Origin of the sequence: Enterobacter sp. JUb54, from assembly GCF_014298075.1 — a bacterium.
In the GTDB taxonomy this organism is placed as follows: Bacteria; Pseudomonadota; Gammaproteobacteria; order Enterobacterales; family Enterobacteriaceae; genus Klebsiella; species Klebsiella lignicola.
This window is the reverse complement of the sequence record NZ_CP060418.1, coordinates 2,759,719-3,221,091: the sequence shown is the minus strand read 5'-3', so window position 1 is coordinate 3,221,091 and position 461,373 is coordinate 2,759,719. Positions and strand designations below refer to the sequence as shown.

413 protein-coding genes, 4 tRNA genes, 3 rRNA genes, 1 other RNA gene, 1 pseudogene, 1 riboswitch and 1 other annotated feature (2 of these 424 cut by a window edge) are annotated in these 461,373 nt (G+C 56.1%); of the genes and pseudogenes, 226 read left to right on the top strand and 196 right to left on the bottom strand.

Translation table 11 applies throughout. The annotated features are described in order from the left end of the window. Nucleotides 1-756: the 3' portion of a carbamoyl-phosphate synthase large subunit gene (gene carB / locus HF679_RS14805; protein WP_154144485.1), read on the top strand. 2,469 nt of this gene lie to the left of the window's left edge; the window shows 756 of its 3,225 coding nt (coding positions 2,470-3,225); its start codon lies beyond the left edge, outside the window; it ends in the stop codon at nt 754-756. Nucleotides 757-958: 202 nt separating this feature from the next. Beyond that, nucleotides 959-1,195 (top strand): YgdI/YgdR family lipoprotein, encoded by a 237-nt coding sequence (locus HF679_RS14800; protein WP_123757555.1) that lies wholly within the window; start codon nt 959-961, stop codon nt 1,193-1,195. A 54-nt stretch (nt 1,196-1,249) separates the two neighbouring features. On the opposite strand, the gene HF679_RS14795 is transcribed toward HF679_RS14800, so the two are convergent. From HF679_RS14795 to idnO (HF679_RS14785), 3 genes are read right to left on the bottom strand one after another with little or no spacing between them, the layout of a single operon-like run. After that, a complete protein-coding gene (locus HF679_RS14795; RefSeq protein ID WP_123757554.1) occupies nt 1,250-1,717 on the bottom strand; it encodes a YhcH/YjgK/YiaL family protein in 468 nt (155 codons plus the stop codon). Next, a complete protein-coding gene (locus HF679_RS14790; protein WP_187042168.1) occupies nt 1,714-2,244 on the bottom strand; it encodes a gluconokinase in 531 nt (176 codons plus the stop codon). The genes HF679_RS14795 and HF679_RS14790 overlap by 4 nt, the downstream gene beginning before the upstream one ends. Before the next feature lie 14 nt (nt 2,245-2,258). Next, entirely contained in the window at nt 2,259-3,023 is a 765-nt protein-coding gene (gene idnO / locus HF679_RS14785) for a gluconate 5-dehydrogenase (RefSeq protein ID WP_154144490.1), read from the bottom strand. A 288-nt stretch (nt 3,024-3,311) separates the two neighbouring features. On the opposite strand from idnO (HF679_RS14785), the gene HF679_RS14780 reads away from it, so the two are divergent. Next, nucleotides 3,312-4,304, top strand: coding sequence for a LacI family DNA-binding transcriptional regulator (locus HF679_RS14780; protein ID WP_123757551.1), 993 nt, complete (start codon nt 3,312-3,314; stop codon nt 4,302-4,304). A gap of 185 nt (nt 4,305-4,489) precedes the next feature. Here HF679_RS14780 and HF679_RS14775 read toward each other — a convergent pair whose 3' ends face one another. The 4 genes from HF679_RS14775 to HF679_RS14760 all read right to left on the bottom strand — a co-directional run bounded on the left by HF679_RS14775 (nt 4,490) and on the right by HF679_RS14760 (nt 8,572). Beyond that, entirely contained in the window at nt 4,490-5,209 is a 720-nt protein-coding gene (locus HF679_RS14775) for a FadR/GntR family transcriptional regulator (protein ID WP_123757550.1), read from the bottom strand. 90 nt (nt 5,210-5,299) lie between these two features. Then, the gene (idnD, locus tag HF679_RS14770) at nt 5,300-6,391 is read right to left on the bottom strand and encodes an L-idonate 5-dehydrogenase (RefSeq protein ID WP_187042167.1); all 1,092 of its coding nucleotides are present in this window, start codon (nt 6,389-6,391) and stop codon (nt 5,300-5,302) included. Next, complete coding sequence (locus HF679_RS14765; protein ID WP_187042166.1) at nt 6,360-7,721, bottom strand: MFS transporter; 1,362 nt, start codon at nt 7,719-7,721, stop codon at nt 6,360-6,362. Before HF679_RS14765 ends, idnD begins: the two co-directional genes overlap by 32 nt. An 83-nt stretch (nt 7,722-7,804) precedes the next feature. Further along, entirely contained in the window at nt 7,805-8,572 is a 768-nt protein-coding gene (locus HF679_RS14760) for an SDR family oxidoreductase (protein WP_123757547.1), read from the bottom strand. Between the two features lie 336 nt (nt 8,573-8,908). Here HF679_RS14760 and HF679_RS14755 point away from each other — a divergent pair, with 336 nt between their 5' ends. From HF679_RS14755 to folA, 6 genes are all read left to right on the top strand, one after another. Continuing rightward, nucleotides 8,909-10,162 carry an enolase C-terminal domain-like protein gene (locus HF679_RS14755; protein WP_187042165.1) on the top strand — a complete coding sequence of 418 codons (1,254 nt, stop codon included), beginning with the start codon at nt 8,909-8,911 and terminating at the stop codon, nt 10,160-10,162. 345 nt (nt 10,163-10,507) lie between these two features. Continuing rightward, nucleotides 10,508-11,458 (top strand): 2-hydroxyacid dehydrogenase, encoded by a 951-nt coding sequence (locus tag HF679_RS14750; protein WP_123757545.1) that lies wholly within the window; start codon nt 10,508-10,510, stop codon nt 11,456-11,458. 72 nt (nt 11,459-11,530) lie between these two features. Continuing rightward, nucleotides 11,531-12,850: an MFS transporter gene (locus HF679_RS14745; RefSeq protein ID WP_123757544.1), complete on the top strand. Its 1,320-nt coding sequence runs from the start codon at nt 11,531-11,533 to the stop codon at nt 12,848-12,850. Between the two features lie 80 nt (nt 12,851-12,930). Beyond that, nucleotides 12,931-13,461, top strand: coding sequence for a glutathione-regulated potassium-efflux system oxidoreductase KefF (gene kefF / locus HF679_RS14740; protein WP_154144492.1), 531 nt, complete (start codon nt 12,931-12,933; stop codon nt 13,459-13,461). Then, a complete protein-coding gene (gene kefC / locus HF679_RS14735) occupies nt 13,454-15,319 on the top strand; it encodes a glutathione-regulated potassium-efflux system protein KefC (RefSeq protein WP_123757542.1) in 1,866 nt (621 codons plus the stop codon). Before kefF ends, kefC begins: the two co-directional genes overlap by 8 nt. A 197-nt stretch (nt 15,320-15,516) precedes the next feature. After that, nucleotides 15,517-15,996 carry a type 3 dihydrofolate reductase gene (gene folA / locus HF679_RS14730; RefSeq protein WP_123757540.1) on the top strand — a complete coding sequence of 160 codons (480 nt, stop codon included), beginning with the start codon at nt 15,517-15,519 and terminating at the stop codon, nt 15,994-15,996. 99 nt (nt 15,997-16,095) lie between these two features. Here folA and apaH read toward each other — a convergent pair whose 3' ends face one another. The 6 genes from apaH to lptD all read right to left on the bottom strand — a co-directional run bounded on the left by apaH (nt 16,096) and on the right by lptD (nt 22,918). Next, nucleotides 16,096-16,944 carry a bis(5'-nucleosyl)-tetraphosphatase (symmetrical) ApaH gene (apaH, locus tag HF679_RS14725; RefSeq protein ID WP_154144494.1) on the bottom strand — a complete coding sequence of 283 codons (849 nt, stop codon included), beginning with the start codon at nt 16,942-16,944 and terminating at the stop codon, nt 16,096-16,098. 4 nt (nt 16,945-16,948) lie between these two features. Beyond that, nucleotides 16,949-17,326, bottom strand: coding sequence for a Co2+/Mg2+ efflux protein ApaG (gene apaG, locus HF679_RS14720; RefSeq protein WP_123757538.1), 378 nt, complete (start codon nt 17,324-17,326; stop codon nt 16,949-16,951). Between the two features lie 2 nt (nt 17,327-17,328). Next, entirely contained in the window at nt 17,329-18,150 is an 822-nt protein-coding gene (rsmA, locus tag HF679_RS14715) for a 16S rRNA (adenine(1518)-N(6)/adenine(1519)-N(6))-dimethyltransferase RsmA (RefSeq protein ID WP_123757537.1), read from the bottom strand. Further along, nucleotides 18,147-19,127: a 4-hydroxythreonine-4-phosphate dehydrogenase PdxA gene (gene pdxA / locus HF679_RS14710; protein WP_123757536.1), complete on the bottom strand. Its 981-nt coding sequence runs from the start codon at nt 19,125-19,127 to the stop codon at nt 18,147-18,149. Before pdxA ends, rsmA begins: the two co-directional genes overlap by 4 nt. Nucleotides 19,128-19,231: 104 nt before the next feature. Further along, nucleotides 19,232-20,518 carry a peptidylprolyl isomerase SurA gene (gene surA, locus HF679_RS14705; protein ID WP_123757535.1) on the bottom strand — a complete coding sequence of 429 codons (1,287 nt, stop codon included), beginning with the start codon at nt 20,516-20,518 and terminating at the stop codon, nt 19,232-19,234. A 54-nt stretch (nt 20,519-20,572) separates the two neighbouring features. After that, nucleotides 20,573-22,918, bottom strand: a complete 2,346-nt coding sequence (lptD, locus tag HF679_RS14700) for an LPS assembly protein LptD (protein WP_123757534.1) — start codon at nt 22,916-22,918, stop codon at nt 20,573-20,575. A 244-nt stretch (nt 22,919-23,162) separates the two neighbouring features. Between lptD and djlA the strand changes: the two genes are divergently transcribed. Then, nucleotides 23,163-23,993 carry a co-chaperone DjlA gene (gene djlA / locus HF679_RS14695; RefSeq protein ID WP_123757533.1) on the top strand — a complete coding sequence of 277 codons (831 nt, stop codon included), beginning with the start codon at nt 23,163-23,165 and terminating at the stop codon, nt 23,991-23,993. Nucleotides 23,994-24,048: 55 nt separating this feature from the next. Here djlA and HF679_RS14690 read toward each other — a convergent pair whose 3' ends face one another. Both HF679_RS14690 and HF679_RS14685 read right to left on the bottom strand, forming a co-directional pair. Beyond that, nucleotides 24,049-24,747 carry a response regulator gene (locus HF679_RS14690; protein WP_123757532.1) on the bottom strand — a complete coding sequence of 233 codons (699 nt, stop codon included), beginning with the start codon at nt 24,745-24,747 and terminating at the stop codon, nt 24,049-24,051. Further along, the gene (locus HF679_RS14685) at nt 24,737-26,362 is read right to left on the bottom strand and encodes a sensor histidine kinase (protein WP_187042163.1); all 1,626 of its coding nucleotides are present in this window, start codon (nt 26,360-26,362) and stop codon (nt 24,737-24,739) included. Before HF679_RS14685 ends, HF679_RS14690 begins: the two co-directional genes overlap by 11 nt. A 430-nt stretch (nt 26,363-26,792) precedes the next feature. On the opposite strand from HF679_RS14685, the gene HF679_RS14680 reads away from it, so the two are divergent. Both HF679_RS14680 and citX read left to right on the top strand, forming a co-directional pair. Further along, nucleotides 26,793-28,151 carry a 2-hydroxycarboxylate transporter family protein gene (locus tag HF679_RS14680; RefSeq protein ID WP_123757530.1) on the top strand — a complete coding sequence of 453 codons (1,359 nt, stop codon included), beginning with the start codon at nt 26,793-26,795 and terminating at the stop codon, nt 28,149-28,151. A gap of 169 nt (nt 28,152-28,320) precedes the next feature. Further along, nucleotides 28,321-28,860 carry a citrate lyase holo-[acyl-carrier protein] synthase gene (citX, locus tag HF679_RS14675; protein WP_123757529.1) on the top strand — a complete coding sequence of 180 codons (540 nt, stop codon included), beginning with the start codon at nt 28,321-28,323 and terminating at the stop codon, nt 28,858-28,860. 82 nt (nt 28,861-28,942) lie between these two features. Here citX and rluA read toward each other — a convergent pair whose 3' ends face one another. The 6 genes from rluA to araB form a co-directional block, all read right to left on the bottom strand. After that, nucleotides 28,943-29,602 (bottom strand): bifunctional tRNA pseudouridine(32) synthase/23S rRNA pseudouridine(746) synthase RluA, encoded by a 660-nt coding sequence (rluA, locus tag HF679_RS14670; protein WP_123757705.1) that lies wholly within the window; start codon nt 29,600-29,602, stop codon nt 28,943-28,945. A 24-nt stretch (nt 29,603-29,626) separates the two neighbouring features. Then, on the bottom strand, nt 29,627-32,533 hold the full coding sequence (gene rapA, locus HF679_RS14665; RefSeq protein ID WP_123757528.1) for an RNA polymerase-associated protein RapA: 2,907 nt from the start codon (nt 32,531-32,533) through the stop codon (nt 29,627-29,629). Nucleotides 32,534-32,723: 190 nt separating this feature from the next. After that, a complete protein-coding gene (gene polB / locus HF679_RS14660; protein ID WP_187042162.1) occupies nt 32,724-35,081 on the bottom strand; it encodes a DNA polymerase II in 2,358 nt (785 codons plus the stop codon). A gap of 153 nt (nt 35,082-35,234) precedes the next feature. Beyond that, on the bottom strand, nt 35,235-35,930 hold the full coding sequence (araD, locus tag HF679_RS14655) for an L-ribulose-5-phosphate 4-epimerase (RefSeq protein WP_123757526.1): 696 nt from the start codon (nt 35,928-35,930) through the stop codon (nt 35,235-35,237). 70 nt (nt 35,931-36,000) lie between these two features. Continuing rightward, a complete protein-coding gene (araA, locus tag HF679_RS14650; protein WP_123757525.1) occupies nt 36,001-37,503 on the bottom strand; it encodes an L-arabinose isomerase in 1,503 nt (500 codons plus the stop codon). Between the two features lie 10 nt (nt 37,504-37,513). Next, nucleotides 37,514-39,223 (bottom strand): ribulokinase, encoded by a 1,710-nt coding sequence (gene araB / locus HF679_RS14645; RefSeq protein WP_154144500.1) that lies wholly within the window; start codon nt 39,221-39,223, stop codon nt 37,514-37,516. 337 nt (nt 39,224-39,560) lie between these two features. Here araB and araC point away from each other — a divergent pair, with 337 nt between their 5' ends. Together araC and HF679_RS14635 are read left to right on the top strand one after the other, a co-directional pair. Continuing rightward, nucleotides 39,561-40,406: an arabinose operon transcriptional regulator AraC gene (araC, locus tag HF679_RS14640; RefSeq protein WP_123757523.1), complete on the top strand. Its 846-nt coding sequence runs from the start codon at nt 39,561-39,563 to the stop codon at nt 40,404-40,406. Between the two features lie 253 nt (nt 40,407-40,659). Beyond that, nucleotides 40,660-41,424: a DedA family protein gene (locus HF679_RS14635; RefSeq protein WP_123757704.1), complete on the top strand. Its 765-nt coding sequence runs from the start codon at nt 40,660-40,662 to the stop codon at nt 41,422-41,424. Here the strand turns inward: HF679_RS14635 and thiQ are convergent. The 4 genes from thiQ to sgrR all read right to left on the bottom strand — a co-directional run bounded on the left by thiQ (nt 41,411) and on the right by sgrR (nt 46,568). Further along, nucleotides 41,411-42,112, bottom strand: a complete 702-nt coding sequence (gene thiQ, locus HF679_RS14630) for a thiamine ABC transporter ATP-binding protein ThiQ (RefSeq protein WP_154144504.1) — start codon at nt 42,110-42,112, stop codon at nt 41,411-41,413. The two genes, HF679_RS14635 and thiQ, sit on opposite strands and share 14 nt — an antisense overlap. Beyond that, entirely contained in the window at nt 42,096-43,706 is a 1,611-nt protein-coding gene (gene thiP, locus HF679_RS14625) for a thiamine/thiamine pyrophosphate ABC transporter permease ThiP (RefSeq protein ID WP_123757521.1), read from the bottom strand. Before thiP ends, thiQ begins: the two co-directional genes overlap by 17 nt. Further along, nucleotides 43,682-44,665, bottom strand: coding sequence for a thiamine ABC transporter substrate binding subunit (gene thiB / locus HF679_RS14620; protein ID WP_123757520.1), 984 nt, complete (start codon nt 44,663-44,665; stop codon nt 43,682-43,684). The genes thiP and thiB overlap by 25 nt, the downstream gene beginning before the upstream one ends. Before the next feature lie 31 nt (nt 44,666-44,696). Continuing rightward, nucleotides 44,697-44,875, bottom strand: a riboswitch (TPP riboswitch). Nucleotides 44,876-44,912: 37 nt separating this feature from the next. After that, complete coding sequence (gene sgrR / locus HF679_RS14615) at nt 44,913-46,568, bottom strand: HTH-type transcriptional regulator SgrR (protein ID WP_123757519.1); 1,656 nt, start codon at nt 46,566-46,568, stop codon at nt 44,913-44,915. Nucleotides 46,569-46,655: 87 nt separating this feature from the next. Here sgrR and sgrT point away from each other — a divergent pair, with 87 nt between their 5' ends. Further along, a complete protein-coding gene (gene sgrT / locus HF679_RS14610) occupies nt 46,656-46,832 on the top strand; it encodes a glucose uptake inhibitor SgrT (RefSeq protein ID WP_123757518.1) in 177 nt (58 codons plus the stop codon). A 164-nt stretch (nt 46,833-46,996) separates the two neighbouring features. Then, complete coding sequence (locus tag HF679_RS14605) at nt 46,997-48,181, top strand: sugar efflux transporter (RefSeq protein ID WP_123757517.1); 1,185 nt, start codon at nt 46,997-46,999, stop codon at nt 48,179-48,181. 68 nt (nt 48,182-48,249) lie between these two features. On the opposite strand, the gene aroD is transcribed toward HF679_RS14605, so the two are convergent. The 6 genes from aroD to leuL all read right to left on the bottom strand — a co-directional run bounded on the left by aroD (nt 48,250) and on the right by leuL (nt 53,933). Continuing rightward, the gene (gene aroD, locus HF679_RS14600) at nt 48,250-49,005 is read right to left on the bottom strand and encodes a type I 3-dehydroquinate dehydratase (protein ID WP_123757516.1); all 756 of its coding nucleotides are present in this window, start codon (nt 49,003-49,005) and stop codon (nt 48,250-48,252) included. A 63-nt stretch (nt 49,006-49,068) separates the two neighbouring features. Then, nucleotides 49,069-49,674 (bottom strand): 3-isopropylmalate dehydratase small subunit, encoded by a 606-nt coding sequence (leuD, locus tag HF679_RS14595; protein WP_187042161.1) that lies wholly within the window; start codon nt 49,672-49,674, stop codon nt 49,069-49,071. 10 nt (nt 49,675-49,684) lie between these two features. Beyond that, the gene (gene leuC / locus HF679_RS14590) at nt 49,685-51,085 is read right to left on the bottom strand and encodes a 3-isopropylmalate dehydratase large subunit (protein WP_187042160.1); all 1,401 of its coding nucleotides are present in this window, start codon (nt 51,083-51,085) and stop codon (nt 49,685-49,687) included. Nucleotides 51,086-51,087: 2 nt separating this feature from the next. Next, complete coding sequence (leuB, locus tag HF679_RS14585; RefSeq protein WP_123757513.1) at nt 51,088-52,179, bottom strand: 3-isopropylmalate dehydrogenase; 1,092 nt, start codon at nt 52,177-52,179, stop codon at nt 51,088-51,090. Further along, nucleotides 52,179-53,750 (bottom strand): 2-isopropylmalate synthase, encoded by a 1,572-nt coding sequence (leuA, locus tag HF679_RS14580; protein WP_123757512.1) that lies wholly within the window; start codon nt 53,748-53,750, stop codon nt 52,179-52,181. Before leuA ends, leuB begins: the two co-directional genes overlap by 1 nt. A 96-nt stretch (nt 53,751-53,846) precedes the next feature. Further along, nucleotides 53,847-53,933 (bottom strand): leu operon leader peptide, encoded by an 87-nt coding sequence (gene leuL / locus HF679_RS14575; RefSeq protein WP_123757511.1) that lies wholly within the window; start codon nt 53,931-53,933, stop codon nt 53,847-53,849. 615 nt (nt 53,934-54,548) lie between these two features. On the opposite strand from leuL, the gene leuO reads away from it, so the two are divergent. The 23 genes from leuO (at nt 54,549) to mutT (ending at nt 81,791) form a co-directional block, all read left to right on the top strand. Then, nucleotides 54,549-55,514 (top strand): transcriptional regulator LeuO, encoded by a 966-nt coding sequence (leuO, locus tag HF679_RS14570; RefSeq protein ID WP_370453893.1) that lies wholly within the window; start codon nt 54,549-54,551, stop codon nt 55,512-55,514. A gap of 393 nt (nt 55,515-55,907) precedes the next feature. Next, on the top strand, nt 55,908-57,632 hold the full coding sequence (gene ilvI, locus HF679_RS14565; RefSeq protein WP_123757509.1) for an acetolactate synthase 3 large subunit: 1,725 nt from the start codon (nt 55,908-55,910) through the stop codon (nt 57,630-57,632). A 2-nt stretch (nt 57,633-57,634) separates the two neighbouring features. Then, complete coding sequence (gene ilvN / locus HF679_RS14560; protein WP_123757508.1) at nt 57,635-58,126, top strand: acetolactate synthase small subunit; 492 nt, start codon at nt 57,635-57,637, stop codon at nt 58,124-58,126. A 180-nt stretch (nt 58,127-58,306) separates the two neighbouring features. After that, nucleotides 58,307-59,311, top strand: a complete 1,005-nt coding sequence (cra, locus tag HF679_RS14555; protein ID WP_123757507.1) for a catabolite repressor/activator — start codon at nt 58,307-58,309, stop codon at nt 59,309-59,311. 655 nt (nt 59,312-59,966) lie between these two features. Next, a complete protein-coding gene (gene mraZ, locus HF679_RS14550; RefSeq protein ID WP_123757506.1) occupies nt 59,967-60,425 on the top strand; it encodes a division/cell wall cluster transcriptional repressor MraZ in 459 nt (152 codons plus the stop codon). Nucleotide 60,426: 1 nt separating this feature from the next. Beyond that, a complete protein-coding gene (gene rsmH, locus HF679_RS14545) occupies nt 60,427-61,368 on the top strand; it encodes a 16S rRNA (cytosine(1402)-N(4))-methyltransferase RsmH (protein ID WP_004857852.1) in 942 nt (313 codons plus the stop codon). Next, complete coding sequence (gene ftsL, locus HF679_RS14540; protein ID WP_123757505.1) at nt 61,365-61,730, top strand: cell division protein FtsL; 366 nt, start codon at nt 61,365-61,367, stop codon at nt 61,728-61,730. Before rsmH ends, ftsL begins: the two co-directional genes overlap by 4 nt. Before the next feature lie 15 nt (nt 61,731-61,745). Further along, a complete protein-coding gene (locus HF679_RS14535) occupies nt 61,746-63,512 on the top strand; it encodes a peptidoglycan glycosyltransferase FtsI (protein WP_123757504.1) in 1,767 nt (588 codons plus the stop codon). Further along, nucleotides 63,499-64,986 carry a UDP-N-acetylmuramoyl-L-alanyl-D-glutamate--2,6-diaminopimelate ligase gene (gene murE / locus HF679_RS14530; RefSeq protein WP_123757503.1) on the top strand — a complete coding sequence of 496 codons (1,488 nt, stop codon included), beginning with the start codon at nt 63,499-63,501 and terminating at the stop codon, nt 64,984-64,986. The genes HF679_RS14535 and murE overlap by 14 nt, the downstream gene beginning before the upstream one ends. Then, on the top strand, nt 64,983-66,341 hold the full coding sequence (gene murF / locus HF679_RS14525) for a UDP-N-acetylmuramoyl-tripeptide--D-alanyl-D-alanine ligase (protein ID WP_123757502.1): 1,359 nt from the start codon (nt 64,983-64,985) through the stop codon (nt 66,339-66,341). Before murE ends, murF begins: the two co-directional genes overlap by 4 nt. Beyond that, complete coding sequence (gene mraY / locus HF679_RS14520; protein WP_123757501.1) at nt 66,335-67,417, top strand: phospho-N-acetylmuramoyl-pentapeptide-transferase; 1,083 nt, start codon at nt 66,335-66,337, stop codon at nt 67,415-67,417. Before murF ends, mraY begins: the two co-directional genes overlap by 7 nt. A gap of 2 nt (nt 67,418-67,419) precedes the next feature. Then, nucleotides 67,420-68,736 (top strand): UDP-N-acetylmuramoyl-L-alanine--D-glutamate ligase, encoded by a 1,317-nt coding sequence (gene murD, locus HF679_RS14515; protein WP_123757500.1) that lies wholly within the window; start codon nt 67,420-67,422, stop codon nt 68,734-68,736. Beyond that, complete coding sequence (gene ftsW, locus HF679_RS14510; RefSeq protein ID WP_123757499.1) at nt 68,736-69,995, top strand: cell division protein FtsW; 1,260 nt, start codon at nt 68,736-68,738, stop codon at nt 69,993-69,995. Before murD ends, ftsW begins: the two co-directional genes overlap by 1 nt. Next, complete coding sequence (gene murG, locus HF679_RS14505; RefSeq protein WP_123757498.1) at nt 69,992-71,062, top strand: undecaprenyldiphospho-muramoylpentapeptide beta-N-acetylglucosaminyltransferase; 1,071 nt, start codon at nt 69,992-69,994, stop codon at nt 71,060-71,062. The genes ftsW and murG overlap by 4 nt, the downstream gene beginning before the upstream one ends. A gap of 47 nt (nt 71,063-71,109) precedes the next feature. Then, entirely contained in the window at nt 71,110-72,585 is a 1,476-nt protein-coding gene (gene murC, locus HF679_RS14500) for a UDP-N-acetylmuramate--L-alanine ligase (protein WP_154144512.1), read from the top strand. After that, on the top strand, nt 72,578-73,498 hold the full coding sequence (locus HF679_RS14495) for a D-alanine--D-alanine ligase (RefSeq protein ID WP_187042159.1): 921 nt from the start codon (nt 72,578-72,580) through the stop codon (nt 73,496-73,498). Before murC ends, HF679_RS14495 begins: the two co-directional genes overlap by 8 nt. A 1-nt stretch (nt 73,499) precedes the next feature. Continuing rightward, nucleotides 73,500-74,333, top strand: coding sequence for a cell division protein FtsQ (ftsQ, locus tag HF679_RS14490; RefSeq protein WP_123757495.1), 834 nt, complete (start codon nt 73,500-73,502; stop codon nt 74,331-74,333). Beyond that, nucleotides 74,330-75,592: a cell division protein FtsA gene (ftsA, locus tag HF679_RS14485; RefSeq protein WP_123757494.1), complete on the top strand. Its 1,263-nt coding sequence runs from the start codon at nt 74,330-74,332 to the stop codon at nt 75,590-75,592. Before ftsQ ends, ftsA begins: the two co-directional genes overlap by 4 nt. Before the next feature lie 62 nt (nt 75,593-75,654). Beyond that, entirely contained in the window at nt 75,655-76,806 is a 1,152-nt protein-coding gene (ftsZ, locus tag HF679_RS14480) for a cell division protein FtsZ (RefSeq protein ID WP_004857884.1), read from the top strand. Nucleotides 76,807-76,906: 100 nt separating this feature from the next. After that, nucleotides 76,907-77,824 (top strand): UDP-3-O-acyl-N-acetylglucosamine deacetylase, encoded by a 918-nt coding sequence (lpxC, locus tag HF679_RS14475; RefSeq protein ID WP_123757493.1) that lies wholly within the window; start codon nt 76,907-76,909, stop codon nt 77,822-77,824. 251 nt (nt 77,825-78,075) lie between these two features. Beyond that, complete coding sequence (secM, locus tag HF679_RS14470) at nt 78,076-78,570, top strand: secA translation cis-regulator SecM (protein ID WP_174509143.1); 495 nt, start codon at nt 78,076-78,078, stop codon at nt 78,568-78,570. Between the two features lie 59 nt (nt 78,571-78,629). Next, the gene (gene secA, locus HF679_RS14465; protein WP_123757491.1) at nt 78,630-81,335 is read left to right on the top strand and encodes a preprotein translocase subunit SecA; all 2,706 of its coding nucleotides are present in this window, start codon (nt 78,630-78,632) and stop codon (nt 81,333-81,335) included. A gap of 60 nt (nt 81,336-81,395) precedes the next feature. Continuing rightward, on the top strand, nt 81,396-81,791 hold the full coding sequence (gene mutT / locus HF679_RS14460; protein WP_187042158.1) for an 8-oxo-dGTP diphosphatase MutT: 396 nt from the start codon (nt 81,396-81,398) through the stop codon (nt 81,789-81,791). 43 nt (nt 81,792-81,834) lie between these two features. Here mutT and yacG read toward each other — a convergent pair whose 3' ends face one another. From yacG to coaE, 3 genes are read right to left on the bottom strand one after another with little or no spacing between them, the layout of a single operon-like run. Beyond that, nucleotides 81,835-82,032: a DNA gyrase inhibitor YacG gene (yacG, locus tag HF679_RS14455; RefSeq protein ID WP_123757489.1), complete on the bottom strand. Its 198-nt coding sequence runs from the start codon at nt 82,030-82,032 to the stop codon at nt 81,835-81,837. A 9-nt stretch (nt 82,033-82,041) separates the two neighbouring features. Beyond that, on the bottom strand, nt 82,042-82,785 hold the full coding sequence (zapD, locus tag HF679_RS14450; RefSeq protein WP_123757488.1) for a cell division protein ZapD: 744 nt from the start codon (nt 82,783-82,785) through the stop codon (nt 82,042-82,044). After that, a complete protein-coding gene (gene coaE / locus HF679_RS14445) occupies nt 82,785-83,405 on the bottom strand; it encodes a dephospho-CoA kinase (protein WP_187042157.1) in 621 nt (206 codons plus the stop codon). Before coaE ends, zapD begins: the two co-directional genes overlap by 1 nt. A gap of 346 nt (nt 83,406-83,751) precedes the next feature. Here coaE and HF679_RS14440 point away from each other — a divergent pair, with 346 nt between their 5' ends. Then, entirely contained in the window at nt 83,752-84,795 is a 1,044-nt protein-coding gene (locus HF679_RS14440; RefSeq protein WP_123757486.1) for a GMP reductase, read from the top strand. 31 nt (nt 84,796-84,826) lie between these two features. Here the strand turns inward: HF679_RS14440 and hofC are convergent, their stop codons facing one another. From hofC to nadC, 4 genes are all read right to left on the bottom strand, one after another. Further along, on the bottom strand, nt 84,827-86,032 hold the full coding sequence (hofC, locus tag HF679_RS14435) for a protein transport protein HofC (protein WP_123757485.1): 1,206 nt from the start codon (nt 86,030-86,032) through the stop codon (nt 84,827-84,829). Beyond that, nucleotides 86,022-87,404, bottom strand: a complete 1,383-nt coding sequence (gspE, locus tag HF679_RS14430; protein WP_123757484.1) for a type II secretion system protein GspE — start codon at nt 87,402-87,404, stop codon at nt 86,022-86,024. The genes hofC and gspE (HF679_RS14430) overlap by 11 nt, the downstream gene beginning before the upstream one ends. 10 nt (nt 87,405-87,414) lie before the next feature. Beyond that, entirely contained in the window at nt 87,415-87,846 is a 432-nt protein-coding gene (gene ppdD / locus HF679_RS14425; RefSeq protein WP_123757483.1) for a prepilin peptidase-dependent pilin, read from the bottom strand. Between the two features lie 181 nt (nt 87,847-88,027). Continuing rightward, nucleotides 88,028-88,921 (bottom strand): carboxylating nicotinate-nucleotide diphosphorylase, encoded by an 894-nt coding sequence (nadC, locus tag HF679_RS14420; protein ID WP_154144523.1) that lies wholly within the window; start codon nt 88,919-88,921, stop codon nt 88,028-88,030. 430 nt (nt 88,922-89,351) lie between these two features. Here nadC and ampD point away from each other — a divergent pair, with 430 nt between their 5' ends. Together ampD and ampE are read left to right on the top strand one after the other, a co-directional pair. Beyond that, nucleotides 89,352-89,915, top strand: a complete 564-nt coding sequence (gene ampD, locus HF679_RS14415) for a 1,6-anhydro-N-acetylmuramyl-L-alanine amidase AmpD (RefSeq protein ID WP_123757481.1) — start codon at nt 89,352-89,354, stop codon at nt 89,913-89,915. Further along, nucleotides 89,912-90,766 carry a beta-lactamase regulator AmpE gene (gene ampE, locus HF679_RS14410; protein WP_123757480.1) on the top strand — a complete coding sequence of 285 codons (855 nt, stop codon included), beginning with the start codon at nt 89,912-89,914 and terminating at the stop codon, nt 90,764-90,766. Before ampD ends, ampE begins: the two co-directional genes overlap by 4 nt. 31 nt (nt 90,767-90,797) lie before the next feature. Here the strand turns inward: ampE and HF679_RS14405 are convergent, their stop codons facing one another. The 3 genes from HF679_RS14405 to aroP all read right to left on the bottom strand — a co-directional run bounded on the left by HF679_RS14405 (nt 90,798) and on the right by aroP (nt 94,700). After that, nucleotides 90,798-91,748, bottom strand: a complete 951-nt coding sequence (locus tag HF679_RS14405) for a family 43 glycosylhydrolase (protein ID WP_123757479.1) — start codon at nt 91,746-91,748, stop codon at nt 90,798-90,800. Continuing rightward, nucleotides 91,748-93,154, bottom strand: a complete 1,407-nt coding sequence (locus HF679_RS14400; protein WP_123757478.1) for a glycoside-pentoside-hexuronide (GPH):cation symporter — start codon at nt 93,152-93,154, stop codon at nt 91,748-91,750. The genes HF679_RS14405 and HF679_RS14400 overlap by 1 nt, the downstream gene beginning before the upstream one ends. A 172-nt stretch (nt 93,155-93,326) precedes the next feature. Then, nucleotides 93,327-94,700 carry an aromatic amino acid transporter AroP gene (gene aroP / locus HF679_RS14395; protein ID WP_174509151.1) on the bottom strand — a complete coding sequence of 458 codons (1,374 nt, stop codon included), beginning with the start codon at nt 94,698-94,700 and terminating at the stop codon, nt 93,327-93,329. Nucleotides 94,701-95,343: 643 nt separating this feature from the next. Between aroP and pdhR the strand changes: the two genes are divergently transcribed. The 5 genes from pdhR to HF679_RS14370 all read left to right on the top strand — a co-directional run bounded on the left by pdhR (nt 95,344) and on the right by HF679_RS14370 (nt 103,089). Next, complete coding sequence (gene pdhR, locus HF679_RS14390) at nt 95,344-96,123, top strand: pyruvate dehydrogenase complex transcriptional repressor PdhR (protein WP_187042156.1); 780 nt, start codon at nt 95,344-95,346, stop codon at nt 96,121-96,123. Nucleotides 96,124-96,315: 192 nt separating this feature from the next. Further along, nucleotides 96,316-98,979, top strand: a complete 2,664-nt coding sequence (gene aceE / locus HF679_RS14385) for a pyruvate dehydrogenase (acetyl-transferring), homodimeric type (protein WP_123757475.1) — start codon at nt 96,316-96,318, stop codon at nt 98,977-98,979. A 14-nt stretch (nt 98,980-98,993) separates the two neighbouring features. Beyond that, a complete protein-coding gene (gene aceF, locus HF679_RS14380) occupies nt 98,994-100,886 on the top strand; it encodes a pyruvate dehydrogenase complex dihydrolipoyllysine-residue acetyltransferase (protein ID WP_123757474.1) in 1,893 nt (630 codons plus the stop codon). A gap of 332 nt (nt 100,887-101,218) precedes the next feature. Beyond that, the gene (gene lpdA, locus HF679_RS14375; RefSeq protein ID WP_123757472.1) at nt 101,219-102,643 is read left to right on the top strand and encodes a dihydrolipoyl dehydrogenase; all 1,425 of its coding nucleotides are present in this window, start codon (nt 101,219-101,221) and stop codon (nt 102,641-102,643) included. Nucleotides 102,644-102,804: 161 nt separating this feature from the next. Continuing rightward, entirely contained in the window at nt 102,805-103,089 is a 285-nt protein-coding gene (locus HF679_RS14370) for a hypothetical protein (RefSeq protein WP_123757471.1), read from the top strand. Between the two features lie 55 nt (nt 103,090-103,144). On the opposite strand, the gene HF679_RS14365 is transcribed toward HF679_RS14370, so the two are convergent. Both HF679_RS14365 and HF679_RS14360 read right to left on the bottom strand, forming a co-directional pair. Next, a complete protein-coding gene (locus HF679_RS14365) occupies nt 103,145-103,945 on the bottom strand; it encodes a DUF2950 family protein (RefSeq protein WP_187042155.1) in 801 nt (266 codons plus the stop codon). 10 nt (nt 103,946-103,955) lie between these two features. After that, nucleotides 103,956-105,566 (bottom strand): DUF3300 domain-containing protein, encoded by a 1,611-nt coding sequence (locus HF679_RS14360; RefSeq protein WP_187042154.1) that lies wholly within the window; start codon nt 105,564-105,566, stop codon nt 103,956-103,958. Between the two features lie 356 nt (nt 105,567-105,922). Between HF679_RS14360 and acnB the strand changes: the two genes are divergently transcribed. The 7 genes from acnB (at nt 105,923) to HF679_RS14325 (ending at nt 114,090) form a co-directional block, all read left to right on the top strand. Next, nucleotides 105,923-108,520 (top strand): bifunctional aconitate hydratase 2/2-methylisocitrate dehydratase, encoded by a 2,598-nt coding sequence (acnB, locus tag HF679_RS14355; protein ID WP_123757469.1) that lies wholly within the window; start codon nt 105,923-105,925, stop codon nt 108,518-108,520. Nucleotides 108,521-108,708: 188 nt separating this feature from the next. Next, nucleotides 108,709-109,437, top strand: coding sequence for an SDR family oxidoreductase (locus HF679_RS14350; RefSeq protein WP_123757468.1), 729 nt, complete (start codon nt 108,709-108,711; stop codon nt 109,435-109,437). 144 nt (nt 109,438-109,581) lie between these two features. After that, on the top strand, nt 109,582-109,944 hold the full coding sequence (yacL, locus tag HF679_RS14345; protein WP_123757467.1) for a protein YacL: 363 nt from the start codon (nt 109,582-109,584) through the stop codon (nt 109,942-109,944). Between the two features lie 174 nt (nt 109,945-110,118). After that, nucleotides 110,119-111,072, top strand: a complete 954-nt coding sequence (locus tag HF679_RS14340; protein WP_123757466.1) for a 2-keto-3-deoxygluconate permease 1 — start codon at nt 110,119-110,121, stop codon at nt 111,070-111,072. Beyond that, nucleotides 111,069-112,340: a D-threonate kinase gene (dtnK, locus tag HF679_RS14335; protein ID WP_123757465.1), complete on the top strand. Its 1,272-nt coding sequence runs from the start codon at nt 111,069-111,071 to the stop codon at nt 112,338-112,340. The genes HF679_RS14340 and dtnK overlap by 4 nt, the downstream gene beginning before the upstream one ends. Beyond that, nucleotides 112,330-113,313: a D-threonate 4-phosphate dehydrogenase gene (locus HF679_RS14330; RefSeq protein ID WP_123757464.1), complete on the top strand. Its 984-nt coding sequence runs from the start codon at nt 112,330-112,332 to the stop codon at nt 113,311-113,313. The genes dtnK and HF679_RS14330 overlap by 11 nt, the downstream gene beginning before the upstream one ends. A 9-nt stretch (nt 113,314-113,322) precedes the next feature. Continuing rightward, nucleotides 113,323-114,090: a DeoR/GlpR family DNA-binding transcription regulator gene (locus HF679_RS14325; RefSeq protein WP_154145133.1), complete on the top strand. Its 768-nt coding sequence runs from the start codon at nt 113,323-113,325 to the stop codon at nt 114,088-114,090. Nucleotides 114,091-114,116: 26 nt separating this feature from the next. Here HF679_RS14325 and speD read toward each other — a convergent pair whose 3' ends face one another. The 5 genes from speD to HF679_RS14300 form a co-directional block, all read right to left on the bottom strand. Then, a complete protein-coding gene (gene speD / locus HF679_RS14320) occupies nt 114,117-114,911 on the bottom strand; it encodes an adenosylmethionine decarboxylase (RefSeq protein WP_123757462.1) in 795 nt (264 codons plus the stop codon). Nucleotides 114,912-114,925: 14 nt separating this feature from the next. After that, on the bottom strand, nt 114,926-115,795 hold the full coding sequence (speE, locus tag HF679_RS14315; RefSeq protein WP_123757461.1) for a polyamine aminopropyltransferase: 870 nt from the start codon (nt 115,793-115,795) through the stop codon (nt 114,926-114,928). A gap of 154 nt (nt 115,796-115,949) precedes the next feature. After that, nucleotides 115,950-117,659 (bottom strand): FKBP-type peptidyl-prolyl cis-trans isomerase N-terminal domain-containing protein, encoded by a 1,710-nt coding sequence (locus HF679_RS14310; RefSeq protein ID WP_187042153.1) that lies wholly within the window; start codon nt 117,657-117,659, stop codon nt 115,950-115,952. Beyond that, complete coding sequence (locus HF679_RS14305; protein WP_315970248.1) at nt 117,656-118,075, bottom strand: hypothetical protein; 420 nt, start codon at nt 118,073-118,075, stop codon at nt 117,656-117,658. Before HF679_RS14305 ends, HF679_RS14310 begins: the two co-directional genes overlap by 4 nt. Before the next feature lie 366 nt (nt 118,076-118,441). Continuing rightward, a complete protein-coding gene (locus HF679_RS14300; RefSeq protein WP_123757459.1) occupies nt 118,442-118,789 on the bottom strand; it encodes a YacC family pilotin-like protein in 348 nt (115 codons plus the stop codon). A gap of 145 nt (nt 118,790-118,934) precedes the next feature. On the opposite strand from HF679_RS14300, the gene cueO reads away from it, so the two are divergent. The 3 genes from cueO (at nt 118,935) to HF679_RS14285 (ending at nt 121,151) form a co-directional block, all read left to right on the top strand. Next, nucleotides 118,935-120,536, top strand: a complete 1,602-nt coding sequence (cueO, locus tag HF679_RS14295) for a multicopper oxidase CueO (RefSeq protein WP_123757458.1) — start codon at nt 118,935-118,937, stop codon at nt 120,534-120,536. A gap of 65 nt (nt 120,537-120,601) precedes the next feature. Next, nucleotides 120,602-120,868: a type II toxin-antitoxin system ParD family antitoxin gene (locus HF679_RS14290; protein ID WP_154145135.1), complete on the top strand. Its 267-nt coding sequence runs from the start codon at nt 120,602-120,604 to the stop codon at nt 120,866-120,868. After that, complete coding sequence (locus HF679_RS14285; RefSeq protein WP_123757456.1) at nt 120,855-121,151, top strand: type II toxin-antitoxin system RelE/ParE family toxin; 297 nt, start codon at nt 120,855-120,857, stop codon at nt 121,149-121,151. The genes HF679_RS14290 and HF679_RS14285 overlap by 14 nt, the downstream gene beginning before the upstream one ends. A gap of 59 nt (nt 121,152-121,210) precedes the next feature. Here HF679_RS14285 and HF679_RS14280 read toward each other — a convergent pair whose 3' ends face one another. Next, a complete protein-coding gene (locus HF679_RS14280) occupies nt 121,211-123,601 on the bottom strand; it encodes a glucose/quinate/shikimate family membrane-bound PQQ-dependent dehydrogenase (RefSeq protein WP_123757455.1) in 2,391 nt (796 codons plus the stop codon). 203 nt (nt 123,602-123,804) lie between these two features. Between HF679_RS14280 and hpt the strand changes: the two genes are divergently transcribed. After that, nucleotides 123,805-124,341 carry a hypoxanthine phosphoribosyltransferase gene (hpt, locus tag HF679_RS14275; protein WP_015585135.1) on the top strand — a complete coding sequence of 179 codons (537 nt, stop codon included), beginning with the start codon at nt 123,805-123,807 and terminating at the stop codon, nt 124,339-124,341. A gap of 92 nt (nt 124,342-124,433) precedes the next feature. Here hpt and can read toward each other — a convergent pair whose 3' ends face one another. Then, entirely contained in the window at nt 124,434-125,096 is a 663-nt protein-coding gene (gene can, locus HF679_RS14270) for a carbonate dehydratase (protein ID WP_123757454.1), read from the bottom strand. 106 nt (nt 125,097-125,202) lie between these two features. Here can and HF679_RS14265 point away from each other — a divergent pair, with 106 nt between their 5' ends. The 4 genes from HF679_RS14265 (at nt 125,203) to HF679_RS14250 (ending at nt 128,774) form a co-directional block, all read left to right on the top strand. After that, on the top strand, nt 125,203-126,129 hold the full coding sequence (locus HF679_RS14265) for an ABC transporter ATP-binding protein (RefSeq protein WP_123757453.1): 927 nt from the start codon (nt 125,203-125,205) through the stop codon (nt 126,127-126,129). Beyond that, complete coding sequence (locus tag HF679_RS14260) at nt 126,126-126,896, top strand: ABC transporter permease (protein ID WP_123757452.1); 771 nt, start codon at nt 126,126-126,128, stop codon at nt 126,894-126,896. The genes HF679_RS14265 and HF679_RS14260 overlap by 4 nt, the downstream gene beginning before the upstream one ends. Before the next feature lie 127 nt (nt 126,897-127,023). Further along, nucleotides 127,024-127,464, top strand: coding sequence for a PTS sugar transporter subunit IIA (locus HF679_RS14255; RefSeq protein WP_123757451.1), 441 nt, complete (start codon nt 127,024-127,026; stop codon nt 127,462-127,464). Nucleotides 127,465-127,526: 62 nt separating this feature from the next. After that, complete coding sequence (locus HF679_RS14250; protein ID WP_154145137.1) at nt 127,527-128,774, top strand: polysaccharide deacetylase family protein; 1,248 nt, start codon at nt 127,527-127,529, stop codon at nt 128,772-128,774. Nucleotides 128,775-128,809: 35 nt separating this feature from the next. Here the strand turns inward: HF679_RS14250 and panD are convergent, their stop codons facing one another. From panD to thpR, 9 genes are all read right to left on the bottom strand, one after another. Beyond that, nucleotides 128,810-129,190, bottom strand: a complete 381-nt coding sequence (panD, locus tag HF679_RS14245; RefSeq protein WP_004858002.1) for an aspartate 1-decarboxylase — start codon at nt 129,188-129,190, stop codon at nt 128,810-128,812. A gap of 142 nt (nt 129,191-129,332) precedes the next feature. Next, nucleotides 129,333-130,187, bottom strand: a complete 855-nt coding sequence (gene panC / locus HF679_RS14240) for a pantoate--beta-alanine ligase (protein WP_123757450.1) — start codon at nt 130,185-130,187, stop codon at nt 129,333-129,335. Between the two features lie 11 nt (nt 130,188-130,198). Further along, entirely contained in the window at nt 130,199-130,990 is a 792-nt protein-coding gene (gene panB, locus HF679_RS14235; protein WP_187042152.1) for a 3-methyl-2-oxobutanoate hydroxymethyltransferase, read from the bottom strand. Nucleotides 130,991-131,216: 226 nt separating this feature from the next. Beyond that, entirely contained in the window at nt 131,217-131,717 is a 501-nt protein-coding gene (gene folK, locus HF679_RS14230; RefSeq protein WP_123757448.1) for a 2-amino-4-hydroxy-6-hydroxymethyldihydropteridine diphosphokinase, read from the bottom strand. Further along, a complete protein-coding gene (gene pcnB, locus HF679_RS14225) occupies nt 131,714-133,108 on the bottom strand; it encodes a polynucleotide adenylyltransferase PcnB (protein ID WP_123757447.1) in 1,395 nt (464 codons plus the stop codon). The genes folK and pcnB overlap by 4 nt, the downstream gene beginning before the upstream one ends. A gap of 175 nt (nt 133,109-133,283) precedes the next feature. Beyond that, nucleotides 133,284-134,165 (bottom strand): tRNA glutamyl-Q(34) synthetase GluQRS, encoded by an 882-nt coding sequence (gluQRS, locus tag HF679_RS14220; protein ID WP_187042151.1) that lies wholly within the window; start codon nt 134,163-134,165, stop codon nt 133,284-133,286. 63 nt (nt 134,166-134,228) lie between these two features. Further along, nucleotides 134,229-134,684 (bottom strand): RNA polymerase-binding protein DksA, encoded by a 456-nt coding sequence (gene dksA, locus HF679_RS14215; protein ID WP_004858018.1) that lies wholly within the window; start codon nt 134,682-134,684, stop codon nt 134,229-134,231. 164 nt (nt 134,685-134,848) lie between these two features. Continuing rightward, nucleotides 134,849-135,565: a DNA/RNA nuclease SfsA gene (sfsA, locus tag HF679_RS14210; protein WP_123757445.1), complete on the bottom strand. Its 717-nt coding sequence runs from the start codon at nt 135,563-135,565 to the stop codon at nt 134,849-134,851. After that, nucleotides 135,565-136,101 (bottom strand): RNA 2',3'-cyclic phosphodiesterase, encoded by a 537-nt coding sequence (gene thpR, locus HF679_RS14205; protein ID WP_123757444.1) that lies wholly within the window; start codon nt 136,099-136,101, stop codon nt 135,565-135,567. Before thpR ends, sfsA begins: the two co-directional genes overlap by 1 nt. 72 nt (nt 136,102-136,173) lie before the next feature. Here thpR and hrpB point away from each other — a divergent pair, with 72 nt between their 5' ends. After that, nucleotides 136,174-138,603, top strand: a complete 2,430-nt coding sequence (hrpB, locus tag HF679_RS14200; RefSeq protein WP_187042150.1) for an ATP-dependent helicase HrpB — start codon at nt 136,174-136,176, stop codon at nt 138,601-138,603. A 61-nt stretch (nt 138,604-138,664) separates the two neighbouring features. Here hrpB and HF679_RS14195 read toward each other — a convergent pair whose 3' ends face one another. Genes HF679_RS14195 through gspC form a run of 13 tightly spaced genes read right to left on the bottom strand, consistent with a single transcriptional unit; the run spans nt 138,665 to nt 150,338 of the window. Further along, on the bottom strand, nt 138,665-139,462 hold the full coding sequence (locus HF679_RS14195) for a prepilin peptidase (RefSeq protein ID WP_187042149.1): 798 nt from the start codon (nt 139,460-139,462) through the stop codon (nt 138,665-138,667). 15 nt (nt 139,463-139,477) lie between these two features. After that, nucleotides 139,478-140,218 carry a type II secretion system protein N gene (locus HF679_RS14190; protein WP_187042148.1) on the bottom strand — a complete coding sequence of 247 codons (741 nt, stop codon included), beginning with the start codon at nt 140,216-140,218 and terminating at the stop codon, nt 139,478-139,480. Continuing rightward, nucleotides 140,208-140,705: a type II secretion system protein GspM gene (gene gspM / locus HF679_RS14185; protein ID WP_123757440.1), complete on the bottom strand. Its 498-nt coding sequence runs from the start codon at nt 140,703-140,705 to the stop codon at nt 140,208-140,210. Before gspM ends, HF679_RS14190 begins: the two co-directional genes overlap by 11 nt. Further along, nucleotides 140,698-141,900 (bottom strand): type II secretion system protein GspL, encoded by a 1,203-nt coding sequence (gene gspL, locus HF679_RS14180; protein WP_123757439.1) that lies wholly within the window; start codon nt 141,898-141,900, stop codon nt 140,698-140,700. The genes gspM and gspL overlap by 8 nt, the downstream gene beginning before the upstream one ends. Then, complete coding sequence (gene gspK / locus HF679_RS14175; protein ID WP_187042147.1) at nt 141,887-142,873, bottom strand: type II secretion system minor pseudopilin GspK; 987 nt, start codon at nt 142,871-142,873, stop codon at nt 141,887-141,889. Before gspK ends, gspL begins: the two co-directional genes overlap by 14 nt. After that, nucleotides 142,870-143,469: a type II secretion system minor pseudopilin GspJ gene (gene gspJ, locus HF679_RS14170; protein ID WP_123757437.1), complete on the bottom strand. Its 600-nt coding sequence runs from the start codon at nt 143,467-143,469 to the stop codon at nt 142,870-142,872. The genes gspK and gspJ overlap by 4 nt, the downstream gene beginning before the upstream one ends. Then, complete coding sequence (gene gspI / locus HF679_RS14165) at nt 143,466-143,831, bottom strand: type II secretion system minor pseudopilin GspI (RefSeq protein ID WP_187042146.1); 366 nt, start codon at nt 143,829-143,831, stop codon at nt 143,466-143,468. The genes gspJ and gspI overlap by 4 nt, the downstream gene beginning before the upstream one ends. Continuing rightward, nucleotides 143,828-144,346, bottom strand: a complete 519-nt coding sequence (gene gspH, locus HF679_RS14160; protein WP_187042145.1) for a type II secretion system minor pseudopilin GspH — start codon at nt 144,344-144,346, stop codon at nt 143,828-143,830. The genes gspI and gspH overlap by 4 nt, the downstream gene beginning before the upstream one ends. Further along, the gene (gene gspG / locus HF679_RS14155; protein ID WP_154145143.1) at nt 144,346-144,768 is read right to left on the bottom strand and encodes a type II secretion system major pseudopilin GspG; all 423 of its coding nucleotides are present in this window, start codon (nt 144,766-144,768) and stop codon (nt 144,346-144,348) included. Before gspG ends, gspH begins: the two co-directional genes overlap by 1 nt. A gap of 20 nt (nt 144,769-144,788) precedes the next feature. After that, nucleotides 144,789-146,003, bottom strand: a complete 1,215-nt coding sequence (gene gspF, locus HF679_RS14150) for a type II secretion system inner membrane protein GspF (RefSeq protein ID WP_187042144.1) — start codon at nt 146,001-146,003, stop codon at nt 144,789-144,791. Nucleotide 146,004: 1 nt separating this feature from the next. After that, nucleotides 146,005-147,498 (bottom strand): type II secretion system ATPase GspE, encoded by a 1,494-nt coding sequence (gspE, locus tag HF679_RS14145; RefSeq protein WP_154145145.1) that lies wholly within the window; start codon nt 147,496-147,498, stop codon nt 146,005-146,007. Further along, nucleotides 147,495-149,450 carry a GspD family T2SS secretin variant PulD gene (pulD, locus tag HF679_RS14140; protein ID WP_187043058.1) on the bottom strand — a complete coding sequence of 652 codons (1,956 nt, stop codon included), beginning with the start codon at nt 149,448-149,450 and terminating at the stop codon, nt 147,495-147,497. The genes gspE (HF679_RS14145) and pulD overlap by 4 nt, the downstream gene beginning before the upstream one ends. 27 nt (nt 149,451-149,477) lie before the next feature. Next, nucleotides 149,478-150,338: a type II secretion system protein GspC gene (gspC, locus tag HF679_RS14135; protein WP_187042143.1), complete on the bottom strand. Its 861-nt coding sequence runs from the start codon at nt 150,336-150,338 to the stop codon at nt 149,478-149,480. 289 nt (nt 150,339-150,627) lie between these two features. Here gspC and pulA point away from each other — a divergent pair, with 289 nt between their 5' ends. Next, nucleotides 150,628-153,909 (top strand): pullulanase-type alpha-1,6-glucosidase, encoded by a 3,282-nt coding sequence (gene pulA, locus HF679_RS14130; protein ID WP_187042142.1) that lies wholly within the window; start codon nt 150,628-150,630, stop codon nt 153,907-153,909. A 97-nt stretch (nt 153,910-154,006) separates the two neighbouring features. Next, entirely contained in the window at nt 154,007-154,564 is a 558-nt protein-coding gene (gspB, locus tag HF679_RS14125) for a type II secretion system assembly factor GspB (protein WP_370453892.1), read from the top strand. Nucleotides 154,565-154,604: 40 nt separating this feature from the next. Here the strand turns inward: gspB and gspS are convergent, their stop codons facing one another. Continuing rightward, entirely contained in the window at nt 154,605-154,979 is a 375-nt protein-coding gene (gspS, locus tag HF679_RS14120) for a type II secretion system pilot lipoprotein GspS (protein ID WP_123757429.1), read from the bottom strand. A gap of 586 nt (nt 154,980-155,565) precedes the next feature. On the opposite strand from gspS, the gene mrcB reads away from it, so the two are divergent. The 5 genes from mrcB (at nt 155,566) to fhuB (ending at nt 164,270) form a co-directional block, all read left to right on the top strand. Beyond that, on the top strand, nt 155,566-158,118 hold the full coding sequence (mrcB, locus tag HF679_RS14115; protein WP_123757427.1) for a bifunctional glycosyl transferase/transpeptidase: 2,553 nt from the start codon (nt 155,566-155,568) through the stop codon (nt 158,116-158,118). 231 nt (nt 158,119-158,349) lie between these two features. Beyond that, a complete protein-coding gene (gene fhuA, locus HF679_RS14110; protein ID WP_123757426.1) occupies nt 158,350-160,557 on the top strand; it encodes a ferrichrome porin FhuA in 2,208 nt (735 codons plus the stop codon). Nucleotides 160,558-160,603: 46 nt separating this feature from the next. Beyond that, the gene (gene fhuC, locus HF679_RS14105; protein ID WP_123757697.1) at nt 160,604-161,401 is read left to right on the top strand and encodes a Fe3+-hydroxamate ABC transporter ATP-binding protein FhuC; all 798 of its coding nucleotides are present in this window, start codon (nt 160,604-160,606) and stop codon (nt 161,399-161,401) included. Further along, nucleotides 161,401-162,291 (top strand): Fe(3+)-hydroxamate ABC transporter substrate-binding protein FhuD, encoded by an 891-nt coding sequence (gene fhuD / locus HF679_RS14100; protein WP_123757425.1) that lies wholly within the window; start codon nt 161,401-161,403, stop codon nt 162,289-162,291. Before fhuC ends, fhuD begins: the two co-directional genes overlap by 1 nt. Next, nucleotides 162,288-164,270, top strand: coding sequence for a Fe(3+)-hydroxamate ABC transporter permease FhuB (gene fhuB / locus HF679_RS14095; protein ID WP_187042140.1), 1,983 nt, complete (start codon nt 162,288-162,290; stop codon nt 164,268-164,270). The genes fhuD and fhuB overlap by 4 nt, the downstream gene beginning before the upstream one ends. A 45-nt stretch (nt 164,271-164,315) precedes the next feature. On the opposite strand, the gene hemL is transcribed toward fhuB, so the two are convergent. Beyond that, complete coding sequence (gene hemL / locus HF679_RS14090; RefSeq protein ID WP_123757423.1) at nt 164,316-165,596, bottom strand: glutamate-1-semialdehyde 2,1-aminomutase; 1,281 nt, start codon at nt 165,594-165,596, stop codon at nt 164,316-164,318. 178 nt (nt 165,597-165,774) lie between these two features. Between hemL and clcA the strand changes: the two genes are divergently transcribed. Both clcA and erpA read left to right on the top strand, forming a co-directional pair. Next, a complete protein-coding gene (clcA, locus tag HF679_RS14085) occupies nt 165,775-167,193 on the top strand; it encodes a H(+)/Cl(-) exchange transporter ClcA (protein ID WP_123757696.1) in 1,419 nt (472 codons plus the stop codon). A gap of 81 nt (nt 167,194-167,274) precedes the next feature. Beyond that, entirely contained in the window at nt 167,275-167,619 is a 345-nt protein-coding gene (erpA, locus tag HF679_RS14080; protein WP_123757422.1) for an iron-sulfur cluster insertion protein ErpA, read from the top strand. Between the two features lie 57 nt (nt 167,620-167,676). Here erpA and HF679_RS14075 read toward each other — a convergent pair whose 3' ends face one another. From HF679_RS14075 to mtnN, 3 genes are all read right to left on the bottom strand, one after another. Then, entirely contained in the window at nt 167,677-168,300 is a 624-nt protein-coding gene (locus HF679_RS14075) for a TRIC cation channel family protein (protein ID WP_123757421.1), read from the bottom strand. Nucleotides 168,301-168,430: 130 nt separating this feature from the next. After that, complete coding sequence (gene btuF, locus HF679_RS14070) at nt 168,431-169,231, bottom strand: vitamin B12 ABC transporter substrate-binding protein BtuF (protein WP_123757420.1); 801 nt, start codon at nt 169,229-169,231, stop codon at nt 168,431-168,433. Continuing rightward, the gene (gene mtnN, locus HF679_RS14065; protein ID WP_123757419.1) at nt 169,224-169,922 is read right to left on the bottom strand and encodes a 5'-methylthioadenosine/S-adenosylhomocysteine nucleosidase; all 699 of its coding nucleotides are present in this window, start codon (nt 169,920-169,922) and stop codon (nt 169,224-169,226) included. The genes btuF and mtnN overlap by 8 nt, the downstream gene beginning before the upstream one ends. 84 nt (nt 169,923-170,006) lie before the next feature. On the opposite strand from mtnN, the gene dgt reads away from it, so the two are divergent. From dgt to cdaR, 3 genes are all read left to right on the top strand, one after another. Further along, the gene (gene dgt, locus HF679_RS14060) at nt 170,007-171,521 is read left to right on the top strand and encodes a dGTPase (protein WP_154145149.1); all 1,515 of its coding nucleotides are present in this window, start codon (nt 170,007-170,009) and stop codon (nt 171,519-171,521) included. A 134-nt stretch (nt 171,522-171,655) separates the two neighbouring features. Continuing rightward, complete coding sequence (gene degP, locus HF679_RS14055; RefSeq protein WP_123757417.1) at nt 171,656-173,095, top strand: serine endoprotease DegP; 1,440 nt, start codon at nt 171,656-171,658, stop codon at nt 173,093-173,095. Between the two features lie 189 nt (nt 173,096-173,284). Next, complete coding sequence (gene cdaR, locus HF679_RS14050) at nt 173,285-174,442, top strand: DNA-binding transcriptional regulator CdaR (RefSeq protein ID WP_123757416.1); 1,158 nt, start codon at nt 173,285-173,287, stop codon at nt 174,440-174,442. A gap of 68 nt (nt 174,443-174,510) precedes the next feature. Here the strand turns inward: cdaR and HF679_RS14045 are convergent, their stop codons facing one another. From HF679_RS14045 to map, 4 genes are all read right to left on the bottom strand, one after another. After that, the gene (locus HF679_RS14045) at nt 174,511-174,900 is read right to left on the bottom strand and encodes a DUF3461 family protein (protein WP_004858100.1); all 390 of its coding nucleotides are present in this window, start codon (nt 174,898-174,900) and stop codon (nt 174,511-174,513) included. A 111-nt stretch (nt 174,901-175,011) separates the two neighbouring features. Continuing rightward, a complete protein-coding gene (gene dapD / locus HF679_RS14040) occupies nt 175,012-175,836 on the bottom strand; it encodes a 2,3,4,5-tetrahydropyridine-2,6-dicarboxylate N-succinyltransferase (protein ID WP_004872026.1) in 825 nt (274 codons plus the stop codon). A gap of 34 nt (nt 175,837-175,870) precedes the next feature. Then, nucleotides 175,871-178,534, bottom strand: a complete 2,664-nt coding sequence (gene glnD, locus HF679_RS14035) for a bifunctional uridylyltransferase/uridylyl-removing protein GlnD (protein ID WP_123757415.1) — start codon at nt 178,532-178,534, stop codon at nt 175,871-175,873. Nucleotides 178,535-178,806: 272 nt separating this feature from the next. Further along, nucleotides 178,807-179,601 (bottom strand): type I methionyl aminopeptidase, encoded by a 795-nt coding sequence (gene map, locus HF679_RS14030; protein WP_123757414.1) that lies wholly within the window; start codon nt 179,599-179,601, stop codon nt 178,807-178,809. A 325-nt stretch (nt 179,602-179,926) separates the two neighbouring features. Here map and rpsB point away from each other — a divergent pair, with 325 nt between their 5' ends. From rpsB to tilS, 20 genes are all read left to right on the top strand, one after another. Beyond that, nucleotides 179,927-180,652, top strand: a complete 726-nt coding sequence (rpsB, locus tag HF679_RS14025) for a 30S ribosomal protein S2 (RefSeq protein WP_100682499.1) — start codon at nt 179,927-179,929, stop codon at nt 180,650-180,652. Nucleotides 180,653-180,772: 120 nt separating this feature from the next. Further along, nucleotides 180,773-181,624, top strand: a complete 852-nt coding sequence (gene tsf, locus HF679_RS14020; protein ID WP_123757413.1) for a translation elongation factor Ts — start codon at nt 180,773-180,775, stop codon at nt 181,622-181,624. 146 nt (nt 181,625-181,770) lie between these two features. Beyond that, a complete protein-coding gene (gene pyrH, locus HF679_RS14015; protein ID WP_123757412.1) occupies nt 181,771-182,496 on the top strand; it encodes a UMP kinase in 726 nt (241 codons plus the stop codon). Nucleotides 182,497-182,646: 150 nt separating this feature from the next. Further along, on the top strand, nt 182,647-183,204 hold the full coding sequence (gene frr / locus HF679_RS14010; RefSeq protein ID WP_004858114.1) for a ribosome recycling factor: 558 nt from the start codon (nt 182,647-182,649) through the stop codon (nt 183,202-183,204). Between the two features lie 228 nt (nt 183,205-183,432). Further along, nucleotides 183,433-184,635, top strand: coding sequence for a 1-deoxy-D-xylulose-5-phosphate reductoisomerase (gene ispC, locus HF679_RS14005; protein WP_187042139.1), 1,203 nt, complete (start codon nt 183,433-183,435; stop codon nt 184,633-184,635). A 251-nt stretch (nt 184,636-184,886) separates the two neighbouring features. After that, complete coding sequence (gene ispU, locus HF679_RS14000; RefSeq protein ID WP_123757410.1) at nt 184,887-185,645, top strand: (2E,6E)-farnesyl-diphosphate-specific ditrans,polycis-undecaprenyl-diphosphate synthase; 759 nt, start codon at nt 184,887-184,889, stop codon at nt 185,643-185,645. A gap of 12 nt (nt 185,646-185,657) precedes the next feature. Continuing rightward, a complete protein-coding gene (gene cdsA, locus HF679_RS13995; RefSeq protein ID WP_174509191.1) occupies nt 185,658-186,515 on the top strand; it encodes a phosphatidate cytidylyltransferase in 858 nt (285 codons plus the stop codon). Between the two features lie 11 nt (nt 186,516-186,526). Further along, nucleotides 186,527-187,879, top strand: a complete 1,353-nt coding sequence (gene rseP / locus HF679_RS13990) for a sigma E protease regulator RseP (protein WP_123757408.1) — start codon at nt 186,527-186,529, stop codon at nt 187,877-187,879. A 31-nt stretch (nt 187,880-187,910) separates the two neighbouring features. Next, entirely contained in the window at nt 187,911-190,340 is a 2,430-nt protein-coding gene (bamA, locus tag HF679_RS13985) for an outer membrane protein assembly factor BamA (RefSeq protein WP_123757407.1), read from the top strand. A 122-nt stretch (nt 190,341-190,462) separates the two neighbouring features. Continuing rightward, entirely contained in the window at nt 190,463-190,948 is a 486-nt protein-coding gene (gene skp / locus HF679_RS13980; protein ID WP_123757406.1) for a molecular chaperone Skp, read from the top strand. A gap of 3 nt (nt 190,949-190,951) precedes the next feature. Next, nucleotides 190,952-191,977, top strand: a complete 1,026-nt coding sequence (gene lpxD, locus HF679_RS13975) for a UDP-3-O-(3-hydroxymyristoyl)glucosamine N-acyltransferase (protein ID WP_154145151.1) — start codon at nt 190,952-190,954, stop codon at nt 191,975-191,977. 170 nt (nt 191,978-192,147) lie between these two features. Then, the gene (fabZ, locus tag HF679_RS13970) at nt 192,148-192,603 is read left to right on the top strand and encodes a 3-hydroxyacyl-ACP dehydratase FabZ (RefSeq protein WP_004858132.1); all 456 of its coding nucleotides are present in this window, start codon (nt 192,148-192,150) and stop codon (nt 192,601-192,603) included. A 3-nt stretch (nt 192,604-192,606) separates the two neighbouring features. Then, entirely contained in the window at nt 192,607-193,395 is a 789-nt protein-coding gene (lpxA, locus tag HF679_RS13965) for an acyl-ACP--UDP-N-acetylglucosamine O-acyltransferase (protein WP_123757404.1), read from the top strand. After that, a complete protein-coding gene (gene lpxB / locus HF679_RS13960; protein WP_123757403.1) occupies nt 193,395-194,543 on the top strand; it encodes a lipid-A-disaccharide synthase in 1,149 nt (382 codons plus the stop codon). Before lpxA ends, lpxB begins: the two co-directional genes overlap by 1 nt. Next, a complete protein-coding gene (gene rnhB, locus HF679_RS13955; RefSeq protein WP_123757402.1) occupies nt 194,540-195,136 on the top strand; it encodes a ribonuclease HII in 597 nt (198 codons plus the stop codon). The genes lpxB and rnhB overlap by 4 nt, the downstream gene beginning before the upstream one ends. A 37-nt stretch (nt 195,137-195,173) precedes the next feature. Next, entirely contained in the window at nt 195,174-198,656 is a 3,483-nt protein-coding gene (dnaE, locus tag HF679_RS13950) for a DNA polymerase III subunit alpha (RefSeq protein ID WP_123757401.1), read from the top strand. A 12-nt stretch (nt 198,657-198,668) separates the two neighbouring features. Further along, complete coding sequence (accA, locus tag HF679_RS13945) at nt 198,669-199,628, top strand: acetyl-CoA carboxylase carboxyl transferase subunit alpha (protein ID WP_045859732.1); 960 nt, start codon at nt 198,669-198,671, stop codon at nt 199,626-199,628. Nucleotides 199,629-199,741: 113 nt separating this feature from the next. Beyond that, entirely contained in the window at nt 199,742-201,880 is a 2,139-nt protein-coding gene (locus HF679_RS13940) for a lysine decarboxylase LdcC (RefSeq protein ID WP_123757400.1), read from the top strand. Between the two features lie 60 nt (nt 201,881-201,940). Then, complete coding sequence (locus tag HF679_RS13935; RefSeq protein ID WP_123757399.1) at nt 201,941-202,330, top strand: VOC family protein; 390 nt, start codon at nt 201,941-201,943, stop codon at nt 202,328-202,330. Between the two features lie 69 nt (nt 202,331-202,399). Further along, on the top strand, nt 202,400-203,701 hold the full coding sequence (gene tilS, locus HF679_RS13930; protein WP_123757695.1) for a tRNA lysidine(34) synthetase TilS: 1,302 nt from the start codon (nt 202,400-202,402) through the stop codon (nt 203,699-203,701). 15 nt (nt 203,702-203,716) lie between these two features. On the opposite strand, the gene rof is transcribed toward tilS, so the two are convergent. Continuing rightward, complete coding sequence (gene rof / locus HF679_RS13925; protein WP_123757398.1) at nt 203,717-203,977, bottom strand: Rho-binding antiterminator; 261 nt, start codon at nt 203,975-203,977, stop codon at nt 203,717-203,719. Next, nucleotides 203,964-204,164, bottom strand: a complete 201-nt coding sequence (locus HF679_RS13920) for a YaeP family protein (RefSeq protein ID WP_123757397.1) — start codon at nt 204,162-204,164, stop codon at nt 203,964-203,966. The genes rof and HF679_RS13920 overlap by 14 nt, the downstream gene beginning before the upstream one ends. A gap of 196 nt (nt 204,165-204,360) precedes the next feature. Here HF679_RS13920 and HF679_RS13915 point away from each other — a divergent pair, with 196 nt between their 5' ends. From HF679_RS13915 to nlpE, 3 genes are read left to right on the top strand one after another with little or no spacing between them, the layout of a single operon-like run. Continuing rightward, on the top strand, nt 204,361-204,906 hold the full coding sequence (locus HF679_RS13915; RefSeq protein WP_123757694.1) for a YaeQ family protein: 546 nt from the start codon (nt 204,361-204,363) through the stop codon (nt 204,904-204,906). Next, the gene (gene arfB, locus HF679_RS13910) at nt 204,903-205,316 is read left to right on the top strand and encodes an alternative ribosome rescue aminoacyl-tRNA hydrolase ArfB (protein WP_123757396.1); all 414 of its coding nucleotides are present in this window, start codon (nt 204,903-204,905) and stop codon (nt 205,314-205,316) included. The genes HF679_RS13915 and arfB overlap by 4 nt, the downstream gene beginning before the upstream one ends. Nucleotides 205,317-205,358: 42 nt before the next feature. Continuing rightward, nucleotides 205,359-206,057 carry an envelope stress response activation lipoprotein NlpE gene (gene nlpE, locus HF679_RS13905; protein ID WP_187042138.1) on the top strand — a complete coding sequence of 233 codons (699 nt, stop codon included), beginning with the start codon at nt 205,359-205,361 and terminating at the stop codon, nt 206,055-206,057. Between the two features lie 80 nt (nt 206,058-206,137). On the opposite strand, the gene proS is transcribed toward nlpE, so the two are convergent. From proS to metN, 6 genes are all read right to left on the bottom strand, one after another. Next, entirely contained in the window at nt 206,138-207,856 is a 1,719-nt protein-coding gene (gene proS / locus HF679_RS13900) for a proline--tRNA ligase (protein ID WP_187042137.1), read from the bottom strand. Between the two features lie 110 nt (nt 207,857-207,966). Then, entirely contained in the window at nt 207,967-208,674 is a 708-nt protein-coding gene (gene tsaA, locus HF679_RS13895) for a tRNA (N6-threonylcarbamoyladenosine(37)-N6)-methyltransferase TrmO (RefSeq protein ID WP_187042136.1), read from the bottom strand. Continuing rightward, complete coding sequence (gene rcsF / locus HF679_RS13890) at nt 208,671-209,078, bottom strand: Rcs stress response system protein RcsF (protein WP_123757392.1); 408 nt, start codon at nt 209,076-209,078, stop codon at nt 208,671-208,673. The genes tsaA and rcsF overlap by 4 nt, the downstream gene beginning before the upstream one ends. Nucleotides 209,079-209,186: 108 nt before the next feature. Next, nucleotides 209,187-210,002: a methionine ABC transporter substrate-binding lipoprotein MetQ gene (metQ, locus tag HF679_RS13885; protein WP_123757391.1), complete on the bottom strand. Its 816-nt coding sequence runs from the start codon at nt 210,000-210,002 to the stop codon at nt 209,187-209,189. 82 nt (nt 210,003-210,084) lie between these two features. Then, nucleotides 210,085-210,738 (bottom strand): methionine ABC transporter permease MetI, encoded by a 654-nt coding sequence (locus HF679_RS13880; RefSeq protein ID WP_041144154.1) that lies wholly within the window; start codon nt 210,736-210,738, stop codon nt 210,085-210,087. Then, the gene (gene metN, locus HF679_RS13875; protein ID WP_123757390.1) at nt 210,731-211,762 is read right to left on the bottom strand and encodes a methionine ABC transporter ATP-binding protein MetN; all 1,032 of its coding nucleotides are present in this window, start codon (nt 211,760-211,762) and stop codon (nt 210,731-210,733) included. The genes HF679_RS13880 and metN overlap by 8 nt, the downstream gene beginning before the upstream one ends. Nucleotides 211,763-211,951: 189 nt before the next feature. Between metN and gmhB the strand changes: the two genes are divergently transcribed. The 6 genes from gmhB (at nt 211,952) to HF679_RS13845 (ending at nt 218,059) form a co-directional block, all read left to right on the top strand. Then, nucleotides 211,952-212,518, top strand: coding sequence for a D-glycero-beta-D-manno-heptose 1,7-bisphosphate 7-phosphatase (gene gmhB, locus HF679_RS13870; RefSeq protein ID WP_123757389.1), 567 nt, complete (start codon nt 211,952-211,954; stop codon nt 212,516-212,518). Between the two features lie 375 nt (nt 212,519-212,893). Beyond that, nucleotides 212,894-214,433, top strand: a 16S ribosomal RNA gene (locus HF679_RS13865). 84 nt (nt 214,434-214,517) lie between these two features. Further along, nucleotides 214,518-214,593 (top strand) — tRNA-Glu (locus tag HF679_RS13860). 218 nt (nt 214,594-214,811) lie between these two features. Next, a 23S ribosomal RNA gene (locus tag HF679_RS13855) occupies nt 214,812-217,716 on the top strand. 95 nt (nt 217,717-217,811) lie between these two features. Then, a 5S ribosomal RNA gene (gene rrf / locus HF679_RS13850) occupies nt 217,812-217,927 on the top strand. Together the 16S, 23S and 5S rRNA genes with 2 tRNA genes alongside form the textbook arrangement of a ribosomal RNA operon. A gap of 55 nt (nt 217,928-217,982) precedes the next feature. Further along, nucleotides 217,983-218,059, top strand: a tRNA-Asp gene (locus tag HF679_RS13845). Nucleotides 218,060-218,123: 64 nt separating this feature from the next. On the opposite strand, the gene HF679_RS13840 is transcribed toward HF679_RS13845, so the two are convergent. Genes HF679_RS13840 through HF679_RS13830 form a run of 3 tightly spaced genes read right to left on the bottom strand, consistent with a single transcriptional unit; the run spans nt 218,124 to nt 220,904 of the window. Further along, the gene (locus tag HF679_RS13840) at nt 218,124-219,404 is read right to left on the bottom strand and encodes a TRAP transporter large permease (protein ID WP_154143584.1); all 1,281 of its coding nucleotides are present in this window, start codon (nt 219,402-219,404) and stop codon (nt 218,124-218,126) included. Further along, on the bottom strand, nt 219,401-219,871 hold the full coding sequence (locus HF679_RS13835; protein ID WP_174510473.1) for a TRAP transporter small permease: 471 nt from the start codon (nt 219,869-219,871) through the stop codon (nt 219,401-219,403). Before HF679_RS13835 ends, HF679_RS13840 begins: the two co-directional genes overlap by 4 nt. Before the next feature lie 52 nt (nt 219,872-219,923). Continuing rightward, nucleotides 219,924-220,904 carry a C4-dicarboxylate TRAP transporter substrate-binding protein gene (locus tag HF679_RS13830; RefSeq protein ID WP_227540123.1) on the bottom strand — a complete coding sequence of 327 codons (981 nt, stop codon included), beginning with the start codon at nt 220,902-220,904 and terminating at the stop codon, nt 219,924-219,926. 449 nt (nt 220,905-221,353) lie between these two features. Between HF679_RS13830 and dkgB the strand changes: the two genes are divergently transcribed. Further along, the gene (gene dkgB, locus HF679_RS13825) at nt 221,354-222,157 is read left to right on the top strand and encodes a 2,5-didehydrogluconate reductase DkgB (protein WP_123755542.1); all 804 of its coding nucleotides are present in this window, start codon (nt 221,354-221,356) and stop codon (nt 222,155-222,157) included. Between the two features lie 47 nt (nt 222,158-222,204). Here the strand turns inward: dkgB and yafC are convergent, their stop codons facing one another. Beyond that, a complete protein-coding gene (yafC, locus tag HF679_RS13820) occupies nt 222,205-223,098 on the bottom strand; it encodes a DNA-binding transcriptional regulator YafC (protein ID WP_123755543.1) in 894 nt (297 codons plus the stop codon). Between the two features lie 104 nt (nt 223,099-223,202). Here yafC and HF679_RS13815 point away from each other — a divergent pair, with 104 nt between their 5' ends. The 3 genes from HF679_RS13815 (at nt 223,203) to HF679_RS13805 (ending at nt 226,146) form a co-directional block, all read left to right on the top strand. Beyond that, nucleotides 223,203-224,390, top strand: a complete 1,188-nt coding sequence (locus tag HF679_RS13815; RefSeq protein WP_123755544.1) for an MFS transporter — start codon at nt 223,203-223,205, stop codon at nt 224,388-224,390. 103 nt (nt 224,391-224,493) lie between these two features. Next, a complete protein-coding gene (locus HF679_RS13810; RefSeq protein ID WP_123756210.1) occupies nt 224,494-225,291 on the top strand; it encodes an endonuclease/exonuclease/phosphatase family protein in 798 nt (265 codons plus the stop codon). Nucleotides 225,292-225,375: 84 nt separating this feature from the next. Next, nucleotides 225,376-226,146, top strand: a complete 771-nt coding sequence (locus HF679_RS13805) for a class I SAM-dependent methyltransferase (RefSeq protein WP_123755545.1) — start codon at nt 225,376-225,378, stop codon at nt 226,144-226,146. 48 nt (nt 226,147-226,194) lie between these two features. Here HF679_RS13805 and mltD read toward each other — a convergent pair whose 3' ends face one another. After that, nucleotides 226,195-227,559: a murein transglycosylase D gene (gene mltD, locus HF679_RS13800; RefSeq protein ID WP_123755546.1), complete on the bottom strand. Its 1,365-nt coding sequence runs from the start codon at nt 227,557-227,559 to the stop codon at nt 226,195-226,197. A 72-nt stretch (nt 227,560-227,631) separates the two neighbouring features. Next, nucleotides 227,632-228,387 carry a hydroxyacylglutathione hydrolase gene (gene gloB / locus HF679_RS13795; RefSeq protein ID WP_187042135.1) on the bottom strand — a complete coding sequence of 252 codons (756 nt, stop codon included), beginning with the start codon at nt 228,385-228,387 and terminating at the stop codon, nt 227,632-227,634. A 33-nt stretch (nt 228,388-228,420) separates the two neighbouring features. On the opposite strand from gloB, the gene HF679_RS13790 reads away from it, so the two are divergent. After that, nucleotides 228,421-229,143: a class I SAM-dependent methyltransferase gene (locus HF679_RS13790; protein WP_187042134.1), complete on the top strand. Its 723-nt coding sequence runs from the start codon at nt 228,421-228,423 to the stop codon at nt 229,141-229,143. Here the strand turns inward: HF679_RS13790 and rnhA are convergent. Beyond that, nucleotides 229,140-229,718 (bottom strand): ribonuclease HI, encoded by a 579-nt coding sequence (gene rnhA / locus HF679_RS13785; RefSeq protein ID WP_187042133.1) that lies wholly within the window; start codon nt 229,716-229,718, stop codon nt 229,140-229,142. The two genes, HF679_RS13790 and rnhA, sit on opposite strands and share 4 nt — an antisense overlap. On the opposite strand from rnhA, the gene dnaQ reads away from it, so the two are divergent. Together dnaQ and HF679_RS13775 are read left to right on the top strand one after the other, a co-directional pair. Further along, entirely contained in the window at nt 229,672-230,403 is a 732-nt protein-coding gene (gene dnaQ / locus HF679_RS13780; RefSeq protein WP_195723679.1) for a DNA polymerase III subunit epsilon, read from the top strand. The genes rnhA and dnaQ overlap by 47 nt on opposite strands. A 132-nt stretch (nt 230,404-230,535) precedes the next feature. Then, nucleotides 230,536-230,612: transfer RNA gene (locus tag HF679_RS13775), tRNA-Asp, on the top strand. Nucleotides 230,613-230,686: 74 nt separating this feature from the next. Here HF679_RS13775 and HF679_RS13770 read toward each other — a convergent pair. From HF679_RS13770 to fadE, 7 genes are all read right to left on the bottom strand, one after another. After that, entirely contained in the window at nt 230,687-231,112 is a 426-nt protein-coding gene (locus HF679_RS13770; RefSeq protein WP_123755551.1) for an ion channel, read from the bottom strand. Nucleotide 231,113: 1 nt separating this feature from the next. Continuing rightward, nucleotides 231,114-232,142 carry a DUF2955 domain-containing protein gene (locus tag HF679_RS13765; protein ID WP_187042132.1) on the bottom strand — a complete coding sequence of 343 codons (1,029 nt, stop codon included), beginning with the start codon at nt 232,140-232,142 and terminating at the stop codon, nt 231,114-231,116. An 8-nt stretch (nt 232,143-232,150) separates the two neighbouring features. Then, a complete protein-coding gene (locus tag HF679_RS13760) occupies nt 232,151-233,245 on the bottom strand; it encodes an HlyD family secretion protein (protein ID WP_123755553.1) in 1,095 nt (364 codons plus the stop codon). Continuing rightward, entirely contained in the window at nt 233,242-234,765 is a 1,524-nt protein-coding gene (locus HF679_RS13755) for an efflux transporter outer membrane subunit (protein ID WP_123755554.1), read from the bottom strand. The genes HF679_RS13760 and HF679_RS13755 overlap by 4 nt, the downstream gene beginning before the upstream one ends. Continuing rightward, nucleotides 234,755-235,882: an AI-2E family transporter gene (locus HF679_RS13750; RefSeq protein WP_123755555.1), complete on the bottom strand. Its 1,128-nt coding sequence runs from the start codon at nt 235,880-235,882 to the stop codon at nt 234,755-234,757. Before HF679_RS13750 ends, HF679_RS13755 begins: the two co-directional genes overlap by 11 nt. Before the next feature lie 389 nt (nt 235,883-236,271). Continuing rightward, nucleotides 236,272-237,042 (bottom strand): amidohydrolase, encoded by a 771-nt coding sequence (locus HF679_RS13745; protein ID WP_174510491.1) that lies wholly within the window; start codon nt 237,040-237,042, stop codon nt 236,272-236,274. Nucleotides 237,043-237,194: 152 nt separating this feature from the next. Continuing rightward, nucleotides 237,195-239,639: an acyl-CoA dehydrogenase FadE gene (gene fadE, locus HF679_RS13740; protein WP_123755556.1), complete on the bottom strand. Its 2,445-nt coding sequence runs from the start codon at nt 239,637-239,639 to the stop codon at nt 237,195-237,197. A gap of 237 nt (nt 239,640-239,876) precedes the next feature. Between fadE and lpcA the strand changes: the two genes are divergently transcribed. After that, the gene (lpcA, locus tag HF679_RS13735; protein WP_123755557.1) at nt 239,877-240,458 is read left to right on the top strand and encodes a D-sedoheptulose 7-phosphate isomerase; all 582 of its coding nucleotides are present in this window, start codon (nt 239,877-239,879) and stop codon (nt 240,456-240,458) included. Nucleotides 240,459-240,585: 127 nt separating this feature from the next. After that, nucleotides 240,586-241,353 (top strand): class II glutamine amidotransferase, encoded by a 768-nt coding sequence (locus tag HF679_RS13730; protein ID WP_123755558.1) that lies wholly within the window; start codon nt 240,586-240,588, stop codon nt 241,351-241,353. Here the strand turns inward: HF679_RS13730 and dpaA are convergent. After that, nucleotides 241,324-242,064 carry a peptidoglycan meso-diaminopimelic acid protein amidase gene (dpaA, locus tag HF679_RS13725; protein WP_123755559.1) on the bottom strand — a complete coding sequence of 247 codons (741 nt, stop codon included), beginning with the start codon at nt 242,062-242,064 and terminating at the stop codon, nt 241,324-241,326. The two genes, HF679_RS13730 and dpaA, sit on opposite strands and share 30 nt — an antisense overlap. Before the next feature lie 412 nt (nt 242,065-242,476). Here dpaA and HF679_RS13720 point away from each other — a divergent pair, with 412 nt between their 5' ends. The 9 genes from HF679_RS13720 to HF679_RS13680 all read left to right on the top strand — a co-directional run bounded on the left by HF679_RS13720 (nt 242,477) and on the right by HF679_RS13680 (nt 250,185). Next, the gene (locus HF679_RS13720) at nt 242,477-243,820 is read left to right on the top strand and encodes a Na(+)-translocating NADH-quinone reductase subunit A (RefSeq protein ID WP_123755561.1); all 1,344 of its coding nucleotides are present in this window, start codon (nt 242,477-242,479) and stop codon (nt 243,818-243,820) included. A gap of 3 nt (nt 243,821-243,823) precedes the next feature. Further along, nucleotides 243,824-245,062, top strand: a complete 1,239-nt coding sequence (locus tag HF679_RS13715) for an NADH:ubiquinone reductase (Na(+)-transporting) subunit B (RefSeq protein WP_123755562.1) — start codon at nt 243,824-243,826, stop codon at nt 245,060-245,062. Next, entirely contained in the window at nt 245,055-245,849 is a 795-nt protein-coding gene (locus tag HF679_RS13710; RefSeq protein WP_123755563.1) for a Na(+)-translocating NADH-quinone reductase subunit C, read from the top strand. The genes HF679_RS13715 and HF679_RS13710 overlap by 8 nt, the downstream gene beginning before the upstream one ends. Beyond that, nucleotides 245,842-246,480: an NADH:ubiquinone reductase (Na(+)-transporting) subunit D gene (locus HF679_RS13705; protein ID WP_123755564.1), complete on the top strand. Its 639-nt coding sequence runs from the start codon at nt 245,842-245,844 to the stop codon at nt 246,478-246,480. Before HF679_RS13710 ends, HF679_RS13705 begins: the two co-directional genes overlap by 8 nt. Before the next feature lie 6 nt (nt 246,481-246,486). Beyond that, nucleotides 246,487-247,083 carry an NADH:ubiquinone reductase (Na(+)-transporting) subunit E gene (nqrE, locus tag HF679_RS13700; protein WP_123755565.1) on the top strand — a complete coding sequence of 199 codons (597 nt, stop codon included), beginning with the start codon at nt 246,487-246,489 and terminating at the stop codon, nt 247,081-247,083. A gap of 11 nt (nt 247,084-247,094) precedes the next feature. Next, nucleotides 247,095-248,318 (top strand): NADH:ubiquinone reductase (Na(+)-transporting) subunit F, encoded by a 1,224-nt coding sequence (gene nqrF, locus HF679_RS13695; protein ID WP_123755566.1) that lies wholly within the window; start codon nt 247,095-247,097, stop codon nt 248,316-248,318. A gap of 2 nt (nt 248,319-248,320) precedes the next feature. Continuing rightward, nucleotides 248,321-248,536, top strand: a complete 216-nt coding sequence (gene nqrM / locus HF679_RS13690) for a (Na+)-NQR maturation NqrM (RefSeq protein WP_174510492.1) — start codon at nt 248,321-248,323, stop codon at nt 248,534-248,536. A 135-nt stretch (nt 248,537-248,671) separates the two neighbouring features. After that, complete coding sequence (gene dinB, locus HF679_RS13685) at nt 248,672-249,727, top strand: DNA polymerase IV (protein WP_187042131.1); 1,056 nt, start codon at nt 248,672-248,674, stop codon at nt 249,725-249,727. A 2-nt stretch (nt 249,728-249,729) separates the two neighbouring features. Then, nucleotides 249,730-250,185: a GNAT family N-acetyltransferase gene (locus HF679_RS13680; RefSeq protein ID WP_154143574.1), complete on the top strand. Its 456-nt coding sequence runs from the start codon at nt 249,730-249,732 to the stop codon at nt 250,183-250,185. Nucleotides 250,186-250,219: 34 nt separating this feature from the next. Here the strand turns inward: HF679_RS13680 and pepD are convergent, their stop codons facing one another. Then, a complete protein-coding gene (gene pepD, locus HF679_RS13675) occupies nt 250,220-251,677 on the bottom strand; it encodes a cytosol nonspecific dipeptidase (RefSeq protein ID WP_123755570.1) in 1,458 nt (485 codons plus the stop codon). 257 nt (nt 251,678-251,934) lie between these two features. Here pepD and gpt point away from each other — a divergent pair, with 257 nt between their 5' ends. From gpt to crl, 3 genes are all read left to right on the top strand, one after another. Further along, nucleotides 251,935-252,393, top strand: coding sequence for a xanthine phosphoribosyltransferase (gene gpt, locus HF679_RS13670; RefSeq protein WP_004858267.1), 459 nt, complete (start codon nt 251,935-251,937; stop codon nt 252,391-252,393). Nucleotides 252,394-252,499: 106 nt separating this feature from the next. Further along, nucleotides 252,500-253,744 (top strand): esterase FrsA, encoded by a 1,245-nt coding sequence (gene frsA / locus HF679_RS13665; protein ID WP_123755571.1) that lies wholly within the window; start codon nt 252,500-252,502, stop codon nt 253,742-253,744. Nucleotides 253,745-253,801: 57 nt separating this feature from the next. Next, on the top strand, nt 253,802-254,200 hold the full coding sequence (gene crl, locus HF679_RS13660) for a sigma factor-binding protein Crl (protein ID WP_123755572.1): 399 nt from the start codon (nt 253,802-253,804) through the stop codon (nt 254,198-254,200). Between the two features lie 1,024 nt (nt 254,201-255,224). Here the strand turns inward: crl and gabD are convergent. Next, nucleotides 255,225-256,673: an NADP-dependent succinate-semialdehyde dehydrogenase gene (gene gabD, locus HF679_RS13655; protein ID WP_123755574.1), complete on the bottom strand. Its 1,449-nt coding sequence runs from the start codon at nt 256,671-256,673 to the stop codon at nt 255,225-255,227. 282 nt (nt 256,674-256,955) lie between these two features. Between gabD and HF679_RS13650 the strand changes: the two genes are divergently transcribed. Together HF679_RS13650 and HF679_RS13645 are read left to right on the top strand one after the other, a co-directional pair. Further along, complete coding sequence (locus HF679_RS13650; protein ID WP_123755580.1) at nt 256,956-257,645, top strand: heavy metal response regulator transcription factor; 690 nt, start codon at nt 256,956-256,958, stop codon at nt 257,643-257,645. 15 nt (nt 257,646-257,660) lie between these two features. Beyond that, a complete protein-coding gene (locus tag HF679_RS13645) occupies nt 257,661-259,127 on the top strand; it encodes a heavy metal sensor histidine kinase (protein ID WP_123755581.1) in 1,467 nt (488 codons plus the stop codon). 22 nt (nt 259,128-259,149) lie between these two features. On the opposite strand, the gene HF679_RS13640 is transcribed toward HF679_RS13645, so the two are convergent. Together HF679_RS13640 and HF679_RS13635 are read right to left on the bottom strand one after the other, a co-directional pair. Further along, on the bottom strand, nt 259,150-260,466 hold the full coding sequence (locus HF679_RS13640) for an FKBP-type peptidyl-prolyl cis-trans isomerase N-terminal domain-containing protein (RefSeq protein WP_123755582.1): 1,317 nt from the start codon (nt 260,464-260,466) through the stop codon (nt 259,150-259,152). Then, complete coding sequence (locus HF679_RS13635; protein WP_187042130.1) at nt 260,463-260,867, bottom strand: hypothetical protein; 405 nt, start codon at nt 260,865-260,867, stop codon at nt 260,463-260,465. The genes HF679_RS13640 and HF679_RS13635 overlap by 4 nt, the downstream gene beginning before the upstream one ends. Nucleotides 260,868-261,213: 346 nt before the next feature. On the opposite strand from HF679_RS13635, the gene HF679_RS13630 reads away from it, so the two are divergent. Both HF679_RS13630 and HF679_RS13625 read left to right on the top strand, forming a co-directional pair. Continuing rightward, nucleotides 261,214-262,065 carry an aldo/keto reductase gene (locus HF679_RS13630; RefSeq protein WP_123755584.1) on the top strand — a complete coding sequence of 284 codons (852 nt, stop codon included), beginning with the start codon at nt 261,214-261,216 and terminating at the stop codon, nt 262,063-262,065. A 25-nt stretch (nt 262,066-262,090) separates the two neighbouring features. After that, on the top strand, nt 262,091-263,080 hold the full coding sequence (locus HF679_RS13625) for an aldo/keto reductase (RefSeq protein ID WP_123755585.1): 990 nt from the start codon (nt 262,091-262,093) through the stop codon (nt 263,078-263,080). Nucleotides 263,081-263,149: 69 nt separating this feature from the next. Here the strand turns inward: HF679_RS13625 and HF679_RS13620 are convergent, their stop codons facing one another. From HF679_RS13620 to HF679_RS13600, 5 genes are all read right to left on the bottom strand, one after another. Continuing rightward, nucleotides 263,150-264,220, bottom strand: coding sequence for a fimbrial protein (locus HF679_RS13620; protein WP_123755586.1), 1,071 nt, complete (start codon nt 264,218-264,220; stop codon nt 263,150-263,152). Continuing rightward, entirely contained in the window at nt 264,220-266,733 is a 2,514-nt protein-coding gene (locus tag HF679_RS13615; RefSeq protein ID WP_187042129.1) for a fimbria/pilus outer membrane usher protein, read from the bottom strand. The genes HF679_RS13620 and HF679_RS13615 overlap by 1 nt, the downstream gene beginning before the upstream one ends. 8 nt (nt 266,734-266,741) lie before the next feature. Then, nucleotides 266,742-267,425, bottom strand: coding sequence for a molecular chaperone (locus HF679_RS13610; protein WP_123755588.1), 684 nt, complete (start codon nt 267,423-267,425; stop codon nt 266,742-266,744). Nucleotides 267,426-267,489: 64 nt separating this feature from the next. Beyond that, complete coding sequence (locus HF679_RS13605; RefSeq protein ID WP_123755589.1) at nt 267,490-268,038, bottom strand: fimbrial protein; 549 nt, start codon at nt 268,036-268,038, stop codon at nt 267,490-267,492. Between the two features lie 648 nt (nt 268,039-268,686). Next, nucleotides 268,687-269,580: a LysR family transcriptional regulator gene (locus HF679_RS13600; RefSeq protein WP_123755590.1), complete on the bottom strand. Its 894-nt coding sequence runs from the start codon at nt 269,578-269,580 to the stop codon at nt 268,687-268,689. 151 nt (nt 269,581-269,731) lie between these two features. Here HF679_RS13600 and HF679_RS13595 point away from each other — a divergent pair, with 151 nt between their 5' ends. The 4 genes from HF679_RS13595 to cfa all read left to right on the top strand — a co-directional run bounded on the left by HF679_RS13595 (nt 269,732) and on the right by cfa (nt 272,762). After that, nucleotides 269,732-270,529 carry an SDR family oxidoreductase gene (locus tag HF679_RS13595; RefSeq protein ID WP_123755591.1) on the top strand — a complete coding sequence of 266 codons (798 nt, stop codon included), beginning with the start codon at nt 269,732-269,734 and terminating at the stop codon, nt 270,527-270,529. A 145-nt stretch (nt 270,530-270,674) separates the two neighbouring features. Continuing rightward, the gene (locus HF679_RS13590) at nt 270,675-270,926 is read left to right on the top strand and encodes a DUF1471 domain-containing protein (RefSeq protein ID WP_123755592.1); all 252 of its coding nucleotides are present in this window, start codon (nt 270,675-270,677) and stop codon (nt 270,924-270,926) included. 56 nt (nt 270,927-270,982) lie between these two features. After that, nucleotides 270,983-271,321: a helix-turn-helix domain-containing protein gene (locus tag HF679_RS13585; protein WP_123755593.1), complete on the top strand. Its 339-nt coding sequence runs from the start codon at nt 270,983-270,985 to the stop codon at nt 271,319-271,321. Nucleotides 271,322-271,637: 316 nt separating this feature from the next. Then, entirely contained in the window at nt 271,638-272,762 is a 1,125-nt protein-coding gene (cfa, locus tag HF679_RS13580; protein ID WP_227540130.1) for a cyclopropane fatty acyl phospholipid synthase, read from the top strand. A 5-nt stretch (nt 272,763-272,767) separates the two neighbouring features. Here the strand turns inward: cfa and HF679_RS13575 are convergent, their stop codons facing one another. From HF679_RS13575 to proB, 5 genes are all read right to left on the bottom strand, one after another. Beyond that, nucleotides 272,768-273,679: a LysR family transcriptional regulator gene (locus HF679_RS13575; protein ID WP_187042128.1), complete on the bottom strand. Its 912-nt coding sequence runs from the start codon at nt 273,677-273,679 to the stop codon at nt 272,768-272,770. A 95-nt stretch (nt 273,680-273,774) separates the two neighbouring features. Then, entirely contained in the window at nt 273,775-273,972 is a 198-nt protein-coding gene (locus HF679_RS13570; protein ID WP_148060392.1) for a hypothetical protein, read from the bottom strand. 410 nt (nt 273,973-274,382) lie between these two features. Beyond that, nucleotides 274,383-274,458: transfer RNA gene (locus HF679_RS13565), tRNA-Thr, on the bottom strand. Between the two features lie 114 nt (nt 274,459-274,572). Continuing rightward, the gene (gene proA / locus HF679_RS13560; protein ID WP_123755597.1) at nt 274,573-275,826 is read right to left on the bottom strand and encodes a glutamate-5-semialdehyde dehydrogenase; all 1,254 of its coding nucleotides are present in this window, start codon (nt 275,824-275,826) and stop codon (nt 274,573-274,575) included. Between the two features lie 10 nt (nt 275,827-275,836). Further along, on the bottom strand, nt 275,837-276,940 hold the full coding sequence (proB, locus tag HF679_RS13555) for a glutamate 5-kinase (RefSeq protein WP_123755598.1): 1,104 nt from the start codon (nt 276,938-276,940) through the stop codon (nt 275,837-275,839). A 290-nt stretch (nt 276,941-277,230) separates the two neighbouring features. Between proB and phoE the strand changes: the two genes are divergently transcribed. Next, nucleotides 277,231-278,283, top strand: coding sequence for a phosphoporin PhoE (gene phoE, locus HF679_RS13550; RefSeq protein WP_123755599.1), 1,053 nt, complete (start codon nt 277,231-277,233; stop codon nt 278,281-278,283). Between the two features lie 79 nt (nt 278,284-278,362). On the opposite strand, the gene HF679_RS13545 is transcribed toward phoE, so the two are convergent. Next, a complete protein-coding gene (locus HF679_RS13545) occupies nt 278,363-278,929 on the bottom strand; it encodes an NlpC/P60 family protein (protein WP_123755600.1) in 567 nt (188 codons plus the stop codon). Between the two features lie 341 nt (nt 278,930-279,270). Here HF679_RS13545 and HF679_RS13540 point away from each other — a divergent pair, with 341 nt between their 5' ends. Further along, a complete protein-coding gene (locus tag HF679_RS13540; protein WP_187042127.1) occupies nt 279,271-280,215 on the top strand; it encodes a LysR family transcriptional regulator in 945 nt (314 codons plus the stop codon). Here the strand turns inward: HF679_RS13540 and HF679_RS13535 are convergent. Beyond that, nucleotides 280,212-281,279: an ABC transporter substrate-binding protein gene (locus HF679_RS13535; protein ID WP_187042126.1), complete on the bottom strand. Its 1,068-nt coding sequence runs from the start codon at nt 281,277-281,279 to the stop codon at nt 280,212-280,214. The genes HF679_RS13540 and HF679_RS13535 overlap by 4 nt on opposite strands. Before the next feature lie 221 nt (nt 281,280-281,500). Between HF679_RS13535 and HF679_RS13530 the strand changes: the two genes are divergently transcribed. The 4 genes from HF679_RS13530 (at nt 281,501) to HF679_RS13515 (ending at nt 286,425) form a co-directional block, all read left to right on the top strand. Then, nucleotides 281,501-283,066: an ABC transporter permease gene (locus tag HF679_RS13530; protein WP_187042125.1), complete on the top strand. Its 1,566-nt coding sequence runs from the start codon at nt 281,501-281,503 to the stop codon at nt 283,064-283,066. Beyond that, entirely contained in the window at nt 283,066-283,809 is a 744-nt protein-coding gene (locus HF679_RS13525; protein WP_123755603.1) for an ABC transporter ATP-binding protein, read from the top strand. The genes HF679_RS13530 and HF679_RS13525 overlap by 1 nt, the downstream gene beginning before the upstream one ends. A gap of 24 nt (nt 283,810-283,833) precedes the next feature. Then, the gene (locus HF679_RS13520) at nt 283,834-285,621 is read left to right on the top strand and encodes an aryl-sulfate sulfotransferase (protein ID WP_123755604.1); all 1,788 of its coding nucleotides are present in this window, start codon (nt 283,834-283,836) and stop codon (nt 285,619-285,621) included. A gap of 141 nt (nt 285,622-285,762) precedes the next feature. After that, nucleotides 285,763-286,425: an HAD family hydrolase gene (locus tag HF679_RS13515; protein ID WP_123755605.1), complete on the top strand. Its 663-nt coding sequence runs from the start codon at nt 285,763-285,765 to the stop codon at nt 286,423-286,425. A 1,140-nt stretch (nt 286,426-287,565) separates the two neighbouring features. On the opposite strand, the gene phnE (HF679_RS13510) is transcribed toward HF679_RS13515, so the two are convergent. The 8 genes from phnE (HF679_RS13510) to HF679_RS13475 form a co-directional block, all read right to left on the bottom strand. Beyond that, nucleotides 287,566-288,447, bottom strand: a complete 882-nt coding sequence (gene phnE / locus HF679_RS13510; protein WP_187042124.1) for a phosphonate ABC transporter, permease protein PhnE — start codon at nt 288,445-288,447, stop codon at nt 287,566-287,568. Continuing rightward, on the bottom strand, nt 288,444-289,316 hold the full coding sequence (gene phnE / locus HF679_RS13505) for a phosphonate ABC transporter, permease protein PhnE (protein WP_187043057.1): 873 nt from the start codon (nt 289,314-289,316) through the stop codon (nt 288,444-288,446). Before phnE (HF679_RS13505) ends, phnE (HF679_RS13510) begins: the two co-directional genes overlap by 4 nt. Nucleotides 289,317-289,383: 67 nt before the next feature. Further along, a complete protein-coding gene (gene phnD / locus HF679_RS13500; RefSeq protein WP_123755607.1) occupies nt 289,384-290,325 on the bottom strand; it encodes a phosphonate ABC transporter substrate-binding protein in 942 nt (313 codons plus the stop codon). Between the two features lie 23 nt (nt 290,326-290,348). Beyond that, nucleotides 290,349-291,191, bottom strand: coding sequence for a phosphonate ABC transporter ATP-binding protein (phnC, locus tag HF679_RS13495; protein ID WP_123755608.1), 843 nt, complete (start codon nt 291,189-291,191; stop codon nt 290,349-290,351). 177 nt (nt 291,192-291,368) lie between these two features. After that, entirely contained in the window at nt 291,369-292,067 is a 699-nt protein-coding gene (locus tag HF679_RS13490) for an amino acid ABC transporter permease (RefSeq protein ID WP_123755609.1), read from the bottom strand. Beyond that, nucleotides 292,057-292,809 carry an amino acid ABC transporter permease gene (locus HF679_RS13485; protein WP_123755610.1) on the bottom strand — a complete coding sequence of 251 codons (753 nt, stop codon included), beginning with the start codon at nt 292,807-292,809 and terminating at the stop codon, nt 292,057-292,059. The genes HF679_RS13490 and HF679_RS13485 overlap by 11 nt, the downstream gene beginning before the upstream one ends. After that, nucleotides 292,806-293,624, bottom strand: a complete 819-nt coding sequence (locus HF679_RS13480) for an amino acid ABC transporter ATP-binding protein (protein ID WP_123755611.1) — start codon at nt 293,622-293,624, stop codon at nt 292,806-292,808. Before HF679_RS13480 ends, HF679_RS13485 begins: the two co-directional genes overlap by 4 nt. Before the next feature lies 1 nt (nt 293,625). Beyond that, the gene (locus tag HF679_RS13475) at nt 293,626-294,435 is read right to left on the bottom strand and encodes an ABC transporter substrate-binding protein (RefSeq protein WP_123755612.1); all 810 of its coding nucleotides are present in this window, start codon (nt 294,433-294,435) and stop codon (nt 293,626-293,628) included. Nucleotides 294,436-294,708: 273 nt separating this feature from the next. On the opposite strand from HF679_RS13475, the gene HF679_RS13470 reads away from it, so the two are divergent. Continuing rightward, a complete protein-coding gene (locus HF679_RS13470) occupies nt 294,709-294,885 on the top strand; it encodes a hypothetical protein (protein ID WP_123755613.1) in 177 nt (58 codons plus the stop codon). Nucleotides 294,886-294,990: 105 nt separating this feature from the next. Here the strand turns inward: HF679_RS13470 and eutC are convergent, their stop codons facing one another. The 4 genes from eutC to HF679_RS13450 all read right to left on the bottom strand — a co-directional run bounded on the left by eutC (nt 294,991) and on the right by HF679_RS13450 (nt 300,285). Then, complete coding sequence (gene eutC, locus HF679_RS13465) at nt 294,991-295,770, bottom strand: ethanolamine ammonia-lyase subunit EutC (protein WP_187042123.1); 780 nt, start codon at nt 295,768-295,770, stop codon at nt 294,991-294,993. Beyond that, the gene (locus HF679_RS13460; RefSeq protein ID WP_187042122.1) at nt 295,767-297,140 is read right to left on the bottom strand and encodes an ethanolamine ammonia-lyase subunit EutB; all 1,374 of its coding nucleotides are present in this window, start codon (nt 297,138-297,140) and stop codon (nt 295,767-295,769) included. The genes eutC and HF679_RS13460 overlap by 4 nt, the downstream gene beginning before the upstream one ends. A 9-nt stretch (nt 297,141-297,149) precedes the next feature. After that, entirely contained in the window at nt 297,150-298,529 is a 1,380-nt protein-coding gene (gene eat, locus HF679_RS13455) for an ethanolamine permease (RefSeq protein ID WP_123755616.1), read from the bottom strand. 373 nt (nt 298,530-298,902) lie between these two features. Next, nucleotides 298,903-300,285: a glycoside hydrolase family 28 protein gene (locus HF679_RS13450; RefSeq protein ID WP_123755617.1), complete on the bottom strand. Its 1,383-nt coding sequence runs from the start codon at nt 300,283-300,285 to the stop codon at nt 298,903-298,905. A 248-nt stretch (nt 300,286-300,533) separates the two neighbouring features. Between HF679_RS13450 and mmuP the strand changes: the two genes are divergently transcribed. Together mmuP and mmuM are read left to right on the top strand one after the other, a co-directional pair. Beyond that, nucleotides 300,534-301,940, top strand: a complete 1,407-nt coding sequence (gene mmuP, locus HF679_RS13445; RefSeq protein ID WP_123755618.1) for an S-methylmethionine permease — start codon at nt 300,534-300,536, stop codon at nt 301,938-301,940. Then, the gene (gene mmuM, locus HF679_RS13440; protein WP_187042121.1) at nt 301,927-302,859 is read left to right on the top strand and encodes a homocysteine S-methyltransferase; all 933 of its coding nucleotides are present in this window, start codon (nt 301,927-301,929) and stop codon (nt 302,857-302,859) included. Before mmuP ends, mmuM begins: the two co-directional genes overlap by 14 nt. A 67-nt stretch (nt 302,860-302,926) precedes the next feature. Here mmuM and fbpC read toward each other — a convergent pair whose 3' ends face one another. From fbpC to HF679_RS13410, 6 genes are all read right to left on the bottom strand, one after another. Next, nucleotides 302,927-303,973 carry a ferric ABC transporter ATP-binding protein gene (gene fbpC / locus HF679_RS13435; RefSeq protein WP_123755620.1) on the bottom strand — a complete coding sequence of 349 codons (1,047 nt, stop codon included), beginning with the start codon at nt 303,971-303,973 and terminating at the stop codon, nt 302,927-302,929. Nucleotides 303,974-303,984: 11 nt separating this feature from the next. After that, complete coding sequence (locus HF679_RS13430; protein WP_123755621.1) at nt 303,985-306,063, bottom strand: ABC transporter permease; 2,079 nt, start codon at nt 306,061-306,063, stop codon at nt 303,985-303,987. 68 nt (nt 306,064-306,131) lie between these two features. Beyond that, nucleotides 306,132-307,163 (bottom strand): ABC transporter substrate-binding protein, encoded by a 1,032-nt coding sequence (locus HF679_RS13425; RefSeq protein WP_123755622.1) that lies wholly within the window; start codon nt 307,161-307,163, stop codon nt 306,132-306,134. Then, entirely contained in the window at nt 307,160-308,464 is a 1,305-nt protein-coding gene (uhpC, locus tag HF679_RS13420; RefSeq protein ID WP_123755623.1) for an MFS transporter family glucose-6-phosphate receptor UhpC, read from the bottom strand. Before uhpC ends, HF679_RS13425 begins: the two co-directional genes overlap by 4 nt. Before the next feature lie 84 nt (nt 308,465-308,548). Next, nucleotides 308,549-310,090, bottom strand: coding sequence for an MASE1 domain-containing protein (locus HF679_RS13415; protein ID WP_123755624.1), 1,542 nt, complete (start codon nt 310,088-310,090; stop codon nt 308,549-308,551). Next, nucleotides 310,090-310,719, bottom strand: coding sequence for a response regulator transcription factor (locus tag HF679_RS13410; protein WP_123755625.1), 630 nt, complete (start codon nt 310,717-310,719; stop codon nt 310,090-310,092). Before HF679_RS13410 ends, HF679_RS13415 begins: the two co-directional genes overlap by 1 nt. A 343-nt stretch (nt 310,720-311,062) precedes the next feature. On the opposite strand from HF679_RS13410, the gene tauA reads away from it, so the two are divergent. Genes tauA through tauD form a run of 4 tightly spaced genes read left to right on the top strand, consistent with a single transcriptional unit; the run spans nt 311,063 to nt 314,486 of the window. Beyond that, entirely contained in the window at nt 311,063-312,025 is a 963-nt protein-coding gene (tauA, locus tag HF679_RS13405; protein WP_154143562.1) for a taurine ABC transporter substrate-binding protein, read from the top strand. A 12-nt stretch (nt 312,026-312,037) separates the two neighbouring features. Further along, entirely contained in the window at nt 312,038-312,805 is a 768-nt protein-coding gene (gene tauB / locus HF679_RS13400) for a taurine ABC transporter ATP-binding subunit (protein WP_123755627.1), read from the top strand. Continuing rightward, complete coding sequence (tauC, locus tag HF679_RS13395) at nt 312,802-313,629, top strand: taurine ABC transporter permease TauC (RefSeq protein WP_123755628.1); 828 nt, start codon at nt 312,802-312,804, stop codon at nt 313,627-313,629. Before tauB ends, tauC begins: the two co-directional genes overlap by 4 nt. Then, entirely contained in the window at nt 313,626-314,486 is an 861-nt protein-coding gene (gene tauD / locus HF679_RS13390; RefSeq protein ID WP_123755629.1) for a taurine dioxygenase, read from the top strand. The genes tauC and tauD overlap by 4 nt, the downstream gene beginning before the upstream one ends. A gap of 183 nt (nt 314,487-314,669) precedes the next feature. Here tauD and HF679_RS13385 read toward each other — a convergent pair whose 3' ends face one another. From HF679_RS13385 to ampH, 4 genes are all read right to left on the bottom strand, one after another. Next, nucleotides 314,670-316,388, bottom strand: a complete 1,719-nt coding sequence (locus tag HF679_RS13385; RefSeq protein WP_123755630.1) for a lysophospholipid acyltransferase family protein — start codon at nt 316,386-316,388, stop codon at nt 314,670-314,672. Between the two features lie 186 nt (nt 316,389-316,574). Then, the gene (locus tag HF679_RS13380) at nt 316,575-317,063 is read right to left on the bottom strand and encodes an REP-associated tyrosine transposase (RefSeq protein WP_123755631.1); all 489 of its coding nucleotides are present in this window, start codon (nt 317,061-317,063) and stop codon (nt 316,575-316,577) included. 304 nt (nt 317,064-317,367) lie between these two features. Beyond that, nucleotides 317,368-318,342 carry a porphobilinogen synthase gene (hemB, locus tag HF679_RS13375; RefSeq protein ID WP_123755632.1) on the bottom strand — a complete coding sequence of 325 codons (975 nt, stop codon included), beginning with the start codon at nt 318,340-318,342 and terminating at the stop codon, nt 317,368-317,370. 116 nt (nt 318,343-318,458) lie between these two features. Further along, nucleotides 318,459-319,616: a D-alanyl-D-alanine-carboxypeptidase/endopeptidase AmpH gene (gene ampH / locus HF679_RS13370; protein ID WP_123755633.1), complete on the bottom strand. Its 1,158-nt coding sequence runs from the start codon at nt 319,614-319,616 to the stop codon at nt 318,459-318,461. Nucleotides 319,617-319,816: 200 nt separating this feature from the next. Here ampH and HF679_RS13365 point away from each other — a divergent pair, with 200 nt between their 5' ends. From HF679_RS13365 to HF679_RS13355, 3 genes are all read left to right on the top strand, one after another. Next, nucleotides 319,817-320,350: a cysteine hydrolase family protein gene (locus tag HF679_RS13365; RefSeq protein ID WP_123755634.1), complete on the top strand. Its 534-nt coding sequence runs from the start codon at nt 319,817-319,819 to the stop codon at nt 320,348-320,350. A gap of 118 nt (nt 320,351-320,468) precedes the next feature. Further along, nucleotides 320,469-321,689: a peptide antibiotic transporter SbmA gene (gene sbmA, locus HF679_RS13360; RefSeq protein ID WP_123755635.1), complete on the top strand. Its 1,221-nt coding sequence runs from the start codon at nt 320,469-320,471 to the stop codon at nt 321,687-321,689. A 37-nt stretch (nt 321,690-321,726) separates the two neighbouring features. Then, the gene (locus tag HF679_RS13355) at nt 321,727-322,854 is read left to right on the top strand and encodes a DUF1615 domain-containing protein (protein ID WP_187043056.1); all 1,128 of its coding nucleotides are present in this window, start codon (nt 321,727-321,729) and stop codon (nt 322,852-322,854) included. Here the strand turns inward: HF679_RS13355 and HF679_RS13350 are convergent. Next, nucleotides 322,851-323,153 carry a DUF2755 family protein gene (locus HF679_RS13350; RefSeq protein ID WP_123755637.1) on the bottom strand — a complete coding sequence of 101 codons (303 nt, stop codon included), beginning with the start codon at nt 323,151-323,153 and terminating at the stop codon, nt 322,851-322,853. The genes HF679_RS13355 and HF679_RS13350 overlap by 4 nt on opposite strands. A 253-nt stretch (nt 323,154-323,406) precedes the next feature. On the opposite strand from HF679_RS13350, the gene HF679_RS13345 reads away from it, so the two are divergent. Further along, complete coding sequence (locus HF679_RS13345; RefSeq protein ID WP_123755638.1) at nt 323,407-323,610, top strand: DUF2754 family protein; 204 nt, start codon at nt 323,407-323,409, stop codon at nt 323,608-323,610. Nucleotides 323,611-323,665: 55 nt separating this feature from the next. Here the strand turns inward: HF679_RS13345 and ddlA are convergent, their stop codons facing one another. Further along, nucleotides 323,666-324,763: a D-alanine--D-alanine ligase gene (ddlA, locus tag HF679_RS13340; protein WP_123756213.1), complete on the bottom strand. Its 1,098-nt coding sequence runs from the start codon at nt 324,761-324,763 to the stop codon at nt 323,666-323,668. A 313-nt stretch (nt 324,764-325,076) separates the two neighbouring features. Between ddlA and HF679_RS13335 the strand changes: the two genes are divergently transcribed. From HF679_RS13335 to psiF, 7 genes are all read left to right on the top strand, one after another. Further along, nucleotides 325,077-326,276, top strand: a complete 1,200-nt coding sequence (locus HF679_RS13335) for a multidrug efflux MFS transporter (RefSeq protein WP_123755639.1) — start codon at nt 325,077-325,079, stop codon at nt 326,274-326,276. 170 nt (nt 326,277-326,446) lie between these two features. Continuing rightward, nucleotides 326,447-327,211, top strand: coding sequence for a gluconate 5-dehydrogenase (gene idnO, locus HF679_RS13330; protein ID WP_187042120.1), 765 nt, complete (start codon nt 326,447-326,449; stop codon nt 327,209-327,211). A gap of 104 nt (nt 327,212-327,315) precedes the next feature. Next, nucleotides 327,316-328,605 (top strand): MFS transporter, encoded by a 1,290-nt coding sequence (locus tag HF679_RS13325; protein WP_123755641.1) that lies wholly within the window; start codon nt 327,316-327,318, stop codon nt 328,603-328,605. 65 nt (nt 328,606-328,670) lie between these two features. After that, nucleotides 328,671-329,663, top strand: coding sequence for a LacI family DNA-binding transcriptional regulator (locus tag HF679_RS13320; protein WP_123755642.1), 993 nt, complete (start codon nt 328,671-328,673; stop codon nt 329,661-329,663). 228 nt (nt 329,664-329,891) lie between these two features. Further along, a complete protein-coding gene (iraP, locus tag HF679_RS13315; protein WP_123755643.1) occupies nt 329,892-330,152 on the top strand; it encodes an anti-adapter protein IraP in 261 nt (86 codons plus the stop codon). An 87-nt stretch (nt 330,153-330,239) separates the two neighbouring features. Further along, a complete protein-coding gene (phoA, locus tag HF679_RS13310) occupies nt 330,240-331,676 on the top strand; it encodes an alkaline phosphatase (RefSeq protein ID WP_187042119.1) in 1,437 nt (478 codons plus the stop codon). Between the two features lie 91 nt (nt 331,677-331,767). Further along, nucleotides 331,768-332,088: a phosphate starvation-inducible protein PsiF gene (psiF, locus tag HF679_RS13305; RefSeq protein ID WP_154143560.1), complete on the top strand. Its 321-nt coding sequence runs from the start codon at nt 331,768-331,770 to the stop codon at nt 332,086-332,088. 69 nt (nt 332,089-332,157) lie between these two features. Here psiF and proC read toward each other — a convergent pair whose 3' ends face one another. Then, nucleotides 332,158-332,967, bottom strand: a complete 810-nt coding sequence (gene proC, locus HF679_RS13300) for a pyrroline-5-carboxylate reductase (RefSeq protein ID WP_123755645.1) — start codon at nt 332,965-332,967, stop codon at nt 332,158-332,160. Nucleotides 332,968-333,083: 116 nt separating this feature from the next. Between proC and HF679_RS13295 the strand changes: the two genes are divergently transcribed. After that, nucleotides 333,084-333,542 (top strand): YaiI/YqxD family protein, encoded by a 459-nt coding sequence (locus HF679_RS13295; RefSeq protein ID WP_123755646.1) that lies wholly within the window; start codon nt 333,084-333,086, stop codon nt 333,540-333,542. Here the strand turns inward: HF679_RS13295 and HF679_RS13290 are convergent. After that, nucleotides 333,539-334,222, bottom strand: coding sequence for a DUF2076 domain-containing protein (locus tag HF679_RS13290; RefSeq protein ID WP_187042118.1), 684 nt, complete (start codon nt 334,220-334,222; stop codon nt 333,539-333,541). The two genes, HF679_RS13295 and HF679_RS13290, sit on opposite strands and share 4 nt — an antisense overlap. 336 nt (nt 334,223-334,558) lie before the next feature. Here HF679_RS13290 and aroL point away from each other — a divergent pair, with 336 nt between their 5' ends. From aroL to ppnP, 3 genes are all read left to right on the top strand, one after another. Beyond that, complete coding sequence (gene aroL / locus HF679_RS13285) at nt 334,559-335,119, top strand: shikimate kinase AroL (protein WP_123755648.1); 561 nt, start codon at nt 334,559-334,561, stop codon at nt 335,117-335,119. A gap of 306 nt (nt 335,120-335,425) precedes the next feature. Beyond that, the gene (locus HF679_RS13280) at nt 335,426-336,103 is read left to right on the top strand and encodes an AroM family protein (protein ID WP_123755649.1); all 678 of its coding nucleotides are present in this window, start codon (nt 335,426-335,428) and stop codon (nt 336,101-336,103) included. Nucleotides 336,104-336,190: 87 nt separating this feature from the next. Further along, a complete protein-coding gene (gene ppnP / locus HF679_RS13275; RefSeq protein WP_123755650.1) occupies nt 336,191-336,475 on the top strand; it encodes a pyrimidine/purine nucleoside phosphorylase in 285 nt (94 codons plus the stop codon). 65 nt (nt 336,476-336,540) lie between these two features. Here ppnP and rdgC read toward each other — a convergent pair whose 3' ends face one another. Beyond that, nucleotides 336,541-337,452 carry a recombination-associated protein RdgC gene (gene rdgC / locus HF679_RS13270; protein WP_123756215.1) on the bottom strand — a complete coding sequence of 304 codons (912 nt, stop codon included), beginning with the start codon at nt 337,450-337,452 and terminating at the stop codon, nt 336,541-336,543. Between the two features lie 91 nt (nt 337,453-337,543). Here rdgC and mak point away from each other — a divergent pair, with 91 nt between their 5' ends. Beyond that, nucleotides 337,544-338,449: a fructokinase gene (mak, locus tag HF679_RS13265; RefSeq protein WP_187042117.1), complete on the top strand. Its 906-nt coding sequence runs from the start codon at nt 337,544-337,546 to the stop codon at nt 338,447-338,449. A 60-nt stretch (nt 338,450-338,509) separates the two neighbouring features. On the opposite strand, the gene sbcC is transcribed toward mak, so the two are convergent. Both sbcC and sbcD read right to left on the bottom strand, forming a co-directional pair. Next, nucleotides 338,510-341,644 carry an exonuclease subunit SbcC gene (gene sbcC, locus HF679_RS13260; RefSeq protein WP_187042116.1) on the bottom strand — a complete coding sequence of 1,045 codons (3,135 nt, stop codon included), beginning with the start codon at nt 341,642-341,644 and terminating at the stop codon, nt 338,510-338,512. Beyond that, nucleotides 341,641-342,843, bottom strand: a complete 1,203-nt coding sequence (gene sbcD / locus HF679_RS13255; RefSeq protein WP_154143557.1) for an exonuclease subunit SbcD — start codon at nt 342,841-342,843, stop codon at nt 341,641-341,643. The genes sbcC and sbcD overlap by 4 nt, the downstream gene beginning before the upstream one ends. 486 nt (nt 342,844-343,329) lie before the next feature. On the opposite strand from sbcD, the gene phoB reads away from it, so the two are divergent. The 5 genes from phoB to malZ all read left to right on the top strand — a co-directional run bounded on the left by phoB (nt 343,330) and on the right by malZ (nt 350,537). After that, complete coding sequence (gene phoB, locus HF679_RS13250) at nt 343,330-344,019, top strand: phosphate response regulator transcription factor PhoB (protein WP_123755653.1); 690 nt, start codon at nt 343,330-343,332, stop codon at nt 344,017-344,019. Nucleotides 344,020-344,040: 21 nt separating this feature from the next. Then, entirely contained in the window at nt 344,041-345,336 is a 1,296-nt protein-coding gene (gene phoR / locus HF679_RS13245; RefSeq protein ID WP_123755654.1) for a phosphate regulon sensor histidine kinase PhoR, read from the top strand. 411 nt (nt 345,337-345,747) lie between these two features. After that, nucleotides 345,748-347,067: a branched-chain amino acid transporter carrier protein BrnQ gene (brnQ, locus tag HF679_RS13240; protein ID WP_123755655.1), complete on the top strand. Its 1,320-nt coding sequence runs from the start codon at nt 345,748-345,750 to the stop codon at nt 347,065-347,067. Nucleotides 347,068-347,190: 123 nt separating this feature from the next. Next, nucleotides 347,191-348,564 carry a proline-specific permease ProY gene (proY, locus tag HF679_RS13235; protein ID WP_123755656.1) on the top strand — a complete coding sequence of 458 codons (1,374 nt, stop codon included), beginning with the start codon at nt 347,191-347,193 and terminating at the stop codon, nt 348,562-348,564. A 149-nt stretch (nt 348,565-348,713) separates the two neighbouring features. Beyond that, nucleotides 348,714-350,537: a maltodextrin glucosidase gene (gene malZ, locus HF679_RS13230; RefSeq protein WP_187042115.1), complete on the top strand. Its 1,824-nt coding sequence runs from the start codon at nt 348,714-348,716 to the stop codon at nt 350,535-350,537. Here the strand turns inward: malZ and HF679_RS13225 are convergent. Then, nucleotides 350,528-351,430 carry a LysR substrate-binding domain-containing protein gene (locus HF679_RS13225; RefSeq protein ID WP_123756217.1) on the bottom strand — a complete coding sequence of 301 codons (903 nt, stop codon included), beginning with the start codon at nt 351,428-351,430 and terminating at the stop codon, nt 350,528-350,530. The two genes, malZ and HF679_RS13225, sit on opposite strands and share 10 nt — an antisense overlap. 282 nt (nt 351,431-351,712) lie before the next feature. Here HF679_RS13225 and HF679_RS13220 point away from each other — a divergent pair, with 282 nt between their 5' ends. From HF679_RS13220 to HF679_RS13210, 3 genes are all read left to right on the top strand, one after another. Beyond that, nucleotides 351,713-352,354: a hydrolase gene (locus HF679_RS13220; RefSeq protein WP_032689277.1), complete on the top strand. Its 642-nt coding sequence runs from the start codon at nt 351,713-351,715 to the stop codon at nt 352,352-352,354. 136 nt (nt 352,355-352,490) lie between these two features. Further along, on the top strand, nt 352,491-353,036 hold the full coding sequence (locus HF679_RS13215; protein ID WP_187042114.1) for an antibiotic biosynthesis monooxygenase: 546 nt from the start codon (nt 352,491-352,493) through the stop codon (nt 353,034-353,036). A gap of 24 nt (nt 353,037-353,060) precedes the next feature. Continuing rightward, nucleotides 353,061-354,929: an amidohydrolase gene (locus HF679_RS13210; RefSeq protein ID WP_187042113.1), complete on the top strand. Its 1,869-nt coding sequence runs from the start codon at nt 353,061-353,063 to the stop codon at nt 354,927-354,929. Nucleotides 354,930-355,014: 85 nt separating this feature from the next. Here the strand turns inward: HF679_RS13210 and HF679_RS13205 are convergent, their stop codons facing one another. Together HF679_RS13205 and acpH are read right to left on the bottom strand one after the other, a co-directional pair. Continuing rightward, nucleotides 355,015-355,617, bottom strand: coding sequence for a peroxiredoxin (locus HF679_RS13205; protein WP_004858569.1), 603 nt, complete (start codon nt 355,615-355,617; stop codon nt 355,015-355,017). A 182-nt stretch (nt 355,618-355,799) separates the two neighbouring features. Next, nucleotides 355,800-356,381, bottom strand: a complete 582-nt coding sequence (acpH, locus tag HF679_RS13200; RefSeq protein WP_123755660.1) for an ACP phosphodiesterase — start codon at nt 356,379-356,381, stop codon at nt 355,800-355,802. A gap of 157 nt (nt 356,382-356,538) precedes the next feature. Here acpH and queA point away from each other — a divergent pair, with 157 nt between their 5' ends. The 8 genes from queA (at nt 356,539) to HF679_RS13160 (ending at nt 364,684) form a co-directional block, all read left to right on the top strand. Beyond that, on the top strand, nt 356,539-357,609 hold the full coding sequence (queA, locus tag HF679_RS13195; protein WP_123755661.1) for a tRNA preQ1(34) S-adenosylmethionine ribosyltransferase-isomerase QueA: 1,071 nt from the start codon (nt 356,539-356,541) through the stop codon (nt 357,607-357,609). A gap of 54 nt (nt 357,610-357,663) precedes the next feature. After that, nucleotides 357,664-358,791: a tRNA guanosine(34) transglycosylase Tgt gene (gene tgt, locus HF679_RS13190; protein ID WP_123755662.1), complete on the top strand. Its 1,128-nt coding sequence runs from the start codon at nt 357,664-357,666 to the stop codon at nt 358,789-358,791. Between the two features lie 22 nt (nt 358,792-358,813). Continuing rightward, a complete protein-coding gene (gene yajC / locus HF679_RS13185; RefSeq protein WP_004133958.1) occupies nt 358,814-359,146 on the top strand; it encodes a preprotein translocase subunit YajC in 333 nt (110 codons plus the stop codon). A 25-nt stretch (nt 359,147-359,171) separates the two neighbouring features. Further along, nucleotides 359,172-361,019, top strand: coding sequence for a protein translocase subunit SecD (gene secD, locus HF679_RS13180; protein WP_123755663.1), 1,848 nt, complete (start codon nt 359,172-359,174; stop codon nt 361,017-361,019). Nucleotides 361,020-361,029: 10 nt separating this feature from the next. After that, nucleotides 361,030-362,001 (top strand): protein translocase subunit SecF, encoded by a 972-nt coding sequence (secF, locus tag HF679_RS13175; protein WP_123755664.1) that lies wholly within the window; start codon nt 361,030-361,032, stop codon nt 361,999-362,001. A 115-nt stretch (nt 362,002-362,116) separates the two neighbouring features. Beyond that, a complete protein-coding gene (locus HF679_RS13170; RefSeq protein ID WP_154143552.1) occupies nt 362,117-363,514 on the top strand; it encodes a M24 family metallopeptidase in 1,398 nt (465 codons plus the stop codon). 100 nt (nt 363,515-363,614) lie between these two features. Continuing rightward, the gene (locus HF679_RS13165; protein WP_123755666.1) at nt 363,615-363,980 is read left to right on the top strand and encodes a VOC family protein; all 366 of its coding nucleotides are present in this window, start codon (nt 363,615-363,617) and stop codon (nt 363,978-363,980) included. Between the two features lie 14 nt (nt 363,981-363,994). Further along, nucleotides 363,995-364,684, top strand: a complete 690-nt coding sequence (locus HF679_RS13160; protein ID WP_123755667.1) for a helix-turn-helix transcriptional regulator — start codon at nt 363,995-363,997, stop codon at nt 364,682-364,684. A gap of 45 nt (nt 364,685-364,729) precedes the next feature. On the opposite strand, the gene HF679_RS13155 is transcribed toward HF679_RS13160, so the two are convergent. Further along, nucleotides 364,730-365,614, bottom strand: a complete 885-nt coding sequence (locus HF679_RS13155) for a nucleoside-specific channel-forming protein Tsx (RefSeq protein WP_123755668.1) — start codon at nt 365,612-365,614, stop codon at nt 364,730-364,732. A gap of 291 nt (nt 365,615-365,905) precedes the next feature. After that, the gene (locus HF679_RS13150; protein WP_187042112.1) at nt 365,906-366,448 is read right to left on the bottom strand and encodes a DUF3251 domain-containing protein; all 543 of its coding nucleotides are present in this window, start codon (nt 366,446-366,448) and stop codon (nt 365,906-365,908) included. Nucleotides 366,449-366,596: 148 nt separating this feature from the next. On the opposite strand from HF679_RS13150, the gene nrdR reads away from it, so the two are divergent. From nrdR to pgpA, 6 genes are all read left to right on the top strand, one after another. Beyond that, complete coding sequence (nrdR, locus tag HF679_RS13145) at nt 366,597-367,046, top strand: transcriptional regulator NrdR (protein WP_123755670.1); 450 nt, start codon at nt 366,597-366,599, stop codon at nt 367,044-367,046. A gap of 3 nt (nt 367,047-367,049) precedes the next feature. After that, nucleotides 367,050-368,153: a bifunctional diaminohydroxyphosphoribosylaminopyrimidine deaminase/5-amino-6-(5-phosphoribosylamino)uracil reductase RibD gene (gene ribD, locus HF679_RS13140; RefSeq protein ID WP_123755671.1), complete on the top strand. Its 1,104-nt coding sequence runs from the start codon at nt 367,050-367,052 to the stop codon at nt 368,151-368,153. A 134-nt stretch (nt 368,154-368,287) separates the two neighbouring features. Further along, on the top strand, nt 368,288-368,758 hold the full coding sequence (gene ribE, locus HF679_RS13135) for a 6,7-dimethyl-8-ribityllumazine synthase (protein WP_046476205.1): 471 nt from the start codon (nt 368,288-368,290) through the stop codon (nt 368,756-368,758). A gap of 21 nt (nt 368,759-368,779) precedes the next feature. Further along, nucleotides 368,780-369,199 (top strand): transcription antitermination factor NusB, encoded by a 420-nt coding sequence (nusB, locus tag HF679_RS13130; protein WP_004858621.1) that lies wholly within the window; start codon nt 368,780-368,782, stop codon nt 369,197-369,199. A gap of 123 nt (nt 369,200-369,322) precedes the next feature. Then, complete coding sequence (thiL, locus tag HF679_RS13125; protein WP_123755672.1) at nt 369,323-370,297, top strand: thiamine-phosphate kinase; 975 nt, start codon at nt 369,323-369,325, stop codon at nt 370,295-370,297. Further along, nucleotides 370,287-370,793 (top strand): phosphatidylglycerophosphatase A, encoded by a 507-nt coding sequence (gene pgpA, locus HF679_RS13120; protein ID WP_154143550.1) that lies wholly within the window; start codon nt 370,287-370,289, stop codon nt 370,791-370,793. The genes thiL and pgpA overlap by 11 nt, the downstream gene beginning before the upstream one ends. A gap of 41 nt (nt 370,794-370,834) precedes the next feature. On the opposite strand, the gene HF679_RS13115 is transcribed toward pgpA, so the two are convergent. From HF679_RS13115 to xseB, 4 genes are all read right to left on the bottom strand, one after another. Beyond that, a complete protein-coding gene (locus HF679_RS13115) occupies nt 370,835-371,809 on the bottom strand; it encodes an aldo/keto reductase (protein WP_123755674.1) in 975 nt (324 codons plus the stop codon). 67 nt (nt 371,810-371,876) lie between these two features. Then, nucleotides 371,877-373,739: a 1-deoxy-D-xylulose-5-phosphate synthase gene (gene dxs, locus HF679_RS13110; protein WP_123755675.1), complete on the bottom strand. Its 1,863-nt coding sequence runs from the start codon at nt 373,737-373,739 to the stop codon at nt 371,877-371,879. A gap of 16 nt (nt 373,740-373,755) precedes the next feature. Beyond that, nucleotides 373,756-374,655: a (2E,6E)-farnesyl diphosphate synthase gene (gene ispA, locus HF679_RS13105; protein ID WP_123755676.1), complete on the bottom strand. Its 900-nt coding sequence runs from the start codon at nt 374,653-374,655 to the stop codon at nt 373,756-373,758. Continuing rightward, a complete protein-coding gene (gene xseB / locus HF679_RS13100; protein ID WP_187042111.1) occupies nt 374,656-374,898 on the bottom strand; it encodes an exodeoxyribonuclease VII small subunit in 243 nt (80 codons plus the stop codon). A gap of 280 nt (nt 374,899-375,178) precedes the next feature. Here xseB and thiI point away from each other — a divergent pair, with 280 nt between their 5' ends. Next, complete coding sequence (gene thiI / locus HF679_RS13095) at nt 375,179-376,627, top strand: tRNA uracil 4-sulfurtransferase ThiI (protein WP_123755678.1); 1,449 nt, start codon at nt 375,179-375,181, stop codon at nt 376,625-376,627. 120 nt (nt 376,628-376,747) lie between these two features. Here the strand turns inward: thiI and yajL are convergent, their stop codons facing one another. Together yajL and panE are read right to left on the bottom strand one after the other, a co-directional pair. Beyond that, the gene (yajL, locus tag HF679_RS13090; RefSeq protein ID WP_123755679.1) at nt 376,748-377,341 is read right to left on the bottom strand and encodes a protein deglycase YajL; all 594 of its coding nucleotides are present in this window, start codon (nt 377,339-377,341) and stop codon (nt 376,748-376,750) included. Then, entirely contained in the window at nt 377,304-378,215 is a 912-nt protein-coding gene (panE, locus tag HF679_RS13085) for a 2-dehydropantoate 2-reductase (RefSeq protein WP_123755680.1), read from the bottom strand. The genes yajL and panE overlap by 38 nt, the downstream gene beginning before the upstream one ends. A 183-nt stretch (nt 378,216-378,398) precedes the next feature. On the opposite strand from panE, the gene HF679_RS13080 reads away from it, so the two are divergent. Continuing rightward, nucleotides 378,399-378,890 carry a YajQ family cyclic di-GMP-binding protein gene (locus HF679_RS13080; protein WP_123755681.1) on the top strand — a complete coding sequence of 164 codons (492 nt, stop codon included), beginning with the start codon at nt 378,399-378,401 and terminating at the stop codon, nt 378,888-378,890. 79 nt (nt 378,891-378,969) lie between these two features. Here the strand turns inward: HF679_RS13080 and HF679_RS13075 are convergent, their stop codons facing one another. From HF679_RS13075 to HF679_RS13030, 10 genes are all read right to left on the bottom strand, one after another. Beyond that, nucleotides 378,970-380,334, bottom strand: coding sequence for an MFS transporter (locus HF679_RS13075; RefSeq protein WP_123755682.1), 1,365 nt, complete (start codon nt 380,332-380,334; stop codon nt 378,970-378,972). Nucleotides 380,335-380,489: 155 nt separating this feature from the next. Then, nucleotides 380,490-381,668 carry a Gfo/Idh/MocA family protein gene (locus HF679_RS13070; RefSeq protein ID WP_123755683.1) on the bottom strand — a complete coding sequence of 393 codons (1,179 nt, stop codon included), beginning with the start codon at nt 381,666-381,668 and terminating at the stop codon, nt 380,490-380,492. Nucleotides 381,669-381,785: 117 nt separating this feature from the next. Beyond that, complete coding sequence (locus HF679_RS13065; RefSeq protein ID WP_123755684.1) at nt 381,786-383,186, bottom strand: MFS transporter; 1,401 nt, start codon at nt 383,184-383,186, stop codon at nt 381,786-381,788. Nucleotides 383,187-383,605: 419 nt separating this feature from the next. After that, nucleotides 383,606-384,616: a Gfo/Idh/MocA family protein gene (locus tag HF679_RS13060; RefSeq protein WP_187043055.1), complete on the bottom strand. Its 1,011-nt coding sequence runs from the start codon at nt 384,614-384,616 to the stop codon at nt 383,606-383,608. A gap of 5 nt (nt 384,617-384,621) precedes the next feature. Further along, on the bottom strand, nt 384,622-385,989 hold the full coding sequence (locus HF679_RS13055) for an MFS transporter (protein WP_187042110.1): 1,368 nt from the start codon (nt 385,987-385,989) through the stop codon (nt 384,622-384,624). A gap of 10 nt (nt 385,990-385,999) precedes the next feature. Further along, a complete protein-coding gene (locus HF679_RS13050; protein ID WP_154143546.1) occupies nt 386,000-386,818 on the bottom strand; it encodes a sugar phosphate isomerase/epimerase family protein in 819 nt (272 codons plus the stop codon). Between the two features lie 80 nt (nt 386,819-386,898). Next, a complete protein-coding gene (locus HF679_RS13045; RefSeq protein ID WP_154143545.1) occupies nt 386,899-388,587 on the bottom strand; it encodes an FAD-dependent oxidoreductase in 1,689 nt (562 codons plus the stop codon). A gap of 10 nt (nt 388,588-388,597) precedes the next feature. Further along, nucleotides 388,598-388,918 (bottom strand): NIPSNAP family protein, encoded by a 321-nt coding sequence (locus HF679_RS13040; RefSeq protein ID WP_123755688.1) that lies wholly within the window; start codon nt 388,916-388,918, stop codon nt 388,598-388,600. Beyond that, nucleotides 388,908-390,608 carry an FAD-dependent oxidoreductase gene (locus tag HF679_RS13035; protein ID WP_123755689.1) on the bottom strand — a complete coding sequence of 567 codons (1,701 nt, stop codon included), beginning with the start codon at nt 390,606-390,608 and terminating at the stop codon, nt 388,908-388,910. The genes HF679_RS13040 and HF679_RS13035 overlap by 11 nt, the downstream gene beginning before the upstream one ends. Then, a complete protein-coding gene (locus tag HF679_RS13030) occupies nt 390,605-391,426 on the bottom strand; it encodes a shikimate dehydrogenase family protein (protein ID WP_123755690.1) in 822 nt (273 codons plus the stop codon). Before HF679_RS13030 ends, HF679_RS13035 begins: the two co-directional genes overlap by 4 nt. Nucleotides 391,427-391,578: 152 nt before the next feature. On the opposite strand from HF679_RS13030, the gene HF679_RS13025 reads away from it, so the two are divergent. Continuing rightward, nucleotides 391,579-392,337 (top strand): IclR family transcriptional regulator C-terminal domain-containing protein, encoded by a 759-nt coding sequence (locus HF679_RS13025; protein ID WP_187042109.1) that lies wholly within the window; start codon nt 391,579-391,581, stop codon nt 392,335-392,337. 54 nt (nt 392,338-392,391) lie between these two features. Here the strand turns inward: HF679_RS13025 and cyoE are convergent, their stop codons facing one another. The 7 genes from cyoE to HF679_RS12990 all read right to left on the bottom strand — a co-directional run bounded on the left by cyoE (nt 392,392) and on the right by HF679_RS12990 (nt 399,757). Next, on the bottom strand, nt 392,392-393,279 hold the full coding sequence (gene cyoE / locus HF679_RS13020) for a heme o synthase (RefSeq protein WP_123755692.1): 888 nt from the start codon (nt 393,277-393,279) through the stop codon (nt 392,392-392,394). An 11-nt stretch (nt 393,280-393,290) separates the two neighbouring features. Beyond that, entirely contained in the window at nt 393,291-393,620 is a 330-nt protein-coding gene (locus HF679_RS13015) for a cytochrome o ubiquinol oxidase subunit IV (protein WP_123755693.1), read from the bottom strand. Continuing rightward, nucleotides 393,620-394,231 carry a cytochrome o ubiquinol oxidase subunit III gene (locus tag HF679_RS13010; protein WP_110273749.1) on the bottom strand — a complete coding sequence of 204 codons (612 nt, stop codon included), beginning with the start codon at nt 394,229-394,231 and terminating at the stop codon, nt 393,620-393,622. Before HF679_RS13010 ends, HF679_RS13015 begins: the two co-directional genes overlap by 1 nt. Further along, nucleotides 394,221-396,212: a cytochrome o ubiquinol oxidase subunit I gene (gene cyoB, locus HF679_RS13005; RefSeq protein WP_123755694.1), complete on the bottom strand. Its 1,992-nt coding sequence runs from the start codon at nt 396,210-396,212 to the stop codon at nt 394,221-394,223. Before cyoB ends, HF679_RS13010 begins: the two co-directional genes overlap by 11 nt. A 19-nt stretch (nt 396,213-396,231) precedes the next feature. Continuing rightward, the gene (cyoA, locus tag HF679_RS13000) at nt 396,232-397,179 is read right to left on the bottom strand and encodes a cytochrome o ubiquinol oxidase subunit II (RefSeq protein WP_123755695.1); all 948 of its coding nucleotides are present in this window, start codon (nt 397,177-397,179) and stop codon (nt 396,232-396,234) included. Between the two features lie 479 nt (nt 397,180-397,658). After that, nucleotides 397,659-399,134, bottom strand: coding sequence for a muropeptide MFS transporter AmpG (gene ampG, locus HF679_RS12995; RefSeq protein ID WP_123755696.1), 1,476 nt, complete (start codon nt 399,132-399,134; stop codon nt 397,659-397,661). A 44-nt stretch (nt 399,135-399,178) separates the two neighbouring features. After that, nucleotides 399,179-399,757, bottom strand: a complete 579-nt coding sequence (locus HF679_RS12990; RefSeq protein ID WP_123756219.1) for a lipoprotein — start codon at nt 399,755-399,757, stop codon at nt 399,179-399,181. Nucleotides 399,758-400,126: 369 nt separating this feature from the next. On the opposite strand from HF679_RS12990, the gene bolA reads away from it, so the two are divergent. From bolA to HF679_RS12945, 9 genes are all read left to right on the top strand, one after another. Next, complete coding sequence (gene bolA, locus HF679_RS12985; RefSeq protein ID WP_123755697.1) at nt 400,127-400,444, top strand: transcriptional regulator BolA; 318 nt, start codon at nt 400,127-400,129, stop codon at nt 400,442-400,444. Between the two features lie 346 nt (nt 400,445-400,790). Then, nucleotides 400,791-402,089, top strand: a complete 1,299-nt coding sequence (tig, locus tag HF679_RS12980; RefSeq protein WP_187042108.1) for a trigger factor — start codon at nt 400,791-400,793, stop codon at nt 402,087-402,089. A 359-nt stretch (nt 402,090-402,448) separates the two neighbouring features. Then, nucleotides 402,449-403,072, top strand: coding sequence for an ATP-dependent Clp endopeptidase proteolytic subunit ClpP (gene clpP, locus HF679_RS12975; protein ID WP_123755699.1), 624 nt, complete (start codon nt 402,449-402,451; stop codon nt 403,070-403,072). A gap of 132 nt (nt 403,073-403,204) precedes the next feature. Next, nucleotides 403,205-404,479: an ATP-dependent protease ATP-binding subunit ClpX gene (gene clpX / locus HF679_RS12970; RefSeq protein WP_123755700.1), complete on the top strand. Its 1,275-nt coding sequence runs from the start codon at nt 403,205-403,207 to the stop codon at nt 404,477-404,479. Between the two features lie 184 nt (nt 404,480-404,663). Further along, the gene (gene lon / locus HF679_RS12965; RefSeq protein ID WP_123755701.1) at nt 404,664-407,018 is read left to right on the top strand and encodes an endopeptidase La; all 2,355 of its coding nucleotides are present in this window, start codon (nt 404,664-404,666) and stop codon (nt 407,016-407,018) included. A 207-nt stretch (nt 407,019-407,225) separates the two neighbouring features. Next, a complete protein-coding gene (gene hupB / locus HF679_RS12960; RefSeq protein ID WP_002444653.1) occupies nt 407,226-407,498 on the top strand; it encodes a nucleoid-associated protein HU-beta in 273 nt (90 codons plus the stop codon). A 213-nt stretch (nt 407,499-407,711) separates the two neighbouring features. Further along, on the top strand, nt 407,712-409,586 hold the full coding sequence (ppiD, locus tag HF679_RS12955) for a peptidylprolyl isomerase (RefSeq protein ID WP_123755702.1): 1,875 nt from the start codon (nt 407,712-407,714) through the stop codon (nt 409,584-409,586). Between the two features lie 148 nt (nt 409,587-409,734). Continuing rightward, nucleotides 409,735-410,103, top strand: coding sequence for a helix-hairpin-helix domain-containing protein (locus HF679_RS12950; protein ID WP_123755703.1), 369 nt, complete (start codon nt 409,735-409,737; stop codon nt 410,101-410,103). A gap of 109 nt (nt 410,104-410,212) precedes the next feature. Next, complete coding sequence (locus tag HF679_RS12945) at nt 410,213-410,614, top strand: YbgC/FadM family acyl-CoA thioesterase (protein ID WP_123755704.1); 402 nt, start codon at nt 410,213-410,215, stop codon at nt 410,612-410,614. 317 nt (nt 410,615-410,931) lie between these two features. Here the strand turns inward: HF679_RS12945 and queC are convergent, their stop codons facing one another. Both queC and HF679_RS12935 read right to left on the bottom strand, forming a co-directional pair. Beyond that, nucleotides 410,932-411,627, bottom strand: coding sequence for a 7-cyano-7-deazaguanine synthase QueC (gene queC, locus HF679_RS12940; RefSeq protein WP_123755705.1), 696 nt, complete (start codon nt 411,625-411,627; stop codon nt 410,932-410,934). A gap of 66 nt (nt 411,628-411,693) precedes the next feature. Further along, the gene (locus HF679_RS12935) at nt 411,694-413,394 is read right to left on the bottom strand and encodes an SgrR family transcriptional regulator (protein ID WP_187042107.1); all 1,701 of its coding nucleotides are present in this window, start codon (nt 413,392-413,394) and stop codon (nt 411,694-411,696) included. A 261-nt stretch (nt 413,395-413,655) separates the two neighbouring features. Here HF679_RS12935 and cof point away from each other — a divergent pair, with 261 nt between their 5' ends. Next, nucleotides 413,656-414,474: an HMP-PP phosphatase gene (gene cof, locus HF679_RS12930; protein ID WP_123755707.1), complete on the top strand. Its 819-nt coding sequence runs from the start codon at nt 413,656-413,658 to the stop codon at nt 414,472-414,474. A gap of 43 nt (nt 414,475-414,517) precedes the next feature. Here cof and HF679_RS12925 read toward each other — a convergent pair whose 3' ends face one another. After that, nucleotides 414,518-415,570 carry a PLP-dependent cysteine synthase family protein gene (locus tag HF679_RS12925; RefSeq protein ID WP_154143542.1) on the bottom strand — a complete coding sequence of 351 codons (1,053 nt, stop codon included), beginning with the start codon at nt 415,568-415,570 and terminating at the stop codon, nt 414,518-414,520. A 115-nt stretch (nt 415,571-415,685) separates the two neighbouring features. Here HF679_RS12925 and HF679_RS12920 point away from each other — a divergent pair, with 115 nt between their 5' ends. The 5 genes from HF679_RS12920 to amtB all read left to right on the top strand — a co-directional run bounded on the left by HF679_RS12920 (nt 415,686) and on the right by amtB (nt 421,631). Continuing rightward, a complete protein-coding gene (locus tag HF679_RS12920; protein WP_123755709.1) occupies nt 415,686-416,144 on the top strand; it encodes an Lrp/AsnC family transcriptional regulator in 459 nt (152 codons plus the stop codon). Nucleotides 416,145-416,186: 42 nt separating this feature from the next. Next, complete coding sequence (locus HF679_RS12915; protein ID WP_123755710.1) at nt 416,187-417,959, top strand: SmdA family multidrug ABC transporter permease/ATP-binding protein; 1,773 nt, start codon at nt 416,187-416,189, stop codon at nt 417,957-417,959. Further along, on the top strand, nt 417,952-419,730 hold the full coding sequence (locus HF679_RS12910) for a SmdB family multidrug efflux ABC transporter permease/ATP-binding protein (protein WP_123755711.1): 1,779 nt from the start codon (nt 417,952-417,954) through the stop codon (nt 419,728-419,730). Before HF679_RS12915 ends, HF679_RS12910 begins: the two co-directional genes overlap by 8 nt. Before the next feature lie 242 nt (nt 419,731-419,972). After that, the gene (gene glnK, locus HF679_RS12905; RefSeq protein ID WP_004858743.1) at nt 419,973-420,311 is read left to right on the top strand and encodes a P-II family nitrogen regulator; all 339 of its coding nucleotides are present in this window, start codon (nt 419,973-419,975) and stop codon (nt 420,309-420,311) included. Between the two features lie 33 nt (nt 420,312-420,344). Then, complete coding sequence (amtB, locus tag HF679_RS12900) at nt 420,345-421,631, top strand: ammonium transporter AmtB (protein ID WP_174508240.1); 1,287 nt, start codon at nt 420,345-420,347, stop codon at nt 421,629-421,631. A gap of 57 nt (nt 421,632-421,688) precedes the next feature. Here amtB and tesB read toward each other — a convergent pair whose 3' ends face one another. Then, nucleotides 421,689-422,552, bottom strand: a complete 864-nt coding sequence (tesB, locus tag HF679_RS12895) for an acyl-CoA thioesterase II (RefSeq protein WP_123755713.1) — start codon at nt 422,550-422,552, stop codon at nt 421,689-421,691. A 219-nt stretch (nt 422,553-422,771) separates the two neighbouring features. Between tesB and HF679_RS12890 the strand changes: the two genes are divergently transcribed. Beyond that, entirely contained in the window at nt 422,772-423,287 is a 516-nt protein-coding gene (locus HF679_RS12890) for a YbaY family lipoprotein (protein ID WP_154143540.1), read from the top strand. Nucleotides 423,288-423,326: 39 nt separating this feature from the next. Here HF679_RS12890 and HF679_RS12885 read toward each other — a convergent pair whose 3' ends face one another. Next, nucleotides 423,327-423,638, bottom strand: a complete 312-nt coding sequence (locus HF679_RS12885) for an MGMT family protein (protein ID WP_123755715.1) — start codon at nt 423,636-423,638, stop codon at nt 423,327-423,329. A 66-nt stretch (nt 423,639-423,704) separates the two neighbouring features. Continuing rightward, nucleotides 423,705-424,112 (bottom strand): dTDP-glucose pyrophosphorylase, encoded by a 408-nt coding sequence (locus HF679_RS12880; RefSeq protein WP_123755716.1) that lies wholly within the window; start codon nt 424,110-424,112, stop codon nt 423,705-423,707. Between the two features lie 263 nt (nt 424,113-424,375). Here HF679_RS12880 and ffs point away from each other — a divergent pair. From ffs to HF679_RS12865, 3 genes are all read left to right on the top strand, one after another. Then, nucleotides 424,376-424,472, top strand: an RNA gene (ffs, locus tag HF679_RS12875) — signal recognition particle sRNA small type. A gap of 393 nt (nt 424,473-424,865) precedes the next feature. After that, nucleotides 424,866-425,123, top strand: coding sequence for a hypothetical protein (locus HF679_RS12870; protein WP_123756220.1), 258 nt, complete (start codon nt 424,866-424,868; stop codon nt 425,121-425,123). Then, nucleotides 425,120-425,335, top strand: coding sequence for a hypothetical protein (locus HF679_RS12865; RefSeq protein WP_123755717.1), 216 nt, complete (start codon nt 425,120-425,122; stop codon nt 425,333-425,335). The genes HF679_RS12870 and HF679_RS12865 overlap by 4 nt, the downstream gene beginning before the upstream one ends. Nucleotides 425,336-425,468: 133 nt before the next feature. Here the strand turns inward: HF679_RS12865 and HF679_RS12860 are convergent, their stop codons facing one another. Beyond that, on the bottom strand, nt 425,469-426,896 hold the full coding sequence (locus HF679_RS12860; protein ID WP_187042106.1) for a PLP-dependent aminotransferase family protein: 1,428 nt from the start codon (nt 426,894-426,896) through the stop codon (nt 425,469-425,471). A gap of 87 nt (nt 426,897-426,983) precedes the next feature. Here HF679_RS12860 and HF679_RS12855 point away from each other — a divergent pair, with 87 nt between their 5' ends. Next, nucleotides 426,984-427,598: a YczE/YyaS/YitT family protein gene (locus HF679_RS12855; RefSeq protein WP_123755719.1), complete on the top strand. Its 615-nt coding sequence runs from the start codon at nt 426,984-426,986 to the stop codon at nt 427,596-427,598. 31 nt (nt 427,599-427,629) lie between these two features. Here the strand turns inward: HF679_RS12855 and HF679_RS12850 are convergent, their stop codons facing one another. Next, a complete protein-coding gene (locus HF679_RS12850) occupies nt 427,630-429,198 on the bottom strand; it encodes an EAL domain-containing protein (RefSeq protein WP_123755720.1) in 1,569 nt (522 codons plus the stop codon). Between the two features lie 260 nt (nt 429,199-429,458). Beyond that, nucleotides 429,459-430,568, bottom strand: coding sequence for an ABC transporter ATP-binding protein (locus HF679_RS12845; RefSeq protein WP_123755721.1), 1,110 nt, complete (start codon nt 430,566-430,568; stop codon nt 429,459-429,461). 353 nt (nt 430,569-430,921) lie between these two features. On the opposite strand from HF679_RS12845, the gene HF679_RS12840 reads away from it, so the two are divergent. From HF679_RS12840 to HF679_RS12815, 6 genes are all read left to right on the top strand, one after another. Continuing rightward, the gene (locus HF679_RS12840) at nt 430,922-432,154 is read left to right on the top strand and encodes a maltodextrin ABC transporter substrate-binding protein (RefSeq protein ID WP_123755722.1); all 1,233 of its coding nucleotides are present in this window, start codon (nt 430,922-430,924) and stop codon (nt 432,152-432,154) included. 111 nt (nt 432,155-432,265) lie between these two features. Further along, nucleotides 432,266-433,573, top strand: a complete 1,308-nt coding sequence (locus HF679_RS12835) for a carbohydrate ABC transporter permease (protein WP_123755723.1) — start codon at nt 432,266-432,268, stop codon at nt 433,571-433,573. Nucleotides 433,574-433,583: 10 nt separating this feature from the next. Beyond that, complete coding sequence (locus tag HF679_RS12830; protein ID WP_123755724.1) at nt 433,584-434,435, top strand: sugar ABC transporter permease; 852 nt, start codon at nt 433,584-433,586, stop codon at nt 434,433-434,435. A gap of 4 nt (nt 434,436-434,439) precedes the next feature. Next, nucleotides 434,440-435,642 carry an arabinogalactan endo-beta-1,4-galactanase gene (locus HF679_RS12825; RefSeq protein WP_123755725.1) on the top strand — a complete coding sequence of 401 codons (1,203 nt, stop codon included), beginning with the start codon at nt 434,440-434,442 and terminating at the stop codon, nt 435,640-435,642. Nucleotides 435,643-435,673: 31 nt separating this feature from the next. Continuing rightward, the gene (locus HF679_RS12820) at nt 435,674-437,731 is read left to right on the top strand and encodes a beta-galactosidase (RefSeq protein ID WP_123755726.1); all 2,058 of its coding nucleotides are present in this window, start codon (nt 435,674-435,676) and stop codon (nt 437,729-437,731) included. A 68-nt stretch (nt 437,732-437,799) separates the two neighbouring features. Further along, nucleotides 437,800-438,114, top strand: coding sequence for a glucose PTS transporter subunit EIIB (locus HF679_RS12815; protein WP_123755727.1), 315 nt, complete (start codon nt 437,800-437,802; stop codon nt 438,112-438,114). Between the two features lie 167 nt (nt 438,115-438,281). Here HF679_RS12815 and HF679_RS12810 read toward each other — a convergent pair whose 3' ends face one another. Beyond that, nucleotides 438,282-439,553, bottom strand: coding sequence for a maltoporin (locus HF679_RS12810; protein WP_123755728.1), 1,272 nt, complete (start codon nt 439,551-439,553; stop codon nt 438,282-438,284). 269 nt (nt 439,554-439,822) lie between these two features. Between HF679_RS12810 and HF679_RS12805 the strand changes: the two genes are divergently transcribed. The 3 genes from HF679_RS12805 to ykgO all read left to right on the top strand — a co-directional run bounded on the left by HF679_RS12805 (nt 439,823) and on the right by ykgO (nt 441,453). Further along, the gene (locus HF679_RS12805) at nt 439,823-440,896 is read left to right on the top strand and encodes a LacI family DNA-binding transcriptional regulator (protein ID WP_123755729.1); all 1,074 of its coding nucleotides are present in this window, start codon (nt 439,823-439,825) and stop codon (nt 440,894-440,896) included. Between the two features lie 153 nt (nt 440,897-441,049). After that, entirely contained in the window at nt 441,050-441,310 is a 261-nt protein-coding gene (locus tag HF679_RS12800; protein ID WP_123755730.1) for a type B 50S ribosomal protein L31, read from the top strand. A 2-nt stretch (nt 441,311-441,312) separates the two neighbouring features. Next, nucleotides 441,313-441,453, top strand: coding sequence for a type B 50S ribosomal protein L36 (gene ykgO, locus HF679_RS12795; RefSeq protein ID WP_003859006.1), 141 nt, complete (start codon nt 441,313-441,315; stop codon nt 441,451-441,453). Here ykgO and HF679_RS12790 read toward each other — a convergent pair. Next, nucleotides 441,450-442,160: a GNAT family N-acetyltransferase gene (locus HF679_RS12790; RefSeq protein ID WP_187042105.1), complete on the bottom strand. Its 711-nt coding sequence runs from the start codon at nt 442,158-442,160 to the stop codon at nt 441,450-441,452. The genes ykgO and HF679_RS12790 overlap by 4 nt on opposite strands. Before the next feature lie 100 nt (nt 442,161-442,260). Between HF679_RS12790 and HF679_RS12785 the strand changes: the two genes are divergently transcribed. Next, entirely contained in the window at nt 442,261-443,718 is a 1,458-nt protein-coding gene (locus tag HF679_RS12785; protein WP_123755732.1) for a PLP-dependent aminotransferase family protein, read from the top strand. Here HF679_RS12785 and HF679_RS12780 read toward each other — a convergent pair. Continuing rightward, nucleotides 443,687-444,157 carry a YlaC family protein gene (locus tag HF679_RS12780; RefSeq protein WP_123755733.1) on the bottom strand — a complete coding sequence of 157 codons (471 nt, stop codon included), beginning with the start codon at nt 444,155-444,157 and terminating at the stop codon, nt 443,687-443,689. The two genes, HF679_RS12785 and HF679_RS12780, sit on opposite strands and share 32 nt — an antisense overlap. Nucleotides 444,158-444,190: 33 nt before the next feature. Between HF679_RS12780 and HF679_RS24885 the strand changes: the two are divergent. Then, nucleotides 444,191-444,289: pseudogene (locus HF679_RS24885) on the top strand (hypothetical protein); the annotation flags it as partial. Here HF679_RS24885 and maa read toward each other — a convergent pair. The 5 genes from maa to acrA form a co-directional block, all read right to left on the bottom strand. Further along, on the bottom strand, nt 444,261-444,827 hold the full coding sequence (maa, locus tag HF679_RS12775) for a maltose O-acetyltransferase (protein WP_123756221.1): 567 nt from the start codon (nt 444,825-444,827) through the stop codon (nt 444,261-444,263). The pseudogene HF679_RS24885 and the gene maa overlap by 29 nt on opposite strands. 150 nt (nt 444,828-444,977) lie before the next feature. After that, the gene (locus HF679_RS12770) at nt 444,978-445,196 is read right to left on the bottom strand and encodes an HHA domain-containing protein (RefSeq protein WP_004858783.1); all 219 of its coding nucleotides are present in this window, start codon (nt 445,194-445,196) and stop codon (nt 444,978-444,980) included. A gap of 26 nt (nt 445,197-445,222) precedes the next feature. Next, the gene (gene tomB, locus HF679_RS12765) at nt 445,223-445,597 is read right to left on the bottom strand and encodes an Hha toxicity modulator TomB (protein WP_123755734.1); all 375 of its coding nucleotides are present in this window, start codon (nt 445,595-445,597) and stop codon (nt 445,223-445,225) included. Nucleotides 445,598-446,114: 517 nt separating this feature from the next. Further along, on the bottom strand, nt 446,115-449,261 hold the full coding sequence (acrB, locus tag HF679_RS12760) for a multidrug efflux RND transporter permease subunit AcrB (protein WP_123755735.1): 3,147 nt from the start codon (nt 449,259-449,261) through the stop codon (nt 446,115-446,117). Between the two features lie 22 nt (nt 449,262-449,283). Next, a complete protein-coding gene (acrA, locus tag HF679_RS12755) occupies nt 449,284-450,477 on the bottom strand; it encodes a multidrug efflux RND transporter periplasmic adaptor subunit AcrA (RefSeq protein ID WP_123755736.1) in 1,194 nt (397 codons plus the stop codon). Nucleotides 450,478-450,619: 142 nt separating this feature from the next. On the opposite strand from acrA, the gene acrR reads away from it, so the two are divergent. Together acrR and mscK are read left to right on the top strand one after the other, a co-directional pair. After that, nucleotides 450,620-451,270, top strand: coding sequence for a multidrug efflux transporter transcriptional repressor AcrR (gene acrR / locus HF679_RS12750; protein ID WP_123755737.1), 651 nt, complete (start codon nt 450,620-450,622; stop codon nt 451,268-451,270). A 133-nt stretch (nt 451,271-451,403) separates the two neighbouring features. Further along, complete coding sequence (gene mscK / locus HF679_RS12745; protein WP_123755738.1) at nt 451,404-454,748, top strand: mechanosensitive channel MscK; 3,345 nt, start codon at nt 451,404-451,406, stop codon at nt 454,746-454,748. A 76-nt stretch (nt 454,749-454,824) separates the two neighbouring features. Here mscK and rsmS read toward each other — a convergent pair whose 3' ends face one another. Further along, a complete protein-coding gene (gene rsmS / locus HF679_RS12740) occupies nt 454,825-454,989 on the bottom strand; it encodes a pleiotropic regulatory protein RsmS (RefSeq protein WP_123755739.1) in 165 nt (54 codons plus the stop codon). Nucleotides 454,990-455,003: 14 nt separating this feature from the next. Then, entirely contained in the window at nt 455,004-455,531 is a 528-nt protein-coding gene (gene priC / locus HF679_RS12735; protein WP_154143536.1) for a primosomal replication protein N'', read from the bottom strand. A 69-nt stretch (nt 455,532-455,600) separates the two neighbouring features. Between priC and HF679_RS12730 the strand changes: the two genes are divergently transcribed. The 6 genes from HF679_RS12730 to htpG all read left to right on the top strand — a co-directional run. Continuing rightward, a complete protein-coding gene (locus tag HF679_RS12730) occupies nt 455,601-455,978 on the top strand; it encodes a DUF454 family protein (RefSeq protein WP_187042104.1) in 378 nt (125 codons plus the stop codon). Nucleotides 455,979-456,128: 150 nt separating this feature from the next. Further along, nucleotides 456,129-456,680 (top strand): adenine phosphoribosyltransferase, encoded by a 552-nt coding sequence (gene apt, locus HF679_RS12725; RefSeq protein WP_154143535.1) that lies wholly within the window; start codon nt 456,129-456,131, stop codon nt 456,678-456,680. 238 nt (nt 456,681-456,918) lie between these two features. Beyond that, entirely contained in the window at nt 456,919-458,835 is a 1,917-nt protein-coding gene (dnaX, locus tag HF679_RS12720) for a DNA polymerase III subunit gamma/tau (RefSeq protein ID WP_154143534.1), read from the top strand. Next, nucleotides 458,165-458,229: a sequence feature (DnaX frameshifting element), on the top strand. Its footprint overlaps the gene before it by 65 nt. 57 nt (nt 458,836-458,892) lie before the next feature. Beyond that, nucleotides 458,893-459,225, top strand: a complete 333-nt coding sequence (locus HF679_RS12715) for a YbaB/EbfC family nucleoid-associated protein (RefSeq protein WP_004858807.1) — start codon at nt 458,893-458,895, stop codon at nt 459,223-459,225. Then, nucleotides 459,225-459,830, top strand: a complete 606-nt coding sequence (gene recR / locus HF679_RS12710) for a recombination mediator RecR (RefSeq protein ID WP_004858810.1) — start codon at nt 459,225-459,227, stop codon at nt 459,828-459,830. Before HF679_RS12715 ends, recR begins: the two co-directional genes overlap by 1 nt. Nucleotides 459,831-459,941: 111 nt before the next feature. Beyond that, a protein-coding gene (gene htpG, locus HF679_RS12705; protein WP_123755743.1) for a molecular chaperone HtpG crosses the window boundary here: on the top strand, nt 459,942-461,373 show its 5' portion. Its footprint extends 443 nt past the window's final position; 1,432 of the gene's 1,875 nt are visible here — the first part of the coding sequence; it begins with the start codon at nt 459,942-459,944; its stop codon lies beyond the right edge, outside the window.

The following is a 461,373-nucleotide window of genomic DNA, read 5'->3' as shown; positions in this document are numbered from 1 at the left end:
GGCCTGATGAACGTTCAGTTCGCAGTGAAGAACAACGAAGTCTACCTGATTGAAGTCAACCCGCGTGCGGCACGTACCGTCCCGTTCGTCTCGAAAGCCACCGGTGTTCCGCTGGCCAAAGTGGCGGCGCGCGTGATGGCTGGCCAGACTCTGGCACAGCAGGGCGTGACCAAAGAGATTATCCCGCCGTATTACTCGGTGAAAGAAGTGGTGCTGCCGTTCAACAAATTCCCGGGCGTTGACCCGCTGTTAGGGCCAGAAATGCGCTCTACCGGGGAAGTGATGGGCGTCGGGCGTACCTTCGCGGAAGCGTTCGCGAAAGCGCAGCTGGGCAGCAGCTCAACTATGAAAAAACAGGGACGCGCGCTGCTCTCCGTTCGCGAAGGCGATAAAGAGCGTGTGGTTGACCTGGCGGCGAAACTGCTGAAGTTTGGTTTCGAACTGGATGCCACCCACGGCACCGCGATTGTGCTGGGTGAAGCCGGTATCAACCCGCGTCTGGTGAACAAGGTGCATGAAGGTCGTCCGCACATTCAGGACCGTATCAAGAATGGCGAATACACCTACATCATCAACACCACTGAAGGTCGTCAGGCGATTGAAGACTCCAAGCTGATTCGCCGCAGCGCCCTGCAGTACAAAGTTCATTACGACACGACCCTGAACGGCGGTTTCGCGACGGCAATGGCGCTGAACGCCAACGCTATCGAGAAGGTCACCTCGGTGCAGGAAATGCACGCGCAGATTAAGAAATAATGTAATCTGCCCGTAAAAAGCGCCTCCGGTGGTCGACACCGGGGGCGCTTTTTTTTGCCTTGCGATCGGCTTCGAACAAAAACAAGGACATCCGCGTGAAAACACCACTTCGGAGAGTTCTGGTGTTCTCTCTCGGTTTGGTCAGCTAGCCTGAAGTGGTTAGGAAATAATTAATTTGACTGAATAACGGGAGAGAAACACGATGAAATACAATAAACCCCTCACCGCTGCGGTTTTCGCCGCTGCTGCACTGTTTACCGTAGCCGGGTGTTCATCCAATCAGTCGCTGAAAACTACCGATGGTAAAACCATTGTGACCGATGGCAAACCGCAGGTGGATGATGATACCGGCATGGTGTCCTACAAAAATGCGGAAACCGGTCGTACCGAGCAGATCAACCGCGATCAGGTTAAGTCGATGGACGAACTGGATAACTAAGAGACAAATTCATGTGGCCCCGCATGGAACGCGGCGGGGCCGATGGCTGACTGATTAAAGCAGCACGTGGTCAATTTTGACGATAATTTTGCGCAGCGGCGCGCCGGCATCCATGGCGCTCATTGGTCGATGCAGTTCCCCGGGAAACAGGACTGCCAGCTCTTCAGGATGCAGATGAATCAGCGTTTCGCTGCTGATCCCCTCACAAAAGCCAATATCATGGGCGTCCTTAAACGGTCCGTCCGGGACAATTTCCAGGCCTTTGTTTCCGGCTCCGATAATCTCCTCACCTTGCAGCACAATATGAATATCGATGTACTGACGATGGTACTCCGGGCGCTGTTCCGCCAGCGGTTTCGTGCTGCCTTCGACAACGGTAAAAAACAGATTATCGCCATCGACGGTGTATTTCCCCGGTGGCAGAGCGTGCGGCTCCTGCTGCAGTACCGCCTGCAATGCTTTGCGGATAACCGGCGGGTAAAAACTATTTTTAGCGGCGGCGCTTAAGGTATCGATAATCATGCCGGGACTCCCTGCGTGGGTTGCGGGTTAAGTAATGTGATGGAGTGCGCCACAATGCTTGCGACATCGGGGGCGATATCCACCACGACGATATCGCCTTCGCTGGCGTCCGGGGTTTCCAGCGCGGCAAACTGGCTGCGCAGCAGGGCTTCCGGCATAAAGTGGCCCTTACGTGCCTGCATCCGTTGCAAAATGCAGTCGTAGTCGCCGGTCAGCCACAGGAAGCGTAAATGGGGGTTACCCTCGCGCAGCTGGTCGCGGTAGCGCTTTTTCAGCGCCGAGCATACCAGCACGCCGGATTCGTTCTTCTGCCCAAGGCTGAAAATCACATCGCCAATGCGCTCCAGCCACGGCTGGCGATCGTGGTCATCCAGCGGCTGACTGGCGGCCATTTTGACGATGTTCTGCCGGGGATGAAGATCGTCACCGTCGATAAACTTGGCTTCAAGCGCCTGGGCCAACGCCTGACCTACGGTAGTTTTCCCGGTGCCCGACACGCCCATCAAAATAATGCATTGCCCTGCCATAATGCGCTCCTTAATCAGACGGCAACCAGCATGCCGCCGTCGACGAATAACAGATGTCCATTGACGAAATCGGATGCTTTGGAGGAGAGAAACACGGCGGCGCCAATCAGCTCTTGCGGATCGCCCCAGCGTGCGGCAGGCGTACGTTTACACAACCAGTCGGTAAAGGCCCGATCGTCCACCAGGGCCTGGGTCATGGCGGTTTTAAAATAGCCCGGTGCAATACCGTTGACCTGGATGTTATCGCGCGCCAGCTCGACGCACATGCCGCGAGTCAACATCTTCACCGCACCTTTGGCGGCGGCGTACGGGGTAATGGTGTCGCGGCCCAGTTCGCTCTGCATGGAGCAGATATTGACGATTTTGCCGCACCGGCGGCTGACCATGCGTTTGGCTACCGCCTGGGAGACCAGGAATACCGCGGTCTGGTTGACGGAAATAACGTCATGCCATTCCTGCACCGGAAATTCGGTAAAAGGATGACGGCGCTGAATACCCGCGTTATTAAATAACACGTCAATCGCACCGATATCGGTTTCAATTTTCGCAATCGCATTTTCAACCGCCTCGGCATCGGTGACATTAAATACCGCGGAGTGGGCGATGGCACCTTCATCACGTAATTTCATGACCGCATCATCCGCACGAGACGCCGAAATATCGTTGACAATAATTTCTGCGCCATATTGTGCAAGGCCTTGCGCCATGACAAAACCAATTCCTTGTCCTGCGCCAGTAATTAAAATACGTTTGCCTTGTAAGCTGAAAAGATCTTTCATCTTGATATCCTGATTAACGGCTGAATATAAATGATGTGGTGCGTGTTAATGCCGCTGGTGGCAAAACATGGCCCGCAACAACCTGTGCTCTATCTCACGGATTTTTGCCGGGTAAATCTGTGATGGAGATCACTCAAAAGGGTGTTACGAAAAGGGGTTACGCTAAACGTGATGTCGGGTGGAAATTGCCATGGCTCAAGGGGTTAAGCGCAGAATGGTGTGATTCTCTTTTTCCTGAACGGCAGGCATAATGGCCTGATGCAGTGGATGTCTTTGACGGGTCGATAGATGAAAGCACAACGCATTACGCTCAATGATATTGCAGCGCTGGCCGGCGTAACCAAGATGACCGTCAGCCGCTATTTACGTACGCCGGATAAAGTCAAACCGGAGACCGCAGAACGTATCGCCAGCGTGATTGCGGAAATCGGCTATGAGCCCGATCCTGATAATCCGGCGATGACCAGCGTCGTCGTCCCGCGCATTGGCGTATTAATTCCCTCTTTTCACAACCAAATCTTCGCCGACCTGCTGGCGGGGATCGAATCGGTGACCGCGGCGCACGGCTACCAGACGCTGGTGGTCAACTACGATTACGATCGCCAGCGCGAAGAGGAACAGATTGCGGCGGTGCTGGCGTTTCATGTCAAAGGCCTGCTACTGACCGAGTCGGTCCACACCCTGCGGGCGGATAAGTACCTCAACGCGGCCAAAATTCCCATCGCCGAAGTGATGGGGCTGGCGGAGAATCCCGGACGCATCAACGTTGGTTTCGATAACTTCAAAGCCGGTTTTGACATGACCACGATGCTGCTGGCGAGCGGCAAGCGGCACATTATCTATTTCGGCTCGATGTCTGATGTGCGCGACGAGCAGCGCTTCGCTGGCTATTGCCAGGCGATGGAGAATGCCGGACTGGCGACCGGGCGTATTGCGCCGAACAAGGTGTCGTCGGTGTCGATCGGTACCGGCATGATGAATCTGGCGCGGCAGATGTATGCCACCATGGACGGGATCCTCTGCACCAATGATGACCTGGCGGTGGGCGTGTTACAGGAGTGCCTCGCATCGGGTATCAATGTCCCCCAGGAGCTGGCGATCGCCGGTTTTCATGGTCTGGAGATCGGCCAGATTATCACCCCGCGGCTGGCCAGCGTGCTGACTCCGCGCTTTGAGATGGGTAAGGTCGCCACTGAGATTTTAATCAAAAAAATCAAAGGACTGCCGACCATTGAGAAAGTAGACCTGCACTACCGCCTGTCGTTGGGCGAAACCATTTAATTCTGCCCGAATCGGTACCGGCATGATGAACTCTGGGGATAAACGCGTATCGCCGGAATTGCACGTAGCGCCAGTACCTGATGCGTCGACATGTCCACGCTGATATGAGATGAGAGGGGAAGCGGTGTGCTTTTATCTACAGTTTGCTTGCGCATGTGTTCCACGAGCCAAACCGACCGTAGACCTTAATCTGTCCCGGATGTATCTGCCGATTTGATTTTTTCGATGGCAATAATATTCCCTGACATGGCTTCGTTGAGTACTTCCACTGCCGTGCTGGCGTCACGATTCTTAATAGACATATAGACTTTGATATGAGCTTCCACGCTCTCAAGGGTGATGCCTAGTGCACGATTAAGCTCTTCAAGATAGTAGTAATAGATGTCTTTGATCGAGCTCATTACGTTGTAGAACACACTGTTGTGCGACGCCCTGACAATCGCCAGATGAAACTCGTAGTCTGCTTCTGAGTATTTTTTGTAGTCACCCTTGTTGATCAGCATATTATTTAGCGCTTCTTCGAGTTGGCGAATGTCGTCATCGGTGGCGTGGGTCACCGCCAGCTCTACGCATTTGAACTCCACCGTCTGGCGGAAAATCATCATGTCGTGAAACTCTTCACGGCTAAGGTGCATGATCGGGCGAGGATCGTTACTCAACATCTGCGGGGTGAAGTGTTCGCTCACATAGCTACCGCTGCCCTGGCGTGTCACCACAATCCCCAGGTCACGAAAGCGCTGAACCGCACTGCGTACGCTGACTCTGCTGACGTTGAATGAGGTGGTTAGCTCTGCTTCTGAAGGCAAACGGCTACCCGGCGCCCAGCTACCATCCAGCAGCTTTCCGCTTATCTGATCATAAATTTCATTTACAACGTTCTGTTTTTGAATGGATTTTATGCTCAAAGTGGGTTTCCGGTAAGATGTCGCTGAAGTGATTTATTGTATAGCAATTCACTTTTAAGAACAAAGCGCCCGACCGGGCGCTTTTCACCGTTAATCGAAACGAATGAGCACCTTAGCAGACACATTTTTATCTGTAGCCGTAATCAATGCGTCTTCAATTTTCTGAGGCGAGAATTCAGCGCTGATGAGAGGGCGAGGATCAATACGCCCGTCTTCCAGCCAACGGACTGCTGTTACAAATTCGCCGATAAAGCGGAATGAACCAACCCAGTTGAGCTCTTTGACCAGCATTGGCGACACTGGCCAGCTAACCGGGCTTGCTCCCATTCCGACCTGGACAATGGTGCCCGCAGGGCGGGTGAAGTCCACCGTAGATGCCACGGCAGCCGGCGCGCCGGAGGCCTCGAACACTACATCAAAATAGCCCTTACGTTGCTGATAACGGGCAACCTGTTCTTCATCGCGCGGATCCATCACCGCCGTCGCCCCCATCTGGCGAGCCAGTTCCAGGCAGCGCGGGCTGAGATCGGAAGCCACCAGTTCGGATGCGCCTGCACTGCGTGCCGCTGCGAGGATCAGGCAGCCAATCGGGCCTGCACCGATCACCAGCACGCGTTTTCCAGTCAACTGACCCGCCATTTTTACTGCGTGTATGGCGACTGCCAGCGGTTCGGAAAAGGCCATCACGTTCGCGGGAATGTGGCTATTGTACGGAATGCACTGCTCAGGTTTAACCACCACGAATTCAGAAAAACCGCCATTCACATGAGGATTGAACTGCGCGCTACCCATAAAGCGCATGGAACCACATAGGTTTTGATGGCCAGAAAGACACATCTCACACTGATTGCAGGGGCAGGACGGGTTTACCGCTACCGTTTGACCCACTTGCAGCTCGCTGCCAGCGGGGACTTTGCTAATCACGCCGACAAACTCATGGCCAATTACCATGGGATGTTTGAGGATCGACATCCCTGCCCGGCCATGCTGGTAGTAATGAATATCAGAGCCGCAGATGCCACCGCAGGCTACCTTTACGACAACGTCATGTTCACTGTACTCGATTTCACGTGCTTCAAAGCGTACGTCTTTTTCCGCATGGGCCAGACACGCATTACAGGTTATTTTTTCAGTTTTCATCATGATCTCATTATTTGTTAGCAGTCGCTGGATTAATGGCATTCTTATCCACGGTGTTGGCATTCTTTTTTTCGGGCAGGATTACTTCAATTTTCCCCACCAGGAAGATGTAAGCTAATAAGCCGATCCCAGCGACACCTGCGATATACCACATCGCATACTGGAAATTTTGTGTGCGTTCGAGAATAACCCCAATCACAATTGGACTAACAATCCCGGAGAGGTTTCCGCAAATATTTAAAAATCCGCCCATGGTGCCGAGGAAATTCCGTGGAATAACGTCACTCCAGACCACCCAGCCCAGATTTGAAAAGGCATTGGCAAAGAATGCAATCGACAGAATAACAATGGCAATGACCGGTTTATCTTCAAAGAAGTTCACCAGGCCAATAATCATGGTGACGCATAATCCGGTCATCACTGGTAATTTACGTGCCAGCGTTCTGGATATTCCTTTTTTTAATAACATATCGCTTAACGTACCGCCGCAGAGCACGCCAAACATCGCCATAATATAGGGAAGCATGGCACCAATACCGGCTTTTGAAATAGAGAGGTGTAACCCTTTTTCCAGGTAAACAATAAACCAGGTCAGAAAGAAATAAAGCGTGGATGAACAGGCGAACTGGGTGATGAACAGCCCCCAGATAGTTTTCTTACCGAGGAAAAATTTAATGTCATGCCAGCTGATTTTCTTGTTCACTGTAGACTGGTTGGCGGAACCATAGCCGCCGCCCGCCTTGATATAATCCAGTTCAGCCTGGTTCACGGAGGAGCTGTGCTGAGGATCGCGGTAGTACAGTAACCAGTAGACACCGAACAGAATGCCTGCGCCGCCGGACAGGTAGAATGACATCTCCCAACCGTAGTTTGCTACGATAAAGGAGAGGAATGGCGTCAGTAATGCCAGGCCGATATATTGAGCGCTGGAGTAAATAGCGGTTGCACGCGCACGCTCATGATCCGGGAACCAGGTGGCGATTATTTTAGTATTTGAAGGAAAAGAAGGTGCTTCAGCAACACCAATTAATGCACGGCAAGCTAATAACATAACAAATGAAGCGGTTGCTGTTGCAAATAAATGATGTGAAGCGAACCCCATCATAAAGGTAAAAATACTCCACAGAATGATCGCGCCGCCATAAAGAATACGAGATCCAATGCGATCAAGGACATAGCCGACAGGGATTTGACTGGCAGCGTAGGCCCAGGTAAACATCGAGAAAAGCAAACCCAGTTGCGTAGGGGTCAGACTAAAATCATTCTGGATATTCGTGCCTGCAACTGCAAGATTGGCACGATCCATATAATTTATTGCCGTGACAATAAACAGCAATGTGAGAATAAAGAGTCGTTGTCTTGAAGCCTTCATAATAATACCTGTGTTATATCGGCATGTTTCATGGTAAACACATGCCGTCAATTTTAAAGGCGAGTAGGTAGAGGTCGGGTGGCTTATAACACGGCGAGCCAGCCACCATCGACGTAGATAATTTGTCCGTTGATATAATCTGATGCTTTGGATGATAAGAAGACGGCGGTACCGATTAACTCTTCCGGCCGACCCCAGCGCTGAGAGGGGTTGCTGCTTTTCACCCAGTTGTCGAATTGTTTATCTTCGATCAGTGCGGTGTTCATGTCCGTCAGAATGTAGCCTGGGCCAATAGCGTTGGTCTGGATATTAAACTGCGCCCATTCTGCCGCCATCGAGCAGGTGAGCATTTTGATCCCGCCTTTTGCTGCCGTGTACGGTGCCACGGTCGGACGGGCAGCCTGGCTGGTGAGTGAGCCAATGTTAATGATTTTTCCGCCGCTGTTGCGTGCAATCATCCGTTTTGCCGCCGCGCGGGAGACCAGAAAAGCGCTGGTCAGGTTGGTATCAATCACTTTCTGCCAGTGTTCCAGTTCCAGCTCTACCATTGGTTTGCGGTACTGGATACCGGCGTTATTAATCAGAATATCGACCTTTATCCCCTGTGAATCGAGTTGATCAAAGGCAGACTCAATCGCTTGCTCATCGGTAACGTCGAAAGCCACCCCGTGTGCATCGTAACCTTTGTTCGTCAACGTACCCACTGACTCTGCCAACAGCGTATCGCGAATATCATTCAGGATGATCCGTGCTCCTGCCGCGGCAAGGCCTTCTGCGTAGGCAAAACCCAGCCCACGTGCAGAACCCGTAACCAGTGCCGTTTTCCCCGTTAAGTCAAATAATGCGGTCATATTTAATCCTCACTCGTTAATTTGTATGACGACTGTCTATTTAAAGGTTGAGTTTTCGTCATGACAAAATCAAGAACCTCGCTATTTATTTGCAACAAAGATCACAAATAGTTGTATGTCACCTTCATTGTCATGTTTGTAAATAATTGAATTTAATATATATTTTAAAAATTTATTGAACGTAATTTGATCGTCATCACAGAACGTAACTCTCAAAGAACCATGAAAATGCAACCGTGATATAACAACGGCAAGTTGTAGGACGACTTACAAATGATGGTCGTGTCATTCTTAACGGTATGACATGCCGTAAATTCGCGGAGTTAAGGAGTGAAAGTGAGCAACCTGAAAATAACCAACGTGAAAACGATTCTGACGGCACCGGGCGGTATTGATTTGGCTGTCGTCAAGATTGAGACCAATGAACCGGGGCTGTATGGACTGGGATGCGCGACATTTACCCAACGTATCTTTGCAGTAAAAAGCGCGATCGATGAGTACATGGCGCCTTTTCTGATAGGTAAAGATCCGACGCGCATTGAGGATATCTGGCAGTCGGGCGCCGTCAGCGGCTACTGGCGTAATGGCCCCATCATGAACAATGCCTTGTCTGGCGTGGATATGGCGCTGTGGGATATCAAAGGTAAGCTGGCAGGCATGCCGGTTTATGACCTGCTGGGAGGGAAATGTCGCGACGGGATCCCGCTATATTGCCATACCGATGGCGGTGATGAAGTCGAAGTAGAAGATAATATCCGTGCCAGAATGGAAGAGGGCTACCAGTACGTTCGCTGCCAGATGGGGATGTATGGCGGTGCGGGGACTGATGACCTCAAATTGATCGCCACTCAGCTGGCGCGCGCGAAGAACATTCAACCGAAGCGTTCACCGCGCAGTAAAACACCCGGGATCTACTTTGACCCGGATGCCTATGCAAAGAGCGTCCCGCGTCTGTTTGACCACCTGCGTAACAAACTCGGCTTTGGTATCGAATTTATCCATGATGTGCATGAGCGCGTCACGCCTGTCACCGCCATTAACCTGGCCAAAACACTCGAACAATATCAACTGTTTTATCTTGAGGATCCTGTCGCACCGGAAAATATCGACTGGCTGAAAATGCTGCGCCAGCAGTCTTCCACGCCGATTTCTATGGGGGAGCTATTTGTTAATGTGAATGAATGGAAGCCGCTCATCGACAACAAGCTGATCGACTATATTCGCTGTCACGTGAGTACCATTGGAGGGATTACCCCGGCGAAGAAACTTGCCGTCTACAGTGAACTCAATGGCGTACGCACCGCATGGCACGGACCAGGCGATATTTCTCCTGTGGGCGTCTGCGCCAATATGCATCTTGATTTGAGCTCGCCGAATTTTGGCATTCAGGAGTACACGCCAATGAATGATGCGCTGCGCGATGTCTTCCCAGGCTGCCCGGAGATAGATCACGGCTATGCATACCTGAACGATAAGCCGGGTCTGGGTATCGACATTGATGAAGCCAAGGCGGCGAAGTATCCGTGCGAGGGTGGGATCCCATCCTGGACAATGGCTCGTACGCCGGACGGTACAGCCTCAAGACCGTAAATAATCAAGACCCGGTGGGAGTCTGCCGGGTCTTCTTACCAGAATCATATTTCGCGTATCTCTCTGAGTGTTATCTTTATGGGTTACGGTGAAATACTCTGGAACATTCGATATTTCCTGCCTTCTGGACTCAGTCTTCACTGATATCTCACCTGACTTCTGTTAGCAAACCGTTAACGCCATGCCCCGCGTCACAGCGTGATACGCCGGTTTTGTCTTAGCGATCACGTAGAGGGTAACAGCAATTTTTAACACGATTCAGCGTGATGCAGATCGCAAAACGCCCCGCTAAAAACCCGTTTGATAGTGGCTACCGTTGTAACGAACCGTCAAACAGGTGATCTGATGAAGAGTACTCTTACCCGCGCCGTCCTTTTAGTGGCCCCCGTTATTGATGCACTGCAGGAGCAGCTGGCGGCCCATTTCCCGCTGCTGCGTCTGTACGAGCAGGACGATCCGATTGGTTTTCTGCGTGAGCAAGGCGAGAACATTGCCGCGGTCGTCACCCGTGGGGACATTGGCGTACAGAACAGCGTTCTTGAGCTGCTGCCGCACGTTGGCCTGATTGCCATTTTCGGCGTCGGTACCGATGCCGTTGATGTGGAATATGCTCGCACCCGGCAGATCAAAATCTCCATCACCTCCGGCGTGCTGACCAATGACGTGGCGGACCTGGCGATGGGGCTGCTGCTGGCCGCGTCGCGCAATCTGTGTCAGGGCGATCGCTTTGTCCGGGAAGGGCGCTGGGAGAAGGGCGGAATGCCGCTGGCGACTCAGGTCAGCGGTAAGCGCATTGGCCTGCTGGGGATGGGCAATATCGGCCAGGCGATTGCCCGTCGCGCCCGCGGCTTCGACATGCAGGTGCTTTACACCGACCGCAAACCGGTGCCGGGGCTGGATTATCAGTGGTGCGCCGATCTGCATACTCTGGCCCACGAGAGCGATTTCCTGGTGATTGCGGCCTCCGGCGGCGAAGCCAATCGCGGGCTGATCGATTATTCAGTGTTTAACGTCATGCCGAAACAGGCGTGGTTGATCAACATTGCCCGCGGCTCGCTGGTGGATGAGAAGGCGTTGATTCAGGCGTTACAAAACGGTGTTATCGCCGGGGCGGCTCTCGACGTGTTTGAAGACGAACCGCATGTGCCGGCGGCGCTGATTGCGCTCGATAATGTGGTGCTACAACCGCACGTGGCCAGCGCGACCCATGAAACCCGACAGAAAATGAGCGAGGTGGTTTTTGCCAACGTGGCGGCTTATTTCGCCGACGCACCATTGCCGAACGCGATTAATTAATTTCTCTCTCTTATTTCTGTACCCAGCTCGTATTCAATGACAACAATAACCTCTGCATAGAGAGCGCGAAATATGAATGATAAAATTCCCAGCACCCGCTGGTGGCGTATTATTACGCCGGTGTTGATCGCCTGTATTATTTCGTTTATGGACCGGGTTAATATTAGTTTCGCCTTACCCGGTGGAATGGAAGAGGACTTAGGTATTACCAGCCAGATGGCCGGTGTTGCCAGCGGCATCTTTTTTATTGGTTATTTATTTTTGCAAATACCCGGTGGGCGAATTGCGGTAAACGGCAGCGGTAAACGTTTTATTGCCTGGTCGCTGATGGCCTGGGCGGTCGTTTCGGTTGCCACCGGCTTCGTGACCCATGAATATCAACTGCTGGTGCTGCGTTTTATTCTCGGCGTGTCCGAGGGCGGCATGTTACCGGTGGTGCTGACGATGGTCAGCAACTGGTTCCCGGAAAAAGAGCTGGGGCGCGCCAACGCCTTCGTGATGATGTTCGCCCCGCTGGGCGGCATGCTGACCGCGCCGGTATCCGGGGCGATCATCGCCGCGCTCGACTGGCGCTGGCTGTTTATTATCGAAGGTCTGCTGTCGGTGGTGGTACTGGCGGTCTGGTGGTTCATGATCAGCGACCGTCCGGAAGAGGCCCGCTGGCTGCCGGAGAAAGAGCGTCACTACCTGGTCACTACGCTGGCCGCCGAGCGGGCGGCAAAACTGGCGGAAGATGCGGTCAGCAAGGCGCCGGTCAAAGATGTTTTCCGCAACGGCGGACTGATGAAACTGGTGATCCTCAACTTCTTCTATCAGACTGGTGATTATGGCTACACCTTGTGGCTGCCGACGATCCTCAAAGGACTGACCGGCGGCAGTATGGCCAGCGTGGGTCTCCTTGCGGTATTGCCGTTCGTGGCGACGCTTGCCGGGATCTATGTCATCTCGTTGTTCAGCGATCGCAGCGGCAAACGCCGTCTGTGGGTGCGTTTCTCGCTTTACAGCTTTGCGGCGGCGCTGGTGGCCTCGGTATTGCTGCGTGAGCACGTGGTGGCGGCCTATATCGCGCTGGTGATTTGCGGCTTTTTCCTCAAATCAGCGACCAGCCCGTTCTGGTCGATGCCGGGGCGGATCGCCTCTGCGGAAGTGGCCGGTAGCGCTCGCGGGGTGATTAATGGCCTGGGTAACCTCGGCGGCTTCTGTGGCCCGTATCTGGTGGGGGTAATGATCTACCTGTATGGCCAGAACGTGGCGGTTTGCGCCCTGGCTGGATCGCTAATCATTGCCGGGACCATGACCTTCCTGCTGCCGAAACGCTGCGATCTCGACGTGAGCGAACCCGAGGTTACCGCCAGCCCGCAGCCACATAAGGCCGGCAGTCCGCAGACATAAAATCAGGTTATGATTGTAAGCGCTTCGATTAACTGACTACACTCTTGCAGATTACAACGAGAGTTAACGCAGGCTAATCAATGATTCTGATAATTTATGCTCATCCCTATCCGCATCACTCGCATGCGAATAAGCGGATGCTGGAGCAGGCAAGGACGCTGGATGGCGTAGAAATACGCTCCCTCTACCAACTTTACCCCGACTTTAACATTGACATCGCCGCCGAACAGGCGGCGCTGGCGAAGGCCGATCTGATTATCTGGCAGCATCCGATGCAGTGGTACAGCGTTCCGCCGCTGATGAAACTGTGGATGGATAAGGTGCTGTCGCACGGTTGGGCCTACGGTCACAACGGCATTGCGCTGCATGGAAAATCGCTGATGTGGGCGGTGACCACCGGCGGCGGCGAGAGCCACTTCGATATCGGCGCATTTCCTGGCTTTGATGTGCTGTCCCAGCCGCTACAGGCCACCGGGCTGTACTGCGGCATGAAATGGCTGCCGCCGTTCGCCATGCACTGCACGTTTATCTGTGACGATGAAACCCTTCAGGCGCAGGCGCGCCGCTATCGACAACGCTTAATTGAATGGCAGGAGGCATACCATGGATAGCCATACGCTGATACAGGCGCTGATTTATCTGGGGTCTGCCGCCCTGATTGTGCCGATTGCCGTGCGCCTTGGGCTGGGGTCGGTGCTGGGCTATCTGATCGCCGGGTGCATTATCGGGCCGTGGGGCCTGCGGCTGGTGACAGACGCCGAGGCGATTCTGCATTTTGCCGAAATTGGCGTGGTTCTGATGCTGTTTGTCATCGGCCTGGAGCTTGACCCGCAGCGCCTGTGGAAACTACGGGCGTCGGTGTTTGGCGGCGGCGCGTTGCAGATGGTGGTGTGCGGGGTACTGATTGGCCTGTTTTGCATGCTGCTGGGGATGCGCTGGCAGGTCGCCGAGCTGATTGGCATGACGCTGGCGCTGTCGTCGACGGCTATCGCCATGCAGGCGATGAACGAACGTAACCTGACGGTCTCGCAGATGGGACGCAGCGCGTTTGCCGTTCTGCTGTTTCAGGATATCGCGGCGATCCCGCTGGTGGCGATGATCCCGCTGCTGGCCGCCAGCGGCGGTTCCACCACCCTCGGCGCTTTCGCGTTGTCCGCGCTCAAAGTCGCGGGGGCGCTGGTGCTGGTGGTGGCGCTGGGTCGCTATGTCACCCGTCCGGTGCTGCGTTTTGTGGCCCGCTCCGGCCTGCGCGAAGTGTTCAGTGCCGTGGCCCTGTTCCTGGTGTTCGGCTTTGGCCTGTTGCTGGAAGAAGTGGGGCTGTCGATGGCGATGGGGGCGTTCCTCGCCGGGGTACTGCTGGCAAGCTCGGAGTATCGCCATGCACTGGAAAGCGATATCGAGCCGTTTAAGGGGCTGCTGCTGGGGCTGTTTTTCATCGGCGTTGGGATGTCGATTGATTTCGGCACCCTGATGAGCCATCCACTGCGGATCCTGATTTTACTGGTCGGTTTCCTGGTCATTAAAGGCGTGATGCTGTGGCTGATCGCTAAACCGCTTGGCGTACCGCGCGCGCAGCGCCGCTGGTTTGCGGTGCTGCTGGGGCAGGGGAGTGAGTTTGCCTTCGTGGTCTTTGGCGCGGCGCAACTGGCGGACGTGCTGGACAGCGAGTGGGCGAAGGCGCTGACCTTAGCGGTGGCGTTGTCGATGGCGGCCACGCCGATTCTGCTGGTGCTGCTGACCCGGCTGGAGAAATCCTCCAGCGGCCAGGAGCGTGAAGCCGATGAAATTGATGAAGAGCAGCCGCGGGTGATTATCGCCGGCTTTGGCCGTTACGGGCAGATCGCCGGGCGTGTGCTGCTTTCCGGCGGGGTGAAGATGGTGATCCTCGATCACGATCCGGACCACGTGGAAACGCTGCGTAAGTTTGATATGAAAGTGTTCTATGGTGATGCCACCCGCGCGGATCTGCTGGAATCGGCAGGGGCGGCAAAAGCCGAGGTACTGATTAATGCGATCGACGATCCGCAGGCCAGCCTGCAGCTGGTGGAGCTGGCGAAAGAGCATTTCCCGCATCTGCAGATTATCTCCCGCGCCCGCGATGTCGATCACTACATCCAGCTGCGCCAGGCCGGCGTAGATGCTCCGGAGCGTGAAACCTTCGAAGCGGCGCTGAAATCCGGGCGCACGGCGCTGGAGGCGCTGGGACTGGGTGCCTATGAAGCGCGTGAGCGCGCCGATCTGTTCCGTCGCTTCAACCAGAAAATGGTGGAAGAGATGGTCGAGATGGCGGAAAACGATGCGGCGTCTCGCGTGGCGGTGTTCAAGCGAACCAGCGACATGTTGACCGGGATTATCAACGAGGATCGTAACCATTTATCATTGGTTCAGCGCCACGGCTGGCAGGGAACCGAAGAGGGCAGACATACCGGCGATATCGCCGATGAACCCGAAAATAAGCCGGCATCCTGAGGTGAAAACTCGCTGTTACGTTTGGTTTACAGTTAACATTTTGTTTTCAATTTAAATCCGCAGTTGGCGGTTCACGTGGCTTACGTGGGCTCGCCAGCAAATCTAAAAATTTTCTTATTCTTTACTCTCCACGCAGTCGACGAAGTATTACGCTTTCCGTATAGTGGCGGCAATTTTTTGCATTCGGGAAATTTTCAATGATCAGTCTGATTGCGGCGTTAGCGGTAGATCGCGTCATCGGTATGGAAAACGCCATGCCATGGAACCTGCCTGCCGATCTCGCCTGGTTTAAACGTAATACGTTAAACAAGCCGGTAGTGATGGGTCGCCTGACCTGGGAGTCTATCGGTCGTCCGTTACCAGGACGGAAAAATATCGTTATCAGTAGCCAGCCGGGCACCGACGATCGTGTGCAGTGGGTGAAATCGGTAGATGAAGCGATTGCCGCCTGCGGCGATGTTGACGAGATGATGGTGATCGGTGGTGGTCGCGTGTACGAGCAGTTCCTGCCGAAAGCGCACAAGCTGTATCTGACCCACATCGATGCAGAAGTGGAAGGCGATACGCATTTCCCTGACTACGATCCGGATCAGTGGGAATCGGTATTCAGCGAATTCCATGATGCCGACGCGCAGAATTCACACAGCTACTGCTTCGAGATCCTCGAGCGCCGTTAAGGCTTTCCCCGGTGGCGTTATGCGCGCCGGGGAGCTTTTATCGCGCTAAAGCGTTGCCCGGATAGCGCCCGTTGTTGGCGGTCATCCGGGACGCTCAACTTAAGACGCGATCGCGTCGCCTTCAGTCTGATCTTTCTGCCGGTTTGATGGCTGAGTAAAGTACTGCTTGTCTTCCCAGCGCAGGCAGGTGAGATCCCCACCCCAGCAGCAGCCCGTATCAAGGGCATAAATCCCCTCAGGCGTACCGCGGCCTTCCAGCGAAGCCCAATGTCCAAAAGCAATACTGTATTCACTGGCGACCGGACCCGGGATCGCAAACCACGGTTTTAATGGCGCGGGGGCGTCTTCCGGTGCCTCTTTGGCATACATATCCAGTTGACCATTCGGGAAGCAGTAACGCATGCGGGTAAAGGCGTTGGAGATAAAGCGCAGGCGGGCAAGGCCGCTCAGCTCGTTGCTCCAGTTATTCGGCATATCGCCATACATCGCGTCGAGGAAGAACGGATAGGAGTCGCTGGAGAGGACGGCTTCAACATCGCGCGCGCACTCTTTTGCCGTTTCCAGATCCCACTGCGGCGTGATGCCGGCATGGGCCATCACCAGCTTTTTCTGTTCATCGATTTGCATCAGCGGCTGACGACGTAACCAGTTGAGCAGGTCGTCGGCATCCGGTGCTTCAAGCAGTGATTTCAGGCGATCTTTCGGTTTGTTGCGGCTGATCCCGGCGAAAACGGCCAGCAGATGCAGGTCGTGATTGCCCAGCACCAGGCGCGCGCTATCGCCCAGAGATTTGACGTAGCGTAAGACCTCAAGTGAACCCGGGCCGCGCGCGACGAGATCGCCCGTGAGCCACAGCGTATCGTTCCCTGGGGTAAAGGCCACCTGCTTTAATAACGCGATCAGTTCATCGTAGCAACCGTGAACGTCGCCAATAAGATATGTAGACATTGTTTTAGTGAATGAGCGTTGGTACTGCGAGACGGAAAACAGGGATGTCGATCGAGAACGGCACGCCGTTCACATCGATCATATCGTAATGTCCCTGCATGGTGCCCAGCGGCGTTTCAATGACGGCCCCGCTGGTATATTGAAATTCACCGCCTGCGGGAATATGCGGCTGTTCGCCGACAACCCCTTCACCCTGAACTTCAGTCTCACGACCGTGGCCGTTGGTGATAAGCCAGTAGCGGCCAAGAAGCTGAACCTGAGTCCGCCCCAGATTGCGAATAGTGACGGTATAAGCGAAGACGTAGCGCTCCTCTTCCGGGGAAGACTGCGATTCGATATAGACGCTTTGCACCTGTACGCAAACACGAGGCGAATTGATCATGGTTAGCTCTCCTTGGTAGGCGCGTTGTCGGATAACCAGTTGGCTAACTGACAGTACTGCGCCACGGAAATATTCTCTGCACGTTTTGCCGGGTCGATGCCCAGCTCGGTCAGCACGTCAACGCTGAACAGGTTGCCGAGACTGTTGCGAATCGTTTTCCGACGCTGATTGAACGCTTCGGTCGTAATTCGGCTCAGTACACGCACCTCTTTCACCGGATGCGGCAGCGTGCGATAAGGCACCAGGCGCACAACGGCGGAATCCACTTTAGGCGGTGGTGTAAAGGCGCTCGGCGGTACTTCGAGTACCGGGATAATCTGGCAGTAGTACTGCGCCATGACGCTCAGACGACCATAGGCCTTGCTGTTCGGTCCGGCAACCAGGCGATTGACGACCTCTTTTTGCAGCATGAAGTGCATGTCGGCAATGGCATCAGTATAGCTGAACAGATGGAACATCAACGGCGTCGAGATGTTGTACGGCAGGTTGCCAAACACGCGCAGCGGCTGACCCATGGTCTGCGACAGCTCGCCGAAATTCATGGTCATGGCATCTTGCTGATAAATCGTCAGCTTCGGTCCCAGGAAGGGATGCGTTTGCAGACGTGCGGCCAGATCGCGGTCGAGCTCGATAACCGTGAGCGCGTCAAGGCGTTCACCGACCGGCTCGGTCAGTGCGGCGAGACCCGGACCGATTTCGACAATAGCCTGCCCTTTCTGAGGGTTAATGGCCGAGACAATGCTGTCGATCACGAACTGATCGTTGAGAAAGTTTTGCCCGAAGCGTTTACGAGCTAAGTGGCCCTGATGGACTCGATTATTCATTGCGTATTAACAATCATTTTGATGGCGAGATTAAGCGCCGTGATAAAACTGCCGACATCCGCTTTTCCCTGGCCCGCCAGTTCAAGCGCGGTACCGTGGTCAACGGAGGTTCGAATAAAAGGTAAACCGAGCGTAATGTTCACGCCACGGCCAAAGCCCTGGTATTTTAGCACGGGAAGGCCCTGATCGTGGTACATCGCGAGTACCGCATCGGCATGGTCGAGATATTTAGGCTGAAAAAGCGTGTCTGCCGGTAGCGGACCGCTCAGATTCATGCCCCTGGCGCGCATTTCTTCCAGCACCGGAATAATGGTATCGATCTCTTCGGTTCCCATGTGTCCGCCTTCGCCGGCGTGCGGGTTAAGCCCGCAGACCAGCACGTGCGGCCGGGCGATGCCAAATTTATGGCGCAGATCGTGGTCCAGGATGGTAATCACCTCACGCAGCAAATCCGGCGTGATTGCCTCACTGATGGCCTTCAGCGGCAGGTGAGTGGTCGCCAGGGCGACACGCAGTTCTTCCGTGGCCAGCATCATCACGACTTTGCTGGCGTGCGAACGCTCTTCAAAGAACTCGGTGTGGCCGGTGAAGGCGATCCCCGCGTCGTTGATGTTTCCCTTATGCACCGGCCCGGTAATCAACGCCGCAAATTCACCGTTCAGGCAGCCGTCGCAGGCGCGAGCCAGCGTCTCCACCACATAGTGCCCGTTAGGGATGTTCAGTACACCGGGTTCCACCGGGGCGTTTAACGTAACGGGAAGGAGCGTCAGGGTGCCAGCACGTTGCGCTGTGGCGGGAAGGGAAGCGTCGTAGGGCAGGAGAGATAAAGGAAGACCGAGCTGTCGGGCCCGGTCAGATAACAGTGCGCCATCGGCGCAAACCACCAGCTCTACCGGCCAGTCGCGCTGTGCAAGCTGCACCACAAGGTCGGGGCCAATTCCGGCGGGCTCGCCGGGGGTGATAACAACTCGATTCATACACTTCATCCTTCAGGACGTCTTTTTTGGCAACGCCAGCGGGAGCCGCTGGCGTTGCCGCCTCAAACACCCCGAATGCTGCCGGGGTGTTTGAGGCCGTGGTATTAGTTGTTCAGAACCTTGACGTAAGCGCTGGCGCGTTGTTCCTGCATCCAGGTCGCTGCTTCTTCTGAGAATTTACGGTTCATCAGCATCCGGTAGGCGCGGTCTTTCTGCGCGGCATCGGTACGGTCGACCTGACGGCTGTCCATCAGTTCAATCAGGTGCCAGCCGAAGGAGGAGTGAACCGGTGCGCTGGTCTGGCCTTTATTCAGGCGCATCAGAGCGTCGCGGAACGCCGGGTCGAAGATGTCTGGCGTAGCCCAGCCCAGATCGCCGCCCTGGTTGGCAGAGCCTGGATCTTCAGAGAAATCTTTCGCCGCTTTCGCAAAGGTGGTTTTCCCGCTCTTAATGTCCGCCGCGATCTGCTCCAGCTTCGCCCGTGCCTGGTCGTCGTTCATGATCGGCGACGGCTTCAGCAGGATGTGGCGAGCGTGAACTTCGGTGACGGAGATGCTTTTACTGCCACCGCGCATATCGTTGACTTTCAGGATGTGGAAACCGACACCAGAACGAATCGGGCCGATGATATCGCCTTTCTTCGCGGTGCTCAGTGCCTGGGCGAAGATCCCCGGCAGCTCCTGAATACGACCCCAGCCCATCTGGCCGCCTTTCAGCGCCTGCTGGTCAGCAGAGTAGGTGATAGCCAGTTTACCGAAGTCGGCACCGCTGCGTGCCTGCTCAACGATGGCGTTGGCCTGCTGCTGCGCGGCAGCCACGTCGTCAGAAGACGGGTTTTCCGACAGCGGAATCATGATGTGGCTCAGGTTCAGTTCAGTGCTGGCATCGTTCTGATCGCCAATCTGCTTCGCCAGGGATTCAACTTCCTGCGGCAGCACGGTGATACGGCGACGAACTTCGTTGTTGCGCACTTCCGAAATCAGCATCTCTTTACGGATCTGATTGCGGTAGGTGTTGTAGTTCAGACCTTCGTAAGCCAGGCGGCTACGCATCTGATCCAGCGACATGTTGTTCTGTTTTGCGATGTTGGCAATAGCCTGATCGACCTGATCGTCAGTGACTTTCACGCCCATTTTCTGGCCCATCTGCAGAACAATCTGGTCCATGATCAGACGTTCGAGGATCTGATGACGCAGGGTTGCGTCATCCGGCAGCTGTTGACCGGCCTGGCCAGCATTCAGCTTAACCGATTGCATCAAGCCATCGACGTCGCTTTCAAGAACAACGCCATTATTGACGACAGCCGCTACTTTATCGACAACCTGTGGGGCAGCGAAACTGGTATTCGCGATCATGGCGATACCGAGAAGCAGCGTTTTCCAGTTCTTCATACTTTTTCCATTTCAATTAACCGCAAGTGCGGATTACGTTTTAAACCAGCCACATCACAGGGAGTTCTGGTACGGTAAAATGTTCGAACGCAGCATCTGCTGGGTGCCGAGACCGTAGTTGGAGCTCAGGCCACGTAGCTCAATGTTGATGCCAAAGGTGTTGTCGTATTTGCTCTCGCCGTTACCGTTCGAATCCCAGCCGTTGATCTTACGTTCGTAGCCAAGGCGAATCGCGTAGCAGCAGGAGTTATACTGGACCCCTAACATCTGGTCGGCGCTCTTTTTGGTATTGGTGTCAAAGTAGTATGCACCGACGACAGACCAGCGATCGACAATCGGCCAGCTGGCAGTCATGCCCACCTGAGAAATACCATTTTTGTACTGTTCAGCGGTGGAATACGACGGCAGCGTTGCCTGAATGTATTCCGGGCTGGCGTAACGATAGTTGAGCTGTACTAAGCGGTTTTCATCGCGACGGTATTCCACGGTGCCGTTACCGGTAGCGACGTTATCCAGACGCGTATCGTACTGAATGCCTCCGCGTAAACCCCAGTTATCGGCGATGCGCCAGTAAGTATCTCCGGCCCATACCAGTGAACCCGTTGTGTCGTCATTCTCCCAGTTGATGTTGTCATCACCGGTCCGGGACTCGGTGAAATAATAGATTTGACCAACGGAAATATTAAAACGTTCAACGGCGGCTGAATCATATACGCGAGAGGTGACGCCGGTGGTGAGCTGGTTCGCTGAAGCAATGCGATCCAGGCCGCTGTAGGTACGGTCGCGGAACAGGCCGGTATAGTCTGATTGCAGCAGCGTGGAGTCGTAGGTACCGATCTGGCTCTGGTCACGATACGGGATATACAGATACTGCATGCGCGGTTCCAGCGTTTGGGTGAAACCCTCCTGCATGTCGCGCTCGAAGACCATTTTACCGTCGATTTTAAACTGCGGCATCACACGGTTGACGGACTCTTTATAGTCCGTGCCATTGGCGGCGTTGTAGTTATCGAGGTTGCTCTGCTGATAGTGGGTCGCCAGCAGCTTGGCTTCGGTATTGATACTGCCCCAGCCGTTCGACAGCGGTAAGCTGATCGTCGGTTCAAAGTGAACGCGGGTGGCTTCCGGCATGTTGCTGTTGGTGTTGAGGAAGTGCACCGCCTGTCCATACAGGTGGGTGTCAAACGGACCAACATCATTCTGGTAGTAGTTAACGTCGAGCTGCGGCTGCGCGGCGTAGGAGTTGCTCGATTCGCGGTTAAAGACCTGGAACTGTTTGGTCGATACGGTGGCGTCGAAGTTCTGGACGACGTAGCCCGCGCTGAATTTCTGCGTGGCGTAGCCGTCGGTACTGGAACCGTATTTAGAGCTGAAGTCGTTAAAGTAGTCCGCATCGCTCACTTTGGTGTAGTCAGCGTTCAGGCGCCATACCTGATCGATAACACCCGAGTGGTTCCAGTAGAACAACCAACGGCGGCTGTTGCTGTCGCCGGAGTGGTCATCCTGGTAGATTTTATCGGAAGGCAGGTAGTCAAATTCGAACAGACCCGTGCCCGCTTTGGTCAGATAGCGGAATTCGTTTTCCCACATCACGCCGCCACGCTTGCTCATGTAGTGCGGCGTCAGCGTTGCATCGAAGTTAGGCGCAATGTTCCAGTAATAGGGGAGCGAAAACTCCACGCCATTCTTGGTGCTGTATTTGGCGTTCGGGATCAGGAAGCCAGAACGGCGCTTGTCGCCTACCGGCAGCTGCAGGTAGGGGCTGTAAAACACCGGCACTGAGCCGATTTTAAAGCGCGCGTTCCAGATTTCCGCAACCTGCTCTTCGCGGTCATGAATAACTTCACTCCCGACGACGCTCCAGGTATTCGACCCCGGCAGACAGGAGGTAAAGCTGCCGTTTTCCAGAATGGTGTAGCGGTTCTCACCGCGCTGCTTCATCAGGTCTGCGGTGCCGCGGCCCTGACGGCCGACCATCTGGTAATCGCCTTTCCAGATATTGGTATCTTTGGTATTCAGGTTTGACCAGCCTTTGGGGCCTTTCAGAATGACCTGATTATCGTCATAGTGCACATTGCCGAGTGCATCAACCGTACGTACCGGTTGCGGCTGGCCCGCAGCCTGCTGCTGATGAAGCTGAACCTCATCTGCCTGGAGACGGCTATTGCCCTGGTTGATATCGACATTGCCGGTAAATACCGCGTTGTCCGGATAATTACCCTTCGCATGCTCGGCATCGATCGTCACCGGTAGCTCGTTGGTTTTTCCTTCAACCAAAGGACGATCGTAGCTTGGCACGCCAAGCATACATTGCGTCGCGAGATCGGCGGCGAGGCCTTGCTGGCTGTACAAGGCGCTGGCGATCATGGTGGCCAGGAGGCTGGGAATACGTTTTTTCATACGTTGTTTTTGTTGTTCCGTCATCTTATGGCAGCGGCTTGCAAACGGTCAGAGCCTAACGTACTCATCTTCATCGCGCTAGTGTTAATCCTGCCGGTTTGGATCCCGAGCGTTAGGCACCGTGTAGAATGACGAGTATGATAAAGCAAAATATAGGCTATGTCCCACAATTGACCTAAGCGTCAGTGCTTTGTAACGTGCGGTCTTATATAGCTTAACTGGCGGCGTAAATATTGGGGAGTCTATGCAGTATTTGGGTAAAATAATTGGGGTTGCAGTCGCGTTAATGATGGGCGCAGGCTTTTGGGGCGTGGTGCTGGGGCTATTGGTCGGGCATATCTTTGACCGCGCACGGAGCCGTAGAATCAATGTGTTCGCCAACCAGCAAGAGCGCCAGGCGCTGTTCTTTGCCACCACCTTTGAGGTGATGGGGCATCTGACCAAATCCAAAGGCCGCGTCACCGAAGCCGATATTCATGTCGCCAATGTCCTGATGGATCGTATGAATCTGCATGGAGAGTCGCGTACCGCGGCACAGCATGCGTTTCGGGTAGGTAAATCAGATGATTATCCGCTGCGCGAAAAAATGCGCCAGCTGCGTAGCGTCTGTTTCGGCCGCTTTGATTTGATTCGGATGTTTCTGGAAATTCAGCTGCAGACCGCTTTCGCCGACGGCGAGTTACATCCTAATGAACGTGACGTGCTGTTCGTCATCGCCGAAGAGCTCGGGATCTCGCGTGCGCAGTTCGAGCAGTTCCTGCGCATGATGCAGGGCGGCGCGCAGTTTGGCGGCGGGGGTTCTCAGCAGGGCGGTTACGGTCAGGGCGGCGGCAACGCCGGCTGGCAGCAAGCGCAGCGTGGACCAACGCTGGAAGACGCCTGCAACGTGCTGGGCGTGAAGCCCGCCGATGATGCTGCCACCGTGAAACGTGCCTATCGTAAACTAATGAACGAGCACCATCCGGATAAGCTGGTGGCGAAGGGGTTGCCGCCAGAAATGATGGAGATGGCAAAACAGAAAGCGCAGGATATTCAAAAAGCCTGGGAACTGATCAAAGAACAACGCGGTTTTTAAGCACCAGCCCTGGGCCTGTCAGCGCCTGGGGCCTCTCTTACTACCGGGAGAGGCCTTATGAGGCGCTGGCGACGCGGCGGTACATGCGTCGCGGATGGCCAATTTTACCGTACAGCATATCCACTTCCAGAAAGCCGATCTCCACGCAGTGCTCCAGATAGCGACGGGCGGTTGTTTTACTTAAGCCGGCATCGTTCACCACCTCATCCACGGAAAAACTGTGTGCTTCCCGGTCATTGAACAGGCTCTGCACCAGCGCCAGAGTCTTCTCCTCGATCCCTTTGCTGCCGCTGTCGGTACGGTAGTTCTTTGCCTGCAACTGATAGAGGGAATCGACGTTTTGCTGGTCGACGATTTTCCACTCGCGCTGCTGATCGTAAAACTGCACGAAGCGCTCCAGCGACTGGCTCAGGCGCTTCCACGACACCGGCTTAAGGATGTAATCGAAGGCGCCGTTACGAATTGCCTGGCTACAGGTTTCCATGTCGCTGGCGGCGGTAATAAAAATCACCGAGCAGGTGGCATCCGCCAGAATCGGGTCGGTCATCAAGGTGACGCCTTTACCGTCGGGCAAATAGTTATCGAGCAGCACCAACTGAGGAAGTTGGGCGTTGAGCATCTGCCGCGCCTGGCTGAGGGATGCCGCTATGCCGATCAGCCGCATCCGCGGATGTTTTTGAATCAGCTCGGCATGCAGCCGCGCCAGTTCACTCTCATCTTCGATGATTAACACATCGACCAGGTCATGATGCATAGTGGGCCTCTTGTTGCGGATGGGCGGGACCGTCTGCGGGGATAAACAGCGTAAAGATCGCTCCTCGCGGTGCGTTATCTGCGACCTCAATGGTGCCGCCCGCCTGGGTGACATAATGTTCGATAAGATACAGGCCGATGCCGTGATCGCCACGGGTTTTGGTGGTGATGCCGCGTTCAAAGATGCGATCGCGGATCGCCGGGTGAATACCGATGCCGCGGTCGGCCACTTCAATCATCAGCTCCCGGGCGTTTAGCTGGATCAGCACTTCAACCGGTTCGTGCGGCAGCTCGGCCCGTTGCGTGGCTTCAATGGCGTTGTCCAGCAGGTTGCCAATAATCGAAATCAGCTCTGACTCCATTAAGGACGGCAGGGGGCGATCGATATGACAGGCCGGGTCGAAGCTCAGCTCCACTCCTTTCTCCCGCGCCCGGGCAGCTTTCCCCAGCAGCAGACCGCAGAGCGTCGGGGATGCGAAGCGCGAAGAGATAAAGTCCAGCAGCTCCTGCGCATGTTCGGATTGCGCCTGAATATAGCGGATCGCATCGTCATAATGGCCCATATGCAGCAGGCCGGAGAGCGTCGTCATGCGGTTCAACTGCTCGTGGCGCATGATGCGCAGGTTATCCACGTAGCGTTTGACCTGGCTCAGTTGGGCGCTGAGGGAGTTGATTTCGTCCCGGTCACGGAAGGTGATCACCCAACCCTGCAGTGAATTTTCCAGCATGATGCGTACCCGGCTGGCGAGGACGGTCAGCTGGTTGAAGCGGCACAGTTCATCGTGAGTGTCATTTTCCAGCATGTCGCCGCTGGCGAAAAAAGGCTGCGGCACGATCACGCTGTCGATGGATCTGCCGCGCAGCAGATGGGCGGGCTGACTCAACCCCAGCAGGCTGCGCGCCGCATGGTTGATCACTTTAATACGCCGGTGATGATCGATGACGATCACCCCTTCGTAGATCGACTCCATCATCGCCTTCTGCTGCCGCACCAGCAGGCCTATCTCCCGCGGCTCCAGCGAAAAAATCTGCTTTTTAATGCTGCGGGTAAAGTACCAGGAAAAAATAAACAGGGCGATCAGCAGCAGGATCGCCGCGATAAAGATATTGATGACTTTGGTCAGGGTGATGCTGTCGAGATAGCTGGTCAGGTAGCCCACCGAGACAATCCCCACCACCTGGCCGGCCTCATTGACGATGGGCGCTTTGCTGCGCAGCGACACGCCGAGCCCGCCTTTACGGATGGTGGTGGTGCTCTCGCCCGCCAGAACCGCCTGATTATCGCCGCCGACCAGCCGGGTGCCGACCCACTCCGGGTGAACGGAGTGGAACAGATGCACGCCGCGCGCATCGCCAACCACGATAAAGCTGGCATCGCTATGGGCGGCAATGTCGCGCATAAACGAGGTCAGCGCCTGCGGATCGTCGCGGCTAACCTGGCGACGAAGCTCCGGCATCAGCGCAATCTCTTCGGCCTGTATTTTGGCGCGGGCGCTCATCTCCTGATACAGCTGGTGACTGGCATCAACGTAGTAATAGGCTCCCAGCAGGGCGAACAGGACGGAGAAGAACGCCACCAGCGAAATGAACAGCTTAAACTGAAAGGAAACCTTCATAAGTTCTGTACCGCGTCTTTGTGGTATCGGCACGGTAACCTCTTTCCCGGTAACGACAGGAATGGTGCGGGAAACGCGCGGGCCTTTTTGTCTGGATGAACCACCAGAATTATCTACCGGCGGAAATTTATCAAGATGGCGCGCGATCCCTCTTAAGACACGGCGCTGACCCGTGAGGCAACGGCCCGATCCCGCGATAGCAGCGGTGGCGGGGCGTCTGGTGTGCGCTCGCCGGGTCATGTCGCCTGCAGGAGCGAATAAAAACCATAAAAACCACGCTAATAAATCAGAGAGATATCACGTCGATGAATAGAAACCATAAAAACCATAGTGACCATTAAAACTTCATTTCTAATCCGCCGCGCCTCACATTAACTCTGCTTCAGGCTCCCTACTCTGAAAATGAATAATAACGAAAGGGCCAAAACCTATGAGCACCACAGACAATGCATTCTCTGCGACCCTCGATCCCATCAATACGCCAAAAGCAACGCTGAAACAGCGCTGGTGGCATGTGATGGACAACATGAAAGTCGGGATTATCCCGCTACCGCTTTTCCTGTTGGCCGGGGGATTGATTGCCCTCGACTGCCTTAACGGCAAGCTGCCGAGCGATATTGTGGTGATGGTCGCGACGCTGGCGTTTTTTGGTTTTGCCTGCGGTGAATTTGGCAAGCGCCTGCCGATCCTTGGCAAACTAGGGGCGGCAGCAATCTGCGCTACCTTTATCCCTTCGGCGCTGGTTCATTACGGCCTGCTGCCGGATGTGGTGGTGGAGTCCACCACCAAATTCTACAAATCCACCAACATCCTTTATCTCTATATTTGCTGCATTATCGTCGGCAGCATCATGAGCATGAACCGGACCACCCTGATTCAGGGCTTTCTGCGCATCTTCTTCCCGATGGTGTGCGGCGAGATCGTCGGCATGTTGGTTGGCGTTGGTGTCGGTACTGCGCTCGGGCTGGAGCCGTTCCAGGTGTTCTTCTTTATTGTCCTGCCGATTATGGCCGGTGGCGTCGGGGAAGGGGCGATTCCACTCTCCATTGGCTATGCCGCGCTGATGCATATGGATCAGGGCGTCGCGCTAGGCCGGGTATTGCCGATGGTGATGCTGGGTAGCCTGACGGCGATTGTGATCTCCGGCGGCCTGAATCAGCTGGGTAAACGCTTCCCGCATCTGACCGGTGAAGGCCAACTGATGCCAAACCGCAGCAACGAAACGCACCGCGAAACCCAGGATGCCGAGGCGAAGACCGATGTGACAACCCTGGCATCGGGCGCGCTGCTGGCGGTACTGCTGTATATGCTCGGTATGCTCGGGCAGAAAATGATAGGGCTGCCGGCTCCGGTGGGGATGCTGTTCCTGGCGGTTCTGCTTAAGCTGGTTAACGGCGTCTCCCCGCGTCTGCAGGAAGGGTCGCAGATGGTCTACAAGTTCTTCCGTACGGCGGTGACCTACCCGATTCTGTTTGCCGTCGGCGTGGCGATCACTCCGTGGCAGGAGCTGGTGAACGCTTTCACCATCGATAACCTGCTGGTGATTGTCAGCACCGTCTCGGCGCTGGTGGCGACCGGCTTTTTTGTCGGTAAAAAGATTGGCATGCACCCGATTGATGTGGCGATTGTCTCCTGCTGTCAGAGTGGTCAGGGCGGCACCGGCGACGTGGCAATCCTGACGTCCGGCAACCGCATGAACCTGATGCCCTTCGCGCAAATCGCCACCCGCATCGGCGGCGCGATTAATGTTTCGCTGGGTCTGCTATTCCTCAGTCACTTCCTTGCATGATTTAGCTCTGTACTAACAGGAAAATCTGCAATTTTCGACCACAGGACGAAGAAAATTTCTTTGTCCTGTATCCTAAATTCTGTCGGTTTAGCGATACAATCAGCGCCGTAATTCGCTATTGCGACGGCAGCCTGACCGCTGTCATTTTTTAAGTGAAGGAGAGGAACAAATGTCAGTGGATACTCTCGCCCGTGAGGGCGTAAGCATGGAAGCGCTGCTGGCGGCGAAAGCGCAGCGTGCGGCTCGTCAGGCCGACTGGATCGCCCATTATCAACAGCCGGTGGTTTCGCTGACCCTGGTGACCCCGGGGGCGGTAAAAGACAGCATTCGCTATCGCAATATGATGGGCGTGGCGCTGCAGGCTTGCGATCAAATGTTGTGGAAACACCGCTGGCAAACGCTGGACCGTCAGGTGCTGTGGCTGCCGACCGGGCCAGAAGCCCTGTGGTGCGTGGCGCATCCGGCCAGTGAAATCAAAGCATTGTGCGACGAATTAGTGCGGACTCATCCGCTGGGCCGTTTGTGGGATATCGATGTGACTTCCCCGAAAGAAGGCCTGGTAAGCGTTCAGTCTGAGGAGAAACATCTGCGTCAGTGCCTGCTGTGCGATGCCCCGGCACAGGAGTGCGCCCGCAACCATCGCCATGAGACTGAACAGCTGGTGGCGCATGTCGATCGGATGATTGATGCGTGGTTTGCCCGCGATTAACGCGTTGTTGTAATTTGTCGGATTGCTGACAGAAATGCCCGGGTAGGCCGCTGGTGGCACCACCCGGGACAGACCGCGACGATCAGAAGTCGACGGGGGCGCGGAAGGTCATTGCGTTGCCGAAAGCCGGATGGGTGATGGTCAGCGTTTCAGCATGCAGCAGCAGCCGTGGCGCCATAGCCAGCGCTTCTGGCGTCGCATAAAAGCGGTCGCCAAGAATCGGGTGGCCCAGCGCCAGCATATGCACACGCAGCTGATGCGAACGCCCGGTAATCGGCTTCAGGCGTACGCGTGCGCTGTTATCGTCAGCATACTCCAGCACTTCATACTCGGTCTGCGCCGCTTTGCCGGTTTCAAAGCAGACTTTCTGCTTCGGCCGGTTCGGCCAGTCACAGATCAGCGGTAAATCCACCATGCCTTCTGCTGGCTGCGGGTGTCCCCACACGCGGGCAACGTACTGCTTCTTCGGCTCACGCTCGCGAAACTGGCGTTTCAGCTCGCGTTCTGCCGCTTTGGTCAGCGCCACGACGATCACCCCGCTGGTCGCCATATCCAGCCGGTGTACCGACTCGGCCTGCGGGAAGTCGCGCTGGACGCGCGTCATCACGCTGTCTTTATGCTCTTCCAGCCTCCCCGGGACGGACAACAAGCCGCTCGGCTTGTTGACCACCATGATGTGTTCATCCTGATAAAGGATAACCAGCCAGGGATCCTGGGGCGGATGGTAGTTTTCCATCGGCATCGTCATCGACATCGTCGTGTTCCGTTACTGGTGGGTGACCACAATTAAACGCAACGCGTCGAGACGCCAGCCTGCCTGCGCCAGGGCGTCCATGACCTGCTGACGGTTGCTCTCGATGGCGGAAAGCTCGTCGTCACGAATGTTCGGGTTAACGGCTTTCAGGGCTTCCAGACGAGACAACTCGGCCGACAGTTTGTCGTTGGCTTCATTGCGGGCGGTGTCGATCAGCGCCTGTGCCGCTTTGGCCACCTGCGCTTCGCCAAGCTGGAGGATCGCATGGACGTCCTGCTGCACCGCGTTGACCAGCTTGCTGCCGGTATGACGGTTCACGGCGCTCAGCTGGCGGTTGAAGCTCTCAAACTCCACCTGGCCGGCGAGGTTATTGCCGTTTTTATCCAGCAGCATACGTACCGGCGTGGCCGGCAGGAAGCGCTTGAGCTGCAGCTGCTTCGGCGCCTGGGCTTCTACCACGTAGATCAGCTCCAGCAGCAGGGTGCCTACCGGCAACGCCTTGTTCTTCAACAGGGAGATGGTGCTGCTGCCGGTATCGCCGGAGAGGATCAGATCCAGACCGTTGATGATCAGCGGGTGCTCCCAGGTCACGAACTGGGCGTCTTCGCGCGACAGGGCAACATCACGTTCGAAGGTGATGGTGCAGCCATCTTCCGGCAGACCCGGGAAATCCGGAACCAGCATATGGTCGGACGGCGTCAGGACAATCAGGTTTTCGCCGCGATCGTCCTGGTTGATACCGACAATATCAAACAGGTTCATGGCAAAGGCGATCAGGTTGGTATCGTCATCCTGCTCTTCGATGCTTTCGGCCAGTTGCTGCGCCTGTTCGCCGCCGTTGGAGTGGATCTCCAGCAGACGGTCGCGACCCTGCTCAAGCTGTGCTTTCAGCGCATCGTGCTGCTGGCGGCAGGATTTGATCAGCTCATCGAAGCCTTCGGTAGTTTCCGGGGCGGCAAGATAGTTGATCAGTTCGTTATGCACGCTGTCGTAGACGGTGCGGCCGGTCGGGCAGGTGTGCTCGAAGGCATCCAGCCCTTCGTGATACCAGCGAACCAGTACGGATTGCGCGGTACGTTCGAGATACGGCACGTGGATCTGAATATCGTGGGCCTGGCCGATACGGTCGAGACGGCCAATACGCTGCTCCAGCAGATCCGGGTTGAACGGCAGGTCGAACATCACCAGGTTGCTGGCAAACTGGAAGTTACGGCCTTCGGAGCCAATTTCAGAACACAGCAGCACCTGGGCGCCGGTATCTTCTTCGGCGAACCAGGCGGCGGCGCGGTCACGCTCGATGATCGACATGCCTTCATGGAACACTGCCGCACGGATGCCTTCGCGCTCGCGCAGGACCTGCTCGAGCTGCAGCGCGGTGGTGGCTTTGGCGCAGATCACCAGCACTTTCTGAGAGCGATGGCTGGTCAGGTAGCCCATCAGCCACTCAACGCGCGGATCGAAGTTCCACCAGGTGCCGGTATCGCCTTCAAATTCTTGATAAATCTGCTCCGGATAGAGCATGTCGCGAGCGCGTTCTTCGGCGCTTTTACGGGCGCCCATGATGCCAGAGACTTTAATCGCCGTCTGGTACTGGGTCGGCAGCGGCAGGCGAATGGTATGCAGCTCGCGTTTCGGGAAGCCTTTCACGCCGTTACGGGTGTTGCGGAACAGGACACGGCTGGTGCCGTGACGGTCCATCAGCATGGAAACCAGCTCCTGGCGCGCGGCCTGGGCATCATCGCGGTCGCTGTTGGCAGCCTGCAGCAGCGGTTCGATGTCCTGCTCGCCGATCAGATCGCCAAGGGTGTTGAGCTCGTTATCGCTTAGTTTATTGCCTGCCAGCAGCAGGGCTACGGCATCGGCTACCGGACGGTAGTTTTGTTGTTCTTCTACGAACTGCTCGAAATCGTGGAAGCGGTTCGGGTCCAGCAGACGCAGACGGGCGAAGTGGCTTTCCATCCCCAGCTGTTCCGGGGTTGCGGTCAGCAGCAGCACGCCCGGCACGCGTTCGGCCAGTTGTTCAATAGCTTGATATTCGCGGCTCGGCGCATCTTCGCTCCAGACCAGATGGTGTGCTTCATCGACGACCATCAGATCCCATTCCGCGTCGCACAGGTGCTCAAGACGCTGTTTGCTGCGGCGCACGAAGTCCAGCGAGCAGATAACCAGCTGTTCGGTTTCGAACGGGTTGTAGGCGTCGTGCTGGGCTTCGGCGTAGCGCTCATCGTCGAACAGCGAGAAGCGCAGGTTGAAGCGGCGCAGCATTTCCACCAGCCACTGGTGTTGCAGGGTTTCCGGGACAATAATCAGCACGCGTTCGGCGGCGCCGGCGAGCAGTTGTTGATGGAGGATCATCCCGGCTTCAATGGTTTTACCCAGGCCAACTTCATCCGCCAGCAGCACGCGCGGTGCGTGGCGACGGCCGACATCATGGGCGATATGCAGCTGGTGCGGGATCAGGCTGGTGCGCTGGCCGCGCAGGCCGCTCCACGGCATCCGGTACTGCTCGCTCTGGTATTTGCGAGCGCGATAGCGCAGGGCAAAACGGTCCATGCGGTCGATCTGCCCGGCAAACAGGCGGTCCTGCGGTTTGCTGAAGACCAGTTTGCTGTCGAGCAGCACTTCACGCAGTGTGACATTGGCTTCTTCGGTGTCGAGACGCGTGCCGGTATAGGCCAGCAGACCGTTCTCTTCATTTACTTCGTCAACCTGGAGCTGCCAGCCTTCGTGGCTGGTGATGGTATCACCCGGGTTAAACATCACGCGGGTGATGGGGGAATCATTGCGCGCGTACAGACGGTTTTCGCCGATGGCGGGGAAAAGAAGGGTTACCATACGCGCATCCAGCGCCACTACCGTCCCTAATCCCAGTTCGCTCTCTGTGTCGCTAATCCAGCGTTGACCAAGTGTAAAAGGCATATATGTTCAGCTCTTGTGTTCTTAAATTGCAGGCAATAGTTGATCATCTCCGGATAAGTCAGAGAGTGATCAAGATTGGGTCCAGGAATGGAAAGGGCGCTATATTACTGGATGGCAGGTCGTTCGTCACGTCCTCGTCGCCCTTCAATTTGCAGAACCGTCGGCTGGAAATTGCAGGGGGGCGAAGAAATCAAAATAGCCCCAGTTGCCCTGTCATTATTGTAGCAAAATCGTCGTCGACAAAGGGAAGAATTCCTTCCGCGACCGGCTGAAGTTGCTTTGACAAATAGTGCTCATAATCGAGCGGCGAGCGCTGGTAGTCCACCGGTTCCGGGCCGCCGGTGGTCCAGACATATTTTATGCTGCCGCGCTGTTGATACTGCTGCGGCCTGCCCAGCCGGACGTTTTCCTCGTCTGCCAGCCTTGCCGCGCGCACGTGTGGCGGAACGTTGCGCTGATACTCCGCCAGTGGACGACGCAGGCGTTTACGGTAAACCAGGCGATCGTCGAGCTCACCGCTCATCAGCTTATCAATGGTTTCCAGGATGTAATCCCGATACGGCTGGTGGCGGAAAATGCGCAGGTACAGTTCCTGCTGGAACTGCTGGGCCAGCGGCGTCCAGTCGGTGCGTACCGTCTCCAGCCCTTTGAACACCATCCGCTGTGCGTCGCCCTCCTGAATCATGCCGGCATAGCGTTTTTTGCTGCCGGTATCGGCGCCGCGAATGGTCGGCATTAAAAAACGGCAGAAGTGGGTTTCAAACTCCAGTTCGAGGGTGCTGGTGAGCTGCTCTTTATCCAGCTCCGCGGCCCACCAGTCGTTAACGAAAGCCACCAGCGACCGGCCGATTTTCGCCGCCTCTTCTTCACTATGCGGGCGTTTAAGCCAGACAAAGGTGGAGTCGGTATCGCCATAGATAACGTCATAACCCTGCGACTCAATCAGCGCTTTGGTCTGGCGCATAATCGCATGTCCCCGCATGGTAATCGAGGAGGCCAGGCGCGGATCGAAAAAGCGGCAGGCGCTGGTGCCCAGGACGCCGTAGAAGGCGTTCATGATGATCTTCAGCGCCTGGGATAACGGTTTATTGTGCTGGCGTTTGGCGTCGTCGCGGCCATGCCAGATTTGCCCGACAATCCCCGGCAGGCAGTGCTTCTGTCGGGAGAAACGCGCACCGAGAAACCCCTCGGTGCTGTGTTCGGGTTGCGGATGGGCCATCCCTTCAATCAGCCCCACCGGGTCGATCAGGAAGGAGCGAATAATCGACGGGTAGAGGCTTTTGTAGTCGAGCACCAGCACTGAATCATAGAGGCCGGGGCGCGAATCCATAACGTAACCGCCGGGGCTGGCCTGCGGCGGCACTTCACCGAGGTTCGGGGCGACATAGCCCAGCCGGTGCATGCGCGGGAAATAGAGATGGCTGAAGGCCGCCACGGAGCCGCCGTGACGGTCGGCAGGCAGGCCGTTGACCGTGGCGCGCTCCAGCAGAAAGGGCATGATCTCGGTTTTGTGGAAGACTCGCGTCACCAGCTCGCAGTCCTGCAGGTTGTAGGCCGCCAGCGCCGGTTTGTCTTGGTGAAAGCGACGGTCGATTTCGTCCATCCGATCCCACGGATTATCGATGGCTTTCCCTTCGCCCAGCAGTTCACGGGCCACCGTTTCCAGGGCAAATGAGGAGAAGTTCCAGAAGGCGGATTTCAGCGCTTCGATGCCGTCAACGATCAGCCGGCCGTTAGCCTGAGCGAAGAAGACGCCATTTTTAAACCCGTGTTCGCGCCACTCCAGTTCGCTATTGCCGCGACCGAGCATTAATGGAATACGGTAGCGTTCAGCATGTTTTTGCAGGACCCGCAGATCGAACTGGATGACGTTCCAGCCAATCAGCACGTCCGGGTCGTGCGTGGCAAACCAGGCGTTGAGCTTTTCCAGCAGTTGCGGGCGGCTGGCGACATACTCCAGCTGGAAATCGACTTCGGTCGAGGGCGTTGGCTCTGGCCCGAGCATGTAGACCACCCGCTGGCCGCAGCCTTCCAGCCCGATGCAGTACAGCTCGCCGTGGCGGCTGGTTTCGATATCCAGTGACACCCATTTCAACGGCGGACGGAAGTGGGGGCTGGGCTTCATGCGGGCGTTGACGATCTGCTGGCCCGCGGTGTCGCCTTCCACCCATACTGGCGCGGTGATAAAGCGCTCCATCAGATAGCGTTCCGGCGGACGGATATCGGCTTCGTATACCGTGACGCCGTTTTCCCGCAGTTTTTTCTCCAGGCGCATCAGCTGGCGATGCGCGCGGCAATAGAGGCCAAACACCGGCTGGCGATGAAAGTCTTTTAAGCTGAGCGGGGCAAGGCGCAGGCCGTTTTCGCCCTGCAGCAGACGTTCGACCTGTGAGCGCTGGGCTTCGGGAATAAACGCCACGGATTCCTGCGGCGGCAGCGTGACCTCAAGCGGCCCATCATCGGTGGCGAGCCAGAAAGACAGCACGGTGCCCTGCGGGGTATCCCGCCAGTGACGGGTCAGTAAAAAACCTTCTCGTGGCTGGGTCACGCCGTGCTCTCATCAATAAAAACCAGGCTTGATTATAGCCTGGTTCAATCGATTGTGCTGGGGTTTTATACAGGTGTGGGGTTCATCCCGGAGGCGGTGCTTGCGCACCTGTCCGGGCTACAGAGCGCAGCGCCACCGGGAAAGGCTGCAGCATTACTGCCCGTAATAGGCTTTTGCCCCGTGCTTGCGCAGGTAGTGTTTATCCAGCAGCGTCTGCTGCATATCCGGCAGCTGCGGCGCCAGCTGGCGGCAGAAAATGCCCATGTAGGCAATCTCTTCCAGCACGATGGCGTTATGCACCGCATCTTCAGCGTTTTTGCCCCACGCAAACGGGCCGTGGGAATGTACCAGCACGCCGGGCATCTGGGCCGGGTCGATACCCTGCTCGCGGAAGGTTTCAACGATCACCGCGCCGGTTTCCCACTCATACTCGCCGTTGATCTCGTCGTCGGTCATCAGCCGCGTGCAGGGCACCGCGCCATAAAAGTAATCGGCATGGGTGGTGCCGGTAGCCGGAATAGACTGCCCGGCCTGCGCCCAGATGGTGGCGTGGCGCGAATGGGTATGGACGATGCCCCCCAGCGTCGGGAATGCCTGATAAAGCAGGCGATGGGTCGGCGTATCCGAGGAAGGTTTCTTTTTCCCTTCAACCACTTCGCCGGTTTCCAGACTCACCACCACCATATCGTCAGCCTGCATCACGCTATAGTCGACGCCCGATGGCTTAATCACCAGCACGCCGCGCTCGCGGTCGACGGCGCTGACGTTGCCCCAGGTTAAGGTCACCAGATTGTGCTTTGGCAGCGCCAGGTTGGCTTCCAGCACCTGACGTTTCAGATCTTCTAACATTGTGTGCTCCGAATAACAGGAGAGTACGGATTTCCCCTCTTCCCGGCGGGCAGGAAGAGGGGAGGCACGCTTAGCGTTTTGAACCGTAATAAACTTCGTTCCAGCGCAGGGCATCTTTAAAGGACGGCAGACGCGTTTCGTCGTCGATTACCGTCAGTTCGATATCCTGCAGCTCGGCGAACTGGCGCATATCGTCGAGGGTCAGCGCATGGCTGAAGACGGTATGGTGCGCGCCACCGGCAATGATCCAGGCTTCTGACGCGGTGCGCAGATCCGGCTGGGCTTTCCACAGGGCGTTGGCAACCGGCAGTTTCGGCAGATCGTGCGGCGTTGGCACGGTTTCCACGGTGTTCACCAGCAGGCGGAAGCGATCGCCCAGATCCACCAGGCTTGCCACCAGCGCCGGGCCGGTCTGGGTGTTAAAGATCAGGCGGGCCGGATCGGCTTTGCCACCGATGCCCAGCGGCTGGACGTCGAGGATCGGTTTCTCCGGGGTGGCGATGGTCGGGCACACTTCCAGCATGTGCGAGCCCAGCACCAGGTCGTTACCGTTGTCGAAGTGGTAGGTGTAATCTTCCATAAAGGAGGTGCCGCCCTGCAGACCGGTTGACATCACCTTCATGATGCGAAGCAGGGCGGCGGTTTTCCAGTCGCCTTCGCCAGCGAAGCCATAGCCTTGCTGCATCAGACGCTGTACGGCGAGACCCGGAAGCTGTTTCAGGCCGTGCAAATCTTCAAACGTGGTGGTGAAGGCGTGGAAACCGCCCTGCTCAAGGAAGCGCTTCATCCCCAGCTCAATGCGGGCGGCATCCAGCACGTTCTGGCGCTTATCACCGTGAATCTGTGCCGCCGGGGTCAGGCGGTAGCTGCTTTCATACTCGTCAACCAGCGCGCTGATGTCGCCATCGCTGATGCTGTTGACCACCTGCACCAGATCGCCCACCGCCCAGGTGTTAACCGAGAAGCCGAATTTGATCTGTGCGGCCACTTTGTCACCGTCGGTAACCGCCACTTCACGCATGTTGTCGCCGAAGCGGCACACTTTCAGATGGCGGGTATCCTGCTTCGATACCGCCTGGCGCATCCAGGAACCAATACGCTGATGCGCGCCCTGATCCTGCCAGTGGCCGGTCACAACGCTGTGCTGCTGACGCATACGCGCGCCGATGAAGCCGAACTCACGGCCGCCGTGCGCGGTCTGGTTGAGGTTCATAAAGTCCATATCGATGCTGTCCCACGGCAGGGAAGCATTGTACTGGGTGTGGAACTGCAGCAGCGGTTTATTCAGGATAGTCAGGCCGTTAATCCACATTTTGGCCGGTGAGAAGGTATGCAGCCACACCACCATCCCTGCGCACTTGTCATCGTAGTTGGCGTCGCGGCAGATATGGGTGATCTCATCTGGCGTGGTACCAAGCGGCTTTAACACCAGCTTGCACGGCAGTTTTGCTTCGGCGTTCAGGCTGTTCACCACATGTTCAGCATGTTTGGTCACCTGACGCAGCGCTTCCGGGCCATACAGATGCTGGCTGCCAATCACGAACCATACTTCGTAGTTATCAAAAATTGTCATTGTTGTGTCCTTAATGGGTGAGGGCTGCCTGAGAATGCGGGGCTTTTTCCGCCTTCACAGCCGAAGGGAGATACTGTTGTTCGGCGCTGACCGACCACTGCTGGTAGCGCTGATAAAGTTGTTCAAAGCGTTGTGCCTGCTGAGGGCGCGGCTGCAGGGTGCTTTCGACCTGGCTTGCCATATGGTGCTGGGCTGTCGGGATATCCTCATACACCCCCGCGGCGACGGCGGCGAAGATTGCCGCGCCGAGCGCGCAACACTGATCGGAAGCGACAATCTGCAGCGGCCGGTTCAGCACGTCGCAGCAGGCCTGCATGATCACCTGGTTTTTGCGGGCGATGCCGCCCAGCGCCATCACGTTGTTGACCGGGATGCCCTGCTCGGTGAAGCACTCCATAATGGCGCGCGCCCCGAAGGCGGTGGCCGCCACCAGACCGCCAAACAAGGCTGGTGCATCGGTGGCGAGGTTGAGATCGGTAATCACCCCTTTCAGGCGCTGGTTAGCGTTGGGGGTACGGCGGCCGTTGAACCAGTCGAGGACCACCGGCAGATGTTCGAGGGACGGGTTTTTTGCCCAGGCTTCGGTCAGCGCCGGCAGCAGCTGTTTCTGCTGGGCGCTAATCTGTGCTTTCAGTTCCGGATGTTGTTGCGCTAACTGTTCCAGCGGCCAGCCGAGAATACGGCCAAACCAGGCGTAGATATCCCCGAAGGCAGATTGCCCGGCTTCCATCCCGATAAAGTCAGGTACCACGCTGCCATCAACCTGGCCGCAGATCCCTTTCACCGTGCGGTTGCCGACGCTCTGTTTATCGGCGATCAGGATGTCGCAGGTGGAGGTGCCGATCACTTTGACCAGCGCGTTTGGCTGCGCGCCGGCGCCGACGGCGCCCATGTGGCAGTCAAATGCACCGCCGGAGAGGATCACCGTTTCCGGCAGGCCAAGACGTTCGGCCCATTCCGCGCACAGCGAGCCGACCGGCACATCGGCGGTCCAGGTGTCGCTGAACATCGGCCACGCCAGGTTCTGGTTGATAATCGGATCGAGTTCATCGAAGAAGCTGGCAGGCGGCAGGCCACCCCAGCTCTCATGCCACAGAGATTTGTGCCCGGCGCTGCAGCGGCCGCGACGCAGATCCTGTGGACGGGTGGTGCCGGAAAGCAGGGCCGGAACCCAGTCGCACAGCTCTACCCACGACACCGCGGCCTGCGCGACGGCGCTGTCCTGACGGGTTACGTGAAGTATTTTTGCCCAGAACCATTCGCTGGAGTAGATCCCACCGATATAGCGGGAGTAATCCTCTTTGCCCGGCTGGTGGCACAGGCGGGTAATAGCTTCAGCCTCTTCAACTGAGGTGTGGTCTTTCCACAGCACGAACATGGCGTTCGGGTTATCGGCAAACTCGTCGCGCAGCGCCAGTACCTGACCGTCAGCATCGATCGGCGCCGGTGTGGAACCGGTGCTGTCGACGCCGATGCCAACCACGCTGGCACGTTGTTCGGCGCTTAATAACGCCAGCACACTTTTCAGTGCGGATTCCATCGACTCAATGTAGTCGCGCGGGTGATGGCGGAACTGGTTATTCGGACCGTCGCAGAACAGACCCTCCTGCCAGCGCGGGTACCATTCTACGCTGGTAGCGAGTTCGGCGCCGGTGGCACATTCCACCGCCAGGGCGCGTACTGAATCACTACCAAAATCGAGGCCAATCGCAATTGCCATGCTGTTACTCCATGCAGAAAACCATTAATGGTGAAACAGTAGATATTCATGGCCAAAACCGTCAGGCCGTATTCGCTAATCTTATGGACTATTTTGCTATAGCATCGCAAAGTGTGACGCCGTGCAAATATTCAATGTGGACTTTCCTGCCGTCCATATAGACACACCTGTTACCCGGTGAAAGTGCTTTAAATGTGCGCTATCATCGGTTTTTGCTGTGAGGTGGCGGGTTTTGCTCTAAATTTCAACCGCCGTCCCAGTACGGAGCAACGGGTTAGCAGTACAATGTTGAATATGGACAATTGGTTTCCATGTGATATCCAGGAGAGCCGATCTTATGGCTGAAACACAAAACGATCCGCTATTGCCGGGCTACTCTTTCAACGCCCATCTGGTGACGGGGCTAACGCCGATTGATGCCGATGGCTATCTGGATTTCTTTATCGATCGCCCGTTGGGAATGAAGGGCTATATCCTCAACCTGACCATTCGCGGTGAAGGGGTGATCAACAACCACGACCAGCAGTTTGTCTGCCGGCCAGGGGATATTTTGCTGTTTCCGCCGGGGGAGATTCATCATTACGGGCGCCATCCTGACGCCCGGGAGTGGTATCACCAGTGGGTCTACTTCCGCCCACGCGCCTACTGGCATGAATGGCTGAACTGGCCGACGATCTTCGCTCATACCGGTTTTTTCCGTCCCGATGAGCCGTGGCAGACGCGTTTTTGCGAGCTGTTTGGTCAAATTGTTGAGGCGGGGCAAGGGGCCGGACGTTACTCGGAGCTGCTGGCGATCAATCTGCTGGAGCAGTTGCTGCTGCGGCGCATGGAGGCCATCAACGAGTCGCTGCATCCGCCGCTGGACAACCGCGTGCGCGATGCCTGCCAGTACATCAGCGATCATCTGGCAGACAGCCATTTCGATATCGCCAGCGTTGCCCAACACGTTTGTCTGTCGCCTTCGCGGCTGTCGCACCTGTTCCGTCAGCAGCTGGGCATCAGCGTGCTGGGGTGGCGGGAAGATCAGCGCATCAGCCAGGCGAAGCTGCTGCTCAGCACCACCCGGATGCCGATCGCTACGGTGGGGCGCAATGTCGGTTTTGAAGATCAGCTCTATTTCTCGCGGGTGTTTAAAAAATGTACCGGCGCCAGCCCGAGTGAATTCCGCGCGGGGTGTGAATAAAACGTAAATAAAATGAAATGTTGCGCCGGAAAATTGTCACAACCAGTAAACTAAACCCTAAATAATTCGAGTTGCAGGAAGGCGGCAACGCAGGGAATCCCCAGGAGCTTACTCAAGTAAGTGACTGGGGTGAGCGAGGAAAGCCAACGCTCATGCAACTTGAAGTATGACGGGTTTATTCTGACAATTGATGGCTTGACGAATGCACGACGGCTCTGGAAAATCCGTGCTTCGTTTTGAAACCGGGCACATTATGCAAGCTTTGCTGGAACATTTTATCACCCAATCCACGGTCTATTCCTTGATAGCCGTGATGCTGGTCGCCTTCCTGGAGTCGTTGGCGCTGGTGGGGCTGATATTGCCGGGAACGGTGATGATGGCCGGTCTTGGGGCGCTCATCGGTAGCGGTGAAGTCAACTTCTGGCAGGCGTGGCTGGCGGGGATTGTCGGCTGTTTGCTCGGCGACTGGATCTCCTTCTGGCTCGGCTGGCGGTTTAAGAAACCGTTGCACCGCTGGTCGTTTATGAAGAAAAACAAAGCGCTGCTGGATAAAACCGAGCACGCGCTACATCAGCACAGCATGGTAACCATTCTGATCGGCCGCTTCGTCGGCCCGACGCGACCGCTGGTACCAATGGTGGCCGGCATGCTCGACCTCCCGGTAATGAAGTTTATCCCGCCGAATATTATTGGCTGTCTGCTCTGGCCGCCGCTGTACTTTATGCCGGGGATTCTGGCCGGTGCGGCGATTGATATTCCTGCCGATGAACACAGCGCCAGCTTCAAGTGGCTGCTGCTGCTGGCCGCGCTGCTGGTGTGGCTGGCGGGCTGGTTGTGCTGGCGGCTGTGGCGGAGCGCGAAAACGCGCGATCGTCTGACGCGCTTCCTGCCTCGCCCACGCTTGCTTTGGCTGACTCCCCTGACGGTGGTGCTGGCCGGCGTGGCGTTAACCGTGGTGATTCGCCATCCGCTGATGCCGGTCTACCTCGATATTCTGCACAAGGTTATCGCGCGCTGATCCCTAACAGGTGAGAGGCGCTGCTGTTTCCCTGAAGTAAAGTGTCGGTGTCGCCGTCCCAGGCGATACGCCCGTCAGCGACCACCAGCGATCGTGGGGCGATGCGCGCGGCGTCTTCGACGCTGTGCGACACCATCAGCAGGGTTAACTGCTGCTGCTGGCACACGTCGCTGACCAGCGCCAGCATCTCCTGACGCAGCGCCGGGTCGAGGGCGGAAAACGGCTCATCCAGCAACAACACCGGCTGTTCCCGAACCAGACAGCGTGCCAGCGCGGCGCGCTGACGCTGGCCGCCGGAGAGTTCCCCCGGCAGCCTGTCCAGCAGTGTATCAATCCCCATTTGTCCGGCGATGGCCTGCAGGCTGGCAGTCTGCGCGGCGGTGAGCTTCAGCCCCGGATGCATCCCGAGGCCGATATTCTGGCGGACGGTGAGATGGTTAAAGAGATTGTTTTCCTGGAATAACATCGACACCGGGCGCCGGGCCGGCGGCGTATCGGTATGCGGCTGGCCGTCGATGATTATCGTGCCGCTTGCCGGTGGCAAAAAGCCGGCGATCAGGTTCAGCAGCGTACTTTTCCCCGCGCCGCTGGGGCCGAGCACGGCGATGCGTTCACCTCGCTCAACGGAGAGCGTGAACCGCATCGGCAGATGCTGGTAGAGCCAGGTTACATCATTCAGTTTTAGCATCACGCCCCGGAAGTTTCTCAATCACGGTAAAGAGGACAAAGCACAGCACCAGCAGCAGCAGGGCGGTCACCGCGCCATCCTGGCTACGATAGGCGCCAATCTGCTGGTACAGATAGAACGGCAGCGTGCGGAAAGTGTCGTTCCCGAACAGCGCGACGGCGCCAAAATCGCCGATCGACAGCACGCAGGCAAAGGCCAGCGCCTGGGCCAGCGGGCGTTTTAAGGCGCGCAGTTCGACCACCCGCAGGCGGGTGACACCACTCATGCCGAGGGAGTGGCACAGCTGACCGTAGCGTACGGCGATATCGCGCATCGGGTTTTCCAGCACCTTCAGGGCGTAGGGAATGGCCATCAGCGCGTTGGTGCAGATCACGATTCCGTCAGCGGATTCGGGCAGGCCGATACTGTTATTGAGCAGTAAAAAGAAGCCGGTTGCCAGCACGATCCCCGGCATGGCGAGGATTAGCATGCCGCTAAGCTCCAGCGTCTGCCCCGCCAGAGGCTGGTTACGCAGACGCAGTTCACGACTGCTCCACAGCAGCATCATCGTCAGAATAACGCTCAGCACCCCGGCGCACAGCGCGATGCGCAGCGAGGTCCAGAACGCCTGCCACAACGCCGGGCGGGCCAGTACGCTGAACAGGTTGCTATTCAGGCCGTCGACGACAACCGCCAGCAGCGGAGGAAGCAGTAGCAGGAGCGCGAGAGCAATTAACACCGCGTCGCTGAGGCGGCTGTGCAGGCGATCGTCCGGATCGCGCCAGCCGTGAACATGGCTCACACCGATGGCGACCGCTTTGCTCAAGCGCTGGGCAAGCAGCACCAGCCCGAGACAGCAGATCATCTGGATCAGCGCCAGCATCGCGGCGCGGGCCGGATCGTAATCAAAGCTCAGCGCCTGGTAGATCGCCAGCTCAATAGTGGTGGCCTGCGGGCCGCCGCCGAGGGACAGCACGGTGGCGAAACTGGCGAAGCACAGCATAAAAATCAGCGCCGCAACGGGCGGGATTTGCCGCCGGAGCCACGGCCATTCCACCAGGCGGAAAAAGTGATAGCCGCGCATTCCCAACTGGGCGGCTATCTGGCGCTGCTCTCCGGGGATATTCTCCAGTGCCTGCAGCAGCAGGCGGGTGGCCATCGGCATATTGAAGAAGACGTGCGCCAGCAGAATGCCCTGTAACCCGTAGGGCGAGAAATCCCACTGCCAGCCGACGGCGTTAAACAGCGTCGCCAACCAGCCCTGACGACCGTACACGCTAAGAATACCGAAGACCGCCACCAGTACCGGCAGGATCAGCGTCATTGCGCACAGGCGCAGCAACAGCGTTCGACCGGGAAAACGTCGGCGGTAGAGCGCGCGGGCGAGAAACACCGCCGGCACGACGGAAAGAAGCGCCGAGAGAAACGCCTGCCAGAAGGAGAAACGGATAACGTGCCACAGGTAGCTATCGTTCAACACCGAAGACCAGGCGGCCTCCGGCGCGCTGCTCCAGAGCGCCAGAAACGCCGACAGCGCCACGACGACCAGCAATGCGCTGGCCGTCAGGCCCGGTATCAGCCAGCTAAGACTTAGTGGCTGACGGCGCGTTGCCATGCATTAATCCAGTTCTGACGTTCTGCGGCGACCTGCTGCGGGGTAAATTGCAGGGTAGTTTGCGGTTTTTGCAGGGCCTCAAAGCCTGCGGGCAGCGCAACCTGGGTAACCGGATACATCCAGTTGCCGGTAGGGATCGCGTTCTGGAAGGCCGGTGACACCATAAACTTGAGGAATTTCTCAGCCAGTTCGGGTTGTTTGCTGGCGGCGGTGCGCGCGGCGACTTCAACCTGCAGATAGTGACCTTCGGTAAAACCGGCGGCCGCGTACTGGTCTTTTTTCTCTTCGATAATGTGATAGGCCGGCGAGGTGGTATAGCTGAGCACCAGGTCGCTTTCCCCTTTCAGGAACAGACCATAGGCCTCGCTCCAGCCTTTGGTGACGGTGACCGTTTTCGCTGCCAGCTTCTGCCAGGCTTCCGGGGCCTTATCGCCATAGACTTTCTGCATCCACAGCAGCAGCCCCAGGCCCGGCGTACTGGTCCGCGGATCCTCATAGATAACCCGCCACTTCCGATCGCTTTCAACCAGCTCTTTCAGGCTTTTAGGCGGGTTCTGGAGCTTATTTTTATCGTAGACGAACGCGAAGTAGCCATAATCGAACGGCACGAAGGTATCGTTATCCCAGCCGCCAGGCACCGTGACCGCGCTGGCCGGCACCTGACTTTTGGCGAACAATTTGCTCTGCGCTGCCGCTTCCAGCAGATTGTTATCCAGCCCGAGCACGACATCGGCTTTGCTGTTTTTGCCCTCCATCCGCAGACGGTTAAGCAACGACACGCCATCTTCCAGTGCCACGAACTTCAGCTCGCAGTTGCAGTCGGCTTCAAACGCCTTTTTCACCACCGGGCCAGGGCCCCAGTCGGCGGAAAAAGAGTCATAGGTATAAACGGTAAGGACAGGCTTCGCCAGCGCGGGCGCGGCGACCAGGACCAGCAGCGGGAGTAATTTTTTCAACACTTTGCACCTCATAAAAAAGGGTGGCAAAGGATTTTGAGTCGGCCCCAAATCCCTTCGCCGGCGTTATCCGGATCAGGTTCGACGGGTATTTTCTCAGCCTATACACTGCATCCTTCGCGCTGCCTCTGCGTTAGCCAGCCTGTTCAGTGGCCAACGCGGAGGTAGTCCGAACGATGGCGCGTATGTTTAATAGCACCCCGTTGAGAACGGCGAATAGTGTAATGATTTTGTTAGTTGACTGAAAGCATTACGGCTCCGGCGGGGCAAACCATGCGGATTTGAAATCAAACCAGCCGAGGGTGTTCATGCGCACGCCGCGCATGCTGCGCTGGCCCTGGATCATCAGCCAGTGGTGGATCAGCGGAACGACGGTTTGATTGGCCAGCAACTGCTGGCTCCAGGTGGCCGGATTTAATTCGCCGGCGTGCCAGCGCCGGGCTTCCTGCTCCCAGTCGATGGGGATGCAGTGGCGAATCAGCGGGACTTCGTACAGCAAGGCAAAGAGTGAAAAATCGATCGGCAGGGTAAAGTTGGCGCTGTTCAGCCAGATATCGCTGACCACCTCACCGCGGTGCCACTCCTCGTACTCCAGCTCCTGAATCTCAAGTTTTACCTGATGCTCCGCCAGCAGCTCCGCCATGATCCCGCCCATCACCCGGTGTTCGACGTGATCGCGATAATAGGTCAGGGTGACGGATTCCAGCCCCGCCGGTTTTTCACAGGCGTGGCTGCGGGCGTGGTGCCAGCGGGGCAGCAGGCCGTAGGCCGGGAACCAGTTACCCTGGTAATGTTCGCCGGCATGGTAGAGCAGCGTGGCGGGCTGGAACAGGTAGCTGAGCCATTGACGCACCGCGCTGTTGTCGCCCAGCGGGCTGCGGGCATCAAACAGCAGGTAATAGCACCCTTCTTCAAGGCGGCTCTCAACCGCCTTCTCACTTTGGGTGGTGCCCTGCAGCGTTAAGCCGCCGTTGGGTTCTTCGCTAATTTCCGGCAGCACCCAGACGTTGACTTCATCGATCAGCGCCCGGTAGCCAAAATAGTCATCGAAGGCGTGGATCTTGAGCTGGTTTTGATTGTTGCGTACCACCGCGTAAGGCCCGGTGCCGACCGGCATACTGGCGAAATTGTCCATCGACTGCCATTCCCGCGGCAGCACCACCGCCGAAACCTGGCCCAACAGCCACGGTAGCCAACGGTCCGGTTGTGTCAGGTGGATGTCCAGAGTCCAGGCTGTGGGGGAGACAATACGTTCGATATGCGCATAGAGCGGCAGGGTGTTGCTGCGCTGTAAGGAGGCAATCACATCCTCCATCTCCAGCTCTCTGCCGTGGTGAAAATGAATGCCGGGACGGAGAAAGAACCGCCAGTGGGTCGGCGAGATCTGCTGCCAGTGGTGGGCGATATCGGCTTCCAGTTCCCCGTTTTCCTCATTTACCCGGGTCAGCGCGCTGAAGATCTGCCGGGCGATATGGTTTTCCGAGCGGCGCAGCGCGCTGCCGGGGAGCAGATTTTTCATCGGCCGGTAGTAGAGCACCCGGAGAATATGCCGCCCCTGGCGAAAGCTGCGGCCGAGATGCGACACCAGCATCTGGCGCACGGCGGCTTTATCCCCCACCAGTTGAACCAGCTGATCGATCCGATCCTGCTCTAGCAGATCTTCTGCCCGCTGCTGCTGCAGCGCCAGGCCGGTATAGAGGAAGGTCAGCCTGGAACGCTTACCGCGCCCGGCTTCCGCCTCCCAGGTTAGCCAGCCGCGGGCTTCCATCATGTTCAGCAGCGTGCGCATATGGCGGCGAGAACAGCACAGCATCTCTGCCAGTTCGTTAAGCGTCGTCTCCTGCGATTGGCCTTCGCAGCACTGCCAGAGGCGGATGAACTGTTGTTGCAAACGAGCAGAAGACATAAAAGGGGAACTCCTGATGAAAAGTCAGCAATTTATTAATCCCTATATTAGGCCAATAATCCACTTCGATGAAGCGAGGAGGTGAATATGATGGGGTCTACCGCGAAACAGTTCTACCAACGCTACTTTTCTGCGACGCAGGATGCGTCATGGCTGGCCCGCTTGATGGCAGGGAGACAGCAGAAGATTCTTGGCGAGCTGATGCAGTGGGGAGTTACGTCACAGACCTCTGATCATGGCCTTGCCGATATCATGTGTGACTGAGTATTGGTGTATACCTGTCCGCTTTCAAACTCAGGTCACGTGACTGAAGCCAAAACGTTTTGGTCGCCTGTCTGTCACTTGAAATAGATAGAGTATAAAATCACCTGCCAGCAGATTGCTTCTGCTGGCTTTTTTCGTTTCTTCGCGTGCTTTAAGGACATGACATGCTGTGGTTAATGACGATGGGACGGCGGCTGAACGGCGTCTACGCGGCTTTTATGCTGGTCGCGTTTATGATGGGCATTGCGGGCGCGCTTCAGGCTCCCACCCTTAGCCTGTTCCTCAGCCGCGAAGTGGGCGCACAACCGTTTTGGATCGGCCTGTTTTATACCGTTAACGCTATTGCCGGGATTGCGGTAAGTCTGGCGCTGGCAAAACGATCCGACAGCCAGGGCGATCGCCGTCGGCTGATCATGTTCTGCTGCCTGATGGCGGTGGGTAACGCCCTGTTGTTTGCCTTCAATCGCCACTACTTAACCCTGATCACCTGCGGCGTAATGCTGGCGTCGATCGCCAATGCCGCGATGCCGCAGCTGTTTGCCCTGGCGCGGGAATATGCCGACAGCTCGGCGCGGGAAGTGGTGATGTTCAGCTCGGTGATGCGTGCTCAGCTGTCGCTGGCGTGGGTTATCGGGCCGCCGCTGGCCTTTATGCTGGCGCTGAATTACGGCTTTACCACCATGTTCTCGATTGCTGCCGGTATTTTCGTGATCAGTCTGGCGCTGATCGCCGTGAAGCTGCCCTCGGTGGCGCGGGTGGAGCAGCCTTCGGAAACGGACGGCGCGGCGCTACCGGCGGGAGGATGGCAGGATAAAAACGTGCGTATGCTGTTTATCGCCTCGACGCTGATGTGGACCTGCAACACCATGTATATCATCGATATGCCGCTGTGGATCAGCAGCGACCTCGGTTTGCCGGACAGTCTCGCCGGGATCCTGATGGGGACGGCGGCCGGGCTGGAAATCCCGGCGATGATTCTGGCGGGCTACTATGTGAAGCGCTGGGGCAAACGCAAAATGATGGTGGCGGCGGTGGCGGCCGGCGTGCTGTTTTATATCGGCCTGATCCTGTTTCACCATCGTACCGCGCTGCTGGCGCTGCAGCTGTTCAATGCCATATTTATCGGGATTGTCGCCGGGATCGGCATGCTGTGGTTTCAGGACCTGATGCCGGGACGGGCGGGAGCGGCGACCACGCTGTTTACCAACAGTATTTCGACCGGGGTGATTCTGGCGGGCGTGCTGCAAGGGGCGCTGTCGCAAAGCTACGGTCACGCCAGCGTCTACTGGGCCATTGCGGTGATTTCGGTACTGACGCTGTTCCTGACCAGCAAAGTCAAAGATATCTAGTCCTGATGCCGTATCGTGGACTACGGCGATGCGGCATCTCGATCAGGAACGATACACAGGCACCAGGCTCAGGAAAGAATATCCATCAGCTCCCGCAGCTTGCCGACGGCAATCTGCCCTGGCGCGGAGGCCTGGCCTACGCTGCCGAAGGTCATCGCCGATCCGAACAGGCGCCCGGTAACCCGGCTCACACCGCCCATTTTTCCCATCGACATGGTGATTAACGGGCGGGTGGCGTGCTGTTCTTTCATGGTCAGCGTTGCGCCGAGGAGCGTCAGCACGTCCTGCGGCGACTGCGGCATGACCGCTATTTTGGGCAAATCGGCGCCCAGTTCCTGCATCCGGCACAGCCGGTCGACTATCTCATTCTGCGGCGGCGTTTTCTGGAAATCATGGTTGCTCATGATCACTTTCACCCCGGCAGCATGGGCCTCAGCGACCAATGCCCGAATCTGCGTTTCCTCATTGAAAAGCTCAATATCAATCAGATCGACCAGCCCGCTGGCGACGGCCAGACGGTTGAGCGCAAAGTAGGCGTCATCATCGAGTTCCGTTTCGCCGCCCTCTTTGTGGCTGCGAAAGGTGAACAGCAGCGGGATCGTCGCGAGTTGCTGGCGGATCTCCGTCAGCGCCAGGCGGATCTGTTCGTCGTCCCGGACGCCGGTAAAGTGATCGACGCGCCATTCGATAAGATCGGCGCCGGCGTCAGCCAGTGTGCGGGCATGCGTTTTCAGCTCGTCGAGGGTTTTACCGATCAGCGGAACGCAAATCAGCGTCGTCCCTTCCTGAAAGGTGATGTTTTTTACGGTTATCGCTTTTGTCATTGTAGGATCCATCGGTAAAAAAATGCCCGGTCATGGGACCGGGCAGGGTAATCAGCGGCGTGGTTAGTTCATGAAGGCCGGCAGCTTGTTCTCGTAGGCTGAGATTGCCGCTTCGTGCTGCAGCGTCAGGCCGATGCTATCGAGACCGTTGAGCATGCAGTGGCGGCGGAAGGTGTCGATGCTAAAGCGGTAGGATTTATCACCCGCTTTCACCACTTCGGACTCCAGGTCGACCTCAAAGCTGATGCCAGGGTTGGCCAGCACCAGCGCAAACAGTTCATCGACCTGCTCGTCGCTCAGCGTGACCGGCAGCAGCTGGTTGTTGAAGCTGTTGCCGTAAAAGATATCGGCGAAGCTGGGAGCTATAACCACTTTAAAGCCGTAGTCCGTCAATGCCCAGGGCGCATGCTCACGGGATGAGCCGCAGCCGAAGTTTTCCCGCGCCAGCAGAATCGAGGCACCTTTATACTGCGGAAAGTTCAGGACAAATTCCGGGTTAGGCTGCTGCCCCTGATCGTCGAGAAAACGCCAGTCATTGAACAGGTGTGCGCCAAAGCCGGTACGCGTGACTTTCTGCAGGAACTGCTTGGGAATGATCGCATCGGTATCGACGTTTGCGGCATCCAGCGGAACCACCAGGCCCGTATGTTGGGTAAATTTCTCTGCCATGATGGTTTCCTTATTTGATGTCGCGGATGTCGGCGAAGTGACCGGTAACGGCGGCAGCGGCGGCCATTGCCGGGCTGACTAAGTGGGTACGTCCGCCGCGGCCCTGACGGCCTTCAAAGTTACGGTTGCTGGTTGAGGCGCAGCGCTGGCCCGGGTTCAGGCGGTCGTTGTTCATCGCCAGGCACATGGAGCAGCCCGGCAGGCGCCATTCAAAGCCGGCGTCGATGAAAATCTTATCCAGCCCTTCGGCTTCTGCCTGCGCTTTTACCGGGCCAGAGCCTGGAACCACTAATGCCTGCACGCCCGGCGCGACTTTGCGCCCTTTGGCGATCTCTGCCGCGGCGCGTAAATCTTCAATACGTGAGTTGGTGCAGGAGCCGATAAATACTTTATCGATAGCCACGTCGGTTAACGGGATACCCGGCTTCAGGCCCATATAGGCCAGTGCTTTTTCCGCACTGGCGCGTTCGACCGGATCGGCGAAAGAGGCCGGGTCGGGGATCATATCGGTGACGGAAATCACCTGGCCCGGGTTGGTTCCCCAGGTCACCTGCGGGGCAATCTCTTCAGCCTGCAGGGTCACCACGGTATCAAATGTGGCGTCAGCGTCGGTTTGCAGGGTTTCCCAGTATTTCACCGCGGCGTCAAAATCCTCGCCTTTCGGTGCATGCAGACGGCCTTTGACGTAGTTAAAGGTGGTTGCGTCCGGCGCGACCAGGCCTGCTTTGGCACCCATCTCAATCGCCATATTGCACAGGGTCATACGACCTTCCATGCTCAGATCGCGAATGGCTTCACCGCAGAACTCCACAACGTGACCGGTACCGCCGGCGCTGCCGGTTTTACCGATGATCGCCAGCACGATATCTTTGGCGGTGATGCCCGGCGCCGCTTTGCCGTTAACGGCAATTTTCATGGTTTTGGCACGGCCCTGTTTCAGGGTCTGCGTCGCCAGCACGTGCTCAACTTCAGAGGTGCCGATGCCGAAGGCCAGCGCACCAAATGCACCGTGGGTCGCAGTATGGGAGTCGCCGCAGACGATGGTCATCCCCGGCAGGGTAACCCCTTGCTCCGGGCCCATCACGTGGACGATGCCCTGATACGGGTGGTTCAGGTCATACAGCTCCACGCCGAACTCTTTGCAGTTCTTGATCAGTTCCTGCATCTGAATTCGTGCCATTTCACCGGACGCATTGATGTCTTTGGTCTGGGTGGAGACGTTGTGATCCATGGTGGCGAAGGTTTTACCCGGCTGACGTACCGGGCGGTTGTGCGCGCGCAGGCCGTCGAAGGCCTGCGGGGAGGTGACTTCGTGCACCAGATGGCGGTCGATGTACAGCAGCGGGGTTTCGTTTTGAGCTTCATAAACCACGTGAGCATCAAACAACTTTTCGTATAAGGTCTTCGCCATGATTACACCCCTTCAGCGACATAGCGGGCAATGATATCGCCCATTTCATCGGTACCAACGGCCGCCGTGCCGCGCGCCAGATCGCCGGTGCGGACACCTTCTTCTAATGCACGGTTAATCGCGTTTTCGATAGCGGTTGCTGCGGCTTCGGCATCCAGGCTATAGCGCAGCAGCAGCGCCAGGGAGAGGATCTGCGCGATCGGGTTGGCGATGTTTTTGCCAGCGATATCCGGAGCGGAGCCGCCAGCAGGTTCGTACAGACCAAAACCTTGTTCGTTGAGGCTGGCAGAGGGCAGCATGCCCATCGAGCCGGTGATCATCGCGCATTCGTCAGACAGAATGTCGCCGAACAGGTTGGAGCACAGCAGCACGTCGAACTGGGACGGATCTTTAATCAACTGCATGGTGGCGTTGTCGATGTACATGTGCGACAGCTCAACGTCCGGGTAGGATTTTGCAATCTCGCTGACCACTTCGCGCCACAGAATAGATGACTGCAGCACGTTGGCTTTATCGATAGAAGTGACTTTATGACGACGTTTACGCGCGGACTGGAAAGCGATGTGCGCAATCCGTTCGATTTCGAAGCGATGATAGACTTCGGTATCAAACGCTTTTTCGTGCTGACCGCTGCCTTCGCGACCTTTCGGCTGGCCGAAGTAGATGCCGCCGGTCAGTTCGCGGACGCACAGAATGTCGAAGCCATTAGCGGCGATATCCGCGCGCAGCGGGCAAAACTCTTCCAGCCCCTGGTACAGCTTCGCCGGACGCAGGTTGCTGAACAGTTTGAAGTGTTTACGCAGCGGCAGCAGCGCACCGCGCTCCGGCTGACCGTCTGGCGGCAGGTGTTCCCATTTCGGGCCGCCGACGGAACCGAACAGAATCGCATCGGCCTGCTCGCAGCCTTCCACCGTAGCCTGCGGCAGCGGGGAACCCTGACGGTCGATGGCAGCGCCACCGACATCATATTGGCTGGTGGTAATGCGCATATCAAAACGGGTACGGACAGCTTCCAGTACTTTCATCGCCTGGTTCATGACTTCCGGGCCAATGCCATCACCTGGCAACACAGCAATATGGTAATTCTTCGACATTACACAGTTTCCTTCTTGTTCTCGTTATTTTGAGCTTTGCGTTGCAATTCTTTTTCGACTTCAGCGGCGCGCCAGATGTTGTTCAGAACGTGAATCATCGCCTTCGCGGAGGATTCAACGATATCGGTCGCCAGACCGACGCCATGGAAGCGACGACCGTTGTAGTTCACCACGATGTCGACCTGACCCAGCGCATCTTTACCGTGGCCTTTGGCGCTTAAGCCATATTTAACCAGTTCGATGTCATAGCCGGTGACGCGGTTGATGGCCTGATACACGGCGTCAACCGGACCGTTACCGTTGGCGGCTTCGGCTTTCACTTCATCACCGCAGACCAGCTTGACGGAAGCGGTAGCGATAGCGTTGGAGCCGGACTGGACGCTGAAGTAGTCCATGCGGAAATGTTCTGGCTCTTCCTGCTGCTTGTTAATGAAGGCCAGCGCTTCCAGGTCGTAGTCGAAGACCTGACCTTTTTTGTCCGCCAGCTTCAGGAACGCGTCATACAGGTGATCCATGTTGTAGTCGCTGTCTTTGTAGCCCATCTCTTCCATGCGGTGTTTGACCGCCGCACGGCCGGAGCGGGAGGTCAGGTTCAACTGCACCTGATTCAGGCCGATGGATTCCGGGGTCATGATTTCGTAGTTTTCGCGGTTCTTCAGCACGCCATCCTGGTGGATGCCGGAGGAGTGTGCGAAAGCGCCGGTGCCGACGATGGCTTTGTTGGCCGGAATCGGCATATTGCAAATCTGGCTGACGGTCTGGCTGGTACGCCAGATCTCGTTGTGATTAATGCGGGTACGGACATCCATGATGTCTTTGCGCACTTTAATCGCCATGATCACCTCTTCCAGCGAGCAGTTGCCTGCACGCTCGCCGATGCCGTTCATGGCACCTTCGACCTGACGCGCACCGGCATGGACGGCGGCGATGGCGTTGCCTACGGCCAGACCTAAATCGTCATGGGTGTGCACAGAGATAATGGCTTTGTCGATATTCGGCACGTGGTCGTACAGGCCGGTGATGATGTTGGAGAATTCGAACGGCATGGTGTAGCCGACGGTGTCCGGGATGTTGATTGTCGTTGCACCGGCGTTAATGGCGGCTTCGACCACGCGTGCCAGGTCGGCAATCGGCGTACGGCCCGCATCTTCACAGGAGAACTCGACATCGTCGGTGTAATTGCGTGCGCGTTTGATCATATAGACCGCGCGCTCAATGACCTCATCCAGGGTGCTGCGCAGCTTGGTGGCGATATGCATCGGCGAGGTGGCAATAAAGGTGTGAATACGAAACGCTTCCGCGACCTTTAAGGATTCGGCGGCAACATCAATGTCTTTCTCTACACAGCGCGCCAGGGCACAAACGCGGCTGTTCTTGATGGTGCGCGCGATAGTTTGTACGGATTCGAAGTCGCCAGGGGAGGAAACCGGGAAACCGACTTCCATTACATCAACGCCCATACGCTCGAGGGCTAAGGCAATCTGCAGCTTCTCTTTAACGCTCAGGCTGGCCTGTAACGCTTGCTCACCGTCACGTAAGGTCGTATCGAAAATAATGACTTGCTGGCTCATGGTTTAGATCCTTAATCGGTGTCCTGGGCGCCTTGCTGACGAGCATAAAAAAACCCGCGCAATGGCGCGGGTTTTATAGTCTTGCTGGAAGATGACTTAACGCTGAACGTCGCCCAACAGCCTACCGCGCATAGTGGATGCGTTTAGTAGTAGTAGGCTGATGAAACGAGTAGTGCGAATCATTGCGTCATGCTCCAGATGAAATCGTTATGCTCTTAGAGTTACTGGATACGTCTTTTGATGTCAACCCTTGGACAAGAAAAAGCGCTTTTCGCCGCCGGGATTGATTAGCTAATTGTGCTGATGATGAGGCCTTTTTACCGACGATCGTTTTTCTATCAGCGAGACGGATAAGAAAATTCAAAGTTGTTGGCGAAAGTTATTATCATTCCACACATAGCGCCTGATGGTTTTTGAATGAAGGTATCTTGATGAATGTTATGGAATTATTCTTTCATTGAATATTTCTCCATGGATAACAAAACCTCATCAATGATAATGGAGTGTTAATTTCAGACAGGGTTTCGCTGCATGATTTAATGGCGCTTAAATTATAGTTAACGGATGGTGGTGTTGTTTATCTCTATGGGTTATGAGTACACTTAATATCATAAAGTGAACGATATGGTTATGGCGGTGCGGGATTTTAAGATAATGGCCGTTCAGGTTAACCGCGCTTACTTATAGCGTTTGATATATTCCTAAAATGCATCCGTACCCTTTTGCAAATGACATATGTATGGTAAATGATATTTTCAATACTACTTGCCATGTTTTTTGAAAAGGGAATTTCGCGTAATGGTGGACCTGGATATGATTATTGAAACTGCTGAACCTAAATCCGCCCCTGAGGGGGAAATCGTTAAGCCACAACTCAGAACCGTCGATCTTAATCTATTGACGGTTTTTGATGCCGTCATGCAGGAGCAAAATATTACCCGTGCGGCGCAATCGCTCGGCATGTCTCAGCCCGCAGTGAGTAACGCTGTCGCACGTCTGAAGGTGATGTTTAACGATGAGTTGTTTGTTCGCTATGGGCGGGGGATTCAACCGACTGCACGCGCATTCCAGCTGTTCGGCTCAGTACGTCAGGCGTTGCAACTGGTGCAGAATGAACTTCCGGGCTCTGGTTTTGAACCGGTCAGTAGTGAGCGGGTATTTACGCTGTGCGTCTGTAGTCCTCTGGATAACTATTTGACTTCAATTATTTTTAATAAAGTAAATGCCGTGGCGCCGAATATTCATTTAATTTTTAAGGCTTCACTTAATAAAGATACAGAGCATCATTTACGTTATCAGGAAATTGAATTTGTTATCGGTTATGAAGAGTTTCGTCGCCCGGAGTTTTCCTGTGTGCCATTATTTAAAGATGAAATGGTATTAGTCGCCAGTAATAAACACCCGCGTATTTCTGGTCCGCTATCGGAAACGGATATTTATCAAGAAGAACATGCGGTTGTTGCGCTGGATCGCTTCGCGTCGTTTAGTCTGCCATGGTATAGCTCGGTGAATAAACAGGCGCGCATTGCTTATCAGGGAAATGCGATGGTCAGCGTATTAAATGTGGTGTCGCAAACGAATATGGTCGCGATAGCACCACGCTGGCTGGCGAATGAGCACGCGGAAAAGCTGGGGCTACAGCTATTGCCATTACCGCTGAAGGTAAACAGTCGTACCTGCTATATTTCATGGCATGATGCGGCCGGGAAAGATAAAGGACATCAGTGGATGGAAGAATTGCTGGTGAGCATTTGTCAGCGCTAAATGTTCAGTGACACAAACGGGAGTAACTGCTCTCGCGTTGTGTGACAAAATCCAAAAAATGCAGAATATTATTCTGTTTGCCGCCGGCGGGTCTGCCGAATGCCAGGTGAAAAATGGATGATTTTCTGCCAACAGACTATTTATCCGAGTAATGCCCACGCACGCTTCTGGTTTACGAAGCTTTTAACCACGATTCATATCAAATTGTTATCTTTTATGCTTTTGATGGCCTGTGCGCCTCTGAGGTGGCTAATTGCCTGCCCGTTGGCGAGCAGTTATGGTAATGACACGCAGTCCATTCACCTCAAGGCCGGGCGACGATTCCCGGCCTTGTGCGAACGCGCGGAAATTGACTTCTGCTGTCGTTAAAAACAATAAGCCTGGAGGCAAACCATGGAGATGTTGTCAGGAGCCGAGATGGTCGTCCAATCGCTTGTCGATCAGGGCGTCAAGCAAGTATTCGGTTACCCCGGGGGCGCGGTCCTCGATATCTATGATGCGTTGCATACCCTTGGCGGTATCGACCATATTCTGGTTCGCCACGAGCAGGCGGCGGTGCATATGGCGGACGGCCTTGCTCGTGCGACCGGTGAAGTGGGCGTCGTCCTGGTGACGTCTGGCCCGGGCGCGACCAACGCCATTACCGGCATTGCAACGGCATACATGGATTCCGTCCCGCTGGTGATCCTCTCCGGGCAGGTGGCGACCTCGCTGATTGGTTATGATGCCTTCCAGGAGTGTGACATGGTCGGTATCTCCCGACCGGTTGTGAAACACAGCTTCCTGGTTAAGCAGACGGAAGACATCCCCGGCGTGCTGAAAAAAGCGTTCTGGCTGGCGGCCAGCGGCCGTCCGGGTCCGGTGGTGGTAGATTTACCAAAAGATATCCTCAACCCGGCAAACAAACTGCCGTACGCGTGGCCGGACAGCGTCAGCATGCGTTCCTATAACCCGACCACCAGCGGTCACAAAGGGCAAATCAAGCGCGCCCTGCAGACGCTGGTTGCGGCGAAGCATCCGGTTGTCTATGTCGGCGGCGGGGCGATTAACGCCCAATGCGAGCCGCAGCTGCGTACCCTGGTGGAAAAACTGAACCTGCCGGTGGCCTCGTCGCTGATGGGCCTCGGAGCTTTCCCGGCGACCCATCCGCAGGCGTTAGGCATGCTGGGGATGCACGGTACCTACGAAGCGAATATGACTATGCATCATTCCGACGTGATTTTCGCCGTCGGCGTGCGTTTTGACGATCGCACCACCAACAATCTGGCCAAGTACTGCCCGAATGCCACGGTGCTGCATATTGATATCGATCCTACGTCGATCTCTAAAACGGTGCCGGCGGATGTCCCGATCGTCGGCGATGCCCGTCTGGTGCTGGAACAAATGCTCGAACTGCTGGAGCAGGAAGAGGCGCAACAGCCGCTGGATGAGATCCGCGACTGGTGGCAGCAGATCGAACAGTGGCGCGCGCGTCACTGTCTGCAATACGACACGCAAAGCGACAAGATCAAACCGCAGGCGGTGATCGAGACCATCTGGCGCCTGACCAATGGCGACGCCTATGTGGCGTCCGATGTGGGCCAGCATCAGATGTTCGCCGCGCTTTATTATCCGTTCGACAAACCACGACGTTGGATTAACTCCGGCGGCCTCGGCACGATGGGCTTCGGCTTACCCGCCGCGCTCGGCGTGAAGATGGCTCTGCCGGCGGAGACCGTGGTTTGCGTGACCGGCGATGGCAGCATCCAGATGAATATTCAGGAGCTGTCTACCGCGCTGCAGTACGAGCTGCCGGTGCTGGTGCTGAACCTCAACAACCGCTATCTCGGGATGGTGAAACAGTGGCAGGATATGATCTATTCCGGCCGTCATTCACAATCCTATATGGAGTCGCTACCGGATTTCGTCCGGGTTGCAGAAGCCTATGGCCATGTGGGGATCCGAATCAGCGAACCACAAGAGCTGGAGTCTAAGCTGGCCGAGGCGCTGGAGCAGGTGCGTAATAACCGTCTGGTCTTCGTGGATGTGATGGTCGATGGCAGCGAGCATGTGTATCCCATGCATATCCGCGGCGGCGGCATGGATGAGATGTGGTTGAGCAAAACGGAGAGAACCTGATTATGCGCCGGATATTATCTGTATTACTGGAAAACGAATCGGGCGCCTTGTCGCGCGTCATCGGGCTCTTTGCGCAGCGCGGATACAACATTGAAAGCCTGACGGTGGCGCCGACAGACGATCCAACGCTCTCCAGAATGACCATTCAGACCGTCGGCGACGAGAAAGCGATCGAGCAGATTGAAAAGCAGCTGCATAAGCTGGTGGATGTGCTGCGCGTCAGCGAACTCGGGCAGAACTCGCACGTTGAGCGTGAAATCATGCTGGTGAAGGTGCAGGCGAGCGGTTTTGGCCGGGAAGAGGTGAAACGCAACACGGAAATTTTCCGTGGGCAGATCATCGATGTGACCCCGTCGATTTATACCGTTCAGCTGGTGGGCACCAGCGATAAACTGGATGCCTTCCTCGCTTCACTGCGTGACGTGGCGCGAATCGTCGAAGTGGCACGATCGGGTGTCGTCGGGCTGTCGCGCGGCGACAAAATAATGCGCTGAGTCCCTGAAACTGACGTAAAAATAGCCCGACACAATTTGTCGGGTTATTTTTTTGCGAAATCGGTAGGAACTGTAGACAAAACCGGTTGCCGCGCTAACTATTCTGCGTTTAGATGTTATCAAAATGAATCCATAGCTGAAGAAAGGTTATGTTCCGTACTTATTACCCAAGGGGCAATTGTGAAACTGGATGAAATCGCCCGGCTGGCCGGTGTCTCGCGAACCACCGCTAGCTATGTGATTAACGGTAAAGCGAAGCAGTACCGCGTGAGCGACAAAACGGTCGAAAAAGTGATGGCCGTTGTTCGTGAACATAACTATCACCCAAATGCGGTTGCTGCTGGCTTACGTGCAGGACGCACGCGTTCTATTGGCCTGGTTATTCCCGATCTGGAAAATACCAGCTATACCCGCATTGCTAACTACCTGGAGCGTCAGGCGCGTCAGCGCGGCTATCAGTTGCTGATTGCCTGCTCGGAAGATCAGCCTGACAACGAAATGCGCTGTATCGAGCATCTGCTACAGCGCCAGGTGGATGCGATTATCGTCTCGACGTCACTTCCACCAGAGCATCCGTTCTATCAGCGCTGGGCGAACGATCCCTTCCCGATTGTCGCCCTGGACCGCGCGCTCGATCGTGAACACTTCACCAGCGTGGTGGGTGCCGATCAGGATGATGCGGAAATGCTTGCCGCCGAACTGCGTAAGTTCCCGGGTGAAAGCGTCCTGTATCTTGGTGCCTTACCGGAGCTGTCGGTGAGCTTCCTGCGTGAGCAGGGCTTCCGCACCGCGTGGAATGACGATCCGCGTGAAGTCCAGTATCTGTACGCCAACAGCTTTGAACGCGAAGCGGCGGCACAGCTGTTCGAAAAATGGCTCGAGACACACCCGATGCCGGAAGCGCTGTTTACGACGTCGTTCCCGCTGCTGCAGGGGGTGATGGATGTGACTTTACGTCGCGAAGGCAAGCTGCCATCGGAACTGGCAATTGCGACCTTCGGCGATAATGAGCTGCTGGATTTCCTGCAGTGTCCGGTACTGGCCGTGGCCCAGCGCCATCGCGATGTCGCCGAACGCGTGCTGGAGATTGTCCTCGCCAGCCTTGACGAACCGCGTAAGCCGAAACCGGGATTAAGCCGTATTCGCCGTAATCTGTATCGTCGTGGCAGCCTGAATCGTCGTTAAGGCATCCGCATCCAGGATTATTCTTATAATAAAAGTAAGGATAATTGACGCATCGCTCGCCAGACGAAGAACGTCTGGCGATAATCCGTACAGCTTTACCCTGAAACAGTAAAATGAAATCGCTTTCAGACAAATCCCTAAACTTCTTTACGCATTATTTTGTTTTATTCTGGAGTTGGGGATTTCTGGCATCTGCTGGCTATAAAAAAAGATAAATTGGCCTTTATTTGTATTATTTTGTTACATTCATTAAGTTAATCGCTGAATTAACAATCATTTCACGCCGTAATCAGACTCGTTTCGCTCCGCACCCGCAGCAAGCGCACCTCTCCGACAGCAACAGGCACTGTTAACGGACATCATAATGGCCTAAAATGCCGCTCGCGTCGCAAACTGACACTTTATATTTTCCCGCCGAAGATATTTTGTTGCTTTTTACTGTTACGAATTTGTTGGTTGTTTTCTTACACGTATTCATAACGTTAATTTGCCTCGTTTGTTGATGATTATTTCATCAGGCCTAATATCGGCTGCAAATAATGGGTTTTTGAGCTCCGTTGGTATTCGTGCTGGCTTGACAAGCTTTTCCTCCGCTCCGTAAACTCCTTCTGGTGGGAATTTGTGGGTTAAAGTGGCGAAAAGGGGTGAGGCTGGCATGTTCCGTGGGGCAACGTTAGTCAATCTCGACAGCAAAGGCCGTCTGGCCGTACCGACGCGATACCGCGACGGGCTGATCGAAGACGCTTCCGGTCAACTGGTATGTACCATTGACATTCATCACCCGTGCCTGCTGCTTTACCCCTTGCCTGAATGGGAAATCATCGAGCAAAAATTGTCGCGTTTATCGAGCATGAATCCCGTTGAGCGACGCGTACAGCGTCTGCTGTTGGGTCATGCCAGCGAATGTCAGATGGATAATGCCGGGCGTCTGTTGATTGCTCCGGTGTTACGGCAACATGCCGGGCTGACAAAAGAAGTGATGCTGGTCGGACAGTTCAATAAGTTTGAACTGTGGGATGAAACGACCTGGTATCAACGGGTCAAGGAAGATATCGACGCTGAGCAGTCCGCTACCGGGGAGCTATCGGAGCGACTGCAGGATTTGTCTCTATAAGATGATGGAAAATTTTAAACACACTACGGTACTGCTGGATGAAGCCGTTAATGGCCTGAATATTCGTCCTGATGGTATCTACATTGATGGGACCTTTGGTCGCGGCGGACACTCGCGTCTGATCCTTTCCCAACTGGGGGCGGAAGGACGGCTGCTGGCTATCGATCGCGATCCGCAGGCTATCGCGGTGGCGAAGACCATTGATGATCCCCGCTTTTCCATCGTACATGGACCTTTCTCTGCGCTGGCTGACTATGTAAGTGAGCGCGGACTAACTGGCAAGATCGACGGGATTCTTCTCGATCTTGGCGTCTCTTCACCGCAACTTGATGACGCAGAACGCGGCTTCTCGTTTATGCGCGATGGCCCGCTGGATATGCGCATGGATCCGACGCGCGGTCAGTCAGCCGCTGAATGGCTGCAGACTGCCGACGAAGCCGATATCGCCTGGGTGATCAAAACCTTTGGCGAAGAGCGTTTCGGTAAGCGCATTGCCCGCGCCATCGTTGAGCGTAACCGCATCGAACCCATGACCCGCACCAAAGAGCTGGCGGAAGTGGTAACGGCGGCAACGCCGGTGAAGGACAAATTCAAACATCCCGCGACCCGTACCTTCCAGGCGGTGCGCATTTGGGTGAACAGTGAACTGGAGGAGATAGAGCAGGCGCTAAAAAGCTCGCTCAGCGTGCTGGCCCCAGGCGGGCGGCTGTCGATCATCAGTTTCCACTCGCTGGAAGACCGTATTGTGAAACGCTTTATGCGTGAACAAAGCCGCGGTCCGCAGGTTCCGGCAGGGTTACCGATGACCGAAGAGCAGCTCAAAAAACTGGGCGGCCGTGAGTTACGAGCACTAGGCAAGTTGATGCCGGGCGAAGAAGAGGTGGCAGAGAATCCACGGGCCCGTAGTTCAGTTCTGCGTATTGCAGAGAGGACGAACGCATGATCGGCAGAGTGACAGAAGCCTTAAGCAAAGTTAAAGGATCGTTAGGAAGCAACGAGCGTCATGCCTTGCCTGGCGTCATCGGAGACGATCTTCTGCGGTATGGGAAGCTGCCACTCTGTCTGTTCATTTGCATCATCATTACGGCGATTACCGTGGTGACGACGGCGCACCATACCCGTCTGTTAACCGCGCAGCGCGAGCAGCTAGTTCTGGAACGTGACGCGCTGGATATTGAATGGCGAAACCTGATCCTCGAAGAGAACGCGCTCGGCGATCACAGTCGGGTTGAGCGGATCGCGACGGAGAAGTTGCAGATGCAACACGTCGATCCATCACAAGAAAATATCGTTGTACAAAAATAAGGATTATTGCGACGCATGAAAGCAGCGCCGAAAACGCTAAAACCAAAACGTCAGGAAGAACAGGCCAACTTTATCAGTTGGCGTTTTGCGTTGCTGTGCGGCTGTATTCTGCTGGCTCTGACTTTCCTGCTGGGCCGCGTGGCCTGGCTCCAGGTGATCAGCCCGGACATGCTGGTTCGTCAGGGCGACATGCGTTCTCTACGCGTGCAGGAGGTCTCTACCGCGCGTGGCTTGATTACTGACCGCTCCGGTCGTCCGCTGGCGGTGAGCGTGCCGGTGAAGGCCATCTGGGCCGACCCGAAAGAGCTGCACGAAGCGGGTGGCGTCAGCATTGATAATCGCTGGAAAGCGCTGGCTGATGCGTTAAACATGCCGCTGGACCAGCTGGCATCACGTATTAATACCAATCCGCGGATGCGCTTTATCTACCTGGCGCGTCAGGTTAACCCGGACATGGCGGATTACATCAAGAAGCTTAAGCTACCGGGCATCCATATGCGCGAAGAGTCGCGCCGTTACTACCCGTCAGGTGAAGTTACCGCTCACCTCATTGGCTTCACTAACGTGGATAGCCAGGGGATTGAAGGCGTTGAGAAGAGCTTTGACAAATGGCTTACCGGCCAGCCTGGCGAGCGTATCGTGCGTAAAGACCGCTATGGCCGCGTCATTGAAGATATCTCTTCAACCGACAGCCAGGCGGCGCATAACCTGGCGTTAAGCATCGATGAGCGTCTGCAGGCCCTGGTCTACCGCGAACTGAACAATGCCGTGGCGTTTAACAAAGCGGAATCGGGAAGCGCCGTGCTGGTGGACGTCAGCACCGGTGAAGTACTGGCGATGGCCAACAGCCCGTCATACAACCCGAACAATTTCTCTGGTACCGCCAAAGACATCATGCGTAACCGCGCCATTACCGACGTGTTTGAACCAGGTTCTACGGTCAAGCCGATGGTGGTGATGACCGCGTTGCAGCGCGGGATTGTGAACGAAAATACCGTACTGAATACCATTCCCTACCGAATTAACGGCCACGAGATTAAAGACGTGGCGCGCTACAGTGAATTGACCCTGACCGGGGTACTACAGAAGTCGAGTAACGTCGGTGTTTCCAAGCTGGCGTTAGCGATGCCGTCCTCAGCGTTAGTAGATACTTACTCACGTTTTGGGCTCGGAAAAGCGACCAATTTGGGGTTGGTCGGAGAACGCAGTGGCTTATACCCTCAAAAACAACGGTGGTCTGACATAGAGAGGGCCACCTTTTCTTTCGGCTACGGGCTAATGGTAACGCCGTTACAGTTAGCGCGAGTCTACGCAACGATTGGCAGCTATGGCATCTATCGCCCGCTGTCGATCACCAAAGTTGATCCGCCGGTTCCCGGTGAGCGTGTGTTCCCGGAACCTCTCGTTCGTACTGTTGTGCACATGATGGAAAGCGTGGCGCTGCCCGGTGGCGGGGGCGTGAAGGCGGCGATCAAAGGTTACCGCATTGCCATCAAGACCGGTACCGCGAAAAAAGTGGGGCCGGATGGCCGCTATATCAACAAATATATTGCTTACACCGCAGGCGTTGCGCCAGCCAGTCACCCGCGCTTTGCGTTGGTGGTGGTGATCAACGATCCGCAGGCGGGTAAATACTACGGCGGCGCCGTTTCCGCGCCGGTCTTTGGTGCCATCATGGGTGGCGTTCTGCGCACCATGAACATCGAGCCGGACGCGCTGGCAACGGGCGAAAAAAGTGAATTTGTGATTAATCAAGGCGAGGGAACAGGTGGCAGATCGTAATTTGCGCGACCTTCTCGCTCCGTGGGTGCCAAATGCGCCGGAGCGAATTCTGCGAGAAATGACGCTGGACAGCCGGGTGGCTGCTTCCGGCGATCTCTTTATCGCGGTTTTGGGTCATCAGGCGGACGGGCGTCGTTATATCCCGCAGGCGATAGCGCAAGGTGTTGCTGCCATTATTGCTGAGGCCAAAGATGAGGCTGAAGACGGCGAAATCCGTGAGATGCACGGCGTGCCGGTGATTTATCTCAGCCAACTCAATGAGCGCTTATCGGCGCTGGCCGGGCGTTTTTACCATCAGCCTTCGGCGCAATTGCGTCTGGTAGGCGTCACCGGAACCAACGGTAAAACCACCACCACTCAACTGCTGGCGCAGTGGGCCAAACTGCTTGGCGATACCAGCGCGGTGATGGGAACGGTTGGTAATGGCCTTCTGGATAAAGTCATTCCGACGGAAAACACCACCGGTTCTGCGGTCGATGTGCAGCATGTGCTTTCCGGCCTCGCAGGGCAGGGGGCAACGTTTGCCGCCATGGAAGTCTCTTCCCACGGTCTGGTGCAGCATCGCGTAGCGGCGCTGCAGTTTGCCGCCTCGGTCTTTACTAACCTGAGCCGCGATCACCTCGATTATCACGGCGATATGGAACATTACGAAGCGGCAAAATGGCTGCTTTACTCCACGCACCACTTCGGTCAGGCGATTGTCAACGCGGACGATGAAGTGGGCCGCCGCTGGCTGGCGAAGCTGCCGGACGCGGTCGCGGTGTCGATGGAAGATCATATTAACCCGAACTGCCACGGCCGCTGGCTGAAGGCGACGGCGGTGAACTATCACGACAGCGGAGCGACAATTCAGTTTGATTCCAGCTGGGGCAAGGGCGAAATAGAGAGCCGCCTGATGGGCGCCTTTAACGTCAGCAACCTGCTGCTGGCGCTGGCAACGCTGCTGGCGCTGGGTTATCCGCTGGACGAACTGCTGAACTCGGCATCTCGTCTGCAGCCGGTCTGTGGGCGTATGGAAGTGTTCAGCGCGCCGGGCAAACCGACCGTCGTTGTGGATTATGCCCATACCCCGGATGCGCTGGAAAAAGCGCTGCAGGCGGCGCGTTTGCACTGTAACGGTAAGCTGTGGTGCGTCTTTGGCTGCGGCGGCGATCGTGACAAAGGCAAACGTCCTCTGATGGGGGCCATTGCCGAAGAGTTTGCCGACATTGTCGTCGTGACCGATGACAACCCGCGTACCGAAGAGCCCCAGGCGATCATCAGCGATATTCTCGCCGGGATGCTTGATGCCGGGCACGCGAAAGTGAAAGAGGGCCGGGCTGAAGCGGTGACCAACGCCGTGATGCAGGCACAAGAGGGTGATGTGGTCCTGGTGGCCGGGAAAGGCCATGAGGACTACCAGATTGTTGGCAATCGTCGCCTTGACTACTCCGATCGCGTCACCGTGGCCCGTCTGCTGGGAGCGGTAGCATGATTCGCTTTACGTTAAGCCAGCTCGCCGACATCACGCACGGCGAATTGCACGGTGGCGATCTGGCCATCGATGAAGTGACCTCGGACACCCGCAAGATCACCAAAGGCTGCCTGTTTGTGGCGCTGAAGGGCGAGCGTTTCGATGCTCACGACTTTGCAGAGCAGGCGAAGCAGGCCGGCGCGGGTGCGCTGCTGGTGAGTCGCCGCCTGGCATGTGATTTACCGCAGGTTGTCGTGAACGATACCCGCCTGGCCTTTGGCGAACTGGCTGCATGGGTGCGCCAGCAGGTGCCGGCGCGCGTCGTGGCGCTGACCGGTTCCTCCGGGAAAACGTCGGTGAAAGAGATGACCGCGGCGATCCTGAGCCAGTGCGGTAATACCCTGTATACCGCCGGTAACCTGAATAACGACATCGGTGTGCCGATGACGCTGCTGCGTCTGACCAAAGAACATGATTATGCGGTGATCGAATTAGGCGCTAATCATCAGGGCGAAATTGCCTGGACCGTCAGCCTGACGCGTCCGGAAGCCGCGCTGGTCAACAACCTGGCCGCCGCGCACCTCGAAGGTTTCGGTTCGCTGGCCGGAGTGGCAAAAGCGAAAGGCGAAATCTTTACCGGTCTGCCTGAAAACGGCATCGCTATCCTCAATGCCGACAATAACGACTGGCTGAACTGGCAAGCGGTTATCGGCGCACGCAAAGTCTGGCGCTTCTCGCCTGACGCGGCGCAGAGCGACTTTACCGCCACCAATATCCATATCACCAGCCACGGCACCGAATTTACCATGCAAACCCCGGTAGGGAGCGTCGATGTCCTGCTGCCGTTGCCGGGCCGCCACAATATCGCTAATGCGCTGGCAGCAACTTCGCTGGCGATGGCGGTGGGTGCCGATCTCAGCGCGGTGAAAGCCGGTCTGGCGCAGCTGAAAGCGGTGCCGGGGCGTCTGTTCCCGATTGCGCTCACCGAAACTCAACTGCTGCTCGATGACTCCTATAACGCCAACGTCGGTTCGATGACCGCCGCGGTGCAGGTGCTCTCCGAGATGCCGGGTTACCGCGTTCTGGTCGTTGGCGATATGGCTGAACTGGGTGCAGAAAGCGAAGCTTGTCATCGCCAGGTCGGCGAGGCGGCGAAAGCTGCAGGGATTGACCGTGTCCTCAGCACCGGCGTGCTGAGCGCAGAAATTAGTCGCGCCAGCGGCGCAGGTGAACACCTTAGCGATAAAGCATCGCTGGTGGCGCGTCTGCGCGAACTGACGTCAGAACACAAGATCATCACCATTTTAGTGAAGGGTTCACGTAGTGCCGCCATGGAAGAGGTAGTACGCGCATTACAGGAGAATGGAACATGTTAGTATGGCTGGCCGAACATCTGGTCAAATATTATTCCGGCTTTAACGTCTTTTCCTATCTGACGTTTCGCGCCATCGTCAGCCTGCTGACCGCGCTGTTCATCTCGTTGTGGATGGGCCCGCGCATGATCGCCCGTCTGCAAAAACTCTCTTTCGGCCAGGTCGTACGTAACGACGGTCCGGAATCTCACTTCAGTAAACGCGGTACCCCGACCATGGGGGGGATCATGATCCTCACCGCGATTGTGGTTTCGGTACTGCTGTGGGCCTACCCCTCCAACCCGTATGTGTGGTGCGTTCTGACGGTACTGATTGGCTACGGCATTATCGGTTTCGTCGATGACTACCGCAAAGTGGTGCGCAAAGACACCAAAGGGCTGATCGCCCGCTGGAAGTACTTCTGGATGTCGGTAATCGCGCTGGGCGTTTCGTTTGCGCTGTACATGGCCGGAAAAGATACGCCAGCGACTCAGCTGGTTGTGCCGTTCTTTAAAGACATCATGCCGCAGCTGGGGATCCTCTACATCCTGCTGGCCTACTTCGTGATTGTCGGCACCGGTAACGCGGTCAACCTGACCGATGGCCTTGATGGCCTGGCAATTATGCCAACCGTATTCGTGGCCGCGGGCTTTGCGCTGGTGGCATGGGCAACGGGTAACATGAACTTTGCCAACTACCTGCACATTCCGTATCTACGACATGCTGGTGAACTGGTTATCGTCTGTACGGCGATTGTCGGCGCGGGACTGGGCTTCTTATGGTTCAACACCTACCCGGCACAGGTCTTTATGGGCGATGTCGGATCGCTGGCACTGGGCGGCGCGCTGGGTATTATCGCCGTGCTGCTGCGCCAGGAGTTCCTGCTGGTCATTATGGGTGGCGTGTTCGTGGTGGAGACCCTGTCGGTCATTCTGCAGGTCGGCTCCTTTAAGCTGCGCGGTCAGCGCATCTTCCGTATGGCGCCGATTCATCACCACTATGAACTGAAAGGCTGGCCGGAGCCGCGCGTGATCGTGCGCTTCTGGATTATTTCGCTGATGCTGGTGCTGATTGGCCTGGCGACGCTGAAGGTACGTTAATCATGGCAGATTATCAGGGTAAAAAAGTCGTCATTATTGGCCTGGGCATGACCGGGCTATCTTGCGTGGACTTCTTCATGGCGCGCGGCGTGACGCCGCGGGTGATGGATACTCGCGCCACGCCGTCAGGTCTCGACAAGCTGCCTGAAGCGGTTGAACGTTACGTCGGCGGGCTGAACAGTGACTGGCTGCTGGCGGCGGACCTGATAGTGGCAAGCCCTGGTATCGCGCTGGCGCACCCTGCGTTGAGCGAAGCGGCGGATGCTGGCGTGGAAATCGTCGGCGATATCGAACTGTTCTGTCGTGAAGCGCAGGCGCCGATCGTTGCCATTACCGGCTCCAACGGTAAAAGCACCGTGACGACCCTGGTGGGCGAAATGGCGAAAGCGGCCGGCGTGAACGTCGGCGTTGGCGGCAATATTGGTCTGCCGGCCCTGATGCTGCTGGATGCGGATCGCGAGCTGTATGTTCTGGAACTCTCCAGCTTCCAGCTGGAAACCACCTCCAGTCTGCGGGCGGTTGCCGCGACAATCCTCAACGTTACTGAGGATCACATGGACCGCTATCCGCTGGGTTTGCAGCAGTATCGCGCTGCCAAACTGCGGGTGTATGAAAATGCGAAGACCTGCATCGTGAATGCCGATGACCGGCTGACGATGCCGGTTCGCGGCGCCGATGAGCGCTGCGTTAGCTTTGGTGTGGATGTCGGTGACTATCACCTTAACCGTCAGCAGGGCGAAACCTGGCTGCGGGTTAAAGGTGAAAAGGTGCTTAACGTGAAAGAGATGCACATCACCGGCCAGCACAACTACAGCAACGCCCTGGCGGCGCTGGCGCTGGCGGATGCCGCCGGCCTGCCGCGTGCCAGCAGCCTCAAGGCGCTGACCACCTTTACCGGCCTGGCGCACCGTTTCCAGCTGGTGCTGGATCACAACGGCGTTCGCTGGATCAACGATTCCAAAGCGACCAATGTGGGTAGCACCGAAGCGGCACTGAACGGGCTGCATCTCGACGGTACGCTGTACCTGCTGCTGGGCGGCGACGGTAAATCTGCCGATTTCACGCCGCTGACGCGCTATCTGACGGGAGATCATATCCGTCTGTACTGCTTCGGTCGCGATGGCGAACAGCTGGCGGCGCTGCGCCCGGACGTGGCAACCCAGACCGCGACGATGGAAGAGGCGATGCGCCAGATTGCGCCGCTGCTGAAATCGGGCGATATGGTGCTGCTATCCCCGGCATGTGCCAGCCTCGATCAGTTCAAGAGCTTTGAACAACGTGGCGATGTTTTTGCCCGTCTGGCTAAGGAGTTAGGCTGATGCGTTTATCCCTCCCGCGCCTGAGAATGCCTCAGTGGAGACTGCCGCGCCTGCCGGGGATGTTTATCTTCTCCTGGCTGTTCGCCGCGCTGAAAGGCTGGGTGATGGGCTCGCGTCAGAAAGATAACGATAGCCTGGTGATGTATGACCGCATGCTGTTGTGGCTGACTTTCGGCCTGGCAGCTGTCGGTTTTATTATGGTGACGTCGGCGTCGATGCCGGTTGGGCAGCGCCTGGCCAACGATCCCTTTTTGTTCGCCAAGCGTGACGGATTATATATTCTGCTGGCGCTCGGGCTGGCGATGGTAACCCTGCGTCTGCCGATGGAATTCTGGCAGCGGCACAGTACCGCCATGCTCATCGCCTCTATCGTGATGCTGCTGATCGTACTGGTGGTCGGTAGTTCGGTAAACGGCGCCTCGCGCTGGATTGCCTTCGGCCCACTGCGTATTCAGCCGGCGGAATTTACCAAGCTCTCGCTGTTCTGCTATATCGCCAACTATCTGGTGCGTAAAGGGGATGAGGTCCGTAATAACCTCCGCGGCTTCTTAAAGCCGATGGGCGTGATTTTCGTCCTCGCGATTCTGCTGCTGGCGCAGCCGGACCTCGGTACCGTGGTCGTGCTGTTCGTGACCACCCTGGCAATGCTGTTTCTTGGTGGCGCGAAGCTGTGGCAGTTCATTGCCATTATCGGCATGGGGATCTCGGCGGTGGTGCTGCTGATCCTCGCTGAGCCCTATCGTATTCGCCGCGTGACCTCCTTCTGGAACCCGTGGGAAGACCCGTTCGGCAGCGGTTACCAGTTAACCCAGTCGCTGATGGCGTTCGGCCGCGGTGAAATGTGGGGGCAGGGCTTAGGTAACTCGGTACAGAAACTGGAGTATTTACCGGAAGCACATACCGATTTCATCTTCGCCATTATCGGCGAAGAACTCGGTTATATCGGTGTGGTACTGGCCCTATTAATGGTATTCTTCGTCGCCTTTCGCGCCATGTCGATTGGGCGTAAAGCGCTGGAGATCAACCATCGCTTCTCCGGTTTCCTGGCATGCGCCATTGGTATCTGGTTCAGCTTTCAGGCACTGGTTAACGTCGGGGCCGCGGCAGGTATGCTGCCAACCAAAGGTCTGACGTTGCCGCTGATTAGTTACGGCGGTTCCAGTTTGCTGATTATGTCAACGGCCATCATGTTGCTGTTGCGAATTGATTATGAAACCCGTCTGGAAAAAGCCCAGGCGTTTACACGGGGTGTTCGATGAGCGGTCAGGAAAAGCGGCTAATGGTGATGGCGGGCGGTACCGGTGGACACGTGTTCCCGGGGCTGGCGGTCGCGCACCATTTAATGGACCAGGGCTGGCAGGTTCGCTGGCTGGGTACTGCCGATCGTATGGAAGCGGATTTAGTGCCGAAGCATGGCATTGATATTGATTTCATCCAGATTTCTGGCCTGCGCGGCAAAGGGCTCAAGGCGCAACTGCAGGCACCGGTCCGTATCTTCCACGCCTGGCGTCAGGCGCGAGAAATCATGAAACGGTTCCAGCCGGATGTGGTGTTAGGCATGGGCGGATATGTTTCTGGCCCGGGTGGTCTGGCAGCGTGGTCGCTGGGTATTCCGGTGGTGCTGCATGAACAAAATGGTATTGCCGGCCTGACCAATAAATGGCTGGCGAAGATTGCAAAGAAAGTGCTGCAGGCGTTCCCTGGCGCATTCCCGCATGCCGATGTTGTGGGCAACCCGGTGCGGACCGATGTGCTGGCTCTGCCGTTACCCGAGCAGCGCCTGGTCGGGCGTCAGGGGCCGACGCGCGTGTTAGTGGTGGGCGGTTCTCAGGGCGCGCGCGTCCTGAACCAGACCATGCCGCAGGTGGCAGGGAAACTGGAAGGCGCGGTGACCATCTGGCACCAAAGTGGCAAAGGTGCTCAGCAAACGGTACAGCAGGCCTATGCCGATGCCGGGCAGCCACAACATAAAGTGACTGAATTTATTGATGACATGGCCGCAGCGTATGCCTGGGCTGATGTTGTTGTGTGTCGTTCCGGTGCGCTGACGGTGAGTGAAATTGCCGCAGCAGGTTTACCGGCGTTATTTGTGCCGTTTCAGCACAAGGATCGTCAGCAGTACTGGAATGCACTGCCGCTGGAGAAAGCGGGCGCAGCGAAAATTCTCGAACAACCTCAGTTCACCGTCGATGCCGTAGCGCAGACGCTGGCTGGCTGGGATCGGGAAACGCTGCTGGATATGGCGGAACGAGCGCGTAGAGCCTCGATTCCGGATGCTACCGAACGGGTAGCAGAAGAAGTGAGCGCTGCAGCACTGGCGCGCTAATCACGGTGAATCTCACCGTCCGTATAAAGATGTAGATGGCGTAAAGAATGAATACACAAGATCTGGCGAAACTGCGTTCCATAGTGCCCGAGATGCGTCGCGTCCGGCACATTCACTTTGTTGGCATTGGTGGTGCCGGTATGGGCGGTATTGCCGAAGTTCTGGCTAACGAAGGCTACCAGATTAGCGGCTCCGACCTGGCGCCGAATCCGGTGACGCAACAGCTGACGCAACTTGGCGCCACGATCTATTTCAACCATCGCCCGGAAAACGTGCGCGATGCGAGTGTGGTGGTGGTGTCCAGCGCCATTTCCGCGGAAAACCCGGAAATTGTCGCGGCACATGAAGCACGTATTCCGGTCATTCGCCGTGCAGAGATGCTGGCGGAGCTGATGCGTTTTCGCCACGGGATTGCGATTGCCGGTACGCACGGCAAAACCACCACGACGGCGATGGTTTCCAGCATTTATGCGGAAGCGGGCCTTGACCCAACCTTCGTCAACGGTGGGCTGGTGAAAGCGGCGGGGGTTCACGCCCGCCTCGGCCACAGTCGTTACCTGATTGCGGAGGCAGATGAGAGCGATGCGTCGTTCCTGCACCTGCAGCCGATGGTCGCTATCGTGACCAACATCGAAGCCGACCACATGGATACCTACCATGGCGACTTTGAGAATCTGAAGCAGACCTTTATTAATTTCCTGCACAACCTGCCGTTCTACGGACGTGCGGTGATGTGTGTAGACGATCCGGTGATTCGTGAACTGCTCCCGCGTGTGGGTCGGCAGATTACCACCTACGGTTTCAGCGACGATGCCGACGTGCGCGTCGAAGAGTACCGTCAGATTGGCGCCCAGGGACATTTCCGTCTGGTTCGCCAGGATAAAGAGCCGCTGCAGGTGACGCTGAATGCGCCGGGTCGCCATAACGCGCTGAACGCCGCCGCCGCGGTCGCCGTGGCGACGGAAGAGGGGATTGAAGACAGTGCGATCCTGCGGGCGCTGGAAAGCTTCCAGGGCACCGGTCGTCGCTTTGATTTTCTCGGCGAATATCCGTTGGCCGCCGTCAACGGGAAAAGCGGTAGCGCGATGTTAATAGATGACTATGGTCATCACCCAACGGAAGTGGATGCCACGATTAAAGCCGCACGCGCGGGCTGGCCGGATAAAAATCTGGTGATGTTATTCCAGCCGCACCGTTTCACGCGTACCCGCGATCTCTACGATGATTTCGCCAACGTGCTGACTCAGGTTGATGCGCTGCTGATGCTGGATGTCTATTCCGCTGGCGAAGCGCCGATTCCGGGAGCCGACAGCCGTTCGCTGTGCCGTACCATTCGCGGCCGCGGTAAAGTTGACCCGATTCTGCTCTCCGATCCGGCACAGGCAGCTGAAATGCTGGCGTCGGTGTTGACTGGCAATGACCTGATCCTGGTGCAGGGCGCAGGAAACATAGGAAAAATCGCACGTCACCTGGCTGAAATCAAACTCGTGCCGCAAAAAACGGAGGAGGAGCACCGTGGCTGATAAAATCGCGGTTCTTTTTGGCGGCACCTCTGCTGAGCGTGATGTTTCACTAAATTCCGGCACCGCGGTGCTTGCCGGACTGCGTGAAGCGGGCGTGGATGCGCATCCGGTTGACCCTCGTGATGTTGATGTGACCCAGCTGAAACAGATGGGGTTTAAGAAAGCGTTTATTGCGCTGCATGGTCGCGGTGGCGAAGATGGTACGTTGCAAGGGCTGCTGGAGCTGATTCAGCTGCCTTATACCGGCAGCGGCGTGATGGCATCGGCCATCTCCATGGACAAAGTTCGCAGCAAATTGTTGTGGCAGGGCGCGGGGTTACCCGTCGCACCGTGGGTGGCGTTGACGCGCACGCAGTTCGAAAAAGGGCTTACTGCCGAGACGGAAGCACAGATTGCAGCCCTTGGGTTGCCATTGATTGTCAAACCGGCTTGTGAAGGTTCAAGCGTCGGTATGTCGAAAGTGAGCGAAAGTTGTGCATTACAGAGTGCATTGACGCTGGCTTTTCAGCATGATGAAGACGTTCTGATTGAAAAATGGCTGAGTGGCCCCGAATTTACCGTCGCTATCGTCGGTGAAGAAATTTTACCGTCAATTCGTATCCAGGTGGCTGGAACCTTCTATGATTATGAGGCGAAGTATCTCTCTGATGAGACGCAATATTTTTGCCCTGGTTGTGAGGATCTCGTCCGCGAGTCAGAAATTCAGGCTCTGGTACTTAAAGCCTGGAATGTTCTCGGCTGTAAAGGTTGGGGACGCATTGACGTGATGCTGGACAGCGATGGCCAGTTTTATTTGCTGGAAGCGAATACTTCCCCTGGCATGACCAGCCACAGCCTGGTGCCGATGGCGGCTCGTCAGGCAGGAATGAGCTTCTCGCAACTTGTTGTTCGCATTTTGGACCTGGCGGGGTGATATGTCGCAGGCTGCGCTGAATACGCGAAACCAGGAAGAAGAAGATAACGCTTCTTTGCGCCGGAGTAATGGAACTCGTCTGGCCGGGATTGTCTTCCTGCTGGCGGTGCTAAGTACCGTATTGGTCAGCGGGTGGATGGTTCTGGGCTGGATGGAAGATGCACAGCGTTTACCGCTGTCCAGAATGGTGGTCACCGGTGAACGTCACTACACGCGCAATGATGATATTCGTCAGGCGATTCTGGCGTTAGGTTCGCCGGGAACCTTTATGACCCAGGATGTCAACATCATCCAGAGTCAGATCGAACGTCTGCCGTGGATTAAGCAGGCGAGCGTTAGAAAGCAGTGGCCGGACGAATTGAAGATTCATCTGGTTGAATATGTGCCGATTGCGCGTTGGAATGATCAACATATGGTGGACGTCGAAGGAAACTCCTTCAGCGTACCAGCGGATCGTACCAATAAGCAGAATTTACCGATGCTGTATGGCCCGGAAGGCAGTGAGAACGAAGTGTTGCAAGGGTATCGCGACATGGGGCAGGTACTGGCAAAGGATAAATTCACGTTGAAAGTCGCGGCGATGACCGCACGTCGCTCCTGGCAGTTGACGCTGAATAACGATATTAAGCTCAACCTTGGCCGCGGCGACACCATGAAACGACTTCAGCGCTTTATGGAACTCTACCCGGTTCTTCAGCAACAAGCGCAGACCGACGGCAAACGGATTAGCTATGTTGATTTGCGTTATGACTCGGGTGCGGCAGTGGGCTGGGTACCTGCTCCCGTAGAGGAAACTAACCAACAACAGAATCAGGCACAGGCAGAACAACAATGATCAAGGCGACGGACAGAAAACTGGTAGTTGGGCTGGAGATTGGCACCGCAAAGGTTGCCGCTTTAGTAGGGGAAGTTCTGCCCGATGGCGTGGTCAATATCATTGGCGTGGGCAGTTGCCCTTCGCGTGGTATGGATAAAGGCGGAGTGAACGACCTGGAATCCGTGGTGAAATGCGTACAGCGCGCCATTGACCAGGCCGAACTGATGGCGGATTGCCAGATTTCGTCAGTGTATCTGGCGCTTTCAGGTAAACATATTAGCTGTCAAAATGAAATCGGCATGGTGCCGATCTCAGAAGAAGAAGTGACGCAGGACGATGTTGAAAACGTGGTGCATACCGCGAAATCAGTCCGCGTACGCGATGAGCATCGTGTTCTGCACGTCATTCCGCAGGAATATGCCATCGATTATCAGGAAGGGATTAAAAATCCGGTGGGTCTGTCCGGCGTGCGTATGCAGGCGAAAGTCCATCTGATTACCTGCCATAACGATATGGCAAAAAATATTGTTAAAGCGGTTGAACGTTGTGGTCTGAAAGTAGACCAACTCATTTTCGCCGGTTTAGCGGCCAGTTATTCCGTTCTGACGGAAGATGAACGTGAGCTGGGTGTCTGCGTGGTGGACATCGGCGGTGGTACAATGGATATCGCCGTGTATACCGGCGGTGCGCTGCGTCATACCAAAGTGATCCCGTACGCGGGCAATGTGGTGACCAGCGATATCGCCTACGCCTTTGGTACGCCGCCGAGCGATGCCGAAGCGATTAAAGTTCGCCACGGTTGCGCGCTGGGTTCTATTGTCGGCAAAGACGAAAACGTCGAAGTGCCGAGCGTCGGTGGGCGTCCACCGCGCAGCCTGCAGCGTCAGACGCTGGCAGAGGTTATTGAGCCGCGCTATACCGAGCTGCTCAATCTGGTTAACGAAGAGATCCTGCAGCTGCAGGAGCAGCTTCGCCAGCAAGGGGTGAAACACCATCTGGCGGCGGGGATTGTATTAACGGGCGGCGCGGCGCAAATTGAAGGTCTTGCTGCCTGTGCTCAGCGGGTGTTCCATACGCAGGTGCGTATTGGTGCGCCGCTGAATATTACCGGATTAACGGATTATGCCCAGGAGCCGTATTATTCGACGGCGGTTGGGTTGCTGCACTACGGGAAGGAATCTCATCTTAGTGGTGAAGCAGAAGTAGAAAAACGCGTAACTGCATCAGTTGGCTCGTGGATTAAGCGACTTAATAGCTGGCTGCGAAAAGAGTTTTAATTTTTTCAGAGAACGCAGAAAATTAGCGTTCTCAGGCGACAGGCACAAAACGGAGAGAAACTATGTTTGAACCTATGGAACTGACCAACGACGCGGTGATTAAAGTCATCGGCGTCGGTGGCGGCGGTGGCAATGCCGTTGAGCACATGGTGCGCGAGCGCATCGAAGGTGTTGAATTCTTCGCGGTGAACACCGACGCGCAGGCACTGCGTAAAACGGCTGTTGGCCAGACTATCCAGATCGGTAGCGGTATTACCAAAGGTCTGGGTGCCGGCGCTAACCCGGAAGTGGGCCGTAATGCGGCTGACGAAGACCGTGAAGCGTTACGCGCTGCTCTTGATGGTGCAGACATGGTGTTTATCGCCGCAGGTATGGGCGGTGGTACCGGCACCGGTGCAGCACCTGTTGTGGCTGAAGTGGCGAAGGATCTGGGTATCCTGACCGTTGCGGTCGTCACTAAGCCGTTTAACTTTGAAGGCAAAAAACGCATGGCGTTCGCCGAACAGGGGATCACTGAGCTGTCCAAGCATGTGGACTCTCTGATCACCATTCCGAACGACAAGCTGCTGAAAGTGCTCGGTCGTGGTATTTCTCTGCTGGATGCTTTCGGCGCGGCAAACGACGTGTTGAAAGGTGCAGTACAGGGTATCGCCGAGCTGATCACCCGCCCGGGTCTGATGAACGTCGACTTTGCGGATGTGCGCACGGTGATGTCAGAGATGGGTTACGCGATGATGGGTTCTGGCGTCGCAAGCGGTGAAGACCGTGCGGAAGAAGCCGCTGAAATGGCGATCTCTTCTCCGCTGCTGGAAGATATCGATCTGTCCGGCGCGCGCGGCGTTCTGGTCAACATCACCGCGGGCTTCGACCTGCGTCTGGATGAGTTCGAAACCGTGGGTAACACGATTCGTGCTTTCGCATCGGATAACGCGACCGTGGTTATCGGTACTTCCCTTGACCCGGACATGAACGACGAACTGCGTGTGACCGTCGTTGCTACCGGTATCGGCATGGACAAACGTCCGGAAATCACCCTGGTGACCAACAAACAGGTTCAGCAGCCGGTGATGGATCGCTACCAGCAGCACGGTATGGCACCATTAACTCAAGAGCAGAAACCGGTCGCAAAAGTGGTGAACGACAACACGCCGCAAACTGCGAAAGAGCCGGATTATCTGGATATTCCAGCTTTCCTGCGTAAGCAAGCCGATTAAGAATTGGCTGGAAGTTGGGCATCAGCGCTCTTTGTGCTAAACTGCCCTCCCGAATGTATAATATACTTCGGTTGGATAGGTAACTTGGCGAGATTATACGATGATCAAACAAAGGACTCTTAAACGTATCGTTCAGGCGACTGGCGTCGGTTTGCATACCGGCAAGAAAGTCACTCTGACGTTACGCCCTGCGCCGGCAAATACCGGGGTCATCTATCGTCGCACCGACTTGAATCCACCGGTTGATTTTCCGGCTGATGCCAAATCTGTGCGGGATACCATGCTCTGTACTTGCCTGGTGAACGAGCATGACGTGCGGATTTCAACAGTCGAGCACCTGAATGCCGCACTGGCTGGCCTGGGCATTGACAACATTGTGATTGAAGTCGATGCGCCGGAAATTCCAATTATGGATGGTAGTGCTGCGCCGTTCGTTTATCTGTTGCTGGATGCCGGCATCGATGAACTGAACTGTGCGAAGAAATTTGTCCGCATCAAAGATACTGTGCGTGTTGAAGATGGCGACAAATGGGCTGAATTCAAACCGTACAATGGTTTTTCGTTGGACTTTACCATCGACTTTAACCATCCGGCGATTGATGCAAGCAACCAGCGCTACGCGATGAACTTCTCTGCTGATGCATTTATGCGCCAGATTAGTCGCGCTCGTACTTTTGGTTTTATGCGTGATATCGAATATCTGCAGTCCCGCGGCCTGTGCCTGGGCGGCAGCTTCGATTGTGCCATCGTTGTTGACGATTATCGCGTATTGAACGAAGACGGTTTGCGCTTCGAAGATGAGTTTGTCCGCCACAAAATGCTGGATGCGATTGGTGACCTGTTTATGTGTGGTCACAATATCATCGGTGCGTTCACGGCGTTCAAATCAGGTCACGCGTTGAATAACAAATTGCTGCAGGCCGTCCTGGCAAAACAGGAAGCCTGGGAATATGTGACTTTCGAAGACGAAGCAGAACTGCCGCTGGCGTTCCGTGCACCGTCAATGGTTATGGCATAAGCCTGACCATTCAGTAAAATCGACTGGTAACCTGGTACCCTCTCCGGCCAGGGGGCCAGTCTTTTTTCTTTTTTAGCCTTCCCCTCCCATGACTGCTGTCATTCTCCGGCGCTGTTCATTGTTCGTTCGCTGTTTTATTGAGCGCTTTTGACTTGCCAGAGCTGTCATTCATGCTGCTGTAGCGCAGTATTAATGGTAGTATTTGGGCGCAAAATTATTTCCTGGGGTTGCTTCAACTAAAGGTAACGTACGTGAGTGGATTGCTGACGCGCTGGCGACAGTTTGGCAGACGATATTTCTGGCCGCATCTCCTGTTGGGGATGGTCGCGGCTAGTCTCGGCTTGCCTGCGCTTAGCAATAGTCACGAAACCACGTCACCGGCGAAAGCAACGGCCAGTAACCACAATCCAACGAAAGTTAATTTCTCCCAGCTGGCGCTGCTGGAAGCCAGTCGTCGACCTAATTTCACTGTCGATTACTGGCATCAGCATGCGATACGCACGGTCATTCGCCATCTGTCATTTGCCATGGCACCGCAGGCGCTGCCGGTTGCGGAAGAATCTTCGCCATTACAGGCGCAGCACCTGGCTTTACTCGACACGCTCAGCGCACTGCTGACGCAGGAGAGCAAACCGCCGGTTGCCGTTCGTCTTGTAGCCTACAACCCGTCCCATTCTGCCTTTAGAATCTCGGCCTGGATTAGCCAGGTCGCCGGGATCCGCGCAGGGCCTCAACGTCTCAGCTAAACGAAAAACGGATTATTCTTTTTTGTGACTCCGCGATGCGGGGCGTTTGAGATTTTATTATGCTAATCAAATTATTAACTAAAGTTTTCGGTAGTCGTAACGATCGTACCCTGCGCCGTATGCGCAAAACCGTTGGCGTGATCAACGCCATGGAACCGGCAATGGAAAAGCTCTCTGATGACGAGCTGAAAGGTAAAACTGTCGAATTCCGAGCTCGCCTTGAGAAAGGTGAAAGCGTTGAGAGCCTGATCCCTGAGGCCTTTGCGGTAGTACGTGAAGCCAGTAAACGTGTGTTCGGGATGCGTCACTTCGACGTCCAGCTGCTGGGCGGTATGGTGCTGAACGATCGCTGCATCGCGGAAATGCGTACCGGTGAGGGTAAAACCCTGACCGCAACCCTGCCGGCGTATCTGAACGCACTGTCGGGTAAAGGCGTCCACGTGGTTACCGTCAACGACTACCTGGCACAGCGTGATGCTGAAAACAACCGTCCGCTGTTCGAGTTCCTCGGGATGACCGTCGGTATCAACATGTCCGGTCTGCCTGCGCCTGCCAAACGTGAAGCGTACGGTGCGGATATCACCTACGGTACCAACAACGAATACGGTTTTGACTACCTGCGTGACAACATGGCGTTTAGCCCTGAAGAACGCGTACAGCGTAAGCTGCACTATGCGCTGGTGGATGAGGTGGACTCCATCCTCATCGATGAAGCGCGTACTCCGCTGATCATTTCTGGTCCGGCGGAAGACAGCTCAGAAATGTACAAACGCGTTAACAAGATCATCCCGCACCTGGTGCGTCAGGAAAAAGAAGACTCCGACACCTTTACCGGTGAAGGTCACTTCTCTGTCGATGAGAAAGCGCGTCAGGTTAACCTGACCGAACGCGGTCTGGTGCTGATTGAAGAACTGCTGGTGCAGGAAGGCATTATGGACGAAGGCGAATCGCTGTATTCACCGTCCAATATTATGCTGATGCACCACGTGACGGCTGCGCTGCGCGCCCATGTGCTGTTCACCCGCGACGTTGACTACATCGTTAAAGATGGCGAAGTCATTATTGTCGATGAGCATACCGGTCGTACGATGCAGGGTCGTCGCTGGTCTGATGGTCTGCATCAGGCCGTTGAAGCGAAAGAGGGTGTGGATATCCAGAACGAGAACCAGACTCTGGCCTCCATCACTTTCCAGAACTACTTCCGTCTGTACGAGAAGCTGGCAGGGATGACCGGTACCGCGGATACCGAAGCCTTTGAATTCAGCTCTATCTACAAACTGGATACCGTGGTCGTGCCGACCAACCGTCCGATGATCCGTAAGGATATGGCGGATCTGGTCTATATGACCGAAGCGGAAAAAATTCAGGCGATCATCGAAGATATTAAAGAGCGTACTGCTGCTGGCCAGCCGGTACTGGTGGGTACCATTTCGATTGAGAAATCAGAAGTGGTTTCAAATGAACTGACGAAAGCCGGTATCAAACACAACGTACTGAACGCCAAGTTCCACGCCAGTGAAGCGGATATCGTTGCGCAGGCGGGTTACCCGTCAGCGGTGACCATCGCGACCAACATGGCCGGTCGTGGTACCGATATTATGCTCGGTGGTAGCTGGCAGGCCGAAGTGGCAGCGCTGGAAGATCCGACGCCGGAACAAATCGAGCAGATTAAAGCCGACTGGCAGATTCGTCACGATGCCGTACTGGCTGCCGGTGGTCTGCACATTATCGGTACCGAGCGTCATGAATCGCGTCGTATCGATAACCAGCTGCGTGGCCGTTCTGGTCGTCAGGGTGATGCCGGTTCTTCCCGCTTCTACCTGTCGATGGAAGATGCCCTGATGCGTATCTTTGCCTCCGACCGTGTTTCCGGCATGATGCGTAAGCTGGGGATGAAACCGGGCGAAGCGATTGAGCACCCGTGGGTCACCAAAGCCATCGCTAACGCCCAGCGTAAAGTGGAAAGCCGCAACTTTGATATTCGTAAGCAGCTGCTGGAATATGATGACGTGGCGAACGATCAGCGTCGCGCCATCTATAGCCAGCGTAACGAACTGCTGGACGTGTCCGATGTTAGCGAAACCATTAACAGCATCCGCGAAGACGTTTTCAAAGCGACCATCGATGCCCATATCCCGCCGCAGTCGCTGGAAGAAATGTGGGATGTTGAAGGCCTGCAGGAACGTCTGAAAAACGACTTCGACCTTGAGCTGCCGCTGAAAGAGTGGCTGGATAAAGAGCCGGAACTGCATGAAGAGACGCTGCGTGAGCGTATTCTGCAGAGCGCGGTTGAAACCTATCAGCGTAAGGAAGAAGTGGTTGGCACCGAAATGATGCGTCATTTCGAGAAAGGTGTGATGCTCCAGACCCTGGACTCCCTGTGGAAAGAGCACCTGGCGGCAATGGACTACCTGCGTCAGGGTATCCATTTGCGTGGTTATGCGCAGAAAGATCCGAAGCAGGAATATAAGCGCGAATCCTTCTCCATGTTCGCAGCGATGCTGGAATCCCTGAAGTATGAAGTGATCAGCACCCTGAGCAAAGTTCAGGTTCGCATGCCGGAAGAAGTGGAAGCGATGGAGCAGCAGCGTCGTGAAGAAGCTGAACGTCTGGCGCAGATGCAGCAGCTCAGCCATCAGGATGACGACACTGCCGCCGCCGCTGCGCTGGCCGAGGAAACCGGCGACCGTAAAGTGGGCCGCAACGATCCTTGCCCGTGCGGTTCTGGTAAAAAATATAAACAGTGCCACGGCCGTCTGAGCTAATCTCAGAGAGTAAAAAAATAAAGGCGCAGATATCTGCGCCTTTTTTATGGAATGAAGACAATGAAAAAACTGCAAATTTCCGTCGGCATTATTCGTAATCAGCAGGGCGAAATCTTTATTACCCAGCGGGCATCAGATGCCCATATGGCCGATAAACTTGAGTTTCCCGGTGGCAAAATTGAAGCCGGAGAAACCCCGGAACAAGCGCTGGTGCGTGAGCTTCAGGAAGAGGTCGGGATTACGGTAGCGTCTTCCAGTCTGTTTGATACCCTGGAGTACCAGTTCCCGGATCGCCATATTACGCTGTGGTTCTGGCTGGTTGAGGCCTGGTCGGGGGAACCGTGGGGGAAAGAGGGGCAGCCAGGGCGCTGGATTGCGCAGCAGGCGTTAGTCGCAGACGCGTTCCCGCCGGCGAACGAACCGGTGATCACCAAATTAGTGCAGGCGGCATCGTAAATACCGTTGCCCGGCCTTTTCACATATGGCCGGGCTAGCGCGATTATTGCTGCTGCTCTTCGCTCCAGTCATCGCTGTCGGACAGATCGCCAGCGCTGGGGATTCGTTTTTCTTCCGCCGCCCACTCGCCGAGATCGATCAGCTGACAGCGCTTAGAGCAAAATGGCCGAAACGGGCTTTGTTCATTCCAGGCTACGGTCTTACCGCAGGTAGGGCAGTTGACTATCGTCTCTTCTGACATTTTTACTCCTTAACAACACGCCAGTTCAAAATCAAAACGCTCAGGTACAACGCCAAGCTCGCTATCCAGCGGCAGGAAGCGAATAGCAAAGCGGCTCTTATGGCCGGAAATTTGCGGGTAGAGCTGGCTGGCAATATCCAGACGCAAGCGCAGCAGGTCGGCATCTTCGCCGTTGTCCTGATAAAAACCGTTAAGGCTGGTTTGCTTGCGGAACGGGGCGGAGTTGCGGATCAGGTCAAGGATGAGCACCAGCGATTGCGTCAGAGGTTCGAGGCTGGCTAACCATTTTTCGACCTGTTCGTCACGATGTGCCTGAGGCATATGCAGCCAGATATGCAACGTCGGAAGGTCAAAGCTGCAGCAGCCGCCAGGAATGCTCAGTCGCTGCCGTACCAGGGCAATCAGCCGGTCTTCGCGAAGAAACTGACCGATACGTGGCGCGGACATCAGGACGCTACCGCACTGTTTGAGCTGCTGACGCAAGGCGCCGATGCGCTCTTGATCGACGCCGGGGACTTCAGCCCAGGACTGCAGTTTACGCTGCTGGCGTTCGAGCTCTTTCAGCATGTCCGTTCGGACTTCACCGCGTTCCAGAACATCTAAAAGATCGCCCGCGTTGCGGAAAAAATGCAGCGCATCAGCATAGGTGGCTAACGTCGGGTGAACGGATAGCTGCTGCGTTAAAAATTCGATGCGCAGCCAGGTACGCATTTTCTCGTTCAGTGGATGTTCAAACAGAACAGGGGTGTGCATTACGATTTTTCCTGTGAGGCGGCCTGCGATGCCAGGAGTAGATACCGGTCGTGCAGGCGGGCAACATCCGATGCGATGGCATCCGGCGTGCCTGTGTTTTCAATGACATCATCCGCAACGGCGAGACGCTGTTCGCGCGTCGCCTGGGCGGCAAGAATATGTTCTGCATGTTCACGGCTGACCCGGTCACGCGAGATCGTCCGTTCGATCTGCGTCTCTTTTGGGACATCAACGACCAACACGCGATCGGCCTTCGCGGCCAGGTGGTTTTCAACCAGTAAGGGGACAACCCAGAGAATGTAGGGGGAAGTCGCTGCCTGCATCTGTCGGTGTGTTTCCTGCTGAATCAGCGGATGCAGAAGCGCGTTAAGCCAGGTTTTATCGTCGGGGTGGGCAAAGATTTTTTCACGTAACGCACGGCGGTTCAGCGTACCGTCATCATGGAGCATCCCTGGGCCAAAATGAGCGGCGATAGCCTGCAGTGCCGGGGTTCCGGGTTCGACCACCTGACGAGCAATAATGTCGGCATCAATAACGTTCACCCCAAGGTGAGAAAATGCATCGGCCACGGTGCTCTTACCACTGCCAATACCGCCCGTTAACGCTACCGTATACCTCATACACTCCGTATCCCGATCTGACCAATGAACTCATTACATTCCAGTGGCGCCGGTCGTACACGCCCCGATGCTCTTACGAGCGAAATCCCATCATGATGGCACAAGCCAACCGACTGGGTCACAGCCTATACTGGTTTATTTTGTATATACAAATCAATTGGTTAAATTTAACGCATCTCACGTTGGTGCTCGCGATCGCGTTATTCACTATTCACCAGGTAAATTTATACGATTGTAGCGTAAAAAAAGTGAAAATCGCAGTCTTGCGCAGCCATGATTCGTGCGTATGATAACGTCACTGGAGTTGTGCTCTCACAATAATGCAATTAACCCCAGGAATTCGCACATGCGTATTGAAGAAGATCTGAAGCTTGGTTTTAAAGACGTTCTTATCCGCCCAAAACGCTCTACCCTCAAAAGCCGTTCTGATGTTGAGCTGGAACGTGAATTCACATTTAAACATTCTGGCCAGTCATGGTCCGGCGTGCCGATCATTGCCGCTAACATGGACACCGTCGGGACGTTTGGCATGGCGAAAGCGCTGGCATCTTTCGGCATTCTGACCGCGGTTCACAAACATTATACCGTTGAAGAGTGGCAGAGTTTTGTGCAGTCATCTTCTGCGGATGTGCTGAAATACGTCATGGTGTCCACCGGGACTTCTGATGTTGATTTCGAAAAAACCAAACAGATCCTCGCTCAAAATCCACAGCTGAACTTCGTCTGCATCGATGTGGCGAATGGCTACTCTGAGCATTTTGTACAGTTCGTTGCTAAAGCGCGTGAAGCCTGGCCGCAGAAAACCATCTGTGCGGGTAACGTCGTCACCGGCGAAATGTGCGAAGAGCTGATTCTCTCAGGCGCAGATATCGTGAAAGTCGGCATCGGCCCGGGTTCCGTATGTACCACTCGTGTGAAGACCGGCGTGGGTTATCCGCAGCTTTCTGCCGTGATTGAATGTGCCGATGCGGCACATGGTCTCGGCGGCCAGATCGTCAGCGATGGCGGTTGTACAATGCCGGGTGACGTAGCAAAAGCCTTTGGCGGCGGCGCCGATTTTGTCATGCTCGGTGGCATGCTGGCCGGTCATGAAGAGAGCGGTGGCAAAGTGGTTGAAGAAAACGGCGAGAAGTTCATGCTGTTTTACGGCATGAGCTCTGAGTCCGCGATGACCCGCCACGTTGGCGGCGTTGCGCAGTACCGCGCAGCAGAAGGCAAAACCGTTAAGCTGCTTCTGCGTGGCCCGGTTGAGAATACCGCACGCGATATCCTCGGCGGCCTGCGCTCTGCCTGCACCTACGTGGGCGCTTCACGCCTGAAAGAGCTGACCAAACGCACCACCTTTATTCGCGTACAGGAACAAGAGAACCGCGTGTTCAACAGCCTGTAATGCCAGATGCTGGCGCGCCACGCGCCAGCATTTATCCCGCCATACCGCTAATCGCGTCACCCAGATGAAAAATGGGTAGATACATCGCCACCACCAGCACACCCACAATGACTCCGGTTATCAACAACAGCATGGGCTCCAGTAATGTCGCCAGGTTTTCAGCCTGATAATGCGTCTGTTCACTATGGTGCCGGGCGAGATTGTCCAGCATGGTATCCAGCGATCCCGATGCTTCTCCGGTGCGGATCAGCTGTAAGCACAATGAGGTAAAACCACCGCTGCGTTCGAGGGCCTGCCAGATGGGGACGCCCTGCGTAATGTGCTGGTGCACCTGCTGGATCCGCTGACGCCATAACGGGCAGGCCAGCGTATCCTCAACGCTTTCCAGACCTTGCAGAAAACTGATGCCGGCACGCTGGGTGAGGGCAAGCACGGTGAAGATCTGGCTCAGCAATTGCCCGCGGATAAGCTTTCCCACCACTGGCAGAGCATGCAGCATTTTCTGCCGCTGCAGCAGCCACTGTGGCCGACGCTGGGAGAGCCGATTGAGGGCGATGGGCAAGACGATCGGCAAAATCAGCCAGGGCCAGTGGCGGATCAGCCCTTCACTGGCGTGGATCACGAGCTGCGTCAATAACGGCAGCGGCGTATTGAAGGTTTGATAGATAGCGGCGAACTCTGGCAGAACAAAACAGAGCATCGCCATCACCACCAGCAGGGCCAGGCCCAGAATGATGATGGGATAGCGCACCGCTTTTTTCACTTTCTCTGTCAGTTGCTGCTGCTCCTGTTGCTGACGCGCCAGCTGCAGGCAGCAGAAATCGAGTTTACCGGTGAGCTCCCCGGTGCGGATCATCGCCAGGTAGAGCGGCGAGAAAGCCTGAGGCCACTTTTCCAGCGCCGCAGAGAGCGAAGTACCCTGCGCCAGCTCCCGAGCCAGGGCGTAGAGCAGCGCCTGCCACTGGGCGTTGGATTGCTGTTGCGCCAGCAGAATAAGGCCTTCTGCCAGCGGAAGCCCGGCTTGCAGCAGGGCGGCGAGCTGGCGCACAACCTGGCCGCTATAACGTGGGTGCCAGAGCGCGTTTTTGACCGCGCAGCGGCGAACCGCCAGTGGAATGATATGTTCATGGGTCAGCGTCTGACAGATGTCCAGCCGACTTTGGCTCCACTGCGTCCCCTGACAACGTTCGCCTTGCGCATCTACCCCTTGCCAGCGCCAGAGGCGGTTAGTTGTCATGAGGGATCCCCAGTACGCGGATAACCTCTTCAAGGCTGGTCAACCCTTGTTCCACTGCCTCGCAGCCGCTTTCAAACAGCGTCATCATTCCCGCTTCGCGCGCCAGAGACTCAATTTCCATGGTGTTAAGACCGCGGGCAATAGCCTGACGTAGTGCGGTGTTCACCGGCAGCAGTTCAAATAGCGCCTGGCGGCCATAGTAGCCGTGATAGCAGTGCTGGCAGCCCACGGCCCGCCAGCGAGGGAGCGGACGCGGCCACAGCGTGCGCGGAACTTCGGCACTCTGGCCGGTTTCGCATCGGCAATGCACGCACAGCTTGCGTACCAGACGTTGCGCCACGACCAGGGAGAGCGCGGAAGAGATCATCCAGCTGGCAACGCCCATTTGCTGCAGGCGGATCAGGGTTTCGCTGGTGGAGTTGGTATGCAGCGTCGACAGTACCAGATGCCCGGTCTGCGCGGCTTTAATGGCAATTTCTGCCGTTTCGGCATCGCGAATTTCCCCGACCATCACAATGTCCGGATCCTGACGCAACAGCGCCCGCAGCACGTTCTGGAAGTTAAGTCCGGCGCGGGGGTTAATCTGCGTCTGGTTCATGCCGGCGATCGGGATCTCCAGCGGATCCTCGACGCTGCATATATTGACGGCATCCTGATTGCGGGCCTGCAGCGCGCTGTAGAGCGTCACGGTCTTACCGCTGCCGGTAGGACCGGTGACCAGCATCAGGCCCTGCGGCTGCTCCAGCGCGGAGCGAAAGATCCTGAGCTGTTCTGGAGCCAGCCCCAGGGCGTCAATGTCGAGCGCTTGTTCAACTTGATGTAACAGGCGCAGCACGATTTTCTCTCCGTGACGACAGGGCAGGGTGGCGATGCGAAACGAGACCGGGCGGCCAGCAAATACCAGCGTGAACTGACCGTCCTGCGGCAGGCGGTGCTCGGCGATATCCAGATTACCGAGCACCTTAAGCCGTGCGGTCATTGGGGCGGTTAGCTCAGGCGACAGCAATGGCAGCGGGTGCAGGACTCCATCGATGCGCAGGCGAATACGCAGGTGATTTTCCTCCGGTTCAATATGAATATCGGAGGCGCGCTGGTGTAAGGCCTGCTCAAGGATCTGATTGACCTGTTTGATAACGCCTGACGTCATATCATTGCTGGCGGGTAGCAAAGGTTGACCGGTCTTCAGCCGCTTGTTCATTTGATCCTGGCTCCAGCATTCGATATCGATGCGCTTCTGGGTGGCGAAGCGTAGGGCTTCCATGAGTTCTGGCGCCGGGTTATTGACCACCGCGATGATGATGGTGTGCTCATCGCTGCTGAGCAGCAGGGCATGATAGCGCTGGCAGAGGGTGACCAATTGTTCAGTTTTCATCGTGATGGCCTCAGTTTATGCGAAAGACATCTTCACAGGCCTGCTTAAGCGAACTGTTGCTGGCAATATTGCAAACCCGTTGCCATCCGGTGATGCCGTTGGCACTGTCCCAGCCAGGCGTCAGGGTCACGCTCAGGCCCGTGAGGCTCTCTTGCCCGTCGAGGGTGACGATGCCTTTGGCGACGCTCATGGTGGCGACGTAGCGCGTAGTGGCGGGAGACGGTATGCCCTGACTGCCCGCATCGCAGGTAGTGAGGCCGCCGTGTTCGAGGGCGCATAATTCAATGGCCGTGCGGTAGGGTACGAACGTTTGTAGCATGTCGGTCAGGGCGGCTTTACGCAGGTAATTCTGGTAAGCCGGAATACCGATGGCGCTCAAAATAGCGATGATCCCGATAACCACCATCAGTTCGATCAGGGTAAATCCGCGTTGTCTGTCCATAAGTGCTCCTTGTGTTGTCAGGAGTACAGTGACGGGCTTCGGCGATGGCGGCGAATGGCAAATAAGAGAGTGGGAAACGAGGTTCCAGGCTTTCTGGTGTTGTTACACAGATGGCGGGCAAGAAATGCTAGCGGCTTCGCAAATGATAGCCCCGATGCCGGGAGGGCACCGGGGAGGTCAATCAACGAAAACGCATGGAGAGATCGAGCGCGCGCACGTGCTTGGTGAGGGCGCCGACAGAGATGTAATCCACACCGGTTTCGGCAAATTCGCGGATAGTATCGAAGGTCACGTTGCCGGAGACTTCCAGCGCGGCCTGGCCCTGGGTCCGCTGCACGGCTTCACGCATCAGATCGGTGGTGAAGTTGTCGAGCATAATGATATCCGCACCCGCTTTCAGCGCTTCATCCAGCTCATCCAGCGATTCTACTTCCACTTCGACCGGCACATCCGGATGCAGCCAGAAGGCTTTTTCCACCGCCTGGCGTACCGAGCCGGAGGCGATGATGTGGTTTTCTTTGATCAGGAAGGCGTCGGACAACCCCAGGCGATGGTTGGCGCCGCCGCCGCACAACACGGCGTATTTCAGCGCGGTGCGCAGGCCTGGCAGGGTTTTACGCGTATCGAGCAGCTGGGTTTTGGTGCCCGCCAGCAGATCGACATAGCGGTGCACTTCGCTGGCGACGCCGGACAGCGTCTGCACGAAGTTCAGCGCGGTACGTTCCCCGGTCAGCAGAACGCGGGACGGGCCGTCCAGTTCAAACAGCGGCTGATCGGCTTTAATCATATCGCCATCCGCGACGTGCCAGGTAATGCTGACATCGTCGCCGGCCAGTTGGATGAAGACCTCTTCCACCCAGCGTTTACCGCAAAATACGCCATCTTCGCGCGTAATAATGACCGCGTGCGAGCGTGCGTCTTCCGGCAATAATTGGGCGCTAATATCGTTGTTGGCATTCACCTCGCCACCGAGGTCTTCCCGCAGAGATTGGGCGACAGCGTCCGGGATATCGAGGTTAATGCGTTCCAGCAGCGCGTCACGGCGGCGGTCGGGATTGTAGCGACGAGGCGACATGATAAAGCTCCAGATAGATAAGATTCAGCAATGGGAAACATGCTAACCTGAACCGCGTGTCGACACCATATATACCCGTCATACTTCAAGTTGCATGAGCGTTGGCAATACTCGGCCCATCCCTGGGCCTCGCCCTAACGGGCGCAGTAAACTGCGTTCAAATTCGTTCCTGACGAATTTGTCCTCGTTCACCCCAGTCACTTACTTCAGTAAGCTCCTGGGGATTCACTGCGTCGCCGCCTTCCTGCAACTCGAATTATTTAGGGTATATAGTTGGTGGTTATTGTTGCCTGGCCCGCCAGTTTTCCCCAGCGTTGACGTTGAATATGCAGGGATGTTGTGCGGCAGGGTAAACGATTTTGTGTATGATAATCAGCATCCTTTGGCCAGTGGAGGCCCGGGAGCACCAGCGAGTGAAAGGAGAGGTCACATGCAGTTGAATGGGGGATGGCTGATGGAGGCGCGTCGGGTTCCTTCGCCGCACCATGATTGCCGTCCGGATGATGAAGCCCCTTCTTTATTGGTGGTGCATAATATTAGCCTGCCGCCCGGGGAGTTTGGTGGCCCGTGGATTGACGCGCTGTTCAGTGGCACTCTCGATCCCAACGCCCATCCTTTCTTTGCCGAGATCGCGCACCTGCGCGTTTCCGCACATTGTCTGATTCGCCGTGATGGCGAAATCGTGCAGTATGTTCCTTTCGATAAGCGGGCGTGGCACGCGGGCGTCTCCCTGTATCAGGGGCGAGAACGCTGCAATGACTTTTCTATTGGTATTGAGCTGGAAGGGACAGACACGCTGGCCTATACCGATGCACAGTACCAGCAACTGGTGGCCGTGACGCGGCAGCTGATCGCGCTGTATCCGGCCATCGCCGATAATATCACCGGCCATAGCGATATTGCGCCGGTACGGAAAACGGATCCCGGCCCTGCTTTTGACTGGGCAAAATTCCGCGGTCTGCTGACCGCTTCGTCAGAAAAGGAGATGCCATGACGTTGTTTACTACGCTGTTGGTTCTCATCGCTGAACGTCTGTTTAAGCTGGGTGAACACTGGCAGCTCGATCACCGACTGGAAGTGCTGTTTCGTCGCGTGAAGCATTTTTCGTTTGCCGCTACCCTGCTGATGACGGTGGTTGCGATGGCGGCGGTGTTTATCATTCAGCGCCTGCTGCACGGAGTGCTGTTTAACGTGCCGTTGCTGATTTTCTGGATCCTGCTGGGGCTGCTGTGCATTGGCGCCGGTCGGGTACGGCTGCATTATCATGCGTATCTTAAAGCGGCATCCCGCAACGATAGCCGCGCCTGTGATGCGATGGCCAGCGAACTGACGCTGATTCACGGTGTGCCGCCCGGCTGCGATAACCGCGAATTTCTCAGCGAACTGCAAAATGCGCTGCTGTGGATCAATTACCGTTACTATCTGGCGCCGCTGTTCTGGTTTGTGGTGGGCGGCAGTTGGGGGCCTGTCACGCTGATAGGATACTGCGTGCTGCGTGCCTGGCAGACGTGGCTGGCGCGCTATCAAACGCCTCGCCATCGCCAGCAGTCGGGGATTGATGCGATTTTACACGTGGTGGACTGGCTGCCGGTGCGTCTGGTCGGGGTGGTGTATGCGTTGGTGGGACATGGGGAAAGAGCGTTGCCGGCCTGGTTCGCCTCGTTGGGCGATCGCCATTCATCGCAGTATCAGGTGTTGACTCGTCTGGCGCAGTTTTCTCTGGCCCGCGAGCCGCATGTCGATAAGGTCGAGACGCCAAAAGCCGCGGTCTCAATGGCCAAGAAAACCTCGCTGGTGGTGGTCGTCATCATGGCGCTGCTGACCATTTACGGCACCTTGATTTAACCCCTGCCCGTATCCGGACAGGGGCGGTGTTTTACTCTGTGTCCGCAGCCGGGATGCCGAAGTCAGGCATCCCGTTTTCTTGCCAGCGCACCAGCTTCAGCCGGGTATGGCGATTGGGGTCGTACAGCGGGTCGCCTTCAATTTCGGTGTAGTTCCGGGCGTGATAGACCAGCACATCTTCCCCCTCCGGGGTTTGCGTAAAGCCATTGTGACCGGGACCGTACTGACGGTTCTCATAGCTGGTACGAAATACCGGCTCCGGTGATTTATGCCAGTTTTCCGGGCGCAGCGGGTCGGCCTGCAGGTCTATCCACAGCAGCCCCATACAGTAGTTCTCATCGGTGGCGCTGGCGGAATAGCTGATAAACAGCCTGTCGCCGTGCACCAGCACCGCCGGGCCCTCATTGACCTTAAAACCGCGGCATTCCCAGTCAAATTCCGGTTTGCTCAGCATGACCGGCTCGCCTTTCAGCGTCCAGGGATTCTCCAGTTCCGCCAGATACAGGTTGGAGTTGCCGGCAATATGCGGGGCTTTCTGCGCCCACAAATACCACTGCTTACCCTGATGCTGGAAAGTAGTGGCGTCGAGGGCGAAGGTGTCGAACGGCGTGTGTACCTGACCTTTTTCTACCCACTGGCCGCTCAGCGGATCGCTGTCGGCACATTCAAGAACGAACATCCGGTGCTGGAACATCCCCAGTTCATCCAGGTCGTGGGTGTGGGTGGCAGCATAATAGATGTACCATTTGCCGTTAATTTCATGCAGCTCCGGCGCCCAGATCAGCTGGCTCATCGGGCCGTTTTCCGGTTTGCGCCAGACCACTACCGGTGTCGCCTGGCGCAGACCTTCCAGAGTGGCGGCGCGGCGGATCTCCAGCCGGTCATATTCCGGCACTGAGGCGATAAAATAGTAGTGGTCCTGGTGGCGCAGAATATACGGGTCTGCGCGCTGTTCAATAAACGGGTTGGGCCAGTTGTTCATCAAGCTTTCCTTACGTGTTCACTGGTTTTGTGATCCTGCCAGGTATTGAGTTCGCTGTAGTTGGTGCGGCGCTTTTCCAGGTCCGACTGGATTTGACGCATAAATTCGCGATTGACCTTCAGCATGCGAACCACGCCGGCGGTGATCAAATAGCCGATACCAGGGATCACGCTGAACAGCAGCACAATGCCGTTAACCGCTGAGGCGCTCTGTTCTTTGGCGCCCGCATCGTAGCCGTACCAGGAGAGCAGGAAGCCGACCATGGCTCCCGCGACCGCCAGCCCGACTTTAAGGAAGAAGAGGTTACCAGAGAAGCTGATACCGGTGATGCGTTTGCCGGTTTTCCACTCGCCGTAATCATCCACGTCGGCCATCAGCGACCAGTGCAGCGGCGATGGGATCTGATGCAGGATATTGAGCAGGAAGTAGAGCACCATAATCATCATGGTGGCATGTGGGTCGAAGAAGTAGAAGGCGCAGGAGAAGACCGCCAGCACGATATTGGTCCAGAAGAACACCTGCAGCTTGCACCAGCGGTCGGTCAGTACTTTTGCCAGCATGCTGCCGATCATCATCCCGACCACGCCGAGGCTGATAAACAGGGTCGCGAAGTGGGTGCTTTGTTGCATAACCCAGGTCACGTAGTACATGGTGGCCGCCATGCGGATGAAGCCTGGGCAGACGTTGCACAGCGTCAACAGCAGGATGCGGACCCACTGATCATTTTTCCACACGTCTTTAAGGTCTTTTTTCAGTTCATCGTTGGTCTGTACCGCCGGCTGCACGCGTTCGCGCACGGTGGCGAAGCAGAACAAGAACATGCACATCCCGATCAGCGCCAGCACGGTCATCGCCATCTGGTAGCCTTTGGCTTTATCAGCCCCGCCGAACCAGTCTGCCATTGGCAGCAGCGTCAGCGACAGCAGCAGGGTGGCAATGCCGACCATCACGAAGCGGTACGACTGACAGGCGACGCGTTCCTGCGGGTCATTGGTAATGACGCTACCCAATGAGCAGTAGGGGATGTTGATCGCCGTGTAGGTCAGGGAGAGCAGGAAATAGGTGACGAAGGCATAGATAACTTTGCTGTTATAGGTCCATTCCGGCGTGGTGAACATCAGCACGCTGAACAGCGCATAGGGGAAGGCTATCCACAGCAGCCAGGGACGGAAGCGGCCATATTTACTGCGGGTGCGGTCGGCCATGGCGCCCATAATCGGGTCCGTTACCGCATCGATCACGCGTACTGAGAGTAGCAACACACCGACCAGGGCCGGCGTCAGTCCAAAGATATCCGTGTAAAAGTAGTTAACAAACAACATGATGGCACCGAAAATGATGTTACATCCGGCATCACCCATCCCGTAGCCAATCTTTTCTCTGACTGAAAGTTTATTGCCTGCCATCTGGCGATCTCCCCATTACGATATGGAGAGAATTATTTGCTGAGTAACGAATAAATGCGTTGCAGTATTAGGTCAACGATATGGATAAATATGCTATGGAGAGGAAAGTGTGAACCAGCTAACAATGCGCTGTGCCCGTCCGTTCAGGGCGGACACAGCGTTGAGAGATGTATTATTGTGCTTTTACTGCGCTGGCGCTTTTCTGTTTAAACAGGTAGCCGACGCCCAGAATCGCAATCCAGACCGGGATCAGGTAAACGGAAATCGCCATTCCCGGGGTCATCAGCATAATCACCAGCACCGCCAGCATGAACAGCAGGCAGACCCAGTTACCCACCGGGTAGAACAGGGCCGGGAAGCGTGAAACGACGCCCTGCTGCTGTTTGGCGCGACGGAACTTCATGTGTGCCAGGCTGATCATTGCCCAGTTGATGACCAGGGCGGAGACCACCAGCGCCATCAGCAGGCCAAACGCCGACTCCGGTGCGAAGTAGTTAATCAGCACGCACAGTGCAGTCACCACCGCCGATACGATGATGGTGTTGACCGGTACGCCACGTTTATCAACGTTCATCAGTGCTTTTGGTGCGTTACCCTGTTGAGCCAGGCCAAACAGCATACGGCTGTTGCAGTAGACGCAGCTGTTGTATACCGAAAGCGCAGCGGTCAGAACAACCACGTTCAGCGCGTTGGCAACAAAGGTATCGCCCAGCTCGTGGAAGATCAGGACAAACGGGCTGGTATCTGCGGTGACGCGCGTCCACGGCAGCAGTGACAGCAGGACGGCCAGGGAACCCACATAGAAAATCAGGATGCGGTAAATGACCTGGTTTGTGGCTTTTGGAATGCTCTGCTCAGGGTTATCGGCTTCCGCGGCAGTGATGCCGACCAGCTCCAGACCACCAAACGAGAACATGATTATCGCCATCATCATCACCAGCCCGGTGAAACCATGCGGCAGGAAGCCACCTTGATCCCACAGGTTGCTCACGGTTGCCTGCGGGCCGCCGTTGCCGCTGAACAGCAGCCAGCCACCGAAGAGGATCATGGCAACAACCGCGACAACTTTAATAATGGCGAACCAGAACTCCATCTCCCCGAACACTTTCACGTTGGTCAGGTTAATCGCGTTGATGGCAACAAAGAACACCGCAGCGGAGACCCAGGTTGGGATCTCAGGCCACCAGAACTGGATGTATTTCCCAACGGCAGTCAGTTCCGCCATCGCCACCAGAACGTACAGCACCCAGTAGTTCCAGCCGGAGGCAAAGCCGGCAAACCCGCCCCAGTATTTGTACGCAAAATGGCTGAATGAACCGGCTACCGGCTCTTCGACGACCATTTCGCCTAACTGACGCATGATCAGGAAGGCGATAAAACCAGCAATTGCATAGCCCAGAATGATCCCGGGGCCTGCAGATTGAATCACCGATGCACTGCCCAGAAACAGGCCGGTGCCGATAGCACCGCCCAGGGCAATAAGCTGTATATGGCGGTTCTTCAGGCCGCGCTTAAGCCGATCGCCATGCTGTTGACCTTCCATCATGAAACCTCGTGTGTGGTTATTATGTTTATACGCGTCGTCCTTCAGGTTACTGCTGCGTTGTCTGTCCCTGCCAAATAGCATAGCTATCTATATTCAAGGGAGTTTTAGTCAGTGCAGTCCCGATGGATTTGGCTGTCATATTGTTGTGGTGTGTAATTATGAAATTCCGTTTTCGTATTGATTTCTTTACGCAAGGCGCAGCATGAAATCGCCTAAAGGCCTTTCGTATCCTGGAGAATAGTGGTAAGCGCGGGTGAATGCACCTGCTTTATGAAGGGATGATGACGAAGCGAACAAAAAGAAACCATTTGTAAATGGCGCGGCGGCAGGGGAGTTGAGTTGAATGTGATTTCATATTCACTTCATGTGAATAAAATGGCGGTTTTTTCAGAGTTGAATCGGTTCAGATAGCCTAATATTTCGTTTCATAAACGTTAATTCTACCTCGAGGTGGGTAAATACATCATTTGTGTGAAGTTACAATTCTGAAATGTTATTTCTGTAAGGTTGTTAAAATGTGCGTGGTTTCCTGATTTCAATCAAAACCTGTATGGACAGAAGGTGAATACTTTGTTACTTTAGCGCTACGAACTGCGAATTGGTAAGACCAATTGACTACGGGCTAATGGCAGAGACAGGGAATATGGCCTACAGCAAAATCCGCCAACCAAAACTATCTGATGTGATAGAGCAGCAGCTTGAGTTTTTAATCCTTGAAGGGACGCTGCGTCCCGGTGAAAAACTCCCGCCTGAACGCGAACTGGCAAAACAGTTTGACGTTTCCCGTCCCTCGCTGCGTGAGGCGATTCAACGCCTCGAAGCCAAGGGCTTGTTGCTTCGTCGCCAGGGCGGTGGAACTTTTGTTCAAAGCAGTCTGTGGCAGAGCTTCAGCGATCCGCTGGTAGAGCTACTGTCCGATCACCCTGAATCCCAATTTGATCTGCTTGAAACCCGTCACGCACTGGAAGGCATCGCGGCTTATTACGCGGCACTGCGCAGCAATGAGGCTGACCGTGAGCGTATTCGCGAACTGCACCAGGCGATTGAGCGGGCTCAGCAATCTGGCGATCTTGACGCCGAATCAGACGCCGTCGTCCAGTATCAAATTGCTGTCACCGAAGCCGCACACAATGTCGTGCTCCTCCATTTGCTACGCTGCATGGAGCCGATGCTGGCGCAAAACGTTCGTCAGAACTTTGAATTGTTGTACGCCCGCCGGGAAATGCTCCCGCAGGTCAGCAATCATCGCTCTCGGATTTTCGAGGCGATAATCGCCGGGGAGCCGGAGCAGGCGCGTGAAGCGTCGCATCGTCACCTGGCGTTCATTGAAGAAATTTTGCTGGATCGTAGCCGTGAGGAGAGTCGTCGAGAACGCTCACTGCGTCGTTTACAGCAACGGAAAGATGAGAACTCCGGTTCTTAAGCGCCATTTTTAGAGCGCGGCAACTAAACGCAGAACCTGTCTTATTGCACTTTTAGTTGTTCAAAATAATTTTGGATGTATCGCGGCGGCAAGCGCAGCCAACAAAGAGACAGCCGAAAGTATGAAGAACAAAGAGCGCAATGGGACAGGTTCCAGATTAATCAACGATTAGATAGATAAGGAATAACCCCCATGTCAGAACGTTTACCAAATGACGTGGATCCGATCGAAACTCGCGACTGGCTACAGGCGATCGAATCGGTCATCCGTGAAGAAGGTGTTGAGCGCGCTCAGTATCTGATTGACCAACTCCTTTCTGAAGCCCGCAAAGGCGGGGTGAAGGTTGCTGCTGGCACATCTACAGGCAGTTACGTCAACACTATTGCCGTTGAAGATGAACCGGAATACCCGGGGAATCTGGATCTGGAACGTCGAATTCGTTCTGCGATTCGTTGGAACGCCATTATGACCGTTCTGCGCGCATCGAAAAAAGATCTCGAACTGGGCGGCCACATGGCGTCCTTCCAGTCCTCCGCGACTTTCTACGAAGTGTGCTTCAACCACTTCTTCCGTGCGCGTAACGAGCAGGACGGCGGCGACCTGGTGTACTTCCAGGGCCACATCTCTCCGGGCGTATACGCACGTGCCTTCCTTGAAGGTCGTCTGACTGAAGAGCAGATGAACAACTTCCGTCAGGAAGTTCACGGCAACGGTCTGTCCTCTTATCCGCACCCGAAACTGATGCCAGAATTCTGGCAGTTCCCGACCGTATCTATGGGTCTGGGCCCGATCGGTGCGATCTATCAGGCTAAGTTCCTGAAGTATCTGGAACACCGTGGTCTGAAAGACACCTCTAAACAAACCGTTTACGCCTTCCTGGGCGACGGTGAGATGGATGAGCCGGAATCTAAAGGCGCCATCACCATCGCGACCCGTGAAAAACTGGACAACCTGGTCTTCGTCATCAACTGCAACCTGCAGCGTCTGGACGGCCCGGTCACCGGTAACGGCAAAATCATTAACGAACTGGACGGCATCTTCAGCGGTGCTGGCTGGAACGTGATCAAGGTTATCTGGGGCGGCCGTTGGGACGAACTGCTGCGTAAAGACACCAGCGGTAAGCTGATTCAGCTGATGAACGAAACCGTTGATGGCGACTACCAGACCTTCAAATCCAAAGACGGCGCCTACGTGCGTGAGCACTTCTTCGGTAAATATCCGGAAACTGCCGCACTGGTTGCTGACTGGACTGACGAGCAGATCTGGGCCCTGAACCGTGGCGGTCACGATCCGAAGAAAGTCTTCGCTGCACTGAAAAAAGCGCAGGATACCAAAGGCAAAGCGACCGTTATCCTGGCTCATACCATTAAAGGCTATGGCATGGGCGATACCGCTGAAGGTAAAAACATCGCTCACCAGGTGAAGAAAATGAACATGGACGGCGTACGCTACGTCCGCGATCGTTTCAATGTACCGGTTGCCGATGCTGATATCGAAAAACTGCCGTACGTAACCTTCCCGGAAGGTTCTGAAGAGCACACCTACCTGCACGCTCAGCGTCAGAAACTGCACGGCTATCTGCCGAGCCGTCAGCCGAACTTCTCTGAGAAGCTCGAGATGCCGACTCTGGAAGATTTCGCACCGCTGCTGGAAGAGCAGAACAAAGAGATCTCTACAACGATCGCCTTCGTTCGTGCCCTGAACGTGATGCTGAAGAACAAATCCATCAAAGACCGCCTGGTGCCGATCATCGCCGATGAAGCGCGTACTTTCGGTATGGAAGGTCTGTTCCGTCAGATTGGTATCTACAGCCCGAACGGCCAGCAGTACACCCCGCAGGACCGTGAGCAGGTTGCTTACTACAAAGAAGACGAAAAAGGTCAGATCCTGCAGGAAGGCATCAACGAACTGGGCGCAGGCGCATCCTGGCTGGCGGCGGCAACGTCTTACAGCACCAACAACCTGCCGATGATCCCGTTCTACATCTACTACTCCATGTTCGGTTTCCAGCGTATCGGTGACCTGTGCTGGCAGGCTGGCGACCAACAGGCTCGCGGCTTCCTGGTCGGTGGTACTTCCGGTCGTACAACGCTGAACGGTGAAGGTCTGCAGCACGAAGATGGTCACAGCCATATTCAGTCTCTGACTATCCCGAACTGTATCTCTTACGATCCGTCTTACGCGTACGAAGTCGCTGTGATCATGCACGACGGTCTGGAGCGTATGTATGGTGAGAAACAAGAGAACGTTTACTACTACATCACCACGCTGAACGAAAACTACCACATGCCGGCCATGCCAGCAGGTGCCGAGGAGGGTATCCGTAAAGGTATCTACAAACTCGAAACCGTTGAAGGTAGCAAAGGTAAAGTTCAGCTGCTGGGCTCCGGTTCTATCCTGCGTCACGTTCGTGAAGCAGCACAGATCCTGGCGAAAGACTACGGTGTAGGTTCTGACGTTTACTCCGTCACCTCCTTCACTGAACTGGCGCGTGATGGCCAGGATTGCGAACGTTGGAACATGCTGCACCCGCTGGAAACCCCGCGTGTACCGTACATCGCTCAGGTGATGAACGACGCTCCGGCTGTTGCATCTACTGACTATATGAAACTGTTCGCCGAGCAGGTCCGTACTTACGTACCGGCTGATGATTACCGTGTACTGGGTACTGATGGCTTCGGTCGCTCTGACAGCCGTGAGAACCTGCGTCACCACTTCGAAGTTGATGCTTCCTATGTGGTTGTAGCGGCGCTGGGCGAACTGGCTAAACGTGGTGAAATCGATAAGAAAGTGGTTGCGGATGCCATCACTAAATTCAACATCGATGCAGAAAAAGTTAACCCGCGTCTGGCGTAAGAGGTAAAAGAATAATGGCTATCGAAATCAACGTACCGGATATCGGGGCAGATGAAGTTGAAATCACCGAAATCCTGGTCAAAGTTGGCGACAAAGTTGAAGCTGAACAGTCGCTGATCACCGTAGAAGGCGACAAAGCCTCTATGGAAGTCCCGTCTCCGCAGGCTGGCGTCGTGAAAGAGATCAAAGTCTCTGTCGGCGACAAAACCGAGACCGGTAAACTGATTATGATTTTCGATTCCGCCGAGGGTGCAGCAGCTGCTGCACCTGCGCAGGAAGAGAAGAAAGAAGCGGCACCGGCAGCAGCACCTGCTGCGGCAGCGGCGAAAGACGTTCATGTACCTGATATCGGCGGCGACGAAGTTGAAGTCACCGAGATCATGGTTAAAGTTGGCGACACCGTTGCGGCTGAACAGTCCCTGATTACCGTAGAAGGCGACAAAGCTTCTATGGAAGTCCCGGCTCCGTTCGCGGGTGTGGTGAAAGAGATCAAAATCAACACTGGCGACAAAGTGTCTACCGGTTCCCTGATCATGGTCTTCGAAGTGGCGGGTGCTGCACCTGCTGCGGCGCCAGCACAGGCAGCTGCTCCGGCAGCGGCGGCGGCACCAGCAGCCAGCGGCGCGAAAGACGTCAACGTACCGGACATCGGTGGCGACGAAGTTGAAGTCACTGAAGTGATGGTGAAAGTGGGCGATAAAGTTGCTGCTGAGCAGTCACTGATCACCGTAGAAGGCGACAAAGCCTCTATGGAAGTCCCGGCACCGTTCGCGGGTACCGTGAAAGAAATTAAAATCAGCACCGGCGACAAAGTCTCCACCGGTTCTCTGATCATGGTCTTCGAAGTGGAAGGCGCTGCGCCTGCTGCGGCTCCGGCTGCTGCTGCACCAGCTCCTGCGGCTGCCGCACCGGCACCGGCTGCTAAAGCCGCGGCTCCGGCAGCGAAAGCGGAAGGCAAATCTGAGTTCGCTGAAAACGACGCTTACGTTCATGCGACTCCGCTGATTCGCCGCCTGGCGCGCGAATTCGGTGTGAACCTGGCGAAAGTGAAAGGTTCCGGTCGTAAAGGCCGTATCCTGCGCGAAGACGTTCAGGCTTACGTGAAAGACGCGGTTAAACGCGCAGAAGCCGCTCCGGCTGCAGCCGCCGCTGGCGGTGGTATCCCGGGCATGCTGCCGTGGCCGAAAGTTGACTTCAGCAAGTTTGGTGAAGTTGAAGAAGTGGAACTGGGCCGTATCCAGAAAATCTCTGGTGCTAACCTGAGCCGTAACTGGGTGATGATCCCGCACGTTACCCACTTCGACAAAACCGACATTACCGATCTGGAAGCGTTCCGTAAGCAGCAGAATGCTGAAGCTGAGAAACGTAAACTGGATGTGAAATTCACGCCGGTAGTGTTCATCATGAAAGCCGTAGCCGCTGCGCTTGAGCAGATGCCGCGCTTCAACAGCTCTCTGTCCGAAGATGCACAGCGTCTGACGCTGAAGAAATACATCAACATTGGTGTTGCGGTTGATACGCCGAATGGTCTGGTTGTTCCGGTCTTTAAAGACGTGAACAAGAAGAGCATTACCGAGCTGTCTCGTGAACTGACGGTGATTTCTAAGAAAGCGCGTGACGGTAAGCTGACCGCTGGCGAAATGCAGGGCGGTTGCTTCACCATCTCCAGCATCGGTGGCCTGGGTACAACCCACTTTGCGCCGATTGTTAACGCGCCGGAAGTGGCTATCCTCGGTGTTTCCAAGTCCGCGATGGAGCCAGTGTGGAACGGTAAAGAGTTTGTGCCGCGTCTGATGATGCCTATCTCTCTGTCCTTCGACCACCGCGTGATCGATGGTGCTGATGGTGCGCGCTTTATCACTATCATCAACAATACGTTGAGTGATATTCGCCGCCTGGTGATGTAAGCGAAAAGCCGGCCTGACGGCCGGCTTTTTTCTGGTAATCTGGTCACTGTTTCGGGGTTACCAGCAACAAAGGACAAAATCGTTTGCCGTTTGTTGTTTCAAAATTGTTAACAATTTTGTAAAATGCAGGCGGATAGAACGACCCGGTGGACATGGGCGTAATTTACACAAAATAATTCGAGTTGCGTCAAGGCGGCAAGGGAGTGAATCCCTGGAGCGTACAAGCGGTACGTAACCGGGGTGAGCGAGCGCAGCCAACGCAGAGGCGGCTTGAAGGATGAAGTGTATAACAATAGCGTCAGACCCGCCGGATATAAACTACAGAGGTCATGATGAGTACTGAAATTAAAACTCAGGTCGTGGTACTTGGGGCAGGTCCTGCAGGTTATTCTGCTGCCTTCCGTTGCGCTGATTTAGGTCTGGAGACCGTCATCGTAGAACGTTACAGCACCCTCGGCGGTGTCTGCCTGAACGTCGGCTGTATCCCTTCTAAAGCACTGCTGCACGTTGCGAAAGTTATCGAAGAAGCGAAAGCGCTGGCCGAACACGGCATTGTTTTCGGTGAGCCGAAAACTGACATCGACAAGATCCGCACCTGGAAAGAAAAAGTGATCACTCAGCTGACCGGTGGTCTGGCTGGCATGGCTAAAGGCCGTAAAGTGAAAGTGGTCAACGGTCTGGGTAAATTCACCGGGGCTAACACCCTGGAAGTGGAAGGCGAGAACGGTAAAACCGTAATCAACTTCGACAACGCCATCATCGCGGCGGGTTCCCGTCCGATCGAACTGCCGTTCATTCCGCATGAAGATCCGCGCGTGTGGGACTCCACCGATGCGCTGGAGCTGAAAAGCGTACCAAAACGTCTGCTGGTCATGGGTGGCGGTATCATCGGTCTGGAAATGGGTACTGTGTACCATGCGCTGGGTTCAGAGATTGACGTGGTTGAAATGTTCGACCAGGTTATTCCGGCTGCCGACAAAGACGTCGTGAAAGTCTTCACCAAACGCATCAGCAAGAAATTCAACCTGATGCTGGAAACCAAAGTGACTGCCGTAGAAGCGAAAGAAGACGGCATCTATGTTTCTATGGAAGGCAAAAAAGCGCCGGCAGAAGCACAGCGTTATGACGCCGTGCTGGTGGCTATCGGTCGCGTACCGAACGGCAAAAACCTCGATGCAGGTAAAGCGGGCGTTGAAGTTGACGAGCGCGGCTTTATCCGTGTTGACAAGCAGCTGCGTACCAACGTGCCGCACATCTTCGCTATCGGCGATATCGTGGGTCAGCCGATGCTGGCGCACAAAGGTGTTCACGAAGGTCACGTTGCCGCTGAAGTTATCTCCGGCCTGAAGCACTACTTCGACCCGAAAGTGATCCCGTCAATCGCCTACACCGAGCCAGAAGTTGCCTGGGTTGGCCTGACCGAGAAAGAAGCGAAAGAAAAAGGCATCAGCTACGAAACTGCCACCTTCCCGTGGGCAGCCTCTGGCCGTGCTATCGCTTCTGATTGCGCAGACGGTATGACCAAACTGATCTTCGACAAAGAGTCCCACCGTGTTATCGGCGGCGCGATTGTCGGCACCAACGGCGGCGAGCTGCTGGGTGAAATCGGTCTGGCTATCGAAATGGGCTGTGACGCTGAAGACATCGCCCTGACTATCCACGCGCACCCGACTCTGCACGAGTCCGTAGGCCTGGCGGCGGAAGTCTTCGAAGGTAGCATCACCGACCTGCCGAACGCGAAAGCGAAGAAGAAGTAAGTTTTCTTTTCGCAGCAGGACATAAGCGGCTCTGAGAGCCGCTTTTTTTATGCCTGATGTTTAGAACTGTGTCTGCGTAAACAAATCGGCACATCTTATAAATACTTTGAAAATAATTACCCGCTAAACTTATAGATAGTTAATTATTAGTGAGGTGTGTAATGAAGCTCTTTTTAACCACGACGCTGTTAGCCGCTACGCTGGCTTCGGGTATCGCCGGTGCTGCTGACCTTTCCATTCCCTGGGCTGCCAACAGCGGCGGGACCGAAAGCAACCATATTGCCGCGATGGGGCAGAATCTGAATGTACAGCATCAGCTGATCAGCAAAACCTCAGAAGGGGTATGGGCGGCGAACTCTGGCAGCATTCATCAGGATGAAGCGGCATTGAGCAGCACGAAGCCGGCATTTAACGGCTATCCGCAGCTGATGCCGCATCAGGGCTAAACCGCGTTCAGACTCTCAGGATGCCCGGCGGCAGATGACTGCGCCGGGCATTTTTTTATTGCGTGATAGCCTGCCATTTGGCATCCGGCGCAAAACGGGTGATGGCCTGGGCTAAGGTTGCCGTTTCCTCCCCAAGATTGGCCTGATATACGCGATCGTCCTGATCAACCATAAAGCTCATCACACCCGTTTCCCCCCACTCGACGGGCCATGCCAGCAGGGCCGCGGCCTGATCGTCGCTGCTGTGAATAATACGGAAATGATAACCATGATAGCCTTCACCTGGCTCGGCGGGGCTAAAGGCCGGGCCTAAGGGGCTGGGGGCTTCTCCCGGAGCAGCAGGCCAGTACAGGCCATCTTTTTTGCCATCGCTGCTGATAATTTTCTGCGCCCAACGGTGGTTTAGCTGGTAGTAATCCTGCTGGGCATCGACGTAGGCATGCATCGCCTGGATAGCTGACAGTTCGTTACGGCCAATGGCCCGGGTGAGTATTTCATCCTGCGCGGCGGCGATGTCGAAATGCCAGCCTTCGTTGTTTTTCACCATTGGGATCGGCAAACGCCACGCTTCACGGCCAACATCCAGCCAGGCGGTATCGCTTTGCTGAACGATCTGGTGACTTATCTTCCAGTCGCGCTGAAAGCGGGCCACCGCATCAGGATCGATACCATCCGGTGGTAAAAACTGCTGCCAGTTATCGCCGAGCAGTTCACTGAAGGCCGCAGGGTTATTGTCATTGATTGCCTGAGCCAGGGCGTTCGCCGCCAGCTCCGGGGTGGAAAACTGCTGCTGGGCCGCGGCCATCATGGGTGACAATGCCAGCGCCAGCAGAGCCATCTTTAACTGTTTTTTCATCTGCATATCCTCAGCGACGACGTTCATGATGTTCAGCCCGATTCTCCCGAACGGCGCTGCGTTGCGGCCGGTTCTGGTTCGAGGCGATGCGGCTTTGCTGCCCGCGAGCATGTTGTGATTGCCAGGATGGCGACCGGCTCTCGTTGCCGCTTAACGCGTTGGACCGCAGGTTGCTTGCTTTTTGCTGACGTTGCTCCGGTGTGGCTGATTTGACTTGTGCACGACGCTGTTGCTGGTGCTCAGTAGGATGCTGAAGCTGGGTTTTAGCGGCTTCCCGACGCTGTTGCTGCTGCCCGCTACTCTGGCGGTTTTTGATCGCCGCCGTTTGCGTCTTATCGTAGCCGCGATAGTTGTTTCGCTGTGTCACCTGGTTGAGCTGCGTTGCGGCGGCTTTGCGCTGGGCATCACGCGACGTATTGTTGGCGATACGGCCGTTAGCAACGCTCCCGTTATGCTGCTGGAGCTGCGTTTTTGCCGCCTGACGCTGGGCATCACGATCGCCCGCCACGTGCTGGGTGGCACTCAATCCGCCGGCAACATTGGTCTGATGGAAGCGCTGGGCGACATTGTTGTTCGGGTAAGGAATATTGCCGCGATATGCCGGGTTATGCTGCCAGTTAGTCCGGTCGCCCGTCAGATGTTCGCCGGTGATGCGATTGAAATTATTGACATTAATATTAATGTTATCGCCATTATGCGAATAACCGCCGTGGTCATAGCCATGACCGTGGTAGTCGTCGTCATCATCCCAGTCGATGCTGCTGAACAGCGCCCAGGTCGTGGCGACGCCAAGGCTATAGCCGAGGCCATTCACAAAACTGTTGGTAAACTGCTCCCCTGGAGGCGGCGGCAAATAGACCGGCGGATAGGCGGTGTTGGGCCAGGTTCCGTATACCGTTGAGGGGTTATAGGTAGGGACATACACCACGTTGGGGTCGGTGGATTCGATTTTAATGACCTGAGTCGGCGCGGGTGCAGCGCTGGTGCTTGTGGCGGTCGTCGATGTCGACGTGGCGGTTGCCGCAGGGGCCGGTACGGCGGTGGTGGTGACTTTTTGCTGCGGCGAAGATTTCAGGGTGCCGGTCTGCTGCGCGATATTACGTAACCGCTGCACCGAATCCATCACATCATGCGGCTGAGCTAAAAACGCATTGCCGAGGTTCTCGACCCACGGCGGGTTTTCGCCCATCAACGCCAGCAGTGCCGGGAAAGCGACAAGCGATTTTACGCTTGGATCCCAGGGTTGACTGGCCACTGCCTGTACCGCAGTGTCGCCCTGCATTGAAGGATTATCCTGAGACCACTGTACGGCCTGCATCACGTTGCTGGGGTAGGTCGATGCCATCAGCACCTGTGACAGCAGATTGTCAGGGTAGAGGGCGACAGGGGCCACCCACTGATCAATCTGCGCCTGAGTATAGGCGGTGGTCACTGGCGGAGCGGCCGTTGGCGCCGGAGGCTGAGGTGTGGCCGGGGTGGCAGCAGGAGCGGGCTGAGTCGTTGCAGGCGCTTCGGTAATGGTTTGTGGTGCGCGACTTTTGACATACAGGGTGCCAGAGGCGGCTAAAATCCCTGCACTACAGATCAGTGCAATCACGTGGGGTTTAAAAGGTCGTATCATGTTAGCTCCCGGCACAAAAATTTGGCCTGTCTCCACTGAGTATCGCCGAAAATAGCGCTCCTGTCGGAGTATAAGCCGCTCTATTTTTGATTTTTGATGTTTGTTGGGTTTTTGGTCAGCTAACTTGCACAGAATTAAATTTATATACCGGGAAATGAGGGGAAAGCCTGTAAAATCCTGCCCTTAACGATTCAGCTAAATTTTAATGTTGCTTTTTTGTAAACAGATTAACACCTCGCCAAAATCCTGCTATGCTGCCGACGCGGTATCGGGCATTTACCCTACAAACTGCTGTCTCACAGGAGCGTGAAGAGAATCGCCTACCGCATTTTACAATGAGAGCGAGGAGAACCGTCGTGCTAGAAGAATACCGTAAGCACGTAGCTGAGCGTGCAGCCGTTGGGATTGTTGCAAAACCCTTAGATGCTACCCAAATGGCCGCGCTGGTAGAACTGCTGAAAAACCCGCCTGCGGGTGAAGAAGAATTCCTGTTAGACCTGTTAATCAACCGTGTACCACCGGGCGTCGACGAAGCCGCCTATGTTAAAGCCGGATTCCTTGCCGCGATCGCCAAAGGCGAAGCGACCTCCCCACTGGTCACTCCTGAAAAAGCCGTTGAACTGCTGGGCACCATGCAGGGCGGTTACAACATTCACCCGCTGATTGATGCACTGGACGATGCCGCACTGGCACCGATTGCTGCAAAAGCGCTCACCCATACGTTGCTGATGTTTGATAACTTCTACGATGTAGAAGAGAAGGCAAAAGCCGGTAATGAGCACGCGAAGCAGGTGATGCAAGCCTGGGCCGACGCCGAGTGGTTCCTGAGCCGTCCGAAGCTGGCTGAAAAAATTACCGTTACCGTTTTCAAGGTGACCGGTGAAACCAACACCGATGACCTCTCGCCGGCGCCAGATGCCTGGTCTCGTCCGGATATCCCGCTGCACGCCCTGGCGATGCTGAAAAACGCCCGTGAAGGTATCGAGCCGGATCAGCCGGGTTCAGTTGGCCCGATTAAGCAAATTGAAGCGCTTCAGCAGAAAGGTTTCCCGCTGGCCTACGTCGGTGACGTCGTCGGTACTGGTTCTTCCCGTAAATCCGCGACCAACTCGGTGCTGTGGTTTATGGGTGACGATATCCCGAACGTGCCTAACAAGCGCGGCGGCGGCCTGGTGCTGGGCGGTAAAATCGCGCCGATCTTCTTCAACACCATGGAAGATGCTGGCGCACTGCCGATTGAAGTCGACGTCAATGACCTGAACATGGGCGACGTTATCGACGTTTACCCGTTCAAAGGCGAAGTCCGCAACCACGACACCGATGCGCTGCTGGCGACCTTTGAGCTGAAAACTGACGTGCTGATCGACGAAGTCCGCGCCGGTGGCCGTATTCCGCTGATTATCGGCCGTGGCCTGACGACTCGTGCACGTGAAGCCCTGGGTCTGCCGCACAGCGATGTCTTCCGTCATGCGAAAGATGTTGCTGAAAGCAGCCGTGGTTACTCGCTGGCCCAGAAAATGGTCGGTCGCGCATGCGGCGTTGCCGGTATTCGCCCTGGCGCATACTGCGAGCCGAAGATGACCTCCGTTGGTTCTCAGGACACCACCGGTCCGATGACCCGTGACGAACTGAAAGACCTGGCGTGCCTTGGCTTCTCTGCCGATCTGGTGATGCAGTCCTTCTGCCACACCGCAGCCTATCCGAAGCCGGTTGACGTGACCACGCACCACACGCTGCCAGACTTCATCATGAACCGTGGCGGTGTTTCTCTGCGTCCGGGCGATGGGGTTATTCACTCCTGGCTGAACCGTATGCTGCTGCCGGATACCGTTGGTACCGGTGGTGACTCTCATACCCGTTTCCCGATTGGTATCTCCTTCCCGGCGGGTTCTGGCCTGGTGGCGTTTGCCGCGGCGACCGGCGTGATGCCGCTGGATATGCCGGAATCGGTACTGGTGCGCTTTAAAGGCAAGATGCAGCCGGGGATCACCCTGCGCGATCTGGTCCATGCGATCCCGCTGTATGCGATTAAGCAGGGCCTGCTGACCGTTGAGAAGAAAGGTAAGAAAAACATCTTCTCTGGCCGCATTCTGGAAATCGAAGGTCTGCCGGATCTGAAAGTTGAGCAGGCGTTTGAGCTGACCGATGCTTCCGCAGAACGTTCTGCAGCAGGCTGTACCATCAAGCTGAACCAGGAGCCGATCGTTGAGTACCTGAACTCCAACATCGTGCTGCTGAAGTGGATGATTGCTGGTGGTTATGGCGACCGTCGTACGCTGGAACGTCGTATCCAGGGCATGGAAAAATGGCTGGCGGATCCGCAACTGATGGAAGCGGATGCCGATGCTGAATATGCTGCGGTGATCGAAATCGATCTGGCTGATATCAAAGAGCCGATCCTTTGTGCACCGAACGATCCTGACGATGCTCGTCTGCTGTCCGACGTGCAGGGTGAAAAAATCGATGAAGTGTTTATCGGTTCCTGCATGACCAACATCGGTCACTTCCGCGCGGCAGGTAAACTGCTTGATAGCCATAAAGGCCAGCTGCCAACCCGTCTGTGGGTGGCTCCGCCAACCCGTATGGATGCGGCGCAGCTGACTGAAGAAGGTTACTACAGCGTGTTTGGTAAGAGCGGTGCGCGTATCGAAATCCCTGGCTGTTCCCTGTGTATGGGTAACCAGGCGCGTGTTGCTGATGGCGCGACGGTGGTATCCACCTCAACCCGTAACTTCCCGAACCGTTTAGGTACCGGCGCTAACGTCTATCTGGCTTCTGCTGAGCTGGCGGCGGTCGCTTCTCTGCTCGGCAAGCTGCCGACGCCGGAAGAGTATCAGACCTTCGTCGCCCAGGTGGATAAGACCGCGGCGGATACCTATCGTTATCTGAACTTCAACCAGCTGGAAGAGTACACCGAGAAAGCTGACGGTGTGATTTTCCAGACGGCGGTATAAGCGAATCTTGCTTGCTCAAAGCCACTCTTCGGGGTGGCTTTTTTGTTGCTGCGTTACCTGTTGCGTTAAGCGCATCAAATGTCTATTACTGCCGCCAGGCGATTCCTTAACCTCTCCTGTATCACGCCGTGTCAGAACATCTCAATGTATCGACAGGTCCTGAATTCCCAGACAGGAAGGAGAGAGATATGGTTTCGTTACAACATCAGACAGTGGCTATTATCGGCGGCAGCTCGGGGATCGGTTTTCGAGTTGCGCAGCTTGCGGCGGAGGCCGGGGCTAATCTGATCGTGATTGGGCGTCATGCCGGACGTCTTGCCGAGGCGAAAATGAGTCTGACCTCGGCGGGAGCGACGGTTGAGACGTATGCCGTGGATGCGCACGATCATCAGGCGCTGGAGGCATTGTTTGCCGCGTTGCCAAACATCGATCACCTCATTTCGATGGTTGGCGATGTGATGGGCGGTGGTTTTCTGTCTGCATCACTGTCCACAATTCGCCATGTCATGGAGTCGAAGTTCTTCACCAATGTGAAAATTGGCCAGCTGGCGGCGGAGAAACTGAATACCGGCGGCAGCCTGATCTTCACTTCCGGCACCGGCGGGCGTGCCCAGGATGCCTGTGCCAGCTACGTCGGCAACTTTGGCATTAATGCGCTGGTTGAGGGGCTGGCGGTAGAGCTGGCTCCGCGCGCGCGGGTTAACGCCGTCTCGCCGACCTGGACCATCACGCCGTTCTGGCGCGATATGCCTGCCGAACAGCTGGAAGCAACCCGGCTGCGTTTTGCCGGGACGATCCCGTTGGGACGTACCGCGACCATTGATGAGCTGGCCGGCGCCTATCTGTTCTTACTGCAAAATACCTTTATCACCGGCCAGCATCTGGCGATCGATGGTGGAATCATGCTCGGCAGTTGATGATAAGACGACCGCTTAACAGACTGCGGCGTTTTTATTTGCTGTAGCCCAGTCTGCTCCACTTTTTTTCTGCCCTGGTACTGCGATAATTACCCTATGGGTACAATGTAGCGGTGACGCATTGCCCTTGCAGAGGAAGAGACTATGGATTACGAATTTCTGCGCGATATTACCGGAGTGGTAAAGGTGCGAATGTCGATGGGCCACGAGGTCGTTGGGCACTGGTTTAATGAGGAAGTGAAAGAAAACCTGGCCCTGCTGGACGAAGTGGAACAGGCAGCGCACACCGTAAAAGGCAGCGAGCGCTCCTGGCAGCGTGCCGGTCATGAATACACGTTATGGCTGGATGGCGAAGAGGTGATGATCCGCGCCAATCAGCTGGATATTGCGGGCGATGAGATCGAAGAAGGGATGAGCTATTACGACGAAGAAAGCTTCTCCCTGTGCGGCGTCGAGGATTTTCTTCAGGTGGTGACGGCGTACCGCGAGTTTATCGGCAAAGCCTAACCGCCCTTCATGTGTTCACGCCGGGAGCCTGTCTCCCGGTTTTTTTTGCAATTGATGATTATTTGATTTTTTATAATCATATTAAATCTGTGATCGCGGTCTGTTGTGGTTTGTTATTGATTAAATATAATCAATATGATTTTATTTAATCACATTGATGACAGGCGGCACGACATGAACATCAAGAAAACAATAGAACGAGTACCTGGCGGCATGATGGTTGTGCCACTGGTTATTGGGGCGATCATCAATACGTTTGCTCCTCAGGCGCTGGAAGTCGGCGGATTTACCACCGCCTTATTTAAGAATGGTGCGGCACCGCTGATTGGCGCATTTTTGCTGTGCATGGGGGCGGGCATTAGCGTCAAAGCCGCCCCTCAGGCGTTGCTACAGGGCGGGACCATCACGCTCACAAAGCTGCTTATCGCGATTGCGTTGGGACTGGGTGTTGAGCATCTTTTTGGCGCCGAGGGGATCTTCGGCCTGAGCGGCGTAGCGATTATTGCGGCTATGAGCAATTCCAACGGCGGACTCTACGCGGCGCTGGTGGGAGAGTTTGGCAATGAACGCGACGTGGGGGCTATCTCCATTCTGTCGCTGAACGACGGTCCTTTCTTCACCATGATCGCGCTGGGTGCGGCCGGCATGGCCAACATTCCTCTGATGGCGCTGGTTGCGGTACTTATTCCGCTTGTTGTTGGCATGATCCTCGGCAATCTTGACGCCAACATGCGTGATTTTTTGACCAAAGGCGGGCCTCTGCTCATTCCGTTTTTTGCCTTTGCGCTGGGGGCCGGGATCAATCTCGAGATGCTGCTCCAGGGCGGGCTGGCAGGCATCCTCCTCGGCGTTCTGACGACCTTTATTGGCGGGTTTTTTAACATTCGTGCTGACCGGTTGGTGGGCGGAAGCGGTATTGCTGGCGCTGCCGCGTCCAGCACCGCCGGAAATGCGGTGGCCACACCGTTGGCGATCGCTCAGGCCGACCCTTCACTGGCATCCGTTGCCGCAGCGGCAGCACCGCTGATTGCGGCCTCGGTGATCACGACCGCGATCCTGACGCCACTCCTGACTTCCTGGGTGGCAAAAAGGCAGGCACGTCAGCTTGCGGAGGAAAAAAACGCATGAAAATGATCGTTATCGCTGATGATTTTACCGGATCCAATGATACCGGGGTCCAGCTGGCGAAAAAAGGCGCGCGGACGGAAGTGATGCTAAGTGCGGCCCAGAAGCCTTCCCGCCGTGCCGATGTGCTGGTTATTAACACTGAAAGCCGGGCGTTGCCGGCCCCACAAGCCGTAGACATGGTTCAGACGGCGCTGGCTCCCTGGTGTGATACACCAGACGCACCGCTGGTGTACAAAAAGATTGATTCTACTTTTCGGGGCAACGTGGGGGCCGAAGTGGCTGCGGCAATGAAAGCCAGTCGCAGACGTCTCGCGGTCATTGCCGCCGCGATCCCTGCTGCCGGGCGCACGACGCGGGATGGCCAGTGCCTGGTTAACGGTATCCCGCTTGTGGATACCGAATTCGCCAGCGATCCCAAAACGCCGATTATCTCTTCTCGCATTGCCGAGCTGATCGCGTTGCAAAGCCAGATCACTGTTCATGAAGTCCATCTGGAGGAGCTTCGTCGCGGGCGGCTCAGTGCGCTGCTGGAGGCATGGGCCGCGGAAGGCGAGTGCATGGTTGTGGTCGATACACTGGAAGATCGGGATTTGACACTGATTGCGCATGCGATCTGTGAACAAACCCAGATACCGCTGATGGTGGGGGCGGCCGGGCTGGCGAATGCGTTGCCTGGCTGGATGTTTAAACAGGATAAGCTGGCACTGCCCGTGCTGGTGGTGGCGGGATCGATGAGTGAAGCGACGCGCCGACAGGTTGACTATGCGCTCAGCCAGGGGCGAGCAGAGATCGTGGACATCGATGTCTCTCGCCTGGTGTCGCCCTTCTGCACCCAGGAGATGGCCGCGGTAGTGGAACAAGCCTGCGCGCTCCTGAGCCGACAGCGGCATACGATCCTGCGCACCAGCCGCCGGATGGAGGACCGACAGGGCATTGATACTCTGTGTGCCACTACCGGCATGAGCCGCCAGCAGTTGGGCGAGACGCTGAGTCTGCATGTGGGAGAGATAACGTTAAAGATCCTTGAGCAGGCACGCATCGGCGGCCTGTTTTTGACGGGAGGGGATATGGCCACTGCCGTCGCCAGCGCACTGGGTGCTGAAGGTTATCGGATTCAGAGCGAAGTCGCGCCCTGTATTCCCTGCGGCACGTTTATTAACAGTGATATCGACGATCTACCGGTGATCACCAAGGCTGGGGGATTTGGCTCCGATCGTACGTTGTGCGATGCGCTTTATTTTATTGAGGAGATGTACTGTGGGCATTAAGACTGTGGCAATTACAATGGGAGATCCGGCAGGGATTGGGCCGGAAATTATCGTTAAGGCGCTCAGCGAAGATCGGTTAAATGGCGCACCGGTAGTGGTAGTAGGCTGTTTCCAGACGCTGAAGCGACTGCAGGAGAAAGGTCTGGCAGAGGGCGTTGAGTTCTGCGTTATCGACGACGTGGCGGCGGCTCGCTTTACGCCTGGAGTGATCCATGTGATCGATGAACCTCTGGCCGATCCGCAGGCGCTTGAAATTGGTAAGGTGCAGGCGCAGGCAGGCGATCTGGCTTATCGCTGTGTGAAGCGCGCGACGACGCTGGCGCTGAAGGGCGATGTCCACGCGATAGCGACCGCGCCGTTAAATAAAGAGGCGCTGCATCTCGCCGGGCACCATTATCCGGGACACACCGAACTGCTGGCTACGCTGACAGAGACGCGCGACTACGCGATGGTGTTATTTACGGAAAAGCTGAAAGTCATCCATGTCTCGACCCATATTGCGCTGCGTAAATTCCTTGATACGCTGAATACGCCGCGTGTCGAGACGGTCATTGATATTGCGGATACCTTCCTGAAACGCGTTGGTTACCAGCAGCCGAGAATTGCTGTTGCCGGGGTGAACCCTCATGCCGGAGAAAACGGTCTGTTTGGCGACGAAGAGGGACGTTTCCTGGCGCCGGCGATTGCACATGCAAAGGCCAAAGGGATAGCGGTGTTCGGACCCTGTCCACCCGATACCGTGTTTCTGCAGGCTTATGAAGGGCAGTACGATATGGTGGTCGCAATGTATCACGATCAGGGGCATATCCCTTTGAAATTATTGGGCTTCTATGACGGTGTCAATATCACGGCCGGCCTGCCGTTTATCCGCACTTCAGCCGATCACGGGACTGCTTTTGATATCGCCTGGACGGGAAAAGCAAAATCTGAGAGCATGGCGATATCGATAAAACTGGCAATGCAACTGGCGTAATTCCCTGTTATGAAAGGACAACACCGTCTGGATAAAATCGTCGCGTATCTGAAAAGCCATACGCTGGTTACGGTAGAGCAACTGGTTGAGGCGGTAGATGCGTCTGCGGCGACGATCCGACGTGATTTAATAAAGCTGGATGAGCAGGGCGTTATCAGCCGCAGCCATGGCGGCGTTGCGCTACGTCGCTTTGAGCCAGTGCAGCCGACTACGAATGAAAAGCAGTTACGATCGCCCGGCGAAAAAAGGGCGATCGCGCGCTATGCCGCTTCTTTGGTGCATCCCGGAGATGCCGTGGTGCTGGATGCCGGGACCACCATGCTCGAACTGGCGAAGTGCTTAACGCATTTGCCACTGCGGGTGATTACCGTGGATTTGCACATCGCCCTGTTTTTATCTGAATTCAGGCAAATCGAAGTGACCATTGTGGGTGGGCGAATCGACGACAGCAGCCAGTCTTGTATCGGTGAGTATGGCCGCAAAATGTTGCGCAGCGTTTTCCCTGATATCGCGTTTATGAGCTGTAACTCATGGAGCGCGGAAACCGGTGTCACAACGCCGACGGAAGAGAAAGCCGGACTGAAGCAGGAAATCATTGCTAATGCCCAGTGCAAGGTGCTGCTGGCAGACAGCAGCAAATACGGCGCACATTCGCTATTTACCGTAGCGCCGCTGGCTGACTTTAGCGAGGTGGTGACGGACGCCAATCTGCCGCAGTCAGTACAAAGCATGCTAAAAGGGCAGCAGGTGCCTCTCAAACTGGTTCAGCCGGAGTAACAGCGCCCGCGAGCGCTGTCATCAGCTCAGATACCCGGGATATTTCTGGCGTAGTAGATTTCGCGCATCTCTTTCCACAGCAGGCTGGTAATGGTCTTGCGCTCTTCCTCGGTCAGGTCTTCTGGCCGGGTGTGGAACATGTAGTGCTTCAGATCGAACTCTTTCAGCAGCATCTTGGTGTGGAAGATGTTTTCCTGATAGACGTTAACATCCACCATGTCATACAGCGCTTTCATATCGTCGGACATGAAATTCTGAATTGAATTGATTTCATGATCGATGAAGTGCTTCATTCCATTGATATCTCGGGTAAAACCGCGAACGCGATAATCAATAGTCACGATGTCAGATTCAAGTTGATGAATCAGATAATTCAGCGCGTTAAGCGGCGAGATCACCCCGCAGGTCGACACTTCAATATCGGCGCGGAAGGTACATAGCCCGCCTTCCGGGTGGCTTTCCGGGTAGGTGTGCACGCAGATATGGCTTTTATCAAGATGGGCAACCACGGCGCTTGGCAGCGGGCCCGGATGCTCGGTCTGATCGATAAGCTGTGGGTCAATGGGCTCTTCACTGACCAGAATGGTGACGCTGGCACCCTGAGGTTCATAATCCTGACGCGCGATGTTCAGAATGTTGGCGCCGATAATCGAGCAGGTCTCTGACAATATTTCGGTCAGGCGGTTGGCGTTATAGAGTTCATCGATATAGGCAATGTAACCATCGCGCTCCTCTGCCGTTTTGGCATAGCAGATATCGTAGATGCAAAAACTCAGGCTCTTGGTGAGGTTGTTAAAGCCATGCAGCTTCAGTTTTTTCAATTTCGTTCACCCCCTTACTTAAGTTCGCTGGCAGCCAGCGTATCCAGCAGATATTGCGGCAAGGCGAAGGCCGCCTTATGAATCGCCGGATTGTAGTAACGACACTTCAGATTCGTTTTGTGAAAACGCGCCTGGATAATCTCATTGGACAGGTGGCGCAAGGCGTCGTTATCCGTCGCCCAGGCGAAGGTCATAATGCCGCCATAGTAGGTCGGGATGGCGGCCTGATAGAAGCTGACATCGCTGAAGTAGTGGCTAAGCTTGCGGTGACTATCGAGGGCTTCATCCTGTTGCAGGAAGCAGACGCCGTTCTGGGCAACAAAAATGCCGCCAGGGTTGAGGCAGCGCTTACAGCCTTCGTAAAAGGCGGAGGTGAACAGGCTTTCACCGGGACCGATGGGGTCGGTACAGTCGGAGATGATCACGTCAAACGTTTGCGTCGTCTGGTTAACAAAATTGACGCCATCGTCAATTACCAGCGTAAACCGCGGATCGTCGTACGCGCCTGCGCTGTGATTAGGCAGGTACTGGCGGCAGAACGAGACCACACCGGCGTCAATTTCCACCATGGTGATGGTTTCGATGGTGCTGTGGCGAGACACTTCACGCAGCATGGCACCGTCGCCACCGCCGATAATGAGCACATGTTTTGCCTGGCCGTGGGCCATCAGGGGCACATGGGTCATCATCTCGTGATAGATAAACTCATCGCGTTCGGTGGTTTGTACCACGCCGTCCAGCGCCATCACGCGGCCAAAGGCGGCGTTCTCAAAAATGATCAAATCCTGGTGATCGGTTTTTTCGTGGTACAGCACCTTATCAACTGCAAAGTACTGACCAAAATGGTCGTGCAGCGTTTCATGCCACAGATTGCTATCGGCCACTGGCAGATCCTCCGTTGTTAACACCCGTTACGCCTGTAGAAATAAGCGCAACATCATAGCCAACTATAGATGAGGATGCACGGTTGGTATTTCAGCAGTGTAAGTCAGGGGAGTACCCTACGCAAAACGCCTCCATTATCAGGAGGCGTCGGGCTCAGGGCTTGTTGGCTGGTGGTTTTTCGGCAGTGGCATCAACTATTCTGACCGTATAGACCATGGTGGCGCCGGGCGGAATTTTGGGTGGAACGCCTTCGCTACCGTAAGCGGCATCGGGAGGGAGCACGATGGTAACAGTGCCATGGTTTTCCAGGCGTTTCATGGGTTCGAGGAGCGATGGTGGATAGGCATTTAATACCTGCGACCAGACTTTTTTCTCTGCTTCCATGTCTTGAATGATGGTTCCATCGATAAGTGCTTCCTTGATTGTTACCGTGACGATATCACTGCCGAGAATCTTGCCCTTACCTGCATAATCAACGCGGCTGTAGATACCGTTTTTAAACTCGACCCCTTTTTGTTTAGCAAACTTCTGCTGATAGGCTTTTCCGTCGCTAATGTTTTGTTTTTCTACCTTATTTTGAATCAAAGAGACTTCTTTTGTCGCATCAATCAGCGCTGTTTTACGTGTGCTTTCATCAAGAGCAAACTTTCCAGAGAAAGAATCAGCGAAACCTTGCAGTACCACATCTTGATTGATTTTCATGCCCTGGGTATTACGCATAGCCAGTATTTCCAGGGCACCATCACCCATAGAGGCACCCAGAGCGTAAGCTTGCTGCTGAGACTTTTGTGTGAGATCGATTCCCGCAGATTTTTTATCCGGTTTGGCATTTGCCTGCGCTGCCTTTAACTGGTTAAGCTCATCCGTTTTGGCTTGCAGGAGCGCTTTATCTTTATCGACCTGAAGCCGAAAGGCTTCATCCTCTTGCGCCACCTTTTTTTTATTAATAACAAATGCATCAAGTTTTGCCGTGAGGACCTGCGATCCTAACTCTGCGGTCGTTAGCTTAGCCATCAACTCTTTTTTTTCCGCTGTCGCAGTGCTGAGCTGTGCCGTTAGTGTCTGCTGAGCTGCCGTTGCAGTGTTAAGTTTTTCGGTGAGCGTTTGTGTTTGTGCCGTGGCGTTCGTGATTTTCTCGGCGAGGAGCTGTTTTTCTTGCGCCTCAGTCGCGAGTTTTAGCGTCAGAGCTTGCTGATCTGACGTCAGAGTTGCGAATTTCTTAATCTGCGTTTGTTTTTCAACTTCGGTTTTGGCCAGCAGAGCTTCAAGCTTTTGTTTTTCCGCCTCAACAGCAGCCAGGGCTATAGACTGTTTCTGATTTTTATTTTCAGTGGCATCAAGCTTAAGGTTACTCTGTTTCTTATCATTGACCGCTGTGCTTTCTTTTATTATTAGTTGCTGCTTTTCTGCCAGCGCAGTCTCTAATTTACCCTGCAATTGCTTAATTTTATCAGTAAGTTCTTTTTGATTATCAGCGACAGGTATCATCTCAGATGGCCTGGTGGCAAGTTGCTTCTTGAGTTGACGTATTATTTTATCTTTCTGAGCAATGACTGCATTCTGCTGTGAAATGTTTTTTGTTTTCTGTGTGGGTGTATTATTAGTGGTTCTTGTAGTATTACTGTTGGTTTCACTGGTTTTATGTTCAATCGATCTGTCAGCTGATTTTTTTTCCTTTTCTTTTTCCTGTTGCTGCTTAGCAAAAATAAGAAAGGCGGGCCCCGAATTGTCACTGTCAGAGCGGGGAACGACCCCAGTTGTGACATCTTTTTCTGCATAGGCATTAGGCACTAAAAATGATGCCAGCACGGGAGTCATCGCCAGCGCTATCACTTTGAGATTGATGGCTGTTAGTCGGTTCATAAGGGAATGTTTTCACCACGTTTGACAAGGCTATCTATTAGCTCTTTTTCAATGTCAGCACACAGTTTGATTGACTTGAACTGATACATTGAGTCAATCCCTTGCCTGGTCGGTTCAGCAACCTTACCGCGCACAGAATTATATTGTGATGCTGCACCGATTAAAGCGGTAAAGTTATTCCCAAGTAATTCCCCTTGCTTGGGATTAACTTCTTTTAGTGATTCCAATGCTTCGCGGCAGGAATCAATTCGCTCTTGTTCAAGTTCCACGGGTTTCTGTTGGGCTTGTGATTGGTTTAATGTTGCCTCTGATGAGGGCGTTATCACTCTGGCGGATTGTCGGGATGGGTTTGTATTACAACCAACCAATAAAATGATGGTCAGAGGTGCTATACGGATTAGTTGAGATATGTTCAAGTTTATATTCCACTGATAAATAGGTGTTGACATAAAGTATTATCGAGGAATGTTAGCGTGCTAAAAATGAGATTGCAATAAAGTCCGACTGTTTTTTAGACGTGTTGTAAGTTACATAGGACTATTTTTATTTTATATTATTCAGTGTTTGGATGTGAGAGGTATTAATAATTCACTGTTTTAATGGTTTTTTTGTTTTTAATTGATTGTGGAGTTTTTATTTGGGTGAAATTAAAGGGTTGGCTATGTATGCATTAGGGTTTTGCCAAACATCAAACGATTAATTCTGATGGGGAACATAAAAAACGGCAATATGGCACTGGCGTCTTCGCTGGTGCCAGTATGACGACAGACTCCATGATTAATTTATTTCACATAAGCGAGCAGGCTCAGTGAATCCCGGGCCAGCGCTTTGCATTTTTTCGTTGTGGAGATTTTGATGCCGCTGAGATCGCGGTAGCTGTCTTCACCGAGCGCTTTCATGTTGAAACTGTCGTAGTTGCTCAGATCCCACTGGTTTTGCTGGGCAAAAAACACCAGCGCCCGACGGATTTGGGTATTGGGAAGGTTCTGGTACCCGCAGTCGTTTTTCAGAAAGACAAATACCGCCGTTAAATCAGCCATATCTTCCGCTTCGGACTCGCTTAACGCATAGCTATTGCTGGAAAGAGTAAGCAGGCTGCCGAGCACTACCGTTCTGAAAAGCGTCTTCATTTTTTTTACCATTGCATCACGGACGCTCAACGTTAGCATACTTCGTTACAGTGCGCAGAGCTTTATTCTTACTCTTCTGCTTGACCTTCCCGTTGGGGGAAGGTTTAAGCTCAAATGTTCACCAGCAGAATAAAAGGATGTGAAAATGCAACGTCGTGAATTTATCAAATTAACCGCTGCAGCCGGCGTATTGAGCGCGCTTCCGCTCTGGAGTCGCTCGGTGTTTGCCGCCAGCCGTCCGGCTCTGCCGGTACCCAATATTTTGACCGCCGACGCACGAAATCGCATCACCTTAACGATCCAGGCCGGAAAGACGCAGTTTGGTCCCCATCAGGCGTCCACCTGGGGTTATAACGGCAATCTGCTGGGGCCGGCGCTGAAACTGAAAAAAGGTGAGGCCGTGACCGTCGACATTCATAACCGCCTGGCGGAAGAAACCACCGTGCACTGGCATGGCCTGGAGGTTCCCGGGGAGGTCGACGGCGGACCGCAGGGGATTATTGCGGCGGGCGCCTCCCGCAGCGTGAGTTTTACTCCCAGCCAGCGGGCCGCGACCTGTTGGTTCCACCCGCATCAGCATGGCAAAACCGGTCATCAGGTTGCTATGGGGCTGGCGGGACTGGTGCTGATATCTGATGAAGAAAGCGAACGACTGCTGCTGCCGAAGCAGTGGGGGATCGATGATGTGCCGGTGATCGTCCAGGACAAGCGTTTTACCGCGGCCGGCGAGATTGACTATCAGCTCGACATCATGAGCGCTGCCGTGGGCTGGTTTGGCGATACGCTGCTGACGAACGGAGCGCTCTACCCGGAACATGCTGCACCGCGCGGCTGGCTGCGTCTGCGCCTGCTTAACGGTTGTAATGCCCGCTCGCTCAATTTCTCCACCAGTGATAACCGACCGATGTACGTTGTCGCCAGCGATGGTGGCCTGCTTGCCGAGCCGGTGAAGGTGAATGAACTGCCGGTGTTAATGGGCGAGCGTTTTGAAGTGCTGATAGATACCCGCGACGGTAAAGCGTTCGATCTGATCACGTTGCCGGTGAGTCAGATGGGGATGGCGATTACGCCGTTCGATAAGCTACAGCCGGTATTACGCATTCAGCCATTGACGGTTCAGGCATCCGGCACGCTTCCGGATTCACTGGTCAGCATGCCCGCGCTACCGTCGCTGGAAGGGCTGACCCAACGCACACTGCAGCTGTCGATGGACCCGATGCTCGACATGATGGGCATGCAGGCGCTGATGCAAAAATATGGCGACCAGGCGATGTCCGGCATGGACCATGGCGGCATGATGGATCACGGCAAAATGGGCAACATGGGACAGATGAATCATGGCGATATGGGGAACATGAAGCATGGCAATATGGGGCAGATGAACCATGGCGCTAAGGGCTTTGATTTCCATAATGCCAACCGGATTAATGGCAAAGCGTTTGATATGAACACGCCGATGTTTGCCGCGACCAAAGGGCAATATGAACGCTGGGTGATTTCAGGCAAAGGCGACATGATGCTGCACCCGTTCCATATTCACGGGACCCAGTTCCGCATTCTGTCGGAAAATGGCGCCGCGCCTGCCGCTCACCGTTCGGGCTGGAAAGATACCGTGCGGGTGGAAGGTGGGGTCAGTGAAGTGTTAGTGAAGTTCGACCATGATGCGCCGAAAGAGCATGCCTATATGGCGCACTGCCACCTGTTGGAACATGAAGACACCGGAATGATGCTCGGGTTTACGGTCTAATGATGGATCTTAGATCTCCTGAGTCGCTATAATGATGTAAGATCAAATCTTACAGTGGGGCAGTTATGGCACGTACAATGACCGTTGACGTAGGTGATGAACTCCGTGAGTTTATTGATTCACTGGTTAAATCTGGTGACTATCGGACTCAGAGTGAGGTGTTGCGAGATGCCTTGCGTTTATTACGTGAAAAGCAGGCAGAATCGCGTCTGCAGGCTTTGCGCGACCTGCTGGCTGAAGGCATCAGTAGCGGTGAAGCCGTCACCTGGAATAAAGATGTTTTTCTGAAGCAGGTGAAAGCGAAAACGCGGATTGCAGATGAAGGAAATTGAGCTAACGCCACGGGCTATAGAAGATCTGGAAACCATCTGGTTTTATAGCTATGAGCAGTTTGGGCCGGCAACAGCTGAGGAATATATTGAAAAAATCTCGGCTGTATTCGGTGTGCTCACTGAGCATCAGATTGGTACGCACAGGCCGGAACTGGGTAATGATATGCATTCCCTACCTGTAGAAAAACATGTGATTTTCTTTGTTCCGTCTCAAACGGTTATCACAGTTATCCGTATTCTCAGCCAGGCTCAAGATGTACTCCGCCATTCTCCCTGGCGCTGAACGGCACAATAAAAAAGGCCCGGATTATTATCCGGGCCTTTTGCGTTTGACGTCAGTGCTTATTTCGCATCGTCAGGCAGTGCATAAGCGACAATATAGTCGCCCATCTTCGTACCGAACGAGCCGTGACCGCCGGCGGAGATGACAACATACTGCTTGCCATTCACTTCATAGGTCATCGGTGTTGCCTGGCCGCCAGCCGGCAGGCGGGCCTGCCACAGTTTCTCACCGTTGCTCATGTTGTATGCGCGCAGGTAGTTGTCGGCGGTGGCGCCAATAAACAGCACGTTGCCAGCGGTGGAGATCGGGCCGCCCAGCATTGGCATGCCGAGGTTAAACGGCAGCTGGACAGGCATCGGGAACGGCAGACTGTCCTGCGGGGTACCGATACGTTTTTTCCACACCACTTCGTTGGTTTTCAGATCCAGCGCTGAGATATAGCCCCACGCCGGCTGTTTGCACGGCAGGCCAAACGGCGACAGGAAAGCATTAAGGGTGACGCCGAACGGCACGCCGTACTGCGGCTGGATGCCGGATTCAGTACCCGAGCCTTTGGCGTCTTTCGGCGGTTCCATCGGGTTGCCTGGGCCGCGTGGGATCAGTTTTGAGACGAACGGCAGCGCCATCGGGTTAGCAATCGCCACCTGACGGTTCGGATCGACGGAAATACCACCCCATTCAAACATCCCCAGGTTACCCGGGAACACCAGGGTGCCCTGTTCAGACGGCGGAGTGAAGATGCCTTCATAACGCAGCTGGTGGAAGATCACGCGGCACACCAGTTGGTCGAACATGGTGGCGCCCCACATATCCGCACCGGTCAGATCTTTCTTCGGACGGAAGCTCAGGTCGGAGAACGGCTGCGTTTTCGAGACGTAATCGCCTTTCGCGGCACCCTGCGGAACCGGTTTTTCCGGCGCCGGGACGACCAGCTCGCCATTACGACGGTCGAGGACGAAAATATTACCGGTCTTCGCTGGCGCGTAGATTACCGGAACGGTTTTGCCGTTAACGTCGATATCCGCCAGCGTCGGCTGGGACGGCATATCCATGTCCCACAGGTCGTGGTGAACGGTCTGATAGCTCCAGGCCAGTTTACCGGTTGTCGCATTCAGCGCCACGATAGAGCTGGCGTAGCGTTCCTGTTCCGGCGTACGGTTGCCGCCCCAGATATCCGGAGTGGTGACGCCCATCGGCAGGTACACCAGATCCAGCTTCGCATCATAGGCCGCCGGTGCCCACGAGTTCGGTGAGTTCAGCGTAAAGTGGTGTTCATCATCCGGAATAGCGTTTGGATCTTTCGCGCCCGGATCGAACACCCACATCAGCTTACCGGTGTTGACATCGAAGCCACGAATGACGCCTGACGGCTCGCGGGTAGAGAAGTTATCGGTCACCGCACCGGCAATGATAATGGTGGTGTCGGTCACGATCGGCGGAGATGTTGGTTCGTACATCCCCGGCGTGGTCACCGGCATATTGGTCTGCAGGTTGAGGATCCCTTTGTTGGCAAAGGATTCGCACAGCTGACCGTTGTCGGCGTTAATGGCGAACAGACGACCATCATTGACCGGCAGAATGATACGGCGCGGGCAGTTAGCGACGACGTCAGCCGGCGCGCTGTCTGCTTTTGCTTCGTGGTAAGAGACGCCACGGCAGGTCACGTGCTGGAACGACGGGTCGGAATTCAGCTGCGGATCAAAGTGCCATTTCTCTTTACCGGTGGCGGCATCAAGCGCGAACAGACGCTGGTGAGCAGTACACAGGTACAGCATGTTGCCCACTTTAATCGGCGTCACTTCGTTGGTGATTTCGCCCGGATCGTTCGGCTGCTTCAGGTCGCCGGTGCGGAATACCCAGGCTTCCTTCAGGTTTTTCACGTTATCGGCGTTGATCTGCTTCAGCGGCGAGAAACGCTGGCCTTCCTGATTACGACCGTATGCCGGCCAGTCGCTATCAGCCACAGCGGAAATCGGTGCGGCAGGGGTGGCGTCGGCACTCAGGGTACCGTTCACTTCCTGAGGATCATTGAACGCCGCCCAGGTCAGGATACCGCCGCTGATCAGCAGAGCGACAACCAGACCGGCAACCGCGCCGCCAGACGGGAACGGCAAACGACGCCAGACAAAAGGCAGAATCAGCCAGATGCCGAAGAACACCAGGATATCGCTGCGAGGTGTCAGCGCCCAGAAGTCAAAGCCGACTTCCCAGACGCCCCAGAGCATGGTGGCGAGCAGCAGTGCGGCATACAGCCAAAGTGCTGAACGCTTACCGCGCAGGAGTTTCACGGTAACGGCCAGCATCACCAGGCCGGCGATGGGGTAGTACCAGGAACCGCCAATCGCCGCCAGCCAGACTCCACCAATGAGAAGATACAGGCCACAGAATGCAGCAAAGAGCGCCGTCAGTGTCACGAGTAATCGTGATTGTTGAGATTTTGTTTCTGCCATAGAAAGAGACTCGGTTGTTTGTTAATTTTTTAAGTGCAATTAATTATAGGATTTAACAAGTGTGATCGGAATCACAAAATGGGCTTTATTATTCCCTGCATCGGATATTTCTTTTTACTGGTATACTGCATAGCTTGCCGGTCAACGTCGGTGCGCTCGCAGCGGCTTTGATGATTTATCCTAAGAATCAAATGGTTAGTTTTATGAAACATACTGTAGAAGTGATGATCCCGGAAGCCGAGATCAAAGCGCGTATCGCCGAACTGGGTCGTCAAATCAACGAATGCTATAAAGACAGCGGCAGTGAAATGGTGCTGGTGGGGCTGCTGCGCGGCTCATTTATGTTTATGGCCGACCTGTGCCGTGAAGTTCAGGTCCCGCACGAAGTCGATTTTATGACCGCCTCCAGCTACGGTAGCGGCATGTCGACCACCCGTGATGTGAAAATCCTGAAAGATCTGGATGAAGACATTCGTGGCAAAGATGTACTGATTGTCGAAGACATCATCGACTCCGGTAACACGCTCTCGAAAGTGCGCGAAATTCTCAGCCTGCGCGAGCCGAAATCACTGGCGATTTGTACTTTGCTGGATAAACCAAGCCGCCGCGAAGTGAATGTCCCGGTTGAGTTCGTTGGTTTTGCGATTCCGGATGAGTTCGTGGTGGGCTACGGTATTGACTACGCTCAGCGCTATCGCCATCTGCCGTATGTTGGCAAAGTGGTGCTGCTGGACGAATAATCGTTTACCTGACCCCGGTCGCTGGCATGACGCATCGCCGGGGTTTCCCGGCGTGACGTGACGGTCGGCGCCGGGGGCTAAAAGCGGGCAGGTTACTTGTGGTTGACGTGTTTGATTTTGAGGTTAGAAATCCCATGTCGGTAACGCTGCTCGAGGGTTTCACGGCTGACGGCGGTAACATCAAGATCGCGTAACAGCCCGTCGTGAATACCGTAAGCCCAGCCGTGGATTGTCACTTTCTGACCGCGCTTCCATGCCGACTGCATAATGGTCGAATGCCCCAGGTTATAGACCTGCTCCATCACGTTCAGCTCACATAATGTATCCAGCCGACGATCTTCCGGCATTTCACCCAGCAGCGAACTGTGCTTGAACCAGATATCGCGGATATGCAGCAGCCAGTTATCGATAAGCCCTAACTCGGTGTTATCAATCGCCGACTGTACGCCGCCGCAGCCGTAGTGGCCGCAGATAATGATATGCTCGACTTCCAGCACGTCGACGGCATACTGCACCACGGACAGACAGTTCAGGTCGGTATGAATCACCAGATTGGCGACGTTACGATGGACGAACAGTTCGCCAGGCTCGAGGCCGGTTAACCGTTCAGCGGGAACACGACTGTCAGAACATCCAATCCACAGAAAGCGTGGCTTCTGCGCTTGTGACAATTTTGCGAAAAAGCCAGGGTCTTCTTCCACCAGCATTTTTGACCATAGTGCATTATTGCTGATGAGTGTATCTATATCGTTCATGGACGTTCACGGCCTGTAACCAAGTAAGTGCGTTGGGCTAATATAGGTTAACCTTACTTTTTTTAAAACAACCCATCGCGTGTCATGACGCGAGAAGAGAAATTTAATGACCATTGCTCTTGAACTAAAACAGCTCACCAAGACCTACCCCGGCGGGGTTCAGGCGCTTCGGGGGATTGATCTGCAGGTAGAGGCGGGGGATTTTTATGCGCTGCTTGGTCCAAATGGCGCGGGGAAATCGACCACTATCGGCATCATCAGCTCGTTGGTGAATAAAACCTCCGGTCAGGTCAACGTGTTTGGCTACGACCTGCAAAAGGACGTGGTGAATGCCAAGCGCCAGCTCGGGCTGGTGCCGCAGGAGTTTAACTTCAACCCGTTTGAAACCGTCCAGCAGATCGTCGTTAACCAGGCCGGTTACTATGGCGTCGAGCGTAAAGACGCGCTGCTGAGAAGCGAAAAGTACCTTAAACAGCTCGATCTGTGGGAAAAACGCAACGAACGTGCGCGGATGTTGTCTGGCGGGATGAAGCGCCGTCTGATGATTGCCCGTGCGCTGATGCATGAACCGAAACTGTTGATTCTCGATGAACCGACCGCCGGCGTGGATATTGAACTTCGCCGCTCGATGTGGGGGTTCCTCAAGGATCTGAACGATAAAGGCACCACCATTATCCTCACCACCCACTACCTGGAAGAGGCGGAGATGCTGTGCCGCAATATCGGGATTATTCAGCGCGGTGAGCTGGTGGAAAACACCTCGATGAAGGCACTGTTGTCCAAGCTGAAATCAGAAACCTTTATCCTCGACCTGGCGCCGAAAAGCCCGCTGCCGACGCTGGAAGGCTACCAGTATCGCCTGGTGGATACCTCAACACTGGAAGTGGAAGTGCTGCGTGAGCAGGGGATCAACAGCGTCTTTGCCCAGCTGAGCGCTCAGGGCATTCAGGTATTAAGTATGCGTAACAAAGCCAACCGTCTGGAAGAGCTGTTTGTCACGCTGGTGCATGACCGGAAAGGAGAATCAGCATGATGCAGCTTTACTGGGTCGCGCTGAAAAGCATCTGGACCAAAGAAATTCACCGCTTTATGCGCATCTGGATCCAGACGCTGGTGCCGCCGGTGATCACCATGACCCTCTATTTTGTCATTTTCGGCAACCTGATTGGCTCACGGATCGGCGAAATGCATGGCTTCACCTATATGCAGTTTATCGTACCGGGTCTGATCATGATGGCGGTGATCACCAACGCCTATGCCAACGTGGCCTCCTCCTTCTTCAGCGCAAAGTTCCAGCGCAACATTGAAGAGCTGCTGGTGGCGCCGGTGCCAACACACGTGGTCATTGCCGGCTACGTGGGCGGTGGCGTTGCCCGTGGGCTGTGCGTGGGGATTCTGGTGACTGCGATATCGCTGTTCTTCGTACCGTTCCAGGTCCACTCGTGGTTGTTTGTGGGGCTGACGCTGGTGTTGACCGCGGTGCTGTTCTCGCTGGCGGGTTTGCTGAACGCCGTGTTTGCCAAGACCTTTGACGATATCAGCCTGATCCCGACCTTCGTGCTGACGCCGCTGACCTATCTTGGCGGGGTGTTCTACTCCCTGACCCTGCTGCCGCCGTTCTGGCAGGCGCTGTCGCACCTGAACCCGATTGTCTACATGATCAGCGGGTTCCGCTACGGCTTCCTGGGGATCAACGATGTGCCGCTGATCACCACCTTTGGCGTGCTGGTGGTCTTTATCATCGCGTTTTATGTGCTGTGCTGGTATCTGATCCAGCGCGGACGCGGCCTGCGTAGCTAGCCGTCTCTTCTCATTAGCGCTTCACGCTGCGATCAGGTGAAGCGCTATCCGCTAATCTTGACAGCCATCACTCATCTGCTTTATTCCGTTTGCTACAGTATTTCCCTGCTAAGTAAGGAGACTGTCGATGCTAGGTTGGGTGATTACCTGTCATGACGAGAAAGCACAGGAATGGCTGGATCGTCTGGAAAAAAAGTTTGGGCCGCTGGCGCAATGCCGGGCGGTTAATTATTGGCGTAATTTGAGCAGCAACATGCTGAGCCGGATGATGTGCGATGCATTGCACGCTACGGACAGCGGCGACGGCGTGATTTTCCTGACCGATAAAACCGGTGAAGCTCCTTATCGCATCGCCGCGCTGATGAGCCACAAACATACCCACTGCGAAGTGATCTCCGGCATCAGCTATTCATTGCTGGAGCGAATGTATCTTCTGCGTACCACCCTGAGCAGCGAAGCCTTTCGCGAGACTATCGTGAGCAGCGGAGGGCCGGTGGTCAGTAGCCTCTGGCACCAACAGCAAAAAAATCCACCTTTTCGTCTGCTGCATGACGCCTTCGGGAATTAAGCGTTGGTATTGATGCCGCTTTTGTTACAATGGCGGCTGATTTCTTCACCGGCCCGCCATGCATGTTTGCCCGCATTTTTGCTCTGTTCTTGTTGCTGACGTCGGTCAGCGCCTCCGCCAGCCTGTTAAGCCAGCAGGGTTCTCCTGCACATTATATGCAAACCACCGAAGATGCGATTATCTGGGCGCAGGTCGGCAATGATGTGGTGAGCGTCGGCAATATTCGCGGCGGGCAAATTATCGCGGTGGTGCCGACGGCGGCCGATTATTATGAATTTAACTTCGGCTTCGGCACCGGCTTTATTGATAAAGGCCATCTCGAGCCTGTGCAGGGTAAGCAGCGGGTGGAGGATAACCTCGGCGATCTACATAAACCGCTGAGTAACCAGAATCTGCTGACCTGGAAAGATACCCCGGTCTACGATGCGCCGTCCGCCGGTAGCGCGCCGTTCGGCACGCTGGCAAATAATATCCGTTACCCGGTGATCGGCAAGCTGAAAGACCGTCTGAATCAGACCTGGTTTCAGATCCGCATCGGCAACCGCCTGGCGTGGATCAGCAGCCTGGATGCCCAGGAAGATCGCGGTATTCCGGTACTGACCTATCACCATATTCTGCGCGACGAAGAGAACAGCCGTTTTCGCCATACCTCCACTACGACCTCGGTCCGGGCCTTTAGCAACCAGATGACCTGGCTGCGCGATCGGGGCTACACCACGTTAAATATGTATCAGCTGGAAGGCTACCTGCGGAACAAAATCAATCTGCCGGCCCGCGCGGTGGTGATTACCTTTGATGATGGTCTGAAGTCGGTGAACCGCTACGCCTACCCGATTCTGAAGCAATACGGCTTCCACGCGACGGCATTTATTATCTCGTCACGCATCAAGCGCCATCCGCAAAAATGGGACCCGAAATCACTGCAGTTTATGAGCATTTCCGAACTGCGCCAGATTCAGGACGTCTTTGATATTCAGTCGCACACCCATTTCCTGCACCGGGTTGATGCCCAGCGTCATCCCATTTTGCTGAGCCGCAGCTATCACAATATCCTGTTCGATTTTGAACATTCCCGGCGCGCGCTGTCGCAATTTAATCCGCACGTGCTTTATCTCTCTTATCCTTTCGGTGGCTACAACGCGACGGCGATCCAGGCGGCAAACGACGCTGGTTTTCATATGGCGGTCACCACGGTGAGAGGGAAAATTAAGCCGGGGGATAATCCGTTCTTACTGAAAAGGCTCTATATCTTGCGTACGGATTCGCTGGAGACGATGTCGCGGCTGATCAGCAACCAGCCGCAGGGATAACCCGAAGCCCCGTTGAACCGGGGCCTGGAGAGGGTTCAGGCAACCTGAACCGGAATAGCTTTGGCCTGGCGCTTCATTTCGTTGTCGCCTTCGAAATAGGCGACTTTCGGCTGCCAGCGGCGAGCTTCTTCATCAGGCATGGTGACGAAGCTGGCGATGATCAGAATATCTCCAACGCTTGCGCAGTGCGCGGCGGCGCCGTTCACCGAGATGATTCTGGAGCCACGTTCTGCCGCAATGGCGTAGGTGGAGAAACGGTTGCCATTGGTCACGTTCCAGATGTGGATCGCTTCGTTCTCAAGAATGCCGGAAGCATCGAGAAAATCCTGGTCAATGGCGCAAGAACCTTCATAGTGCAGGTCTGCCTGCGTGACTTTAACGCGGTGGAGTTTACCCTGCAGCATATTACGAATCATGATATCTACCTTTATTCCCGTGGTGCATCAACGTGCGCTGGTCGTCTGGATGCGTCAGGGGTTATACCTTAACGATACGAAGCGGATTTAACACCCGCCTGGCGTAAATGCCCGGCAATATTGCCAGATTTTTAACCCTTGTCTACTGGCTCAGCGCCACGATGTGGTTATCGATCAACCGCGCCTGGCCCAGCCACGCCGCCATCAGGATCACCGCGTTTTTGCTGGTCTCCGTCAGCTCCAGTAGCGTATCCGCATCGCGGATCTGGATATCGTCAGCGCGGAAGCCTTTCTCGTTCAGCTCCTGCCCGGCAAGGGTGATGATTTCATCGAGGTTACGGTCGCCGGCGGCAAGTTTGTCGGCCACGGTGCTCAGCACCTTGTACAGACCCGGCGCAATCTTACGCTGTTCCGCGGTGAGGTAGCCGTTGCGTGAGCTCAGCGCTAAACCATCTTTGGCGCGAATAATCGGTACACCGATGATGTCGATGTCGTAGCCCATATCGGCCACCATTTTACGGATCAGCGCCAGCTGCTGGAAATCCTTCTCGCCGAAGCAGGCGATGTCCGGCTGAATCAGGTTAAACAGTTTGCTGACGATGGTCGATACACCACGGAAGTGGCCCGGACGGCTGGCGCCTTCCAGCATGGTCGACAGGCCGGGAACATCGACATAGGTCTGGCTTTCGGTGCCGTTGGGATAGATCTCTGCGACTGCCGGGGCGAAAACGAAATCCACCTTACGCTTGTTCAGCTTTTCGCAATCATCCTGCAGCGTACGCGGGTAGCGCTGCAGATCCTCGGGGCGGTCAAACTGCATCGGGTTGACGAAAATACTGACCACCACGACATCCGCGCTGGCTTTCGCTTTATCCACCAGCTGCATATGGCCGTCATGGAGATTGCCCATGGTAGGCACCAGCGCGATACGCTTGCCTTCCTGACGTAAGCGGCGGATATGCTGGCGCAGCAGCGGCAGAGATTCAATAATCAACACAACAAGACTCCTTAATGGAAACCGTGTTCTTCGCCCGGATAGACGCCGGACTCCACTTCGGCAATATACTGCCGCACGGCGGCGCGCATGTCGCCCGCTTCAGCGAGGAAATTTTTCGCAAATTTCGGGATATGGCCGCCGGTAATGCCGAAGGCGTCATGCATGACGAGGATCTGCCCGTCGGTCACGTTGCCTGCGCCAATACCGATGACCGGAATGGTTAAGGCTTCGGTGATCCGCTGCGCCAGCGCCACCGGGACGCACTCAAGAACCAGCAGCTGCGCACCGGCCGCTTCTAAGGCCAGTGCGTCTTCAAACAGCGACTGAGCCGCATCGCCGCGACCCTGCACCTTATAGCCGCCAAAGATGTTGACCGACTGCGGCGTCAGGCCCAGATGACCACAGACCGGGACCGCACGTTGCGCCAGCATTTTCACGGTATCCGCCAGCCATGCGCCGCCTTCCAGTTTGACCATGTTGGCCCCGGCACGCATCACCAGAGCGGCGTTGGCAAAGGTCTGTTCCGGCGTGGCATAGGCCATAAACGGCAGGTCAGCGAGCAGCAGACAGTGCGGCGCGCCACGACGGACAGCCTGAGTGTGATAGGCAATGTCTTCCACGGTCACCGGTAAAGTCGAGTCGTGCCCTTGTACCGTCATACCCAGCGAGTCGCCTACCAGCATCACGTTGATCCCTTCATCGGCAAACAGCTTCGCAAAACTGTAGTCATAGGCGGTGATGGTGGCGAAGCGCTGCTTCTCCTGTTTGCATTTCTGCAGCAGGGCGATAGTGGTCGGTTTCATAACGTTTCCTGATGATGAAAGTCATTTTAACCGGCATTCTAACAGTCGCATTGAAGGGGGCAATGGTTTTATACCCGTCATACTTCGGGTTGCATGAGCGTTGGCTTTCCTCACTCACCCCAGTCACTTACTGATGTAAGCTCCTGGGGATTCCCTGCGTCGCCGCCTGCCTGCAACTCGAATTATTTAGGGTATAGGCAACCGATTACCCCGATAGCCAGAATGGTTAAGCCTGGGAAGAGGGGAGTGACCAGATAGCCGGCTTGTCGGCGGCGAGATTTTCCAGCACCTGACGCAGGGCGGTGCCGTCCGGGAAACGGAGCGTCGGGGCAATTTCGAACAGCGGCCACAGCATAAAACCACGGTTTTTCATGTCGTAATGCGGCACCGTCAGGCGTTCGGTGTTGATGACCGCATCGCCGAACAGCATGATATCGAGGTCCAGCGTGCGCGGCCCCCAGCGTTCGGCTTTGCGCTCGCGACCCTGCTGCAGCTCAATGCGCTGAGTATGATCCAGCAAGGCTTCCGCCTGGAGTTCTGTCTCCAGCGCGACGGCGGCATTGAGGTAATCAGGCTGATCCTGCGGTCCCAGCGGCGGGGTGCGGTAAAAAGAAGAGGTGGCAATCACCCGGCTGTCGGGAATCGCCGCAAGGGCCGCAACGGCAGCATTTACCTGCTCCAGAGGAGAGGCCAGATTGCTGCCGATGGCGATGTAGACGCGGGTCACGCGTTGCCCTGGCGCGGTGCGCGCTTGCGTGGACGACGATGACGACGGCGCGGTGCCGGCTCGTCATCAAGATCGTTCAGCATATCTTTTTGATCTGGTGGCGCAGCCACCTGGAACTCGCCCCACCATTTGGTCAGACGCTGAAGTTCGTTATTCTTTTCGGCACCGGCACGCAGCTCAAGCAGATCGTAGGCCGCGCGGAATTTCGGATGCTCCATCAGCTTCCAGGCGCGTTTGCCCTGGCGACGGGACATGCGCAGCTGCAGCTGCCAGATATCGCGCACCAGCGTGGTGATCCGCTTCGGAATCGCCAGCGTACGGCAGGCTTCATCCAGCACATCGTTCATTGCCAGCGCGAAGGCGTCGTTGTAAGCCAGACCGCTTTCCTGGGTAATTTTCTGCGCCATTTCCAGCAGCGGATACCAGAACATCACGGCGAACAGGAATGCCGGGTTAACGCGCATGTCGTTATGGATGCGGTTATCGGTATTCTTCAGCACCTGGGAAATGATGTGTTCCATCGGGCTATCGCCGCGCTCGGTGAAGTAGCGGGTGATGGTCGGGAACAGCGGCTGGAACAGGTTATATTCACGCAACAGCATGTAGGTGTCATAACCGTAACCGGCCTGCAGCAGCTTCAGCACTTCTTCGAACAGACGCGCCGGAGGCACATCGTGAAGCAGCGCGGCAAGGCGCGGTATCGGCTCTGCGGTATCGGCGCTAATGCTCATGTTGAGCTTGGCGGCAAAGCGCACCGCGCGCAGCATGCGGACCGGGTCTTCGCGATAGCGGGTTTCCGGATCGCCAATCAGGCGAATCACGCCGTCTTGCAGATCTTTCATGCCGCCGACGTAGTCGCGCACGGTAAAATCGGCCACGCTGTAATACAGGCTGTTGATGGTGAAGTCGCGACGCTGGGCATCTTCCTCAATGGAGCCGAAGATGTTGTCACGCAGCAGCATGCCGTTCTGGCCGCGCTGGGAGGTCACACGATCGGTAGTGTGGCCTTCATGGTGGCCGCGGAAGGTGGCGACTTCAATGATTTCCGGCCCGAACATCACGTGCGCCAGGCGGAAGCGACGGCCGACCAGGCGGCAGTTGCGGAACAGTTTACGAACCTGATCCGGCGTTGCGCTGGTGGTGACGTCAAAATCTTTTGGTTTTTTGCCTAACAGAAGGTCACGTACGCCACCGCCGACGAGATAGGCTTCGTAGCCCGCCTTGTTCAGTCGATAGAGCACCTTGAGGGCATTATCACTGATATCTTTGCGGGAAATTGCATGCTGTTCACGCGGGATAACCGTCATATGCGTTTGTTCAACGGCGGCTTCTGCCTCGCGCTCCTCACGGCTTAGCACCTTGCGGCAAAAATTAGCGACTCGGGTAAAAATGTTGCACCTCGTAGTGTCAGACGGACTTCAGATCAAAATATTACTCTAGGCATTTCGGGTTGCAGGAAGGTGGCAAACTTGTGAGTCCCAGCAGCATAGATAACTATGTGATTGGGTGAACAAGTGCAGCCAACGCAGGAGCAACTTGAAAGGCGACGAGAAAAATAGCGGCTAATCATAGCTCAGCAAGAGGCATTTGAGAATGCTGGATTTTTTTCGGGTTCCAGTTCGCCACCGAAAGCTTGAGTAAATCCTCAATACTTAGCGCTCGCCATTCCTGCTCAATATCCTGATTCAGAAACATTAACGCCCGCATTATTTCCGGGCGCGGATCGCCTGCCGGCAGCGCCGGGGCGTGATTTTGTTTGGAGAGTTTACTCCCCTCGGCATTCAGGGCCAGCGGCAGATGCACGTAGTCCGGGGCCTGCCAGCCGAAATGGTGATACAGGGAAATCTGCCGTACCGTCGGTTCGATAAGATCGGCCCCGCGCACGATTTCGCTGACCCCCTGGAAATGATCGTCCACCACCACCGCAAGATTATAGGCGAACAGGCCATCGCGGCGATGGATAATAAAATCTTCGCGCGCCAGCGCTTCATCGGCGACGAGGGTGCCGCGCAGCTGGTCGTAAAAGTCGAGGACCGGTCGCGTCTGGCGTAAACGCAGGGCGGCATTTTGCGGCCCGAGCTGTAAATCCCGGCAGTGGCCATCATAAACGCCGCCAACCTCGTGGATGCGCGCTCGCGTGCAGGTGCAGTAATAGCACAGTCCCTGCTCGTGCAGCCAGGCAAGACGTTCGCGGTAGGCTTCATGACGCTGCGACTGCCACAGCACCTCGCCGTCCCAGTGCAGACCGTAGTGTTCTAACTGATGCAGGATGGTACTGGCGGCGCCGGGGACCTCACGTGGCGGATCGATATCTTCAATACGCACGCGCCAGATTCCGCGTTGAGCACGGGCCTGGAGATAGCTGCCGAGGGCGGCAATCAAAGAGCCGAAGTGAAGTTCGCCGGACGGTGAGGGGGCAAAGCGGCCAATATAGTGTGAGTCATTCATGGGGTGACTATTAAAGCATGTAGGCGGGAGAGACTCCCGCCGGAGATACGATAGCGAAGCGGATTAGCCAGCCATCTGTTTTTCGCGAATTTCCGCCAGCGTTTTGCAGTCGATGCACAAGTCAGCGGTCGGGCGCGCTTCCAGACGGCGAATACCAATCTCAACGCCACAGGATTCGCAGAAGCCAAAATCTTCGTCTTCGACTTTCTTCAGCGTTTTTTCGATCTTTTTGATCAGTTTACGTTCGCGGTCGCGGTTACGCAGTTCCAGGCTGAACTCTTCTTCCTGTGCGGCACGGTCTACCGGGTCCGGGAAGTTTGCAGCTTCATCCTGCATGTGCGATACGGTGCGATCCACTTCATCCCTGAGTTGATTACGCCATGCTTCAAGAATACGCTTGAAGTGCGCCAGCTGGGCTTCGTTCATATACTCTTCGCCTGGCTTCTCTTGATACGGCTCCACCCCAGCGATGGCGAGAATACTCAGGGACGATGTTTTACGGTTTTGCCCTTCTTGCATGTTGCTTCTCCTTAACACGCACTATCGATCCCCATGTTGGGGGAAAAATCAGGCCGCTATAAATAGCAGATGCTTTTCCGGATAGCAATTATGTAAACGTTACACTTGACAACCCTGTGAAGAAAAGCGTATTTGCGCTCGCGACCCGGACATTATTTAGCCGTTTATTTACCGGGGGTTAACACCACGGTAATCGGCTTATTCAGAGTCATCATCTCGGTAGAAAGTTCCGCCTTATAAACGAGAATTTCCACCCCCTTTGTTTGCGCTTCAATCAACAGCTGTGCGTATCTGGCATCAATGTGATGCGCGGGTGAGAAACGGTCAATCGCCGAATGGAGTACGGCGAACAAAATGACTGCCCGGTCGCCTGCCGCCGCCACGCTCATGAGCTCCCGCAGGTGCTTTTGACCGCGTTCGGTGACCGCGTCGGGGAAATAACCGCTTTCTTTATCCGCCAACGTAACCGATTTCACTTCAATATAGCAGTTTTGTCGCGCTTCTGCCTGTAACATAATATCAATACGGCTGTTCTCTTCTCCGTATTTAACTTCACTTTTCAATATGTTATAGCAAGAAAGCTCCGGAATATCCCCGGCCAGGATGGCCTCTTTCGCCAGTATATTCGCGCGTAGTGTATTAACACAAATTATTGCCCCCTGCTGGGTTTGCGTTAATTCCCAGGTATGGGCGTATTTGCGTTTGGGATTATCTGACGTCGAATACCAGACGGTATCGCCGGGGGCCGCGCAGCCGGTCATGGCGCCGGTGTTCGGACAGTGGAGGGTGAGCTCCTGACCCTCGGGGGTCACCACATCCGCCAGAAATCGTTTGTAACGTTTAATCAGGGTGGCGGACTGTAACGGAGGAGTGAACTGCATCAGCTTTCCTTGTTGAAGGGATAACGTTCCAGGGCGGTATAGCGGGTACGTCCGCGCGCAAAACTGGACTCATAGAGAACGAACTCACTGGCGGCAAAGGTCCACGCAAAACCCGGCGGCGGGATCGCTACCGCATGGCGGGCGTCGCGCAGCAGGGTGATATGCGGGTGGAACGGCTGCGGGCTTTGGTAGCAGCCGCTGCGGGCCGCCTGGGCGCGCAGCATGTCCGCCAGCTGCAGCAGACCGCGGGCTGGCCGACGAGGGCCAAGCCAGACGACCCGGGAGCGCAGCCATTGCCCGGCATCGTCGAGGGTGAGTGAAAAGCCCGGCTGCTGGATCCGTCCGGCCATCGCCGCCAGCGCGCGCTGTTTCTCCGCGCTGACCTCTCCCAGAAACGCCAGCGTCAGATGCAGATTGCTGGCCGCGACCGGCCGTCCGGCATCTTCCGCAAAGTGCGCGGCGCGCCACTGCACGATGTGCCGCTGGACCTCTTCGGGCAGTTCAAGGGCGAAAAACAGCCTTTTCGGCTCGGACATGATAGAGACTCGGTTATGAATTATCAGGATGCTACAATGCTTGCCCTCAAATGTTAACCTCCGGAGCCTTTCGTGTCCCCATTGCCGGTCGCCGCCGTCCTTCCTGAACTTCTTATTGCACTGCAGCAGGCGCCGCAGGTGCTGCTTAATGCGCCAACCGGTGCCGGTAAATCAACATGGCTGCCGCTGCAAATTCTTGCCTCGGGCCAGATTGAGGGGCGCATTATCCTGCTGGAGCCCCGGCGCTTAGCCGCTCGCAACGTCGCCCAACGTCTGGCGGAGCTGCTGGATGAGAAGCCCGGCGCGACCGTCGGCTACCGGATGCGAGCGGAAACCTGCGTCGGGCCGGATACGCGTCTGGAGGTGGTCACCGAAGGGATCCTGACGCGGATGATCCAGCACGATCCCGAACTGAGCGGCGTCGGGTTGGTGATCCTCGATGAATTTCACGAACGTAGTCTGCAGGCGGACCTGGCGCTGGCCCTGCTGCTGGATGTTCAGCAGGGGCTGCGCGACGATCTGAAACTGCTGATTATGTCCGCGACGCTGGATAACGATCGCCTGCAGCAGCTGTTACCCCAGGCGCCGACCATCAGCTCTGAAGGGCGGGCGTTCCCGGTGGAAAAACGTTTTCAGGCCCTTGCGGCGCATCAGCGTTTTGATGAGGCGGTGGCGAGCGCGGCCGCCGAATTACTGCGCCAGGAACAGGGTTCGATGCTGCTGTTTCTCCCGGGAGTGGGGGAAATCCAGCGGGTGCAGACGCAGCTGGCCGAGCGGGTGGCCGACGACGTGGTTCTCTGCCCGCTGTACGGCGCGCTGCCGCTGAGTGAACAGCGCAAAGCGATTCTTCCTGCGGCACCAGGCCAGCGCAAGGTGGTGCTGGCGACCAATATCGCTGAAACCAGTTTAACCATCGAGGGGATTCGCCTGGTGGTGGACTGCGCTCAGGAGCGGGTCGCCCGCTTTGACGCCCGAACCGGGTTAACCCGGCTGGTGACCCAGCGTATTAGTCAGGCATCGATGACCCAGCGCGCCGGTCGCGCCGGGCGTCTGGCGCCGGGGATTTGCCTGCATTTAATCGGCAAAGAGCAGGCGGAGCGGGCCGCGGCACAGAGCGAGGCGGAAATCCTGCACAGCGATCTGTCGTCACTGCTGATGGAGCTTCTGCAGTGGGGATGTCGCGATCCCGCCCAGCTCAGCTGGCTCGATCTGCCTCCGGCGGCCAACCTGGCGGCGGCCCGGCGTCTGCTGACGGCGCTGTCGGCGCTGGAGGGGGAAGGGTTATCGGCGCTCGGTCGTAAAATGGCGCGCATAGGCAACGATCCGCGGCTGGCGGCGATCCTCACGGCGGCGAACGATCCTGACGATGCGGCAACCGCGGCGAAGCTGGTGGCGATCCTTGAGGAACCACCGCGCGGCGCAAGCAGCGATCTCGGGGCGGCGTTTGCCTGCCAGCAGCCAAACTGGCAGCAGCGCGCGCAACAATTACTAAAACGGCTCGCCAGCCGCGGCGGGCATCCTGATGCTCAGCGCCTGGCGGCGCTGCTGGCCCCGGCGTTTGCCGACCGTATCGCCCGTCGTCGCGGTCAGGAAGGCCGTTATCAGCTCGCCAATGGTATGGGGGCGATGCTGGACGCCGACGACGCACTGGGACGCCACGAGTGGCTGATTGCCCCGCTGCTGTTGCAGGGCAGCAGCGCGCCGGATGCGCGTATTCTGCTGGCGTTGCCGCTGGATATTAACGTGCTGATGACGCAATGCCCTGGGCTGGCGCAGCAGTCTGATACCGTCGAATGGGACGAGGCGCAAGGCACTCTGAAGGCCTGGCGGCGCACCTGCATTGGACAGCTGGTGATGAAAACGCAGCCGCTGGCGAAACCCTCGGAAGAGGAGCTGCATCAGGCGATGCTCAACGGCATCCGGGATAAAGGCCTGAGCGTACTGCACTGGACCCCGGAAGCGGAGCAATTGCGCCTGCGCCTGCACTGCGCGGCGCAATGGTTGCCTGAGGAGGCATGGCCCGCGGTGGACGATGCATCGCTGCTGGCGTCGCTTGAAGCGTGGTTGCTGCCCCAGATGAGCGGGGTTCATTCACTGCGGGCGCTGAAGGCGCTGGATGTGCGGCAGGCGCTGCAAAACTGGCTACCCTGGTCGCTGCGTCAGAAGCTGGAGAGCGAACTGCCAACGCATTACACCGTGCCCACCGGCAGCCGGATCGCCATTCGTTATCATGAGGAAAACCCGCCGGCGCTGGCGGTGCGCATGCAGGAGATGTTTGGCGAGGCCACGACCCCGACCATCGCCCAGGGCCGGGTGGCGCTGGTGCTGGAGCTGCTGTCCCCCGCCCAGCGGCCGCTGCAAATCACCCGCGACCTCGGCGCCTTCTGGCAGGGAACCTACCGTGAGGTGCAAAAAGAGATGAAAGGGCGTTACCCCAAACACGTCTGGCCGGACGATCCGGCCAATACGGCACCGACCCGGCGCACCAAAAAATATTCGTAGCCCGGTGTAGCCGGCTAAGCATCGCGCCGGCCGGGAGCATGGCCAATTATTGCCGTAGCGGTTACAGCGTCTGGTTCCACAGGAACAACCCGCTACCGGCCAGCGCCAGCCAGGGGCCGAAGGCCAGCGGCTGATCCAGCGACTGAAGCGTGATTCGGCGTTGCAGTAAGGTCCAGATCAGACCGCTGGCTGATGCGCACAGCAGCGTCTGCGGCAGAAGCTCCCAGCCAGACCACGCGCCGAGTGCGGCCAGCAGCTTAAAATCCCCGTACCCCAGCGCCTCCTTGCCGGTCAGCAGGCGAAACAGCCAGTACACCGCCCACAGCGATAAATAGCCCGCCATGGCGCCGATCACCGCATCGGCAAGCGGAACAAAAGTCCCGTGAAGATTGAAGAGCAGGCCGGCCCACAGCAGCGGCAGCGTCAGGCGATCCGGCAGAAGCTGCGTCTTCCCGTCAATAATCGCCAGCACCAGCAACGTGGAGAGCAGGATCAGCCCCCCCAGTAGCGGCAATCCCGGCGTCAGCAGACCGCCCGCCAGCACAAAGATCAGCCCGCTGGCCAGCTCCGTCAGCGGATAACGGCGAGAAATCGGCTGCTGGCAGCAGCGCGAATGCCCCTTCAGCGAGAGATAGCTCAGCAGGGGAATGTTATCCCGCCAGAGAAGGGGACGCCGGCACTGCGGGCAGAACGAGGCGGGCACGCAGAGGTTGAATCGCGGGTTGTCTTCTTGCTGCATCATCAGCGGTAAACGGTGAATCACCACGTTAAAAAAGCTGCCAAACGTCAGGCCGAAAATAAACAAAAATACGCCCCATACCAGGGGAAACTGCAGCGAAAATGCACTCAATAGCGTCATGATGTCTCCTGGGGGTTACCATTTTCCCTGCAGCTGCCAGGGAATGCGTCCCTGCTCATCCTTGCGCTGATTTTGGCTCATCAGCAGGGCGAGCAGTGCTGGGGTTGACTGGCGTGTCTGAAGCTGGCCGTGAAAGGCGTAGCGTCCGTCAGGACTCAGGGTGCCTTGCCCGCTGAGGCTGAGCTGATGCGAGTCCTGGCTGAGGGTCAGCGCCAGCGCGCCGGCGGGCGTGCAGCGAAATGTACCGCTTACCTTGACCAGCTCCAGTGAACCCGCCGGGGAGCGTAATTGCGCCTGCTGCCACTGCGCGCGGCCTCCGAAGACCTGCTGGCAGCCGGTGTGGTTAAAGCGGCCTTCCGGCAGGTGCAGGGTAATCAGCCCGCTGGCCTCCACCGGCAGCGTCGGCGTCAGCCAGCGTCTGGCGAGGCTGGCCGGCATCGTGAGATGCGCGTTTTGCACTCTCAGCGCCGACAGAGGGGACAGCGAGACCTGGCCGCGTAATCCATCGGGATCGTGAAAGGTGACCCGCCAGCCCGGCAGGCCGGAAGAGAAGGTCAGCGCCCAACTGAGATGATTGAGGCGCACGCCGCGCCAGCTCAACTGCCGGGCTTCACCTTGCCACAAGGTGCCGGAAAGCCCGCGGCTGTTGACCTCCTCTGGTAGTACGAGGGTCATAAGCCAGGCCGGTGCGCTCACCAGCATCCACGCCAGATAGAGCGCCGAAAACAGCAGGCCGAACATGATTTTATTGCTCATGCTGACGCTCCAGGATCAGGGTATTGACCGTCACCCTGCCGGGGCGGGCGGGATCGGCGCTGACCGCCAGGGTCGGGGCGAGGATCCCCTGGCGGGCGAGGAGATCCAGCCAGGCGATCAGCGCCTGAAAGGTGCAGGGCTGGAGCGTCACGTTGACCCGTGCGCCCTGCGGCTGTAGCCGGACGATCGTCAGCGCCTGACTGGTGGCCTCCCGCATGACGACAGCAGATAGCTCTTCGCTGGTCGCCGTGGCCGGAGCAGCTGGTTGTTGGCGGGCGAGCTGCTGGAGTCGCGGTGTTTGCTGCTGCATCCAGCGCAGGCTGGCCTGCTCTTTGGCGAGCGTTTGTTGCCACTGCGCTTCCCGGTTGAGCCAGGGCTGCCAGATAGCAGACCAGATCGTTCCCGCAAGTAACAGCACCCCCATGCCGATCAACAACCCCTGTTCCCGGCGGGTACGTTGCTGCCATAATGCTCGAACATCAGCCATCGTGGCCCTCCAGCGTCAGGCGCCCGTCAATGCCATCGGGGCGGGGCTTCATCTCCCCCGTGCGCACGCGAAATCCCGTCTGCGCGCGGGCGGTGAACTGCTCCAGTGCCCGCGCAGAAACGGCGGAAACATCGAGCTGTAGCATGTTGCGGGTGGCGTCCCAGCTCAGCGTCCGCAGTTGGATCCCCGGGGTGTCAGAGACAACATTCTGCAGGGTGCGGATATGGTCAATCAGCGGGGATGCCGTGGTGGTGGTTTCCAGCTGGCGCAGATGCTGCTGCATCTGCAACCGTGGGTTGATGACGTTTTTATCGTGGCTGAACCAGTGGCGATAGAACGCCAGGCTGGCCTCCCGGGCGGCATCCGCCTGGCGGCTAAGGGACAGGTGATCGAGCACCGCGTTGGTGCTCCACAGCAGCGCCAGCGCCACGGTGGCGAACAGGGCCGGGCGCCAGCGTTGAGCGGCAGGCTGCCAGCGACGCTGTGGGGCAAAACGGCCCTGACGCAGGCAGATGCTGCGGGCCGCCGGGTTCGCCGCCGCCAGCGCGAGTAGATCCTGCGGCGCGAGCGGGTGCCACGGGGCGCAGGCCGCGGGGGGCGGAGAGTAGCAGTCGATTGGCGGCAGGGTTTCCCAGCAGGCAAGCAGTTCCGCAAGCCAGCTATCTTCCGCTGCCATTGCGCACCAGGCATCCTGGCGAATCAGCCATTGGCCATCGCTGCGGACCGCGCTCCAGCGATCGGGGTGGTAAGGCAGGGTCAATACATCCGGCGTCAGCGCCAGCAGCGTCAACCCCAGATTGTCGCAGCGGGCCAGCCAGTCAGCCATTTTCTGCCGCGCAATCGCCACCACCGAACAGCGCTCGCGCTGGCGATGGAGCAGGGCGAAGTGGGTCTCTTCGACGTCGGTGGCCAGCTGCTCTTCCAGCAAAAACGGCAATACCTGCAGCGGTGGTTTGCGCAGCCCCGGCGGAAGCGTGAGGTCATGAAAGGCGCAGTCGCTGGCCGGTATCAGTACCCAGGCGGGAACGCGTTCCGCAAGCCTGGGGAGCGTGGCGTCATCGCCGGTGGCGGACCATTCGCCAGCGGCCTCCTGCTGCGGGTCGTCCGGGCAGACCAGCCGCCAGGCGACGGGCGCGTCGGGCGCGGCAAGACGTACAATGAGCATCGCGCGGTGCGCTGTTTTATCGTGATTCATCGGCCATCCTATAGCGTCCATATTGCCGCTGGATAATGCGGAACGTGCGGCCTTCTTTTTGCAGGACGCTACGTTGTTGATACTGGGTGCTGCCCATCGCCACGGTAAAGGCGGCGACAAAGCGCTCGCTGCGAACCGCCAGCCAGGGGCGGGCGGCGGCGGTATCGCTCTGCTGTAAGGCTGGCAGAGCCAGGAAGGCCGCGACGCTGTTCCAGCCGCTCTGCGGACGATCCTGCAACAGCTGCTGCGCCTGCTGAAGATTCACGCCGCTGGGAAACAGCGCCATCAGCAGCCGCGCCTGACCGGGCCTGAGGGTATTGATGTTGATCTGCAGCGCGTCGTCCGGCAGGGCGCACACGTAGGGAAGCAGGCGTTGATATAGCGCGGCGTCCATCCCGTTAAGCAGGCGCAGTTCGCTGACGTCCTGCATCTTCTGGTTAGCGGCAAGGTATCCCGGTGTCCCCGCCATATACACCTCGTCTTCGCCGCCGTTAAGCCGTGGTTCGCGATCGCTGTCGACCCAGTCACCAAGCGCGGCGGTGAGCTGGCGTGCGCGCAGCGGCTCTTCGCCGAGATTCTCCAGCAGGCGGATAAAGGTCGCTGCCGGCCAGGGCGTCTCTTCGCTCTCCTCAGCGTTGTGCTGGTTGATCGCGTTCAGGTTGAAGCAGGCCTGACCGTCGCGGATCGTGGCGCCGATCTCGCCGCCATCGACCGTGAAACGCCGCCCTTCCTGGGCCCAGTTTTGCCCGAGGTTCGTTTGATTGGGAGAGTCCAGCGCGTCACGTTGTAGCAGGGCGGCCGCCATGGTTTCAGCGCCAAGCGCGTACCATTTCGCCTGCAGGTTATCGAGGGTGGTGGCGGTCTGCTGATAGAGTTGCGCCGTTCGCTCGGTGATGGCGCTCGCCAGCACCATCATCAGGGCCAGAATCAGCAGTACCATCAGAAGTGCGACCCCGCGCTGACGGTGATTCATTGGCTGGAACCCTGGGTTATCAGGAACAGACGGGTGATGTCGCCATAGCCGTCCAGCGTCAGGGTCACTTCGAGCCCCTGGGGCAGGCTTTGGGTGTTGTCCCAGCGTTCTTGCCAGCGGCCGCTGGCGTAAAAGCGCAGGCGGAATGCCCGGACGCCCTCCTGCACAACCTCCACCGTCGGTTGCGCGCCGGTCAGCGGATCCTGCTGGTCATAGCTCAGACGCTCAAGGCGCTGCTGACGCAGACGATAGCTGACGTTCTGGATCTCTGAGCGCGCCAGCATTCCCAGCGGGTTCGGCCAGCCGTTGCGGCTGAAGCTTATCGCCCAGTCATCACTGCTGAGCTGGTAACGTCCGGCAAAAAAGAGGCTGCTGCTCTCGCGGCTTCGACGCGCAATGATTTGGTTGATGTCGGAGGACATCTGGCCGAAGGTGTGCTGCAGCGCCTGCATCTGCTGTGTCTTGTCGCGAGTCAGGGTATCCGCGCGGATAACGTTTTGCAGCACCGCCATTGCCGCCACGCTCAGGGCTGCCAGTATCGCCAGCGCCAGCAGCATTTCCACGAGGGTGAAGCCGTGCATCTTGCGTTCGATCATGGCTGAGTCACGTAGGTGCGCAGGGAGGCGATCGGCGTTTTATCACGCTTATCGTGACGGACTTCCACCTCCAGCGCCCGCAGCTGCGGAAGCTCCGTTTCCACCCCTTTCCAGCGGATATGCCAGTTGCTGCCCGCCGCCTGTACCGTGGTTTCTGCGTCACGCAGCGCCGGCCAGTGGTTTTCCAGTTTCAGCTGTACCAGCTGGTTATCCGCAAGCCAGCTGGCGAGGGTTTTCTCTTCCATTCGTCCCAGGTGGCGGGTCTGCTGGAGCGTGGCCTGCATCACGGACAGTCCGGCGAGGGCGAAGACCACCAGCGCCACCATAACTTCGAGGAGCGTCATCCCGGTTTGTGATTTCATGGGGTGTCGTCCTGTTGTGCCGGTTGGACGGCGCCGCGGGCATCGACGGCAATTCCCGCCGTGCCGTCGAGCAGGAGCTGGAACGGCGTCACTTCGCCGCCGGGAAACAGCAGCACATCGGGCTGCTCCCCCGGGGTCCATTGGGCATCATGTGGGAAGACCAGGGTGAGTTTCCCCGCAGCGACCTGACCGGCGGTCGCGACGCGGTCGGCTGGCAGCGGCTGCCAGTGATAACCGGACCAGCGGTTGTCCGAGGTGTTCTCCGGCTCACGTTCATCCTGCGGTTGCAGCAGCATAAACTGCCAGCGGTCAGGGTGAACCGAGATGCCAAAGAACTGCCCGGTCTGCAGCCCGCGCTCGCGGATAACGCGCAACTGAGTCTGAAAGCGCTCAAGGGTCTGCGTCGCGTCATCGTCGCGCGCCGTCGGAAAGGCCAGCAGCACTATGCTTGCGCTGACGCCCATCAATAGCAAAATGAGCATCATTTCCAGTAACGTGAAGCCGCGCTGTCGCACTATTTTTTCCCGATAGTCCAGTTGCCGATATCGTCATTGGTATCCGGCACGCCGTCAGGGCCGACGCTAAAGACATCGAGCTGACCGTGCTGGCCCGGGCTGAGCAACTGATAGTCGTTGCCCCATGGATCCTGAGGCAGACGGCGGATGTATCCCCCTTCCGGATAGTTGCGCGCCTGCGGCTCGGCGGTGGGGCGGCTGACCAGCGCCTGCAGCCCCTGTTCGCTGTTGGGGTAGCGGCTGTTATCCAGCTTGTACATATCCAGCGCCCCCTCCAGCGCCACCAGGTCGCTGACCACCTTCTGGCGGTCCGCTTTTTCTTTGTTGCCCATTAAGTTGGGCACCACCAGGCTGGCAAGAATGCCGAGGATGACAATCACCACCATAATTTCGAGTAACGTGAAGCCGCGCTGCCGTTGCATATTTTTCTCCATTAAGACAATTACATACTCATAAGGGTGTTGAGCTGCAGGATCGGTTGCAGGATCGCCAGAACGATGAACAACACCATTCCGGCCATCACCACCACCAGCAAAGGTTCAAACAGGCTGAGCGCCATCTGTATCTGCGCGCTCAGCTCACGGTCCTGGTTGTCGGCGGCACGTGCCAGCATGCCGTCGAGTTCTCCGCTCTGCTCGCCGCTGGCGACCATGTACCGCATCATGGGCGGGAAGAGGGCGGTCATTTCGAGGGCGCGATGCAGGCTGATACCTTCGCGGACCGCTTCGGTAGCCGCCTCCAGCTGGCGGCGCGCCCAGGCGTTGTTCAGCACTTCCGCGCTGATGCGCATTGCCAGCAGCAGCGGAACGGCGCTGGCATTCAGAATGCTTAAGGTTCGGGCGTAGCGGGCGCTGTTGATGCTGCGTGCCACCCGGCCAATCAGCGGCAGGCGCAGCAACTGTTTGTGCCACAGCAGGCGACGCGCGGGCTGGCGTAGGAGGTAGTGCAACAGCAGGCCGCCGGCGAGCAGGGCCAGCAGCAGCCAAGGGCCGGCGGTACGGACGATATCGCTGAGCGCCATGAGCAATCGGGTGGAGAACGGCAGCGCCTGCTTCAGATGGATGAACTGGTCGACGACTTTGGGCACCACCGTGGAGAGTAAAATAGCGATGACGCTGACGGCGACCAGCGTCAGGACGATGGGGTAGATCATCGCCTGCAGCAGGCGGGCGCGCAGCTGCTGGCGCTGTTCGGTATAGTCCGCCAGACGGTTGAGGACGCCGTCGAGGTGGCCGGAGGTTTCGCCTGCGGCCACCATGGCGCAGTACAGCCGATCAAAACACCCCGGATAGTCGCGCATGGCTTCGGCCAGCGAATGGCCTTCCAGGACCTTGCTGCGTACGCCTGCCATCAGGGTTTTGAGGTGCGCTTTTTCACACTGCTGGGCCACGGCATCCAGCGCTTTCTCTAACGGAATGGCCGCCGCCACCAGGGTGGCCAGTTGACGGGTCAGCAAAGCCAGATCGCTGGCGCTGGTGCGCCTGGTTAACAGCGAGCGGGCAGCGCCTGGCGAGGCGCGTTCAACGGCGTCGATCTCCAGAGGCAACCAGCCTTTATCGCGCAGCAACTGACGCGCATGACGGGCGGAATCGGCCTGCTGTACCCCGCGCTGGGTTTTGCCACGCGCATCGAGGGCCTGATAGCGGAAAATAGCCATCTTAGTCTGCTTCCGTTGTTCGCTGTTCGGTCACCCTGAGCACCTCTTCCCAACTGGTGATACCGGCCAGCGCCTTCGCGCGCCCGGCATCCCGCAGCGTGGTGTAGTCTTCGCCCAGCTGCTGGATCAGCGTGACTTCGTTTTCTCCCCGGTGGATCGCCCTGCGTACGCGGTCGTCAACCCGCAGCAGTTCGTGGATCCCTGTACGGCCGCGATAGCCGGTGAAACTGCATTCCGCGCAGCCCACCGCCCGCCACAGCGGGGTTCCCGGAGGGATCGCCATCTGGCCGGCGGTCTGAGTATCGGCCGGTTGCGGCTGGCGGCAGTGCGGGCAGAGCTGGCGCACCAGCCGTTGCGACATTACCGCCAGCAGCGAGGTCGAGAGTAAAAACGGCTCCACCCCCATATCCTGCAGGCGCGAAATGGCCCCCAGCGCGCTGTTGGTATGGAGGGTGGAAAGCACCAGGTGCCCGGTCAGCGAGGCCTGGACGGCAATTTGTGCCGTCTCGCCATCGCGGATTTCACCGACCAGCACTACGTCTGGGTCCTGACGTAAGATCGCCCGCAGGCCGCGGGCAAAGGTCATCTCCACTTTGGCATTCACCTGAGTCTGGCCAATGCCTTCCAGTTCATATTCGACCGGGTCTTCAATGGTCATGATATTGCGCTCGCGGGCGTCAAGCCGGCTGAGGGCAGCGTACAGAGTGGTGCTCTTGCCTGAGCCGGTCGGGCCGGTGACCAGAATGATGCCGTGCGGACGGGCCATCAGATCGTCGACCTGCTGTAGCAGCGCCGGCGGCATCCCGAGGGTGAGCAGGTCGAGGTTGACGCTGTTTTTATCCAGCAGACGCAATACCACGCGTTCGCCATAGCTGGAGGGCAGCGTTGAGACGCGAACATCGATCGCCCGCCCGCCGATGCGTAGCGCCATTCGTCCATCCTGAGGAATGCGTTTTTCCGCGATATCGAGGCTGGCCATGACTTTTATGCGTGAGATCAGCAGCGCGGCGAGGCGCCGCTGCGGGCGCAGGATCTCACGCAGCACGCCATCCACGCGAAAGCGAATTTGCAGGTGGCGTTCGTAGGTTTCGATATGAATATCTGAGGCTTTCTCTTTGATGGCCTCGGTCAGCATGGCGTTAATCAGGCGGATGATTGGCGCGTCGTCGTCGCTGTCCAGCAGGTCATCGGTATCCGGCAGCTCTTCTGCCAGGGTGTAGAGATCCAGCTCATTGCCGATGTCGGCCATCATGCGCCGGGCTTCCGCTGAGTCACGCTGGTAGCTGAGCACCAGCAGCTTTTCAAACGCTTCGCTGGTGAGGCGCTCGACGGTAATCGGGCCGTCGGCCACCCGCCGGGCCTCCAGCAATGCCTGCGCGGAGGTGCCGCTCAGACAGCGGGCCAGGCACGAGACGCCATCGTTTAGCAGCACGATATTGTGGGTGCGGGCATAGGCGAATGGCAGCAGCGGACGAGGTTCGGTTACCGGCATCATGGGGTGCCTCCAAGGTTGAAGGCATCGATGGCGGCGCTGATCTGGCGGAACACCACGGTATCCTGGCGGGGGTAAATCTGCAGTCGCTCTTCGTTCAGCAGGGCCTCGTTGTTCTCTTTGCCGCGTTGTTTGGTCTGGGCTTCGTTAAAGGCCTCGTACTGGCCGGACGAGGCCCGACGGTAGCTATCCCGATCGCGAATGATCGTCGGGCGGATAAACAGCATCAGGTTACGCTTGGAGACTTTCTTGTTGCTGGAGCGGAACAGGGCGCCAATGACCGGAATATCGCCGAGCAGAGGCACCTTATCGGCGGTGTCGGTGACGCTTTTATCCAGCAGCCCACCGACGACCACGGTTTCGCCGCTGCCCACCAGCACCGCATTGTTAACCGTACGGGTGTTGAAGGTGGCGCCCAAATCCGAGCTGGTGCTGGAGGCGGAGTCGGCGACGCTGGACACTTCTTGTTCGATCTCCAGCAGCACCGAGTCGCCTTCGTTGATCTGCGGTTTGACCTTCAGCTTGATGCCGACGGTTTTACGTTCCACGGTGTTGAAGATGTTATCCCCGGAGGTGGTTTGCGAACCACTGAGCACCGGCACTTCCTGGCCGACGTTAAAGGTTGCTTCCATGTTGTCGAGGGTGACGATGCTGGGGGTGGCGAGAATATCGTTTTTGGTGCTGCTGGAGAGTGCGGTCAGCAGCATGGCCCAGTTCCCCTGATAGAACCCGGCGGCGATGCCGTTAAACGAGCTTAAGGCGCTGGACAGCGAACTGGTGAGAGTGCCGTCCTGGTTGTATTGATTGGCCCCGGCGACCACCGTCGAAATGGGCAGACCGCTGTTGGTGAACTGGGTCATGCCGGCATTTTTGTTGCCCCACTGGACTCCCAGATTGAGGCCGTCGGCGTCCTGAACTTCGGCAATGATCGCCTCAACCAGCACCTGCGGGCGGCGAATATCCAGCTGGGTGATAACCCGCTCAAGGTCGTTCATGACGTCCGGTGCGGCGGTGACAATCAGGGCGTTGGTCTGGCTGTGGGCTTTGATAATGATATTTTTATCGAGCGCGGCCACTGGTTTGGCACTCTGCTTTTCGCTTTGTATCGTGCTGCTGATCCCGGTTAATACCTCCACCAGATCGGCTGCTTTGGCGTACTTCAGATAGATAACTTTGGTATTTCCCTGCACCGCCTGCTGGCGGTCGAGTTGCTTAATCATGGCGATGATGCGTTGACGGGAGTTCGGCTCGCCGCTGACCAGCACGGCGTTGGTGCGTTCGTCGGCGACCACGTTTGCCACCATCGAGCCGGGAAGGGCGGATTTGCTGGTGTCTTTGTTCAGCTCGTTGACCAGTTTGACGACGTCGGCCGCCGAGGCCCACGACAGCGGGACCGTCACCACGCTGCGATCGCCGGCATTATCAACGCGCTCTACGATGGTTAACAGGCGCTTGATCACCGCGGCCCGTCCGGTCATCAGCAGGACGTTAGACGGTTCGTAGTGGACCACGCTACCGGCACCGGCGTTATCGTTGAGCTGGCGCAGCAGCGGCGCCAGATCGCGGGCGGCGACGTTGGTCAACGGCACAACCCGGGTCACGACTTCATCCCCTTCACCCGGGGCGGCATCGCTGGCTACCGGTACTGCTGCGGTTTTGGCATCTTTTGAGCGGACCACTTTCAGCACGCCGTTATTCATATTGATAACGGCGAAACCATAGACATCCAGTACGCTAAGGAAAAACTGATAATATTGTTCTTCATTGAGCATATCGTAGCTGCGGACGGTAATTGTCCCGCGTACGTTGGGGTCAATGATCACCGTTTTATTCATGTTTTTGCTCACCGTATTAATAAATTCCTGAATATCCGTTCCTTTAAAACTGGCGGAAAATTCTTCAGCGCCGGCCGGTCTGAATAACAGCGAGCTGAATATCATCAGGGTGATGAACATCAGGCGGAAAATCGTTGCGTTTGCCAATTATTCATCCCTCAAAGCTAAATAGATATCGTGTCGCTGGCCTTCACGTTCGACGGTAAGTGTTAATTCGTTGAGCTCCGGAAGCTGTTTTAATGCCTGCTGAGCCTGTTGTTTGTCGCGGAGATCAAGACCGTTTAAAGCCACCGCCAGATCGTTTTCATGTAAACCTGATTCACGGAAAAGCGTGGGGTCTTTACCCGGGTTGAGCCGATATCCGCTGAGTTGTTCATTGACCATGACCGCAGAAATATTAAGGTAATTAAGAATACTCTGCGGCTGCTGGCGAATCTGGCTGAGACGTGATGTCTGCGGAGTAGCGGAGGGTGTCGCCGCTTTTTCCGTGGCGTCGTCATTCAATAAAATCGCTTCATTCCGCCCACGGTAATTCACGATAATGCGGTCGGCCAGAATCGCGATAATCCGGGCTTCATTGCCCGGCGTACTGTCGCCAGTCATCAGGCTAACCTGTTGATTCCCTTTAGCCATGATCGCGATCGAGCGCGACGCATCGCTGCTGGTGAGCAGGCCGGTGATCCGCAGCTTAAGCGCGGAGAGCGGGGCCTGTTCGAGGCTGCCGCCAGCGGAAGAGGACGGCGATGTTTGCTCCGCGCGGCCAAACAGCGTGAAGCGCGGTAATTCCGTTTTGGCTGCCGGGAGAATGGTCGTAGGTTCGGCGGTGTCGTTAATCTCAATATCGGGAACGGTGGCCGGGACGATCGCCCGCCAGCTTAATTTAGCCAGCTGTTGGGCGGTCAGTAATAAAATGATGAGCATGACGATTGATGAGGCGTGAGGAATATTTTTTTTATTTATTTTTGTTAACCGCATCACAGAAATATATCTTTTTATTTTGTCGCTCATTTAATTTCCCTCGAGGCAGTACGGTCTCCCTACCTGTATTGGTGGGTGATTTTTTTATATTGCGAGCTGGTATTTCGAGAAACCGAACGGGTCGTCGCGAATCATAATGAGTTTCGCGATCGGGGTCGTCATTCCCTTTTTATTTTTACTCCCCCGGCCGCCTACGCCCCCCCATTAATTGTTAATGGATGATTGAACCGGAGAAAACAAAAATATCTAATTGCGACGCTTCACAGATAAACATCTTTCTTACCCTCCATAAATTATTAAGCATATTAGGGACTATCGAATGCTCAGATATACCTGTAATGCCCTATTCCTTGGCTCGTTGATTTTACTTAGCGGCTGCGATAATAGTTCTTCATCTTCTTCCTCTGGCTCACCTGATAACCCTGGCAATCCTGATAATCAGGATGTCGTTGTCCGTTTACCCGATGTGGCGGTGCCTGGCGAAGCCGCCACGGCGACGGCGAACCAGGCGGTCATCCACCTGGTCGATATCGCGGGTATCACCGGAACGGGCACGGTGGATTACAGCAGTAAGAACCTCTATCTCTGGAATAATGAAACCTGCGACGCGTTAAGCTCGCCAGTTGCCGACTGGAATGACGTCAGCACCACCCCGGCCGGTAGCGATAAATACGGCCCGTACTGGGTTATTCCGCTGAATAAAGAGAGCGGTTGTATCAACGTCATCGTCCGGGATGGCACCAACAAACTGATCGACAGCGATCTGCAGGTCTCGTTTGGTGACTTTACCGATCGTACGGTCTCGGTCATTGCCGGCAGCGGCACGCTCTACGACTCCCGCGCCGAGGCGTTTCGCGCAGCCTTCGGCGTGGCGCTTGCCGAAGCCCACTGGGTCGATAAAACGACGCTGCTGTGGCCGGCGGGTGAAGATAAACCCATCGTGCGGTTGTACTACAGCCACAGCAGCAAAGTGGCGGCGGATAGCGAAGGGAAATTTACCGACAGCTACCTGAAGCTGACGCCAACCACCATCAGCCAGCAGGTCAGCATGCGCTTCCCGCAGCTTTCCGGCTATGCGGCGTTTAAGTTGCCGGATGACGCCAAAACCGATGAGCTGCTGCAAGGCGAAACCGTGGCGATTGCCGCGGAGGAAGATGGGGTGCTGATCTCTGCCACCCAGGTTCAAACGGCAGGCGTGCTGGATGATACCTATGCGTCGGCAGCCGAAGCGCTGAGCTACGGCGCGCAGATTGAGAGCGGCGGGGTCAATTTCCGCCTGTGGGCGCCGACCGCGCAGCAGGTCGATCTGGTTATCTACAGTGCCGACAAAAAAGTGCTGGCCAGCCATCCGATGACCCGCGACAGCGCCTCCGGCTCCTGGGCGTGGCAGGGCGGCAGCGACCTGAAAGGGGCGTTCTACCGCTATGCGCTGACGGTCTACCATCCGCAGTCGCGGCAGGTTGAGCAGTACGAAGTCACCGACCCGTACTCCCATAGCCTGTCGACGAACTCGGAATACAGTCAGGTCGTTGACCTTAACGACAGCGATCTCAAGCCGGAAGGCTGGGATAGCCTGGCGATGCCTCATGCCCAGAAAACCAAGGCCGACCTCGCCAAAATGACGATCCATGAATCGCATATTCGCGATCTGTCTGCCTGGGATCAGACCGTGCCGGCCGAGCTGCGCGGTAAATATCTCGCGCTCACCGCGCAGGACAGCAATATGGTGCAGCATCTGAAAAAGCTCTCCAGCGCAGGGGTGACCCACGTTGAGCTGCTGCCGGTCTTCGATCTGGCGACGGTTAATGAGTTCAGCGATAAAGTCGCCGATATTCAGCAACCGTTCAGCCATCTGTGCGAGGTGAACAGCGCGGTGAAGAGCAGCGAATTTGCCGGCTATTGCGCAAGCGGTTCCACCGTTGAAGAGGTGCTCAACCAGCTGAAGCAGAACGACAGTCAGGACAATCCGCAGGTGCAGGCTTTGAATACGCTGGTGGCGCAGACGGACTCCTATAACTGGGGTTACGATCCGTTCCACTATACGGTGCCGGAAGGATCGTATGCGACCAACCCGGAAGGAACCACGCGTATTAAAGAGTTCCGCACCATGATTCAGGCGATCAAGCAGGATCTGGGGATGAACGTCATTATGGACGTCGTGTATAACCATACCAATGCTGCGGGGCCAACTGACCGCACATCGGTGCTGGATAAAATTGTCCCCTGGTACTATCAGCGTCTCAACGAAACCACCGGTAGCGTTGAGTCGGCGACCTGCTGCTCGGATTCTGCGCCGGAGCACCGCATGTTTGCCAAGCTGATCGCCGATTCTCTGGCGGTATGGACCACCGACTATAAGATCGACGCCTTCCGTTTCGACTTAATGGGCTACCACCCGAAAGCGCAGATTCTGTCGGCGTGGGATCGCGTGAAAGCGTTAAATCCGGATATCTACTTCTTCGGTGAAGGCTGGGATTCAAGCCAGGGCGACCGCTTTGATATCGCGTCGCAAATCAACCTGAAAGGAACCGGCATCGGGACCTTCTCCGATCGCCTGCGTGACGCGGTGCGTGGCGGTGGTCCATTTGACTCCGGCGATGCGCTGCGTCAGAACCAGGGTATCGGCAGCGGTGCCGGGATCCTGCCTAACGAGCTGACCCAGCAGAGTGAAGACGATGCGCGCCACCTGGCGGATCTGACCCGCCTCGGCATGGCCGGCAACCTCGCCGACTTTATCCTGATTGATAAAGACGGTGCGGTGAAAAAAGGCAGCGAGATTGACTACAACGGCGCGCCTGGCGGCTATGCGGCTGACCCGACGGAAGTGGTTAACTATGTCTCCAAGCATGATAACCAAACCCTGTGGGATATGATCACCTACAAAGCCGCGCAGCAGGCCGATCTGAATACCCGGGTGCGGATGCAGGCGGTATCGCTGGCGACGGTGATGCTGGGTCAGGGGATTGCTTTCGATCAGCAAGGTTCGGAACTGCTGCGCTCGAAATCCTTCACCCGCGATTCCTATGACTCCGGCGATTGGTTTAACCGCGTGGATTACGCGATGCAGGATAATAACTTTAACGTCGGGATGCCGCGCAGCAGCGACGATGGTGATAACTACGACCTGATTTCCCGCGTGAAAGAGATGGTCGCCACGCCGGGCGAGGCGGAACTGCAGCAGATGACCGCTTTCTATCAGGAGCTGACTCAGCTGCGTAAATCCTCCCCGCTGTTTACTTTAGGTGACGGAAGCGCGGTCATGAAGCGCGTTGATTTCCGCAACACCGGACCTGAACAGCTGGCTGGTCTGCTGATCATGACAATCGACGATGGCGTGCAGGCGGGGACGAGCCTTGATAGTCGGGTGGATGGCCTGGTGGTGGCGATTAACGCCGCACCTGAAAGCCGGACTCTCGATGACTTTGCCGGTGAGAATCTGCAACTGAGCGCCATTCAACAGGCGGCTGGTGACGCTTCGCTGGCGAGCGGCGTGGAGATTGCCGCCAATGGCGCGATTACGCTGCCAGCCTGGTCCGTGGTGGTTCTGGAAAAACCGCAGGGCGATGCCCAGGGAACTGGCCTGCCGGTGAGCAGTAAGTAATGCAGTAACCTGGGGGCAGCTTGCAACGTGTTGCAAACTGCGCCAGATAGCCCGGCGATCGTTGCCGGGCTATCGTTTTAGCGATTAAGGAGAGCCTGTGGTCGTGCCTGATGAGAAAACCTGTCGTGTGCCTGCGTTACTGGCGCCTGAGGCGGAGGAACCGCCGCTGGTGGTCGGGCGTATGGTGCAGGTGCCGTACCTGACCGTGCCGGTCTATGCGGTGCTGCTGATTGCCCTCGGCTGGTTTGCGGGCGAGCAGTGGCGCAATACCGCTGTGGCGCCAGCGTTGATGGTGCCGGTGGCGCATGCGGCGCTGGTTCCGATGACACATCCAGCGCCGAAAACGCGTCAGCCGCAGCCGGCTCCGTCACCTGAGAAAACGCCACCACAACCGCAGACGGAGCGCATTGTTGAGGATGATAATCTGCCGGCGCTACGCTACAGCGCACATGTCTACGCCTCATCAGCGGATAAGCGCAGTATCGTGTTAAATGGTCAATCCTGGAAAGAGGGGGAGTCGCCGCTGCCAAACCTGGTGATCGAGCAGATTCAGCAAGATGTCACGCTGTTCAGCTTTAACGGCAAAACGTTCACCCTGGCGGCGTTGGACGACTGGCCAGGAGGCATTATTGAAGAGAGTCCGCAAGGGGAATAAATCGGCGCGAAATAAAAAACAATTTACTTATATCGGCATTTTATTGCTGACGTAGGCTGGCAATAAACGGTGCGAGCTGACGATTAAATTGGTTGCACTTAGTGGTTTCCGGCGTACTGTCCTGCTGGAGTTGTTGGTACATTTGCGTGCTGCGCTGGCTAAGCGTGGCGTAATCAATATTATCCCATCCCCTTTTTTTACCGACATTCCACGCGGCGCGATCGATAGTTTCATCCGCCGGGAGATCGCTTCGGCTGCATTTGTTTTTCAGATAGCGCGCACCGGCCGCCACCGAGGAGAGCTGCTCCAGCTGGGCTTCATTGCTGACGGTGGGACTGAGCGTAGACGAACGGTTCTGCTGGCAACCTGCCAGCGCGCTAATCATCAGAAGCGGAAATATAATGGAAGTTCGCATAATATATTAAACAGGTCAGGTTAACTGGCTGACAGTTTAACAAATATTTCCAGGCTGTCATCAGGAAATATTATTATATATATTTGTTAAGGCGCTCTCATTTTTATCCCTGAATGGCTTAAAGTTTCGCTTTACTTCTGGCCGAATATTACCGGCGACTATCTGAATATAATATTTAACGGCGGCGCCGTTTTTAGCGACCGGCAGCGTCCGGGTGGTATGCCGCGATGATGTACTGCCTGTAATATTTTTATGTTATTAAAAAACATAATATTTTCGATTTTGTCACGCTATGAGGGCGTAAAATGCTGGTTAAGCCAGCTCCGGTTTAGTGCTATCCTGTGTGGCCTGGACTATTCGTGCTATGGCCCTAAATTTTTGTCAGGCGTTGTGCGTAACATGATGATTTATTTTATGAATAATGAAATTAAGGCTTAAGCTTACATCATGACCACGCCGAAATACTGAGCTGGTCGCCTGCAGGTGTAAGCACCCCCGGGCGTGAATTTGAGAGATATCTTCTTCCTCTCTCAAGAGGAAGCATTGAGAATCAGGCTTTTACGCCTGAAAGTTGCGGAGAAAAAGCATGGCGGGAGATGACCGCGAGCCTATCGGACGTAAGGGAAAAGCCCCGCGTCCGGCAAAACAAAAAGTGACTCGTCGTCGGGTTCGGGATGAGGACTATGACGACGATTACGATGATGATTATGAGGACGAAGAGCCAATGCCAAAGAAAGCAAAAGGCAAAGGTAACAAGCCTCGCCGTAAACATACCTGGCTGTGGCTGTTGTTCAAGCTGGGTATCGTCGTGGCGGTACTGGTTGCGGCTTATGGCGTCTATCTCGATCAGAAAATCCGTAGCCGCATCGACGGTAAAGTCTGGGAGCTTCCGGCAGCAGTGTATGGCCGGATGGTTAACCTCGAACCGGATATGCAGGTCAGCAAAAACGAGATGGTGCGTCTGCTGAATGCAACGCAGTATCGTCAGGTCAGTGCCATGACCCGCCCGGGTGAATATACCGTGCAGGCCAACAGCATTGAGATGATCCGCCGTCCGTTTGATTTCCCTGACAGTAAAGAAGGGCAGGTGCGCGCGCGTCTGACCTTTGACGGCGATCGCCTGGAAAAAATCGAGAATATGGAGAACAACCGCCAGTTCGGTTTCTTCCGTCTCGATCCGCGTCTGATCACCATGCTGCAGTCGGCCAATGGCGAACAGCGCCTGTTCGTGAAGCGCAGCGGCTTCCCGGACCTGCTGGTGGATACGCTGCTGGCGACCGAAGATCGTCATTTCTATGAGCATGACGGGATTAGCCTGTACTCGATCGGTCGTGCAGTGCTGGCGAACCTGACCGCAGGACGGACGGTGCAGGGGGCAAGTACCCTGACCCAGCAGCTGGTGAAAAACCTGTTCCTCTCCAGCGAACGTTCGTACTGGCGTAAGGCCAACGAAGCCTACATGGCGCTGATCGTCGATGCCCGTTACAGCAAGGACCGCATCCTTGAACTGTATATGAACGAGGTCTACCTCGGTCAGAGCGGCGACAACGAAATCCGTGGTTTCCCGCTGGCGAGCCTCTACTACTTTGGCCGTCCGGTCGAAGAGCTGAGCCTCGATCAGCAGGCGCTGCTGGTAGGGATGGTGAAAGGGGCGTCGATTTACAACCCATGGCGTAATCCAAAGCTGGCGCTGGAACGACGCAATCTGGTCCTGCGTTTACTGCAGCAGCAGAATGTTATCGACCAGGAACTGTATGACATGCTGAGCGCGCGTCCGTTGGGCGTGCAGCCGCGTGGCGGGGTGATCTCTCCGCAGCCGGCCTTTATGCAGATGGTGCGTCAGGAGCTGCAGGCGAAGCTGGGCGATAAGGTGAAAGATCTCTCCGGCGTGAAGATCTTTACCACCTTTGACTCGGTGGCGCAGGATGCGGCAGAAAAAGCGGCGATCGACGGTATTCCGGCATTGAAAAAGCAGCGTAAGCTGCCGGATCTGGAAACCGCGATGGTGGTGGTTGACCGCTTTACCGGTGAAGTCCGGGCGATGGTCGGCGGTGCGGAGCCGCAGTTTGCCGGCTATAACCGTGCGATGCAGGCGCGTCGTTCGATCGGTTCTCTGGCGAAGCCGGCGACCTATCTGACGGCATTAAGCCAGCCGAATCAGTATCGTCTGAACACCTCGATTGCTGATGCGCCGATTACCATTCGTCTGCCAAACGGCCAGACCTGGTCTCCGCAGAACGACGATCGTCGTTTCAGCGGCCAGGTCATGCTGGTGGACGCGCTGACGCGCTCGATGAACGTCCCGACCGTGAATCTGGGGATGGCGCTGGGCTTACCGGCGATCACCGATACCTGGGTCAAACTGGGGGTACCGAAAGAGCAGCTTAACCCGGTACCGGCGATGATTCTGGGGGCGCTGAACCTGACGCCAATCGAAGTCGCCCAGGCGTTCCAGACGATCGCCAGCGGCGGTAACCGCGCGACGCTTTCAGCGCTGCGTTCGGTCATCGCGGAAGACGGCACCGTACTGTACCAGAGCTATCCGCAGGCAGAACGCGCGGTACCGGCTCAGGCGGCGTACATGACGCTGTGGACCATGCAGCAGGTTGTCCAGCGCGGGACCGGTCGTCAACTTGGCGCGAAGTATCCTGGCCTGCACCTGGCAGGGAAAACCGGGACCACCAACAATAACGTCGATACCTGGTTTGCCGGCATCGACGGAAGTCAGGTGACGATTACCTGGGTGGGACGCGATAACAACCAGCCGACCAAGCTGTACGGCGCCAGCGGCGCAATGTCGATTTACCAGCGCTATCTGGCCAATCAGACGCCGACGCCGTTGACGCTGACGGCGCCGGAAGATGTGGTTGATATGGGTGTCGACAGCAGCGGTAACTTCCTGTGCAGCGGTGGGGTCCGTTCGCTTCCGGTCTGGACCACTACGCCGGATGCGTTGTGCCGCCAGGGCGAGCAGATGCAACAGCAGCAGCTGGAGCAACAGCAGCAGAACAATCCGTTTAATCAGTCCGGACAGCAGCAACAGCAGCAGCCGGCAACACAGCAGCAGCAACAGCCGCCGAAGCAGGAAAAGAGCGATGGTGTAGCGGGCTGGATTAAGGACATGTTCGGCAGCAACTGATTGTCCGCCTGACCAGGCCCTCTGATGCGAAAGTATCAGAGGGTTTTTTTATTTCCGCACATTAGTTAACAGTCACTTAACCCCACAATAACTGCCTGGTTATTATTTCATCCTTCGGTATTCAGAGCGGCCATATTGCTTGCCTTGCATTCGGCGTTTCGCCTATTATTGCATTGGTCATAATAATAATTCTCGTTTACGTTATCATTCACTTTCATCAGAGATATACCAATGGCGCGTCCAAAAACTGCTCAGCCAAATCACTCGCTGCGTAAAATCGCAGTCGTAGTAGCCACGGCGGTTAGCGGCATGTCTGTCTACGCACAGGCGGCAGTTGAACCGAATAAAGAAGAAACAATCACCGTTATCGCAGCTCCTGTTGACCAGGAAAGTGCCTGGGGTCCGGCACCGACGATCGCGGCTAAACGTTCAGCAACTGCCACCAAAACCGATACCCCAATCGAAAAAACACCGCAGTCTGTCTCCGTGGTGACCCGTGCTGAGATGGATATGAAGCAGCCGACGACGGTAAAAGAAGCGCTGGCCTATACGCCAGGCGTGTTCTCCACCCGCGGCAGCTCCACCACCTATGACGTGGTCTCTATTCGTGGTTTCACCACATCTTCAACGGTCAACACCAACCAGTATCTGGATGGCATGAAGCTGCAGGGTGATAACTACTCTGAAATGTCGATGGACCCTTACTTCCTCGAGCGCGTGGAACTGATGCGCGGTCCGACCTCCGTTCTTTATGGAAAGAGCAACCCGGGCGGCATCGTCAGCATGGTGAGCAAGCGCCCGACCACTGAACCGCTGAAAGAAGTGCAGTTCAAAATGGGCACCGATAATCTGTGGCAGACCGGCTTTGACTTCAGCGATGCCATCGATGACGACGGCGTGTGGTCCTACCGCCTGACCGGTTTAGGCCGCAGCCAGGATGCGCAGCAGCAGATGGCAAAATCGACCCGCTACGCGGTCGCGCCGTCCTTTAGCTGGCGTCCGGATGATAAAACCGATTTCACCTTCCTGAGCAACTTCCAGAACGATCCGGATGCGGGTTACTACGGCTGGTTGCCTCGCGAAGGGACCGTGGTGCCGTATTACGACGCCAACGGCAATGCGCATAAACTGCCGACGGATTACAACGAAGGTGAGCCGGATAACAAGATGTCCCGCCGCCAGAAGATGGTCGGCTACAGCTTCTCGCATCAGTTTGATGACACCTTCACCGTACGTCAGAACCTGCGCTATGCGGAAGTGAATACTCTGTATCGCTCAGTCTATGGTAACGGCTACGTCGCGCCGGGTCAGATCAGCCGTGCCTATGTGCGTTCGGATGAAAACCTGAACACTTTCACAGTGGATAATCAGCTGCAGTCCAAATTCGCGACAGGCCCGGTCGATCACACGCTGCTGACCGGTGTCGATTACATGCGTATGCGTAACGACATAGACGCAGACTACGGTTCTGCCAGCTCGATCGACATGCAGAACCCTCAGTATGGTAATCCGAACATCAATGTGACCTTCCCGTATGCGGTGCTGAATCGCCAGGAGCAAACCGGGGCGTACGTTCAGGATCAAGCGGAGTGGGATAAGTGGGTACTCACCCTCGGCGGTCGTTATGATTACGCTAAATCTTCTACGCTGACCCGTTCAACCAACACGACTGCTGAAGTGAACGACCATAAGTTCACTTGGCGCGGTGGTCTGAACTACCTGTTCGACAACGGGATATCCCCTTACTTCAGCTACAGCGAATCTTTTGAGCCTGTTTCTGGCGCGACAAAAGAGGGAAAACCGTTTGACCCATCTATGGGCAAACAGTACGAAGCTGGCGTGAAGTACGTGCCGAAAGATATGCCAGTTGTGCTAACTGCCGCTGTGTATCAACTGACCAAAGATGGCAACCTGACGGCTGACCCAAGCGCACCGACCAGTGGCTTCAGTGTTCAGGGTGGCGAAATCCGCTCTCGTGGTGTTGAGCTGGAAGCAAAAGCGGCGGTGAACGCCAACGTTAACGTAACCGCGTCGTACACTTTCACAGATGCCAAATACACGCATGATACTTGGTATGAAGGCAAACGCCCGGCAGAAATCCCACGCAACATGGCTTCTCTGTGGGCGGATTACACCTTCCACGAAACAGCGCTCAGCGGTTTGACCATTGGCGCAGGCACCCGCTACATTGGCAACACCGTCAGCTACTACTCGGCGAACTCGCCGAAAGCGTATGAATCGTTCAACGTAGCGGGTTATATGCTGGCAGATGCGACGGTGAAATACGATCTGGCCCGTTTTGGCCTGCCGGGATCGTCCATCGGTGTGAATGTGGCCAACCTGTTCGATCGTGAATACGTCTCCAGCTGCTACAGCGAGTATGCATGCTACTGGGGCGCAGGTCGTCAGGTCGTTGCGACCGGAACCTTCCGTTTCTAATCACTTAATGGGCGCGGTTCGCCGCGCCTTTCACCAGGTCGCCGCTATGCAGGAACAGACTCCGCACACCGATACCACGTTCTCACTGAACCGCGTCACCTTTCGCGTACCAGGCCGTACGCTGCTGCATCCTCTCTCCTTAACGTTCCCGGCTGGAAAAGTGACGGGCCTGATTGGCCATAACGGATCCGGCAAATCCACACTGCTGAAAATGCTGGGTCGCCATCAGCCGCCTTCGGAAGGGGATGTGCTGCTGGACGGGCAACCGCTGGATAGCTGGAGCAGCAAAGCCTTTGCCCGCAAAGTCGCCTACTTACCGCAGCAGCTGCCGCCGGCAGAAGGGATGACGGTACGTGAGCTGGTGGCTATTGGTCGCTATCCGTGGCACGGCGCGTTGGGGCGTTTCGGCAGCGCCGATCGGGAGAAGGTGGAAGAAGCGATTGCGCTGGTAGGTCTCAAACCGCTGGCGCACCGGCTGGTGGACAGCCTCTCCGGAGGCGAACGCCAACGTGCGTGGATTGCCATGCTGGTAGCCCAGGACAGCCGTTGTTTGTTGCTGGATGAACCTACCTCAGCGCTGGATATTGCCCATCAGGTTGATGTGCTCGCGCTGGTGCACCGTCTGAGCCAGCAGCGCGGCTTAACGGTGATTGCGGTTCTGCATGATATTAATATGGCCGCCCGGTATTGCGATTATCTGGTCGCCTTACGCGGTGGTGAGATGATTGCCCAGGGCACGCCGGCGGAGCTGATGCGTAGCGAAACGCTGGAGCAAATCTACGGTATCCCTATGGGCATTCTGCCGCATCCGGCGGGTAACGCGCCGGTAAGTTTTGTGTATTGATGGATAAGACCCATTTCCACACGCGCCGTCGGCTGTTGACGGCGATGGCCCTGTCGCCCCTGCTGTGGCAGATGCGGCACGCGCAGGCTACGGCTATCGACCCGCAGCGCATAGTGGCGCTGGAGTGGCTGCCGGTAGAGCTGCTGCTGGCGCTCGGCGTGACGCCCTACGGCGTGGCCGATATTCCGAACTATAACCTGTGGGTGAACGAGCCCGCGTTACCTGCCTCGGTGATCGATGTTGGTTTGCGCACGGAGCCGAACCTTGAGCTGCTGACGCAGATGAAACCGTCGTTTATCTTCTGGTCGGCAGGCTACGGGCCGTCGGCGGAGAAGCTGGCGCGTATCGCTCCGGGGCAAGGCTTCACCTTCAGCGACGGCAAACGCCCGCTGCTGATGGCCCAGAAATCCCTTAACGAGATGGCCGAACTGATTGGCCGACAGCAGGAGGCGAAACGCCACCTGGCTGAATTTGATGCGCTGATGGAGAGCCTGCGTCCGCGGTTTGCTCAGCGCGGCGATCGCCCGCTGCTGATGATCACCTTGCTGGATCCTCGCCACGTGCTGGTTTTCGGGGACAACTGCCTGTTCCAGGAGGTACTCGATCGCTTTGGCATTAAAAACGCCTGGCGCGGCGAGACCACCTTCTGGGGGAGCGTCAGCGTCGGGATCGATCGGCTGGCGGCTTACAAAGAGGCGGATGTGATCTGCTTTGACCATGGTAATCAGGCCGAGATGGCGCAACTGATGGCTACGCCGCTGTGGCGGGCGATGCCGTTTGTCCGCGAAGGACGTTTCCAGCGCGTACCGGCGGTCTGGTTCTATGGCGCAACGCTGTCGGCGATGCATTTCGCCCGCGTGCTGGCGGATGCCCAGGGAGGCGCGGCGTGAGATCGCGAATTTCTCCTCTGACGGCGCTGCTGCTGGCGGTACTGGTGGTTGCGGCTTTCAGCCTCAGCCTGTTCAATCTTCATGCTGCGTTGCCGCAAAGCCAGTGGTGGCAGGCGTTACGGCAGCCGGATATCGATAATATTGCCCAGATGCTGTTCCACTACAGCCTGCTGCCGAGGCTGGCGGTATCGCTGCTGGTTGGCGCCGGGCTGGGGCTGGTCGGCGTATTGTTCCAGCAGGTGCTGCGCAACCCGCTGGCGGAACCGACCACTCTCGGGGTGGCCACCGGCGCTCAACTGGGGATGACGGTGACGACGCTCTGGGCGATCCCCGGCGTACTGGCGTCGCAGTTTGCCGCGCTGGCGGGGGCCTGCCTGGTCGGGGCGCTGGTGTTCGGCGTCTCCTGGGGCAAGCGGCTCTCGCCGGTGACCCTGATTCTTGCCGGCCTGGTGGTCAGCCTTTACTGCGGGGCGCTGAATCAACTGATGGTGATTTTCCATCACGATCAGCTGCAGAGTATGTTCCTGTGGAGCACGGGTACGCTGACGCAAACCGACTGGAGCGTGGTGCAACGGCTGTGGCCGCAATTGCTCGGCGGCGCCATTTTAACCCTGTTGCTGCTGCGCCCGCTGACGCTGATGGGGCTGGATGATGGCGTGGCGCGTAACCTCGGGCTGGCGCTGTCGCTGGCGCGTCTGGCAACGCTGACGCTGGCGATTGTCATCAGCGCCTTGCTGGTGAACGCGGTGGGGATTATCGGCTTTATCGGCCTGTTTGCGCCGCTGCTGGCGAAAATGCTCGGCGCCCGTCGCCTGCTGTCGCGTCTACTGCTGGCGGCGCTGATTGGCGCCCTCATTCTGTGGCTGTCGGACCAGCTCATTCTGTGGCTGACCCGGGTGTGGATGGAAGTCTCAACCGGTTCGGTGACGGCGCTGATCGGTGCGCCGTTGCTGCTGTGGCTGCTGCCGCGACTGCGCAGCATCAGCGCGCCGGTGATGAATGTCGGCGACAAGGCGCTGGTCGAACGGCAAAACGTGCAGTGGTTTGCTCTCGGTGGCCTGGTGATTCTGCTGCTGGCGATCGTCGTTGCCCTGACATTTGGCCGGGATGCGCAGAGCTGGCACTGGGCGAGCGGTTCACTGTTGGATCAGCTGATGCCGTGGCGCTGGCCGCGGGTGTTTGCCGCGCTGTTCGCCGGGGTGATGCTGGCGGTCGCCGGCTGTATTATCCAGCGCCTGACCGGCAACCCGATGGCAAGCCCGGAAGTGCTGGGGATCAGCTCCGGCGCGGCGTTCGGGATTGTCATGATGCTGTTTTTTGTCCCTGGCAACGCGTTTGGCTGGCTGCTGCCCGCCGGGAGCCTGGGAGCGGCGGTGACGCTGCTGGTGATCCTGATTGCCGCCGGACGCGGTGGCTTCTCGCCGCACCGGATGCTGCTGGCGGGGATGGCGCTCAGCACCGCCTTCACCATGCTGTTGATGATGCTGCAGGCCAGCGGCGATCCGCGGATGGCGCAGATCCTGACGTGGATCTCCGGGTCGACCTACAGCGCTACGCCGGAGATGGTGCTGTGCAGCGGTATCGCGATGGTCGTGCTGCTGGCGCTGGCGCCGCTGTGCCGACGCTGGATGACCATTCTATCGTTAGGCGGTGAAGCGGCGCGTGCGGTGGGCATGGCGCTGACCCCGTCACGCATTGGCCTGCTGATGCTGGCCGCGTGCCTGACGGCAACCGCTACGCTGACGATCGGCCCGTTGAGTTTTGTCGGCCTGATGGCGCCGCATATTGCGCGCATGATGGGATTCCGCCGCACGATGCCGCAGATGGTGGTATCCGGATTGATTGGGGGTCTGCTGCTGGTCTTTGCCGATTGGTGCGGGCGGATGATGATGTTCCCGTATCAGATCCCAGCCGGTCTGCTGTCGACCTTTATCGGTGCGCCGTACTTTATCTATTTGCTGAGAAAGCAGAGCCGCTAAGATATTCCCCGGCGCCGGGTTCCGTGCGCCGGGGATAAAACACGATTACAGCTGCGCGAAAGCGCGGCGTGCGGCGGCGATGGTATCGTTGATATCTTCGACGCTGTGAGCCACGGACATAAAGCCCGCTTCAAACGCCGACGGCGCCAGATAGACCCCTTCTTCCAGCATCAGATGGAAGAAACGCTTAAAGCGCTCAACGTCGCATTTCAGCACATCCTGATAGCTGGTGACCGTTTCGGCATCGGTGAAGAAGATGCCGAACATCCCGCCTACGTTGTTGACCACCAGCGGAATACCCGCGTCGCGAGCTGCATCCAGCAGTCCCTGAGCCAGCTGGTTGGTCAAATCCGTCAGCGTTTCGTGAACGCCCGGCTGCGCCACTTCGCTTAAGCAGGCAAAGCCGGCGGCCATGGCAATCGGGTTACCGGAGAGGGTCCCGGCCTGATAAACCGGACCGGTCGGGGCCAGGGCATCCATAACGTCGCGACGGCCGCCAAATGCGCCGACCGGCATGCCGCCACCGATGATTTTGCCCAGGCAGGTCAGGTCCGGCACCACGTTATAGTGCGACTGGGCTCCCGCCAGCGCGACGCGGAAACCGGTCATCACTTCATCGATAATCAACAGCGCGCCAAATTCATCGCACAGCGCGCGCAGACCCGGCAGGAACTCAGGCAGCGGCGGGATGCAGTTCATGTTACCGGCAACCGGCTCCACGATAATGCAGGCGATCTCTTGCGGATACTGCTCGAACGCGGTGCGCACGGATGCCAGATCGTTGTAGGTGCAGGTCAGGGTATGTTTGGCGAAATCGGCCGGTACGCCTGGAGAGTTCGGCTGACCCAGCGTCAAAGCGCCAGATCCCGCTTTAACCAGCAGGCAGTCGGCGTGGCCGTGGTAGCAGCCTTCAAATTTGATGATCTTATCGCGGCCGGTAAAACCGCGGGCCAGGCGAATGGCGCTCATTGTCGCTTCGGTGCCGGAGTTCACCATACGCACCATATCCATGGTCGGGACCAGTTCCGTCACCAGCTCCGCCATTTTGACTTCCATCTCGGTCGGGGCGCCGAAGCTCAGACCGCGTTCTGCCGCTTCAATTACCGCGTTGCGAATCGCCGGATGGTTGTGGCCCAGCACCATCGGTCCCCAGGAACCGACATAATCGATATAAGCTTTACCATCGACATCATACAGTCTGGCGCCGTCAGCGCGTTCGATAAACAGCGGGGTGCCACCAACGCCGCTAAAGGCGCGTACCGGCGAGTTCACGCCGCCGGGGATGAGTTCACGTGCGGCGCTATAGAGTGTTTCAGATTTGCTCATTGCGATGATCCTGGTTCGTGATAAATGTTTTGCTGGTTATTCTAAGTTATTCCAGGATAGTTATGAAAGTTTTGCCCAATTGAAACAAAGCGCAGCCGATGAAATTTTTCCGCGACGCGAGACGTGCGGAAGGCTAAAATATCCACCTCGTATTTGTATGACTATTGACGATGAGAGTATGAAACTAGCAGCCTCAACTTTTGAAGCAAAACAAATCGTGCGCTTGCGTCGTGGCGATATGGTCCGTCGATTAGTTCAGCGCGACAAGACGCCGCTGGCCGTATTATTGATGGCCGCGGTGGTCGGAACCCTGGCAGGGCTGGTGGGGGTCGCGTTTGAAAAGAGCGTCACCTGGGTGCAGAACATGCGTATCGGTACCCTGGTGCAGGTTGCCGATCACTGGTTCCTGATTTGGCCGCTGGCCTTTATTTTTTCGGCGCTGTTGGCCATGGTCGGCTATTTCCTGGTGCGGCGTTTCGCGCCGGAAGCGGGAGGCTCCGGGATTCCGGAGATCGAAGGGGCGCTGGAAGAGCTGCGTCCGGTTCGCTGGTGGCGCGTGCTGCCGGTTAAATTTATCGGCGGCATGGGGACCCTGGGCGCCGGGATGGTTCTGGGTCGCGAAGGGCCGACGGTGCAGTTGGGCGGTAACGTCGGGCGCATGGTGCTGGATATCTTCCGCATGCGCAGTCCCGAAGCTCGCCATACGCTGCTGGCAACCGGGGCAGCGGCAGGTTTGTCCGCCGCCTTTAACGCGCCGCTGGCGGGGATCCTGTTCATTATTGAAGAGATGCGCCCGCAGTTCCGCTACAACCTGATTTCGATTAAAGCCGTCTTTACCGGCGTGATTATGTCGAGCATCGTATTTCGGGTGTTTAATGGCGAGTCGGCGCTCATCGAAGTCGGCAAGCTGAGTGATGCGCCGGTCAATACCCTGTGGCTGTACCTGATTCTGGGGATGATTTTTGGCTGCATCGGGCCGCTGTTTAACCGTCTGGTGTTGAGTACCCAGGATATGTTCCAGCGCTTCCACGGCGGCGACACCAAAAAGTGGGTGCTGATCGGTGGCGCCATCGGTGGGCTGTGCGGCGTGCTCGGGCTGATTCAGCCGGCGGCGTCGGGAGGTGGATTTAACCTGATTCCTATCGCCGCGGCGGGTAATTTCTCCGTTGGCCTGCTGTTATTTATCTTTGTTGCCCGCGTGATTACCACGTTGCTCTGCTTCTCTTCCGGCGCTCCTGGCGGTATTTTTGCGCCGATGCTGGCGTTGGGAACTCTGCTGGGAACGGCCTTCGGTATGGCGGTTACGCCGCTGCTGCCGGCCTATCATCTGGATGCCGGGACCTTTGCGATTGCCGGTATGGGCGCGCTGCTGGCGGCTTCCATTCGTGCGCCGCTGACCGGCATCGTGCTGGTGCTGGAGATGACGGATAACTATCAGCTCATTTTGCCAATGATTATTACCTGTCTTGGCGCAACACTACTGGCGCAATTCCTTGGTGGTAAGCCTTTGTATTCCACTATCCTTGAACGAACTCTGGAAAAGCAGGCCGCGGAGCAAGCGGCGAAAGCGCAGCAGGTTGCCGGGGAGAATACTTGAACGATTTACCAGGGTATTAGATAATGGCTCAAAAGGTCGGGTTATTCTTTAACCGACCAGAAGTATCAATGGGAGCATAAAATGAGTGATGACATCGCGTTGCCGCTGGAGTTTACTGAAGCCGCAGCCAAAAAAGTAAAATTCCTGATTGCCGATGAAGACAACCCGAACCTGAAGCTGCGTGTTTATATCACCGGTGGCGGTTGCAGTGGTTTCCAGTACGGCTTCACCTTTGACGATCAGGTTAACGAAGGTGATATGACCATTGAAAAACAGGGCGTTGGCCTGGTGGTCGATCCGATGAGCCTGCAGTATCTGGTCGGCGGCGCCGTCGATTACACTGAAGGTCTGGAAGGTTCGCGGTTTATCGTGACCAACCCGAATGCGAAGAGCACCTGCGGCTGCGGGTCTTCATTCAGCGTCTGATCCCGGCGTCTGATTCTCGCCCCGGCACAGGTTGCTGCCGGGGGAGAAAGTTCGCGTTTATCGTCCGTTCTCGTCGAGAGCAAACGTCGGCAGCTTCAGGTGCCAGCGGATAGCCGCAAGGCGAATGATCAGCGTGACCCCCATCCCCATCATCGCCGCGTTTTCCAGCGGAACATGAAACGTATCATAAGCGGTAGCATGAACGATCCCACCAGCAATACAGGCCGTGGCGTAGATTTCCGTACGTAGAATCATGGGAATTTCGCGAGCCAGCACGTCGCGAATGATCCCGCCGCCCACGCCGGTCACGACACCCATACAGATCGCCACCAGCGGTCCGCTATGCGCCAGAAAGGCTTTATTCACGCCAATGCCCACAAACACCGCCAGGCCAACGGCATCCAGCACCGGTAGGATCCATTTCGGCAGGCGGCGCGGCTGACGGACCAGCAAAATAGTCATCATGCTGGTGACCATAGCGACCACCAGGTCGGTGGGGTCTTTGACCCAGAATACCGGGCCGTTGGCGAGGGCCATATCACGAATCGTTCCGCCACCCACGGCGGTCACCACGCCAAGCACCAGTACGCCAAAAGGGTCCATACGGAGTTTACCGGCCAGCAGTACGCCCGAGATTGCAAATACGGCGGTGCCAATAATATCCAGCCAATAGACAAGCATCGTCAGTTCTCGTTTCGCGCCCGGTTCCTTAGGCTATTTTATTCATCATGGTGAATCCGGCGGCGTCCGCCTACCGTACCGATAAGGCGTAACGCTGCCGGGATGACGCTGTTGTACTGCGTAAACGGTGCTATTTGACCTGTTCGAGCGCAGTGCAGAGCTGTTTAGCGGCGAGGATAATACGCGGGCTTGCGCGTTCAAACCAGTCGCCATGCACTGCAATTGGGGTAATTTTTAACTGATTATGCCAGTAACGCTCGACGTCGGGGAGACGGCTGTCGTCACCGGCGATGACAATCGCCTGGGGCTGCCTTGCCAGAACCTGTTCGCGACTGACCTGTGGCCAGGGGACGGTACTGGAGGCGAAAATATTCTCACCACCGCAGAGGGTCAGGACCTGATCCTGAATGGAGCCCCGGCTGCTGGTAAACAGCGGGTTGGAGCCAAACTGCATGAAGACGCGCTTCTTTGGCGTGTTGGCGTAGCGCGTTTTGAGGGCCTCGTAGTCGTCCTGCATTTGCCGGGCGGCTTCACGAGCTTTTTCCGGCTGCGGGCTCCACTGCGCCAGCTGACGGATCGTCGCGATTATCTCTTCGATCGTCGAGGTGTTGACCCACAGCACTTTGATGCCTAACGCCTGCAGTTGATTCACCTGCCGCTCCGCGTTGCCGCCGCGCCAGGCAAGAATCAGATCGGGCTTCAGCGCGACGATCCGTTCCAGATTCATTCCCTGCCAGCTGGCGACCTGTTCGATAGCGCTGGCCTGCGGCGGATAATCGGAATAGCTGCTGACGGCAACCGGGGTGATCCCGGCAGCAAAGGCCAGCTCGGTATTGGACGGTGATAGCGTGATGACCCGCGGCGCGGCGAGGAGCCACGCCGGGACAAGCAACAGCAGGGCGCTAAGCGCCAGGGTGAGCGACTTAGCCACGTGCCAGATTCTGCACCAGCTTTTCCACCATCAGGGTGGACTGTTTCGCGGCGACGGCCAGGAACTCATCGAAGCTCAGATGAGACTGCTGGTCGGCGACATCGGAAATGGCACGCACGACCACAAAGGGGACGCCGAAGTTATGGCAGACATGCGCAATGGCGGTAGCTTCCATCTCGACCGCGACGGCCTGCGGGAAGTTGTGACGAATTTTCGCCAGCCCGACGGAACCGTTAATGAAGGCGTCGCCGCTGACGATCAGGCCGCGTACCGCGTTAAGATTCAGTGCTTCGATGCAGGTTTGCGCGGCGGCGATGAGCTTATCGTCGGCTTTGAAGCCGGCCGGGCAGCCCGGCAGCTGGCCATATTCGTAGCCAAATGCGGTGACGTCGGCATCGTGGTAGCGGGTTTCGTCGGAGATGACGATATCGCCCACTTTCAGCGTTGGCGCGAGGCCGCCAGCAGAACCGGTGTTGATGATCACGTCCGGCTTACAAATTTCCAGCAGCAGTGCGGCACCCATGGCGGCCGCCACTTTGCCAATTCCTGATTTTAACAGGGCAACATCGGTGCCGTTCAGCTGACCGGTGTAGATTTCGCTGCCGCCAAGCGCCAGGGTCTGGCGGTTTTCGATTTTGTCGCGCAGAAGGGTAACTTCTTCTTCCATAGCGCCAATAATGCCGATTTTCATAGATTTACTCGCGATGTGTCAGGTTTAGTTGCATAGTCTATCATGCACTCAGAAGGAAACGTTATTGCTCGCGCGGGAGAGGCCATGGCAAAAATTGATTTTCGCAACAAGATTAACTGGCGTCGGCGCTACCGCTCACCGCAGGGCGTCGAAACGGAACGTGAAATTCTGCGCATTTTCGAAAGCGACCGCGGGCGGATTATTAACTCGCCGGCGATCCGCCGTCTGCAGCAAAAAACGCAGGTTTTTCCGCTGGAACGTAATGCGGCGGTGCGCACTCGTTTAACCCACTCCCTTGAAGTTCAGCAGGTTGGCCGCTATATCGCCAAAGAGATCCTGAGTCGGCTGAAAGAGCAGCACCTGCTGGAAAGCTACGGGCTGGATGAGCTGACCGGGCCGTTTGAGAGCGTCGTCGAGATGGCCTGTCTCATGCACGACATCGGCAACCCGCCGTTTGGCCATTTTGGCGAAGCGGCAATTAATGACTGGTTCGGACAGCGGCTTGTGCCCGATGACGCGGCGGGAGAACCGTTAGCGCAGGATCGTTGCACGGTTGAAGCGCTGCGTTTGCAGGCGGGGCAGACGGAACTGAATACGCTACGGAGCAAAGTTCGCCAGGATCTGTGCTGGTTTGAGGGCAACGCCCAGGGTATTCGTTTGGTCCATACGCTGATGCGTATGAATCTGACCTGGGCGCAGGTTGGCTGCATTTTAAAGTACACGCGCCCGGCCTGGTGGCGCGGTGAACTGCCCGACAGCCACAGTTATTTAATGAAAAAACCTGGTTATTATTTAGCCGAAGAGGGCTATATTGCGCGGTTACGTAAAGAACTTGATCTGGCGCCTTACAATCGTTTTCCATTGACATGGATTATGGAAGCCGCAGACGATATTTCATATTGCGTGGCCGATCTTGAAGATGCAGTAGAAAAACGAATTTTCAGCGTCGAACAGCTTTATCAGTTGCTGTACGAGGCCTGGGGCCAGCATGAAAAAGGCTCGCTGTTTTCGCAGGTGGTCGAAAATGCGTGGGAGAAATCGCGCTCGAATTCTCTCAGTCGAAGCACTGAAGATCAGTTCTTTATGTATTTGCGGGTCAATACGTTGAATAAACTGGTGCCGTATGCGGCGCGGCGGTTTATCGATAATTTGCCGAAGATCTTTACCGGTGATTTTAATCATGCGCTGCTTGAAGATGATAGCGACTGTAGTCAACTGCTGGAATTATATAAAAACGTCGCGATAAAACATGTATTTAGTCATCAGGATGTCGAGCAGCTGGAATTACAGGGCTATCGCGTTATTAGCGGTCTTCTGGATATCTATGCGCCGTTACTCAATTTGTCACTGGAAGACTTTAGTTTATTAGTGGAAAAAGAGCGGGTAAGAATTTTCCCCATTGCTTCGCGCTTGTTCCAGAAACTTTCGACGCGTCATCGGCTGGCCTATGTTGAGGCGGTGAATAAGATTTCTCGCGATGATGAGGCGTTTCCGATAATGGAATATTATTATCGCTGCCGGCTGATTCAGGACTATATCAGCGGCATGACGGACTTGTATGCGTGGGATGAATATCGTCGCTTAATGGCGGTAGAATAGGTACAGGTTTTGTAAAGACGGACAATAAATTTTTACTTTTTGCCGACGCTTAATTCCGGAACTTAGCGCGATAAAATGACTCTGATAGTCACTTACATAGCAATTGCGTTATCCAAAATCGAGATTGAGACATGATGAAAAAAACCACGTTAGCAATGAGTGCACTGGCTCTGAGTTTAGGTCTGGCGTTATCCCCGCTCTCTGCGAGCGCGGCAGAAACGTCCTCTTCAGCCCCCAACGCGCAGCAGATGCCGAGTCTGGCGCCTATGCTGGAAAAAGTAATGCCATCAGTTGTGAGCATTAATGTTGAGGGCAGCACGACGGTAAATACCCCGCGGATGCCGCGTAACTTCCAGCAGTTCTTCGGCGACAACTCGCCGTTCTGCCAGGATGGTTCGCCGTTCCAGAGCTCACCATTCTGTCAGGGTGGTGCACAGGGCGGCGGAGCGCAGGGTGACGGTGGTCAGCAGCAGAAATTTATGGCGTTAGGTTCCGGGGTTATTATCGACGCAGCGAAAGGCTATGTCGTGACCAACAACCACGTTGTCGACAATGCCACCACCATCAAAGTACAGCTGAGCGATGGCCGTAAGTTTGATGCGAAAGTCGTTGGTAAAGATCCGCGTTCCGATATCGCGCTGATCCAGATTCAGGATCCGAAAGAGCTGACGGCGATCAAGCTGGCGGACTCCGATGCGCTGCGCGTGGGTGATTACACCGTCGCGATCGGTAACCCGTTTGGCCTCGGTGAAACGGTGACCTCGGGTATCGTTTCTGCCCTGGGCCGTAGCGGACTTAACGTCGAAAACTACGAAAACTTTATCCAGACTGATGCCGCCATTAACCGTGGTAACTCCGGCGGGGCGCTGGTTAACCTGAACGGCGAGCTGATCGGCATCAACACCGCGATCCTGGCGCCGGACGGCGGCAACATTGGTATCGGTTTTGCCATCCCGAGCAACATGGTGAAAAACCTGACCGAACAGATGGTCAAGTATGGCCAGGTGAAACGCGGTGAGCTGGGTATCATGGGCACCGAGCTGAACTCTGAACTGGCGAAAGCGATGAAAGTTGATGCCCAGCGCGGGGCGTTCGTCAGCCAGGTGATGCCAGGGTCTGCGGCAGCGAAAGCCGGCATTAAAGCGGGTGATGTGATTACCTCGCTGAACGGTAAACCGATCAGCAGCTTCGCCGCGCTGCGTGCTCAGGTCGGTACGATGCCGATTGGTAGCAAAGTCCAGCTGGGCCTGGTACGCGATGGCAAGCCGGTGAACGTCACCGTCGAGCTGCAGCAGAGCAACCAGACTCAGGTTGACTCAAGCAGCATCTTCAATGGTATTGAAGGTGCGGAGATGAGCAACAAAGGTCAGGATAAAGGTGTGACGGTCAATAACGTGAAGGCGGGGACTCCGGCGGCGCAAATTGGCCTCAAGAAAGGTGACATTATCGTCGGCGCTAACCAGCAGCCGGTGAAAAATATCGCAGATTTGCGCAAAATCTTCGATGCCAAACCTTCGGTGCTGGCGCTGAATATCCAACGTGGCGACGCGACGATTTATCTGCTGATGCAGTAATCGCTCACCGTGAAACCGGCCCCTTCTCCTCGTTGAGGGAAGGGGCTTTTTTTTGCCCGCATTTACCCTGCGTTTTCATTCTGTGACCCCACCCGCAACTCCACACTTCTCCGTCCTGCTTTATGCATATGCACAATGCGACGCACACTGAACTCTTTTATGCTGGTGCCCTGCTTACGGGAGGGTTACATGGCTGGCTGGCATCTTGATACCAAAATGGCGCAGGATATTGTGGCACGCACGATGCGCATCATTGATACCAATATCAACGTAATGGATGCCCGTGGGCGGATTATCGGCAGCGGCGATCGTGAGCGAATTGGGGAATTGCACGAAGGGGCGCTGCTGGTGCTTTCTCAGGGCCGGGTAGTGGATATCGATGATGCAGTTGCCCGCCATCTGCACGGCGTTCGTCAGGGGATCAACCTGCCTTTGCGCCTGGAAGGGGAGATTGTCGGCGTTATTGGCCTGACCGGCGAACCCGAAACGCTGCGTAAGTATGGCGAGCTGGTGTGCATGACCGCTGAGATGATGCTTGAGCAGTCGCGACTGATGCACCTGCTGGCGCAGGACAGTCGTCTGCGTGAAGAGCTGGTGATGAACCTGATTCAGGCGGAAGAGAATACGCCGGCGCTAACGGAGTGGGCCCAGCGTTTGGGGATCGATCTGAACCAGCCGCGGGTTGTCGCGATGATTGAAGTGGACAGCGGCCAGCTTGGCGTCGACAGCGCCATGGCCGAACTGCAGCAGCTCCAGACCGCGCTGACCACCCCCGATCGTAACAATCTGGTCGCTATCGTCTCTTTGACGGAGATGGTGGTTCTCAAGCCGGCGCTCAATGCTTTTGGCCGCTGGGACGCAGACGATCATGGCAAGCGGGTTGAGCAGCTTATCGCGAGGATGAAAGAGAACGGGCAGCTGCGGTTTCGCGTCGCGCTGGGTAACTTTTTCACCGGCCCCGGGAGTATTGCCCGGTCGTACCGTACCGCCCGCACCACCATGATGGTCGGCAAGCAGCGGATGCCTGAAAGCCGCAGCTATTTTTACCAGGATCTGATGCTGCCGGTGTTGCTCGATAGCCTGCGCGGCGGCTGGCAGGCCAATGAGCTGGCCCGTCCGCTGGTCCGGCTGAAGGCGATGGATAATAACGGCCTGCTGCGTCGGACGCTGCAGGCGTGGTTCCGCCATAACGTGCAGCCGCTGGCTACCTCAAAGGCGCTGTTTATTCATCGCAATACCCTGGAATATCGACTGAACCGTATTTCGGAGTTGACCGGACTGGATCTGGGAAACTTCGACGACCGCCTGCTGCTGTATATTTCGCTGCAGCTGGATGAGCAGCGCTAGCCGATAATCTGCCCGGCTGTCGTTGGAATTGCCCCGGCGGGCATGACCGGCCGGGGAGAGAAAGGGCGTTATTTGTTGCGGGTCAGTTTTTCCAGATCGGCTTCAATTTCGCTGATCTTATGGGTAACGACGCTTTCCAGATGACGCAGATCGTCGAGGATCTTGCGTTTAAGATCGACTTCGGTGCGATCGCGCTGGCAGATCTGGTCCAGCTCATCAATCACGTAGCGCAGGTTCGGGCTGATTTCCTGGACTTCTTTATACCCCTGGCCGACGCCATCGGCGACCACGGTTTTACGCTGACGCGGGTATTTAAACTTAACGCTTTTAGCGAAGAATTCGCCTTTGTCCTTCTGAAAATAGATTTTCAGAATGTCGTTGTTGGCTTCTTGCCGGAGGCTGTAACGATCGATTTCATCAGGATTGGTAATGCCCAAACTTTTCAGATTGTCGTACATAGCGGTATCCTTGAATTAAACATAACCTTTGAATAATTAACGATAAAATGTCTTTTCGCCAGCGGCAGATACAAAAAAAGCGGGGTTGCCCCCGCTTTTTAAACGACTTGCTTAGTCGATGGTACGCAGCAGTTCGTTGATGCCGACCTTACCGCGGGTCTTCGCATCGACTTTCTTCACAATCACCGCGCAGTACAGGCTGTATTTGCCATCTTTAGACGGCAGGTTGCCGGAAACCACTACGGAACCCGCCGGAACGCGACCGTAGAACACTTCGCCGGTTTCGCGGTCGTAAATTTTGGTGCTCTGGCCCAGGTATACGCCCATGGAGATAACGGAGCCTTCTTCGACGATGACGCCTTCAACCACTTCAGAGCGTGCGCCGATGAAGCAGTTATCTTCGATGATGGTCGGGTTAGCCTGCAGCGGCTCCAGAACGCCACCGATGCCGACGCCGCCGGACAGGTGAACGTTTTTACCAATCTGCGCGCAGGAACCGACGGTCGCCCAGGTATCAACCATGGAGCCTTCATCAACGTAGGCGCCGATGTTAACGTAGGACGGCATCAGGACGGTGTTGCGGGCAATGAATGCACCCTGACGCACCGCAGCCGGTGGCACCACGCGGAAACCTTCTTTCTGGAAACGCGCTTCGTCGTAGTCAGCGAATTTCATCGGTACTTTATCGAAGTAGCGGCTTTCCGCACCGTCGATAACCTGGTTATCGTTAATACGGAAAGAGAGCAGAACCGCTTTCTTCAGCCATTGATGGGTGACCCACTGGCCATCGATTTTTTCAGCGACACGCAGCGCGCCGGAATCAAGCAGAGAAATCACCTGGTTAACCGCTTCGCGGGTTACGGTATCCACATTTGCCGGCGTGATGTCGGCGCGACGCTCAAAGGCGGACTCAATAACATTCTGTAATTGCTGCATTGTTTACTCTTTCTCTTTACACATTAAAAGTTCGTCACCCTTTATCGTTTGGATTGAGGGCCTCTGTCAACCGTTGTTGTACTTCTTGTTGTAGCTCATTATTAAGCCCACGCCGGTCTGCCGTCGCGATTATAAATAAATCTTCTACTCGCTCACCAATTGTCGTAATTCTGGCCCCATGGAGTGAAATATTGAGGTCGGCGAACACCTGACCGACGCGCGCCAGCAGTCCGGGCTGATCGAGGGCAATCAGTTCAAGGAATGATTTTCTGTCGGTGTGCGTTGGCAAGAAATTGACTTCGGTGGCCACGGAGAAATGACGCAGTTTTGCGGCCTGTCGGCGTGGCGCCGGTGGCTGCCAGCTGCGTTGGGTAATGGTCTGCTCGAGGCCAAGTCGAATCATCTCATGGCGATCGGCGGAAAGCGGACTGCCGTCCGGCTCCAGGACGATGAAGGTGTCCATCGCCATCCCGTCACGGGTGGTAAAGACCTGCGCATCGTGGACGCTCAGGTTGCGGCGATCCAGCTCGCCACAGACGGCGGCGAAAAGATAAGGCCGGTCCGGGCTCCAGATAAAGATTTCTGTCCCGCCGCGGGTTGCCTGCGAGCTGAGCAGGATCATCGGTTTACTGAGATCGTGCTTGAGCAAATTGCGGGCGTGCCAGGCGAGCTGGTTTGGCGTATGGCGAACGAAGTAGTTGGCGCGACAGCGGTTCCAGATTTGATGCAGCGCCTCTTCGTTAATGTTTTCCATCCGCAGGAGCGCCAGCGCCTGTAGCTGATGGTGGCGAACTCGTTCGCGCATATCCGGCGTGCTTTGCATACCCCGACGCAGCTGTTTTTCCGTCGCGAAGTAAAGCTCGCGCAGCAGGCTCTGTTTCCAGCTGTTCCACAGGGTTTCGTTGGTTGCACAGATATCGGCGACGGTCAGGCACACCAGGTAGCGCAGGCGGTTTTCCGTCTGCACCTCTTCGGCGAACTGCTTGATGACTTCGGGATCCTGAATATCGCGGCGCTGCGCGGTGACCGACATCAGAAGATGATGGCGCACCAGCCAGGCGACCAGTTGGGTCTCTCTGGAGTTGAGCCCGTGCAGCTCGGCAAATTTCAGTACGTCCTGCGCGCCGAGCACCGAGTGATCGCCCCCACGGCCTTTGGCAATGTCATGAAACAGCGCCGCAATCAGAATCAGTTCCGGGTGGGTCAGGCGAGGCCACAGCTCGACGCACAGCGGGTGACGACTGCGGGTTTCTTCTTTGGCGAAGCTTTCCAGCTTCAGCAGCACGCGGATCGTATGCTCATCGACGGTATAGGCATGGAACAGGTCAAACTGCATCTGGCCGACAATATGCGACCACTGCGGCATGTAGGCCCACAGCACGCTGTGGCGGTGCATCGGCAACAGGCCACGGCTGACCGCGCCCTGATGGCGCAACATGCTGAGGAAAATGCTGCGCGCTTCCGGGATATAGCACAGAGGCTGGGTCAGGTGGCGCCGGGCATGGCGCAGATGGCGCAGGGTTGTGGAGTAGATCCCGGTGATGTTGCTGTTTCGCACCATGATATAGAACATGCGCAGGATGGCCTGCGGCTCACGGATAAACAGCGTGTCGTCGCGCAGATCGATGAGCGTGCCGCGCAACTGGAAATCATCATCAATGGGCCGCGGCTTTTCATCTTCCGTGAGGGCGAGGATTGCTTCATCGAACAGCTGGAGCAGCATGTGATTCAGCTCGCCGACCCGTCGGGTGACGCGGAAGAAATCCTTCATCATGTACTCGATCGGCTGGTTTCCCTCGCCTTCGTAGCGCAGTCGACGGGCCACGCTGAGCTGGCGGTCAAACAGCAGACGGTTGTCGTAGCGGGTGAGCTCCAGATGCAGAGCAAAGCGGATCCGCCAGAGCTGGTGCAGACACTCGTTAAGTTCGTTGCGCTCCGCTTCAGTAATAAAGCCGAAACCGACCATTTCATCCAGCGAGGTGGCGCCAAAGTGGCGACGGGCAACCCACTGCAGGGTGTGAATATCGCGCAGCCCACCGGGGCTGCTTTTCACATCCGGCTCGAGGTTATAGCTGGTGCCATGATAACGCTGGTGGCGGATCTGCTGCTCTTCGACCTTGGCGGCAAAGAACTTCTCCGAGGGCCAGAAGCCATCGCTGAAGATATGCTTCTGGAGTTCCAGGAACAGAGCGACGTCGCCGATCAGCAGGCGTGATTCAATCAGGTTGGTGGCAACGCTAAGGTCGGATAGCCCTTCGAGAAGACACTCTTCCAGCGTACGGACGCTGTGACCGACCTCCAGCTTGATGTCCCACAGCAGCGTCAGCAGTTCCCCCACTTTCTGCGCCTGGTCATCGGCGAGTTTTTTGCGACTGAGGATCAGAAGGTCGACGTCGGAGAGCGGATGCAGTTCGCCACGACCGTATCCGCCAACCGCTACCAGCGCCAGGTCGTTGACCGAACCAAAGCCGTAATCAACCCACAGCCGCTGAAGCAACTGGTCGATAAATTCGGTCCGCGCTTCGATTAGCTGTTCGGCGGCGATGCCGCTATCAAACGCCTCGCCCAGCCAGCGCTGGAAGCTATCAAGGTGTGCCTTGATGGCGGCACAGTGTAAATCCGCCTGTGGCCAACTGCCGGGATTCGCCGGCTGACCGGAAAGGGGAGGGGAGACAGTGTCAGGTAAAGGGTTGCTCATTGCGTCACCATATGAAAAAACTATCGCCCATAAAAAATCGCCGGGAGCGATTTTTAACGTCGCTTGCGGCGGCCCGAAGGGTGACGGGCAGGACGCCCGTCATAATAAATGCCGGGAGCGATTTTTAACGTCGCTTGCGGCGGCCCGAAGGGTGACGGGCAGGAAGCCCGTCATAATAAACGCCGGGAGCGATTTTTAACGTCGCTTGCGGCGGCCCGAAGGGTGACGGCAGGACGCTTGTCATAAAAAAGCCGGCGGGCGCCGGCTTTTCGTTATGCGTCGTGCGAGATTATCGCCGGGATGGTGTCATCCTTGCGTAACGTCAGAATCTCACAGCCGTTCTCTGTCACCACAATAGTATGCTCGTACTGCGCAGACAAGCTCCGGTCTTTGGTTTTCACCGTCCAGCCGTCTTTCATGCTGCGGATCTCTTTTTTGCCGGCGTTGACCATCGGCTCGATGGTGAAGGTCATGCCAGGTTTGAGCACCACATTGGTTTCCGGGGAGTCGTAGTGCAGCACCTGCGGCTCTTCATGGAAGCCGCGGCCGATGCCGTGACCGCAGTATTCGCGTACGACCGAGAAACCTTCGGCTTCAACGAATTTCTGGATAGCGGCGCCAATCGCGCGCAGGTTGATTCCCGGCTTGACCATCTTCAGGGCCAGATACAGGCTTTCCTGGGTGATGCGGCACAGGCGCTCGCCGAGGATGGTCGGTTTGCCGACGATAAACATCTTCGAGGTATCGCCGTGGAATTCATCCTTAATCACCGTCACATCAATGTTGACGATGTCGCCGTCTTTCAGCAGTTTTTCGTCATCAGGGATGCCGTGACAAACGACCTCATTAATAGAGATGCACACGGATTTCGGGTAGCCGTGGTAGCCGAGGCAGGCTGAGATTGCTTGCTGGTTGTTGACGATATAATCGTTACAGATACGGTCCAGTTCGCCGGTGCTGACGCCCGGTTTCACGTAAGGTTCGATCATTTCCAGCACTTCAGCGGCCAGGCGGCCGGCCACGCGCATTTTTTCGATGTCTTCAGGTGTTTTAATAGATATAGCCATGGTGGATTCTGTCCAGCTGCGCCGATTTTTTCGACAATAATAGAGTAAGTCCTGTCAATGTTAACAGTCCGGGCGACCTGGTGCCAAATTGAGAATCATTAACAGCACGTGACGTCAACAAGAGTTGGTGTCCGGTCTGGTTTTGTGGTATAAAGCGCGCCGGACTTCCGTTCCATTCGAACTACACAGGATGGACTGAAGCGACAAATCTCATTTTGTGTAAATAACACACACGTATCGGCACATATTCCGGGGTGCCCTTTGGGGTCGGTAATATGGGATACGTGGAGGCATAACCCCAACTTTATCTATAGAGGTTTTAAACATGGCAACTGTTTCCATGCGCGACATGCTCAAGGCTGGTGTTCACTTTGGTCACCAGACCCGTTACTGGAACCCGAAAATGAAGCCTTTCATCTTCGGCGCACGTAACAAAGTTCACATCATCAACCTTGAGAAAACTGTACCGATGTTCAACGAAGCTCTGGCTGAACTGAACAAAATCTCTGCACGTAAAGGTAAAATCCTTTTCGTCGGTACTAAACGCGCTGCAAGCGAAGCGGTAAAAGAAGCTGCTAACAGCTGCGACCAGTTCTTCGTGAACCATCGCTGGTTGGGCGGCATGCTGACTAACTGGAAAACCGTTCGTCAGTCCATCAAACGTCTGAAAGACCTGGAAACTCAGTCCCAGGACGGTACTTTCGAGAAGCTGACCAAGAAAGAAGCGCTGATGCGTACTCGTGAGCTGGACAAGCTGGAAAACAGCCTGGGCGGTATCAAAGACATGGGCGGCCTGCCGGACGCACTGTTTGTTATCGATGCAGACCACGAACACATCGCTATCAAAGAAGCAAACAACCTGGGTATCCCGGTATTTGCTATCGTTGATACTAACTCCGATCCGGACGGCGTAGACTTCGTTATCCCGGGTAACGACGACGCAATCCGCGCAGTAAGCCTGTACCTGGGTGCTGTTGCGACTACCGTGCGTGAAGGTCGTTCTCAGGATCTGGCTTCTCAGGCTGAAGAAAGCTTCGTAGAAGCTGAATAATAAGGTCTATCCCTTATTTAGTACCGTGTATAAATAGGGGCCTATATTTGGCCCCTTTTTCACTTTTAAACCTGTCTGGTTCTGCGAACCGGGCAGGTCATCTCTCCCGAGGATTAAAGAATGGCTGAAATTACCGCATCCCTGGTAAAAGAGCTGCGCGAACGTACTGGCGCAGGCATGATGGATTGCAAAAAAGCGCTGACTGAAGCTAACGGCGACATCGAGCTGGCAATCGAAAACATGCGTAAATCCGGCGCGATCAAAGCAGCGAAGAAAGCAGGCAACGTTGCTGCTGACGGCGTGATCATCACTAAAATCGATGGCACCTACGGCATCATTCTGGAAGTTAACTGCCAGACTGACTTCGTTGCTAAAGATGGTGGTTTCCAGGCATTTGCTAACAAAGTTCTGGATGCAGCTGTTGCTGGCAAAATCACTGATGTTGACGTTCTGAAAGCACAGTTCGAAGAAGAGCGTGTTGCGCTGGTTGCTAAAATCGGTGAGAACATCAACATTCGTCGCGTTTCTGCTCTGGAAGGCGACGTTCTGGGTTCATACCAGCACGGTGCACGTATCGGTGTTCTGGTTGCTGCTAAAGGCGCCGATCAGGAGCTGGTTAAACAGCTGGCAATGCACATCGCTGCAAGCAAGCCTGAATTCGTTAAGCCGGAAGACGTTTCTGCTGAAGTCGTTGAGAAAGAGTACCAGGTTCAGCTGGACATCGCGATGCAGTCTGGTAAGCCGAAAGAAATCGCAGAGAAAATGGTTGAAGGCCGCATGAAGAAATTCACCGGCGAAGTTTCTCTGACTGGCCAGCCGTTCGTAATGGACCCGAGCAAATCTGTTGCTCAGCTGCTGAAAGAGCACAACGCTGACGTAACTGGCTTCATCCGCTTTGAAGTGGGCGAAGGCATCGAGAAAGTTGAGACCGACTTTGCAGCAGAAGTTGCTGCGATGTCCAAGCAGTCTTAATTTTCACAAGGAGCCGCCTGAGGGCGGCTTCTTTTTGTGCCCGTTTTGTAAATTCAGCGCAATGCTTATAGTGGCTGTGCTGAAAAGCGACATACAATGTCGCCAGAATTAACTCATCTCACTTGTCACCGTCTCAGGAAAGAAACATGGCTACCAATGCAAAACCTGTCTACAAACGTATTCTGCTTAAGTTAAGTGGCGAAGCTCTGCAGGGTTCGGAAGGCTTCGGTATTGATGCAAGCATACTTGACCGTATGGCTCAGGAAATCAAAGAACTGGTTGAACTGGGTATTCAGGTCGGCGTCGTGATTGGTGGTGGTAACCTGTTCCGTGGTGCTGGTCTGGCGAAAGCGGGTATGAACCGCGTTGTGGGCGACCACATGGGCATGCTGGCAACGGTGATGAACGGCCTTGCAATGCGAGATTCTCTCCATCGCGCCTATGTGAACGCTCGCCTGATGTCAGCGATTCCGCTGAATGGCGTGTGTGATAACTACAGCTGGGCGGAAGCGATCAGCCTGCTGCGTAACAACCGCGTTGTTATCCTGGCTGCGGGTACCGGTAACCCGTTCTTCACTACCGACTCTGCAGCCTGCCTGCGCGGTATTGAAATCGAAGCCGATGTGGTGCTGAAAGCCACCAAAGTCGACGGCGTATTTACCGCTGACCCGGCCAAAGATCCGACCGCAACGATGTACGAGCAACTGAGCTACAGCGAAGTGCTTGATAAAGAACTGAAAGTTATGGATCTGGCCGCCTTTACCCTGGCGCGTGACCACAAATTGCCGATTCGCGTCTTCAACATGAATAAACCTGGCGCACTGCGTCGCGTGGTGATGGGCGAAAAAGAAGGCACTTTGATTACGGAATAATTCCCGTCAGCGTCAAATCCGGGTAATATTCCGCTTTACTTTCGCGGGTGCATTGCCCGGTGATTTGCATTAAACCTGACTATACTTAGCTCACTTTTGCGGTGAGCGACCGTCTGGTCTGTCTGAGACAAGTTTTCAAGGATTCGTAACGTGATTAGCGATATCAGAAAAGATGCTGAAGTACGCATGGAAAAATGCGTCGAAGCGTTCAAAACCCAAATCAGCAAAATACGCACGGGTCGTGCTTCTCCCAGCCTGCTGGATGGCATCGTCGTGGAATACTACGGCACGCCGACGCCGCTGCGTCAGCTGGCAAGCGTAACGGTAGAAGACTCACGTACTCTGAAAATCAACGTGTTCGATCGCTCTATGAGCCCGGCCGTTGAGAAAGCCATCATGGCTTCCGACCTCGGCCTGAACCCAAGCTCTGCGGGTACCGACATTCGCGTTCCGCTGCCGCCGCTGACGGAAGAACGTCGTAAAGATCTGACGAAGATCGTACGCGCCGAAGCCGAGCAGGCTCGCGTGTCAGTACGTAACGTTCGTCGTGATGCCAACGACAAAGTAAAAGCGCTGCTGAAAGACAAAGAGATCAGCGAAGATGACGATCGCCGTTCTCAGGACGACGTGCAGAAAATGACTGACGCCGCCATTAAGAAAGTTGATGCGGCGCTGGCAGATAAAGAAGCGGAACTGATGCAGTTCTGATTCTCTGCTGAAGCGACCGCCGCGCATCGCTGCTGATGGGCTGCGGTCGTCAAGTCTGAAACGCCGTACAGAAGACCGAACGCGCAGTTCCTGGGATTGTGTTAAACGGGGTGCATTTGACGCTTATTAAAGCCGATCTTGTGCAAAACCGTTCCCATGTTACTGATGCGCAAGGGCTTGCTGGCGGCGTTTTTCTTTTTATCCTGTCTCAATTCTTCTGGACATCTCATGAAGCAATTAACCGTTCTCGGTTCGACCGGTTCAATTGGATGCAGCACGCTGGATGTGGTGCGCCATAACCCCGATCGCTTTTCCGTCGCCGCGCTGGTCGCGGGGAAAAATGTCGACCGTATGGTTGAACAGTGTCTGGAATTCTCCCCTGGCTACGCGGTCATGGACGATGCGCAAAGCGCGGATACGTTGCGCATTCGGCTGCGTGAAAGCGGTAGCCAGACTGAAGTATTGAGCGGCCAGCAGGCTGCCGCTGACGTTGCGGCGATGGACCATGTCGATCAGGTGATGGCTGCGATCGTAGGCGCCGCGGGGCTGGTGCCGACGCTGGCGGCAATTCGTGCCGGTAAAACGGTGCTGCTGGCAAATAAAGAATCACTGGTGACCTGCGGGCGTCTGTTTATGGATGCGGTGCAGCAGTCCGGCGCGCGTTTGTTGCCCGTTGATAGCGAACATAACGCTATTTTTCAGAGTATGCCGGTAACTGTTCAACATAATCTTGGATACGCTGATTTAACGCAGAATGGCGTTTCGTCGATTCTGCTGACCGGTTCGGGTGGTCCTTTCCGGGAGACGGCAATAGCCGATCTGGCTGCAATGACGCCGGATCAGGCCTGCCGCCATCCTAACTGGTCAATGGGACGCAAAATTTCCGTGGATTCCGCCACCATGATGAACAAGGGGCTGGAATATATCGAAGCCCGCTGGTTGTTCAACGCCTCGGCCCGGCAGATGGAAGTACTGATCCACCCGCAATCCGTGATCCATTCGATGGTGCGTTATCTTGACGGTAGCGTGATTGCGCAGCTTGGCGAACCAGACATGCGCACGCCTATCGCCCATACGATGGGGTGGCCAGAGCGCCTCAATTCCGGTGTGCCGGCGTTAGATTTCTGTCAGTTGAGTCACCTGAGCTTTTCCGCGCCGGATTATGGACGTTACCCCTGTCTGAAACTGGCGATGGATGCATTTGAGCATGGTCAGGCGGCAACCACGGCGCTGAATGCGGCAAACGAAATCTCCGTCGCTGCCTTCCTGGCGCAACAGATTCGCTTCACCGACATTGCCGCGATCAACCAGGGCGTGCTGGATCAACTGGCGCTGGATGAGCCTCAAAGCATTGAGGAAGTACTGGCGATCGACGCCCATGCCAGGGTGACCGCACAGCAACAGATTAAACGTCTGATAACGCGGGTCTGAACCTCAGCGACACGCTGTGATATTTGTGGGCGCTGGGCTTCAGTGATATAGTCTGCGCCACCCAATCGTTACATATTGATGTAATAGATTTCGGTGGCCGTGGAAAAACACGGCTTTTTTGCGTAAAGCTTTTGGTTGTTCTCTGCGATTAGCTGCAGCTTCGGCACTGGATAAAAATGCGTATACAGCGCTGACCTGTTGCTTGCGTTTAGTGGCTTGGCTAATCCTTATTATGGACTTAAAACGCATATATGTTGTCTGCTAATCACACTGTCAGCGAAGGGTCGCTTGCTCATGGCTGCCGTCATGTCGCCATTATTATGGATGGCAACGGTCGCTGGGCTAAGCAACAAGGAAAAATTCGCGCATTCGGCCATAAAGCCGGGGCGAAATCGGTTCGTCGTGCCGTTTCTTTCGCGGCGAACAATGGTATTGAAGCGTTAACGCTATACGCATTCAGCAGTGAGAACTGGAACCGCCCCGCGCAGGAAGTTACTGCATTGATGGAACTGTTTGTCTGGGCACTGGATAGCGAAGTCAAAAGTCTGCACCGGCACAACGTCCGTCTGCGGATTATCGGCGATACAACGCGTTTTAATTCCCGTCTACAGGAGCGTATCCGCAAAGCGGAAGCGTTGACGGAAAACAATACAGGCTTAACGCTGAATATTGCCGCGAACTATGGTGGGCGCTGGGATATTACTCAGGGTGTCCGCCATCTGGCTGAACAGGTACAGAAAGGGTTACTTCAGCCCGCACAGATCACCGAAGACATGCTGAGTCAGCAGGTCTGCATGCATGAGCTGGCACCTGTAGATTTAGTTATTAGGACCGGGGGAGAGCATCGCATCAGTAATTTTTTGATTTGGCAAATTGCCTATGCCGAACTTTACTTTACCGATGTTCTTTGGCCCGATTTTGCTGAACAGGACTTTGAAGGTGCACTTCATGCCTTTGTTAATCGAGAGCGTCGTTTCGGCGGCACTGAGCCGGGTGGCAATCATGCCTGATGGGGGTCACTTTTGCTGAAGTATCGCCTGATATCGGCTTTGGTCTTAATTCCCGCGGTAATTGCGGCGCTTTTTCTGTTGCCGCCGGCGGGGTTTGCTATTGTCACGCTGGTTGTCTGCATGCTCGCTGCCTGGGAGTGGGGACAATTTAGCGGTTTCACTTCTACCTCACAACGCATCTGGCTGGCGCTGCTTTGCGGCCTGCTGTTAGCGTTGATGCTTTTCCTGATGCCAGAATACCACTATGACGTACATCAGCCTTTGGTTGAGGGGTCGCTGTGGGCGTCGTTTGGCTGGTGGATTGTGGCGCTGCTGCTGGTGCTGTCTTACCCGGCATCTGCCGCGTTCTGGCGGAACTCTAAAGTTCTGCGCCTGATCTTCGGCATTCTGACCATCGTTCCCTTTTTCTGGGGCATGCTGGCGTTACGCGCATGGCACTATGCCGATAACCACTACAGCGGCGCACTGTGGTTGCTGTACGTGATGATTCTTGTCTGGGGTGCCGATTCCGGTGCCTATATGTTTGGCAAGCTGTTCGGTAAGCACAAGCTGGCACCTAAGGTCTCTCCGGGGAAAACCTGGCAGGGCTTCTTCGGTGGCCTGGTGACCGCCGCGGTGATCTCCTGGGCCTACGGTCTGTGGGCAAATCTCGATGTGACCCCAACGGTACTGCTGATTTGTTCTGTGGTCGCCGCGCTGGCATCAGTACTGGGTGACCTGACAGAGAGTATGTTTAAGCGAGAGGCCGGCATTAAGGATAGCGGTCATCTGATTCCCGGACACGGTGGAATACTGGATCGTATCGACAGCCTGACGGCGGCGGTACCGGTGTTTGCCTGTCTGCTATTGTTGGTCTTCAGGACGATTTGACGGAAGGTTTTATGCTAAGCGTACTCTGGAATTTGGCTGCCTTTATCATTGCGCTGGGCGTATTGATCACCGTGCATGAGTTTGGTCATTTCTGGGTGGCTCGTCGCTGTGGCATCCGCGTTGAACGCTTCTCCATTGGTTTTGGTAAAGCGTTATGGCGACGCAGCGACAAGCAGGGGACGGAATTCGTCATCGCGCTTATCCCACTCGGTGGCTACGTCAAGATGCTCGACGAACGCGTCGAGCCGGTGGCGCCAGAGATGCGCCACTACGCGTTTAACAACAAAACCGTGGGCCAGCGGGCGGCAGTAATCGCCGCCGGGCCTATCGCCAACTTCATTTTTGCCATCTTTGCCTACTGGCTGGTCTTCATTATAGGCGTCCCCGGCGTTCGCCCTGTCGTTGGCGAAATAGTACCCGATTCGATTGCTGCACACGCACAAATTGCAAAAGGAACGGAACTTAAAGCGATAGATGGCATCGAAACGCCTGATTGGGATGCCGTGCGTATGGCGCTGGTGACGAAGATTGGCGATGAGCAAACAATAGTTTCGGTCGCCCCTTTCGGCAGCAGCCAGCGTCAGGATAAAATCCTCGATCTGCGGCACTGGGCTTTCGAGCCGGATAAACAAGATCCGGTAGCGTCGTTAGGTATTCAGCCTCGCAGCGCGCAGATTGATACGGTTCTGGCGGAAGTACAGGCAAACTCGGCTGCGAAGAAGGCTGGTTTGCAAGCGGGCGACAGGATCGTTAAAGTCGATGGCCAGCCGTTAACGCAGTGGATGACGTTTGTTAATCTGGTGCGTGACAACCCAGGCAAGGCGCTGGTGTTGGACATTGAGCGACAGGGGACCCCCTTATCTGTTACGCTGACGCCTGATACGAAGTCCGCAAAAGGTAAGGCTGAAGGGTTTGCAGGAGTGGTACCAAAGGTCATTCCGCTGCCCGATGAATATAAGACAGTGCGTCAGTATGGGCCGTTTGCGGCCATTGCTGAAGCCACGGATAAAACCTGGCAACTGATGTCGTTGACGGTCAGGATGTTGGGTAAATTGATAACCGGTGATGTCAAACTGAACAACCTCAGCGGGCCGATTTCTATCGCCCAGGGGGCTGGAATGTCAGCGGAGTTTGGGTTGATTTATTATCTGATGTTCCTCGCGCTGATTAGCGTGAACCTCGGGATAATCAATCTGTTCCCGCTTCCCGTCCTGGACGGGGGACACCTGCTGTTTTTGGCAATTGAAAAGCTGAAGGGCGGGCCGGTATCCGAGCGAGTTCAAGACTTTAGTTATCGCATTGGCTCAATACTGCTGGTGTTGTTAATGGGGCTTGCACTTTTCAATGATTTCTCTCGGTTGTAAGAGAGTTTGTTAGGAAGAACGCATAATAACGATGGCGATGAAAAAGTTGCTCATAGCGTCGCTGCTGTTTAGCAGCGCAACCGTATACGGTGCTGAAGGGTTCGTGGTGAAGGACATTCATTTCGAAGGCTTGCAGCGTGTCGCTGTTGGTGCGGCCCTCCTCAGTATGCCAGTGCGTCCTGGCGATACGGTAACCGATGATGATATCAGTAACACCATCCGTGCTCTGTTTGCCACTGGCAACTTTGAGGACGTCCGCGTCCTGCGCGATGGTGATACCCTGTTGGTGCAGGTGAAAGAGCGCCCAACGATTGCCAGCATCACTTTCTCCGGTAACAAGTCGGTGAAGGATGACATGCTCAAGCAAAACCTTGAGGCATCCGGTGTTCGCGTCGGGGAATCTCTTGACCGCACGACGCTTGCTGATATCGAGAAAGGGCTGGAAGATTTCTACTACAGCGTCGGTAAATACAGCGCCAGCGTAAAAGCTGTCGTCACGCCGCTGCCACGTAACCGTGTCGACCTGAAACTGGTGTTCCAGGAAGGCGTTTCGGCGAAAATCCAGCAGATTAACATTGTCGGTAACCATGCATTCAGCACCGATGAACTGATCTCAACATTCCAGCTGCGTGATGAAGTACCGTGGTGGAACGTGGTCGGCGACCGTAAATACCAGAAACAGAAACTGGCAGGGGATCTCGAAACTCTGCGCAGCTACTACCTGGATCGCGGTTACGCACGTTTCAACATCGACTCCACGCAGGTGAGCCTGACGCCAGATAAAAAAGGCATCTACATCACCGTCAACATTACAGAAGGCGAGCAGTACAAGCTTTCTGGTGTGCAGGTGACGGGCGATCTGGCAGGCCATTCGGCGGAAATCGAAGCCTTGACCAAGGTGGAGCCGGGCGAGCTGTATAACGGCGCCAAAGTGACCAAAATGGAGAATGATATTAAGAAACTCCTCGGTCGCTACGGTTACGCCTATCCGCGCGTACAGTCTCAGCCGGAAATCAACGACACCGATAAGACCGTGAAGCTGCACGTCAATGTTGACGCGGGCAACCGCTACTACGTGCGTAAAATTCGCTTCGAAGGCAACGACACCTCAAAAGACTCCGTTCTGCGTCGCGAAATGCGTCAGATGGAAGGGGCCTGGCTGGGTAGCGATATGGTCGATCAGGGTAAAGATCGTCTGAATCGCTTAGGCTACTTTGAAACGGTAGATACCGATACGCAGCGCGTACCAGGTAGCCCGGATCAGGTTGATGTTGTCTATAAGGTCAAAGAACGTAACACCGGTAGCTTCAACTTCGGTATCGGTTACGGTACGGAAAGTGGCGTAAGCTTCCAGGCTGGCGTTCAGCAGGACAACTGGTTAGGTACCGGCTATTCCGTTGGAATTAACGGCACCAAAAACGATTATCAGACCTATACTGAACTGTCGGTAACCAACCCGTATTTCACCGTGGATGGCGTGAGCCTCGGTGGTCGTATCTTCTATAACGACTTCGACGCGAACGATGCGGACCTGTCTGACTATACCAACAAAAGCTATGGTACAGACGTCACGCTGGGCTTCCCGGTTAACGAATACAACACCCTGCGTGCAGGCCTGGGTTATGTCCATAACTCCTTGTCCAACATGCAACCGCAGGTGTCGATGTGGCGTTACCTGAACTCAATGGGTCAGAACCCGGGCACGACGGATGATAACAACTCATTCAGCGCGAACGACTTCACCTTCAACTACGGGTGGACCTATAACAAACTCGACCGCGGCTTCTTCCCGACGGAAGGTTCGCGAGTCAACCTGAATGGTAAAGTGACCATTCCAGGTTCTGATAACGAATACTACAAAGCCACGCTGGATACCGCGACCTACGTGCCGATCGATAACGACCACAAGTGGGTTGTTCTGGGACGTACCCGCTTCGGTTATGGCGACGGTATTGGCGGTAAAGAAATGCCGTTCTACGAGAACTTCTACGCCGGTGGTTCAAGCACCGTACGTGGGTTCCAGTCGAACACCATTGGCCCGAAAGCGGTATATTTCCCGGCCAGCAATCGTCATGATGACGATGACAACTATGACAGCAACTGTAAGAGCACTGAATCTGCGCCGTGTAAATCGGATGATGCGGTGGGCGGTAACGCCATGGCCGTGGCCAGCCTTGAGCTGATCACCCCGACACCGTTTATCAGTGATAAATATGCTAACTCGGTCCGTACCTCGTTCTTCTGGGATATGGGTACCGTGTGGGATACACACTGGGATTCAAGCGCTTATGCGGGTTATCCGGATTACGGTGACCCGAGCAACATCCGTATGTCCGCCGGTATTGCGGTACAGTGGATGTCGCCGTTGGGGCCGTTGGTCTTCTCCTACGCCCAACCGTTCAAAAAGTACGATGGAGACAAGGCCGAGCAGTTCCAGTTTAACATTGGTAAAACCTGGTAATTGTCGGCAGCAAAGGAATGTAAGTGCAGTATAGCGCTGACTTTAGGCGATAACCGCGGTTATCGCCTGGCCACGCAAATAACGGTACCCCTGGGTACTCATGGGATGGTAAGGAGTTAATTGTGAAAAAGTGGTTATTAGCTGCAGGTCTGGGTTTGGCAATGGTAACTTCCGCGCAGGCGGCAGATAAAATTGCAATGGTTAACATGAACAGCCTGTTCCAACAGGTAGCCCAGAAAACGGGTGTTTCTAATACGCTGGAAAATGAGTTCAAAGGCCGCGCAAGCGAGCTGCAGCGTATGGAAGGCGACCTGCAGTCCAAAATGCAGCGTCTGCAGTCTATGAAGCCGGGTGCCGACCGTACCAAGCTGGAAAAAGACGTTATGGCTCAGCGCCAGACTTTCTCTCAAAAAGCACAGTCTTTTGAGCAGGATCGTTCACGTCGTTCCAACGAAGAACGTGGCAAACTGGTTAACCGTATCCAGACCGCTGTGAAAAGCGTAGCGAGCAGCCAGAGCATCGACCTGGTTGTTGATTCTAATGCCGTTGCATACAACAGCAGCGATGTGAAAGACATCACCGCTGATGTGCTGAAACAGGTTAAATAAGTAATGCCTTCAATTCGACTGGCTGATCTTGCGCAGCAGTTGGATGCAGAATTACACGGTGATGGCGATATCGTCATCACCGGTGTTGCGTCCATGCAGACTGCCAAAGCAGGCCATATTACGTTCATGGTTAATCCTAAATACCGTGAACACCTGGCCGCATGCCAGGCTTCTGCCGTCGTGATGACGCAGGACGATTTACCCTTTGCCCAAGGCGCCGCGCTGGTAGTGCGTAACCCCTACCTGACCTACGCGCGCATGGCTCAAATTCTGGATACTACGCCGCAGCCGGCGCAGAATATCGCACCCAGTGCGGTGATTGATAGCACGGCGAAGCTCGGTAAAAACGTTGCCATCGGCCCGAATGCCGTTATCGAATCTGATGTTGAGCTTGGCGATAACGTCGTGATTGGTGCCGGGTGCTTCGTCGGTAAAAAGACCAAAATTGGCGCTGGCTCCCGTTTGTGGGCCAACGTGAGCGTTTACCATGAGATTGAGATCGGTGAGAATTGCCTGATCCAGTCCAGTACGGTGATTGGCGCAGATGGCTTCGGCTATGCCAACGATCGTGGTAACTGGGTGAAGATCCCACAGTTAGGTCGCGTGATTATTGGCGATCGCGTGGAGATTGGTGCCTGTACGACCATTGACCGTGGTGCGCTGGATGATACCGTCATCGGTAATGGCGTGATTATTGATAATCAGTGCCAGATTGCGCATAACGTTGTGATTGGTGACAATACGGCCGTTGCTGGCGGTGTGATCATGGCAGGCAGCCTGAAAATTGGCCGTTACTGCATGATTGGCGGCGCGAGCGTCATTAACGGGCATATGGAAATCTGCGATAAAGTCACCGTCACCGGAATGGGTATGGTGATGCGTCCTATTACCGAGCCTGGCGTCTATTCATCAGGTATTCCGCTGCAGCCGAACAAAGTCTGGCGTAAAACCGCAGCGTTGGTGATGAACATTGACGAGATAAGCAAACGCCTCAAATCAATTGAACGGAAGGTTAATCAGCAAGATTAACGCCTCTGTTACCACACACCATCATGCAAGCAACATCGGGGCGGCTGCTACGGCTGACAACGATGTGGCTTAAGAGGTGGCGTGTAAAAATTTTCGGCCTGTTGCATTCATAAGATTGCAGCAGGCCGTGTTATTATTGCCTTTTAGTATATTTAGACAGGAAGAGTATTTTGACTACTGAAACTCATACTCTGCATATTGAAGAGATTCTGGAACTTCTGCCTCACCGTTACCCGTTCCTGCTGGTAGACCGTGTGCTGGATTTTGAAGAAGGCCGTTTTCTGCGCGCAGTAAAAAATGTTTCTGTTAACGAGCCGTTTTTCCAGGGGCACTTCCCTGGTAAGCCGATTTTACCTGGCGTGTTAATTCTGGAAGCGATGGCGCAGGCCACGGGTATTCTGGCATTTAAAAGCGTGGGTAAACTCGAACCTGGCGAACTGTATTACTTCGCAGGGATCGATGAAGCGCGTTTCAAACGTCCGGTAGTACCTGGCGATCAGATGATTATGGAAGTCACTTTCGAGAAAACCCGCCGTGGCCTGACGCGTTTCAAAGGTGTGGCGCTGGTTGACGGTAAAGTGGTTTGCGAAGCAACGATGATGTGTGCGCGTAGCCGGGAGGCCTGATACGTGATTGATAAAACCGCCTTTATTCATCCTACAGCTATTGTGGAAGAGGGCGCCGTTATTGGTGCTAACGCTCACATTGGCCCGTTTTGTATTGTTGGTGCTCACGTCGAAATTGGTGAAGGCACCGTACTGAAGTCTCATGTTGTTGTTAATGGCCACACCAAAATTGGCCGTGATAACGAGATCTATCAGTTCGCTTCCATCGGTGAAGTTAACCAGGATTTGAAATACGCTGGTGAACCGACTCGAGTGGAAATTGGCGATCGCAACCGCATCCGCGAAAGCGTCACCATTCATCGCGGTACAGTACAGGGCGGTGGATTAACGAAGGTGGGCAGCGATAACCTGCTGATGATCAACGCGCACGTTGCACACGATTGCACGGTCGGCGACCGCTGTATTCTGGCGAATAACGCCACGCTGGCCGGGCATGTTTCACTGGATGATTTCGTTATCATCGGTGGCATGACCGCCGTGCATCAGTTCTGCATCATCGGCGCGCACGTCATGGTTGGCGGCTGCTCCGGCGTCGCACAGGACGTACCGCCGTTCGTGATTGCTCAGGGCAACCACGCGACGCCATATGGCGTCAATATTGAAGGCCTGAAGCGCCGTGGCTTTAGCCGCGAAGCGATTACCGCGATTCGTAACGCCTATAAACTGCTGTATCGCAGCGGCAAAACGCTGGACGAAGTCAAACCGGAAATCGCCGAACTGGCAGTTCAGCATCCTGAAGTACAGCCATTTTTCGATTTCTTTGCCCGTTCTACACGCGGCCTGATTCGTTAATGTCTGCACAGCGTCCCCTGACGATTGCCCTTGTCGCCGGAGAAACCTCCGGCGATATTCTTGGTGCAGGTCTGATCCGCGCGCTCAAAGCTCGTATCCCCGATGCTCGCTTTGTTGGCGTGGCGGGACCGCTTATGCAGGCCGAAGGCTGTGAAGCCTGGTACGAAATGGAAGAGCTGGCCGTGATGGGCATTGTTGAAGTGCTCGGACGGCTGCGCCGCCTGCTGCATATTCGTGCCGATCTGACCCGACGATTTACCGAGCTGCAGCCCGATGTATTCGTTGGAATTGATGCCCCTGATTTTAACATTACCCTTGAGGGTAACCTGAAAAAGCAGGGTATCAGGACGATTCATTACGTCAGCCCGTCGGTGTGGGCATGGCGACAAAAACGTGTTTTCAAAATTGGCAGATCGACCGATCTGGTGCTGGCATTTCTGCCTTTCGAAAAAGCGTTTTATGACCGGTTTAACGTTCCCTGCCGGTTTATCGGCCACACGATGGCCGATGCGATGCCGCTGGATCCGGACAAAGACGCCGCACGTGACCGCTTAGGTATTGCGCGGGATGTCCACTGCCTGGCGCTGCTGCCGGGAAGCCGTGGCGCTGAAGTGGAAATGCTCAGCGCTGACTTCCTGAAAACCGCGCAAATTTTACGTCAGGATTACCCTGACCTGCAGGTACTGGTGCCGCTGGTGAATGCGAAACGCCGGGAGCAGTTTGAACGCATTAAAGCGGAAACGGCCCCGGAGCTCACGGTCCATCTGCTGGATGGGCAGGCGCGCGATGCAATGATTGCCAGCGATGCGGCGCTGCTGGCCTCCGGCACCGCGGCGCTGGAGTGCATGCTGGCCAAGTGCCCGATGGTAGTGGGCTATCGCATGAAGCCATTTACCTTCTGGCTGGCGAAACGGCTGGTGAAAACTGACTATGTCTCCTTACCGAATCTGCTGGCCGGGCGGGAACTGGTGAAAGAGCTGCTGCAGGACGAGTGCCAGCCGCAGTTGCTTGCCGATGCGCTGCGGCCATTGCTGGCTGACGGCAAGACCAGCCATGATATGCACGACACCTTCCGGGCGCTGCATCAACAGATTCGTTGCAATGCGGATGAGCAGGCAGCGGACGCAGTACTGGAGTTAGCAAAATGATTGAGTTTGTTTACCCGCATACCCACCTGGTGGCCGGCGTTGACGAAGTAGGTCGTGGGCCGCTGGTTGGCGCGGTGGTCACCGCCGCGGTGATCCTTGACCCGGAAAAGCCGATTGTGGGCCTCAACGACTCGAAAAAATTAAGCGAAAAGCGTCGACTGGCGCTGTTCGACGAAATCAAAGAAAAGGCGCTGTGCTGGAGTCTGGGACGCGCGGAACCCCATGAAATTGATGAGCTGAATATTCTCCATGCGACGATGCTGGCAATGCAGCGTGCCGTTGCTGGCCTGACTGTGGTGCCGGAGTTTGTGCTGATTGATGGCAACCGCTGCCCGTCGCTGCCTGTGCCTGCTCAGGCGGTAGTCAAAGGCGATAGCCGGGTGGCAGAAATCAGTGCAGCGTCTATTCTGGCTAAAGTCGTGCGCGATGCGGAAATGACCGCTCTGGATCTCGAATTTCCGCAATATGGCTTTGCGCAGCATAAAGGCTATCCTACCGCTTTCCATCTGGAAAAACTGATCGAACATGGCGCAACCGAACACCATCGGCGTAGTTTTGGCCCGGTAAAACGCGCGCTGGGCCTTGCGTCCTGATTCTTGTGTCGAGAAATAAGTAAACCGGAATCTGAAGATGTCTGAACCACGTTTCGTCCACCTACGGGTGCATAGCGACTATTCCATGATCGATGGGCTGGCAAAAACCGGGCCGCTGGTAAAAAAGGCGGCCTCACTGGGTATGCCTGCGCTGGCGATCACCGATTTTACTAACCTCTGTGGTCTGGTGAAGTTCTACGGCGCGGGACATGGCGCAGGGCTGAAACCGATCGTCGGGGCAGATTTTCACGTCCAGAGCGAGCTGATGGGTGATGAGCTCACCGAATTAACGGTTCTGGCGGCCAACAATACCGGTTATCAAAACCTGACGCTGCTGATTTCCCGTGCCTACCAGCGCGGCTACGGCGCGCTGGGGCCCTGTATCGATCGCGACTGGCTGATTGAACACCAGGAAGGGCTGATTCTGCTTTCCGGCGCCCGCAAAGGTGACGTCGGCATCAGTCTGATGCGTGGCAACATGCCGCTGGTCGAACAGTGCGTCGCTTTCTACGAAGAACATTTCCCGGACCGCTACTATCTGGAGCTGATCCGCACCGGCCGTGCCGATGAAGAAGCCTACCTGCATGCCGCTGTGCAACTCGCCGAAGCGCGCGGGTTGCCGGTTGTTGCCACCAATGACGTACGCTTTCTGGAAACCGGCGACTTCGATGCCCATGAGATCCGCGTTGCGATCCATGACGGTTTTACCCTCGATGATCCGAAACGCCCACGTAACTATTCGCCGCAGCAATATATGCGCAGCGAAGACGAAATGTGCGAGCTGTTCTCCGATATTCCCGAGGCGCTGGAAAATACCGTCGAAATAGCCAAGCGCTGCAACGTGACCGTGCGTTTAGGCGAATACTTCCTGCCGCAGTTCCCGACCGGGGAGATGACGACGGAAGATTTTCTGGTCCTGAAATCGAAAGAAGGTCTGGAAGAGCGTCTGGAATTCCTGTTCCCGGATCCGGCTGTCCGCGCGGAGAAGCGTCCCGCCTATGATGAGCGTCTGGACATTGAGCTCCAGGTGATTAACCAGATGGGCTTCCCCGGCTACTTCCTGATCGTCATGGAGTTTATCCAGTGGTCGAAGGATAACGGCGTGCCGGTCGGGCCAGGCCGTGGTTCTGGTGCCGGTTCATTAGTTGCTTACGCCTTAAAAATTACCGATCTCGACCCGCTGGAATTCGATCTGCTGTTCGAACGTTTCCTCAACCCGGAACGTGTCTCGATGCCCGACTTTGACGTCGACTTCTGCATGGAGAAACGCGACCAGGTTATCGAGCACGTGGCGGACATGTACGGCCGCGACGCGGTATCGCAGATCATCACCTTCGGTACGATGGCGGCGAAAGCGGTTATCCGTGACGTGGGGCGCGTGCTTGGCCACCCGTACGGGTTTGTAGACCGTATTTCAAAACTGGTGCCGCCAGATCCGGGCATGACGCTGGCGAAAGCCTTTGAAGCCGAGCCGCAGCTGCCGGAAATCTACGAAGCTGACGAAGAAGTTAAAGCGCTGATCGACATGGCGCGAAAACTGGAAGGCGTCACGCGTAACGCCGGTAAACATGCCGGGGGCGTGGTTATCGCGCCGACCAAAATTACCGATTTCGCCCCGCTGTATTGCGATGAAGCCGGGCTGCATCCGGTGACCCAGTTTGACAAAAACGACGTGGAATACGCCGGACTGGTCAAGTTCGACTTCCTCGGCCTGCGTACGTTGACCATCATCAACTGGGCACTGGAGATGATCAACAAGCGGCGGGAGAAGCAAGGCGAAGCGCCGCTGGATATTGCAGCGATCCCGCTGGATGACAAGAAAAGCTTCGATATGCTGCAGCGTTCGGAAACCACCGCGGTATTCCAGCTTGAATCGCGCGGCATGAAAGACCTGATCAAGCGCCTGCAGCCTGACTGTTTTGAAGATATGATCGCTCTGGTGGCGCTGTTCCGCCCCGGCCCCCTGCAATCGGGGATGGTAGATAACTTTATCGACCGTAAGCATGGCCGCGAAGAGATCTCTTACCCTGACGTGCAGTGGCAACACGAATGCCTGAAACCGGTACTTGAGCCAACCTATGGCATCATCTTGTACCAGGAACAGGTCATGCAGATCGCCCAGGAGCTTTCCGGCTACACGCTGGGCGGCGCGGATATGCTGCGTCGTGCAATGGGTAAGAAAAAACCCGAAGAGATGGCCAAGCAGCGCGGGACCTTCGAGGATGGGGCGAAGAAAAACGGCGTCGACGGCGAGCTGGCGATGAAAATCTTCGACCTGGTAGAGAAATTTGCCGGTTATGGGTTTAACAAATCGCACTCGGCTGCCTACGCGCTGGTTTCTTACCAGACGCTGTGGTTAAAGGCGCACTATCCGGCGGAATTTATGGCGGCGGTAATGACCGCGGATATGGATAACACCGAGAAAGTGGTCGGGCTGGTGGATGAATGCTGGCGCATGGGGCTGAAAATCCTGCCGCCGGACATTAACTCCGGGCTGTACCATTTCCACGTCAATGACGACGGTGAGATAGTCTATGGCATCGGCGCGATTAAAGGCGTCGGCGAAGGCCCCATTGAAGCGATTATTGAAGCGCGTAACGAGGGCGGCTATTTCCGCGAGCTGTTCGACTTGTGCGCCCGTACCGACATCAAAAAACTGAACCGTCGGATACTGGAAAAACTGATTATGTCCGGGGCATTTGACCGCCTCGGCCCGCATCGTGCAGCGTTAATGAATTCGCTGAGTGATGCGCTCAAGGCCGCCGATCAACATGCGAAAGCCGAGGCGATTGGCCAGGCAGATATGTTTGGGGTGCTGGCAGAAGAGCCAGAACAGATCGAGCAGTCTTATGCCAACTGCCAGCCGTGGCCGGAGCAGGTGGTGCTGGACGGGGAAAGGGAAACGCTCGGTCTGTATCTGACGGGACACCCCATCAACCAGTATTTGAAAGAGATTGAGCGCTACGTGGGTGGCGTGAGACTCAAAGACATGCATCCGACCGATCGTGGTAAAGTGACCACGGCGGCGGGGCTCGTGATTGCCGCGCGGGTAATGGTCACCAAGCGTGGTAATCGTATCGGCATCTGTACGTTGGATGACCGTTCCGGGCGTCTGGAGGTGATGTTATTCACCGACGCGCTGGATAAATATCAGCAATTGCTGGAAAAAGACCGCATACTTATCGTCAGCGGACAGGTCAGCTTTGATGACTTCAGCGGGGGGCTTAAAATGACCGCCCGTGAAGTGATGGACATTGACGAAGCCCGGGAAAAATATGCTCGCGGGCTTGCTATCTCGCTGACGGACAGGCAAATTGATGACCAGCTTTTAAACCGACTCCGTCAGTCTCTGGAACCCCACCGTTCGGGAACTATTCCAGTACACCTCTATTATCAGAGGGCGGATGCACGCGCGCGGTTGCGTTTTGGCGCAACATGGCGCGTCTCTCCGAGCGATCGTTTACTCAACGATCTGCGTGGCCTTATCGGCTCGGAGCAGGTGGAACTGGAGTTTGACTAATACAGGAATACTATGAGTCTGAATTTCCTTGATTTTGAACAGCCGATTGCAGAGCTGGAAGCGAAAATCGATTCCCTGACTGCCGTAAGCCGTCAGGATGAGAAACTCGATATTAACATCGACGAAGAAGTGCATCGTCTGCGTGAAAAAAGCGTAGAACTGACGCGTAAAATCTTCGCCGATCTTGGTGCATGGCAGGTTGCTCAACTGGCTCGCCATCCACGTCGCCCGTACACCCTGGATTATGTCCGCCTGGCTTTCGACGAGTTTGACGAGCTGGCTGGTGACCGTGCTTACGCTGACGACAAAGCTATTGTCGGTGGTATTGCGCGTCTGGACGGGCGTCCGGTGATGATTATCGGCCATCAGAAAGGGCGCGAAACGAAAGAAAAAATTCGTCGCAACTTCGGGATGCCGGCACCGGAAGGCTACCGTAAAGCGCTGCGTCTGATGGAGATGGCCGAGCGTTTTAAAATGCCGATCATCACCTTTATCGACACCCCAGGGGCTTACCCGGGCGTCGGTGCAGAAGAGCGCGGCCAGTCTGAAGCGATTGCCCGTAACCTGCGCGAAATGTCACGTCTGAGCGTGCCGGTCATCTGTACCGTTATTGGTGAAGGTGGCTCCGGTGGCGCACTGGCGATCGGCGTTGGCGACAAGGTCAACATGCTGCAGTACAGCACCTACTCGGTTATTTCACCGGAAGGCTGCGCATCCATTCTGTGGAAAAGCGCCGATAAAGCCCCGCTGGCTGCCGAAGCGATGGGGATCGTAGCCCCGCGTCTGAAAGAGCTGAAGCTTATCGACTCCATTATTCCGGAACCTCTGGGCGGCGCACATCGCAACCCGGAAGCCATCGCGGCAAGCCTGAAGGCGCAGCTGCTGGCCGATCTGGCGGATCTCGATACGCTGAGCGAAGAAGAGCTGTTAAACCGTCGCTACCAGCGTCTGATGAGCTACGGTTACGCCTGATAATCGCCAGGCTTAACGCGATCAGGGGTCGGATTTTCCGGCCCCTTTTTTATGTGCGATACGCCAGCGCGATTGATATGATGCCTGACTTAGGTTAATTCCAGGAGGAAAGCGTGAATATCATCGCCATCATGGGGCCACACGGCGTCTACCACAAAGACGAACCGATCAAAGAGCTGGAAGCTGCCCTGCAACGGCAAGGCTTTCAGACCATCTGGCCGCAAAACAGCGCCGACCTGCTGCAGTTTATTGAACATAATCCTCGGATCTGCGGAGTCATCTTTGACTGGGATGAGTACAACGTCGATCTGTGCAGCGATATCAATCAACTGAACGAATACCTCCCGCTTTATGCCTTTATCAACGCGCACTCGACGATGGACGTCAGCAGCCAGGATCTGCGCATGACGCTGTGGTTCTTCGAATATGCGCTGGGTCTGGCACAAGAGATAGCCACCCGCATCGCCCAATACACCCGCGAATATCTGGATAACATCACGCCGCCGTTTACCAAAGCGCTGTTCAATTATGTGGAGGAGGGGAAATATACCTTCTGTACGCCAGGGCATATGGGGGGAAGCGCATACCAGAAAAGCCCGGTTGGCTGCCTGTTTTATGACTTCTTCGGCGGCAATACGCTCAAAGCCGATGTCTCTATTTCGGTGACCGAACTGGGGTCGTTGCTGGATCACACCGGCCCGCATCTGGAAGCGGAAGAGTATATCGCTCGCGCTTTTGGCGCGGAACAGAGCTACATGGTGACCAACGGGACCTCGACCTCGAACAAAATTGTTGGCATGTACTCAGCGCCGGCTGGCAGCACGCTGCTTATCGACCGTAACTGCCATAAGTCACTGGCGCATCTGCTGATGATGAGCGACGTCGTTCCGTTGTGGCTGAAACCGACTCGCAATGCGCTGGGTATTCTCGGTGGGATACCGAAACGTGAATTTACCCGCGACAGCATTCAGCAAAAGGTCAACGGGACGGGGGGCGCAGCGTGGCCGGTGCATGCGGTGATCACCAACTCCACCTATGACGGCCTGCTCTATAACACCACCTGGATCAAAGAGACGCTTGATGTGCCGTCGATCCATTTTGATTCTGCCTGGGTGCCCTATACCCACTTCCACCCGATCTACCAGGGGAAGAGCGGAATGAGCGGCGATCGCATTCCCGGCAAGGTGATCTTCGAAACGCAATCCACGCACAAAATGCTGGCAGCGCTGTCGCAGGCGTCGCTTATTCACATCAAAGGTAGCTACGACGAAGATACCTTTAATGAAGCTTTTATGATGCATACCTCAACGTCCCCGAGCTATCCCATTGTCGCCTCGATAGAAACCGCGGCGGCGATGCTGCGTGGCAACTCCGGTAAACGCTTGATCCAGCGTTCGATCGAGCGGGCGCTCGACTTCCGCAAAGAGGTTCAGCGCCTGCGCGAAGAGTCTGACGGCTGGTTCTTTGATATCTGGCAGCCGGAAGATATTGAACAGGCGCAGTGCTGGCCGGTGGCAAGCGGTGAGCGCTGGCACGGTTTTAGCGATGCTGACGACGATCATATGTTCCTCGACCCGGTGAAGGTGACGATCCTGACGCCGGGTATGGATGAACAAGGCAAGATGGATGATGAAGGTATTCCCGCCGCGCTGGTGGCGAAATTCCTCGATGAGCGCGGCGTGGTGGTGGAGAAAACCGGCCCCTATAACCTGCTGTTTCTGTTCAGTATCGGCATCGATAAAACCCGGGCAATGGGGCTGCTACGCGGCCTGACCGAGTTTAAGCGTGCCTACGATCTTAACCTGCGGGTGAAGAATATGCTGCCGGATCTCTACGCAGAAGATCCTGACTTCTACCGCAATATGCGGATTCAGGATCTGGCGCAGGGGATCCACCGTCTGATCCGTCAGCACCAGCTGCCGCAATTGATGCTCAGCGCCTTTGATGTTCTGCCGGAAATGAAGATGACGCCGAATAAGGCCTGGCAGCGGCAAATTAAAGGTGAAGTGGAAACCATTGAGCTGGAAAATCTGGTCGGGCGGATCTCGGCAAATATGATCCTGCCGTATCCGCCGGGCGTGCCGTTGCTGATGCCAGGCGAGATGATTACCGAAGAAAGCCGGACGGTACTCGATTTCCTGCTGATGCTCTGCTCGATTGGCCGCCATTATCCCGGCTTTGAAACCGATATCCACGGGGCGAAGCGTGACGAGGATGGCGTATACCGGGTACGAGTCTTAAAAAATGACTAACGGCTTGCGCCGCGATGAGCGGCGCGAGTAACCTGGTCTGCAATAACAGAAGGAGTAGACATGCTGGGTTTAAAACGGGTTCACCATATTGCCATCATCGCCACCAACTATGCGCAGAGCAAAGCCTTCTACTGCGATATCCTGGGTTTTACGTTGCAGAGCGAGTTCTACCGCGAAGCGCGTGATTCCTGGAAGGGCGATCTGGCGTTGAACGGCGAATATGTGATTGAGCTGTTCTCTTTCCCGTTCCCGCCGGCCCGACCCAGCCGCCCGGAAGCCTGCGGCCTGCGTCATCTGGCGTTTAGCGTGGATGACATCGATGCGGCGGTTGCCCATCTGGAGGCACACGGCGTGGCCTGTGAAGCGGTGCGTATCGATCCCTTTACCGGTAAACGCTTTACCTTTTTTAGCGATCCCGACGGTCTGCCGCTCGAGATTTATCAACAGTAACCCTTGTCAGAGTAAGTCCTGCCCGGTAACGTGCCGGACTATCTCTCCCCAGCCAGCACTATCATGATGATGACGCCCGATATTGCGCAACGCCTTCAACCGTACCGCCAGTTTTTAGTCGCCTTCAGCGGCGGCCTGGATTCGACGGTACTTTTACATCAGCTGGTCTGCTGGCGTGAGCGGGACCCGACGCTGCAGCTCCGGGCTATCCATATTCACCATGGTCTGAGCGCCAATGCCGACAGCTGGGTGGCGCACTGCCAGCAGGTTTGTCAGCAGTGGCAGGTGCCGCTGGTGGTTGAGCGTGTGACCCTGACAGATGAGGGGCTCGGCGTGGAGGCGCATGCCCGACAGGCGCGTTATCAGGCTTTCCGGGCGGCGTTGCTGCCGGGCGAGGTGCTGGTGACGGCTCAGCATCTCGACGACCAGTGTGAAACCTTCCTGCTGGCGCTCAAACGAGGCAGCGGCCCGACCGGGCTGGCGGCGATGGCGGCATCCTCTGAATTTGCCGATACCCGGCTGCTGCGTCCGCTGCTGAACAGCCGCCGTGAGGCGCTGCTAGAGTGGGCCCTAAGCCATCAGCTCCAGTGGATTGAGGATGAGAGCAATCAGGATGATGCCTACGATCGTAACTTTCTTCGTCTGCGGGTGGTCCCGCAGCTAAACGCCCGTTGGCCTCACTTTAGCGAAGCGGTGGCCCGCAGCGCCGGGCTGTGCGGCGAGCAGGAACAGCTGCTGGATGAACTGCTGGCCGAAGATCTGGCCAGGCTGGTGGCCGCTGATGGCTCGCTGGCTATCGAACCGCTGGCCGCCATGAGCGCGCCACGGCGCGCGGCGCTGCTGCGGCGATGGCTGGCAGGACAGCACGCGCCGATGCCCTCCCGCGAGGTTCCGGAGCGTATCTGGCGTGAAGTGGCCCTGGCGCGCGAAGATGCGTTTCCCTGCCTGCGGCTTGGGGACTTTTGCGTACGTCGCTATCAGCAGCGTCTGTGGTGGGTGAGATACCTGCCTGGTCAGGCCGATCTCATCGTGCCGTGGCCCGATTATCGTCAGCCATTAGCGCTGCCGGAAGGCCTGGGCGAGCTGGCATTGCCAGGCGGCGGGCCATTGCGTAGGCCGCGCCCGGAAGAGGTGGTGACGGTGCGCTTTCGTGCCAGCGGCCATCTGCATATTGTTGGTCGTCACGGTGGGCGCAAGCTGAAGAAAATCTGGCAGGAGTTGGGTGTTGCTCCCTGGCGTCGCGATACTACGCCGCTGCTGTTTTACGGCGATACGCTGATTGCCGCGGCGGATGCACTGTTTGTCACCCGTGAAGGGGAAGTGAGGGAAGGCGAGGGGATGCAACTGATGTGGAGGAAAACGGGCGGCTGAGCCACCCGTTTTTATTCAGGACTCACTCACCACCACGGTACCGATTTCCGGGTGGCTGAAGCTGGCGATTTTATCCAGACGTAGCTCACGAGCATTCCCGCTCAGCTCCACCACCAGATACTCGATATTTTTGCGCGAGATAAGATCGGTGGCCTTAGCCTGCAACTGCTCGCCGTCTTTGAGCGTCAGAACAAGCACCAGATGGTGCTGGCAGGCAAGCTCGAGATTGTCATAATCATCACAGTTGATGGGTTGATAAGTATCATTCATTGACATAATCGCTCACCAGTAAGTTTGCTGCCGCATACGCGGCCTTTTCCCTGACTGACTCCGAAAGGGCCTCATCCGCCGCAATTTCATTCAATACTTTCAACACGCAACCCAGCGCATTCGGGATATACCCCAGGTCTCCGCTGGCTATTTCCGCATATCGCTTGCGTATTAACTCACAATATTGCTCCACATTCCCTCCTGTCAGTATGCTGACTCAACCGTGGGATGCAAGTTTAAGCCTACGAAGATACACTCTGTTTAGCAAGGTGACTATACCATAGTCATTTAAGCAATATCAGCAGGATGAAAAGGGGACCGCGGATTGTCGGCAGCCTTTTGTCGTGAGTTTCGCTACAATGTACGCCATTTTTTTCGGGAGTTTATTCATGGCGCTGAAAGCGACAATTTATAAGGCAACGGTGAACGTCGCCGATCTGGATCGCAACCAGTTTCTGGATGCCAGCCTGACGCTGGCACAGCATCCGTCGGAAACCCAGGAGCGCATGATGTTACGCCTGCTGGCGTGGATCAAATACGCCGACGAGCGTCTGCAGTTTACCCGCGGTTTGTCGTCTGATGATGAGGCGGAGCTATGGTTGCTCAACGATCATCTCGGCGTTGACCTGTGGATTGAACTCGGTTTACCGGATGAGCGGCGGATTAAAAAAGCCTGCTCGCGTTCGCAGGAAGTGGTGTTGTTTACCTACAATAGCCGGGCGGCGGAAATCTGGTGGCAGCAAAATAAGAGTAAAATGGCGCAGTTCAGCAAGCTGACGGTATGGTATCTGGATGATGCTCAGCTGGCCCAGCTCAGCGCATTTGCCGATCGCTCGATGGTATTACAGGCCACGATCCAGGACGGCAGCATCTGGTTATCGGACGCTAAGAATAATCTGGAAATTAATTTAACGGCGTGGCAACCGCCAGCATGATTATGATTAGCCGCAGCGTTGCTATTCCCGACGAAGAGGTGACCCTGTCGGGGATCCGCGCGCAGGGCGCGGGCGGTCAGCACGTTAATAAGGCGTCAACCGCCATCCATCTGCGGTTTGACATTAAAGCTTCAAGCCTGCCTGAGTATTATAAAGAACGCCTGCTGGCCGCCAGTCACCACTTAATTTCTGCCGACGGTGTGGTTATTATTAAGGCTCAGGAATACCGCAGTCAGGAAATGAATCGCGAAGCGGCGCTGTCTCGCCTGGTTGCGTTAATTAAAGAATTAACCGTAGTGCAAAAAAGCCGCCGTGAGACCCGGCCGACTCGGGCGTCAAAAGAGCGGCGCCTTGCCTCGAAAGCGCAAAAATCCTCAGTCAAAGCACTGCGTGGGAAAGTTCGTCAGTAAGCGCTATGGCGAACCGGTGGAATGGATTATAAGGAATTAACAGTGAAGAAAATCGTACTCTCAGTGGTAGCAGCGTGTTCGCTCTTTGCGCTATTTGGCTGTAACCATCGTTCGGATGTCGAGATGCTGCAGCCCGCACCGATGGAAGAGCTGAAGCCGATGCAGCAAAGCTGGCGCGGTGTTTTGCCCTGCGCTGATTGTGAAGGCATCGAAACCACGCTGTTCCTCGAAAAAGACGGTAGCTGGGTGATGAACGAACGCTATCAAGGGGTCAGCCGTGAGCCGTCATCATTTGCCTCATACGGCACCTGGGCGCGTACCGCGGATAAGCTGGTACTGACCGACAGCAAAGGCGAGAAATCCTATTACCGTGCGAAGGGAGACTCGCTGGATATGCTCGATCGTGAAGGCAATCCGATTGAGTCGACGCTGAACTATACCCTGACATCAGTCAAAGCCAGCCTGCCGACCACGCCGATGACCATGCGCGGCATGTATTTCTATATGGCGGATGCGGCGACCTTCACTGATTGTGCGACCGGAAAACGGGTTGCGGTGGCGAACAATGCGCAGCTGGAACGTGATTATGCAGCGGCTCGCGGCACACAAACGCGTCCGGTACTGCTGGTGGTGGACGGGCACTTTACCCTGGAAGCCAATCCTGACAGCGGCGAAATGGTGAAAACCCTGAAGGCGGATAAAGATATTAAATTTGTCCCGGGTAAAAACTGTAATCAGTAACCGGTCATGGCTGTAATACCGGTAGCACGGATATAAAAAAGGCCCCGCAGATGCGGGGCCTTTTACATTCATCAGCGGGATTAGCCTTTGATAGCGCGAACCAGATAGTCCACGATGTCACCGGTTTTAATCAGGTGCTTCTCGCCATTACGGCGATATTTATATTCGATATCGTCGTTGTCGAGGTTACGATCGCCGAGCACGATGGTATGCGGAATACCAATCAGCTCCATATCAGCAAACATGACGCCCGGACGCTCTTTACGGTCGTCCATCAGCACTTCAATGCCCTGCGCGCGCAGTTCGGCATACAGCTTCTCTGCCAGTTCCTGCACACGGTAAGACTTGTGCATGTTCATCGGCAGGATCGCGACCTGGAACGGTGCAATTGCGTCAGGCCAGATGATTCCACGATCGTCAAAGTTCTGCTCAATGGCTGCCGCAACGACACGCGTCACCCCAATACCGTAACAACCCATGGTCAGGACCTGGTTACGGCCATCTTCGCCCTGTACGGAGGCGTTCATCGCCTGGGAGTACTTGGTCCCCAGCTGGAAGATGTGACCGACTTCGATGCCGCGCTTAATCAGCAGCGTGCCCTGACCATCCGGGCTCGGATCGCCTGCGACGACGTTACGGATGTCTGCGACTTCCGGCGTGGTGACATCGCGATCCCAGTTGATGCCAAAGTAGTGTTTACCATCGATATTGGCGCCGGCAGCGAAATCGCTCATGACGGCAACGGTACGGTCGATAACCACGGGAATCGGCATATTCACCGGACCCAGAGAACCTGGACCGGCTTTAACGATGGCGCGGATCTCTTCTTCGGTCGCGAAGGTCAGCGGGCTGGCAACCTGCGGCAGTTTTTCCGCTTTGACTTCGTTCAGCTCGTGGTCACCGCGAACCAGCAGCGCAACCAGCGGGTAGCTGCCGCCTTCAACTGCTTTAACCAGCAGCGTTTTGACGGTTTTTTCAATCGGCAGATTGAACTGTTCGACCAGCTCGGCGATGGTTTTCGCATTCGGCGTATCGACCAGGGTCATCTCCTGGGTAGCAGCGGCGCGCGGCGCTTTTGGCGCGACGGCTTCTGCGAACTCGATGTTAGCGGCGAAATCAGAGCTGTCGGAGAAGATCACGTCATCTTCGCCGCTCTGCGCCAGCACCTGGAATTCGTGCGATGCGCTACCGCCGATAGAACCGGTGTCAGCCTGTACCGCGCGGAAATCCAGGCCCATACGGCTGAAGATTTTGCTGTAGGCGGCGTACATCGCGTCGTAGGTTTCCTGCAGAGATTCCTGAGAGGTATGGAAAGAGTAAGCATCTTTCATCAGGAATTCACGGGAACGCATTACGCCGAAACGCGGACGGACTTCGTCACGGAACTTGGTCTGAATCTGGAAGAAGTTCAGCGGCAGCTGCTTGTATGAGTTCAGCTCGTTACGGATCAGGTCAGTGATCACTTCTTCATGCGTCGGACCGAGGACAAACGGACGGTCGCCACGGTCAGCAATACGCAGCAGTTCCGGGCCGTACTGTTCCCAACGACCACTCTCTTGCCACAGTTCAGAGGGCTGAACTACCGGCATTAACACCTCGATTGCACCGGCGTTGTTCATCTCTTCACGCACGATGTTTTCGACTTTTTTCAGGACGCGCACGCCGGTCGGCAGCCAGGTGTACAACCCGGAGGCCAGCTTACGGATCATCCCGGCGCGCAGCATCAACTGATGGCTGATGACTTCGGCGTCGGCAGGTGTCTCCTTTTGTGTGGAGAGCAGGTATTGGCTAGTACGCATGTTGTTACGGTTCCATTTGGACGATCGGAACAGGCTGGGGACCAGCCTGAAACAAAAAAGTGGTTTAGTTTACCAGTGTGGCAAAGATGCCAAAAGAGAGGAAAATAAAATTACCGTGGTTCAAGGGCAAAGACTTCAAAACCCGACGGGATAACACGCCAGCGGACGTTGAAATCAAGCAGCCAGACGGCATAGGTTTTTCCTGCTTCTTCCTCTTTACGATAGGCAGGACGCGGATCCTGCGCCAGCACCTCACGGATAAACGCTTTCAGGTGTGGATAGCGCTTTTCCAGTGCGACAAGCTGCGTGTCCAGTTCAGGCGTAAAGCTTACTGTCATTTCTGCCAGCGGCGCCTGCTGGGCATAGCTGGCGCTGGCATCCGGCAGCGCTTCGGCAAACGGCAGATAGGGTTTGATATCCACCACCGGGGTGCCATCCACCAGGTCCAGGCTCCCGAGCTGCAGGATAACCTGCTCTTTCTGGCAGCGGATGCCTTTGAGTTCGACCAGCGACATCCCGATGGGATTCGGGCGGAACGTTGAACGCGTGGCGAACACGCCCATCCGCGCATTCCCGCCGAGACGGGGAGGGCGCACGGTAGGGCGCCAGCCACCTTCCATTGTTTGATGGAAGACAAACAGCACCCACAGATGGCTAAAGTCTTCCAGACCGCGAACGGCGTCCGCCTGATTATAGGGCGGCAGCAAATGCAGTTCGCCACCACCATTTTTGACCAGCCCTGGCTGGCGCGGCACGGCAAACTTTTCTTTATAGGGCGAACGAATCACGCCTATCTGCGCGAACTGGAAAGCATTCATTGCGCCGAAACGTTAAGCGCGGAACCCAGACAAACGGCCTGACGATAGCATCCCGGTGTACCGCTGGTGACTTCACAGCTGTGCAGAAGGACCGCGTTAGCTTTCATTTTAGCGGCGTTAATTTGCAGACGCTTGCGGGCGGTCGGGATATTTGGCGGCGAATCCTGGTTGCTGGCCTGGCATGATTCGCCAGTCACTTCACCCAGATCGCGGAAAGGCTTGCCGACCAGTGCGGATGCATCGGTATAGATTCTTACCGGCGCCGGACGCGGTGCTTTCGGTTTTGCCGTTTCCGTTTTAGCGGGTGCCGTTGCGGTGCTTTGTACAGGTTCGACGGGAGATCTGCTTAGCATTGAACAGCCGCTTAACATGAGCGCTAACAAACAGACCGGTAAAGCACGCATAGGAATTCCTCAAAAAATAATCAAACAGGGCGCTATTGAATCAGGCGCTTGCATAAATGACAAGACGGGCATAAAGCCCGTCCTGAATGATATTACGGTGAAAAAAGATTACCAGCCTTTCACAGCACCGCCGTTAAAGATTTTGTTCGCCGCTTCGTAAACTTCATCGCTCTGGTATGCCTGAACAAATTTCTTCACATTTTCGGCATCTTTGTTGTCTTCGCGAGCAACAATCAGGTTCACGTACGGAGAGTCTTTATCTTCAACGAAGATACCATCTTTCGCCGGAGTCAGACCGATCTGGCTGGCGTAGGTGGTGTTGATCACCGCCAGAGAGATCTGCGCATCATCCAGAGAGCGCGGCAGCTGCGGTGCTTCCAGCTCAACAATCTTCAGGTTTTTCGGGTTTTCAACGATATCCAGAGAGGTCGGCAGCAAGCCAACGCCTTCTTTCAGTTTGATCAGACCCACTTGCTGCAGCAGCAGCAGGGAGCGGCCGAGGTTGGTCGGGTCGTTAGGAATCGCAATCTGAGAGCCCGGCTGCAGTTCGTCCAGAGATTTGATTTTCTTAGAGTAACCGGCAATCGGGTAGACAAAGGAGTTGCCGACGGCAACCAGCTTGTAACCACGGTCTTTAATTTGCTGATCGAGGTACGGCTTATGCTGGAAGGCGTTGACGTCGATGTCGCCTTTGCTCAGCGCTTCGTTTGGCAGAACGTAATCGTTAAAGGTCACCAGCTCTACGTCGAGACCGTATTTCTCTTTCGCCACTTTCTGGGCAACTTCAGCAACCTGCTGCTCTGCACCCACAATGACGCCGACTTTAATATGGTTCGGGTCTTTCTCGTCCTGACCACAACCCACCAGAGCCAGAGAACCGATTAACGCGCCGACTGCCGCAAAGGTTTTGAAATTAAAGGCCATGTTATTTCCTTTCTGTAAGAGTCTTTGTGTACACGAGTCATCAGACCGCCCGGAGACGGCCCGAATGATGGTGTGTTGTGTGTTATTTGTGAGTCACAGCCCGGACGATACGATCGCCAGAGAATTGGATTAAATAAACCAGAATAACCAGTAATACCAGTACCGTATTCATTACCGTTGCGTTGTAGCCGATGTAGCCGTACTGATAGCCAATCTGCCCAAGACCACCGGCACCCACCGCACCGCCCATGGCGGAATAACCTACCAGGGTAATCAGGGTGATGGTGGCGGCGTTCACCAGCCCCGGCAGCGCTTCTGGCAGCAGCACCTTGCGGACGATCTGCATCGGTGTTGCGCCCATTGCGCGGGAAGCTTCAATCAACCCGGTCGGGATTTCGAGCAGCGCGTTTTCCACCATACGGGCGATAAACGGCGCGGCGCCAACCGTCAGCGGCACAATCGCCGCCTGCAGGCCGATTGAGGTACCGACAATCACGCGGGTGAATGGAATCATCCACACCAGCAAGATAATGAAAGGAATAGAACGGAAGATGTTAACCAGCGCGGAGAGCGTCCGGTAAAGCTTCGCGTTGGCCGCAATCTGTCCTGGACGGGTCACGTACAGCAGCACGCCGACAGGCAGGCCGAGGACAAAACCGAAGAAGCCGGAGACAAACGTCATGGCCAGCGTTTCCCATACGCCGCGCAACAGCAGCCAAATCATTGCCTCAGACATAGCCCAGTACCTCTACTTTTACATGGTGTTCCTGCAACCAGGCGATAGCAGCCTGGGTATCTTCCTGCGTGCCGTGCATCTCGGTCAGCATAATGCCGAACTTCACGCCGCCGGCGTAATCCATCTGCGCGCTAATAATGTTGTTATTCACATTAAAGCGACGGGCGGTTTCAGAGAGCAACGGGGCATCAACAGAATGGCCGGTAAACTCCATGCGCAGCATTGGTACGCTATCCGGTTGCGCGGTTGGCTTCAGGCGGGCCTGATAATCGTCCGGAATATCCAGATGCAGCGTGGACTGAATAAACTGCTGTGCCAGCGGGGTCTTCGGATGAGAGAAGACTTCACTCACCGTATCCTGCTCGATCAGCTGACCGTTACTGATGACCGCGACGCAATCGCAGATGCGTTTGACGACGTCCATCTCGTGGGTGATCAGCAGAATCGTCAGGCCAAGGCGACGGTTGATATCTTTCAACAGTTCAAGGATGGAACGCGTGGTTGCCGGATCCAGGGCGCTGGTGGCTTCGTCACACAGCAGCACCTTCGGGTTGCTTGCCAGGGCGCGTGCAATCGCGACACGTTGTTTCTGCCCGCCGGAAAGGTTGGCCGGGTAGCTGTCATGTTTATCGGCAAGGCCGACGAGATCCAACAGCTCGGTCACGCGACGTTTAATTTCTGCCTGCGGGGTGTTGTCCAGCTCCAGCGGCAGCGCGACGTTGCCAAAAACGGTACGGGAAGCCAGCAGGTTAAAGTGCTGGAAAATCATGCCAATCTGGCGACGTGCGCGGGTCAGTTCTTTTTCAGAAAGCGCAGTCAGTTCCTGGCCACCAACCTGAACGCTACCTTCTGTCGGACGTTCAAGCAGGTTAACGCAGCGAATGAGCGTACTTTTACCAGCACCAGATGCGCCGATGACGCCATAAATTTGTCCGGCAGGGACATGCAGGCTGACATCGTTCAGCGCCTGTATGGTGCGATTCCCTTGCTGGAACACTTTGGTGATATTCGAAAGTTTAATCATCAGTTATTTATTATCGTTTAGCCGTTTGCCGTGGCATTTTCTTCTGCCGTGTCCAGGCGATGCCTGTCAATGAAATGGATGTTAAGGCATCCAGACGTCTAAATCAATCCAGCTGCTGAATAATGAGCACTTTCTTGCATAGCGAAACATGCGATACTAATCAGACTAGCCTTTATCAGGAGCATTACGGTGGCAAAGTCAGTACCCGCAATTTTTCTCGACCGTGACGGCACAATTAATGTCGATCATGGCTATGTCCACGAAATCGACAACTTTGAGTTTATCGATGGCGTCATTGATGCGATGCGTCAATTAAAGGAGATGGGATTCGCCCTTGTGGTGGTCACCAATCAATCCGGCATCGCGCGCGGAAAGTTTACGGAAGCGCAGTTTGAAACGCTGACGGAATGGATGGACTGGTCACTGGCCGATCGCGGTGTTGACCTGGACGGTATCTATTATTGTCCGCATCACCCGCAGGGGACGGTGGAAGAGTATCGCCAGACCTGTGATTGCCGTAAGCCGCACCCGGGGATGTTCGTCTCTGCGCGTGACTACCTTCATATTGATATGGCCGCTTCTTATATGGTTGGCGATAAAATTGAAGATATGCAGGCTGCAGCTGCTGCTTCTATAGGGACTAAAGTGCTGGTTCGTACCGGCAAGCCCGTCACGCCAGAAGCGGAAAATGCCGCTGATTGGGTACTGAATAGCCTGGCAGACCTGCCTGAAGCTATCAAAAAGCAGCAAAAATAAGCGTTACGTATAAAAGATGAGCGGTTGAAATAAAAATGCATTTTTCCGCTTGTCATTCCCGGCTGGCTCCCTATAATGCGCCTCCATCGACACGGAACAACGGCAAACAAGCCGCCGGGTTGAAAGAGAAAACTTCTGAAAATGAGGTTGACTCTGAAAGAGGAAAGCGTAATATACGCCACCTCGCGACAGAGCGCCAAGCGCCGTCGCACTGCTCTTTAACAATTTATCAGACAATCTGTGTGGGCACTCAAAGTGACATGGATTCTTAACGTCCTCGGACGAAAAATGAATACCAAGTCTCAGTGAGTGAACATACGTAATTCATTACGAAGTTCTTTTCTTTAGAAATAAAGAAACACGAGCGTCAAACTTAAATTGAAGAGTTTGATCATGGCTCAGATTGAACGCTGGCGGCAGGCCTAACACATGCAAGTCGAGCGGTAGCACAGAGAGCTTGCTCTCGGGTGACGAGCGGCGGACGGGTGAGTAATGTCTGGGAAACTGCCTGATGGAGGGGGATAACTACTGGAAACGGTAGCTAATACCGCATAACGTCGCAAGACCAAAGTGGGGGACCTTCGGGCCTCATGCCATCAGATGTGCCCAGATGGGATTAGCTAGTAGGTGGGGTAATGGCTCACCTAGGCGACGATCCCTAGCTGGTCTGAGAGGATGACCAGCCACACTGGAACTGAGACACGGTCCAGACTCCTACGGGAGGCAGCAGTGGGGAATATTGCACAATGGGCGCAAGCCTGATGCAGCCATGCCGCGTGTATGAAGAAGGCCTTCGGGTTGTAAAGTACTTTCAGCGAGGAGGAAGGCATTAAGGTTAATAACCTTAGTGATTGACGTTACTCGCAGAAGAAGCACCGGCTAACTCCGTGCCAGCAGCCGCGGTAATACGGAGGGTGCAAGCGTTAATCGGAATTACTGGGCGTAAAGCGCACGCAGGCGGTCTGTTAAGTCAGATGTGAAATCCCCGGGCTCAACCTGGGAACTGCATTTGAAACTGGCAGGCTTGAGTCTTGTAGAGGGGGGTAGAATTCCAGGTGTAGCGGTGAAATGCGTAGAGATCTGGAGGAATACCGGTGGCGAAGGCGGCCCCCTGGACAAAGACTGACGCTCAGGTGCGAAAGCGTGGGGAGCAAACAGGATTAGATACCCTGGTAGTCCACGCTGTAAACGATGTCGACTTGGAGGTTGTTCCCTTGAGGAGTGGCTTCCGGAGCTAACGCGTTAAGTCGACCGCCTGGGGAGTACGGCCGCAAGGTTAAAACTCAAATGAATTGACGGGGGCCCGCACAAGCGGTGGAGCATGTGGTTTAATTCGATGCAACGCGAAGAACCTTACCTACTCTTGACATCCAGAGAACTTAGCAGAGATGCTTTGGTGCCTTCGGGAACTCTGAGACAGGTGCTGCATGGCTGTCGTCAGCTCGTGTTGTGAAATGTTGGGTTAAGTCCCGCAACGAGCGCAACCCTTATCCTTTGTTGCCAGCGGTTCGGCCGGGAACTCAAAGGAGACTGCCAGTGATAAACTGGAGGAAGGTGGGGATGACGTCAAGTCATCATGGCCCTTACGAGTAGGGCTACACACGTGCTACAATGGCATATACAAAGAGAAGCGACCTCGCGAGAGCAAGCGGACCTCATAAAGTATGTCGTAGTCCGGATTGGAGTCTGCAACTCGACTCCATGAAGTCGGAATCGCTAGTAATCGTAGATCAGAATGCTACGGTGAATACGTTCCCGGGCCTTGTACACACCGCCCGTCACACCATGGGAGTGGGTTGCAAAAGAAGTAGGTAGCTTAACCTTCGGGAGGGCGCTTACCACTTTGTGATTCATGACTGGGGTGAAGTCGTAACAAGGTAACCGTAGGGGAACCTGCGGTTGGATCACCTCCTTACCTGAAGAACCTGCCTTTGTAGTGTCCACACAGATTGTCTGATGAAAAGTAAATAGCAAGGCGTCTTGCGATTGAGACTTCAGTGTCCCCTTCGTCTAGAGGCCCAGGACACCGCCCTTTCACGGCGGTAACAGGGGTTCGAATCCCCTAGGGGACGCCACTTGCTGGTTTGTGAGTGAAAGTCGCCGACCTCAATATCTCAAAACTGGTTCTCCGGAATCACGTTTGAGATATTTGCTCTTTAAAAATCTGGATCAAGCTGAAAATTGAAACGACACACTGTTTCCTTTCTCCGTAATAAGAAAGGAAAAATGGTGTGTTCGAGTCTCTCAAATTTTCGCAATGCGGACTGTTTTACGAAACAGCTTCGGGTTGTGAGGTTAAGCGACTAAGCGTACACGGTGGATGCCCTGGCAGTCAGAGGCGATGAAGGACGTGCTAATCTGCGATAAGCGTCGGTAAGGTGATATGAACCGTTATAACCGGCGATTTCCGAATGGGGAAACCCAGTGTGTTTCGACACACTATCGTTAAGTGAATACATAGCTTAACGAAGCGAACCGGGGGAACTGAAACATCTAAGTACCCCGAGGAAAAGAAATCAACCGAGATTCCCCCAGTAGCGGCGAGCGAACGGGGAGGAGCCCAGAGTCTGAATCAGCGCGTGTGTTAGTGGAACGGTCTGGAAAGTCCGGCGGTACAGGGTGATAGCCCCGTACACTAAAATGCACACGTTGTGAACTCGAAGAGTAGGGCGGGACACGTGGTATCCTGTCTGAATATGGGGGGACCATCCTCCAAGGCTAAATACTCCTGACTGACCGATAGTGAACCAGTACCGTGAGGGAAAGGCGAAAAGAACCCCGGCGAGGGGAGTGAAAAAGAACCTGAAACCGTGTACGTACAAGCAGTGGGAGCCTACTTGTTAGGTGACTGCGTACCTTTTGTATAATGGGTCAGCGACTTATATTCTGTAGCAAGGTTAACCGTATAGGGGAGCCGCAGGGAAACCGAGTCTTAACTGGGCGTTAAGTTGCAGGGTATAGACCCGAAACCCGGTGATCTAGCCATGGGCAGGTTGAAGGTTGGGTAACACTAACTGGAGGACCGAACCGACTAATGTTGAAAAATTAGCGGATGACTTGTGGCTGGGGTGAAAGGCCAATCAAACCGGGAGATAGCTGGTTCTCCCCGAAAGCTATTTAGGTAGCGCCTCGTGAACTCATCTTCGGGGGTAGAGCACTGTTTCGGCTAGGGGGTCATCCCGACTTACCAACCCGATGCAAACTACGAATACCGAAGAATGTTATCACGGGAGACACACGGCGGGTGCTAACGTCCGTCGTGAAGAGGGAAACAACCCAGACCGCCAGCTAAGGTCCCAAAGTCACAGTTAAGTGGGAAACGATGTGGGAAGGCACAGACAGCCAGGATGTTGGCTTAGAAGCAGCCATCATTTAAAGAAAGCGTAATAGCTCACTGGTCGAGTCGGCCTGCGCGGAAGATGTAACGGGGCTAAACTGTGCACCGAAGCTGCGGCAGCGACACTATGTGTTGTTGGGTAGGGGAGCGTTCTGTAAGCCGTTGAAGGTGGCCTGTGAGGGTTGCTGGAGGTATCAGAAGTGCGAATGCTGACATAAGTAACGATAAAGCGGGTGAAAAGCCCGCTCGCCGGAAGACCAAGGGTTCCTGTCCAACGTTAATCGGGGCAGGGTGAGTCGACCCCTAAGGCGAGGCCGAAAGGCGTAGTCGATGGGAAACAGGTTAATATTCCTGTACTCGGTGTTACTGCGAAGGGGGGACGGAGAAGGCTATGTTAGCCGGGCGACGGTTGTCCCGGTTTAAGCATGTAGGCGGGAAGTTTAGGTAAATCCGGACTTCTGTTAACGCTGAGGTGTGATGACGAGGCACTACGGTGCTGAAGTAACAAATGCCCTGCTTCCAGGAAAAGCCTCTAAGCATCAGGTAACATCAAATCGTACCCCAAACCGACACAGGTGGTCAGGTAGAGAATACCAAGGCGCTTGAGAGAACTCGGGTGAAGGAACTAGGCAAAATGGTGCCGTAACTTCGGGAGAAGGCACGCTGATGGTAAGTGAAGCGACTTGCTCGTGGAGCTGAAATCAGTCGAAGATACCAGCTGGCTGCAACTGTTTATTAAAAACACAGCACTGTGCAAACACGAAAGTGGACGTATACGGTGTGACGCCTGCCCGGTGCCGGAAGGTTAATTGATGGGGTTATCCGTAAGGAGAAGCTCTTGATCGAAGCCCCGGTAAACGGCGGCCGTAACTATAACGGTCCTAAGGTAGCGAAATTCCTTGTCGGGTAAGTTCCGACCTGCACGAATGGCGTAATGATGGCCAGGCTGTCTCCACCCGAGACTCAGTGAAATTGAACTCGCTGTGAAGATGCAGTGTACCCGCGGCAAGACGGAAAGACCCCGTGAACCTTTACTATAGCTTGACACTGAACATTGAGCCTTGATGTGTAGGATAGGTGGGAGGCTTTGAAGCGTGGACGCCAGTCTGCGTGGAGCCAACCTTGAAATACCACCCTTTAATGTTTGATGTTCTAACGTAGACCCGTGATCCGGGTTGCGGACAGTGTCTGGTGGGTAGTTTGACTGGGGCGGTCTCCTCCCAAAGAGTAACGGAGGAGCACGAAGGTTAGCTAATCCTGGTCGGACATCAGGAGGTTAGTGCAATGGCATAAGCTAGCTTGACTGCGAGCGTGACGGCGCGAGCAGGTGCGAAAGCAGGTCATAGTGATCCGGTGGTTCTGAATGGAAGGGCCATCGCTCAACGGATAAAAGGTACTCCGGGGATAACAGGCTGATACCGCCCAAGAGTTCATATCGACGGCGGTGTTTGGCACCTCGATGTCGGCTCATCACATCCTGGGGCTGAAGTAGGTCCCAAGGGTACGGCTGTTCGCCGTTTAAAGTGGTACGCGAGCTGGGTTTAGAACGTCGTGAGACAGTTCGGTCCCTATCTGCCGTGGGCGCTGGAGAATTGAGGGGGGCTGCTCCTAGTACGAGAGGACCGGAGTGGACGCATCACTGGTGTTCGGGTTGTCATGCCAATGGCATTGCCCGGTAGCTAAATGCGGAAAAGATAAGTGCTGAAAGCATCTAAGCACGAAACTTGCCCCGAGATGAGTTCTCCCTGACTCCTTGAGAGTCCTGAAGGAACGTTGAAGACTACGACGTTGATAGGTCGGGTGTGTAAGCGTAGCGATACGTTGAGCTAACCGATACTAATGAACCGTGAGGCTTAACCTTACAACGCCAAAGCTGTTTTGGTGATTAGAGAGAAGATTTTCAGCCTGATACAGATTAGTCAATATGTCTTTAAGACGTGTTGATAACAGAATTTGCCTGGCGGCGATAGCGCGGTGGTCCCACCTGACCCCATGCCGAACTCAGAAGTGAAACGCCGTAGCGCCGATGGTAGTGTGGGGTCTCCCCATGTGAGAGTAGGGAACTGCCAGGCATCAAATTAGCAGTGAAACCGGGGCAATAAACCGGTTGTTGTAAAGAAATTCGGTGGAGCGGTAGTTCAGTCGGTTAGAATACCTGCCTGTCACGCAGGGGGTCGCGGGTTCGAGTCCCGTCCGTTCCGCCACTTATTTAGAAGCCGTATCGCTGTAAAGCGATACGGCTTTTTTCGTCTGAAATTCGACCCCTGCTTACATCAGTGCTTCAGGTAAAAACAGGATCAACGACGGGAAGATAACCAGAAGCCCAATAAACAGGAAAAAGGCGATCAGATAGGGCAGCGAGGCTCTGACGAAAGCCACGGTATTACAGTTTAGTATGCCGCATACCGTATACATACAGATCCCCACCGGCGGGGTATTCGCGCCCAGTAACGTGAGCACCACGAAGATGATCCCGAAGTGGATCGGATCAAATCCCGCTTCAGTGGCTATTGGCAACAATATCGGGGTCAGCAGCAAAATAATCACGCTGCCATCGAAAATCATGCCGGCTACGGCGATAAATACTAGCAGCAGGAGCAGAATACCGTAGCGGTTGTCTGTCAGCGACGTCAGGACTTCTGCCAGAGACTGCGGGATTTGATCGATGATCGTGATATGACCGAGAATAGCGGCAGACATGATAAGCAGCATCACCACGCCAATATCGCTGATGGTCTCTTTCAGCACTTCCCAAAATGCCTGGTTATCCAGTTCCTTATAGATATAACGACCGATGATAAAGGCATACAGCACAATGAAGGCCCCGGCCTCCGTGGTGGTGAAAAAGCCCATGCGGATCACCAGAATCAGAACCACTGGGAACATCAGGGCCCAGAATCCGTTCTTAAAGCTTATCCAGACATCATGACGCGTCGGCAGGCGGGTCATTTCCGGCTTGATCCCCATTCGTTTAGCCATGACATAGTTTGTCCCCATCAGAATCACCGTCAGCAGAAGCCCGGGGATCACGCCGGCCATAAACAGTTTGCCAATCGAAACATTACCCACGAAACCATACAGAATAAGCAGAATACTGGGAGGAATGGTCGCGGTGATCAGCGAGCTGAAGGCAATAACTACGGCGGTGAAGGGTTTAGGGTATCCCTGTTTTACCATGGGCACGCCGAGAACCCGCGCCTGCATTGCGGCATCTGCGGTGGCTGAGCCAGATACTCCGCCCAGCAGGCAAGCAAGCAGCACGTTAATCTGCGCCATTCCGCCGATCATCCAGCCAGAAATAATTCGGGCAAAATCCAGCAGGCGAGTCGTGACCCCCGTTTTATTCAGCAGATTTCCCACCAGTAAAAACAACGGGGTAGCCATGATGGGGAATGATTGCGTCGGGGCCGAGAATTTCTGAAATGCGATGCCTGGCGGCATGAAGTCATCAAAAAAGAAAAAGCTCAGCGCGGAAATGGCAATCACAAACCCGACGGGCATTCTGATAATCAGCAAGACGACAAACAGGAAACAGGTCAGCAGGATCATAATTCCGACACCTCGGCAGATTCCGGACACCCTGACATCATATGCAGGGCGGTATTGATGAACATGAGGAGACATCCGGTAGGCACCGCGCTGTTCAGCCAGGCGGATGACAGGCCGGTGACCGGCAGCTGGCTGGCTGCGGTCGCGAGGGTAAAGCTATAGCCGTACCAGACGCCGCAGCCCAGGAAAATCAGGATCAATGTTTCGTTAAACCAGGTACAGCAGCGACGGGCGTTCTCTGACAGCAGACGCACCACCGCATCGACGCCAATATGCCTGCGGACCTGAAGGGCATAATCGATGGCCAGCACTGAAATCCAGGCAAAAATAACCATCGCTATTTCCAGAGACCAGATCAGTGGATGCCCGACGGCCCGTCCGACACCACCTGCCAGAATAATAATGACAATAGAAGCCAGCCCGATCCTTGCAATAGCAAGCTCGGCCTGACGAAAGCGGTTATACATAATCAGTCCTTGCACAAAAGAAGAGGTACGCCTGGGCATACCTCGGATTGCATTATTTATTGGAAATGACTTTCTGAACCTCTGCCAGGGCATCTTGCAGCCCCAGTTTTTCAGGAACGGAAGCACAGGCCTGCTTAAAGGGGGTGGCATCGACTGGATCCACGCTGACACCGTGCTGAGCCATCAGCGTCAGCAGCTCCTGTTCTTTTTTGATGGTGTTTTCAGAGGCCTGGTTACCCTGTTTTTCAGCCTCTTCGTGCAGAATGGTCCGCAGATCGTCAGGTAGGGCATTGAGCCATTTCTGTGACACGATGATGCCGGTCATCAGATGGATATGATTTGTTTTGGTAATATTCTTCGTGATTTCATAGAGTTTCGAGCCATATACCGCCGTTGGCTGGGCTTCTGCAGCATCAACAATACCGGTCTGGATAGACGAATAGATTTCTGACCAGGAAAGTGGCACAGGCTCGCCACCCATGCATTTTATGGTCTCAATGGTGACCGGCGCCTCCAGCGCCCGAACCTTGACGCCGTTCAGATCGGCAGGCGTTTGCACCGGTTTTTTGGTTACCAGCATACGGGCGCCCTGGTACCAGTTAAAAGAGAGTGGGACCAGACCGGAGGAATCCGCCAGACGCTGCTCCCAGGAATGGAAAATTTCACTCTCCGTAAATTTCTTCTGGGAGGCATAATCCGGGAACACAAATGGCGCCGGGAGAATCGATAATTCTGGAACAAATGAGGCCAGCCGAGCACCATCGACAATTATCCCGACATTACTGCCTGACTGCGCATGCTGTAATAATTCATTGTCCGCCCCCAGCTGACCCGAGGAAAACAGTTTGATGCGAATTTTCTTGCCGCTACGCGTTTCAACCTGCTTTTTAAACGATTCAAGCCCTTTATAAATGGGGTCATCCGGTGACAGAGAGGTAGACAGGTTCAGAGAATAATCTGCAGCCATGGCCGGGAAAGAGGAAATAACGGCAGAGAGTATCAGGGTTTTAAACAGAGATGTTTTCAGCTTCACTTTATTTATCCTTGCCTTTAATCAGGTTTATTTTGAATTGAAAGTAATGGTGAAGTTACTACCATACAAGAATGTTTTAGCGTAACTTTGAAACAAGTCACATACGATCCATGGCGATACTCTTGTTCTGGATTATTTATTTAGAAGATCAATTGAACCTGTCTTTAACGGGATACCATTGAATATGAATTTAGGGCGGATGGTTTTTTTAAGGTAAATTGAGCGTGTAAAATATTGTTTATTTTCAATGTGATGAATTATTAATTGTCATCCAATTCATCTCATCAATTATTTATAGCTGGTATATTTATCCGGGTTCGTTGTTTCTAAAATCACCTGACTTTTGCTGTATTCGCAAAAAACTTCTGCTTTTAACGATCTTTTTCTGCGACATTATCGTGAACATAATGGCCTTAATTCGCCTGCATAAAGAAAAAACGAGGACATTTATGACTATCCCTGCATTGGGTCTTGGAACCTTCCGTCTTAAAGATGAGGTTGTTATTGCGTCGGTTAAAACGGCTCTGGAACTGGGATATCGTGCGATCGATACGGCTCAGATTTATGAAAATGAAGCGGCTGTCGGTCAGGCTATTGAAGAAAGTGGTGTTGCCCGCGATGAGCTGTTTATCACCACCAAAATCTGGATTGAAAACCTGGGCAGAGATCAGCTTATTGCCAGCCTCAAAGAGAGTCTGCAAAAGCTGCGGACCGATTATGTCGATCTGACTCTGATCCACTGGCCGTCACCGAATGATGCGGTGGCCGTTGAAGAGTTTATGCCCGCTCTGCTGGAAGCGAAAACGCTGGGCCTGACTCGCCAGATCGGTATCTCCAACTTTACGATCCCACTGATGGAACGCGCGATAGCGGCCGTTGGTGCGGAACATATCGCGACCAATCAGATAGAACTCTCCCCGTATCTGCAAAACCGCAAAGTGGTGGAGTGGGCAGCAGCGCACGGCATTCATATCACGTCGTACATGACGCTGGCATATGGTCATGCGCTGAAAGATGAGGTGATTAACGCGATTGCAGCCAAACACAATGCGACCCCGGCACAGGTCATTCTCTCCTGGGCAATGGGGGAGGGCTACGCCGTTATACCTTCATCGACGAAGCGTGAAAATCTGGCCAGTAATCTGCTCGCGCAGGATCTGCATCTGGATGAGGACGATCGTCAGGCGATCGCCGGGCTGGAGTGCAACGATCGGCTGGTGAGCCCGGAAAGCCTGGCTCCCGCTTGGGACTGATCGTTAAGACCGCGCGCAATCATCTGAATACAACGTGATTACAGCTCCTACGGGAGCTGTTTTGCATGCTCGCTCAGAAAGTCGATAAAGGCTCTGATGCGCGTGCTGACGGCTCTGTCGCTGTAATAGACCGCGCTGAAGGGCATCTCCACCGGTAGCCGGTGCTCCGCCAGCAGTTCAACAAACTCCCCGCTCGCAATTTCCGCGTTCACCATATAATCCGACAGGCAGGCAATGCCATTTCCCGCCAGGCATAGCTGCTTAACGGTTTCCCCACTATTTGATGCGATGTCACAGTTGACTTCCAGCAGCTGGCCGTCGCAGCAGGATACGGGCCAGGTATTCAGCGAGACAGGCTCGGTGAAGCCCAGGCACTGATGATCCTTCAGGTCAGCAACCCGCAGCGGGTTGCCGTGACGCGCCAGATAGTCCGGCGAGGCGATAATTTTCCGGTAGCTGCTAAACAGCGGACGCGCCCGAAGGCTGGAGTCCGTCAAGGTACCGGCGCGGATCGCCACGTCAACTTTACGCTCAATCAAGTTAATGAAGGTTTCCGACGACACCAGAGCCAGCGTCATCTCCGGGTAGCGTTCACGAAAAGGCTTAATCAGGGGCATCAGAAAATGCAGCATGACTGGCGTGGCGGCATCGACACGCAACAAGCCTCTCGGCGTCGTCCTGGTCTCCAGAAGTTCGTTCTCTGCTGCCGCCATTTCCTGCAGAACCACCTGCATGCGGCGGAAGTAGCGCTCTCCTTCCTCGGTGAGGCTAAGCTGGCGAGTCGTCCGGTTTAGCAGGCTGACGCCAAGTTTCGATTCCAGCTTTTTGACCGCCCGGCTGACGGCGGAATTGGCGTGACCCAACTGCTCTGCCGCCCGGCTAAAGCTGCCGCTTTCAACGACGGCGATAAAGATGGCGATCTCTTCTGACGTGGCTCGCATTGTTGCACCTGTGACAAAAATCTATTGAGATTTTGATGGTTTTTGTTATTTAAACATCGTCGCATACTGCGTGTCATCTTAATCCTGATGATACGGAGTGAATTATGCCACTGGCGCTACTTGCTTTAACTATCGGTGCCTTTGCTATTGGTACCACCGAATTTGTGATTGTGGGCCTGGTTCCCACCATTGCACAACAACTGGCGATCTCGCTGCCTTCTGCCGGCCTGCTGGTTTCTATTTACGCCCTGGGTGTGGCGATTGGTGCCCCGGTGCTGACCGCACTGACCGGGCGTATGCCGCGTAAGCAACTGCTGCTGGCGCTGATGGTGCTGTTTACCGCCGGTAATCTGCTAGCCTGGCAAGCGCCTGGTTATGAAACACTGGTCTTTGCCCGCCTGTTGACCGGCCTGGCGCATGGCGTGTTCTTCTCCATTGGCTCCACGATCGCCACCAGCCTGGTGCCGAAAGAGAAAGCCGCGTCGGCCATCGCCATTATGTTTGGCGGATTAACCGTCGCGCTGGTTACCGGGGTGCCGGTCGGGACCTTTATCGGCCAGCATTTTGGCTGGCGTGAAACCTTCCTGGCGGTCTCGATCCTCGGCGTTATTGCGCTGGTGAGTAGCCTTATTCTGGTGCCGAATACCATCCCTGCCCGCGCCAGCGCAAGCCTGCGAGATCAGCTTAAAGTCCTGACCCAACCGCGTTTGCTGATGATCTATGCCATTACGGCATTGGGGTATGGTGGCGTCTTCACGGCGTTTACTTTCCTCGCCCCGATGATGCAGGAACTGGCCGGATTTAGCCCGTCGACGGTGAGCTGGATCCTGCTCGGCTACGGTATCTCTGTCGCGATTGGTAACGTCTGGGGCGGTAAACTGGCCGATAAACATGGGGCGGTAGCGGCGCTGAAGCTTATCTTTGCCGCGCTGGTGGTTCTGCTGCTGGTATTCCAGTTTACCGCCAGCATTCAGTACGCGGCGTTGGCGACGGTGTTGGTGATGGGCATTTTTGCTTTCGGTAATGTGCCGGGGCTGCAGGTGTATGTCGTGCAGAAAGCGGAGCAATATACCCCAGCGGCGGTTGACGTTGCCTCAGGTCTTAATATTGCGGCGTTTAACATCGGTATCGCCTTAGGTTCGCTTATTGGTGGACAAACCGTTGAACGTTATGGCCTGGCAGAGACGCCGTGGATTGGCGCGGTGATAGTACTTGCTGCGTTGCTGCTGGTTGCCCTGAGCGGGCGCCTGGATAAGTCCCAGCCGGTAAAGGTTGCGACGGTCGAAGGGTAAAGGTTTCTCGCGAATTGCATTGAAAGTGCCTGCGAAAGTCCCTATAACAGAAGAGCCAGCCGCAGTCAGGCTGGTTCCCTGTTATTGAGGTTTGATGCCTAAATTGCGAAAGAACACTTATGCCATGCGCTATGTCGCCGGACAGCCCGCGGAGAGAATTTTGCCTCCGGGGTCGTTCGCTGGCGTGACTCCGGCATTCTCTAGCGGCGTGCCGTTAAGCACTGATGAAAAAATCCGCGTGCTGGTGTGGAATATCTTCAAGCAGCAGCGCGCTGAGTGGAAGTCCGTTCTCAATAACTTCGGCAAAGACGCTCATCTGGTGCTGTTACAGGAAGCGCAAACCACCCCTGAAATGGTGCGGTTCGCCACGACGAATTATCTGGCTGCCGATCAGGTGCCTGCTTTGGTCCTGCCGCAGCATCCCTCCGGCGTAATGACGCTGGCTTCGGCTCATCCGGTTTATTGCTGCCCCCTGCGCGAGCGCGAGCCGATTCTGCGTCTGGCAAAATCTGCGTTAGTCACCGTTTATCCGCTGCCGGACATGCGTTTGCTGATGGTCGTCAATATTCACGCGGTTAACTTCAGCCTGGGCGTCGATGTCTACAGCAAGCAGTTGCTGCCCATTGGCGATCAGATTGCCCACCACAGTGGACCGGTAATTATGGCCGGTGATTTTAATGCCTGGAGCCGTCCGCGAATGAACGCGCTCTATCGCTTTGCGCGCGAAATGTCGCTGCGCGAGGTTCGTTTCCCTGACGATCAGCGCCGCCGTGCGTTTGGTCGTCCGCTCGATTTTGTGTTCTACCGTGGGTTAAGCGTGCACGATGCTTCCGTGCTGGTGACCCGCGCCTCAGACCACAACCCACTACTAGTCGAATTCAGTCCCGGCAAACCTGATTAATAGAGGTACGTCAGGTCTGCCATGGGGCGGACCTGCACCACCAGTCGTCCGCCTTTATTATTCAAACAACCGAAGGACAACACCATGACAACACGCTCTCATCATGACAACGTCGAACAGCAGTTTGGTTCACAGGCCAATGCCTACCTGACCAGCGCCGTCCATGCATCCGGACGCGATCTGCAACGCCTGGCTGAACGGCTGGCTGATTTCCCCCACGCCCATGTGCTGGATATGGGATGCGGTGCCGGGCATGCCAGCTTTGCCGCCGCGGGTCAGGTAGCCAAAGTCACGGCGTATGATTTATCCAGCCAGATGCTGGAGGTGGTCACCCAGGCCGCTCAGGATAAAGGGCTGTCGAATGTCGTGACGCAGCAAGGCTATGCCGAAGCGCTGCCGTTTGCGGATGCCAGCTTTGAGGTGGTGATAAGCCGTTATTCTGCGCACCACTGGCATGACGTTGGCCAGGCGCTGCGCGAGGTAAAACGCGTCCTGAAGCCTGGCGGGGTGGTGATTATGATGGACGTCATGTCGCCTGGCCATCCGGTGCGTGACGTGTGGCTGCAAACCGTTGAAGCACTGCGCGATACCTCTCACGTGCGTAACTATTCCAGCGGGGAGTGGCTGGCGCTGACCAATGACGCCGGGCTGGTGACCAATCACCTGCTGACCGACCGTTTGCCGCTGGAATTCACGTCATGGGTGGCGCGTATGCGGACGCCGGCACCGCTGGTGGAAGCGATTCGTTTATATCAGGAGAGTGCATCCGCAGAGGTAAAAGCCTACTTCGCGTTGCAGGAAGATGGCTCATTTACCAGCGATACGATCATGTTTGAGGCGCATAAAGCGGTATAAAACAAAAAAGGCACCGGGATCCGGTGCCTTTCTTTTCAATCAGCCGTATCAGGAATCAGGCCGGTTGCTGTTTTTCACAAACAGCGTCAGCTGATCGCCAGGCTTCAGATCGTCAGTGCCGTTATTCCAGCGCATCAGATCGCGTGTATTCACGCCGTGACGTTTTGCAATGCTCGACAACGAATCACCTTTGCGCACGCGATAGGTGATGCTATCGCTGTTGCTGGCAAGACGTTCAGCACTGCTGCCCGCGCCCACCACCAGATTCTGACCAACTTTCAGCCCAGAACCGCGCAGGTTGTTCCACTGCTGCAGATCTTTCGTCGAGACACCAAGACGAGATGCAATCCCGGACATGGTATCGCCTGAACGGACTTTATAGCTCCGACTGGTCAACGGCGTGTTGTCCGCAAGCTCTGTGGGCTGTACGGCGGCAATATCACCTGATGCCAGAGATTCACGCAGCTGTTCGGCGTGCTTCTGCGGCACCATAACGTACTTTGGCCCGCTTGCGCCCAGCGTTGAACCTTTGACGCCCGCGTTGAACGTTTTCAGCTTACCGACAGGCATACCCGCCATATCTGCCAGCTGGCTAATATCAACCGGACTGTCGAGGCGAACACGTGCCAGCGCACGGCTTTCGTCTGCCGTCGGCAGCTTCACGCCATAACGCTTGCTGTTTTTGAGAATATCGCTCAAAGCCAGCATTTTTGGTACGTACACCTTGGTTTCTCGCGGCAATGGAAGCGACCAGAAATCGGTGGGTTTACCACGCGAACGGTTCGACTTCATTGCTTTCAGAACCCGACCTTCGCCGCTGTTGTACGCCGCGACGGTTAATAACCAGTCGCCGTCAAACATCTTGTTCAGACGCTGCATCATGTCCAGTGCCGCCGTAGTAGAAGCGACAACATCACGACGCGCATCATAGCTGCGGGTCTGTTTCAAACCATAATTGCGCCCGGTGCTCGGAATGATCTGCCAGATGCCTGCGGCATTGGCGCCAGACGTTGCGTGCGGGTCAAAAGCGCTCTCCACTATGGGTAGTAATACCAGTTCCATTGGCATGTTACGTTTCTTAACTTGCCCGGCTATCCAGTACATATACGGCTCTGCCCGTAAAGTTACATCGTGGAGATAGCTCTTATTACGTAAATACTTCTGTTTCTGTTCGCGAATCCGGGGATTTTCCGGAATTCCCATCTTTAGCTCGTCGCCTATCGAAGTCCACAGATCCTGGTCTTGCGCGTAGAAGGTTCCATCATCTAACCAGCGCGCTTGACTTGTGAACTTACCTGCTTCCCCTTGACTAGCCGCAGAAAGGCTCTGTGCGTGCTGTTGTACGTTACCATCCCGATTGGCCTGGCAACCTACAAGCAGGACAGAGGCGAGTAATATCGCTCGTGCCTTCATGTGTGTGGTCAATAGTTGCTTAAAAGACGAGCAAGAATAACGGCGAAGGCTACGAATGACAAGCGTTAAATATCAGAAGTTATCTTTCTTTGACCTTAACCATGCAAATCTCTGTACAGAGTGTTGCAAATTTGTTTCTTTTGAAATTTCTTTAATTAAATCATCATCATCTGTACGTAAAAATACATTTATACGTCGCTCATTTTTCAGAGTAACGGGGAGTGTATTTTGTTTTTTTGCACGTAACTCATTAACTTTATGATAGTAATCATTTATGTCCACATCATGTGGCAGGACACTCAATGCAAACTTCATGTTTGCTAAAGTATACTCATGCGCGCAACAAATCAGCGTCTCTTCTGGAAGTGAGTTTATTCTCGTAAGTGATTGATACATTTGCTCTGGCGTTCCTTCAAAGAGCCTGCCGCAACCGCCTGAAAATAAAGTGTCGCCACAAAACAGATAAGGTTCGCTGTAGAAACAGACGTGTCCTAAAGTGTGACCTGGCGTGGAAAAAATAGAAAATTCGTGGCCCAGGATAGTCAGCCGATCGCCATCGTTCACCAGCCGGGTTGTTCCTTTATCCAGGGTTTCTGCCGGTCCGTAAACCACTATCCCTGGGAAGGCATCGCGCATCTGTTTGACGCCGCCAACATGATCGTGATGGTGGTGGGTCAGTAAAATGGCTTCCGGCTGCCAGTGATTTTCCGCGATGGCGGCCAGCACTGGTGCCGCGTCGCCGGGGTCGACGATCAGGCAACGGCCGCTCTCCTCACTAAGAACCCAGATGTAGTTGTCCTGAAATGCGGGAATGCTGATAAGATTCATTAATTACCTCTCAAAGCGAAGCGGAAGGTGGCGATGAAGCCGGCAAGGATACCTCAGACTGTCACAGCGCCAGAGCATTGGTCGAGTATGCCCTGGGGCGAGTACTATCGCGAATCGCTGGAACGGCAGATGAAACCGTGGCTGGCTAAATTATATGGCTTTCATTTACTTAAGATTGGCAATCTGAGCGCTGAAATCAACACGGAATCCTGCGCGATCTCTCATCAGGTTAATGTCTCCCTGCAGGGTAACCCGATGCAGGTGCAGGCCGATCCGCTCCATCTGCCCTTTGCTGAAAAGTCGGTGGATGCCTGCCTGCTGGCGCACACGCTGCCGTGGTGCAACGATCCGCACCGACTGTTGCGCGAAGCTGACCGGGTGCTGATTGATGATGGCTGGATGATTTTGACCGGTTTTAACCCCGTGAGCCTGATGGGGTTGCGCAAGGCGATGCCGGTATTACGTAAAGCCACGCCTTATAACAGCAGGATGTTTACGCTAACCCGCCAGCTGGACTGGCTGGCGTTGCTGAATTTTGAAGTGCTGCACTATGGTCGCTATCAGGTTCTGCCCTGGTCCCGGCACGGCGGCAAGCTGCTCAGCGCGCACCTGCCGGCGCTTGGCTGTCTGCAGCTCATTATTGCCCGTAAACGTACCATCCCGTTGACCTTAAACCCGATGAAATCAGGGAAGGCAAAAACCCAACTGCGCCAGACGGTCGGCGCCACACGGCAGTGGCGTAACGGGCAGAATTAGCTTTCCGGCTGGTAGCCAACATCGCTCTGAGTCGGGCTGGAGGCGGCTGCCCGCGCCAGCTCATCACAGCGCTCATTTTCCGGGTGTCCGGCGTGGCCTTTGACCCATTCCCAGCGGATTTGATGCTGGCCGAGCGCGGTATCCAGGCGTTTCCACAGATCGACATTCTTGACCGGTTTTTTGTCGGCGGTTTTCCAGCCGCGCTTTTTCCAGTTGTGGATCCACTGGGTAATTCCCTGGCGCACGTACTGGCTGTCGGTACTGAGGATGACTTCGCACTGTTCTTTCAGCGCTTCAAGCGCGACGATCGCCGCCATCATCTCCATTCGGTTATTGGTGGTGAGGTGATAGCCCTGACTAAAAATTTTTTCCTTGCCGCGATAGCGTAAAATCGCACCGTAGCCGCCAGGTCCTGGATTTCCCAGGCATGAACCATCGGTGAAAATTTCTACCTGTTTAAGCATCTCTGGTAGACTTCCTGTAATTGATATCGATAGATAAACGGCAAGTCTGACATAAATGACCGATATGAGCACTGCAATTACACGACAGATTGTTCTCGATACTGAAACCACTGGTATGAACCAGATCGGTGCGCACTACGAGGGACACAAGATCATTGAGATCGGTGCGGTGGAGGTGATTAACCGCCGCCTCACCGGGAACAATTTCCATGTTTATCTGAAGCCGGACCGGCTGGTGGATCCGGAAGCCTTCGGCGTCCACGGGATCGCCGACGAATTCCTGATGGATAAACCGCTGTTTGCGGATGTGGCCGACGAGTTTATGGACTATATCCGCGGCGCGGAGCTGGTCATCCATAACGCATCGTTTGATATCGGCTTTATGGATTATGAATTCAGCAAGCTGAATCGCGGTATTGCGAAAACAAACACCTTCTGCAAAGTCACCGATAGCCTCGCGCTGGCGCGGAAAATGTTCCCCGGCAAGCGTAACAGCCTTGACGCGTTATGCTCCCGCTATGAAATAGACAACAGCAAGCGAACGCTGCACGGGGCATTACTCGATGCCCAGATCCTGGCCGACGTGTATCTGATGATGACCGGTGGTCAGACGACCATGGCATTTTCAATGGAAGGCGAGGGGCAGCAGCAGGCCGGTGAAATGGGAATACAGCGGGTTGTCCGTGCGGCCAGTAAATTGCGCGTCGTTTATGCCACCGATGACGAGATCGTAAACCACGAATCCCGACTCGATCTGGTGCAGAAGAAAGGCGGAAGCTGCCTGTGGCGTGCCTGATGCACTGGAAAATGCTGTAAAAATCATCTGTCGGGCGATTTTTGCAGCAACCGATTCAAAAGTGTAGAAAAAGCGTTGACGAGATTACGGGGAATCCGTAATATTCGCCTCGTTCCCAAGGGAACAGTAAGTGGAGCGGTAGTTCAGTCGGTTAGAATACCTGCCTGTCACGCAGGGGGTCGCGGGTTCGAGTCCCGTCCGTTCCGCCACTATTCAGAAAGCCTGAATCAGCAATGATTCAGGCTTTCGTCGTTTCAGTCCCTGATACCTGAATTCATCAATCTCATTTCATATATTTCAACTGCTTACGAATGTGATGCTGCATCACCGCCAGCATACAGGCGCCGGACAGACCGATCATCAGCGCGCCGTTGACCGCCTCCAGCGGGCCCAGCAGTTTCCATCTGACACTCATGACCACATCGCCGTACCCCAGCGTCGCAAAATTAACGCCGGAGTGATACACCGCCTCCAGCAGCGTCGGAAACTCGCCCAGCCAGACAAACAAGACTCCCCACAGCAAAATTTGCAGCAGATTGCCCATCAAAATAATGATGATCGTCCCAAAGAGCGCCAGTACCCCGGCAAATAACCCCTCTTTGCGCTGAAACCGCTTGAGATAAAAGCGGATACACCACACGGAAACCAGCGATTGCAGAAGCATATTACACAGAATGACGGGCATGCCCGTCAGCAGCGGAAGCAACATATTACTCTCCAGGATGCGGTGCTGTTGAAGGGGAGGGCAGAGGACGCCAGCGTTCCAGGAGGGCGATACAGGCCCAGCCATACAGCGCGATGATGATATACAGTGCGCAACGCATGGCGGCAGCGGTCCAGACATCCTTGCCGGAGGCGCTATCCTGGATCGCCGGGCCGAAGAGGATCAGCGCGGTTATCCAGACGTTACTCCAGAAAGAGGGGGGAAAGCGGCTCACGGCCAGGCGTACCAGACGGCGGGCGACCCACAGACTTGCCAGCCCCAGCCAGAGGACCAGCATCAGCAGCGATGTCCAGAGGCTAAGGCCGAACCATAACCCCAGCGCCAGTAGCGCCCCCAGTAGCGTTGACAGCACCAGTTCTTTTCCCGATGCCTTTGTCTCAAGCGTCGTCGCCTGCTGTGCCAGCATGACGGTTTTCATCACCGCCGGGATATAAAACGTCGGGTGACTCAATGCCAGCAGCCACACCGGCAGCACAATTATCACCGCACGTAATGCTCTGGGGTGTACTGCGCTGACCGCCGGGGATGCCGGGGCGGGCGGAGCCGAATCAGGCTGTGGCCGCGGGGGGAATAGCGCTACCGCCAGGCCATTAACCAGCGTCCCGGTAATAAAGCCGATCCCCAGCATCTGCGCCAGACCGATCGCCAGAGCCTGATCGGCCAGCCCGGCGACAGGAATGATTGCGACCGCCACCACCAGCAGCATCGACAGCGTGGTCTTGCCGCTCAACCCCATGATCATAAGCTGATACAGCAACAGCGCCGTGAGCAGGACGGCGGGCAAGGCATAATAGGTGAGCAGTGGCACCATCAGAACGCCGCCCACCATGGTGACGATCAGCGCACAGCCGATGACGATGCCCTTTTTCAGCGGCAATGGTTTCCCCTGGCACAGCACAATCCAGGCCATGATACAGCCGAGGTGCGGCATAGGTAGCGCGCTGGCGAAGCAGACCAGCGCCGCCACTGCGCTACCTCCGCCAATCCTCAGTACTGCGCGGTCTGCGTTATGCATGATTCACCTTAATAGAGCCAGGAGAACAGGCTCATCAGGCGGATATAGAGCGAGCCCAGAGCGTTGAGCAACCAGTTGGTGCTGGTGTACACCACAATATCGGCCTGCCCGCCAACCCGCAGGCTGGTGGACGGGGGCATATCATTGCTGACGAAAGCTATCTTGACCGGAAAGCGTTGCGCCTGGCGGAGCCAGTCGCGGTTGTTCTCCACCGTGGGGAGCACGCCAGCCGGTTGGGTTTGTGAGGCATTGACGCCATAGCCGATGCTGACGATCTCCCCTTTGAAAAGCTGCCCTGGCATGCTGTCGAGCAGAATAGCCACCTCGTTACCGGGCCGGATGTGTCCGAGATTATTTTCGGTCATGTCGGCGTTGATCCAGACATCATTGATGGCGATCAGCGTCATGACCGGGGCGCCGGCTCCCACAAACTGGCCGACTTCGCTGCGTAAATCGGTAATCAGCCCGCCGCTGCCGGCGAGTACGGTACTTTTTTTGCGGTCCAGCTCGGCTTTACGAACCGTTGCGACGGCGCTTAACAGCTGCGAGTTGTCATCTCCGGCAGCGCCAGCGGCTTCGATGGCCCGACGCACGTCGGCGCTCGCGGCGGCCATCTGGCTGCGGGCGGTCTCCCGGGTGGCCTGGGCAATTTCGAGGCGGCGTACGGAAATGGTGCCGGGGTCTTCACGGTAGAGTCGCTCCTGGCGCTCGGCATCTTTGGCGGCATTCTGATAAGCGGTGGTGGCGGCCTGCAGACCGGCCTCTGCCGCCACGACGCTTTGGTTGCCGGCTTTCACCGAACTGAGCACCGTGGTGTAGTCCGAGCGCGCCCGCGCCAGGGCGATATCATAAGGCTCTGGGTCAATTTCAAATAACGGCTCACCTGCGCTAACCCGCTGATTGTCCCGAACATAGACCTTCTTGATCTGCCCGGTGACTTCTGCCGCCACCGGGATCACGAAGGCCTGGACCCTGGCCTGGGAGGTATAGGGCGTCAGCCTGTCGGTGACTAAATATCCGCACAAGAGCAACACGATCAGGATAACCAGGCCGATAGCCGTGCGGCGGCTGGCCCGGCCCGCTGAAGAGGATGAGGCATTCATGGCGAAAAACCTTCTGTAGGGGCGGTGGCGGAAGGAAGCGGGGTATTCAGCAGCGGCAGCCAGTTATCACGTTGGCGCAGGTGCGATTCAGTTTCGGCATCGACGAGCGGGCGCTCTCGCCCTTTTTCCCATCCGCCGCCCAGCGCTTTATACAGGGCTATCAGGTCGCGCATCGCCGCGCCGCGGCTGCTGACCAGGCGTTCTTGTTGGTTGAACAGCGCGCGCTGCGAATCGAGCACGCGCTGAAAATCGGCCATTCCCTCACGGTATTGCGTGTTGGCAATCGCCAGAGAGCGGCTGGCGGCGCTCCCCGTCTGGATCAGCAAGGCGATCTCATCTTTATCATTGGCGTAGGCAATGGCCGCATCATCGACCTCGCGGGCGGCCTGAAAGACGGTATCGCGATAGCGTTCGTGAAGCTGAAGAAAGCGGGCATCCTGCACCAGCACCTGATTGCCGAGCCTGCCGCGATCCAGCAGGTTCCAGCTGAAGGTCGGCCCGACCGCCCAGCTCAGCGTGCTATTGGTCTGCGTTTGCCCGCTGATCCCGACGCTGCCGATTAGCGAAATCGACGGGTAAAGATCGCTTTCCGCGACGCCGATCAGCGCCGACTGGGCAGCCAGCTGACGTTCCGCAGCCCTGACATCGGGGCGACGACGCAGCAGATCGGCCGGAATTTCGGAGACTAAAGCGAGTTCTCCCAGCGGGATCTCGCCGGTCCGGGTTGCCATCTCAGGCAGCGGGCCCGGTTTACGTGCCAGTAGCGCGCCCAGGGCATTCTGACTTTGCGCCAGGGCGGTTTCCAACTGGGGAAGGGTGGAGAGCGTCGAGAGGTATTGCGTTTTTGCCTGCTGGACGTCCAGCTCAGCGCTGTTGCCGCTGAGGAATAACCGTTCGGTGATCTGCAGACTGCGCTGCTGGATCTTCGCGTTGCTGCGGGTAATTTGCAGCCGGGCTTCCAGCATGCGGATATTGACGTACCATTGTGCCACCTGGGCGGCCATCAGCACCTGAATATCGTCGTATTGTGCGAGGGTGGCAAAATAGCTGGCGTCAGCGGACTCGACGCCGCGCTGAAACTTGCCCCAGAAGTCAATTTCCCACCCGAGGTTAACGCCGGCGCTGTAGCGACTTCCCGAGCGGTAATCGCCTGAGCGTTGCTGCCCGGTGCGAAGCAGATCGCCGCTGGCGATCGTCGCCTGCGGCCCCAGTAAACTCTCCGCGATACCCAGCTGCGCCCGGGATTCAAGCAGGCGCAAACCGGCGATTTTCACATCCGGGTTTTTGCGCAAGGCCTCGTTGATCAGCGCCGTCAGGGTTGGATCGTTGAGCTGAGTCCACCACTGGGCGTAATCGGCGTAGGTTGAGCGGGAGGTGACCCGCTGGGTCGCCGGCTGCCATTGCGTCAGCTCCGGCGTTTTCGGCGGATGATAGTCGGGTCCCAGCGTCGTGCATGCGCTGATGAGAAGGCAGGCGCCTCCGGTGTACAGGAGGCGCCTGGCATGGCCGTCACGGGGCATCTTTGTCGTCCGGTATGACGACGGTCTGGCTATCGGCAATCTGCCCGTCGTCGACCCAGGACATGAAGATACGGTAGCCAAGAGAGAGCAAGGTCGCGCCAATAAACATCCCAAGAATACCGCTGGCGGCCATCCCCCCTAAGGCGCCGAGCAGCACCACCGGCATCGGGGCATCCACGCCGCGCCCGAGCATCAGAGGCTTCAGCACGTTATCGGCCATCCCGGCAATAATCAGCAAAACGGTATAGACGATATCCATGACGGTGCCGTGATCGCCGAAGCTCCACATCAGAGCGATGGCCGGTGCCGTCACCAGAATCACCGGAATCTGGGCGATCCCAAGGATCAGCGCCAGCACAAAGAAGATCCCCACCGCCGGAATGCCCGCCACGATCATCAGCACGCCCACCAGCAGCGCCTGGATCAGCGCGACGCCGATGACGCCCTGGGCCACCGCGCGAATGGTGCTGGAGCACAATTTCACTAATGACTGGCCCTTTCTCTCATCCGTCAGGCGGATGGCAATGCGTCTGGCACTGTTCGCACCGGCAGCGCCCCACGCCATGATGATACCGGCCACGATAAACGAGAGAATAAAGCCCAGGATGCCTCCGCCCATGCTGGCAAGCACGCTGAGGATGCCTTTGGCGACGTCGCCGATTTGAGTGCGGTAGTTGCTAATCAGCCCCGGCAGATCGCTGGAGGCTTTCAACCACAACGCACTTATTTTTTCCCCGACGATAGGTATGGTGGCGACTTTTTCAGGCGGTGGCGGAACGGCGAAGGATTGACCGCTAAGTTTATCGATCATCGTGCTGGCGCTCTCGACGAGGGAGCTAATCATCAGCACCGTTGGCGCGACGATCAATACAATGCCGAGCAGCACAATCAGCGTCGAGGCCCAGCCCTGTTTCCCGCCCAGCTTCACGGCAAAATACTGGTGCAGCGGATAGAGCGTGACCGCCAGGATCACCGCCCACAACATCATATTAATAAACGGTGAAAATACGGTATAGCAGAAGGAGGCTAATGCCAGGATAAGTCCAAAGCGGATGAACATATCCATAAAACGGGCAACCAGTCTTTTTTCAACAATAAGCAGATTATTATTTTCCATAATGGTTTTTTCTCGCTGAGCATGCGCGCACAACCGAGCCGGCCAGGGGCAAAGCCGGACCTGGACTGAGATGGAATCATTTTAAAAAAAACTGAAAGTCATGAAAAATGGGGCACGTTCTTGTTGAATTTTATCCACTTAATGAGTGTAGAACAGAAATAATCCGTCCAGAAAAATATTATTTATACCCGTCATACTTCAAGCTGCATAGGTGTTGGCGGTACCCGCGCACCCCAGTCACTTACCTGTGTAAGCATCCTGGGGATGCACGGCCTTGCCGCCTTTATGCAACTTGAATTTTATTATTGTTGTCGCCGGGGAAGAAAAATGCCGGGCAGGGGAGTGGTGATATGGTGGTTTCCCCCCGGCCAGCGGGGGGATGCGGGGGATCAGTTCAGGGTAAACGGATCCGCGTCCTGCCAGGCAGGAAATTTCTCGCGATACTCTTTCAGCGCCGTCAGTGACAGTTCGGCATCCAGGCGGGTGGCCTGATGGGGATCTGCGGTAGCCAGAATTTCACCTTGTGGGCTGATAATACGGCTATCACCACGGTAGTGGTGACCATTGCCATCCGTGCCGACGCGGTTGCAGCCGGCAACGTAGGCCTGATTCTCGATGGCGCGAGCCACCAGCAGGGACTGCCAGTGCAGCGAGCGCGGGGCTGGCCAGTTGGCAACGTAGAGCGCTAAATCATAGTCGTTATGGTTACGCGACCATACCGGGAAACGCAGGTCATAACAGACCAGCGGCAGAATCCGCCAGCCGCGCCATTCAAACACCACCCGCTCGTTGCCCGCCTCATAATGATGATGCTCTTCGGCCATGCGGAACAGGTGACGTTTATCATAGAAGTGGAGGGTGCCGTCAGGGGTTACCAGCAGGAAACGGTTGACCGGGCCGCGTTCGGTTTGCAGGGCGGCGCTGCCGGCAATCAGGGCGTTGGTTTGCACCGCTTTGGCCTGCATCCAGTCAACCACCTCGTGTTGCGGCATCGACTGCTTTGCGGCCTCCATGGCAAATCCGGTGGTGAACATTTCCGGTAAAACAATGATGTCACGTCCGGTAATCTCTTCCAGCTGACGGTCGAAATGGCGCAGGTTGGCTGGACCATCCATCCATACCAGCGGTTGTTGTAACAACGTAATTTTCAGGCCAGGCACAGTGGTGAACTCCATCATCATTAGGGCATCAGGGTAATTTTAACACCATATCAGTCTCTCGATATCTTGCGGAATTTTTTGTTAAAAAAATGAAAAAAGGCGGGGGAAATCCCCCGCCCTGGTGGTGCTCGTGATGTGGTTAGTGTCTTATTTTATGCTGCTTCAGTCTTACGGAACTGCTGTTGCTGCTTTACCGGCCTGGTGGCTAACTCCTCAGGGGCGAAATCGTCAACGTTAATGCTGCGCAGACGGCTGGTTTCCGCACGGGTCAGCGTGTTGGCTTCATCCTGATCGATTAATCCTTTGGCCAGCGCGTTGCGAGCCAGCTCATCGAGGCGCGTAAACGGCAGGTTTTTGCCCAGCTCTTTACAGATACGCTGATGAATCGGATCGGCGGCCATCACATCCAGCAGCGCGGCTTCCAGCAGACCAACCGGGTTGTGCTCGTCCGGCGTCAGGTACTGACCACGACCGATGCGAGAACGGGTAGCGCTCGGTTCCTGCAGAATTTTTGCTACCTTATGGTCCAGCTTATCGGACGGCGCCTGATAGTGGCGACCGGTCGGGAAGATAGCGAGGCGCAGGGCACCGGCCACCAGACGATTCGGGAAGTTTTTCAGCAGTTCATCAATGGCCTGTTCTGCCTGATACAGTGCATCCTGAACGCCCCAATGAACCAGCGGGAGATCGGCCTCATTGCGGCCTTCATCGTCATAGCGTTTCAGCACCGCCGAGGCGAGATAGAGCTGGCTCAAAACATCACCCAGACGGGCAGAAATACGTTCGCGACGCTTCAGACTGCCGCCAAGTACCGCCATGGAAACGTCGGACAGCAGCGCCAGGTTGGCGCTCAGACGGTTCATGTGCTGGTAGTAACGACGCGTGCTATCGCGAGTCGGGGTGCTGCTGGTGCGCCCGCGGGTCAGCCCCAGCCAGAAACTACGGACTTTATTGCTACCGACATGGCCGATGTGCTTAAACAGCAGCTTGTCGAAAGCCGTCACGTCATTGTTCTGCGCGGCGGCCATTTCATCCAGCACATACGGATGGCAACGAATCGCCCCCTGGCCGAAGATCATCATGCTGCGGGTCAGAATGTTGGCCCCTTCCACGGTGATGGCGATCGGCGCCCCCTGATAGGCACGGGCCAGGAAGTTACCTTCGCCGAGCATGATGCCTTTCCCGCCGGTGATATCCATCGCGTCGATGATCGAGCGCTGTCCACGGTGAGTACAGTGATACTTCACGATAGCCGACAGCACCGCCGGTTTTTCGCCGAGCATAATGCCGTAGGTGATCAGGGATGCGGCGGCATCCATGACGTAGGCGTTACCGGCAATACGTGCCAGAGGCTCTTCAATACCTTCCATTTTACCGATGGAAATTTTGAACTGACGACGAATGTGGGCATAGGCCCCGGTCGCCATGGCGACGGATTTCAGCCCGCCGGTAGCATTCGACGGCAGGGTGATGCCGCGTCCAACGGACAGGCATTCGACCAGCATCCGCCAGCCCTGACCGGCCATGGTCGGGCCGCCGATGATGTAATCGATAGGGACGAAAATGTCTTTACCCTGAGTCGGACCGTTCTGGAACGGGACGTTCAGCGGGAAGTGGCGACGGCCGATTTCAACGCCTGGGGTGGTGGTAGGGATCAGGGCGCAGGTGATGCCCAGCTCCTCTTCGCCGCCGAGCAGGCGGTCCGGGTCAGAAAGTTTAAACGCCAGCCCCAGCACGGTGGCGATAGGCGCGAGGGTGATATAGCGTTTGTTCCAGCTCAGGCGCATACCCAGCACCTGCTCGCCGTGCCATTCGCCCATGCAGACCACGCCGGTATCCGGGATGGCGCCAGCATCAGAACCCGCTTCCGGGCTGGTGAGGGCAAAGCACGGAATTTCCTGACCACGTGCCAGACGCGGCAGATAGTGGTTTTTCTGCTCGTCGGTGCCGTAATGTTGCAGCAGTTCGCCCGGGCCTAAGGAGTTCGGTACGCCGACGGTAATCGCCAGAATGCCGGAAACGCCGGAGAGCTTTTGCAGCACGCGAGACTGAGCGTAAGCGGAGAATTCCAGGCCGCCGTACTCTTTTTTAATGATCATCGCAAAGAAGCGATGCTCTTTCAGATAGGCCCACAGCTCCGGCGGTAAGTCGGCCAGCTCGTGGGTGATTTCGAAGTCGTTCGCCATGCGGCAGGCTTCTTCGACCGGACCGTCGATGAACGCTTGCTCTTCAGCGGTCAGACGCGGCTGCGGATAGTTGTGCAGCTTCTGCCAGTCCGGCGTACCGCGGAACAGGTCGCCTTCCCACCAGGTGGTCCCGGCATCGATGGCTTCTTTCTCGGTCCGTGACATCGGCGGCATGACCTTGCGGAACGCCCGGAATGCCGGCGCCGAGAACAGTGATTTGCGCATTGGCGCAAAGTTAAACGGCAGCAGAATAATTGCCAGCGGCAACAGCAGCCAGATATTCCACAGGCCGGCAACGCTGAGCGCCGCGGTCCAGGCAAGCAAAATCGCACTGCTCAGCAGGAGATTGACCCGGTGGTAGAACAGCGCACCGAGCAGAACAACGGTTGCAACAATACTCAAAATCATCATAGAGAAATGCCCCTGTCTTGTAGGAGGTCTGACCACTTGTGATGATATGGTTGTAGTGGATGTGATTCTCTTTAGCAATGTGTTTACAAAATAATTACAACCTCGCTCACATTGTTGTTCGTAAAAGCGGCACGTAAAATCAAAAGCACGGTGGATTACGCTGCCTGCTGCTTCTCGCCTCGCCGGCTATCCGGTACACTGCCAGGGTTATTCCACTCATACTGAAGGATTATCCTCATGTACCAGGATCTTATTCGTAACGAACTGAACGAAGCAGCGGAAACGCTGGCTAACTTTCTGCAGGATGACGCTAATATCCACGCGATTCAGCGTGCTGCGGTACTGCTGGCAGATAGCTTTAAGGCCGGCGGTAAAGTCCTTTCCTGCGGTAACGGCGGTTCCCACTGCGATGCGATGCACTTTGCGGAAGAACTGACCGGGCGCTATCGTGAGAATCGCCCTGGCTACCCGGCGATTGCGATTTCAGACGTCAGCCACCTGTCCTGCGTCAGTAACGATTTTGGCTATGAGTACGTTTTCTCCCGCTACGTCGAGTCCGTGGGTCGCTCCGGCGATGTACTGCTGGGGATCTCCACTTCCGGTAACTCCGGCAACGTTATCAAGGCCATTGAAGCGGCGCGTGCGCAGGGGATGAAAGTCATCACCCTGACCGGCAAAGACGGTGGCAAAATGGCCGGGTCCGCCGATGTTGAAATCCGCGTGCCGCATTTTGGTTATGCCGATCGCATTCAGGAAATTCACATCAAAGTGATCCATATTCTGATCATGCTGATCGAAAAAGAGATGGTTAAAGCTTAAAAGGCGAGTGGGTTCGCCATGCTCTTGCGGGCAGTGCTGTTGGCCGCTAACGGGCAACAAGCCTGGCCGCATCCGGATGGAAAGAACCCGCCCTTTTGTGTGTAAGCTGCGTGGTATGAGGTGATGTATGTGCGAATTGCTCGGGATGAGCGCGAATGTGCCCACAGATATTTGTTTTAGCTTTACCGGGCTGGTCCAGCGCGGTGGCGGAACCGGCCCGCATAAAGATGGCTGGGGTATCACCTTCTATGAAGGTAAAGGCTGTCGTACATTCAAAGATCCTCAGCCAAGCTTCCAGTCGCCCATCGCGAAACTGGTGCAAGACTATCCCATCAAATCATGCTCGGTGATTGCCCATATTCGTCAGGCAAACCGCGGTATTGTCGCGCTGGAAAATACCCATCCCTTTACCCGTGAACTGTGGGGTCGCAACTGGACCTATGCGCATAACGGCCAGTTAGAAGGTTATGAATCCCTGGAAACGGGCAACCTTCAGCCGGTAGGGGAAACCGACAGCGAAAAAGCGTTTTGCTGGTTACTGCACTGCCTCACGGAGCGTTATTCGGGGACGCCGGATGACATGGTTGAAGCGTTCAGTTACATCGCTACGCTGGCGGGTACGCTGCGGGAAAAAGGCGTATTCAATATGCTGCTGTCGGATGGGCGATACGTGATGGCGTTCTGCTCAACGAACCTGTACTGGATTACGCGGCGCGCGCCGTTTGGCGTGGCCACGCTGCTGGATCAGGATGTGGAAATCGATTTTCAGCGAGAGACCACACCGAACGATGTGGTCTCTGTTATCGCGACTCAGCCGCTGACCGGCAATGAGACCTGGAATAAAATCATGCCAGGCGAGTGGGCGTTATTTTGCCTGGGGGACCGTGTAGTTTGATGCCAGCTGCGGCTGGATAACTTCATGGCTAAGCGGTTTGCTTACCACGTAACGGCCATCCATCACCGAGATAACCGGTGGTTTGCGGGTTTGCTGGAAATAGTCGTAGCCTGGCTTCAGCTGTTTCCAGAAATCGGCAAAGTAAGAGTATTTATGGCGTTCCATATTGGCGTTGGTCATGCGGAAAGGATAAATGCTGACCTGGACGTTTGACTGGCCAAACACTAACGCGCCGGTGACAAACTGGAAAATCTCGTCAATACCGTCATCGGTCATGGCATAGCAACCCACCGACACACAGGCACCGTGAATCATCAGGTACTTGCCTTCATAACCATGCGCGCGATCGTAGGCGTTTGGGAAGCCGATATTAATCGCTTTATAGAACCGGCTATCCGGTTTGAGCTGGCCGCGTGTGATGTTGTAAAAACCCTCAGGACTTTTGAAGTCGCCCTGACGCTGTTTCGGCCCAAGACCACCGGAATAGTTACAGATTCGGTAGCTATCGAGGAGCTGGTAGGTTTCACCCATTTTGACGTAAAGATCGAGCATGCGCTCTTCTTTGAAGATCTCGATGTAAACCGGGGAGCCCATCAATTGTTGCTTATATTCTTTGCTAACCGGCGTCGTCGAGCCACCATTGCTGAGTAACCCAGCAAATGAAACGCACGGCAACAGAAGCATCGCAATAAACAATGCGATTTTGCGCATACTGCATGTTCCTTGATAAACCAAAAACAATATTGCCAGGACGGCAAGAGAAACCCGAAATCAGACTTGTCTGGATTTAGAGCGCTCACATTAGCATCACGGCAGTTTTTCGCAAGCGCAGCGTTGCTGCTTTTACAATTTAGTTCCCCTTTATAACTAATCCCGGATGAAAGCGCAGTCAGAACTTTGCGCAACATGTCTCATTTTGTAGCTACGCTGTCACAGTTTATCTACAGCAGGTACGTATGAAATGTTACACTTCCCCCGCTTAACGATCAGGGTAAGAAAGGATGCTTCTCTCCCGTCTTGTGAATCGCCAGGACCACGCTTCTCCTTATTTCTCTGATTTCCCATCAATGTTGCTGGCCTCGGTCTGATACCGGGGTTTAGGTTACGGATACCTGCTAACGATATGATTAAAATCACGAAAGGGCTGACTTTGCCCATAGCTGGCATGCCATCACAGCAGATAACTTCTCAGGTTGCGGTCAAACGCGTCGCGCTGTTGGGCGAAGAGTACGTCGGCATGCGTCCCTCATTAGCCGTCCGTGAAGGTGACCGGGTGCAAAAAGGGCAGACGCTGTTCGAGGACAAAAAGAATCCCGGCGTCTGCTTTACCGCGCCAGCCGCTGGCGTGATTAGCGCCATCCATCGCGGCGAGCGCCGGGTTCTGCAATCCATTGTGATCGATGTTGACGGCGACGATGCCGTTCAGTTCCCCCGTTATGCGCCTGACGATCTTGCCGGGCTGTCGCGGGAAACGGTGCAGCAGCAGCTGCTGACTTCCGGGATGTGGACCGCGCTGCGGACGCGTCCGTTCAGTAAAACCCCGGCACCGAACAGCGTTCCGGCGGCGATATTCGTTACCGCCATCGATACCAACCCGCTGGCCGCCGATCCTCAACCGATTATTTTCGCCCAGCGCGAAGCCTTCGACGCCGGCCTCACCCTGCTGGCGAGCCTGACGGACGGCAAAGTGCATGTTTGCCAGGCCAGCGGCGGCAAGCTTGGCGGCCACCGCTCGGGGCAGGTGACCTTTAACCAGTTCGCCGGGCCGCATCCGGCGGGGCTGGCGGGCACCCATATCCATTTCCTTGAGCCAGTCAGCCTGACAAAGCAGGTCTGGCACCTGAATTATCAGGATGCGATCGCCATCGGCCGGCTGTTCCTTGAAGGGGAGCTCTCCAGCGAGCGGGTAATTGCGCTTGGCGGTCCGCAGGTCAAAGAGCCGCGGCTGATAAAAACCTGCTGCGGCGTGAGCCTTGATGAACTGCTGGCAGGGGAGCTGCTCGACGGCGAGAACCGCGTTATTTCAGGCTCGGTTCTGAGCGGGACCCGCGCACAGGGGCCGCATGCGTTCCTTGGCCGCTTCCACCTGCAGGTGAGCGTGGTCAAAGAGGGCCGAGAAAAAGAGCTGTTTGGCTGGGTGATGCCAGGCAAAGACAAATTCTCGATTACCCGCACCACGCTTGGCCATTTCCTCAAGCACAAGCTGTTCAACTTCTCGACCGATACCAACGGTGGCGAGCGCTCCATGGTGCCGATTGGCAACTATGAGCGAGTAATGCCGCTGGATATTCTGCCCACCATATTGCTGCGTGACCTGCTGGCGGGTGATACCGACAGCGCGCAGGCGTTGGGCTGCCTGGAGCTGGATGAAGAAGATCTGGCATTGTGCACTTACGTCTGCCCCGGCAAGTATGAATATGGCCCGGCGCTGCGTAGCGTGTTAACCCAGATTGAGCAGGAAGGATAAGTGATGGGCTTGAAGCAACTGATCGACAAAATTGAGCCGCACTTTACACATGGCGGTAAGCTGGAAAAATACTACCCGCTGTTCGAAGCGACGGCGACGCTGTTCTATACCCCAGGCCAGGTGACCCGGGGGGCGGCGCACGTCCGCGATGCCATCGACCTCAAGCGCATGATGATTCTGGTCTGGTTTGCGGTGTTCCCGGCCATGTTCTGGGGGATGTACAACGTCGGCCTGCAAACTATTCCGGCGCTGGACAAACTGTACGGCGCGGAACAGCTGCAGCAGGTTATCGCCAACAACTGGCACTACAGCGTGGCCCAGTGGCTGGGGGTAAGCTTCAGCGCAGACGCAGGCTGGCTCAGCATGATGACGCTGGGCGCGGTGTTTTTCTTCCCGGTCTATATCACGGTATTCCTGGTCGGTGGGTTCTGGGAAGTGCTGTTTGCTATCGTGCGTAAGCACGAGATCAACGAAGGCTTCTTCGTCACCTCGATTCTGTTCGCCCTGATTGTTCCGCCAACCTTGCCGCTGTGGCAGGCGGCGCTGGGGATTACTTTCGGTGTTGTCATCGCCAAGGAAATTTTCGGCGGTACCGGGCGTAACTTCCTCAACCCGGCGCTGGCGGGGCGTGCGTTCCTGTTCTTCGCCTATCCGGCGCAAATCTCCGGTGATCTGGTGTGGACCGCGGCGGATGGCTTCTCCGGTGCGACGCCGTTGTCCCAGTGGGCGAGCGGCGGCGGCGAGGCGTTAGTGAATGTCACCAGCGGCCAACCCGTTAGCTGGATGGACGCCTTCCTGGGCAATATTCCCGGCTCTATCGGTGAAGTGTCGACGCTGATGATCCTGATCGGTGGGGCGATTATTATTTTCGGACGCATCGCCTCCTGGCGCATCGTCGCCGGGGTCATGATTGGCATGATCGCCACGGCGACGCTGTTCAATTTCATTGGCTCGTCTACTAACCCGATGTTTTCCATGCCGTGGTACTGGCACCTGGTGCTGGGCGGTTTCGCCTTCGGCATGATGTTTATGGCGACAGACCCGGTGTCGGCGTCATTTACCGATAAAGGGAAATGGAGCTATGGCCTGCTGATCGGCGTGATGTGCGTGCTGATCCGCGTGGTCAACCCGGCCTATCCGGAAGGGATGATGCTGGCGATCCTCTTCGCCAACCTCTTTGCGCCGCTGTTTGATTACCTGGTGGTGCAGGCCAATATTAAGCGGAGGAAATCGCGTGGCTGAGAAAAAAAGTAACGATAGCATCGGCAAAACGCTGCTGGTGGTGCTGGTGCTTTGCCTGGTCTGCTCTATCGTGGTCGCCGGCTCTGCGGTTGGCCTGAAGTCGCGTCAGCAGGAGCAGCGCGCGCTGGATAAACAACGCAACATTCTGGCGGTCTCCGGGTTGATGAAACCGGACATGACTACAGATGAAGTGGCCGCCGTCTTTGCTGCCCGAATCTCCCCGCGGCTGGTGAATTTAACCACCGGCGAGCTGCTGGATCAGGACCCGGGTAAATTTAATCAGTCGCAGGCGCTGAAAGACCCGGAGCAAAGTATCGCGCTTGATGCCAGCCAGGATCCGGCTGGGATTAAGCGCCGCAGCAATCTGGCGGAAATTTACCTGGTGCGCGATGAAAAGCAGCAGGTTCAGGAAGTGGTGCTCCCGGTCTACGGCAATGGTCTGTGGTCGATGATGTACGCTTTCGTCGCGATGGACACCGATGGCCGCACGGTTAAAGGCATCACTTATTACGATCAGGGCGAAACGCCGGGGCTCGGGGGCGAAGTCGAAAACCCGAACTGGCGCCAGCAGTTCGTCGGCAAGCAGGCGCTGGATGACAACGGTCACCCTGCGCTGAAAGTGGTGAAAGGCGGAGCACGAGCGGGTGATATTCACGCCGTTGACGGGCTGTCCGGTGCGACGCTGACCTCAAATGGCGTGCAGCATAGCTTTGATTTCTGGATGGGCGAAATGGGTTTTGGCCCGTTCCTGAAAAAGGTTCGTGAGGGGGTGCTGAATAATGGCTGAACAGGGCGAAATGAAAGAGATGAAGCGGGTGCTGGTCGGGCCGCTCGTCGCGAATAACCCGATTGCATTGCAGGTGCTGGGCGTCTGTTCCGCACTGGCGGTGACCACTAAGCTTGAGACCGCATTTGTGATGACCATCGCGGTGACGCTGGTAACGGCGTTCTCCAGCATGTTTATCTCCATGATCCGTCACCATATTCCCAACAGCGTGCGCATCATTGTGCAGATGGCCATTATTGCCTCGCTGGTTATCGTGGTCGATCAGCTGCTGCGCGCTTTTGCCTATGAGATCTCCAAACAGCTGTCGGTGTTTGTCGGGCTGATCATCACCAACTGTATCGTGATGGGGCGTGCGGAAGCCTATGCCATGAAGTCGCCGCCGATGGCCAGCTTTATGGACGGTATCGGCAACGGCCTCGGTTATGGCGCGATCCTGATGATTGTTGGCTTCCTGCGTGAGCTTATCGGCAGCGGCAAGCTGTTTGGTATCACCGTGCTGGAAACGGTACAGAACGGGGGCTGGTATCAGCCAAACGGGCTGTTTTTGCTGGCGCCGAGCGCGTTTTTCATTATCGGTCTGCTGATCTGGGCGCTGCGTAGCTGGAAGCCTGAACAGCAGGAAAAGGAGTAACCGATTATGGCTCATTACATTAGCCTGTTTGTGCGCGCCGTGTTTGTTGAGAATATGGCGTTGGCCTTCTTCCTCGGGATGTGTACCTTCCTTGCGGTGTCGAAAAAGGTCTCTACGGCGTTTGGCCTGGGCGTTGCCGTCACGGTGGTGCTGGGGCTGGCGGTGCCGATCAACAATCTGGTCTACAACCTGGTGCTGCGCGACGGCGCGCTGGCGGACGGTGTCGATCTCAGCTTCCTGAACTTTATCACCTTCATCGGCGTTATCGCCGCGCTGGTGCAGATTCTGGAGATGATCCTCGATAAGTATTTCCCGGCGTTGTACAACGCGCTGGGGATCTTCTTACCGCTGATCGCCGTGAACTGCGCCATCTTCGGCGGCGTCTCCTTTATGGTGCAGCGTGACTACAACTTCCCTGAATCCATCGTCTACGGCTTCGGTTCCGGCATCGGCTGGATGCTGGCCATTGTCGCGATGGCGGGCATTCGTGAAAAAATGAAGTACGCAAATGTGCCCGCCGGTCTGCGCGGGTTAGGGATCACCTTTATTACCACGGGTCTGATGGCGCTGGGCTTTATGTCATTCTCCGGTGTGCAGCTATAAGGGCGGAAAGTATGGAAATTATTCTTGGCGTAGTGATGTTCACGCTGATCGTGCTGGTGTTGTCGGGGCTGATCCTGGTGGCGCGATCGAAGCTGGTCAACGCCGGTGATGTGGTCATTGAAATCAACAATGAAGCGGATAAACAGATCCGTACCCCGGCGGGCGATAAGCTGCTGAACACGCTGTCCAGCAACGGCATCTTCGTCTCTTCAGCCTGCGGCGGCGGCGGTTCATGTGGCCAGTGCCGGGTGACGATAAAAGAGGGCGGCGGCGATATCCTGCCTACTGAACTGTCCCACATTACCAAGCGTGAGGCGAAAGAGGGCTGTCGTCTGGCCTGCCAGGTCGCGGTAAAACAAAACATGAAGATCGAGCTGCCGGAAGAGATCTTCGGGGTGAAAAAATGGGAGTGTGAAGTTATCTCGAATGATAACAAAGCAACTTTCATTAAGGAGCTCAAGCTGCGGGTACCGGATGGCGAAGCCGTTCCGTTCCGCGCCGGTGGCTATATCCAGATTGAGTGCCCGTCGCACAAAGTGGCCTACGCGGACTTCGATGTGCCGGACGAGTACCGTTCTGACTGGGATAAATTCAACCTGTTCCGCTACGTTTCCGACGTCAAAGAGCCGACGCTGCGCGCCTACTCCATGGCGAACTACCCGGATGAGAAAGGCATCATTATGCTTAACGTGCGTATCGCCACGCCGCCGCCGAAGGTTCCGGACGCCCCGCCGGGGATTATGTCTTCGTATATCTGGTCGCTGAAAGCCGGTGATAAGGTGACGATTTCCGGGCCGTTTGGCGAGTTCTTTGCCAAAGACACCGACGCTGAAATGGTCTTTATCGGCGGCGGTGCGGGTATGGCGCCGATGCGTTCGCATATTTTCGACCAGCTGAAACGGCTGCACAGTAAGCGTAAAATCAGCTTCTGGTACGGTGCGCGTTCGCTGCGTGAAATGTTCTACGATGACGAGTTTGAACAGTTGGCCCGTGAGAATCCGAACTTCACCTTCCACGTTGCTCTGTCCGACCCGCTGCCGGAAGACAACTGGAACGGCCATACCGGCTTTATTCACAACGTGCTGTATGAAAACTACCTGCGCGATCACCCGGCCCCGGAAGACTGCGAGTTCTATATGTGCGGGCCGCCGGTGATGAATGCCGCGGTGATCAAGATGCTGAAAGATCTTGGCGTTGAGGATGAAAACATCATGCTGGATGACTTTGGAGGTTGATGATGTTGACGGTGTTTGTGGCAACCTTTGTGATTTTCGCGCTGGTGATCCTCGGGATGTCTCTGGGGTATCTGATCAAGCGTAAAAGCATCCAGGGCAGCTGTGGCGGTATCACTGCGCTGGGAATCGAAAAGGTGTGTGATTGCCCTGAGCCGTGCGATGCGCGTAAAAAACGCCTGGCCCGCGAGGCGCAACGCCAGCAAAACCGTATCCTCTAAGCGTCTCTTGCTCCCCTGATGCCCGGCAGCGCATAGCGATGCCGGGCATTTTCTTTATGTCAGCGCGATCCTCGTACACTTCTCATTCACCTCATTTATGCTGTATACTTGTCCAGTGGTAAGTGGGGGCTCACTATGCGTAAAATCATTCATGTCGATATGGACTGCTTCTTTGCGGCGGTCGAGATGCGTGACAACCCGGCGCTACGGGATATCCCGATCGCCATCGGCGGCAGCCGGGTACAGCGCGGCGTTATCAGTACGGCTAACTATCCGGCGCGTAAATTTGGCGTGCGTAGCGCCATGCCTACCGCGATGGCCCTCAAACTGTGCCCGCATCTGACGCTGCTGCCCGGCCGCTTTGATGCCTACAAGGCCGCGTCATCGCATATTCGCGAAATATTCTCACGCTACACCTCGCTGATTGAACCGCTGTCGCTGGATGAAGCCTATCTCGACGTCAGTGACAGCCTTCACTGTCAGGGCTCGGCCACGCTGATGGCCGAAGAGATCCGCCGGACCATTTTCGACGAACTCCAGCTGACCGCCTCCGCCGGGATCGCGCCGGTCAAATTTTTAGCCAAGATTGCCTCCGACATGAATAAGCCCAACGGCCAGTTTGTGATTGCGCCGCATCAGGTCGCAGAATTTGTGCGCACGCTGCCGCTGGCGAAGATCCCCGGAGTGGGGAAGGTCTCGGCCGCGAAGCTGGAAGGCATGGGGTTGCGTACCTGCGAAGATGTCCAGAAAAGCGACCTGGCAATGCTGCTCCAGCGCTTTGGCAAACTTGGTCGTATCCTGTGGGAGCGCAGCCAGGGAATCGACGAGCGCGAGATCAACAATACCCGGCAGCGTAAATCGGTGGGCGTTGAGCGTACCCTGATGGAGGACATTCATGAGTGGGCCGATTGCGAGGCGATCATCGAAAACCTCTACCTGGAGCTGGAACGGCGGCTGGTGAAGGTCAAACCGGACCTGCTGATCGCCCGTCAGGGAGTGAAGCTGAAATTTAATGATTTTCAGCTGACCACCCAGGAACATGTCTGGCCGCGGCTGAACAAAGCCGATCTCATTTCAACGGCCCATAAAGCCTGGCATGAGCGGCGGGGCGGCCGCGGGGTCAGGCTGGTGGGATTACACGTCACGTTGCTCGACCCGCAGCTCGAGCGACAGCTGGTATTAGGATTATAACGATGCTGACGATCAGGCTGTATCAGGAAAACGACTTTGCGGCGCTGTGCGCCCTGTTTCTACGGGCGATTCAACAGGCCGCCAGCGAGGATTATTCCCCACCGCAGATTGCCGCCTGGGCGCAGGTGGATGAGGCGCGCTGGCGGCAAAAAATGGCGCAATCTCAGGTATGGGTGGCGTTGCTTGACCAGCAGCCGGTAGGGTTTATTACCGCCGTGGACCACTATATCGATTTACTGTTCGTTTCCCCGGACCATAGCCGTCAGGGCATTGCCAGCCGGTTACTCGAGACACTTTCTGCGCAGATCCCGTCCGGTACGCTGACGGTGGAGGCGAGCATCACGGCCAAACCGTTTTTTGAGCGTCATGGATTCAGGGTGGTGGAACAGCAGCACGTGGAGGTTCGCGGGGAGACGTTGATCAATTACCGAATGGAGAAGGTGAGGTCGCCCGGATAAACGTTCATCCGGGCGAGGTTGACGCAGGTAAAACTTATTTTGCCGGAATCGCTTTCAGCAGTTCCGTCAGCAGCGTCCAGTACTGGCCCACGCTTTCGATATGCACCTGCTCATCCGGGGAGTGCGGACCGGTAATGGTTGGCCCGATAGAGACCATGTCCATTTCCGGGTACGGTTTTTTGAACAGACCGCATTCCAGCCCCGCGTGGATAATCTGGATGTTCGGGGTTTTGTTAAACAGGCGCTGGTAGGTTTCACGCACCAGATGCATCACCGGTGAGTTAGCATCCGGCTGCCAGCCAGGGTAGGCGCCTTTCGCCTGGGTTTTGGCTCCGGCCAGTTTACCCAGTGAATCCAGCATGCTGACGACATAGTCTTTGCCGCTGTCGATCAGCGAGCGGATCAGGCAGTGGATCTCAACGTTGTCATCGGTCATGGTCACAACACCGACGTTCAGAGAGGTTTCTACCACCCCTTTGGCCACGTCGGAATTACGGATCACGCCGTTTGGCGTGGCGTTCAGCAGACGGACAAAGCCATCGCGGGACGCCGCCGTCAGCGCGGCTTTATCGTTGGTGACCGCATCCAGCAGCAGCACCAGGTTCTTCTCTTTCGCCGCCAGCTCATTTTTCAGGATATCCTGGTAGGTATTCACCAGCGCGGTCAGGTGCTGTACCTGGTCAGCCGCCACGGCGAGGGTGGCGAAAGCTTCACGCGGAATGGCGTTACGCAGCGTACCGCCGTTGAAATCCACCAGGCGCAGGTCCAGTTCTTGTGCATGACCGGCGAGGAAGCGGGCCAGCAGCTTGTTGGCATTGCCCAGACCGACGTGAATTTCACCACCGGAGTGGCCGCCTTTCAGCCCTTTTAAGGTCAGCTTGAAGCTCTGGAAGCCTGCCGGAATCGCTTCACGGGTCAGGGCCAGGTTCGATGTAAAGTCGATACCGCCGGCGCAACCCATATAGATTTCGCCCTCTTCTTCAGAGTCGGTATTGATCAGGATGTCTGCCTGCAGCCAGTTAGCCTGCAGACCGAACGCGCCGTCCATGCCGGCTTCTTCGGTCATGGTCAGCAGTACTTCCAGCGGGCCGTGGACCACGCTGTCATCAGCCAGCACCGCCAGCGCGGACGCCATACCGATGCCGTTATCCGCGCCCAGGGTGGTGCCGCGCGCTTTGACCCACTCGCCGTCGATGTACGGCTGGATAGGATCTTTGGTGAAGTCGTGAACGGTATCGTTGTTTTTCTGCGGCACCATATCGAGGTGCGCCTGCAGGACCACCGGTTTACGGTTTTCCATACCGGCAGTGGCAGCCTTACGAATCAGAATGTTGCCAACCTGGTCGCGTTCTGCGTGTAAGCCTTTTTCTTTTGCCCAGCCCATGATGTGTTCAGCGAGTTGTTCTTCGTGATAGGACGGATGGGGAATGGAGCAGATTTTGGCAAAAATATCCCATAGCGGTTGCGGGGATAATTGAGACAATTCAGACACGATGAGTCTCCTTACGATCGCCTGCAAAAATCTTTTACAGGTCGAGGGTTAGCAATAAAAAGTACAACAAGCGCAGGCTTGCGCAGTGGGGTTGAGAATACCACTTTCCACGGCGACTGGTAGTGTAAACCGCGCAAAAAGCGTCGCGAATGCCGCTTAACACTGGTTTTTAGCGCGTCAGATCTCTATAATCTCGCGCAACCATTTTCCCCCTCGAACATCATTTAAGCCGTATTACACAGGCTGGGACACTTCACATGAGCGAAAAATACGTCGTCACCTGGGACATGTTACAGATTCACGCCCGCAAACTGGCCAATCGTCTGATGCCTTCTGAACAATGGAAAGGGATTATTGCCGTCAGCCGTGGTGGTCTGGTACCAGGCGCATTACTGGCGCGTGAACTGGGTATTCGTCATGTTGATACCGTTTGCATCTCCAGCTACGACCACGACAACCAGCGCGAACTGACCGTTCTGAAACGCGCTGAAGGTGATGGTGAAGGCTTCATCGTTATTGATGACCTGGTTGACACCGGTGGTACTGCTGTCGCCATTCGCGAAATGTATCCAAAAGCTCACTTTGTCACCATTTTCGCTAAACCGGCTGGTCGTCCGCTGGTTGATGATTATGTTGTTGATATTCCGCAGGATACCTGGATTGAACAACCGTGGGATATGGGCGTGGTGTTCGTACCGCCGATCTCTGGTCGTTAATTTCCAAACGAAATGCTAATTACCACGCCCGGTTATGCCGGGCGTGGTTTTTTTTCGCCGTATGCAGGTTACAATGACCAGAGTGGCAACACGATGGAGACTGCACATGTCACAAGCTAACCTTAGTGAAACGCTGTTTAAACCTCGATTCAAACATCCAGAAACTTCTACACTGGTGCGCCGGTTTGCCTCGGGCTCGCAGCAGCCGATCCAGTCCGCACTCGACGGTGCCAACGTTGATCACTGGTATCGTCTGATCAACCGCCTGATGTGGATCTGGCGCGGCGTCACTCCTCAGGAGATCCTCGACGTGCAGGCGCGCATTGTGATGAGCGATGCCGAGCGTACCGATCCCGACCTTTACGATACCGTCGTCGGCTACCGCGGCGGGAACTGGATCTTCGAGTGGGCGAAGCAGGCGATGATTTGGCAGCAGGCCGCCAGTCAGGAGGCCGATCCGCTCCTCAGCGGGCGCCACTGGCTTCATGCGTCGAACCTCTACAGTATTGCTGCCTATCCGCATATTAAAGGTGATGAACTGGCCGAGCAGGCCCAGGCGCTGGCCAATCGCGCTTATGAAGAGGCGGTGCTTCGCCTGCCGGGCGAGATGCGTGAGCTGGAGTTTCCTGTGCCCGGCGGCGCGCCGGTGACCGGCTTCCTGCATATGCCGAAAGGTGAGGGGCCGTATCCGGTGGTTCTGATGTGCGGCGGGCTGGATGCGCTTCAGACCGACTACTACAGCCTGTATGAGAAATATTTTGCGCCACTGGGCATCGCCATGCTGACGCTGGATATGCCTTCGATTGGCTTCTCGTCAAAATGGAAACTGACCCAGGACACCAGCCTGCTACACCAGCATGTGCTGAAGTATCTGCCGAACGTGCCGTGGGTCGATCATACCCGGGTGGCGGCGTTTGGTTTTCGTTTTGGCGCCAACGTCGCCGTCCGCCTGGGCTATCTGGAACCCCAGCGTTTGAAGGCGGTGGCCTGCCTTGGCCCGGTGGTGCACAGCCTGCTGGTGGATCCGCTGCGTCAGGGGCGGGTGCCGGAAATGTATCTGGACGTTCTGGCGTCGCGACTGGGAATGCACGATGCGTCTGATGAGGCGTTGCGCGTTGAGCTGAACCGTTATTCGCTAAAAACCCAGGGACTGCTTGGGCGCCGCTGTCCGACCCCGATGCTGTCCGGCTTCTGGAAAAACGATCCGTTCAGCCCGGAAGAGGAATCGCGTTTAATTACGTCGTCTTCGGCCGATGGCAAACTGCTTGAGATCCCATTCAAGCCCGTTTATCACAATTTCGATCGCGCTCTGCAGCAGATCGCCCGGTGGATCAGTGATAGATTTAGTTAATATATTGCTAAATTTTATTGATTTGGTAAAACAGTTGCATCACTAAAGGAGATCGCAATGACGTTACCAAGTGGACACCTGAAGAGTAAGCTGATTAAGAAATTCACGGCTCTTGGCCCTTATATTCGCGAAGAGCAGTGTGAAGACAACCGCTTCTTTTTCGATTGCCTGGCAGTCTGCGTCAATGTAAAACCGGCGCCGGAGAAACGCGAGTTCTGGGGATGGTGGATGGAGATGGAAGCACAGGCATCGCGCTTCACCTACAGCTATCAGTTTGGCTTGTTCGATAAAGAAGGGGTCTGGCGCCCGGAGGCGATCGACGATCCTGAAGTTAAAGAGAAGCTTGAGAAGACGCTGCTTGATTTCCACGACCGGGCTAAAGCATTACTGGTGACATTCAGCCTGAAGCTGGAAGCCGCCGACGACGTGAGCGAGCCCCTCAGACTCCGTGCCTGACGCGCTAACGGTTACATGAAAAAAATCCACGCTATGTAGCGTGGATTTTTTATGCGTTCGTTACCTGTTTAACGCGCAATCCAGGACGGGTCACACAGGTAAAAAAGCCCCGAAGGGCTTTTGGACGCTATGCTAACAGGACGAATAATTTCAGTAATTCGGCTGCCATGTTTACAGTCGTCTTTTCACCATTAGGAAAATGGAAGATTATTTGGGTTCGTATTCATCCCATTTTGTCTCTTTAAGATGACTGGGAACCAGGTCCGGTCTTTGGACATAAATTTTTGCGCTAATGTTAAGTAGACATGAATATATTTTAGCTATCTCTACGAGCGTAAAGTCTGGATTTAGATCATATTCATGCGTCAATAGGTCAGCAAGGTCTTGCACTTGAGATTCAATGTTTTGAATCCTTTTATGGATAATATCAAGATTTGTATCTTTCATATTCGGTTACCTAATGAGGAAAACGCCTTGAGCCTGGCAATATCTGAAGGCATCATAACATTGATTTTGTTTGACATCACGATATATCCCTTGCCGCGCAGTGCACTGCTGGTATTTTATCTGGCAGTCAACGTTGGGCTTGCGCATGGTTTTTGTTTTTGGTTCATGTGTTGTGCTTTGCTCTGCTGTAACTGTTGTTGCTGAGCATAATATAAGTATTGAAATAATGTATAGTAATTTATTTAACATAGTATATCCCTATGAGTTATCAGTATCTATTATTTGACACTTTAACTTCTTGCGCCTTAATTAGATTATTAAAAAGATATTTTTATTTTTGTTATACAGATCTGATTTTTATTTATTTAGTGTATTGGGTTTGAGTTTGAGTTTGGTTGTTATTTATATGATGAATAAGTTTCTTTTTATTTACCATCATCGGATAGTTTCTGTATTATTGGATTAATGAAGCCTGCAACGTTCCCTGGTGGGGCCGTTTCCACCGCATAAAAAGGCCCAAAGCGTAATGGCAAATAACACGTTTTGGGCTTCAGATACGGCGTTAAACCAGCCTACTTTACAGGCTAATACACATGTATTTGATTTCTAAGTAGTCCTCAATGCCGTATTTCGAACCTTCACGCCCGAGGCCGGAGGCTTTGACTCCGCCAAAGGGGGCCACTTCGTTGGAGATAAGACCGGTGTTGATGCCGACGATCCCATACTCCAGCGCCTCGCCGACGCGGAAGACGCGGCTCAGATCGCGGGCATAGAAATAGGCGGCCAGGCCAAATTCAGTATCGTTGGCCTGATGGATCACTTCCGCTTCGTCTTTGAAGCGGAACAGCGGCGCCAGCGGGCCGAAGGTCTCTTCTTTTGCCACTTTTGCACTGTCGGGAACATCGGCCAGAATGGTTGGCTGGAAAAAGTTACCGCCCAGCGCATGCACTTTGCCACCGGTGATAATCCGGGCGCCTTTTGCAACGGCATCGGCGATATGTTCCTGCACCTTGGCCACCGCTTTCTCATCGATCAGCGGCCCGGTCGTCACCCCGTCCTGCAGGCCGTCGCCAGGCTGCAGCTTGTTCACCGCCTGCTGTAGCTTCTCAGCAAATTGCTCATACACCCCATCCTGCACGTACAGGCGATTGGCGCAGACGCAGGTCTGCCCGGCGTTGCGGAACTTGGAGGCCATTGCGCCTTCGACCGCCTTGTCCAGATCGGCATCATCAAACACGATAAACGGCGCGTTGCCGCCCAGTTCGAGCGAGACTTTTTTAATGTCCTGGGCGCACTGCGCCATAAGCTGACGGCCGATGTCGGTGGAGCCGGTAAACGTCAGTTTACGTACCAGCGGGTTGCCGGTCAGCTCGTTGCCGATGGCGCTGGCGGAGCCGGTCACCACGTTGAACACCCCGTCCGGGATCCCGGCGCGGGTCGCCAGTTCGGCCAGCGCCAGCGCGGAGAAGGGGGTCTGGCTGGCGGGTTTGAGCACCATCGTACAGCCGGCCGCCAGCGCCGGACCGGCTTTGCGGGTGATCATCGCCGCCGGGAAATTCCAGGGGGTGATCGCGGCGGTCACGCCGATCGGCTGCTTGATGACGATCAGGCGTTTATCCGCCTGATGGCCGGGAATGGTATCGCCGTAGATCCGTTTGCCCTCTTCGGCAAACCATTCGATAAAGGAGGCGGCATAAGCAATTTCGCCTTTGGCTTCCGCCAGCGGTTTACCCTGCTCCAGCGTCATCAGCCGTGCCAGATCGTCCTGGTTCGCCATGATTAAATCGAACCAGCGGCGCAGGATCGTCGCGCGCTCTTTGGCGGTGAGCTGGCGCCAGGCGGGAAGGGCGCGACTGGCGGCAAGGATGGCGTCGCGGGTCTCCTCGGTCGCCATTTTCGGGACTGAACCCAACGTTTCGCCATTGGCGGGGTTCGTTACGGTAATCACATCGCCGCTGGTGGCATCTCGCCACTCTCCATTGATAAAGGCCTGTTGGCGAAACAAATCCTGGTCATTCAATTGCATGATGATGTCCTGTTTCAGTGCGTTTAACGGGAAAGGGAGTGGGGTCGTCTGTCACTCCCTTCTCTGTTAAGTGTAGACGCCTGAGCCAGGCATTAACGGCATTTATGAATCCTGCTCATAGTCCTTATCCTGGTTGTGGGGATTATCCCCCGTTATCTCCGGGTTACTATAATTCAGAAACACATTCCTGACAGGAATGTCAGAAAAATGTCAGCCAGATGACGGGTGTGAAACGTTAACATTGCTTGTGTTCTCGGGCTGGACTCAACGAGAGGGAATAAGATGCGCTTGTTATTAGTTGAAGATGAAGAAAAAACATCGAGTTACCTCAATCGCGCACTGGGTGAGTCAGGCTTTACGGTTGATGTCTCCACGGATGGCGCGGAAGGTCTGCATTACGCACTAGAATTTGATTATGACGCGATCATCCTCGACGTCATGCTGCCCGGCATGGACGGCTATCGGGTGCTGGAAGGCATTCGGGCCAGTAAACAGACGCCGGTACTGATGCTTTCCGCCCGCGGCGCCGTCGACGAGCGGGTTAAAGGACTGCGGCTGGGAGCGGATGATTATCTCCCCAAACCGTTTTCGCTGATTGAGCTGGTGGCCCGCATTCAGGCGCTGGTACGCCGGCGTGCCACAGATGGCGCCGATATTACGCAGTTGCACATTCACGATTTGCAGCTCGATCTGCTGGCCCGCCGGGTATTTCGTGCCGGAGTCCGGCTGGAGCTGACGGCGAAGGAGTTCACTTTGCTGAGCCTGCTGGCGCGCCATCAGGGCGAGATTTTATCCAAAATGATGATTGCCGAGCAGGTCTGGGATATGAATTTCGACAGCGATGCCAACGTGGTGGAAGTGGCCATCAAGCGGCTGCGCGCCAAGGTCGATGCGCCGTTCGACGTCAAACTGCTGCATACCGTTCGCGGCATGGGGTATGTCCTTGAAGTCAGGGCAGAACCACAGAGTTAAGCACAGGAGTTAAGCATGTCCAGGCGTTCTATCTCCGTCCATATGGCGTTGATGTTTGCGTTATCCGCCTTACTGATTGTCGTGGCCATCGGCATTTTGCTGAGAAGTTCGCTGCACGACTCTTTGCGACGGCAGATGCATAACGAGCTGCATTTTCGCGAGTCGCTGATGAGCCCGTGGATCACTGCGCGAACGTCGGCGGACGGCTGGTCGACGCTGGCCAGTAAATTTACCGTGCTCGCCAGTTCGGAAGGTGAGCGGGTACGTTACTGGATCGTCAGCGATAATCCCCGTTTTAGCGTGGGCGGCACGCCGCCGGTCGGGGTGCAGTGGGCGTCGCTGCAAGAGGGCTTCAACACCGTGCCCGGGGCGACGGAAAACGCCTGTTCATTATCCCTGCTGGTGAAAACCATTCCTGCCAACGGCGAACGGCCCGCTCTGCGCTTCGTCGTCGCTATCGATTCCACGCGTTATATGGGCACCCTCAATGCCTTTACCCATACGCTGCTGATCATCACCGTGTTGGGGGTGCTGATTGTCGCCGGGCTGGGCTATGCAGCTTGCCGAATTGGCCTGCGACCGGTGGGCGCGTTGAGCCATCAGGCGCGGCATCTGGTGCCGGGAGATCATGGTCAACGCCTGGATACCGAAACATTACCGGTAGAGCTCCAGCCGCTGGCCTCATCCTTTAATGGCGTGCTTGAGCGCCAGGAAATTGCCTGGCGGCAGCTCGAAAGTTTTAATGCCGATGTGGCCCACGAATTGCGCACGCCGCTGACCAATCTGATCGGTCAGACCCAGCTGGGGCTGTCGCGGCGGCGTTCGCCTGAAGAGCTGGAGGAGCTGCTGGGATCCAACCTGGAGGAGCTTGAACGTATGGCCTCCATCGTCAACGACATGCTGTTTTTGTCGCACGCTCATGCGGGGGAACATGCCTCGCAGCTGACCCGCGTCTCCCTGCGTGAAGAGACGCTGAAAACCGCAGAGTATGTCGAACCTTCATTTGCTGAAAAGCAGCTTTCGCTGGAGGTTGAAGGCGAGGCCATTGCCCATATAGACCGCCGCCTGTTCCACCGTTCGCTGGCGAATTTGCTGGAGAACAGCGCCCGACATTCGCCGCCGCACGGTACGGTGACCGTCAGGCTCAGCGAACAGGACAACCGGGCCTGCGTGGCGGTATCGAACCCCGGCGAACAGATCGCGCCCGGGCATTTGCATCGCCTGTTTGAGCGTTTTTACCGGGTGGATTCTTCACGGGCGAAAAGCGATACCCATCACGGCCTTGGGTTGTCTATCGTGCGGGCGGTCGCGATTATGCATCACGGGGACGTGTTTGCCCGCAGCGAAGGGGGCATCAATACCTTTGGGATCACCTTTGCGATGTTGCCGAACCCTGACGCCGCGCGAAACCGCGTGCCCTATTCGAATATCGCCGCGGTGCCGGACCCGGCCGACACCATTGCCCGGCATACCTCTGCCTGATCACTGGCAGGGCATTGAGCTGCTACGGCAGCAGCTCGAAGGTGATCGATATTAACGTGGTGGGGCTGATCGCCTCAGGCGGCGGGTTATACAGGGAACCCGCCTGACCATACAGTGTGACCGTGCCGCCTTTAAAGCCGGACGACAGGATTTTATCCATCAGCGGATCGGTCTGTTTGTCATACATCATGCTGGAGTTCATGGTGTTTAATATCGGCGTGCCGTCCAGTTTCTTCTCCAGAATATTCATGGACAGCGATTCGTCGAGCTTATATTTCTCTTTTCCTTTCTTATCTACCACAAAATAGACGCCGTTCGGCAAAATTTCGTATTTTTTATTCTTTATTTTCGCCATGATTTTATTGTCGATATCAACAAACTTTGCCGACATATGGTCGTTCAGGGCGTTGACGGTTTTTTCAATCTCACTCTCTTTTATTTTCAGTTTTTGCTGGTAAGCATCGTTAAATCCGGAGACCAATGCCGCTGGGGCGAGCTTCATCCCGTTGTCGGTCATTTTTTCCATTGCCGATAAGGCCTGGGTCAGATAGAAAACCCCTAACGCATAGGCGTTTTTATTGTTTTTATCTGCAAGGTTGAGTTTGTCGTCTTTTACCGCCACTCGGTCGAGGGCTGACTGTAACGTCTTATTTTTATCGGTTAATGCGGCAACCGCAGCCTCGTGTTTTTTCTGCGTGGCTTCGGCGGCGGCCGTCAGCTGCGTATTCTTGTTCGTTAACGCGGCAAGGGCGCTTTTCTGCTCGCTATCACTCTGCGCTCCCTGAGTTTTCAGCGCAGTGATTTGCGCATTCAGAGTGCGGGCGCTCTCTTCGAGCTTTTTCTGTGCGGCTTCAGCGGCGGCCGCCAGCTGCGCATTTTTTTTGTTCAGCGCATTCAGGCTTGCGCTCTGGTCAACGTCAGGCGCCGTGTTTCGCGCTTCCAGCGCGGCGATCTGCGCCGTCAGCGTGCGGGTGGTCTCGTCACGCGTTTTCTCTGCCGCTTTGACCGCGGCACTCAGCTCCGCATTCTGCTTGCGCAGGGCCGCAATCGTGTTATCTGCTTTATTATTCTGGTTGGCGGCCTTTCTGACGACCGCTGGCTTCTGAGGGGCCTGTTTGCTGGTAGTACTGCCGTCATCCGGGCGCTGCTGGCCCGCGGACGATTCTGCCTTCCCGTTATCTGAGGGCGGCGGATGCTGGATCTCGAGTTTCGAAATATTATCGAGGAAGTCTTCCCCCGCAGAATGCGCAGGGGGTAAAACAAAAAGGGTTGAGAGCACAACGGCGATCGTCAGCGGGCGACGCGGGTATGTTTTCACTATCCCCGGATGGTGGATCATCTGGCGATCCCGTCATTGAGATCGGCTTTTTTAGCCCGGCTTTCAAACTCTTTTATTAGCTTCTGCGAAATGCTATTACATTTATCGTTGATCTTGTATTCAAACAGCGGGGTGATGGTTGATTTCACGCTGGCCGACGTTTGCCCTGAGACTGAAGCATAGAATTTCGCATCGTTAATTAAACCATACAGCTCACTGGAGTCTTTCTGGAATTTTTTATCTAACTTAACCAATGCATCGGCATCCTGGATACCCTGCTGCAGGGCGGGTAATTGGGCCGGTTGTTCTTTTTGCGTGGCAGGCGTGTTGATTAACGCACAGTCTGTTTTTTTTATATTGGCACAGCCCTGTAATACCCCCACGGAAATACAAACTAACGCCAACAGGTTATTCCTTGTCATGATTCCCACCATAATAAATACTATTTGATAAGTTATATTTATCGACACTAGCAGAAAGAATTTTAACTCACAACGATGCAGGTTTGCTTTTACCTTAATTCAGATTAAGCACTTCAAAGGTTGTTTTTTTAACCAAATGGTGAGAATCATCCTGGCGAAATACAATAACGTTATTATCCTGATATTCCCCACGCCAGATGCGTGGCCGGAGCGCGTCAGCGGGCGGGGCGGCAGGCACCTGTCGGATTAATGAATCAATCTAATAAACCCTAGTTTATTCCGCTATCTAATCGAATAAATCACTCTGCGCTATGCTTCTCTCACACAACAGCTGAAGGATAACGTCATGCAAACGGTAAAACTAAATAACGGTATTGAGATGCCCCTGTTGGGCTTTGGTGTCTTCCAGATGACGGATGCCGCAGAGTGCGAGCGTGCCGTGCTGGATGCCCTTGATACCGGCTATCGCCTGATTGATACCGCCGCCTCTTATCAAAATGAAACCCAGGTGGGCAACGCGCTCAGGCAGAGCGGCATCGCGCGCGATGAGCTTTTCGTCACCACCAAACTGTGGCTGCAGGACACCAGTTATGAAGGGGCGAAAGCGCAGTTTGAACGCTCGCTGAACCGCCTGCAGCTGGATTACGTCGACCTGTACCTGATCCACCAGCCTTACGGCGACGTGCACGGGGCGTGGCGGGCGATGGAAGCCTTACAGCAGGCTGGCAAAATCCGCGCGATTGGCGTGAGTAACTTTCACCCGGACAGGCTCGCGGACCTGATGGCCTTTAATCAGGTGGCACCGGCGGTCAACCAAATTGAAGTTAACCCGTTCCACCAGCAGCTGCAGGCGGTGCCGTGGATGCAGAGCCGCGGTATTCAGCCAGAGGCATGGGCGCCTTTTGCCGAAGGGCGAAATGGCCTGTTCCAGCATCCGGTGCTGACCGCGATCGGGGAAAAATATGGCAAAAGCGTCGGCCAGGTCGTTTTACGTTGGATCTACCAGCGCGGCATTGTCTCGCTGGCCAAATCCGTGCGCAAAGCGCGAATGGAAGAGAACATCAATATTCTCGATTTTGAACTGAGCTCAGAGGACATGGTGCGCATTGCCGCCATGGATACCGCCACCAGCGCCTTCTTCTCGCATCGCGATCCGGCGATGGTGGAGTGGCTGACCGGCCGTAAACTCGACGTCTAAACCCAATAACAGAGGAACCAGGCACATGCAAAAACGCTTTCTTGGTCAATCAGGTCTGGAAGTCTCGGCCTTGGGTTTGGGGTGCATGGGCCTCAGCCATGGCTACGGCCCGGCGACGGATACCCGTCAGTCGATTGAACTGATCCGTGCCGCGGTGGCGCGCGGCGTGACCTTTTTCGATACCGCGGAAGTCTACGGGCCGTATCTGAACGAAGAGGTGGTCGGCGAAGCCCTGAAACCGTTTCGCGACCAGGTGGTGATCGCCACCAAATTCGGTTTTACCTTCGGCGATGACAACAAGCAGCAGATCCTCAACAGCCGTCCGGAGCATATTCGCGCGGCGGTCGAGGGGTCGCTGCGCCGCCTTAAAACGGATGTTATCGATCTGCTCTATCAGCACCGGGTTGATCCGGATGTGCCGATCGAGGATGTCGCCGGCACCGTAAAAATGCTGATCGCGGAAGGGAAGGTTAAGCATTTTGGCCTGTCCGAGGCCGGGGTGGAGACCATTCGCCGGGCGCATGCCGTCCAGCCGGTTGCCGCGCTGCAAAGTGAATATTCGATGTGGTGGCGCGAGCCTGAGCAGGCGATTTTACCGCTGCTGGAAGAGCTGGGGATCGGCTTTGTTCCCTTCAGCCCGCTAGGAAAGGGGTTCCTGACCGGCGCGATTAAGCCAGGGGCGACCTTCGGGGCCGATGATTTCCGCAGTAAAGTGCCGCGTTTTGCCGCCGAGGCAATCGCCGCGAACGAACGGCTGATTGCGCTGCTCGGCGAGCTGGCCGCAGAGAAAGGCGTGACGTCGGCGCAAATCGCGCTGGCATGGCTGCTGGCGCAAAAACCGTGGATCGTGCCGATCCCGGGGACCACTAAACTGCATCGTCTGGAGGAGAACCTGGGGGCGGCAGATGTTGTCCTTTCGCCAGCGGATCTGCAGCAGATTACCCAGGCGCTCGATACGGTGAAGATTGTCGGCGAGCGCTATCCCGCAGAGCTTCAGGCGCGGGTAGGGCGGTAGTCGCAACGGGCTGGCGGGTCACCGTCGGCCCGTTATTCCTGGCTTATTGATGACATCAGAACGCTGAGTCTATTCATAGGTGATGGTAAATGTGACCGGTACTTCCACCGCCCCGGAAGTCATGTTGCCATTTAAGCGAAACAGACGGGCGCTGAAGTCGTATGCCATAGCGGCAGTCGACGTGACGCTACCAAGCGTGGCTGGCGTTAACGCGCCAGGGGTGATTACGCTGCCGTTTCGCATAAGTTGAACCCCCACATTTGCCGCATAACCTTCGCCTGTGGTGTTGCTAAATACCGTCTTGTGGGTGCTGTCTGTCGCCCCTTCAAAGGCGAGAGCCGGTAAAAGTCGCGTATCTTCACAGGCCAGACTGATACTGAATGTTGTTTCATTCTGCGTATCGCCCGGATTGGGAAAGCGCTGCTTATAGGCTATCCCTAGCGGCACCTCAGCAGGATAATCTTTTATTTCGCAGGATGCCGCGGTCACGTCAACGCCGCTGAAATTTATATTCAATACGGTTAACAAACCGACTTTTATACTACCGAATAGCCCGGCAGGCAGATGCCCGGAATTAACAGAGCCACCGGCTTTAAAGGCATAGATATTAATATTATAGCCTCCTTTGACAATGATCTCTGACCACGACAGACGTCCGTTTCGTTCAGAAAAGCTGGTCCCATTCAGAGCGTAAAGCTGGGCCAGAGTTTGTGCGGTTGGGGCTCCCGTCGTTCTGTCAGGGTACACCCAGTAACCCTCAGATTTAGACGAGCGAAATACGAAACCGACACGGACATTATTATTCGGGCGGATAAATTTAAATTGTGAGTTAGCGACTAATTCCCCGGTAGGAAAATCTCCACCTTCAAATGTTATCAGGTCCTCCTCAGAGGTACACTGAATAATGTCAGTATAAACATTGGCTGCGCCTGTCATTGCTGCAAGAGTGGGGCCGGAGATATAATCCTGATGAATAATGTAACTGAGTAGTGAACTACCCACCAGGCCAATGGGCGGTGAATAGGTATAGGCCGCCGCCGATTTCCCTGCTAACCACTGACATTCAGCTAGCGCCTGGTTGCTCAAGGTCAGTAACGCTATGCCGGCAAGCGCTGGCGGCAGATATCGTTTTATTTTCATTACAGACACTCCGTCTCTGCCATCATTAATCCGTTCACTTTCATCGCCTTTTTCTCCTCAAAAATCCCGGAGCAACTGCGATCGGCCGATAACACCACCGTCAGCGCTGTACCATCGGCCATACCGGACAGGTAGACCTGACCACCGTCGCCGACAATGCCCTGGCTGTCGCCGGCGCTGACCATCGCCCCGAACGGAACGGCCTGGCCTGCGTGCTTCAGTGTCAACAGGCTGCGGTAACCTTTGCTGGTGTTAAAGTCGGCCAGTACCAGCGCTTCTCGGGTCGGTACTACTTTGACCTCGGCCTGTTTCAGGTCCACGTTTTCTCCCAGAGTGGCGGTGTCCAGACCGACGCGGTTTTCCCGGTAGGCCATCATTGAAGGGACTACCGCATATCCGCGCCAGTCGGTGGTCAGACCGATTTGATTTTTCACCCTGACGCCATCCGCTCCGGGCGAGCGAACGAGGGCATAGGCGCTGCCTTCGTAGAGAGGGGGAGATAAAGTCACGCCGTGAGGGTGCACCACGACGGCTCCTTGAGCTCCCCAGTTAAACTGGCGGCTCTCGCCATAATAGTTAGAGTAGCCAACACTTAATGAGCCCAATCCGCCACGGTAGGTGCCAGAGAGTGCGGTGCTGTTCCTTTCCTGGCTCCCCTCCTGGCGGTAACCCTGCGAGGCCGCCCAGGATAAATTTCGTCCTGCCAGCGCCGTGCCTGACAGGGTGCTATTGAGGGTTGCGCTGCCGGAATCAGAGCGTGTGTAGCTGGTATTCATTCTGATGGAACTGCCGTGGCCAGAGAGCCACTGACCAATGGGCAGGCTGATGCTGAAGGAGGTCACGTTATCCGTCTTCCCGGAGCGCCAGCTTTTACTTTGGGTCTGGCTAAGGTTTACCGTTACGCCGTTGAACGTTTTGCTCCAGCCGCCAGTCAGACTGCGACTACGGCTGTATCCGTTCCAGTATTCCTGCTGATTAGCGGACAACGCCAGGGAACCCAGAGGACCAAGATCCTGACTGAGACTGAGTTGTGCCCGACTTTTGAGTATCGTTCGGTTGACTCTCTCTGCGGTGTGGTAACTGTTACTGGCCTCATCAAAGTCATAATATCCATCCGTAGCATAACGGTATCCGGCGAGCGTCATACTGGTGCCTGTGACTTCAAAACGCTTGCTGTAGCGGGCGCGCCAAGATTGCCCTGTCTGCTTTTCTCCGCTGGAAAAATGAGTCTGCGCATGGGTAACATCGAGCGACAGTGCTCCCAAAATTCCCAGAGCCTGTCCCACGCCCAGCATACCGGAACGGTAGTGTTCCGCTGCGATAAGGCCTGCATACAACGATGTACTGTTCAGTACGCCATACAGAAATTCAGCCTGTATAAAGCGCTGCGCTTGCGTATCGCGACTGTGATAGTAATGTGCGCCAAACTTGCCTGCGGTAGCCGAATATTTAAGCGCACCCTGGCGTATTGATATCGGCGGTGAGGCGAAGGACTGTGTCCAGCTGCGGACTGAACCATCCTCTTCGCGTACGGTTATCTGAAGGTCGCCTGAGGTAGAGGTGGCATACAGGTCATCGATGATAAATGCCCCCGGAGAGACAAAGGTCTGGTAAAGCAGGTTGCCGTTCTGTCTGATTTCCACCGTGGCATTAGTCACCGCCACGCCGGTTATCTGCGGCGCATAGCCCTGTTGGCTGTCGGGCAGCATACTGTCTTGTGTGCTCAGGCTGACGCCCCGAAAGCTGAAACTGTCGAAGATAATCCCGGGGCTGCTGGTATCGCCCATCACTAAGCGCGAGCGCAGGCTGCGGATGTCGCGCTCAAGCCGGGTTTCCAGATTCTGCCACTGGCCGCGGGCAGCGTTGGCCTGATAGTAGCCTGTGTTTCTCAGACGCCATGCGCCAAAATTGGCCCCGCTGCGGAAATTCACATACTGGGTACTGGTGTTTTGTCCGAGGTTTCTGTTGTGATTTTCCGACCCGCTGGCACTGTAGGAAGTAAACAGAAAGGGCAGGCCATCGTCCCATTGCTCCGGGGGAATATACCCACGAGCACGGTTATCCATCGCCGCCTGAGGAATGCTGATATCCAGAATACCGCGTCCAAAATCAAACGGTGTCTCCGCTCCGGGAAGTAACGCCTCCAGGTGGGTAATAATGGCGTCCGGAGCAAGGTTCTTGATGCCGGGAATAACCTGCGTTTTGACACCCAGCGTGCTGAGCAGCTCGGGGGTGAGTTCGGGGCATAATCGGTTATCACAGGCGACAAAATTCATCCGGTATCGGCCAGCGTCACTGCGGTTGACGCGCACGTTTACGTCGTACTCTCCGGGCATCTGGATATCGGTACGTGACAGAAGATCCAGATCGATTTGTTGTCTCTGTTCATCCGTAAGATTAAGGGAGTTGACGTTAAAATAGAGTTCGGCCCGGACGCTCCGACTCCCGTACAGCACACAAAAGATGGCTGCCGTCAGGGCTGTGAGTTGCCCTGCGGATAACAGTTTGCGCATGGTCGTCCTCAGAACGTGAACTTGACGTCTTGTGTGATGCCGCCGAAGTCATTAATGGTGCGCCAGATAACCGTAGAAGGCGTGCCTGCTGGTGAGGGCACCAGAAGCTGGCTATAGGGCTGAATTGTCCCCGGGCGTTCAACTTTCTTTCCGTTGATGACGACGCTTGCGAGAGAGACGACATACGGCGTCGGGTTATCAAAACGCACTCCGCCGCTGACCGAATTCACCTTCAGACTTTCCCCGGCCCGGGAAGCCGCTTCAGACGTCAGTCCGACCGGGCGATAAATCAGCTTGATAATGTTCTGTGTGGCGATCACCATTCGCTGCGGGTTGTTTTTCCGCTCTGTGGCGGGGACGGCACGAACGTTAAGCTGGAACTGCGTTTCACGGTCATTGGGCAGTGATTGCCCGACGTAGACCACGCGTATAGCGATAGTGTCGTTCTGCCCTAGCTTGGAGACCGGTGGCGTGGTGACGAAAGGAATCGCCTGGGTGTTGCGGTTCTTGTCGGACACCCAGGTTTGTACCAGTTGAGGCGTACTTTTCCCTCGGTTTTCAAGGGCAATGCTGGCCTCTTTTTTTGCCGCATCATAAATAAGGCGGGTGCCACCCAGAGTGAGTCCGTCAGCAAGTACAGATAAAGGAAGAAGTGCGGCACCAAAGAGGCACATTGCGTATTTTAAGGTCATTGTCTGGCTCCGGAATAAAAAAGGCCGGTAAAGCAAGGTTATTACCGGCCATCACCGAACGTTATCAGCTGTAATCGATAGTGAAGGTCACGTTGGTATCGATATCTCCACCGGTTTTTGCCGTGGCGGTATCGCTGACCAGATAGGCGTTGAATTTGCCGGTTGCTGACACTACATCCTCGCCCAGTAAGGAGAGGCCGGTGTTGCTGTTCGATACGTCGGTGGTGTAGTAGGTGCCGCTGGCGCCGGCGTCTTCAATACGGATACCGACGCCGGTGATGCCGGATGCAAAGAGTTCAGGTCGGGCAGAAGAGCCCAGAGAAGTCCCGGTGAAGGTGATCTTAGGTGCGTTCTCAACGGCACACTCGGTCAGCTCAATGCTGAATGGCGTACTGACCGTCGATGCTCCTGCCGTGGCCAGAGTGATATTGCTGACCTGACCAAAATCCACGGTTCCGCTGGTTGAAGAGGTCCCTGCAGTATTATTTACAGAACACGCAGCGGCTGAGATGGTGCCGATAAAATTAATAGTACCGTCTGCTGCATTCGCGACACTTGATAAACCCGCAGCGGCGAGCACTAAGGCAATTTTGCCAAATTGGTATAATTTCATTCGATATATTTCCTTCGAGGCTATTAATGGTGCTGGTTAATCATTAATGCGTATCTGCACAAAGCAAACACAACAATTAATATTGTTTCCGTCACCTAGGATACGGTTGGTGCGTTAAATTGAAACTGAAATAATATTTATTCTTTTTAGTTCAATTAACTTCAGGTGGGGTGGGGTTAACTCAGATCTTATGAAATCTTATTTTTTGTTTGGTGTTTTATTTATTGCATTGATATGTATGGGTTTTGTTTGTTGGTTCGAACTTAAGTGAAGATGGGAGTGGCTTTTCTGTGGCACAAGTTGAGATGAGCCAGTTCTTCCTGTTCATAAAATAAAAGGTACAGAATTTAAATGTTTTGGCCCTGGATGATATTGTTTTGGCTGATATTTAACCAATTAAATTGGTGCGGTGTTTCAGAATGGGGGGTATTTTTTTACTGGGAGGATTAAAGGAACGAAAATATTAACATGAACTCCCGTGTTTTTTATCAAAATACATGATTCTTTCACCGGATGATTTGCAGTAGATTACTCCGTGGCTGATACGATAAACATTGCAGCGAGCGCTATCCCGCAGAGCTTCAGGCGCGGGTAGGGCGGTAGTCGCAACGGGCTGGCGGGTCACCGTCGGCCCGGTATTCGTCATCGTTACTCGCTATAGCGCAGCGCATCAATCATCAGCGCGAACGCCGGCGGATGCTGCTTTCGGCTGGGGTAGTAGAGGTAGTAGCCGGGGAAAGCGGGGCACCATGCCTCCAGTACCTGAACCAACGCTCCGCAACGGACCGACTCTGCAATCACATCTTCCGGTACGCAGGCGATGCCAAAGCCGGACTGCGCCGCATCAATCCTTTCTGACAGCAGATTGAAGGTCAGCTGTCCCTCAACCCGCACGCGCAGCGGTTTACCCTCGCGCTCGAACTCCCAGTGATACAGGCCACCGGCGGTAGGCAGGCGCATATTGATACAGCGGTGATGCTGCAGATCATGGGGCGTTTCCGGGGTGCCGTTGGCGGCAAAATAGTCGGGGGAAGCCACCACCGCCATGCGCATATCCGGGCCGATTCTGACGGCAATCATGTCTTTATCGACGCTTTCCCCTAGCCGCACACCGGCATCGAAACGGCCATCCACGATATCCACGAAGCCGTTATCCACCACCAGCTCGACATTGATTTCCGGGTATTCCCGCAGAAACGGTTTCAGCTTCGGCCACACCAGGCTGCGAACGGCGTGTTCACCTGCGGACAGACGGAGATTGCCAGATGCCGTGCCGTTCAGCTGGATCAGCATCTCCAGCTCTTGTTCAAGTTCGGCGAGGCGTGGCTCCAGGCTGGCAATGATGCGCTCACCGGCCTCCGTCGGGGAGACGCTGCGGGTGGTTCGGGTCAGCAGACGCAGGTTTAAACGCGCTTCCAGCGCCTTGATGGCATGGCTGAGCGCGGATTGTGAGACGCCGAGTTTGCCGGCCGCGCGGGTGAAGCTTCGCTCCCTCGCTACCGCCAGGAAGATTTGCAGTTCGTTGAAGTTCTCTTTAAGCATCGGCGATTTCCTTATTGAGCCTGGTCAGCTGCAGGCCGCACTCATGAAGATCGTTCATAGACGCAATCATTTTAGCCCGGTTACTGAGAACAATGGCAAGCGGTATCCTGTTTTTAACGTCATTTTGGTTACTGAATACAGAAGGTGTTCCATGAAAATTCTTATTGCAGGCGCGACCGGTAGCGTCGGCCTCCCGGTCGTAGAGACCGCCATCGCCATGGGCCATCAGCCCAGAGCATTGGTCAGAAATCGTCAGAAAGTGCGGGTGTTACCTCGCCAGACCGAGGTGTGCTACGGCGACGTGGCTCTGCCTGAGACGCTGGCGGAAGCGGTGAAAGAGATTGATGCGGTGATTTTTACCCTCGGCTCCGACGGCCAGGGGCGTATCGGCGCCCGGGCGATTGATTACGGCGGCGTGCGAAATATCCTGCGCCTGCTGGAGGGAACCCAGGTGCGGATCGCTCTGATGTCGACCATTGGGGTCACAGAGCGGCTCAGCAGCTGGAACCAGCGTACCGAAGTCCATGACTGGAAACGGCGCGCCGAGCGTCTGGTCCGGGCCAGCGGGCATCCGTATACCATCGTCCGGCCGGGCTGGTTTGATTACAACAAGGATGATGAGCACCAGCTTGTGATGCTGCAGGGCGACCGTCGCCACGCCGGTACGCCGGATGATGGCGTGATTGCACGGGCGCAAATTGCGCAGGTGCTGATTTGTGCACTCACCAGCGATGCCGCGAAAAACAAAACCTTTGAGCTGGTGGCGGAGAAAGGGGAGGGGCAACGGGATCTCAACCCGCTGTTTGCCGCGCTTCAGGCGGATCGGCCGAAAGATATCGACGCTATTCTGGATATCGACAATATGCCGCTTGCTGAGGAGCCAGCTGGGATTGTCAGTGAGCTAAATTCTTTTCTGAATCAATATGATGAAGTGAAATCTCTTTCCTGACAAAGATGTCAGGGTCTCGTCAGGTCTCCGACAGGCGAGATCCGTATACTGTTTTTCAAGGATGTAAATAATGACGCAGAGACGTTTAATTTAAACGTGGCGGAATATATCCCCTTTCACTTTTTTATTTAACGAGGTATCCGGTATGAAAGCGATCTTAATTTCCGCAGTACTTATCAGTTCAGGCCTGTTTAATGTAGCCAATGCAGCCCAACTGGTGAATGACGCCGCCGGTAAAGAGAAAATCGGCGTTGTCTCCGCCAGCAATGCGCTGACGCTGGATGAGTTGTCCGATGCCTTATCTCAGAAGGCCGATAAGCAAGGCGCCAGCGAGTATAAAATTCTGTCAGCGACCGGTAATAATCGTCTGCATGGTGTTGCCGAAATCTATAAATAATAGATTCACGACATCTTCGGTTGATATCGTTGTTTCTCTAACGTGAGTACTCATTTATGTTTAAAACAGAAGATATCATCGAAGACATTACTGACTGGATCGACCGGAATATACATCAACCGCTGAAGATAGAAGATGTTGCCGCCCGTGCAGGATATTCTAAATGGCATCTTCAGCGTGTTTTTTTTCAGGTAATGAACGTAAGCCTGGGGAAATATATCCGGGAGCAGAAACTGAATCTGGCGGCAAAGGATTTAGTGGAAACCGATGAGGCGATTATCAATATTGCCTGCAAATATGGTTTTGATTCGCAGCAGACCTTCACCCGGGTATTTTCACGGCATTATCGCCTGCCACCCTCGCGCTACCGACATGTGAATCGATATCAGAGCTAAATTTAGACGGTTAGCGAAATCCACCATATCTGAATGATTCACCACTCGCCCTGCATCGACGTCCGCAAGAGCCGCCATTGAGCCCCAGATTGCCTGTGTCCTGACTGCCGCTATTTAAAGAATGTATAGATAACCCTTCTGGCAGTGAATACCACAGCTACCCGGTATTAAATACACTCCCCTACGGCAACGCGTCAGAGAGGAAAGGGCTGTAACGCAGCATTCCTGGTCTGATGTCTATCGTTGTCGAAAACATCGGCAGAATAAATTGTAAATCATCTTCACTTAGGGTTTTTCAATGCGAAATTATTCAGATATGCCTTTGCAGGGCAATCGGGATCTCCAGACTTGCGCCAGTATTTTATCCGATACGGGCATTGAGTTTAATGGCGATCGTTGTTTTGATATCAGAGTTAACAATGACAATTTATTTAAACGCCTGCTGGCCCAGGGGTCGCTTGGGCTAGGCGAAAGCTATATGGATGGCTGGTGGGAGTGCGATCACATTGATGAGATGATTGAGAAAATCCTCATCGCCCATATCGATTCGGCATTACCCCCTAATTTCGGCGATCGCCTGCGGATCATCAAATCCAGATTAACCAATCTGCAATCCAAAAAACGCGCCTGGATTGTCGGGAAAGAGCATTATGATCTCGGCAACGATCTGTTTCACCTGATGCTCGATCCCCATATGCAATATTCTTGTGGCTACTGGGCAAATGCCCGCGATCTGGCGACGGCGCAGCAAGACAAACTGAGGCTGATTTGCGAAAAATTGCAATTACAGCGCGGTATGACCTTGCTGGATATAGGCTGTGGATGGGGCGGTCTGGCGCGTTATGCCGCGGAAAACTACGGCGTCTCCGTGACCGGCATTACCATATCTGCCGAGCAGCAAAAAATGGCCCAGGAACATTGTGCGCTCTGTGATGTTGAGATCCTGCTGCAGGATTATCGCGACCTCGACCGAAAATTCGACCGGGTTGTGTCGGTGGGTATGTTCGAACATGTTGGCCCGAAAAACTATGCCACCTATTTTGATGTAGTAGACCGCAATCTCGTTGCTGACGGTATTTTTCTGCTGCATACCATTGGCGCCAACAAAACCGATCTCAGCGTTGACGCCTGGATTAACAAATATATCTTCCCAAACGGCTGCCTGCCTTCTGTCGCGCAAATTGCTTCGGCCAGCGAATCTCACTTCATTATTGAAGATCTGCACAACTTCGGCGCGGATTATGACCTGACCCTGATGGCCTGGCTGGCGCGCTTTCAGGAGCACTGGCCGCAGCTTGAAAAAAACTACAGCGACAGATTTTATCGGATGTTTACCTACTATCTGACGGCCTGTGCAGGAGCCTTTCGCGCAAGAAACATCCAGCTGTGGCAAATTGTTTTTACGCGCGGCCACCGCGGCGGCCTACGCGTCCCGCGCTGATTGCCTTAATAGAAGAAAGGGTAATTCTCCAGGGTTTCGATGGCATTGTTGATAAAATTCTTAGCCGCCGGCGAACGTTCATGTGAGCGGCTAATTAACGTTAATGGGACATACGCCCCTTCGTTATCAAAATCACAGAAAACGACGCCGGAAGCGGTGTGGCTCATGACTTTCATTGACGCAGGAATAATCGAAATCCCAAGACCGGCACCAACCAGGCTAATAATGGAGGAGAGTTGCGGCGCCATCTGTTTAATCTGCGGCGTATACCCGGAATTATCGAAGAGGGAGATAATCGTATCGTATAACTGTGCACTATAATCTCGTGGGCAGACGATTAACTCCTCATTAACCAGTTGCGCTAATGTGATTTTATTTTTCTGAATCAACGGGTGATTATCAGGTAACACGATGCTCAGCGGTTCGCGCATCAACAGATGCATTTCGGCCTGTTCATTATCGAGGTGATCGGTACGGACAAACGCCAAATCAATAGAGCCATTTTGGATCATATTAATTAATTCAGCAGTATGCACTTCCTCAAGCTGCAAAGTGACATCGGCAAATTGACTCTTAAACTGTTTAATACTGCGGGTAACCACGGTATTAAATACCGAAGAAGAGGTAAAACCGATTTTGAGTACCCCTTTTTCCCCTCTCGATGCCAGCAAGGCTGCGCGCTTTGCGTTTTCAACCAGGCCCGGTAGCTGTCGGGTTTCTTCATAAAAAGCGCTGCCCGCCGCGGTTAGCTCAACGCCTCGTGCCACGCGATGAAACAACCTGGTGCCAATCTCATTCTCCAGATCGCGTATTTGTAAACTTAATGGCGGCTGGCCAATACCGAGCGCCTCAGCGGCGTAAGTAAAACTTTTGGCATCAGCGACAGCCAAAAAATAGCGAATATGTCTTAACTCCATTGAAGCACCTGGCGTGAAAGTGAGTTCGGGATGATTCAGGTGCTAAGTAGTGGAATGACTCAGCACCTGAATAAATATAGCATAGCTTGCCGGACTTAACGGTGCTGGGTATATTTTACCCAGCACTCTTCATGGCTGCGGTTTGTTGGTACTTTTTTATAAACATGATAGCCAATGGAAAATGCCCACTCCAGTGCCGAGTCATAATTATCAAAGAGGCAAACCTCTTTTCCCTCAACCCGCACAACAATCGCGCCAGCATTATTCTCTTCAACAAATGCATTTTTGATCATAACATTATCCTCATTATTTAAAATCACCTGGTTGATGTTCATTTCAGAAAACAGCTTTAATTATATGAACTCCATAAAGGCGTAACAATAATGGGAAAAATCATTTGCGATATGTTTTATATATACCAGCAGGAATGATTACATTGTTAGTGTCAGTTGCTTTATTAAAATACAAAATTACTCTACATATATTTAAATGACATGATGCTACTGCCAATATGATTTATACAAATCGTACATACAGTTAACAATGCGATGGCGGTGGGTTGTTTGTTCACAACTGTGTGCTTCTGGGCAGAAGGGCGGTTTTTTCTACTCATTTCGTGATAATTGACGTGATGCTACCCAAGATTCTCAGAGCAGTAAGGGGGTGAGTTCGAGCTGGAATGTTGGACAGTACTTGATGGAAATGGTGCCGATAATAGGAGTCGAACCTACGACCTTCGCATTACGAATGCGCTGCTCTACCAACTGAGCTATATCGGCCCTGAGAGGGACGTGATCGCCGGGCGAATCACGGGGTAAAAGGTTAAAACTAAGTGGGTGACGCGTCAATGGCCTTATGAATCAAACGGCTACTTTTGCATCACCCGCTTAGCATTAAGCACGAATCGTATCGTCGCCGAAACCGATCCATTTATAGGTCGTTAACGCTTCCAGGCCCATCGGGCCACGGGCGTGCAGCTTCTGCGTGCTGACCGCCACTTCCGCGCCGAGGCCAAACTGGCCGCCGTCGGTGAAGCGGGTAGAGGCGTTGATGTATACCGCTGAGGAATCCACTTCGTTGATAAAACGGTTGGCGTTGCTCAGGGTACGGGTCAGGATGGCATCCGAATGCTGGGTGCCATGCGTGCGGATGTGCTCGATGGCTTCATCCAGGCCGGCAACCACTTTCACGTTCAGATCCAGCGACAGATACTCGTCGTCGTACTGTGCCGCTTGCACCGGTTCGACGCTTGCCGGACCGGCCTGCAGCACCGGCAGCGACAGGGCGTCGGCATGCAGCGTCACGCCGCTCTCCGCCATCTGTTTGCTGAGGGCCGGCAGGAAGCGCCCGGCGATATCCTGATGCACCAGCAGCGTTTCGGCAGAGTTACAGGCGCTCGGGCGTTGAACCTTGGCGTTGACGATAATTTTCAGCGCCTCGGTGATGTCGGAAGAATCATCAATAAAGATATGACACACGCCGATGCCGCCGGTGATCACCGGAATCGTCGACTGCTCGCGGCACAGCTTGTGCAGGCCAGCGCCGCCGCGCGGGATCAGCATGTCGATATACTTATCCATCTTCAGCATCTCGCCAACCAGCGCACGGTCCGGGCTCTCAATGGCCTGGATGGTCGCCGCCGGTAATCCGCACTCCTGCAGGGCCTGCTGAATCACTTTTACCGTCGCGGCATTGGTTCGCCACGTCTCTTTTCCGCCACGCAGAATCGCCGCGTTACCGGTTTTCAGGCACAGGGAGGCGACATCAACGGTCACGTTAGGACGCGCTTCATAAATGACGCCAACTACCCCCAACGGGACGCGACGACGTTCGATCCGCAGCCCGCTATCCAGCAGACCGCCGTCGATGACCTGGCCGACCGGATCCGCCAGATTGCAGACCTGGCGCACATCGCTGGCAATTCCGCTTAACCGTGCCGGGTTGAGCGCCAGACGGTCGAGCAGCGCGTCGCTCAAACCATTAGCACGAGCTTCCTCCAGATCTTGCGCATTCGCGCGCAGGATCTCGTCGGTCTGCGCTTCAAGATAATCGGCAATTTTTTCCAGAACCTGATTCTTTTCGCGACTGGAAAGCTGCGCGAGTTTGTATGAGGCCGCTTTGGCAGCAATGCCCATTTTTTCCAGCATTGGAAGCTCCTTAACGGATGATCATATCGTCACGATGGACCGCCACCGGACCGTATTCATAGCCCAGAATGGCATCAATCTGCTGCGAGTGTTGCCCGGCAATCATGCGCAGGGCATCGCTGTTGTAACGGCTGACGCCGTGGGCAATATCACGACCTTCGCTATTACGAATGCGGATAACCTCGCCACGGGAGAAGTTGCCGGTCACGATTTTGATCCCTTTCGGCAGCAGGGAGCTGCCTCTTTCCAGAATGGCCAGCGTCGCACCGGCATCGACGGTAATTTCACCCGCCGGCGGGGCGCCAAAGATCCAGCGTTTGCGGTTCTCCAGCGGTGATTCCTGCGCATGGAAGCGGGTTCCTACCGACACGCTTTCCATGACATCGGCAATCACGCCTGGGCGGTTGCCGGCAGCAATAATAGTGTCGATGCCCGCGCGGCAGGCGACGTCGGCGGCCTGCAGCTTGGTGCCCATTCCGCCGGTTCCCAGACCAGAAACGCTATCGCCGGCAATGGCTCGCAGCGCGTCATCAATGCCGTAAACGTCTTTGATCAGTTCCGCCTGCGGGTTGTTGCGCGGGTCTGCGGTGAACAGCCCCGGCTGGTCGGTCAGCAGCAGCAGTTTGTCGGCACCGGCCAGAATAGCCGCCAGTGCGGAAAGATTGTCATTGTCGCCGACTTTAATTTCAGCGGTGGCCACGGCGTCATTCTCATTAATGACCGGCACAATGTTGTTATCCAGCAGCGCGCGCAGGGTATCGCGGGCGTTGAGGAAGCGCTCGCGGTCTTCCATATCGGCGCGGGTCAGCAGCATCTGGCCGACGTGAATACCGTAAATAGAAAACAGCTGTTCCCACAGCTGGATCAGACGGCTTTGTCCTACCGCCGCCAGAAGCTGTTTGGACGCAATGGTCGCAGGCAGTTCCGGGTAGCCGAGATGCTCACGTCCGGCGGCAATGGCCCCGGAGGTCACAATGACAATGCGGTGACCCATTGCGTGCAGCTGTGCGCACTGGCGCACTAATTCGACGATATGGGCGCGGTTCAGGCGACGGGATCCGCCTGTTAAAACACTGGTGCCCAGTTTTACCACCAGCGTCTGGCTATCACTCATGATTCTCTGCCGTTCAAAAGGAATATCGATATCGAGCTGATGTTTTAACAGGACTCACGCCGCTTGCCAACACTTGCCGCGTCGGGCGAACCACTTTATTGCGCGAGATCGGGCATTGTGGCGATGCCTCGTGACGAATTTATGACAGAAACATCTAAATACTCTTTTTTATAAAAAGTTCCACATTGTCATAAATTTTTAATATCGGGGCGTTAAAAAACCTCCTGTTTTCACGGGGGCCTTCGCCCGGAATTGATTAGCGCGTATAAATAAATCACCAGGACTGAATAATGAAAAAGAGCTCACTGGCATTAATGATGATGGCTTTTGTCGCATCTTCCGCTACACAAGCAGCAGAAGTTTATAATAAAGACGGCAACAAACTGGACGTCTATGGCAAAGTCAAAGCGATGCACTACTTCAGCGACTATGACAGTAAAGATGGCGACCAGACCTATGTGCGTTTTGGTATTAAAGGTGAAACGCAGATTAACGATCAACTGACCGGCTATGGTCGCTGGGAATCTGAATTCTCCGGCAACAAAACAGAAAGTGACTCCACCCAGAAAACCCGCCTGGCGTTTGCCGGTGTGAAACTGAAAAACTACGGCTCTTTCGATTACGGTCGTAACCTCGGCGCGCTGTACGATGTTGAAGCCTGGACCGATATGTTCCCGGAATTCGGCGGCGACTCTTCCGCGCAGACCGATAACTTTATGACCAAACGTTCCAGCGGCCTGGCAACATACCGCAATACCGACTTCTTCGGGGTGATCGACGGCCTGGATCTGACCCTGCAATATCAGGGTAAAAACGAAGATCGCGACGCCAAGAAACAGAACGGCGACGGTTTCGGCACCTCATTAAGCTATGACTTTGGCGGCAGTGATTTCGCCGTCAGCGCGGCCTACACCAGCTCTGACCGTACCAACGACCAGAACCTGCTGGCACGCGGCGTGGGCTCCAAAGCCGAAGCCTGGGCTACCGGCCTGAAATATGACGCCAACAATATCTACCTGGCGACCATGTATTCTGAAACCCGCAAGATGACGCCAATCACTGGCGGCTTCGCTAACAAAGCGCAGAACTTTGAAGTCGTGGCTCAGTACCAGTTCGACTTCGGTCTGCGTCCGTCCCTGGGCTATGTCCTGTCGAAAGGCAAAGACATCGAAGGTATCGGCAACGAAGATCTGGTCAACTATATCGATGTCGGTTTGACCTATTACTTCAACAAAAACATGAACGCCTTTGTTGATTACAAAATCAACCAGCTGAACAGCGATAATAAGCTCGGCATCAACGATGACGACATCGTGGCGCTGGGGATGACTTATCAGTTCTGATGAGACGCCGCCCCGCAGGGATGGCGAGGCACAAAGACCAACCGCAGCATAATAGCTGCGGTTTTTTTATGGCGGGAAATTAATGATTTTTTGCCAGATGCTGCGGGTCGCTGTTCATGGTGACCTGCGCGTTATACTCCTTCGGCAGGCGGCGCGCCTGATAGAATACCGAGTTCCAGTACGGGTTATCTAATGAAGAGCGCATCACTCCCTGGCTGCTCGAGGCGTGCAGGAAATTGTGCTCCGTATCGTAGAACCCGACGTGCATCCCGCCGTGGATCCGGAAGAACACCAGGTCCCCAGGACGCAGCTGCTGGCGGCTCACGCGAACGCCCATATGCAGCAGATCGCCGGTGGTGACGCGCTCCATCGGCAAATTGAAACGGTCTTTGAGCGTGCGCCAGACGAAGCCCGAACAGTCGACGCCGCTTTTGGCCGTGCCGCCCCATTCATAAGGTGTGCCGTCCCAGGTGTGCATTTGATCGTGCAGGGCCGCGACGACCGGGATCAGATCGTCCGATCCGCTATCGATCGGCTCATAGTGATGGTGGGCCGTGGTTTTAGGTGGCTTTTTAGCCGACGATGAACATCCTGCCAAAATCAAAAAAGGAATAAATAATAAAACAAGGGACAGTTTAGGCTTCATATCATTATTTTCATGTCAGGGGATCGACCGTCGTCTTTTATAACGTATTCTCCATATCGCCAGAAAGGGTTAGTGAAAAATTTACGAAACCTTACGTATGGAAAACCACCACATTCCGTTTTTTTAACATGCTGATTAAATATCCTGGAGTAATCCGTGGTGTTGTTTATTAATAAACAATTTCACGCTGAAACCATATTTAGTGAAAAATAATAAGACTCATCTTATTTAACTTTATCTTCCGGCGGTGGGGCAGGTGAAAGATCCTCATCATCCCGCCATTGCGCGGCGGGGCTGGCGTCCAGTACTTTGTTCGTTCAGGGAACTTTTGAGGCCAACTTATGCATCTGGATTTTCGCCAACTGCGCAACTTTGTGGCGTTGGTTGAATATGGCAGCTTTCACCGCGCCGCAGAGGCGGTATGCCTGTCGCAATCGGCATTCAGCCGCAGCATTCAGGCGCTGGAGCAGAGCGTCGGCCATCCGTTATTCGACCGGCAAAGTAAACTACCAACGCTGACGCTGCACGGGCAAAAGCTGCTGCCTTACGCTCGCCGTTTCCAGGAGCTTAACGTTGAGCTCAGCAGCCTGCTGTGTGAAGCCGATGACGACCAGAATGGCGAAGTGGCGTTCGGCTGCGGGCCGGCCCCCGCGGCGCGTCTGATCCCGGCGGCCATCGGCGCGTTTCATCGTCGTCTGCCACAGGCGAGAGTGCGGTTTCAGGTCGACAACTGGTTTGCCCTGCATCACGCCCTGACTACCCAGCAGTATCCTTTCGTGGTGGCCGATAGCTGGCACGCCGAGCTGGATCCGCAACTGCGGGTTCAACCGCTTAGCCCGCAACGTTGTTTCTTCGTCTGCCATGCCGATCATCCTCTGGCTCGCCGGGGGCCGGTCTCCATTCAGGAGATGCTGCGCTACCCCTTTGCCGCGCCGTACCTACCGCCGGGCGTGAGAAAAGTGCTGGCGACCCTCAGCCAGCAGCAGGATTTCACGCCGGCGATCCAGTGCGATCACATCTATGCGCTGTTGTCGACGCTGGCGGCGACTCAGGCTATCAGCTTTGCCAGTGAAGATGGTTTCGCCCTGTGCCAGCACTGCCATCGCCTGGTGAGGCTGGAGCTCAGCGACCTTCCGGAAGAGTGGCGGCTGATGCAGACCCGGTTTGCCATTATCTCTCCGGTGCACTCCGCCCGCTTACCGCTGGTCGACGCGCTGATCGATATTATTCTGCACACCGACCGCCAGCATCAGATCGCGCTGCTGGCGCAGGAGGAGGGGGCTTAGCCGGCGTGCGCCGCCTGGCCTTTCGCATCGTACTGCGGCCAGTGATTTTCCAGCTGCTGTGCCTTCAGGGCCTGTTCGACAAACTGGCCGTCTACCCACTGGCTGACCTCAACGCTGTTGCGGATCAATCGGCCCGATTTGGCCTGCTCGACGCTGCTGCTGAAGCTGTCGGTGAGGAAAGGATCGATCCGCGGCGAGGTGGTGAAGTTGAGATCCTCGGGGCGCAGATCTTCAAGGAACAGCGCCTGTGGGATCTGGCTCTGCTGCGCCATCTCCGCCGACCAGGCCTCGCGATTGGCCGGGTTGCTGATTTCGGCGGCGTTTTTCACTAGTACATCAATAATTTGCTGAGTAGCCTGCGGCCAGGCCTGAATAAACTCCTGGGTGCCAAGGAAGCCCGCCTGGGTCGTGTTCTGGCGGCCTGAATCGCCGCTCTTCACCACCACGTTAATCTTATCGCCGCGTAGCGCCAGCAGTGAAATGCCGCCCCATACCGCATCAACACGGCCGGCCGCCAGCGCGGCTTTCCCGGCGCTCCAGTCAAGATTGATGACCTGCATACTGCGTTCGTTAAGCCCGACGGTTTGCAGCGCCCGGTCGAAGGCCAGCTGGTCCGCCGTCCCGCGATAGACCGCCACGCGCTTACCGCGCAGATCCGCCAGCTGCTTAATTCCCGATGCCGTGGTTGCCGCGAGGTAAGAATCAGACCCCCGGCTGCCCAGCAGCAGGCGCGTCGGGAGGCCGTTGGCCTTGCCGATAATCGCCGCCAGGTCGCCGAGATAGACAAAATCGAGCTGGCGGTTCGCCAGCGCTTCATTCACCGCCGGACCTGCCCCTTTAAAAAACTGCCACTGCACCTCTATGCCCTGCGGTTTAAACACCGCTTCCAGTTGATGGCGGATAAACGCCATGCCGACCGGGCCTTCAATAAACGGTTTGCTGCCGGCGCTCTGATCCGGCACGCCGATACGAATGGTGCGCAGGCTGTCGGCCTGCACGCTGGCGACCAGGGCGATGACGGCGGTCAACGCGACGGCGGTACGGATAAAAAATGCTTTCATCATAAAGGGTGACTCCCGAGTTTTTTTCTCACCCTAAAGAGGCTAACCGCCTGCTGTTAAATGCTTTTATTGGCAGAGCAAAGGTAAAAAAAAGCTAAATCACGGCCCGCGTGGTCGCCAGGCTGAGATGCATTTTCTGCATCGGGATTATTCAACAAACGCAATGGCGATGGGCGGCAAAGCACGTTTTTATAGCGACATGATTTCACAACACGTGGACCGTTATGTCGCTGATTCTCTTGAAAAGACGCAGATTTTTCTGGCCCACCTTCAGGCTGAACGGTTGGCCCTGGCTGCTGCCCGCACTGGTATTGGGGCTGTGGTACCTCGCCGCCGCCGGGCACTGGATGCCGGAACAAATTCTGCCTGCGCCGGCGGTGGTGGCTGATACCGCACTGTCGCTGCTGGGCAGCGATCTGATGGGCCAGTGGGGCGTCAGCCTTCAGCACCTGGCGAGCGGGCTGCTGCTGGGGGTGATGGCGGGCACCCTGCTGGGGGCGCTGTTTGGCCTGGTGCCGGCCGCCGCCCGGCGCATTGAGCCGCTGTTTTATGCGCTGGCGCAGATCCCGACTCTCGGCTGGATCCCGCTGTTTATGGTGCTGTTTGGTATCGATAACGGCCTGAAGCTGGCGGTTATCGTCAAAACCACCATCGTGCCGATGACCATCAACACTCAGCAGGCGGTGACCAGCGTGCCGTTAACGTTGGGGGAAGCGGCGCAGGTGATGAACTTTTCCCGCTGGCAGCGCCTGCGTTGGCTGGTGATCCCCGCAAGTCTTCCGGGTTGGTTCACCGGCCTGCGGCTGGCGCTTTCCCAGGCCTGGGTCTCGTTGATTGTGGTTGAACTGTTGGCTTCTTCCGAGGGCATCGGCTACCTGATGGTCTGGGGCCGTCAGCTGTTTCAGCTGGATATTGTCTTCGTCACCATTGCGGTGGTGGGCTTCAGCGGCTTGCTGATGGAGTGGGCGACCAACCGTCTCTACACCCGGCTGGTGTTCTGGCCGCAGCCTGCGACCGGGCGTCTGGCCTGGAAACCGCAGGCCAGCTGGCAGGCGTTTCAACTGCCGTTAATGCTGCTGGCGTTGTGGCAACTGGCCAGCCAGTGGGGCTGGATCGATACCACCTTATTCTCATCGCCGCTGGCGGTGGCGCAGCGCGCGCTTGAAGGCACGCTCAGCGGTGAACTGACCGCGGCGATGATGGCGAGCCTAGGGCGGGCATGTGCCGGCGGTGCGCTGGGTATTGTTGCCGGGCTGCTGTGCGGATTGCTGCTGGCCCTGCGTCCGCGCGTCGGGCAGATATTCACCCCGACGCTGAACGTCCTGCGTCATATCGCGCTGTTTGCCTGGCTGCCGCTGCTGACGGCATGGGTCGGCAACGACAACGGCGGCAAAATCGTGTTCATCGCGCTGGCGGCGTTCTTTCCCATGTTCTTCAGTACGTTACAGGCAGTCGGTCAGCGCGATCCGCAGCTCGACGATGTGGCCAGGGTGCTGCGTTTTGGCACCCTGACCCGCTTGCGGCAGCTGATTTTGCCGGGAGCCGCGCCGGGGATCTTTGCCGGCCTGCGCCTGGCCTTGATCTACGCCTGGCTTGGCAATATCGGTGCGGAATATTTCATGTCCTCCGGGACCGGCATCGGCAGCCTGATGATCAATGCGCAGCAGTTGCTTGATATGCCGACCATCCTCTGCGGGATGGTGCTGATTGGCCTTACCGGGGCGGCGCTGGATAAAGCCGGACGTTTACTGGAATTTCGCGCCACCCGCTGGCGCCAACAGGAGCAATGATGACCGCATCGACTTTGGTCTCTTTTCACCACGTGCGTAAATCCTGGCAACAGGTCACGGCGCTACACAATTTTAGCCTCGATATTGCCGCCGGCGAGCTGGTGGCGCTGGTCGGCAGCAGCGGCTGCGGCAAGTCGACGCTGCTGCGGATGCTGATTGGCCTTGAGCCGGTCACGCAGGGGGAGATCCGCGTGAATGGCCAGCCGGTTGTCGGAGTAGGAAAAGATCGCGGCATCGTGTTTCAGGAGCCGCGGCTGTTTCCCTGGCTGAAGGTTATCGACAACGTGATGCTTGGCCTGGCGGATGAACCGCTGAGCCGGGCGGAGAAGCGCCAGCGCGCGCTGGAGATGCTGGCGCGCGTGCAGTTGACTGAGTTCGCCGATGCGCTACCGGCGCAGCTTTCCGGCGGGATGGCTCAACGGGTCGCGATTGCCCGCGGGCTGATCGCACGTCCGCAAATTCTGATGCTTGATGAACCCTTCGGCGCGCTGGATGCCCTGACGCGCCACACCCTGCAGCAGGAGCTGCTGCGCATTCATCAGCAGGCGGGGACCACCACGTTGCTGGTGACTCACGATGTGGAAGAGGCCGTGGCGCTGGCCGACCGGGTGGTGGTGCTCTCGCCGCGCCCGGGGCGGATCCGTGAAGTGGTGACGCTGGCGCTACCGCATCCTCGTCAGCGCGATGAGGCGGGATTCGCCGCCGCCTGCCGCCAGATTCGTACATTGATTACTACTGCCTGATTTGACTTTTTAAGGAGTGACAACATGGGACATCCTTCCGTCTACCCGACCGGGGCCACGCTTTACGATCCGCAGCGAGCGTGGAGCGGCTATACCGTTTTCCAGGCGACCGAACATGGCGCGGTGCTGGTGGACATGAACGGCAACGTGGTCCGTGAATGGCCCGAGCTACATGGTTTTCCGAATAAAATCCTGCCCGGCGGGGCGATCCTTGGCCACAGCGGCGAGCGCGATCCCCGCTACGGCATGCAGGATATGCTCGATCTGATTCAGGTGGACTGGGATGGCAACATCACCTGGCGATTCGAGCGCTATGAACAGGTCAACGACCCTGGGCATCCGCCGCGCTGGATGGCGCGCGCGCACCATGATTATCAACGGGCGGGGAACCCGGTGGGCTATTACGCACCGGGGCTGGAGCCACAGGTGGAGGGCGGTAATACCTTAATTCTTGCCCATACCAACCTGATCAACGAGGCGATTTCCGACAAGCTGCTGCTGGATGACACCATCATCGAAGTCGACTGGCAGGGCAACGTGGTGTGGGAATGGCGATGCAGCGATCATTTTCACGAACTGGGCTTTGACGAGGCGGCGCGGACGGCGTTACGCAATAACCCCAATATGCGTGCCAGCGGCGGCGGCATGGGCGACTGGATGCACATTAACTCGATGTCGGCGCTGGGGCCCAACAAATGGTATGACGACGGCGATGCGCGTTTCCATCCAGACAACATCATCTGGGATGCGCGGGAATCCAATATCATCGCCATCATCGACAAACAGAGCGGGCGGATTGTCTGGCAGCTGGGGCCGGACTACAGCAAGCCGCAGCTGAAACATCTGGGCTGGATTATCGGCCAGCACCATGCGCATATGATCCCTCAGGGCTTACCGGGCGCTGGCAATATTTTGATCTTCGATAACGGCGGTTGGGCCGGATACGGTGCCCCTAATCCGGCCTCGGCGGATGGCGTGAAAAATGCCTGGCGCGACTATTCGCGGATCCTTGAGATCAACCCGGTGACGCTCGATATCGAATGGCGCTATTCGCCGTATGAGGCGGATCTTCCGCAGCCGACTGATTCGTACCGCTTCTATAGCCCTTATATCAGCAACATGCAGCGCCTCGAAAACGGCAATACCTTGATCAACGAAGGGTCCAACGGCCGCGTTTTTGAAGTTACCCGTGACCATGAAATCGTCTGGGAATATATCTCGCCATTCTGGGGAAAAACGTTAAATAACAATATGGTTTACCGCGCCTATCGGATCCCATATCACTGGATCCCGCAGCTGGCGCCGCCGGCAGAAACGGCGATCGCGGCGGTGGATGTGCGTACCCTGCGCCAGCCCGGCGCGGCGGCGGCGGGGCCTGCCCAGAGCGTGGTGCGCGTTGCCGGCGTGCAGCCTTACAGCAAAAGCGCCGATGCGCTGTGCGTGGCAACCGACAACGATACCCTGCGTCGCAGCCCGAAACTGTTCCGCGTCGCCGAGAGCCACTTTGTGCCGGTGAGCACGCAAAGCGAGCTGGCTGGCGAGCGTCCGGTTCTGTTGTTTGTCGGGGCCGAGCGCTGCGTCCACTGCCGTAAGCTGTGGCAACGGCTGAGCCATGAGACGCTCATCGACCAGATTGCGCCGCTGGAGACGCGTTACCTCGATGCCGATCGCCACCAGGCGCTGGCGCAACAGCTCGGAGTTCGCGGGTTACCTGCGCTGCTGGTGCTGAAATCCGGCAAGCCGACGACGCGGGCCCCGGCGGACCCATCCGTGGACAGTCTGGTGAACTGGTTACAAAGCGCGGTGTTGTAAGTCTCTCTGCGCCTGGCAAATCTGACCGTTTTGCCACTCGTTTTGCTACCCTTTGCCCTACGTGCAGGCGAGTCATTCTCCTGTCATCTTCGTTAAGCATGCTCTGGCGAGCCAATTTTTGCTGAGTAGGGAAAGCGCAACATGTCCAACAATCTGACGATTTTCGACCTGGATAATACCTTGATTAAGGGCGACAGCAGCACGGTCTGGAGCCGCTTCCTGGTGCGGGAGGGTTGGGTGAGCGATCCGGCGTATCTGGCGCGGGAAACCCTGCTGATGGACGATTACGATCGCGGCGAGATGAATATCGCCGATTATGTCGCGTTGCTGCAGGCGCCTCTGAGCGGCGTGCCGCAGGCGGAGGTCGACGCGCTGGTGGCCCGCTGCGTGTGCGAAGAGATTGTGCCGCGGGTCTATCCGCAGGCGTGGGATCTCCTGCAAACCCTGCGCGCGCAGGGTGAACAGATGTTGGTGATTTCGGCTTCAGTCAGCCTGCTGGTTCACGCGGTGGCGAAGGCCTTGGGGATTGAGCAGGCGTTGGGGATCGATGTGGAGATGGCCGACGGCGGCTACAGCGGCGTGATTGCCGGTACGCCGAGCTATCAGCAGGGGAAGGTGGTGCGGCTGGCGGCGTGGCAACAGGCCCATCCAGAATATTCGGGTGAGGTGACGTTCTACACCGATTCGATTAACGACCTGCCGCTGTGCCTGCATGCCGACCATGTCCGGCTGGTCAATCCCTGTCCGCAGCTCACGGCGGCAAATACCCGGCACCAGTGGCCGGTGCTGGAGTGGCGGCTGTAAATTCCCCGGAGGCGGCGCTGCGCACCTGTCCGGGATACGGGGTGGGTGCTGTCGGTGTTTGACTGGCGCTGGTGGTTGATGTTTCCCCGGAGGCGGTGCTGCGCACCTGTCCGGGCTACGGGTGGGTGCTGTTGGGGCTTAACCGGTGTTTGTGGGTGATGTTTCCCCGGAGGCGGTGCTGCGCACCTGTCCGGGGTACGGGCTGGATGCTGTCGGGGCTTAACCGGCGCTGGTGGTTGATGTTTTCCCGGAGGCGGTGCTGCGCACCTGTCCGGGCTACGGGGTGGGTGCGGTTGGGGCTTAACTGGTGCTGGTGCGTTGATGCTTTCCCGGAGGCGGCGCTGCGCACCTGTCCGGGCTACGGGTGGGTGCTGTTGGCGCTTAACTGGCGCTGGTGGGTGATGTTTCCCCGGAGGCGGCGCTGCGCACCTGTCCGGGCTACGGGTGGGTGCTGTTGGGGCTTAACCGGTGTTTGTGGGTGATGTTTCCCCGGAGGCGGTGCTGCGCACCTGTCCGGGCTACGGGTGGGTGCTGTCGGGGCTTAACTGGCGCTGGTGGGTTATGTCTTCCCGGAGGCGGCGCTGCGCACCTGTCCGGGCTACGGGTGGGTGCTGTCGGGGCTTAACTGGCGCTGGTGGTTGATATTTCCCCGGAGGCGGCGCTGCGCACCTGTCCGGGCTACGGGTGGGTGCTGTCGGGGCTTAACCTGTGCTGGTGGGTGATGTCTTCCCGGAGGCGGTGCTGCGCACCTGTCCGGGCTACGGGTGGGTGCTGTTGGGGCTTAACCGGTGCTGGTGGGTGATGTTTCCCCGGAGGTGGTGCTGCGCACCTGTCCGGGCTACGGGGTGGGTGCGGTTGGGGCTTAACTGGTGCTGGTGCGTTGATGCTTTCCCGGAGGCGGCGCTGCGCACCTGTCCGGGCTACGGGTGGGTGCTGTTGGCGCTTAACTGGCGCTGGTGGGTGATGTTTTCCCGGAGGCGGTGCTGCGCACCTGTCCGGGCTACGGGGTGGGTGCTGTCGGGGCTTAACTGGCGCTGGTGGGTGATGTTTCCCCGGAGGCGGTGCTGCGCACCTGTCCGGGCTACCAGATTGCACTGGCCTGTAGCCCGGACAGGCGCATCGCGCCGCCTCCGGGAAACGCTAATCAGCTTTAAATAATGGCACCACGCTGCCGCCAATGTACCGGCGGCGCAGCCACGCGGAGAGCGTATCCATCGCCATCACCACCGCGACCAGCAACAGGGTGATAAACATCACAACGTCCCAGTTCCACAGGCGCATATTTTCCGCATAAATCAGGCCGATGCCGCCAGCGCCGACGAAACCTAACACCGCGGCGGAGCGGGTATTCGACTCGATCTGATACAGGCTCAGCGCCAGAAACGTCGGGAACGACTGGGTAAAAATGCCGAAGCGATGTTTCTGCAAGCCGTTGGCGCCCACGGCGGTCAGCCCGCGCCCTGGCGAACGGTCAACCGCTTCATGCCCTTCGGCGTACAGCCGCCCGAGCAGACCGGTATCCTGCATGATAATCGCCAGCACCCCGGCCAGCGGCCCAAGCCCTACGGCGCGCACGAAAATCAGCCCCCAGATGGCCATATCAATACCGCGCAGGACGTCAAACAGACGGCGTATCAGCAGGGCGATAAAGCCAGGGATAAGCCCGCGCATAATGTTGCGCGCCGCGAGGAAAGAGAGCAGCAGCGCAATCACCGTGGCGGTCAGGGTGCCGACGAAGACAATCGCCAGCGTGATGCCAATCTGCGTGAAGTAGTAGCGGAAGGGCCAGTTCCAGAAGTCATGCCAGACAAACATCCGCAGCAGATAGCGGCTGATTTGCTGCAGCCCGGTGGTCAGCTGCTCGCTGCTGATGCCGAACTGCATAAAGAACCAGACGTAATAGAGCACGCTCGCCAGCGTCAACAGCCCGACGAAACGCAAATAGCGCCCCTGAGCCCGATACAACTGCCGATGCTGCCGACGACTGGCGGCCACATCCGGTTGGTTTTGCCATTGACTCATTTTTTGCCCTCAAGAACCCACTGTCGCAGGCGGCCAGACTGCATATCCAGCAGCGACACCACGATGATAATCAGCAGCAGCGTGATGCTGACCTGATCGTAACGATCCAGTTTGATGTTGGTCATCAGCTCCTGGCCGATCCCACCGGCGCCCACCAGCCCAAGAATGGTGGACGAGCGGAAGTTAATCTCCAGGCGCATAAAACCGTAAGAGAGAAAGATCGGTTTAACCTGCGGCCACAATGCAAAACGGATCCGCTGTATCGGCGAGGCGCCGCACGCCAGCAGGCCGCGCACCGGCTTGTCCTGGGCGCTTTCCACCGCTTCATAAAACAGCTTGGTCAGGCTGCCGACGGTGTGCAGCATCAGCGCCAGAAAGCCGGGGATCGCGCCAATGCCGAAGGCCATCACGAAAATCACCGCCCACGCCAGCTCCGGCATGGTGCGTAAAAAGGCCACCACCACGCGGATGGCAAAGCGCACCGGCGGCGGTGACCAGGCGTTGTTGGCGGCGAGAAACGCCAGCAGGGTGGCGATGGCGACTGCGACCAGCGTCGAGGCCAGCGACAGCTGTAAGGTCTCCCAGATCAGCGGCAACTGAATCGGCAGCCGGTAGCCCCAGTAGGCCAGCGAGCCTTTGGTGTGGGAGTCGGCAAACAGCGTGCTGAAATGGAGCGTCGGCAGCGTCTCATACATGTAATCGAGAAAATTCGGCAGCGAATGCCAGATGGTGAAGAGATTAAATTCAGCGGCGCTGCCGGCGGCGAAGTAGAGCACCAGTAACAGCAGGGACCAGCCAAAGGTGTCGCGCTTTTGCCGCGTCCGTACCTGCTGGTAATAACGTTCAAATTCGGTGTTCGATATATTCATACGTCGATGGGTCTTCAGCATGCCGCCGCCTCACGCGGGTAGTCGCGGAGGCGGCGTTGGGGCGGGATTAACGCGCGCTCACCAGCTCGCGTTTCATATCGATAATCTGCTGGAAATCAGCCACGCTACCCGGGCCGATATGCTGGGTACCGCCCATGGCTTTGATAAAGCAGGCGTGGTCTTCGGTATCCAGTTTTTTGATCGCGGTAATGACTTTGGCTTTGAAATCAGCCGGCAGCGCATTGCTCACCAGGATCGGGCCGTTAGGGATCAGCGGCGATTGCCAGATGATGCGGATCTGCTTCATCAGATCGGGATGATCCATACGAATCAGGCGGTTAAAGGCGCCAACGCTGTAGCCGCTGTTGTAGTCACCGACCATTGAGGTCCAGGTGACCGCGCCCGCGAACTGGCCATTCAGAACCCCGAGAATGTCCTGCTCGTGGCCGCCGGAGAAGGTGACGCTGGAGAAGAAGTTTTTGTACTTATCATCCGACGTGCCGCCGAATTTCTGTTTAAAGGCGTGGTTGGGGATCAAAAAGCCGGAAGTGGAGTCCGGGTCGGCGAAGCCAAACGCTTTGCCTTTCAGATCGTCTAACGTTTTATACGGGCTGTCGGCTTTAACGATCACCACCGAGTGGTAGCCGCGGGACTGATCTTTATCATCCACGGCGATCCCGACAATATCGACCGCTTTCGGGTTATTGATATACACCGAAGCGTAGGACGAAGGCGACATGCTCAGCACCACGTCCACTTTACCGCCCAGCAGACCCTGGATAACGCCGGAATAGTCGGAAGAGTTACGTAATTTGGTATCGACGTTCAGCTCTTTATCGAGGAACTGTTTGACGCACTGGTTATCACCAATTTGCTGGGTGGCGTTCTGGCCCCCGAGGATCCCCAGATTTAATTCTTTTGGCTGTTCCGCAGCACCTGCCTGCCACGCCATCATTATTCCCGCAACCGCTGCGGATAAACGAACTGCACCAGTGATGTGTTGTTTCATTATGTTGTCCGTGTGAGTGGCAATTAATGCAATTGGCTAATTTCATCCCCGTACAGCTGATGCAGAATGTCCTGCGTCAGCCGTGAAGGATGGTCGTCAAAAATAATGTTGCCCTTCGCGACGCCAATAACGCGCGTGCAATACTCTTTCACCAGCTCCACCGAATGCAGGTTCACCATCACGCTGATGCCCTGTTCGCTGATTTCGCGCAGGACATTCATGATGCGCTGCGTATTTTTAGGATCGAGAGAGGCAACCGGCTCGTCGGCCAGTAAAATGCCAGGGTTCTGCATCAGCGCGCGGCAGATGGCGACGCGTTGCATCTGGCCGCCGGAGAGATTTTCTGCACGCTGTAGCGCGTGGGGCAGCATGTTCATCCACTCCAGTAGCGAAATGGCGCGCGCCCGGTCGGCGTCAGGGAAGATCTTAAACAGGGATTTCAACGTTGAGGTCTGGCTCAGGCGGCCCAGCAGCACGTTGGTCAGCACGTCGAGGCGCGGCACCAGGCAAAAGTCCTGGAAAATCATGCCGCATTCGCTGCGCCAGGCGTTTAATGCCCGGCCCGTCAGCTTCGCCACATCGTGGGGCATGCCCACTTCCGGGTAGCTGAGGATCTCGCCGCCGGTAGCGCTGTGGGTGCCATTCAGCACATGCAGCAGGGTGGATTTCCCGGCGCCAGAGCGGCCGATCACCCCTACCAGTTCACCGGTATGGAGATCAAAACTGATGTCAGCCAGCACGGTTTGCTGCGCGCTGTATGACTTATTCAGGTTGCGCACGCTTAAGACTTTCCGCTGCCGGGTGCTGTCCGGCTGACCCGCTGGCGGATAATCGGTGTCGCTGACCATGGCAAGAGAACTATTCATCACAGTGTCCAGATTCGTCATTAAACTGGGCACTATTAATGGTGTTTTATGTGATCGTTATATGACGGTAAGACGAAAGAATGGTGAACGGCGCGGTTATTGCGTGAGCGCGGGCGGCGAAACCGGCAGGAAAAAACGGGCCCTGGCGCAGGATGCCGGGGCCCGTCAGACGGCGCGTCAGGCGGCCTGGCCGCGGGCGTGACGCCGGCTAAAGCGGCGGTTGGCCAGCAGGCTCAGGCCGCAGCACAGCAGGTAGTAGACCACGCCGGTGAAGACAAAAATCGCCAGCGGGTAGATCTGCACCCGGTTGTTGACCTGACCGGCGACGGTGGTCAGCTCCGGGACGTTAACGATAAACGCCAGCGAGGTGTCTTTCAGCAGGTTGATAAAAATCCCCACCAGCGACGGCTGCACGTTGCGTAGCGCCTGGGGCAGCAGGACAAAGCGCAGCGTTTGCCCGGCAGAAAAGCCCTGGCTGCGGGCGGCTTCAGGCTGCCCGGCGGGTAACGACTGCAGGCCTGCCAGCACCGAATGCATCACCGATGCGGCAGTAAACCATGCCAGCGCCAGGGTCACCGTCACCGCCCCCGGCAGATCGCTCCCGGTGAGCATCGGCAGCAGATACCACAGCCAGAAAATGACGAAAATAAGCGGAATGCCGCGGATCAGCTCGGCCCACAGAAACAGCACCCGACGCACCACGCCGCCGTAACGCCAGGCGGCCCCGGCCAGCACAACGCCGAGGGGCAGCGCCAGCGCCGCCGCGCCAATCGCCATCATCAGCGTCAGGGCGACGCCGCCGGGAATGCCTTCCGCCAGTCGTCCCCACAGCAGGTAATCGAGGTTATCGGCGATCACCGCCAGATTAGCGTTCATGCGACAGGCTCCTGAGCGGCGTTTTGCCCGGACCGAGACGCGTCAGCACCATCCCCATGATCACCCCGAGCGCCAGATACAGCACCGTGCCGACGGCGAAGGCCTCCAGCGCGTGAGCGTTATAGCTCTCAATTTGCCGCACCTGGTAGGTCAGCTCGGCAAAGCCGATGCCGCTGGCGAGCGATGAGAGCTTCATCAGGTTCAGATACTGGCCGACGATCGGCTGCCAGGCGTTGGTCAGCCCTTGCGGCAGCAGGATATGACGCAGCTCGCCCCACGGCGTAAAGCCCTGCGCGAGGGCCGCTTCGCGCTGGCCGTGGCTGACGGCACGCAGTCCGGAGGCGATCTCTTCCACCAGAAACGCCGAGGTAAACACCCCCAGCCCCCACATGGAGCAGAGAAACTCCGGCGTCAGCCACCAGACGTTGCCCGGCAGAATGGACCAGGCGTGGTCGGCATTAATGAAATCCCGCACCGCCAGCGGCAGCAGGTTCCAGGCGGCGAAATACCAGAACAGCAGTTGCACCAGCAGCGGGGTGTTGCGAAACAACGAAACCCAGCAGGCTACCAGGCCGCGCCCGGTTCGCCCGCCGCCTAAGCGCAGGGCCAGCAGCACAATCGCCAGCGCGGTCGCCAGCAAGATACCGGCGACGCTGACCCACAGGGTGGTGAGAAAACCGGAAATGATCCACTGTAGCGGCTGCCCGCTCAGCACGCCATGCCAGTCGAGTAGCGGGGTCATTCGAGGCTCTCCTGGTGCAGCGGATCCAGCACCTTTTGCAGAAAGCGCCGGGTGCGGGCGTGCTGGGGCCGGGCGAAAAAGTCCGCCGGGGGCGCCACTTCGAGAATATCGCCGCCGTCGATAAACACTACCCGGTCGGCAATATCGCGGGCAAACTGCATCTCGTGGGTCACCACCACCATGGTGATACCGCTGTGGGCCAGCTGCTTCATGACCAGCAACACTTCGCCAATCATTTCCGGATCGAGCGCTGAGGTTGGTTCATCGAAGAGGATAATTTGCGGCGAGGAGGCGAGCGCCCGGGCGATGGCCACCCGCTGCTGCTGGCCGCCGGAGAGCTGAGAGGGCATGTGCTGCGCCTTATCTTCCAGCCCGACCTGGTGCAGCAGCTCCAGCGCCCGCCTATGGGCGGCATTTTTCTGCCAGCCGTGGACGCGCTCCAGCGCGAGGGTGATATTTTCCTGTGCCGTCAGGTGGGCATAGAGATTGAACTGCTGAAACACAAAACCCACCCGGCTGCGTAACTGGCGCAGGGCGCTGTTCGTCAACTGGCGGGTGGGTTTTCCGTCGATCAGGATCTCACCATTGCTCAGGGATTCGAGCTGGTTGATCAGGCGGATCAGCGTTGATTTCCCCGATCCCGACGGGCCAAGGATCGCCACTACTTCCCCCGGCTCAATCTGCAGGTCGATCCCGTTGAGAACCTGATGGTCGCCGTAGCGTTTGGCCGCCTGGCGAAATTCGATACTGGCGCGCTGCAAATGTGAAAAATCCGCGGACGAAGCCGCGGAGCGTGAAAACAGACCCGATAACATATTATTTCGCTTCTATGGTAAACGCGCGCGGCTGTGGGGTTTTGGTGGCAGGACCAAACCAGACATCATAGATTTTTGCCGCCTGGCCGGATTGCTCCAGCTTCACCAGCTCGTCGTTGACCGCCTTCAGCAGCGCAGGTTCACCTTTTTTAACCCCCACGCCAATTTCCTCTTTGCTCAGCAGGTCGGGGATGATTTTAAAGCTGGCTTTGTCCGGCGCCTCTGCCAGCAAACCGGCCAGAATGGTGCTGTCCTGGGTAATGGCCTGGACGTTGCCGTTGCGCAGCGCGGTCAGCGCCAGCGGAATATCGTCATAGGAGAGCACCCGCGACTGCGGGAAGCGTTGGTGCAGCGCCTGTTCGCCGGTGGTGCCTTTTACCGCGCCAATCCGCGCTTTGCTGTAGCTGTCGAGCTGGTCTGCCGCTTTGACCGGTACGAGGAACTGCTGGCCGGTAACAAAATAAGGTGTTGAGAAATCAATTACCTGAGCGCGCTCCGGGGTGATGGTGATGTCGGCGACGATCAGGTCAGCCTTGCCGGACTGCAGCAGCGGAATACGGTTGGCCGGGTTAGTGGCGACCAGTTCCAGTTTTACCCCCAGCGAGGTTGCCAGCGCGTTGGCAAAATCGACGTCATAGCCCACCAGCTGGTGGGTTTTTGGATCAACCGAGCCGAACGGCGGGTTGGCATCAAAAGTGGCGACTTTGACCACGCCTGCAGCCTTGATATCGGCCAGCTGGTCCGCCTGGGCCTGCGTCGTTAACCCCAGAATCCCCAGTGCTAACACGAGTGTTGTTTTTGCCATGCGCATAATTTAATCCCCTGAATCCCTGTTTTTATGTTGTGGCTATTACGCTCCCACAGATTCACCGGGCCGGGCAAAGAAGAAAAAATGCTTATTTATATCGAAATACACATAAGGAAAATATGGGTATCTCTGCGCCAGCTATGTACCAGCTTCCGGGCGACGGGAAGGTCGGTAATTTGCATCTTTTGGGAATCGTAATCAGGAATTGATATTTCCCGCCCGGCGTCATCTGTGGTTGAAATAACGTCAGACACATTGCGTCCCGACGGAGGAAAAATGAAAGTGGCACTATGGCAACGGATCACGGGCTGGCTGGCGTTTTTATCTAACGGTGAAGCCGGGCAGCAGGATACCCAACGCATGATGGAGGCAATATTACCGGTCGCCAGCCTGTACGGCGTGGATATCGCGAATGTTGAAACAAGGTGGTTCCGTCATGATAAAACATACTGAGCGACGCAGGACGCGTGAAGCCTACTGGAATGAGGTGTGCTTTGTGTAGCGCGAGGCTACTGGCGGTTGCGGTAAACGGGACAGTATCCGCAGCCGCCAGCAGCTTTAATTTTTGCCAATCCCCAACGGTTTGACCTTGCCATGTAGCGCCGGATTGTCGCTCTCATCTTTGAGATGCACGCCGGTCAGACGACGTAAAAACGCCTGCTCCAGCAGCCACGCCAGCTTAAAGGCGGCGGCTTCATATCCCAGCCCGTCCGGGCGAATATTCGAAATACAGTTGCGCTCTGACTCCAGCCGCTGACGATGCGGTTGCCAGGTCAGATAGACCCCGAGGCTGTCCGGAGACGAGAGCCCTGGGCGCTCGCCAATTAATATCGCCACCGCTCTGGCCTGTAACGTTTCGCCGATATCATCGCCCAGCGCCACCCGCGACTGATGGGCCAGCACCACCGGCGCCAGGCTGATGCTCAACGTCTGCAGATAGGGCAGCAGGGCGCGAATCAACGGCAACGCCTGCCGGTGCACGGCATACGACGACAGCCCGTCGCCAATCACCAGCAACAGGTCCGCCGGACGGGTGCCGCTGGCGGCCAGATCGGCGCGGCTGGCGTCACTCAACCGCCGCCCGAGGTCGGGGCGATTAAAGTAAATATGGCGATCGCTGGCGGCGCTGTGCACCGTCAACGATGACAACCCCATCTCTGCCAGCGGCGGTTCCAGCTGCTCGCTTTCAAATGGCCGGTGAATCGCATCGCGGGCCCTGGCATGGGCAAGGCCGAAGTTGAGCACTTCACGGGTGGGCAGGCTGGCGCCGCTGCGTCCCAGGGCGATCCGCGCATCGGTAAATTCGCGCAGCGGGTTCCAGGCATCGGGTCGGTTCATACTGGTGCTCCTTGCGGCAGGACGGAGAGCAGCGGATGGCGGGCATCGGTCAGGCGCAGCGTACCGTCCGGGTCGATAATCTGCATTTTCGCCAGCCAGGCGGCAAATTCAGGGGCGTGCTTTAACCCCAGCAGACGGCGGGCGTACAGCGCATCGTGAAACGAGGTGCTCTGGTAGTTGAGCATGATGTCGTCGGCGCCCGGTACGCCGATGAGAAAGGTCAGCCCGGCGTTGCACAGCAAGGTCAGCAGGGTGTCCATATCGTCCTGATCCGCTTCCGCATGGTTGGTGTAGCAGACATCGCAGCCGATCGGCAGCCCCATCAGCTTCCCGCAGAAGTGGTCTTCCAGACCGGCGCGGATAATCTGCTTACCGTCGTAGAGATACTCCGGGCCAATAAATCCCACCACCGTATTGACCAGCAGCGGCTCGAAATGACGGGCCACGGCGTAGGCGCGGGCTTCGCAGGTCTGCTGATCGACGCCGTGATGGGCGTTGGCGGACAGCGCGCTGCCCTGTCCGGTTTCGAAATACATCACGTGGTTGCCCAGGGTGCCGCGATTGAGGCTCAGGGCGGCTTCGCGCGCCTCCTGCAGCAGCGCCAGGTTGATACCAAAGCCGCTGTTGGCCGCCTCGGTGCCTGCCACCGACTGAAACACCAGGTCCACCGGCGCCCCGCGCTCAATCAGCTGCAGGGTGTTGGTGACGTGGGTCAGAATGCAGGACTGGGTCGGGATGGCGAAGCGCTGGATAATATCGTCGAGCATATGGTTGAGCTGCGCCAGAACCGGCAGGCTGTCGCTGGCCGGGTTGATGCCGATAACCGCATCCCCCGCGCCGTACAGCAGGCCGTCAAGCATGCTGGCGGCGATCCCTTTCATGTCATCCGTTGGATGATTGGGCTGCAGGCGCACGCTAAGGTGCCCCGGCAGGCCAATGGTATTGCGAAAGCGGGTGATGACCCGGCACTTGCTGGCCGCGAGGATCAGGTCCTGATTACGCATCAGTTTGCTGACCGCCGCCGCCATTTCCGGGGTAATCGCCCGGGCTACCTGTTGCAGTGTGGCGGTATCGGTGGCGTCATCCAGCAGCCAGTCGCGAAAATCCCCCACCGTCAGATGACGAATGGCGGCAAACGCTGCGCTGTCGTGGGTGTCGATAATCAGCCGGGTCACCTCATCCTGCTCATACGGAATGAGGGGATTGGCCAGAATCTCCGTCAGCGCAATTTTCGCCGCCATCCGTTCTTCGGCGCTATCGGCGATCACGCCCGCGAGGGCGTCGCCGGAACGGGCTGGCGAGGCCTTAGCCATCAGCGTTTTCAGACTATCAAAGCGCCATACCTGGCCCGATAGCGTGGTTTTATACATGCCGACTCCTTACGAAACGATGCGCAGCTGCGGATCCAGCGGGGCGCGTTCACGGGCTGAGGCGGTTTTGCGAAACCACAGATAGCCCCCCAGCATCATGGCCGCGAAAATCAGCGCCAGCAGCGGGTTGTACCAGACCATCGCGACCAGGCAGAGCACCGCCATCGCCAGCGCGAAGGCCGGGGCCCACGGGTAGAGCGGCGCGCGGAACGGACGAATCAGGTTCGGCTCGCTGCGGCGCAGCTTAAACAGCGCCGCCATCGAGGTGATATACATAACAATAGCGCCAAATACCGACATCGTGACGATGCAGGCGGTCAGCGGCATGCCGCTGATGGTGATCAGCGAGTCGGAGAAAATCGCCGCGATGCCGACCACGCCCCCGGCAAGGATCGCCAGATACGGGGTGCGGGTACGGCGGTTGAGGGTGGCGAGACGGGCGGGCAGGTAGCCGGCCCGCGCCAGGGAGTAGATCTGGCGCGAGTAACCCATAATGATGCCGTGGAACGACGCCACCAGGCCAAACAGTCCCAGCCACACCAGCATATGCAGCCAGCCGCTGCTGCTGCCGACCACCATTTTCATCGCCTGCGGCAGCGGGTCGTTGATGTTGGCGAGGGTGCGCCAGTCGCCGACGCCGCCGGCAAACACCATCACCCCGATAGCCAGGACCGTCAGGGTCAGAATGCCGCCGCCGAGGGCGCGCGGAATGGTGCGCTGCGGATCTTTGGCTTCTTCAGCCGCCATCGACGCGCCCTCAATGGCCAGAAAGAACCAGATGGCAAACGGAATCGCGGCAAACATTCCCGGCAGCGCCAGGCCGCTGAAGCTTTCCGCTCCCGCCCAGCCGTTGGCGGTAAAGTTGCTCCATGAGAAGCCCGGCGCGACCACTCCCATAAACACCAGCAGCTCGAAAATCGCCAGCAGGGTGACAATCAGCTCGAAGGTGGCGGCAATCCCGACGCCCAGGATATTCAGCGTCATAAAGACCACGTAGGCGCCGCAGGCCACCCATTTGGGATCCAACGCCGGAAACTGGACGTTAAGATAGGCACCGATCGCCATGGCGATGGCCGGGGGCGCAAAGACGAATTCAATCAGGGTGGCAAACCCGGCGATAAAGCCGCCGGTGGGGCCAAAGGCGCGGTAAGCGTAGGCAAACGGCCCCCCGGCGTGCGGAATGGCGGTGGTCAGTTCGGTAAAACTAAAGATAAAGGCGCAGTACATGGCGGCAATCGCCAGCGCCACAATCATAAAGCCCATTGTCCCGGCCTGGGACCAGCCGTAGCTCCAGCCAAAATATTCGCCGGAGATCACCAGCCCAACGGCTATCCCCCATAAACGGAAACTGCCGAGCGTTCTTTTTAATGTTGTCGTTTGCCCTGTCATATTCGCTGCCTCGCCAGATGAAGAGAGTCATATACCCGTCATACTTCAAGTTGCATGAGCGTTGGCAATACTCGGCCCATCCCTGGGCCTCGCCCTAACGGGCGCAGTAAACTGCGTTCAAATTCGTTCCTGACGAATTTGTCCTCGTTCACCCCAGTCACTTACTTCAGTAAGCTCCCGGGGATTCACTGCGTCGCCGCCTTCCTGCAACTCGAATTATTTAGGGAATAGCGTTGCAAAGAGAATGCCATCTTCCCGGCATGGACTTGCGCGCTCTGGCGTGAGGCGATGCGCAAAAAAGAGGCGGCCTGCACGACGATTGACAACCGTTATGGTGCAGACCGCCTGATGCGCTTAAGGCGAGGGCGCGGGGTTATTCGCTGACGATTGCGCCAGCATCTTTGCGGATTGCCGGGCCGGTTTTCACCTTCAGAGTGAGGCCTTTGGTCTCCAGTTCGGCGTTACGCACCCGGATGCCGTTCTCGGCTTCAATATTGACGTTGGTAAAATGGAAGCCGCTGAGCGGGGCTTCCGGCGTCCCGATGATATAGGCCGCGGCTTTGCTGTTGCCGGTCGAGGTTAAATTTTCGACGGTGATATTGCTAAAGTGCGGCGTTTTATACTGGTCGAACGGCTGTTTTGGATCGCTGTCCGGCGGATAGATCTGTTCGCCGAGGGTAAAACCGCCCGCCTGTAGCTGCTTGTCGACTTCCGCCTGCACAATTGGCGCCGCTTTGTAGTATGCGGAGAACACCAGCGGGACCTCGACGTTATGCATTTTGGTATTGCGGTAAACGATGTTCTTCACCTCGCCGCCTTTGCCGCGCGGGCTCTTAATGCGGATGCCGTACATCGAGCCGTCAAAGGTATTATTTTCCACCACGACGTTATTGACCCCGCCAGAGCTTTCGCTGCCGATGGAGATCCCGCGCCCCTGTTTCAGGGTGTTGTTGGCGATATAGATATTACTCACCACGCCATCAGGGAAGCGCGGGTCAGCTTTCTCTGCTTTGATGGCGATATGGTCGTCGTTGCAGTCGATATAGTTATTGGTAATGCGGATGTTCTGGCTATCAATCGGGTCGATGGCGTCGGTATTCGGCGCATGCCAGGGCGAGAGAATGCGCGTGCCGTTGATATCGACATCGTGGGCGTAGCGGGTCACCACGTGGAAGCTTGGCGAATGGGTCAGGGTCACCCCGTCGATCAGCACATTGTTCGCGCGGGTGATGTAAATCAGCCGCGGTCGGTCGGTGCCGCCTTTCTTGCCGGTGGCGCGGATATTTTCCCGCCAGCGTTCCCACCACACCGCGCCCTGGCCGTCGATGGTGCCTTCGCCGACGATCGCGACGTTTTGCGCATCGGCGATGCTGATAAACGGCAGCCAGCCATTTTCCGCTTCGGCATATTTCGTTTTGTCATCGCCGCGATAGGCCGCGACCTCTGTCGACGCTACCAGGGTGGCGTCTTTTTCCAGCTTGAGCTGAATATGGCTTTTCAGAAACAAAGGGTTAGTCAGATAGTTGCCCTTGGGGACCAGCACGGTTCCTCCGCCTGCGGCGGCGCAGTCATCAATCGCTTTTTGGATGGCCTCGGTATTGAGGGCAATCTGCAGGCGGTGGCCCTCCGCGCCGTAGCGGGTGATATCGCAGACTTTATCGGGAAAGGTCACCTGGCTTGCCGCCTGCGCGGGCACAACCGGCAGGATGCTCGCCGCGGTCACGGCAGCCAACAGAGGAAGAGTACGGCGTTTCATGAATACGTCCTTTTTTTGGTTTTGTGTTTTATAAAATTAGCACTCGCATTTTATTATTAGCCGTACGGCGATCACGATTTACGCTTTGTCGTTAATTTGCCTGAATATTGCGCGTTTTTTTCTGGCGTATGCCCATCAAAAAAGCGCGCTGGCGGCGAGAATGTGCGGGGGGTTTTGCAATTTGGCGTAGGGCAGGGTATAACAAATTCTCTTTGGATGTTTAGATGTCCATACGTTTAGAAGGTAATATGCAAACAACACCACAACAAGGTGGGCAATTAAAGCGCACCATGAAGACCCGCCACCTGATCATGCTGTCATTGGGGGGCGTTATTGGCACAGGGTTATTCTTCAATACCGGCTATATCATCTCCACCACCGGCGCGGCAGGTACGCTGCTGGCCTATCTGATCGGTGCGCTGGTGGTATGGCTGGTGATGCAGTGTCTGGGCGAACTGTCGGTGGCGATGCCGGAGACCGGCGCGTTTCACGTCTACGCCTCACGCTATCTTGGCCCGGCCACCGGGTATACCGTGGCGTGGCTGTACTGGCTTACCTGGACGGTGGCGCTCGGTTCCAGCTTTACCGCCGCCGGATTTTGCATGCAGTACTGGTTCCCGCAGATCCCGGTGTGGATCTGGTGCGTGCTGTTCTGCGTGATTATCTTTGGCCTCAACGTAATTTCTACCCGCTTTTTTGCCGAAGGGGAGTTCTGGTTCTCGCTGGTGAAAGTGATCACGATTATCGCGTTCATTATTCTCGGCGGCGCCGCGATCTTCGGCATTATTCCGATGCAAGATGGCTCGCCGGCTCCCGGCCTGCATAACATTACTGCCGAAGGCTGGTTCCCGCACGGCGGGCTGCCGATCCTGATGACCATGGTGGCGGTGAACTTTGCGTTCTCCGGTACCGAGCTGATTGGCATCGCGGCGGGAGAGACGGAAAATCCGCATAAAGTGATCCCGGTGGCGATTCGCACCACCATCGCCCGGCTGATTATCTTTTTTATCGGCACCGTCTTTGTGCTGGCGGCGCTGATCCCGATGCAGCAGGCCGGGGTGGAAAAAAGCCCGTTCGTGCTGGTGTTTGAAAAAGTCGGGATTCCGTATGCCGCGGATATTTTTAACTTCGTGATCCTGACGGCAATTCTTTCGGCGGCGAACTCCGGGCTGTATGCCTCCGGGCGGATGCTGTGGTCGCTGTCGAATGAGAAAACGCTGCCGGCGTGCTTTGCCAAAGTGAATAAAAACGGCGTCCCGCTGACCGCGCTGTCGGTCAGTATGCTGGGCGGCGTGCTGGCGCTGTTCTCCAGCGTCGTGGCGCCGGATACGGTGTTTGTGGCGCTGTCGGCGATTTCCGGCTTCGCGGTGGTGGCGGTATGGCTGAGCATTTGCGCCTCGCACTTTATGTTCCGCCGTCGTCATCTGCAGCAGGGAAAAGCGCTGAGCGACCTGCACTATCGTGCGCCGTGGTATCCGCTGGTGCCGGTGCTGGGCTTTATTTTGTGCCTGGTGGCCTGCGTTGGCCTGGCGTTTGACCCCAGCCAGAGAATTGCGCTGTGGTGCGGGATCCCGTTCGTGGCGCTGTGCTATGGTGCCTACTATCTGACCCGTTCACGGAAATTGACCCAGGAGCCTCAACATGTCGCAGAATAATCCGTTAACCACCATTCTTGCCAGCCAGCCCTTTGTCCTGCTTGATGGCGCGATGGCAACGGAGCTGGAAGCACGCGGCTGCAATCTGGCCGACAGCCTGTGGTCGGCGAAAGTGCTGCTGGAAAACCCGCAGCTGATCCGCGATGTGCATCTCGATTACTTCCGCGCCGGGGCGCAGGTGGCCATTACCGCCAGCTATCAGGCGACGCCGGCCGGGTTTGCCGCCCGCGGGCTGGATGAGGCGCAGTCGAAAGCGTTGATTAGCCGCAGCGTTGAGCTGGCGCGCAAGGCGCGGGAGGCTTATCTGGCGGAGAACCCGCAGGCCGGCACGTTGCTGGTGGCCGGTTCCGTCGGGCCATACGGCGCGTTCCTGGCGGACGGCTCTGAGTATCGCGGCGACTATGTGCGCAGCCGCGAGGTGTTTCAGGATTTCCATCGCCCGCGCATTGAGGCGCTGCTCGATGCCGGGGCCGATCTGCTGGCCTGCGAAACCCTGCCATCTTTTGCTGAGATCGCAGCGCTGGCGGAGCTGCTGAGCGGCTACCCAAGCGCGCGGGCCTGGTTCTCGTTCACCCTGCGTGATAGCGAACATCTGAGTGACGGAACGCCGCTGCGTGAGGTGATCACTCTGCTGCAGGGCTACCCGCAGGTGGTGGCGGTGGGGATTAACTGCATCGCGCTGGAAAACACCACCGTAGCGCTGGCGCATCTGCAGAGCCTGACTCCGCTGCCGCTGGTGGTGTACCCGAACTCCGGCGAGCATTACGATGCGCAGAGTAAAACCTGGCATCATCATGGCGAAAGCTGCGCCACGCTGCACGATCATCTGCCGCAATGGCTGGCGGCAGGGGCGAAGCTGATTGGCGGCTGCTGCCGGACCACGCCGAAGGATATTGCTGAGCTCCACGCACGGCGCTGAGGTCGCGTCGACTTACCCGACCTGCAGCTACGCGTTGTAGGCCGGGTAAGGCGTCAGCCGCTATGCATCACGCCGCATCGGCTAAGACAAACATCCCGTAGGGGTGGATTTCAAGGTAATAGTGCTCGCCGACGTCCGGTTGCAGACGGGTGGCGTTGACCTGCAATAAGATCTCCTGCCCGTGCCACTCCACCGTCACCTCATACTGCGGCCCCATATACGCCACGTGGCGGATCACGCAGCGCTGGCTCTCCTCGCCGCGATCGCTCAACGTAATGGCTTCCGGACGCACGCCGACGGTACCCGCACCCTGGGCGACAAAATGCCCCGGTCGCGGCAGGCGGTAGCCGTAGATATCGACCGCGTCCTGCTGGAAGGTGGCCGGGAACAGGTTGGCGTCCCCCATAAAGCTCGCCATAAAGCGCGATGCCGGCTGGCGGTAGAGATCCTGCGGCGAGCCCATCTGCATGATATGCCCCTTGTTCATCACCAGCACGGTATCGGAGACCGCAAAGGCTTCGCTCTGATCGTGGGTCACGTACAGCGAGGTGATATCAAACTGCTTTTGCAGCTCGCGGATCTTGTCGCGCATACTACGGCGCAGGTTGGCGTCGAGGTTGCTCAGTGGTTCATCAAATAGCAGCACTTTCGGCTTGAGGATCAGCGCTCGCGCCAGCGCCACACGCTGCTGCTGACCGCCGGAGATCTGATCGACATAGCGGTCTTCGAATCCCTCCAGATCCACCATCGCCAGCGCCTCTTTGACGCGGGTTTTCACTTCGCTGCGCGATACGCCCAGCATTTTCAGGCCATAGCCGACGTTCTCACCCAGCGACATATGCGGGAACAGGGCGTAGGACTGAAAGACCATGCAGATATCACGCTGCTGAATCGAGCGATGGGTCACGTCTTCGCCATCAATGAAAATCTGTCCTTCACTGGGTTTTTCCAGCCCGGCCACCAGACGCAATATGGTGGTTTTCCCGCAGCCGGAAGGGCCGAGCAGGGTCACCATCTGCCCCTGGGGGATCGTCAGATTGATATTGTCGATGACCATGTTGCTGCCGAATCGCTTGGTGACGTTGCGCAGTTCAACGAAATTTTTCTGGCTCATAGTGCGCTCCATTACGCCTGGTTTTTGGCTTTTGAGCGGGAGATGCGTGCTTCCCCGATCAGCCAGTCAAAGATGAAAATAATGGTCAGCATGACCACGATCAGAATCGAACCGTAGGCGATCGCCACCCCATATTCGCCGTCTTCCACCCGGTTGAGGATGTAGGCCGTTGCCACGCGGGTATCCGGCGTGACGAGGAACACGATGGCGCTGACGGTGGTAATGGCGCGCACAAAGCTGTAGATCAGCGCCGAGAGGATCGCCGGGCGCAACAGCGGCAGCAGAATGTGGGTGATGGTGCGTAAGCTCCCGGCGCGCAGGCTGAGGGAGGCTTCATCCAGCGATTTATCGATCTGGCCTAATCCGGCTATCCCGGCGCGGATCCCGACCGGCACGTTACGCATCACCATCGAAATAATCACGATGGCCGCGGTGCCGGTGAGGTACACCGGGGCGCTGTTAAAGGCGAGAATATAGGAGACGCCCGCCACGGTGCCCGGTACCGCGAAGCACAGCATGGTGGTGAATTCGATGGTCTTTTTGCCTTTGAACTGCTGGCGCACCACGATCCAGGCGATCAGCAGGCCGAAGGCGGCGGTGATCGGCGCGGCGATCCCGGCATACAGCAGGGTGTCGAGCAGGGAAGGCCATGCTCCGTCGCTCATTCCCTGGCCAAACAGCTTGATAAAGTTATCCAGCGTCAGGGTGTAATCCACTCCCCAGTTGACGGTAAAGCTGCCGTAGAAAATGCTGCCGTAGAGCAGGGCGTTAAAGGCGATCCACACCGCCAGAATGGCGATCACGCTCCATACCAGGGTAACCGGCAGCGGCTGAACGTCGCCCCGGTAGGACTTACCCGATACCGTGACGTAAGAGCGCTTACCGATCCACATATACTGGATGCAGAACACCAGCAGCGAGAACAGCAGCAGGAAGGCGCCGAGGGTGCTGGCGGCCTGATAATCGAGCTGCGAGCCGGTAATGTAGAAGTAGATCTGCGTGGCCAGCACGTCAAAGTTACCGCCGAGCACCAGCGGGTTACTGAAGTCGGCTAGCGACTGGACAATCACGATCAGGAAGGCATTCGCCAGCGCCGGTTTTAGCAGCGGGACAAACACACCGTTAAAGGTTTGCCAGCGGCTGGCGCGCAGGGTGTACGACGCTTCTTCCAACGAGGGGTGAATGGTTTTGATCGCCCCGTCCAGGATCATAAAGGCCATGGGGGTGAAGGCCAGCACCTGCGCCAGCCAGATGCCGGTAAAGCCGTACAGCCAGTTGGTGTTGGTCAGGCCGAACCACTCGACCATAAACTCGGTGACGTAGCCGGAGCGGCCCATCATCAGCGTGACGCCCAGGCCGACGACGAACGGCGGGGTGACGATCGGCAGAATCGAGAAGATGCGGCCAATAATGGCGCTCCGCTGGGCGATGCGGGTGGTGTAAATCGCCAGCACCAGGCCAAAGAAGGTGCAGCCGACGCCGACCGCCATCGACAGGGCGATGGAGTTGAGGATCACCTGGACAATATGCGCCTGCGACAGCACGGCCATAAACGCCAGCGGGGCAAACTCGCCCGCCTCGTTGGTGAACATCGGGATGAAAATAGCGATGCTTGGCCAGACGATAAACACGCCAATTAACGCCACGATGGTGACCAGAGAGCCAATCACGAAGCGATCGCCGCCCAGCCATTCGAGGCGCGTCAGGGCCGTGGTCATAATGGCGCCCAGCGCGACAAACAGGACGATGGTGGCGTAACCCAGGCCACGCCCGGCAACGGTGGCGCTGATGACGATAAACGCCATGCACAACAGCGCCCAGCCGGCATCGAGGTAGTGACGGCTGCGCTGTTCGCGCCTGGCCTCATGGAACGGACGGATCAGCAGCAGGCTCGGCAGCAGATACCACAGCCAGCTGACCGTGAACTGTGACCAGCCGTAGGCCGCGAGAATTTCATCGCTCGTGGACTCCAGCAGACCGTAATCCAGGCTCCAGCTCGGCAGCAGGGCAAACGCCAGCCAGCCGAGCAAAACCCAAAGGAATATCGCATCCCGTTTTTTCACGGGATGGAGTGCAAGTGTGTGTGACATAGCGGTTCCGGTAAGGTTGGCCGGGTAAGGCGCTGACGCATCACCCGGCAAATGAACGCAATGCGGGTTTATTTACCCATCTTCACTTCGCTAACCCACTTATTGATCAACGCTTTACGAACATCGGTAGAACCGTATTTGTCCATGTCGTAGTTGATAAGCTTCAGGTCATCGAGCTTCAGTGAGTTTGGCGAGGTTTCGGCGCTGGTGTTGGTCAGGATCTGATAGGACTTGCCTTTCTTCCATGCCAGCTCCTGGGCCTCTTTCGACAGCACCCAGTCAACAAACAGTTTGGCGTTGTCGAGGTTGCGCGCGCCTTTCAGAATGCTGATGCCGCCAATTTCATAACCGGTGCCTTCGCACGGGGCAATCAGCTCCAGCGGGGCGCCCTGTTCTTTTTCCAGCGAATAGTCGTGCAGGAAGCCGATGCCGATGGCCGTTTCACCGCGGGCGGCGTTGCGTGCCGGGGCAATGCCGGATTTGGTGTACTGAGAGACGTTGGCGTTGAGCTGCTTCAGGTAATCAAAGGCCTGATCTTCCCCCCACAACTGGGCGAAGGTCGCCAGCGCGGTGTAGGCGGTGCCGGAGCTTTGCGGATCGGCAATCTGAATCTCGCCTTTGTATTCCGGTTTGGTCAGATCCTTCCAGCATTTCGGTACCGGCAGGTTTTTCTCTTTCAGGCGCTCGGTGTTGACGCCGAAGCCGAGAATACCGACGTACACCGCCGAGGAGTAGTTACCTTTCAGCTTCGCCGGATCGCGAAACTGTTCCATTACCTGCGCGAGATTAGGCGATTTATAGGGTTGCAGCAGACCCATTTCACCGGCCTGAGACTGCGGGTCAAGGGTGCCGCCGTACCAGACGTCCGCCTGCGGGTTTTTCTTCTCGGCATCGACCTTCGCCAGGGTACTGCCGGATCCGTTGCGGATGAATGACGTTTTCACGTCATATTTTTCACCGAAGGCTTTGGTTTCAGCTTCACACATTTCGTTGGTGGCGCTGCAGTAGACCACCAGGCGGCCTTTGGCATGTGCCGCGCCGCTCAGGGTGGCCAGCGCAATGCCGGAAGCTATCAGGGTAGTGACCAGAGTTTTTTTCATTGTTTTATCCTTTGACCAGAAGCGGGGGTCATGCCGGCCATCAGCAGCGGCATCAGCAATAGCCCCATAAGTACCGCCGCGACCGAGAGCGAACTGAACATCCCGGGCCAGCCGTAGCGTTCAATAACCAGTGACAGCGGCCAACCTGCCAGCGCCGCGCCCAGATAGGCGAACAGGCCGAGAAAACCGCTGATCGACCCCGCCGCCGCTTTGTGTCCGGCTTCCACCGCCGCGAGGCCAATCAGCATTTGCGGGCCAAAAACGAAGAAGCCCACGGTGAAGAAACAGATCGCCAGCAGGGCGTAGTGATGCACCGGGGCGAGCCACAGGGCGGCGACGGACACCATCAGCCCGAGCGTAAACAGTAAAATCATCGGCGCCCGCTGGCCGCTGAACAACAGATCCGAACCCCATCCGGCAAACAGCGCGCCGAGCAAACCGCCGGCTTCGAACAGCATCACCGTGGCATTGGCGCTGAGCAGGTTGACGCCGTGGCTCTCCGTCAGCCAGATGTTGCCCCAGTCGTTGAGCGCGATGCGGATCAAATAGACCAGCACATACGAGACGCCCAGCAGCCAGAGCATCGGGTTGTTGAGCATCGTGGTGCGCCACATTTCCCACAGCCCCATTGGCGGACTTTGCTGCTCCTGACGCAGCTCTAACGGGTCGTTACGCCAGTTGCCGACCGACGGCAATCCCTCTTCCTGTGGCGTGCCTTTGAGCTGGAGCATCAGCCACAGGCCCGCGGCCATGCCGATGGTTCCGGGGGCCAGCATCGCCGCCTGCCAGCCCCACCAGTGGGCGGCGAAGGCGCTAATCAGCGGGATAATCGCCCCGCCGATGTTGATCGACATATTCCAGCACCCCCACCAGAAGCCGCGTTCATTGCGCGAATACCAGTGGGTCAGCAGTCGGGCACAGGGCGGCCAGCCCCAGCCCTGGAAAAAACCGTTCAGCGTCCAGACCGCCAGCAGCAGCGTCAGCGATTCGCCGAAGGCAAACACCACGTTCAATAGGCCGGTGGCGAACAGCCCGATGCCCATAAACCAGCGCTGCCCGTGGCTGTCGTGCCACAGTCCGGCGGTAAATTTCGACAGCCCGTAGGTCAGATAAAACAGCGACCCCAGCAGGCCGATATCGCCTTTATCCAGACCGAGATCCGTTTGTAACGCCGGAAGCACGTAGTTGACGCTTTTGCGCGTCAGATAAAACGCTGCATACCCGATGACCATGCACATCAGCAGCCGTGGACGAAGCGCCCGATAGCGTTGGTTGATCTCGCGTGTTGTGCCTGAGTGCATGGCCGCCTCCGTTGGGCTGACTATAAGAAAGGGACGACGAAAGGGGATGAGATAAAGTCCGGAGTCGCTAAGACTTTTTCCTGGTCAGGTGCCGCTTTGTTGCAAATTTGTGGGCAGGTTAACAATTACCCGCGTGCCGTGCTGCGATTCCAGGGTCAGCGCTCCGCCGAGGGCGCTGACGCGTTCGCGCATCCCCTGGATGCCAAACCCGGCTATTTTGTCAGGGCTGATACCGACGCCGTTATCCTTCACTTCCAGGCGTAACGTCCCACCCTGCTGAAGCAGGGTAATCGTCACCTCGCTGGCGGCGGCATGTTTGCAGATGTTATTCAGCAGCTCCTGCAGCAGCCGGTAGAGGGTAAAGCGCAGCGTTTCGCTGTCCGGCGTGGCGGTCAGGCGGTAGTCAAACTGACAGCGGATGCCGCGTTCGGCAAACGCGCAGTCGTTGAGCAGGTGCAGCAGCGCCTCCCTGAACGACAGCTCGTCAAGGGCCGGTGGGCGCAACTGGCGCAGCAGCTGGCGCGTGGAGTGATGGATCCGCCGGGCGAGATCGTTTATCTGGCTGGCTGCGGCCTGGGTTTGCGCCGGATCCTGCGAGCGCTTAACCAGTTGAGACTGAATCTGAATGGCGGTGATGTTCTGCCCGATCTCATCGTGCAGCTCACGCGCCAGGCTTTTGCGGGTGTCCTCTTCGGTGTGGATCAGCTTTTCGGTCAGCGCCCGCCGTGCGGCCAGTTCGGCTTCCAGCCGCTGGCGGTAGTGGTGCAGATTCTGCGCCAGGTGCTGCTGGCGGCTGATGGCGATGCCCAGCCCGATCCCGAGCAGCGCCTGGGTTGCCAGAAAAATCTCCAGTTCAACCAGATTGCTGAACCCGACGCCAACCTGGCGGGCAATGGTGATCATCATGCTGCCCAGCAGGCCGGAGAGCACGCCGCCCTGCCAGCCAAACTTCCAGGCCATCACCACGTTGGGGAGAAACACCACAATCAGCAACAGTCGCTCAATTTCCGGCGACAACACCATCTGGGTGCCGATGCCGATGATAAAGAACAGGCTGCACCAGATAATCAGCGAGGTGCGGAGCGGTGGATTGCTGGTATCCAGCCCCAGCAGGTGGTAGCGGTGCTGCTGGCGTAAAAATTCAAAGATCAGGTAGACGAACGGCGTCAGCAACACGCCGCCGGTAAACGCGGCCAGCCCGAGCAGCATCGCCGGGCTTTCCACCAGCGGCGACATCAGGGCGGTGTTGAGTAACGCCGCGGCGGTCACCGTGGCCAACAGCAGCGTCAGCCGCTGCCAGTACAGGGGAAAACGGTGCCAGAAAGTCTGGGCGAGGCGAGCGGGTAGCAGATTAATCAACGGGCTGGCCAGCAGGGCATAGCCGCTCAGCAACTGTTCGCTGTGCAGCCACAGCAGCATCGCCATGGGCGGCAGCATCAGGGCCGGCCAGTAGCGGCGGGAGAGGAGGATCAGCAGCGCCAGATAGACTCCGTGCGGCAGGAACAGCGCCGCCTGCTGGCCGTTGTGGGTCAAATAGAATCCCAGCGTCCACAGCATCAGCCAGCCGCTTCCCCAGGCCAGCACGATGAACAGCGAGATCACCCAATAACGCAGATTGCGCGACATTAATGGCCGGTCAGCAGCTGGTGATCGAGAGCAAAATGGACCAGGTCTATCGTGCTCTGGCACTGCAACTTGCCCAGCACGTTCGCGCGATGCACGTGCACGGTTTTATGGCTAAGCTCGAGGCGGTAGGCTATCTCCTTGACGCTATCGCCTTTCACCAGCAGATCAAACACTTCGCGTTCACGTGGCGTGAGGATGTCCAGCACCGGCGACGGCTGTTGCCCGCCGCGCAACGCCCGCAGCGCATCGGCGCACAGGTAGTGGCCACCCAGCCCGACGGAGCGCACCGCCTGCACCAGCTCTTCCGGCCCGCAGCGCTTGGTTAAATAGCCGCTGGCGCCGGCATCTAACGCGCTCTGCACAAAGGTCGGGGTGTCGTAGATGCTCAGGATGATGGCGCGGAAGTCGGGTTTCTGGGCGCGCAGGCGTTTCAGCAGGCTCAGGCCGTTTTCGTCCGGCATGGCGATATCGATCACTGCCACGTTGATGTCATCGCGCAGCAGGGCTGGCCATGCCTGCGCCGCGCAGCTGTACTGGCCCGCAACTTCAAGGCCTTCTTCGAGGCTGAGCAATTGCGCAAAGCCGGAGCGCACCACCACATGATCGTCAACCAGCACCACTCGAATCATGTTTCTTCTCTCTTAGCAGATCATGGCGCCTATGATGCCTGCCGCCGCTGCGCTGGCAATCATCCAGGCGCAGTTATGCAATGAATGTAACAAAATCGCAATACACGTCATCCTTCAGGCGGCCTGTTTGCCGCCTGTCGGCATCTTGAAATCCATTGGGGATATAAGCATTGCCGCTTTTTTTCTAAAAACGCTTTGTTCTTAACAAGAATTTTTAATTACTTCATCAAACACATCAGGCCGGAAATACTGCACTCATAACATACACGTCCCTAAATAATTCGAGTTGTAGCCAACGCACATGCGGCTCGAAGTATGACGGGAGATGAGGACAGCAGACACTATGGCACTAACATCGCGCATCACACTTATTACCGCCCTGGCGCTTGCGGCATTCCAGGCCCAGGCGGTCAACGTTACCGTGGCCTATCAGACCTCTGCTGAACCGGCGAAAGTCGCGCAGGCGGATAACACCTTTGCGAAAACCAGCGGCGCAACCGTCGACTGGCGCAAATTCGATAGCGGGTCGAGCATCGTCCGCGCGCTGGCCTCCGGCGATGTGCAAATCGGTAACCTCGGTTCCAGCCCGCTGGCGGTGGCCGCCAGCCAGCAGGTGCCGATTGAAGTGTTCCTGCTGGCGTCGAAGCTCGGCAATTCCGAAGCGCTGGTGGTGAAAAAGAGCATCACCAAACCCGAAGATCTGATCGGCAAACGCATCGCGGTGCCGTTTATCTCCACCACCCACTACAGCCTGCTGTCGGCGCTGAAACACTGGGGCATTAAGCCGGGTCAGGTGCAGATCATCAATCTGCAGCCGCCGGCGATTATTGCCGCCTGGCAGCGTGGCGATATTGACGGGGCCTACGTCTGGGCGCCGGCGGTAAACGAGCTGGAAAAAGAGGGCACCGTGTTGACCGATTCGTCGCAGGTGGGCGAGTGGGGCGCGCCGACGCTGGACGTCTGGGTGGTACGCAAAGATTTTGCCGAGCAGCACCCGGACATCGTGAAAGCCTTTGCGAAGAGCGCGATCGAGGCCCAGCAAGCGTACATCGCCAATCCGGAGCAGTGGCTGAAGCAGCCGGATAACATCAGCAAACTGGCGCGCCTGAGCGGCGTCCCGGATGCCGATGTCCCGGGGCTGGTGAAAGGTAATACCTACCTGACCGCCGCCCAGCAGGCGCAGGCGCTGAATGGCCCGGTAAACGAGGCGATTGTCGATACTGCGAAGTTCCTCAAAGAGCAGGGCAAGGTGCCGGCGGCCGGCAGCGACTACCGCCAGTACGTCACCGACCGTTTTGTGAAGTAACAGGAGGCTTTGATGCTGCAAATCTCGCACCTCTCTGCCGACTACGCGGGTAAACCGGCGCTGGCAGATATCAACCTGACGCTGGACAGCGGCGAACTGCTGGTGGTCCTCGGGCCATCCGGCTGTGGCAAAACCACGCTGCTGAACCTGATTGCCGGATTTGTGCCTTATCAGCACGGCAGCATCACCCTCGAAGGAAAACGGGTTGACGGACCGGGCGCCGAGCGCGGCGTGGTGTTTCAACATGAAGGGCTGCTGCCGTGGCGTAACGTGCAGGATAACGTTGCCCTCGGACTACAGCTGGCAGGCGTCGACAAAGCCGTGCGCCGGGAGACGGCGGCGCGGATGCTGAAAAAAGTCGGGCTGGAAGGGGCGGGGAAACGCTTTATCTGGCAACTCTCAGGCGGCCAGCGTCAGCGGGTCGGCATTGCCAGAGCGCTGGCGGCGAACCCGCAGTTGCTGCTGCTTGATGAGCCGTTTGGCGCGCTGGACGCTTTCACCCGTGAGCAGATGCAAACCCTGCTGCTCAGCCTGTGGCATGAGACCGGAAAACAGGTGCTGCTGATCACTCACGATATCGAAGAGGCGGTATTTATGGCCACCGAGCTGGTGCTGCTGTCGCCGGGGCCGGGGCGGGTGCTGGAGCGTTTGCCGCTCAATTTTGGTCGCCGTTTTGTTGCCGGGGAGTCCTGCCGCAGCATCAAATCCGACCCGCTGTTTATCGAACAGCGTGAATACGTCCTGAGCCGGGTATTTGAACAACGGGAGGCCTTCTCATGAGCGTCGTGATCAATGACAAACCGCGCCCGCGGGCGTTGAAGTGGCGCTGGCCGCTCTCCCGTCAGCTGACGTTGAGTTTTTCGACGCTGGCGGTGCTGCTGGCGGCCTGGTGGGCCGTGACCGCCATTGGGCTGATTAGCCCGCTGTTTCTTCCGCCGCCGGAGCAGGTATTTCGCAAGCTGCTGGTGATTGCCGGGCCGCAGGGCTTTATGGATGCCACGCTGTGGCAGCATCTGGCGGCAAGCCTGACGCGGATCGTGATCGCCCTCGCGGCGGCGACGATCGTGGGCGTTCCGGTGGGGATCGCGATGGGGCTGAATCCGACGGTGCACGGGATCCTCGATCCGTTAATTGAGCTGTATCGTCCGGTGCCGCCGCTGGCGTGGCTGCCGCTGGTGATCATCTGGTTTGGGATCGGCGAAACGCCAAAAATATTACTGATCTATCTCGCGATTTTCGCCCCGGTGGTGATGGCGACGCTGGCGGGGGTGAAAAGCGCCCAGCCGGTACGTATTCGCGCGGCGCAATCCTTAGGCGCCAGCCGGGCGCAGGTGTTGTGGCTGGTGATCCTGCCTGGCGCGTTGCCGGAAATCCTGACCGGGCTGCGTATCGGGCTGGGGGTGGGCTGGTCAACGTTGGTGGCCGCGGAGCTGATTGCCGCCACCCGCGGTTTAGGTTTTATGGTGCAATCCGCCGGTGAATTCCTCGCGACCGATGTGGTGCTGGCCGGCATTGCGGTGATTGCGATTATCGCGTTTCTGTTAGAACTGGGACTGCGCGCATTACAGCGCCGACTGACGCCCTGGCATGGAGAAATACAATGAGTGAACGTCTGAGCATTACCCCGCTGGGGCCGTACATTGGCGCGCAAGTTACCGGTGCCGATCTGACTCGTCCGCTGAACGATAACCAGTTTGAACAGCTGTATCATGCGGTGCTGCGTCACCAGGTGGTGTTCCTGCGCGGGCAGCACATCACCCCGCAGCAGCAGCGCGACCTGGCGTTGCGCTTTGGCGATCTGCATATTCATCCGGTGTATCCGCATGCGCCAGGAGTCGATGAGATCATTGTGCTCGATACCCATGACGATAATCCGCCGGATAACGATAACTGGCACACCGATGTGACGTTTATTGAGACGCCGCCCGCCGGGGCGATTCTGGCGGCGAAGGAGCTGCCGGTGACCGGTGGCGATACGCTGTGGACCAGCGGCGTGGCGGCCTATGAGGCGCTTTCGGCGCCTTTTCGTCAGTTGCTCAGCGGACTGCGGGCGGAACATGATTTCCGTAAATCGTTCCAGGAGTATAAATACCGCAACACCGAGGCGGAGCATCAGCGCTGGCTGGAGGCGGTGAGCAAGAATCCGCCGCTGCTGCACCCGGTGGTGCGTACCCATCCGGTGACCGGCAAGCAGGCACTGTTCGTGAACGAAGGATTCACCACCCGCATTGTCGACGTGACGGAAAAAGAGAGCGAGGCGCTGTTAAGCTTCCTGTTTGCCCACATTACGAAGCCGGAATTTCAGGTGCGCTGGCGCTGGCAGCCTGACGATGTGGCCATCTGGGATAACCGGGTGACGCAACACTACGCCAATGCCGACTATCTGCCGCAGCGGCGCATCATGCACCGGGCGACCATCCTTGGTGATAAACCCTATTACCGGGCTACGAGTTCAGCATGACCCTGTAGCCCGGACAGGCGGCTGGCACCATTCCCGGTGGCGCTGCGCTGACCGGGCTACGGCCCTGCGCGACGTTGTGCCTTGTAGCCCGGACAGGCGCGTCGCGCCGCCTCCGGGGTCAGCGTGATGTTGTGGCCTTGTAGCCCGGACAGGCGCAACGCGCCGCCTCCGGGAAAAGAGCCGTTACGCCGACTTTTGCGAGTCCAGATGCGCGCCAATATAGCGCTGATAGCGATTCGCTTTCAGATAGGTCAAATCCACCAGCACCAGACCATCGACGCAGTTGTTGAAATCCGGGTCGCTGCCGAAATCGATAAACTGCACGCCGCCCGGTTCGCAGACCTCGGAGTACTGTTTATACAGCGGCGGAATGGCGCAGCCGAGATTGCCCAGCAGCGACTTCAGCCTCGTCAGATCCTCGTTATAATCTTCGCCGCCAAACTGCGCCAGCACGTCGGGCAGCGAGGCAGGATAAGGACGACGAGACTCCGCCAGCGGATGCATGGCCGGGAACCACAGGCGATAGAAGGCCACCAGCAGATCGCGTGCCGCAGGCGGCAGACCGCCGGAAATAGAGACCGGGCCAAACAAATACCGGTAGTGCGGGTAGCGCGCCAGATAGGCCCCGATACCGGACCACAGGTAATCAAGCCCGCGGCGTCCCCAGTAACGCGGTTGGATAAAGCTGCGCCCCAGTTCGATACCATGAGTGAGGATATCCTCCATCCTTGCATCGTAATGAAACAGGCTGTAGCTGTAGATCCCTTCCAGCCCGCGCTTTTCCCGCTGCTGGCCGGTGGGCATAAAACGGTAGGCACCGACGATCTCCAGGTCTTCTTCATCCCACAAAATCAGATGCAGATAATCGTCGTCATACCCGTCGACGTCGCGTCGTTTACCGCTGCCTTCACCGACCGCACGAAAGGCGATTTCTCGCAGGCGGCCCAGCTCGCGTAGCAGTGGCGCATCCTCCTGCTCCTGACGCTGCCACAGATAGATCATTTTGCCGTCCGCCGTGCGCCCCAGGCATTCGGCCTGGCTGAGCTCACGCTTGAGCAGCGCGCGGTCTTCCGGTCGCGCAATCGCGCTTTCGGTTTTAAACACGCCCGGCAGGCCTTTACCCAGCCGTTCGACGTGGCGATAGCAGCGATCCGCCAGTTCACGGGGCGAGGCCTGCGGCTGATACCAGGAAGACCAGGCCACTTGTTGGCCGATGGCGATCGGCAGGCTGCTGTTGCGGCGACGGAACATCTGCTGCATCAGCAGCAACATCGGCAGGTTGTCGGAGAGCAGCGTGCTGGCGTAAAACAGCGCGCTGTTATGGGCGCGGATCGAGACCGGAAGCAGCGGGGCGCGGTATTTGGTGGCCAGCTTGATAAAGCCGGGGTGCCATTTTTTATCGCGAATGCCCCGACGCGTCAGACGCGACACTTCGCCCGCCGGGAAGAAGATCAGCACGCCGCCGTTCTGGAGCTGGTGATCCATCTGCTGCAAGGCGGCTTTGGCGGTGCGCCCGTTGATGTTGTCGACGGGAATAAACAGCGAGCTGAGCGGCTCCAGATGGCTTAACAGGCGGTTGGTGACGACTTTGACATCGCGACGCACTCGGGAGACGGCATAGAGTAGCGCGAGGCCATCAAGCGTGCCGGTGGGATGGTTTGAGACGATCACCAGCGGGCCGTGTTCGGGGATTTGTTCCAGATCGTGCGCCGGGATGGCGCAGCGGATATTGAGATGTTCGAGCACCTGTTCGACCGTATCAAGTCCTTTCAGGTGGCGATGGCGAGCGGCAAATTGTTGAAACTCGTCTTCATGCAGTAATTTTTTGAGTAGTTTTTTTTGCCAGGGGGCAGGCCTCGCCTGAGGCCACAGGTCGTCGAGTACATTGTCGAGACTAAACATAGCGCTTCCTCCTCCGTCCTGCCCAGACAGTAGAAGGTGCAAGTGTCGCTCAGATTACAGTTGGGTGAACATTACGTATCGCGGTGTGCAGGTATGTTCCCGGATGGCGGTGCAGGCACCTTATCCGGGCTACAGTGCACAAGTATGTAGTCCCGGTCAGCGCAGCGCCACCGGGGGAGATGACCTTCAACGCTCTCCGCAGGGGAAATCATCCTTCTCTCCACCCCAGTCTGCAGGATATAACCCTAACCTCACATCCCGATGAAAGGTTGAAAAAGGCCAGTCCCGTACCTGGTGTACCCAGCCATGTTTGAGCGGATTCATGTAGATATAGTCAATATGACGCCGGTAGTCCTGCTGATGTCGAATCGTGTGTTCCCAGAACCGCGGCTGCCAGACCCGGTGTAGTTTCAATGCACGGGTAAACCCTCTTTTTATGTCCCGCCAGCGAGCAGAAAAATCACAATCATGTTCAGGCAACGTCCAGATGCAATGCAGGTGTTCCGGCAGAACGACCCATGCATCGATAATAAACGGCTTGCGTTGTTTGACGGTGAGAATAGCGCGGCGTAATTCCCTGATTTCCTGAGTCAGAAGTGAGCTTCTTCTGTTGCGCAAATTGACGGTGAAAAACCAGGTTCCACCTTGAATGTAGTTACGACGATAGGCGACCACGGCGAGCTCCTTGCTCAGAACGGATTGCGTGAGAGCAGGAAGATAAATGCGGAGAGATGCAGAAACAACGACCACGGGAAGAGAATGGAAAGGCGCTCGTAAAATATCAGTAACCGCAGCGAGAGCAGGGCATCCCCGGAGGCGGCGCGTGGCGCCTGTCCGGGCTACAAGGTCACAATATTGCGGTGGGCCCGTAGCCCGGTCAGCGCAGCGCCACCGGGAATGGTGCCAGCCAGCAAGGTCACAATATTGCGGCGGGCCTGTAGCCCGGTCAGCGCAGCGCCACCGGGGGAATTACAGGAAATTAACGCAGGATTTTCTTTTCGGCTAAATCGAGGGCGAAATAGCTGAAGATCAGATCCGCACCGGCACGTTTAATCGCGCCAAGGCTTTCCAGCACCACTTTTTCTTCATCGATAGCGCCGGCCTGCGCGGCAAACTTGATCATCGCGTATTCGCCGCTGACCTGGTACGCGCCGAGCGGCAGGTCACTGCGTTCGCGAATATCACGCAGGATATCCAGGTAGGCGCCCGCCGGTTTGACCATCAGGCAATCTGCACCCTGGGCTTCGTCCAGCAGGGATTCACGAATCGCTTCACGGCGGTTCATCGGGCTCATCTGATAGGTCTTACGATCGCCTTTCAGCGCGGTACCGGCTGCTTCACGGAACGGGCCGTAGAACGATGATGCAAACTTGGTGGAGTAGGACATGATGGCGGTATTGGTGAAACCGGCGACGTCCAGCGCGTGGCGAATGGCCTGCACCTGACCGTCCATGGCGGCGGATGGCGCAATAAAATCGGCACCAGCGGCTGCGGCAACTACCGCCTGTTTACCCAGGTTCTCCAGGGTGGCATCGTTGTCAACGCCGTGGTCGCACAAGACACCGCAGTGGCCGTGTGAGGTGTATTCGCAGAAGCAGGTATCGGACATCACGATCATCTCCGGTACCGCGTCCTTACTGATGCGGGACATACGCGCCACCAGGCCGTTCTCATTCCAGGCATCGCTGCCGGTTGCATCGGTATGGTGGGAAATACCGAAGGTCATAACCGAGCGGATACCGGCGTTAGCGATACGTTCAATTTCGCGGGCCAGGTACTTTTCCGGAATGCGCATCACGCCGGGCATCGCTTCGATGGCTTTGTAATCGTCGATTTCTTCTTCAACAAAGATCGGCAACACCAGGTCGTTCAAACTCAGTGTTGTCTCTTCAAACATAGCGCGCAGCGAAGCAGATTGACGCAAACGGCGGGGGCGAGTGATTAAATCTGTCATGGTTTGCCTGATTTTGTGAAATGAAAACAACTAGTCTAACTGAAATTTCGGTGGGATGTTTCGCCAAAGGAAGCATTTTACCCGCATTCCTTTGGCGCTCTATTCAGTGATGATTCTCAGGATTCCGGTACCGGAGCCGGCTGTCCGCCGCTCAACTCGCTGACCAGATCGTTGATGCCGTTGCTCATATTGCTAAAGCGGGTCAACGATGAACGGGTAACCACCACAAACGCACCGATGTTTGCCTGTGGATTCATCGCCATATAGGTAATAAACCCGCCTCCGCCGCCGGTTTTCTGAATAATGCCCGGCTGACCATTTTTAGGTTTCATATAAACCCAACCGAGGCCCAGCGCATCGGCTTTGCCCGGCACGTCCATCCCGATAACGCGGGTGAGCTGACTGCGTTGATAAATCAACGTTTGCATACGGTCGGCCTGGCGCCCGCGGGTATAAAAATCAGAAGACAAGAACTGCTGCATCCAGCGCATCATATCGCCCGGCGTTGAGTACACGCCGCCGCTGCCGATCGCCGCCAGGGTATTGTTACACGGGCTGGCGCCTTTCTCGGCAACCATCAGGCGGCCGCACTGGTCCGGTGACGGCGTAAAGGTGGTGTCTTTCATACCCAGCGGGCGGGTGATCTGCTCTTCAAACAGCTGCGGATAGGGTTTACCAGACGCGGTAGCAAGGGCGTCGGCCAGCAGATCAAACGCGAGATTCGAGTAAGCTGCCTGGGTGCCAGGTGCCGCTTTCAGCGATGCTGTTGACAGCCATGACCAGCGTTGATCGCGGGTTGGCCAGACGAAGACCGGACGATGTGCCGCGCCGCCCGGCTGCTCACGCGGTAGGGCGCTGGTATGGGTTGCCAGGTTCACCAGCGTAATCGGGGTTCCCTGATAGGTCGGAACCCGGGCACCCGGTGGCGCATACTTGCTGAGCGGATCGTTAAGCTTCACGACGCCCTGATCGAGCATTTTCACCAGCATCTCGCTGGTCATCAGTTTACTTAGCGACGCAATGCGGATCACCGAATCCAGCTGCGGGTGCTCATTGTTGCCCGGGCGTGTTTCGCCAAAACTGCGGAAAACACGCTGATTACCGTCGATAACCACCAGCGCCATACCGGTGGCACCGCTGCCGTAATAGATATGGTTGGCGTAACGATCGACAACATCGGCAGCAAATTCAGGGTCAACGATCGGTTGAGCTGCCTGGACCGAGGTCCACGACGCCGCGCAAAGTGCAGCAAAAACAAGCAGACTACGTTTCAACGGTGGTATCCATAATGATGAGTAGAAATATAGAACGTATTTATACTACGAAGTGAGGCGCAGCGATGTGCAATAACGACAATATTTCGCGGAAAAACGTAACCGTGGGTAAAAAGGATTTTTTTATGATTTCGGATATTCGCATTGCCCGGCGGACGCGTATGATGAGTCTTTGATTTATCAGGTCATGAGAGAGAAAAATGGCGGCTCAACGGGTGGTAATGGTAGTCGATATGCAAAATGGTGTTTTTGCGATGCCGCGCATTGAGCGTGAGCGTTGCGTCGCCCAGATTAATCATCTGATACGCGCCGCGGATCGCGTTATTTTCATTCAGCATGCTGAGGACGGCGGACTGGAGGAGGGCAGTGACGGCTTTGCGCTGCTGGCGGAGCTGGAACACCCGGCAGACTCCATTCATGTCACCAAAACAGCCTGCGATGCCTTCTATAACACCCAGCTTGAACAGGTCTTGCGCGAGCAGGGGATCCAGCAGTTCGTGATTTGCGGCTGCGCGACCGATTATTGCGTCGATACCACCATCAAAAACGGTGCCAGTCGCGGCTATGCCATCACCGTTGCCGAAGATGCGCACACCACCGCCAATCGTCCCGCTGCGCCGGCTAAAATGCTCATCGACCACTACAACGATGTCTGGCGTACCTTAACCGTACCCGGCAATCCTTTACATGTGAAACCCGTAGAAACAATTCTGACTGAATGGCGGACGAACTAAGCCGCTGATTTTCGGTCTCATCACCCAACCACTTTCCACGGCTGCCGCCGCTATGCAGCAGGCATACTCGTGGTACACAGCATAGCCAGAATGATAAAGCAGTTAGCAGGAGTACATGATGTTTAAATCTTTTTTCCCCAAACCGGGGCCGTTTTTTCTCTCAGTTCTTGTCTGGTCGCTGATTGCCGTGATCTTCTGGCAGGCTGGAGGAGGTGACTGGCTGCTGCGTATAACCGGAGCCTCGCAGAACGTTGCCATCAGTGCCGCGCGTTTCTGGTCGCTGAACTATCTGGTCTTCTACGCTTACTATGCTCTCTGCGTGGGTATTTTTGCCCTGTTCTGGTTTATTTATAGCCCGCATCGCTGGCAATACTGGTCGATTCTCGGGACCTCGCTGATTATTTTTGTCACCTGGTTCTTGGTGGAAGTCGGGGTGGCGATTAACGCCTGGTACGCGCCGTTCTACGATCTTATCCAGACCGCGCTGGCGACGCCGCATAAGGTCAGCATTAACCAGTTTTATCAGGAAATTGGCGTGTTCCTCGGGATTGCCATCATTGCGGTAATTATTGGGGTAATGAACAACTTCTTCGTCAGCCACTATGTCTTCCGCTGGCGTACGGCGATGAACGAACACTATATGGCGCACTGGCACCATCTGCGTCATATCGAAGGTGCCGCCCAGCGTGTGCAGGAAGATACCATGCGCTTTGCCTCCACCCTTGAAGATATGGGCGTCAGCTTTATCAACGCCGTCATGACCCTGATTGCCTTCCTGCCGGTGCTGGTAACCCTGTCCGAGCACGTGCCGGATCTGCCGATTGTCGGCCATCTGCCCTATGGCCTGGTGATTGCGGCGATCGTCTGGTCCCTGATGGGGACCGGTTTGCTGGCGGTAGTCGGGATCAAGCTGCCGGGGCTGGAATTTAAAAACCAGCGCGTCGAAGCGGCGTACCGTAAAGAGCTGGTGTACGGGGAAGATGACGCCGCGCGTGCCACGCCGCCGACGGTGCGGGAGCTGTTTAGCGCCGTGCGTCGCAACTATTTCCGCCTCTATTTCCACTACATGTACTTCAACATCGCGCGGATTCTGTATCTGCAGGTGGATAACGTTTTCGGTTTGTTCCTGCTGTTTCCGTCGATTGTTGCCGGTACCATTACGCTGGGTCTGATGACGCAGATCACCAACGTTTTCGGTCAGGTACGTGGTTCGTTCCAGTATCTGATTAGCTCGTGGACCACGCTGGTGGAACTGATGTCCATCTACAAACGTCTGCGCAGCTTTGAACGCGAACTCGACGGTAAAGATCTGCAACCAGTGACCCAGACGTTGAGTTAACCCCGAAACCCCCATAACAGAGGCAGACTGAAGGATGATGCGTAGACAAGGAAAGTACAGGACCACCGTGGTACCACGTCGTGTTTCATGCGCGCTGACGCTGTTAGCCGGGGGGATCCTCAGCGCCTGTACCAGCCAGCAGGCGCCGGTACTCAAAGAGGGCAAAAAGCCCGTTGATGTGGCGACGGTGGTGCGGCAGAAAATGCCCGCCAGCGTCAAAGACAGGGAGCAGTGGGCCCAGGCGATAGCCAAAGCCTTTGAGAGCCAGAAGCTGGCACCGACGGAGGAGAATGTCTGCTCGGTGCTGGCTGTCGCCCAGCAGGAATCCAACTATCAATCGGATCCGGTAGTGCCAGGACTCAATAAAATCGCCTGGCAGGAGATCGACCGCCGGGCTGAGAAACTGCACATCCCGGTGTTCCTTGTGCATACCGCCCTGAAAATTCCTTCGCCCAACGGCAAGAGCTACAGCGAGCGGCTGGACAGCGTAAAAACGGAAAAGCAGCTGAGCGCCGTGTTTGACGATTTTATCGGCATGGTGCCGATGGGACAGAAACTGTTTGGCTCACTCAACCCGGTACACACCGGCGGCCCGATGCAGGTGAGCATTGCCTTCGCCCAGGAGCATGCCGATGGTTATCCGTGGAAAATCGACGGCACCGTGCGTCAGGAGGTGTTCAGCTTGCGCGGTGGCCTGTGGTTCGGGACCTATCATCTGCTCAACTACCCGGCGAACTACAGCGTACCGCTATACCGCTTTGCCGATTTCAACGCCGGCTGGTACGCCAGTCGGAATGCCGCGTTCCAGAATGCGGTCAGTAAGGCGACCGGCGTGAAGCTGGCGCTGGACGGCGATCTGATTCGTTATGATAGTGATGAGGCAGGGACGACGGAGCTGGCGGTACGCCGCTTAGCCGGGTCGCTGAAGATGAGCGATGACGATATCCACCGTCAGTTGAAAAAGGGCGACAGCCTGGCGTTTGAAAAAACCGATCTCTATCAGCAGGTTTTCCGTCTGGCGGATAAGAAAGCTGGCAAGGCGCTGCCGCGCGAGATACTGCCGGGGATCCAGCTTGAGAGCCCGAAAATTACGCGCAATCTGACGACGGCCTGGTTTGCCAAACGGGTAGATGAACGACGCGCCAACTGTATGGCGCGCCGCTAGCGGTTGTTGCTCCAGCGCAGGATAAGCCCCAAAACCCCAATCAGCATACAGCCGAGCAGGAACGGGATCAGACCAAACAATGTCCCCACCGCCAGGCCAATCTGGATGCGCGGCGCGTTGTTATCCTGGATTTGCATCAGGTGCTCGAAAACACCAGGAGCGTGCACCAGCATGCTTAGCATTTGCGCGCCAGCCCAGAAGCAGAACAGGACAAACAGGGTGTAGGCGATATTGCTGCTGGTGATGGCACCTCTTTTTTTGCCGCTAAAAATAGATTTTGAAAAGGCGAATTCAGCCATTTAACCCTCCGAACCTCACTGACCTACTGGCTTTACATAACGGCATGTCGATGATTCTGGCAGCGGGCGCGCAGAGGCAGTATCAGATTGCTGCTAATTTCCGGCCAGGAATAATCCTGTTTTTTTGCCCGCCGCCCGCGAAGACCGGGCGGCGAAAAGTAGAGCGGTATCCCAATGTTTGATAATTCTCCGCGCCGCTACAGACCGCGGATTCCGGCTGTGCGAAGATGCGTTTTTTGTTGTCGGAGTGGTTATGAAACTCACTGAAAAAATCCGCCGTGACTGGCATTACTATGCGTTTGCGCTGGGGTTAATTTTTATTCTGAACGGCGTGGTAGGGCTGGTGGGGTTTGAGACGCAAGGCTGGCAATCCTATGCCGTCGGGCTGGTGACCTGGGTGATTAGCTTCTGGATCGCGGGGAAGATTATTCGTCGTCGCCAGACCGAAGAGGCCTGACCCAGGGTCAGGACAGGCCGGGTAGGGCGACACGCGCCGCTACCCGGGAAGCACATTAGTTCATCGATGTTTTCAGCGCGCGGTCTGCCGCATGGCGCTCCAGCGCCAGTTCAATCAGGCGGCTGATCAGGCTGGTGTAGTCCAGCCCGCTAGCCTGCCACAGCTTCGGATACATGCTGATATTGGTAAACCCTGGCAGGGTGTTGATTTCGTTGATGATGACTTCATCGTCCGGGGTCAGGAAGACGTCGACGCGCGCCATGCCGCTGCAGCCCAACGTCTGATAGGCACGCACGGCAATTTCACGGATCTTATCGTTGATCTCGCCGGAGATCGCTGCAGGAACCACCACTTTGGCCCCCTGGTCGTCAATGTACTTGGTGTCGTAGGCGTAGAACTCGCTGTTGAGGACGATTTCGCCGCAGGTACTGGCCTGCGGGTAGTCGTTGCCCAGCACCGCACACTCAATTTCACGCCCTTTAATTCCTTGTTCAACCACCACTTTATGGTCGAATTCAAAGGCCAAATCTACCGCCTGCTGATATTGCGCTTCGGTGTTCACCTTGCTGACACCAACCGATGAACCCTGGTTCGCCGGTTTGACAAACAGCGGCAGGCCCAGTTTTTCCTGCACTTGCGCGAAGCTGAACTGCTGGCGGTTGGCGCGGGTTAAGGTGATGAACGGGGCAATCGACAGCCCGGCGTCGCGCAGCAGACGCTTGGTCACGTCTTTGTCCATACAGGCCGCGGAGCCGAGCACATCGGAACCGACGAACGGCAGATTGGCCATGCGCAGCATGCCCTGCAGCGAGCCGTCTTCTCCGAGGGTGCCGTGAACGATAGGGAAAATAACGTCGATAGCGGCCAGCGGCTGCCCGCTGTCGGCATTGATCAGTTGCTGCGCCTCACGGCCAGGGATTTGCGCCAGCGTGACGTCTGAAGGACGTAGCGCGATACGGGCAGGATCCTGCGGGTTTAACAGGTAGTTACCGGCGTCATTGATATGCCAGAGTCCCTGCTTATCAATGCCGAGCAGAACCACGTCAAAGCGCGTTTTATCAATCGCTTCCACGATATTCTTCGCTGACTGCAGCGACACTTCATGCTCTGCCGACTTACCGCCAAAAACGATCCCAACCCTCATCTTAGCCATTTCAACTTCCATCCAGATAACATCAAAGCACATAACATAGCATGTGAAATGACGGCATGGCTGCCAGAATCTTCCTCTCTGAAAGCAGGGGGTTAAAAGCTGCGCGCTGAATCTGCTCCCGACCCGGTTGGTGGGGTGGCATCAGCACAACACGCTGAGGGTTGACCGGTTGGTGCTTATTTTTACCGACGAAATAACGTATTGGACGATAAAGCACTAAACTCTTCATCAGCGCATCTCTGGTAATACGTCGTTCTCAGGAAATTGCTAAGCTAGATAATAATTCGCAAAAAATTAATGAATACGTGTAGTTATGGAATCCTGGAAGGTCAATCTCATCTCCGTCTGGTTCGGTTGTTTCTTTACCGGTCTGGCGATCAGTCAAATTCTCCCCTTTTTGCCGCTCTATGTTTCTCAGCTCGGCGTGACTTCGCACGAGGCGCTGTCGATGTGGTCGGGGCTGACGTTCAGCGTCACCTTCCTCGTGTCGGCGATTGTCTCCCCCATGTGGGGCAGTCTGGCGGATCGCAAAGGGCGCAAGCTGATGCTGCTGCGCGCCTCCCTCGGCATGGCGATTGCGATTCTGCTCCAGGCCTTCGCGACCAACGTCTGGCAGCTGTTTATTCTGCGCGCGATAATGGGGCTGACCTCCGGCTATATCCCAAATGCCATGGCGCTGGTAGCTTCTCAGGTACCGCGCGAGCGTAGCGGCTGGGCGCTCAGTACGCTCTCTACTGCGCAAATCAGCGGCGTGATCGGCGGGCCGTTGCTCGGCGGTTTTCTGGCCGACCACGTTGGCCTGCGGGCGGTATTTTTCATCACCGCGATCCTGCTGACGGTGAGCTTCCTCGTCACCTTATTCCTGATTAAAGAAGGGGTTCGCCCGCAAACCAGCAAGGCCGACCGCTTAAGCGGCCGGGAAGTATTTGCCTCGCTGCCGTACCCTGGGCTGGTCATTAGTCTGTTCTTCACTACCCTGGTGATCCAGCTCTGCAATGGCTCCATCGGGCCTATTCTGGCGCTGTTTATCAAATCGATGGCGCCGGACAGCAACAATATCGCCTTTCTTGCCGGGATGATTGCCGCAGTGCCGGGGGTATCCGCGCTGATATCGGCGCCGCGTCTGGGCAAACTTGGCGATCGAATCGGTACGTCCCGGATTTTACTGGCGACGCTGGCCTGCGCGGTGGTGATGTTCTTCGCCATGTCGTTTGTCACCACGCCGCTGCAGTTAGGCGTTTTGCGCTTTTTACTGGGCTTTGCCGATGGCGCGATGCTGCCTGCGGTACAGACCCTGCTGCTGAAATACTGCAGCGATAACGTCACCGGGCGCATCTTCGGCTATAACCAGTCGTTTATGTACCTCGGTAACGTCGTCGGCCCGCTGATTGGCGCCTCGGTCTCGGCGATGGCCGGTTTCCGCTGGGTGTTTATTGCCACCGCCATTATCGTGCTGATTAACCTCTGGCAGCTGGCCGTGATGCTGCGCCGCAGCCGCCGTACCGCCGCATAATACTGTTTCCCACGGCGTTTGTGCTGGAGCGCAAATGCCGTGGCTAGACCCCTCCCTCCCGCAAATGCTGCGCTGATCACAAATTGATCATTTTCCCTTCCGCCATGCTTTAATTTTCTACTGTTACGCGTATACAGTTACGCATAACAGTTACAGAAAAAGACATTTCTATGAAAAATCTATTCGATTTATCCGGCAAGCGCGCCCTGATCACCGGTTCCGCCAGGGGCATTGGTAACCTGTTGGCCAGAGGGTTGGCCGAGTACGGGGCGGAGGTCATTATCAATGACCGTACACAGGAGAAAGCGGATTGCGCGACTGAAGCGCTGGCCGCTCTCGGATACCGTGCAACGGGAGTGGCCTTTGATGTCACCCGCCGCGCCGAGGTCGAACGAGCCATCACTCGCATCGAAGCAGAGATCGGGCCGATTGATATTTTGATCAATAACGCCGGGATCCAACGCCGCCATCCGTTTAGCGAATTTCCGGAAGAGGAGTGGGATCAGGTGATTGAGGTTAACCAGAAAGGCGTATTTCTGGTCTCGCAGCAGGTGGCAAAATATATGATGGCGCGCCGGTCCGGTAAAATTATTAATATTTGCTCCATGCAGAGTGAATTAGGGCGTAAGACCATTACGCCGTATGCCGCATCGAAAGGGGCGGTCAAAATGCTCACCCGGGGCATGTGCGTGGAGCTGGCGGAATATAATATTCAGGTTAATGGCATCGCCCCTGGCTATTTTGCGACGGAAATGACCAGCGCATTAGTGAATGACCCGGGATTTTCTGCCTGGTTATATCAACGAACCCCGGCGGCCCGCTGGGGGAAACCGGAAGAGTTAATTGGCGCTGCGGTGTATCTGGCCTCCCCGGCGGCAAATTTTGTTAATGGCCATCTGCTGTTTGTTGATGGCGGGATGCTCGCCGCCGTGTAACCGCGTTATCGTATATCGGGCTGTCCGTTCCTGGCTTCCCGATATACGGTGAAACATAAAATAATTAAACCCGTTTGATTATATCGTTAATCTGAGGATGGCATATGCAAATGCTCGCCAAATTACCAGCGCGTCGCTGGTGGTATTTAATGCCGATTATATTTATTACCTATAGTCTGGCCTATCTCGACCGTGCTAATTATGGTTTTGCCGCCGCGGCAGGTATCGAAAATGATTTAGGTATTACCAAAGGTACTGCATCGCTGATTGGTGCATTATTTTTCCTGGGCTATTTCTTTTTTCAGGTGCCCGGTGCGATATATGCCGTAAAACGCAGCGTGCGGAAAATGATATTTGTCAGTCTGATATTATGGGGCTGCTGCGCGGCGGCTACCGGTTTTGTCAGCAATATTCCGATGTTAATGGCCATTCGCTTTATTCTCGGGGTAGTGGAAGCGGCGGTTATGCCGGCGATGCTGATTTATATCAGCAACTGGTTTACCAAAACCGAGCGCTCACGGGCCAATACCTTCCTGATTCTCGGCAACCCGGTGACGGTACTGTGGATGTCCATCGTCTCCGGCTACCTGATTCAGGCCTGGGGCTGGCGTGAAATGTTTATTATTGAGGGCATTCCGGCGGTGCTGTGGGCCGTGTGCTGGTGGATCCTGGTCAGGGATAAGCCCGAGGAAGTCTCCTGGCTGAATGCCGAGGAGAAGCAGGTGCTGCAGGAAGCGATGGACCGCGAGCAGAGCGCGATCAAGCCGGTACGTAATTATGGCGAAGCGCTGCGTTCACGTAATGTGATCATGCTGTGCGCCGTCCATGCCCTGTGGAGCATCGGGGTGTACGGCTTCATGATGTGGATGCCGTCAATTCTGAAAAATGCCGCGCAAATGGATATCGTCGCGGTAGGCTGGCTGGCCGCGGTGCCGTACCTGGCGGCTATTTGCCTGATGCTGACGGTTTCCTGGCTATCAGATAAGTTCCAGAACCGTAAACTGTTTATCTGGCCGCTGTTGCTGATTGCCGCGTTGGCCTTCTTCGGCTCCTGGCTTATCGGCGACCACGCATTCTGGTTCTCCTACGCCTTGTTGGTGATCGCCGCCGCCTGTATGTATGCCCCATACGGACCGTTCTTCGCGCTTATCCCCGAGCTGCTGCCACGCAACGTCTCCGGGGTGTCGATGGGGCTTATCAACAGCTTCGGCGCGCTGGGCGCTTTCCTGGGGGCCTGGCTGGTGGGCTACCTGAATGGCGTGATGGGCGGGCCCGGTGCGTCATATACCTTTATGGCTATCGCGCTGCTGGCCTCGGTGGTGCTGATGTACAACGTGCGGGCCAATGACGATCGCACACCGGCGTTAATGACCACAAATAAGCTTGCGGGTTAACAGACACGAAGCGCCTGTGGTAAGGTTCTCTGCGAGCATATGAGTCGTTTGTCGCAGAGAACCCGATGAAAAACAACCGGATGACATTGCAGGATATCGCCAACCTGGCCGGACTGAATAAAATGACGGTCAGCCGTTATTTACGTGACCCGGGCCAGGTGTCGCAGCGCAGCCGCGAGCTGATTGCGAAGATCATGGAAGAGCACAACTATATCCCTAACCGGGCGCCGGAAATTTTACTCAATGCGCGCAGTAAAACGATAGGCGTGCTGATCCCGTCCTTCCGTAATCAGATTTTCGCCGATGTCCTCGCCGGGATTGAATCCGTCACGTCCGCCCACCAGTATCAGACCCTGATTGCCAACTACGGTTATGACCCGCAGCGCGAAGAGCGCGAAGTGCTCAATTTGCTCTCTTACAACATTGACGGGCTGATTCTGACCGGTACGCAGCACAGCGATCGCATGATTCAGTATGTCCGCGCCAGCGGGATCCCGGTGGCGGAGCTGATGGATATCGGCGGGCAGCCCCTCGATATTCAGGTCGGGTTCGATAACGAGAAGGCCGGCTGGGATATGACCAACGCGTTCCTCGACAGCGGTAAACGACAAATCGCCTTTTTTGGTTCGATGGACGACCCTCGTGATGTGAGCCGTTTTCGCGGCACCGAACGCGCCGTGGCGGCCTATGGTCTGAAGGCATATCACATCACACCGCGCAGCATCTCGTCGGTGGCGCTGGGGCGCCAGATGTTTCTGCAAATGCAGCGCTCGCACCCGGATATTGACGCTATTTTTTGTACCAATGACGATCTGGCGGTCGGCGTGCTGCTGGAGTGTCAGGCGCAGGGCATTGCCGTCCCTGAGAAGATAGCGATTGCCGGTTTCCACGGGCTGGAAATTGGTCGCGCGCGCCTGCAAAAAATTGCCAGCGTCATTACTCCGCGTTATGACATTGGTAAAACGGCGAGTGAAATACTCCTTGCCCGGCTTGCCGGTAAAGACGCGGCAGCTAGCGTGAATATGGCTTACCAGATTTATTATGGCGATACGTTATAATTACCAATGAAATCGCAATATATTTTTTTATTATTATCTATTGAAATTTTTTTATGAAACGTATTTCTCGGGTATTGCGTTTATTCCTGGTGCTTCACCGAAAGAGCAAAACGTTTCGCTTATTATTGTGTGGGATGAGGAATCATTTTTAAAAAATAATACTGGTATCCACCGGCGGATGTATGACATAACTAGCGAATAATGGAACTCGCATAAGGATACCGTGCTGTGAAGAATCTCATTGCCGAACTACTGGTGAATCTGGCTCAAAAGGAAGAAGAGGCAAAGGAACTGACGGTGCAGGTTGAGGCGCTTGAAGTTGTCGTGACGGCGTTACTGCGCCATATGGCACAGGACAAGCAGCAGGCATTAATTAATGATATTGAGGACGCTATCGCCCAGGCCAGCCCCGGCCCGCTGGTGGACGATCGCGATGCTCAGCGGTTGCAGCAATATATAAAAAAGCTGTTGCGGCATCCGCGTAGCTAGTTCTTTTGAGCGGACACGGATGCCGTCATTTTACTGTCACATCACTTTTATAAAGTCTTCTTCGTTTTGATTTTTGAGTATTTTTACATGGAGAAGACCAACGTGAAATTGAAATTAAGTGCCCTATTTATTGCCCTGTTACCTCTGCTGGGCACCACGGCTATTCATGCAGAAACAACTGCAGCCCCGGTTCTGGAAAATCGTGCCGCGCAGGGTGATATCACCACGCCCGGCGGCGCTCGTCGTTTAAGCGGCGATCAGACCGCCGCACTGCAGGCCTCGTTAATCAACCGGCCGGCGAAAAATATTATTCTGCTGATTGGCGACGGTATGGGCGATTCAGAAATTACCGCCGCGCGCAACTATGCCGAAGGTGCAGGCGGCTTCTTTAAAGGGATTGATGCTCTGCCGTTAACCGGCCAGTACACCCACTATTCGCTGGACAAGAAAACCGGCAAACCGGATTACGTGACTGACTCTGCAGCATCCGCCACCGCCTGGACCACCGGCGTGAAAAGCTACAATGGCGCGCTGGGGGTTGATATCCATGAAAAAGATCACCCGACGATCCTCGAGATGGCCAAAGCCGCTGGCCTGGCGACCGGTAACGTCTCCACCGCAGAATTGCAGGACGCCACACCTGCCGCGCTGGTCGCCCATGTCACCTCGCGGAAATGCTACGGCCCGAGCGTGACCAGTGAAAAATGCGCCAGCAACGCGCTGGAGAAGGGCGGGAAAGGCTCAATCACTGAACAGCTGCTTAATGCCCGCGCCGATGTCACTTTAGGCGGCGGGGCCAAAACCTTCGCAGAAACGGCAACCGCCGGCGAATGGCAGGGCAAAACGCTGCACGACCAGGCCGTCGCCCGTGGCTACCAGATGGTCACCGACGCCAGCTCTCTGGCCGCCGTGCGTGAAGCAAACCAGGACAAACCGCTGCTGGGCCTGTTCTCGGATGGCAACATGCCAGTACGTTGGGAAGGGCCGAAAGCCTCCTTCCACGGCAATATCGATAAGCCTGCGGTGACCTGTACGCCAAACGACAAACGCGATGCCTCCGTTCCGACGCTGGCGCAGATGACTGAAAAAGCGATCGATCTGCTGAGCACTAACGAGAAAGGATTCTTCCTGCAGGTGGAAGGCGCCTCTATCGACAAACAGGACCATGCGGCGAATCCGTGCGGCCAGATCGGCGAAACCGTTGACCTGGACGAAGCGGTACAAAAAGCGCTGGAGTTTGCCAAAAAAGAGGGCAACACGCTGGTTATCGTCACCGCTGACCACGCCCACGCCAGCCAGATTATCCCGGCAGATACCAAAGCACCGGGCCTGACCCAGGCCTTAACCACCAAAGACGGTGCGGTGATGGTCATGAGCTACGGCAACTCTGAAGAAGCCTCGATGGAACATACCGGCACGCAGCTGCGCATTGCCGCCTATGGTCCTCATGCGGCAAACGTGGTGGGCTTAACCGATCAGACCGATCTGTTCTACACCATGAAGGACGCGCTGGGCCTGAAATAACCCCATGCCGGTAGCGAATTGTCGTTATCGGCTGGTATTTTTGTCATCAGCGACCAGACTTACAGAGATTGACTGACAGAAGGATGGTGTAATGAAAATAACATTTCTTGTAACCCTACTTTTTGGTTTGATCTTTGTAACAGCGGTGAGTGCCGCGGAAAAAACGCAAACGCCCCAGCAGCAAAAAATGACGGTCTGTAATAAAGAGGCCTCATCGAAAGCGTTGAAGGGTGATGAGCGTAAAACGTTTATGAGCCAGTGTCTGAAGAAAGACGCGCCGGCGAAGGACGGTAAAGCGTTGACGCCTCAGCAGCAAAAAATGGGCGAGTGCAACTCGCAGGCAACCCAGCAGTCTCTGAAAGGGGACGATCGTAATAAGTTTATGAGCGCCTGCCTGAAAAAACAGGTCTGATGCGGCTGAGACAGCAATAACCGTACGTAAACGGGTGAGGCCTGGCCTCACCCGATATGGCGACAGGGATCAGGAACGGCTCAGTTTTTCTGATTTTTCCATGCATTTGACCATCGCTTCGATCACCGCAGAACGGAAACCTTTCTCTTCCAGCACCCGCACCGCTTCGATGGTGGTACCGCCAGGCGAGCAGACCATATCTTTCAGCGTCCCCGGATGTTCTCCGCTTTCGAGCACCATTTTGGCCGAGCCCATCACCGCCTGAGCGGCGAATTTGTACGCCTGGGCGCGCGGCATACCGCCGAGGACAGCGGCATCCGCCATCGCTTCGATAAACATAAAGACGTAGGCTGGCGCAGAGCCGCTGACGCCCACCACCGGGTGGATCATCGGTTCGGCAATAATCTCTGCCTGACCAAAGCAGCGGAAAATCGTCAGCGCTTCAGCGATCTCTTCGCTGGTGACCAGCGCGTTAGGGGTGACGGAGGTCATCCCGGCGTTGACCAGCGACGGCGTGTTAGGCATGGCGCGGACGATCTTACGGTCGTGACCCAGCGCTCGTGCCAGTTGATCGAGCGTCACACCGGCGGCAATAGAGATAATCAGCGAGTCTTTATTGAGGCTTGAGGCGACCTCGCTCAGCACTTTAATCATGATCCCCGGCTTGACCGCACCGAAGACAATATCTGCTACCTGGGCCACTTCCTGGGCACTCTGAGCGGCATTGATGCCGTACTGATCGTGCAGGGCCGCCACTTTGTCCGGCGATGGGGTATAGACCCAAATTTGCCCCGGCTGTACCTGCCCGCTTGCGATCAAACCGCCCAGAATGGCTTTACCCATATTCCCGCAGCCGATAAAGCCAATTTTCTTCTCCATCACCGTTCCTCTTTTGCTTAGTTCATCGTTAGCTATCTAGCTTATCACTCTGGCGCTTTTCTGGGAGACAAAAGCAGGTGACAATGATCACTCACTTTTCATCGACAGGAGCCGACATGGCTATTTGGGTTGATGCGGACGCGTGTCCGAACGTCATTAAAGAAATATTGTTCCGCGCGGCGGAGCGTACACAAACCCCGATGACGCTGGTCGCTAACCAGACGCTACGGGTACCGCCATCGCGGGTGATCCGCACGATGCGCGTGCCGCAGGGATTTGATGTGGCCGATAACGAAATCGTTCGGCTGTGTGAACCGGGCGACCTGGTGATTACTGCGGATATTCCGCTGGCGGCGGAAGTGCTGGCCAAAGGGGGGGCGGCGCTGAATCCGCGCGGTGAGCGCTACAGTGAAGCGACGATTCGTGAGCGCCTGACGATGCGTGATTTTATGGAAACCATGCGGGCCAGCGGCGTGCAAACCGGCGGCCCGGATAGTTTATCGCAGCGCGACCGGCAGCAATTTGCCGCCGCGCTGGAGAAGTGGTTGTTAGAGACGAAACGCGAGCAGGGTTAAACCCAGCTGTCGTCATCGCCGCTGAAATCGTTGTCGTTGCCGAAACCGGCGTCGAAATCATCGTCGTAGGTGTTGTTGTCCGCGAGGAACTGATTATCCTCCTGGCGGAACGGATCGGCCGCGTCCTGGGTCTGGCTGAGATCGGGCTGCGGATTCTCTTCGATAATATTGACGATCTCCTGCGGATGGGAGCCGCTGAACATATTGGTCAGCATGTTACCCAACACTACGCCGCCGGCCACACCCGCTGCCGTTTGCAGCGCCCCGGCCATAAAGCCGCCACCGCCGCTACGTGCCGCCTGCGCGGCGACGTTTTGCTGTGGCATCTGCGGGGCATATTGCGCCTGCGGGCGGCCATACTGTTCCGCACCGGGAATCGGGTCCGCTACGCGGCTCTGGCTGCCGCCAAACAGGCCGGCGAGGAAGCCGCCGCTGCTCGGTTTGGCCGCCTGCAGCTGGCTCACCTGGCTATCCAGCGCCTGGATACGGTCATTGAGCTGCTTAATCGCTGCTTCCTGAATCAGGATGGTTTGCGCCATGTAATAGGGGGCGGCAGGCTGCTCTTTCAGGTGTTGCGCAATCCGCTCCTCGGCGCTGGCATCGCGCGCTGCGCTCTGCGTCCCGGCCTCTTTGAGGCGGGAAAACAGTCCATCGATAAGGCGTTGTTCTTCAGATTGCATGGTACTTTCCTCTGTCATACTGGTCGTTTAGCGTCAGAGTGCGTCCGAATGACCCATGCTGTAAATATGTTGTTGCGTAAAGCTGTGCATAAATGTGTTACCGTTTACGCCAGCTAACGGCGGAAAAATAATCCGCAACAGCAAGTAAATATGGAATAACACATAATGCAATGATAGGTTTACACGTCAAATCCTTTCGCCATGAGCGCTGAAAGGAGTGTGTTATTTTAACGTAACGTTTATTTTACGGTTATGGTTGGGCGATTTTGCAGGTATCATGGCTGACTTTTCGCATTCATTTTCCCGCCAAAACGCGGAACCAGGGGGTCTTCGGTAATGACACTGCCAATCTTTCTCATCGGGCCACGCGGCTGCGGTAAAACGACGGTCGGCCATGCGCTGGCGCGGGCGTGTAATTACCCGTTTACCGATACCGATCATGCGCTGCAGGAGCGTGAACAGCGTACGGTCGCGGCTATCGTTGAACAAGAAGGCTGGGCGCGTTTTCGTGAGCTGGAGTCCGAGGCGCTGAAAGCGGTCACCCGGCCACAAACGGTGGTGGCGACCGGTGGCGGTATTGTTCTGGCTGAAGCTAACCGGCAGTTTATGCGGGAAAACGGCGTGGTGATTTATCTTCAGGCCTCGGTATCGGCGCTGATCGACAGGCTGGAAGCGTACCCCAAAGCGGAACAGCGGCCTACGCTGACCGGCAAGCCGGTGCGTGATGAAGTCGGTGAAGTGCTGGCGCAACGAGAAGCGCTGTACCGCGCAACCGCGCACCATATTATCGATGCCACCGCGGCGCCGGATGAGGTCGTCAGGCAAATTCTGGCGACGCTGCACCCGCTCTCTGCTCTCCCGCAGACTCCGTGCGCCGAGGCGGCACGCGAGCAATAAGCCATTTCGAACCACAGGCCTTCGCCGCGGCGACAGCGCTTCCCTCTGTTTGGTTATCTCCAGACCCGGCATCCTTTCTGACAGTCAGAATACCGGGCATCTGTCACATTTTTCATTCATCAGCAGGGTTAATGAATACCTAAGACGCGGATTTTTCAGCAACGCGCTGAAGGCGTCTCAATCTTTACACTCCGCATGGGGAGTAAGCTGCTACGCTTCTGAACGGTTGATTTTTAGCCAACAAGGGGGCGAATGTGGTTTGCGGTAAGCCTGTGCTGAAGCAGTGGTGGTGAAAAGGTACGTGATATGAGTACAACGATGGCAATTTTAAGCGTTGGCGTGGTTCCGGTAGGAGAAGTTCTGCCGCTATTAACCGAACATATCAGGGAAGATCAGATCACACATATTAGCCTGTTAGGCAAAATGACACGTGAAGACGTAATGGAAGATTACGCCGTGGATTCCGGCGACGAGTGTCTGCTGACGCTGTTGAATGATAACCAGCTGGCGGAGGTTTCGCGCCAGAAGGTCGAGCGGGATTTAAAGCATGTGATCGCCATGCTCGACCGGCAAGAATATGACGTGATTTTGTTTTTGAGTTCAGAAATGCTCAGCGGCTTGACGGCGCGCAACGCCATTTTACTGGAACCGCAGCGGATTATTCCGCCGCTGGTGGCATCGATCGTTGAGGGCCATCAGGTCGGGGTGATTGTGCCGGTCGAGGATGTGTTGCCCATGCAGCAGCAAAAGTGGCTGGCGCTGGAAAACGCACCTTACTACGCGTTAGCCAACCCGATCGGCGGCAGCGATAGCGATTTGCTGATGGCCGGACGGGAATTGCTGGAGCAGGGGGCCGATGTGCTGGTGCTGGACTGTCTGGGCTACCATCAGCATCATCGGGACGTATTGCAAAAAGCGCTGAATGTCCCGGTTTTGCTGTCAAATGTGCTGGTTTCGCGACTGGCGGCAGAACTATTAATTTAACATGCTGCGCGCACGTAATTTTGCGTGACAGGGGCAAGGAGCGCCCCCTATATTGAGGCTTCAACAAAAGATCATAAGGGCTTGTTTATGCTTCAAAGTAATGAATACTTCGACGGAAAAGTGAAATCTATTGGCTTCACCAGCAGCAGCGTCGGTCGCGCCAGCGTCGGGGTGATGGCGGAAGGGGAATATACCTTTGGAACCGCACAGCCGGAAGAGATGACGGTGGTGAGTGGTGCGCTGAATGTGCTGCTTCCAGGGGAAACCGAGTGGAAAGTCTATTCTGCGGGTGAAGTATTCAATGTTCCGGGCAACAGCGAGTTCCATCTGCAGGTGGCTGAAGCAACCTCTTATCTGTGCCGCTATCTGTAATGACTCACCTTCCTGCCGCAGCAGGAAGGTGTTTTAGCCGATCTTTCGGGTGCGCTCAGGGCTGATTAGCGCTGCGCTTCGCCACCCAGACCTTCCACCAGATTTTGAATCAAGGCCGCCAGTTCGCCGGTCATCAGAATAAAGTCAGCATCGAAGCGCTGGGCAAAATCTTCCCGGTCGATGTCTTCATTCTGATCGCGCAGTTCGTCGCAGAACTTCAGACGCTTGATCGACGCATCGTCACACATCAGGAACTGGATCCGCTGCTGCCAGTCGAGCGCCAGTTTGGTCACCACTTTCCCGGCTTCAATGTGCACCGCGATCTCGTCGCTGACCAGATCCTGCTTCTTGGCGCGGATCACGCCGCCATCTTCCAGCATCGCTTTCAGTTCGGCTTCGTCCAGCAGCTGGAAACCTTGTGCGACAGTACCGGAACGGACCCATTCCGTCAGCGTCAGCTCGATCGGGTTTTCCAGCGTCAGCGGAACCACCGGCAGCGATCCTAACGTTTTACGCAGCAGCGCCAGCGTATCTTCTGCTTTCTTCGCGCTGGCACAATCCACCATGATCAGCCCGTTGACGGTATCGATCCACATCATGGTCTGGCTGAAGCGGCTAAAAGCGCGGGGCAGCAGAGAATGCAGCACTTCGTCTTTCAGCGAATCTTTTTCCGTTTTTTTCAGCTTACGGCCCTGATCGGCTTCCAGCTTGAGGATCTTGGCTTCCAGCGCCTGTTTGATCACCGGCGATGGCAGGATCTTCTCTTCTTTGCGCGCGCAGATCAGGATCTGTCCGTTGTTCGTATGTGTCAGCGCGTCGCTGTGCGATCCCATCGGCGATACCCAGCCGGTTTTCGCCATATCCTGGCTACCACAAGGGGTAAATGTCAGCTCGGCCAGCTGTTTTTCCATCTCTTCAGCCTGCAATGAAATGTCGCGGCTGAGACGGTAAACCATTAAATTTTTGAACCACAGCATGATAATTTCCACGGCGTTGTCGTTAAATCCAGCGGGCATGATAGCGAATTGTCGCTATGCTTGCATTGTTAATCGGGGAGAGGAGCCTACAGTGCGTATTGGTATTGATCTGGGTGGTACAAAAACAGAAGTCATTGCCCTGAGTGACCGGGGAGAGCAGCTATTTCGCCACCGCCTGCCCACGCCGCGGGAAGATTATCGTCAGACCATTGAGAACATCGCCGCGCTGGTGGAGATGGCGGAGCAGGCTACCGGGGAGCGCGGCAGCGTCGGCATCGGGATCCCTGGATCGATTTCGCCCTATACCGGAGTGGTGAAAAACGCCAACTCGACGTGGCTCAACGGCCAGCCGTTTGACCGCGATCTGAGCCAGCGGCTGAACCGCGAAGTGCGGCTGGCCAATGATGCCAACTGCCTGGCGGTCTCGGAAGCGGTGGACGGTGCCGCCGCCGGGGCGCAGACCGTGTTTGCGGTGATTATCGGGACCGGCTGCGGCGCGGGAGTGGCGATCAATGGCCGTTCCCACATCGGCGGCAACGGTACCGCACGGGAGTGGGGCCATAACCCGCTGCCGTGGATGGATGAAGATGAACTGCGTTATCGCGCCGAGGTGCCGTGCTACTGCGGTAAACAAGGGTGCATTGAAACCTTTATCTCCGGCACCGGTTTTGCCACCGATTATCAGCGTCTGAGCGGTCAGGCGCTGGCGGGCAGTGCGATAATGCAGCGGGTGAGCGAGCAGGATCCGCAGGCCGGGCTGGCGCTGACGCGCTACGAGACGCGGCTGGCGAAGTCGCTGGCCCATATCGTCAATATTATCGACCCGGATGTGATCGTGCTGGGTGGCGGAATGAGCAACGTCGATCGCCTCTATCAGACGGTGCCTGAGTTAGTGAAACCGTGGGTGTTTGGCGGCGAATGCGAAACGCCAATCCGCAAAGCGCTGCATGGGGATTCCAGCGGTGTGCGCGGTGCGGCGTGGCTGTGGCCGCTGTAGTCTGCGAATGACGGGCGTCTTCCCCGGCCAGCAACAGGGCCGGGGAAGCGCGCCAGGCCGTTACTCTACGGCAAAGGCCTTTTCCAGTCGGCTGTAGCCCAGCCCATTGATTTTCTTCACCTTGATCTGCACCGGGATCCGCTCCTTCATGGCTTCGACGTGGCTTATCACGCCAATGATTTTTCCGCTGGCGTTGAGGGCATCCAGCGCATCCAGTGCGGTATCGAGGGTTTCGCTGTCGAGGGTACCGAAGCCTTCATCGAGGAACAGCGAGTCAATCCGCGTTTTGTGGCTGACCAGGTCGGAGAGCGCCAGCGCCAGCGCGAGGCTGACCAGGAAGCTTTCGCCGCCGGAGAGAGTGCGGGTGTCGCGAACGGCGTCCGCCTGCCAGGTATCCACAACCTCCAGCTCCAGCGCTTCGCTGGCCTTACGCTGTAACTGATAGCGCCCGTGCAGACGATTAAGCTGGTGGTTCGCCAGCCATACCAGGTTATCCAGGGTTAAGCCCTGGGCGAATTTACGGAATTTATCGCCCTCTTTTGAACCGATCAGCGCATTCAGCCATCCCCAGTCTTCCAGCTGCTGGGTGGCGAGCGCGATCTCCTGTTGCAGTGCCTGCTGGCGCTGTTGATTCTCGGTGTTCTGTTTCAGCTGCTGGCGAATTTCTCCCTGACGCGCGCTATTCTCCCGCAGCAGCGGCGCCAGCTGTTGCAGACGAGCCTGAACCGGCTCCAGCGGCTGGGTGATGTCGACCTCTGCCGGCGGTTGTTGTTGATGCTGATTCAGCGTGTCGCGGGCGCGCAGGGCCAGCGCGCTGGCCTGCTGTAAGGCGTTTTCCAGCGCCTGCTTGCGTTGCTCCAGATGCTGGCGCGTGTCGGCGTCGAGCAGGGCATCAAGGAAGGCCTGACGGTCGGCAAACGGGCTGCTGGCTAATGCGGCGGCGAACTGGTTCTGCGTCTCCAGCAGCGCCTGCTGCTGTTGGCTCTCCTGCTGGCACAGGGTTTGCCACTGGCTTTGCAGGGCCAGACAATCGTCATGGACCTGGCGCCAGCCGGTGAGCGCTGCCGGTTCTGCGGCCTCGTCGGACTCCGGTAGGGTTTCCAGTAGCGGGGTCAGCTGCTGAAGCTGTTCCTGAAGGGCGACGGATTGGTTCTGTTTTTCCTGCCAGCCGCGGGTTTCTTGTTCCCGCTGCGCCAGCCAGCCCGTCGCCCGATCGGCCTGCGGAAGATCGAGTGCGAAAGGCACCAGCTCCGCTGTCAGCTGCGCCCGGCGCTGTTCCTGGCTCTGTTGGCTCTGTTGCAACTGCTGCTGGAACGCCTGCTGTTGCGCCTGGCAGGCCAGCCGCTGCTGATGCTGATACAGTTGCTGTTCATGCTCCTCCTGCGCCGCCAACCAGCCGGGAATATCGTCCTGCGGCTGCAGTTCACAGTGCAATGCGCTGACGGTGCTCTGCCACTGTGATGTAAGTGCTTGCTCCTGCTGGAGAAGGGATTCTAGCTCCTCTTTCTCGTTAAGCTGTTGTTTTAGCAACGCCTCCAGCTGACCGCGCAGCTGGGCGCCTTCTTCAGCCAGCTGTTTTACCTCGCGCTCGAGGCTGTCCCGGCGGGCCTGGTTAACGCCGGGCTCCAGCGCCCGGTATTGTGCGACGGCAGGATGTTCGCTGGATCCGCAGAGCGGGCACGGTGCGCCGGGCTGCAGGCGCGCGCGTTCTTCTTCAAGACCAGCAATACGGGCTTCCAGCTCGCAGATGGCTTTCACATCGCTGAACTGCTGGTTTTTCTCTTTGTAGGCCAGACGGCGCTGGGCCAGCGTCGTTTCCAGCTTCTCCTGCTCCTGCTGGCGGGCCTGTCCGGCGGTTTGCAACTGCTGCTGGCGCTGGCGCAGCGGCAGCAGGCGGCTATGCAGCGTAGAAAGCTGCTGGCGTAGCGGGCGGGCGGCGGCGTGCTGTGCCAGACTGGCGCTGACCGCTCCGGCATCCAGCGTCAGGGTGGTCGGGGGCAGCCCGGCCAGGGTGCGATCGGTTTCGGCCAGCCGTTGCTGCAGCTGAGCGTGCTGTTGTTCATCGCGGGCCTGCTGTGCGAACGCCTCCCGCCAGCCTGCCAGCGCGTTTCCCCATTGGCGGTAGCGGTCATGTTCCTGCAGCCACGTCGTGAGGGCGTGCTGGGCGGTCTGCAACTGACTCCGCTGTTGACTCGCGGCAAGGCGAATCCCCGCCCGTAGCCGCAGCTGGCCATGTAAGCGAGTATTTACTTCTTCCACCTGACGGCGGGTGTGCGCCAGCGCGTTGGTCTGCTCTTGTTCGCGGTTCCACAGCGGGCGCAGCTGTTCTGCCGGCTGGGCTTTGAGTAAGGCGGAAAGCTGCGGCTGGGCGTGCTCCAGCGCCTGCTGCGCTTCCTGTAGCTGACGCTGGGCCTGGGTGGCTTCCGTGCTCAGCTCCTGCAGGCGAAGCAGCCATTGCAAGGTGGTTTGCAGGCGGGTTTGTTCGCTAAGGTGTTGATGTTCCTCATCAGTAAGTGCTTGCAAACTTTGTTGCAGCGCCTGCTGCTGTTCGGCGCTCAGAAGCAGCACGCCGGAGGCCTGCGCCTGCAGTTTATCTAGCTCGCTGCGGGCAAGCTTATGCTTGTCAAACACCTGGGCCGAGATCTGACCGTAGATTTCGGTACCGGTCAGCTCCTCCAGGAGTTCCGCGCGCTCTTTAGGTTTGGCGTTGAGAAAGGCGGCGAACTGGCCCTGCGAAAGCAGCATTGAACGGGTAAAACGGCCATAATCCAGCCCGGTGAGCGAGGCGGTGAGCTCGAGCTTATCTTTGACTTTGTCGGCGAGGATCTGGCCATCGTCGCAGCGGGCCAGCTCGACGCGCGGGGCCTGCAGGTTGCCTTCCGGCTGGTTACGGGCGCGGTTCTGGCTCCAGAAAGCGCGGTAGGCCGTCCCTTTGACCTCGAATTCCACCTCCGCCAGGCACTCGGCGGTGTCGCGGGTCATCAGATCGTTTTGCGATTGCGAGACGCTGCTCAGGCGCGGGGTTTCGTGATACAGCGCGAGGCAGATGGCGTCCAGCAGGGTGGTTTTCCCGGCGCCGGTCGGCCCGGTAATCGCGAACAGCCCGTTGCTGGCGAACGGTTCAGCGGTGAAATCGATTTTCCATTCGCCTTTCAGCGAGTTGATATTCTTCAGGCGCAAGCTCAGAATTTTCACAGGTGCTCCTCACCGTGCAGGCTATGCAGCGTTTCGTTAAACAGCTGCTTCAGGCGCTGCTGCTGCGTCTCTTCCAGCGTTTCCTGCGCCAGACGGCGTTCAAACACCTCTTCCACGCGTAATTCACTGAGCGTTTCGCGGCGTTCCCCGGCGAGGATCCGTTCGCGCTGGGCGCGGCTGCGGCGAACCAGCAGCACTTCCACCGGCAGGTCGTCGGTCTGGGCCTGAATTTTACGTTGGATATCATGCAGGTATTCGTCGCTGGTGATTTCAATATCCAGCCATGTGACGGGGTCCGCTGGGGCGTCCCGCCACTGGGTGAGCTGTTCGCTGATGCTGGCGAAATCGCCTTTCAGGACCGCCAGCGGCTGGGTAACCGGTACCGTCAGCGGGCTCACGTCTGTCAGATGGCCATCGGTAAAGGTCACCAGATTGACGCTTTTACTTTTCCCCGTTTCGTCAAAACTGAGGGAGATCGGTGAGCCGCTGTAGCGAATATGCTCGTTGCCGCCGACCAGCTGCGCCCGGTGAATATGGCCGAGCGCAATATAGTCAACCGGCGGGAAATGGCTGGCGGGAAACGCCTCCAGGGTCCCGATATAGATATCGCGTACCGCATCACTTTTACTGGCGCCGACGGTGGTCAGGTGACCGCTGGCAATTATCGGCAGCGGGCGGTCGCCGCGCAGGTCGCAGGCCTGCTGATACTGCTGTTGATAATAGTCGCTGATAGCGCTTAACAGCTGCTGTTGCTTCTCGCCGCTGGAGTGTCCCGCCTGGCTGGTGACCAGCTCGCGCGGGCGCAGGAACGGCACCGGGCAAAAAACAGCGCCGGGGGTGCCGTCACGCAGGGGCAGGATAAAGGGGGCATGCCCCGCGTTGGCCACCACCGTGGTTTTCAAAAAGGCCAGGATGTCGCGGGATTCATTCAGGGTCGCGACCGAGTCATGGTTGCCGGCCAGCACTACCAGCTGACAGCCGGCCTGCTGAAGCTGCACCACAAAGTGGTTATACAGTTCGCGGGCGTAGCTGGGGGGCGATCCGGTATCAAAAATATCACCGGCGACAATGATGGCATCGACCTCGTGCTGCTGGGCGTTGGACAGCAGCCAGTCGAGAAAGGCCGAATGTTCGGCGGCACGGCTTTTACTGTAAAAATTCTGACCCAGGTGCCAGTCAGAGGTATGAATGATGCGCATAATGATTTTTTCCTGACGAAAAAGCATGAGCGCATTATACCCTTCATCCTTCAAGTTGCTTGGGTGTTAGCTGCACCGTTATTCGGCTCATCCATGAGCCTCACCCTTATCAGGGCCGCTGCTCGCAGCGTTCAAATCTGTTCCAGACAGATTTGTCACCCCAGTCACTTACCTGAGTAAGCTCCTGGGAATTATGAGCCTCATTGATGATGAGGCTCACCCTTCGGGCCAGCGCAAGCGCTGTTCAAATCGGTTAATACCGATTTGTCACGGCCTTGCTGCCTACAAGCAACTCGAATAATTTTGGGTATATATTCTTCATCCTTCAGGTTGCCTCCCCGAGCAGCGATCGGATTGTCGGTTACTCCTTGTCATTATTCGAAATCTCCGATCATCAGACGGTCATTTTTTTCATAAATCTGTCACAAAACTGACGCATAATGACGCCGCACTCTATACTGATGGCTAAAAAACACAGGGTAAATAATGGCGAGAAGAATTCTGGTCGTTGAAGATGAAGCTCCGATCCGCGAAATGGTCTGCTTTGTTCTGGAGCAAAACGGCTTTCAGCCCGTCGAGGCGGAAGATTATGACAGTGCGGTGAATCAACTCAATGAACCCTGGCCTGATTTGATTCTCCTTGACTGGATGCTACCGGGCGGGTCGGGTCTGCAGTTTATTAAACAACTGAAGCGCGAAGCGATGACCCGGGATATTCCGGTGGTGATGCTGACCGCGCGCGGTGAAGAAGAAGACCGCGTTCGTGGCCTGGAAACCGGGGCCGACGATTACATTACCAAGCCTTTCTCACCGAAAGAGCTGGTGGCGCGTATCAAAGCGGTGATGCGTCGAATTTCGCCGATGGCGGTAGAAGAAGTGATTGAAATGCAAGGCCTTAGCCTGGATCCTTCCTCGCATCGCGTGATGACCGGTGAAAGTCCGCTGGACATGGGGCCAACGGAATTTAAATTATTACATTTCTTTATGACCCACCCGGAACGCGTGTACAGCCGCGAACAGCTGCTGAATCACGTCTGGGGTACGAACGTGTATGTAGAAGACCGAACGGTGGATGTGCATATTCGTCGTCTACGTAAAGCGCTGGAACTTAGCGGCCATGACCGGATGGTACAAACGGTTCGCGGCACGGGGTATCGTTTCTCCGCTCGTTTCTGAATGTCGACAGGAGTGTGAACCGTGCTGGAACGGCTGTCATGGAAAAGGCTGGCGCTTGAGCTTTTCTTATGTTGTATACCGGCCCTGATCCTTGGGGCGATTTTTGGTCATCTGCCGTGGTTTTTGCTGGCGGCGGTGACCGGCCTGCTGATATGGCATTTCTGGAACCTGATGCGCCTGTCATGGTGGCTGTGGGTTGACCGCAGCATGACGCCGCCGCCGGGAAGCGGCAGCTGGGAACCGCTGCTGTATGGCCTCCACCAGATGCAGATGCGTAATAAAAAGCGTCGACGCGAGCTGGGCAGTCTGATCAAACGCTTTCGTAGCGGGGCGGAGTCATTGCCCGATGCGGTGGTGCTGACGACGGAGGAGGGCGCCATCTTCTGGTGTAATGGTCTGGCGCAGCAGATCCTGAATCTGCGCTGGCCGGACGACAGCGGACAAAACATTCTCAACCTTCTGCGTTACCCTGAATTTGCTAACTACCTCAAAAACCGGGACTTCTCCAAACCTCTCAATCTGGTGCTCAACACGGCTCGCCATCTGGAGATCCGCGTGATGCCCTACAGCGACAAACAGTGGCTGATGGTGGCACGCGACGTCACGCAGATGCACCAGCTCGAAGGCGCGCGGCGTAACTTTTTTGCTAACGTCAGCCATGAACTGCGCACGCCGTTGACGGTGCTGCAGGGCTATCTGGAGATGATGCAGGAGCAGGTGCTGGAAGGGATGACGCGCGAGAAAGCGCTGCATACCATGCGCGAGCAAACTCAGCGCATGGAAGGGTTGGTCAAACAGCTGTTAACCCTGTCACGCATTGAAGCCGCGCCAACCCTGGCGATGAATGACAAAATTGACGTGCCGATGATGCTGCGGGTGGTGGAGCGCGAAGCGCAGACCCTCAGCCAGCAGAAGCACACCCTGCATTTCGCGGTGGATGACAGCCTGCAGGTGCTCGGCAATGAAGAGCAGCTGCGCAGCGCGATATCCAACCTGGTGTATAACGCTATTAACCATACCCCTGCCGGGACGGAGATCACCGTCAGCTGGCAGCGGGCGCCGCACGGCGCGCTGTTTAGCGTCGAGGATAACGGCCCCGGTATTGCGCCGGAGCATATTCCGCGCCTGACCGAGCGGTTTTATCGCGTTGATAAAGCCCGGTCGCGCCAGACCGGCGGCAGCGGCCTGGGGCTGGCTATCGTCAAACATGCGGTTAATCATCATGACAGCCGACTGGAAATTGAGAGTACCCTGGGCAAGGGGACGCGGTTTAGCTTCCTGCTCCCGGAACGTTTAATTGCCAAAAAAAGCGCCTGACCGCCTGTCTGTCAGCATTACTTGCCAATGACCAGCTTCGGCTGGTCATTTTCATTTGCAGTCACTTTGCGCCGCGTAATTAATCAACGCCTGTTGCTTTTTTGTTCGCATGATTAGCCATGGGTTTTCTACCAATATGGTGAATAGTTTTGGTTAAAAATATAGAGTCAGCATAATCATCTGCTTTCGCGATCCCTCCTTGCATTAAAACGTTATAAGCGTTTAAATTGCCCCCCATGCAGTCGCAGACAGACTGTTTTTGCGTGGTAATTCAAAAAACAATTCTTTCCCACGCCGCTTCGGGAGCATATCTCGCTGAGTTTGCCGGCAATCGCCGCTGTATCATCCCCAGGGAAAAGCACGGTATTTCCGTTTATTAATAACACCACATCCACAGGCAGTAATGAATTTATGACCCATCAGTTAAAATCGCGCGACATCATTGCGTTGGGCTTTATGACCTTCGCGTTGTTTGTCGGCGCCGGCAACATTATCTTCCCTCCGATGGTCGGTTTACAGGCTGGTGAACACGTCTGGACCGCAGCAATTGGCTTCCTGATTACGGCGGTGGGTCTTCCGGTGCTTACGGTCGTGGCGCTGGCAAAAGTCGGCGGTGGTGTTGAAAGCCTGAGCACGCCGATCGGCAAAGTCGCCGGTATTCTGCTGGCGGTCGTGTGCTATCTGGCCGTTGGCCCGCTGTTCGCGACGCCGCGTACCGCTACGGTCTCCTTTGAAGTCGGCATTGCGCCACTGACCGGCGACGGCCCGCTGCCGCTGCTGATTTATAGCGTGATCTATTTTGCGCTGGTGATTCTGGTTTCGCTGTATCCGGGCAAGCTGCTCGATACGGTGGGCAACTTCCTGGCTCCGCTGAAAATCGTTGCCCTGATTATTCTTTCCGTGGCGGCGATTGTCTGGCCGGCCGGCCCGATCAGCGACGCGATGGAAGCGTATCGTACCGCCTCATTCTCCAACGGTTTCGTCAACGGTTACCTGACGATGGATACCCTTGGCGCGATGGTCTTCGGTATCGTGATTGTTAACGCCGCGCGTTCTCGTGGCGTAAGCGAAGCGCGCCTGCTGACTCGTTACACCGTGTGGGCTGGTTTAATGGCCGGTGTTGGCCTGACGCTGCTGTATCTGGCGCTGTTCCGTCTCGGTTCCGATAGCGCGACCCTGGTGGATCAATCCGCTAACGGCGCGGCGATCCTCCATGCTTACGTCCAGCACACCTTTGGTGGCGCGGGCAGCTTCATGCTGGCGGCGCTGATTTTCATCGCCTGTCTGGTCACCGCGGTTGGCCTGACCTGCGCCTGTGCCGAGTTTTTCGCGCAGTATCTGCCATTATCCTATCGCACGCTGGTGTTTATCCTCGGCCTGTTCTCGATGGCGATCTCCAACCTCGGTCTGAGCCATCTGATTCAGATTTCGATCCCGGTGCTGACGGCCATCTATCCGCCGTGTATCGCACTTGTGGTATTAAGCTTTACCCGCAACTGGTGGCATAATTCGACCCGCGTTATTGCGCCGGCCATGTTTATCAGCCTGATGTTTGGTATCATTGACGGCATTAAATCGTCGGCGATTGCGGATATGCTGCCGGCCTGGACCGCACGTCTGCCGATGGCGGAACAGGGTCTGGCCTGGTTAATGCCGACCGCGGTGATGGTGGTTCTGGCGGTTATCTGGGACCGTACCGTTGGGCGTCAGGTGACTTCCAGCGCACACTAACCGGCGTTTTTAAGCAGTGTTAAGCCACGGGACTTCGGGTCCCGTGGTTTTTTGTTTTTTAAGTCATCCCCTTTTGGTTTTTGCCCCCGCGAAGGCCCGAAGAGAAAAACGGCATGGAATACGATGGAAAGTAACAACAAACTTAAGCGCGGGCTAAGTACCCGGCATATTCGCTTTATGGCACTGGGTTCGGCCATTGGTACCGGCCTGTTCTACGGTTCGGCGGACGCCATTAAAATGGCCGGCCCGAGCGTGCTGCTGGCCTATATTATCGGCGGCGTAGCGGCGTACATCATCATGCGCGCCCTCGGTGAGATGTCGGTGCATAACCCGGCCGCCAGCTCATTTTCACGCTATGCGCAGGACTATCTCGGCCCGCTGGCGGGCTATATCACCGGCTGGACCTATTGCTTTGAAATCCTGATCGTGGCGATTGCCGACGTGACGGCTTTCGGCATCTATATGGGAGTGTGGTTCCCGACGGTGCCGCACTGGATTTGGGTGCTGAGCGTGGTGCTGATCATCTGCGCCGTTAACCTGATGAGCGTCAAGGTGTTCGGCGAGCTGGAGTTCTGGTTCTCGTTCTTTAAAGTTGCCACCATCATCATCATGATTATTGCCGGTTTCGGCATCATTATCTGGGGTATTGGCAACGGGGGACAGCCCACCGGCATCCATAATCTGTGGAGCAACGGCGGCTTCTTCAGCAACGGCTGGCTGGGAATGGTGATGTCGCTGCAGATGGTGATGTTCGCCTACGGCGGGATTGAGATCATCGGTATTACTGCCGGCGAAGCCAAAGACCCGGAGAAATCCATCCCGCGGGCGATTAACTCCGTGCCGATGCGTATTCTGGTGTTCTATGTGGGCACGCTGTTTGTGATCATGTCTATTTACCCGTGGAACCAGGTCGGGACCAACGGCAGTCCGTTCGTGCTGACCTTCCAGCATATGGGCATTGCCTTTGCTGCCAGCATCCTCAACTTTGTGGTCCTGACCGCCTCGCTGTCGGCGATTAACAGCGATGTCTTCGGCGTTGGCCGGATGCTGCACGGGATGGCAGAGCAGGGCAGCGCGCCGAAGTTTTTCGCGAAAACCTCACGCCGCGGTATCCCGTGGGTGACGGTGCTGGTGATGACCGTGGCGCTGCTGTTTGCGGTTTATCTGAACTACATCATGCCGGAAAACGTCTTCCTGGTGATTGCGTCGCTGGCGACCTTCGCGACCGTCTGGGTGTGGATTATGATCCTGCTGTCGCAGATTGCCTTCCGCCGTCGCCTGCCGCCTGAAGAGGCGAAAGCACTGAAGTTTAAAGTCCCTGGCGGCGTCACCACCACGGCTGTAGGACTGGTGTTCCTGGTGTTTATCATTGCGCTGATTGGCTATCACCCGGAAACCCGCATCTCGCTGTACGTCGGCTTTGCGTGGATTGCGCTGCTGCTGGTGGGCTGGACGTTCAAAACCCGCCGCGACCGCCGCCTGGCACAGGCACAATAAGCGCGTCCTTCGCCTGCCGGATAGCCAGATGCTGCCCGGCAGGCACACTCTCCGCCCCCATTATCCTCCCCTAATAATTCCTGCGATGATGAGTCATACGCCTGTGCGCTATGGCAAGGTATGCCTATTCTGAACAAAGAGGAACGACGATGTTGAAGGCATGGCACCTGCCTGTAGCTCCCTTTATTAAAGAGCAACAGGAACGACTCTTTATCACTTTATGGTTGCGCGGCGATGACCTGCCGCAGCGGGTCACGCTGCGCGCAGAAGAAGATAATGAAGAGCTGTCGCTGCCTATGCACCGGCTGCGGCAGGAACCGCATCCGGGCGTCGTCGCGTGGCGCGGCGAGATCAACCTTGCCAGCGGGCAGCCGCGTCGGCGCTATAGCTTTAAACTGCTGTGGGCGGATCGTCAGCGCTGGTTCACCCCGCAGGGATTGCAGTCTTTCCCGCCGGCGCGGCTGGAGCAGTTTGCCGTTGACCTGCCGGACAGCGGCCCGCAGTGGGTCGCCGATCAGGTGTTTTATCAAATCTTCCCCGACCGTTTTGCCCGCAGCGAGCCGCGGGAAGTGGAGCAGGATCAGGTCTATCATCACCACGCCGCCGGGCACGATATCGTGCAGAAAGCGTGGGATGAACCGCTCACCGGTGAGGCGGGTGGGTCAACGTTTTATGGCGGCGATCTTGATGGCATCAGCGAGAAGCTGCCGTACCTCAAGCAGCTTGGCGTCACCGCGCTGTATCTGAACCCGGTGTTTGTTGCGCCGAGCGTGCATAAATACGATACCGAAGATTACCGTCGCGTCGACCCACAGTTTGGCGGTGATGCCGCGCTGCTGCGTCTGCGCCACAATACGCAACGGGAAGGGATGCGTCTGATCCTCGACGGCGTGTTTAACCATTCCGGGGATTCCCACGCCTGGTTCGATCGCCATCAGCGCGGGAGCAGCGGCGCCTGCCATCATGCGGATTCGCCGTGGCGTGACTGGTTTACGATATCTGAGGAAGGCGAAGCGCATAACTGGCTGGGCTACGCCAGCCTGCCTAAGCTGGACTACCGCTCCGAGAGCCTGGTGAATGAAATCTATGCCGGGGAAGACAGCATTGTGCGCCACTGGCTGAAAGCGCCGTGGAGCATGGACGGCTGGCGGCTGGACGTGGTGCATATGCTGGGAGAAGGCGGCGGTGCGCGCAATAACCTGAAACATATCGCCGGCATTACCCAGGCGGCGAAACAGGAGCAGCCAGAGGCTTTTGTTTTTGGTGAACATTTTGGTGATGCCCGCCAGTGGTTGCAGGCCGATGCCGAAGATGCGGCGATGAACTATCGCGGGTTTACCTTCCCGCTGTGGGGCTTCCTCGCCAATACCGATATCTCGTACGATCCGCAAAAAATCGATGCGCAAACCTGCGTTGCCTGGATGGAGAACTATCGCGCCGGGCTGTCGCATCAGCAGCAGCTGCGGATGTTTAACCAGTTGGATAGCCACGATACCGCGCGATTTAAGTCGCTGCTGGGGAAAGATGTTGCTCGCCTGCCGCTGGCGGTCGTGTGGCTGTTCTGCTGGCCGGGGGTACCGTGCATTTACTACGGCGATGAAGTGGGCGTCGACGGCAATAACGATCCGTTCTGCCGCAAACCTTTCCCGTGGGACCCGGCGCTGCAGGATACCGCGCTGCTGGGGTTGTATAAGCGGGTAGCGAAGCTGCGTAAAGCCAGTCAGGCGTTGCGCTACGGCGGTTGCCAGGTGGTTTATGCCGAGGAGAACGTGGTGGTGTTTGCCCGCGTCTACAAGCAGCAGCGGGTGCTGGTTGCCATCAACCGGGGCGAAGCCTGCGAGGTGGTGGTCGAGGATTCGCCGCTTCTGAACGTCGAGGAGTGGCTGCTGAAAGAGGGCGATGGCGCGCTGCACGACGGGGTGCTGGCACTGCCCGCGATCTCTGCCAGCGTGTGGTTCAGCCGTCAGGCGTAAAGCTGACTCAGGAACGATTCGTGGAGAAGGGCCTCGCGCCACCAGCGTTGGGCCAGTCCGTCGTTATCGCTGCGCCAGGCAATATAGGCCAGGTCTTTTTCGCGGCAGGAGATGACGGACTTCTCAAGCAGCTCGCCACTCTCCAGCCACGGCTGAGCGATATGACGGGGCAGAAAACCGCAGCCCACGCCGGCCCGCAGCAGCGCCACTTTGCTGGCAAAATCGTCGACGCGAATCTGAAGCTGCTCGGTGAGCAGGTTGCTGTTCAGCGGCTGGCAATAGCGGGCGCTGTCGCTTATCACCACCGCCCGATGCAGGCTGAGCTGTTTGTTGCTGAGCGGCTGGGTGGTGGCGGCCAGCGGATGGTTGGCCGCAACGACAAAGACGTTGTCCAGCGTACCGGCCATTTTCCATGACCATTCGGCTGAAGTCGGCGGTTCGTTAATGGCGCCGAGGATCATATCGGCGCCGTTGCGGGTCAGCTCCTCCCAGGATCCGGCCAGCGTATGGTGGGTAAAGTTGAGCCGGGTCTGCGGATTTTGCGCGTAAAAGGCGTCGATCAACGGCAGCAGACGTTCAAAGGGGAAAGAGGCATCGAGGGCGATCGCCAGATCCCGTTCCCAACCGGCACTCAGCTGTTTGGCCTGTTTTTCCAGATCTTTCGCGGCATTGATCAACAGCCGTCCCTTCTCCAGCACCATTCTTCCGGTATCGGTAAATTTTGCCCGGTGACCGCTGCGATCCAGCAGGGTGATATCCAGATCGCTTTCCAGCTTTTGGATCATATAGCTCAGGGCCGCTGGGGTTTTATAGAGTGATTCTGCGGCGGTGGCGAACGAGCCATGGGTTTCTAAAGCATCGAGAATGAGCAGCACATCAAGGTTTAAGCGCATCAATGAGTTACCGGAAAAAATAAGGTGACTCAGTTTTACCGAACCCGACATTCAATGCCAGTGAATAATTTAGAACCCTTTCGCGTAATTTTTTGATAAATATCGCGATCGTCATTCATTAACATTGTTGTTTCATACTTTCTTATTTTCGAAATAGCACAGTGAATTTCTTTAATAACTCGTTAGAAATTACTGACTATACTCAGCATGCTTTATCCGTCACGATCCGACCCACAACAGTGTTTGCTATATCTCTTTAACTCAATGATTAAGAAGGTATTCATGTCTATTCGGGAACTGATCGACCCAACCAACTCCGCCCTTATCTTTATTGACCATCAACCGCAGATGTCTTTTGGTGTTGCCAATATTGACCGTCAGACACTTAAAAATAATACCGTTGCCCTGGCTAAAGCCGGCAAGATTTTTAATGTCCCGGTAATTTATACCTCCGTGGAAACCAAAAGCTTCAGTGGCTACATCTGGCCGGAATTACTGGCAGTCCATCCGCAGGTTAAACCGATTGAACGTACATCTATGAACTCCTGGGAAGATGCCGCTTTTGTTAAAGCAGTGAAAGCGACGGGTCGCAAGAAATTGATTATCTCCGCGCTGTGGACCGAAGTGTGCCTGACCTTCCCGGCGCTGATGGCGCTGGAAGAAGGCTTCGAAGTCTACGTGGTCACCGACACTTCCGGCGGCACCTCCGTGGATGCCCATGAGCGCTCTATCGATCGGATGGTGCAGGCTGGCGCAGTACCGGTGACCTGGCAGCAGGTTCTGCTTGAGTACCAGCGCGACTGGTCACGCAAAGAGACCTACGATGCGGTGATGGATCTGGTTCGCGAACACAGCGGCGCTTACGGCATGGGCGTGGATTATGCCTATACCATGGTGCACGGCGCGCCGGAACGTAAAGCCTAAATACGCGTCCTCCTTCATGCTGCCCGCTGGTTGGCTCCGTTTGCCCGCCTCGACGCAGCATGAATGATTTTGTGTATTGTCATTCATGGCGAATGGCGGGGCCATCCGCGATTCGCCTGCAGCAAGGAGCCCGGTAATGACGCAGCAGAAATTGGTGACCCTGGTGATAAGCCATATGCTCGACCCCGAGCATGGGGAACGCTATGAACAGTGGCTCGGTAAAATTATGCCCATCGCGGCGGAGTTTCCAGGCCATCTTGGCGCTAACGTGATTCGTCCGACTCCCGGGCAGAATCTCTGGAGCGTCATTATTCGTTTTGACACCATCGAACACCTCTACGCCTGGACGCAGTCATCAACGCGTCACGAGCTGGTGGCGGAAATCGCGCCGCTGCTCAATGAAGGCGATCGCACGGAAATTCGTACCGAACCGGCGTTCTGGTTTACCCCACCCGTCACCAACGTGCGCCAGCCGCTGCGCTGGAAGCAGTTTCTGATAACACTGCTGGTGATTTTCCCCAGTACTAATCTGGTGCCCTGGCTGACCGGGATGTTGCTTCCCTCGATGCGGGGGAGCTTGTTGCTGCATTTGATAAATGATGCCTGTGTGGTCGCGCTGGTGGTCTGGTTCTGGATGCCCATCGTGACCCGTCTGTTTGCTGGCTGGTTAAAGAAAAACTGAGCCAGACGCCTGGAGGAGAGCGTTATGTCGCAAACTGCCACACTGATCCTGACGAATGGTCGCATCCATACTCTCGATCAAAACAACCCGTTGACCGAGGCCATCGCCATCGCCGACGGTAAGATCCTGGCCACCGGCAGCCGCGATCGGATCATGAGCTTTGCTGCTGAAGGGACGCAGATCGTCGATCTGCAGGGCCATACGGTGATCCCGGGCCTCAACGATTCCCACCTGCATCTGATCCGCGGCGGGCTGAACTATAACCTTGAGCTGCGGTGGGAAGGCGTTCCGTCACTGGCGGATGCGCTGCGGATGCTCAAAGATCAGGCCGACCGCACGCCGTCACCGCAGTGGGTTCGCGTGGTCGGCGGCTGGAGCGAGTTCCAGTTTGCCGAACGGCGGATGCCGACCCTCGAAGAGTTAAACGAGGCGGCGCCGGATACCCCGGTCTTTGTGCTGCACCTCTACGATCGCGCGCTGCTGAACCGCGCTGCGCTGAAGGCGGTGGGCTATACCAAAGAGACGCCGGACCCGGCCGGGGGCGAAATCGTGCGCGATAGCCGCGGCAATCCCACCGGGATGCTGATCGCCAAACCGAACGCCATGATCCTGTACGCCACGCTGGCTAAAGGGCCGAAGCTGCCGCTGGAGATGCAGGTTAACTCGACGCGCCAGTTTATGCGCGAGCTAAACCGGCTTGGCCTGACCAGCGCTATTGACGCCGGGGGCGGTTTCCAGAACTACCCGGAAGATTATCAAATTATTGAACAGCTGCATGCGCAAGATCAGATGACCGTGCGCATTGCCTATAACCTGTTTACCCAGCGTCCTAAACAGGAGCTGGATGATTTCGAGCGCTGGACCGATATGCTGAAGCCGGGGCAGGGGACCGACTTCTTCCGCGCCAACGGCGCCGGCGAAATGCTGGTGTTCTCGGCGGCGGACTTTGAAGATTTCCTGCAGCCGCGCCCGGATCTGCCAGAAGGGATGGAAGATGAACTGGAGCGCGTGGTGCGTCATCTGGTGGAGCATCGCTGGCCGTTCCGCCTGCATGCCACCTACGATGAGTCGATCGGCCGGATGCTCAACGTCTTCGAGAAGGTGAACCGTGATATTCCGTTTAACGGTCTGCACTGGTTCTTCGACCATGCCGAAACCATCACCGAGCGGAATATTGAACGCGTGAAGGCGCTGGGCGGCGGGATTGCAGTACAGCACAGGATGGCATTCCAGGGGGAATATTTTGTCGACCGCTATGGTAAAGATGCGGTGAAACATACCCCGCCGGTGGCGAAAATGCTGGAACTGGAGGTGCCGGTTGGGCTGGGGACCGATGCGACGCGGGTGGCGAGTTACAACCCGTGGACTGCGCTCTACTGGCTGGTCTCCGGGCGCACCGTGGGCGGCATGGCGATGTATGACGAGAGTAACCGTCTGCCGCGCGACGTGGCGCTGGAATTGTGGACGGCGGGCAGCGCCTGGTTCTCCAGCGAGCAGGGTAAAAAAGGGCGTATTGAGAACGGCCAACTGGCGGACCTGGTGGTGCTGTCAAAAGACTACTTCAGCGTACCGGAAGAGGAAATCAAAGGCATCGAGTCGGTGCTGACGGTCGTCGGCGGCAAAGTGGTTTACGCTGCCGGACACTTCTCGCCGCTAGCGCCGCCGCCGATTCCGGTGGTGCCGGACTGGTCGCCGGTGGTTAAGGTGCCGGGCCACTATCGGTCCGCACCGCCTGCGGCGGCGAAAATCGGGGCAATCGTGCAGATGCACCAGTGCTGCGGCAGCTGTGGCGTGCATGGTCACCAGCATGATATCGCCCGTAAGTCGTCGATCCCGGTCTCCGACGATCAGGCTTTCTGGGGCGTGCTGGGCTGTTCCTGTTTCGCGTTTTGATTAGCAGATAACCCGCGGCGGGTATGCCAGGCCGCGGGATCAAAAAAGGCTCGCAGATGCGAGCCTTTTTTTAAACGCGAGCCGATTACAGGCTGGAGACGTTCTCGGTCAGGTATTTTGCAACGCCTTCCGGAGATGCAGCCATACCTTCTTTTCCTTTTTCCCACTGTGCCGGGCAAACTTCACCGTGCTCTTCGTGGAACTGCAGCGCGTCAACCATGCGCAGCATTTCGTCGATGTTACGGCCCAGCGGCAGGTCGTTAACCACCTGGTGACGAACAACGCCGTTTGCGTCGATCAGGAAGGAACCACGCAGTGCAACGCCTTCGTCCGGATGCTCGATACCGTAAGCTTTCTGGATTTCACGTTTGATGTCAGCAACCATCGCGTATTTAACCGGGCCAATACCGCCCTGGTCAACCGGGGTGTTACGCCATGCGTTGTGAACGAATTCGGAGTCGAAGGAGACGCCAACGACTTCTACGCCGCGTTTCTGGAACTCTTCGTAACGCTTGTCAAAAGCGATCAGCTCAGACGGGCATACGAAGGTGAAGTCCATCGGCCAGAAGAACAGTACGGTCGCTTTACCGTTGGTGTGCTGTTTGAAGTTGAATTTCTCAACGATTTCGCCGTTACCTAAAACTGCTGCTGCGGTAAAATCCGGAGCCTGACGAGTGACCAGAACCATATGATTCTCCTGTTAATAGTAAGGTTAATTGGTACGCAACGGGGGCAAGTATAGGGACTGGCTTGTGCGAACTCAACGTGACGCTGACAATCAATGAGATAGGTTCAGCCTATCAATATGTATCAGAAAACGAGGTTCAGAATAGCTTTTCTGTGAGAAAGCGCAATCTTTTATCGCGCTCGTTACAGTTCCCGGCGGGTCGCCTGGGCCATCATGCGCGGATAAAACTGCCAGAACTGCTGCTCCAGCTTGTCGTAGTGGGTGTCCAGGTCCTGCCAGGAGTCGCGCAGGGCATCAAGACGGGGCCGACGGCTGGCCATACCGTTGAGGACGCGCTGAATAAAGTCCATGTCTTTATAACGTTCCAGCCAGCGTTCCGACCATAAATAGTCATTGAGATTGACGAAGCGCGGCGGCGAATCGGGCAACACCGGCGTGACCTGCTCCTCGGCATAGCGCACAAATTCACTGAGCGGAAAGTCGGGCGAAATTTGCGCCCAGTGGTGCGACAGAAAATGATCCCACATGACGTCCAGCGTAATCGGGGCGACACGGCGCGTTTCGGGACGGAACCACTCTCGCGCCGCTTTGACCTCTGCCAGATTGTCGGTCATGACATCGATGCGGCGATGCATAAAGATGCCGTCGACGATATCGGCCGGGTAGTCCGCCTGCGGGTTGCCGCGAACGAAATCAGCCAGAAGGTTGCCGGGAAGTGAGCTGTTGGCGAGATGAGCTAAATGCAGGTGTGCGAGAAAATTCATAATACTCGTTATTCTTCAGGTTGCAGGTGCGTTGGCTTCAACGTGACTCGCCTCATCAATGACGTAGAGTATTACATCTCTCCTGAGGGGTAAAGGTTGCAGGGAACACGCCCCGGCACTAGACTACCCGCCTCTTTATTTAGGCCGAGCCACCGTCATGCGCGTTACTGATTTTTCCTTTGAACTACCCGAATCCCTGATCGCCCACTACCCACAGCCGGAGCGCAGTAGCTGTCGCCTGCTGTCGTTAGACGGACCGACGGGGGCGCTGACGCATGGCATCTTCACCGATCTCCTCGACAAGCTGAACCCAGGCGACCTGCTGGTATTCAACAATACCCGGGTGATCCCGGCGCGCCTGTTTGGCCGTAAAGTCAGCGGCGGCAAGATTGAAGTCCTGGTTGAGCGGATGCTCGACGACAAACGCATTCTGGCCCATATTCGCGCCTCTAAAGCGCCAAAGCCGGGAGCGGAGCTGCTGCTGGGCGACGATGAAAGCATTCATGCCACCATGGTGGCGCGTCACGATGCGCTGTTTGAAGTCGAGTTTAACGACGAGCGCCCGGTACTGGATATCCTGAACAGCATCGGCCATATGCCGCTGCCGCCGTATATCGACCGCCCGGACGAAGACGCCGACCGCGAGCTGTATCAAACCGTCTATAGCACCAAACCAGGGGCCGTGGCCGCACCGACCGCCGGCCTGCACTTTGACGATGCGATGCTGGATAAGCTGCGTGCCAAAGGTATCGAAATGGCGTTCGTGACGCTGCACGTCGGCGCCGGAACCTTCCAGCCGGTGCGCGTGGATACCATCGAAGACCACATCATGCACTCCGAGTATGCCGAAGTGCCGCAAGAGGTGGTCGACGCGGTGCTGGCGGCGAAAGCACGCGGTAATCGCGTCATCGCGGTGGGCACCACCTCCGTGCGCTCGCTGGAGAGCGCGGCGCAGGCGGCGAAAAACGACCTGATTGAACCGTTCTTCGGTGATACGCAGATCTTTATCTATCAGGGATATCAATATAAAGCGGTTGATGCGCTGGTGACCAACTTCCATCTCCCTGAATCGACTCTGATTATGTTGGTTTCGGCCTTTGCCGGTTACCAGCATACTATGAATGCCTACAAGGCTGCGGTAGAACAAAAATATCGCTTTTTTAGCTACGGTGACGCGATGTTTATCACGTACAATCCGCAGGCTATTTTTGAGCGTGTCGGGGAATAACCTCCGCGACATGAGTGTTTAACGTCAGACTGTTTTTCTGACGCAGGAGTGAAAATGAAATTTGAACTGGATACGACCGACGGACGCGCTCGCCGCGGCCGCCTGGTATTTGATCGTGGCGTAGTTGAAACGCCAGCCTTTATGCCCGTTGGGACTTACGGCACCGTCAAAGGGATGACGCCGGAAGAAGTTGAAGCCACCGGCGCACAAATTATCCTCGGCAACACGTTCCACCTGTGGCTGCGTCCGGGCCAGGAAATCATGAAGCTGCACGGCGATCTGCATGATTTCATGCAGTGGAAAGGGCCAATCCTGACCGATTCCGGCGGTTTCCAGGTCTTCAGCCTCGGCGATATCCGTAAGATCACCGAGCAGGGCGTCCACTTCCGTAACCCGATTAACGGCGATCCGATTTTCCTCGACCCGGAAAAATCGATGGAGATTCAATACGATCTCGGCTCCGATATCGTGATGATCTTCGACGAATGTACGCCGTACCCGGCGGACTGGGACTATGCTAAACGTTCGATGGAAATGTCTCTGCGCTGGGCGCAGCGTAGCCGTGACCGTTTCGACAGCCTGGGCAACAAAAATGCGCTGTTCGGCATTATCCAGGGAAGCGTTTACGAAGATTTACGCGATATATCCATTAAAGGTCTGGTAGACATCGGCTTTGATGGCTACGCTGTCGGCGGCCTGGCTGTCGGCGAACCGAAAGCAGACATGCACCGTATCCTGGAGCACGTTTGCCCGCAGATTCCGACCGACAAACCACGCTACCTGATGGGCGTCGGGAAGCCCGAAGATCTGGTTGAAGGGGTACGCCGCGGTATCGATATGTTCGACTGCGTGATGCCGACGCGTAACGCGCGTAACGGCCATCTGTTTGTTACCGACGGCGTGGTGAAGATTCGTAATGCGAAGCACAAAAGCGATACTGCGCCGCTGGATGCGGAGTGTGATTGCTATACATGTCGCAATTATTCACGCGCTTACTTGCATCATCTTGATCGTTGCAACGAAATATTGGGCGCGCGCCTCAATACCATTCATAACCTTCGCTACTATCAGCGCTTAATGGCTGGTTTACGTAAGGCTATTGAAGAGGGTAAATTAGAGAGCTTCGTGACCGATTTTTACCAACGTCAGGGACGACCTGTTCCTCCTGTGAACGTTGATTAATTTTAATAATGAGGGAATTTGAATGAGCTTTTTTATTTCTGATGCGGTAGCAGCAACCGGTGGCGCGGCGCAGGGTAGCCCGATGTCTCTGATCCTGATGCTGGTGGTGTTTGGTCTGATTTTCTACTTCATGATCCTGCGCCCACAGCAGAAGCGTACCAAGGAACATAAAAACCTGATGAGCTCCATCGCGAAAGGCGATGAAGTGCTGACGAATGGTGGTCTGGTCGGTCGCGTCACTAAAGTTGCGGAAAGCGGATACATTGCTATCGCGCTGAACGATACCACCGAAGTGGTTATCAAACGTGACTTCGTAGCTGCCGTTCTGCCGAAAGGCACTATGAAAGCACTGTAATCCACTTTTCCCTAAGGGAACTGCCGTGTTAAACCGTTATCCTTTGTGGAAGTACATCATGCTGGTCGTCGTTATTATCGTCGGCCTGATGTATGCACTCCCCAACCTGTATGGTGAGGATCCGGCCGTTCAAATCACTGGCGTGCGCGGTGTCGCCGCCAGTGAGCAAACGCTGATCCAGGTCCAGAAATCGTTACAAGAAGAAAAAATTACCGCTAAGTCTGTGGCGCTGGAAGAGGGCACTATTCTTGCGCGCTTCGACACCACCGACGTCCAGTTACGTGCACGTGAAGTGCTGATGGGCGTATTGGGTGATAAATACGTCGTGGCACTGAACCTTGCACCGGCGACCCCTCGCTGGCTGGCGGCTATTCATGCCGAGCCAATGAAGCTGGGTCTTGACCTGCGTGGCGGCGTGCACTTCCTGATGGAAGTGGATATGGACACCGCGCTGGGTAAACTGCAGGAACAAAATATCGACAGCCTGCGCAGCGAACTGCGTGAAAAAGGCATCCCTTACTCTACCGTGCGTAAGGAAGACAATTTTGGTCTGAGCATTGCGTTTCGCGATAGCGCAGCACGCGATCAGGCTATCTCCTGGCTGAGCCCGCGTCACCGCGATCTGGTTATCTCCACTCAGGGCACTACCGGCCTGAAAGCCGTGATGACCGATGAACGCCTGAAAGAAGCCCGCGAATATGCCGTGCAGCAGAACATCAACATTCTGCGTAACCGTGTTAACCAACTGGGTGTTGCCGAGCCGCTGGTACAGCGTCAGGGCGCCGACCGTATCGTGGTTGAACTGCCGGGTATTCAGGATACCGCGCGTGCGAAAGAAATCCTTGGCGCGACCGCGACCCTGGAATTCCGTCTGGTGAACAGCAACGTCGACAGTGCAGCTGCCGCTTCGGGCCGCGTCCCTGGTGACTCCGAAGTGAAAGACACCCGTGAAGGTCGGCCGGTTGTGCTGTACAAGCGTGTGATTCTGACCGGTGACCATATCACCGACTCCACTTCCAGCATGGATGAGTACAATCAGCCGCAGGTTAACATCTCGCTGGATAGCGCTGGTGGCAACATCATGTCTAACTTCACCAAGGACAACATCGGTAAGCCGATGGCGACCCTGTTCGTGGAGTACAAAGACAGCGGTAAGAAAGATGCTAACGGTCGTGCGGTTCTGGTGAAGCAGGAAGAGGTGATTAACATCGCCAACATCCAGTCTCGCCTGGGGAACAGCTTCCGTATTACCGGTATCAGCAACCCGAACGAAGCGCGTCAGCTGTCTCTGCTGCTGCGTGCCGGTGCGCTGATTGCGCCGATTCAGATCGTTGAAGAACGTACCATCGGCCCAACTCTGGGGATGCAGAACATCAAACAGGGTCTGGAAGCATGTCTGGCCGGTCTGGTGGTCTCTATCCTGTTCATGATTTTCTTCTACAAGAAATTCGGTCTGATCGCGACCTCCGCGCTGGTGGCGAACCTGGTGCTGATCGTCGGTATCATGTCCCTGCTTCCAGGGGCAACGCTGAGTATGCCGGGGATTGCGGGTATCGTGCTAACCCTTGCGGTAGCGGTCGATGCTAACGTACTGATCAACGAGCGTATTAAAGAAGAGTTGAGCAACGGACGTTCTGTTCAGCAGGCGATTGACGAAGGTTATAAGGGCGCATTCAGCTCTATCTTCGATGCGAACATTACGACCCTGATCAAAGTTATCATCCTGTACGCGGTCGGTACCGGTGCAATTAAAGGGTTTGCGATTACGACCGGTATCGGTGTTGCAACCTCGATGTTTACCGCTATCGTCGGCACCCGTGCCATCGTGAACCTGCTGTACGGCGGCAAGCGCGTTAAAAAGCTGTCTATCTGAGGAGTGCGTTGTGGCACAGGAATATACTGTTGAACAATTGAACCACGGCCGTAAAGTCTATGACTTTATGCGCTGGGACTACTGGGCTTTCGGCATCTCCGGTTTTCTGCTGATTGCCGCCATTGTCGTGATGGGCGTGCGTGGGTTTAACTGGGGTCTGGATTTCACTGGTGGTACGGTGATTGAAATTACCCTTGAAAAACCTGCCGATATGGACCAGATGCGTCTGGCGCTGCAGAAGGCGGGCTTCGAAGAGCCGCAGCTGCAGAACTTCGGTAGCAGCCGTGACATCATGGTACGTATGCCGCCGGTACATGATACCAACGGCAGCCAGGAGCTGGGCAGCAAGGTCGTTAATGTGATTAACGAATCGACCAGCCAGAATGCGACCGTCAAACGAATTGAATTTGTGGGACCGAGCGTCGGGGCAGACCTGGCACAAAGCGGCGCAATGGCGCTGCTGGCCGCCTTGATCTGTATCCTGGTCTACGTTGGTTTCCGCTTTGAGTGGCGTCTTGCTGCCGGGGTCGTTATCGCCCTGGCGCACGATGTGGTAATTACGATGGGCATCCTGTCGCTGTTCCATATCGAGATCGATCTGACCATCGTCGCGTCACTGATGTCGGTTATCGGCTACTCGCTGAACGACAGCATCGTGGTATCGGACCGTATCCGTGAAAACTTCCGTAAGATCCGCCGCGGTACGCCGTATGAGATCTTTAACGTGTCGTTGACGCAGACGCTGCATCGTACCTTGATCACCTCAGGGACCACCTTGATGGTTATCCTGATGCTGTTCCTCTTTGGCGGCCCGGTGCTGGAAGGCTTCTCGCTGACCATGCTGATCGGTGTCTCCATCGGTACAGCTTCTTCTATCTACGTGGCGTCGGCACTGGCGCTGAAGCTGGGCATGAAGCGCGAGCATATGCTGCAGCAGAAAGTCGAGAAAGAAGGCGCGGATCAGCCGTCCATTCTGCCGTAAGTCAGAACGGTTCTGAGAACGCAATCCCGGTCGCAAGGCCGGGATTTTTTTATTACAGGGCCTTTGAATTTCGCTACTCTCCTTGCATTGTGTTTAATGAGATGGAGATACGCCCATGGCCACGATAGCCCTTTCCACCGTCGCCCCGCCAACCCTCTGGCACGACCTGCCTTCCGTCACGCTCAGCGATGAGACCTTGCGTCAGCGCAAAGCCAACGTGCTTGCGCAGATGGCCCGCGACGGGTATGACACCCTGATCATCTATGCCGATAAAGAGCACGGCGGCAACTTTGAGTATCTCACCGGGTTTATTCCGCGGTTTGAAGAGGCGCTGCTGGTGCTGCATCGCGAGGGGGAGGCGGTGCTGGTGTTGGGCAACGAAAACCTCAAGCTGGCGGCCTTTGCCCGGCTGGAGAACCGGGTGATCCACGCCCCATGGTTCTCATTGCCGAACCAGCCGATGACCACGGACAAAAGTCTGCCGCAGCTGCTGCAGGATGCGGGGATCGTGGCGGGGAAAACGCTGGGGCTGGCGGGCTGGAAGCTGTTTACCGGCGACGCCGACGACCGGGCGCAGATGTTCGACCTGCCTGCGTTTATCGTCGACGCCATTCGCCAGGCCGCGGGGCCGCAGGCGCACCTGCGCAATGCCACGGGGATTTTTATCGCCCCGGACTGCGGGGTAAGAACGGTCAATAACGCCAATGAACTGGCCCATTATGAATATGGCGCGAACCTCGCATCGACGGCGGTTCTGACCGCGCTTGACGCCATTGCCCCCGGCAAAACCGAAAAGCAGATCGGCGCGCTGCTGGCGGCGCAAGGGCAGCCTAACACCGTGGTGATGATTGCCGCCACCGGCGATCGCTTTGCCCATGCCAACCTCTATCCTGGCGATAAGACTATCCAGCGTGGCGATAAATTCTCGCTGACCACCAGTTACAAAGGCGGGTTAAGCAGCCGCGCCGCCTACGTGGTGAGCGATGCCGCCGAGCTGGCGCCGGAGGTGGCGGACTATCTTGAAGTGGTGGCGAAGCCCTATTTCAAGGCGGTGGTCAGCTGGCTGGAGAATTTACGCATCGGTATGCGCGGCGGCGAGATGTACGCACTGATCGAGAGTGTACTGCCGAAGGCGGACTATCACTGGCATCTGAACCCCGGGCATCTGGTGGCGGACGAAGAGTGGCTGTGCTCACCTGTCGGGCCTGATTCCAACGCCTGCATCCGTAGCGGTATGCTGCTGCAAATCGATATTATTCCCTCACGGGCGGGGTATGCCGGTGCCAGCATCGAAGACACCGTGGCGGTGGCCGATAAGGCGCTGCGCGATGCACTGGCGCAGGATTGGCCGCAGCTGTGGCAGCGAATTGTCACCCGGCGCGCCTGGATCCGCCAGCAGTTAGGGATAGACCTGCCGGAAGAAGTACTGCCATTTTCCAATACCGTCGGCTATCTGCGCCCGTGGCTGCTGGATCACTCCCGCGCGCTGGTGTGTACCGCCTCACAGGTGTAGAACGTTGGTGGTGTGAAAGTAGTTAAACACTCCTGACAGTATGCTGTCAGGAGGCCTGGCATACACTCCTCCTGAACCCACACAATGGACAGGAGGATGTATGAACAACGTAATTAACTGGTTTGAAATTCCGGTCGCCGACATGGATCGTGCCGTGGCGTTTTACGAGCCGGTGATGCAGGTCACGCTGAAGCGGGAAAATATGGACTGCGCTCAACTGGCCGTATTCCCTTATCAGGATCCGGCCCCCGGCGGCGCGCTGGCAAAGTTTGACGGTGTTAAACCCGCCGATCAGGGCTGCATTATCTATCTGCATACTGACAATCTGACGGCGACGCTTGACCGGGTGAGCTCTGCGGGAGGGCGCTGCGTTTTTGGTCCGCTGCAGCTGGCGGACGACATCGGGACGATTGCCCTGTTTATCGACAGTGAAGGCAACCGGATTGGCCTGCATCAACCAGCATAAATGAGATAACGCTTATGAGCCGACGCGCCGACCGCCTTTTTCAAATCGTCCAGATCCTGCGGGGGAGAAGATTAACCACCGCCGGGCTGCTGGCCGAGCGGCTCGGCGTATCGGAACGCACGATTTACCGCGATATTCGCGACCTGTCGCTCTCCGGCGTCCCGGTTGAGGGAGAGGCCGGCAGCGGCTATCGACTGCTGGCAGGCTACGATCTGCCGCCGCTGATGCTAACGACCCAGGAGTCGGAGGCGCTGGTCGCGGCGATTCGGCTGCTGCAAACCTGGGGCGGCGTTTCGATGTCCCAGGCGCTGGAATCGGCGCAGGAAAAAGTGCTGGCCATACTGCCGGCGGAGAGCCGACGCCAGGCAGAGCAATCGCGTCTGTTCGCCCCGGACTTTGGTTCGCAGGGCTACACCAAAGAGCAGTTTGATCTGGTGCATCGGGCGGTCTCGGGCCAGCAGGTTCTTGATCTGCACTATCGGGATGAAGCCGGAAAAGTATCGCAGCGTGAAGTGCTGCCGCTGGGGCTGTTTTTCTGGGGGGAACGCTGGCTGCTGGTGAGCTGGTGCGAATTGCGCGCCGATTATCGCTGCTTTCGCCTCGACCGATGTCTGAATATTGTGGCGACCGGGCGCCATTTTAGCGAACGGGCTGACCGCTCATTGAGTGATTTCTTGCGTAAGGTGAAGTGCGAGGAGCGCTAAGACAATATCATCCCCGGCGTTGCCGCCGGGGAAAATCAGCAGCGATTAGAAGTTGTAACCGACAACGAAGTAACCACCCCAGCCGGTAGAGCGAACATTGAAGTCGCCGTCGCCGAAGTTCAGCTTAGCGTCATCCGCCCACTGACCACCGTTGTGCCAGTAACGAGCAACCACCGAGTAGTGCCAGTGCGCATAGTTCAGCGCCAGGATGTGGCTGGACGCGATGGAGTTGCTGGTGCGCGCGTGCTTGCCGTTCATGTCGTAGAAGTTGTCATCGCCCAGATCGGAACCCCAGTCAAAGTTGGTGAAGCCGATGTAGCTCAGGGAACCGCCCCACAGGTCGGTCAGCGGAACAAAGTATTTCACTTTGAAACGGTAGCCATCCCACTCGTTTTCGTTGGAAGCACCGTAGTTCTGCCACTGATATTTCGCATAAACGTTCAGGGACAGGCTCATCGGCAGGCCGGTATCGATATCGGTACCCAGACCCATATACCAGGTGCTCTGCTCCTGGGAATCGTTACGACCCATATCGTAGATGTAGTTGTTGGCGAAATACCACTCTTTGAACGGGCCGAAGCTGAGGTCGGTGTTGGTCAGCTTGTCGATAGAGAAACGCGGTTCGATTTCCATAAACAGCGGGGAACCGTTGTTCCAGATACCTTTTGCGGTGCTGTTACCGCCAAAGAATACCGGTGCATCGATATAACCGTAGAAATCAAACCAGTCTTTTTTGGCGAACGCTTCGTATTCCAGGTAGGTATCGTTACGGATCTGCGGTCCAAAACGGGTGTGGTAGCTGCCCACCACGTTCACACTCTGGTGCCACCAATCAGACAGGTACTGAGGTTTGTCGTTTTCTGCCGCGCCAGCAGTGAAAGATGCGGAGAGCGCCAGGACCGCGCTTGCTGCCAGTAATGTTTTTTTCATAATGATGCCACTGTTTAAATTAAGCCAAAAGGCGTTAAGAACGTTGCCGAAGCGTTTCTAAATATTTCGTATTTCTGTGGCGTCTATTATAGAAATCATTGCTCACAAAAATATGTGTTGTTTCACATAAAGTAAACACACGTAATCGATTGCGTTCACGATTCTATGCATTTCCTGACAAAATGCCACTGAAATTCATCAATGGCGTCAATTTTCACTGAACTGTTCGCAAAATTTGTAAATGGATTTATGGCGGGGAAATCGGGTGTCGAAGACACCCGTTGGCAGAGGTTATTGCGGAGTGGCGGGCTGGATGTCGTGAATACGCAGGAAACCGAGCTGTTCCGGGGGGATGCCGTTCAGGCGCAGCGGAATATCCACATCGCTGGGGGCCAGAATACTGGCAGGGGCGCTGATCAGCTGCTCCTGGACGTTCACTTCCTGATAGCTCTGGGTGGTGCCGGTGATCTGCCCGGAAGCGACGGTGGCGCTAAATGCCGGAAGTGGATCGTTGGATTCACCCTGAATGCGCAAGGTCAGACGGGTGCCGTCACCATCGGCAGCAATATCCCGCAGCGACATGCGTAACGTGCCGATCTGGCTCTCCAGGCGCGCCGGGGTTTTGGCGCCAGGCAGAAGATAGACGCCGCTGCTGGATTTCGCATTCAGGGAATTTTGCTGGGTAATTTTCACCGTTTGCTGATTCAACTGAGTCATCTCTTTGCTCAGCGTGCTCACGCTTTGATGCATCTGCCGGACTTCACTTTGCTGCGCGCAGGCGCTGAGCGTGAACAACGTCGTCAGTATCGCCAGCTTTAAATAATGTCTTGTCATCGTAGGGGATTCCGTCAAAAGGGGATAACTCATGGTAGATCGTCTCTGATAACCAACCATAGATCCTTTGTCTCAAAAGCTCTTTCTTTGTAGTCGGGTCACTTCGCGGTAAACTATCCATCAGTTTAACTTCATATCAGGACGCGCCATGCATTGCCCATTCTGTTTCGCCGTAGATACCAAAGTGATCGACTCCCGCCTGGTGGGAGAGGGCTCCTCTGTGCGTCGTCGTCGGCAGTGCCTGGTTTGTAACGAACGTTTTACGACGTTTGAGGTGGCAGAGCTGGTGATGCCTCGGGTGGTCAAGAGCGACGAGGTGCGGGAACCGTTCAATGAGGATAAGCTGCGCAGCGGAATGCTGAAAGCGTTGGAAAAACGCCCGGTCAGCGCCGACGACGTAGAAATGGCGCTTAACCACATCAAAACGCACCTGCGCGGCACCGGTGAACGCGAAGTGCCCAGCAAGATGATCGGCAACCTGGTGATGGAACAGCTGAAAAAGCTCGATAAAGTCGCCTACATCCGCTTTGCTTCGGTCTATCGTAGCTTTGAAGACATCAAAGAATTTGGCGAAGAGATCGCCCGCTTACAGGATTAAGTCATGCATGACGAAATGTACATGGCGCGCGCTCTGAAGCTGGCGCAGCGCGGGCGTTTTACCACCCATCCCAATCCTAACGTCGGCTGTGTGATCGTCAAAAACGGCGAAATCGTCGGCGAAGGTTTTCACTACCGGGCCGGTGAGCCGCATGCAGAAGTGCATGCGCTGCGGATGGCCGGTGAACAAGCCCGAGGCGCGACCGCCTACGTGACGCTGGAACCGTGCAGCCATCATGGCCGCACGCCGCCGTGCTGTGAGGCGCTGATCGCCGCCGGCGTGACCCGCGTCGTGGCCGCCATGCAGGATCCAAACCCGCAGGTAGCGGGGCGCGGCCTGTACCGTTTGCAGCAGGAAGGCATCGACGTCAGCCATGGCCTGATGATGAACGAGGCCGAAGCGCTGAATAAAGGCTTCCTGAAGCGCATGCGCACCGGTTTCCCGTATGTGCAGCTCAAACTGGGCGCTTCGCTGGATGGCCGTACCGCCATGGCCAGCGGCGAAAGCCAGTGGATCACTTCGCCGCAGGCGCGACGCGACGTACAGCGTCTGCGCGCGCAGAGCCACGCCATTCTGACCAGCAGCGCCACCGTGCTGGCAGACGACCCGGCAATGACCGTGCGTTGGGAATCGCTGGACTCCGACACTCAGGCGCTGTACCCGCAGGACAATCTGCGTCAGCCGCTGCGTATCGTTATCGACAGCCATAACCGCGTGACCCCGCAGCACCGCATCGTGCAGCAGCCGGGCGAAACGCTGTTTGCCCGCACCCAGGCCGACGATCGCGCGTGGCCGGAAAACGTGCGCACGCTGCAGGTGCCGGAGCACAACGGCCATCTCGATCTGGTGCTGTTGATGATGCAACTGGGCAAGCAGCAGGTGAACAGTATCTGGGTGGAAGCCGGCCCGACCCTCGCCGGGGCGCTATTACAGGCAGGTGTGGTGGACGAGCTTATCGTTTATATTGCGCCTAAACTGTTAGGCAATGCGGCGCGTGGATTATGTGCGCTGCCGGGGCTTGAGAAACTACAGGATGCCCCCCATTTCAAATTCAATGAGATACGTCATGTCGGCCCGGATGTGTGCCTGCATTTAGTGAATGCCTGATTCAGGGCAGGCGTGTTGCGACGCAACGTCATTCCTCTGCCAGCGACCGCGAGGCAGTTTGAAGGATGAAGTGTATAAATTATTATGATAGAATCCGCCCCCCTTGCGGGGCCATATGAACCCGAAGGAAGAGTATGAACATTATTGAAGCTAACGTTGCTACCCCGGACGCTCGCGTCGCCATCACCATTGCGCGTTTCAACAACTTTATCAATGACAGCCTGCTGGAAGGTGCAATTGACGCCCTGAAGCGCATCGGTCAGGTAAAAGATGAAAACATTACCGTTGTTTGGGTTCCAGGCGCGTATGAGCTGCCACTGGCGGCTGGCGCACTGGCAAAAACCGGTAAATATGACGCAGTGATTGCTCTGGGTACGGTGATTCGTGGTGGTACCGCGCACTTTGAATATGTGGCTGGCGGAGCAAGCAACGGCCTCGCGCATGTCGCGCAGGAGAGCGAAATCCCGGTAGCCTTTGGTGTTCTGACCACTGAAAGTATTGAACAAGCCATCGAACGCGCTGGTACCAAAGCCGGTAACAAAGGCGCAGAAGCTGCGCTGACCGCGCTGGAAATGATTAACGTATTGAAAGCCATCAAGGCCTGATTTTTTTGTAAGGGGAATTCCGTGAAACCTGCTGCTCGTCGCCGCGCCCGTGAGTGTGCTGTCCAGGCGCTTTACTCCTGGCAGTTGTCCCAGAACGACATCGCTGATGTCGAATACCAGTTCCTGGCGGAACAGGATGTCAAAGATGTCGACGTTCTGTATTTCCGTGAACTGCTGTCCGGAGTGGCGACTAACAGCGCATACCTCGACGGCCTGATGAAGCCGTACCTGTCCCGTCTGCTCGAAGAGCTGGGCCAGGTGGAAAAAGCGGTACTGCGTATCGCCCTGTTCGAGCTGTCAAAACGTGACGATGTCCCGTACAAAGTGGCGATTAACGAAGCTATCGAACTGGCGAAAACTTTTGGCGCTGAAGACAGCCATAAGTTTGTTAACGGCGTGCTGGACAAAGCAGCCCCGGCAATTCGTCCCAACAAAAAGTAAACCCCAGGCCGGTGTGACCGGGGATTCTCCCCGAGAAACCGTCCACAGAACCTGCTTCAGCCGGCAACTAAACTCGTCGGCTGGAACAGGTTCTTATTCTTTTCTTTTGCTGAGGCATAACGTATGGCATGCGGCGAATTTTCCCTGATTGCCCGTTATTTTGATCGCGTAAAAAGCAGGCGTCTCGATGTGGAGACCGGCATCGGCGATGACTGCGCTCTCCTGAATATCCCCGAGAAAAAAACGCTGGCAATCAGCACCGACACGCTGGTGGCGGGAAACCATTTCTTACCTGATATCGACCCTGCCGACCTTGCCTACAAGGCGCTGGCGGTCAATCTGAGCGACCTCGCGGCCATGGGTGCTGAACCCGCGTGGCTGACGCTGGCGCTGACCTTACCCGACGTGGATGAGGCGTGGCTGGAATCGTTCAGCGACAGCCTGTTCATGCAGCTCAACTATTACGATATGCAGCTGATTGGCGGGGACACCACCCGTGGTCCGCTGTCGATGACCCTGGGTATTCACGGCTTTGTCCCGCCGGGACGCGCCCTGAAACGCGCCGGGGCAAAACCCGGAGACTGGATTTACGTCACCGGTACTCCCGGGGACAGCGCAGCCGGGCTGGCGATATTGCAGGAGCGACTGAACGTCGAGTCTGCGGCCGATGCCGACTACCTGCTGGCGCGCCATTTGCGTCCGATGCCGCGGATATTGCAGGGGCAGGCGCTACGCGATCTCGCCAGTTCGGCGATCGATCTTTCCGACGGGCTGATCTCCGATCTTGGCCATATCCTGAAAGCCAGCGGCTGCGGGGCGCGGATCGATCTCGATGCGATGCCGCTCTCCGATGCGATGCTGCGTCAGGTGGCACCGGAGCAGGCCTTGCGCTGGGCGCTGGCTGGCGGGGAAGATTATGAGCTGTGCTTTACCGTACCAGAACTGAACCGCGGCGCGCTGGACGTCGCTATCGGCCAGCTGGGGGCGCGTTTTACCTGCATTGGGCAGATTTGCGCGGAAGCGGATGGCCTGCAGCTGCTGCAAGCCGGCAAACCGGTGGAGCTGGATTTAAAGGGGTACGATCACTTTGGCGCGTAGCAAAGATGTCGCAAAAAGCCGCCTCAATATGGGCAATCCCTGGCATTTGCTGGCCACCGGCTTCGGCAGTGGGTTAAGCCCCATCGTGCCGGGCACCATGGGCTCGCTGGCGGCGATCCCGTTCTGGTATCTGATGACATTCCTCCCCTGGCAGCTCTATTCGCTGGTGGTGATGATGAGCATCTGTATCGGGGTCTATATCTGCCATCGCACGGCGAAAGACATGGGGACTCACGACCACGGCAGCATCGTCTGGGACGAGTTTGTCGGGATGTGGATCACCCTGATGGCGCTGCCGACCCTCGACTGGCAATGGGTGGCCGCCGGGTTCGTGATCTTCCGTATCTTCGATATGTGGAAACCGTGGCCGATCCGCTGGTTCGATCGCAATATCCACGGCGGAATGGGGATCATGGTCGATGATATCGTCGCCGGCGTGATCTCCGCCGGGGTGCTGTACCTGGTGGGGCACCACTGGCCAATCGGTATCCTGTAAGGCTATCTCCCCGGCGGCGTGTTGCGCGCCGGGGCACTGACTTATTTAAAGCCGACAATCGGGTGTGGTTGATAGGGTTCTTCCAGCTTGTCGACCTGCTCGGGCGTGAGTGTGATATCCACTGCGCTAAGCAGTTCATCGAGCTGCTCTTGCCGCGATGCCCCAATGATCGGGGCGGCAACGCCGGGCTTGCTCAATAGCCACGCCAGCGCGGCCTGTGCGCGATTCACACCAAGATCCTCCGCCACCTCAGCAAGATTCTGCGCAATTAGCGCATCGTTGTCATCCGCGGCGCTGTAGAGCGATTTGCCCACCTCATCAGAAACCAGACGCGCGGTAGTCTCTCCCCACGGACGCGTCAGGCGACCGCGCGCCAGCGGGCTCCAGGGAATCACCGACACGCCAGCGCGCTGACACAGCGGCAGCATTTCGTTTTCTTCTTCGCGATAGATCAGGTTGTAGTGGTCTTGCATGGTGACGAAGCGCGCCCAGCCGTGTTGTTCCTGTAACTGCAGCGCCTGGGCAAACTGGCGGGCGTGCATCGACGAGGCGCCGATGTAACGGGCTTTCCCCGCTTTGACCACGTCATTCAGCGCCTCCAGCGTCTCTTCAATCGGCGTGGTGTAGTCCCAGCGATGGATTTGCAGCAGGTCGACATACTCCATCCCCAGACGTTTCAGGCTGTCGTCAATGGAGCGCAAGATCTGTCCGCGGGAGAGGCCTTCCGGCAGATCGCCCACCGGGTAATAGACTTTAGTGGCGACCACGACCTCATCGCGGCGGGCAAAATCACGCAGCGCGCGGCCGACGATCTCTTCGCTGCTGCCGTCAGAGTAGCTGTTGGCGGTATCGAAAAAGTTAATGCCGTTCTCCAGCGCATGCTGAATCAGCGGGCGGCTGCTCTCTTCGGGTAAGGTCCAGGCGTGATTGCCGCGATCCGGTTCACCAAAGGTCATACAGCCGAGGCACAGTCGGGATACCTTGAGTTGGGTTGCTACTGGCGTGATGTATTGCATGAACGGCTCCTGCTATCAGCAAAAAGATACCCTTTAAGCATAGCAGGCGCCGTTAGTGGGGGCGGGATCAGGCCAGCCAGGCCGTGATTTTCGCGGTGATACCGGCAGCATCAAGACCGAGGTCGGCACGCACTTCTTCCTGTGTCCCCTGCGGGATGAAGAAGTCCGGCAGACCGATATTCAACACCGGAACCGCGCGACGATGCGCCATCAGCAGCTCATTCACACCGCTGCCTGCGCCGCCCATAATGGCGTTCTCTTCGAGGGTCACCAGCACGTCGTGCTCCGTGGCCAACTGCAAAATCAGCGCATCATCAAGGGGCTTCACAAAGCGCATATCGACCAGCGTCGCGTTGAGCGTCTCCGCCGCCTGAGCGGCTTCCGGCAGCAGGGTGCCGAAGTTGAGGATCGCGATTTTTTCACCGCGGCGTTTCTCCACGCCTTTGCCGATTGGCAGCGAGGCCAGCGGTTCCAGCGTCGCACCGGTGCCGGTACCGCGCGGATAGCGGACTGCGCTCGGGCCAGCGTTGTAGTGATAGCCGGTGTAGAGCATCTGGCGGCACTCGTTCTCGTCGCTTGGCGTCATGATCACCATCTCCGGGATACAGCGCAGGAAGGAGAGATCGAAGGCGCCCTGGTGGGTTTGCCCATCGGCACCGACGATACCCGCACGGTCGATGGCAAACAGTACCGGCAGCTTCTGGATAGCGACGTCGTGAATCAGCTGATCGTAAGCCCGCTGCAGGAAGGTGGAGTAGATGGCCACTACCGGCTTATAGTCGCCGATCGCCAGACCCGCGGCGAAAGTGACCGCGTGCTGTTCGGCAATCGCCACATCGAAATACTGGTCAGGGAATTTTTTGGAAAACTCGACCATCCCCGAGCCTTCGCGCATCGCCGGGGTGACGGCCATCAGCCTGGCGTCTTTCGCCGCGGTTTCGCACAGCCAGTCGCCGAAAATTTTCGAATAAGAGGGCAGGCCGCCGCTGCTTTTCGGCAGGACGCCGCTGGTGTGGTCGAATTTAGGCACCGCGTGGAAGGTAATCGGGTCTTTTTCCGCCGGCTCATAGCCGCGACCTTTTTTGGTCATAATATGCAGGAACTGCGGCCCTTTCAGGTCACGCATATTTTTCAGCGTGGTGACCAGCCCCAGCACATCGTGACCATCCACCGGGCCGATGTAGTTAAAGCCCAGCTCTTCAAACAGCGTACCGGGCACCACCATCCCTTTGAGATGTTCTTCGGTGCGCTTGAGCAGCTCTTTAATCGGCGGCACGCCGGAGAAGACTTTCTTCCCGCCTTCGCGCAGCGATGAGTACAGTTTCCCCGACAGCAGCTGCGCCAGGTGATTATTCAGCGCGCCGACATTCTCGGAGATCGACATTTCGTTATCGTTGAGTACGACCAGCAGATCGGGTTTGATATCGCCTGCGTGGTTCATGGCCTCAAACGCCATGCCCGCGGTAATGGCGCCGTCGCCGATGACGCAGACCGCGCGTCGCTGTTTGTCTTCTTTCGCGGCGGCAATCGCCACCCCGATGCCGGCAGAAATAGAGGTTGATGAGTGACCGACGCTCAGTACGTCATATTCGCTTTCGCCACGCCACGGGAACGGATGCAGACCCCCTTTCTGACGAATGGTGCCGATTTTATCGCGGCGACCGGTCAGGATTTTATGCGGGTAAGCCTGGTGACCAACGTCCCAGATCAGGCGGTCAAACGGCGTGTTATAGACGTAGTGAAGCGCCACGGTCAGTTCGACCGTGCCGAGGCCGGAGGCAAAATGCCCGCTGGAACGGCTGACGCTGTCCAGGAGGTAACGCCGCAGTTCGTCGCACAGTTTCGGCAGGCTATCTTTCGGCAACAAACGCAACTCCTGGGTGGAATCTACCAGCGCCAGGGTCGGGTATTTGGCAATATCAAAACTCATCAGAGACTCTTATTGTTTATTTATCACGCTGAATTATGTAATTCGCGAGCGCTTCCAGTGCCGTCGTATCCAGAGATTGTGCGGCCAGTTCATTGAGCGACTGACGGGCATCTTCAATCAGATCATGCGCTTTGGTGCGAGCTTGCTCGAGCCCCAGAAGCGCGGGATAAGTGCTTTTACCTAACTGCTGGTCGGCACCCTGGCGTTTGCCAAGCGTCGCAGTATCCCCTACCACGTCAAGAATGTCATCCTGGACCTGGAAGGCGAGACCGATATTTTGCGCAAAGCGTTCAAGGGCCGGCAGGGCCGCACGACCACGTTCGCCTGCGCTCAGCGCGCCCATCCGCACCGCGGCGCAAATAAGGGCTCCGGTTTTGTGGCGATGAATACGCTCCAGCGCCTGCAGATCAACCTGATGGCCTTCCGCTTCGAGATCCAGCGCCTGTCCGCCGCACATGCCCGCAACACCGCTGGCGTGGGCCAGCGCTGACACCATTGCCAGGCGATCGCGGTCCGGCACTTCAGGCATCGGCGCATCACTCAGTATAGAAAATGCCAGCGTTTGTAGCGCATCACCGGCAAGAATTGCGTTCGCTTCGCCAAATTTAACGTGACAGGTCGGCAAACCGCGGCGCAGATCGTCATCGTCCATCGCCGGGAGATCGTCATGCATCAGAGAATAAGCGTGGATGCATTCAACGGCGGCGGCCGGGGCATCCAGCGTTGTACGGCTGACGCCGAACATATCACCGGTGGCATAGACGAGGAACGGGCGCAGGCGTTTACCGCCTAATAATGCGCCATACTGCATGGCTTCAACCAGTGGAGTGTTCTGAAAAGGCAGTGGCGCAAGGAAACGACGCAGCGCGTCGTTAGCCTGCTCAACGCAGGCCTGGAGCTGTTGCGAGAAGTCCATTTATTCGGCGTCCGGCGTAAAAGGCGTGAGTGGGCTCTCTTCTCTGTCGGCCAGCAGAATCTGTACACGCTGCTCGGCCTGCTGCAGCCGGGCCTGGCCCTGGCGCGCCAGCTGTACGCCACGCTCAAACTCGCTGAGCGCTTCTTCTAACGGGAGCGCGCCGCTTTCCAGACGATTAACAATCTGTTCCAGCTCGCCCAGGGCGGTTTCAAAGCTGGCCGGGGCCTCATTTTTCTTTGGCATAGTGAATGTAGACTCTTGTTATGTCGCGACACCAATATGGTAACGAAGTCACGTGGTTAAGCAAATACAGACGTCGTCCTTTCGCGGATTTGTTCCCGAAAGCGTGCGCAACCGCTGCCGGCAGGCTCGTCGCGTGCCTGTAGCGATGGCCTGCCCCGAATGATTTTATGTAAAACCCGCAATGGTGATATACTGCGCTCCCTGGATGCAGGCACTACGGTGCGCTGCAGTACATCTTTTGCTTAAAGCCCGTCGGGCTTGCCAACGAACTATTGTCGCTATGAAGTTTATCATTAAATTGTTCCCGGAAATCACCATCAAAAGCCAATCCGTGAGATTGCGCTTCATTAAAATCTTAACCGGGAACATTCGTAACGTTCTCAAAAACTATGATGAGACGCTGGCCGTTGTCCGTCATTGGGATCATATCGAAGTTCGCGCGAAAGACGAAAATCAGCGGCCGATCATCCGCGATGCGCTGACCCGAATCCCCGGTATCCATCATATTCTGGAAGTCGAAGACGTGCCGTTCACGTCGCTGCACGATATTTTCGAGCAAACGCTGCCGCTGTGGCGCGAAACGCTGGAAGGCAAAACCTTCTGCGTGCGCGTAAAACGTCGCGGTAAGCATGAGTTTACCTCTATCGAAGTGGAACGCTACGTCGGCGGTGGCCTGAATCAGCACATCGAAACCGCGCGCGTGAAGCTGACTAATCCGGATATCACGGTCAATCTGGAAATCGAAAACGATCGTCTGCTGCTGGTGAAAGGGCGTTACGAAGGTATTGGCGGTTTCCCGATCGGGACTCAGGAAGACGTGCTGTCGCTGATTTCCGGCGGTTTCGATTCCGGCGTTTCCAGCTATATGCTGATGCGTCGCGGCTGCCGCGTGCACTACTGCTTCTTTAATCTGGGCGGTGCAGCCCATGAAATCGGCGTTCGCCAGGTGGCTCACTATCTGTGGAACCGCTTCGGCAGCTCCCACCGCGTCCGCTTCGTGGCGATTAACTTTGAGCCGGTGGTCGGTGAGATCCTCGAAAAAGTTGACGATGGCCAGATGGGCGTGGTGCTCAAGCGCATGATGGTTCGCGCGGCGTCGAAAGTCGCTGAACGTTACGGCGTACAGGCTCTGGTGACCGGTGAAGCGCTGGGCCAGGTTTCCAGCCAGACCCTGACCAACCTGCGGTTGATCGACAACGTCTCCGACACGCTGATTCTGCGTCCGCTGATCTCGCACGATAAAGAGCACATTATTAACCTGGCGCGGGAAATCGGTACTGAAGATTTTGCTCGCACCATGCCGGAATACTGCGGCGTGATTTCGAAGAGCCCGACCGTGAAAGCGGTGAAGGCGAAGATTGAAGCGGAAGAAGAAAACTTCGACTTCAGCATCCTCGATAAAGTGGTCGAGGAAGCGAATAACGTTGATATTCGCGATATCGCCCAGCAGACCCAGCAGGACGTGGTGGAAGTCGAAACCGTGACCGGCTTCGGCCCGAACGACGCGATTCTGGATATCCGCTCTATTGACGAGCAGGATGACAAACCGCTGAAGCTCGACGGCGTAGACGTGGTGTCATTACCGTTCTACAAGCTGAGCACCAAATTCGGCGATCTGGATCAGAGCAAAACCTACCTGCTGTGGTGCGAACGCGGTGTGATGAGCCGTCTGCAGGCGCTGTATCTGCGCGAGCAGGGCTTTGAGAATGTGAAGGTATATCGCCCGTAACCACGACGAGCGACGGTCATCCCGGATAGCGGCATTGTCATGCCTTATCCGGGCGACTAAAGCCGTATTGGTGGCAGTAACCCCGCGAAGCGCAACGCCAGCGGGGAAATCCCAGGCCTGTCAGGCTTCGTAGAAGTTATAAATCCCCGCCGCCATCACCAGCTGTGATGCGACCTCATAGGCCGTTTCACGCCCGACCAGCAGATCGATCATTTTGAGCGCAAAATCAATCGAGGTTCCCGGCCCCTGGCTGGTGAGCAGGTTGACCCGTGGGTCCCAGACGACACGCTTATCCTGCCACTGATCCGGCGGAATGCGGTCCTTTAACGCCGGAAAGCCCGTCATATTGCCGATCGGGAAAAGGTTATGCGGCACCAACACGGTGGCGGCAGCGGCGCAGATAGCAGCAACGATGCGCCCGGAGAGATGAAACTGCCTGACCGTCTCCACCAGCAGCGGGCTGTCGCGGAAATATTCCGCGCCTTTAATGCCGCCCGGCAGGACGATAATGTCGTAATCGCCATCCGCTACTTCTACCAGCGGGGCATCGGCCAGCAGCTTCACGCCGCGCGAGCAGACCACGGTCAGGCTGCCATCGCTGGCGACGCTGGCGGTGGTTACCTGCACGCCGCCACGGACCAGTAAATCGATGGTGGTGACCGCTTCGGTCTCTTCGCTACCAGGGGCGAGGCAAATCAGTGCCGACGCGCTCATATTCATTCTCCTTACGCTTTACCAGTTCAAACAAGCGGGCATTTTCCGGTACGGCAAGCCCGTGGGCGCGAGCGCGCTTTAGCAAAAAACCGGTGATATAGTCGATTTCCGTATGACGCTGCGCGCGAATATCCTGCAGCATCGAAGAGATATTTTCTGCCGTACTTTCAATGACCTGATGGACATAAAATAACAGGTTTTCCGGTGAAGTATGAATACCTTCGCGTTCCATGACCGCCGCCACCTCGCGGCAAATCACCTCGACTTCCTCGGGATAGTGGCGTAAATCGCCGTTCCGGCACTCTTTTAAGGCGGTCAGCGGGTTAATGACACAGTTGACCGCCAGCTTGCTCCACGTCGCCGGCAGAATATTATTGTGCCAGGCGACGTCCGGCAGAACGTTTTGCAGGACGTCGGCAAGATAGCTGTAATCCTCCGGGTAGGGCTTTGCCGGGCCAATATGGGTGGTGCCGTTGGCGACGTGAACAATCACGTTACCATCGCGGCGCGCGGCCTGGGTGGTAGAGGCCAGCAGCAGCGGCTGCTGCACGCCTTTTAGCTCATCGATCGTGCCCATGCCGTTATGGATAAGCAGAATTGGCGACGAAACGGGCAGGATAGAGGCCAGATTCTTTACCGCAGTGGAGACCTGCCAGGCCTTTAATGTGACCACCAGCAGGTCGCTGCTGGCGAGAAAGTCGGGATCGTTAGCGGTGAGCGATTCATTAAAGATGGTGCCGTCAGTCTCGATCAGGTTGACGCTACAGAAGGGTTGCGGGACGCGTAACCAGCCCTGGACTTCGTTTGCGTGTTTGTACAACGCGGTAAGCCACAGTTGCCCCAGTGCACCGCATCCAAGTACGGTTACTTTCATTATTCCTCCTCACCTGCGACGTCCTCAGGCATTCATAGCTAAAGTATATACTCGTTGCCCTTCCGGCTGCAGCCTGGCACAGGTTTAGTATGACATCATCGGCTATGCTTGCGGGATAAGCAGTTGAGTTATGCCGCGTTGCGGGTATTATGCAACGCAAAAGCAACAGAAGGAGAGGAAAAGATGCCATCTTTCGATATTGTCTCTGAAGTCGATCTTCAGGAAGTTCGAAACGCCGTAGAGAATGCGACCCGTGAAGTTGAGTCGCGTTTTGATTTTCGTAACGTTGAAGCGAGCTTTGAGCTGAACGAAAAAAACGAGACCATCAAGGTCCTCAGTGAATCTGATTTCCAGATTAACCAGCTGTTGGATATTCTGCGCGCGAAGCTGTTAAAACGCGGTATTGAAGGCAGCTCTATCGAAGTGCCTGACGAGTTCGTACACAGCGGTAAAACCTGGTTTGTTGATGCCAAACTGAAGCAGGGTATTGAGAGCGCGATGCAGAAAAAAATCGTTAAGCTCATCAAAGACAGCAAGCTGAAGGTGCAGGCGCAGATTCAGGGTGAAGAGATTCGCGTGACCGGTAAGGCGCGTGACGACCTGCAGGCCGTGATGGCGCTGGTGCGCGGTGGCGATCTGGGGCAGCCGTTCCAGTTCAAAAACTTCCGCGACTAAGTCGGGATTTTTGCCACGCTGGCGCGAGTGCTTTTCGCCGAACGCCAGCCAGTAAAAAGCGGGGACTTCCCCGCTTTTTTTACGCCCCTTTGATGGCCTGCTCAATCTCGAAGCGGTTGGTCACCTTGCTGTCGATCTTGATATACACCGAGCGTTCGTCGGCGATAACCAGCGCCTGCTTCACGCCATCTTTCGCCAGCAGTCGCTCCTGCAGCGTTGCATCGGCCACCACATCATCAGGGATTTCGACCCGCAGACTGCTGACATACGGCGGTTCGCTCATCGTCCCGGCCACCAGCAGCCACAGCATCGCCAGCAGCGCGCCGAGCAGGAACACGGTTTGTGAATCAAAATAGCCATCGACCCAGCCGCCCAGCGAGCCGCCAATTGCCACCCCGAGGAACTGGCTGGTCGAATAGATCCCCATGGCGGTCCCTTTGTAGCCCGCCGGCGACTCTTTGCTGATAAGCGATGGGAGCAGCGCTTCCAGCAGGTTAAAGGCCAGGAAGAACAGCTGAACGCCGGCCACCAGCTCCCAGAAGTAACCCCCGGCGCCCCACAGCACGATTTCCGCCACCAGCAGAATCGCGACGCAGAACACGAAGACATGCTTCATCTTACGCTTCACTTCGGCGTAGATGATAAACGGTACCACTGAGACAAACGACACCAGCATGGTGACCAGGTAAATTTTCCAGTGCTCGGCGGCAGGGAAACCGGCGGCCTCCAGCTGTCCCGGCAGGGCGACAAATGTCGACATCAGCATGATGTGCAGACACATGATGCCGAAGTTAAGCTTCAGGAGTTTGGGTTCGGCAAGCACTTTACTGAAGCAGCCTTTCACCATCCCGGACTCACGGTTCAGGACATGATTATGGCTGTTAGGGACGACCCACAGCGTCAGCAGAATACCGATACTGGCGAGGATGGCGATCATCCAGAACAGGGCGTGCAGACCCAACTGGTGGGTGATAATTGGTCCCAGCACCATGGCAAGCGCAAAGGTGACGCCGAAGCTGACGCCGATAAAGGCCATCGCCTTGGTGCGGTTCTGTTCGCGGGTTAAATCGGAGAGGAGCGCCATCACCGCGGCGGCAATCGCGCCGGACCCTTGCAACGCGCGCCCGAGGATAATGCCCCAGATAGAGTCGCTGAGGGCGGCGATAATGCTGCCGATCACGAAGATAAGCAGCCCACCGACAATCAGTGGTTTACGGCCAATCCGGTCGGAAAGCAGGCCGAACGGGATTTGAAACACCGCCTGCGCCAGACCATAGATGCCAATGGCCAGGCCAATTAACGCCTCGCTGGCGCCTTGTAAAGCCATACCGTAGGTGGTCAGAACCGGCAGAACCATAAACATGCCGAGCATACGCAGCGAGAATACGGTTCCCAGACCCCAGGTTGCGCGCAGTTCACCTGGCGTCATTTTGTTATCGTTCATTACCACCTCAATCTAAAAACTGCGACTAGTGTAGTGGTGGCGGCCAGAAGCGTAAATAAATGTTTGTTTAACAGATATTACGACTCTGTTGCAGGGTGAGGTAAGCGTGGGGAAAATAACGAAACCAGTGGGGAAGCCCCACTGGCCGGTAGCACTTATTGTAAATTAAAGTCAACCCACTGGCTGCCCGCGTCGGCGGATTTGACGCACTGTTCAACCCAGTACACCCCGTGCAGGCCCGCCTCAACGTCCGGATACCAGAAGTTTTCCAGGAAGGCGCGATCGTTGCGGTCCATGGCATCTATGGCCAGCGCATAGCGACGATAGAGGTTTGCCCAGGCTTCAAACAGCCCTTCGGGATGGCCGCCGCCAATGCGGTCCTCTGCCAGCGCTGCGGGACTGAGATAATTCATGCCGCGCTCGAGAACCCGCGCCGGTTCGCCCTGTACCTCATAGCTCAGTTGGTTAGGGCGTTCGTCCCACCATTCGATACTGGCTTTTTCACCGACAACCCGCACCTTTTGCGAGTGCATCGCTCCGCTGTTCACCGCGCTGGTCCACATGGAGCCGACGGCGCCGTTATCATATTCCATCAGCACGAAGGCGTTATCTTCCAGCGGCGCCCGGGATTTCACGAAGCTCTGGCGGGAACACATCAGACGGCGAATGTTGAGATGAGGCACCATGGTTTCGGCGACAAACAGCGGGTGGGTGGCGAGGTCGCCCAGCACATAGCTCGGGCCGGCATACTTAGGGGTCACGCGCCAGCGGGTCGACTCTGCCTGCAGTTCGACGGCTTCATTATGGAATCCGTGGGCAAACTGCATCGTGATAATGCGGATCTGCCCGAGCAGGCCGTCTGCAATCATCTGCCGCGCCTGCTGAATCATCTGATAACCGGCGTAGCCGTAGGTGACGCCGACGATTTTATTGTGCTTTCTGCTTAAGGCCAGCAGCTCCTGAGCTTCGGCGGCGGTAAAGCACAGCGGTTTTTCACACACCACGTGCAGCCCTGCCTCCAGCGCTGCTTTGGTGATGGCGAAATGGGTATTGTTCGGCGTGGTCACCGAGACGACTTCAATCCCGTCAGGGCGCAGCGCTTCTTCGCGAAACAGCGTCTGGTAGTCGGCGTAGCAGCGTTCCGGCATCACCCCGAGCTGCTCGCCAAACTGGCGCCCGCGTTCAGCATCAATATCAAATGCGCCGGCCAGCAGAGTGAAGACATTATCGCGCAGCGCGGCAGAGCGGTGGCTGTAGCCAATCTGGCTGGTGGATCCGCCGCCGACCATGCCCCAACGCAGGGAGCGAGACAGGGGTTTGGTGCCGTTTAACATGGTGATCTCCTGTATAGAAACGACATATAAAAACTACAAACAGCCGATAACAGATAAAGGCGACCCACGGACCAGTTTTGGCTGTGAGTCGCGCGATGGTTGGTGCTCACTACCGGGCTACATCTCGCCGCGCGCCTCGCGCCGTTTTAGCTCGTCCATGATCTGCGGATACTGTCGGTCCAGGCGGTAAAACAGCAGGGTAATAATGACGATGATCCACAGGAAGAATGAGCCGTAGACGTAAACATGGTTGATCATATCGATCGCCGTTTGCGGCTGAACGCCTGCACCGCTGCTGGAGCTGACGTAGCCCGCCATGCTGAGCAGGCCGGAGATCACCGCCGCCGCGATCCCGGCGCCAAGCTTGGTCCCAACCGAGCCGGCGGAGAAAATCATCCCCTCTTGTCTGACCCGGGTCTTCCACTGGCCGAATTCGACGGCGTCGCCACAGAAGCCAAAGAGTACGGCGTTCAGCGGCGCGAAGCCGATGCCGCGAATAATGGCGTTTGCCAGAGTGGCGTGGTAGTCGCCGGAGCTAAACATAAACATCACCTGACCCAGCGTCGCCAGTACAATCCCGCACAGGGCCACGTTGCGTTTACCGTACTTGCGGATGGGGATAGAGCTGAGAAAGGTGAAAATAATGATACAGGCGGTTTCGGCCACGAAAATGGAACTGTAGAAGGTGTCATCGCCGAGCACATAGCGGCAGTAGTAAGGCATGGCGATCCCCACCACGGTGTAGTAGACGCTCTGGGCGGTCCACAGAATCGCGCTGGCCCAGAAGTACTGGTTACGGAACAGGGCGCTGAGCTGGGTTTTGACCGGCACTTTCCCCTGTTTTTCCCGTGCTTTGATCACCACTTTCTCTTCACACTGATAGAAACAGAACAGCAGCAGCAACAACGCCAGAAACGCCCAAATCGCCATGGTTTTGATCCATGCGGCCTGGTCATCGCCGAAATATTTCACCAGCGGCAACGTACAGGCCACGGCGAGGATGCGCCCGAAGGGGGACATCGACATGCGGGTGATACTGAGTAAATCCCTCTCCCATGAGGTACGGGTCATCATGGCCGAGAGGCTGCCGTAAGGGAGGTTGATCGCGGTGTAGCAAATGGTGGTGCAGAAGTTATAGGCCACCAGCAGATAGATGAACTGCAGCGTTGCGGTGGTCTGTGGCACGGTGAACAGCAGGATCGCCGACAGGGCGTAGGGAACGCTCATCCACAGCAGCCAGGGGCGGGATTTGCCCCATTTTGAGTTGGTGCGCTCCACCACCAGGCCCATGATCACATCCGAGACGCCATCAAACAGACGTGATATCAGCATTACCAGGCCCACCGTCGCGATGCTGATCCCGACGTAATCGGTATAGAACAGCGTTAACACCGTGCCGATCATGCCAAACACGACGTTGCAGGCGGTATCGCCACCGCCATAGGCGATTCGGGTGGTCCAGGTCAGTTTATCGCCACGCGTTGCTGTGGGAGAGAGAAGGAGCTGTTGTTCACTCATAGTCTATTCCTTAGTCGGGGAACACGTAAGGACCTCTGCGCCGGCGCCACCGACACAACCTCATCCTGAAGAATGGTTAGCAATAAATGAAAATGTTTATTTCATTTATCTATTATATGAAATTAAATTTTTATTTGTGAGATGAGGATCTAAAAATGATAAAGATCATAAATAACGTTTAACATTTACATAAAAGCGGTTAAATGCCATTAATAGCGCAGAAAATCAGCGTATTAACCATGGTGTTATTAATGAGACTGGCAAGAATACAGCAGAAGAGTGGGGAAACTGTGAGGTGAATCGATAAGGCATGATATTTTCATTTTAAAACATATTGAAATTTATTTTCTTTTTTACCTGCTATCAGCAAATGAAAAATGAAAAAAGCAGGTACAGCGAGCGGCCGTACCTGCAGCGGATCAGGCCGTTTCGCCTGCTGCCTGCTGAATGGCGGCAATCACCTCCAGCGACCGGAGCGCGTCGGCGGCATCGATCAGCGGTTGCTCCTCGCCGGCGATCACCCGGATAAAGTGGCGCAACTGCAATTCGAACGGATCGATAGGCTCGACGCTGAGCCGGTCGCTCTGCAGCGGATGCAGCCAGCCGCGCTCTTCGCCGTAGCGCCACCACTGCATCTGCGGGATCGCCAGCGCGCCGAGGGTGCCGGAGATCAGATAGCAGTTTTCCGGGGTGTGGGCGTAGATAGCATTTTCCCCTGAGTTCATCTCCCAGCTCCAGGGGCCGACGCCGCAGTCGGTGAGTACCGCGCTACCCAGCGCTCCGCTGCTGAAACGCAGGTTAACCACCGCGCTGTCTTCATTGGCGAACTGCCGCACGGCGTGGGACGTAAAGGCCTGTACCTGCTCGATTTCGCCAAACAGATAGCGCATCAGGTCAATATCGTGCACCAGGTTGACCAACAGCGGCCCGGCGCCGGGTTCGCGTCGCCAGGCGACATCAAAATAGTCGTCCGGCTTTTGCAAAATCCAGTGCGCAGAGACGCTGACGATGCGGCCCAGTTGACCGCTGTCAATCAACGCCCTGGCGGCGGCGATAAGCGCGTTATGCCGCCGGTGATGGCCCACCAGTACCGGAACCTGATGGCGCGCGGCGGCATCGACCAGCGCTCTGGCGCCTTCCGGGGAGTCGGCGACCGGCTTTTCAACCAGCACCGGGATCCGACGTTCAATACAGGCGAGGGCGCAGGGAACATGCAGCTTGTTGGGCGTGGCATTGATGACTCCCTGAGGGCGCGCGGTCTCGAGCATGGTCTCCACGCTGTCATACCACGCCACGCCCAGAGACTGCGCCAGCGCCTGTGCCTGCGGCGAAGGGTCGGCGAGGGCCACAAGCTCCACCTGCGGATTGTTGCGGATCACCGCGATATGTTTGCGCCCGATGGCGCCCGCGCCGATAACGGCAAGACCCATTTTGCTCACGACAAGCTCCTTATTGAGGGAGAAGAAGGGGAGGCGGGTTGCGCATCGGCATCGGTGGCAAACAGCCCTTTGATGAGTAGCCCAATCACGGTTAGCGCCGCCGGGATCCCGAGAATTAAGAACACGCTTTCGAAGCTGAGATTTAGCGCCATCATCTCGGCGCCGGCAAAGGCGCTGAGGATCGCGCCGATCCGGCCAACGCCGTGCATCCAGCTGGAGCCGGTGGCGCGGGCCTGGGTCGGATAGTAGCGGGCGGAGAGCGCGTTCATGCCGGTATTGGCGCCGTTGAGGCAGGCCCCGCTGACGAAGGCCAGCAGGCACAGCAGCGTAAAGCTGGCTGCGGCATAGCCCATCGCCATGGTAAACAGGCCGCCGATGGCATAAATCAGCCCCAGCGCCCGATGCGGGTTAATGCGGTCCATCAGCCATCCGGCAAACAGGGAACCGACGGTGCCGCCGGCCTGATAAATGGCGGTCATGATGGCCGCCTGACTGACGGTGAGCCCAACCTCTTTTACCAGCGTCGGCAGCCAGCTGCCGAGGATATAGACCAGAAACAGCCCCATAAAATAGACCAGCCACAGCATCATGGAACCGAGGCGATACTGGCGGGAGAGGACAAGACGCATGGCGCTGCCATGAACGGGCTGGGTCGGGAGGGTGAATTCGGCATCATCGGCGATCTGCCCCGGATAGAGCTGCTGCAGGATCTTGCGGATACGAGCCGCGGGCGCACCTTTGACCACCAGAAAACGCACCGACTCCGGCAGCAGCCAGATCAGCAGCGGCGCAAACAGCAGCGGCAGGATCCCGCCGAGCGCCATCAGCGAATGCCAGCCAAACTGCGGGATCAGCCATGAGGCGGAAAACCCGCCTGCGGCAGCGCCGAAGGTAAACCCGCAAAAAATCACCGTAATCAGAAAGGATCGCTGGCGCTCGGGGGCATACTCCGACACCAGGGTGCCGATATTGGGCATCGCCGCGCCCAGCCCCAGCCCGGTCATAAAGCGGAAGAAAACCATCTGTTCGATGTTGTGAGAGAAGGCGGTAGCAATGGTCCAGAAGCCGAAGAAAAAGACGCTGTTGATGATGATTTTTTTGCGCCCCAGCCAGTCGGCGAGCGGCCCGGACAGCATGGCCCCCAGCGCCAGGCCAATCAGCGCGGCGCTAATGACAAACCCGAGTTCATAGTTGCTGACGCCCCATTCATGCTTCAGCGTCGGGGCGATAAACCCCATGATCGCAATATCAAAACCATCGAGGGCAATCACGCAGAAGCCTAAGAAAACCACCAGTTTCTGAAAGCGGCTGAGCGGATTGCGGTTGATTAACTCTCTGACATCCAGGCGTTGAGTCTGTGTCATCGGCTTTTCCTTATGCGCAGGGACGCAGGTAAGCCTGCGCGGCGTTGAACAGTAACTGTGCGCGGGTGAGGGCCGGCAGGGCGCCCTGGTCACCGCTTAACGGAACTTCCAGCGATACCGGCAGCGTGGTCGGCAGCGCGGACATCAGGCCGTGCAGATCCAGCCCACCTTCACCGGGGACGTTGCGCGCGGACCGCGCCTGGCGGATCAGCTCCTGTTCGTTATCGGGGGTCTGCGCCGGGGCATCGCACAGCTGCATATAGTTGAGGCATGACGGCGGCAGGGTGGCGAGGCTGGAGAGCGACTCTCCGGCGCGCCAGAAATGGATGGCATCAACCAGAATGCCGATGTCCGAACGCCCGCTGGCGGCAATCAGCCGCTGGGCGTCGGCGAGGGTGCGTAAGCAGGTCCACGGCATCGGCTCCAGATTCATGGTTAACCCGTAGGCCTGGCCCGCTTCTGCGAGCGTGGCAAGGTTCTGCGCACTGCGTGTCAGGTTATCGTCATTGCCGGCCACCAGTACCTGGCGGGCTCCCAGCCGCGCGGCGGTTTCGAGAAAACAGTTCAACCGCGCGTCGATCGCAAAGTCGTGAGTCAGACGCAGGATTTCAACGTCCGATACCTGGATACCGGTCTCCATTAACGCTGCCAGGGTGTTGCGCACGGTGGCGGTGTCGCCGAGCATATCGTAGTCAGGATCGGTCGGCGTGGCGGGAAGCAGGCGCAGGCCGACGTGGGTAAAACCGGTTTTTGCCGCGATCCGCACCTGTTCCGGGGGCGGAACGTCGAGCACGGTGAGGGCGGCGAGTGACAGGGTACGCATGTTCATAAAAGGCTCCGGTACAGTTACAGGTGATTGTTGTTATGTGTACTGCCGTCCCTGGTAAGATGTTGTTTATTGCCTTGTTTTTATTGTGTTTGCTGCCAGTTTTTACCGACCAGATAGCCAAAGGTCATCGCCGGGCCGAGGGTGATACCGCCGCTGGGGTAGTAACCCTGCATCACGCTCGACATATCGTTGCCAATGGCATACAGGCCTGAAATCGGTTGCTGCTGCGCATCGAGAACCCGTGCCTGTTCATCTGTTTTCAGCCCGCTAAACGAGCCCAGTGAACCGGGCAGAATACGCACGGCATAAAACGGGGCCTGGGTCAGCGGCCCGAGCGTCGGATGATGCGGATGGCTGGCATCACCCTGCGCCCGGTTGTAGGCCGAGGCACCACGTTGAAACTCCGGGTCTTCGCCTTGGGCGGCGAAAGTATTAAAGCGGGCCACCGTGGCGGTCAGCTGCCCGGCATCGATGGCGCATTGTTCCGCCAGCCCGGCCAGCGTATCCGCCGTGCGAAGATAGCCCGTGCGCAGCCATGCCGCCGGTGAAAAGGGAAACGGCCGCGCATGGCCCAGACCGTAACGGCGCAGGGCCCGGCTGTCGGCGATAAGCCACGCGTTTGGCTGCTCACCCGGCGGGGTGGCCGCCAGCAGCGCGGCGATAAAGTCATGATAAGAGTCGGCTTCGTTGGTGAAGCGCGTGCCGTCAGGCAGGACGGCGATAAACCCCGGCTTCGCCCGTTCGACCAGATGCGGGAAGACCAGCTGCAGGCCGCTGGCAAGGGTTACCCGGGAGACCGGCGCCCAGGCCATGGCGTGCTGCAGGGTGGTATCGAACTGACCGCCGACCGACTCCCCGAGGCGGATCCCCTCGCCCTGATTGCCCGGCGGGGCGGCGGAGAAGTGGCCATAGCCGTCCGCGGCGTGCGGCACATGTTGCGCCAGACGCTGGCGATCGTGAGGGAAGCCGCCGCAGGCAAGGATCACCTTGCTGGCGTGAACCGTCATCTCACCGTCATCAGTACGAAGCACCGCGCCGTTGACGCCGTCATCGCTGGTCAGCAGCCGCACCACCGGGGCATTCAACATCATGGTAACCCCGGCATCGAGGGCCGAGCGCAGCAGACGCGCCATCAGCGCGTTGCCGTTAACCAGATGCTGCCCGCGTCCGGCGCGCAGCCGTTGCCATCCGTGGCGCAGCAGACGCCGGGCGGCATACAGCGCCGATCGCGGTGAGCGGGTGGCGTTAAAAAAGTGCGCCATATCGGCGCCGCCGGCGATGCCCATGCCGGCGAGGCTGATGGTTTCCAGCGGCGGGCGCAGACGATGCAGCCAGTCCCCCAGCAGACGCCCATCGTAGGGTTGCGCGGTCACCGAGCGTCCGCCCTGGGCGTAGCCCGGCGAGGTATGAAAGTCGGGCATTTTACTGCCGGAGAGAAACTGCACCGCGGTATGGCGGCGGAAGAAATCAATCATCTCCGGGCCATACTGCAGGAAGTTGAGCAGGCGGGCATCGGCGGGCTGTCCGCCCATTTCATGCTGCAAATAGGTCAACGGCGCGTCGTCATCCTCCTGAATGCCCTCTTCGCGGGCCAGCGGATTCTGCGGGATCCACAGCCAGCCGCCAGACCAGGCGCTGGTGCCGCCAATCACCGACTCCTTTTCCGCCAGCAGCACGCTGGCGCCGTTGAGGGCGGCGGTTACCGCGGCTGCAAGCCCCGCGGCGCCGGAGCCGACCACCAGCACATCCACCTGTTTTTGCCCGCTCATCTCCGGCCCCTTATTGCAGTGGTGAAAAATCAACGGGGCGCAGCAGCACCGACTCCAGCCGCTCAACGGCCGCCAGTTCACGGTTTTTGCGCGAGAAGGTCAGCCAGCGCTCGTCCTGCGCCATGCGTCCGCGGCGAACCAGGCGATCGTCGAGGCTCTCGTAAGCCCAGATGTGTACCACCTGATTGACCACGCCAATTTCGGTGAAGAAAAAGCCGATCAGCGTGCCCAGGTGCTCGGTTTGTACGGCGTAGGCATCGCTTTTGTACAGCGCCAGCCAGTCGGCCATTTTTAACGGGTTGATGGTGTAGGTGCGTTTTTCATAGATCATGATGTTCTCCTGTTGATGATGCGGTGTGGTGTGCCATATGGCGGGCTGAAAGGTAGCCGAAGGTCAGGGCCGGGCCGAGGGTGATCCCCGGACCGGGATAGGTTCCCGCCATCATGGAATCCATATCGTTGCCGACGGCATAGAGGCCGGGGATCGGCTGGTTGTGCTGATTGACGACCTGGGCATTTTCGGTGGTGACCAGACCGCGTGAGGTGCCCAGATCGCCGGTGTACAGGGTGATGGCATAGAACGGGGCGCTTACCAGCGGCGCGTTACAGGCGTTGGGCTGATGCCCCGGATCGCCCATCGCCCGGTTATAGCTGTTGCCGCCTTTGGCGAATTGCGGGTCCTGGCCCTGGGCGGCGTCGCGGTTGTAACGAGCCACTGTATCAACCAGGGCTTGTGCGTCGATCCCCAACTGCTGCGCCAGCAGGTCAAGCGAGTCCGCTTTATGCAGGTAACCGGCTTTGACCAGCGCGTCGTTGTTGACCGGTGCCGGGCGCGCCAGGCCCAGCCCGTAACGTTTCATCGCCTGCGCATCGCCAATCAGGAAGCACGGGGCGTTGTCGGGATGGCTTTGCATGGCGCTGGCAAAGTGGTGATACGAGTTCGATTCATTGACGAAGCGTTCCCCGCGCTGGTTAACGGCGATGACGCCCGGCTTGGCCCGGTCAGTGACCAGGTGCGGGAAGCGTTCTTCGCGACCGTCGGCGTGACGCAGCACCGAGACCGGCGCCCAGAAAAAGTTCGAGGGGAGGTCGGCGCCTTCCTGCGCGTTGACCGTACTGGCGAGGCGCAATGCGGCCCCGTCGTTGGCCGCGGGCGACATCGAGTAGTGCTCGCGGGTATGCGGGCGGTATTGCGCCGCCAGCTGTCCGGCGGCAAACCCGCCGGCGGCCAGCACCACGCCACGGCGAGCCAGCAGCGTCTCCTGCTGCCCGTGGTGCTCAATGGTGACGCCGGTGACGGTACCGTTTTGCTCCACCAGCGACAGCACGTTGACGTTCAGGCGCAGCGTCATGCCGTTGCGCAGCGCCACGGTTGCCATGCGGGCAATCAGCGCGTTGCCCATTGCCAGGCGGGTGCCGCGATGGTGCTTGAGGCGGTCGCGACCGTAGCGCAGCAGCAGTTTTGTGCAGTGCGATAACGAGCGCAGCGAACGGCGCATATCGAGGAAATGCTGAATATCAACGCGGTTCACCATCATGCCGCCAAACAGCAGCATGCCCGGCGGCGGCGCGCGCAGATCGCGAAAACGCTCGCCGAGCAGACGGCCATCATACTCGACGACCTCCAGCGCGCGTCCGGTATCGACCGCGCCGGGTTCGTCAGGGTAATAGTCCGGCGAGAGCGGGCGCAGGCTGTACTTTACGGCGCCTTGCTGTTCGAGATAGGCCAGCGCCTCGCGACCGGAAGCGACAAACGCCTCGACGATCTCCGGGCGGTAGTGCTGTTCCCCGATAATGGTCTTCAGATAGGTTTTGATCTCCTCGCCGCTGCCGTTTTTGCCCTGCGCCCGCGCCTGGTCGGTATCGTTGATCCACACCGCGCCGCCGGATATTGCCGAGGTGCCACCAAACTGCGGCGCTTTCTCCAGCATCAGTACCGACAACCCCTGGCAGCAGGCGGTGACGGCGGCTGCAAACCCACCGGCGCCGCTGCCGATGACGATCACGTCCCAGTTGTTCATGCCGCGGCTCCTTGCGCCTGCGGGATCGCGCCGATGAACTGCCCCATCAACTGCATCTGCGCCAGCGCCATTTCCGGGCCGGTCTGAACGACGCAACCGCGGGCCTCGGCAAAGGTCAGCAGGGGCGTCATCACCGGGGCGGTGACGACGTCGGCGACGTGGGTTGTCGCGTCGAGCGTCTCCAGCAGGGGCTGCGGCAGCGGCAGCGGATCGAAATTGGCCATTCCCGCCGGAGAACCGTTCACCAGCAGATCAATGCCGCTCAGGGTGTCGGGCAGGGGAGTGAGGAGAACTTCGGGGAAGTGGGTGGCGAGGCGGTTATGCAGCAGTTGCAGGGTGGCCGGGTTCTGGTCGTGCAGCGCCAGCTGGCGGATGCCGGCTTCGCACAGCCCCCATGCGATGGCGCTCCCGACGCCGCCGCAGCCGGAAAGCAGCGCGCTTTTGCCCGCGGCCTGAAAACCGTGGGCGTCAGCGGCAAGGGCGAAGCCAACGCCGTCCAGCATATCGCCCTGCAGACGGCCATCTGCCAGCTTGCGGACCACATTGACCGCGTTGAGGTGACGGGCGCGGGGCGTGAGCTCATCAACCAGCGCGGCGGCGCGCTGTTTGTGCGGCACGGTGACCAGCACGCCGCTCATGTTTTGCCAGCCGCGCAGCGCCTGCAGATAGTCAGCCACCGCTTCGGGAGCGATATCCACCGGGATCATCACGCTATCCATCTGCTGGTCAGCGAAATAGCGGTTGAAGTTTTCCGGCGATTTTACCTGGGTAATCGGATGGCCGATAACGGCGACGACCTGCGTGAATCCACTGACCATTTCAAACCTCATTTGTTAAATGAATGTTGTGAAAGTATTTCAGTGGAACCTGAGAGCGACAACGCAGAATTCGGACGTATTGGTTGTTAATCGCACCACCACTGCGATAATCGCAGTGAATCGATGTTAATGTTGCAGAAATGTGAGCCAATATGCAAAACACCATACATCCACGCGATTTGATTGTAGGCCTGCAAAAAGGACTGGCGCTGATCCAGCTTTTTTCGAAAGATTCCCCCCGTTTGAGCGTCCCTCAGGCGGCGAAAATGAGCGGTCTGACCCAGAGCGCCGCCCGGCGTTTTTTGCTGACCTTGCTCCATGAGCGCTATCTGCAGACCGATGGCCGTTACTACTGGTTGACGCCGAAAGCGCTGCGTCTGGGCCAGGCCTATGTTGATTCGGCCCAGTTTCCGCGGATGGTGCGACCGATCGTGGAGTACATCGCCAGCCGGACGGAGGAGCACGCCTCGGTGGGGGTGATTGACGAAGATGAGCTGGTGTATATCGCGCGCAGCAAACATACCCCGTTTAACTCGACCTCGGTGCGGTTAGGGGAGCGGGTGCCGATATTCTGCACCGCCGGGGGACGACTGTGGCTGGCTTCGCTGCCGGAAGGGGAGTGCGAAGCGATTCTGCAGCGCATCAAACGCGAACAGCGCACGCCCTATACGGTGACGGATGTGCCGATGCTGATGGAGCGAATTGCGGCGGTGCGGCGTCAGGGCTATGCGACCATCGAGCAGGAGTTTGAGATTGGTATGCTGGTGCTGGCGGTGCCGTTATCCGACAGGGAAGGGACCTACTGGGGAGCGCTGAGCCTGACTTCGCATCAGTCGCGGACTTCTCTTGAGGCGCTGTGTCGTGACCATCTCGATTTGCTTTACAGCGCGCAGGCGATGCTGGTGGGCTAAACCGGCGGCAATAAAAAACCCCGCCGGAGCGGGGTTTGTCAAAGAGCTGCAATCTTATCTGACGTAGGCCAGCAGACTGTGTGAATCCGGCACCATAAAGTCCACGGACATCATGACCGACAGGGCGGTAATGGCGACGATGGAAAAGACGAACAGCTTACGCGCCCAGACTTTATCATCCGCTACCTTGTAACCGCGCAGGGCCATACCCAGCCACCAGACGCTCACCGCGGCTGCCACGACCAGGTATTTATACCCGGCGTAACCGCCCAGAGAGAGCATCAGCGTGGCGACAGCAAAAGCCACGATGTACAGCGTGATGTGGTTTTTCGCCACGGAGATGCCTTTCACTACCGGCAGGACCGGAATATTCGCCGCCTGATAATCCTTGAAGCGGAAAATCGCGATGGCGTAAGAGTGAGGCATCTGCCACAGGCTGAAGATCGCCAGCAGAATCGCTGCGCCACTGTCAAAATTACCGGTGACCGCACAGTAGCCAATCACCGGCGGCGCTGCGCCGGAGAGTGAGCCAATCAGCGTGCCGTAAACGGAGTGGCGTTTCATGTACAGGCTGTAAACGCCGACATAAACCACGAACCCCATCACCCCCAGCCAGCAGGCCAGTGGGTTAGCGCCGAACCACAGGAGCATAAAGCCAGCAATACCCAGCAAGGTGGCGTATACCAGCGAAACTGGTGGCGAGATCAACCCTTTGACCAGCACCCGGTTTTTCGTCCGTTCCATCTTACGATCGATGTCACGGTCGATGTAGTTGTTGAATACACAACCCGAGGCGACCACCAGGGACACTCCAAGGAGTGTCCATGCAAACAGCGGATAGTCGATGTGGCCTTTGGAGGCCAAAAGGAAACCGCCGATCACGGAGATCAGGTTGCCAAAAATGATGCCAGGTTTCGTGACTTGCAGGTATTGCTTAAACATACTCGCCGCTCTTAGTGCATCATCATGTTGTAGTTCAGGTTCCACATAATCCAGATGGAGCCTACCACTACGATTGCAATGATGATTACGGTGAAGATAAATGCGGTCAGGTTCCAACCCTCGTCAGACTTGCTGTTCATGTGCAGGAAGTACACCAGGTGTACGACAATCTGCACAACAGCAGTGACCAGGATGGTCCCCAGAATAGCCGCATGCGATGCGGAGCCACTCATAACCATCGCAAACGGGATCGCCGTCAGAATGATCGACAGGACGAAGCCTGTCATGTAGCTCTTTACGCTGCCGTGAGAAGCGCCGTTATGATCGCTAGAATGACTCATTACATTGCCCCCATCAGATAAACAACCGAGAACACGCAGATCCACACTACGTCCAGGAAGTGCCAGAACAGACTCAGGCACATGATACGGGTGCGGTTAGTGCTGGTCAGGCCACGACGAGAAACCTGTACCATCAGAACTGCCATCCAGATCAGACCGGAAGTCACGTGCAGACCGTGGGTACCGACCAGCGCGAAGAACGCTGACAGGAAGCCGCTACGATCCGGGCCCATACCTTCAACAATCAGGTGATGGAATTCATAGATTTCCATCGCGATGAACCCTGCCCCGAAGAGGAAGGTCAGCGCCAGCCAGGAAACGACCTGGCTCTTGTTGTTTTTGTACATGGCGATAGCCGCCATGCCGTAGGTGATGGAGCTGAACAGCAGCAGCGCGGTTTCAACCAGAACGAACGGCAGTTCGAAAATATCTTTGCCGGTCGGTCCGCCCGCCGTGCCGTTCACCAGAACGGCATAGGTAGCAAACAGCGTGGCGAAGATAATGCAGTCGCTCATCAGGTAGATCCAGAAACCGAAGACTTTCATCGGTCCTGTATCATGGTGCCCGTGTTCGTGCGCGTGGGCGTTATGCGCAAGAGTATCAGTTGCCATTTTTCAGCCCTGCTTTGTTAATCTCGTCGAAATGCTGATTTTCCAGTTTCTCGACTACTGCAACCGGCACGTAGTAATCCACGTCCTCGTCAAAGCTCTTAATAATCCAGGTCACCAGGATACCGACGAAGCTTGCAATCGCCATCCACCAGATGTGCCAGATCATTGCGAAACCAAACACCGTTGCGAAGGCGGCAATAACGATGCCCGCGCCGCTGTTTTTCGGCATGTGAATTTCTTCATAGCCGGCTGGTTTCTTATACGCTTCGCCTTTTTCTTTCATTTCCCAGAACGCATCGCGCTCGTGAATCTGCGGAACAATGGCGAAGTTGTAGAACGGCGGAGGAGAAGAGGTTGCCCACTCCAGCGTACGGCCGCCCCATGGGTCACCGGTCAGGTCACGGTTCTGATCGCGGTCGCGAATAGAAACGTAGAACTGAATCAGCTGGCACAGGATACCGCAGGCAATCAGCGCTGCACCGCACGCTGCAACAACCAGCATCGGGTGGAACTGCGGGTCAATCTGCTGGCTCAGGCGACGGGTCATACCCATGAAGCCCAGCACGTACAGCGGCATAAATGCAACGAAGAAGCCGATGATCCACAGCCAGAACGCGCGTTTACCCCAGGTTTCGTTCAGGGTAAAGCCGAAGGCTTTTGGCCACCAGTAGGTCAGGCCAGCGAAGCAACCAAATACCACACCACCGATAATCACGTTATGGAAGTGGGCAATCAGGAACAGGCTGTTGTGCAGAACGAAGTCCGCGCCCGGTACCGCCAGCAGTACGCCGGTCATACCACCTACAGAGAAGGTCACGATAAAGCCAATCGTCCACAGCATTGCGGAGTTGAAGACGATACGACCCTGATACATGGTAAACAGCCAGTTGAAGATCTTCACCCCGGTCGGGATGGCGATAATCATTGTGGTAATACCGAAGAAGGCGTTTACGTTTGCGCCCGCACCCATGGTGAAGAAGTGGTGCAGCCAGACGATGAACGACAGTACGGTAATACACACGGTTGCCCACACCAGCGAGGTGTAGCCAAACAGGCGTTTACGCGAGAAGGTTGCAGCGATTTCGGAGAAGACACCGAATACCGGCAGAACCAGGATATACACTTCCGGATGGCCCCAGGCCCAAATCAGGTTGATGTACATCATCATGTTGCCACCCATATCGTTGGTAAAGAAATGGGTGCCCAGATAGCGATCCAGGGTCAGCAGCGCGATGGTGACGGTCAGAATTGGGAAGGAGGCGATAATCAGGATGTTGGCGCACAGAGATGCCCAGGTAAATACCGGCATCTTGAACATGGTCATGCCAGGGGCACGCATCTTGATGATCGTCACGAAGAAGTTAATACCGGTCAGCGTAGTACCAATACCGGAGAGCTGAAGCGCCCAGATCCAGTAATCGACCCCGACACCCGGGCTGTACTCAATTCCCGACAGCGGCGGATAGGCCAGCCAACCGGTCTGTGCGAACTCACCGACGCCCAGAGACAGGTTAACCAGAATCACACCGACAACGGTGAACCAGAAGCTCAGGTTATTGAGGAACGGGAAGGCTACGTCGCGCGCACCGATCTGCAGCGGAACCACGAGGTTCATCAGACCGATAACAAACGGCATCGCTACGAAGAAGATCATGATAACGCCGTGGGCGGTAAAGATCTGGTCGTAGTGGTGAGGCGGCAGGAATCCTGCTTCCCCGGCCGAGGCCAGCACCTGCTGGCTACGCATCATAACGGCGTCAGCAAAGCCACGCAGCAACATCACGATTGCTACGATGACATACATGATACCAAGTCGTTTGTGGTCAACCGAAGTCAGCCACTCATTCCAAAGGTAGGACCACTTACCGAAGTAAGTGATTGCCGCCAGAAGCGCCAGTCCCCCGATGATAATCGCAGCCACCGTAACCACAATAATGGGTTCATGGTAGGGCACTGCATCCAGTGTAAGTTTTCCGAACATCGTTTTCTTCCTCGGCCCCTTAGTGAGCGGTTTCCGCGTGGCTCATGTCCATGCCTTCCATTCCTTCGTGCGCAGCGTGCTCGCCTTCCGGGTGGGACATCTCCATGCTCTTACCGTGAGACATAAATTTGTTAACAACATCTTTGAACAAATCAGGTTTCACGTCAGAGAAGTATTCCACTTTGTTGTATTCGCTAGGCGCAGCCAGTTTGTCGAAGGTCGCCATGGAATCCATTGCGTTCGATGACTGTTTTGCTTTCGCTACCCACTGATCGAAGGTTGCACGATCCGGCGTGGCGATAGCTTTGAACTTCATACCTGAGAAGCCCGGGCCGCTATAGCTTGCGGAGATACCGTCATAAGTACCAGCTTCGTTCGCGATCAGGTGCAGCTGAGTCTGCATCCCGGCCATTGCGTAAATCTGGCTGCCTAAACGTGGGATAAAGAACGAGTTCATCACGGAGTTGGAGGTCACTTTAAAGTGTACCGGTACGTTCGCCGGGAAGGCGATTTCGTTGACGGTAGCAATACCCTGTTCCGGATAAATAAAGAACCATTTCCAGTCCATCGAAACGACTTCGATGACGATCGGTTTCTCTTCGTGAGCAAGCGGTTTGCTTGGCTCAAGCGCGTGCGTGGTTTTCCAGGTCAGAACGGCCAGGAACAGGATAATCAGAATAGGAACCGTCCAGACCACAGCTTCAACTTTGTTGGAGTGTGACCAGTTCGGGCTATACTTCGCATCTTTATTGCTCGCACGATACTTCCAGGCAAATCCTACTGCCATTAAGACGGCGGGAATAACGACAATCATCATCAGGCCAAAGGCCGTCAGTATCAAAGAACGTTGCTCCAGTCCAATCTGTCCTTTTGGGTCAAGGAGCGCAGAATCACAACCACTGAGTAATACAGTACCTGCGATTAATGACATCCATCCCAAACTTTTATTGTATTTCCTAAGTCTCATTGAACGACCTCAATTCCACGGAATCTGGTGGCGCTTAAAGTGTACGGGCATTTTACGGGAAGGTTGCATTACTGTAAACATGATTGGAGCAGTGTCAGTTCCGTGTTAGTGGGTTCTGCTTGCTTTGTCACATATGTAACTGAGTATGACGACATCGCTTGCAAAGCCCGATATACGTAGGATCTATGAAGAAAGCGATAAAAATGGAGGGGTTTATAGGTGAATGAGTATAACCACCAGCAAAATAGAACAAATGCTTAACAATTAATTATCAAATAAAAGACATTGTGCAACGTAAATATTAAACCACTTTTGCTGAATCGGTTAAATTATTTAATGTTTTGAATAAAAGTTGTCAATAATTTCCGAAAATGTTAAGCGCACAAAACAACAAATGAAAAATGGAAAATATAGGATCGTTAATAAACCGTTATAATTACGTTGAGTAACTACAACGGTTTATTAGGCTGACCTGTACATTAAATCAGCGCGGTCTTGCGCAATGCCAGATAATCGAGAAGGCTGCCGAGCAGGATGCCGCCGACGGCAGTCAGCGCCGCCACTTCCAGCATGCCTGGCAGGAAGGAAAATGCGGTGAAATCCAGCGCATTCAGCACCAGTAGCAGCAGCCATATCCCCAGCATCAGCGTTCCCAGGGCGAGGATCAGCAGCGCCAGCCTGTAGGCCTGCGCGTATTCCGTGCGTGGCAGGAAGGTTCCGCTGCGTTGGGTATGTTCCAGGGTGCTGCGACACAGCAGCAGCAGCAGGATACCGGGCACTGCGGCAAATACTGAGAACAGATAAAACGTTGGCCAGCCGTGGGCTTCAACAAACCAGCCGGCAATCGGGCCAACATAGACGCGCCCGACCGCCGACAGTGCCGACAACAAGGCAAACTGGGTGGCAGAAAATGACTTATTGCACAGCGTCATTAATAGCGCGACAAACGCCGCCGTTCCCATACCGCCACACAGGTTTTCGAAAAAGACCGCCGTCGCCATCGAATACAGATGTTTATCCGTTATCGACAGCAGCCAGTAACCGGCATTCGACACGCCCTGTAGGATCCCGAAAATGAGCAGAGCGCGAAACAGGGTGAGGCGTTGCATCAATACGCCGCCGTACAGCGCGCCGACGATCGTGGCGAACAGCCCCAGCGTTTTATTGACCATCCCGACTTCACCGGCATCGAAACCGACGCCGCGGATCAGGAAGGTCGTGGTCAGACTCATGGCAAAAGCATCGCCGAGCTTATAAAGGACGATCAACAACAGAATCAGCCAGGCGTTGTTGCGCCCGAAGAAATCACGCAACGGTTCCGCGACGGCCTGCTCGAGGCTCCTCGGGACCGGAATGACGTCGCTCGGCTCCGGTGCCAGCAACGTGGCAATAATGCAGGGGATCAGCAGCGCGGCCATCAGCCAGTACATGCCCTGCCAGCCCAGCCAGCGATCGGCCAGCCACAACGCCAGTCCGCCAGAGACCAGCATCCCTAAGCGATAGCCCAGTACGCTAATCGCCGCGCCGGTGCCACGCTCTTCTGCCGGAAGAACATCGGTTTTCCAGGCGTCGAAGACAATATCCTGGGACGCAGAACAAAAGGCGATAACCACCGCCAGGGCCGCCATCCAGCGCAACTGAGTGGCGGGCTCAAGGAATCCCATCGCCGCAATGGCAATCAACAGCAGGCATTGTGTGGTCAGGAGCCAGCCGCGGCGCCGGCCAAGAAACGGCGGCGTGTAGCGGTCCATTAAGGGCGACCAGAGAAACTTAAAGACGTAAGCCTGGCCGACAAGAGAGAAGAAACCGATGGTTTTCAGATCGATATTTTCAACCGTCATCCACGCCTGAAGCGTGCCTGAGGTCAAAGCAAGCGGTAAACCAGAAGCAAAACCAAGAATCAGCAGGATAGCTGATTTCGGCTGCTGAAAAATGCGTAAATAATGATTAGACATGGCTTATAGCGTAAACCCGGCGCGGGGCCGGGTTTACCAACAGATTAACGTGCGTTTTGCTTGATGAAATCGTGAATGCTGGTGTCCTGCGCCATATCGGCGATGGTATCGGTCAGGACGCTGTTGACAGCATTAGCAATGTTCTGGTTAGAGGCCTGGAAGGCGCCTTCAACAGAATAGCTGGCGCGATAGTTTTTGGTCATCTTAGTGCCGTTAGCGGCGGTGGCGATAATCGCGATATCGGCCTTGGTGGCGATGTTGTAACGCACGTTACCCTGGGAGACATCGGCATACAGTTTGTTGACGATGATCTGCAGGTCGACGGCACCGTTCGGCCCAATCATATAACCGCGAGCGGTCATTTGTTTTTCAAGCACTTCCTGCAGCAGGAAACGCAGGTCGCGGGAGGCGGTCAGAGTGACCTGCTGGTTATTGCGCGTGACTTTTGCCAGCGCCTGGTCCGGACGCTGGTCAGCGCCGTTAATGCTGACGGTTACGCCCATCAGACTCGGATCCTGCTGCGGCAGGCTCATTTTCGGCGATACATCGATGGTGGTCGGTGGCGTAGCGCATCCTGCCAGCATAAACAGCGCGACCAAAGGAAAAAGAATTTTCTTAAACATGTTCAGGGTCTCAACGCAGGGGGTGGTTTTACTCGTCATATTTGATACTACAGGGGCGTTAGCGGCTGTTGCTGTAGCTCAAGTTATGTCGGGTAATTGAGAAAGATTCCCGCCATCATAACATTGCCAACGGCGAGGGGAAGTGGCAACGCATGTAATTTCATCGCGTTGTCTGTTTTATGACCTTTACCCATTTTTATCGCGATCCTGGCGGGCGTTCTGGCGTCAACAGTGAGTAAACTAAATACTTTTGAATGAAAATATAAGAAGAATGCTAATTTTTTGTTGTTTTCCCCTAATGGAAGCGGTAAAAGCGGCTAACATTTAAAAGGAATGGCGGCATCTCAGCGTTGTCGGAGGAGAAAATTCATGATGATACGTGAGCAGATCGAAGCAAAACTTAGAGCAGCGTTCGACCCGGTGTATCTCGAAGTCGTGGATGAAAGCTATCGCCACAATGTGCCTGCGGGTTCTGAAAGTCATTTTAAAGTGGTGTTGGTTAGCGATCGTTTTACCGGCGAGCGCTTCCTTAATCGTCACCGGATGATTTACGGTACGTTGACCGAGGAACTGTCGAGCACCGTGCACGCGCTGGCGTTGCACACCTATACGATTAAAGAGTGGGAAGGGCTTCAGGACACTATCTTTGCGTCTCCTCCTTGTCGCGGAGCAGGAAGCATCGCCTAGAAATCGCATTTGCAACTGCCGGAGCTTTTCCAGTATGTTGCGTGAAGATTTATCCAAAAACGGCCTACGGGCCGTTTTGTTTTGCCTGAAAATGTGCTCAGTGGGCACTTTTTCAGGCAAATTTGCGCGGGAAATGTGAAAAATGCCGCAGCAGTGGGCGACAACCGTTCTCGACTCACAAAAGTGATGCCGCTATAATGCCGCGTCTTATATTATGAATGTCTTCGGGATGATTCTGACGACAGGGAATGTGTTTCTGATTTGAAGAGGGCATCCCGGTTCTGCGAAGCCACTGACACGCGCTTCCAGAGTTGACCGAGCACTGTGATTTTTTTGAGGTAACAAGATGCAAGTTTCAGTTGAAACCACTCAGGGCCTTGGGCGCCGTGTAACGATTACTATCGCCGCTGACAGCATCGAGAATGCTGTCAAAAGCGAGCTGGTCAACGTGGCGAAAAAAGTTCGCATTGACGGCTTCCGTAAAGGGAAAGTGCCGATGAATGTTGTTGCTCAGCGTTATGGCGCATCCGTTCGCCAGGACGTGCTGGGTGACCTGATGAGCCGTCATTTCGTTGACGCTATCATCAAAGAGAAAATCAATCCGGCCGGTGCGCCGAACTACGTTCCAGGCGAATACAAGCTGGGTGAAGACTTCACCTACGCGGTAGAATTCGAAGTTTACCCGGAAGTTGAGCTGCAGGGTCTGGAAGCAATCGAAGTTGAAAAACCGGTTGTTGAAGTAACCGAAGCTGACGTCGACACCATGCTGGACACTCTGCGTAAGCAGCAGGCTAACTGGAAAGACAAAGACGGCGCTGTTGATGCAGAAGATCGCGTCACCGTTGACTTCACCGGTTCTGTTGACGGCGAAGAGTTCGAAGGCGGCAAAGCGACTGACTTCGTACTGGCAATGGGCCAGGGTCGTATGATCCCGGGCTTTGAAGACGGTATCAAAGGTCACAAAGCTGGCGAAGAGTTCACTATCGACGTGACCTTCCCGGAAGAGTACCACGCAGAAAACCTGAAAGGTAAAGCAGCTAAATTCGTCGTCAACCTGAAAAAAGTTGAAGAGCGTGAGCTGCCGGAACTGACTGCTGAATTCATCAAACGTTTCGGCGTTGAAGATGGTTCCGTAGAAGGTCTGCGCGCTGAAGTGCGTAAAAACATGGATCGCGAGCTGAAAGGCGCCGTGCGTAACCGCGTTAAGTCTCAGGCTATCGAAGGTCTGGTCAAGGCTAACGACATCGATGTCCCGGCTGCACTGATCGACAGCGAAATCGACGTTCTGCGTCGTCAGGCTGCTCAGCGTTTTGGTGGCAACGAGAACCAGGCGCTGGAACTGCCGCGCGAACTGTTCGAAGAGCAGGCTAAACGCCGCGTTGTTGTTGGTCTGCTGCTGGGCGAAGTGATTCGTACCAACGAGCTGAAAGCTGACGAAGATCGCGTTAAAGGCCTGATCGAAGAGATGGCTTCCGCTTACGAAGATCCGAAAGAAGTTGTTGAGTTCTACAGCAAAAACAACGAACTGATGGACAACATGCGTAACGTCGCGCTGGAAGAGCAGGCTGTTGAAGCCGTTCTGGCAAAAGCGAAAGTGTCTGAAAAAGCCACCACCTTCAACGAACTGATGAACCAGCAGGCGTAATTCCGCCTACCAGGTTTAACGTTCAGGTAAAACCCGTTGCCGAGAGGCGGCGGGTTTTTTTTATCGCAACGATAGCCTCAGGATGAGTGCGAAAACGCGATATCAATGATAGCGTTACGACAAAAGCTTGTTATGCTTGAATTATGATTGCATCGTCCCCATTTCGAGGAGACGGAACTGCCTACGTGAAATCATGCATAATGACGACGCGTGATTTCCCAGATTTGTTCAGGTTGCCGGCATTCGTCTGATATCCAGCTAATTTGAGCGATGACGGGTAGAAGGCTCTGGCTGATAATCCGTCCATAAGGTTACAATCAGTGCGGCAGGTTTATTCAAATTTAATCCAGGAGACGGAAATGTCATACAGTGGCGAACGAGATAACTTTGCACCCCATATGGCCCTGGTGCCGATGGTCATTGAACAGACCTCGCGCGGTGAACGTTCTTTTGATATCTATTCCCGTCTGCTCAAGGAACGCGTCATCTTTCTGACCGGCCAGGTGGAAGACCACATGGCGAACCTGATCGTGGCGCAGATGCTTTTTCTGGAAGCAGAAAACCCGGAAAAAGACATTTATTTATACATTAACTCTCCGGGCGGGGTGATCACCGCCGGGATGTCGATTTACGACACCATGCAGTTCATCAAGCCTGACGTGAGCACCATTTGTATGGGCCAGGCGTGTTCAATGGGCGCGTTCCTGTTAACCGCAGGGGCAAAAGGCAAGCGTTTCTGCCTGCCGAACTCTCGTGTGATGATCCACCAGCCGCTGGGCGGCTATCAGGGTCAGGCGACGGATATCGAAATTCACGCCCGTGAGATCCTGAAAGTGAAGGGTCGGATGAATGAACTGATGGCGCACCATACGGGTAAATCCCTGGAGCAGATTGAGACCGACACCGAGCGTGATCGTTTCCTTTCCGCCTCTGAAGCGGTGGAATACGGCCTGGTCGATTCCATTTTGACCCATCGTAATTGATGCCCCTGGCGTGAGGGTGCCGCTATACTTGTCTGGAGTAAGGCGGCACAACGCTGATCAGCGGCTTGCGCCTGAGAATGGCATTTGCGTCGTCGTGTGCGGCACAAAGAACTTAATAAGAGGTTTGGACTCATGACAGATAAACGCAAAGATGGTTCGGGCAAACTGTTGTATTGCTCTTTTTGCGGCAAAAGCCAGCATGAAGTGCGTAAGCTGATCGCCGGGCCATCCGTGTATATCTGCGACGAATGCGTTGATTTATGTAACGACATCATTCGCGAAGAGATTAAAGAAGTTGCGCCGCATCGCGAGCGCAGTGCGCTGCCGACGCCGCACGAAATTCGCCACCATCTGGACGATTATGTTATCGGTCAGGAACCGGCGAAAAAGGTGCTGGCCGTCGCGGTCTATAACCACTACAAACGTCTGCGCAATGGTGACACCAGCAACGGCGTTGAGCTGGGTAAAAGTAACATCCTGCTGATCGGGCCGACCGGTTCCGGTAAAACGCTGCTGGCCGAAACGCTGGCGCGCCTGCTGGATGTGCCGTTTACCATGGCGGACGCCACCACCCTGACCGAAGCCGGTTACGTGGGTGAAGACGTTGAAAACATCATTCAGAAACTGTTGCAGAAATGCGACTACGACGTGCAGAAAGCACAGCGCGGCATCGTCTATATCGATGAAATCGACAAGATTTCTCGTAAATCCGATAACCCGTCGATCACCCGCGATGTATCAGGGGAAGGCGTGCAGCAGGCGCTGCTGAAGCTGATCGAAGGTACCGTGGCTGCTGTGCCGCCGCAGGGTGGCCGTAAGCATCCGCAGCAGGAATTCTTGCAGGTTGATACCTCCAAGATTCTGTTTATCTGCGGCGGGGCGTTTGCCGGTCTGGATAAAGTCATCTCCCACCGTGTTGAAACTGGCTCTGGTATTGGTTTCGGCGCGACGGTGAAGGCCAAATCCGACAAGGCCAGCGAAGGCGAACTGCTGTCCCAGGTTGAGCCGGAAGATCTGATAAAATTTGGTCTGATTCCGGAGTTCATCGGCCGTCTGCCGGTCGTGGCTACCCTGAACGAGCTGAGCGAAGACGCGCTGATCCAGATCCTGAAAGAGCCGAAAAATGCCCTGACCAAACAGTATCAGGCGTTGTTCAATCTGGAAGGTGCGGAGCTGGAGTTCCGTGATGAAGCGCTGGATGCGATCGCTAAAAAAGCGATGGCGCGTAAAACTGGCGCCCGTGGTCTGCGTTCAATCGTTGAAGCCGCACTGCTGGATACCATGTACGATCTGCCGTCGATGGACGACGTCGAAAAAGTGGTGATTGACGCGTCGGTGATTGATGGCCAAAGCAAGCCGCTGCTGATCTACGGTAAACCGGAAGCACAGCAAGCATCTGGTGAATAATTCGCCAAATTGCTCAAGCAGTTAACCAAAAAGGGGGGATTTTATCTCCCCTTTTATTTTTCCTGCATTCCTGCCGTTGAATGTGTGGAATACATCCCCATATACTGGTTTACATATTAACAGCGTCGCGATGGAAGGTCGTGCCGCTGGCTACCTGGCGGACTTTAAACTAAGAGAGAGCTCTATGAATCCTGAGCGTTCTGAACGCATTGAAATCCCCGTATTGCCGTTGCGCGATGTGGTGGTTTATCCGCACATGGTCATACCCCTGTTTGTAGGGCGGGAAAAATCTATCCGTTGTCTTGAAGCGGCTATGGACCATGATAAAAAAATCATGCTGGTTGCGCAGAAAGAAGCTTCGACGGATGAGCCGGGTGTAAATGATCTTTTCACCGTCGGGACCGTGGCGTCAATTTTACAGATGTTGAAGCTGCCTGATGGCACCGTCAAAGTGCTGGTTGAAGGCCTGCAGCGCGCGCGTATTTCTGCGTTATCTGACAACGGCGAGCATTTCTCAGCGAAAGCGGAGTATCTCGAATCGCCAGCGATCGAAGAGCGCGAGCAGGAAGTGCTGGTGCGCACCGCGATCGGTCAGTTTGAAGGCTACATCAAGCTGAACAAAAAAATCCCGCCAGAAGTGCTGACGTCGCTCAACAGCATCGACGATCCCGCACGTCTGGCCGACACCATCGCTGCCCACATGCCGCTGAAGCTGGCCGATAAGCAGTCCGTCCTCGAGATGTCCGACATCAACGAACGTCTGGAATATCTGATGGCGATGATGGAGTCGGAAATCGATCTGCTGCAGGTTGAGAAGCGTATTCGCAACCGTGTGAAAAAGCAGATGGAGAAATCTCAGCGTGAGTATTATCTGAATGAGCAGATGAAGGCCATCCAGAAAGAGCTCGGTGAGATGGACGATGCCCCGGACGAGAACGAAGCGCTGAAGCGTAAGATCGACGCGGCGAAAATGCCGAAAGAGGCAAAAGAAAAAACCGAAGCGGAACTGCAAAAGCTGAAGATGATGTCACCGATGTCGGCGGAAGCGACCGTCGTGCGTGGCTATATCGACTGGATGGTGCAGGTGCCGTGGAATGCGCGCAGCAAAGTCAAAAAAGATCTGCGCCAGGCTCAGGAAGTCCTCGATACCGACCATTACGGCCTTGAGCGCGTGAAGGATCGTATCCTTGAGTATCTTGCAGTGCAGAGCCGCGTGAACAAGCTTAAAGGGCCGATTCTGTGCCTGGTAGGGCCGCCGGGGGTGGGTAAAACCTCGCTGGGCCAATCCATTGCCAAGGCCACCGGGCGTAAATACGTGCGTATGGCGCTGGGCGGCGTGCGCGATGAAGCGGAAATCCGCGGACATCGTCGTACCTATATTGGCTCCATGCCGGGTAAATTGATCCAGAAAATGGCGAAAGTGGGCGTTAAAAACCCGCTGTTTCTGCTTGATGAGATCGATAAAATGTCTTCCGACATGCGCGGCGATCCGGCTTCGGCGCTGCTGGAGGTGTTGGATCCAGAACAAAACGTGGCCTTTAACGACCATTATCTGGAAGTGGACTACGACCTCAGCGATGTGATGTTTGTGGCGACCTCTAACTCCATGAACATTCCAGCACCGCTGCTGGATCGTATGGAAGTGATTCGTCTGTCCGGTTACACCGAAGATGAAAAACTGAACATTGCCAAGCGCCACCTGCTGTCAAAACAGATTGAGCGTAACGCGCTGAAAAAAGGCGAGCTGACCGTTGAGGACAGCGCGATCGTCGGGATTATTCGTTACTACACCCGTGAAGCTGGCGTGCGTGGACTGGAGCGTGAAATCTCCAAACTGTGCCGTAAGGCGGTTAAACAGCTGCTGCTGGATAAGACCCTGAAGCACATCACGATTAATGGCGATAACCTGCATGATTTCCTCGGTGTGCAGCGCTACGACTACGGTCGTGCGGATAGCGAAAATCGTGTTGGCCAGGTCACCGGTCTGGCGTGGACGGAAGTGGGCGGCGATCTGCTGACCATTGAAACCGCCTGCGTACCGGGTAAAGGCAAGCTGACCTACACCGGTTCGTTGGGTGAAGTGATGCAGGAGTCCATTCAGGCGGCGTTGACGGTAGTGCGTTCTCGTGCGGATAAACTGGGTATTAACTCGGATTTCTACGAAAAACGCGACATTCACGTCCACGTTCCTGAAGGAGCGACGCCGAAGGACGGTCCGAGTGCTGGTATTGCTATGTGCACCGCGTTGGTTTCCTGCCTGACCGGGAATCCGGTACGCGCCGATGTTGCGATGACCGGGGAAATTACCCTGCGTGGCCAGGTGCTGCCGATCGGTGGTCTGAAGGAAAAACTGCTGGCAGCGCATCGCGGTGGCATTAAGACTGTTCTGATTCCTGATGAAAATAAACGCGATCTGGAAGAAATTCCTGACAACGTTATCGCTGATTTAAACATTCATCCGGTGAAACGAATCGAAGAAGTTCTGACACTTGCGTTGCAGAATGAGCCGTTTGGCATGCAGATCGTCACCACAAAATAGTGATTTCGCGCAAATAGCGTTAAGAAAAGTGGGGCTGGGAAGTAAAATCGTACTTGCCAGCCTTTTTTTGTATAGCTAACTTAGATCGCTGGCAGGGGGTCATCTACAACTCTGTTGTAAGGGCATGACAGTCCTGATATAACTGCTGCGCGGTCGCACCACGAAGGATTCTGGTGCGATATAAATTATAAAGAGAGGAAGAGAACAGTGAATAAATCTCAACTGATTGACAAAATTGCTGCGGGTGCGGACATTTCTAAAGCTGCAGCTGGACGTGCGTTAGATGCTTTAATTGCTTCTGTTACTGAATCTCTGCAAGCTGGGGATGATGTTGCGCTGGTTGGATTTGGTACCTTCGCGGTCAAAGAGCGTGCTGCCCGTACTGGCCGCAACCCGCAAACCGGTAAAGAAATTACTATCGCCGCAGCTAAAGTACCGGGCTTCCGTGCCGGTAAAGCGCTGAAAGACGCAGTAAACTGATCAAGTTCCCGTCAGGGAAGGTGACGAAATACAAGGGCGCATCGTGAGATGTGCCTTTTTTCTTTGTCCAGAACTCGACTTTATGTGTGTTTATGCGCACTTGTGGGCTGACAATCACCCCATTTTCTTGTCAAAATAGGTCCTCACGCGCGGCAGCCATCACGTGCTATGCTGCGCGAGCTAAAGTCATCTACAGCGGAGCGTTGTTACACCATGATGGACAACCTACGCACGGCCGCGAACAGCGTCGTGCTCAAGATTATTTTCGGTATCATCATTGTCTCGTTCATATTGACCGGGGTAAGTGGTTACCTGATTGGCGGCAGCAGCAACTATGCCGCGAAAGTTAATGACCAGGAGATTGGTCGTTCACAGTTTGAGAATGCCGTTGCCAGCGAACGTAATCGTATGCAGCAGCAGCTTGGCGATCAGTTTTCTGAACTGGCGGCCAATGAAAACTACATGAAAACCATGCGTCAGCAGGTGCTGAACCGTCTGATTGATGAGTCCCTGCTGGATCAGTATGCCCGCGAACTGAATCTGAGCGTCAGCGACGCCCAGGTCAAACAGGCGATCTTCCAGACCCAGGCTTTCCAGACGGACGGTAAATTTAGTAACGAACGTTTTGGCAGCATCGTGGGCCAAATGGGTATGACTACCGACCAGTATGCACAGGCGCTGCGTAACCAGCTGACCACACAGCAGCTGGTTAACGCCATTGCCGGCACCGACTTTATGTTGACCGGTGAGTCCGATGAGCTGGCGGCGTTGGTTTCGCAGCAGCGTGTGGTGCGTGAAGCGACCATTGATGTAAACGCGCTGGCGGCGAAACAGACCGTGACCGATGCGGAAGTTGACGCATACTACCAGCAGAATCAGGCGCGTTTCATGGCGCCAGAGCAGTTCCGTGTTAGCTACATCAAAATGGATGCCGCTAGCATGCAGGAAAACGTTTCTGACCAGGATATTCAATCCTGGTATGACCAGCATCAGGATCAGTTCACTCAGCCGCAGCGGAACCGCTACAGCGTGATTCAGACCAAAACCGAAGCCGATGCACAGGCCGTGGTTGACGAGCTGAAGAAAGGGGCTGATTTCGCCACGCTGGCGAAAGAAAAATCCTCCGACATTATCTCTGCCCGTAACGGCGGTGACATGGGGTGGATGGAAGATGCTGCGACGGTACCTGAGCTGAAAAATGCCGGCCTGAAAGAGAAAGGCCAGCTGTCCGGCGTGATCAAATCTTCTGTTGGTTTCCTGGTTGTGCGTCTTGACGATATGCAGCCGGCAAAAGTCAAACCACTGGCTGACGTTCGTGATGATATCGCGGCGAAAGTGAAACAGGAAAAAGCGCTGGATGCCTACTACGCGCTGCAGCAGAAAGTGAGCGACGCGGCCAGCAACGATAACGAATCTCTGGCAGGCGCGGCGCAGGCTGCGGACGTGAAAGTGAGCGAAACCGGCTGGTTTGGTCGTGACAATCTGCCGGAAGAGCTGAACTTTAAACCGGTCTCCGATGCTATTTTCAACGGTGGTCTGGTGGGCGAGAACGGTTCACCGGGTAGCAACTCCGATATCATCACCGTGGACGGCGATCGCGCATTTGTTCTGCGCATCAGCGAGCATAAAGCGGAAGCGGTTAAACCGCTGGCGGAAGTGAAAGCGCAGGTTACCGACATCGTGAAACACACCAAAGCTGAACAGCAGGCGAAACTGGATGCAGATAAACTGCTGACCGCGCTGAAAGACGGCAAAGGTGACGAGGCGTTGAAAGCCGCTGGTTTAAGCTTCGGTTCCGCACAGACGCTGGCACGTACCGGTCAGGATCCATTAAGCCAGGCGGCGTTTGCACTGCCGCTGCCGCAGCCGGGTAAACCGAGCTACGGTATTGGTAGCGATCTGAAAGGTAACGTAGTCCTGCTGGCGCTGGACGAGGTTAAAGCGGGCGATATGCCGGAAGCGCAGAAAGCCGCGATGGTTCAGGGTATTACCCAGAACAACGCTCAGATTGCTTTCGAAGCGCTGATGAGCAACCTGCGTAAGACCGCGAAAATTAAGCTCGGCGATACCATCGACCAGCAGCAGTAATCTCGTGACGCTTCGCAAAAATCAGTAACGTGATGTAATCCTCAAAGGCCGCTTTCGCGGCCTTTTCCATTTCTGTCGATCGGCTTTTGCACGCTTTTTTCTCCCTCGCTATGGTGTCCGTGCTGTCTACACACAAGGAGATCACAGCATGAAACAAGGTGTTAAAACGATGATGGCCGCAACCGTGTTACTTTGGGCGGCGGGAAGCCAGACGGTGCTGGCGGCATCGACCAGCGATAAAGCGGCAGCGGCGGTCAAGCACGAGAGCGTGCCGTCGCCGCAGACAAAAGCACCGGCGACGTTAAAAGCCGCGGCGGGGGAGGCCCGGGTCAGTATCAACAGCGCCAGCGCGGAAGAGCTGATGCAGGCGATGAACGGCGTCGGTCTGAAAAAAGCCCAGGCGATTGTCAGCTATCGCGAAGAGTTCGGGCCATTTAAAACGGTGGACGATCTCAAGCAGGTGCCCGGAATGGGGCACTCTCTGGTAGAGCGAAACCTGGCGCATCTGATGCTGTAATTTTCCGTTCCGGGCTTGCACAGCCGCAAATCTTTGCCAGACTAAAGAGGTCACGAAAGTGGTGTGACCTCTGACCTCAATATGACAATAAGACTAAGGCATTTGCGCTATGCAGACACAAATCAAAGTTCGTGGATATCACCTGGATGTTTATCAGCACGTCAACAACGCTCGCTACCTTGAGTTTCTGGAAGAGGCGCGTTGGGATGGCCTGGAAAACAGCGCCGCGTTCCACTGGATGACCGCCCGCAACATCGCCTTTGTGGTGGTGAATATCAATATTAACTATCGTCGCCCGGCGGTGCTGGGGGATGTGTTAACCGTGACCAGCCATCTGCAACAGCTTAATGGTAAAAGCGGCACCTTAAATCAGGTGATTACCCTGAATCCTGAGGGCGAAGTGGTGGCCGACGCGGTGATCACCTTTGTCTGCATTGATTTAAAAACACAAAAGGCGCTGCCGCTGGACGGTGAGTTGCGTGAGAAGCTCGAAGAGATGGAGATGCGCTGAGAGTTGTGTCGCCCCGCCAGCGGAAGAATTCCCGGAGGCGGTGCTGCGCACCTGTCCGGGCTACGCGCTTTCAGCAGCCTGTGGTCCGGTAGCCCGGGCGTAGAAAGTTGCAGAGTTTCCCCGGAGGCGGTGCTGCGCACCTGTCCGGGCTACGCGCTACATGCTCTCAGCAGTCTGTGAGCCGGTAGCCAGGGCGCAGAAAGTTGCGGAATTTCCCCTGAGGCGGTGCTGCGCACCTGTCCGGGCTACGTGCTTTCAGCAGCCAGCGAGCCGGTAGCCCGGGCAGGCGCATCGCGCCGCCCCCGGGAAATAACCAGTTACTGTAGCCCGGTTTTCTGCTTCATCAACGCCATTACCGCGGTGTTATCGTCCTGGTACTGCTTCAGACCGTTGGCGCGCAGGTTACAGGCGGCACATTGCCCACAGCCATCGCCTTTAATCCCGTTATAGCAGGTCAGGGTTTCGTTGCGCACCAGTTCCAGTTGACCCCAGTAATCAGCCAGGGCCCAGGTTTCAGCCTTATTCAGCCACATCAGCGGCGTTTCGAAGCGGATATCTTTTGCCATGCCAAGGCTGACCGCATGATGGAGCGCCTTGACGAAATCGTCGCGGCAGTCCGGGTAGCCGGAAAAATCGGTCTCACAGACGCCGGTGATGATCGCTTCAGCCTTAACCTGATAGGCGTAAATTGCCGTCAGCGTTAAAAACAGGATATTGCGACCAGGTACGAAGGTATTTGGGATACCGTCGGCATTCGGCTCATAGTCCGGTACCGGGATGCTATCGCGGGTCAGGCTGCTGACGGCTAGCTCGTTGAGCAGCGTGACGTCCAGCACCTTATGAGCCACGGCGCCCAGTTTCAGTGCCAGCTCACGAGCTACATCGATTTCCGCGCGGTGGCGTTGGCCATAATCAAAAGTGACGCAGTGCACTTCATCATACTGTTTCAGAGCCTGCACCAGGCAGGTCGTTGAATCTTGTCCTCCACTGAAGACAACTACGGCGCGTTTCATAGCAATTCCTGACAATCAAAGTGAAAGCAATATGGTAGCGCTTGAGGAGCGTGGCGACCAGCTCCATCACGGCGCAGATGCCGGTAGCCAGGCGCTGGTGAAATCGAACCAGCCGCGGGCATTAAGCTCCAGGCCGTTCACCCCCGGCGGGGCGCTGATACGGTAATTGTAATTGAACAATGGCGTCATAATGGCGTCGTCCATCAGCCCGTTGAAGACGTTGCGTAATGCGTCGTTACGGCTGCGCTCTTCTGGCTGGGCCTGAACGGCGTCGAGGGTCGCCTGTAAATGGGCATATTGCGCCCCGGTCAACACATTGGGCCACATTGCATCACAGCGGAGCCACTGTTCCAGGGTGTATTCCGGTGATTCGCCGATCAGGCGATCGCCCATAATGAGATCCGCCTGCGACAGATCCTGGCAACCCTGCCAGTTTTTCGCATCGTGAAAAATGAGCGTCAGTTCGCAGCCAAGCGCGGCAAGCCGTAGGCGAAGCTGTTCTGCCATCGTATGCAGTTCGACGGGCAGGTGGTACAGCAGCGTCAGCCGTTTGGGGAGCGGGACATCATGATTCTCCGGTCCCTGAGGGATCGTCCAGCCGGGAAGTACCTCGTTGCTGGGGGTGATCAGATCTTCGTCGAGAGGAAGGGTTTCCAGCAGCGAAGATCGATGGATCAGCGACACCAGACGCTGTGCCTGGGCGTTGCTGAGCCGGGGGCTCTGGTGTAGCGCCAGATAACAAAAACCGAGGCTGATGCTGTTGCTGACCTGGCGCAGATTAGTCAGCTCATCCGGATCGCCAATCGTAATTTGCACCGGGTGGCGACAGCTGGTGCCCAGATTCTGTTCAAACAGCTGGGGCGTGATCCAGTACTCCACCGTCTGGATCAGCGGATGGTTCAGATGATAACGCGGATGATTTTCCAGCCGAACCAGCTCGGGGCTAAACAATGTCAGGCGGAACGGACCGCTACCGACCGTCGGATCGTCGGGGTGGGCCAGGACACTACAATAGCTGGCGAGGCGAAACGGCAGCCAAAAATCCGGGCGAAACAAGGTGATCGTCAGGCACTGCGTATGGGTCACATCAATCTGCTTAATGCTGGCAAACAGCGTGCGCAGGGCCGGCAAGCTGAGCAACATCAGTAAACGCTGCTGGATCTGCGCGGTCTCCAGCAAATCACCGTTATGCCAGAACAACGTTGAGCGAATAAAGAACTGCCAGCGCAGGCCGTCAACCGAAATCTGCCAGTGATGGGCCAAATCCCCGACCGGGGAACGGCTTTGTGCATCAAAGCGCGTCAGGCCAGAGAAAATCTGGCCGGCCAGATGCTGCTCCGCGCGGCCGGGTAAAAACCCCGGCTGGAGCGGATCGAGCGGGCGATAGTAGGGAATACGCAGGGTCGGCGTATTGTTCTGCCACTGGCCGCCAAGAAACGGCGAGAGCAGCGCCTTAAGCTCGCCCGTCGCCAGCTGAGCCAGCTCCAGCGCATTTTTCTGCTGCCCGTTGTTCAGGGCCAGTTCCATCATCTCGTTACGTAAGGTTTCCGGCGAACGATGGAATGTCAGGGTGCCGCGCTTCCCCCGCCCGGCGCTCGACTGCCAGCTCAGCCAGCCGGCCTGTTGGGCCTGGCGAAGCAGCGTCCGAATATGGCGCTCGCTGCAAAAGCAACGGGCGGATAGTTCGCCGACGGTCACCTGCTGTGGCGCGCCGGACGAGGGCTGCCAGAGGCGCTGGTACTGGTTCAGGCGATTTAATAACCTCATTACACGTTATCCTTTTAGCTGCCTCTGCGTTGGCTGCGTGCGCTCACCCCAGTCACTGACTGGAGTAAGCTCCTGGGGACTCGCTTACTTGCCGCCTTAATCCAGCTTAAATGATTTCGTGTTCTGGATTGGTCCTTTAAGCGGCCTCTGCGGTCAGTGATAAAACCGGAACAATATAATCTATCTATTCACTATTACTTCCGTATATCTCAGGCAATACTGGAACTCAAGCAAAACTCATCACGCTCTGGGGAGCAGAACATGGCAAGACTCGCTGCATTTGATATGGACGGCACGCTGTTGATGCCGGACCATCGTCTGGGAACGACCACGCTCGCGACGCTCAGACGTCTGCGTGAGCGTGATATCACCCTGACCTTTGCCACGGGACGTCATGCGCTGGAAATGCGCCATGTTATCGGTGAGTTTGCGCTGGATGCCTACTTAATTACTGGCAACGGTACGCGGATCCATACCCTGAACGGCGAAGAGCTGCACCGCAGCGATCTGACTCCGGATGTCGCGGAGGCGGTGCTTCACCGTCACTGGGACACCGCAGCCAGCATGCACGTCTTTAATGACCAGGGCTGGTTTACCGGGCAGGAGATGCCCGAGCTGCTGAAAGCACATATTTTTAGCGGTTTCCGCTATCAGATTGCCGACCCGAAGCGGATGCCGGGCAATAAAGTCACCAAGGTGTGCTTCTGCGGCGATCACGACGATCTCCAGCGCCTCCAGCTTCAGCTGACTGAAGCGCTCGGCGAACGCGCACATATCTGCTTCTCGGCGTTTGATTGTCTGGAAGTGCTGCCGAATGGCTGTAATAAAGGCGCTGCGCTGGCGGTGCTTGGCCAGCATCTTGGCGTGTCGATGCAGGATTGTATGGCGTTCGGCGATGCCATGAACGATCGCGAGATGCTGGGAAGCGTCGGGCGCGGTGTGATTATGGGTAACGCGATGCCGCAGCTCAAAGCCGAGCTGCCGCATTTACCGGTTATCGGGGACTGTCGCCACGAGGCGGTCTCTCATTTTTTAACGCATTGGCTGGATAATCCTGATCTTCCTTATTCCCCCGAATAACTAGACCCTTCCAGCAGCCAGACACCTCGGTGTCTGGCTTTTTTTATTGTCCCTTCACCATCGCCGCAATTTTTTCCTGCCACGGCGCGATGTCACCAATATGGCTCGCCACCCACTGCGGGTTGTAATAGCTTTCGAGATAGCGCTCGCCGCTGTCGCACAGCAGGGTGACAATGGAGCCACTGCGTCCTTCAGCGCGCATCTGTACGGCAAGCTCGAGTACGCCCCACATATTGGTCCCGGTAGAGGCGCCGACTTTCCGCCCCAGCAGCGTTTCCAGCCACAAAGCGGTGGCGACGCTGGCCGCGTCCGGCACCCGCAGCATGTCGTCGACCACATCCGGAATAAATGACGGCTCGACCCGCGGGCGACCAATTCCCTCAATTTTACTCCCGACGGTGCTGCGTAACGCGCTATCGCGGCTCTGCCAGTAATCGAGGAATACCGAATTTTGTGGGTCAACGACCAGTAACTGCGTGTCATATCCCTGACATCGGATATAGCGGCCAATGGTGGCGGAGGTTCCCCCGGTACCGGCGCTCATCACGATGTAAGAGGGCTGCGGATGTGGCTCATGGGTCATCTGACGGAAAATGCTGTCAGCGATATTGTTGTTGCCGCGCCAGTCCGTCGCGCGCTCGGCGAAGGTAAACTGGTCCATATAATGGCCGTTCAGTTCGCGGGCCAGCATCTCGGAGGCGGCATAGATTTCACACGCGCTCTCAACGAAATGGCAGCGGCCGCCGTAAAACTCAATCTGTTCGATTTTGCGTTTTGCCGTACAGGATGGCATCACCGCGATAAACGGCAGGCCCAACAGACGGGCAAAATAGGCTTCCGACACGGCGGTTGAGCCGGAAGAGGCTTCAATGATCGTGGTTCCTTCCTTAATCCAGCCATTGCACAGGCCGTACAGGAACAGTGAGCGGGCCAGGCGGTGCTTCAGGCTGCCGGTCGGATGGGTGCTCTCATCCTTCAGATAGATCTGGATACCTGGGAACCCGGGCAGCGCCAGGCGAATAAGGTGCGTGTCGGCGGAACGCTGATAATCGGCGTTAATTTCACTAATGGCGTGTTTTACCCAGGCGCTATTCATCGTTATTTCCTGTTTGTCATTTTGTGCCCAGCTTAGCGGAAGTGTGAGGAAAAATTGTTGCTATTTAGCCTTTCGATTACACTATAAGGAGTAAAATTTTCTCCGCGAGCGCCTAATGTTAGATAAAATTGACCGTAAGCTGCTTTCTCTGCTGCAAACAGACTGCACCCTCTCTTTGCAGGCGCTGGCCGATGCCGTTAATCTGACCACCACCCCCTGCTGGAAACGGCTGAAGCGCCTGGAAGATGAGGGTATCCTGCGGGGGCGCGTCGCACTGCTGGATGCCGAAAAACTGGGCCTTGGTCTGACGGCATTTGTGCTGATTAAAACCCAGCACCACAGCAGCGACTGGTACTGCCGCTTCGTCAGTGAAGTCACCCAGATGGCGGAAGTCCTGGGTTTCTGGCGCATGGCGGGAGAGTACGATTACCTGCTGCGAGTGCAGGTGGCGGATATGAAACGCTACGATGATTTTTATAAACGGCTGGTGAACAGCGTGCCGGGATTGTCTGATGTCACTTCGAGTTTCGCGATGGAACAGATAAAATACACTACGGCCTTACCTATTGATTAGCGGCGCTTGCCGCGACGATTGACACACTCAGGATTCTACTGCTTGCGATTATTTGCCCAACTCAGCTGGTACTTCCGCCGGGAGTGGCGCCGCTATCTCGGTGCCATTGCCTTGCTGATCATTATCGCCATTTTACAACTGATCCCACCGAAAGTGGTGGGGATCGTGGTCGATGGCGTCACCAGACAACATTTTAGCGCCGGGACGATCTGGCTGTGGATCGGCTCGTTAGTGCTGATCGCGGTGATGGTCTATCTGCTGCGCTACGTCTGGCGCGTACTGCTGTTCGGTGCGTCCTATCAGCTGGCGGTGGAGCTGCGGGAAGACTTTTATCGCCAGCTCAGCCGCCAGCATCCCGCTTTTTACCTGCGCCACCGTACCGGGGATCTGATCGCGCGCGCGACCAACGACGTTGACCGGGTGGTATTCGCCGCAGGTGAGGGGGTGTTGACCCTGGTCGACTCGCTGGTGATGGGCTGCGCGGTGTTCATCGTGATGTCGACGCAGATCAGCTGGCAGCTCACGCTGCTGGCGCTGCTGCCGATGCCGGTGATGGCGCTGGTGATTAAGCGCAACGGCGATGCGTTGCATGAACGTTTCCGCGTTGCCCAGGCGGCGTTCTCCAGTCTGAACGACCGAACCCAGGAAAGCCTGACCAGTATCCGCATGATCAAAGCCTTTGGTCTTGAAGACCGCCAGTCGGCGCAGTTCTCTGCCGATGCTGCGGACACCGGAAAGAAAAACATGCGCGTGGCGCGCATTGATGCGCGCTTTGACCCGACGATTTATATCGCCATTGGCACCGCGAATCTGCTGGCGATCGGCGGCGGGAGCTGGATGGTGTTGCAGGGCAGCATGACGCTCGGTCAGTTAACCAGCTTTGTGATGTACCTCGGGCTGATGATCTGGCCGATGCTGGCGCTGGCGTGGATGTTTAACATTGTTGAGCGCGGCAGCGCGGCCTATAGCCGCATCCGCACGATGCTCGAAGAGGCGCCGACCGTCAACGATGGCAGCGAACAGGTGCCTGAAGGCCGCGGCGTATTGAATGTTGCGGTGCGCGAGTTTGTCTATCCGCAGGCGCATAAAGCTGCACTGGAAAAGGTGAACTTTGTGCTCCAGCCAGGGCAGATGCTGGGCATCTGCGGGCCAACCGGCTCGGGAAAAAGCACCATCCTGGCGCTGATCCAACGTCACTTTGATGTCACCCAGGGGGATATTCGTTTTCATGATATTCCCCTGACCCGGCTGCAGCTCGATAGCTGGCGCGCCCGGCTGGCGGTAGTTAACCAGACGCCGTTTCTGTTTTCCGATACCGTCGCTAATAACATCGCGCTCGGCAGGCCTGATGCGACGCCGGAGCAAATAGAACGTGCGGCGCGGTTAGCCAGCGTACACGACGATATTTTGCGTCTGCCTCAGGGATATGAAACGGAAGTGGGCGAACGCGGCGTGATGCTCTCCGGTGGGCAGAAACAGCGTATTTCGATTGCTCGCGCGCTGCTGCTGGAGGCGGAGATCCTGATTCTGGATGATGCGCTGTCGGCGGTGGACGGCCGGACGGAGCACCAGATCCTGCATAACCTACGACAGTGGGGAGAAGGGCGTACGGTGATCATCAGCGCCCATCGTCTGTCAGCCTTAACGGAAGCCAGCGAAATCCTGGTGATGCAGCACGGACATATCGTCCAGCGCGGTCGCCATGACGGACTGGCGGCTCAACCCGGCTGGTACCGCGATATGTATCGTTATCAGCAACTGGAAGCGGCGCTTGACGATGCGCCGCAGGAACATGAGGAGGCCACCGATGCGTAGTTTTGCCGAACTCTGGCCCACCTTAAAACGCCTGCTGGCCTACGGTTCTCCGTGGCGTAAACCGCTGATTATTGCGGTGGTGATGATGTGGATTGCCGCCGCGGCCGAGGTCAGCGGTCCGCTGCTGATCAGCTATTTTATCGATAATATGGTGGCGAAGAACTCGCTGCCGCTGAAGCTGGTTTGCGGTCTGGCGGTGGCCTACCTTGGATTACAGATCCTCGCGGCGACCCTGCACTATAACCAGTCGCTGCTGTTTAACCGTGCCGCCGTCGGCGTGGTGCAGCAGCTACGAAGCGATGTGATGGATGCCGCGCTGCGCCAGCCGCTCAGCGAATTTGATACCCAGCCGGTGGGGCAACTGATCTCCCGCGTGACCAACGACACCGAAGTGATTCGCGACCTCTATGTGACCGTGGTGGCGACCGTGCTGCGCAGCGCCGCACTGATTGGCGCGATGCTGGTGGCGATGTTCAGCCTCGACTGGCGCATGGCGCTGGTGGCGTTGGCCATCTTCCCGGCGGTGTTGATTGTCATGCTGATTTATCAACGCTACAGCACGCCTATCGTGCGCCGGGTTCGCGCATGGCTGGCGGATATCAACGATGGCTTTAATGAAGTGATTAACGGCATGGGCGTCATCCAGCAGTTCCGCCAGCAGGCGCGGTTCGGCGAACGGATGCGTGAAGCCAGCCATGCTCACTATCTGGCGCGGATGCAAACGCTGCGCCTTGACGGTTTTCTCCTGCGCCCGCTGTTGAGCCTGTTCTCAACCCTGGTGCTCTGCGGGCTGCTGATGCTGTTTGGCTTCAGTTCCGTCGGCACGATTGAAGTCGGGGTGCTGTATGCCTTTATCAGCTACCTTGGGCGCCTGAATGAACCGCTGATCGAGCTGACGACGCAGCAGTCGATGCTCCAGCAGGCGGTCGTTGCCGGCGAGCGAGTGTTCGAACTGATGGATCGCCCGCGCCAGGCGTGGGGGCAGGATAATGCCCCGCTGCGCAGCGGCAGGGTATCAATCGAGGATCTGTCGTTTGCCTACCGCGGCGATCGGCTGGTGCTGAAAGAGATTAATCTGGAGATCCCTTCCCGTGGTTTTGTGGCGCTGGTGGGCCATACCGGCAGCGGGAAAAGCACGCTGGCCAGCCTGATGATGGGCTACTATCCGCTGACCCGAGGGGAGATCCGCATCGACGGGCGTCCGCTCGCCTCGTTAAGCCACAGCGCTTTGCGCCAGGGCGTGGCGATGGTGCAGCAGGATCCGGTGGTGCTGGCCGATACCTTTTATGCCAACGTCACCCTGGGCCGCGACATCAGCGAGGAGCTGGTCTGGGAGGCGCTGGAGTCGGTGCAGCTGGCGGAGCTGGCGCGCAGTATGGATAACGGGATCTACACCCAGCTGGGCGAGCAGGGGAATAACCTCTCCGTGGGGCAGAAACAGCTGCTGGCGCTGGCGCGAGTGCTGGTGGATACCCCGCAGATACTGATTCTCGATGAGGCGACGGCAAACATCGATTCCGGTACCGAGCAGGCGATTCAGCAGGCGCTGGCAAAAGTTCGCCAGCACACCACCCTGGTGGTGATCGCGCATCGCCTGTCAACGATCGTGGAGGCTGATACCATTCTGGTGCTCCATCGCGGGCAGGCCGTTGAGCGTGGCAATCATCAGCAACTGCTGGCGGCAAAAGGGCGTTACTGGCAGATGTATCAGCTGCAGCTGGCCGGCGAAGAGCTGGCCGCCAGCGCCCAGGAAGAGTCGCTGACCGCCTGATGCACCATAAACAGGCAGTGGTTTTGTGGCGAATAAATGTGGTGCAAAAATGCAACGCGCCATGCACTGTTGTGGTGCATTTTTGGCCGAAACGGATGCTTTTCTGAGGCATTCTTCCTCCATTCTCGTCTTTTCGTTGTGAAAAGGGCCGCTATGCGGTCCTTTTTCATTTCTGGCATAGCCCTTGCTTTATTCCCTGTGTGTTAGCTGCTGCCATTACGAATTCTGAGCGGAGGGGACTTATGAAGCTGGTTACCGTGGTAATCAAACCATTCAAACTGGAAGATGTGCGTGAAGCGTTATCTTCCATCGGCATTCAGGGCCTTACGGTCACTGAGGTAAAAGGGTTTGGCCGTCAAAAGGGTCATGCTGAGCTGTACCGTGGTGCCGAATATAGCGTCAATTTTCTGCCAAAAGTGAAGATTGACGTCGCGATTGCCGACGATCAGCTTGATGAGGTCGTTGATGTCATTAGTAAAGCGGCCTACACCGGAAAAATTGGCGATGGCAAAATTTTTGTCGCCGAACTGCAACGCGTTATTCGCATCCGCACCGGCGAAGCCGACGAAGCGGCACTGTAACGACCAGACCACACAGTGATGGGGATCGAGAAAATGAAAATAGCAACATTGAAAACGGGTCTGGGTGCGCTGGCACTTCTTCCGGGGCTGGCGATGGCCGCACCGGCAGTGGCAGATAAAGCCGACAACGCCTTCATGATGATTTGCACCGCGCTGGTGCTGTTTATGACAATTCCGGGCATCGCGCTGTTTTACGGCGGCCTGATTCGCGGCAAGAACGTGCTCTCAATGCTGACGCAGGTGATCGTTACCTTTGCGCTGGTGTGCGTATTATGGGTGGTTTATGGCTACACGCTGGCCTTCGGGACCGGCGGCAGCTTCTTCGGCAGCTTTGACTGGGTGATGCTGAAAAATATCGAACTGAAAGCGCTGATGGGCTCTTTCTATCAGTACATTCACGTGGCGTTCCAGGGCTCCTTTGCCTGTATCACCGTTGGCCTGATTGTCGGCGCGCTGGCTGAGCGTATTCGCTTCTCCGCGGTGCTGATTTTCGTGGTGGTGTGGATGACCCTCTCCTATGTGCCGATTGCGCATATGGTCTGGGGTGGTGGTCTGCTGGCAACGCATGGTGCACTGGATTTCGCCGGCGGTACCGTCGTGCATATCAACGCTGCGGTCGCCGGGCTGGTCGGTGCTTATATGATGGGCAAACGCGTTGGCTTCGGCAAAGAAGCGTTTAAACCACATAACCTGCCAATGGTCTTCACCGGTACGGCAATCCTCTACGTCGGCTGGTTTGGCTTTAACGCCGGTTCTGCAAGCTCGGCGAACGAAATTGCCGCCCTGGCCTTCGTCAACACCGTGGTTGCGACCGCTGGCGCGATTCTGGCCTGGACCTTCGGCGAATGGGTTACGCGTGGTAAACCGTCCCTGCTGGGCGCGTGTTCCGGTGCTATCGCGGGTCTGGTTGGTGTCACGCCGGCATGTGGTTACATCGGCGTCGGCGGCGCACTGATTGTGGGTATCGCTTCTGGTCTTGCTGGTCTGTGGGGCGTCACCGTGCTGAAACGCTGGTTACGTGTCGATGACCCTTGCGACGTCTTTGGCGTACATGGCGTGTGCGGCATCGTGGGCTGTATTCTGACCGGTATCTTTGCTGCCACCTCTCTGGGCGGCGTGGGCTACGCAGAAGGCGTCACCATGGGCCATCAGCTGCTGGTTCAGTTGGAAAGTATCGCTATCACCATCGTGTGGTCCGGTATTGTGGCCTACATCGGCTACAAAGTGGCTGACATGACCGTGGGTCTGCGTGTACCGGAAGAGCAGGAACGCGAAGGGCTGGACGTCAACAGCCATGGCGAGAACGCGTACAACGCCTGATAATTTGAGTTGTCTCCTGTAGTAGCAAAGCCTCCCGATGGGAGGCTTTTTTTATGATCACGCGTTACGATTGCGCATGACCCCTTCCTGCACCGTTGACGCCACCAGGGTGCCATCCTGGGTATAAAACTCGCCGCGCACAAAGCCGCGAGCGCTGGAAGCTGAGGTGCTTTCAACGCTGTACAGCAACCATTCGTTGATATTGAACGGGCGATGGAACCACATGGAGTGGTCGATCGTCGCGACCTGCATGCCCGGCTCAAGGAAGCCGACACCGTGCGGCTGCAGGGCCACCGGCAGGAAATTAAAGTCTGAAGCGTAGCCCAGCAGAGACTGGTGGATACGGATATCTTCCGGCACCGCGCCGTTGGCACGGAACCACACCTGGCGGGTAGGTTCTGCCACGTGGCCCTTCAGCGGGTTATGAAACTCTACCGGGCGGATCTCCAGCGGTTTATCGCTGAGGAACTTATCTTTGGCCTGCGGCGGCAGCAGGTGAGCCAGCTTGCGGGCGATATCCGTTTCGGACGGCAGTCCTTCCGGCGACGGGGCGGCCGGCATGGATTTCTGGTGTTCGTAGCCCGGCTCTGGCGCCTGGAAAGAGGCGGTCATATAGAAAATCGGCTTACCGTTCTGAATCGCCGCCACCCGACGGGCGCTGAAGCTGTTGCCGTCGCGCAGGACTTCGACGTCATAAATAATCGGTTTCTGGCTATCGCCAGGGCGCAGAAAATAGCTATGAAACGAGTGGATCAAGCGTTCGGCAGGCACGGTTTCTTTGGCGGCGTACAGCGCCTGACCGACGACCTGGCCGCCAAACACCTGACGTAACCCCAGATCTTCACTCTGCCCGCGGAATAACCCTTCTTCAATTTTTTCCAGATTCAACAATGCCAGCAGATTGGTTAATGCCTGACTCATATTTATCCTCAATCAGTGATAACTGCATCGCGCAGCGCGTATTGAGGGCAAGTATAACCTGGAATCGCAAGTGGTCCGATGGGTTCAATAATCTGAATAAAGGGTCATTTGCAGGAAGATAACTGAGATCTGTGCCACACTTATGCACGATACAAATGTTCCTGCTCGCCAGTCGGCCGGACATACTCCTGTAGATAAAGGGATGAAAAGGAGAACATAATGAAATTTGCCTATATGTTTAGTGCTTTAGCTGTTGCCGCTACACTGACCGCCTGCGCGAATAATCACAGCGCCTCGACGACCAATGCAGCTGCTGCCCCCGATCCTTATGGCATTGCCTCGCTGAACGCTTCTCAGCAGCAGCCTAATGTTTCAGGCACCATCTCTATCCGGCAAAAAGTGGCACTACCGCCGGATGCGGTACTGACGGTCACGCTGGCTGATGCTTCTCTGGCCGATGCCCCGGCACAGGTCCTGGCGCAGAAAGCGGTACGTACCGAAGGTAAACAGCCGCCGTATAACTTTGTCCTGCCGTATAACCAGGCGGACATTAAGCCGAATGCGCGTATTTTGTTGAGTTCGGCAATTACGGTGAATGGTCAGCTGATGTTTATCACCGATACCGTACAAACGGTGGTGACTCAGGGAGGGAATCGCGCCGACCTGCTGCTGGTTCCGGTGCAACATACCGCCGTTCCGGTTGCCAACGACACCAGTTCAACGACCGCACAGTAACCTCTACACACGCCCCTGTTCAGGGGCATTTTTTTGTCTTCAGTAAACCCAGCGATAGTGTTGCAGCTCAATATGGCCGCTGCCGGATACCTGCACGCCTTCCGCCAGCAGCGCCTGACGCTGGCGCTGCAAATCCGGGCCGGTAAGCGAAATATCGCCGTGGCGATTGACGACCCGGTGCCAGGGAAGCGTTGAGCCTTCGGGCAGCCGTTTGAGTACGCCGCCCACCTGACGCGCGGCGCGTGGTGAGCCTGCCAGTCGGGCAATATCGCCGTAGGTGGCGACGTAGCCTTCCGGAATAGAGGCCACAATCTGCCAGACCCGTCGGGGAAATGTATCGTGAGAATCCATTGTTGGTCCTGTTACCGGGAAAGGGTCAGGATAAGCGTTGGCAGAGTGGCTGTACAGGGACGGGCATTATGGCGGTTTCGCGATAGTGAAATCGAGTGACAGGCCGAGGATCTGCATGCCGTGGACGTTGTCATCCGGGGTCATGGCGACCAGGCTTTCAAAAAACTTCAGCCGTCGGGACTGACCATTGATAATCAGTTTTGCTCGTAGAGAAGGAAGTTGCTGAGAGCTGATGGGGTATATGACGCGACCGCTGACCTCGATAGGCAGCTTGCGCAAATCCAGGCGTTGCAGGACACCGACCGTGGAATAGAGCAGCGCAACCGGGGTGATGGCCAGCAGAGTGCCGCTGCTCACGCTGACAAAATCCAGCATCAGTTCCGGGCGCAGATAATGTAGCCCCTGAAAGGAGAGGGTGACGCCGTCAATCTCTGGCATCGCCAGAGTCGTTGTAAAACGCGGTGATTCGCTCATGCCATTACCATTGAGATAAAATATTGATTAATAAACCTGTTATTCCATGCTGTCAGTATGGATGCATACAGGGAAATGTACTGCGATAACGCTCGCAATACCTTGATCTCTGCCCGATCGCCCTGGCAGAACCTGGTCGCATCGGGCGATGAGCCTGGCGTTGCACAATAAACCAGCATCCGGTCGGCGTTAGCTTGCAATTCACCGGTGCAGTAGGGATAATGCGCCAGCGCGTTGGATAACAACGCTCTCAATGGGGGCCCTGTTGGTTCTCCCGCAACGCTACTCTGTTTACCAGGTCAGATCCGGAAGGAAGCAGCCAGAGCAGACGACGTGTGTGCCGGGATGTAGCTGGCAGGGCCCCCACCCAATTCTGGGGATCCCCGCTGTTTTTTTTCATTTTCATTCAATGATACCCGAACGCCACAACAACGCCCGGTCTGCGCCCCTTTTTTGTCGCACGATGCTGGCGTGCAGAGGCCTGCAACGCTTTCGTTCTCCTGATGCCCCCGCTGCGGCTGTACGATTACCGCTCACTATTACTTCTAAACACCACTAATTTTTATTCTTTAAAGATATATGTCATATTTCTGCAATGTTATTGAAATATTAATGTCATTTTCATGTCACAAATAACGGGCAAATTAATTACGCTAATTACTACCAGGTAACAAGTCTGAAATATATCTCTGGATCGGTTTGTTAACTTCGTGTATTAATTATTGTAAATTTTTTTGCACGGGAAGCATGGCGATGACCACAGTCGTATTAAACGTAAAAATTGATGCAGAGTTAAAAGAAAAGCTGCGTCATTACGCGGAAGTAAATAACGAGAACCTGGGTACTGCAACGGAGAAACTGCTGCTGCTGGCTTTCCAAACAGCAGATTCGGCAGACGAGGCGGGGGTTTCGGAAGAAGATATTGATAGTCAGCATACCGAAGAAGAAACTTCTCCATTAACCCCTAAAGAAATCAAAGCGTTAAGAAAAATTCTGAAGAAGAAAAAATGAAACAACAACTCTCTACAGCCAGCAACTACAGCGAAGCCTGCGACATGTTACGTTCAGGGTATGTTAAGCATGTTCGCCTCAACTGGAATATCGGTAGTGATGAGTTTTTTCGCATTGCCTCCGACTGGTGTGACACCGGAGCCAAAATTAAGAAAGATGAAGATGGGTTTATTATCTCGTTAAAAAGTTTTCCTATTCCACGCCAGCATTAATGACATTCATTCATCGGTGTCATCGGGCTGACATATAGTCCTGACATGATGAAGTGCAATTTATAAAAAACATCTCAAATGCGTCATGGATGATGACTTTTCGACGGGCTGATGCCAGCCCGTCGATATTTTATTATATTATTTTCCGCATTCTTGTATTTTCATTCTGTTGTGAAATTCCCGCCCACAATGGCTGTAGCGTCGTAAAAGCACTGCGCAACTCCTCATCCGCCAGGGTGAAGGGCAAACGCAAATAGCGATCGAAGGCGCCCGCCAGACCGAACCGCGTGCCGGTACCAATATGAATCCCATGACTTTCTGCCCTGGCCGAGAACTGCGTCGCCAGCATCCCCGGTAATTCGACCCAAAACGAAAGCCCGCCTTCCGGTGATGAAAAGCGCCAGTGCGGGAAAAACTCCGTCATCAGCGCGCTGCACATATCGCGGCGTGCGGCGAGCATCTCCCGGCGCGCGGGCAGCAACGCCTTCTCATGGTCCAGTAACCAGCTACAGGCCAGTTGCTCAAGCAGCGGTGTACCAAGATCGAGCGAATCACGGGCCTGCATTAACGAGGCGATGGTTCGTGAAGAGGCGCGGATCCAGCCAATACGTAATCCTCCCCAGAAACTTTTTCCTGCAGAACCAATGGTAATCACCGGCGCATCGGGGTTGAAGGTTGCCAGCGGCGGCGGCGGTGGGGCGTTGTACCACAAATCGACCATCGTCTCGTCGACCACCAACGTGGTGCGCGTTTGCGCCGCGATATCGGCGACCCGCTGACGGGTGGCGCTGTCCATGCAGCGGCCGGTGGGATTGTGAAAATCAGGCATTAGCCAGGCCAGGCGCGGGGCGGTTTGGGCGATGGTCGCCGCCAGGCCGTCGCAGTCCCAACCCTGCTGCGGCAGAGCGACGCCAACCGGCCGGCAGGAGGCGCCCTGAATGGCGCTGATGGCCATGGGATAGGTCGGAGCGTCGACCACAACCCGGTCGCCTGGCCCGGTCAGCAGCCGTAAAACCAGCGCAAAAGCGCTCAGCGCGCCGTTGACGATCATTACTTCATCGCTGCGGGTGGGCAGCCCTCGTTCGCCGTAGCGGTGGGCGATGGCCTCACGTAAGACCTGTAGTCCATGCTGATCGTAACCGGTATTCCCGAGGTGCTGCGGCATCACGGTTAACGCCTGCTGGTAAGCCTGGTGGATCTCCGGTCCGGCACTCAGGGCGGCGGTTGCCAGATTTATCGAGGACGGGCGGAAGGCGACATCTTCCACAGCGCCAGCACGTTCCGGCAGCGCGATGCGCGAACCGCTGCCCTGGCGGCTGTAAAGAAAGCCCTCTTCACGCAGCTGGCCGAGCGCGCTGGCAACGGTGGTGCGGCTGACGTTCAGGGCGCTGGCCAGCTCGCGTTCACCGGGCAGGCGCGTTTCGAGGGTCAGGCGACCATCGAGGATCAGCAGGCGCAGGGCCTCCGCCAGCTGACGCCAGAGCGTCGTTCGACCAGCAGGCGCCTGCCAGTGGCCCAGCAGACGAACCAGAGATTGCGTACCAAAGCGACGAGAAACCATAGCGATCCACTTTTCCAAAACTGGCCATTAATTATCAATCCATTTTTATCGATGATGGAACCGTCCGCAATCATCCAGAGGTAAAAAATGTTACGTCGATTAGTGCAGCTTTATGTCGGTCTGGTCCTGTACGGCGTGTCGACCGCGTTGTTTGTTCATGCCAATCTCGGTGCCGATCCGTGGGATGTGTTTCACCTCGGCGTCGGCAAGCAGTTTGGTCTCGATTTTGGCACGGTGATGATTCTGACCGGCGCCGCGGTGCTGCTGCTGTGGATCCCGCTGCGCCAGATGCCGGGGCTGGGGACCATCAGCAACGTCATCGTGCTGGGCCTGGCGGCCAACGCCACGCTTGCCGTTCTGCCGCCGCTGGATTCGCTGGTGGTGCGTAGCCTGATGCTGGTGGGCGCTATCGTCATGAATGCCCTGGCGACCGGGATGTATATTGGTGCCGGTTTTGGTCCCGGACCTCGCGACGGACTGATGACCGGATTACATGCCCGTACTGGCTGGTCTTTACGTGGGATCCGCACGGCGATTGAAGTGTCGGTGCTGGTCATTGGCTGGGCGATGGGCGGGACTTTCGGGGTCGGAACCGTGCTGTATGCCTTAACGATCGGCCCGCTGATCCAGCTGTGTCTGCCGTGGTTCCGTCAGCCGGTACGGCCAGAACCAGCGGTCAGTCGTGGCGAAGTGGCCTCTTGATACGAGGCCACTGTCGGGAAAGGTAATGGCCTCAGGAGAATCGGTACATTTTGAGGTTATTTTCCGCCCACTGGATAAACTCATCCTTCGGTAAGGCCGGGCTGTACAACCAGCCCTGAGCGTAGAGAACATCGTGCTCGCACAGCCAGTCCCGCTGGCTTTGGGTTTCAACGCCTTCGGCAATGGTCACCAGATTCAGGGCCTTCGCCATCTTGATAATATGCGGCGTGAGCGGTTTGTACTCGAGGGCGTCGACGAAGGATTTATCAATTTTCAGCGTATCGACATCCAGTTTTTGCAGGTAGCTCAGGCTGGAATACCCGGTGCCAAAATCATCGATCGACACGCTGTGCCCCAGCTGGCGATAGCGGGCGATCACCGGCAGGGTGGTGGCGGGATCGATGAAGCCGCGTTCCGTCAGTTCAAGGGCAATTTGCGACGGAGCAATTTTCCATTGTTCAAGCTGTTGCTGCATCAGTTTGGGCAACCTTGGGGAGCGCAAATCATCCACCGAGAGGTTGATTGAGATGTGCAGGTCCGGCTGATTATGCAGCCATGGCCCGAGGTCGGTAAAAATCTTGCGGACGATATCTTCTGTTAAGTGGGTGATTAGCCCGGTCTGTTCGGCCAGGGGGATAAAAATGTCCGGCGATAAAAAGCTGCCGTCGGGCTGCTGCCAGCGGGCCAGCGCTTCGGCGCCGATGATTTTGCCATCTTTCAGTGCGACGATCGGCTGGTAATGGACCAGAATGGCATTGGAGTGAAGCGCATCCAACATGCCATAGCGCGGCGAGCGCAGGGTCCGCAGTAGGCGCAGCAGCAAATAGGCGGCGATCAGGCTGATAAACAAGCCGATAGGCAGCCATAGCATCAACTGATGGCGAAACTTTTCCTGCAGCGGCAGCGTCGATGACCAGGTGGCGATAGCCAGTCCCAGTTCAGGAATGGGGTGCAGGCGATAGACGGTGTCGTTGATGGTGAGCGTTTTGCTCTCCAGCCGCTGGATTTTCTCCCAGGCTGCTGGTGAGGGCGTAGTGCTGCTGGTCACCACCTGCTTATTCACCAGGCCAAACAGCACCGCATTAATATTATCCTGGCCCAGGGGAATGATATCGATAAACGATGCCGGGTCGATCATCACGATATGGTTTTTGCTGCCGAGTGCCGTCATCTTATGTTTCAGGCCAAGATCGCTCACCGAGGTGAGCCAGGCGTGATAGCCATCGGCGGTCACGTGATCGGGCGCCGGGAAAATAGCGGGCAGGCTGTAATCTTCAAGGGAAGAGCATTGTGGAATCGAGTCTTTAAGCCACAGAATTTCCCGCACATAGCGGTGGGTATAGGCAATCCGGCGCATGGTGAGCAGATGCTGCGGGCTGCAGCGGGGTCCGCTGTAGGCATTGGCTTCCTGTAACGCTTCTCTGGCCTGATTGGCGACCTGCTGGATGCGGGTCAGCACCCGTGAAGAGTAGTTATCCAGCTCGGAATAAAACAGCGTTTTTGCCTGATTGGTTGCCAGCCAGATACTTAAGGCAATAGGCAAAATAATGGCGACAATCAACACCCCGGTAACCAGACTCACCAGATTCCGGGTCGTCATGCGCATATCCTTATATTATTGGGGGTTTGTTGAGTATATCCGATAGTTGGCAAAGCTAGCAGGCGAGAGGTAATTAATATTACATTTAAAAAATGCCCGAATCACTTATGACGATGATATCGGGCAAACAGTGGATGATCCGCAGCGTTCGAGGCAATGAGCGACACGGAGTAAAACGAGGGCTGTGGCTGGCATGCTGGCAGCAATGGCTACCAGCACCCGACATCAGTGTAAAAGCGGTTCATGACAACCAGATGTTGTTAATGCGCATCCGGGGCCGTGATATCAGCGCTGATGCGCTGATTGCTTTCATCAAAGACCATACAGAAGCGGTCGTCGAACGCAACGTCGATTTTCTGCCATGGGCGGAAATGGACGTCGCCGGGCAGCAGAATTTTGACGTTGTCATGGCCGTAGCACTGGCCAAACAGATAGGTGTTATTCCCCAGACGTTCCACCACTTCGCATTGAAACTCCACCACCGTACCGCTGTTGACGTCGGTTGACAGGTGTTCCGGGCGGATCCCCAGCGTCACCGCATCGCCTGCTTGTAACGGCGTGGTGGTGATATTCAGCGTCAGGCTGTGCTGCTGTGCCATTTGTACGGTGAGCTGTCCCGGCTGCCACGCGGTTACGGTGGCGGGCAGGAAGTTCATCTTGGGCGAGCCGATAAATCCTGCGACAAACTTATTGACCGGGTTGTAGTACAGCGACATCGGCGAGCCCATCTGCTCGACTTTCCCGTAGTTCATCACCACGATTTTATCGGCCAGGGTCATGGCTTCAACCTGATCGTGAGTGACATACACCATCGTGGTTTTCAGTTCATGGTGCAGTTTGGCAATGTGCAGGCGCATCTCGACGCGCAGTTCGGCATCAAGGTTAGAGAGCGGTTCATCAAACATGAAGACCCGCGGGTTGCGCACGATGGCGCGGCCGATCGCCACGCGCTGGCGCTGGCCGCCTGAGAGCTGTTTAGGTTTGCGATCCAGCAGGTGGGTTAGCTGCAGCGTTTTGGCGACCATTTCGACCTGACGACGGATCTCATCTTTAGGGACTTTATTGACCTTCAGGCCATAGCCCATGTTTTCAGCCACGGTCATGTGCGGGTAGAGAGCATAGGACTGGAAGACCATGGCCACACCGCGATGGGCAGGCACCACGTCGTTCATGACTTCATCGCCAATCAACACTTCACCATCGCTGACATCTTCCAGCCCGGCGATCATGCGCAGCAGGGTCGATTTTCCGCAGCCTGACGGCCCGACAAAGACCGCAAATTCACCGTCTTCGATATCAAGATTGACCTGGTGCAGCGTCACGGTGTCACCAAACCGTTTGGTGACATTCCTCAGTCGTATATTGGACATCAACATTCCCCGGGGTTAGTAGTCGTTATGTGCCGTTGGGAGTAGGGTTACAGAAATGATTGTAGTACGTGTAACAATCTGACTGAACTATGCTCAACAGCGCTGAAATCATGTGACGACTATAACTTCCAGTATTTTCGTGCCCTACACCGATGTTTCATTTCTGCAATCATGATCACACAACTGGTAGCTTTAGGTGGTTTTGTTCGCACTCAAAGCGTAGCGTATAACAAATCATGAAGATCTGATTATGTCGCTGTAAACCGCCACTTATGAATAGATTCAGGAATGTTGATAAGTGGCAATGTCGAATAAAAACCAATAAATTGTTATACCTTCACATGAGGTTGATAATGAAAAAGAACACTCTTGCTGCGCTTATCCTCACTACGCTGGCCGCCGGACAGCTCGTCAGCCTGCAGGCTCACGCCGCCGGACAACTGAACGTCTGGGAAGACATTAAAAAATCCGACGGTATTAAAGCCGCGGTAAGCGATTTTGAAAAACAGTTCGACGTTAAGGTCAATCTGCAGGAGATGCCTTATGCGCAGCAGTTGGAAAAGCTGCGCCTTGATGGCCCTGCCGGTATTGGTCCTGACGTCCTGGTTATCCCTAACGACCAGTTGGGCGGCGCGGTGGTGCAGGGGCTGTTGTCGCCGCTGACTCTGGCGGCGGATAAGCAGGAGGTCTTTACCCCGGCTTCGATTAACGCCTTCCGAATGGATAACGTGTTGTATGGCGTGCCGAAAGCGGTGGAAACCCTGGTGCTGATTTACAACAAAGACCTGATCGACAAGCCGTTGGACAGCCTGCAGGCGTGGTTCGACTATTCGAAAACCCAGCGGGCGCAGAACAAATATGGCCTGCTGGCGAAGTTCGATCAGATCTATTACAGCTGGGGCGCCATTGGCCCGATGGGTGGCTATATCTTCGGTAAAAACGACAAGGGCGGGTTTAATCCGCAGGACGTCGGCCTGAATAAACCCGGCGCGGTTGAAGCCGTCACCTTCCTGAAAAAATTCTATAGCGAAAAAGTCTTCCCGGCCGGGATCCTCGGCGATAACGGGCTGAACGCCATCGATTCCTTATTCACCGAGAAGAAAGCTGCGGCGGTCATCAACGGTCCGTGGGCTTTCCAGCCGTATGAAGCCGCCGGGATTAACTACGGCGTCGCGCCGCTGCCGATGTTGCCTGACGGCAAACCGATGAGCTCGTTCCTCGGTGTGAAAGGTTATGTGGTATCGACCTGGAGCAAAGACAAAGCGCTGGCGCAGCAGTTTATCGAATTTATCAACCAGCCTCAGTACGTGAAGGCGCGCTATGTGGCGACCGGCGAGATCCCGGCCCTGAAAGCGATGATTGACGATCCGCTGATCAAGAATGACGAGAAAGCCAGTGCGGTCGCGGTGCAGTCCGCGCGCGCCACGGCGATGCCGGGCATTCCGGAAATGGGCGAAGTGTGGGGGCCGGCAAATGCGGCGCTGGAGCTGAGCCTGACCGGAAAACAGGATCCGAAAGCGGCGCTCGATAACGCCGAAAAACAGATCAAGATGCAGATCGAGGCGATGCAGGCCAGCAACCAGTAATCGCGATGTTGGTCATTTACCGGTGACAGGCGCGAGCCTGTTTTCCGGAACATCAGGGCTTAGAGGTAAAGAAACGGGGGGCGCTCCTCCCGTTTTCAGAAGGAGTGGTGTGTGATTATCAATCCCAGCGAAAATATTGCCGAAGCACGCGGTGCAGGGCGCCATGCGTGGTGCAGTCTGCTGCTGGCTATCGTACCGGGTTTTGGCCAGTTTTATCACCGCCAGTGGCTGAAGGGGCTTGTCTTCCTGGTGCTGCTGAGCAGTTTCATGGGAATTTTTTATGACTTCCTGCAGGAAGGTCTGTGGGGGCTTTACACCTTAGGCGAAGAAGTGCCGAGGGATAACTCTATTTTCCTGCTGGCGGAAGGGATCATCAGCGTGCTGATCGTCGCCTTCGGTCTGCTGGTCTATTACCTTTCGCTGCGCGATGCCTGGGTGAACGGCAAAAAGCGCGATGAGGGCGTGGCCCTGAACAGCGTCCGCAAACAGTACCAGATGCTGTTAAACGCCGGCTTCCCTTATCTGATGATTAGCCCCGGCTTTATTCTGCTGGTGTTCGTCGTCATTTTCCCGATTCTGTTTGGTTTTGCTATCGCCTTTACGAACTACAACCTGTACCACACGCCGCCGGCGAAGTTGGTGGACTGGGTTGGCTTTAAGAACTTCGTGAATATTTTCACGCTCTCTATCTGGCGCTCGACCTTCTTTGACGTCCTGCAGTGGACGGTGGTGTGGACGCTGCTGGCGACGACCCTGCAGTGTACCGTCGGCGTGCTGCTGGCGATCCTCGTGAACCAGAAAGACCTGCGTTTTAAGCCGATGATTCGTACCATTTTTATCCTGCCGTGGGCGGTACCGGGCTTTGTCACCATTCTGGTGTTCGCAGGGATGTTCAACGACTCGTTTGGGGTGATTAACAACGCGATTCTGTCGTTCTTTGGCATCGGGCCGAAGGCGTGGTTGACCGATCCGTTCTGGACCAAAACGGCGCTGATCATGATGCAAACCTGGTTAGGTTTCCCGTTCGTGTTCGCCATGACCACCGGCGTGTTGCAGGCGATCCCTGACGATCTGTATGAAGCTGCAACCATGGATGGCGCCAGCGCCTGGACGCGTCTGCGGACCATTACTCTGCCGCTGGTGCTGTACTCGATTGCGCCGATCATCATCACCCAGTACACCTTCAACTTTAACAATTTCAACATTATCTATTTGTTCAACAACGGTGGGCCAGCGGTGGCGGGTTCGAACGCCGGCGGGACGGATATTCTGGTGTCGTGGATCTACAAGCTGACGATGTCCTCTTCGCAATATGCCATTGCGGCAACCATTACTATTCTGCTGTCGATTTTTGTCGTCGGCCTGGCGTTGTGGCAGTTCCGCGCCACCAAATCCTTCAAAAACGACGACATGGCGTAAGGGAAGTCACATGGCTAAATCACCCAGTATTAAACGCGAAAAGTGGATCCGCCTGTCACTCACCTGGCTGATTGTTATTCTGGTCTCGGTGGTGATTATTTATCCGCTTATCTGGACGGTCGGGGCGTCGCTGAATGCCGGCAACAGCCTGCTCAGCACCTCGATTATTCCCGAGAATCTGTCATTCCAGCACTATGCCGACCTGTTCAACGGTAATGTGAACTACCTGACCTGGTACTGGAACTCGATGAAAATCAGCTTCATGACCATGGTGCTGACCTTAATCAGCGTCAGTTTTACCGCCTACGCTTTCTCGCGCTTTCGCTTTAAAGGGCGGCAGAACGGGCTGATGCTGTTTCTGCTGCTGCAGATGATCCCGCAGTTCTCTGCGCTGATTGCGATCTTTGTGCTCTCGCAGCTGCTGGGGCTGATTAACAGCCATCTGGCGCTGGTATTGATCTACGTGGGCGGCATGATCCCGATGAACACCTGGCTGATGAAGGGTTACCTCGATGCGATCCCGAAAGATCTGGATGAGTCGGCGCGCATGGACGGTGCCAGCAGCTTCCGTATCTTCTTTGAGATCATCATGCCGCTATCAAAACCGATCCTCGCGGTAGTGGCGCTGTTCTCCTTCACCGGTCCGCTGGGCGACTTTATTTTATCGAGCACCATCTTGCGTACCCCGGACAAATACACGTTGCCGATCGGTCTTTATAACCTGGTCGCACAGAAAATGGGCGCCAGCTATACCACCTATGCCGCAGGGGCGGTGCTGATTGCCGTTCCGGTGGCGATTCTCTATCTGGCATTACAAAAATACTTTGTTTCCGGCCTGACCGCTGGCAGTACAAAAGGATAACCCCATGAAAAGATTAACACCCGCTGTGCTTGCTGTTTGTCTGGCATGCAGTTTTTCCCCCGCTGTGCTGGCTGCAGAAGCGCTGCAAACGCGCGCATTTACTACGATGCCCGCCGACTTTATCAAAGGCGCGGATATCTCTACGCTGTTGGATGCCGAAAAGCACGGGGCAAAATTTTATAACCACAACAATCAGCTGCAGGATCCCATCGCCATCCTGAAAGCCGATGGCGTGAACTATGTGCGCCTGCGCCTGTGGGTCGATCCTAAAGATGCTCAGGGCCAGGGCTACGGCGGTGGTGATAACGATCTGGCGGCGACCCTGGCGCTGGCGAAACGGGCTAAAGCCCAGGGCATGAAGCTGCTGCTGGACTTCCACTACAGCGATTTCTGGACCGATCCGGGTAAACAGTACAAACCCAAAGCCTGGGAGAAAATGGATTACCCGCAGCTGAAGACGGCCATCCACGATTATACCCGCGACACCATCGCCCGCTTTAAGCAGGAAGGCGTCCTGCCGGATATGGTGCAGATCGGGAATGAGATCAACGGCGGCATGCTATGGCCAGAAGGCAAAAGCTGGGGCCAGGGCGGTGGCGAATTTGACCGCCTGGCAGGGTTGCTGAATGCGGCAATCGACGGGCTGAAAGAGAACCTCAAGCAGGGTGAGCAGGTGAAAATCATGCTGCATCTGGCGGAAGGCACCAAGAACGATACCTTCCGCTGGTGGTTCGATGAAATCAGCAAGCGCAATGTGCCTTACGACATTATTGGCCTGTCGATGTACACCTACTGGAACGGTCCGATTAGCGCGCTGAAAGCGAATATGGATGATATCAGCAAGCGCTATAACAAAGATGTGATTGTCGTGGAAGCGGCCTACGCCTATACCCTGGATAATTGCGATAACGCAGAAAATAGTTTCCAGGCGAAAGAAGAAAAAGATGGCGGTTATCCGGCGACCATTCAGGGACAATATAATTATATTCACGACCTGATGCAGGCCGTTATCGATGTTCCCGATCAGCGCGGCAAAGGTATTTTTTATTGGGAGCCGACCTGGATTGCCGTTCCGGGAAATACCTGGGCCACGCCGGCGGGCATGAAATATATCCATGATGAATGGAAACAGGGAAATGCCCGGGAAAACCAGGCGCTATTTGATTGCCAGGGGAAAGTTTTGCCATCGGCGAAAGTCTTTAATTAATCGTAAAGTTTGACATTTCAGGATATTTATTATGAATAAGTTTTCGCCTTTGAGCCCAAAGGTCAACGCGCTATTACATGGTGCTGACTATAACCCGGAGCAGTGGGAGAATTATCCCGATATTATCGAGCAAGATATTGCCATGATGCAGCAGGCTAATTGTAATGTCATGTCGGTAGGGATTTTCAGCTGGGCCAAACTTGAGCCTCAGGAAGGCGTATTTGAATTTGGCTGGCTGGACAGCATTCTGGATAAGCTGTATGCCGCCGGGATCCACGTGTTTCTGGCGACGCCGAGCGGCGCCCGTCCGGCGTGGATGTCGCAAGCCTATCCGCAGGTGCTGCGGGTGGGACGCGACCGTGTACCGGCGCTGCATGGGGGACGGCATAACCACTGCATGACTTCGCTGGTGTATCGGGAGAAGATTTTTAAAATCAATAGCCTGCTGGCAGAGCGTTATTCACAGCATCCGGCCGTTCTCGGATGGCATATCTCCAATGAATATGGTGGCGACTGTCATTGTGACCGTTGTCAGGCACGCTTCCGCGACTGGCTGAAGGAACGTTATAAGACGCTCGATAACCTTAACCATGCGTGGTGGAGCACCTTCTGGAGCCACACCTACAGCGACTGGTCACAAATTGAATCTCCGGCGCCGCAAGGGGAAGTGTCTATTCACGGGCTGAATCTCGACTGGCGTCGCTTTAACACGGCGCAGGTCACCGATTTCTGCCGCCATGAAATTGCCCCGCTGAAGGCGGCGAACGCCGGGCTGCCGGTGACCACCAACTTCATGGAGTATTTCTACGATTACGACTACTGGCAGCTGGCGCAGGCGCTGGACTTCATCTCCTGGGATAGCTACCCGATGTGGCATCGCGATAAAGATGAAACCGCGCTGGCCTGCTATACCGCGATGTATCACGACATGATGCGCAGCCTGAAAGGCGGCAAGCCGTTCGTCCTGATGGAGTCAACGCCCGGCGCCACCAACTGGCAGCCGACCAGCAAGCTGAAAAAACCGGGGATGCATATTCTCTCCTCCATGCAGGCGGTGGCGCACGGGGCCGATTCGGTGCAGTACTTCCAGTGGCGCAAGAGCCGCGGTTCGGTGGAGAAATTCCACGGTGCGGTCATTGACCATGTTGGTCACCTGGACACCCGTATCGGCCGCGAGGTCAGCAAGCTTGGCGAGATGCTCAGCCGCTTACCCGGCGTGGTAGGCTGTCGTACCGAAGCGAAAGTGGCGATCGTTTTCGACCAGCAAAACCGCTGGGCGCTGGATGATGCTCAGGGGCCGCGCAATCTCGGGATGGAGTATGAAAATACCGTCAATGAACACTACCGGCCTTTCTGGGAGCAGGGGATCGCGGTCGATGTCATTGATGCGGATGGCGATCTCAGCGCCTATCAGCTGGTGATTGCGCCGATGCTGTATATGGTTCGCGATGGCTTTGCTGAACGGGCCGAGGCGTTTGTCGCTAACGGCGGGCATCTGGTGACCACCTACTGGACGGGCGTGGTGAATGAATCCGACCTTTGCCATCTTGGCGGTTTCCCGGGGCCTCTGCGCAACCTTCTGGGCATTTGGGCGGAAGAGATTGACTGCCTGAACGATGGCGAGCGTAACCTGGTGCAGGGTCTGGCTGGTAACGAAGGGGGCCTGCAAGGGCCATATCAGGTACGGCATCTGTGCGAACTGATTCATGCTGAAAGCGCACAGCCGCTGGCGACCTACCGGGATGATTTCTACGCGGGACGCCCGGCGGTCACCGTGAACCACTTCGGCAAAGGCAAAGCCTGGCATGTGGCATCGCGTAACGATCTGGCCTTCCAGCGTGATTTCTTTGCCACCATCAGTAAAGAGCTGGCGCTACCGCGGGCCATCGACAGCGAGCTTCCGCCGGCGGTAGTGGCGACGGCGCGTACCGATGGCGAAACGACCTACGTGTTCCTGCAAAACTATAGCGTGCAGCAGCACAGCGTTACTCTGCCTCAGGGCTACCAGGACAGTCTGACCGGCGCCGATATCACTGCGCCGCTGACCTTAACCCCCTGGGATTGCCGTGTCCTCAGTCGTAAAGCGTAATGACGCTTTCTCCGAACCTGCTCCTGGGAGCAGGTTTTTTTTTACCTGTACTTAATCAGGAGTGAACTATGGTGAGCTTAAAATCTTTTCTGCACTACTTCTCCCCGCCTCGTCAACCGGTGCCGTTGAATGACGCCGAGAAACAGCAAATACAGGGGTTAATTCAGGCCTTCGGCGGAGAAGCGAATATCGTGAATGTCGATGCCTGTATTACCCGTTTGCGGGTCACGGTGAATAACCTGGCAACCGTGGATTCTCAGGCTTTACAGCAGCAGGGCGCCTTAGGGGTTATTATTCTCGGGCAACAGGTTCATGCTATTTTTGGCAAGCAATCTGATGCTCTGCGTCAATTGCTGGATGAGCATTTTACCAGCCGCAAATAAATAAAAAGGGATAACTCAAACGCTGAGTTATCCCAAAAAGAAAAGCAATATTCCCGTCATACTACAAATTACATTATTCCGGGCAATAGCAATGGCAATAATCATTACCGGAGGGTAATTACGACCTTACAGTGGAGATAATACTGGTACAGAAAATAATATAACGATTACCACCAGGCTTCGACCTGGACCCCGAAGTTCCATGTATTGCTGGCAGTTTGATCTTCAAACGGTTTACCGTTCTCGGAATCATTAAGATACGAGGCGAAAATACGTAATTCCGGGCGTGACATAAAGTCCGGACCATCGGCCAGGCCCAGCGCAATCGTGTATTTCTCGCCGGCTTGCTTGTAGGAGGTATTGTTCTTGTAGCTGTCTTTCTGGTAGAAACCACCCACTTCGCCAATCAGGCGCACATAGTCTGTGAACTGATACTGGCCGCGCGCCACGAGCGAGAATAAGCGCGTTTTATCGGTGTAGTCGGTGATGTCGTCGGCAGAACCCCAGGTCAGCACATGGTTAATCGAGAATTTTTCGGTGATTGGGATCAGGCCGGTGTTGATGACGCGATAGCCGGTGGCATCGTTGACCTCGTTCCACATGTCATACCAACCGCCGCCCTGGGAGACCATATTCTGTGCCAGCCCTTTGTTAGCGTACTGCAGCACCAGCTTGTTGTAGCCACCGAGCATATCCTGGCTGATTTCACCGGTCAGCATCACGCCGTTATCCGCGTCATACAGCCCGCCGTAGCTATCCTGCTTCTTGGTGGTGTTCGGCATAGCGTAGTCGATACCGAACTCCGTCCATGAACCGGACCACGGTTTCCAGCCCGCATAGCGCAGGTCGATATAGTTAATATTGACGTCGTTGTCGCCATCGACGCGATAATCGACATCGTTGGCGTCACCGCGGATCCAGGCCAGAGAAACGGCGCCCGGGCCTACGGTGTAGTTTTCGATACCGGCGCCGGAGCCGGAGATGTTCCAGTATTTGGTATCAATGATGTGCAGATCGTGACGTTGGTAGTAGCGTTTACCGCCCCAGATGACCGCATTAGGATCCCCTGGGATCAGCCCTTTGATCTGCAGGTTTAACTGGCGCAGGCCAAATTCCGCATCGTCGTTGAGGGTCGATTCGTTATCGTTAGACCCGTCAGAGACCATGCTGACCATGCTGTCGAGATAGAAGCTGACATCGTCCTTTTTGTACACCTCTGAACCCAACTCCAGCTCGCCATAGGTATCGGATTCGTTACCCAGACGGCCAATTTTATTCTTTTGCCATTCGGCCTGGCTACCGTCACCGGAGACCCCAACTCCGGCTCGCAGATAACCATGAAAATCAATGCCAGGAACAGAGGCGGAAGCGGCCAGCACCGAGGGAGAAACCAGTGCAGCAGCTAACGCAACAGAAAGGGCGCGCAGCGTAGTGTTCATGTCAATCCTCTTATTGTTTTGTATTACGTTCACATTAACGCTGTCATGAAATGCCTAAATGTAAATCAAGGCAAATGAACGATCGCGATTGTGTGATAAACTGCAAATAAAATGGCGCAATTTGTTACGGTTGGTGAGAGTATTCACAATTTACTGTATTGTGAGCGTAATACTTTTTGTGTCGCATTATCGCAATGGAATGTTGAGGAGAGCGTTTTTTCAAATGGCCCCTGTTACAATCCAGGGATAACAACATAAGGAACCGGACCATGAAGTCTAAAAGCGCAACCTTAGAAGACGTCGCTCGTCATGCGGGCGTCTCTTATCAGACCGTGTCCAGGGTGCTCAATAAATCTGCCAATGTATCTGAAGCCACGCGCCACAAGGTGGAGAAATCCATTGAGTTGCTAAGGTATGTCCCGAACCGCCTCGCACAACAGCTGGTGGGAAAACAGAGTCGAACGGTGGGGCTAGTGACGATTTCGCTCTCCCTGCACGCCCCTTCACAGGTCGCCGCGGCGGTAAAACGCTATGCGAATGTCGAAGGTTATCAGGTGCTGATTTCAATGATTGATGAGAGCGTCAATCAAAGTATCCAGGAATCCATCAATGAGCTGAAGTCTCAGCTAGTTGATAAGGTCATTATCAACGTGCCTCTGGAGACCGAAGAGGCCCAGAAAATCGCGGCTGACAACGATGATATCGTCTGTCTTTTCCTGGATGTCGATCCCTACAGTTCGGTGTTTAACGTTTCGTTTAACCCGGCTGACGGCACCCGTGCGAGCGTCAAATACCTGTTTGAGATGGGGCATCGGGATATTGCGTTGTTGGCAGGCCCGGAGAGCTCCGTATCGGCAACGCTGCGCCTGAAAAGCTGGATGGAGACCCTGGAAGGATATGGTTTGCAGCCGGTCACGGTGATTCGCGGTAACTGGGATGCCCAGAGCGGTTATGCCGGGGCGTTGCAGATGCTACGTGAGACGCCAAAATTCAGCGCGGTACTGGTGGGAAATGACCAGATGGCGCTGGGCGTGCTGAGCGCGTTCCATCAGCATCAGGTACCGATCCCCGGTGAAAAATCGGTGATTGGCTACGATGACACCTACGAAAGCTCCTTCTTCTATCCGGCGCTGACGACGGTGTCCCTGGACCTCGATTTGCAAGGCAAAGAGGCGGTGCGCCGCCTTCTCGATAGCGGGGATAGTGACACATCGCATACCTCGTCGATTTTGCCTGCCAGACTGGTGGTGCGTCACTCCACCGGGCCGAAAACCGATCAGGGGAAAAACCTGCAGGCGATCGCCGAACAGCTGCGCGCGCTTGCCCATCAGCTCAATCCGTAATCCATCACGGGCGGCTCACGCCGCCTGTTTTTCTGTTCTCTGGTTCTGCCTTTCTGTATTTGTCCGGTGATCCCATGAATTTATCAGGGTTGATCTTTGCGTTGGTGCGGCGTAACCTTGTTGTTATGTTATAACATATCTAGTGGGGTTAACATGAAAGCCAATATCCACCCGCATTACCGTACCGTGGTGTTCCACGACACCAGCGTGAATGAATATTTTAAAGTGGGATCGACGATTAAGACCGAGCGCGTGATTGAACTGGAAGGGGTGACCTATCCCTATGTCACCCTGGACGTGTCGTCAAAATCGCACCCGTATTACACCGGTAAACAGAAAGCCTTCAACAACGAAGGCAGTACGGCGCGTTTCCGCCAGCGTTTCGGCGGTTTTATTGATGCGAAAAGGAACTAACGATGCAGGTACTCAACTCGCTGCGTAGCGCCAAACAGCGCCACCCGGACTGCCAGATTGTGAAGCGCAAAGGGCGGCTGTACGTGATTTGTAAGAGCAACCCGCGCTTTAAAGCCGTACAGGGGCGCAAGAAGCGTCGTTAATTTGCCGTCGCGCGGAAGCTCTCCAGCGTCTGACGCTGCTGGCCATCGGCGCTAAAGTTCTCGCTGGCCAGCCAGCGTTGCATCGCCTTATCCACCTGCGGCCACTCGCCGTTGATTATCGAGAACCAGTCGGTATCGCGGTTGTGGCCCTTTATCACCAGCGCCTGACGAAAACGTCCCTCAAAATGAAAACCTAACCGCTGTGCCGCCCGGCATGACGGGGCGTTCAGACTATTGCATTTCCACTCATAGCGACGATAGCCGAGCGTATCGAACGCGTAGCGCATCAGGAGCCAGTGGGCTTCCGTTGCCATGACCGTCCGGCTGAGCAGCGGCGAGAAATGCACGTGTCCAACTTCAACCACGCCATGATTCGCATCGATACGCATCAGCGCCAGTGAGCCAACCGGCTGGTTGGTCTGCCGATCGATCACCGCGAAATGCATGGGATCGCTGAGATGCTCCACGCTGGCAACCCAGGCGCTATATTCCTCCACGCTGTTGTCCGGCTCGCGCAGCAGCCAGGTCCAGCTGCGGGTATCCGCAGCCAGTTGGTGTGCGGCAAAGAGGGCGCCGGCGTGCGCGGTAGTCAGTGGTTCAAGGCGGCAGGTGCGGCCTTGCAGAACGAGGCGCTCCGGGTGAGGGCGCGGCTGCCAGTCGGGCAGGGCTTCGCCAACGGGTTGACCGAACGCGTTTTGCTGATTCATGGGGTTTCCTTGTCTGGATGAGTAGGCTGAGACTACGGTTTTACTGGTTCCATAAAAAGAGCCATCAGAGTATGTTTTGATGGTGCCACGAGGAGCCGCTATGAATATCCCTGACGATGCCTTTTTCACCCTGCTGGAACATTCCTTAAACCACCGGGACCACGAAACCCTCCAGCGCACGCTGTATCGCACGCTGCGCGAGGCTATCCTGCAGGGGGTGCTGGTGGGGGGAAGCCGTCTACCCGGCTCGCGGGCCATTGCCGAACGGCTCACTCTGTCGCGTAATACCATCAATGCAGCGCTGGATCAGCTGGCAATGGAGGGGTATCTGTCACGCAGTCGCCAGGGCACCTGGGTAGCCAGGCAGCTGACTGCTGGTGAGAGCGAAGGGCCAGCCTCTGCCATTGCGTTGCCGGAGAGGCTGCTGGCGTTGCCTGCGGGGACCCGCCGGGATTCACCCGTGCTGGCGTTTACCCCCGGCACACCGGCGATAAACTATTTCCCCTTGCCGGTCTGGCGACGGCTGCTCGACCGGGTGCTGCGGGAAGAGGGCTATGCGCTGCTGGGGTATGGCGATGCGGCGGGCGATCCTGCGTTGCGGGAGGCGATTGTGCGCCATCTGGCGCTGTCGCGAGGGATCCGCTGCGATGCCCGGCAGGTGGTGATCACCGAAGGCGCGCTGGAAGGGGTGAACATTTGTACGCATCTGCTGAGCGTCGCGGGCGATACCGCGTGGGTCGAAGAGCCGGGTTATCCTGGGGCGAAGAGCGTCTTTCTGAAGGCCGGGCTGCATATCAAAGGGATGCCGGTCGATAGCGAAGGGATGTGCCCGGATGTTAACGACAGCACGACTCCGCGCCTGATTTTCACCTCGCCCTCACACCAGTATCCGTGTGGGGCGGTCATGAGCGCGCGACGGCGTCTGGCGCTGCTGGACTATGCCCGGCAGCACGATGCCTGGATCATTGAAGATGATTACGATAGCGAGTTTCGCTACAGCGGTGAGCCGATTCAGGCGATGTCAGGCATGCTAAAGCAGGCGCCGGTAGTCTATCTCGGTACCTTCAGCAAAACGTTGTTTCCGGCGCTGCGTATTGGTTTCGTGGTGATGCCTCCTGCGCTGGCGGAAGCGGCGCAGGGGATTGTAGGGTCGCTGCTGCGCGGCGGTCACCGCGCCGAACAGCGTGCGCTGGCGCTGTTTATTGAAGAGGGGCATTACGCCCGTCATCTGGCGGCGATGCGTCGCTTGTATCGTGGACGACAGCTGCAGCTGCGGGAGGCTCTTGAGATGGAGCTTACTCAACCTTGTGAGATTCTGGGCGGGGAGGGCGGTCTGCATTTGACGGTGGCCATCGACGGGATCGACGATGGCGCGATAGTCGAGAAGGCGCGGCAGTATCAGCAGGCTCCGGCGGCGTTAAGCCGGTTTTACCTTAATGCCGCGCAGGCGCGAAGCGGGTTGGTGCTGGGGTACGGTAATACCTCCGCTTCGCACTTTGGTCCGGCGATACGGACGTTAAATCGTCTTATTGCGCAGTCCCGACGCGGGTCAGGCTGAAGACATCGTAAAACGACAGCTCACCTTTGGTGGCGACCATTTTCTCAAGCTGGCTTTTTTGCTCGCCGGCCACGCGGGGCGATTGCAGAATACGCTCAATCAGCTGCTGCGGAACGTAACGCGTGTTGTACCACTCGCCGTTGTAGCAAACGCGAAAATCCAGGACATCGATATCTTCATAGCGATAGCGCGGGTAGACGTCGAAAAAGAAGAAACCGTTGAGCAGGACAAACAGCACCACCAGCAACCAGACGGAATCTGCCAGTGTTTCTGAACGCCACATGACCACGAAGGTTGCGAGGAAAGCGGCGTACATCGCGACGAACAGCCACGGATGGTTGCGGATAAAACTGATACTGAAGCGCGGACGGTTGTCACGCTTCTCTTGCGCATTGAGTTCATCAATGGTGTTTGTCAGCAGTTGCTGTATTTCTGTCATTTTGCTCCCCGGTTCTGCTTCATAACGCGCTAGCCTGAAGGCTATTTTATGTTGCAGCAATCTCTCGGGAAAGTAACAGATCAGTTGCAGAAAAGCATAACAGTTACGATTTTTGCGGTGTCAGCATCTTAATGATTTGCGCCGGGTTGCCGCCGACGACGGCGTAAGCCGGAACATCTTTCACCACCACGGCACCGGAAGCGATAACCGCGTTGTCGCCAATCGTCACACCGGGATTAATCACCGCCCGACCGCCAATCCAGACATTATGGCCAATCGTCACGGGTTTGCCGTACTCTTTACCGCTGTTGCGTTCGACCGCATCCAGTGGATGCGTGGCGGTATAGATATGGACGCCGGGCGCCAACATGCAATTATTACCGATATGAATCGGGCAAACGTCGAGCATCACGCAGTCAAAGTTGGCGTAAAAATTGGTACCGAGGAATATATTGTAACCATAATCACAGCGGAAACTGGGTTCAATATAGGCGTCATGATCCCTGCCAAATAGCTCGGTAAGGCATGTTGCCCGCCATTCACGTTCATCGGGTGCCGAATGGTTGTAGCGATGCAGTAATTGCCTGGCGTGCTGGCGATCGGCTCGTAACGTTGCGTCTCCTGGCTGATACAGCTCGCCAGCGATCATTTTACGTTTTTCTTCACTCATGGTGCTTTCCTTAATGAAATGGGCACCATAATATAAAAAAAAGAGACCGGTTTCATAAGCATTATTAATGACTTATGCGAGAGATATCACAATTAAGTCCTGCGTAAGAGGAGCAACGCAATTAACCTGCGTATAGATACGTAAAATGAATTAACGAATGAATTTCCACACAGATGTTGGGATTTTGTCGTAAAGCTTATTCATGGTCAATTCGGCAAGACGATGATCGGCCGCTGAGTAAAATACAGCCAGTTCGTTATCGGAAAGTTCATATTTGTTTTTTTCAATTACGCGTTCCAGCGTATCAATTGTCTGACAGCGACGTAAGCGCATCAAATAGTCTGTTTTGGTTAATGGTTCACCAGACATAAAATCACCTTTAGATTGTAATAATACTAACAAGAAAGACTTGCCGGGTTCTCCCGGCTGGCATTCACGAAACAACGGAATAACCGATTCCCCGATTTACGCCATTTCTGGAGATCGCCCGTGTTAATGCCATAACTACTGAACAACATAAACGTGTCGTCCAGGTATTCGTCCAGCTGAGCAATCAGTTTATTATCCTCAGCGTACTTAATTTTATAATTAAGCGCGAACGTGGCGATGTGTTCGATCAATTCATTAAGCTGAAGATTGACAGCCGACGTCGGGTCATTCACCCAGCCGTGGTTGATCTCTTCCAGGTTTGCAAGGCAGTCATGATACAGGGTTTCGCAAAGAAATCGAAGTTGCGCGATATCATGTCTTTTTGGCGAGTATTCGTCCATAACGCATCCCCTTATGAGTGGTTTAAACGACGACCAGCAAGCACCGTTGTGGGATGAACACGACTAACAGACCTGACACATACATTGTAATCCTGTTGTTTTAACTATAATCCACTCTTAAAAAGATTTCACCGTGCTATTACGAAAAATTACAATTATCGCGGTTAATTTATCTTAAAAATATCCGAATTTATTATTACAGCATCCGGTCAGGGGTCAGTAGCGGGTAACAAGGCTTATGGGTCATTGATTTAACTAATGATTTCCTGCGGTTACAAGACTATCTTCAACGAATTTAGAGTTAAGAATATTCTTATCACTGATAAGCCAGGAAAAGAATAATCCGAGTGGAATAAAGCAGAGCTTATCACAAGAAATTGTATATCAGAATGTAAAATAAACCGTGGCAATGTGTGCCCTTTAATATAAGGCGGCGATCTCGCTGGCTCAGGACGTCGGAAAGTGGTCTGAGGCACATAAAAAAAGGGCCGCATATGCGGCCCTTAGTCATGGGAGATTAATGATGCTCAACCGGATGGCTGTGCTCAATGTCTTCCGTTTTCTTACTGAAGCGGCGACGAACCACCACGAAGAACACTGGAACAAAGAAGATTGCCAGTACCGTCGCGGTCACCATCCCGCCCATTACGCCAGTACCTACGGCGTTCTGTGCACCGGAGCCTGCACCGGAACTGATAACCAGCGGCATAACCCCGAGGATAAATGCCAGTGAGGTCATCAGGATAGGACGCAGACGCATACGTACCGCTTCCAGCGTTGCCTCAATCAGACCTTTGCCTTCTTTATCCATCAGATCTTTGGCGAATTCGACGATAAGTATCGCGTTCTTCGCCGACAAGCCAATGGTTGTCAGCAGGCCCACCTGGAAGTAAACGTCGTTTGTCAGGCCACGGAACGTTGCCGCCAGCAGGGCGCCGATAACCCCCAGTGGCACAACCAGCATGACCGAGAACGGTATCGACCAGCTTTCATACAGCGCTGCCAGACAGAGGAATACCACGATAAGTGAAATGGCATACAGCGCTGGTGCCTGGTTACCGGACAGACGTTCCTGGTAGGACATACCGGTCCAGTCATAGCCAATACCCGAAGGCAGTTTGCTGGCCAGTTCTTCCATCATGGTCATCGCTTCACCGGTACTTCTGCCCGGTGCCGCCTGACCAAGGATTTCCATCGATGGCAGACCGTTATAGCGTTCCAGACGCGGAGAACCGTACTCCCAGTGTGACGTCGAGAAGGCCGAGAAAGGCACCATCTGCCCGTCGCTACCGCGAACGTACCAGTTGCCAATATCTTCCGGCAGCATACGGTATTTCGCTTCAGACATGACGTACACTTTCTTCACGCGACCGCGGTCGATAAAGTCGTTGACATAGCTACCGCCCCAGGCCGCGCCCAGTGTGGTATTGATGTCGCTGATAGATACGCCCAACGCCTGCGCTTTCTCCTGGTCGATATCCACCTTGAACTGCGGTGTATCTTCCAGACCGTTTGGACGCACGCCGACCAGCAGGTCAGGGTGCTTCGCTACTTCACCAAACAACTGGTTACGTGCCTGGGTCAGTTTTTCATGGCCCAAACCACCCTGGTCGATCAGCTGGAAGTCGAAGCCGGTTGCGGTACCCAGTTCCACGATAGCCGGCAGGTTAAAGGCGAAGACCATCGCATCTTTAATCTGCGAGAAACGGGCCATCGCACGACCGGTAATCGCTTCAACCTTGTTCTCTGAACCAGGACGTTCGCTCCAGTCTTTCAGCGAGACGAACGCGATACCGGTGTTCTGACCACGACCGGCGAAGCCGAAGCCGTTAACAGCAAACACCGACTCAACGTTGTCTTTCTCTTTGGTGAGATAGTAGTCCGTCATCTCGTCGAGCACTTTCTGCGTACGTTCCTGCGTCGCGCCAGCCGGAAGCTGCGCCATGCTCAGGAATACGCCCTGGTCTTCATCTGGTAAGAACGAGCTTGGCAGACGAACGAACAGCCACGCCATTCCGACGACGATGATCAGATACAGCACCAGGTAGCGACCGGTACTGCGCAGAATGTTACCTACGCTATCGGTGTAGTGGTGCGTGCTCTTATCGAACATGCGGTTAAACCAGCCAAAGAAGCCTTTGTGCTCGCCGTGACCGCCTTTGGCGATAGGTTTTAACATCGTGGCGCACAGCGCCGGGGTCAGGATCAATGCAACCAGTACCGACAGCGCCATCGCGGAGACGATAGTGATGGAGAACTGACGGTAAATCGCCCCTGTTGAACCACCGAAGAAGGCCATCGGGATAAATACCGCCGACAGCACCATGGCGATACCCACCAGCGCGCCCTGGATCTGGCCCATAGACTTACGGGTTGCTTCCTTCGGCGGCAGGCCTTCTTCCGCCATGACACGCTCGACGTTTTCGACCACCACGATGGCGTCATCGACGAGAAGACCGATCGCCAGCACCATACCAAACATGGTCAGGGTGTTTATCGAGAAGCCGAAGATGGCGAGGATCGCGAACGTCCCCAGCAATACGACCGGTACCGCGATGGTTGGAATCAACGTCGCGCGGAAGTTCTGCAGGAACAGATACATCACCAGGAATACCAGGATGATCGCTTCCACCAGCGTTTTCACCACTTCGTGAATAGAGATTTTCACGAACGGCGTGGTGTCATACGGGTAAACAATTTTCAGGCCTGACGGGAAGTACGGCTCCATTTTTGCCAGTTCGGCACGAATGGCATTCGCCGTATCCAGCGCGTTCGCGCCGGTCGCCAGTTTAATACCCAGACCGGAAGCCGGCTGGTTGTTAAACTTCGCGACGATGTCGTAGTTCTCACCACCCAGTTCAACCTTGGCGACATCACGAAGACGAACCTGCGAACCATCCTGGTTCACTTTCAGCAAAATATTGCTGAATTCGTCAGCGGATTTCAGACGGGTCTGCGCGATGATCGAGGCGTTCAGCTGCTGGCCTTTCACCGGCGGCGTACCGCCTAACTGACCGGCTGCAACCTGGGCGTTCTGCGCTTTAATCGCGCTGATCACATCGACCGGCGTCAGCTGGAAGTTGTTCAGTTTGTTCGGATCCATCCAGATACGCATCGCGTACTGGGAACCAAACAGCTGAACGTCACCCACACCAGACGTACGGCTGATCGCATCTTTCATGTTGGCGCCCACGTAGTCGGAAATATCCTCCTGCGTCATGGTGCCGTTGGTGTTGATAACGCCGACAACCATCAGGAAGCTACTGGAGGATTTCTCCACGCTCACGCCCTGTTGCTGTACTTCCTGCGGCAGCAGCGGCATGGCGAGCTGCAGTTTGTTCTGCACCTGTACCTGCGCGATATCTGCATCAGTACCTGACTGGAAGGTCAGGGTAATCTGTACCGTACCGGTTGAGTCACTGTTGGAGGACATGTACATCAGGTTATCGATACCGTTCATGTTCTGTTCGATAACCTGTGTCACGGTGTCCTGCACCGTTTTCGCATCAGCGCCGGGGTAGGTTGCGGTGATCGAAACGGCCGGTGGCGCAATCGTTGGATATTGCGCAACTGGCAGCTTCATGATCGCAAGACCACCCGCTAGCATGATGATAATGGCGATCACCCATGCGAATATGGGGCGATCGATAAAGAAATTAGGCATGTCTTAACGGCTCCTGTTTAAGTTAAGACTTGGTTTGTTCTGACTGCGCGTTACTGGCAACTTGCTGTTTATCGTCAGAGGTCACTTCCTGCGCTTTTACCTGCACGCCTGGTTTTACTTTTTGCAGCCCGGTAACGATCACGCGATCGCCGGATTTCACGCCGCTGGTCACCAGCCATTTATCGCCAATTGCCTGGGTGGCATTGACCTGACGGGTTTCCACTTTATCGCCTTCACCCACCACCATCACGCTGGCATCGCCACGTGGTGTACGGGTGACACCCTGCTGTGGAACCAGCAGCGCATCCGGGTTGGTGCCTTCCTGCAGACGAGCACGCACGAACATACCTGGTAACAGCGTGTGGTCCGGGTTCGGGAAGACGGCGCGTAAAGTGATTGAACCGGTTGTCTGATCAACGGTGACATCGGAGAACTCAAGCGTACCGGCTTGCGGATACTCAATCCCGTCGCTGGTCACCAGCTCGACTTTGGCTTTGCCGTTTTCTTGTTTCAGCGTGCCGTTTGTCAGCTCTTGTCGCAGACGCAGGAAATCGTTGCTCGACTGGGTTACGTCAACGTAGATCGGATCCAGCTGCTGAACGGTGGACAGGGCGGTGGTTTGACCGTTCTGCACCAGCGCACCTTCGGTAACCGCAGATTTACCAATGCGGCCGCTGATCGGCGACGTGACTTTGGTATAAGCCAGGTTAATACGTGCAGTTTCTACCGCAGCTTTCGCGGCGACAACGGCAGCATTGTTCTGCTGAGCATCGGCGACCGCAGTATCATAGTCTTGTTGACTGATGTACTTGGTACCAAGCAGTTTCTGATAACGTTTAACCGTCAGCTGGGAGATATTGGCCGCCGCCTGTGCTTTGGCTAAATCGCCTTTCGCACTTTCATAGCTGGCCTGATAGGTCGCGGGGTCGATCTGATAGAGAGACTCGCCGGCCTTGATATCGCCACCTTCCGTAAAGTTACGTTTCAGAATAATGCCACTTACCTGAGGGCGGACTTCTGCAATACGGTAGGCGCTGGTACGGCCCGGTAGCTCAGTGGTGATTTGCAGAGGTGCGGATTTGAGCGTCACTACACCGACTTCCGGCATATGCTGAGCCCCTTGCTGAGCCGGTTTGTCGTCACATCCTGTTAGCGCTAAGCTGCCTGAGAGCATCAGAACGACCGCCAGAGGCGTTAACCCTCTGTTTTTGTTCATATGTAAACCTCGAGTGTCCAATTTCAAATTGTTCAGTGGCTCAAACGACCACAAACCCACTACTGTGTTTCTATTATGGTCATGCTATGGTACATACATTCACAAATGTATGTAAACGTAACCTCTGTAAACTCATCAACCTATGGCACGAAAAACCAAACAACAGGCACTTGAAACCCGGCAACACATACTGGATGTGGCTTTGCGTTTGTTTTCGCAGCAAGGCGTATCATCTACCTCGTTAGCAGCAATTGCAAAAGCTGCCGGGGTGACGAGGGGGGCTATCTACTGGCATTTTAAGAATAAATCAGATCTATTTAACGAAATCTGGGTGCTGTCGGACGCAAGTATTAGCGATCTTGAAGTTGAGTATCGGGCAAAATTCCCCAGCGATCCACTCTCAGTTGTCCGTGAAATCTTAGTTTATATCCTTGAAGCTACGGTGACAGAAGAGCGTAGACGACTGATGATGGAAATTATATTCCATAAGTGCGAATTCGTCGGTGAGATGGCAGTAGTGCAAAACGCACAACGCAGCTTATGTCTCGAAAGCTACGATCGCATAGAACATACACTCCGTGAATGTATTGCCGCTAAACTGCTGCCCGCCAACCTGCTCACCCGTCAGGCCGCCGTTTTAATGCGCAGCTATCTCTCCGGACTGATGGAAAACTGGCTTTTTGCGCCAGATTCTTTCGATCTCAAAAAAGAAGCCCGTAACTATGTTTCTATTCTTTTAGAAATGTATCAGCTCTGTCCTTCTCTCCGGGAGCCAGCGGAAATTAAGAATTAACTGAGCTGACAGGACAAAAAAGGTGGTTTTTTGCTGCTGCTGACTGCTATTCGCGCGGTGGCAGAAGTGCTATTCTGCGCGCTGTAACGATCCCCGGTATTCTCCGGCTTTTGCAACCACTCGTGCTAACACTATGCTGCATACTATTCGTAGGCGTAATGCCACTTCCGCGTTTGTCATTCTACTGTTGTTATTTGTTAGCTGCCTTAGCATTAACCAGGCCCAGGCTGCTGATGTTCCCGACCGATCTGATGTTCAGAATCAACTTAATACCCTGAATAAACAAAAAGAACTGACTCCACAGGATAAGTTAATTCAGCAAGACCTGGTTCAAACGCTTGAAGCACTCGATAAAATCGAGCGGATAAAGGCCGAAACCACCCAGCTGCGCCAGCAGGTAGAACAGGCGCCGGCGAAGATGCGTCAGGCGGTTGATAACCTCAACGCCCTCAGCGATGTGCCTGACGATGAAGCCACGCGCAAAACGCTCAGCACGCTCTCTTTGCGTCAGCTGGAATCGCGGGTCACCCAGACTCTGGACGATCTCCAGACCGCCCAGAACGACCTGGCAACCTACAACAGCCAGCTGGTCTCCCTGCAAACGCAGCCGGAACGTGTGCAAAACGCCATGTATTCGGCGTCCCAGCAGCTCCAGCAAATACGTAACCGGCTGAATGGCACCACCGTTGGCGAAGAGGCGTTGCGGCCGAGCCAGCAGGGATTGCTCCTGGCACAGCAGGCATTGCTGAATGCGCAGATCGATCAGCAGCGCAAGAGCCTCGAAGGCAACACGGTCCTGCAGGATACCCTGCAAAAACAACGTGACTATGTCAGCGCCAACAGCAACCGCCTGGAGCATCAGCTGCAGCTGTTGCAGGAGGCGGTCAACAGCAAACGCCTGACGCTAACCGAAAAAACGGCTCAGGAAGCGGTAACGCCTGATGAGACCGCTCGTATTCAGGCCAACCCGCTGGTCAAGCAGGAGCTGGAGATCAACCACCAGCTCAGCCAGAAGCTGATCTCGGCGACGGAAAACGGCAACCAGCTCGTGCAGCGCAACATTCAGGTCAAAAACTGGCTCGATCGGGCGCTGCAATCTGAACGCGATATCAAAGAGCAGATTTCCGTCCTTAAGGGGAGCCTGCTGCTGTCCCGTATTCTCTACCAGCAGCAGCAGACGCTGCCGTCGGCGGAAGAGCTGAGCGATATGACCAACCGGATTGCCGACCTGCGTCTGGAGCAATTCGAGGTCAACCAGCAGCGTGACGCGCTGTTCCAGAGCGACAACTTCGTGGCCAAACTGGAAGAGGGGCATAGCGCTGATGTGACGCCGGAGGTGCATGATGCGCTGCTGGATGTCGTGGATATGCGTCGTGAGCTGCTCGATCAGTTTAATAAGCAGCTCGGCAACCAGCTGATGATGGCGATTAACCTGCAGATCAACCAGCAGCAGTTAATGAGCGTCTCCAGCAACCTCAAAGCGATCCTCACCCAGCAGATTTTCTGGGTGAACAGCAATAAACCGATGGACTGGGACTGGATTAAATCCTTCCCGGAGGCGCTGAAAGAGCAATTTAAGGCGATGAAAATCACCGTAAACTGGGAGAAAGCCTGGCCTGCGGTGTTTGTCGCCTTCCTCGCCGGTCTGCCATTGTTGCTGATTGCCGGGGTGATTCGCTGGCGTCTGCAGTGGCTGCGTAACTACCAGGCTAAGCTGGCGTCGCAGGTCGGACAGTTGCGTAACGATACGCAGCTCCATACGCCGAAAGCGATTCTGATCGATCTGATTCGCGCCTTGCCTGTGGTGCTGCTGATTCTGGCTGTGGGTCTGATTCTGCTGACCATGCAGCTGAATATCAGCGAACTGCTGTGGGCCTACAGTAAAAAGCTGGCCCTGTTCTGGCTGGTGTTCGGTCTGTGCTGGAAAGTACTGGAAAAAGATGGCGTGGCGGTCAGCCACTTCAATATGCCTGCCCAGTTGACCAGCCACTGGCGTCGTCAGATTGTCCGCGTGAGCCTGGCGCTGTTGCCGCTGAATTTCTGGTCGGTGATGTCCGAGCTGTCGCCGCTGAACCTGATGGATGACGTTCTGGGACAGTTCGTTATCCTGATGAACCTGCTGCTGATTGCGGTGCTGGTGTGGCCAATGTGCCGCGATAGCTGGCGTGACAAAGAATCACACAGCCTGCGTCTGCTCACCATCACCGTGCTTTCTATTGTGCCGATTGCATTGATGGTGCTGACGGCAATGGGCTACTTCTATACCACCTTGCGTCTTGCGGGCCGCTGGATCGAAACCGTCTATCTGGTGATGCTGTGGAACCTGCTGTACCAGACCGTGCTGCGTGGCCTGAGCGTTGCCGCGCGACGTATCGCCTGGCGCCGTGCGCTGGCTCGTCGTCAGCACCTGGTGAAAGAGGGGGCCGAAGGGGCTGAGCCGCAGGAAGAGCCGACGATTGCTCTGGAGCAGGTTAACCAACAAACGCTGCGTATTACCATGCTGGTCATGGTCGCCTTGTTTGGCGTGGTGTTCTGGGCGATTTGGTCCGATCTGATTACCGTGTTTGCCTATCTCGATAGCATTACGCTGTGGCACTACAGCGGCACCGAAGCAGGCGCCAGCGTGGTGCGTAACGTGACGATGGGCAGCCTGCTGTTTGCTATTGTCGCGTCGATGGTGGCCTGGGCGCTGATTCGTAACTTGCCGGGTCTGCTGGAAGTTCTGATCCTCTCGCGGCTGAATATGCGCCAGGGGACTTCCTATGCGATCACCTCGATTATGAACTACGCGATCATCGCCATCAGTGCGATGACGGTGTTCGGCGCGCTGGGGGTTTCCTGGGATAAATTGCAATGGCTGGCGGCGGCACTCTCCGTTGGTCTGGGCTTCGGCCTGCAGGAGATCTTCGGGAACTTCGTTTCCGGCCTGATTATCCTCTTCGAACGCCCGGTGCGCATCGGCGATACGGTGACGATCGGTACCTTCTCCGGTACTGTCAGCAAAATCCGTATTCGCGCCACCACCATTACCGACTTCGATCGTAAAGAGGTGATCATCCCGAACAAAGCGTTCGTGACCGAGCGCCTGATCAACTGGTCGCTGTCCGACACCGTGACGCGCGTGGTGATCCGCCTTGGGGTGGCGTATGGCTCCGATCTCGATAAGGTGAAAGAGGTCCTGCTTCAGGCGGCGCACGAACACCCGAAAGTGATGCAGGAGCCGGCGCCATCGGTATTCTTCACCACGTTTGGCGCGAGCACGCTGGATCATGAGCTGCGTTTGTACGTGCGTGAACTGCGCGATCGTAGCTACACGGTGGATGAGCTGAACCGGGCGATTGACCGCCTGTGCCGTGAGAACGACATTAATATCGCCTTCAACCAGCTGGAAGTGCATCTGCGTAATGAAAAAGGTGATGAAGTGACCGAGCTGAAGCGGGAAGTCAAAGGCGACGATCCGTCACCGGCTATCGGTTAAAGTGCGGTAGATTGACGATCAACAAGGGCGGCCAGGGTGCCGCCCTTGTTGATTAACGATGTGAGTTAGCGTTGCTTTATTCGCTGGTCTGGGTGCCTGGCTGGCTTAGTTTTTTCTCATAATCTCGTTTGATTATCTCCAGTGCACCCAGCACCGTCCGTGCCGGGACCTGGTTCTCTTCGAGCAGCATAATCAAATCAACGGCCAGTTTGACCTCATCCGGGGCGGTTTCCAGGGACATTGCGTTTCCTTCTGTTAGCGCGTGATACGTGCCAGTACGGCTTCTATTTTTTCCAGTGCATCGCGACAGCGCGCCAGGCGTCCGGCATAGGCGTCCACCTCTTTGGCCAGCCGTTGCTGATCCTCAAGCGTTGTCGCTTGCGCCAGTTGACGCTGGCGATCGTTTCTCATCGCCAGCAGCCGACGTTCATACTCCTGATGCTGCAACCGCCGCCGCTGCCAGCGTTGCAGTCCGGGGGAAGCGCTATCCCATTGACGCAGAGACCAGGTGGCCGCCTCCCGGTTCAGGGCGGCGATTTGCGCGACCAGCCGTTCCGCCAGCCAGCTCACCTGCGGCAGCTGCTGGTTCTCCACCGCCTGGCGCAGCTCAGCAAAATGCTGCTGCGCTTCTTCAAGACAAGACTGCATCAATGTACTGCGGGTGCGAAACAACTGCCGGTCGAAACGGGCGCTGAGCGTCGCATGCTGCGCCAGCGGTGCAAGCTGTACCGCCAACTGGGCCAGCTGATTTTCCAGCGTTTGTAAAAGCCGGGTTGTTTTCAATGAACTCCTCCCTACCTCGATAAACAACTGTGCTACAGTAGCCATCTCTGCTTGATAACGATTCGCATTATGCCACGTATTATTTTAATCATCATTGGCTGGCTGGCGGTAGCCCTGGGGACGCTGGGCATCTTTTTGCCTTTGTTGCCAACCACGCCGTTTATTCTGCTGGCGGCCTGGTGTTTTGCCCGTTCATCACCGCGTTTTCACTACTGGTTGCTGTATCGTTCCTGGTTTGGCGGCTATCTTCGCCACTGGCAGCAGTACCGCGCGATGCCGCCTGGCGCCAAGCCGCGGGCGATAGTCATGATCCTGCTGACCTTTGCCCTTTCGCTGTGGCTGGTTAAGCTTACATGGGTGCGCATCTTGCTGCTGGTAATACTGACCTGCCTGCTGATATTTATGTGGCGCATTCCGGTGGTTGATACAAAGCAACAAAAGCACTGATGCACAATAATGAAGGTTGCAATTGTCGCTGACAGACAGTAAATTCTGGCGTTTTCGAGCGCGGGCATGCCTGGTCAAAGGTTGAACAAATGTTTCTTTGGCCCATTTTGCACGCCCGTGAGTAACACTGTTTTAATCAGGCATAAACTTATGACCGCAACTGCACAGCAGCTTGAATATCTGAAGAACAGCATCCAAAGCATCCAGGACTACCCGAAGCCTGGCATCCTTTTCCGTGATGTCACCAGCTTACTGGAAGACCCGAAAGCCTATGCGCTCAGCATTGAACTTCTGGCCGAGCGTTATAAAGACGCGGGTATTACCAAGGTGGTTGGGACCGAAGCGCGTGGTTTCCTGTTTGGCGCCCCGGTTGCGCTGGCGTTGGGTGTGGGCTTTGTGCCGGTACGTAAACCCCGTAAGCTGCCGCGTGAAACCATTGCCGAAAGCTACGAGCTGGAATATGGCACCGATCAGCTGGAAATCCATGTTGATGCGATCAACGCCGGTGATAAAGTGCTGGTGGTCGACGATCTGCTGGCAACCGGCGGCACCATTGATGCGACGGTGAAGCTGATCCGTCGTCTGGGTGGCGAAGTGCATGATGCAGCCTTCATTATCAATCTGTTCGATCTGGGCGGTGAGCAGCGTCTGGAAAAACTGGGCATCAATTGCTATAGCCTGGTTCCTTTCCCGGGCCACTAAGAGCCTGCACATTAGACTATTTTGCTTGTCATGTTGAACCTGGGCAGTGCTCAAAATCCTCACGTACTACATGTACGCTCCGGTTTTTCCGCGCTGTCCGTGTTCAAACTGCCTGCGCCAATTACGTCTACTGAGACAGGCTCGAAGCATTTCCAGATACATAGCCTCGCCGATCGGGCGGGGCTGTGATAGCATGACCCCCTCGTGATTTCACCTTCCAGCGTTTCAGAGCCAGCCCATGAGTTATCAGGTCTTAGCCCGTAAATGGCGCCCACAAACCTTTGCTGACGTCGTCGGCCAGGAACATGTGCTGACCGCACTGGCGAATGGCTTATCGTTAGGGCGCATTCATCACGCTTATCTCTTTTCCGGCACCCGTGGCGTAGGGAAAACCTCGATCGCCCGCCTGCTTGCGAAAGGATTGAACTGCGAAACCGGTATTACCGCCACGCCGTGCGGCGTATGCAATAACTGCCGGGAAATAGAGCAGGGGCGCTTTGTCGATCTGATTGAGATCGATGCCGCTTCTCGAACCAAAGTCGAAGATACCCGCGACCTGCTGGATAACGTCCAGTACGCGCCGGCCCGTGGCCGCTTTAAGGTCTATCTGATCGACGAAGTCCATATGCTGTCGCGCCATAGCTTCAACGCGTTGTTAAAAACGCTGGAAGAGCCGCCGGCGCACGTCAAATTCCTGCTGGCGACCACCGATCCGCAGAAGCTGCCGGTGACGATCCTGTCGCGCTGCCTGCAGTTCCATCTGAAGGCGCTGGATGTCGAACAGATCCGCCATCAGCTTGAACATATTCTCGGTGAAGAGCAGATTGCCTTTGAATCCCGCGCGCTGCAGCTGCTGTCGCGTGCGGCGGATGGCAGCCTGCGCGACGCGTTAAGTCTCACCGACCAGGCGATTGCCAGCGGCGATGGCCGCCTGACGGCGGAGTCGGTCAGTACCATGCTGGGTACGCTCGACGACGATCAGGCGCTGTCGCTGATTGAAGCGCTGGTGGCTGCCGATGGCGAACGCGTTATGGCGGGCGTCAACGATGCCGCTTCCCGTGGTGTTGAGTGGGAAGCCTTGCTGGTTGAAATGCAGAGCCTGCTGCACCGCATTGCGATGGTTCAGCTGTCGCCTTCGGCGCTGGGCGCGGACATGGCCGCCATTGAACTGCGCATGCGCGAACTCGCGCGCACCGTGCCGCCTGCTGATGTCCAGCTATACTATCAGACGCTGTTAATTGGCCGTAAAGAGCTGCCCTATGCGCCAGACCGACGCATGGGCGTCGAAATGACGTTACTGCGTGCGCTGGCGTTTCATCCGCGTACGCCGCTGCCAGAACCCGAGGTAAAACCCGCGCCAGCGATACCGGTCGCACCGGTTCAGGCCGCCGCGCCGTCAGCCCCCGTCGGGCAGTCGCAACCGCCGCAGAATTTGCCGCAAACCACCAGCCAGGTGCTGGCGGCTCGCAGCCAGCTGCAGCGTGGTCAGGGAGCACCCACACCAAAAAAGAGTGAACCGGCAGCCGCATCCCGCGCGCGGCCGGTGAATAACGCTGCGCTGGAGCGCTTAAGTTCGATTACCGAGCGCGTGCAGGCGCGTCCTGCCGTCGCGGCGGTACAGGAAAAAGCACCGGCTAAAAAAGAAGCCTATCGCTGGACATCGACCACCGTCGTCGAAACCGTGAAAGAAGAGGTGGCGACGCCGAAAGCGCTGAAGAAAGCGCTGGAGCATGAAAAAACGCCGGAGCTGGCGGCCAGGCTGGCGCTGGAAGCCGTCGAGCGCGATAGCTGGGCGGCAGAGGTCCATCAGCTTGCCGTACCGAAGCTGGTGGAGCAGGTGGCGCTGAATTCCTGGAAAGAGCAGGAGGGTCAGCGAATCTGCCTGCATCTGCGTCCGAGCCAGCGGCATCTGAATTCCGCCGGTGCGCAGCAAAAGCTGGCCGAAGCGCTTGGCATATTGTACGGTTCACCGGTTGAACTGACCATCGTAGAAGACGATAATCCTGCGATGCGCACGCCGCTGGAGTGGCGGCAGGCAATTTATGAAGAGAAGCTCGCGCAAGCGCGCGAAGCGATTATTGCGGATAACAACATTCAGACGCTGCGTCGGTTCTTCGATGCGGACCTGGATGAAGAGAGTATTCGCCCCATTTGATTGCAAGTTTAACTTGCGGTCAGCATCCTTAACGATGACTTACTGAGAGAGAAGCCTATGTTTGGTGGAAAAGGCGGCCTGGGTAACCTGATGAAGCAGGCCCAGCAGATGCAAGACAAAATGCAGAAAATGCAGGAAGAGATCGCCCAGCTGGAAGTCACCGGTGAATCCGGTGCCGGTCTGGTTAAAGTGACCATCAACGGCGCACATAACTGCCGTCGCGTGGAAATCGACCCGAGCCTGCTGGAAGACGACAAAGACATGCTGGAAGACCTCGTGGCTGCGGCGTTCAACGATGCGGCGCGTCGCATTGAAGAGACCCAGAAAGAGAAGATGGCCTCCGTCTCCTCCGGTATGCAGCTGCCGCCTGGCTTTAAGATGCCATTCTGATGCAAACCAGCCCGCTGTTAACTCAGCTTATGGAAGCATTGCGCTGTCTGCCGGGCGTTGGCCCGAAGTCAGCGCAGCGCATGGCGTTCACGCTGCTTCAGCGCGATCGTAGCGGCGGGATGCGTCTGGCGCAGTCGTTAACGCGTGCAATGTCGGAAATCGGCCACTGTGCCGATTGCCGCACTTTCACCGAGCAGGAAGTGTGCAATATTTGCAGCAACCCGCGCCGCCGTGAAAACGGGCAGATCTGCGTGGTAGAAAGCCCCGCGGATATCTACGCGATTGAGCAGACCGGGCAGTTTTCGGGCCGCTATTTTGTCCTGATGGGCCACCTGTCACCACTCGATGGGATTGGACCGGATGACATTGGGCTCGATCGCCTGGAGCAGCGCCTGCGTGACGAATCGATGCAGGAAGTGATCCTCGCCACCAACCCCACGGTGGAAGGTGAAGCGACCGCCAATTATATCGCCGAGCTCTGCGCGCAGTATGGCGTAGAAGCCAGCCGCATTGCCCATGGCGTTCCCGTCGGCGGCGAGCTGGAAATGGTCGACGGCACCACGCTGTCCCACTCCCTGGCCGGGCGACATAAGATTCGTTTTTAACCAAACGGAGGCGCTTTTCGGGGCCTCCGCTTGAAAATTTCCCCTCCCGTCCCCATCTCCCCTTCATCGGTTTTTTTACCATTAACAATGGCATTGTTGAGGTTGATTTAGATGAAAGGACAAGAAACTCGTGGTTTTCAGTCAGAGGTAAAACAGCTTCTGCACCTGATGATCCATTCTCTTTATTCCAATAAAGAAATTTTCCTGCGTGAACTGATTTCCAACGCCTCCGATGCGGCGGACAAGCTGCGCTTCCGCGCGCTGTCCCAGCCCGACCTGTACGAAGGTGACGGTGAACTGCGCGTGCGCGTTTCGTTTGATAAAGACAACCGCACCCTGACCATCGCCGATAACGGTATCGGGATGAACCGTGAAGACGTTATCGACCACCTCGGGACCATTGCCAAATCCGGGACCAAATCGTTCCTCGAATCAATGGGCTCCGACCAGGCCAAAGACAGCCAGCTGATTGGTCAGTTTGGCGTCGGCTTCTACTCGGCGTTTATCGTGGCGGATAAAGTCACCGTGCGCACTCGTGCGGCGGGCGATAGCGCAGAAAACGGCGTGTTCTGGGAGTCAGCCGGTGAAGGCGACTACACCGTGGCCGATATCACCAAAGCCGATCGCGGTACCGAAATCACTCTGCACCTGCGTGAAGGCGAAGATGATTTCCTTAACGACTGGCGCGTACGTTCGATCATCAGCAAATACTCCGACCATATTGCGCTGCCGGTAGAGATCGAAAAGCGTGAAGAGGTTGACGGCGAAACCGTGATCTCCTGGGAAAAAATCAACAAAGCTCAGGCGCTGTGGACCCGTAATAAGTCGGAAATTAAAGACGACGAATACAACGAATTCTATAAGCACATCGCCCATGACTACAGCGACCCGCTGACCTGGAGCCACAACCGTGTGGAAGGCAAGCAGGAGTACACCAGCCTGCTGTATATCCCTTCCCAGGCACCGTGGGATATGTGGAACCGCGATCATAAACACGGTCTGAAGCTGTACGTGCAGCGCGTCTTCATCATGGATGAAGCCGAGCAGTTTATGCCGAACTACCTGCGCTTTGTCCGTGGCCTTGTGGACTCCAACGATCTGCCGCTCAACGTCTCGCGTGAAATCCTGCAGGACAGCAGCGTCACCCGCAACCTGCGTACCGCGCTGACCAAGCGTGTGCTGCAGATGCTGGAGAAACTGGCGAAAGACGACGCCGAAAAATATCAGACCTTCTGGCAGCAGTTTGGTCTGGCATTGAAAGAAGGCCCGGCGGAAGACAATGCGAACCAGCAGACTATCGCGAAGCTGCTGCGTTTTGCCTCTACCCATACCGACTCCTCCGCCCAGACCGTGTCGCTGGAAGAGTATGTCTCCCGCATGAAAGAAGGGCAGGAGAAGATTTACTACATCACCGCCGACAGCTATGCGGCAGCGAAGAGCAGCCCGCACCTGGAGCTGCTGCGTAAGAAAGGGATCGAGGTCCTGCTGCTGTCTGAGCGCATCGACGAGTGGATGATGAGCTATCTGACCGAGTTCGATGGCA

Bases quoted from the DNA above. Each gene is read 5' to 3' on its own strand.
- HF679_RS14800 (WP_123757555.1), top strand. From the start codon at position 959: ATGAAATACAATAAACCCCTCACCGCTGCGGTTTTCGCCGCTGCTGCA.
- HF679_RS14795 (WP_123757554.1), bottom strand. From the start codon at position 1,717: ATGATTATCGATACCTTAAGCGCCGCCGCTAAAAATAGTTTTTACCCG.
- HF679_RS14790 (WP_187042168.1), bottom strand. From the start codon at position 2,244: ATGGCAGGGCAATGCATTATTTTGATGGGCGTGTCGGGCACCGGGAAA.
- idnO (WP_154144490.1), bottom strand. From the start codon at position 3,023: ATGAAAGATCTTTTCAGCTTACAAGGCAAACGTATTTTAATTACTGGC.
- HF679_RS14780 (WP_123757551.1), top strand. From the start codon at position 3,312: ATGAAAGCACAACGCATTACGCTCAATGATATTGCAGCGCTGGCCGGC.
- idnD (WP_187042167.1), bottom strand. From the start codon at position 6,391: ATGCCATTAATCCAGCGACTGCTAACAAATAATGAGATCATGATGAAA.
- HF679_RS14765 (WP_187042166.1), bottom strand. From the start codon at position 7,721: ATGAAGGCTTCAAGACAACGACTCTTTATTCTCACATTGCTGTTTATT.
- HF679_RS14760 (WP_123757547.1), bottom strand. From the start codon at position 8,572: ATGACCGCATTATTTGACTTAACGGGGAAAACGGCACTGGTTACGGGT.
- HF679_RS14750 (WP_123757545.1), top strand. From the start codon at position 10,508: ATGAAGAGTACTCTTACCCGCGCCGTCCTTTTAGTGGCCCCCGTTATT.
- HF679_RS14745 (WP_123757544.1), top strand. From the start codon at position 11,531: ATGAATGATAAAATTCCCAGCACCCGCTGGTGGCGTATTATTACGCCG.
- kefF (WP_154144492.1), top strand. From the start codon at position 12,931: ATGATTCTGATAATTTATGCTCATCCCTATCCGCATCACTCGCATGCG.
- kefC (WP_123757542.1), top strand. From the start codon at position 13,454: ATGGATAGCCATACGCTGATACAGGCGCTGATTTATCTGGGGTCTGCC.
- folA (WP_123757540.1), top strand. From the start codon at position 15,517: ATGATCAGTCTGATTGCGGCGTTAGCGGTAGATCGCGTCATCGGTATG.
- apaH (WP_154144494.1), bottom strand. From the start codon at position 16,944: ATGTCTACATATCTTATTGGCGACGTTCACGGTTGCTACGATGAACTG.
- apaG (WP_123757538.1), bottom strand. From the start codon at position 17,326: ATGATCAATTCGCCTCGTGTTTGCGTACAGGTGCAAAGCGTCTATATC.
- rsmA (WP_123757537.1), bottom strand. From the start codon at position 18,150: ATGAATAATCGAGTCCATCAGGGCCACTTAGCTCGTAAACGCTTCGGG.
- pdxA (WP_123757536.1), bottom strand. From the start codon at position 19,127: ATGAATCGAGTTGTTATCACCCCCGGCGAGCCCGCCGGAATTGGCCCC.
- surA (WP_123757535.1), bottom strand. From the start codon at position 20,518: ATGAAGAACTGGAAAACGCTGCTTCTCGGTATCGCCATGATCGCGAAT.
- lptD (WP_123757534.1), bottom strand. From the start codon at position 22,918: ATGAAAAAACGTATTCCCAGCCTCCTGGCCACCATGATCGCCAGCGCC.
- djlA (WP_123757533.1), top strand. From the start codon at position 23,163: ATGCAGTATTTGGGTAAAATAATTGGGGTTGCAGTCGCGTTAATGATG.
- HF679_RS14690 (WP_123757532.1), bottom strand. From the start codon at position 24,747: ATGCATCATGACCTGGTCGATGTGTTAATCATCGAAGATGAGAGTGAA.
- HF679_RS14685 (WP_187042163.1), bottom strand. From the start codon at position 26,362: ATGAAGGTTTCCTTTCAGTTTAAGCTGTTCATTTCGCTGGTGGCGTTC.
- HF679_RS14680 (WP_123757530.1), top strand. From the start codon at position 26,793: ATGAGCACCACAGACAATGCATTCTCTGCGACCCTCGATCCCATCAAT.
- citX (WP_123757529.1), top strand. From the start codon at position 28,321: ATGTCAGTGGATACTCTCGCCCGTGAGGGCGTAAGCATGGAAGCGCTG.
- rluA (WP_123757705.1), bottom strand. From the start codon at position 29,602: ATGCCGATGGAAAACTACCATCCGCCCCAGGATCCCTGGCTGGTTATC.
- rapA (WP_123757528.1), bottom strand. From the start codon at position 32,533: ATGCCTTTTACACTTGGTCAACGCTGGATTAGCGACACAGAGAGCGAA.
- araD (WP_123757526.1), bottom strand. From the start codon at position 35,930: ATGTTAGAAGATCTGAAACGTCAGGTGCTGGAAGCCAACCTGGCGCTG.
- araA (WP_123757525.1), bottom strand. From the start codon at position 37,503: ATGACAATTTTTGATAACTACGAAGTATGGTTCGTGATTGGCAGCCAG.
- araB (WP_154144500.1), bottom strand. From the start codon at position 39,223: ATGGCAATTGCGATTGGCCTCGATTTTGGTAGTGATTCAGTACGCGCC.
- araC (WP_123757523.1), top strand. From the start codon at position 39,561: ATGGCTGAAACACAAAACGATCCGCTATTGCCGGGCTACTCTTTCAAC.
- HF679_RS14635 (WP_123757704.1), top strand. From the start codon at position 40,660: ATGCAAGCTTTGCTGGAACATTTTATCACCCAATCCACGGTCTATTCC.
- thiQ (WP_154144504.1), bottom strand. From the start codon at position 42,112: ATGCTAAAACTGAATGATGTAACCTGGCTCTACCAGCATCTGCCGATG.
- thiP (WP_123757521.1), bottom strand. From the start codon at position 43,706: ATGGCAACGCGCCGTCAGCCACTAAGTCTTAGCTGGCTGATACCGGGC.
- sgrR (WP_123757519.1), bottom strand. From the start codon at position 46,568: ATGTCTTCTGCTCGTTTGCAACAACAGTTCATCCGCCTCTGGCAGTGC.
- sgrT (WP_123757518.1), top strand. From the start codon at position 46,656: ATGATGGGGTCTACCGCGAAACAGTTCTACCAACGCTACTTTTCTGCG.
- HF679_RS14605 (WP_123757517.1), top strand. From the start codon at position 46,997: ATGCTGTGGTTAATGACGATGGGACGGCGGCTGAACGGCGTCTACGCG.
- aroD (WP_123757516.1), bottom strand. From the start codon at position 49,005: ATGACAAAAGCGATAACCGTAAAAAACATCACCTTTCAGGAAGGGACG.
- leuD (WP_187042161.1), bottom strand. From the start codon at position 49,674: ATGGCAGAGAAATTTACCCAACATACGGGCCTGGTGGTTCCGCTGGAT.
- leuC (WP_187042160.1), bottom strand. From the start codon at position 51,085: ATGGCGAAGACCTTATACGAAAAGTTGTTTGATGCTCACGTGGTTTAT.
- leuB (WP_123757513.1), bottom strand. From the start codon at position 52,179: ATGTCGAAGAATTACCATATTGCTGTGTTGCCAGGTGATGGCATTGGC.
- leuA (WP_123757512.1), bottom strand. From the start codon at position 53,750: ATGAGCCAGCAAGTCATTATTTTCGATACGACCTTACGTGACGGTGAG.
- leuL (WP_123757511.1), bottom strand. From the start codon at position 53,933: ATGATTCGCACTACTCGTTTCATCAGCCTACTACTACTAAACGCATCC.
- leuO (WP_370453893.1), top strand. From the start codon at position 54,549: ATGGTGGACCTGGATATGATTATTGAAACTGCTGAACCTAAATCCGCC.
- ilvI (WP_123757509.1), top strand. From the start codon at position 55,908: ATGGAGATGTTGTCAGGAGCCGAGATGGTCGTCCAATCGCTTGTCGAT.
- ilvN (WP_123757508.1), top strand. From the start codon at position 57,635: ATGCGCCGGATATTATCTGTATTACTGGAAAACGAATCGGGCGCCTTG.
- mraZ (WP_123757506.1), top strand. From the start codon at position 59,967: ATGTTCCGTGGGGCAACGTTAGTCAATCTCGACAGCAAAGGCCGTCTG.
- rsmH (WP_004857852.1), top strand. From the start codon at position 60,427: ATGATGGAAAATTTTAAACACACTACGGTACTGCTGGATGAAGCCGTT.
- ftsL (WP_123757505.1), top strand. From the start codon at position 61,365: ATGATCGGCAGAGTGACAGAAGCCTTAAGCAAAGTTAAAGGATCGTTA.
- HF679_RS14535 (WP_123757504.1), top strand. From the start codon at position 61,746: ATGAAAGCAGCGCCGAAAACGCTAAAACCAAAACGTCAGGAAGAACAG.
- murF (WP_123757502.1), top strand. From the start codon at position 64,983: ATGATTCGCTTTACGTTAAGCCAGCTCGCCGACATCACGCACGGCGAA.
- mraY (WP_123757501.1), top strand. From the start codon at position 66,335: ATGTTAGTATGGCTGGCCGAACATCTGGTCAAATATTATTCCGGCTTT.
- murD (WP_123757500.1), top strand. From the start codon at position 67,420: ATGGCAGATTATCAGGGTAAAAAAGTCGTCATTATTGGCCTGGGCATG.
- ftsW (WP_123757499.1), top strand. From the start codon at position 68,736: ATGCGTTTATCCCTCCCGCGCCTGAGAATGCCTCAGTGGAGACTGCCG.
- murG (WP_123757498.1), top strand. From the start codon at position 69,992: ATGAGCGGTCAGGAAAAGCGGCTAATGGTGATGGCGGGCGGTACCGGT.
- murC (WP_154144512.1), top strand. From the start codon at position 71,110: ATGAATACACAAGATCTGGCGAAACTGCGTTCCATAGTGCCCGAGATG.
- ftsQ (WP_123757495.1), top strand. From the start codon at position 73,500: ATGTCGCAGGCTGCGCTGAATACGCGAAACCAGGAAGAAGAAGATAAC.
- ftsA (WP_123757494.1), top strand. From the start codon at position 74,330: ATGATCAAGGCGACGGACAGAAAACTGGTAGTTGGGCTGGAGATTGGC.
- ftsZ (WP_004857884.1), top strand. From the start codon at position 75,655: ATGTTTGAACCTATGGAACTGACCAACGACGCGGTGATTAAAGTCATC.
- lpxC (WP_123757493.1), top strand. From the start codon at position 76,907: ATGATCAAACAAAGGACTCTTAAACGTATCGTTCAGGCGACTGGCGTC.
- secA (WP_123757491.1), top strand. From the start codon at position 78,630: ATGCTAATCAAATTATTAACTAAAGTTTTCGGTAGTCGTAACGATCGT.
- mutT (WP_187042158.1), top strand. From the start codon at position 81,396: ATGAAAAAACTGCAAATTTCCGTCGGCATTATTCGTAATCAGCAGGGC.
- yacG (WP_123757489.1), bottom strand. From the start codon at position 82,032: ATGTCAGAAGAGACGATAGTCAACTGCCCTACCTGCGGTAAGACCGTA.
- zapD (WP_123757488.1), bottom strand. From the start codon at position 82,785: ATGCACACCCCTGTTCTGTTTGAACATCCACTGAACGAGAAAATGCGT.
- coaE (WP_187042157.1), bottom strand. From the start codon at position 83,405: ATGAGGTATACGGTAGCGTTAACGGGCGGTATTGGCAGTGGTAAGAGC.
- HF679_RS14440 (WP_123757486.1), top strand. From the start codon at position 83,752: ATGCGTATTGAAGAAGATCTGAAGCTTGGTTTTAAAGACGTTCTTATC.
- hofC (WP_123757485.1), bottom strand. From the start codon at position 86,032: ATGACAACTAACCGCCTCTGGCGCTGGCAAGGGGTAGATGCGCAAGGC.
- gspE (WP_123757484.1), bottom strand. From the start codon at position 87,404: ATGAAAACTGAACAATTGGTCACCCTCTGCCAGCGCTATCATGCCCTG.
- ppdD (WP_123757483.1), bottom strand. From the start codon at position 87,846: ATGGACAGACAACGCGGATTTACCCTGATCGAACTGATGGTGGTTATC.
- nadC (WP_154144523.1), bottom strand. From the start codon at position 88,921: ATGTCGCCTCGTCGCTACAATCCCGACCGCCGCCGTGACGCGCTGCTG.
- ampD (WP_123757481.1), top strand. From the start codon at position 89,352: ATGCAGTTGAATGGGGGATGGCTGATGGAGGCGCGTCGGGTTCCTTCG.
- ampE (WP_123757480.1), top strand. From the start codon at position 89,912: ATGACGTTGTTTACTACGCTGTTGGTTCTCATCGCTGAACGTCTGTTT.
- HF679_RS14405 (WP_123757479.1), bottom strand. From the start codon at position 91,748: ATGAACAACTGGCCCAACCCGTTTATTGAACAGCGCGCAGACCCGTAT.
- HF679_RS14400 (WP_123757478.1), bottom strand. From the start codon at position 93,154: ATGGCAGGCAATAAACTTTCAGTCAGAGAAAAGATTGGCTACGGGATG.
- aroP (WP_174509151.1), bottom strand. From the start codon at position 94,700: ATGATGGAAGGTCAACAGCATGGCGATCGGCTTAAGCGCGGCCTGAAG.
- pdhR (WP_187042156.1), top strand. From the start codon at position 95,344: ATGGCCTACAGCAAAATCCGCCAACCAAAACTATCTGATGTGATAGAG.
- aceE (WP_123757475.1), top strand. From the start codon at position 96,316: ATGTCAGAACGTTTACCAAATGACGTGGATCCGATCGAAACTCGCGAC.
- aceF (WP_123757474.1), top strand. From the start codon at position 98,994: ATGGCTATCGAAATCAACGTACCGGATATCGGGGCAGATGAAGTTGAA.
- lpdA (WP_123757472.1), top strand. From the start codon at position 101,219: ATGAGTACTGAAATTAAAACTCAGGTCGTGGTACTTGGGGCAGGTCCT.
- HF679_RS14370 (WP_123757471.1), top strand. From the start codon at position 102,805: ATGAAGCTCTTTTTAACCACGACGCTGTTAGCCGCTACGCTGGCTTCG.
- HF679_RS14365 (WP_187042155.1), bottom strand. From the start codon at position 103,945: ATGAAAAAACAGTTAAAGATGGCTCTGCTGGCGCTGGCATTGTCACCC.
- HF679_RS14360 (WP_187042154.1), bottom strand. From the start codon at position 105,566: ATGATACGACCTTTTAAACCCCACGTGATTGCACTGATCTGTAGTGCA.
- HF679_RS14350 (WP_123757468.1), top strand. From the start codon at position 108,709: ATGGTTTCGTTACAACATCAGACAGTGGCTATTATCGGCGGCAGCTCG.
- yacL (WP_123757467.1), top strand. From the start codon at position 109,582: ATGGATTACGAATTTCTGCGCGATATTACCGGAGTGGTAAAGGTGCGA.
- HF679_RS14340 (WP_123757466.1), top strand. From the start codon at position 110,119: ATGAACATCAAGAAAACAATAGAACGAGTACCTGGCGGCATGATGGTT.
- dtnK (WP_123757465.1), top strand. From the start codon at position 111,069: ATGAAAATGATCGTTATCGCTGATGATTTTACCGGATCCAATGATACC.
- HF679_RS14325 (WP_154145133.1), top strand. From the start codon at position 113,323: ATGAAAGGACAACACCGTCTGGATAAAATCGTCGCGTATCTGAAAAGC.
- HF679_RS14310 (WP_187042153.1), bottom strand. From the start codon at position 117,659: ATGAACCGACTAACAGCCATCAATCTCAAAGTGATAGCGCTGGCGATG.
- HF679_RS14300 (WP_123757459.1), bottom strand. From the start codon at position 118,789: ATGAAGACGCTTTTCAGAACGGTAGTGCTCGGCAGCCTGCTTACTCTT.
- cueO (WP_123757458.1), top strand. From the start codon at position 118,935: ATGCAACGTCGTGAATTTATCAAATTAACCGCTGCAGCCGGCGTATTG.
- HF679_RS14290 (WP_154145135.1), top strand. From the start codon at position 120,602: ATGGCACGTACAATGACCGTTGACGTAGGTGATGAACTCCGTGAGTTT.
- HF679_RS14285 (WP_123757456.1), top strand. From the start codon at position 120,855: ATGAAGGAAATTGAGCTAACGCCACGGGCTATAGAAGATCTGGAAACC.
- HF679_RS14280 (WP_123757455.1), bottom strand. From the start codon at position 123,601: ATGGCAGAAACAAAATCTCAACAATCACGATTACTCGTGACACTGACG.
- hpt (WP_015585135.1), top strand. From the start codon at position 123,805: ATGAAACATACTGTAGAAGTGATGATCCCGGAAGCCGAGATCAAAGCG.
- can (WP_123757454.1), bottom strand. From the start codon at position 125,096: ATGAACGATATAGATACACTCATCAGCAATAATGCACTATGGTCAAAA.
- HF679_RS14265 (WP_123757453.1), top strand. From the start codon at position 125,203: ATGACCATTGCTCTTGAACTAAAACAGCTCACCAAGACCTACCCCGGC.
- HF679_RS14260 (WP_123757452.1), top strand. From the start codon at position 126,126: ATGATGCAGCTTTACTGGGTCGCGCTGAAAAGCATCTGGACCAAAGAA.
- HF679_RS14255 (WP_123757451.1), top strand. From the start codon at position 127,024: ATGCTAGGTTGGGTGATTACCTGTCATGACGAGAAAGCACAGGAATGG.
- HF679_RS14250 (WP_154145137.1), top strand. From the start codon at position 127,527: ATGTTTGCCCGCATTTTTGCTCTGTTCTTGTTGCTGACGTCGGTCAGC.
- panD (WP_004858002.1), bottom strand. From the start codon at position 129,190: ATGATTCGTAATATGCTGCAGGGTAAACTCCACCGCGTTAAAGTCACG.
- panB (WP_187042152.1), bottom strand. From the start codon at position 130,990: ATGAAACCGACCACTATCGCCCTGCTGCAGAAATGCAAACAGGAGAAG.
- gluQRS (WP_187042151.1), bottom strand. From the start codon at position 134,165: ATGAATGACTCACACTATATTGGCCGCTTTGCCCCCTCACCGTCCGGC.
- dksA (WP_004858018.1), bottom strand. From the start codon at position 134,684: ATGCAAGAAGGGCAAAACCGTAAAACATCGTCCCTGAGTATTCTCGCC.
- sfsA (WP_123757445.1), bottom strand. From the start codon at position 135,565: ATGCAGTTCACTCCTCCGTTACAGTCCGCCACCCTGATTAAACGTTAC.
- thpR (WP_123757444.1), bottom strand. From the start codon at position 136,101: ATGTCCGAGCCGAAAAGGCTGTTTTTCGCCCTTGAACTGCCCGAAGAG.
- HF679_RS14195 (WP_187042149.1), bottom strand. From the start codon at position 139,462: ATGACGCTATTGAGTGCATTTTCGCTGCAGTTTCCCCTGGTATGGGGC.
- HF679_RS14190 (WP_187042148.1), bottom strand. From the start codon at position 140,218: ATGAGCAATAAAATCATGTTCGGCCTGCTGTTTTCGGCGCTCTATCTG.
- gspM (WP_123757440.1), bottom strand. From the start codon at position 140,705: ATGGCTGATGTTCGAGCATTATGGCAGCAACGTACCCGCCGGGAACAG.
- gspL (WP_123757439.1), bottom strand. From the start codon at position 141,900: ATGAATCACGATAAAACAGCGCACCGCGCGATGCTCATTGTACGTCTT.
- gspK (WP_187042147.1), bottom strand. From the start codon at position 142,873: ATGAATCACCGTCAGCGCGGGGTCGCACTTCTGATGGTACTGCTGATT.
- gspJ (WP_123757437.1), bottom strand. From the start codon at position 143,469: ATGATCGAACGCAAGATGCACGGCTTCACCCTCGTGGAAATGCTGCTG.
- gspI (WP_187042146.1), bottom strand. From the start codon at position 143,831: ATGAAATCACAAACCGGGATGACGCTCCTCGAAGTTATGGTGGCGCTG.
- gspG (WP_154145143.1), bottom strand. From the start codon at position 144,768: ATGCAACGGCAGCGCGGCTTCACGTTACTCGAAATTATGGTGGTGATT.
- gspF (WP_187042144.1), bottom strand. From the start codon at position 146,003: ATGGCTATTTTCCGCTATCAGGCCCTCGATGCGCGTGGCAAAACCCAG.
- gspE (WP_154145145.1), bottom strand. From the start codon at position 147,498: ATGATGCCGGTAACCGAACCTCGTCCGCTGCTGCCATTCGCCTATGCC.
- pulD (WP_187043058.1), bottom strand. From the start codon at position 149,450: ATGTTCATCACCCTGATGATATTCAGCTCGCTGTTATTCAGACCGGCC.
- gspC (WP_187042143.1), bottom strand. From the start codon at position 150,338: ATGAGCGACAAAATAAAAAGATATATTTCTGTGATGCGGTTAACAAAA.
- pulA (WP_187042142.1), top strand. From the start codon at position 150,628: ATGCTCAGATATACCTGTAATGCCCTATTCCTTGGCTCGTTGATTTTA.
- gspS (WP_123757429.1), bottom strand. From the start codon at position 154,979: ATGCGAACTTCCATTATATTTCCGCTTCTGATGATTAGCGCGCTGGCA.
- mrcB (WP_123757427.1), top strand. From the start codon at position 155,566: ATGGCGGGAGATGACCGCGAGCCTATCGGACGTAAGGGAAAAGCCCCG.
- fhuA (WP_123757426.1), top strand. From the start codon at position 158,350: ATGGCGCGTCCAAAAACTGCTCAGCCAAATCACTCGCTGCGTAAAATC.
- fhuC (WP_123757697.1), top strand. From the start codon at position 160,604: ATGCAGGAACAGACTCCGCACACCGATACCACGTTCTCACTGAACCGC.
- fhuD (WP_123757425.1), top strand. From the start codon at position 161,401: ATGGATAAGACCCATTTCCACACGCGCCGTCGGCTGTTGACGGCGATG.
- hemL (WP_123757423.1), bottom strand. From the start codon at position 165,596: ATGAGCAAATCTGAAACACTCTATAGCGCCGCACGTGAACTCATCCCC.
- clcA (WP_123757696.1), top strand. From the start codon at position 165,775: ATGAAACTAGCAGCCTCAACTTTTGAAGCAAAACAAATCGTGCGCTTG.
- erpA (WP_123757422.1), top strand. From the start codon at position 167,275: ATGAGTGATGACATCGCGTTGCCGCTGGAGTTTACTGAAGCCGCAGCC.
- HF679_RS14075 (WP_123757421.1), bottom strand. From the start codon at position 168,300: ATGCTTGTCTATTGGCTGGATATTATTGGCACCGCCGTATTTGCAATC.
- mtnN (WP_123757419.1), bottom strand. From the start codon at position 169,922: ATGAAAATCGGCATTATTGGCGCTATGGAAGAAGAAGTTACCCTTCTG.
- dgt (WP_154145149.1), top strand. From the start codon at position 170,007: ATGGCAAAAATTGATTTTCGCAACAAGATTAACTGGCGTCGGCGCTAC.
- degP (WP_123757417.1), top strand. From the start codon at position 171,656: ATGAAAAAAACCACGTTAGCAATGAGTGCACTGGCTCTGAGTTTAGGT.
- cdaR (WP_123757416.1), top strand. From the start codon at position 173,285: ATGGCTGGCTGGCATCTTGATACCAAAATGGCGCAGGATATTGTGGCA.
- HF679_RS14045 (WP_004858100.1), bottom strand. From the start codon at position 174,900: ATGTACGACAATCTGAAAAGTTTGGGCATTACCAATCCTGATGAAATC.
- dapD (WP_004872026.1), bottom strand. From the start codon at position 175,836: ATGCAGCAATTACAGAATGTTATTGAGTCCGCCTTTGAGCGTCGCGCC.
- glnD (WP_123757415.1), bottom strand. From the start codon at position 178,534: ATGAGCAACCCTTTACCTGACACTGTCTCCCCTCCCCTTTCCGGTCAG.
- map (WP_123757414.1), bottom strand. From the start codon at position 179,601: ATGGCTATATCTATTAAAACACCTGAAGACATCGAAAAAATGCGCGTG.
- rpsB (WP_100682499.1), top strand. From the start codon at position 179,927: ATGGCAACTGTTTCCATGCGCGACATGCTCAAGGCTGGTGTTCACTTT.
- tsf (WP_123757413.1), top strand. From the start codon at position 180,773: ATGGCTGAAATTACCGCATCCCTGGTAAAAGAGCTGCGCGAACGTACT.
- pyrH (WP_123757412.1), top strand. From the start codon at position 181,771: ATGGCTACCAATGCAAAACCTGTCTACAAACGTATTCTGCTTAAGTTA.
- ispC (WP_187042139.1), top strand. From the start codon at position 183,433: ATGAAGCAATTAACCGTTCTCGGTTCGACCGGTTCAATTGGATGCAGC.
- ispU (WP_123757410.1), top strand. From the start codon at position 184,887: ATGTTGTCTGCTAATCACACTGTCAGCGAAGGGTCGCTTGCTCATGGC.
- rseP (WP_123757408.1), top strand. From the start codon at position 186,527: ATGCTAAGCGTACTCTGGAATTTGGCTGCCTTTATCATTGCGCTGGGC.
- bamA (WP_123757407.1), top strand. From the start codon at position 187,911: ATGGCGATGAAAAAGTTGCTCATAGCGTCGCTGCTGTTTAGCAGCGCA.
- lpxD (WP_154145151.1), top strand. From the start codon at position 190,952: ATGCCTTCAATTCGACTGGCTGATCTTGCGCAGCAGTTGGATGCAGAA.
- lpxB (WP_123757403.1), top strand. From the start codon at position 193,395: ATGTCTGCACAGCGTCCCCTGACGATTGCCCTTGTCGCCGGAGAAACC.
- rnhB (WP_123757402.1), top strand. From the start codon at position 194,540: ATGATTGAGTTTGTTTACCCGCATACCCACCTGGTGGCCGGCGTTGAC.
- dnaE (WP_123757401.1), top strand. From the start codon at position 195,174: ATGTCTGAACCACGTTTCGTCCACCTACGGGTGCATAGCGACTATTCC.
- accA (WP_045859732.1), top strand. From the start codon at position 198,669: ATGAGTCTGAATTTCCTTGATTTTGAACAGCCGATTGCAGAGCTGGAA.
- HF679_RS13935 (WP_123757399.1), top strand. From the start codon at position 201,941: ATGCTGGGTTTAAAACGGGTTCACCATATTGCCATCATCGCCACCAAC.
- tilS (WP_123757695.1), top strand. From the start codon at position 202,400: ATGACGCCCGATATTGCGCAACGCCTTCAACCGTACCGCCAGTTTTTA.
- rof (WP_123757398.1), bottom strand. From the start codon at position 203,977: ATGTCAATGAATGATACTTATCAACCCATCAACTGTGATGATTATGAC.
- HF679_RS13915 (WP_123757694.1), top strand. From the start codon at position 204,361: ATGGCGCTGAAAGCGACAATTTATAAGGCAACGGTGAACGTCGCCGAT.
- arfB (WP_123757396.1), top strand. From the start codon at position 204,903: ATGATTATGATTAGCCGCAGCGTTGCTATTCCCGACGAAGAGGTGACC.
- proS (WP_187042137.1), bottom strand. From the start codon at position 207,856: ATGCGTACTAGCCAATACCTGCTCTCCACACAAAAGGAGACACCTGCC.
- tsaA (WP_187042136.1), bottom strand. From the start codon at position 208,674: ATGAATGCTTTCCAGTTCGCGCAGATAGGCGTGATTCGTTCGCCCTAT.
- rcsF (WP_123757392.1), bottom strand. From the start codon at position 209,078: ATGCGTGCTTTACCGGTCTGTTTGTTAGCGCTCATGTTAAGCGGCTGT.
- metQ (WP_123757391.1), bottom strand. From the start codon at position 210,002: ATGGCCTTTAATTTCAAAACCTTTGCGGCAGTCGGCGCGTTAATCGGT.
- HF679_RS13880 (WP_041144154.1), bottom strand. From the start codon at position 210,738: ATGTCTGAGGCAATGATTTGGCTGCTGTTGCGCGGCGTATGGGAAACG.
- metN (WP_123757390.1), bottom strand. From the start codon at position 211,762: ATGATTAAACTTTCGAATATCACCAAAGTGTTCCAGCAAGGGAATCGC.
- HF679_RS13840 (WP_154143584.1), bottom strand. From the start codon at position 219,404: ATGATCCTGCTGACCTGTTTCCTGTTTGTCGTCTTGCTGATTATCAGA.
- HF679_RS13835 (WP_174510473.1), bottom strand. From the start codon at position 219,871: ATGTATAACCGCTTTCGTCAGGCCGAGCTTGCTATTGCAAGGATCGGG.
- dkgB (WP_123755542.1), top strand. From the start codon at position 221,354: ATGACTATCCCTGCATTGGGTCTTGGAACCTTCCGTCTTAAAGATGAG.
- yafC (WP_123755543.1), bottom strand. From the start codon at position 223,098: ATGCGAGCCACGTCAGAAGAGATCGCCATCTTTATCGCCGTCGTTGAA.
- HF679_RS13815 (WP_123755544.1), top strand. From the start codon at position 223,203: ATGCCACTGGCGCTACTTGCTTTAACTATCGGTGCCTTTGCTATTGGT.
- HF679_RS13805 (WP_123755545.1), top strand. From the start codon at position 225,376: ATGACAACACGCTCTCATCATGACAACGTCGAACAGCAGTTTGGTTCA.
- mltD (WP_123755546.1), bottom strand. From the start codon at position 227,559: ATGAAGGCACGAGCGATATTACTCGCCTCTGTCCTGCTTGTAGGTTGC.
- gloB (WP_187042135.1), bottom strand. From the start codon at position 228,387: ATGAATCTTATCAGCATTCCCGCATTTCAGGACAACTACATCTGGGTT.
- HF679_RS13790 (WP_187042134.1), top strand. From the start codon at position 228,421: ATGAAGCCGGCAAGGATACCTCAGACTGTCACAGCGCCAGAGCATTGG.
- dnaQ (WP_195723679.1), top strand. From the start codon at position 229,672: ATGAGCACTGCAATTACACGACAGATTGTTCTCGATACTGAAACCACT.
- HF679_RS13770 (WP_123755551.1), bottom strand. From the start codon at position 231,112: ATGTTGCTTCCGCTGCTGACGGGCATGCCCGTCATTCTGTGTAATATG.
- HF679_RS13765 (WP_187042132.1), bottom strand. From the start codon at position 232,142: ATGCATAACGCAGACCGCGCAGTACTGAGGATTGGCGGAGGTAGCGCA.
- HF679_RS13760 (WP_123755553.1), bottom strand. From the start codon at position 233,245: ATGAATGCCTCATCCTCTTCAGCGGGCCGGGCCAGCCGCCGCACGGCT.
- HF679_RS13755 (WP_123755554.1), bottom strand. From the start codon at position 234,765: ATGCCCCGTGACGGCCATGCCAGGCGCCTCCTGTACACCGGAGGCGCC.
- HF679_RS13750 (WP_123755555.1), bottom strand. From the start codon at position 235,882: ATGGAAAATAATAATCTGCTTATTGTTGAAAAAAGACTGGTTGCCCGT.
- fadE (WP_123755556.1), bottom strand. From the start codon at position 239,639: ATGATGATTTTGAGTATTGTTGCAACCGTTGTTCTGCTCGGTGCGCTG.
- lpcA (WP_123755557.1), top strand. From the start codon at position 239,877: ATGTACCAGGATCTTATTCGTAACGAACTGAACGAAGCAGCGGAAACG.
- HF679_RS13730 (WP_123755558.1), top strand. From the start codon at position 240,586: ATGTGCGAATTGCTCGGGATGAGCGCGAATGTGCCCACAGATATTTGT.
- dpaA (WP_123755559.1), bottom strand. From the start codon at position 242,064: ATGCGCAAAATCGCATTGTTTATTGCGATGCTTCTGTTGCCGTGCGTT.
- HF679_RS13720 (WP_123755561.1), top strand. From the start codon at position 242,477: ATGATTAAAATCACGAAAGGGCTGACTTTGCCCATAGCTGGCATGCCA.
- HF679_RS13715 (WP_123755562.1), top strand. From the start codon at position 243,824: ATGGGCTTGAAGCAACTGATCGACAAAATTGAGCCGCACTTTACACAT.
- HF679_RS13705 (WP_123755564.1), top strand. From the start codon at position 245,842: ATGGCTGAACAGGGCGAAATGAAAGAGATGAAGCGGGTGCTGGTCGGG.
- nqrE (WP_123755565.1), top strand. From the start codon at position 246,487: ATGGCTCATTACATTAGCCTGTTTGTGCGCGCCGTGTTTGTTGAGAAT.
- nqrF (WP_123755566.1), top strand. From the start codon at position 247,095: ATGGAAATTATTCTTGGCGTAGTGATGTTCACGCTGATCGTGCTGGTG.
- nqrM (WP_174510492.1), top strand. From the start codon at position 248,321: ATGTTGACGGTGTTTGTGGCAACCTTTGTGATTTTCGCGCTGGTGATC.
- dinB (WP_187042131.1), top strand. From the start codon at position 248,672: ATGCGTAAAATCATTCATGTCGATATGGACTGCTTCTTTGCGGCGGTC.
- HF679_RS13680 (WP_154143574.1), top strand. From the start codon at position 249,730: ATGCTGACGATCAGGCTGTATCAGGAAAACGACTTTGCGGCGCTGTGC.
- gpt (WP_004858267.1), top strand. From the start codon at position 251,935: ATGAGCGAAAAATACGTCGTCACCTGGGACATGTTACAGATTCACGCC.
- frsA (WP_123755571.1), top strand. From the start codon at position 252,500: ATGTCACAAGCTAACCTTAGTGAAACGCTGTTTAAACCTCGATTCAAA.
- crl (WP_123755572.1), top strand. From the start codon at position 253,802: ATGACGTTACCAAGTGGACACCTGAAGAGTAAGCTGATTAAGAAATTC.
- gabD (WP_123755574.1), bottom strand. From the start codon at position 256,673: ATGCAATTGAATGACCAGGATTTGTTTCGCCAACAGGCCTTTATCAAT.
- HF679_RS13650 (WP_123755580.1), top strand. From the start codon at position 256,956: ATGCGCTTGTTATTAGTTGAAGATGAAGAAAAAACATCGAGTTACCTC.
- HF679_RS13645 (WP_123755581.1), top strand. From the start codon at position 257,661: ATGTCCAGGCGTTCTATCTCCGTCCATATGGCGTTGATGTTTGCGTTA.
- HF679_RS13640 (WP_123755582.1), bottom strand. From the start codon at position 260,466: ATGATCCACCATCCGGGGATAGTGAAAACATACCCGCGTCGCCCGCTG.
- HF679_RS13635 (WP_187042130.1), bottom strand. From the start codon at position 260,867: ATGACAAGGAATAACCTGTTGGCGTTAGTTTGTATTTCCGTGGGGGTA.
- HF679_RS13630 (WP_123755584.1), top strand. From the start codon at position 261,214: ATGCAAACGGTAAAACTAAATAACGGTATTGAGATGCCCCTGTTGGGC.
- HF679_RS13625 (WP_123755585.1), top strand. From the start codon at position 262,091: ATGCAAAAACGCTTTCTTGGTCAATCAGGTCTGGAAGTCTCGGCCTTG.
- HF679_RS13620 (WP_123755586.1), bottom strand. From the start codon at position 264,220: ATGAAAATAAAACGATATCTGCCGCCAGCGCTTGCCGGCATAGCGTTA.
- HF679_RS13615 (WP_187042129.1), bottom strand. From the start codon at position 266,733: ATGCGCAAACTGTTATCCGCAGGGCAACTCACAGCCCTGACGGCAGCC.
- HF679_RS13610 (WP_123755588.1), bottom strand. From the start codon at position 267,425: ATGACCTTAAAATACGCAATGTGCCTCTTTGGTGCCGCACTTCTTCCT.
- HF679_RS13605 (WP_123755589.1), bottom strand. From the start codon at position 268,038: ATGAAATTATACCAATTTGGCAAAATTGCCTTAGTGCTCGCCGCTGCG.
- HF679_RS13600 (WP_123755590.1), bottom strand. From the start codon at position 269,580: ATGCTTAAAGAGAACTTCAACGAACTGCAAATCTTCCTGGCGGTAGCG.
- HF679_RS13595 (WP_123755591.1), top strand. From the start codon at position 269,732: ATGAAAATTCTTATTGCAGGCGCGACCGGTAGCGTCGGCCTCCCGGTC.
- HF679_RS13590 (WP_123755592.1), top strand. From the start codon at position 270,675: ATGAAAGCGATCTTAATTTCCGCAGTACTTATCAGTTCAGGCCTGTTT.
- HF679_RS13585 (WP_123755593.1), top strand. From the start codon at position 270,983: ATGTTTAAAACAGAAGATATCATCGAAGACATTACTGACTGGATCGAC.
- cfa (WP_227540130.1), top strand. From the start codon at position 271,638: ATGCCTTTGCAGGGCAATCGGGATCTCCAGACTTGCGCCAGTATTTTA.
- HF679_RS13575 (WP_187042128.1), bottom strand. From the start codon at position 273,679: ATGGAGTTAAGACATATTCGCTATTTTTTGGCTGTCGCTGATGCCAAA.
- HF679_RS13570 (WP_148060392.1), bottom strand. From the start codon at position 273,972: ATGATCAAAAATGCATTTGTTGAAGAGAATAATGCTGGCGCGATTGTT.
- proA (WP_123755597.1), bottom strand. From the start codon at position 275,826: ATGCTGGAAAAAATGGGCATTGCTGCCAAAGCGGCCTCATACAAACTC.
- proB (WP_123755598.1), bottom strand. From the start codon at position 276,940: ATGAGTGATAGCCAGACGCTGGTGGTAAAACTGGGCACCAGTGTTTTA.
- phoE (WP_123755599.1), top strand. From the start codon at position 277,231: ATGAAAAAGAGCTCACTGGCATTAATGATGATGGCTTTTGTCGCATCT.
- HF679_RS13545 (WP_123755600.1), bottom strand. From the start codon at position 278,929: ATGAAGCCTAAACTGTCCCTTGTTTTATTATTTATTCCTTTTTTGATT.
- HF679_RS13540 (WP_187042127.1), top strand. From the start codon at position 279,271: ATGCATCTGGATTTTCGCCAACTGCGCAACTTTGTGGCGTTGGTTGAA.
- HF679_RS13535 (WP_187042126.1), bottom strand. From the start codon at position 281,279: ATGATGAAAGCATTTTTTATCCGTACCGCCGTCGCGTTGACCGCCGTC.
- HF679_RS13530 (WP_187042125.1), top strand. From the start codon at position 281,501: ATGTCGCTGATTCTCTTGAAAAGACGCAGATTTTTCTGGCCCACCTTC.
- HF679_RS13525 (WP_123755603.1), top strand. From the start codon at position 283,066: ATGACCGCATCGACTTTGGTCTCTTTTCACCACGTGCGTAAATCCTGG.
- HF679_RS13520 (WP_123755604.1), top strand. From the start codon at position 283,834: ATGGGACATCCTTCCGTCTACCCGACCGGGGCCACGCTTTACGATCCG.
- HF679_RS13515 (WP_123755605.1), top strand. From the start codon at position 285,763: ATGTCCAACAATCTGACGATTTTCGACCTGGATAATACCTTGATTAAG.
- phnE (WP_187042124.1), bottom strand. From the start codon at position 288,447: ATGAGTCAATGGCAAAACCAACCGGATGTGGCCGCCAGTCGTCGGCAG.
- phnE (WP_187043057.1), bottom strand. From the start codon at position 289,316: ATGAATATATCGAACACCGAATTTGAACGTTATTACCAGCAGGTACGG.
- phnD (WP_123755607.1), bottom strand. From the start codon at position 290,325: ATGAAACAACACATCACTGGTGCAGTTCGTTTATCCGCAGCGGTTGCG.
- phnC (WP_123755608.1), bottom strand. From the start codon at position 291,191: ATGAATAGTTCTCTTGCCATGGTCAGCGACACCGATTATCCGCCAGCG.
- HF679_RS13490 (WP_123755609.1), bottom strand. From the start codon at position 292,067: ATGAACGCTAATCTGGCGGTGATCGCCGATAACCTCGATTACCTGCTG.
- HF679_RS13485 (WP_123755610.1), bottom strand. From the start codon at position 292,809: ATGACCCCGCTACTCGACTGGCATGGCGTGCTGAGCGGGCAGCCGCTA.
- HF679_RS13480 (WP_123755611.1), bottom strand. From the start codon at position 293,624: ATGTTATCGGGTCTGTTTTCACGCTCCGCGGCTTCGTCCGCGGATTTT.
- HF679_RS13475 (WP_123755612.1), bottom strand. From the start codon at position 294,435: ATGCGCATGGCAAAAACAACACTCGTGTTAGCACTGGGGATTCTGGGG.
- HF679_RS13470 (WP_123755613.1), top strand. From the start codon at position 294,709: ATGAAAGTGGCACTATGGCAACGGATCACGGGCTGGCTGGCGTTTTTA.
- eutC (WP_187042123.1), bottom strand. From the start codon at position 295,770: ATGAACCGACCCGATGCCTGGAACCCGCTGCGCGAATTTACCGATGCG.
- HF679_RS13460 (WP_187042122.1), bottom strand. From the start codon at position 297,140: ATGTATAAAACCACGCTATCGGGCCAGGTATGGCGCTTTGATAGTCTG.
- eat (WP_123755616.1), bottom strand. From the start codon at position 298,529: ATGACAGGGCAAACGACAACATTAAAAAGAACGCTCGGCAGTTTCCGT.
- HF679_RS13450 (WP_123755617.1), bottom strand. From the start codon at position 300,285: ATGAAACGCCGTACTCTTCCTCTGTTGGCTGCCGTGACCGCGGCGAGC.
- mmuP (WP_123755618.1), top strand. From the start codon at position 300,534: ATGCAAACAACACCACAACAAGGTGGGCAATTAAAGCGCACCATGAAG.
- mmuM (WP_187042121.1), top strand. From the start codon at position 301,927: ATGTCGCAGAATAATCCGTTAACCACCATTCTTGCCAGCCAGCCCTTT.
- fbpC (WP_123755620.1), bottom strand. From the start codon at position 303,973: ATGAGCCAGAAAAATTTCGTTGAACTGCGCAACGTCACCAAGCGATTC.
- HF679_RS13430 (WP_123755621.1), bottom strand. From the start codon at position 306,063: ATGTCACACACACTTGCACTCCATCCCGTGAAAAAACGGGATGCGATA.
- HF679_RS13425 (WP_123755622.1), bottom strand. From the start codon at position 307,163: ATGAAAAAAACTCTGGTCACTACCCTGATAGCTTCCGGCATTGCGCTG.
- uhpC (WP_123755623.1), bottom strand. From the start codon at position 308,464: ATGCACTCAGGCACAACACGCGAGATCAACCAACGCTATCGGGCGCTT.
- HF679_RS13415 (WP_123755624.1), bottom strand. From the start codon at position 310,090: ATGTCGCGCAATCTGCGTTATTGGGTGATCTCGCTGTTCATCGTGCTG.
- HF679_RS13410 (WP_123755625.1), bottom strand. From the start codon at position 310,719: ATGATTCGAGTGGTGCTGGTTGACGATCATGTGGTGGTGCGCTCCGGC.
- tauA (WP_154143562.1), top strand. From the start codon at position 311,063: ATGGCACTAACATCGCGCATCACACTTATTACCGCCCTGGCGCTTGCG.
- tauB (WP_123755627.1), top strand. From the start codon at position 312,038: ATGCTGCAAATCTCGCACCTCTCTGCCGACTACGCGGGTAAACCGGCG.
- tauC (WP_123755628.1), top strand. From the start codon at position 312,802: ATGAGCGTCGTGATCAATGACAAACCGCGCCCGCGGGCGTTGAAGTGG.
- tauD (WP_123755629.1), top strand. From the start codon at position 313,626: ATGAGTGAACGTCTGAGCATTACCCCGCTGGGGCCGTACATTGGCGCG.
- HF679_RS13385 (WP_123755630.1), bottom strand. From the start codon at position 316,388: ATGTTTAGTCTCGACAATGTACTCGACGACCTGTGGCCTCAGGCGAGG.
- hemB (WP_123755632.1), bottom strand. From the start codon at position 318,342: ATGACAGATTTAATCACTCGCCCCCGCCGTTTGCGTCAATCTGCTTCG.
- HF679_RS13365 (WP_123755634.1), top strand. From the start codon at position 319,817: ATGGCGGCTCAACGGGTGGTAATGGTAGTCGATATGCAAAATGGTGTT.
- sbmA (WP_123755635.1), top strand. From the start codon at position 320,469: ATGTTTAAATCTTTTTTCCCCAAACCGGGGCCGTTTTTTCTCTCAGTT.
- HF679_RS13355 (WP_187043056.1), top strand. From the start codon at position 321,727: ATGCGTAGACAAGGAAAGTACAGGACCACCGTGGTACCACGTCGTGTT.
- HF679_RS13350 (WP_123755637.1), bottom strand. From the start codon at position 323,153: ATGGCTGAATTCGCCTTTTCAAAATCTATTTTTAGCGGCAAAAAAAGA.
- HF679_RS13345 (WP_123755638.1), top strand. From the start codon at position 323,407: ATGAAACTCACTGAAAAAATCCGCCGTGACTGGCATTACTATGCGTTT.
- ddlA (WP_123756213.1), bottom strand. From the start codon at position 324,763: ATGGCTAAGATGAGGGTTGGGATCGTTTTTGGCGGTAAGTCGGCAGAG.
- HF679_RS13335 (WP_123755639.1), top strand. From the start codon at position 325,077: ATGGAATCCTGGAAGGTCAATCTCATCTCCGTCTGGTTCGGTTGTTTC.
- idnO (WP_187042120.1), top strand. From the start codon at position 326,447: ATGAAAAATCTATTCGATTTATCCGGCAAGCGCGCCCTGATCACCGGT.
- HF679_RS13325 (WP_123755641.1), top strand. From the start codon at position 327,316: ATGCAAATGCTCGCCAAATTACCAGCGCGTCGCTGGTGGTATTTAATG.
- HF679_RS13320 (WP_123755642.1), top strand. From the start codon at position 328,671: ATGAAAAACAACCGGATGACATTGCAGGATATCGCCAACCTGGCCGGA.
- phoA (WP_187042119.1), top strand. From the start codon at position 330,240: ATGGAGAAGACCAACGTGAAATTGAAATTAAGTGCCCTATTTATTGCC.
- psiF (WP_154143560.1), top strand. From the start codon at position 331,768: ATGAAAATAACATTTCTTGTAACCCTACTTTTTGGTTTGATCTTTGTA.
- proC (WP_123755645.1), bottom strand. From the start codon at position 332,967: ATGGAGAAGAAAATTGGCTTTATCGGCTGCGGGAATATGGGTAAAGCC.
- HF679_RS13295 (WP_123755646.1), top strand. From the start codon at position 333,084: ATGGCTATTTGGGTTGATGCGGACGCGTGTCCGAACGTCATTAAAGAA.
- HF679_RS13290 (WP_187042118.1), bottom strand. From the start codon at position 334,222: ATGCAATCTGAAGAACAACGCCTTATCGATGGACTGTTTTCCCGCCTC.
- aroL (WP_123755648.1), top strand. From the start codon at position 334,559: ATGACACTGCCAATCTTTCTCATCGGGCCACGCGGCTGCGGTAAAACG.
- HF679_RS13280 (WP_123755649.1), top strand. From the start codon at position 335,426: ATGAGTACAACGATGGCAATTTTAAGCGTTGGCGTGGTTCCGGTAGGA.
- ppnP (WP_123755650.1), top strand. From the start codon at position 336,191: ATGCTTCAAAGTAATGAATACTTCGACGGAAAAGTGAAATCTATTGGC.
- rdgC (WP_123756215.1), bottom strand. From the start codon at position 337,452: ATGCTGTGGTTCAAAAATTTAATGGTTTACCGTCTCAGCCGCGACATT.
- sbcD (WP_154143557.1), bottom strand. From the start codon at position 342,843: ATGCGCATCATTCATACCTCTGACTGGCACCTGGGTCAGAATTTTTAC.
- phoB (WP_123755653.1), top strand. From the start codon at position 343,330: ATGGCGAGAAGAATTCTGGTCGTTGAAGATGAAGCTCCGATCCGCGAA.
- brnQ (WP_123755655.1), top strand. From the start codon at position 345,748: ATGACCCATCAGTTAAAATCGCGCGACATCATTGCGTTGGGCTTTATG.
- proY (WP_123755656.1), top strand. From the start codon at position 347,191: ATGGAAAGTAACAACAAACTTAAGCGCGGGCTAAGTACCCGGCATATT.
- malZ (WP_187042115.1), top strand. From the start codon at position 348,714: ATGTTGAAGGCATGGCACCTGCCTGTAGCTCCCTTTATTAAAGAGCAA.
- HF679_RS13225 (WP_123756217.1), bottom strand. From the start codon at position 351,430: ATGCGCTTAAACCTTGATGTGCTGCTCATTCTCGATGCTTTAGAAACC.
- HF679_RS13220 (WP_032689277.1), top strand. From the start codon at position 351,713: ATGTCTATTCGGGAACTGATCGACCCAACCAACTCCGCCCTTATCTTT.
- HF679_RS13215 (WP_187042114.1), top strand. From the start codon at position 352,491: ATGACGCAGCAGAAATTGGTGACCCTGGTGATAAGCCATATGCTCGAC.
- HF679_RS13210 (WP_187042113.1), top strand. From the start codon at position 353,061: ATGTCGCAAACTGCCACACTGATCCTGACGAATGGTCGCATCCATACT.
- HF679_RS13205 (WP_004858569.1), bottom strand. From the start codon at position 355,617: ATGGTTCTGGTCACTCGTCAGGCTCCGGATTTTACCGCAGCAGCAGTT.
- acpH (WP_123755660.1), bottom strand. From the start codon at position 356,381: ATGAATTTTCTCGCACACCTGCATTTAGCTCATCTCGCCAACAGCTCA.
- queA (WP_123755661.1), top strand. From the start codon at position 356,539: ATGCGCGTTACTGATTTTTCCTTTGAACTACCCGAATCCCTGATCGCC.
- tgt (WP_123755662.1), top strand. From the start codon at position 357,664: ATGAAATTTGAACTGGATACGACCGACGGACGCGCTCGCCGCGGCCGC.
- yajC (WP_004133958.1), top strand. From the start codon at position 358,814: ATGAGCTTTTTTATTTCTGATGCGGTAGCAGCAACCGGTGGCGCGGCG.
- HF679_RS13170 (WP_154143552.1), top strand. From the start codon at position 362,117: ATGGCCACGATAGCCCTTTCCACCGTCGCCCCGCCAACCCTCTGGCAC.
- HF679_RS13165 (WP_123755666.1), top strand. From the start codon at position 363,615: ATGAACAACGTAATTAACTGGTTTGAAATTCCGGTCGCCGACATGGAT.
- HF679_RS13160 (WP_123755667.1), top strand. From the start codon at position 363,995: ATGAGCCGACGCGCCGACCGCCTTTTTCAAATCGTCCAGATCCTGCGG.
- HF679_RS13155 (WP_123755668.1), bottom strand. From the start codon at position 365,614: ATGAAAAAAACATTACTGGCAGCAAGCGCGGTCCTGGCGCTCTCCGCA.
- HF679_RS13150 (WP_187042112.1), bottom strand. From the start codon at position 366,448: ATGACAAGACATTATTTAAAGCTGGCGATACTGACGACGTTGTTCACG.
- nrdR (WP_123755670.1), top strand. From the start codon at position 366,597: ATGCATTGCCCATTCTGTTTCGCCGTAGATACCAAAGTGATCGACTCC.
- ribD (WP_123755671.1), top strand. From the start codon at position 367,050: ATGCATGACGAAATGTACATGGCGCGCGCTCTGAAGCTGGCGCAGCGC.
- ribE (WP_046476205.1), top strand. From the start codon at position 368,288: ATGAACATTATTGAAGCTAACGTTGCTACCCCGGACGCTCGCGTCGCC.
- thiL (WP_123755672.1), top strand. From the start codon at position 369,323: ATGGCATGCGGCGAATTTTCCCTGATTGCCCGTTATTTTGATCGCGTA.
- HF679_RS13115 (WP_123755674.1), bottom strand. From the start codon at position 371,809: ATGCAATACATCACGCCAGTAGCAACCCAACTCAAGGTATCCCGACTG.
- dxs (WP_123755675.1), bottom strand. From the start codon at position 373,739: ATGAGTTTTGATATTGCCAAATACCCGACCCTGGCGCTGGTAGATTCC.
- ispA (WP_123755676.1), bottom strand. From the start codon at position 374,655: ATGGACTTCTCGCAACAGCTCCAGGCCTGCGTTGAGCAGGCTAACGAC.
- xseB (WP_187042111.1), bottom strand. From the start codon at position 374,898: ATGCCAAAGAAAAATGAGGCCCCGGCCAGCTTTGAAACCGCCCTGGGC.
- thiI (WP_123755678.1), top strand. From the start codon at position 375,179: ATGAAGTTTATCATTAAATTGTTCCCGGAAATCACCATCAAAAGCCAA.
- yajL (WP_123755679.1), bottom strand. From the start codon at position 377,341: ATGAGCGCGTCGGCACTGATTTGCCTCGCCCCTGGTAGCGAAGAGACC.
- panE (WP_123755680.1), bottom strand. From the start codon at position 378,215: ATGAAAGTAACCGTACTTGGATGCGGTGCACTGGGGCAACTGTGGCTT.
- HF679_RS13080 (WP_123755681.1), top strand. From the start codon at position 378,399: ATGCCATCTTTCGATATTGTCTCTGAAGTCGATCTTCAGGAAGTTCGA.
- HF679_RS13075 (WP_123755682.1), bottom strand. From the start codon at position 380,334: ATGAACGATAACAAAATGACGCCAGGTGAACTGCGCGCAACCTGGGGT.
- HF679_RS13070 (WP_123755683.1), bottom strand. From the start codon at position 381,668: ATGTTAAACGGCACCAAACCCCTGTCTCGCTCCCTGCGTTGGGGCATG.
- HF679_RS13065 (WP_123755684.1), bottom strand. From the start codon at position 383,186: ATGAGTGAACAACAGCTCCTTCTCTCTCCCACAGCAACGCGTGGCGAT.
- HF679_RS13060 (WP_187043055.1), bottom strand. From the start codon at position 384,616: ATGGGTCTTGCCGTTATCGGCGCGGGCGCCATCGGGCGCAAACATATC.
- HF679_RS13055 (WP_187042110.1), bottom strand. From the start codon at position 385,989: ATGACACAGACTCAACGCCTGGATGTCAGAGAGTTAATCAACCGCAAT.
- HF679_RS13050 (WP_154143546.1), bottom strand. From the start codon at position 386,818: ATGAACATGCGTACCCTGTCACTCGCCGCCCTCACCGTGCTCGACGTT.
- HF679_RS13045 (WP_154143545.1), bottom strand. From the start codon at position 388,587: ATGAGCGGGCAAAAACAGGTGGATGTGCTGGTGGTCGGCTCCGGCGCC.
- HF679_RS13040 (WP_123755688.1), bottom strand. From the start codon at position 388,918: ATGATCTATGAAAAACGCACCTACACCATCAACCCGTTAAAAATGGCC.
- HF679_RS13035 (WP_123755689.1), bottom strand. From the start codon at position 390,608: ATGAACAACTGGGACGTGATCGTCATCGGCAGCGGCGCCGGTGGGTTT.
- HF679_RS13030 (WP_123755690.1), bottom strand. From the start codon at position 391,426: ATGGTCAGTGGATTCACGCAGGTCGTCGCCGTTATCGGCCATCCGATT.
- HF679_RS13025 (WP_187042109.1), top strand. From the start codon at position 391,579: ATGCAAAACACCATACATCCACGCGATTTGATTGTAGGCCTGCAAAAA.
- cyoE (WP_123755692.1), bottom strand. From the start codon at position 393,279: ATGTTTAAGCAATACCTGCAAGTCACGAAACCTGGCATCATTTTTGGC.
- HF679_RS13015 (WP_123755693.1), bottom strand. From the start codon at position 393,620: ATGAGTCATTCTAGCGATCATAACGGCGCTTCTCACGGCAGCGTAAAG.
- HF679_RS13010 (WP_110273749.1), bottom strand. From the start codon at position 394,231: ATGGCAACTGATACTCTTGCGCATAACGCCCACGCGCACGAACACGGG.
- cyoB (WP_123755694.1), bottom strand. From the start codon at position 396,212: ATGTTCGGAAAACTTACACTGGATGCAGTGCCCTACCATGAACCCATT.
- cyoA (WP_123755695.1), bottom strand. From the start codon at position 397,179: ATGAGACTTAGGAAATACAATAAAAGTTTGGGATGGATGTCATTAATC.
- ampG (WP_123755696.1), bottom strand. From the start codon at position 399,134: ATGTCTAATCATTATTTACGCATTTTTCAGCAGCCGAAATCAGCTATC.
- HF679_RS12990 (WP_123756219.1), bottom strand. From the start codon at position 399,757: ATGTTTAAGAAAATTCTTTTTCCTTTGGTCGCGCTGTTTATGCTGGCA.
- bolA (WP_123755697.1), top strand. From the start codon at position 400,127: ATGATGATACGTGAGCAGATCGAAGCAAAACTTAGAGCAGCGTTCGAC.
- tig (WP_187042108.1), top strand. From the start codon at position 400,791: ATGCAAGTTTCAGTTGAAACCACTCAGGGCCTTGGGCGCCGTGTAACG.
- clpP (WP_123755699.1), top strand. From the start codon at position 402,449: ATGTCATACAGTGGCGAACGAGATAACTTTGCACCCCATATGGCCCTG.
- clpX (WP_123755700.1), top strand. From the start codon at position 403,205: ATGACAGATAAACGCAAAGATGGTTCGGGCAAACTGTTGTATTGCTCT.
- lon (WP_123755701.1), top strand. From the start codon at position 404,664: ATGAATCCTGAGCGTTCTGAACGCATTGAAATCCCCGTATTGCCGTTG.
- ppiD (WP_123755702.1), top strand. From the start codon at position 407,712: ATGATGGACAACCTACGCACGGCCGCGAACAGCGTCGTGCTCAAGATT.
- HF679_RS12950 (WP_123755703.1), top strand. From the start codon at position 409,735: ATGAAACAAGGTGTTAAAACGATGATGGCCGCAACCGTGTTACTTTGG.
- HF679_RS12945 (WP_123755704.1), top strand. From the start codon at position 410,213: ATGCAGACACAAATCAAAGTTCGTGGATATCACCTGGATGTTTATCAG.
- queC (WP_123755705.1), bottom strand. From the start codon at position 411,627: ATGAAACGCGCCGTAGTTGTCTTCAGTGGAGGACAAGATTCAACGACC.
- HF679_RS12935 (WP_187042107.1), bottom strand. From the start codon at position 413,394: ATGAGGTTATTAAATCGCCTGAACCAGTACCAGCGCCTCTGGCAGCCC.
- cof (WP_123755707.1), top strand. From the start codon at position 413,656: ATGGCAAGACTCGCTGCATTTGATATGGACGGCACGCTGTTGATGCCG.
- HF679_RS12925 (WP_154143542.1), bottom strand. From the start codon at position 415,570: ATGAATAGCGCCTGGGTAAAACACGCCATTAGTGAAATTAACGCCGAT.
- HF679_RS12920 (WP_123755709.1), top strand. From the start codon at position 415,686: ATGTTAGATAAAATTGACCGTAAGCTGCTTTCTCTGCTGCAAACAGAC.
- HF679_RS12910 (WP_123755711.1), top strand. From the start codon at position 417,952: ATGCGTAGTTTTGCCGAACTCTGGCCCACCTTAAAACGCCTGCTGGCC.
- glnK (WP_004858743.1), top strand. From the start codon at position 419,973: ATGAAGCTGGTTACCGTGGTAATCAAACCATTCAAACTGGAAGATGTG.
- amtB (WP_174508240.1), top strand. From the start codon at position 420,345: ATGAAAATAGCAACATTGAAAACGGGTCTGGGTGCGCTGGCACTTCTT.
- tesB (WP_123755713.1), bottom strand. From the start codon at position 422,552: ATGAGTCAGGCATTAACCAATCTGCTGGCATTGTTGAATCTGGAAAAA.
- HF679_RS12890 (WP_154143540.1), top strand. From the start codon at position 422,772: ATGAAATTTGCCTATATGTTTAGTGCTTTAGCTGTTGCCGCTACACTG.
- HF679_RS12885 (WP_123755715.1), bottom strand. From the start codon at position 423,638: ATGGATTCTCACGATACATTTCCCCGACGGGTCTGGCAGATTGTGGCC.
- HF679_RS12880 (WP_123755716.1), bottom strand. From the start codon at position 424,112: ATGAGCGAATCACCGCGTTTTACAACGACTCTGGCGATGCCAGAGATT.
- HF679_RS12870 (WP_123756220.1), top strand. From the start codon at position 424,866: ATGACCACAGTCGTATTAAACGTAAAAATTGATGCAGAGTTAAAAGAA.
- HF679_RS12865 (WP_123755717.1), top strand. From the start codon at position 425,120: ATGAAACAACAACTCTCTACAGCCAGCAACTACAGCGAAGCCTGCGAC.
- HF679_RS12860 (WP_187042106.1), bottom strand. From the start codon at position 426,896: ATGGTTTCTCGTCGCTTTGGTACGCAATCTCTGGTTCGTCTGCTGGGC.
- HF679_RS12855 (WP_123755719.1), top strand. From the start codon at position 426,984: ATGTTACGTCGATTAGTGCAGCTTTATGTCGGTCTGGTCCTGTACGGC.
- HF679_RS12850 (WP_123755720.1), bottom strand. From the start codon at position 429,198: ATGACGACCCGGAATCTGGTGAGTCTGGTTACCGGGGTGTTGATTGTC.
- HF679_RS12845 (WP_123755721.1), bottom strand. From the start codon at position 430,568: ATGTCCAATATACGACTGAGGAATGTCACCAAACGGTTTGGTGACACC.
- HF679_RS12840 (WP_123755722.1), top strand. From the start codon at position 430,922: ATGAAAAAGAACACTCTTGCTGCGCTTATCCTCACTACGCTGGCCGCC.
- HF679_RS12830 (WP_123755724.1), top strand. From the start codon at position 433,584: ATGGCTAAATCACCCAGTATTAAACGCGAAAAGTGGATCCGCCTGTCA.
- HF679_RS12825 (WP_123755725.1), top strand. From the start codon at position 434,440: ATGAAAAGATTAACACCCGCTGTGCTTGCTGTTTGTCTGGCATGCAGT.
- HF679_RS12820 (WP_123755726.1), top strand. From the start codon at position 435,674: ATGAATAAGTTTTCGCCTTTGAGCCCAAAGGTCAACGCGCTATTACAT.
- HF679_RS12815 (WP_123755727.1), top strand. From the start codon at position 437,800: ATGGTGAGCTTAAAATCTTTTCTGCACTACTTCTCCCCGCCTCGTCAA.
- HF679_RS12810 (WP_123755728.1), bottom strand. From the start codon at position 439,553: ATGAACACTACGCTGCGCGCCCTTTCTGTTGCGTTAGCTGCTGCACTG.
- HF679_RS12805 (WP_123755729.1), top strand. From the start codon at position 439,823: ATGAAGTCTAAAAGCGCAACCTTAGAAGACGTCGCTCGTCATGCGGGC.
- HF679_RS12800 (WP_123755730.1), top strand. From the start codon at position 441,050: ATGAAAGCCAATATCCACCCGCATTACCGTACCGTGGTGTTCCACGAC.
- ykgO (WP_003859006.1), top strand. From the start codon at position 441,313: ATGCAGGTACTCAACTCGCTGCGTAGCGCCAAACAGCGCCACCCGGAC.
- HF679_RS12790 (WP_187042105.1), bottom strand. From the start codon at position 442,160: ATGAATCAGCAAAACGCGTTCGGTCAACCCGTTGGCGAAGCCCTGCCC.
- HF679_RS12785 (WP_123755732.1), top strand. From the start codon at position 442,261: ATGAATATCCCTGACGATGCCTTTTTCACCCTGCTGGAACATTCCTTA.
- HF679_RS12780 (WP_123755733.1), bottom strand. From the start codon at position 444,157: ATGACAGAAATACAGCAACTGCTGACAAACACCATTGATGAACTCAAT.
- maa (WP_123756221.1), bottom strand. From the start codon at position 444,827: ATGAGTGAAGAAAAACGTAAAATGATCGCTGGCGAGCTGTATCAGCCA.
- HF679_RS12770 (WP_004858783.1), bottom strand. From the start codon at position 445,196: ATGTCTGGTGAACCATTAACCAAAACAGACTATTTGATGCGCTTACGT.
- tomB (WP_123755734.1), bottom strand. From the start codon at position 445,597: ATGGACGAATACTCGCCAAAAAGACATGATATCGCGCAACTTCGATTT.
- acrB (WP_123755735.1), bottom strand. From the start codon at position 449,261: ATGCCTAATTTCTTTATCGATCGCCCCATATTCGCATGGGTGATCGCC.
- acrA (WP_123755736.1), bottom strand. From the start codon at position 450,477: ATGAACAAAAACAGAGGGTTAACGCCTCTGGCGGTCGTTCTGATGCTC.
- acrR (WP_123755737.1), top strand. From the start codon at position 450,620: ATGGCACGAAAAACCAAACAACAGGCACTTGAAACCCGGCAACACATA.
- mscK (WP_123755738.1), top strand. From the start codon at position 451,404: ATGCTGCATACTATTCGTAGGCGTAATGCCACTTCCGCGTTTGTCATT.
- rsmS (WP_123755739.1), bottom strand. From the start codon at position 454,989: ATGTCCCTGGAAACCGCCCCGGATGAGGTCAAACTGGCCGTTGATTTG.
- HF679_RS12730 (WP_187042104.1), top strand. From the start codon at position 455,601: ATGCCACGTATTATTTTAATCATCATTGGCTGGCTGGCGGTAGCCCTG.
- apt (WP_154143535.1), top strand. From the start codon at position 456,129: ATGACCGCAACTGCACAGCAGCTTGAATATCTGAAGAACAGCATCCAA.
- dnaX (WP_154143534.1), top strand. From the start codon at position 456,919: ATGAGTTATCAGGTCTTAGCCCGTAAATGGCGCCCACAAACCTTTGCT.
- HF679_RS12715 (WP_004858807.1), top strand. From the start codon at position 458,893: ATGTTTGGTGGAAAAGGCGGCCTGGGTAACCTGATGAAGCAGGCCCAG.
- recR (WP_004858810.1), top strand. From the start codon at position 459,225: ATGCAAACCAGCCCGCTGTTAACTCAGCTTATGGAAGCATTGCGCTGT.